The following is a 454893-nucleotide window of genomic DNA, read 5'->3' as shown; positions in this document are numbered from 1 at the left end:
GCTTCGCGCTGAACGCCGACCTCGTCGAGCGCATCCACGCGACCCCCGACACGACGCTCCTGATGGTCGACGGCACGAACTACGTCGTGACGGAGTCCGTCGAAGAGGTCATCGAGCGGATCGTCGAATTCCGCGCCCGCGTGCTCGCCCGCGCGCAGGAGCTCGACCGCGGCACCCCCGCCCCCGTCACCCGCCTGACCCTGGCACCGAAGGCGGACTGACCGTGGACCCCTCCCTGCTCATCGGCCTCGTCCTCGCGTTCGGCTCGCTCTACGCGATGATCACGCTCGAGGGCGCGCACGTCGAAGCGCTCCTGCTCCCCGCGCCGATGGCGCTCGTGTTCGGCGCGACGATCGCCGTCGGCATCGCCGGCGCGACCCTCGGCGACGCGTTCCGCGCGGTGAAGGCCCTGCCCCGCGCCTTCCGCGGCAAGACCGCGAAGCCGCAGGGCACGATCGACCGACTCGTCGAGATCGCCGAGAAGGCGCGGCGCGAGGGCCTGCTCTCGCTGGAGCAGGATGCCTCGGAGACCGACGACCCGTTCCTCCGCAACGCCCTGCAGAACATCGCCGACGGCACCGACGGCGACGAGCTGCGCTCGTTGCTCGAGGAGGAGATCGCCTCCAAGGAGCGCGACGGCATGCAGTCCGCCAAGTTCTACAAGGCGCTCGGCGGCTACGCGCCGACCATCGGCATCATCGGCACCGTCGTCTCGCTCACGCACGTGCTCGAGAAGCTCGACTCCCCCGACACGCTCGGCCCCTCCATCGCGACCGCCTTCGTCGCCACCCTGTGGGGCCTGCTGTCGGCGAACTTCATCTGGCTGCCGATCGGCGACCGGATCGCCCGCCTCACCACGCTCGAAGCCGAGCACATGACCCTCGTCATGGAGGGCGCGCTCGCCGTGCAGGCCGGCAGCCAGCCGCGACTCCTCGGCGAGCGCCTGCGGGCCATCGCCCCGGGCCTGGGGCAGCAGCAAGAGGCGGCATGAGCGCCCGGCGGAAGCGCCGCCAGGCGAACGGCGAGGTCCACAACGACGAGCGCTGGATGGCGTCGTACATGGACATGGTCACGGTGCTCATGTGCATGTTCATCGTGCTTTTCGCCATGTCGACTGTCGACGCGGAGAAGTTCAAGGCGCTCAGCAATTCGCTCGCCACCGGCTTCGGCCAGGAGGTCAGCGACAAGGTGGATGTCTCGGACGGCTTCGTCGTGCCCGCCGACATGCGCAGCGAGGAGACGGAGCAGGAGCCGACGCCGCTCGAGCTGGCGAAGCAGGAGCTGCAGGACCTCGTCGAGATCCGCGACCGCATCGACGCGGGGCTGAAGCAGGCCGGCCTGCGCGACGCGGTCGCCTTCGACATCGACGAGCACGGCCTCATCATCCGCCTCGTCGGGGCCGAGACGTACTTCACCGGCAACAGCGTCGATCTCAGCGAGCTCGCGCAGCGGGTGCTGACGATCGTGGGCGGGGTGCTGAAGACGATCCCGAACGAGATCCGCGTCGAGGGGCACGCGGATCCGCACGGCTCGCCGGGCCCCTTCCCGACCGACTGGGAGCTCGCGAGCGGCCGCGCGGCCCGCGTCGTGCGGTACTTCGTCGAGCAGGGCTCGCTCGCGCCCGAGCGCGCGGTCGCGATCGGCTACGGCTCGGCCAGGCCGATCACGGCGCGCACGGACGAGGCGGGGATGTCGCTGAACCGCCGCGTCGACCTCGTCGTGGTCTCCGACCAGCCCGAGGACGTGCGGGCGCTGCTGCCCGCCCTCTACGACCAGCTCGAGGCGGCGACGACCGCGGGGCGGTAGCGCTGGTTCCCCGAGACCGTGGGCCCGGGCTGGCTCCCCGAGCCCGTCGAGGGGCCGCCCGCTTCGACAGGCTCAGCGAACCAAACGCTTCGACGGGCTCAGCGAACCAAGCGCTTCGACGAGCTCGGCGAACCGGGCTAACCGCGCCGGGGACCGCGACCGATAGTCGGAGTCGTGCTGACGAGAACCGAGGAGCAGGCCGAGACGCCGACGCGCGCCGCCGAGCCCTACGACTTCCGTCGCCCCACGACGCTCGCCCGCGAGCACTCCCGCGTGCTCGAGCTCGCCTTCGAGAGCTTCGCCCGGCAGTGGGGCACGCAGCTCACCGCGAACGTGCGCGCCCGCTCCCAGGCCACGTTCCTGCAGGTCGGCATGCACACCTACGACGACTACGCCGCCTCGCTGCCGCCCGCGACGACGATGGTGCTCTGCCGGCTCGCGGGCGACGAGGCGAAGGCGGTCATCCAGTTCCCCGCCTCGGCCGCGCTCGGCTGGATGACGCACATGCTCGGCGGCTCCGGCGAGCGCATCGAGCCCGAGCGCACCTTCACCGAGATCGAGCAGCAGCTGCTGCGCGCCCTCCTCGACGACCTGCTCGACGACCTGCAGTACTCGCTCGGCCGCGTCCTCCCCGCCCGTCCGGAGTTCGACTCGCTGCACCACACCGCGCAGTTCGCGCAGGCCGCGCCGACGTCGGCGCTGATGATCGTGGCGAGCTTCATCGTGGAGTGCGCCGAGCGCGAGACGACGGCGACCCTGGCCCTGCCGGCCGACGCGGTGCTGCGCGGCCTCGGCGAGTCGAACCCGGTGGTCGCGACCGACCGCGCCCGCAGCCTCGTCGCGGCGCAGATCGAACTGACCCCGGTGCCGCTCGGCGTCGGCCTCGCCCCGGTGCCGGTCACCCCGCACGACATCCTCGAGCTCGCCGTCGGCGACGTGATCCCGCTCGCGCACGCCGCGAGCGAGCCGTTCCTCGTCACGGTCGACGGTCGTGCCGTCGGCCGCGCCGCGATCGGCCGCACCGGCAACCGGCTCGCCTGCACCATCACCGAGACTCTGGAGATCCTCTGATGACCACGACCGCCTCCGCCGCGCTCGCCGCCGACGCCGCCGCCGAGCTCGCCCGCGCCCTGCCGAGCGAGAACGGCTACACGGTCGGCGGCCCGGCGGGCCGGGTTGCGCCCGCGGAGTCGTTCGAGGCGAGCTCGGTCGGCCAGGTCTCGGTCGACGTCGCGGTCGGCTTCCTCGGCGTCGGCACGATCGCCCACGACGGGCTCGCCGTGGAGAACCTCGTGCACCCGGCGCTCGCCGCCGCGGCGCGCGTCTACGGCACGGGCGTGCTCGGCGAGGTCCGCGAGGGCGCCGGGCTCTTCGACGACCCGGACGCGGAGGTCTTCGAGCTGCTCGACGGCGAGACGATCGTCGGCTGGTTCGCCGTGCGGCCGCGCCGCTCGGGTCGTCAGGGCGGCCCGCTCGGGGGCGACCCCGAGGAGCGGCTGAACCGCATCAACGGCGTCGAGATGGCGCTCACGGTCGAGATCGGCCGGACGCGGATGACGGTGCGCGACGTGCTGGGCCTCGAGCCCGGCGCCGTGGTCGAGCTCGACCGCTCCGCCGGCGCCCCCGCCGACATCCTGCTGAACGGCCGCATCATCGCCCACGGCGAGGTCGTCGTCGTCGACCAGGACTACGGCGTGCGGGTCACCCGCATCCTCGACGCCCAGGAGGGCGCCCGCTAGTGGATGCCGTCTTCCTCGTCCTCCGCGTGGTCGTCGCCCTCGGCGTCGTCCTCGCCGTCATCTGGGTGGCGCACCGCCAGCTCAGCCGGCGGCGTTCGGGGTCGAAGAAGGCGAGCCTCGTCCAGGTCGTGGCGCGCCAGTCGCTGTCGCCGAAGGCCTCGGTCGCGATCGTGGATGCCGACGGCCGCCGTCTCGTGCTGGGCGTGACCGAGCACGGGGTGTCGGTGCTGAGCGACCGGCCGGCGCCGGTGCCCGACGCCGAGTTCGACGCGGTGCTCGCCGCCGCCGTCGCCCCCGCCGAGCCGGTGCCCGTCGAGGCATCCGCGCAGCCGTCGGCGGCACGCCGTGAGGACGACGTCCTCGACGGGCTCGACGCCCTCGCCATCTTCGACGAGCCGTCGGCGGACGCCGACGCGCCCGTCACCCGCCGTGCCGCCCTCGCGGCGGCCTCCACCGCACCCGCATCGCACGGATCGCGCCGCGGGTCGATCCTCTCGGCCGAGACATGGAAGCGCTCGCTCGCCGGGGTGAAGGAGGGCCTCGGCATATGACGCGCCCCTCGGCCGGCAGCAGCCGGTCGGGGAAGCCTCTGCGGATCGCCGCCATCGCGGCCGCTTCCATCCTGATCGCGCTCCTCTGGGTCGTGCTCTCCTCCGCAGCCGGCTTCGCCGTGGAGATCGACCCCAACGCCCCCACCCCGCCGAGCGACCCCGTCGCCCCCGTGGATCCCGGGCAGGGCGGCTTCGGCGTGTCCATCAACGGCCCCGACGGCACGCCCTCCTCGGCGATCGTCACCCTCATCGGCATCACCCTGCTCGCCGTCGCTCCGGCGCTGCTGATCATGACGACCTCGTTCACGAAGATCTTCGTGGTGCTCGCGATGGCCCGCAACGCGCTGTCGCTGCCCGCGATCCCGCCGAACCAGGTGCTCGCCGGCCTCGCCCTGTTCCTCTCCTTCTTCGTGATGCAGCCCGTGCTCGCGCAGGTGAACGAGCTCGGCATCCAGCCCTACCTCGCCGGTCAGCTCGACGCGAGCCAGGCGTTCGAGGCGGGCGTCGCGCCGCTGCGCGACTGGATGCTGTCGTTCACCCGCGAGGAGGACCTCGCCCTGATGACCAGGGCCGCGGGGCTCCCGAACCCCGCCGACCCCTCGGCGGTCGATCTGTGGACGCTGATCCCCGCCTTCGTCATCTCGGAGCTCCGCTCGGCGTTCATCATCGGCTTCGTCGTGTTCGTGCCGTTCCTCGTCATCGACCTCGTCGTCTCGGCGGTGCTGATGTCGATGGGCATGATGATGCTGCCGCCGGTGATGATCTCGCTGCCGTTCAAGATCCTGCTGTTCATCCTCGTCGACGGCTGGGGCCTGCTCGCCACGACCCTCGTCTCCAGTTACCGGGGAGGCTGAGTGGACACCGCCGCCGTCCTCGACATCGGCCTGCAGGGCCTCCTCGTCGCCGCGAAGCTCGGTGCGCCGGCGCTGCTCACCGCGCTCGTCGTGGGCTTCGCGATCTCGCTGCTGCAGTCGATCACGCAGATCCAGGAGGTGACGCTGTCGTTCGTGCCGAAGGCGGTGGCCGTCGGCATCGCGCTCGTCGTCTGCGGGCACTGGATGATCAGCGAGATCGTCGCCTTCACGCTCGGCCTGTTCGAGCGCATCCCGAGCCTCGTGGGGGCCGGCTGATGGACTTCGCCTTCGACCCCGCCTGGCTCGAGGCCGTGATGCTCGCGAGCGTGCGGATGGCGGCCTTCCTCGTGATCGCCCCGCCGTTCTCGAACCGTGCCGTGCCGATGCGCGTGAAGGCGGGACTCGCGCTCGCGCTCGGGCTCGCCGTGTCGCCCGCCGTGGTGCCCGGGTACACGCCGCCCGACGGTGCCGGCTTCCTCGGCGCCCTCATCGCCGAGGTCGGCACGGGAGCGCTGCTCGGCTTCCTCGTCTACGCCGTGTTCAGCGCGATCCAGTCGGCCGGCGGGCTGCTCGACCTCTTCGGCGGCTTCCAGCTCGCGCAGGGCTTCGACCCGCAGTCGATGGTGCAGGGCGCCCAGTTCGCCCGCTTCTTCAACCTCGCGGCGATCGCGCTGATGGCCGCCTCGGGCGCGTACCTCGTGGTGCTGATGGGCATGTTCCAGTCGTTCGACGCGATCCCGCTCGGCGTCGGCATCGACGTGGCCCGCTCGGCGGAGTCCGCGGTCGACGCGGCGAGCGGCATCCTCGTCTCCGCGGCGCAGATCGCCGGGCCGCTGCTCGTCGTGCTGTTCCTCGCGGACGCGGGCCTCGGCCTGCTGACCCGCGTCGCGCCCGCCCTGAACGCCTTCGCGATGGGCTTCCCGCTGAAGATCCTGCTGACGCTCGCCCTCGCCGGCACCGTCTTCGTCGCCCTCCCCGGCGTCGTCGACGCGCTCACGGAGACCGCGATCGGCGCGATGCGGAAGGGGTGGTGAGCGATGAGCGACGTCGGTGAGCGCAGCGAGCAGGCGACGGACAAGCGGATGCGCGAGGTGCGCCGCGAGGGCAAGCTGCAGCGCTCGCAGGACCTCACGGCCTGGGTCGGCATCGGGGCGATCGCGGTCGTGCTCCCGGCGACGATCGCGGTCGGGACGGATGCCGCGGTCGCGCAGTTCCACCTCGTGGCGGACGTCGCCGCCGCCCCCTCGGGCGCCGCGGCGACCCAGGCGCTCGAAGCCGGCTTCGCCTCGATGCTGCCGACGCTCGGCCTCGCGTTCGTCGTCGTCTCGATCGTCGTGCTCGCCGCGGCGGTGCTGCAGGGCGGCGTGCACTTCCGGCGCAAGTTCTGGCGCTTCGAGCAGTTCGACCCGGTGAAGGGCGTCGGCCGGGTGTTCGGCTTCCAGGCGCTCTGGCAGGGCGCGAAGGCGCTCGCGAAGACGGCGATCCTCGGCATCGTGCTGTGGTCGGTCGTGCAGTCCCTGATGCCGATCCTCGCCGGCGCGGGCGGCCTGCCGCTCACCACCGTGCTGCAGGCCGCCTCGGACGGGGTCGCCGCCCTCGTCGTCACCGCCGTCGCGGTGGGCCTCGTGCTCGCCGCGCTCGACGTGCTCGTCGTGCGCCGCCGCAACCGCAAGCACACGATGATGACGAAGAAGGAGGTGCGCGACGAGGCGAAGCACACCGACGGCGACCCGCTCGTGAAGTCGCAGCGCCGCTCCCGGCAGCTCGCCATGAGCCGCAACCGGATGATCTCCGCGGTGGCCGACGCGAGCGTCGTCGTCGTGAACCCCACCCACGTCGCCGTCGCCCTCCGCTACGAACCCGGCCGCAGCGCGCCCCGCCTCGTCGCGAAGGGCAAGGGGCACATCGCCGCCCGCATCCGCGAAGAGGCCGAGCGCGCCGGCGTGCCGATGGTGCGCGACGTGCCGCTGGCCCGCGCCCTGCACGCCGCGTGCCGGCTCGGCGAGGAGATCCCCGTCGAGCTCTACCAGGCCGTCGCCGTCGTGCTCACCTTCGTGCAGGCCCTCCGCCGCCGCGGCAGCGTCGCGGGCGTGCACGCCATGACCACCATGACCCCCGCCGGAGGTGTCGGATGAACCGCAGGCTCTCCATGATCGCGGTGCCGCTCGGCGTCGTCGGCATCCTGCTGCTGCTGATCGTGCCCGTGCCCGCCTGGATGCTCGACGCCCTCATCGTCGTGAACATCCTCTTCGCGCTCGTCATCCTGCTGACGACGATGTTCGTGAAGAAGCCGCTGGACTTCTCGGTGTTCCCCTCGCTGCTGCTCGTGGCGACCCTGTTCCGGCTGGGCCTCAACGTCGCCTCGACCCGCCTCGTGCTCGGCGAGGGCTACGCGGGGCAGGTCATCGCGGCCTTCGGGCACGTCGCGGTCGGCGGTTCGATCATCATCGGCGCGGTCGTGTTCCTCATCCTCGTCGTCATCCAGTTCGTCGTCGTGACGAAGGGCGCCGAGCGCGTCGCCGAGGTCGGCGCGCGCTTCACGCTCGACGCGATGCCCGGCAAGCAGATGGCGATCGACGCCGACCTGAACGCGGGGCTCATCACCGAGACCGAGGCCCGCCGTCGACGCGAGGAGGTCTCGGCCGAGGCCGACTTCTACGGCGCGATGGACGGCGCCTCGAAGTTCGTCAAGGGCGACGCGATCGCCGGCATCGTGATCATCCTGATCAACATCATCGGCGGCATCACGATCGGCATGGTGCAGCGCGGCATGGAGATCGGCGACGCGCTGAACACCTACACGCTGCTCACCATCGGCGACGGCCTCGTCACCCAGATCCCGGCGCTGCTCATGGCGGTGTCGACGGGCATGGTCGTCACCCGCTCCAACAGCGAGACCGACATGGGCGACAGCGCGGCGGCGCAGCTCATGCAGTCGCGCACGGCGCTCGGCATCGCGGCGGGCGCCGCGGTGCTGATGGGCTTCATCCCCGGGATGCCGATCCTGCCGTTCCTCGGCGCCGGCATCGTGCTCGCCATGCTCGCCCAGCGGGTGCGCACGAGGGAGCGCACCGCCGAGCAGCAGGCGCGGGCGGACGAGATCGAGGCCGCGGCGCCCCGCGCCGAGACGACGGAGGACATCCTCGCGCAGGCCCGGGTGCACGCCCTCGAGATCGGCCTCGCCACCGATCTCGTCGACCTCGTGAACGGCTCGGCCGACGACCTCCTGGCCCGGGTGAAGGCGCTGCGGCGCAAGCTCGCGATGGAGATGGGCTTCGTCATCCCCCCGGTGCGCACGCGCGACAGCGTCGAGCTGCCGCCGTCCACCTACTCGATCCGCGTCGCGGGCGTCGAGGTGGGCCGCGGGCAGGCGCCGCCCGGCCGCGCCCTGGCGCTCGGCGACCACCTGGAGTCGCTGCCCGGCGAGCCGACGATCGAACCGGTGTGGGGGCTCGCCGGCAAGTGGGTGCCGACGGAATCGCGCCGCAACGCCGAGCTGCTCGGTGCGACCGTGATCGACCGCGTGTCGGTCATCGTGACGCACCTCTCCAGCATCGTCGGCGATCACGCCGCGCGCCTGCTCAGCCGCGAGGACGTGCGCGTGCTCACCGAGGGCGTGCGGGCCGAGAACCCGGCCGCCGTCGAGGAGCTCACGCCGACCCCGCTGTCGCTCGCGGAGGTGCAGCGGGTGCTGCAGGGCCTCCTCGCCGAGCGGGTGCCGATCACCGACCTGCCGCGCATCTACGAGGCCGTCTCGCTGCGCGCGAAGACGACGACCGACCCGGAGCTGCTCGTCGAGGCCGCCCGCGACGCCCTGGGCGCGGTGCTGCCGGCCGCCTTCGCCGACGACGGCGTGCTCCGCGTGGTGATGATCGACCCGATGCTCGAGCAGCGCATGCTCGAGGGGCTGCGGCCGAGCGAGCACGGCAGCCAGATCCTGCTGCCGCCCGAGACGATCGAACGCGTGCTCACGGGCGTGCGCGACCGGATCCGTTCGGCGGAGGCCGAGGGCGGCCGGGCGGTCCTCGTCTGCGCTCCCGCGCTGCGGCCCGCCGTGCACCGGCTGGTCGCGGCGCAGTCGCCGGGGACCCCGGTGCTCTCCTACCAGCAGGCGTCCGCGGGCGCCGCCACCATCGAGACCGTGGGGGTGATCCGGAGCGATGCCGAGCTTCCGGCGTAAGGCGGCCAGCCTCGAGGAGCTGCGCATGCAGGTGCTCCTCGCCTACGGGCCCGAGGCCCGCATCACCGAGGCGACCCGGGTCACCCGCAAGGGGCTCGGCCGCTTCCTCGCCCACGAGGAGATCGAGGCGACCGTCATCGTGCCGGACGACGCGGCGCCCGCGGGCGGGATCGCCCCCGAGCGCGTCGACCGCGCGGGCATCGCGGCGCTCCTCGCCGATGCGGACCGGGCGGACGGCGGCTCGGGCCCCGGCGGCCCCTCCGCCACCCGCGCAGCCGCAGCGATCGAGCCGGCCGCCGGCCCGCAGGCCTCGACGTCGAGCCGGGCCTTCGCGACGCTGCTCGCCGACGTCGAGCGGGCGATCGCGGTGCCGCCGCTCGCGGGTCAGGCAGCCGCACCGGCGACGGCACCGGCGGCGGATGCCCCGGGCGACGGCGTCGCGCCCGCGCCCACCGCGACCGACGACGCCGAGGACCGCCCGATCGTCCTCGAGGCCGTGCGCTCGTCGCTCGTGGAGCTCGAGGCTCCCGGCATCCCGCTCGTCGCCGACCGGGCCTCGGCCGGCGACTTCGTGCTCGTGCTCGGCCTCGGCGACGACGCCGAGACGGCGGCGCGCGGACTCATCGGCCAGGCGGCCGGCGCCCCCCTGCTGTTGCACGGCCGCGCGGCGGACGCCGAAGCCGACGTGCCCGACCGACGTGCGGCGCTCGCCGCGCGGATGCGCGCCGTCGAGCAGCACGCCGCCGTCGTGCTCGCGGTCTCGGTCGGGCTCGACGACGACCTCGCCCGGCTCGCCGAGCTCCGGCCGGACGAGGTCTGGGCGGCCGTCGACGTCAGCCGTCGCACCGACGACACGGCGTACTGGCTCGCCCGGGTGGATGCCGCCCTGCCGATCTCGGCGCTCGCCGCCGTCGGCACGGAACGGACGAGGCATCCGCTCGACGTCTCGCGCTTCGGCCCCCGGATCGGATGGCGTCAACCGCAGAACCGGTGACTGCCGCGCATGATGGTGGTGAGGCCGCCGGGGAGTCTGCGGCCAGGAGGAGTGAAGCAGGGATGCTGGTACTGACCCGCAAGTCGAACGAGCGCGTGCTCATCGGCGACGACATCGTCATCACGGTGCTGGAGGTGCGGGGCGACAGCTCCGTGCGGCTCGGCATCGAGGCGCCGCGCGATCGGCGCATCCAGCGCGAGGAGATCGTCGTCGGCGTGAGCGACGCGAACCGCGAGGCCGCCGTGGTCGGCGCGGGCGCCGAATCGGAGCTGCTCAAACTGCTCGGTCGCTGAGCCCGCCGAGCGAAGGGACGGATGCCGTCGCGGCATGCGCGACGATCCCGAACGTTCGGGTCATCCGAGGTCGCATCCGCCCCTTCTCCGATGGCGCGTCGGCCACGCATCGGGTCGCGCGCAGTTCGGAATGCCAGCAGAACGGCGCCGGGACAGCACTCTCGGCGCCCGAACTGCGCCTCGCACAGCATATGGGCCACCAAGGCTCCAGCGCCACGGGCAGTTCGTCCCGCGGTGCCCCGGCCCGCCCCACCCCGGCCGCCCCCGCCCCGGCCTCCGGCCCACCGAAAGGGTCGGTTCGCGACATCCTCATCGGGCTCCGGCCGTGGCGCTGCCGGAATTCGACCCCCTCGAGGGACGGAGGGGGCTGGCGAGGGGCGGGGATGGAGAAGGCGGGGACGCCGCAGGCTCAGGCGGCGGCGAGCACCTCGGCGAGCGGGGCGCGGAGCGGCCAGTCGCCCCGATCGAGGATGGTCTGCCGTGCGCGCCCGTCCGCGGCGACCACGATCGGCGCCTGCAGGTTGACGGTCGTCGGCGCCGCCGAGGGGTTCACCACGACGTAGACGGCGGGCTCGGCGTCGCCGAGCTCGTCGAGGTCGATGCGGGGCACGATCGGGTGGTAGCCGGGCAGATGCAGCGCGGCGTCCAGCAGGTAGAGACGCGCGTCGCCCGACGCCGCGCGGAGGGCGAGCAGCCCCGGCGCGCCGTCGACCGCGGCGAGCTCGAAGTCCGTGTCGGCGAGCCCGAAGGGCGGGGCGAGGAAGGTCAGTCGGGTCATCGCAGGAAGTCCATCAGGGTCGGGCGCACGGCGCGGGCGGTGGCGGCGAGCGCGGCCTGGTGCGCGATCTCGCTCGTCGAGAGCTCGATGGCGGCGGTGGCCACGTCGATGTCCTCGAGCCGGCTGCGGGTCGCCTCGAGGTCGATCTTCTGCGCGAGGTTGCGGTCGACCGACTCGAGCACGGTCGCGTGCCGGGCGCCGGCCGCGGCGTGCGCGTCGAGCACCGCCGATCGGTGCACGTCGAGCGCGCTGAGCTCCCCGCCGACCGGGGTGCCCGCCCGGAGGCCGGCGGCGATGCGGTCGATGGTGGCGAACACGGAGTCGGCGCCCACGCCGAAGACGCTCGAGCCGTCGACGTCCACGCGGACCGTGGTGCCCGCGTCGACGCGGCGCTCCACCGTGCCCGCCCCGCCGGAGAACGCGTAGCTCGCATCGAAGGCGGGCTGGTCGGAGGTGCCGGCGAACACCTGGCGCCCCGCGTAGCTCGAGTTCGCCTGGGCGAGCAGCAGATCGCGCACGGCGTCGAGCTCGGCGGCGATGGCGTCCTTCTGCGTCTGCGAGAGGGCGCCGTCGTTCGCGCCCTGCAGGGTGAGGTCGCGGGCCCGGCCGAGCAGCGAGGTCGTCGACTGGAGGGCGGAGTCGATCGTCGAGAGCCAGGCGTTGCCGTCCTGGATGTTGCGCGAGTACTGCAGGTTCGCGCGCTGCTCGGCGCGCACCTGCATGGCCCGTGCGGTCGCCGCGGGGTCGTCGGAGGGCTTCGTGATGGCCTTGAAGTCGGTCGCACGCTGCTGCGCCCTGGCCAGCTGGGATGCCGCGAGCTGCAGGTTGCGCGCCGAGGACTGCGCGATGGACATCGTGGTGACGCGGTTCATCATGGCTTACCTCCCGACCACGCCGGTCCGGGTGATCAGCACTTCGAGCATCTCGTCGATCGCGGTGAACACGCGCGCCGCCCCCTGGTAGGCGGTCTGCGCGGTGACGAGCGCGAGGTTCTCCTCGTCGAGGTCGACCGCGGACTCCGACTGCTGGCGGCCGACGGCGTCGACGAGGCCGAGCGCGGCGACCTGCGCACGCGAGGACTCCGCGCCGGAGGCGATGCCGACCTTCCCGACGAAGGAGCCCCAGACCTCGTCCGGCGAGCCCGCCGCCCGGCCGATGCCGGCGATGCGGTCGGCGATGGTGCCGTCCTTCGCACCGGCGCCGGGGAGGGCGGCGGCGATGCCCGAGACGTCCGTCGGGACGACGCGCAGGCCGAGCGCGGCCGGCACGCCCGGGTCGAAGGCGAAGAAGTCGAGGCCGGTCGTGCCGTTCGGCGTCGCGCCGGTGCGGTGCACGGCGTTCACCTGCTCGGCGAGCGCCGTCGCGACCGCGTCGTAGGAGGCGAGCGCCTCGTTCAACGAGCCGCCGGTGCCGCCGGAGGCCGGCGCGAGCATGGAGAGCGCACCGGCGAGCTCGCCGCCGTCGAGGTCGATGGCGGTTCCCGGCCGGCGCTCCCACTGCACGGAGACCGCGCCGGTGCCGCCCGGGGTCGTCGGCCCCGCGAGCACGAGCCGGTTGGCGGTCGTGCCCGTGACGATCGGGTTGCCGGCGACGAGCACGTCGACGGTGCCGTCGCCGCGGTCGTACACCTGGCCGCCGGCGATCGAGGCGAGGTCGGCGGCGACGCGGTCGCGCTCGTCGAGGAGCTCGTTGACCTGCCCGCCGGCGAGCGTGGAGCGGCGGATGGTGTCGTTCAGCTCGGCGACCCGGGCGGCGGCGTGGTTGACCTGGTCGACCATCGTCGAGGCATCCTTCCGCAGCGCCGTCCACTGCGAGGAGACCGCGCGGGAGCCGTCGGCGATGCGCGCGGCGAGGGTGGCCGCCTGCTGCAGCACGACGGCCGCCGCCGCGCCGTCGCCGGCGGCGTTGCCGAGATCCTGCCAGGATGCCCAGAACTCCTGCATGCGGGCGGAGAGGCCGTCCTTGCCCGGCTCGCGGAGGCCGGTCTCGAGCGTCTCGAGCGCGGCCGCGCGGGTCGCGTGGTAGCCGGAGCTCGCGGAGGCCTCGCGCACCCCCTCGTTCAGCATCTCGTTCGCGAGGCGGGCGATGCCGGTGACCATGACGCCCTGCCCGGGGCCGGGGCGCGAGAGTGCGAGCACGCCGATGGGGCCCGCGACCGGAGAGGAGGCGAGCTCCGCGCGCTGGCGCGTGTAGCCGGGCGTCTTCACATTCGCGATGTTCTGGCCGGCGACGTCGACGGCGGTGCGCGCGGCGTTCAGGGCGGTGTGGCTGGTGTTCAGCCCGCCGAAGGTGCTCATCAGGTCTCCTCGTCCACCAGGGTGGCTTCGACGACGTCCCGGGCGAGGCCGCGGGCGTCGTAGGTCGTGGTGCCGCGCCGGGCGGCATGCTGGGCGACTCCGGCGGGCCGGGCGGCCTGCTTGAGCAGCTGCTCGTTCGCGTCGCGGAGCTCGCTGATCTCGCCGGTCACCTCGCGGAGGGCCGCGAGGTGGGCGAGCAGGATGTCGCGCCAGACCTCGTCGCCGACGGTGTCGGCGAGCTCCTGGAGCGTCGCCTCCGCGGGGAGCTGCAGCTCCTCGGCGACCTCGGCGGACTCGACGGCGCGCGCCAGCCCGACCTCCTTGAGGCGGGCGGTGAGGAACTCGATCTCGTGCGCCGCGCGGCCGAGCCAGCGACGGCGGTCGGTGGCGAGCAGGAGGCGCTCCACCTCGAGCTTGTAGAGCAGCACGTCGAGCAGCTCCCGCTCGCGCCAGAGCACGGCGGAGAGTTCGTGCAACGACATGCGGACCGCCTCTCCTCGATGCATCCGACTATCGGCCGTGCGCCCGCCCGCGGTAAGCGATCCGGCCGTTCCCCTTTCCGACTTGCCCGACTTTCATGAAAGTCGGGCAAGTCGGCACAAAGGCGGACCGTGCCGCGCATGTATCTCTTGCCGGGATGTCCGCACTAATGAGGACACCGCTGAGGACACCGATTCGGCGGCCCCGGCGGGTGGACCCGCACCCGCTGCACACACGATCCAGGGCCCGCGAGGGCCGAACCCGAGGAACGAGCACGATGCCAGCAGAACAGACCACGACCGCCCCGCACCCGTCGGAGGGGTGGACCGAGCGCCGCGACCACACCGACGGCGTCTCCTATTGGCGCCGCGGCGAACGGCACCGCGCCGTCGGCTGGGCGGTCGACCGCGCCGGCGTCCGCGAGGCCTGGCTGTTCGGCCGGCGCATCCCGACGCCCGCGCACCCCGAGGAGCTGTGCTTCGCCGGCCAGGCCGCGGACGGCGTGCTCGAGTGGCACGACGAGGCGGGCCGGGTGCGCGTGCTGCGCTGGACCACCGCCGGCGGCGTCGAGGAGACCCGGTATCTCGGCGAGAACGGGGCGCCCGAACCGCACCCGGGCGGCTACCACCGCGTCCGCGTGCTGCGCACCGGCGAGCGCCGCTACTACGAGGAGACGGCCGGCGGCCCTCGCCTGCACCGGCTCGACGGCCCGGCGCTCGAGGACGCCGGCAGCGCGCGCCGGTCCCGCTGGCTCGAGCACGGCGCTCCCGTCGCCTCGCCCGAGGAACTGCTGAACGAGGCGAAGCGCCGTGCGATGGCCGCCTGGAACCGGGGCGTCGACGCCCCGGCGCACGTGCTCGCGGAGGCGGATGCCGAGCGGATCGCCGCGGTCGTCGCGGCCGAACCCGACTGCGAGCTCGCGTGGGAGCTGTCGATCGCGTTCCCGACGCCGTGGATCGCCGGGATGCGACGCGCCGGACTCGCCGAGCGTCCCCCAGTCCGGGGGTGAACCGGGCGGGCCCCTCCGCGTCACCGACCCCCTGCTTGCCCGGAAACACGCCGATCCGCCGGGGGTGAGAGCGCGCTCTCGAAGCGGATTCGTCAGGGCCCCTTCCTCCCTCCTTGCCCAAGCTGTGCAATGGCTGTGAGAATCGCCGCAGCGGCCGGTGTTCCGGCGTTCGGATTCGGGTTCCGAATGTCTCCGGTCGCCTCGGCGACCGCGGGGGCGGTCGCCGTGGCGTGCGCGCAGCGCCGCCGGATTCGGGGTATGGAATGGGCGACGACAGCTCGGCGCCGACGCAGTACGCGTCGGGTCCTGGCCTGGCCGTCGCGTGCCCGCGCCACGACGCGCCGACCCCGCACAGGCCGATCCCGACGCCGCGGCACGGCGTCGCCCTGCACGACGGCGACGACGAGTGGGAGGCACGCGTCGCGCGGCTGCGCGAGCATCTCGCCACGACGGGGCGACCGCCGCGGGATGCCGCGAACGCCCCCGAGACGGAGCGCGCCACCGCCCGCTGGCTGAAGCGGCAGCGCGAGCTGCTCCGGGCCGGCGCGCTGCCCGAGCGTCGGCTCCGCCACCTCGACTCGCTCGTGCCCGGCTGGCGCGACCCCCGCGGCACCGACTGGCACGGTACGGCCGTCGCTGTCGGGCTGCACCTCGCGGAGACGGGCGCCTACCCCGCCCCGAGCGCGCACGACGCCGCCGAACGACGCCTCGCCACCTGGCTGCGCACGCAGCGGCGGGCGGAGGCATCCGGCCGTCTGGCGCCGGACCGGCTCGCCTGGCTGGAGCTGAACCTGCCGAGCTGGCGGCGCCCCGCCGACGAGGACTGGGACGACACCGCCGCGGCGGTCGCCGGCTTCATCGCCGAGACCGGCCGCTTCCCGCGCGAGGCGGCCACCGGCGAGCCGTTCGAGCGCCGACTGGCGGGTTGGCTCCGTCGGCAGCGCGAGGCCGCGGCCGACGATCGACTGGACGACGAGCGTCGTCGGGCACTGGACGACGCAGTGCCCGGCTGGCTCGACCCGGCCGCCGCGCGGTGGACCCGCACCGCGCGGCGACTCGCCGGCTGGGTGGCGGCGCACGATCGCCTGCCCGCGAAGCACGCCGCCGACCCCCTCGAGCGCCGACTCGGCGAGTGGCTCGCCGGGCAACGCCGACTCGCGGCCGCCGGTTCGCTTCCCGCGGTGCGGGCGGCCCGGCTCGACCGGTCGGTGCCGAGCTGGCGCGAGCGGCCGGATGCCGCGTGGCGCCGCCGCCTCGACGAGCTCGTCGCCTTCATCGCAGACGCCGGCCGCGCCCCGGCGCGCACGAACGGCGCCGGCGACGACGAACGCCGCGCCGCCGCATGGCTCGCCGAGCAGCGCACGGCGGCCCGTGCGGGCAGTCTGAGCGGCACCCGCCGCGCCGCGCTGGACGCCACGGTCGTGGGCTGGTTCGACGACGAGCGAGAGTGGCGGCAGCAGGCCGACCGGCTCGCCAGCCGGCTCGCGCTCGGGGCCGGAGCGCCCGCGAGCCGGGCCGAGGACCCCGAGGAGCGCTCGCTGGCCAGGTGGCTGCAGCGGCAGCGCAGTCTCGCCGTCGCCGGCGAGCTCGACGAATCGCGCGAGCGCTGGCTCGACCGCCAGCTGCCCGGCTGGCGGGACCACCGGCTGAACGCCTGGGAGCACACCGCCGTCCGCCTCCTCGCCTTCCGCGCCGAGCACGATCGGCTGCCGGCCCGCGGAGCCGAGGCGACCGCCCTCGAGCTCGAGCTCGGCGTCTGGCTGAACAATCAGCGCTCGGCGGCCCGCCGCGGCGGCCTGAGCGCGGCGCGCGAGCGGTGGCTCGACTCCCGCATCCCGGAGTGGCGCGATCCGCGCCTGGCGAGCTGGCTGCGCCGCGCCGCGGAGCTCGCCGCCTACGTCGCGGAGCGCGGCCGGCTGCCCTACGAGCGGTCGACCGTCGAACGGTCCCGCCGGCTGGGCACCTGGCTGCAGACGCAGCGGCGCGCGCACCGCGACGGCGCGCTCGACGCCACCCGCATCGCCTGGTTGGACGCGAACGCCCCGGGCTGGGCCGGTGAGGGCAGTGGCCCGCGGCCGATCCCGCCCTCGGAGCCCGCGACGCCCCAGCGCGTGCCCGGCGACCGTCGCCCCGGCGACGACGACGGCCTGCCGCGCATCGCCTAGCACGCCCCGCGCGTGGCGGGGCCCGGCGCGCTACGGCCGCAGCAGGACCTTCACCGCGCGACGCTCGTCCATCGCGGCGTACGCCTCGGCGGCCTCCTCGAGCGGCAGCTCGAGGTCGAAGACGAGCCCCGGGCGGATGGCGCCGGAGCGCACGTCGGGCAGCAGCTCCTCGATGTAGCCGCGCACCGGCGCGACGCCGCCGTTCACGCCGACGTTCGTCTCGAACAGCCGGCGCACGGGCAGCTCGGGTCCCCCGTTCGGTACCCCGACGTACCCGACCATGCCGCCGGGGCGGGCCGAACGGATCGCCTGGTCCATCGACTCCTTCGTGCCGACGCACTCGAGCACCCGGTCGGCGCCGATCCCGCCGGTGAGCTCGCGGACCGCCTCGATGCCGGCGTCGCCGCGCTCGGCGACGATGTGCGTGGCGCCGAACTCCCGGGCGAGTGCCTGCCGCTCGGGGTGCCGGCTCATCGCGATGATCGTCGTCGCGCCGAGCCGCTTCGCGGCGATCACGGCGCAGAGGCCGACCGCGCCATCGCCGACGACCGCGACCGCGTCGCCCGGGCCGACCCCTGCGGAGACGGCGGCGTGGTGGCCGGTGCCCATGACGTCCGAGAGCGTCAGCAGACCCGGCACCTCCTCGTCGGCGACGGGTCCCGGCACGACGGCCAGCGTGCCGTCGGCGAGCGGGACCCGCACGCGCTCGCCCTGCGCCCCGTCGGCGAAGCCGCCGTCGCGGTCGGCGGAGCCCCACCAGCCGCCGTGCAGGCAGGAGGTGGACACCCCGTTGCGGCAGTTCGCGCAGCTGCCGTCGCAGACGTAGAACGGGGCGATCACGAAGTCGCCCGGGCGCACCCGCTCGACCTGGTCGCCGACCGCCTCGACGACGCCGACGAACTCGTGCCCGATCCGGCGCGGCTCCCGGGTCGGCGTCACGCCGCGGTACGGCCAGAGGTCGGAGCCGCAGACGCAGGCGGCCACCACCCGCACGATCGCGTCGCGGCCGGTCGACAGCACGGGGTCGGGCACGGCCTCGACGCGGATGTCACCGGGGCCGTGGATCAGAGTGGCGCGCATGAGGGCGAGCCTACGCCCTCATGCGCGCACCGTCGGCGCCGCGGCTCAGGCGCTCCGGCGGCGGCGCACCGCGAGCAGCACCAGCAGCGCGAGCCCCGCGAGGATGCCTCCCGCGGCGAGCAGCATCGGCAGCAGCGTGTCGACGCCGGTGTGGCTGAGGCCGCCGCCCGGCGTGCCGCCGTTCCCGCCATCACCGCCGTCGCCGGGCACCGGCGCAGGCACCACGAGGCGGGTCTCCGCCGCGAGCAGGCGAACCGAGCCATCCGCTCCGACGCCGCTCGCCGCGAGCGCGTGCTCGCCGGCCGCGAGCGTCTCTGGGATGGTGACCTCCGCCGAGAAGGCGCCCGAGGCGTCGGCGACGGCGGAGCCGAGCGGGGTGAGCGTCGAGTAGACGCCGAGCGCGATCGGCGCGCCGGGCAGGAAGCCCTCGCCGGAGACCGTGAGCGTCTGGCCGCGACGGAGCTCGGCGGGCACGCCGTCGAGCTCGCCGTCGACGGTGGCGGGCAGCTGCGACGGCAGGGCGACCTCGTCGGTCACGGTGAGCGAGAACTCGAGCACGTCGTCACCGTAGGTGTTCTGCGCGGTGAGTTCGATCGCCGAGGTCGCGGCGTCGTCGAGGGCCGGCGTGCCGCTCAGCGTCGCGGTGCCGTCGCCGTGGTCGACGAGGGTGAGCCAGGCGGGGAGGCCGCTCGCGGTGATCGCGGCGGTGGGATGGCCCGTGACCGAGACGTCGATCGAGCGGACCGCGCCGGGCAGCACCGTCACATCGGACTGCGTCGCGAACACCGGGGCCTCGCCGACGGCGAGCGTCGCCTCGGCACTGGTGGCCTGGCCCGCCGCGTTCGTGAAGACCGCCCGGTAGCGGGCGCCGTCATCGCCGAGGCCCGCGGTGAGCGTCAGCGTCTCGTCGGTCCCGCCGGCGACCGCCTGCCAGCTGGCGCCGCCGTCGCCGGAGCGCTGCCACTGCACGCCGGGGGCGGGGGAGCCGCTCGCCACCGCGGTGAGCTCGAGCTCGGTGCCGGCCACGACGGATGCGCCGATGGGGTCCTTCGTCACGACCGGCGCCTCGTTCACGACGAGATGGACGAGCTGACGGTGCCCGCCGAAGGCGTTCGAGACGAGGAGGTCGACCTCGACCATGCCGCCCGCCCCGGCCGGCGGAGTGCCGACGAGTTGCTGGGAGCCGACCGGGCCGATGAGGCCCAGCCAGGTGGGTACGGCGCCGTCGAAGCGCACCGGTCCGGCGGCGGGGTAGCCGCTGTCGACGGTGATCGGCACGGCACCGGCCTCGCCGACCGTGAAGGTCGCGGTGGCCGGACTCGTGATCTCGGGCGCGACGCCGACGACCAACTGGATCGTCTGGTGCAGCGCGTCGACGCTGTTCTCCACGTCGATGCGGGTCGTGTAGAAGCCCGCGTCGGCGGGGGCGGCTGTGCCGTGCAGCCGGACGCGCCCGTTGCCGAGGTCGGTGAGGCTGATGCCGGTCGGCAGCGAGGAGTTCTCGAGCGCCGTCACGGTCGGGACGGGGGAGCCGGAGAAGACGAGCGTCTCGTCGATCGTCGTACCGGCCGCCACCGAGTAGAGGATCGGGCCCGAATAGACGGGCCCCGCCACCACGGTGAGCGTGAAGACCTGCGTCGTCGTTCCGACCGCATTGCTGAGCGAGATCACGAACTGGTGCGTGCCGCCCGCGCTCCGCGGCGGCGTGCCGACGAGTCGCGTCCCGCCGTCGGTGGTCACGCTGAGCCAGGCCGGGGCGTCGATGAGCTCCGGCGCCCCGGTCGTGGCGGGGTACCCCGGCGAGAAGAGGATCGGGAAGCTCTGCTCGGTCCCGTCCGCCGTGAAGCTCGCGCTGTCGGCGCTCGTGATGGCGGGCGGGGCCGTCACGGTGATGGTGAAGCCCGTGACGGTGACGCCGAAGCGGTTCGCGGCCCGCAGCTGCACCGGGAAGGCACCCGACACGGTCGGGGTGCCGCTGAGCTTCGCCGTACCGTCGAGCTGGTCGGTGAGCGTGAGCCCGGCCGGGAGGCTTCCGGTGGCGAGGCTGATCTCCGGCGCAGGGTCGCCCACGGCGGTGACCGTGACGTCGGCGGCCTGCGAGGTCGGAAGCGTCAGCGCGGTCGAGCCGCTGAAGCTCGGCACCTCGCCCACGGCGATCACGAGCGTCTGCGTCGCCGTCGCGCCGTTCTGCGCACGGAGCCCGATCGAGTACTCGCCCGCGGTGCCCGCGGCCGCGGTGCCGGTGATCCGGGCGCTGCCGTCCGGGCCGGCGGTGAAGACGAGGCCGTTCGGCAGCGTTCCCGACACCTGGCTGATCACGGGGGCGGGCGAGCCGACGGCGGTGATGCCGAAGTCGGTCGGGAAGCCGATCGTCGCGACGAGCTCGTCGGGGCTCGTGAATGCGGGGATCGCGGTCACGTCGATCGCGATGGGGACGGATGCCGCGTCGAGCGTCAGGGCGGCGCCGCCGGTGCCGCCCGTGGGACCAGCGGTGAAGACGCCGGAGACCACCCCGTTCACGATCGCGGCGGAAGCGGGCGAGACGACGGAGCCGGCGGGGCCGTTCGCGGTCCAGGCGGCGGACACGCCCGTGAACGCGGTGAGCCTGCCCGCGGGCACCCCGAGGCCCGCGGAGTCGACGAGGAGCGAGCCGGTGAGCTGGGAGGTCGTGCCGGAGTTCACGGCCGAGGGGGACGCGACGGCGGTGAGCTTCAGCTGCGGCGCGGCGGTGCCGTCCGCGATCGAGGCGATGTCGCACGGCGCGGCCGTCGGTGCGGTGTTGCAGCCCCACCAGTTGCGGCTCGCGTCGACGGAGCTCGAGCCATCCGCGCGGAACGCCGCCCCGCCGGTGTTGCCGGCGATGCGGTTGTACTGCGCGGTGACCGCGCCGCCCTTGGCGTCCATGGCGGCACCGCTCGCGGAGCCGCCCTGCACGGCGTTCCCGGTGAACGTGCTCGCCGTGATGGTGGCCGGGCCGGACAGTTGACGGACCGCGCCGCCGAGGGTCGGGGAGTTGTCGCTCGTCGTGACGCGGTTGCCGCTGAACGTCGACCCGCTGATCTCGACCGCCGCACCCTTGGCGTCGTAGGCGACGGCGCCGCCGCCGTTGACGAGCTGGCCGGCCGCGACGACCGTGTTGTCCCGGAACGCCGAGCCGGTGATCGTGAAGGACTGGTCGGCGGGCGAGTCGAAGGCCTCGTAGTAGACCGCGCCGCCGGCTGCGGTGCCGGCGGTGTTCTGCTCGAACAGCGAGTCCTCGATGGTGAGGCTGCCGCCCATGACCTGCACCGCGCCGCCCGGGGCGAGGGAGCCGGCCGCCGAACGGTTGTCGCGGAAGACGGCGTCGCGGATGACGAGTTCGTCCAGGGCGGCTGCTTCGCCGGAGCCCGCGATGATCGCGCCGCCGCCGAACTCAGCGTCACGGCCGCCGCGGAAGGTGAGCCGTTCGAGCGTCACGGAGACGCCGCCGCCCACCTCGGGGTCGACGCTCAGCAGTTGGGTCGAGCCGTTGCCGATGATCGCGGCCTCGCCCGAGGACGGGCCGGTGACCGTGATGTCGGCACCGGGTGCCGTGCCGAGCTTGAGCGCGCCGCCCGCGCCGAGCTGGTAGTCGCCGGCGGGCACCGAGATCTGCTGCGCCCCGCCGAGGTTGTTCGCCACGCAGAAGGCGTTGCGGAGCGTCACCGGGTCCGCCGTCGTCGTCACCGTGTCGTTTCCGCAGGCGTTGTTCGTGTCGCCGTCGGCGGTGGTCGTGACGGTGATCGCATCGGCGGCGTACGCCGGGGGCGAGACGAGCAGCCCGCCGGCGAGCAGTGCAGCGATGGAGAGCGCCGCTGCGGCACTCCGGACGTGTCCAGCCCGCAAACGAAGCCCTTTCCCGATGCGCCATCCCGAGGGCGCGTTTGCACCCCAATTGGGTACGTCGGAATGCTATCGGCTGATTCGATCGGAGAGATAGTGTGGGCCCGCCGCCCAGTTCGGGGGGTTTCGGGATCTCAGGAGCGACGTGACGCCAGGACTCTCACGCCGCACCGCTCTCGGCGCCGGCGCAGCTGCGCTCGGTGCCGCGGCGGTCGGTACCGCTGCGCCCGCGCAGGCGCAGCAGGCGGCGCGCACGGCGACCGCCGCGACCGCGCCGTCGGCGACCCCCGCGAACGATCCGGCACTGCCGGTGCGCTCGCAGTTCCTGGGCCGCGAGGGCACCGCCTACGACGCGGCGTCCCAGTGGTCCGCCCACCGGCTCGAGCTCGCCCTCGTCGGCGACCTTCCCGGCGGCGGTGACGCCGAACACCGCTTCACGGTGCGGTTCACGACGGATGACGCGGCGCGCGACGGCATCTACCGCCTCACCTCGCCCGGCGAACCCGACGCGGTCCTGTACCTCACGAGGGTCGGCGCCGGCGGCCCGACGCTCGAGGGCATCGTGGATCGGAGGTCCGTCTGATGGCCGAGCCGTTCCTCGGTGAGATCCGCGTCTTCGCCGGCAGTTTCGCCCCCGTCGGGTGGGAGCTGTGCAACGGCCAGCTCCTCTCCATCGCGCAGAACGATGCACTGTTCGCTCTGCTCGGAACGACGTACGGCGGCGACGGCATCTCCACCTTCGGACTCCCCGACCTCGCCGGCCGGATTCCGGTGCACCAGGGGTCGCTGCCCGGCGGCGGCACCTACCCGCTCGGCATGAAGGCCGGCGTGGAGGATGTCGTGCTGACGCAGAACCAGCTGCCGCAGCACACCCACGTGCCGAACGCCACGGCGACGCCCGACACGACGAGCCCCGCGGGCGCGATCTGGTCGTCGCAGACCACGGGCGCCTACCAGGCGGCCGACCCGGGCACGCCGATGGGCGCCCAGGCGATCCAACCGGCCGGAAACACGCTCCCCCACGAGAACATGCCGCCGAGCCTGGCGATCACCTACATCATCGCCGTCCAAGGCATCTTCCCGCCGCGGGACTGAGAGGAGCACCAATGGCCGACCCCTACCTCGGTGAGATCCGTCGCGTCGCCTTCAACTTCGCCCCGAAGAACTGGGCGTTCTGCAACGGGCAGATCCTCTCGATCAACACGAATCAGGCCCTGTTCTCGTTGCTCGGCACCACCTACGGCGGGAACGGCAGCCAGACCTTCGCCCTGCCGAACTTGCAGGGCCGCACGCCGCGGGGAGCGGGCGACGTCTCCGGCTGGGGGCGCGTCGAGGGCGAGGAGTTCCACCGGCTGACGGTGAACGAGATGCCGACGCACACCCACCAGGTGAGGGCCTCGAACGGCGAGGCCTCGGCATCGTCTCCGGCGGCCGCGTACTGGGCCGCCACCGAGCAGGCCGCCTACGGCAGCGGGCAGCCGGCCACGCAGCTGCGGCCCGCCGCGATCTCCAACGCCGGCCAGACCGCGCCGCACGAGAACCGCCCCCCGTTCCTCGTCGTGAACTACATCATCGCCCTCAGCGGCATCTACCCCTCGCGGCCCTGACCGCCCGATCGGAGCACGAGACATGGCCGACCCCTACTACGGAGAGATCCGCACCGTCGGATTCAACTACGCGCCCGCCGGCTGGGCGATGTGCAACGGGCAGATCCTCCCCATCCAGCAGAACACCCCGCTGTTCTCGATCCTCGGCACGCAGTACGGTGGCGACGGTGTGCGGACGTTCGGGCTGCCGAACCTGAACGGCTACGTCGCGATGGGGCAGGGCAGCGGCCCCGGGCTCACCCCGCGCATCCCCGGCGAAGCGACCGGGTCACCGACGGTGACCCTGCTGACCACGGAGATGCCGCAGCACACGCACCCGGCGATGTCCGTGGACGCGGCAGCCACCACGGGCGCTGCGACGAACGGCGCGTGGGCGCAGCAGAAGTACGGCCGGGTGGCCCGGCGGGCGTTCACCGGCACCCAGAACGTGACCATGCGACCGGACGCGCTGGGTCTCGCCGGCGGTGGCCAGGCGCACAACAACCTGCCGCCGGTCCTCGGCTTGTGCTTCATCATCTGCCTGAGCGGCATCTTCCCGCCCCGTCCCTGATCACCGATGGCCGCCGAGCACGACCCCGGGCATCCGCTCGTACGGGAGATCGCCGCCTCCGTGCTGCTCGAGCGCTTGCCCGGCATCCCGGCGGAGCTCGCCGAGCCGCTCGTCGCCGGGCAGCTCGCGGCGAAGTTCGCCACGATGCGAGCCGAGCGCCCCGAGGCGACCGCCGTGCTGCTGCAGCGCTCCGGCACGGAGCCCGAGGCCGTCGGCTATCTCGTGGCCGACCGCAGCGGCGAGGAGATCCGACTGGTCGACCTCGCCGTGGTCGCCCCTGCCCGCGGGCTCGGGATCGCGAGCGCAGCGCTCGCCGTGCTGAGCGAGGAAGCCGATGCCTCGGGCCGGTCGATCGCGCTCGCGGTCTGGGCGGGCGACCCCGCCGAGCGGCTCTACACCCGGCACGGCTTCGTCCGGATCGACGAGCCCGATGCGCGGGACGCCGGCTACGTCGAGCTGCGCCGCCCGCCCCGGCCGAGCGCGCGCCAGAGCAGCGTGTGCACGGGCGACACGAGCACGAGCAGCAGCAGCGCCCAGTAGCCGATCGCCGGCACGAAGACCGAGAGGGCGAGCGCGACGAGGAAGAGCGCCGTCGTGATCACGTCGGCGAGGATGCCGCGGCGCAGCCGCAGCTCGGCGACCGAGTGCAGCGCGGGGTGCCGCAGCAGGTACCAGCGGATGGCGAGCGACATGCCGCTCGTCAGCACGAGACTGCCGATGTAGACGAGCTTCTGCGCATCGTCGGTCTCCATCGAGCCGAGCATCGCGGTCGGCACCGGCAGCCACACGATCGTGAACATCCAGCCGATCGTGAGCCAGAGCAGCATCGGGCTCGTGCGCTCGACCCGGGCGAACACCCGATGGTTGGCGAGCCAGAACGTGGCGATGAGCACGAAGCTCAGCGCGAAGCTCATCAGCTGCTCGGCGTGCTCGCCGAACCAGGACGCGACGCCGCCGCCCTCGGCGCCGGCGTCGGTGACGCTCTCCATGAGCGGCAGGATCAGCACCGTCATGGCGATCGCGACGACCGCGTCGGTGAAGGCCTTCAGCCGCTCGGCCGAGGTGGTGGTCGGCCCGGTGCCGTCGTCGGGCTCGTCAGGCTCGTGCGAGGTCATGCAGGCAGGGTAGCGGAGGTGTGCGCGTGCGGCCGCGGGGGGAGGTACGACCGCACGCGCACGATGAAGGGCCGCGCTTATGGCGGGCTCCGTCGGGTCGGCGCCAGCATGAGTTGGGGGGGAGTCCGCCTGCACGCTGTACCGAATTCAAGCCTATGGGATGCCAGCGTATCGAATCAAGGCCGAAACGCACTTTCGAGACGCACGGTGGGCGATCGCGCCACTTCCGTGATCAGACGTGCGGCACGAACCGCTGCCAGGCGACCCGGCGCTCGCCACGGGGATCGGCCTCGATGCGGTCCCGTCGGTCCAGGATCAGCGTGAGCCGCTCCGGCTCGGCGTACTGCGGCCAGTCGAGCCATCCGTCGCCGCCGCCCGGCTCCGCGGCGTCGCGCGCAGCAGGCCGCCGCGGCGGCTCGGGGCTCCCGCTCGCGGCGAACGCCGCCCAGCGCGCCTGCATGCGCCGGCCGACCGCGACGAACATCCCGCGGCCTCCGAGCATCGTGAGCCCGACCCCGACCGGGGTGTCGAACTTCTCGAACAGGGCGAACAGTTCGAGGCCGTGCGTCGCGTCCAGCCCGAGCAGCCGGGCCGTCCGTGGCGCCGCGTCGAAGCGGTAGCTCCACGTCGGCGCGAAGCGCGCGTGCCGCTCGGCGAGTTTCACGCTCGGATACCAGAAGGTGAAGTCGCCCGCGAAGTCCGCGGCGGGCCGCTGCTCCGGCAGGCCCGGGTACTGCCGCTTGATCCGCTTGCGCGCCTTCTTCTTCGTGTTCGCGAAGATCGCCCGGATGCGCGGCTTGGTCGTCGGCAGGATGTCGATGCGTCCCTCGAACAGCGAGCCTTCGCGGTCGTTGGTGCCGATCACGAGCGGCACCCGGTGCGCCCGCCCCTCCTTGAAGGCGTCGAGCGGCCGCCACGGCAGCAGCTCCCCGTCGATGACCGGGGCCAGGCTGATCGTGCCGGGGTTCTCGTCGGGCGTGCGCACCGCGAGCTCGGTCGTGGCCCGGGCGAGGACGACCGGGTCGGCGGTGCGCAGCATCCGGGCCGCGTCCTCGGGGGCCTCGCTCTCGAGGTCGTCGTCGTCGACGAGCCGGCTGAGCAGGCGCACGTACTCGGCCGCCCAGTGCTGCGCGACGTCGGCCGGGTAGACCGCGTTGGCCGGCGACGACTGCGCGATCGCCCGGGCGAAGAGCCCTTCGGCGGCCGGCACCGTCATGAGCGTCGTCACCGAGTTGCCGCCCGCGGACTCGCCGAAGAGGGTCACGCGTGCCGGATCCCCGCCGAAGGCGCGGATGTTCCGCTGCACCCACTCGAGCGCGGCGAGCTGGTCGCGGAGCCCGAGGTTCGCCTCGATCGGATGCCCAGGCATCGAGTAGGCGCGCAGGTCGAGCCAGCCGAGCGCACCCAGCCGGTAGTTGCAGCTCACGTAGACGATGCCGTGCCGCGCGGCGAAGAGCTCGCCCTGCCGCGGGTACTCCCCCGAGGAACCCACGCTGTACGCGCCGCCGTGCAGGAACACCATCACGGGCAGCCCGGCGGTCGGCCCGGCGCCCTCGGGCGAGAGCACGTTGAGACTCAGGCAGTCCTCGCTGCGCGGCAGGTGCGGCGCGGCGCCGATGAACTGCCCCCGCCGCAGCTGCGGCGCGACCGGACCGAACTCGTGCGCGGCGCGCACGCCGTCCCAGCCGCTGGCTGCGCGCGGCGCGCGGAACCGCGCGGCACCGGCCGTCGACGCGGCGAACGGGATGCCCCGCCAGCTGCGCACCCCGCCGCGGCGCACGCCGTGCACCGCCCCGAGCTCGGTCTCGACCAGCAGCCCGTCCCCCGCAGCAGCTCCCACCGCCGTCCGCCCTGCCCTCCCCATGCGCGCATGCTAGCCGCCGCGCGTGAACCGGGACGGAGGAGATCGCCGCCGCAGGAGGTTCCGCGAGCGTCGGGAGGCCTCCGCGCTCGACGCACTCCTCCCCCGGCGCAGTGCCTCGAGCCGCCCCGGGCCCCCACCTGCCAGACTCGACCCATGGAACTCGGAGTGCGCTTCCGTCTGAACGATGCCGAGGCCGCCCGGGTGCGCGACGCCGCCGGCGACGACGAGCGGCTCGGCGCGGTGCTCGCCGAGCTCGAGGCCGACGACGAGGTCTGGGCCAGGGCGTGCGAGACCGACAAGGCCTGGGACCCGATCGCGTGCGCGCTCGCCCCGGCGGGCGAGGCGGACGAATGGCCGGCGCGCGGCGTCATCGGCGGCGCGCGCTCGCTGCAGGAGGACGACGACGAGTCCTGGGTCACGCACCTCGACCCGGCCGAGGCCGCCGAGGTCGCCGACTACCTCGCCGGCCTCGACGACGCGGCGTTCGCGACCGCCTACGCCGAGATGCCGGAGGAGCTGCGCAACCCCGAGTTCGGCCCCGACGAGCAGGAGTACGCGCTCGCGATGCTCGCGGGACTCCGCCCGTTCTTCGAGGCGGCGCGCCGCGAGGGCCAGCACGTCGTGTTCACCGTCGGATTCTGAGCGCGCCGATCCCGACGAGCCTCAGCGCTCGAGCGCGCGGATGGCGAGCCAGGCCGCCGTGCGGTCGTCGGGGCTCGCGAGCGAGAGCCCGGTGAGCTCCTCGATGCGATTCAGGCGCGAGGCGAGCGTCTGCCGGTGGACGCCGAGGGCGGTCGCGGTCACGCCGAGCGCGCCGTGCTCGGCGAGGTAGACGCGCAGGGTGCGCAGCAGTTCACCGTCGCCGCCCGCGAGCGGCTCGAGCAGATCGCCGATGCGCGCCGAGGCATCCTCGTCGAGCCGGTCGAGCACGTAGGCGACGGTCGGCAGCGCGCGGTACCGCACCACCGCTCTGGCGTCGGCGACGGCCGCCTCGTGCGCCTGCCGCGCCTCGCCGGCGCTGCGGGCGAGGCCGTCCACCGGCGCCGAGGAACCGAGCCCGAGCCGCAGCACGACCCGGCCGTCGAGCAGGAACTCCTCGACCCGGCGGGCGAAGCCGTCGACCTGGCCGTCGCGCAGGAAGCCGATGACCCGCTCGTGCGACTCGGTCACGACGTGCACGGCGCCGAGCTCGTCGAGCCAACGCGTGACCAGTCGCTCGAGGTCGACGCCCTTCGAGCGGCTGGTCAGCGCGAAGGCGGTGAGGCTGCGGTCGCGCACGCCCCAGCGATGCAGGAGCTCGGATGCCTCGGCGCCACCCGCGAGCAACGTGTCCACCATGACCGAGCGGCCCAGCCGTTCGGTCCCGCCGTGATCGTGGGTGCGCAGCAGGAGGTCGAGGAGCGCGGCGGCCTGCGAGGCGAGATCGCGGGTGCGGCTCGTCGAGGCCTCCCGGGTGGAGACGACGAGGTAGGCGGTGAGGTCCTCGCCGGGACCGACGGCGTGCACCTGCAGGCCCGGATGCCGCACCCGGACCGGCCGGTGGAACGCGACGGCCACGGCGTCCTGCACGTGCAGCCCGCCGGCGCCCGCGGTCGTGATGACCTGGCCGTGCACGTCGAGCAGCACCGCCCAGCCGTCGATCCGGTGCGCGAGCTCGGCGACGACCGCCCGGGCGCCGCCGCGGCGGGCGACCTGCGTGAGCACCTTGGTGCCGGTGGTGACGAGCCGGTCCTCGGCGGCGCGGTCGTCGGCGAGCTGGGCGACGAGCGCCGCGAGCAGCAGCTCGGGCGGCTGGCCCCGGCCGAAGACGGCAGTGGCCCCCGCCTCGGCGAGCGCGGCGCGCAGCGCGTTCGTCGCGGTCGGGGCGACGAGCACGGCCCCGGCGAGCGCGGCCGAACGCGCATCGCCCGAGCGGAGCGCCGCGCGGAGTTCGGCCGCGGTCCCGACGACGAGGGTCGCGAACGCGGGATGCCCGACCACCGCGAAGTCGGCGAGCGGCAAGGCGGCGTCGACGGGGGTCGAGGGGCCGACGCGCCCCTCGACGAGTTCGCCGCCGAGCGTCGCCGCGACGGAGTCGAGTCGTCGGGCCATCCCTCGATTGTACGGAATGTCGATCGAATGAGCCTTGCTTCACACTTCTTCGCAATGACGGACCCTCGACTCCCTGCCTAGCATCGGCATGCCCAGCAACAGATCCAAGGGAGCATCATGAAAGCCATCGTCTTCCGCGAGCCGGAGGCGCCGATCGAGGTCGCCGAGGTCGCCCTCGCCGCCCCGAAGGCCGGCGAAGTCCGCGTGAAGATCGCCGCGGCCGGAGTCTGCCACTCCGACCTGCACGTCAAGCGGGGGGAATGGGACGCCCCGGCCCCGCTCGTCATGGGCCATGAGGGCTCCGGCGTCGTCGTCGAGCTCGGCGAGGGCGTCACCTCGCTCGCCGTCGGCGACCACGTCGTGCTCAGCTGGGTGCCGCCGTGCGGCGAGTGCCGCTACTGCCGCTCGGGCCACGAGGCCCGCTGCCAGAAGGTCGCCACCGTCGTCGCGCCGAAGGGCGTGCTCTTCGACGGCACCTCGCGCCTGAGCAGCGGCGACGAGGAACTGCACCACTACCTCGGCGTCTCCTCCTTCGCCGAAGAGGTCGTCGTCCCGGCATCCGGCGCGGTGAAGGTCCGCGACGACGCCCCCCTCGACGTCATCGCCGTCGTCGGCTGCGCCGTCGCCACCGGCGTCGGCGCGGTCCTCAACACCGCGGCCGTCGAACCCGGCTCGACCGTCGTCGTCATCGGCTGCGGCGGCGTCGGCCTGAACGTCGTGCAGGGCGCGAAGCTCGCCGGCGCCGAGCGGATCGTCGCGATCGACGTGCTGCCGGAGAAGACCCAGCTGGCGCTGCAGTTCGGCGCCACCGATCGCATCGACGCCTCGAAGGGAGACGCCGTGGAGCAGCTGTTCGAGCTCATCCCCGACGGAGTCGACTACGCCTTCGACGCGATCGGCCGCACCGTCACGACCGAGCAGGCCATCCGCATGCTCGGCCTCGGCGGCGCCGCCGTCATCGTCGGCCTTCCGCCGACCGGCGCGAAGGCCAGCTTCGAGCCGCTCGTGCTCGCGGAAGCGGACCAGCGCATCCTCGGCTCGAACTACGGCTCCGTGCGCCCCTCGATCGACATCCCCGCGCTCGTCGACCGCTACATGGACGGCCAGCTGAAGCTCGACCCGCTCATCTCGGCCCGGCGCCCGCTCGTCGAGGCCGCCGCAGCGTTCGACGACCTCGAGTCGGGCGAAGCGCTGCGCACCCTCCTCATCCCCTGACGCACCGCTCTTCCCCCGTTCCCCCACCCGACTCATTGGAGAGTTGCATGACCGCCCCCACCCAGGCCGGCGCCCCCGCGCAGGCCCCCGTCGACGCCGGGCTCCGCCGCGGCGTCATGAGCGGGCCCGAGCTCGCCGCTCAGGCCATCGCCAACATCGCCCCGAGCGCCGTCATCGCGTTCACCGCCGCCGGCATCTACCTCGGCGCGGGCAACGGCACGATGCTCTCCTTCGTGCTGGCCACCCTCGTCATCCTCGCCGTGGGCTACTGCGTCGCCGTGTTCGCGAAGCGGCACGCCTCGGCCGGCTCGCTGTACACCTACGTGTCGAAGGGCCTCGGCCCGTTCGGCGCGTACCTCGCCGGCATCGCCCTCCTCGTCGGCTGCTGGGGCATCGCTGCCGGTTCGCTCGGCGGCGCCGTGTCGTACATGAACCAGTTCCTGCTGCTCATCGGCGTGCCGGCCGAGGGACTCGGCTGGTCGATGGCGCTCGCCGTCGTGCTCGGCGGCCTCGCGACGCTGTTCACGATCCGAGGCATCCGCCTCTCGGCGCGCGTCTCGCTCGTGCTCGAGCTCGTCTCGGTCACGATCATCCTGATCCTGCTCGTACTCGCCCTCGTCTGGGCCGGCCCGGCCGCCTGGGACCCGGCGCAGTTCTCCTTCGAGGGCGTGCCGTTCCAGGGCGTCGCCGCCGGCATGGTGCTCGGCATCCTGGGCTTCGTCGGCTTCTCCTCGGCCGACGCGCTCGGCCGCGAGGCGCGCAACCCGTACACCGCGATCCCCCGCGCCATCATGTGGAGCGCGGTCACCGTCGGCATCCTGTACGTCTTCGCCGCCTACACGCAGATCGCGGTGCTCGGCGAGGACCTCGGCACCGTCGCGAGCCCGCTCGAGGCGATCGCCACGCAGATCGGCATGCCGGCCTGGTTCGCGCCCATCCTGACCTTCGGCGTCGGCGCCTCCTTCTTCGCCGTCGTGGTCGCGCCCCTGAACGTCGTCGGCCGCATCATCTACGTGATGGGCAAGGAGGGCGTGGTCGCCGAGCGCTTCGGCCGCACCCACGACCGTCACCTCACGCCGCACCGGGTGCTGCTCATCGCCGGCCCCGCCGCGATCGTGCTCGACCTGATCCTGCTCGCGATCGGCGTGAACCCGATGGACATCGTCGTGTGGGTCGACACCTACGGCACGTACGGCTACATGGTCGCGTACGCGCTCGTCGCGATCGCCTGCGTCGCCTACACGCAGCGCGAGAAGATGCGCAACGGCCTCGTGTGGTTCTGCGCGATCGTCTCGGTCGTCGCCATGGCCTACGTGTTCTTCGCGAACGTGTGGCCGGTGCCGTCGTGGCCGCTGAACGTCATCCCCTACCTGTTCCTCGTGACGATGATCGCGGCGATCGCCTGGTACCTGCACCTCGCCAAGCGCCGCCCCGAGGTCATCGCGCGGATCGGCAACACCGAGACCGACGCGCTCGAGGGCGTCGGCTAGGCCCCACGACTCGCGCTTCGTCGTCGTCGATCCGGCGGTGGGGCGTGGCTGACCGCAACGGCGTCCGGTTCCCCCGACCGGGCGCCGTTGTGGTATCCCTAGAGGGATGTCCAGGACACCCAGCAACGACGACACCGCCGTCGAGCGGGTCCTTCGGGGGCTCCGCGACGACATCATCGGCGGCACGCGGCCGGGCGGCGAGCATCTCGTCGAGCGCGCGATCGCCGAGGAGTACGAGGTCAGCCGGCTGCCCGTGCGCATCGCGATGCGCCGGCTGGTGCTCGACGGCCTGGTCGACCAACTGCCCCGCCGTGGCAGCTTCGTGCGGGTGATGACGCGCTCCGACGTGGCCGATGTCGCCGAGCTGCACAGTGCGTTCGACCGGCTCGCGGTGCGGCGGGCGGCGATGCGCCGCAGCACGGCCGACGTCGAGCGCTTCCGCCGCGACCTCGACGCCGCCGAGTCGGCCGAGGCCCGCGGCGACGCTGCCGAGCTCGCCAGGGTCGGCATGCGGTTCCGCTCGGACGCCTACCGGGCGAGCCGCAGCCGCCCGCTGCTCGAGATCCACGATGTGCTGCTCTGCCGGACGCAGCGCATGTTCGCCCTGGCGGAGCCGTCGGTGACGGCGCCGCTGCCGTACTATCGCCGCTTCCTGTCCGCATTCGAGCGTGGCGACTCCGACGCGGTCGAAGCGGCGATGGCGGAGTTCAGCGACCACCTCAGGGCGGCGCGGCAGGAGCGGATGCTGCGCCGGCTCGACGGCGCCCTGACCGGTGAGCCGGCGCACACCTGGTCGGCGGAGCGGGCTCGCCTCGCAGCGCTCGACGCCGAGCCCGCCGCGGAATCGACGGTGAGCGGGGAGTGCAGCGACGCGCAGCTGGTGCTCGACGGCGTCCGTGCGGATGTGGTCGGCGGCCGGCGCGCGCCAGGCGAGGTGCTCTCCGAGCGCACGCTGGCGCAGGAGTACGGCGTCGGGCGGATCCCCGTGCGGCAGGCGATCGACGCGCTCGCCCTCGAGGGCCTCGCGACGGCCGGCACGAGCCGCGTCTCGGCCCGGGTGCGGGCCGTGCCCGCCGAGGAGGCCGGGGACTTCTTCGACATCTGCGTCACCCTCGACGTGCTCGCGAGTCGCCTGGCCGCCCAACGCCCCACCCGCGAGGAGCTGGCCCTGCTCGAGCAGTGCCTCCTCGCCGAGGAGCGCACGCCGCTCGCACGCACCGAGGAGTTGCTCGACCGCATGTTCGCGTTCCGCCGGCAGGTGTACGTCATGGCCGAGAACCGCCTGTTGCTCGAGATCGGCCGACTCGTCGAGGCGCGCATGCGCATGCTCGTCGCGGACGCGCCGCTCGCCGCGCAGGTGAAGCGCGGCCATCGGTTCCTGTTCGAGGCGATCGCCAGCCGCGAGACCGGGCTCGCCGAGGCGGTCTACCTGAGCGTGTTCACGCGCCCGCTGCAGCGCGACCGGCTCGTCGACGGGCCCACCGACTGAGCGGGCCTCGAGGTGCTGCAGCCCGCTCCAGCGGAGCTGGGAAACCGCTGCACAACCGAGGGATCCGCGTCATCCGCGGCGCCCGCCGCCGTCTCTCAGGTATGACCCGATCCCCCGCCTTCCCGGGTGCCTCCCCCATCGAGCACGCAGAGATCTTCACCGTCCCCGAGAGCGGCGAGCGCATCCGCGTGCGCTGCCGCTGCGCCCGCGGCGCCGACCACGAGTTCCGCCGCGAAGGCAGCGACGGGCGCGGCAGCGCGACCGTGCTCGCCGATCCGGTGCGGGTCAGGCGCGGCTGAGCTCCAGCGAGAACTCGACGGTGCCGGTCGGCTCGACCGACACGAAGCCGAGGTTCGGCGCCGCCACGCCGAAGTCGGCGAAGGTGATCGGGATGCTGCCGGCGACCTGCCCGCTCGCTCCGTTCAGCACTGCCTGCAGCTCGACCGTGACCGGCTTGGTGACGCCCGCGAGCGTGAGCTCGCCCGTCGCCTGGACCGTCCGCACCTCGCCGACGGCCGGTGCGGCATCCACGGAGATCGGCTCGGTGAGCACGAAGCTCGCGGTCGGGAACTCGTCGGTGCGCAGCGCCTCGGAGCGGAAGTAGTCGTCGCGGTTCGCCGAGTCGGTCGCGATCGAGGCGACGTCGACCTCGAAGGAGGCGGACTCGAGCGTCAGTCCCGCGACGGTCAGCTCGCCCGTGACCTGCTCGGTGCGGCCGGTCACGGTGACGTCGGTGCCGTTCAGCACCTCGTCGACCCGGTAGCCCGCGAAGGAGCCGTCGGCGACCGTCCACGCACCGCTGAGGTCGCCGGCTTCCGCCGCGTCGCTCGCGCTCGCCTCGGGGGCCGCGGTGACCGTGGGGGCCGTGTCCGGCTTCGCTGCGATGACGTCCCGATAGATGATGGGGCCCGCGATGGCGGCGGTCGCGCCGAGCACGAGTGCCGCGGCGGCGATCGAGGCGGTCATGATCTTGGTGCGCTTCTGCATGGGACTCTTTCGCTCATCGTGTTCGACGGGTCGCGTCGGGCCGCGGTGACGGGCTTCCAGCGTGGCTCACGAACGTATGAGAAACCATGGAGTTCGCCCGGAAGGCGCCGCAGATGACGCGGCGTGACGCTTGGGCCGATCCGGTCGGCGGATGGCGCGGGCGCGAACCGCACGCCGCGGCTGTCAGACTCGGAGCATGGACAACGCGCCGATCGACACCGACGCCGCCCACGCCCTCTGGGCCGAGTACCGCGCCTCCGCCCCGGCTCACTGGGTCGAGGACGAGGCGCCCTCGATCGAACGCTTCGGCGACCACCCCGAGCTCACCGACGAACTCCTCGACCTCGTCATCCACGGGCCGAAGCGGGCCACCGCGGGACTCGTCGCGGAGTTCGAGGCCGAGGCCGCGCCGCTGCCGCGCGTCGGCAGCCACTGGATCGCCTGCGACTCGACGGGTCGGCCCCGCGTCGTGCTCCGCTCGGTCGAGCTGCGCGTCGGGCCCTTCACGAGTGTCGACGAGCGCTTCGCATTCGACGAGGGCGAGGGCGACCGCTCCCTCGCGAGCTGGCGCGAGGGGCATCGCGACTACTGGACCCGCGTCGGAGCCGCCCTCGGCATCGCGTGGACCGAGGCGCACGACATCGTCTTCGAGCGCTTCGAGGTGGTCTGGCCGCCAGAGCACGCCGATCGGTAGTCCCTAGCGGGCGGACGCCTCGCGCTCGGCGCGGCGCGCGCGGACGGCGCGCACCGCCCAGCGGCCGAGCAGCAGCACGACCGTCGCGCCGAGCGCCAACATCGCGATGGCACCGTCCGAGGTCTCGAGGAACCCGGTGAGGAGCGGATGCTCCGCCTGCGTCGCCGGATCGAACCTCCACCAGGTGTCGTTCGACCGCACACCCGAACCGCTCGAACGCCGCTCGCCTCCGATCCCCGCGGCGAGCCACGGGCGGATGACCGCGTTCAGGAGCACCGCGACCACCAGGGGGCCGACCAGGCAGGCGAGGAACCCGGCATCCGCGCGGCGCCGGGCGCGGCGCTCGACGGCGGCTGTCTCGGTCATCCCTTCGACGCTAGCCGACGACGTCGAGACCGGTGTCCCCTCGCACGACGTCCGCCGTAGCCCAGCCGCCCGTGCGGCCCGTCAGGCCGTCGTCGGCTTCCAGCCGAGGCTCGGGGCGACGTGCTCCGCGAACGCCGCGATCAGCCGCAGGTTGAACGCGACGCCGAGCTGCGACGGGATCGTGAGCATGAGGGTGTCGGCCGATCGGATCGCCGCGTCTCGCTGCAACTGCTCCACGAGGCGCTCGGGGGTGTCGGCGTAGGTCTTGCCGAACGTCGAGCGGAAGCCGTCGATGTAGCCGACGCCGTCCGACTCGTCGCGCCCGCCGAAGTAGAGCTCGTCCTCGGCCGTCGTGATCGGGAAGATCGACCGGCTCACGGAGACGCGCGGCTCGCCCGCGTGCCCGGCCTCGCGCCAGGCGGCCCGGAACGCCTCGATCTGCTCGGCCTGCAGCTCGTCGAAGGGGATGCCGCGGTCCTCGGTGAGGAGCGTCGACGACATGAGGTTCACGCCCGCGCGACCCGCCCACTCGGCGGTGTCGCGGCTGCCGGCGCCCCACCAGATCCGGGAGCGCAGACCCGGGCTGTGCGGTTCGATGCGCTGCAGTCCGGTGCCGCCGCCGAACGGCGACGAGGCATCCCGCTCCGCGAGCCCCTCGCCCTCGATCGCCTGCAGGAAGCGGGCGAAGTGGTCACGGGCGAGGTCGGCCCCTCGGGGATCCTGCGAGCCGGTGTAGCCGAACGCCTCGTAGCCGCGCACCACGGTCTCGGGTGATCCGCGGCTCACGCCGAGCGCGAGTCGCCCGCCCGAGATGAGGTCGACGGCGGCCGCGTCCTCGGCGAGGTGCAGCGGGTTCTCGTAGCGCATGTCGATGACGCCGGTGCCGACCTCGATGCGCTCGGTGCGCGCCGCGATCGCGGCGAGGAGCGGCATGGGCCCGGCCTGCTGGCGCGCGAAGTGGTGCACGCGGAAGTAGGCGCCGTTGACGCCGAGCTCGTCCATGCCCTGGGCGAGGTCGATCGCCTGCAGCATCGAGTCGGCGGCGCTGAGCTCGCGCCCACCGCCGAGCGGGCCGTAGTGACCGAAGGAGAGGGTTCCGAAGCGTTCCACGTCGGTGGCAACATCCACCCCGTCAGGTCTATTCCGACGCATGGATGCCTCGCGCGCACCGCCGCGCGGCCGCCTACCGCGACGACGCGGGCGTCGTGAACCGCGCGGCGATCCAGTCGGCGGCCAGCGAGGGCGCGTGCTGCGGATGCATCGTGCCCGAGTGGTGCGTCGGCCACCAGCGGCTCGTGAGCTCGACGCCCGCGCGACGGTACGCGCGAAGCAGTGCCGCGGAGAGCGGGGCCGGCGCGACCTCGTCGAAGCGGGCGGCGTCGATGCGCACCGGCGCGCGGAAGCCGCGCAGCTCGGCCACCTCGTTCGCCCGGAACGACGCGAAGAGGCGCTGGAACAGCTCGTCCCCGCGAGCGCCGCCGATCCGGCCCGGCGCGAGCGCGCCCCAGGAGTCGGCGGCGGCGAGCTCGGTGAGGCAGCGCTCGTCGAGCTGCGTCCAGCGCGCCGCGGCCGCCGGGCTCAGGCCGTCGCCCGCGATGAGCTCCCCCATCCGCTCGTCGCCCGTCGCCGCCCCGCGAAGCATGAGGGCGACGAGGGCCGAGACGATCCCCGAGCCCGGGAAGCGCACCCCGATCCGCACGACCGCGGCGATGCTGCGGTCCATGCGGGTGACCGGGGCGAAGGCGGCCGTGCCGACGAGGCGGGATGCGGCATCCGGCTCGGCTGCGACCGAGGCGTGCAGTGCCGCGACGGCGCCCTCCGAGTGCCCCGCAGCGACCCAGTCGTCGCCGAGCGGGGCGCCGAAGCGCTCGCGCTCGCAGACCATCGCGGTCATCGACTCCGCGAGCGAGGCGCCGATCAGGTACGGGTGCACACCCGGGCCGCCGATGCCCTCGTAGTCGGGGCGCAGCACCGCGATGCCACGCGCGAGGAGCGCGTCGCACAGCACGTCGCCCTGCGACATCCGCCGCCATTCCGGATGGGAGGGCCCGCCCGCGCTCGGCGCGGAACGCGGCGAACCGCCCGTGGTCATGTGGCCGTACACGACGATCGGGAAGCCGCCCGCCGGCGGGCGGACCGCCGGGAGCTGCAGCAGCCCGGTCTGCTCCTGCGGCTCGCCGTCGAGGCCCCGCGCCGGGAAGGGGACGACGCGGCGCTCGGCCGTCACCACCGCCCCCTGGGCAGGCGTCGCCGGAGGCCGGCCGGCATCGTGCCGAGCCGCCGCCCGTCGCGCCGCTCGGCGTCGTCGACGACGTCGGCGAAGAATTCGACGACGGGCACGAGCTGCGCCCGGTCGATGCGGTCGATCGTGTCGGCGTCGTCGTAGAGGTACAGCGGCCCGGAGATGAGGCTTACGGTCGGCACTCCCGAGACGAAGGTGAACGAGGCGTCAGTGGGGATGCCGCCCGCGAAGAACTCGAGCGCGCCCGCCCCGAGCAGGCTCGTGCCGTGCAGCCCGCGCTGACGCACCATGCGGGCGATCCGCCAGGTGAACGCCGGGTTCACGTTCACGAAGATCCCGCGCGGCTCGGTCTCGCCCGTCGAGGCGAAGCCGCCGTCGGCCCCTTCGACGGCGCGGAGGCCGATGTGCTCGATCGTCGCGTTCAGCACCACGTTCCACGGGGCGTCGCGGGCCAGCACGTGCCGCCGGGCGAACGCCCGGTGCGCCTGATACCCGGTGAAGTGCGTGTCGAAGGTGACGAACAGCAGGGTCTTCTCGCGCTCGGCGCCGGCGCGCGCGGCCGCGCCGTACCGTTCGGCGAGGGCGATGACGGCGGCGGTCCCGGAGGCATCCTCGACCGCGCCGGGCCCGATCGAATCGTGGTGCGACTGGATCATCACGGCGTCGCGGGTGCGACCGGGCAGCACGCCGACGACGCTCTGCGAAACGACCTCGCGGCGGGTGACGTCGAGGGTCAGCCGGGCGCGCGGCTCCCGCCGCAGCGTCGCGCGCAGCCGTGCCCCCTCGGCTCTGGTCACCCACACCCCGGGCAGTGTGAAGAGGGTGCGGCGGTAGTACTCGTTGTGGTAGTTCCGCGAGTCCGGGTAGTCGCGCAGCACGCCGATGACGCCGACCGCACCCGCTTCGGCGGCCTCGCGCATCGTGCGGGCGAGTGAGGTGACGTAGGGATTGCGGCTGCGGAGCACCTCGCGGCGCAGCACTCGGCGCCCCGGGTCGTGCAGGAAGAGGGTGAGGGGCAAGGAGTGCGCCACGGTCATGTCGAAGCTGAGGTCGAACAGCACGATTGCGCCGCGGACGTCGTGGCGGCGCACCCGATCCGCCCCGATGTCGACGACCACGGCGTCGAGCCGGTGCTGCACCTCGCCGGTCCACTCGTGTCCGGCGAGGCCGGAGTGCAGGATCGGCGAGCAGGGGAACGTCGTGTCACCGAGCCGGAGCGCGCACGCCTCGGCGCGCCATGCGAAGGACGGCACCTCGAGCACTTCGGTCTGCAGCCCCGCCTCGGCGAAGCGCCGCTCGACGTACCTCGCCGCGGCGGCCCCGCCCGGCGTGCCCGTCGCCCGAGGAGCCAGGGCGACCAGGTCCTCGATCGTCGCCATCATCGCTGCCTCGCTCGCCATGCAGCCGAGACTAGGCAGAGTTCATCTTCCGGCGATTTCCTGAATCGAATCCTTCAGTTCCCGCGAGCATCTGCGTACGATCCGTCAGGTGGATGCCTTCGACGAACTCGACCTCGCGATCGTGCACGCGCTGCAGATCGACGCGCGAGCACCGTGGACGCGCGTCGCCGCGGCCACCGGCGCCGACCCGGCGACCGTCGCCCGGCATTGGCAGGCGTTGCGCGAGGCATCCCTCGCCTGGCTCACGGCCTGGCCGACCCCGGAGCGCTGGTCCTCGACCACCGACATCGCCGTCGTGCTGCTCGATCGCTCGACGACGCCCGAGCGAATCGACGAGCTCGCCCGGCTCAGCTGGGTGCTGAGCGTCGACGAGACCTCCGCGGGCTGGCTCGTGCTCGTCGCGGGCGGCGCCGGACTCGCCGACCTCGGCGAGCGCGTCCGCACGCTCGGCGGCTTCGGCGAGGTGCATCGCGCCGACATCGCCGCGGCGATCTCCGCGGAGGACTCGAGCTGGCGGCTTCGGGTGCTGTCGCGCGCGCAGCAGCGCACGCTCAGCGCCCCGCCGCGCGACGCGGAGGCGCGGCCGCCGCGGCCCGAGGTGGTCGCGGAGCTCGCCGACGCGCTCGAGGAGGATCCGCGGATGCCGGCGGCGGCACTCGGCGTCGCGCTCGGCGTCTCGGAGGCGACCGCCCGCCGCACGGTCGAACGGGCCGTTGCGGCCGGGGTGCTGCGGCTCGGCTGCGATCTCGCGATGCCCGCGGCAGGATATCGACGCGGCGCCGTGCTCTGGGGTCGAACGGCCGACGTGGAGGCGGCCGCCGCGCGGGCGGTGCAGCTGCCCGAGGCGCACCGCGTCGGGATCCTCGTGAGCGGGGCGCCGCTCTTCGTCTGCGTCCGCGCGCGCTCGCTCACCGAACTGCCGCGCATCGAGCAGGCCTGGGGCGCCGAGCTCGAGCTCACCGAGCGCTGGACCGTGCTGCATGAGGTGAAGCGGAACGGGCACCTGCTCGACGCCGCCGGGCGCTCCGCCGCCCGGGTTCCGGTGCGCTGGTAGCGGTTCAGCCCGCCGCGCGAGACGCGGCGTCGGCGTCCGCAGCCAGCCGCAGCCGCGCGTCGAGCCGGTACCGCGACAGCGGCACCAGGCTCACGGCGCAGAGCAGCGCGGGGATCGCGGACACCCCGAGCACGATCGCCCACTGCGCCCCGCCCGACTGCGCGACGACGTCGCCGGCCGAGGCCCGGTAGCCGCCGAGGCTGAGCACGAGGCCCAGGATGGCGGGGCCGAGCGCGTAGCCGAGCAGCTCGAAGCCCGACCAGACGCCGGAGATCATGCCGATGCGGTTCGTGCCGCTGCGCTTCGCGTCCTCCGCGGCGAGGTCGGGCAGCATCGCGAGCGGGAAGAGCTGCGTCCCCGCGTAGCCCACGCCGACCACGCCGGCCGCGACCAGCAGCACGGTGACGTCGCCGGAGCGCGCCCCGAGGAGCGCGACGAGCCCGACGGTCAGCACCCCGGTCGCCATCGCGAAGCCGCGCTGCTTGCCGATCGCCCGGCCGAGCCGCGACCACGCCGGGGTGAGCACGATCGCGGGGGCGACGAAGCAGACGAAGGCCATCGTGGCGACGCCGGGGTCGTGCACGACGTGCCGCGCGACGTAGACGACGCCGCCGAGCACCATGCCGATCGCGACGGCCTGCAGCACGTACGCGACAATGAGGTTCCTGGCGTCCCGGTCGCGCAGCACCTCGGCGAGCTGCCCGAAGAGCCGTCCGCTCGCGATCTCCTCACGGGTGAGCGGCACCCGCCGGGTGCCCCACCAGACGCCGATCGTGCCGACGAGGATGAGCACCGCCATCGCCCCGGCCATCAGCCGGTACCCGGCGACCCCGCCGGCGAGCTCGACGAGCGCGGGCGCCGCGGCGCCGGACACCAGGATCGCGAGGCTGAACACCACGACGCGCCAGGCGATCAGCCTGGTGCGCTCGGTGTAGTCGTCGGTGATCTCGGCCGACATCGCGAGGTACGGCACCTGGAAGAAGGCGTACACGGTCGCCGAGGCGAGGAAGAGCGTCAGCACCCACAGCGCCCCCGCGACGGGCGGCGCGGTCGGTCCGAAGAACATCGCGGCGAAGGCGAGGGCGAGCAGGATGCCGGCGCGCAGCACGAACGGCCGGCGGCGGTCGTGCGGATGCCTCGAGCGATCGCTGATCCGGCCGGCGATCGGGTTGAGGAAGAAGTCCCAGGCCTTGGGGGCGAACACGATCATGCCGGCGACCGCGGCCTCGACGCCGAGCAGGTCGGTGAGGAACGGCATCAGGATGAGGCCGGGCACGGTGCCGTAGGTGCCGGAGGCGATGCCGCCGAGCGCGTAGCCGATCCGCGAGCGGCGCGTGAGCGCGGTCATGGAGCCGATCGTAGGGGCGCTCGCGCGATCGGCAGGCCGGTCTGCAGGGGATCCGTCATCGCAGCCTGGCCATGAAGGCCGATCCGTCATCGCGTCGTCACGGAGGCCAGTGCGGCGTGCAGCCGGCGGACCCTGGCGGCCCCGGGGCATTCGGTCTACCGTGAGCGCAGGGGGATTCCGCCGAGGCATCCAGGAATATCGAACCGAGCACCAAAGTTGAGTTCAGTAGACTCAACTTTAGGACGACGGGACCGAGTTCCCAGAAAGGATCGACTGAGTGGCGAACATGCAGGGTGCGCCGAGCTCGCAGGAGGAGCAGAAGTCGGCGCTCGAACAGTACGGCGTCAACCTGACCGACCTCGCGAAGGCCGGCAAGCTCGACCCGGTCATCGGGCGGGACTCCGAGATCCGGCGGGTGAGCCAGGTGCTCACGCGGCGCACGAAGAACAACCCGGTGCTCATCGGCGAGCCCGGCGTCGGCAAGACCGCCGTGGTCGAGGGCCTCGCCCAGCGCATCGTCGCGGGCGACGTCGCCGAGTCGCTGAAGGACAAGCAGCTCGTCTCGCTCGACATCTCCGCGCTCGTCGCGGGCGCCATGTACCGCGGCCAGTTCGAGGAGCGGCTGAAGGCCGTGCTCAAGGAGATCAACGAGGCCGAGGGCGGCATCATCACCTTCGTCGACGAGCTGCACCTGCTCATGGGGGCCGGCGGCGGCGAAGGCTCCGTCGCGGCGTCCAACATGCTGAAGCCCATGCTCGCCCGCGGCGAGCTGCACCTCATCGGCGCGACCACCCTCGACGAGTACCGCGAGTACATCGAGAAGGACGCGGCCCTCGAGCGCCGCTTCCAGCAGGTCTACGTCGGCGAACCCTCGGTCGAGGACACCATCGCCATCCTCCGCGGGCTCAAGGGCCGCTACGAGGCGCACCACGGCGTCACCATCTCCGACGCGGCGCTCGTCGCGGCGGCATCGCTCTCGAACCGGTACATCACCTCGCGGCAGCTGCCCGACAAGGCGATCGACCTCATCGACGAGGCCATGAGCCGGCTGAAGATGGAGATCGACTCGAGCCCCATCGAGATCGACCAGCTGAAGCGCCAGGTCGACCGCATGAAGCTCGAGGAGCTCGCCCTCAAGAAGGAGAAGGACGACGCCTCCAAGGAGCGCCTCGCGAAGCTCCGCGAGACCCTCGTCGAGCAGGAGCGCGAGCTCGCCGCCCTCGAGGCGCGCTGGGCCCGCGAACGCCAGGGGCTGAACCGCGTCGGCGAGCTGAAGAAGCAGCTCGACGAGGCCGTCACCGAGCGCGACCGCGCCATGCGCGAGGCCGACTACGCGCGCGCCTCGAAGCTCGAGTACGAGACCATCAAGCGCCTCGAGCGCGACCTCGTCGAGGCGGAGCGGGCGGATGCCACGGCCGACGCCAGCGAGGGCCGCATGGTCAACGAGCAGGTCACCGACGAGGACATCGCCGCCGTGATCGCCGCCTGGACCGGCATCCCGGTCGGCCGCCTCATGCAGGGCGAGACCGAGAAGCTGCTGCACCTGGAGCGCGAGCTCGGCAAGCGGCTCATCGGGCAGAAGCCCGCCGTGACCGCGGTCGCCGACGCGGTGCGCCGTTCGCGGGCGGGCATCAACGACCCGAACCGGCCGACCGGCTCGTTCCTCTTCCTCGGGCCCACCGGCGTCGGCAAGACCGAGCTGGCGAAGGCGCTCGCGGAGTTCCTCTTCGACGACGAGCACGCCATGGTGCGCATCGACATGTCGGAGTACGGCGAGAAGCACTCCGTGTCGCGGCTCGTCGGCGCCCCGCCCGGATACGTCGGCTACGACCAGGGCGGGCAGCTGACCGAGGCCGTGCGGCGTCGGCCGTACTCGGTGATCCTCTTCGACGAGGTCGAGAAGGCGCACCCCGAGGTGTTCGACGTGCTGCTGCAGGTGCTCGACGACGGGCGGCTCACCGACGGCCAGGGGCGCACGGTCGACTTCCGCAACACGATCCTGATCCTCACGTCGAACCTGGGCTCGCACTACCTCGTCGACCCCTCGCTCACCTGGGACGAGAAGGAGCAGGCGGTGCTGCAGACCGTGCGGCAGTCGTTCAAGCCCGAGTTCGTGAACCGGCTCGACGACATCGTCGTGTTCTCGGCGCTCAGCCAGCAGGACCTCGGCGAGATCGTGAGCCTCTACATCGACCGGCTCACCGCGCGGCTGCACGAGCGGCGGCTCGAGCTCGGGGTCACGCCCGACGCCCGGGCCTGGCTCGCCGAGCGCGGCTACGACCCGCTGTACGGCGCGCGGCCGCTGCGCCGGCTCATGCAGCGCGAGATCGACGACCGGCTCGCTCGGGCGCTGCTCGACGGCTCGATCCGCGACGGCGACACCGTCGTGGTGGGGCTCGCCGACGACGGCGAGGCGCTGACGGTATCCCGCGCGGAGGCACCCGGGGCTGGGGCTTCGGCGCCCGGTGCCGAGCCCGCCGGTGAGGACGACGTGGTCGAGGCCGAGCTGCTCGACGAGTAGCCCGGGCGTGGCGCCGACGCGAGCAAGTCGGCTCCAGGCATCCCGCTCCCCGCCCGCCAGCGCCACTTCGGCGCCCACGCGCCACTCCAGGTGGCGCAACGACACCGAAGTGGCGCTGGCGGATGCCTCGACGCGGGTGCGGCCCCTCCGCTACGGTGGGCGCATCGGACGCGCTCCGGACGACCCCGGAGCGGCCGCGCTCCAAGGGGGATGGACGCATGACCGAAGAGTTCGAGGCGGGCGGCGCGGTGCTGAACCGCACGCAGGTGAACGTGGTGCGGCTGACCGGCCTCGCCGGCATCATCGGCGGGATCCTGCTGATCATCGTGGCCGTCGTCGCCTGGGTCGGCGTGTCGTCGCAGCTCCGCGCGGAGCACATCGTGATCCCCGACGACGCGCCGATCCTCGCGGGCAAGGTCGTCGACGGACCGATCGACGCGTTCGTGCAGGCCGGGGTCATCGACATGCACGCGCGCGAGATGGCCGACGGCAAGACGTACGCGGAGCTCGATCAGGACGACCCGCTGCGACCCGTCGTCATGAACGCCTCGTTCCTGCGCGCCTCGCTCTTCACCTCGGTGATCTCGTTCGGCATGGCGCTGTTCGCCGGCGGCGCGGGCGTACTGTTCCTGCTGTTCGGCTGGGCGATCCGCACGATGGTGCCGCCCCTGCCGCGCAGCCGCTAGCGCTCGCGCTCGCGCGAGTCGCTCGCCGCCCCCGGGGCCCCGGCGCCGTCGGCCGTCGCGCCGACCGCGACGCCGTTCGCGGCTGGTGACACGCGGCGCTCGAGCGCGATCGCGAGCACGCAGATCGCGACGCAGCCGGCGACCATGACGGCGATGAACCAGCCCGACAGCCCCTCACCGAGCAGCACGCCCGCGGCGATGGGGCCCGTGATCGCACCGCCCTGGAACGCCGCCGAGTTGATCGCGTTGTAGCGGCCGCGATTGCGGTCGCTCGCGAGGTCGTTGTAGATGGCGGGCACCGTCGGCTGCAGCATCGTCTCGCCGAAGGCGAAGACGCCCATGAACGCCAGCACGCCGATCGCCGCCGCGAGCGAGTCGGGCAGCAGGCCGGTGGCCCCGAGCAGCAGCCACGACACCGCCCAGATGAGCGCCATGACCTGCATGACCCGGGTGCGCCGCCGACCGCTGATGAGCCGCAGCACGGTGAACTGCAGCAGCACGATGACCGCGGTGTTGACGGCGAAGGAGAGGCCGACGACCCGCGTCGACACCTCGGACACCTGCCGGGCGAACGCCGGGAAGCCGGCCTCCATCTGCCCGTAGCCGATGAACACCGAGATGAAGGTGAGCAGCGTCAGCCAGAGCACGGCCGGCTGCCGCAGGATGGCCCGGTACCCCGCCACCGGCGCCTCGCCCGGCTCGGGGTCGCCCTGCGTGCGCACCCGGCGCAGCGGCCCGAGCAGCAGCGCCATGGGGATGAGCGTCGACACGGCGTCGACGAGGAAGATCGCGGTGAACGTGCTCGGGTTGTGCACGTCGACGAAGAAGCCGCCGATGATGCCGCCCACCCCGATGCCGAGGTTCACGAGCGCGAAGTTGACGCCGAAGTACTGCTGCCGCACCTCGCCGTCGACGACCGTGGCGATGAGCGCGTTGAAGCCCGGCCAGGAGACGCCGAAGTTCACGCCGATGAGCACCAGGGCGACGGCCGCCACGGCGGGATGGGTCGCGAAGGCGAGCAGCGTGCAGCCCGCGATCATCGCCGCGAGCCCGACGAGCAGCACCCGCTTGGCGCCGTAGCGGTCGATGAGCGTGCCGCCCGGCCCGGTGACGAGGAGCCCGGTGACCGCGATGAGGCTCATCAGCGCCCCGGAGAGCCCGAGGTCGAAGCCGCGCACCTCGTGCAGGTAGATGATCGTGAACGGCAGGGTCATGCCCCGACCGAGCGTCTGGATGGCGACGGTGGACAGCAGCCAGCGCCCCTCGGTGGGCAGGGCCTGCCAGAACGTCTTCATGCCGGTCACCAGAGCATTCTGCCGGAGTCCACCGACATCGCACGGATGCCCCGAGCGCACGAACTGCGGCGCCGGGAAGGGTTCCGGGCGGCGTACCGTTGGAACTGCAGACGCAGCCGTTTCGACGAAGGGAACCCCCATGCCGCTGCAGGGCGAGTACGCACCGAGCACTTCCGAGTGGGCGCGCAAGCAGGCCGAGGCCTTCGAGGCGTCCGAGGGCGCCGAGGCCAACGAGCTGCGCGGCCGACCGATCATCGTGCTCACGACGCTCGGCGCGAAGTCGGGCAAGCTGCGCAAGACGGCGCTCATGCGCGTCGAGCACGACGGCGAGTACGCGGTCGTCGCCTCGCGCGGCGGCGCGCCGGAGCATCCGCAGTGGTACTGGAACCTCAAGGCGCACCCCGAGGTCGAGCTGCAGGACGGCGACGAGAAGCACGATTACGTCGCCCGCGAGGTCGAGGGCGCCGAGCGCGAGCAGTGGTGGGCCCGGGCCAACGAGACCTGGCCCGACTACGCGAACTACCAGACGAAGACCGAGCGGCAGATCCCGGTCTTCGTGCTCAGCCGGGTCTGAGCCGGCACCGCCTCACAGCCCGCGCATCGTGAAGACGCGGGCCAGTGCGGCGCGCGCCGGGGGCAGCGCGAGCAGGCGCACGGCGAGGTTCCGCAGGGCGAGCCGGATGCCTCGGGCCGGCCCGCCCATCGCCATGTTGAACGCCGCCCGGCGGATCGCCCGCGACGCCGCCCGTCGCCGGCGCCGGGCGTAGGCCGCGAACGGCGCCGCGGCCCCCGCGCCCGCCGGGGCACCGCTCGGCGATGCCGCGGCGAGCGCGCCCGCGAGCACCTCGGCGAGCTCCTCCGCGTCGCGGAAGCCGAGGCTCATGCCCTGCCCGCCGATCGGGCTGATCTCGTGCGCGGCGTCGCCGGCGAGCGCGATCCGTTCCACCGCGAAGCGCGCGGCGAGGCGCTGCCGGGCGACGAAGCCGCTCGGCTCGACGTCCCCGGGGAGGCGCACGCCGACCCGCTCCTCGACGATCGCGGCGAACGCTGCGGCATCCGGCCACTCGCTCGCCTGCCCTGGGGCGCTGCCGCGCACCCGGCGTCGGCCCAGGTGCGCCACCCAGCGCAGGCCGCCCGGAATCGGCAGCGCCTCGACGACCCCGCCGCGCTCGAAGCAGAGCCGCGCGTCGGCCGCGCCTCCCACGGCGACCCCGCCCGCCCCGGGACCCGTGACGTCCGCCATCGCATAGCGGGCGCTCCCCCGGCGCAGCCGCCAGGCGATGCCGAGCTCGGCGCGGAGGCGGCTGCGCACCCCGTCCGCGAGCACGGCGTAGTCCGCCGCGAGCTCCGCGCCGTCGAGGAGGCGCACGCGGACCCCCGCCCGCGTCGAGCGCGCGCCGGGGCTCGACTCGATTCCGACCGCCTCGAGGCCGCGCCGCAGCGCCCCCGGCCGCAGCTCGGCGAGCCGCGCCTCGAGCGCCGCCTCGACGAGGTGCTGCGGCACGGAGCGCACCGCGGCGTCGCCGGGGAAGCGCATCCGCCCGAGCACTCGCCCCGCGCACTCGACCGCGCCGCCGACGATCACGACGCCGCTGGCTTCGAGCCGCTCGGCGACCCCGGCCGACTCGAGCACCCGCCAGCCGGGCGCGTGCACCCCGACCGCCTTCGGCCGCGTCGCGATGCGCGCACGCTGCTCGAGCACCACCGGCTCGAGCCCGCGCTGCGCGAGCAGCACCGCGATCAGCAGCCCGACGGGCCCGCCGCCGACGATCACGACATCGCAGCGGGCGAGGGCGTCGTCAGACACGCGAGCGCCCCGCGGCATCCGCCTGCCAGACGAGCTCCAACCGCGCCGGGAACGCCCGGCGCACCCGCCAACCCGCCGGCAGGATCGCCTCGAGCTCGGCCGCGGTGTGGCTGCGCCGGATCGACGTCAGCCCGTCCGCCCGGATGAACGACCCCCGCAGCAGGTTCGCCTCGAACGGCAGCGTGCCCGCCGCGAACGCCGCGTAGGCGAGCCGGCTCCGCTCGATGTCGGCGTGCACGACGGTGCCGCCGAGCTCGGCGAGCCGCTCCGAGTCGGCGAGCAGGGCACCGAACTCGCGGCCGTCGAGGTGATGCAGCACGTGGTTCGAGCAGACGAGGTCGAAGTGCTCGTCCGCGGCGGCGAGCTCGGCGGTCGTCGCGTCGAGCAGGGTCAGCCCCTCGAGGCCCGCCGTTCGCGCGGCCGCGAAGGCGAGCGCGCGCCGATCGGGGTCGATCGCCGTGACCCGCAGCCGCAGACCGTCCGCGGCGGCCCAGCGCAGCCAGAGGGTCGGCAGATCGGCGGCGCCCGTGCCGACGTCGAGCAGGCGCGTGTCGAACACGGGCGAGAGGCGCGGCCGGATCCACCGCAGGTAGCGCTCGCGCGGCGCGGACACCGCCCGGTTCACGGGCGTGAAGCGCGCGTAGGTCTTCGCGAGCGCCGCCTCGTCGCACTCGGGGTCGTCCATCAGCTCCACGGCGTCGGCGTCCCGGCTGCCGAGCTCGCGCCACCAGCCCATCGCCGGCCCGCTCAGCCGGCCACGGTCAGCAGGGCGGACTCGACGGTGAGCCCCGGGCCGAAGGCCATCGCGGCGACGCGCTCCCCCGGCATCGCGGGCCGGGCGGTCGCCTCGCCGCCGGGGCGGGCGGCGTCGGCGCCGTCGAGGATGCGCTGCAGCACGAACAGCACGGTCGCGCTGGACATGTTGCCGTACTCGCGGAGGATGCCTCGCGCGGGTGCCAGTTGCGCCTCGCTCAGCGCGAGCCGCGCCTCCACCTTGTCGAGGATGCTGCGGCCGCCGGGATGGATGGCCCAGTGCTCGACGGCCTCGCTCGAGGCATCCGCGGCGAGCGCGGCAGCGAGCCCGTCCTCCTGCGCGAACAGGGGTTCCAGCGCGCCGGTGATGTGCGCGTCGATGATCGCCGGCACGGCCGTGGAGAGCACCATCTCGAAGCCGTGGTCGCCGATCTTCCACGCCATGTCGCCCTCGCCGACCGGGGTGATCCGGGTGGCGAAGCCGTCGAGCAGGTAGGCCGCCTCGCCCGGCTCCGGCTCCCGGGTGCTGACGATCGCGGCGCCGGCGCCGTCGGCGAAGAGCGAGGAGGCGACGATCGTGTCGGGGTCGTTCGAGGCGCGCAGGTGCAGGGTGCACAGCTCGACCGAGACGACGAGCACGACGGCGTCGGGATCGGCCTCGCACAGCTGGCTCGCCAACCGCAGCGCCGGGATGGCGGCGTAACACCCCATAAAGCCGAGGTGGTAGCGCTGCACGCCGGGATCGAGGCCGAGGTCGCGGGCCAGCACGTAGTCGGGCCCCGGGGCGTAGAAGCCCGTGCAGCTCACCGTGATCACGTGCGTGACGTCGGCGGCGTCGAGGCCGGGCGTCGCGGCGATGGCCGCCGCTCCGGCTTCGAGGTACAGCCGGGTGGCGTGCTCGATGAACAGCTCGTTGCGCGCCTTCGTGCCCGGCAGCAGCAGCTCGCCGCTCGCCGCGTCGTAGAACACCGGGTCGTCGGCCTGCGCGGTGCGTGTCAGCTCGGCGAGCACGGTGTGCCGGGTCTCGATGCCGGACACGTCGAAGCTCGTGGTGACGATGCGCTGGCCCAAGCGGTTGAGCCCGGGTTGCGCGGCGAACACGTCGCGCACCTCGGGCTGCACGAGGACCGTGGCCGGGACGACGGTGGAGAGGCCTCTCAGGGTGGCGCGCATGGTCCGCAGTCTAGGTGGCCGGTCGAACCGGGCACCATGGGGTTGCGCTCCGGTCGGAGGCTCTTCCCAGGCGAGGCATCCGTCAGTAGCGTGAAGGGTGCGGCGACGCCGCCGCACCGATTGCGGCCGCGCCGCGCGACCGCTTGGCATCCGGGGGGATCCATGGCGAACGAGTCCACAGGCAAGCCGGCGTTCTCGGGCAGGATCGCGCTCGACGTGCGCGATGCGGTGGCCGATTGGGCACCGTACGAGCAGCCGAAGGCGCCCGAGGGGGCCCCGAACATCCTGGTCATCCTCTACGACGACACGGGCATGGCCTCGTGGTCGCCGTACGGCGGCCGCATCAACATGCCCACGCTCGACCGGCTCGCCGAGAACGGCCTGACGTACACGCAGTGGCACACGACCGCGCTGTGCTCGCCGACGCGCTCGACGTTCCTGACCGGCCGCAACCACCACGTGAACGGCATGGGCAACATCATGGAGGGCACGAACGGCTTCCCCGGCCTGTCCGGGCACATTCCGGACGAGTGCGCCACCATCGGCCAGGTGCTGCAGCAGAACGGCTACTCGACGTTCTGGGTCGGCAAGAACCACAACGTGCCGGAGGAGGACGTCTCGGCCGGCGGCAGCAAGGCGCAGTGGCCGCTCGCGATGGGCTTCGACCGCTTCTACGGCTTCCTCGGCGGTGAGACGAACAACTGGTACCCCGACCTCGTCGAGGACAACCGCTTCATCGAGCCGCCGTACACCCCGGAGGAGGGCTACCACCTCTCGAAGGACCTCGCCGACCAGACCATCCGGATGATCCGCGACCAGAAGTCCTCGAACCCCTCGAAGCCCTGGTACACGTGGTTCTGCCCCGGCGCGAACCACGCCCCGCACCACGCACCCGAGGAGTACATCGAGAAGTACCGCGGCGCGTTCGACGACGGCTACGACGCCTACCGCACCTGGGTGCTGGATCGGATGATCGAGCGCGGCATCCTGCCCGAGGGCACGGAGCTGACCCCGTTCAATCCGATGCCGGAGGACCAGGCCAACCCGGCCGACTGGGTGAAGCCGTGGGCCGAGCTCTCGGCCGAGGAGCAGCGGCTCTTCAGCCGCATGGCCGAGGTCTTCGCGGGCTTCAGCGAGTACACCGACGCGCAGATCGGGCGCGTGGTCGATTACCTCGAGGCATCCGGGCAGCTCGACAACACGCTCATCTTCTACTGCGCCGACAACGGCGCGTCCGGCGAGGGCTCGCCCGACGGCTCGGTGAACGAGAACAAGTTCTTCAACGGTTTCCCCGACGACCTCGCCGAGAACCTCGCGAAGATCGACGTGCTCGGCGGGCCCGAGACGTACAACCACTACCCGACCGGCTGGGCGGCGGCATTCTCGACGCCGTTCCAGATGTTCAAGCGGTACTCGCAGTTCTCGGGTGGCACGTGCGACCCGATGATCGTGCACTGGCCCGCCGGCATCCGTGCGAAGGGGGAGGTGCGCCACCAGTACCACCACTCGACCGACGTGGTCGCGACGATCCTCGACGTCATCGGCATCGAGTTCCCGAGCGTGTTCCGCGGCGTCGAGCAGCGCCCGCTCGACGGGGTCTCGATGAAGTACAGCTTCGACGCGGCCCCCGACGCTCCGACCGAGAAGCAGGTGCAGTACTACGCGATGCTCGGCACGCGCGGCATCTGGAAGGACGGCTGGAAGGCGGCCGCCATCCATGCCCCGTTGACCGGGCACGGCCGCTTCGACGAGGACCGCTGGGAGCTCTACCACGTGGACGTCGACCGCTCGGAGTCGACGGACCTCGCCGCCGAGCACCCCGAGAAGCTGCAGGAGCTCATCGACGCCTGGTTCGCCGAGGCCGAGAAGAACTTCGTGCTGCCGCTCGACGACCGTTCGGCCCGCGATCAGCTCACGATCGAGCGCCCGCAGGCCGAGCCGCCGCGCACCCGCTACGTCTACTACCCGGACACGGGCGCCGTGCCGGAGAGCGTGGCGGTGAACGTACGCGGCCGCTCGTTCAAGATCATCGCGGACGTGCGCGTCGAGGCGGGCACGAAGGGCGTGATCTTCGCGCACGGCTCGCGCTTCGGCGGGCACTCCCTGTTCCTGAAGGACGGCAAGCTGCACTACGTGTACAACTTCCTCGGCATCCCGCCGGAGCAGCATTTCGTCTCGGAGGCCCTGGAGCCCGGCGACCACGCGCTCGGCATGGAGTTCGTGCGCGAGTCGGCCGGCGAGCACGGCGAGTCGATCGGCACCTGCAAGCTCTACGTCGACGACCAGGTCGTCGCGGAGGGGCCGATGCGCGCGCAGGTGGGCAAGTTCACGCTGTGCGGCGACGGGCTCTGCGTCGGCTACGACAGCGCGGATGCCGTGAGCAGCGAGTACACGAACCCGTTCCCGTTCGAGGGCGGCGTGCTGCTCGGCGTCGCGGTCGACGTGAGCGAGGAGCAGTACCTCGACCTCGAGCTCGAGGCCCTCGCCGCACTCGCCCGCGAGTGATCACCGCCTGAACACCGAGTTGCCCGACTTTCATGAAAGTCGGGCAACTCGGTATTCAACGCAGGGTTGCCCGACTTTCATGAAAGTCGGGCAACTCGCGTGTGCGGGGCGTCAGGCGCCGAGGAGCTTGGCCTTCGCCGCCGCGAACTCCTCCGGCGTGATGAGCCCCTGCTGCTGCAGCGTCGCGAGCTTCTGCAGCTCGCCGACGAGGTCCGCACCGGGAGCGGCGGCCCCCGCGGGTGCCGCTGCCTGGGCTGCGGGCGCCTGCGCGGCCGCAGCCTGCGCCGCAGCCTGCTGCATCGCCTCCTGCTGCTGGGCGGCCTGGTACTGCTCGGCCTCGTACTGCTCCTGCGCCTTCTCCTGCTGGCGCCGGGCCATGCCGCCCGACACCGCCGTCGCGGTGCCGGCGACGACCGCGGTGCGCGCCGCGAGGCCGATGAGGCCCGGGCGTCCGACTCGCCTGATGAACGGCATCGCCGCCTCCTACTCCGCCTCGGTGCTCGCCTCGGCGAGCACCTGGTTCACGACCGGCGCGGGGATCCGCACCGACTCCAGCACGACGCCGCCCGCCTCCGCGAAGCGCGAGGCGAGCCGCTTGGCCCACACGAGCTCGACCGCGAGCAGCACCGCCGAGGTGCCGCGCTCGATCGTCTCGGCGAACTCTGCGACGTCGTCGTGCCCGACGAGCCCGCTCGCGGGCAGTTCGAGCGCCGTCACGTCGAGCTCGTCGCCGAGGTCCTCGATCTCGATCGCCTCGAGGCCGCCGTCCTGATCGCGCGAGACGAGCAGCGCGTCGAGCAACCGGATCTGGCCGGCCTCCACGAGCTCCGCCAGCGCGTCGAGCGTGCCGGCCGAGGGCCGCTCGTTCTGCAGTGCCACGACCACGATCTCGACCGGGCCGTACTCGAATTCCGCCATGAATCCCCCCTTTTGTCCGTGAGCCTAGGCCCGCTCGCGTTCGGGCGGAACCCCCGAGAGCCGGCGCAGCACGCCGGCGCCCGGGTCGGGTTCCACGAGCAGCGCCCGCACGAGCAGCGTGAGCGGAATGCAGAGGATCGCTCCGATCGGCCCGATGACGAGGGCCCAGAACACGACCGAGAAGAACGTCAGCGTGAGGCTGAGCCCCACGGCGTCGCTCACGAACTTCGGCTGCACGAGCACCTGCAGCACCACGTTGATGACGCTGTACGCGAGCACCACGACGAGCGCGAGCGGCCAGCCACCGACGACGAGCGCGAGCACCGCGGGCGGGATCACGCCGATCACGAAACCGATGTTCGGGATGAAGTTCGTGACGAAGGCGAGGATCGCCCACACGAGCGGCGCCGGCACGCCGAGCGCCCAGAGCAGCAGGCCGTCGAGCACCGCGACCACGGCGCCGAAGCTCGCGTTCACGACGTAGTAGCGGCGCACCCCGGTGAAGTAGCGGCCCGCGATGCCCTCGCCCTGCCCGCCGCCGAAGACCGCCCCGCCGCGGCGGAAGCCCGAGGCGTCCGCCGCCATGAAGATCACGTACGCGAGCACGAAGAAGAACGCGGTCGCGAAGCCGAGCACCGCATCGGCGATGGCGGCCGCGATCGGCACGAGCGTCTCGGGGTGCAGGGCGGATGCCGCGGCGGAGGCCGTGGCATCCGTCGCGCCCAGCGACTCGAGCCAGCCGGCGATCTCCGTCGCGGTGCGCTGCAGCTCGTCGGCGTAGTCCGGCAGCATCGCGACGAACTGAGCCGAGGCGACGATGAGCAGCGCGGCGAGCGCCGCGAGGATCAGGTAGGCGACCACGATCACCGCGGTCGTCGCGAGCCAGCTCGGCCAACCTCGGCGTTCGAGCGGGAAGCGCACGGGGTGCGCGATGATCACGACCACCGCGGCGACCGCGGCGGGCGCGAGCACGTCGCGGGCGAACCAGACCCCGGCGAACACGACGACCGCCGCCGCGAGGGTGAGCAGCACGCGCGTGCCGTGCGCGAGCCCGCGGTCGGCCATCAGAACTGCCCGATGCCCTTGCCGATCAGGACCACGCCGATGACGAGCAGCAGCACGGCCATGACGGTCGCGTTGTTGTGCACGAGCCAGTGCCGCAGCGACTCGAGCGGGCCCGCCATCCTCGCCGAGGCGACGAGGTAGGCGATGACCGGCACCGCGACCGAGCAGGCGGCGATGACCGTGAAGATCACGATCGCGAGCGTCGACTCGCCGCCGCTCAGCCCGCCCGTGCCGATCGCGACGCCCGCGGCGACGGCCATCAGCAGGTTCTTCGGGTTCACCGCGGAGAGCAGGAAACCGAGCCCCGCCCCCTTCACGGCGGTGAGCTGATCGATCGCCGACATCCACTTCGGCATCGGCGGTTCGGCGTCGCCCTTCGGCCGCGAGCGCCACTGCTTCACCGCGAGCAGGAGCAGCAGCACGCCGAGCACGATCTGAATGGTGCCGGCGATCGGCTTCGAGGCGTCGGGGTCGGAGGCCGGAATGATCGAGCCGAGCAGGGTGAACACGACGACCGCGACGACGATGCCGAGGACCCAGCCGAGCAGGAAGCCGACGCTCGTGCCCTTCGCCTTCGGCGAGAGCAGCATCAGGATGGCCGCGATGATCGGGATCGGGCTGATTGCGATGCCCAGCGCGAGCGGCAGGATGCCGCCGATGACCCCGTTCATGCGAGCGACTCCTTCACGAGCTCGGGCAGTCGCCAGCTGCCGTCGAACCAGGGCTCGAGCGGGCCGTAGAGCCGCAGCATCGGGAACCAGCTCTTGCCCGGCGCCGTCTGGATCCAGTTCGACTCGCGCCCCTCGGGCGCCGTCGGGCCGAACCAGAGCACGTAGCTGCCGTCCTCCTCCGCCTGCAGGGTGCCGTCGAGGCTCGAGAGCGCCGGGTACGGCGTCGCGGGCACCTGCAGCAGCGAGCGGGTCTGCGTGTCGTACAGGTCGATCGACCAGAAGTTCTTGGCGGGCGGGTCGGCGGGGATGCGGAGCGAGTACGTCGCCCCGCCGTCGAGCACGTGCCCCTCGCCGTCCTCCGCGGTGTAGGCGTAGGCCGAACCCGCGCCGACCTGCGCGTGCGCCATCGCCGGGGTGATCACGGTGGCGAAGTAGTGGAACTGCGTGCGGGCGTCGAGGAGGCGGGCGCCGTTGCGCAGGAACTCGAAGCTGCCGCCGACGAAGGCGTTCTTCCAGGAGACGCCCTCCCAGAAGAAGGCGGCCGGATCGCGCGGCTTGTAGACGAGTGCGCGCGCGATCGCGGCGCCGAGCTTCGCGCCCCGGTCGAGGAGGTCGAGCCGGTGCGCGTCGGGGGCGAAGGGCTGCCCGTGCACGATGCCGAGGGCGGCGAGCTGGCCCGCGCGTTCCACGTCGAGCGCCTCGACCGGCTCCTCCTGCACGAGCTCGTCGATCTCGCGGAAGAAGTCCGCGTCGTTCGAGTGCACCGTGTTGATCTTCGCGTCGGCGATGTTCACGAAGACGTTCTCGCGCGGGGCGTCGGCCTCGGAGAGCGGGTAGATGCGGGTCTGCTTCATCGCCGGCACGCCGCCGAGCGCGCGCAGCACGACCCAGTTCGTGTACGTCGGGCTCTCGAAGGTGAAGTACCCCTCGGGCCGCTCCCCGTCGTAGCCGGGCGGCAGGAAGAGGTACTTGCCGCCGGCCCCGCGGTCGGGTCCCGGGATGCCCATATCGGCGACGTAGCGGAACCAGAAGTCGTCGACAACGCAAAGCGATTCGGGCGGCGCCTCGATCACGGTCGGCCCCCAGGCGCGGAGGTCGAGGAACGTCGTGCCGTAGGTCGTCTCGGTGTTCGGCGTGAGGTACAGGCCGCCCGAGTTCCCCCGCGGGTCGGTGATGCCGATGATCTCCGGGCTCGTGAGGCCCGCCACGCGCAGGCCGCGGCGCAGGGCGACGAGCGAGGCGCCAGGCACGGCATTCAGGAACGCCTCCGCGGCGCGCATCAGATCGAGGCCGTCGTAGAGCGTCGCGACGCTCGCATCGCGCGGCACGCCGTCGAACAGCTCGATCTTCCCGAACGGCGTGTCGAGGCCGTCGGGCGTGCTCACCCGCTCGATCGCCTCGGCGAGCTCCTGCTCGCTCATGCTCGTCGCTTCCTGCTGCGTTCCCATTTGGTCCCCCCGGTCCCTCTCCTGGTCTCGATGACGACGGCTCAGGCGCCGCCGTGCTCGGTGGTGCCGTGCACCGTCTCCCCGGCGCCCGGCGCCGCCGCTCCGGCGAGCGCCGCGAGCGCCGCACGGTTGGTCTCGTAGCTCGCCCGGTCGCCCAGCAGGCCGAGGTGGTCGAGCCGCGCCTTCGCGTCCGGGCGCACCCGGCTGAAACTGAGGTCGATGCGCTCGCGTTCGAGCCAGACGAGCAGCGCCTCGAAGCTCTCCGCGCCGGTCACGTCGACGTCGGTGACCGCCTCCATGTCGACGACGAGGTGGCGCACCGGCCCGTTCCCGGCGGCCCGCGCACGTTCGACCGCCCGCTTCACCGCGTCGCTGAACACCGAGCCGTTCGCGAAGAACAGCGGCGCCGCGAGCCGCACCACGACGACGCCCGGCGCGGTGACCTGTCCCTTTGGCGCCTCGTCGAGCAGCGAGTCGCTGGGTTCGCCGCTCGACGCGAGCACGTCGATCGCGGGGTTCGCGGCGCGCTTGGCGAGGTTCACGAGCGCGAGCACGAAGGCGACGACGATGCCGGGGATGGAGCCGATGAAGAGCGTCACGAGGAAGCACACGGCGCCGACGATGAACTCGAAGCGATCGGCCTTCCACAGCCCGATGAAGTCGCGGATGCCGAGCAGCGGCAGGATCGCGACGCCGACGATCGCCCCGATCGCCGGGCTCGGGATGTCGGCGAGCAGCGCCGTGCCGAACAGGAGGAGCAGCAGCGTGCCGACCGCGAGCACGAGCGAGGGCAGCTGGGTGCGCGAGCCCGCCTGGTCCATCGCGGCCGTGCGGGACGTCGAGGAGCCGACGGCGAAGCTGCCCGAGGCGCCGGCGGCGAGGTTGCCGAGGCCGAAGGCGAAGAGGTCGCGGTTCGGGTTCGTCGGGTACCCGCGCTTCTCGCCGTAGGAGCGCGAGACGAGCAGCCCCTCGGCCGTCGTCACGAGCGTGAGCGCGATCGCCGAGGGGATCAGCATGAGCCACGTCGTCCAGTCGAGGACGGGCCAGGTCAGCGCTGGCGGGCCGGCGGGCACCTCGCCGAGCACCGAGACGCCCGCGTCGTCGAGGCTCGCGAGCACGACCACGACGGTCGCCACGACGAGCACGACGAGCGCCCACGGCACGGCGGGCAGGAAGCGCTTGCCCGCGAGCAGCACGAGGACCGACAGCACGGCGATCGCGAGCGAGATGAGGTTCGTCGTACCAAGGCCGGTCACGAGCCCGGCGACCTTGTCGACGAACTCGCCGCCGGAGTCGATCTTCACGCCGAGCATCTTCGCGATCTGGCTGACCAGGATGTCGAGGGCGAGGCCGCCGACGAAGCCGACGAGGATCGGCTTGGAGAGGAAGTTCGCGAGGAAGCCGAGCTTGAAGACCGCGAGCAGCAGGAACATGATGCCGCAGAGCACCGCCTGCGCGAGGGCGAGGGTCGCGTAGTCGTCGCTGCCGGCGACCGCCAGCCCGCCGATGGAGCTCGCAACGAGGGCGGCGGCCGCGGCATCCGGCGATGCGATCAGCTGCCGGCTCGAGACGGTGAGCGCGTAGACGATCGTCGGCACGATGAGCGCGTAGAGCCCCGCCGTCGCCGGCAGCCCCGCGATCTGCGCGTAGCCGATGTTCAGCGGGATGGCGATGGCGATGAGCGTCACGCCCGCGACGAGCTCGCGGACGAGGTTGCGCCGCGTGAGCCCGGCCAGCGGTCGTTGCACGTGATCCCCCCTCACGACGCCGCCGGGGCGGCCTCTGCATCGGGGTCCGAACGTTCGCGCGGATGCACGACGAGCTCGGGCGCCTTCGTGACGATCAGCCAGACCGGCAGCACGATCACGCACAACAGTGGCAGAACCAGGGGGTCCCCGACCAGAGCGACGCCGACGAAGATCGCGATCCAGCCGTCCTTCGTCGCCGCGAGCACGATGCCGAGCGCCCCGCAGGCGATCGCCAGCGACATCGGCACCCCGGGGATCAGCGCGTAGCCGAGCAGGCCCAGCGCGACCCCGATGAAGACCGCGGGGAAGATCCGGCCGCCACGGAATCCGGCGGCGGCGGCGATCACCAGCGCGATGATCTTGATGCCGGCGAAGAGCGCGAGCTGGGCCGGCGCATAGCGCTCGGGATGCTCGATGAGCTCGCCGGTCTGCTCGAGCCCCTTGAAGAGCGTCATCGGCCCGCCGATCATGCCGAGCACGCCGAGCGCGAGCCCGCCGAGCGTCGTATAGAGCAGCGGATGCCGCAGCGAGTGGAACGCCCGATGCACGATGGGCAGCAGCCACGCGGCGAGGACGCCGGCGAGCGCGGAGGCCGCGGCGATGACGAGCCCGGTGAGCACGAAGACCGGTTCGACCTCGCCCATCGGTGTCACGCTGAACGAGATCGAGGAGCCGCCGAGCAGGTGCATGGTGACGGCCCCGGCGCCCGCCGCGGCGAGCGGCAGGAAGAGCTTGTCCCAGAGCGCTCCGCCGGCCTTCACGGCAGCCACCGTGCCGGTCAGCACGAGCGCCGCCGCGACGGGGGTGCCGAACAGCGCGCCGATGGTCGCGGAGACGGCGAGCAGCACGACGAGCTGCTGCGGCACGGCCTTCGTGAGCCGCGCGAGCACGGTGACCGCGAGGGCCGTGTTGATCGCGATGATCGGGTTCTCCGGGCCGAGGCTCACGCCGCCCGCGAGGCTCAGCGTCACCGCGACGAGCAGTCCGGGCACGACGAGGATCGGCATCGGCGGCGCGTCGAGCTCCGTCGTCGCCGAGTCGACGCCCGCGTGGCCCGGGGCGAACTGCACCACGAGGCCGACGGCCGCGCCGGTCGCGGTCAGCACGACGAGGATCCACCAGGGCGTCGCCGCGTCGGCACCGAAGACCCCGGGCAAGGCCTCCCACAGCACGGTGTGCAGCTGCTCGGCGAGGAGGTCGACGAGCCAGAGCACGACCGCGGACGCCACGCCGATGACGAGCGCGGGGATCGAGAGCAGCAGGAGCTGGCGCACCGTGGGCGAGCCCGGTGCCCCGGCGGCGGGGGTGACCTGCATGCTCGGTTCCTTCCGATCGCGCCGATCAGATCTCGAACGGCGGGGTGAGCGGCGCGGCGGGCGGATCGCTCGTCACGGTCACGGGGATGCCTCGGCCCGCGAACGCGTCGGCGAGCGCGTCGACGACGGCGGAGCTGACGGCGGTGCCGTGCTTGGGATGGTGCCAGAAGCGCACCCGGTAGATCTGGCGCTCGGGCGAACGGCTGCGGCTCAGCACGTCGACGTGTTCGCGCTGGTGCACCCCGTCGACGGCGCGCACGGCCTCGGCGATGGCCTCCGGCATCCCGTCCGCGGCCCCGCCGACGCGCACCTCGACCTCGCTTCGCCTGGCGCCGTGGGCGCTCTCGTTCACGAGCGGCTGCTGCAGCACGGCGCCGTTCGGCAGGTGCACGAGCCGGCCGTCGAAGGTCTTCACGACGACCGCGCGGCCATTGAGCTCGACGACCTCGCCCTCGACATCGTCGCTCGTGAGCACGTCGCCCACTTCGATCGGCCGGCGGGTCTGCAGCACGACGCCGGCGGCGAAGTTGTCGGCGATGCCGCGCAGCACGAGCACGAGCACGACGCCGACGATGAGCGCGACGGCGAGCAGCGGCTGCACGGAGGCGCCGAGGAAGCCGAGGGCGACTCCGACGCCGAGCAGGATGATCGCGTACACGACGATGCGGACGATCGCGGTCTTCACGGCCTCGCCGAGCGACGGCAGCCGCACGAGCAGTCGGGTGAGGCCGCGGCGGGCGAGCCGGGAGAGGATCCAGCCGGCGACGAGGGAGAGCGCGGCGAAGAGCAGGCTCCAGCCGTCGATGTCGAGCGACGCGACCCACTCCGCCATGCGATCCCCCTTGCGGCCGAGCGTAGCGCCTGGGAAGGACTACTGACACGACACGCCGCGGCGCGCTATGGTGCAGACGGAAGCATCATCCGGGGGGAACGCGGCGCAGCCGCGATGCGAGCCCGAAAGCGACCTCCGGCCGCCCTTGCGGTCGCGATCCTCGAATCGGAAGGGCTCACTCATGAGTTTCTGGCAGAGCTTCTGGGACATCATCTGGTGGACCATCTGGATCTTCGCGTTCTTCGCGTACCTCTGGGCGGTCATCGCGATCATCACCGACCTGTTCCGCGACCACAAGCTCAACGGCTGGTGGAAGGCGCTCTGGATCATCTTCCTGCTCTTCTTCCCATTCGTGACGGCGCTGATCTACCTGATCGCCCGCGGCCGCGGCATGGCCGAGCGCGCGCAGAAGGACGCCGTGCAGGCGCAGCAGGCCACGGCCGAGTACATCCGCCAGGCCGCCGGCACCTCGGCGAGCCCTGCCGACGAGATCGCCAAGGCGAAGGCGCTGCTCGACTCGGGCACCATCACGCAGCAGGAGTACGACCTCCTCAAGGCGAAGGCGCTCGCCCACCAGGGCTGATCTCGCTCTACGACGGGGTCGGATGCCGCTCGGCATCCGACCCCGTCGTCGTCCGCAGGCGGGTGGTCGCCGCTTCGGCGAGGAGAGTCGCGTCATCCGCCGACTGGTCGCCTGAACTCCGTCCGGCTGCGCCGCGAACACCGCACATAGCCGGAAAACCTGGCAGTACGCTGAGCACATCTGGCATCCCAATTCTCCGGCTCGGCTACGTTGCCCGCTATGAACCCGATACATTCATTGCCAGTGCGCGCACTCGTCGCGCTACTCGCCCTGGTCGCCCTGCTCGCCTCGCTGTCGGTGCTGCCCGCGGCGTCGGCGCGCGCTGACGACGCCGTCGAGGGCTACCCGCGCCTCGGCGCGAGCAGCGAGTCCCGAATGGGCCATCAGATCGCGTGGAACGGCTCGCGGGCGTTCCCGCAGCTGTTCGCGCTCTACTCCCGCCCCGGCGACCAGCCCGACCTCTTCGCCTATTGCATCGAGGTACTCGTCCCCGCCGGCTTCGGCGACGGCCTCGCCGTCGGCGGCTGGGACACCTTCCCCGGCGACAACCGGTTCGCCACCGACGAGCGGGTGCGCGAGCAGGTCTCGTGGGTCATCGCGAACTCGTACCCGACCCAGTCGTTGTCCGAGTACGCGGCGGCCACCGGCCTCCCCGGCCTCACTCGCGAAGAGGCGATCACCGGCACGCAGGTGGCGATCTGGCAACTCACGGATGCCGCGCCCGCTCCCGCCGCCTTCGAGTATCGCGGCCTCTCGACGCGGGGCGGGATCGATACGACCTCCCCCGCCGCGCAGCGGGTGCAAGCGCTCGTCGACCATCTCACGGGTGACGAGAACGTCGGCCTCGCCGAGTCGGTGCTGCCCGAGCTCGCCCTCGATCCCGCAGTGCAGCAGGGCGATGCCGGGAGCCTCGTCGGCCCCGTGACGATCACCGCCTCTCCGGGCGAGCTCCTGCTCAGCAACTCGTCGGACGACGCGATCGTCACGGCCGACGGGACGCCGGTCGACCCGGCTGCTCCGCCGCGCGACACGGCGCTGTTCCTCGAGGTGCCCGCCGACGCTCCCGCAGGATCGGCCACACTGACCGCACGGCTCACCGGCGCCACGCACGAGGGGCTCCTGCTGAGCTCGGCCGATCCGGCCGTGCGCCGGCAGACCTTGATCATCGCCGACAGCGGGCACAGCTCGGTCGAGGCGAGCGCCGCGCTGTCCTGGCTCGGCGGCCACACCCCGCCCGAGCGCCCCGAGGAGCCGGGCACCCCGTCGACGCCGCCGACGCCGGCCGGCCCCGGAACCCCGGTGACGCCCGGCACGCCGTCGACGCCCGGCACGCCCGAGCACCCCGCGCCGGTTCCCCGTGCGACGGACGCCGCACCGGTCGCGAACACCGACGGCCGGCTCGCGGAGACGGGCGCAGCCCCGCTCCTCCCGGCGCTCGGAGCGGTCGGGCTCTTCGCCGCGGGCAGTCTGATGATGCTGATCCGTCGACTCCGCCGGCGCCGGCACGAACTGGCCTGATCACGTTCGAGGGGCGGGCCGGCCTGCGGTCCCGCCCCTCGAACCGGCGTTCAGCCCCTCGGGGACGCCACGTTCGGCTCGAGCGCGGAGGCTTCGTCGACCGCGACTCCACCCGCCGCGCCCGCCGTGCGGAGGAAGACGATGATCCAGCTGAAGATCAGGCACGCCGCGACGAGCTCGACCGCGGTGAGGTTGTAGTAGCCGGTGGCGAAGAACACCGCCATCACCACGATCACGACGACGTAGACGTAGCCGAGGCCGACGAACACCCGCGGCACCGTGCGGATGAGCCAGGGCAGGAAGACGACGATCGCCGCGAAGCAGACCGCCATGCCCGTCGCCACCGTGTTGTGCAGCAGGAAGAAGCGGTCGACGGGGAAGATCCCGACGCAGGCGAGGAACACGCCGATGAGGATGAGGCCGATCCGCACGAGGTCGCGCCCGCGCCGGTCCGGCGGGTTGCCGGCGGGCAGCGTCGCCGTCGCGTACCGCGCGATGATCGTGACGATCGCACCGGCGACGATGAGCGTGAGGTTGAACGCCATCGCCGAGACGTCGTTCGTCATGCCGAGCGCCGAGAGGTTCTCCTTCCACCAGTGCGGATCGCTCGCGGAGAGCATGCTCGTAAGCGCACCGACGACGAGGAACACGGCGAGCACGAGCGAGAGCAGCATCGGCGTCATCCGTGCCGCCGAGAGGAAGCAGATGTACCCCGTCAGCGCCATCGCGACCGCGGCGAGCGCCGCTCCCGGCAGGGTGAACACGACCGCGTCGCGGAAGCAGAACTCGAGCACCGTGGCGAGCGCGAACCAGCTGAGCAGGGCGATGGCGCCGTGCGCGATCGCGAGGGCGGTGACGTCGAACCAGTGCAGGCGGGCGCCGGGCACCGACAGCCCCTGCCCGATCTCCCGCCGGAGCGCCGGGTTCGCCGTGCGCCGCACGAGCACCCGGCCGAGTACGAAGGCGACGACCGCGACGACCGCTCCGGCGATGCCGACGAACTCGCCGAGCGAGCCCTGCCCGCCGGCGATGGGGAGATCCCGGCCCCAGAAGACGGCGAGCGAGACGAGGCCGCCGACGACGAAGAACGCGCTGCCGGCGAGCAGGGCCACCGACTCGAGCGACTCGGCGCTCTCGGCCGGGTGCCGCAGCGCGGCGCGGAGCGAGACGGGATCGTCGTGTTCCGTGGGCACCGCTCCGGCCGGATGCTCCTGCGTCGTGCTCATGGCGCCTCCCCCGCGGCGCGCCCGACCACCGGTCGCGCTCGGCACCACTCTAGGGCGAGGTCGCGCGGCGGCGGTGGAATCCGATCACGACGCGCGCACCGAGCAGTAGCAGGCCGGCGCCGCCGAGCAGCACTCCGATGAGCGCCGGGCCGAGCGTCTCCGGCCCGGTCTCGGGCAGGTGCGGACGGAACCGCGCCGCATTCGGCGAGGCCAGCCACGGTCCGACGCCCGCCGCGTTCGCCGCGGCCACCTCGGCGACGACGTCCACCCCGTCGGCGACGCCCGTGAACGTCTGCGGGCTGGGGGCACCGAGCACCACGCGCTCCTCGAGCGGTTCGCCGACCGCCGTCTTCAACCTGACGACGTACGACTCGACCCCTGGCTGCGTGTCGGTCCAGCCAACCTCGACTCGGCGGTCGCCCTCCGTCAGGCTCACCTGCTGGACCGCGGCCGGGAGGCCGGCGACCGGGCCGACGACGATCCGGCCGGTCAGGTTGTCGAAGCCGATCGAGCGGCCGACGAAGAAGACGTTGCCGGTGTTGAAGTAGGGGCCGCTCGCCGCGAGCGCCGCGGCATCCGCATCGGCATCCGCCTCCCCGCTCGGCGGCGGGGTCGGCTGGTACAGCCCGGCGGCGCGATAGCCGTCGGCGACCGTCCGCGTCCAGAACGGCAGCTGGCCGGGCACCGCGAAGGAGATCGGCGTGCCCGCGTTCAGGTGCGCGATCTCCTCGTCGCCGCCGCCCGGGAACGGCGTCGGCGAGGGAACCGGCGTCGCCCACGCCCCGAAGTCGCCCATCAGCACCGAGCCGCGCTCCCCGGAGTCGACGGTCGTGGGCAGGCAGTTCATGGTCGTGTCGATCGACCAGCAGCTCTCGACCTGCTTCGCGTACATCGGGTGATCGCTGCCCGGGTAGTCGCCGCCGCCCGTCAGCGCGGGCTGGAAGACGGCATCCGCCTCGCCCGCGAGGGGTGCGCCGAGCGTCAGCGTGCCGATCCGCTCCCCCGGCACGGTGGGGGCGTGCTCGATGCGGATGGTGTGGCCGTCGCCGGCGCCGTCGGGCAGCTGGGCGATCGCCGACCACCAGGGATATGGCGTCTCGCCGCCATCGCCCCAGGTGCGGAGCCCCTGGCTCACGCCGAGGATGCCGTCGAGGCCGTCGTCCCCGCCCAGGCAGTCGACGGGTTCGCAGCGATGGGCGAGCACGAACGGCAGTCGCGCGGGCGGCGTGCCGCCGATCGTGACGTCGGCGAGCGCGACGTGCCCGAAGACGTGCGCGCCGTTGTAGTCCGGATCCGCGACGACCTCGGTGCGCTCGACCGTCGTGTCGCCCTCGAGGCGGTTCGGATAGACGACGAGCCCCTCCGAGCCGGTATCGAGCAGCAGCGTGAGCGTGCGCTCGCCCACCTGCACCTCGACGGCGGGCAGGAAGGTTCCCCCGCGGAGCGACTCGGCGACGATCGGCACCTCGCCGGGTTCGACGAGCGGTTCGGCGGCGAGCGCCGCCGTCGACGCGCTGGTCGCGGCCGCGCCGACGAGCACCGCCCCCGCGGCGGCCAGGGCCGCCGTCCTCAGCATCCGTCCGCGCATGCCCGTCCCCCGTCGTCGCGATGGTCGCGACGCGATCCCGAGACGCCGCGTACGCACCCTACCCATGCGCGGCACGCCCGCGGAAGGCCCGGGGGGCTTCGCCCGTCAGTCGTGGGGAAGCTCAGGCATCCATCGGGTCGAGGATCTCCAGCATCGAGCCCTGCACGAAGCCCGCCCACTCGTAGGCCGCACGCAGGTAGTCGTCGCGCTCCTCGTCCTCGGCGTAGCCGCCGTCGTCCGTGACGCCGACGCGCTCGGCGAGGATCAGACGCAGGTCGGTGAGGAAGGTCAGCCAGCCCCACGCCTCCGACTCGTCGAGCTCGATCTCGACGAGGTCGCGGCCGTCGCTGACGTCGGTGGCGTCGCGCACCGACTGCGCCGCCTGCCGCTTGCCGTCGACGAGGCTGCCGCGGGTGTACCGTTCGAACTCGCCCGCCGCCTCGACATCGTCGGGGTACGCGTTCGGCAGCAGCCGGTCGATCGCCGGGTCCTCGCCGGAGCCGAGGAGCAGCACCGAGTCGACCTGGTCGGCGAGCTCGGAGAGCAGCATCGCCTCCTCGGCCTCGAGCACGAGCCGGACGCCCTCGCCGCTGCGACCCGCGACGATCACGGTTCCGCCCTCGCGACCGTCGCCTGCAGGCCGTAGCCGTGCATGGCCTGCACGTGCCGTTCCATCGCCTCGCGGTTGCCGGTGGCGACCACGGCCTTGCCGGTCGTGTGCACGAGCAGCATCAACCGTTCGGCCTCCTCGCGGGAGTAGCCGAAGTAGCTGCGGAACACGTAGCTCACGTAGCTCATCAGGTTCACCGGGTCGTCCCACACGATGGCGCGCCAGGACCGCGCGGCGCCCTCGCGGGTGGCGCGGTCGAGGTCGACGTCGAACTCGACGTCGGTGGCTTCGAGGATCCCGGTCACGCCTCCAGCCTGACACGATGCCGCCGGGCGCGCACCCCCGTCAGCGCCCAGCCGGGGCATCCGGTTCCCGCGGCCGGTAGACGAACGTCACCAGCACCACCGAGATGATCATGAGCAGGAACCACGACACGAGCTTCGAGGCGGAGACCGGGTGCCAGCCGTCGACCTGGTCGGGGTACAGCCACGCCCCGCCCCAGGTCGCGATGTTCTCCGCGAACCAGATGAAGAGCGCGACGAGGCCGAACGCGACGAGCAGCGGCATCCGGTGCACGCGCCGCCACACTCGGAAGTGCATCATCGTCGGCCACCACAGCACGACCACCGCGGCGAGCAGCACCCAGCGGAAGTCGACGATGAAGTGGTGCCCGAAGAAGTTCGCGTAGATCGCCGCGGCGACGATCGCCGTCAGCCACCGGCGCGGATAGCGCGCGAAGCGCAGATCGAAGAGCCGGTAGACGCGCACCATGTAGGAGCCGACGGCCGCGTACATGAATCCGGAGAACAGCGGCACCGCCCCGATCCGGAGCACCCCGTCGCCGTCGTAGCTCCACGAGCCGACGTCGGTCTTGAACAGCTCCATCGCGGTGCCGGTGAGGTGGAACAGCACGATCACCCACAGCTCGCGGCCGGTCTCGAGGCGCGTGGCGAGCATCACGAGCTGGATCGCGACTGCGGCCAGGGTCAGGGCGTCGTTGCGGGCGAGCCAGGCGTCGTCGGGGTACCAGAGGCGGGCCGCGACGATGACGGCGAGGAGCGCGGCGCCGAACACGCAGGCCCAGGCCTGCTTCGCGCCGAAGACCAGGAACTCGAGCAGCTTCGCGCGCCCGCCGTGCTCGGGCGCTCCCGCGAGCAGGCGGTGGGCGGCGGCGTCGATGCGCTGCTCGACGGAGGTGAGGCGGCGCGGGTCGGGACGCTCGTCGTCGGCCGGCCGCCCTGGGGCCGTCACGCGCCCCGCCGGGATGCCGTCACCGTGAACTTCGCGTTCCTGGCGATCTGCCGCGTCGGGCCGACGAGGCGCTCGAGCAGGGGGCGGTAACGCAGGTGCGAGTTCCAGACGCACCAGAGCTCGCCGCCGGGTGCCAGCACCCGCGCGGCCTCGGCGAAGAGGTGGCCCGCGATGCCCGTGGACAGCGCCGCGTCGCTGTGGAACGGCGGGTTCAGCAGCACGAGCGGCTCGCTCGCGTCGGCGAGCAGCTCGAGGCCGTCGGCGCGTTCGACCGTCACGCGGTCACCGACCCCGTTCGCGGTCGCGGTGAGGCGGGCGGATGCCGCGGCGGCCGCCGAGCGGTCGCTCGCCGTAACGCGGATGTCCGGGCGCGAGAGCGCGAGCTTCGTCGCGATGACGCCGCTCCCGCAGGCGAGGTCGACGGCGGATGCCGCGCCGGGCACGGCCTCGGCGAGATGGCCGAGCAGGAAGCGGGTGCCGATGTCGACCTTCGTGCCCGCGAACACGCCGCCGTGCGCGACGACCACGAGGCCGAGCTCGTCGTGCCGCTCGCGGCGCGGCCAGCGTGCGGGCGAGGCGGCCGTCGAGCCATCCGCGCTCGCTCCGCCGAGCGCCGACCGCAGCTCGGCTCGGGCGCCGCTCGCCCGCAGCACCCGCGACTTCTGCCGCGCGAGGCTCACGTCGAGGCGCGCGAACGCGCGGCCGAGCACGTCGTTCATCGCGACGGACATGTGCTTCAGGCGGCCCCCGGCGACGATCACAACCTCGGGATCCGCGTGTCGGGCGACGAGCTCGGCGATCTCGTCGAGGCGGTCGAGCGAGCGCGGCAGCCGAAGCAGCACGAGCCGCGCCCCGGCGACGAGCGACGGGCCGAACGGCTCGGAGCGCACCTCGTGCGCGAGGCCGAGCCGGGCGGCGTTCTCGGCGAGGGCGCGCTCGCCCGTGATCGGGTCCTGGTGCACGCGCACGTCGCGCACGCCGAGCTCGACCGCGCCGAGCGCGAGCGCCCCGAAGGCGTCGTCGATCACGACGAGCTCCCCGGGAGCGAGCGCCCCGACGGCGGCCCGGGCCTCGTCGAGGATCAGCCGGTCGGCGGCATCGGATGCCTCGAGCCCGGGCCCCTCGACGTCGGGGTGCCGGCGCAGCGCAGTGAAGTCCACCTCGGCAGGCTACCCGGCGCCGACTGGGGACGCTCTGGAGGGATCCAGTCGGGTTTGCTACCCTCGCATCCGCATGCGTCACCGCCGGTTCCCCCGCTCCACCGACCCGGCCGTCGCCCCGAACCCCGGTGCGGCGGCGCGCGAGCGACCCCGCGGCGACGACGCCCGCCCGCCCGTCGCCCGCCGCTTCGCGGCCCTCTTCGCCTCCGTCGTCGTGCTGGGCACGACCGCTGGGCTCGCGCTCGCGCCGAGTTCGCCGGCACCCGACCCGGCGGCGGTCGCCCTCGTCGCCGACGGCTCGGCCGACACCGTCGCCGAGGCGGTGCAGTCGATCGAGGTGCATGACGCCGCGGTGCTGCCGGGCGTCGCCGAGGAGTCCTACGTCGCCTCGACCGGCACCGAGACGCTCGTCGCGGGCGGCACGAACGAGGACTGGGCGAAGCTCGTGCTGATCGAGGGCGCCTGGCCCGTGACCGACGAGAACGTCACGTTCATGATGCGCTGGATGCGGCAGGAGAACGGCGCCGACAACTGGTGGAACCGCAACAATCCGCTGAACAACGGGCAGGGTTCCGGCGGCGGTTCGGGCCTCGGCAGCTACCCCGACCTCGTCGTCGCGGCGTACTACGCGGCGGAGAACCTGCGCTCGGGGCGCTACCCCGCTGTCGACGCGGCGCTGCAGCAGGGCGACTCGGCGGACGCCACCGCGCAGGCGATCTGGGCGTCGCCGTGGGCGTCGAGCCACTACGGCTACGGCACGCACTGGAGCTCGCGGGCCTACGACGTCATCGAGGCGCCCGCCGAGGCCTGGGGGCGCTGAGCCGGCTGCTCGCGCGCTCGCTGCGCCCGGCGCTACTCGTGCTCGAGCGGACGCCAGACGACGAGCGCGTTCTCGCGGCGCACGCGCGTGCCGGCCTTGAGCGTGACGACCTCACCGGCCGAACCGGCCGCGAACACGCGCCGACCGGGTCGGTTCAGCATCTCGTCGGCGAGCGCCGCCTCGAGCTCGCGCACCCGGGCCCGGAGGCCCTGCACCTCGTCTTCGAGTCCGAGCACCCGGCGGATGCCCTCGAGGCTCACGCCCTCGGCTGAGAGCTGGGCGATCTCGCGCAGCTGCACGACGTCGCGCATGGAGTAGCGGCGCGACTTGCCCGCCGTGCGGGTGGGCGAGACGAGCCCGAGCCGGTCGTACTGCCGGAGCGTCTGCGGGTGCATGCCCGCGAGCTCGGCCGCGACCGAGATCACGAAGAGGGGGCTCGTCTCGTCCATCGCTAGCTCCGGGCCTTGGCGAGGAGTTCTTCTCGCGGGTCCTCGTCGGGGAGGGCGGCGGCGAGCGCCTCGACGGCCTCCTTCGCCTCCTTCGAGAGGTGCGAGGGCACCGCGATCTGCACGACGGCGAGCAGGTCGCCCGTGCCCTTCTTCGTCTCGACGCCGCGGCCCTTCACGCGCAGCACGCGGCCGCTCGGCGTGCCGGGCGCGACCCGGAGCTTGACGGGGTCGCCGCCGAGGGTCGGCACCTGGATCGTGGCGCCGAGCGCGGCCTCGGTGAACGTCACCGGCACGGTGACGCGGAGGTTCAGCCCGTCCCGCTCGAAGACCGGGTGCTTGCGCACGTGCACGGTGAGGATGAGGTCGCCGGTCTCGCCGCCGTCGGGCGAGGGGTGGCCCTTGCCGCGCAGCTTGATCTTCTGACCGTCGGCGACGCCCGCCGGGATGCGCACCGTGATCGGCTTGCCGTCGGAGGTCTGCAGGGTGATCTGCTCGCCCTTGGTCGCAGTGATGAAGTCGAGGGTGGTCGTCGCCGTGACGTCGCGCCCGCGAGTCGGCCCGCCGTAGCCGCGGTACCCGCCGGAGGGCTGCCCGAAGCGGCCGCCGCCGAAGAGTCCGCCGAGCAGGTCGTCGTAGTCGCCGCCCTGCTGGAACGTGTAGCGCTGGCCGCCGCCGCCCTGGTTGAACATGCCGCCGAAGACGTCCTCGAAGCCGCCCTGGCCGCCGGCGCCGGGCGCGGTGAAGCGCGCCCCGGAGCCCATCGCGCGGATGGCGTCGTACTCCTTGCGCTGCTCGGGGTCGGAGAGCACGGCGTTCGCCTCGGAGACCTCTTTGAACTTGGCCTCCGCGGCGGCGTCGCCGGGGTTCTGGTCGGGATGGTACTTGCGCGCGAGCTTGCGGTAGACCTTCTTGATCTCGCTGTCGCTCGCGTCCTTGGAGACGCCGAGCACCTGGTAGAAGTCCTTGTCGAACCAGTCCTGACTGGCCATCGGCACCTCCTTTCCTTGAAGTCTGTCGTATCTGCTGAACGGAGCGGGAGGAGATCCGCTGCGGCGGAGGGCGGATCGAACGATCCCATCCTCCCCTGGCGCGAATCTCCTCCCGTCTCGTGGGGTCGTCTGCCGGGGCTCAGCCCTGCGGGCTCTTCACCACGACCTTGGCCGGCCGAAGCTGCACCTCGCCAAGCTGGTACCCGGTCTCGACGACGTCGGCGACCGTGTCGACCTCCACGTCGTCGGCCGGCTGCTGGAAGATCGCCTCGTGCAGCTGCGGGTCGAACGGCTCGCCGACGGCGCCGAAGCGCGCGAGGCCGAGCCGTTCGGTGGCCTGCCGGAGCTTCGCGGCGATGGTCGCGAAGGCGCTGTCGCCCTCGAGGTCGCCGTGCTTCTCAGCCCGGTCGAGGTCGTCGAGCACGGGCAGCAGTGCGGCGACCGCCTGCCCGACCGCTCGCTGACGCTCGAGCTCACGGTTCTGCTCGGTGCGCTTGCGGTAGTTGGCGTACTCCGCGGTCACCCGCTTGAGGTCGGCCAGGTGCTCGTCGTTCGGCTCCGCCACTTCGGCCTCGGCCGCGTTGAGGATGTCCTCGACGGTGAGCTCGGCCTCGTCGGCGGATGCCGCGGCGTCGGCCGCGGCATCCGTCTCGCTCGAAGGCTCGCGAACCGCACCGGTCTCGGGGTCGATCTTCCGCTTATCGCGGATGACCGGCTCTTCGGGGTTCTGGTTCTCGTCGGCCATGGTTACTTCTTCTCATCCTCGTCGTCGACGACCTCGGCGTCGACCACGTCCTCGTCGGACGCCTGGTCGGATGCCTGGCCGCTGGCGTTCTGGTCCTCACCGGCGCCGGCGGACGCCTCGGACTGCTGCTGCGCGTAGATCGCCTCGCCGAGCTTGCCCTGCGACTGCGAGAGCTTCTCGAACGCGGTCTTCACCGCGTCGTCGTCCTCGCCCGCGAGCGCCGACTTCAGCGCGTCGACGTCGCCCTGGACCTCGGTCTTGACGTCCTCGGGGAGCTTGTCCTCGTTGTCCTTGATCAGCTTCTCGACCGAGTAGGCGAGCTGCTCGGCCTGGTTGCGCTGCTCGGCGGACTCGCGGCGCTTCTTGTCTTCTGCCGCGTGCTCCTCGGCCTCGCGCACCATGCGGTCGATGTCGTCCTTCGAGAGCGACGAGCCGCCCGTGATGGTCATCGACTGCTCCTTGCCCGTGCCCTTGTCCTTGGCGGACACGTGCACGATGCCGTTCGCGTCGATGTCGAAGGTGACCTCGATCTGCGGGATGCCGCGGGGTGCGGGCGCGATGCCGGTCAGCTCGAAGGTGCCGAGCGCCTTGTTGTCGCGCGTGAAGTCGCGCTCTCCCTGGAAGACCTGGATCGCGACCGACGGCTGGTTGTCGTCGGCCGTCGTGAAGGTCTCGCTGCGCTTGGTCGGGATGGCGGTGTTGCGCTCGATGAGCTTCGTCATCATGCCGCCCTTGGTCTCGATGCCGAGGCTGAGCGGGGTGACGTCGATGAGCAGGACGTCCTTGCGCTCGCCCTTCAGCACGCCGGCCTGCAGCGCGGCGCCGACGGCGACGACCTCGTCGGGGTTCACACCCTTGTTCGGGTCCTTGCCGGTCTCCTGCTTGACGAGCTCCGAGACGGCGGGCATGCGCGTCGAGCCGCCGACGAGCACCACGTGGGCGATGTCGGAGACCTTGATGCCGGCCTCCTTGATGACGTCCTCGAAGGGCTTCTTCGTACGGTCGAGCAGGTCGCTCGTCATGTTCTCGAACTGCGCGCGGGTGAGCGTCTCGTCGAGGTTCGCGGGGCCGTTCTCGGTGAGCGAGAGGTAGGGGAGCTGGATGCTCGTCGACATGCTCGACGAGAGCTCCTTCTTGGCCTGCTCGGCTGCCTCCTTGAGGCGCTGCTTCGCGATCTTGTCGTTCGAGACGTCGACGCCGGTCGACTCCTTGAATCGCTTGATCAGCCACTCGACGACGCGCTCGTCCCAGTCGTCGCCGCCGAGGCGGTTGTCGCCAGCGGTCGCGCGGACCTGGATGGTCGAGAAGTCCTCGTCCTTGCCGACCTCGAGGAGGGACACGTCGAAGGTGCCGCCACCGAGGTCGAAGACCAGGATGAGCTCGTCCTCCTTGCCCTTGTCGAGGCCGTAGGCGAGCGCGGCCGCGGTGGGCTCGTTGATGATGCGCAGGACGTTGAGGCCCGCGATCTCACCGGCCTCCTTGGTGGCCTGGCGCTCGGCGTCGTTGAAGTACGCGGGGACGGTGATGACCGCGTCGGTCACCGTGTCGCCGAGGTACTGCTCGGCGTCGCGCTTGAGCTTCTGCAGGATGCGCGCCGAGATCTCCTGCGGCGTGTACTGCTTGCCGTCGATCTCCTGCGTCTTCCAGTCGGTGCCCATGTGGCGCTTCACCGACGAGATGGTGCGGTCGACGTTGGTGACGGCCTGGCGCTTGGCGGTCTCGCCGACGAGCACCTCGCCGTCCTTCGTGAATGCGACCACCGAGGGGGTGGTGCGGAAGCCTTCGGCGTTCGCGATGACGGTGGGCTCGCCACCCTCGAGGACGCTGACCACGGAGTTCGTGGTGCCGAGGTCGATTCCAACTGCTCGTGACATGTGTTTCTCTCCTTCTGCTGACCGGTGTCCGGCGGCGCGGACGCGCCTGTGCGAGACCCCGGTTCAGCGCGCGGCTCGGCCGTGCTGGCCCGCAGCCGAAGTCTCTGTCATCTCTGACGGCCATCTCTGGCCCCGTCGAGACTTGAGTCCCAACGGCTCAAGTGTCGCAAATCGAGGTGAACGCGTCAAGTCGATCGGGTGAAACTTGAGTACAGTTGACTCAACTTCTGGAGCGCGTGCGGTATTCCCGCAGCAGAAGGATTTGCCTGGTCGGAGGAACTATCGCTCCGACCAGACGCCCAGCTCATTGCCGCTGGGGTCGGCGAAATGCAGGCGACGACCGCCGGGGAACTCGTACGGCCCCTGAGTGACCCGGCCGCCGGCCGCGGTGATCGCCTCGGCGGTGCCGTCGAGATCGTCGCTGTAGAGCAGCACGAGCGGGCCGCCGGTGGTGACCTCGTCGACCTGCATCAGCCCGCCGGCCTCTTCGCCGCCGCGTTCGGCCGCGGTGCGGATGCCGGCGTACTGCGGGCCGTACGGCGTGAACTCCCACCCGAAGGCGGCGCCGTAGAACGCCTGCGCAGCCGGCAGGTCGGTGACGGAGATCTCGATGTAGTCGATCGTGCGCGGGATGCCGTGCGTGTGAGAGGTCATGACGCGAGTCTCGCGCCCGCCACCGACATCGCGGCCGACGGCCCGCATTGACTTGTCGCATGCCCCGGCCTATGGTTGCCGGGGCCCACCCGGCCCCCGGGCCTCACGCCGACTCCGGCACGAGGCCGCCCCGATCGAAGGCAGGTGATGCGACATGTCCGGTGAAAGTAGCCGCGCCGCCGCCTCGCCCCTTCGAGCCGGTCTCCCGCGGCACTGATCGTCCCGCCCGCGGCGCCCGCGTCCCCGACGCCGCGCGGCTGCGGCACGATCGCACGTCCGCCCGAGGCATCCGTCCCTCGCTGGTCCGAGCGGTGGCATCCGCGCGCCGAGCGCGCAGCCCCCGCGACGTCGTGGCACGTCGCGCGATCGACCCAGACGAGGTGAGACGAATGATGACCCTGATCGACAACGGCGTGTACGTGGACGGTTTCCGCACCGCCAGCCCCGAGAACCTGCAGCAGACGTCCGAGGTGATGCGTTCCGGCGGAGGCATGGCCTGGATCGGCCTGTACCGCCCCAGCCCCGAGGAGGTGCGCTCGGTGGCCGAGCAGTTCGACCTGCATCCCCTCGCCGTCGAGGACGCGCTCACCGGCCACCAGCGCTCCAAGCTCGAGCGCTACGGCGACACCCTCTTCGTCGTGCTGCGCCCCGCCCGCTACGTCGACGAGCACGAGGAGGTCGAGTTCGGCGAACTGCACCTGTTCGTCGGGCCCGACTTCGTCGTGACGATCCGGCACGCCGAGGCCCCCGACCTCCGCCGGGTGCGCCGGCGGCTCGAGGCCTCCCCGGAGCTGCTCGCGATGGGCCCGGAGGCGGTGCTCTACGCGGTGCTCGACGAGGTCGTCGACGAGTACGGCCCGGTCGTCGCGGGGCTCGAGAACGACATCGACGAGATCGAGGACCAGCTGTTCTCCGGTGTCGAGGGCGTCTCCCGGCGGATCTACGAGCTCGCCCGCGAGGTGCTCGACTTCCAGCGCGCGGCGCAGCCGCTCGTCGGGATGCTCGAGGGTCTCGCCCGCGGCTCCGACAAGTACGGCGTCGACGTCGAGCTGCGCCGCTCGCTGCGCGACGTGCTCGACCACGCCCTGCGGATCGTCGAGCGGGCGGGGGCGTTCCGGGCCATCCTGGACAACGCCCTGCAGGTCGAGGCGACGCTCGTCGCCCAGCGGCAGAACGAGGAGATGCGCCGGATGACGGAGCTGAACCTCGCCCAGAACGAGGAGATCAAGAAGATCTCCTCGTGGGCGGCGATCCTGTTCGCGCCGACCCTGATCGGCACCGTGTACGGCATGAACTTCGACGTCATGCCCGAGCTGCACTGGAGCCTCGGCTACCCTTTCGCGCTGCTGCTGATGCTCGGCATGAGCGCCGCGCTGTACGGCGTCTTCAAGCTCCGCCGCTGGCTCTGACCCGCCCCTGGTTCGCTGAGCTCGCTTCGACGAGCGCGCTTCGACGAGCGCGCTTCGACGAGCTCAGCGAACCAGGCATGGAAGGTCAGGCGGCGGGGCGGCCGTAGGCCTCGAGCAGACGCAGCCAGACCTCGCTCATCGTCGGGTACGCGGGCACCGCGTGCCAGAGCCGATCGATCGGCACCCCGCCGACGATCGCGATCGTCGCCGCCTGCACGAGCTCGGCGACGTCCTGGCCGACGAAGGTGGCGCCGACGACGACCCCGCGGTCCTCGTCCACGATCATGCGGGCCGTGCCGCGGTAGCCGTCGGCGAGCAGCGAGGCGCCCGCGACCCAACCGAGCTCGTAGTCGAGCACCCGGGTGCGCAGCCCGGCCTCCTCCGCGCCGGCCGCCGTGAGCCCGACGGCGGCGACCTCGGGGTCGGAGAACACCACCTGCGGCACCGCGTGGTGGTCGGCGGTCGCGACGTGCGCGCCCCAGGGGGCGTCGGATGCCTCGTCGCCGCGCGCCCGCGCCGCGATCGCGTCGCCCGCGGCCCGGGCCTGGTACTTGCCCTGGTGGGTGAGCAGCGCCCGGTGGTTCACGTCGCCGACGGCGTAGAGCCAGTCGTGCCCCGGCACGCGGAGCGTGTCGTCGACCTCGAGCCAGTCCCCCGGCTCGAGGCCGACCGTCTCGAGCCCGAGGCCGCGGGTGCGCGGCGTGCGCCCGGTCGCGACGAGCACCTCGTCGGCGACGATCGTCTCGCCGTTCGAGAGCTCGATGCGCACCTCGCCGCCGGACGAGGGGGCCGCCGAGGCATCCGCCGCGTCCGAGGCATCCGCACGCGAGACCCGCACCGGCGACGCCCCCGTGACGACCCGCGCGCCCTGCTCGGTGAGCCCATCGCCGACGAGCTCGCCCGCGAAGGGCTCGAACTCGCGCAGCAGCCCGCTGCGGGCGATGACGGTCACCTCGGTGCCGAAGGAGGCGTAGGCGGCGGCCATCTCGACGCCGACCACGCCGCCGCCGATGACCGCGAGCCGGCGGGGAGCCTGCTCCGCGCTCGTGGCCTCCCGGCTCGCCCACGGCCGGGCCTCGGCGAGCCCCTCGATGCGCGGGATGAGCGGGTCCGAGCCGGTCGCCACGACCACCGCGACGCGGGCGAGGAGCTCCACGCGGCCGCCGTCCGGGGTGTCGACGGCGACGCGGCGTTCGCCGTCGAGCCGGCCGTGCCCGCGGACGAGCTGGATGCCGGCCCCGTCGAGCCATTCGAGCTGGCCGCTGTCGTTCCAGTGCTTCACGACGTCGTCGCGGTGCGCGAAGAGCGCCTGCACGTCGAGCTGGCCGGTCACGGCCTCCGCCGCGCCGGGGACTCGGCGGGCCGCGCTGATCGCGGCGCCCGCGCGCAGCAGGGCCTTCGACGGCATGCACGCCCAGTACGAGCACTCGCCGCCGACGAGCTCGTGCTCGACGATGACGGTGCTGAGCCCGCCCTGCACGGCCCGATCGGCGACGTTCTCGCCCACGGGCCCGCCGCCGATCACGATGAGGTCGAATTCCTGCTGCATGCTGCTCCCCTCGTCGGCGCCGCCTGGCGCGGCACTCCTCCCATCGTCGTCGCGCTCGTCCGAGAGCGCCAGCCTCCCCTCCCGGCTGTCCGGCGGCCACCCCCTCCGACTACGATGCGCCCATGCCGACGACGCGCGCCGCTCAGCCCGCCACCGGGGTCGTCCACCTCGTCGAGCGGCTCGACGACGTCACCGGCGCAACCGCCCCGCTGGCGTTGCGCCTGCCGCGTCGGCTCGGCACGCCCGGCCGCCTCGCCTTCGCCGCGGCGGCGGTCGTCGCGACCGCGGTCGTGTCCTGGGGCATCGTGCTGCTCTGGACGGAGGAGACGCCCGGCTGGTGGTTCAGCCTGCTCTTCTCGGTGCTGCTCGGCGCGATGGGCCTGGTGCCGTGGTTCCTGCTCGCGGGCTCGATCGGCGCGGCCCGCGAGGACCGGGAGGCGCAGGCCGCCTGGAGCGCCGCCCGCGGCTCGGCGACCTCCACCGCCGGCCGCGTCGTCGCCCGCCGCACCCAGCTCGCCGAGGAGGGCACGCCGACGTCCTTCGAACTCGACGTGGAACTCGCCGACGGCTCACGGCTCACCGCGGAGTGGCGGCTCGAGCGGGCGGCGGAGCGGCTCCTGCAGTCGCAGGTCCCGGGTGTCGGCGCGGTCGTGCGGGTGTGGCGGGCGGCGGGGATGCCGGAGGCGCCCGTCGTCGTCGAGGTCGCGGACCCGAGCGTGGTGGGCTGAGGCGCGCCGCCCCAGCCCACGGCGCTCAGCGCTCAGCCGCGGAACGGGTCCGCGATGCCGACGTAGGTGGTCTCGAGGTACTCCTCGATGCCCTCGAAGCCGCCCTCGCGCCCGATGCCGGACTGTTTCACGCCGCCGAACGGCGCCGCCGGGTTCGAGACGATGCCCGTGTTCAGCCCGAACATGCCGACCTCGAGCTCCTCGGCGAGGCGCAGCCCGCGATCGAGATCCCGGGTGAACGCGTAGGCGACGAGCCCGAACTCGGTGGCGTTCGCGAGCGCGACGGCCTCGGCCTCGTCGGCGAACGTCACGATGGGCGCGACCGGTCCGAAGATCTCCTCGCGCAGGATCCGCGCGTCCGCCGGCACGTTCGTCAGCACCGTCGGCTCGTAGAAGTAGCCCGGGCCTGGGACGGGCCTGCCGCCGAGCGCGACGGTCGCCCCGTCCGCACGGGCCGACTCGACGAGTTCGTGCACCTTGTCCCGCGTGCCGGCATCGACGAGCGGCCCGAGCTTCGCGCCCGGCTCAGTGCCGCGAGCGACCGGGTAGGCGGCGATCCGCGCGGTCAGCCGCTCGGCGAACTCCGCCGCGACCCGCTCGTGCACGAGCAGCCGGTTCGCGGCCGTGCAGGCCTCGCCGCCGTTGCGGAGCTTCGCGAGCAGCGCCCCCTCGACCGCCTGGTCGAGGTCGGCGTCCTCGAAGACGAGGAACGGGGCGTTGCCGCCGAGCTCCATCGAGACGCGCAGCACCTGGTCCGCAGCATCCGCGATGAGCCGGCGGCCCACTTCGGTCGAGCCGGTGAACGAGAGCTTGCGCAGCCTCGGGTCGCGGACGAGAGGACCGGTCACGCGGCCCGCGCTCGTCGTGGGGATGACGTTCAGCACACCCGGCGGCAGCCCCGCCTCCTCGAGCACGGCGGCGAAGAGGAGGGCCGTGAGCGGGGTCAGCGCGGCCGGCTTCAGCACCATCGTGCAGCCCGCCGCGATCGCGGGCGCGATCTTGCGGGTCGCCATCGCGAGGGGGAAGTTCCACGGCGTGATGAACAGGCTCGGACCGACGGGGCGCTTCAGCACGAGGAGGCGGCTGCGGCCGTCGGGCGCCGTGGCGTACCGGCCCGAGACGCGCGACGTCTCCTCGGAGAACCAGCGCAGGAACTCGGCCCCGTAGGCGACCTCGCCGCGGGACTCCGCGAGCGGCTTGCCCATCTCGAGCGTCATGAGCAGGGCGAAGTCCTCGGCGCGCGCGGTGACGGCGTCGAAGGCGCGGCGCAGGATCTCGGCGCGCTCACGGGGCGCGGTCCTGGCCCAGCCGGCCTGCGCCCGGTGGGCCGCGGCGAGCGCGGCCTCGCCGTCCGCCGGGGTGGCGTCGGCGATCGCGAGGAGCGCGGCGCCGGTGGCGGGGTCCTCGACGACGAAGGTGCCGCCGTCGGATGCCTCGCGCCATTCGCCGTCGATGAGGAGCCCGGTGGGCAGCGAGGCGAGCAGGGCGCGCTCGGCCGGTCGCATCGCCGAGCCGGAGCCGGAGCCGGAGCCGGAGCCGGAGCCGGAGCCGGTGCTGGGCTGGGTGCCGCTCACAGCGCCTCCCGCAGGATCTCGATGATCTGTTCCGGGCTCGGCTGCAGCGGCGCGTTCACCGTGACGGCGTCGGCGAGGGTGTCGGCGGCGAGCGAGGGCAGCGCGTCCTCGGTCACCCCGAAGCGCGACAGCGGGCCGACGAGGCCGACCGATCGGGCGAGACCCGTGACGGCGTCGATCGCGGCATCCGCGTTGTCCTCGTCCGTGGCCGCGGTGTCGCCGACGCCGAGCGCGAACGCCGCGCGCGCGAGGCGCTCCACACGGACGTCCCGGCTCAGGCGCAGCACGCCGCCGATGACGATCGCGAGGGCGAGGCCGTGCGGGATGTCGAAGCGGCCGCCGAGCGGATGCGCGATGCCGTGCACGAGCCCGAGGCCCGTGTGCGAGAAGCCGACGCCGGCCACGTGGCTCGCGAGGAGCAGCTCCGATCGGGCTTCGAGGTCCGCGCCGTCGACGACCGCACGCGGGAGGTGGGTCGAGACGGTCGCGAGCACCTGCAGCGCGATGCCGTCGGAGTAGGGGTTCGCCCGCACCGAGAGGTAGGACTCGAGCGCGTGCGTCAGCGCGTCGAAGCCGGTGGCGGCCGTCGCGCTCGGCGGCAGGCCGACGGTGAGCTCGGGGTCGAGGATGGCCGCCTTCGCGAGGGCGGTGTCGTGCCCGACGTAGAACTTGCGGTGCCCGACGACGTCGGTGATGACGCCGAAGGCGTTCACCTCGGCCCCGGTGCCCGCGGTCGTGGGGATCGCCACGATCGGCAGCGCCGGGCGGGCGAAGGCGGCGCGGTAGTCGAGCTCGACGCCGCGCTCGGGGTTCACGGCGCCGAGGGCGATGCCCTTCGCGGCGTCGAGCGAGGAGCCGCCGCCCACCGACACGATCGCGTCGGCGCCGACACGGGCGGCGAGATCGCTGCCCGCGTCGAGGTTCGTGGTCGTCGGGTTCGGCGTCACCTCGCCGTAGACGTGCACGGCGAGCCCGGCGGCGTCGAGGGAGGCGCGCACCGCGGCGACGATCGGCGAGCCGGCGAGGAAGGGGTCGGTGACGATGAGCACCGTGGTGGCGCCGTGCGCGGCGACGATCGCCCCGGCCTCGGCGACCCGGCCGCGACCGAAGTACGCGATGGGCTTGGGGTCGAGCAGGAGCTCCGTCTCGGCGAGCGGCCGCGGGAGCGGGGCCAGGCGCGTGCCGGTCATGCCGCCACCGCCTCGCGGCGCAGCGGCCGGCCGATGAGGTCCTCGTAGAGCTGCACGGGCGTCATCTCCCCGGCGAGGTCGCCGTACTGGGCCTTCGCCCGGCGGTAGATCTGCTCCACGACCGCGGAGAGCTCGGCCGGTACGCCGACCGAGCGGGCGAGGTCGATCGAGAGGCCGAGGTCCTTGCACGCGAGGGAGATCGCGAAGCCCTCGTCGTAGTCGCCGCGGTCGAGGATCGAGAGCACGTCGTGCTCGACGAAGTTGGAGTTGGCGGGGCTCGCGATGAGCGAGTCCCGGAGCACGTCGAGATCCACGCCGGCCTTGACGCCGATCGCGAGCACCTCCGCCGTGGCCACGAGGTGGGAGAACCAGAGCTGGTTGATCATGAGCTTCACGGCGTACCCGGCCCCGGCGCCGCCGACGTGGAGGATCCGATCGGGGTCGCCCATGGCCTCGAACACGGGGCGGAGCCGGGCGACGTCCTCGGCCTCGCCGCCGACGAAGATCTGCAGCATGCCGTTCGCGGCGCCGACCGACATGCCGCTGACGGGGGCGTCGAGGATGCGGAGACCGCGTGCTCCGTGCGCCCGGCGCACGGCGTCGGCCACCTCGGGCACGGAGGTCGACATGTCCACCCAGGTGCCGCCGTCGGCGATGCCCGCGAGAATGCCCTCGGGTCCGTTCACCACGGCATCCACATGCCGGGGCGTCGGCAGCATCGTGATCACGACGTCGCTTTCGGCCGCGGCCTCGGCCGGGGTCGCCGCCCAGCGCGCGCCGCCGGCGACGAGCTCGGCGGCCGACTCGCGGCGCAGATCGTTCACCACGAGCGGGAACCCCGCCCGCTGCAGGTTCCGGGTCATCCCCGACCCCATGTTGCCCAGGCCGATGAAGCCGACCGTCGGCAGGACTGCGTGCGTCATGCTGTGCTCTCTCGCGTTTCTCTCGCAGTTCGGGCGGGCGTCAGAGCGCGCCGTCGCCCAGGTTGATCCAGGTGGTCTTGAGTCCGGTGTAGGCGTCGAAGGCGTGCAACGAGCGATCCCGGCCGGCGCCCGACTGCTTGAAGCCGCCGAACGGCGTGATCACGTCGGCGATGTCGAAGGCGTTCACCCAGACGGTGCCGGCGCGGAGGCGGCGGGCGACCCGGTGCGCCCGCGTCACGTCGGAGGTCCAGACGCTCGCGGCGAGCCCGTAGCTGGACTCGTTCGCGAGGCGGACGCCCTCCTCGGCATCCCGCACCGTCGTGACGGCCAGCGCCGGCCCGAAGATCTCCTCCTGGCCGATGCGCCCGGCGTTGTCGACGCCGTCGAAGACAGTCGGCTCGACGTAGTAGCCGCCCTCGAGCCCGGGCGGGCGGACGCGCCCGCCGCCGTGCACGGTCGCCCCCTCCGCCCGCGCCACGTCGACGTAGCCGAGCACGCGCTCGAGCTGGGTCTCGCTCGCGATGGTGCCGAGCTGGGTGCGCTCGTCGAGCGGGTCGCCCTGCACGAGCGAGCGGCCGACCTTCAGCACCTCGTCGAGGAGCTCGTCGTGCACGCGCTCGTCGACGATGAGGCGGCTGCCGCCGTGGCAGGTCTGCCCGGCGTTGTAGAAGATGCCCCACGCGACCGCAGAGGCGCACGCCTGCAGGTCGTCGACGTCGGCGAGCACGAGCTGCGGGGACTTGCCGCCGAGCTCGAGGCTCACCTGCTTGCCGTTCGACTCGCCGGCGTAGCGGAGGAAGCCGCGGCCGACGGCCGGCGATCCCGTGAAGGCGATCTTGTCGACGAGCGGATGCCGGCCGAGCGCCTGGCCGGCGACGGGGCCGAGCCCGGGGACGACGCTGAAGACGCCGTCCGGCACGCCCGCCTCCGCGGCGAGCGCCGCGAGCTTCAGCGCCGACAGGCTGGTGAGCTCCGCCGGCTTCAGCACGACCGAGTTGCCGGCGGCGAGGGCCGGGGCGATCTTCCACGCGGTGATGATGAGCGGGTAGTTCCACGGCACGACGGCGCCGATCACGCCGAGCGGCTCCCGGGTGACGAGGGCGAGCGCGGATTCGGGGGCCGGGGCGATCTCGTCGGTGAGCTTGTCGATGGCCTCCGCGTACCAGCGCACGACGCGGGCGGCGTTCGGCACGTCGACGTTCAGGGAGTCGCCGATGGGATGGCCCGAGTCGAGCGCTTCGAGCAGGGCGAGCTCCTCGCGGTGCTCGAGCATGAGCTCGGCGAGCCGCAGCAGCACGCGCTGCCGTTCGCGGCGGTCGGCGCGCGACCAGACCCCGGCCTCGAAGGCGCGGTGGGCGGCGCGCACCGCGGCGTCGACGTCGGGTTCGGCGGCCGCCGCGACGCTCGCGATCCGACGGCCGTCGCGCGGGGCGAAGGTGTCGAAGACGGCGCCGTCCGCGGCCTCCCGGAACGCGCCGTCGATGAACAGCCGGGTCTCGGGGGTGAGCGCCGCCGCGGCGGCGATCCAGTCGGTCATGGTGCTGCTCCTCGTGCTCGTCGTCAGACCGTGTACCGGGAGACGGCGTCGTGGTCGATCTCGACGCCGAGCCCCGGCGCATCCGGCACGACGAGGTCGCCGGCCGCGTCGATCATCAGCGGCGTCATGAAGAAGTCGCGCCGTTCGGGCGTCCAGCCGGGCGGGTCGAACGGGAACTCCAGGTAGGGGCCGGCGTCGACGCCGGCGGCCACGTGCAGGTTCGCGAGCAGGCCGAGCCCGTTGGACCACGTGTGCGGGGTGAACAGGCGGTGCCGGAGGTTGGCCGATTCGGCGACCTGGCGGGCCCGGTACATGCCCACGGCGAGTGCGACGTCGGGCTGGTAGACGTCGAAGGCGTCGGCCTCGATGAGCGCCATGATCTCGGGCAGGCTCCGCACCATCTCCCCGCCGGCGATCTGGATGCCGGTCTCGGCGCGCACGCGCTGCGCACCGACGACGTCGACCTGGGGCAGCGGCTCCTCGAGCCAGAGCACCCCGAGCTCGGTGAGTTCCGCGGCGACGCGCTGCACCTTCGCGAGCGGCAGCGCCGCCTCGATGTCGCCCGACATCCGCCACATCTGGTTCAGGTCGACCATGAGCTCGAACTCGTCGCCGACCGCCTCCCTGGCCGCGCGCACGGCGGCGACGCCCTCGGCGAGCCGATGCCGGGCGATGCGGATCTTCATGGCGCGGAAGCCGAGCTCCTTCGCGGCGAGCGCGGACTCGGCGCGCGCCTCGGGGGCCTTCAGCTCGCCGCTGGACGCGTAGGCGGGCAGCCGGTCGCGCGCGCCGCCGAAGAGCACGCTCACGGGGAGGCCGGCGACCTGACCGATGATGTCCCAGAGCGCCGCCTCGAGGGGCCAGTACCGGCCGCCGTGGAAGTTGATGGTCTCGATGCGGCGCACCTGGTTCAGGATCTGCAGCGGGTCGGTGCCGATGAACAGGTGCTCGAAGGCCTCGAAGCCGTCCATCGTGTCGCCGGAGCCGTAGCCCGTGATGCCTTCGTCGGTGTGCACCGTGACGAGGGTCGCGGCGAACTCCCTGCGCGGGTTCGGGTCCCAGGCCGCCGCGAACGGCGGATCGAGCGGCTGCAGCAGCCGGGTGAGCGTGATGGCGGTGATCTTCATGCTGGGTCTTTCGGCGTGTAGAAGGGGTTCGATGGCGCGTGCCGGGCGGCGATGACGTCGTCGGTGGCGGGGAGGTGGCGCGCGCCGTTCTCGAGCGCGGTGCGCACGGAGCGGCGGTTGTGCTCGAAGACGGCGTCGGCGTCGTCGGCGCCGGGGTTCACCCAGACGGCGGCGATCAGCACGTGGCTGTCCGCCTCCTCCCGGGTGATCACACCGTCCGCGAGTGCGTCGGCGACCCCGGCGGCGATGCCCGCCTGAGCGGGCCCCCAGATCAGCAGACCGTGCTCGTCGCTCGCCGGCGCCGACTTCGTCACGAAGAGGGTGAGCGGCTTCACCGGCAGCGACGGTCGGAGCACCGTCACGAAGGGCACGTGCCCCGCGCTCGGGGTGGCGAGCGCGGTCGCCCACGCCACCCCGGCCGGGCCCTCGCGGTGCCCGAAGACGGTGTTCACGTGCGCGGCGTTCACGCCGTCGCCGACGAAGCTCTCGCCGATCAGGAGGCCCTCGCTCATCAGATGAGGCCCTGCTCGGTCAGCCAGTCGGTGGCGACGTCCTCGGGGTCCTCGCCGTCGACGTCGACGAGGGCGTTGAGCTTCTGCATCTGCTCGGTCGTGAGCAGCGGCGTGAGCAGGCCGATGACGTCGGCGATCTCGGGGTACTCGTCGAGGGTGGACTGCTTGAGGGTGAAGGCGCCCTGGTAGGCGGGGAAGAACTGCAGGTCGTCCTCCATCACCACGAGGTCGAGCGCGGGGATGCGGCCGTCGGTCTGGAAGACCTCGCCGAAGTTGCAGTCGTCGCCCTTCTGCGTGGCCGTGTAGATGACGCCGGTGTCGAGGAGCGCGACGTTCGAGTCGGGCACGTCGATGCCGTAGGCCGCCTTGAGACCCGGCCAGCCGTCGTCGCGCGTGGAGAACTCGCTCTCGACGCAGAAGGTCTGCTCCTCGACCGGCAGGGCGGCGACGTCGCTCAGCGTCTTCACGCCGAGCTCCTTCGCCTTGTCGGCCCGGATGGCGAAGGCGTAGGTGTTGTTCAGCGGCGCCGGATCGAGCCAGGCGATGCCGTTGGCGGCGTCGGCCTCCTTGGTGGCCTCGAATTGCGCCTCCTCGCCCTTCACGGGCTCGGTGTTGCCGTTGTAGGTGATCCAGGAGGTGCCGGTGTACTCCCAGTAGCCGAGGAACTCGTCGTTCTCGAGCGCCTGGCGCACGTTGGCGGAGCCGACGAGCTTCGTGTTCGCGACAGTGTCGGCGCCGTGGGCGTTCAGCAGCTGGCTCGTGAGGTGGGCGAGGATGAACTGCTCCGAGAAGTCCTTGGCGCCGATGTCGCCCTTCAGGCCTTCGAGTTCGGTGCCCTGGCTGCCGGTGGCGGCGCCGCCGGAGGAGCAGGCGGAGAGGGCGAGGGCGCCGGCCGCGGCGAGCGCCAGTGCCGACAGGAGGGTGCGCGTCTTCATTGATGGACTCCTTGTGTGCGGGATTCGGGGGTGGAACGGGTGGAGGCAGCGGTGGCGGCTCAGATGCCCTTCGGCTTCAGCAGGTCCTCGGCGAAGCCGGCGATCCAGTCGATGAGCAGGGCGATGCAGGCGACGAGCACGGCGCCGACGACGAGCACGGGGTAGCGCTGCAGCTTCAGGCCGTTGACGATCATGTCGCCGAGTCCGCCGGCGTTGATGAAGGTCGCGATCGTCGCGACGCCGACGCAGAAGACGAGCGCGGTGCGGAGCCCCGCGAGGATCACGGGGACGGCGAGGGGCACCTCGATGCGCGTGAGCACCTGGTTCGGGGTCATCCCCATGCCGCGGGCCGATTCCCGGACGTTCGCGTCGACCTGCTGGATGCCGATCATCGTGTTGCGCAGCACGGGCAGGAAGGCGTACACGACGAGGGCGACGAGCGCCGTCGTGTACCCCGTCTGCCAGAGGATGGCGAGCAGGATCACGACGCCGACGGCGGGCGTGGCCTGGCCGATGTTCGCGATCGCGAGGATGACGTTCCGCACGGTCGCCGAGCGCGTCTTCGCGAGCAGGATCCCGGTGGGGATCGCGAGCACGGCGACGAGGGCGGAGGCGACGACGGTGAGGCTGAGGTGCTCTCCGACCCGGAGCGTGATGTAGCTCCAGTTCAGCGTGCGCTGCTCGATCGAGTCCAGCTGCAGCGTCGACACCCAGAGCAGCAGGAGCGCGAGCACGACGACCACGACGATCGGCGTCGTGAAACGGCGCCAGGTGAAGAACCGCGGCCGCGCGGGCGCCTCGGCGACGCGCGTCGCGCCGATCGCCTGGGTCTCGGTGGTGACGGTCATCGTGCGCCCGCTCGTGAGCCGGCCGTCCGGCCGGGCAGTTCGGCGCCGAGGACTGCGGAGATGCGGTCGACGCTCAGCGAGCCGACCGCCCGCCCCTGCTCGTCGACGACGTCGACGGCCGGGAGCCCGGTGAGCACAAGCACGTCGAGCGCGTCGCGGAGGTTGCCGGCGAATTCGATGGTCGGCGCCCCGCTCGTGCCGACCGCGGCGCCGAGGGTCGCCTCCTCGACGGGGACGAGGGCGAGGCGCTTGAGCGCGGCGCCGTGCCCGATGAACGAGGCCACGTAGTCGTTGGCCGGTTCGGCGAGGATGTTCGCCGGGGTGTCGAACTGCTCGATGCGGCTGCGGTCGGAGAGCACGGCGATGCGGTCGCCGAGCCGGATGGCCTCGTCGAAGTCGTGGGTGACGAAGATGATCGTCTTGCCGATCGACTCCTGGAGGCGCAGGAACTCCGCCTGCAGCTTCTCGCGGGTGATCGGGTCGGTCGCACCGAACGGCTCGTCCATCAGCATGACGGGCGGGTCCGCGGCGAGCGCGCGGGCGACGCCGACGCGCTGCTGCTGCCCGCCGGAGAGCTGCTTCGGGTAGCGGCTCGCGAAGGTGCCGGGGTCGAGCTGGACGGTCTCGAGCAGTTCGTCGACCCGCTCCGCGATGCGCGGCTTCGACCAGCCGAGGAGCTTCGGGACGGTCGCGATGTTCTCGGCGATCGTCATGTGCGGGAAGAGGCCGATCTGCTGGATGACGTAGCCGATGTGCCGGCGCAGTTCGTTCGGGTCGAGCGAGAGCACGTCGCGGCCGCCGATGGAGATGGACCCCGAGCTCGGCTCGATGATGCGGTTGATCATCTTCATGGTGGTGGTCTTCCCGCAGCCGCTGGGGCCGACGAACATGACGAGCTCGCCGGGGGCGACGGTCATCGAGAAGTCCTGGACGGCGGGGGCCTGCTGGCCGGGGTAGACCTTGACGACCCGGTCGAGGACGATCTCGACGCCGCTCGTGTGCTGCGCGATCGCGGTGATGCCGGTGGCGGTGGATTCAGACACGGAGACCCCTTGACGTCGTGGAGCGGCTGATGAGGACGAAGGCGCCGTCGACGACGAGCGCGAGGAGGACGACGCCGAGCGTTCCGGTGAGCGCGAAGTTCAGCGCGTTCTTGGAGCCGAGGGACGACAGTCCTTGGAAGATGAACTGGCCGAGGCCGGGCCCCGCGACGTAGGCGGCGATCGCGGCGATGCCGATCGTGAGCTGGGCGGCGACGCGCACCCCGGTGAGGATGATCGGCCAGGCCATGGGCAGCTGGACGGCGAAGAGGATCTTCGCCGGCGACATCCCCATGCCCTTCGCCGATTCCATGATCGCCGGCGAGACCTCGCGGAGCCCCACCACGGTGTTCCGGACGATGGGCAGCAGCGAGTAGAAGACGAGCGAGAGCACGGTGGGCGTCCAGCCGAGCCCGAACACGGGGGTGATCAGGGCGAGGAGCGCGAGCGAGGGGATGGTCAGGGCGACGCCGGCCGCGGCGATCGTCAGCGAGCGCGGCACCGGCCGGTTCCAGACCAGGATGCCGATGAGCACCCCGACGACGGTCGCGATGAGGAGCGAGAGCGCGACGACGGCGAGGTGCTGGAGCACGAGCTCGAGGATGTCGTCCCATCGGCGGCCCCAGAACGTGAGCAGACCGTCGAGGTCGAGTGCGTTCACGTCGCGTGCTCCCTTCTCGTCGTCGAGAACCGCCGAGGGCTCGGTGGTCGCTGCAGCGACGATACGTGGGGGTCACGATATGCGCAACTGCTGTTGCGCAAGTGTCAACACAGCTCTACGCTGGCCCCATGACTCCACCGACGACGGCGGCGACGGGGCAACGGCGCAACTCCGCCGGGCTCCGCCGCGATCTCGAGCTCCTCGAGGCCCTCGGCACCGACGAGGCGCTGCAGCAGGGCGGTCTCGGCGTCGTGCGGCTCGCCGAGCTCGCCGGCCGCGACAAGGGCCAGGTCTCCCGCACCCTCGCGACGCTCGCCGACGCCGGACTCGTCGCCCGCGACCCGGTGACCCTCGGCTACAGCCTCGGCTACCAGCTCTACGCCCTGGCCGCCCGCACCGCAGAGGCCCGGCTCGTCCGGGAGGCCACCGGCTACCTCCGCCGCATCGTCGCCGCGACGCACGAGACGACGCATCTCTGCGTGCTGCGAGGCGGCAGCGTGCTGACGCTCGCGAGCGAGCTCAGCGAGCACGCCTTCCGCGGCCTCGGCTGGGAGGGCGTGAGCACCGCAGCCTGGCGCACCTCGGCCGGGCGGGTGCTCGTGAGCGGATGGTCCGACGAGGAGCTCGCCGCCTGGTACGAACTGCACGGGCACGACGAAGCGATCGTGAGTCCGGCCTCCTCGCGCCCCTCGGGGCCGAGCGTGGTCCCGCCGCCGCCACCGCCGCCCGGCAAGCTGCTCGTGACCGACTTCGACAGCCTGCTCGCCGAGATCCGGCGCATCCGCGAGCGCGGCTACGCGACGGTCGACGAGGAGTTCGAGGCGGGCGTCGTCGGCGTCTCCGCGCCCGTCTACGACTTCCGCGGGCAGATCATCGCCGCGGTGAACATCAGCGCCCCGAAGCCGCGCCTCGGCGCCCACCTCGACGCCGCCGGCCGGCTGGCCGCGCGCGGCGCCGCCGAGCTCTCCGCGCAGCTCGGCGCCCCGGAGCTCACCCCACCCGGGTGAGCTCCTCGAGCATGCCGGGCTCGCGCCAGTGCCGGCTCGGGATGCTGTCGCGCAAGCGCCGGGTGTAGTCCTCGGCGGGCTCGTCGAGCACCGCGCCGGTCTCGCCCTGCTCGACGAGCCGGCCGTGGTGCAGCACCACGACGTCGTCGGTGAGCTGCCGCACGACGGCGAGGTCGTGGGAGATGAGCAGGTAGGCGGTGCCGAGCTCGTCGCGGAGCTCGGCGAGCAGGTTCAGGATCTGCGCCTGGATCGAGATGTCGAGCGCGGCGACCGCCTCGTCGAGGATGATCAGCCGGGGCTCGACGGCGAGCGCCCTGGCGATCGCGACGCGCTGCCGCTGTCCGCCCGAGAGGCCGACCGGGCTGCGGTCGAGCTGCGCCGGCGTGAGCCCGACGAGGTCGCCCAGCTCGCTCGCTCGGGCCGCGACGTTGCCACCGCGCGGCGGATGCAGGCGCAGCACCTCCACGAGGCAGGAGCGCACGGTCTGCCTGGGGTCGAGGGAGCCGTACGGGTCCTGGTAGACCATCTGCACGAGCTTCGCCCGGCGCAGCCGCTCGGCGCGGGAGCGCGGCTTCGAGCTGAGATCCTCGCCGTGCACGAGCACCCGCCCGCTCGTCGGCTGGTCGAGGCCCATGATGATGCGCGCGAGGGTCGACTTGCCCGAACCGGACTCCCCGACGATGCCGAGGTCGCGGCCGGCCCGCATGGTGAAGGAGACGGCGTCGACGGCCACGGTACGCCGTCCCCGCTTGCTGAAGACGCGGGTGACGTCGTCGACGACGACGGCGGGCGCTGACTGATCGGCGCTCATCGCGCTCCTCCCTCTGAAGCGGAAGCCTCTGAAGCGGATGCCTCGCCGGCATCGTCTGCGCCGACCGCCGGGGCGGTGAGGAACGCCTCGCGGTCGGCCGCGGTGATGGTGGGCAGCCGGGGCATCCGCTCCTCGATGCTCGGCCGCGAGCGCAGCAGGGCCAGGGTGTACGGATGCTTCGCGCCGCCGTGCAGCTCCTCGGCCGGCAGCTGCTCGACGATGCGCCCGCGGTACATCACGCAGATGCGGTCGCAGAGCGCCCCGGCGAGCTCCAGATCGTGCGTGATGAAGATCGTGCCGAGCCCGCGCCCCCGGGTCGCCGCGCGCAGGATCGCGGCGATCTCCGCCTGCCGGGTCACGTCGAGCGCGGTCGTCGCCTCGTCGGCGAGCATGAGCCGCGGGTCGGTCGAGAGCGCCGCCGCGATCACCGCGCGCTGCAGCATGCCGCCGGAGAGCTGGTGCGGGTACTCGGCCAGGCGCTGCGCGGGCTCGGCGATGCCGACCTCGCCGAGCAGCTGCTCGGCGCGCGCGTAGGCCGCGGCCCGAGGCATCCGCTTCGTCTTGCGCAGCCCCTCGGTGACGTACTCGCCGACCGTCGTGACGGGGTTCACCGAAGCGCGCGGGTCCTGGAAGACCATGCCGAGCTCCTCGGAGCGGAAGCGGGCGAGCTCGCGCTGGCGGAACGCGAGCACATCGCGTCCGTCGAAGCGGATGCTGCCGCTCACCCGCGCCGAGGCGGGCAGCAACCGGGCGACCGCGTTGACGGCCGTCGACTTGCCCGACCCGGACTCGCCGATGAAGCCGACGATCTCCCCCGGCGCGACGGTGAAGCTCACGCCGTCGAGGGCGCGCACCCACTCGGCGCCGTCGAAGAGCTCGACGACGAGGTCCTCGACCTCCAGCAGCTCGGTCATCGTCCCTCCCGGTTCAGGCTGACCCGATCGGCGAGCCGGTCGCCGATGAGCGAGACGGCGGCCACGACGATCACGATGGCGAGGCCCGCGAACGTGGCCTCCTCCCAGTACCCCTGCAGCACGCCGCGCTGGCCCTCGGAGATCATGAGGCCCCAGTCGGCGTCGGGCGGCTGCACGCCGAGCCCGAGGAACGACAGCGCCGCGAGGTCGACCATCGCGTAGCCGAAGGAGATCGTCAACTGCGCGAGCACCGTCGGCATCACCGCGGGCAGCAGGTGGCGCCCGGCGATCCTGGTACGCGACTGGCCGACGGTGACGAGCGCACTCAGGTACGGCAGCGACATCTCGCCGACCGCGACGCTGCGCACGATCCGCGCGATGAAGGGGATGTAGGCGATCGCCAGGGCGAGCACCGCGGTCGTGAAGCCCGGACCGAGCACCGAGACCGCGAGGATCGCGAGCAGCAGCCCGGGGAACGCGAAGCCGATGTCGAAGATGCGGCTCAGGATGCGGTCGACCCAGCCGCCCGAGATCGCGGCCACGAGCGCGAGCAGCGTGCCGACGACCGCGGCGACGAGCACCACGACCGCCGGTCCGAGCAGGCTCGTGCGCGCGCCGTAGAGCAGCCGGCTCAGGATGTCGCGGCCGGAGCCGTCCGTGCCGAGCAACGCCCACGGCTCCATGGGGCGGTAGGTGAGGCCGAAGTCGACCGCGTTCGGGTCGTAGGGGGCGATGACCGGCGCGAGCAGCGCGGCGAGCACCGCGAGCCCGACGACGGCCGTCGCGACGATGCCGGTGACGCCGAAGCCGCGGCTCTTGCGCGTGCGGCGCCGGCGCATCCGGAGCGCCTCGAAGACGACGGTGGTCATGCGGCGATCCCCTGACGCTCGCGCACCCGCGGGTCGATCACGACCTGGATGACGTCGACGATGAGCACGACGATGACGACGGCGGTGATGAGCAGCAGGCAGATCGCCTGCACCACCCCGAAGTCCTTCTTCGCGACGGCCTCGGTGAGCAGCGCGCCGATGCCGTCGAGCGCGAAGGCGCGCTCGACGACGACGGAGCCCACGATGAGGCTCGTGAGGGTGAGGCCGACGACCGTCGCGACCGGCGTGAGTCCGTTGCGCAGGATGTGCCGGCCGATAATCGTGCCCCGCGGCAGGCCGCGCGCGACGGCCGCCTTCACCTGGTCGCGCGCCGCCTCCTCGCGGAGGGCGGCCCGGGTCACCCGGATCACGTAGGAACCGGAGGCGAGCGTCAACGCGATGACCGGCAGCGTCAGATGGTAGAGCCGGTCGAGGAAGCCGTCGCCCGGCCCGAACGCGGGGAACCAGCCGAGGCCCACCGCGAACACCGAGATGAGCGTCGAAGCCGCCACGAAGGAGGGGATGGCGACGCCGATCGAGGTGCCCGCGAGGATCACGTCGCTGAGCGCCCGGCGGGAGAGCGCCGCGACGATGCCGAGCCCGACGCCGATCACGACGATGACGACGAGCGCGTAGGCGATGAGCAGCGTCGTGGTCGCGAGCCGCGGCCCGAGCAGCGACAGCACGTCGTCGCGATAGGTGATCGAGCGGCCGAGGTCGCCCGAGAGCACGTCGCCGAGCCACGCGACCCAGCGCACGAGGAAGGGATCGTCGAGGTGGTACTGCTCGCGCAGCGCGGCGATCGCCTCGTCGCTCAACGTGCGGTTGCCGATCAGGTAGCTGAGCGGATCACCGGGCGCGAGGTACAGCGCGCCGAAGATCAGGAACGAGGACACGAGGAGGGTCGCCAGTCCCTCGAGCACACGGATGGCGATGAAGCGGGGCAAGACGACGACCCTCCTCGGTCGGGTTCGGACGGGGCTCGGCGCTACTTGGCGCCGATGCCCGCCGCCCACGGGTAGTAGAGGAACGCGAGCGAGGCGGTCGCGCCGGAGATGCGGTCGTTCAGGTAGAGCCGCATGCCCGGGTTCACCAGGTTGATGAGCCCCATCGAGTCCACGAGCCCGGCCTGCGCGGCGACGAGCGACTCCGCGCGGGCGGTGTCGTCGAGCTCGCCGAAGGCGGCGGCCACGTTGTCGGTGACGCTCGGCTCGTCGAGCAGCCCGTAGTTGTAGGCGCTCAGCGGGGTGAACTCGCTGAGCGACACGATCGGGTCGGCGACCCCGGCGCCGTACTCGTTCACGATGAAGGCGTCGTACTCGGCACGGGCGGCCGCGTCGAAGTACAGCGCGTTGAAGCTCGTGATGGGCAGCGTCTGCGTCTTCACCTCGACCCCGATGGCCTTGCCGGCCGCGGCGAGCAGCTCGGCGGCCTTGTTGTCGGCCTCGGTCTCGGCGGGCAGCGCGACGGTGATGCTCTGGCCGGCGAGACCGCCGTCGTCGACGAGCTTCTTCGCGGCATCCACGTCCTGGGCGACCGAGGGCAGCTCAGCGGCGCCCTGCTCCCAGACGTCCTTCGCGTATCCCCAGGCGCCCGGCTGGATCGGGGTCAGCGACGGGGCGGCGGTACCGCGGAAGACCGTGTCGGCGAGCGCCTGGCGGTCGTAGGCGAGGCTCAGCGCGCGGCGGAGCTCGGCGTTCTGGAAGGGCCCGTCCTTCTCGGTGGGGCGCACCGCCATCCAGTCGGTGCTCGCGCCGAGGTAGAAGCTGCCCGAGTCGGAGTTCATGAGCGGCTCGGTCGCCGAGAGCGGCACGCGGTAGGTGCCGTCGATGTCGCCGGAGAGGAGGCTCGACGCGATCGTCGACTCGTCGGTGACGAAGGTGAGGGTGGCGGAGTCGGCGAGCGCGGCGCGGTCGTCGTTCCAGTAGTCGGCGTAGCGCGACATCGTGATGTTCGTGCCCGGCTTCCAGCCGTCGAACTGGAACGGGCCGGTGCACATGATGCCGCCGGACGCGGTGCCGTAGGCCTCGCCGGCCTGCTCGACGTACGCCTTCGACCCGATGACGCCGGCCGCGGTCGCGAGCATCCGCTCGAAGAGCGCGTCGGGTTCGGTGAAGGTGATGGTCACCTGCAGCTCGCCGGTCTGCTCGATGGAGGCGACCCGGTCGTAGAAGGGCACGCCCCAGTACGAGCCGGCCGCGTCGTCGAGGTTGCGGGAGAGGCTGAACACGACGTCCTCGGCGGTGAGCGGGCTGCCGTCCCAGAAGGTGACGCCGGAGCGGATGGTGAGCACCATCGTCGTGTCGTCGGGGCGGTCGACCTTCTCGGCGAGGCCGGGCTCGAGGCCGAAGTCGGGCGTCTGCAGCATGAGGCTCTCGCACATGTTGGCGAGGGTGGTGTTCTCCGAGTCGCTGTAGGCGTAAATCCAGTCGAGCGAGGCGGGCTCGCCGCTCGTGAGGTTCCACGTGAACGAGTCGATGGGGCCGGAGGCGGCGGGCGTCGTGGTGATCCAGTCGAGCCCGGCGCCGGCCGAGTCGCCGCCGGCGCTCGGGCTGGGCCGCTCGGCGGAGCAGGCGGCGAGGCCGACGGCGAGGGGGACGACGAGCGCCGCCGCGGCGACGCGGTACGAGGTGCGGGACATGTCAGGACTCCTTCGGGGGTGCGGGAGTGGTGCTGCTGGTGCGGTGCTGCTGGTGGGGCTGCGTGCGGGGGAGTCGACGACCTACCAGAGGTCGAGGACGGGGGCGAGGTCGACCGCGCCGTCGGCGGTGATGACCACGTTGCGCTCGAAGGTGGCGGCGGTGCCGCCCATCACGACGAAGCGCTCGAGGGCGAGGGTCATGCCGACCTCGATGGGCCGGTCGTTCTCGGGGCGGATCCACGGGGCCTCGAAGCCGAGCCCGAGACCGTGGCCGCCGGCCTGGAACTCGGCGTGCTCGAAGTCGTAGCCGCCTTCGGCGAGCAGCTCGTCGGCCGCGCGGGCGAGGTCGCCGACGGTCGCGCCGGGCTTGGCCGCGTCGGCGGCGGCGTCGATGGACGTGCGGGCGAGGCGGTAGGCCGCCTCCTGCGCCGCGGTCGGCTCGGCGCCGACGACGCGGCTGCGGGCGAAGTCGAAGAAGTAGCCGCGGTAGGCGCCGGTGAGGTCGACGGTGAAGAGGTCGCCGGCCTGCAGCACCCGGTTGGAGTAGGTGGGCGGCGCGGGGATGCCGGGCGCCTCCGCGCCGAAGGTGTAGACGAAGGCGTTCGCCATGACGGCCTCGTTGCGGGTGAGCTCGGCGACCATCGCGGCGACCGCGTCAGTCTCTCGCGCACCGGGCACGAGGAACTCGGCGCCCGCGGTGAGCGCCAGGTTGCCGATCTCGCCGGCGCGGCTGAGCAGCGCGATCTCGGTGTCGGACTTGATGGAGCGCACCGTCTCGACGAGGTCGTCGGCGAGCACGAGCGCGCCGCGGCGCAGGCCCTCGGTGGCGTGGTCGACGGCGGCGAGCTGCTTGGCGGTCATCGTGTCGCTGCCGACGACGCCGATGCGCAGGCCGGTGCCGCCGCGCAGCGCCTCGCCGACGAGCTCGCCGAGGCTGCCGCCGGTGCGGCCGTCGAGGGCGAGGTGGCGGGTGGCGCCGATCGGCTCGGCGTCGACGTCCTCCGAGCAGAGCACGAGCTCGTCGGCGGTGACGACGACGGCCGCGTAGCCTCGGTCGCTCCAGACGCCGGGCACGTCGCGGATGGTGGGGAAGACGGCGTAGTGGCCGCAGAGGTAGAGCACGTTGCCGTAGCGCTCGATGGTGCCGCCACCGCGACCCCAGACGACGATCGCGTCGAGCTCGGACTCGGCCATCAGCCGGCGAACGTGCTCGACTCGGGCGGCGTACTCGCTCGGGGTGATCTGCAGCTCGACGGACACTGACAACTCCTTCGTTGATTCACCACTTGACTACTGGTTAGTTTGTAGGACGATTAGTCGGAGAGTACCGGCGGACGACTCCGGCGTCAACGCCCGAGCTTGCTGGGCAGGACGGACCGTCCGGAATCCCCCGCACGGGCAGTCGAGCTGATTCAATCGACTCGGAAGGGAACCGCATGGACTGGACTGAGATCGAGCAGGGTCGCACGCTGTCGGTGCCGGATCGGCTTTCGATCCGGCTGGAGCGACTCATCCTCGACGGCACGCTGCAGCCCGGCGAGAAGCTCCCGCCCGAGCTCGAGCTCACCGAGCGCCTCGGCGTCTCGCGCGTCTCGCTCCGGCAGGCGCTGCACGAGCTCGAGCGTCGCGGCCTCATCGACCGCAAGCCCGGTCGCGGAACGGTCGTGCTCTCACCGGCCGACGCGCGGGATGCCTCGGGCGCGGCCCTCGCCGAGGTGCTCGGTTCGACGGGCGGGGAGATCGCGCACATCCTCGAGCTCCGCTCGATCATCGAGCCGCCCATCGCCGCGCTCGCCTCGCAGCGCGCGACCCCGCGCGACCTCGTGCAGCTCGAGCAGCTCGTCGACGAGATGGCGTCTCCCGAGTCGAAGGAGCACTACGCCGAGCTCGACCGGGCCTTCCATCAGGCGATCGCCCAGTACACGCACAACCCGCTGCTCGCGATGCTGAACGAGCAGATCGCGAACCTCATCGCACCGAGCCGCTCGACCGCGCTGCAGACGCAGGAGCGCCGCGACACCTCGACCGCCGCCCACCGGCGCATCCTCGCGGCGATCGCCTCGGGCGAGCCCGAGGTCGCGCAGCACGAGGCCGCGCTGCACATCGGCGCCGTGCGCGAGCAGATCGAGCACGCCGCGGCCGCGCTCGCGGCGGGCGACGGCACCGCCTGAACCGAGACATCCGGCCGACCGCACCGCGGCATGCAGTGGCGGCAGCACCGGCTGAAGGGCGACCGGCGGGAAGTTTGACAGTTGGTAGGACCAAGTGCCACGCTGTCAGCACCGACGCATCCGCCGTGCGGATCGACGCGTCGCGATCGTCTGCAACGAGAAGGCCCCGCCCATGACCACCAGCTCACCTCTCGGCGCCGTCGCGAGCTCGCACTACCTCGCCACCGAGGCCGGCGCGGCCGCGCTCCGAGCCGGCGGCACCGCCGTCGACGCCGCCATCGCCGCCGCCGCGGCCCTCTGCGTCGTCTACCCGAACAACGTCGCCCTCGGCGGCGACCTCGTCGCGCTCGTCCGCAGCCCCGAGGGTGAGATCAGCTTCGTGAACGCGACCGGCCGCTCCGCCGCGGGCGAAACGCTCGACGCGCTCCGCACCCGGCACGACGGCGGCCTGCCGTCCCGCGGCGTCGACACCGTCACGGTGCCCGGCGGCATCCGCGGCTGGGAGGCGCTCGCCGCGATCGGCGGCCGTCTGCCCTGGGCCGATCGCCTCGAGGCCGCCCGCCGCTACGCCCGTGAGGGCGTGCCCACCGCGACCTCCGTCGCCCGCGCCATCCGCGACGAGCGCACCGCCCTCGAGGCGGACGCCGGATGCCGCGCGCTCTTCCTGCCCGGCGGCCGCGCCCTCGACGAGGGCGAGCCGCTGGTGCAGCCCGCGCTCGCCGACACCCTCGACCGCATCGCCGAGCACGGCCCCGACGAGTTCTACACCGGCGAGACCGCGGCCCGCTGGATCGACGGCCTCGCCGCCCTCGGCAGCCGCATCACGGCGGCCGACGCCGCGGCCGCCCGCGTCATCGTCGAAGCGCCGATCTCAGAGACCCTCGACGAGCTCGAGGTCGTCACCGCCTCGCCGAACACGCAGGGCTTCTCGCTGCTGCGCACCGTCCGGGCGCTCGCGAACGGCCTGCTCGGCACGCCCGTCGACGCCCTCGGCGCGAAGGCCGGGGCGCTCGCGGCCGTGTTCCACGACAACAACCGCGTCCGCGGCGCCTGGCTGTCCGACCCCGACGTCGCCACCATCGACGCCGCCGGGCTCGTCGCCGCCGACGTCCCGCCGCTCGAGGAGCTCCGCGCCGACCTCCCGGCCACCGGCGACACCGTGGGCCTCACCGCGGTGAGCGCCGACGGCTGGGCCGTGTCGCTCGTGCAGTCGGTCTACTGGGCGTTCGGCGCCTGCGTACTGGAGCCGAGCACGGGCGTGCTGTTCCAGAACCGGGGCACCTCGTTCTCGCTCGACCCCGGCCACCCCGCCGCCTTCGGACCGGGTCTCCGCCCGCCGCACACCCTCATGCCCGTGCTCGTGCTGCGCGGCGGCGAGCTGCTGCAGGCGCAGGCCACGATGGGCGGCCAGGCGCAGCCGCAGATCCACGCGCACCTGCTGCTGCGCACCCTCGCCGGCGCCTCCGCACTCGAGGCGACGAGCTCGCCGCGCTGGGTCGTCGGCGTGCAGGACGCCGGCGACGTCGAGGCCACGATCACGATCGAACGGGATGTGCCGGAGGCGACGCTCACCTCGCTGCACGCGAGCGGGCTGAAGCCCAGGCTCGTGCCGCCGCGCGACGAGAACCTCGGGCACTCGAACCTCATCCGCGTCGTCGACGGCGGCTACGACGCCGCGAGCGATCCTCGCTCGGACGGCTCGGCGATCGTCGTCGAGGCCGCCGCCGAACTGCTCGAGGAGGCCGCCCGATGATGCAGGAGCGCACCCGCCTGTCGATCTGGATCCTCATCCTGCTCGGCGTCATGATGGGCTACTTCTCCGGCCTCTTCGGCGTCGGCGGCGGCATCGTGCTGGTGCCCACGCTGATGCTGTTCGGCGTCGACCAGCGCATCGCCGCAGGCACCTCCACGGCCGCGATCCTGCCCACGGCGATCGTCGGCACCGTGACCTACGGGCTCACCGGCCACGTCGACTGGATCGCCGCGGCACTCATCGCGGTCGGCATGATCGCGGGCGCGCAGCTCGGCACCTACCTGCTCGCCAGGCTGCCGCGCGCGGCGCTGTTCTGGGGCTTCCTGGGCTTCCTCGCGATCGTCGCGGTGAGCCTCTGGCTCGTCGTGCCGCAACGCGACGCCGAGATCGAGCTCAACGTCTGGCTCGGTGCCGCGCTCGTCGCGCTCGGCGTACTGACCGGCATCCTGTCGGGCCTCATGGGCGTGGGCGGCGGCATCGTGGTCGTGCCCGTGCTGATGTTCTTCTTCGGCGCCAGCGACCTCGTCGCCAAGGGCACCTCGCTCGCGATGATGGTGCCCGGCTCGATCTCCGGCACGATCGGCAACGCCCGCCGTCGCAACGTCGACCTGCGGATGGCCGCGATCATCGGCGTCACGGCGTGCGTCGCCTCGCCGCTCGGCACGTGGACGGCGCAGGCCATCACCCCGTTCGTCTCGAACGTCGCGTTCTCGGTGCTGCTCGCCTTCGCCGCGTGGCAGCTCGTCCAGAAGCACTTGAAGGCCCGGCGCGCCGCGGCCTGACCGCTCGCCCGGCACCGCCGGGGATGACGAAGGGGGCCCGCCATGCCGGCGGGCCCCCTTCGTGGTGTCGATCAGTAGCTCGAGACGCTGCCGGAGTTGACGGCCGCCACGATGATGACGATGTAGATGATGAAGAAGATGACGCCGAGCGCGGTGAGGATCGCGCCGACGATGACGCCCGCCTTGGCGAGGCCGTTCGGGTAGCCCGCCTTCTTCGACTGCGACTGCGCCACCGCGCTGATGATCAGACCGATCAGCGGCGTGATGATGGCGAGCACGAGACCGACGATGCCGAGGGTCTTGCCGGGGTAGTCGGCCGGCGGCTGAGCGGGAGTGTTGCTCATGAGGGGTGCCTCTCTGGGGTAGGGATCACGCGCTCCCGCGGAGCGCACCCGAGAGCGTATCGGGGGAAACGGCGGCGCGGCAACGATTTCGCCGACTTAAGTAGACAAATGACCCCCGTTCCGTCCGGAACGGGGCATGGACATGGCGGGCGAGCGGGCGTAAGCTGCGTGTTCGGTCGCCTGAGCGGCCGAGTCCGGCCGCATCGACGGCCCGCAGGATCGAGAGAGAGGAGCGAATGATGACCGACGCCTTCGTCGCGCGTTCAGCAGACACCCTCCTCGAGGCCGCCGCCTCCTAAGCCCGTCGCGGCACCGGTGGCCTCACGATCCGAAAGCCACCATCGTGAACTTCCTCTCGTCTCTCGACGACTCCATCGGCGCGCCGCTCGACGCGGCATCCGGTCTCTTCTTCTCCGCCGCCGAACCCGGCGACGGTCAGCGCTGGTCGACCTGGCCCGCCACCATCCCCACCGAACGCGGCCCCGAGCCGCGACCCGACTGGCTCGTGACCTCCGCCGGCGCGATCGACACCGAGCTCGGCGTCGTGAAGAGCGGCAAGGAGGCCGACCTGTTCCTGCTCGAACGCGCCGTGCCCGGCGCCCGGCCCGGCACCGTCGGCGAGCACGTCGTGCTCGCCGCGAAGCGGTATCGCGGCTTCGAGCGCAGCGACTTCCACCGCTCGTCCATCTACACCGACGGCCGCGGGACCCGCCGCAGCCGCGACCAGCGCGCCATCGACAAGCGCTCCACCTTCGGCCGCGAGGTGGCGCGGGTGCAATGGGCGAGCACCGAGTTCCAGGCGCTCAGCGAGTTGACCCGGCTCGGGGCGGCCGTGCCGTACCCCGTGCAGGTGCAGGAGACCGAGGTGCTGATGGAGTTCATCGGCGACGACCGGGTCGCGGCGCCGCGGCTCGCCCAGGTGCGGGCGGAGCCGGCCGAGCTGCGGGAGCTGTTCCACCAGCTCGTCGAATTCATGCACGTGCTCGCCGGGGCCGGACTCGCGCACGGCGACCTCTCCCCCTACAACGTGCTCGTGCACCACGGCCGCGTGGTCGTCATCGACCTGCCCCAGGTCGTCGACGTCATCGCGAACCCCGCGGGACTCGAGCTGCTGCACCGCGACTGCGTGAACCTCTGCGAGTGGTTCACCCGGCGCCGGCTCGAGTGCGACGCGGACGAGCTGTTCGGCGAGCTGGTGGGGGTGCTGCACTGGTAGCCGGCGACAGGCATCCGCGGAACCACGTGGATCGCACGCCCCGCGATACAGTGCAGACGATCGACGCCGATCCCCGGACGAGCGCCGTCACCACCCGTTCACCGGACCTCGGGAGACTGCCGCCATGACCGACCCCACCGCACCGCAGGGCGGCGAGCCGAGCGGCGGCACTCCCGCCGACGGGCGCCCCCGCAACTTCCCGCCCGCCCCGATGACGAGCGCGGAGGGCGCCGCGGCGACCATCGGCGTCGGCACGGAGCAGGTGGAGGCGGTCACGGAGGCCGGGGCCAGGCGCGGCCGCATCCTGGCCTGGGGCCTCTGGGACTGGGGCTCGGCGGCGTTCAACGCCGTGGTGACGACCTTCGTCTTCACGGTCTACCTCACGAGCGAGTCCTTCGGCCCGAACGGCACGGTCGAGGCGCAGCTCGGCTGGGCGCTCGCCGGCGCGGGCCTGCTGATCGCGCTGCTCGCACCGATCACCGGGCAGCGCTCCGACACGAGCGGGCGGCGCAAGCTCTGGCTCGCGGTGAACACCTTCCTCGTCGTCGCGTGCACGCTCGCGATGTTCTTCGTGCTGCCGGCGCCCGAGTACCTGCTGCTCGGGCTCTTCCTCGTCGCGGCGGGCAACGTGTTCTTCGAGTTCGCGAGCGTGAACTACAACGCCATGCTCGTGCAGGTCTCGACGCCGCGGTCGATCGGCAAGGTCTCGGGCTTCGGCTGGGGCATGGGCTACGTCGGCGGCATCGTGCTGCTGCTCATCGTCTACTTCGGCTTCATCCAGCCCGAGGTGGGCTGGTTCGGCGTGACCGGCGACGACGGCCTCGCCGTGCGGGTGTCGATGCTCGTCTCGGCCCTGTGGTTCGGCCTCTTCGCCCTCCCCGTGCTCTTCGCCGTGCCCGAGTACCGCGGACCTGCCGTGCGGCGCGAGCGAGTGGGCTTCTTCGCCTCGTACAAGCGCCTCGGCGGCGACGTCGCGAAGCTCTGGAAGGAGGACCGCAACACGGTGTGGTTCCTGCTCGCGAGCGCCGTGTTCCGCGACGGACTCGCGGGGGTGTTCACCTTCGGCGGGGTCCTCGCGGCGTCGGTGTTCGGCTTCTCGGCGGGGGAGGTCATCGTCTTCGCCATCGCGGCGAACGTCGTCGCGGGCATCTCGACCATCGCGGTCGGCGCGCTCGACGACCGGCTCGGCGCGAAGCCAGTCATCGTCGTCGCCCTCATCGGGCTCGTCGTGAGCGGGCTCATCGTGTTCTTCCTGCACGACGGCGGTCAGCTCGTGTTCTGGACCGCGGGCCTCGCGCTCTGCCTCTTCGTCGGCCCGGCCCAGTCGGCGAGCCGCACCTTCCTGGCGAGGCTCATCCCGGCCGGTCGCGAGGGCGAGGTGTTCGGCCTCTACGCGACGACGGGCCGTGCGGTGAGCTTCCTCGCCCCGACCGCCTTCGCGATCTTCGTCACCCTCAGCGGCAACCGGGCGTACTTCGGCATCCTCGGCATCGTCCTCGTGATCGCCGTCGGGCTCGCGCTGCTCATCCCGGTGAAGTCGACGCGGACCGCACCGCCCGCTCCGCGCGACTGAGCGGCGGCGGGATGCCTCGGGCCGCCTCGTCGGCGACCGCCGTCCGAGTCAGCCGCGGCGCCAGCCCTCGGCGAAGCGCGCGAACAGCTCGGCGAACTGCGCGCGCTCGGCCTCGCTGAAGCCCTCGAGCGCGCGCTCGACCGCGCCGCGGCGGCGGCCGAGCAGGGACCTGAGCGCGTCGCGTCCGCTGTCGGTGATGACGAGGATGGCCCGACGAGCGTCGTGCGGGTCGGGTTCGCGCCGGATGTGCCCGGCCGAGACGGCGGCGGCGACGAGCCGGCTCGCGCGGGGCTGATCGACGCCGATGCGCTCGGCGAGCTCGCCGACCGAGGCGGGGCCGTGTTCGTCGAGGAGGTGGAGCACGCGGAGCGCCGCCTGGCCGCCCCGACCGCCCGGGCCGCGCCAGCTGCCGCGTTCCGGATCGCGGAAGGGCGAATCGCCGTGCGGGGCCTCGCCGCGGTGCCCGCCGCCGTGGGGACCACGACCGTGATGCCCGCCGCCGTGCGGCCCACGGCCCTGGTGACGCGCGCCGCTCTCCTCACCGGCCTGGAGGCCCGCGCCGTGGTGGCCGCCGGAGTGCGGGCCGAAGCCGCGAGGGCCGCCGCGAAGCATCCCGAGCGCGGTTTCGATGCGGGACACCGGATCGGCCGAACCCGAGCGTTCGCTGGGAGCTCCTTGACCTCGATCAGACATACATGTCATAGTACATATACATGTCATAAGGCATGCAATGTCGAATCATCGCGCATCGCGCGCCGGGACCCGCCGAGGCGGGCCACCGAGAGAGGAATATCATGACCACCCACGAAGACCACCCCACCCCCGAGCCGACCGAGCCCAAGGTCGGCGCCCGCCCGTTCGGGTTCTGGCTCAAGCTCGTCGACCGCCGCCTCTCCGAGGAGATGGCGGAGCTCTTCGCCGACGAGGGCCTCAGCCGCCGAGACTGGCGCGCACTGAACCTGTACGCCGGCGCCGCAGAGGACGAGCGGCTCGCCGCCCGCCTCTCCGAGCGGCCGAAGCTCGCCCGCCGGCTCGCCGAGCACGGCTGGCTCGAACGCGGCGAGCTCACCGAGGAGGGACGAGCGGCGCGCGAGCGCCTGCAGTCCCGCGTCGACGGATTCCGCGAACGGGTCGCCGGCGCGGTGTCCGACGAGGACTTCGCGACCACGCTCCGCACACTCGAGGCGATCGCCCGCGAGCTCGGCTGGGACGAGTCGCAGCCGATGCCCCGGGGCCGCCGCGGCGGCCGCCGCTTCCACGGCGAGCGCGGGCGGTTCCCGCGCGAGCACGGCTTCCACGGGCACAACCCGCACGAGCATGGCCACCTCGGCCCCCGCGGCGAGCGTCACGGCGACCACGGCTTCGGGCACGAGCACTGCGGGCACGAGTCGCGCGACGGGCACGACGAGCGCCACGGCGGTCGCGGCCACGGTCGCGGCCACCGCCGCGAGCAGCTCGAGGTCCACGTGCACCTGCACCACTGAGCCGCCGCCTCGGCCCCGCCGGGACATCCACCCGGAGCGCCGGTCCCGAATGGGGCCGGCGCTTCGTCGTGTTCACTCAGCGCAGGGCGGCGCCGGGCTCCAGCACGCGCTCGGCGAGCTCGGCGGGCACGCCGAGGGCGAGCAGCCGCGCCCGGTACGCGCGCCGGGCCCGCAGGTAGGGCAGCTCGTCGTCGCGGATGACGGCGAGGAGGTTCATCAGCTCGAAGGTGCCCTGGATCTCGAAGGCGAGCTGCTCGGGCTCGTCGCCGGCGGGGTCGAGGCCCGGCAGCTCCCCGCGCTCGGCGGCGAAGCGGGCGGTGAGCGCGAGGTAGCCGAGCCAGTCGTCGAGCTGCGCGGCGACCGCGTCGCGCACCTGGCCCGGCTTGGCGTGGAAGTCGGCGGCCGCGGCGGAGAAGAAGCAGCCGCCCGGGAACACCCGGTCCTGCGAGTAGGCGACGACCCGGTCGAGCAGGGCCACGAGTCGGCGCACCCCGCGGGGGTGCACGCGTGCGGGGGCGATGACTGTGGCCGCGAAGCGTGCGCTCGCGGTCTCGACGGTCGCGAGCTGGAGCCGCTCCTTGCTGCCGAAGAGGGTGGCGACGCTCGACTTGCCGACGCCGGCGGCGTCCGCGATGCGGGCGATGGAGAGCTGGTCGAGCCCCTCGATCGAGGCGAGGTCCACGGCCTGGGCGAGCACGACGCGGCGCGAGGCATCCCCGCGTGCGCGACGCCCGTCGGTCACCGTCTGCTGCCCCATGCTCGCCTCCTCCACTCGATTTTACGCACGATCGTGCGTAAAGTAACCCGTACGATCGTTCGTATTCATTGAACGCCACCTCGGAGGCCGCCATGCCGAAGCTCCCCGCGTCCGTCGCCGCACGCATCGCCGTCGCGCGCGCCGCCGCCCCGCGCAGCCCGCGCCTCGCCGCGCACGCCGTGCTCCCCCTCTTCACCTCGACGCGCCCGCGCCGTCCGGTCGCGTCGCGCGAGCGGGCCATCCACGACAGCGCCAGGCGCAGCACCTTCACCGCCGCGGGCCACGAGCTCGTGAGCTACGAGTGGGGCGCCGGCGCCCAGGTCGTGCTGCTCGTGCACGGCTGGCGCGGGCGGGCGAGCCAATTCGCCCCGCTCGTGCGCGAACTGCGCTCCGAGGGCTTCCGCGTCGTCGCCTTCGACGCGCCCGCGCACGGCGGCTCCCCCGGGCGCCGCGCCGACATCCGCGACTGGATCGCGGCGATCGAGGCGCTGCAGCAGCGGCACGGGCGCTTCAGCGCGATCGTCGGGCACTCGCTCGGCGGCCTCGCCGCGATGACCGCCGTCGCCGAGGGCACGAGCGCGGGCGGCGTGGTCGCGATCGCGAGCGTCGGCGACGCGGCGGTGACCACGAACGTGTTCGCCGGCGCGCTGCAGCTGGGCGATCGGGCGGCCGCCGAGCTCGCCACGGCGTTCATCCACCGTGTCGCACCGGGACTCGACCCCGCCGCGGTCTGGCGCCGCTTCGACCGGGTGGCGCACCCGATCCCAGCCCCCGTGCCGCTGCTGCTCGTGCACGATGCCGCCGACCGCGAGGTCCCCGCGAGCGAGAGCGAGCGCCTGCGCGCCGCGCACGACGACCGCGCTCGCGCGATCGTCGTCACCGGCTCCGGCCACTCGCGCGTGCTCGGCCACGACACGACGCTCGACGCCGTGACCGCCTTCGCGCTCCGGGGCCTCGCGGGCGTCGATGCACTCGCGCCCGTCAGTGCGGGTTCGGCGCGACCGACAGCGTGACGAGCACCCGGGCCACCGCGTAGCGCGTCCGCCCCTGCGGCGAGCGCGGGTCGTAGCCGAGCCGGCGGCCGAGCACGAGCAACCGTTCCTGCACGGTGGAGTGGTGGATGCCGCAGCGCGCCGCCGCCCCGCGCACGCTGCCGGTCTCGGCGAGCGCGTCGAGCAGCGCGATCGCCCGGGGGTCGAGCGCGGCGAGCGTGACGGCGTCCGGGTGCGGCTCGCTCCGCGCATCGGCCGCCTCGGCGAGCAGCAGCAGACCGCCGAGCTCGGCGGCGTCGACGAGCGGCCGAGCGTCGTCGGTGAGCCGGAGCGCGACGAGCGCCGAGGCCCACGACTCCGGGAGCCGTTCGGGCGGCAGCGCGAGGCCAAGTCCGAGCTGCGCCGTCTCCGCGCGAACCGAACCGGGCTCCTCCGCGCGCCGCAGCACGGCGCGCACGAGACCGTGGCGCGTCGCGACGACCGCGCTCGGGGCATCCCTCGGCGGCTCCGCGTCGTGCGGCGCGGCGACCGCGCGCACCCGCGGCTCGGCGTCGAGCTGGAGCCGGGCGATCGCGGATCCGCGCTCCTCGGCGGTCGCGTGCGGATTCACCGCGATCTCGACCGCACCGGCGAGGCCCGAGCCGCCGGCCGCTCGGCGGGCTTCCGAGATGCCGAGGGCGATCGCGAGCCGTTCCAGCACCATGGCGTCGTTCGCGTGGGGGTCCCCGCTGCGTTCCAGCCAGCACACGGCACCGTCGCCGACGGTGCGAACGCGTCCGCCGACGGGCGGGGCGACAGGACTCGGCAGTCGGCGGCCATCCTGCCCCACCCGCAGCCCTCGCGCGGAACCGAGGAAGCCGACCGGCGCCCCGCTCAACGCCGCGGCGCCGCGCAGCAGCGCTTCGGCGCCGACGCCCGCGGCGACGAGCGCGTCGAAATACGTGACGACCTTGAGGGTCTGGCTCGCCTCGGGGTCCAGGGCGGTCAGCCGCCCGACGAGTTCCTGCATGGTGCGCTCCAAGCTCTGGCGACCACGATATCCCGGTGCGGGTGGTGCTCCGCCGCCGCGGCGGAAGGCAGGCGGTGCCGGCCGCGGCGACGGAAGCCGGGGGTCAGTCGCCGAGCAGGCGCGAGACCCAGTTGTCGCGCGCAGCCGTGGAGGCCTGCGACACGGCGGCCTGCGGGGCGAGCAGGTCGAAGCCGTGGAAGCCGCCGGCCCACACGTGCAGCTCGGCCTGGACGCCCGCCTCCCACAGCTTCGTCGCGTACGCCACGTCCTCGTCACGGAACACCTCGGCGCTGCCGCAATCGATGTACGCCGGGGGCAGCCCGGAGAGGTCGGTCGCGCGCGCGGGCGAGGCGTAGATCGAGACCTCCGCCGTGCCGCGCCGCTCGCCCAGCAGCGCCGACCAGCCGGTGACGTTCGAGCCGCGGTCCCACACGCCGACGCCGTCGATCTGCTTCGTCGAGACCGTGACGTCGCGGTCGTCGAGCATCGGGCAGATGAGCAGCTGTCCGAGGAGGGCCGGGCCGCTGCGGTCGCGCGCGAGGAGCGCGGTGCCGGCCGCGAGCCCGCCGCCCGCGCTGGCACCGGCGATGAGGATGCGATCGGGGTCGATGCCGAGTTCGGCCGCGTGCGCGGCGGTCCAGACCAGGCCGGCGTAGCAGTCCTCGACGGGATACGGGTCGGGGAACTCGGGGGCGAGCCGGTACTCGACGGTCACGAGCACGGCGTCGTAGCGGGCGATCCACTCGACGAAGCTCGCGACGCCGACCCAGCGGTCGCCGACGATCATGCCGCCGCCGTGGGTGTGGAAGATGCCCGGACCTACGCCGGTGCGACCACGACGGGACACGATCGACACGGCGATCTCGTCGCCGTCGTGGCCGGGGATCGTCACGTCGCGGGTCTCGAGGTCGTGCTCGGCGAGGAGCGGCGCGAGCTGGTCGAACACGACCGGGCCGGCCTGCCCCTGCCGCATGAGGGGGATGAACTCGGGGGTGATGGTCGAGGGCAGCTGGTCGCCGAGCACGGCGAGCGCGGCTTCGAGCTCGGGGTCGAACGGCGGTCGGGCAAGGATGTCGGTCATCGGTACTCCATCGTCCTGGGCCACTCCATCGTGGCGCGTGCCGTCATGCTGCCCGCTCGCACGCGCCACGGGCACCCGCCGAGCGCGGCGGATCCAGCGCGATGACCCCGCCGAACGGCGGGTCATCGCGGCGCCTCCGAAGCCTGGAGCCCGGCGTCCGAGACGCGGAGCCCCGACGGTCAGCTGCGCCGGGACCGCCGACGAGCGACGACCAGCACGATCAGGACCCCGCCGAGCAGGAGCACGACGGCGAGCGCGATGCTGCCGCCGATCACGATACCGGTGACCGCGAGCGGCGGCCCAGCTGCGGGCTCCGTCTCGACGACCGCCGGCGACGACGCGGCCGTGACCGGCCCGGCCGCACCGGGCGGGGTCGCCGTCACGGTCGCCACGTTCGTGATCGCGCCGCCGGTCAGGTCCGCCGTGCGCACCATGTAGCTCGCGGTGCAGCTGAGCTGCTGACCCGGCTGCAACGCCGAGGTCGATGGCGGGCACGTGATTGCGGAGAGGGCACCCGCGCCGGAGAATTCGACGTCGTCCACCTGCACGTCGGCGAGCGGGACATTCCCCGTGTTCGTGACCGTGAACGAGTACACGATGATCTCCCCGGCACGGCTCACCCGTTCCGTGTCCGCCGACTTCACGATCGACAGCCCCTGGACCCGTTCCGACGGAACCGCGACCGTGGACGGCTCGGATTCCACCGAGCCCGCTTCACCGCCCGGCGGAGTGCCGACCGCGGTCGCGGTGTTCCGCACCCCCTGCTCGAGGTCGGTCTGCGTGACCCGGTAGCTCGCCGTGCAGGTCACCACCTCGCCGGGTGCGAGCGAGGTCGCGCCGGCCGGGCAGCTCACCTCGGAGAGCTCGCCGGAACCGGTGAACTCGACCTCGGCGACACGCACGTCGGCGAGGGTGACGTTGCCGGTGTTCGTGACCGCGAACGAGTACGTGACCCGCTCGCCGACCGTGCGGATCACCGTGACGTCGGCGGACTTCTCGATCTCGACCGCCGGTCGCTGCACGACCGGGACCCGGACCTCGGGCTCGTTCGATGTCACCGGGTCGCCCCCACCGGGAGGGGTGCCGGTCGCGGTCGCCGTGTTCGTGAGCGCGCCCGAATCGACATCCGCCTGTGTGAGGCGGTAGCCCGCCGTGCACGTCACCGTCTCGCCGGGCCGCAGTGCGGAGGCGCCCTCGGGGCAGGCGATCTCGGACAACTCGCCCGAACCGCTGAACTCACCCTCCGCGATGGCGAGATCGGTGAGGGTGACGTTGCCGGTGTTCGTCGCGACGAAGGAGTAGGCGATGGTCTGGCCGACGTCCCCCGCCACCCCCGGATCAGCGAGCTTGCGCAGCACGAGTTCGGGCCTCGGCGCCTCTGGGACCGACGCATCGTCCTCGGTGGTGGTCACCCAGGTGCCCAGCGGATCCTGGCCCATCACGGTCGCCGCGTTGTAGATCCGGCCGCGGTCGACGTCCTCCTGCTGCACCTCGTAGCCGGCGGTGCAGCGCGTCTGCTCGCCCGGCGCGAGGGTGCGTTCAGGGCAGGTGATCGCCGAGAGCCGACCCGAGCCCGTGAACTGCGTCTCGCTCACGTACACCCGGGTGAGCGTGACATTCCCGGTGTTGGTGACGACGAAGCTGTAGTGCAGGGGCTCGCCCGCGACCAGGCCGTCGCCCGGCTCGACCGACTTCACGATCGAGATCCCGGCGTCGGGCTCCAGTTCGACGATCGCGGTGGCCGGGGGCGTCTCGATCGGCGCTCCCCTCGGCGGTGTCGCGGTCGCCGTCGCGGTGTTCACGAGGTCGTCGCCGCTGTCGAGGTCGGCCTGCGTGAGCGTGTAGCGAGCGATGCACGTCACCGACGCTCCGGGGTGCAGCGGGCCCGCGTAGCTTGCGGGGGTGCTCGAGCCGGGGCAGGCGATCTCCACCGGATCGCCCGTTCCGTTGAACTCGCCCTCCGTGATCTCGAGGTCGCGCAGGGTGACGTTCCCCGTGTTGGTGAGCCGGAACTCGTACTCGATCACCTCGCCGGCCCGGGCGGAGGCGACCGGGCGCGGCGTCTTCTCGAGCCGCATCGAGGGGTCGGGATCCTCCGGGATCGACACCTCGGACGGCGGCGAGGTGATGGTCTCCTCGGGAGCGGAGCCCGCCGGCGGAGTGCCGGTCGCCGTGACCGAATTGGTCAGGCTACCGCGGTCGACGTCCCCCTGCGTGACGGTGTAGCTCGCGGTGCAGGTGAGCTGCCCCCGCGGCGCGAGGGTGCGGTCGGCGGGGCAGTCGAGGGCCGACAGCTCCCCCGATCCGTCGAAGCTCTGCTCGGTGAGACCGACGTCCGCGAGCGTGACGTTGCCGGTGTTCGTGACGACGAATCGGTAGGTGATCTTCTGTCCCACGACCAGCTCGCGCGGGGCGCCGTCAGCCGACTTCTTCACTTCGATGCCGGGCGCCCGGTCGACCGTGACCTCGGCCGGCGAGGGCTCCGACTCGACGCCCTCGTTCTTCGGGTCGAGCCCGGTCGCCGTCGCGGTGTTGCGGATGGCCTCGCCACGGTCGAGGTCGGCCTGGGTGACCACGTAGCTGACGTAGCAGGTCACGCTCGCGTCGGGACGCAACGAGTCGGCCGCCGGCGGGCAGACGACGGATGCGATGGGCCCGGCACCCGAGAAGCTGTCCTCCCGGATGCTGACACCGTGCAGCGTGACATTGCCGGTGTTGGTCACGAGGAACGAGTAGACGACCCGCTCGCCGGGCCGCGTGGCGCGCTCGGGGCGCGCCGACTTGGTGAGGGACAGCGCGGGCGACGGGGGGAGCGGGTCCTCCACGGACCCCTCGGGGGATTCGACCTCGTTGCCGCCGGGATCGGTGCCGGTGGCGACCGCGACATTGGTGAGTTCGCCTCGATCGACGTCGGCCTGCGTCAGGGTGTACGTCGCCGTGCAGCGCGCCTGCTCACCCGGCTGCAGCGCGCCGTCGGGGCAGGCGATCTCCGACAGTTCGCCGGTGCCGCTGAACTCGGTCTCGCGGACCGCGATCCCGTCGATCGTGACGTTGCCGGTGTTCGTCACCCAGAAGGTGTAGGTGATGGTGTCGCCCGCCTCGGCGTCCTCCGCCGCGTCGGAGAGCTTCTCGATCTCGAGGGCGGGTGCCGGTACGACCTCGACCGTCGCCGACGACTCGTTCGACTCGACGCGTTCCCCGGTCGGGGTCGTCCCCGTCGCCGTCGCAGTGTTCACCAGGTCGGCGCCCCGGTCGAAGTCGGCGACCGTCGCCCGGTAGACGGCGGTGCAGGTCATCGACGCCTGCGGCGCCAGGGTGGTGACCGGGCACGTGATCTCGGGGGCGCCACCGGCACCGTTGAAGTCGCCTTCCTCGATGCGGATGTCGTCGATGGTGACGTTGCCGTTGTTGGAGACGACGAACTCGTACCCGATCGGCTGACGCACCGTGTCGACCTGCCCCCGGCTGGCCGTCTTCGTGAGCAGGAGCGATGGCTCCGCCCGCTGCGGCACGACCGCGGTGTCTGGACTCGACCGCACGGGCTCGCCGCCGGTCGAGGACCCGGTCGCCTGCGCCGTATTGCTGATCGAGCCGCGATCGACATCGGCCTGTTGCACGGTGTAGCTCGCCGTGCAGGTGACCGCGCCGCCCGGTGCGAGCCGGCCGGCCGGGCAGCGAATCGCCGACAGCTCACCGGTGCCGGTGAAGCTGGTCTCGTCGATGGCGACGTCCTGCATCACGGCGTTGCCGCTGTTCGTGACCACGAACGAGTAGGCGAGCGTCTCGCCCGCGACCAGCGCGCCGTCCGGGGTGACCGATTTGTCGAGGGTCAGCGCCGGTCGATACGGCGTGTTCGTGAACGTGCACATGATCGCGGCGCCGCTCCCGCCGTTGTCCGGCATCTCGAAGCTGCCGGTGCGTCCCGCCCCCTCGGCGACCACCACCTCGGTGTTCTGATCGACGCACCGCCAACTCGAGTCGTACCGGTTCGCATCCGAGCCGGAGCCCGTCTCGGTGACGGTGTAGCGCACGCCGGCCAGCGCGAGCACCGGGCCCGCCTTCTGCGGCTGCACACCTCCGGCCCCGCCCGCCGTGGTGGCGCTGTTCCCTCGGCTGACGCCGCCGCCGGTGATCGTCATCGTCACCTGGTCGTCCGCGGCCTTGCGACCGTCGGGGAGGTCTTTCTGCACCTCGATCGTGTTCGGCGAGGCGCACGACGCCAGGTCACCCGTGCCCGACTGACGCAGCGGGGCGTTCCGCAGCACGGCGCCCGTGGTCGGGTTCACAGTGAACACCGTCGTGTTGCTGCTGAGGATCAGCGAGCCGTCGCTGACGAAGGCGAGACCGTTGATCGCCTGGTCGGCGGGAGTCGTGATCCGGTTGAGCTCGGTGCCGGTGATGGTGACCGGGCTCGACACCGGCGCGGTCGGCAGCGTCGTCTCGATGACCCCGAGCACGTTCGTGCCGTTCGCGCCCGCGCTGTAGAAGAGGTTGCCCTGCGCGTCGAAGGCGAAGTCCCCGTTGTTGCCGGCCTGGGGCACGGCGCCCGTGGCGACTCGCCCCAAGAACTGGTTCGTCGCGGGGTTGAAGCCGAAGATGTTCAGCGTGCTCCCGGTCATGCCGCCCCAGTAGTAGACGCCGGTCGCGAGATTGATCGCACCATGCGTCATCGCGCTGCCGTTCGGTGCCGCGCCGAGGTTGGTCCACCCTTCGGCGACCATGTCGTAGGCGAAGACCCAGCGGCGGTTGTCGGGCGGGTTCGAGAGGTATGCGCCAGTGCCGTACACCGTGCGGCCGTCGGCGGAGATTCCCATGGCATTGATGTTGAGGTTGGCCTGCGGAAAATTGAACCTGGCCATCGTGGTCTGGGCGCCGGTGGCCTGGTCGATCTGCCAGATCGTCTGCGGCGTGCCGATCTGCAGGCCGTAGCTCGGCCCGCACTGCAATGGCGAGGCGGCCGCCGCCGGCGCGACGGGACCCGCGGTGACCGCTGCGAGGCTCCCGGTCGCGAGGACCACTGAGGCGAGCAGGCCGGCGAGGAGCCGACGGGGCCGCCGCCGCTCGGAGCGTGCCCTGCTGCGTGCTCCACGTGATGCTGCCCACTCGAGGTTCGGGATCCCATGGATAGCATCGGTCGCGCGCCGAAACCTGCTTGAATCTGCGGACGTTGCCCGACCCATCCCGCACCTTCCCCTCAAGGCCCGAGGCGCCCCAGGATGTCATGCAGCACTGCACGACTGGACGCCGCTCCGTGCCATCCTAAGCACGATCACTCCGCTGGAATCAAGAGGAAAGGTACGATTGGGATGCCAGAACATCGGACAGCAGGGTGCCGATGAGCAGGGGAATGGCGAACTCAGTTGCCGCGCGAGCCGGCGTCGTTCGCGCCGACGTCGGTGTGGTGGAAGTTCTGGAACGAACGCGAGGCGGTCGGCCCGCGCTGGCCCTGGTAGCGGCTCGCGTAGTCGGCGGAGCCGTAGGGCCGCTCGGCGGGCGAGGTGAGCCGGAAGAAGCAGAGCTGCCCGATCTTCATGCCCGGCCAGAGCTTGATCGGCAGCGTCGCGACATTCGAGAGCTCGAGGGTCACGTGACCGGTGAAGCCCGGGTCGATGAAGCCCGCGGTCGAGTGCGTGAGCAGGCCGAGCCGGCCGAGCGAACTCTTGCCCTCGAGGCGCGCGGCGATGTCGTCGGGCAGGGTGACCTGCTCGTAGGTGGAGCCGAGCACGAACTCGCCGGGGTGCAGGATGAACGGCTCGTCGGGCTTCACCTCGATGAGGCGGGTGAGCTCGGGCTGGTCCTCGGCAGGATCGATGAAGGGGTACTTGTGGTTGTCGAACAGCCGGAAGTACCGGTCGAGGCGCACGTCGACGCTCGACGGCTGCAGCATCGCCGGGTCGGACGGCTCGATGCCGATGCGCTCGCGTTCGAGTTCGGCACGGATGTCGCGATCGGAGAGCAGCACGCGCCCAGCCTAGTTGCTACGATGGTCTCCGTGACGTCCCAGGATGTCGCACGCCGAAGTAGTTCAATGGTAGAACTTCTGCTTCCCAAGCAGACAGCGCGGGTTCGATTCCCGTCTTCGGCTCCACTCCTCCACCGCCCCGCAGCGCCGGCTCACGCCGAATGCCGCGGGGCGTTTTTCGTCTCAGCACCCCGGATATCGGGACGGCGTGTCGGGTTCTCACGCGCGTGCACTCTTCCGTAGTTTCGAACACGCATTCGAATGCCGGATCGCCGACCGGCGGTCCGGAAGCTACGGAACGAAAGGAGGAACATGGTCTCCAATCCCTACTCCGGCTACCCGGTAACGGGCAGCTGGTACGACCACGTGTCCTACTCGGCGGGCGGAACCGACTACCCGCTCGAATACGGCACGGCGCTGCCCGCGCCCGCGGCCGGAACGTTGCGCACCAGCGGAGGCTCGGGCGAATGGGCGGCCGGCTGGTACGGCGCCGCGGGGCGGCGATCGATCCTCATGCTGGACACGCCGGCGCCTCGGCGCAAACCTGCCGAGGCGGCACCGCCCGAGGGCGGGGGCGACATGGTCGCGATCGTCTTTCAGCATCAGTCCGAGTTCGGCGCAGCTCGCCATTACGCCGAGGGAGAGACGCTCGGGTGGTCCGGCGCCTCGGCTGACGGGGCGGACTACGGCGGCGATGTGCATCTCCACGTCCACGGCCTCAACGCGTCCGGCCAGCGCGTCGACTTCACGAAATTCATCGGCCCGACCACCATCCCGCAACCCACTCCGACGGAAGAAGAGATCGACATGCTGTTCCTCATCCACGCCAACGACGCCAACGCCAACCCGGTGAACCGCTACGCCCTCGTGGGCCCCGGCTTCTGGTTCGTCACCAGCACCGTGGCCGTCGCGAACAACCTGGCGACCCGCTTCGGCAGCACGTCCGGCAGCTCGGCCAGCGTCACCTGGGCCGAGTGGGACCGCGCCTTCAAGGCCGCGGTCTCCTCGGGCTTCGTGCCGGCGAGCGGGCAGACCTCCCGCACGGTGTAACCGACCGCCCCGGCGCCCCCTCCCCGCAGGAGGGGGCGCTTCGGTGTGCAGCGCCCGCGCGCTGATCGTCCAGTCCATGTTCTGGGTGCGCGGGGCATGGGATTCCGTGGGCAGCGCGGCTTGGATTGACTCCATTGCACCTAGTACAGAGGAGTACCGATGAGCATCCTGGTCCAGACCGACGCCTGCGTCGGCGCCGGGCAGTGCGCCCTCGTCGCCCCCGACGTGTTCGACCAGGACGACAACGGCATCGTCCTGCTGCTCGAGCCCGACCCCGAGGGCGCGGACCTCGCCGCCGCGACCCGCGCCGTACGGCTCTGCCCCGCCCGCGCCATCGCGCTCTCGACGGCATGAGCGGCCCCGCACGCGTCGTCATCGTCGGCGCGTCGATCGGCGGGCTCACCGTCGCCGAATCGTTGCGCGACGAAGGCTTCGAGGGCGAGATCACCCTGCTCGGCGACGAGCCGCACCTGCCGTACACCCGGCCGCCGCTGTCGAAGCAGATCCTTGCCGGCGAATGGCGGCCCGAGCAGGCCGCGATCCGCACGGCGGCCGAGCTCGACGAGCTCGGGATCCGCGTCCGCACAAGCCGGCGCGCGACCGGACTCGACGTCGAGGCGCGCACCCTGCACACCGCCGACGGGCCCATCTCCTTCGACGAGCTCGTCATCGCGACGGGGACGCAGCCCCGGCCGCACCCCGTGCTGGCCGAGGCATCCACCCTTCGCACCATGGACGACGCGCTGCGACTGCGCGAGCGGATGGACGCGGCCCGTCGGGTCGCGGTGATCGGCTCCGGCATCCTCGGATCCGAGATCGCGAGCGCCGCGCGCAAGCGCGACGCGGAGGTGCTGCTCGTCGGCCGCTCCGGCGCGCTCGGCTTCGGCGGCGTCGGCACGCTGCTGAGCGAGGACCTCGTGCGACTGCACGAGGCGCACGGCGTCGAGCTCGCCCTCCGCGCCGAGCTCGTCGCGGCCCAGTCTGCCGGCGCGGCGGACGCACCGGACGCCACCGCGCTCGAGTTCGCCGACGGCACGACGCGCACCGTCGATCTCGTCGTCACCATGATCGGCGGCACGCCGCGCACCGACTGGCTCGCCTCTTCGACCCTCGAGCTCGCCGACGGCGTCGTCTGCGACCGCCTCGGCGTCGCGGCGCCCGGCATCTCCGCCGTGGGCGACGTCGCCGCCTGGCACGACCCGATCACCGGCCGGCACCGCCGCGTCGAGCACCAGAGCAACGCCATCGAACAGGCCATCGCGGTGGCCGGGCGCCTCGCGCACGGCGGCGAGGGCGCACCGCCGGTTCCGCTCTTCTGGTCCGAGATCCACGGCGCTCGCATCCACGCGTACGGCTGGTTCGATCCCGAGCGTTCGCTCGCCGAGCTGCCGACCGCCGCCGAGTCCGCCGGCATCGTCTACGGCAGTCACGACGCCGACGGCGAGCTGCGCGGCATCGTCGGCTGGAACGCCCCGCCGCGCGAGTTCCGGACGGCCCGCGCGGCCGTCGTCACCACCGCCCGCCCCCTCATCCACCACTCCTGAAAGAAGCCAGATCGATGACGATCCCCGCCGAATGCCCGTTCCACTCCCGCTCGCTCCCCGGCGACGGCACCCCGCTCGCGCCGTCGCCGCAGCTCGCCGCCTGGCGCGAAGCCGGCGCCTTCGTGCCGCTCGACTTCCAGGACGGCCACGAGGGCCTCGTCGCCACGCGGTACGAGGCGGCGGTCGCCGTGCTGCAGGACCCGCGGTTCAGCATGCGCCCCTCGCGGATGCCGGTCGGCCCGCCGGCGCACGGCGAGGAGGGCAAGGCCGAGAGCGCGGCGGTGCCGCTCGAGGCACCGGGCGAGCTGGATGCCTCGGGGCAGGCCTCCGACGAGCTCAACCTCCTGAACCTCGACGGCGACGAGCACGCGAAGCTCCGGCGCGCCGTGACCGCCCGCTTCTCGGTGCGCCAGGCGCGGGCCCGCGAACCGTGGATCCGCACCATGGTCGCCGAGCAGATCGCGGCGCTCCGCGAGCGCGGCCCGGTCGTCGACCTCTGGCGCGACTACGCCATGCCGATCTCGGCCCGCACGCACTGCCACGTCCTCGGCATCCCGGAGCATCACTACGAGCGCTTCGTGGCGCTCTTCGTCGAGGAGTCGACGGCGCAGCAGAAGTACGACTTCATCCGCGCGCTCCTCGAGGAGCGCGCGGACTCGCCCGGCGAGGACGTCATCACCGACCTGCTGCAGAATCCCGAGCTCGACCGCGTCGAGGTCGAGGCGCTGCTGCGCCTGCTGATGGGCGCGGGCCGCGACTCCGTCGCCTACCTGATCGCGACGGCCTCCGTCGCGCTGCTGACGAACCCGGAGCAGCTGGCCATCCTGCGCGCGGAGCCCGAGCAGCTCCGGCCTGCCGTCGAGGAGTTCATGCGCGCCGGCGCCATGTTCGTCACGCTCTTCGCCCGCACGGCGCTCGAGGACGTCGAGATCGAGGGCACGCACATCCCGGCGGGCACCTCGGTGTCCGTCTCGCCCGTCGCGGCGAACCGCGACCCCGGGCACTGGGGCGAGCGGCCGGAGGAGTTCGACGTCACCCGCGACGCGTTCGGCCATCTGGGCTTCGGCTACGGCATCCACGGATGCATCGGCCAGCAGGTCGCCCGCGTCGAGATCCGCGAGGCCATCACGGCCCTGCTCGAGTCGTTCCCCGAGCTCGCCCTCGTCGACGCGGAGCAGCTCACCCCGCAGCCCTTCGCGCACCCGGTCGCCGTCTACGAGGCGGGCACCGTGACGGTCCGCCTGGAGGCCGCCGCCTGACGCTCATGCGACCTACCATGGTCGATGTGACGCTGCTGCACCCCGATGACGACCCCGTCGTCGTCGGCGCGAACTGGTACCGCTTCACGTCGGGCGAACAGATCGTGAACCCGCACGTGATGAGCGTCTCGTTCATCTGGATCGTGAGCGGCGGCGGCGAGATCCGCGCGGGCGGGCAGAGCTGGACCGTCGACGCGCAGCACGTCGTGCGGCTGCCGTGGCACCACCGGGTCGAGTACCGGGCGAACCGCCGCGGACCGTTCCACATCGGCACCCTGCACGTCGTGCCCCGCTACGACCGTTCGGCGCCCGTCATCCCCCGGGTGGCGCACCTGCCGGGCGACCCGCTGCTCGACGACCCGGCCAGGCACGGTGACGCGGCGGCGTTCCGCCCCGGCCTGTCGACGATGCGGAACGCCGCGGCCCGGCGCATCACCGAGTTCGGCACGATCGCGATCGAACGACTCGGCGAGGGCGCCTTCGACGAGGAGTACTTCCGGGCGCTCGGGCGGCTCATCCTCTTCGAGAACGCCGCCTGGGCCGACAGCCACGCGCAGCAGACCGCCGTGCCCGGCTCGCTCGAGCTGATGATGACGTTCATCCGCCACCACATCGCCGAGCCGCTCACCGTCGCCCGGGTCGCAGAGGCGGCCAGGTGCAGCGAGACGACCGCGCAGCGCCTGTTCACCCGGCATACCGGCGAGTCCATGCAGGCGTGGATCCGGCAGGTCCGCCTGCGCGAGGCCGGCAGCCTGCTGCGCACCACCGGCATGCGGGTGAGCGAGGTGGCCCAGCTCGTCGGCTACCCCGATCCGCTGTACTTCTCGCGCGCGTTCCGGCGGGCGTACGGCGTCTCGCCGACCCAGTTCGCCCGCGACACCGTGCGGCCGTGAGCCGACGGCGGGCACTGCTCGTCCAGTCCATGTTTCCGCGTTCCGGTGTCCTTCGGCGGGCCATCCGCCCTTCGTAGATTCGAAGGGCCGCGCCGGGTGCGCGGCGACGGCGTGCAGCCCGCGCGCCGCAGCGCGCGATCCGCGCGCCCCGAGCGTGAAGGAGCGCACCAGCACATGACCGTTCATCGCCGACCGTTCGGTCGCACCGGGTGGGAGATCAGCGAGGTGTCGTTCGGCGCCTGGCAACTCGGCGGGCAGTGGGGGCCGGTCGACGACGACGCCTCGGTCCGCGCGCTGCTCGACGCCTACGAGCGCGGCATCAACTTCGTCGACACCGCCGAGATGTACGGCTCCGGGCACAGCGAAGAGGTCGTCGGCCGCTCGCTGCGGGAGTGGAGCGGCGAGCGCGTCTACGTCGCGACGAAGGTGCAGCCGCCCGAGTGGCCGCACCCCTCGGTCGACGACCCCGACATCACGGCCGCCTACCGGCCGGAGTACCTGCGCGCGCAGGCCGAGCAGTCGCTGCGCCGCCTGGGCGTCGAGCGGATCGACCTGTACCAGCTGCACTGCTGGATGCCTCGGGGCATGCAGGAGCTCGGCTGGCTCGAAACGCTGCACGAGCTGCGCGCGGAGGGCAAGATCGACCGCATCGGCGTCTCGCTGCGCGACTACCGGGCCGACGAGGGGGTGGCCCTCGCCGAGTCGGGACTCGTCGACTCGATCCAGGTCATCTACAACCTCTTCGAGCAACGGCCCGAGGACGCGCTGCTGCCGGCCGCCGCCGCGTCCGGCACGGCGATCATCGTGCGCGTCGCCCTGGATTCCGGCTCGCTGAGCGGGGCGTGGACGCCCGAGACGTACGCGCAGTGGGCGGATGACTCGGTGCTGAAGACGATGTTCCGGGGCGAGCGCTTCACCGAGACGCTCGAGCGCGTCGAGGCGATCAAGACGGTCACGGCGCCGTACTACGACGGACTCGACGAGGCCGCCGTGCGCTTCGTGCTCGACCGCCCGGAGGTCTCGACCGCGATCGTCGGCATGACCTCGCAGCGGCGCATCGCCCGCAACCTGTCGTTCGCCGACGGGCGCGGGCTCGCCGAGGGGCTGCGCGAGCGGCTCGTCGGCTTCGGATGGGAGAGGAACTTCTACGTATGAGCGACCCGACCGCAGCCACCGACGCGTCACCCGCGATCGAACGACTGAGCCCCGAGCAGATCGAGGCGCGCCTGGCGCTCGCCTCGATCGCGTACCTGCCGCTCGGCTCGCTCGAGTTCCACGGCCCGCACCTGCCGATCGGGCTCGACGCGCTCACCGCCTACGGCATCTGCCTGCGGGCGGCCGAACAGCGCGGCGGCGTCGTGCTGCCCGCGTACTACCAGGCGGTCGGCGGCGAGCACTCCCGCTACCCGTGGACGCTGATGAGCGACACCCCCGAGGCGATCGAGGCGCTGCTCGGCGAGAGCCTCGCCCGACTCTCGGAGCTCGGCGTGCGCCGCGCCGTCATCCTGAGCGGTCACTTCGCCGAGGAGCAGCGCGAGCTGGTCGAGCGGGTCGCCGATCGCTGGAACGGCACGGATGCCCCGCTGCGCGCCGTCGCCCGCACGCTCGGCCAGGCGCCGACGCCGCCGGTGGCGCCCGACCACGCCGGCCGCTTCGAGTCGCTCGTGCTGCACGCCCTCTCGCCCGAGCTCGTGCACGTCGGCGCGCTGCCCGACCCCGCGACGCATCCGGCGCCCGCCGGCGAGGATCCCTACGGCCAGGACCGGCACCGCGCCGACCACCCGCTGCACGGCGTCTTCGGCGCCGACCCCCGCCGGCTCGACACCGAGAGCGCCGAGCCGTTGCTCGCCCACCTCGTGGACTGGGTCGCCGGCCTCGCGGAAGCGGGCTGACCGGTCACCACCCCCACGTCACCACCACCCCGAGTTGCCCGACTTTCATGAAAGTCGGGCAACTCGGTCATCACCCACGACGAAGCGCCCCGGCCGATCCCGGCCGGGGCGCTTCTGGGAGGGTGTCGTACGAGACCCGGCGACGACTCAGAAGTCGAAGTCGTCGATGTTGTCCTTGTCGAACACGTACGGGTCGCCGAGCAGCACGGTGGCGTCCGCGCCGACGGTGTACTCGCCGAGCTTGCCGGCCTTGAAGGTGTCGCCCTCCTTGCCGGTGATGTCGCCGTTGATGAGCGCGGCGGCGGCGTACGCCGACAGGTAGCCGAGGTCCTCCGGGTTCCACAGCGCGAACGCGGTGACGGTGCCGTCCTCGATGTACTCGCGCATCTGGTTCGGCGTGCCGAGGCCGGTCAGCGCGACCTTGCCCTTGTAGTCCGAGGTCGAGAGGTAGCGCGCGGCGGCCGAGATGCCGATGGTCGTCGGCGAGACGATGCCCTTCAGGTTCGGGTGCGACTGCAGCACGGCGGCCGTCTTGTCGAACGAGATCTGCTCGTCGTCGTCGCCGTAGACGACGTCGACGAGCTGGATGTTCGGGTGATCCGCGGCGAGCAGTTCCTTCATCTTGTCGATCCAGGTGTTCTGGTTCGTCGCGTTCGCCGTCGACGACACGATGGCGATCTCGCCGGCGTCGCCGATCTGCTCGGCGATGAGGTCGACCTGCACCTTGGCGATGCCGTCGGCGGTCGCCTGGTTCACGAACAGGTCGCGGCAGTCGGCATTCGTGTCGGAGTCGAAGGTGACGACCTTGACGCCCGCGTCACGGGCCTCGTTGAGGGCGTCGCAGATCGCCTTCGGATCGTTCGCCGAGACGACGAGCGAGCCGACGCCCTGCTGCGTGGCGGTGTTGATGTAGCTCACCTGCGCGTCGGGGCCGGACTCGGCCGGGCCGACCTCGGCGAAGGTGCCGCCGAGCTCCTCGACGGCCGCCTTGCCGCCCTTGCTCGAGGTGTCGAAGTAGGGGTTGCCGAGGCTCTTCGGCAGGAAGGTGATCGACAGGTTGTCGCTCCCGCCGCCCTCGCTCGACCCGCCGCCCGAGGAGCCGGTGTCGGCGCAGCCGGAGAGCGCGAGCGCAGCCGCTACCGCGGCCGCGGCCACGGCGGTCGCACGCTTGTGTGCAAACTTCATTGTTCTTCCATTCCTTTCGTGCTGGCGACCGAGACGGGTGCCGTCGGCCGGGGGACGCAGCGTCGTCAAGATGCTGTGGGTGCTGCGACGGAGGAGACCGGGCCCGAGCGTCGTCGTCGGACCTTCTGCAGCCAGGCGAGGAGGCTCGCGCTGACGACCGAGACCACGAGGAGCGTGCCGGTGATGACGTTGATGACGTCGGAGGTGACGTTCGCGAGCCGGAGGGCGCTCGAGAGCACGCCGATCAGGAGCACGGCGGCGACGACGCCGTAGAGCTGGCCGCGACCGCCGAAGACGGAGACCCCGCCGAGCACGACCGCGGCGATCACCTGCAGTTCGAGGCCGGTGGCGTTGTCGCCGCGGGCACTGCCGAAGCGCAGGGTGTAGAACACGCCCGCGAAGGCCGCGACGAGCCCGGCCGCCATGAACAGCAGGAACTTCGTGCGCTCGAGGTGCACGCCCGAGAAGCGCGCGGCATCCTTCGACTGCCCGATCGCGTAGATGCCGCGGCCGAAGGGCGTGAAGTGCAGCACCACCACGAAGATCACGAGCAGGATCAGGAACGGGATCATGATGTACGGGATCGTCGTGCCGGCGATCTTCGCCTTCGCGAGGGCCGTCCAGCCCTCGGGGAAGTCGGTGACGGCCGTGGTGCCGAGCAGGCCGACCGCGAGGCCCCGGAAGAGCGCGAGCGTGCCGATCGTCACCGCCAGCGAGGGCAGCCCGACGACGGTCACGAGGAAGCCGTTGAACGCACCGCCGATGGCGCCGACGAGCAGCGCGAGCACGGCGGCGAGCTCGAAGGGCAGCCCGGCGTGCACCCCGGCGCCCGTGACGACGCTCGCGAGGCCGACCATGCTGCCGACCGACAGGTCGATCTCGCCGGTGATCATGACGAGCGTCATTGGCAGCGCGATCAGCAGGATCGGCGCGATGTCGAGCAGCAGGTAGTTGAGCGTGATCGGCTGCGCGAAGCCGCGCACCGTGAGCATCGCGTAGGCGACGACGAGCACGAGGAGCGCCACGATCGCCATCTCGCGGGTGAGCAGCACCCGGCGCCAGAGCGGCTTCTCGTAGTCGCGGCTCACCCGGTTCGTCGTGGCGGGCTGGGTCGCCGGGGTGGTCGTGGTGGTCATGACTCGTCCCTCGCTTCGATGAGCCGCTGTCTCTGCCGCACGGCGAGCCAGCGGTCGAGCACGATGGCGCCGATGATGAGCACGCCGACGACGGCGCGCTGCCAGAAGTCGGGGATGCCGAGGATCGGCAGCGCCCGGTTGATGGTCATCAGCAGCACGGCGCCGATCGCCGCGCCCCAGACGGTGCCGATGCCGCCGGTGATCGCAACGCCGCCGATGACCGCCGCGCCCACGGCGTCGAGCTCCCAGCCGGCACCGGCCTGCGAGCTGACGGTGCCGTAGCGCGCGACGTAGAAGACACCGGCGAGGCCTGCGAGCGCGCCCGACAGGGTGAAGGCGGTGAGCACCCGGCGGGTGACCTTGAGTCCGTAGAGCTCTGCCGCGGCCGGGTCGGAGCCGATCGCGTAGTACTCGCGGCCGCCGCGCGTGTTGCGCATGTACCAGGCCGCTGCGGCGAGGATGACGAACGCCACGATGGCGAGGATCGGGATGGTGAGGAACTGCCCGGTGCCGATCGCGAGGAACTCCTTCGGCATGTCCGAGGCGTTCACCCGGGTCGAGCCCGCCCACATCACGTTGATGCCGCGGTAGGCGTAGAGCGTGCCGAGCGTGATCACCATCGCGGGCACGCGGGCGAAGGCGACGAGCGAGCCGTTGACGAGCCCGAGGAAGGCGCCGAACAGCACGGCCAGGAGCACGACGACGGGGATCGGCAGGCCGGGCACATCGATGAAGAGGCGGCCCGTGAGGTAGGCCGACAGGCCCATCACCGAACCGACCGAGAGGTCGACGTTGCGGGTGATGATGACGATCGCCTGTCCGGCGGCGACGAGCACCAGGATCGACGGGGTCAGCAGCAGGTCGCGCCAGCCGTCGGTCGAGAAGAGGAAGCTCGGGTTCATCGTCGTCGCGGCGATCACCACGAGGACGAGGGCGATCAGGATGCCGAACTCGCGCGCCTTGCCGAGGGCGCCGATGTGCTTCGTGATCCCGGAGACGGGGATCACCGTGGTGGGGGGAGAGGAGGTCACGAGTGCTGCTCCGATGCGTGGGTGGCGGCGAACATCACGTTCTCGCTGGTGGCGTCTGCGCGGTCGATCTCGGCGGTGATGCGCCCTTCGCGCATCACGAGCACACGGTCGGCCATTCCGAGCACCTCTGGCAGCTCGGAGGAGATCATGAGGATGCCCATGCCCTGACCGGCGAGCTCGGAGAGCAGTCGGTGCACCTCGGACTTCGTGCCGACGTCGATGCCGCGGGTGGGCTCGTCGACGATGAGCACGTCGGGCTTCGTCGCGAGCCACTTCGCCAGGACGACCTTCTGCTGGTTGCCGCCGGAGAGCGTCGCCGCCACGGTGTCGAGCGCGTACGACTTCACCTCGAGCCGGCTCGCCCAGACGCGGGCGGCGCGGTTCTCGAGGCCGGTGGTGATGAGGCCGAAGCGGGAGAGCTCACGGCGGATCGCCATGGTGATGTTGCGGCCGACGCCGGAGTCGATGACGAGACCCTGCTTGCGGCGGTCCTCGGGCACGAGGGCGAGCCCGGCGCGCATGGCCTCGGTGGGCCGTCCGCGGCGGATCCGCCGACCCTTGAGCGTGACGGTGCCCTCGCGGTACTGGTCCACGCCGAACACCGCCCGCGCGACCTCGCTGCGGCCGGCGCCGACGAGGCCCGCGAGCCCGACGATCTCACCGGCGCGCACGGTGAAGCTGATGTCGTGGAAGATGCCGGGCGAGGTGAGGCCGTCGACCTCGAGCAGCGGCTCGCCGACGACGGTCTCCTGCTTGGGGAAGAGCTCGGTGACCTCGCGGCCGACCATCTGGCGCACGAGCTCGCCCGGCGTGGTCTCGGCGATCGGCGTGGTCGCGATGTACGAGCCGTCGCGCATGACGGTGACGGTGTCGCAGAGGGCGAAGACCTCGTCGAAGCGGTGCGAGATGAAGATGAGTCCGCGGCCCTCGTCGCGCAGGCTGCGCGCGATCGCGAACAGGCGCTCGGCCTCGACGCCGGACAGGGCCGCGGTGGGCTCGTCCATGATCAGCACCTTCGCGTCGAGCGAGACGGCCTTGGCGATCTCGATGACCTGCTGGTCGGCGATCGACAGGCCCTCGGCCGGGCGGTCGGGGTCGATGACGACGCCGAGCCGGGTGAAGAGCCGCTCCACCTCGTGCCGCATCGCCTTGCGGTCGATCCGGCCGAAGCGACCGGTGAGCTGGCGGCCCATGAAGATGTTCTCGGTGACCGAGAGGTCGGGGAAGAGCGTCGGCTCCTGGTAGATGACCGCGACGCCCGCGGCCTTCGACTGTGCGGTGGAGGTGAAGTCGACGTCTTCGCCGTCGAGCCGGAACTCGCCGGCGTCGCGGCGGTAGAGGCCGGCGACGATCTTCACGAGCGTGGACTTGCCGGCGCCGTTCTCGCCGATGAGGGCGTGGATCGAGCCGGCCTGCAACCGCAGGCTGGCGGAGCGCAGCGCCACGACGGCGCCGAACGACTTGACGACCTCCGAGAGCTCGAGGACCACGGGTGCGTCAGTGCTCGGCACGGGGTTCCTCCTCGTTGAGGGTGATGGGGGATCAGTGGTTCAGTGGATGGCTGTGAATCGATTCACTTTCGATTCAGGGCAACTGTAGGCATCCGTCGCCCGTCGGTCAAGTCACGGATCGGACACGACCCCCGGACTGGCGGGGCGGCCCTGGATCACGGGCCGGTCGACGCCCGCACGACGAGCTCGGGTTGAAAGCGGACGTGCCGGATGGCCGCGCCCTCGGACTCGAGCGCCTCGAGCAGCAGCTCCACCGCCGCCGCACCGATCGCACGCGCCGGCTGGCGCACCGAGGAGAGCGGCACCACCGCGGACTGCGCGAAGTCGATGTCGTCGTAGCCGATGAGGGCGAGATCCTCTGGCACGCGCACCTCGCCGAGGATCGCGGTGCCCTGCAGCACGCCGACCGCGAGCAGGTCGTTCGCGCAGAACACCGCATCGGGGCGATCGGCCGCATCCCGCCGGGCGATCTCCTCGCCCGCGTCCCGGCCGTGCAGCACCGTCAGCGCGTCGAGCTCGATCACCTCGAGCGTCGCCTCCGGCACCCCGGCGAGGGCGCGCCGAGCGCCCTCGAGGCGGTCGGCCACCTGCCGGATCGACTGCGGCCCGCCGATGAACGCGATACGCCGCCGCCCTTGCTCCAGCAGGTGCGCGACGGCCAGCATGCCGCCCTGCACGTCGTCGACGGCGACCGACGGCACCCCGCCGCCCGGCAGCTCGCCGTCGACGATCACGAGCGGGATGCCGCTGTCCGCGAGTCGGCGGACGGCGCTCGCCTCGAGGTCGGTCGGCGTCAGCAGCACGCCGTTCACCCGCTGCTCGCGGAAGAGCTCGAGGTAGGCGCGTTCGCGGCTCGGCGTCTGATCGCTGTTGCCGAGCAGCACGGCCATGCCCTCGCGGGCGGCGCGCTCCTCCGCCCCACGGGCGACCTCGGCGAAGAACGGGTTGGCGCTGTCGAGCACGACGAGGCCGATGCTTCGGCTCCGGCCGGCGCGCAGCTGCCTCGCCGCATCGTTGCGGACGAAGCCGAGTCGGTCGATCGCGGCCTGCACCCGCGCCACGGTGGCGGGCGCCACCTTGTCCGGGCGGTTCAGCACGTTCGACACCGTGCCGACCGACACCGCGGCGGCGGCCGCGACGTCCTTCACGCTCACTGACATAGGTGGCCCCTCGCCCTGATGGTCGGTGATGGCGGATCGCTTGACGGATCCTTGGGGACCACATTACAGTTTGAAACGATTCACGGCTGGATCGATTCATTTCGGCGTCGACCGGGCCGTTCGAACCCCCCGCGAGCCCACGAAGGAGTGCCATGCCCCGCGTCGCGTTCACCCTCCAGGTGCGCCCCGAACTGCTCGACGCCTACGTCGAGCGGCACACGCCGGTGTGGCCGGAGCTGCTGCGCGAGATCGCGGCGGCCGGCCGCCGCAACTACTCGATCTTCCTCGACCGCGAGCGCTGCACCCTCTTCGGCTACTACGAGACCGACGACGACGAGACGGCCCGTGCGTACCTGGCCGACTCCCCCGTCGCCGCCCGCTGGGAGGCATCCATGGCCGAGTTCTTCGTCGGCCTCGAGGGCCGCGCCGACCAGGCGGCCACGCCGCTCGTCGAAGTCTTCAACCTGTACGACCAGCTGACGGCCTCCGCCGCCACCGACCACGAAAGCCCCGCATCATGACCGCCCTCTCCACCGAGCACCTCTCCGCTCTCGCCCAGCAGTCGGTCGAACTGCCCAGCTGGGCCTTCGGCAACTCCGGCACCCGCTTCCGCGTGTTCGCGACGCCCGGCACCCCGCGCGACCCCTTCGAGAAGATCGCCGACGCCGCGCAGGTGCACGCCTACACGCGGCTCGCCCCCGTCGTCGCGCTGCACATCCCGTGGGACCGGGTCGAGTCCTACGACGCCCTGCGCCGTCACGCCGAAGACCTCGGTGTGACGCTCGGCACCGTGAACTCGAACACCTTCCAGGACGAGGACTACAAGTTCGGCGCCCTCGCCCACCACGACGCGCGCATCCGCCGCAAGGCGATCGACCACCACCTCGAGTGCATCGACATCATGGACGAGACCGGCTCGCGCGACCTGAAGATCTGGCTCGCCGAGGGCTCGAACTACCCCGGTCAGAACGACATGCGCGACCGCCAGGACCGGCTGCAGGACTCGCTGCAGCAGATCTACGCGCGCCTCGGCGACGAGCAGCGCCTCGTGCTCGAGTACAAGTTCTTCGAGCCGGCGTTCTACCACACGGACGTGCCGGACTGGGGCACGAGCTACGCGCAGGTGAGCGCGCTCGGCGAGAAGGCCATGGTCTGCCTCGACACCGGCCACCACGCGCCCGGCACGAACATCGAGTTCATCGTGATGCAGCTCCTCCGCCTCGGCAAGCTCGGCTCCTTCGACTTCAACAGCCGCTTCTACGCCGACGACGACCTGATCGTGGGCGCCGCCGACCCGTTCCAGCTGTTCCGCATCCTCGCCGAGGTCATCCGCGGCGGCGGCCTGAACAACCCCGACGTGGCCTTCATGCTCGACCAGTGCCACAACATCGAGGACAAGATCCCCGGCCAGATCCGCTCGGTGCTGAACGTGCAGGAGATGACCGCCCGCGCGCTGCTCATCGACCGCGAGGCGCTCACCGCCGCGCAGGACGCGAACGACGTGCTCGCCGCGAACGCCGTGGTGATGGACGCCTTCTACACCGATGTGCGCCCGCAGCTCGCCGCCTGGCGCGAGGAGCGCGGGCTCGCCGCCGACCCAATGGCCGCCTACCTCGCCTCCGGCTACCAGCAGCGGATCGCCGAGGAGCGCGTCGGCGGCGTGCAGGCCGGATGGGGGGCCTGAGATGACGAAGCCGAACGAGTCGACGAACCCGGCCGTCGCGGAGCTGATCGCGCGGAGCAACCGTCTGGGCGCGGACCCGCGGAACACGAACTACGCCGGCGGCAACACCTCCGCGAAGGGCGTCGCCGCCGACCCGGTCACGGGCGAGCCGGTCGAGCTGCTGTGGGTGAAGGGCTCGGGCGGCGACCTGGGCACCCTGAAGCCCGAGGGGCTCGCGGTGCTGCGCCTCGACCGGATGCGCGCACTCCAAGGCGTGTACCGCGGCGTCGAGCACGAGGACGAGATGGTCGCCGCGTTCGACTACTGCCTGCACGGCACGGGCGGCGCGGCGCCGTCGATCGACACGGCGATGCACGGACTGGTGGATGCCCCGCACGTCGACCACCTGCACCCGGATTCGGGGATCGCGATCGCGACGGCCGCCGACGGCCCCGAGCTGACCAGCCGGATCTTCGGCGACCGCGTCGTGTGGGTGCCGTGGCGGCGCCCCGGCTTCCAGCTCGGCCTCGACATCGCCGCGATCAAGGCCGACCACCCGCAGGCGATCGGCACGATCCTCGGCGGGCACGGCATCACCGCGTGGGGCGACACCTCCGACGAGGCCGAGGCGAACTCGCGGTGGATCATCGACACCGCCGCGGCCTACCTCGCCGAGCACGGCGACCCGCAGCCCTTCGGCGGCGTGCGCCCCGGCTTCGAGGCGCTCCCCGACGAGGAGCGGCACGCGCGCGCCGCGGCGCTCGCCCCCGCCATCCGCGGGATCGCCTCGAGCGAGAAGCCGATGATCGGGCACTACACCGACTCGGAGGCGGTGCTCGACTTCCTCGCCTCCGAGAAGGCGCCCGCGCTCGCGGCGCTCGGCACGAGCTGCCCCGACCACTTCCTGCGCACCAAGGTGAAGCCGCTCATCCTCGACCTGCCCGCGACCGCGAGCCTCGAGGAGGAGCTGGCCCGTCTCGCGGAGCTGCACGAGGCGTACCGCGCCGACTACCGCGCGTACTACGACGCGCACGCCGACGCGGACTCCCCCGCCATGCGCGGCGCGGACCCGCTCATCGTGCTCGTCCCCGGCGTCGGCATGTTCTCCTACGGGGCGAACAAGCAGACCGCTCGGGTCGCCGGCGAGTTCTACGTGAACGCGATCAACGTGATGCGCGGCGCGGAGTCGATGTCGAGCTACGCCCCGATCTCCGACGCGGAGAAGTTCCGCATCGAGTACTGGGCGCTCGAGGAGGCGAAGCTGCAGCGGATGCCGAAGCCGAAGTCGCATCAGGGGCGGATCGCGTTCGTCACCGGCGCGGCCAGCGGCATCGGCAAGGCCATCGCCACGCGGCTCGCCGCGGAGGGCGCCTGCGTCGTCGTCGCCGACCTCGACCTCGAGAAGGCGCGCGCCGCGGCCGCGGAGCTCGGCGGCACCGACGTCGCGATCGGCGTGGCCGCGAACGTGGCGGACGCCGACGCGGTCCAGGCCGCGATCGACACCGCCGTGCTCGCCTTCGGCGGCGTCGACCTCGTCGTGAACAACGCGGGGCTCTCGCTCTCGAAGCCACTGCTCGAGACCACCGAGGCCGACTGGGACCTGCAGCACGATGTCATGGCCAAGGGCTCCTTCCTCGTGTCGAAGGCGGCCGCCCGCGTGCTCATCGACCAGAGACTCGGCGGCGACATCGTCTACATCTCCTCGAAGAACTCGGTGTTCGCCGGGCCGAACAACGTCGCCTACTCGGCGACGAAGGCCGACCAGGCGCACCAGGTGCGCCTCCTCGCGGTCGAGCTCGGCGAGCACGGCGTGCGCGTCAACGGCATCAACCCCGACGGCGTCGTGCGCGGCTCGGGCATCTTCGCCTCCGGCTGGGGCGCGAACCGCGCCGCGACCTACGGCGTCGACGAGGAGGACCTCGGCCAGTTCTACGCGAACCGCACGATCCTCAAGCGCGAGGTCGTGCCCGAGAACGTCGCGGACGCCGTGTTCGTGCTCACGGGCCCCGAGCTCAGCCGCACCACCGGCCTGCACATCCCCGTCGACTCGGGCGTCGCCGCCGCCTTCCTGCGATGAACGGCGGGCGCGCGGGCGCGCCGCGGCCGGCCGGCACGGTCGCGGCCGTCGACCTCGGAGCCACGAGCGGGCGGGTCGTGCTCGGCCGCGTCGGCCCCGATACGCTCGAGGCGGCCACGGTCGCGCGCTTCCCGAACACTCCCGTGTTCGCGGGAGACGGGCTGCACTGGGATCTGCTCGGCCTCTACCGCGACGTGCTCGCGGGACTGCGGGAGGCGTTCCGGCTGGAGCCCGGGATCGCGAGCATCGGCATCGACTCCTGGGCCGTGGACTACGGACTGCTGCGGCGGGGTCGCCTGCTCGGCATCCCGTTCCACTATCGCGACGAGCGCACCGCGCGCGGCGTCGCGGCGGTGCACGATCGGATGCCGCACGCCGAGCTGTTCGCCAGGAACGGCCTGCAGTTCCTGCCCTTCAACACGCTCTACCAGCTCGCGACCGAGCCCGCCGAGGTGCTCGCCCTCGCCGATCGGGCGCTGCTCGTGCCCGATCTGCTGGGCCATTGGCTCACCGGCGAGGCCAGGGCCGAGCTCACCAACGCGTCGACGACCGGCCTCCTCGACTGGTCGGCGCAGGCCTGGGACGACGACCTCATCGCCGGAGTCGGGCTGCCCACCGGGCTGCGCGAGCTCCTGCCGCCGCTCATCGCCCCCGGCGAGCGCGTCGGCGCGCTGCTGCCCGCGGTCGCCGACTCGCTCGGCGGGGCTGCCGACGTCGTCGCCGTCGGCTCCCACGACACGGCGTCGGCCGTCGTCGCCGTGCCGATGCGCGCGGATGCCGCAGCGTACATCTCCTGCGGCACCTGGGGGCTCGTCGGCGTCGAGGTCGAGCACCCCGTGCGCACCCCCGAGGCGCTCGCCGCGAACTTCACGAACGAGGGCGGCGTCGACGGGCGGGTGCGCCTGCTGCACAACGTGATGGGCCTGTGGATCCTGAGCGAGACGGTGCGCGGCTGGGAGCGCGAGGGCGACCCGGTCGAACTGGCCGCGCTGCTCGCCGCCGCCGCCGAGGTGCCCGCGGGCTCCGTGCCGGTCTTCGACGTCGACGACGCGCGCTTCCTGCCACCCGGCGACATGCCGGCGCGGATCGGCGCGTGGTGCGCCGAGCACGGGCTCGCCGCGCCACGCACCCGGGCCGAAATCGCCCGCTCGATCGTCGAGTCGCTCGCCCAGGCGTTCGCGGATGCCGCGGCGACCGCCGCCCGGCTCGGCGGACTCGAACTGCGCACGATCCATGTCGTCGGCGGTGGCGCGCAGAACGCCCTGCTCTGCCAGCGAACCGCCGACCGCGCCGGGGTGCCCGTGCTGGCCGGCCCCGTCGAGGCGACCGCGCTCGGCAACCTGCTCGTGCAGGCCCGCGCCGCCGGCTTCATCGGCGGTTCGCTCGAAGCGCTGCGCGACCTCGTCGCGCGCACGCACGAGCCGCGCCGCTTCGCGCCTCAGGGGTGAGGCCAGAACGAGCTAGAGCCCCGTCGACTCCGCGTCCGCCCGCACGCCGCGGTACTCCCATTGGCCGGCCCCCATCCGCGGCCGCGTGTAGGTGACCCCGCGCACGCGTTCGAGGCAGTGCTGCCGATACGTGGCGATGAGCTCGACGGTCACGCCGAGGTCGTCGGCGAGGCGGTGCGGGTCGGGGTCGACGCGCTCGAGCTCGGCGTACTCCTCGGGATCGATCAGCAGCTCGGCGGCGAACACCTCGGCCTGCCGCTCGTGCTTCGGATTGGAGTGGTCGTGGCCGTAGTAGGCGTGGCCGAGCTCGTGCGCGATCGTCACCCGCCGTTCGTTCGGCGTGAGCCGGATGTCGAAGTAGATGCGCTGCTCGTCGGGCGAGTAGAGGCCGAGCGTGCGCTCATCGAGATGGGTGGCGTGCAGGCGCACGCCGAGCGCGGCCGCCACCCGAACCAATGCCCTCACCCGATCCCCCGATACGGTCCTGCTACTTGCGCGTGCCCGTTCGTGCCGCGAGGCGGTAGTCGTCTGGCGACGGCGCCTCGGGCGTGAACTCGTAGTCATCCTCGGCGTCGCCGCCGACACCGGCCTCGGCATCCGCCTCGACCCGGCGTAGCGCCTCGCGGAGCAGGCGCCCCGTCGAGACGGCGGCGAGTGGATCAGTGGGCGCGACGGCGACCGGCACCTCCGCCTCCTCGGCGGTCAGGTAGCCGGCGGCGATCAGCGCCTCGACGGGCGGCCGCCCGAACGCGCGCGCGTACGCCACGACCTGCCTGGGGTTCGGGTCGGTCGTTCCGCTGCGCCACCGCCCGACCGTCGCCGGGTCCACCCCGACGCGGCGCGCGATCTCGCTGTTCCGCACGCCCTCGCCCGTCGCCTCGAGATAGGCGCTCCACCGCATCCGCTCATTCACGGGCTCCAGCGTACGGCGGATGACGACGCGCCGCAATTGGCTTGCATTCGCGCAAGGCATCCCCCATATTGATCTCACGCAACCATATTGCACTCGTGCAATTCAGGATCGATCGAACGGAGCCCCGGATGAACCGCATCCCCGATAAGACCATCACCGCCATGCGCGACCTCGAGTTCGAGCGCATCATCGCCTACCTCGACGCGACCGCCGAGCCGACCCCGTGCTGCGCGAAGTGCCGGCGCGGAACGAAGGCGATGCTGGGCCCCTGCGGCTACGAGCTGCACTGCCCCCGCGGCTGCCACGACCCCTCGCCCCGCCACGCCCGTCGGCGCTGAGCCGGGCGCACAGCCCATCCCACCCACACCACGGCCCGAAGAACGGAGGACCCATGACCGAGCAGCTCTCCCCCGACTGGCTCACCGTCGTCGCCGACTGGCTCGCGGACATCGACCTGCTGCACCTGGCGTTCGTCGTGGCCGCCGCCGTGCTCGCCCTCCGGCTGCTCGTGCGGCTCTGGCCCTGGCTGCGCCGGGTGGTCGCCCTCGTCGAGGCGCTCGGCACCCTGCCGGGCTTCATGGAGCGGACGGATGCCTCGGTGCGCCGGCTGCGCCGCCAGCTCGAGGACGACCACGAACGGCTGCACGACGAGCTGCACGAGGAGCTGCATGACGAACTCCGCGACGAGCTCGGGCCCGACGCGGGTCGAGCCCCTGGCGCGGAGCACCGGCCCCCGACGCAGCGGCGCCCCCGCCGCCGAACCCCCTGGAGCCGACCGTGACCTCGAAGTATGCGGACCCGCAGTTCTGGATCGACGCCGCCGACCGTGCGATCGCGACCTTCGCGCAGGCCGCGATCGGCACGTTCGGCGCCGGGGTGACCGGCATCCTCCAGATCGATCCCGTGCAGCTCGCCTCGGTCGGCGCCCTGGCCGCGCTGGGCTCGCTGCTCAGCTCGATCGCGTTCCGAGGCGGGTCTCCTGGCGACGGAGCCAGTCCAGCATCACCCGAGTCGTCTCCTCCGGACGCTCTTCCTGGATCCGGTGCCCGGTATCGAGGCTGAGCACCTCCACCCCGGGCACGAACTCGGCGAGCCGCGGGGAGCGGCGGGGCCGCCGGTACGCCACCATTCCGCGGTCCAGATATTGTCGCCCGATACGGCGCAACTGGAGTCGGGAAATGGACGACTTGATCCAAACCGTCCTCTGGAACTCCCTTCCGGTCCGACCGGACTCGCCCGCATCCACCGGCGGGCCCCGAGTCGCCCCAGCCGCGTCAGGGTCACCGGCCACCTCGATCTTGATGAGCATTGGTATCCATTTATGATGCAGAACTCTCCTAGAATGCCTCTCCTGTCCTGATATATTGGAATACAGGCTGCGATGCTGGAATCCCGTTAACAGGGGTCTTCGATTGGTCCTTGCGGATCCGTTCTGGACCTACTCGTACAAGTTCAAGACCAACAAGACCCCGACAAAGGTGGAGACACTGCTCCGAAGCTGCTTCAGCTGCTATGTCCCGATCTCGGGCGCCCCGCGGAATTTTCCAGTCAAGAACCAGCTCCTTCCCCTGCGCGTCGGCCCGCTCAACATGTTCAACATGGAGTGCAGGATGGGTGGGGTCGGCAAAGTGAACGGGTCGCTATTCCAGTATTCGTTCACTGCGACGAAGAACCACCTCGACGGTCTTGGATCGAGCATCTCCTTCAGTTTCCGGAGCGATACGTACCTGTACGTGACGGCAAAGGTGGGCAACGCATGGTTGAACAACGCACAGTACAAAGGCGGGGCGATCCAGGCATGGACCAACTACGCGAAGAAACTCTCGGCAGCGAAGTGACCACAATCCGAAGAGGACGTCTCGCTCTCGCGATGACCGCGGGCGCTGTATGCGGGGCAGTGGGCACGCTCGCGATCATCCCGCTCATCCTTGCGGGCTTCCCAGCCGAGTCCTGGTGGGGCCTTTCTCTCATGATCGCGATGATGTTGGGCGGGGCTGCGGGCGCGATCGGAGCGTTCGCAGTGTTGATCCCGATCAATGCGGTCGCACGGGTAGTGGTCGGTGCGTGCCTCGCAGGCATGATCGCACTCTTGGAAGCCAGCTTGCTCCAGGCGCCATCTTCGCCCTGGGAGTGGATCGCCGCAGGCGGGATCACCCTCGGTGTGGCTGTCGGCGGCTTCCTTGATCTTCGGAAAAGGCGGGAGTCCTAGCCATTTCGCGCCGAGGAGGTGCGGGCACACCTCGCGGCAGCTCGCGAAGTGTTGCGCCGGGGCCAAGATTCAGCTCAAGCCATTAATTTAGAGCGAGTTCACCCCACACCCTTATCTCCATCGCGCTCCTCGAGCGCGGCGTCGATGGCGAGGCCGAGGTCGTCGTAGCTCTGCAGCTGGACCATCCGATCGTCGATGAAGAAGGTCGGCGTGCCCTGCACGCCGAGCGCGAAGCCGTCCGCCTGATCCGACTGCACGCGCTCCAGCGTCGCCGGGTCGGCGACTGCCGCGTCGTACGCCGCGAGGTCGAGGCCGAGCTCCGCCGCGTACTCGCGGAAGAGCGGCGCCTTCGACTCGGCCTGCTCGCCCCAGGCCGCCTGGGTCTCGAAGAGCTTCGCGTACATCGCCTCGAACGCGCCCTGCTGCGCGGCGGCCTCGACGGCGACGGCCGCGGGCTTCGAGTTGCGGTGCCCGTCGAGCGGGAAGTACCGGGCGACGAAGGTCACCTCGCCCGCGTACTGCTCGCGGAGCGATTCGACGAGCGGGTAGAACGCCCCGCACGCCTCGCACTCGAAGTCGAGGAACTCGACCACGGTGACCCCGCTCGCGCCGAGCTCACCGAGCACGTGGCTGTCGTCGCGGACGGTGGGTGTCGCGCTCGCACCCGGCGTCTCCGCGTCAGCGCCCGCGGGCACAGACGGCGGTGCGCCCGGACGCAGGAAGGCGAAGGCGAGGCCGACGACGAGGACGAAGGCGCCGATGAGGGCGAGGTTGATCCAGAGCACCCGGCGGCTGCGGCCGGCGGGCGCGGGGGTGTGCGATGACATGAGGGTCCTTCGGAGGATGGCGCGGCGAGGCGCGCACGACGTGCGGAAGCGGAACGGGCGGAGGCCCGGAGGGCGAGCGGGGTCGGCTCGCCCGGCATGGAGTCGACGGGCGACTCAGGTCCGGCTGATGCCGAGCGCGTCCAGGGCCACTGGCGGCGTCGGACCCGCGAGCGGACGCAGCGGGGTGCATCGCAGAGGCCGGACGGATCGACGCGCGCGCAGCAACGGTGCCGCGCGCAGACGAAGGCCGACCAGCAGCAGCACGATCGCGCACCCCACACCGAGGCAGAGCGCGAGCAGGCCCTCGCCGTCGTCGTGCGGCGCCGCCGGCGCCGAGGACACCGCGGATGCCTCGACCACGACCACCCCGTCGGCCGCCGTCGAACTCAGGCTCGGGCCGTGGGCCGCGGGGCCGGCGTGCCCGGTCTCGAGCGCATGCCCGAACAAGAGCGCCGCGCACGTCCCGACGACGAGCAGCATCGCGAGCAGCGCCACGCGCAGCGGCACGAGCGCGGTCTGGGACGTCGGCACCGGGGCTCCCTGGGGGTCGGGGTCCCGGCCAAGATAGCAAACCGGCCCGGGCGCGATCCTCAGGTGCGGGGGCCGGTCTCGGCCAACGCGCGGGGGCGGCGGGCGGCGCGGACGCCGTTCAGGATCACGACGACCTCCGCCACCTCGTGCGCGAGCACGACGCCCGCGCCTCGCGCGACTTCGGCCGGCAGCCGATCAACTCGTAGAACCAATGGGCGGGCCTGCTCCACATCGCAGCAGGCCCGCTCGGTAGAGGCGCTAGGGAACAAGAACCTGACGAGGAATCCAGAAGACGGAATCCATAACTCGAGCTTCGCCGTCAGCGTCCCGGACGACAGAAGGGCACGTCGACGCTGCGGCGGACGGGCACTGACGATCGTGGTAGCCCAAATGATCTTTTGCTTGAGGTGTAACGAAATCGATGTGTCCGGAAACCCTCCTCTTGACAGTCGTCTCCAGAGGGCGAGCCTGAACAACAACCGGGCGTACTTCTACAACTATTAACCCGAGATGAGTTGGGCGGGGTGCCCCGGTGGCATCCCGCCCACCACAAACGGTGGAAGGGCTGGATGATGAAGCCTCGCAATGGGGTCACTAGCGCGCTGGCTGCCGCGGGAATTGCTGCCCTGTTCTTGAGCGGGTGTGTTAGCCAGCCATCCGTAGATGCCCCCGCCCCTGGAGAAGCTGTCGAGGTGGAGGTTCCCGCGTTCTCGGGGCCATGGGCTGGTGAGTTCGCGGATGCGTTCAGACAGTCCGGCAGCGATTTCGAACGAGAGGCCCTTCGAGACGGTTCCATCAGCGAGAGCGAGGTAGCCGAGGCGGAGAACCTATTCGGGAACTGCATGAAGGATCGGGGCCTGGACTTCAATGGGTTCAAGCCCGGCGGCGGGTTCGACTTCGGCTTGGGTGGCGCTGATCCCGATCAGGCGAACGCGATCGCTGATGAGTGCTCCGTCAGCAGTGGCGTGAATACGGTCGTTTCGCTCTACTTCGCGATGCAGCGCAATCCGCAGAATCAGGACGAAGCGGAGATCATCGCAGCGTGCCTCGTCGAGGAACGTGCTGTGCCGGCCGGGTACACCGCGAGTGACTACACTCGCGATGCCCCTGAGATGGCGTTCCCGTTCACGGACAAGGACTCCGGCGAACAGGCATTGGAGCGGTGCTCGAAGGACCCGCTCGGGATGGTCAGAGCCGAGCGATGAAGACGCGCCCTTCTGCGGCCGGGATCGCTTCGCTGGCCTTGACGGGTGCGGCGGTGTTCGCATCGGGCGCGATCTCAGTATGGCTCTGGCTGACCCCGTCCATTCCGACCTCATTGACCGCCCCGGTCGAAGCGGAAGAGGCGCCGGTATCGCTTCAGGAGTTCGGTGATCCCCGCACGGTCGCCTTGGACATCGCTCACGCTCCAGACACCACGGTCACTGCTCGCACGGCCGGGGTCGTCACTTCGCAGGCGTGCGTGGCCGGCTCCACTATCGCGTCGGGCTCTCCGATCATCAGCGTCGACGGCCACCCTATCGTCGCGCTCGCGACCTCCATGCCACTCTGGCGTGATCTCACGATCGGCGACAAGGGCGCGGACGTGGAAGTGTTACAGGCCGAGCTCGCTCGGCTTGGGTACCCGCTTCATCCAGACGGCACGCTCGGCTCAGGGTCAGTGGAAGCACTGGAGGACCTTTTCGGGAAAGCCGGTGACACGAGCTCGTTGGAGGGCAGCGTCCCCGCGGGACGAATCGTTTGGCTCCCGATGCCGTCCACACCTGTCGCGAGCTGCGACACCGAGGTGAGCGCGTCGATCGGAGTGGGCGATACGATTGCCACGGTGCGCGGGGGGCTGACTCGAGTATCTGTCCAACAGATGCCTGCCGATCTTGCTCCGGGCGATCGTTCGCTCACCTTGGACGCCGTGACGGTCCCGGTCGGGGCTGACGGGGGCGTTACTGATCCGGCTGCTCTCGCGCAGCTGCAGGGCGTCGCCGCTCTTCTCACCTCATCCGCTGCGGTCGCTGCAAAGTCGACGTCCGAGCCAGCCGCATCCGAGAGAGTCACCGGCGAGCTCAGCCTGACGAACCCGCTCACGGTCGCGATCGTCCCTCCTGCCGCGGTGTACTCGATCAGCGAGACCACTGGCTGCGTCGCGAGCGGTGGGCGAGGCTATGCCGTTACGATCGTCGGCTCGCAGCTAGGGCAGACGTACGTGCACCTTGTCGAAGCAGCAGTCGAGCTCGAGACTGTCGATCTCTCGCCTGGGCGGCAGCCATCTTGCGAGTGACCCTCAGCGGCCTCGGCCATCGCTTTCCGAACGCACCCTGGCTGTTCCAGCACCTCAGCTACGAGTTCCAGCCCGGGATGGTCTACGCGTTGACCGGCCCATCCGGGTCAGGAAAGAGCACGCTGCTCTCCCTCATCGCCAAGCTCGACAAGCCCTCAGCCGGGCGGATCACCCACGAAGGCATCGGGCAGATCAGCTGGGTGTTCCAGAACCCCTTCGGCACGCCCCGACGTACCGCTCTCGATCACGTCGCGCTTCCATTCCTCGCGGCCGGCTCAACAATCGACCAGGCCGAGGAGTCTGCCTCGGAGCTGCTCCGACGATTCCAACTCGACCGCGTGGCGGGTCGCGAGTTCCGAGAACTGAGCGGAGGTGAAGCCCAGCGCCTGATGCTTGCGCGGGGCCTCGCCACGCACCCAAGCCTTCTTCTCGTGGATGAGCCGACCGCGCAACTCGACCGCGTCACGGCAGCCGCGGTCGATGCCGGGATCGTCGCCATCGCGGACCCCACGACCATCGTGCTGATCGCAACTCACGATCCCAACACCCGAGATGCCTGCACCGCTCAGCTCGACCTCACCCCCTACGCCCACGCCGCAGAAGCATGAAAGCCAGCGCTCTCCTTCGCGAGGTCTCCCGAAACACCACCTCCGGGACCGCCCGATTCGCCGTCCTCGCGACCCTCCTCACCGTGGTGCTCACCGGCCTCACGATCGCCGACGCGACCATCACGAGACAGGAAATCGAATCAGCGGCTGCGTTCCGCCAATCCGGCGGTGCAACCTTCATCCTCAGCGCACCGGGCGAGATCGATGCGGCCGCCTGCGACGCCCTCGGTCGCCTCCCGAACGTTTCAGCGGCAGGCGCCATCCGTGACACCGGCAAGAAGCTCGCCATCAGCACTCTCCCCGACGCCCCTGTTCCCTCCTTCGATACGTCGGCGGGTTTCGCTGCCATCATCGGTGCGGACGTCCAGAATCGCGCCGGCCTGGTCATCTCCGAGGAGCTGGCGGCCACGCTCAACGTCAGCGCCGGCGACGAGATCACGACCCGCGCGGGAACAACCAATGTCGCAGGAACCTACTCGTATCCGAACGACGGACGTCGGCCTGGGCTCGGGTACGCCGCCCTCTCGTCCACGGTCGACGAGGCTGCCTTCGACGAGTGCTGGATCAGCGCATGGCCCCAAATCACAAACGCTCGAGCCATCCTGTTCACCGCCCTCCAACCGAAGCAGCATGACAACGAGGATCAGGCCACCGTCACCCAGCTCAACTCCACATACGGCATCGAGTTCAGAGGCGCAGACGCTTTTCTCGGCCGCGTTACCCGGTACGCGCTGCCAGTCGCGGTCCTCGTCGCATTCCTGCTCGGGTTCACAGCTGTCAGGCAGCGGAAACTGCAGATCGCTTCGAGCCTCCACGCCGGATTGCCGAGAGTGTCGCTGATCGCGATTCACGCGCTCGAGGCTCTCGTATGGTCAGCGCCTGCGGTGTTGCTCACTCTCGGCATCGCCGTGGTGATCGCACAGCAGCTCCCGGCCGAAGACCGGCTGGCGGTGATCCACGGGCTGGCTCCGATCGCGATGAGCGCTCTGATCGCTCCAATCGGAGCAGCAATCGCGGCCGCCGCGACCAGCGAACGAAACCTTTTCCGCTACTTCAAGGACAGATGATGGCTCACGAAGGTCCGCCGAAATAGCTCTATGCTGCGCCGATAACAAGGGGTGGCGAGGTCCGGGCAGCCCCCTCAGGCCCGGCTGAGCGCGCGGGGACGGCGGGCGGCGCGGACGCCGTTCAGGATCACGACGACCTCCGCCACCTCGTGCACGAGCACGACGCCCGCCAGCCCGAGCACGCCGAACAGCGCGAGGGGGAACAGCACGACGATGATCGCGAGCGCAAGCCCGATGTTCCAGGTCATGATGCGCCGGCCCCGGCGGGCGTGCACGAACGCGACGGGCAGCAGCCGCAGATCGTGCCCCGTGAACGCGACGTCGGCGGACTCCACCGCGGCCGCGGAGCCGTGCGCGCCCATCGCGATACCGACCGTCGCGGTCGCGAGGGCCGGGGCGTCGTTGATGCCGTCGCCGACCATGGCGGTGGGCCGCTCGGCGAGCATCGCCTGCACGGCGGCGGCCTTGTCGGCAGGCAGCTGCTCGGCGTGCACCTCGGTGATGCCCGCCTGGGCAGCCAGCGCCCGCGCCGTGCGCTCGTCGTCGCCGGTGAGCATGACCGCGTCGATGCCCTGCCCGGCGAGCATCCGGATCGTCTCGGCGGCCTCCGGCCGGAGCTCGTCGCGCACGCCGAGGAGGCCCGCGACCTCGCCGTCGAACTCGACCACGACAACCGTCATGCCGGCCGCGGCCATCGCCTCGGCATCCGCCTGCAGCTCGGCTGGCGGGAGCCAGCGGACGCTGCCGACCCGCACGCGCACGCCGTCGACGCGGCCGGCGATCCCGCGTCCCGCGTCCTCGACGACCTCGCTCGCACGAAGTCCGCCGAACCCGCCGCTGCCGGCCGGCACGGGCGCCGCGGCGGTGACGGCCGCGGCGAGCGGGTGCGTGCTGCCCGCTTCGAGCGCGGCGGCGAGGGCGAGCACGCGGCCGCGATCCCGGCCTCGGGCGACCCGCACGTCGACGACGGTCGGCTCATTGCGGGTGAGCGTGCCCGTCTTGTCGATGGCGACGCGTCGGATCGTCCCGAGCTGTTCGAACGCCTCGCCCGACTTCACGACGACGCCGAGCTTGGAGGCCGATCCGATTGCGCTGATGACGGTCACCGGGACCGCGATCGCCAGCGCGCACGGAGAGGCTGCGACGAGCACCACGAGCGCCCGCTCCACCCAGGTGCCGGGATCACCGACGAGGAAGCCGAACAGGGCGACGAGCGCGGCGATCACGAGCACGACGGGTACGAGGGGGCGCGCGATGCGGTCCGCCAGTCGGGCGCGCTCGCCCTTGCGCGCATGCGCCTGTTCGACGAGGGCGACGATCTGCGTGAGCGAGTTGTCGCGGCCGTCGGCGGTGGCCTCGACGCGGAGCGCGCCGGCGCCGTTGACCGCGCCGGCGGGCACGGAGTCGCCGGGGCCGACCGCGACCGGGATCGACTCACCGGTCACGGCCGAGGCGTCGACCGCCGAGCGCCCCTCGACCACGAGCCCGTCGGTGCCGATTCGTTCGCCGGCGGCCACGAGCAGGAGGTCCCCGGTGCGCAACTGTGCGGCCGGCACCACCAGCTCGCCGCCCGGTCGGAGCACCCGGACGCGCTCGGGAACGAGGGCGAGCAGGGCGCGCAGTCCCTCCTTCGCGCGATCCATCGCGCGGTCCTCGAGCGCCTCGGCGAGCGCGAAGAGGAAGGCGAGCGCGGCGGCCTCGCCGACGTGCCCGAGCAGCACGGCCCCGGTCGCCGCGATCGTCATCAGCAGCCCGACGCCGAGGCGGCCGCGGAGGAGACGACGGATCGCCCCGGGGACGAAGGTCCACGCGCCCGCGAGCAGCGCCAGCCACTGCAGCACGAGACCCGGGATGCCGATGCCGGCCCAGTCGAGCGCGGTGCCCGTGACGAGGGCGAGCCCTGAGATGGCGGAGGGGAGCAGCGCGGGATCGCGCCACCACGGCGGCCGTGAGGCATCCGACTCGGCGGCGGCGTGGGCTTCGGCGTGGGCTTCCGCCGGGCCGCAGCACTCCTCGCTCATGCGGCACCGGGACCGCAGCAGAGCGGAACGTCGCAGTGCTCGTCGAGGCAGGGCGCCCCGTCGTCGACGGCGAGCACGGTCTCGACGAGCTCGCCGATGGCCCGGACGAGATGCGGGTCGGCGATCTCGTAGCGGGTGCGCCGGCCTTCGGGTGCGGCGACGACGAGCCCGCAGCCGCGGAGGCAGGCCAGGTGGTTGGAGACATTCGTGCGGGTCAGCTCGAGCTCTCGGGCGAGCTCGGCCGGGTAGCCCGGGCGCTCGAGCAGGGAGAGCAGGATGCGTGAGCGCGTCGGGTCGGCCATGGCACGGCCGAGCCGGTTGAGCACGTCGAGCCGGGCGGCAATGGTCAGCACACGATGACTATACAGTCTCGACTGACGTATCTCGGTCTTCGCCCGGCGAGCCCGTCTGCGAGGATGGTCCCGTGCATGATGCGAGGCGCGGTCGCACCCTCCGGGGACTGCTCGCCGCGTCCGTCGCCCTCTTCGGCCACCTGCTCGGTGGCGGCGCGCTGCCCGGCTTCGCCGGCGTCGCGGTGCCGTTCGCGCTCTCGCTGCTCGTCTGCGTCCTGCTCGCGGGGCGGCGGCTCTCGCTCGTCCGGCTGAGCCTCTCGGTCGCGATCAGCCAGACCCTCTTCCACAGCCTGTTCGTGCTCGGCACGCCCGGGCCGCTCACCCGTGCTACGAGCGAGGCGGCCGGCGCCGCCCACGCCGGCCACGGCGGGGCGATCACGCTCGCCGAACCCAGCGTGCACCTCGCCCACGCGCAGCCCGACATGTGGGCCGCCCACGCGCTCGCCGCGGTGCTCACGATCGCCGCGCTGTACCAGGGCGAGCGGGTGCTCCACGCGATCGTCGCCGTCCGCGACCGCGTCTGGGCGGCCGTCCTTCCGCGCGTCACCGCCGAGCTCTCCCCGCGGCCAGCACCGCCGCTCGTCGCCGGCGTCTTCACGCTGGCCGTGCCGCAGCGGCGCGCAGCCGATCCGGTCACCCCGGTCCGCGGTCCGCCGCGGCTCGTCACGCCGTAACCGACCGCTCCCGGAGCGACCGGCCGCCTCTCGCGCGCCGGTCGTCGCCCGCGCGCCCGTCGGCACGGCACGAGCCGGAACCGACCGCGTCGCGCGGCGACCTCGCGCGCCCGCGCGGCGACGACCCCTGGAGGAACTTCCATGCCCACCCACCGACGTGGGCGCCGCGTCCTCGTCGCGTCCCTCGCGGGCGCGACGCTCGCGGCGTCCCTGAGCCTCGCGTCGGCCCTGCCGGCCGCGGCGCACGACGAGCTCCTCGGCAGCGCTCCAGCCACCGGCGACGAGCTCGCCACTGCGCCTGCCGACGTCTCGCTGCGCTTCTCCGACGAGGTGCTGCCGCTCGGCGCGGCGATCGTCGTGGCCGACGCCGACGGCGCCGACTGGACGGCCTCGGCCGTGTCGCTCGAGGGCGACACGGTGCGCGCCGAGCTGCGCAGCGGGATGCCCGACGGACGATACGAGGTGCGCTGGCGCGTCGTCTCGTCCGACGGGCACCCGATCACCGGGCTCGTCCCGTTCACGGTCGGGGATGCCCCGGCCGCGAGCGAGCCCGGCGGCGCACCCGCGGCGGAGCCGGACGCCGAGGCGCCGGACGCCGTGACACCCGCGCCCGCGCAGGACGAGTCCACCGACGCATCCGGTCCCGAACCGGGCCTTGATCCCACCATCCGAACCCTGCTCCTCGCCGCCGGCGGCGCGGGCGCCGCGCTGCTCCTCTGGCTCGCGGTGCACCTCGCCGGCCGGAAGCGCACCGGAGCGACGAACGAACTCGACGAACGAACGAAGGACGACCACGAATGAACACCGCACCGACGACCACCGCACGCACCCGCCGCACCGCCGGACTCGCCCTCGCCGCCGCGACCGCGCTCCTCCTGAGCGCCTGCGCCGGCGCGGCGGCCCCGACGCCGAGCACCGAGCCGACCGCGACCGAGGCGTCGCAGCTCACCGTGACCGATGCCTGGGTGAAGGCCGGCGACGAGGCCATGTCGGCCGCGTTCGGCGAGCTCGAGAACACCGGGCCGGAGCCGATCACCATCGTCTCGGCCGAGACCGGACTCGCCGGCCGCGTCGAACTGCACGAGACCGTCGAGAACGAGACCGGCGAGATGGTCATGCGAGAGAAGGACGGCGGCTTCGTCATCCCGGCCGGCGGCTCGCTGAGCCTCGCGCCGGGCGGCACCCACCTCATGCTGATGGAGCTCGGCGGCCCGATCCTCGCCGGCGAGGAGTACGTGTTCACGCTGGGCTTCGCCGACGGCTCGAGCTCGACGTTCACCGCCCCGGCGAAGGACTACGCGGGCGCGAACGAGAACTACGAGGGCGGCGACATGGACGGCATGGACATGGGCGACGCCGGGCACGGCTCGGGGCACTGATGACCCCCGAGCCCGATACGCGCCGCGGGCTGACCCGGCGGCGGCTCCTCCTCGGAGGAGCCGTCGCCGGCCTCGGCGCGGCGGCCACGGTCGGGGCGGACGCCCTCATCCGCTCCGGCGCCGAGCGCGGCGCCGGACCGGCGGGCGACGCCGCCCCTGCGGCCGCGCTCGGCACCGCGACGGTACCGTTCCACGGCCGCCATCAGGCCGGCATCGCGACGACCCCGCAGGCGCACGCCGCGTTCGTCGCGCTCGAGCTGGCGCCGCAGACCGACCGCGACGGCATCCGCCGGCTGCTCTCGGTGCTGAGCGACGACGCGGCCCGGCTCACCCAGGGCCGGCCCGCGCTCGCCGACTCCGAGCCCGAGCTCGCGGAGGTGCCCGCGCGGCTCACGGTGACCTTCGGCTTCGGTCCGGAGCTCGTGCGCCGCGTCGCCCCGGCTGCGGCGCCGGCGTGGCTGCGACCGCTGCCGGCGTTCGGCATCGATCGCCTGGAGCCCGCCTGGTCCGGCGGGGACCTGCTGCTGCAGATCGCCGCGGACGACCCGTTCACCGTCGCGCACGCCCTGCGCATGCTGCTGAAGGACGCCAGGAGCGCGGCCGGCGTGCGCTGGGTGCAGTCCGGGTTCCGGCGGGCGGCGGGATCGGTGCCCGCCGGCACGACCATGCGGAACCTCTTCGGCCAGGTCGACGGCACCGTGAACCCCCAGCCGGGCGACGCCGACTTCGACGAGCTCGTCTGGGTCGGCGCCGACGGCGGCTGGTTGCAGCACGGCTCCGGCTTCGTCCTGCGGCGCATCCGGATGGACCTCGACCGCTGGGACCGCCTCGATCGGGGCGGTCGCGAGCAATCGGTGGGCCGGCATCTCGGGAACGGTGCACCGCTCACCGGGACCGAGGAGCACGACGAGCCCGACTTCGAGGCGAAGACGGCGATCGGCTTCCCCGTCATCCCGGAGTTCTCGCACCTGCGGCGAGCGCGCTCCGACGACCCTCGCGAGCGGATCCACCGGCGGGCGTACAACTACGACGCGGCACCGGCGGGAGGGGCGATCTCGGACTCCGGTCTGCTGTTCGCGTCGTTCCAGGCCGACGTCGACCGGCAGTTCGTCCCCCTGCAGCGCCGGCTCGACGAGCTCGATCTGCTCAACGAGTGGACGACGCCGATCGGCTCGGCGGTGTTCGCGATCCCGCCCGGATGCGAGGAGGGCGGCTTCATCGGGGAGACCCTGTTCGACGCATCCGCCTAGTCACCCACCCCCACCGCCCCGAACACCCGACTTGCCCGACTTTCATGAAAGTCGGGCAAGTCCGGGGGGGTCGTCGGGCTCAGCCGACGAGCGTCTGCAGGGTCTTTCTCAGCTCCTCGCTGGTGTGCTGCTCCTGCTCCAGGTTCGCCCGCAGCAGCTGCTCGACCTCCGTCGCGCCCATCGCGGCGACGGGGATGATCAGACCCTCATAGGCCGAGATCTCGTAGTGCTCGTTGCCGAGCGCGCTCGCGAGCGCCACCTGGTCTCGGAGCTTCGGGGCACTGCGCTCGAGCAGCGACGCCGCCTGCTTGCTGATGCCCTTCGTACTCGGCGACGGTGCCGTGGACTCCTTGAACTCGAGCAGGCGGAACGCCTCCTGCAGATTGGCGATCTGCTCCTTCGTCTCGTCCTGGTGGTGCTTGAAGAGCTTGCGGATCTCCGCACTCTTCACCGCCCCTGCGAGCTCCTGCAGCGCCGCGAGCGAGTCGTTCTCCATCGTCATCGCCGTGCGGAGCTGGAAGTGCAGCAGGTCCTGCGGGCTCTCGAGTGTCTGCTTGGGCATGTCGTCTCCTCCCCTGGATACATGCTCATCGTGCGTGCGTACTGGTCGGCCCGGGCGACGGCAGAGGCCCGGGCGACCTGCGGTCGTCCGGGCCTCGTACGTTGCCGTCAGTCCCGACCCGTGAAGGCGTCCTTCACGTCGTTGCCGGCATCCTTGGCCTTGTCTCCGGCCTGCTTGAGGTCGGCCTTCGCCTCGTCGGCGCGGCCCTCGGCCTCGAGCTCCTCATTGCCGGTCGCCTTGCCGATGCCCTGCTTCGCCTTGCCGGCGAGCTCCTCAGCGGCGTGCTTGGCCTTGTCTCCGAGTCCCATGGTCGGTCTCCCCTCGATGTCGGTTCGCCCTTCGGCGCCCGTTCGGCGCCGACCACTCCACGGTCGCACCACCCCGCGCGAACGACCAAGGGATTGACAGCTCCTGGGCGATGTGGAAGGCGCGCGCGGGATGCCGTGTGACAGTCAGTCGCGGGGCTCGAGATCCCGCTCGGCCGGCCCCTCGAGGCGGCGGCCGTCGGCGGCGAAGCGCGACCCGTGCAGAGGGCAGTCCCAGCTGCATTCCGCGTCGTTCCACGCGAGCACGCCGCCGAGGTGGGTGCAGATCGCCGAGACCTTCCGCTCGGTGCCGCCGACGCGACTCACCGCGACCGGATGCACGCCGTCGACCTCGACCCGGCCCTCCCCCTCCGCCAACTCGCGATCGCCGATGACCGCGCTCGACGCCAGCCCGCTCACGAGCCGGCCGGCGACCTGCGCGTTCCAGCCGATCGCCGTGGCCGCGTCGCCGAGCGTCGGACGCCGGTCGAAGAGCCGGTCCGCCCAGTCCGGACGGTGATCCAGGATGCCGTCGGCGACCGCGAGCGCCGCGGCGGCCCCGACCGTGAGCCCCCACTTGCCGAACCCCGTCGCCACATGGATGCGACCGGTGCCGCCGACCGGTCCCGCGTACGGCGCGCCGTCGAGCGACTCGTAGTCCTGCGCCGCCCACTCCGCCACCGGCTCCGCGTCGGGGAAGCGCTGGATCACGGCGGCCCGGAGCTCCTCGGCGAGCGCCGCCGCCGAGTGCGCCCGGCCGACCACCGAGGCCGAGCCGGCCGCGAGCAGAAAGTCGACCCCGTCGCGCCTGACCGGGCGCAGAGAGCGTGGCTCGGCGTCGACCGTCAGGTGCATGCCGCGCAGCACGGCGCCCGGCGCCCGGAACACGGCGACCCGAGAACGCGAGGCCTTGAGGCGTGCGAAGTCGCCGCCGCGGTCGACGATGGGGCTGCCGGTCGCGACGATCGCGTGGTCGGCCCGCAGCTTCCCGCGCTCCGTGGTGAGCTGGACCTGGTCGCCGTCGACCTCCACCCGGGTCACCCGACACCCGGTGACGAAGACCGCTCCAGCGCCCGTCGCCTCCTCGACGAGACGCGCGACGAGCACCATCGGGTCGGCCATGACCTGCCCGTCGAGCCGCACGACCAGCTCGGCCGGGAAGGGCGACTCCGAGGCGTCCGCCCGCTGCACCGGGAGGCCGAGCGCGCTCGCCGTCTCGAACTCCGCCTGCACCTTCGCCGCCCCCTCCTCGGTGATCGCGGCGGTGTACGCGGGCGCGGTGCGCCACGCCTCGCCCTCCGGCAGTCCGAGCGCGGTCAGCCAGTCGAGACCGACCCGCCCTGCCTCGAGGTAGGCCGCAGCCACCGCCTCGGACGCTCCGTGGCGCACCTGGCTGAGCCGGGTGCCCTGCAGCAGGGTCAGCTTGCCGGTCGAGCGCCCGGTGGTGCCGCCGCCCGGTTCACCGTCAGTGATCACCGCGACCCGTCGGCCCGAGCGGGCCAGCCGCACCGCCGCGCTCACCCCCACGACGCCGGCGCCGATCACCACGACCTCGCACCCCTCGGGCGGCGGCCCCGGCGCGGAGTCGAGCTGCGGCAGGGCTGAGGCATCCCAGATCGAGGTCATGGCCCCATGCTCGGCGAGCCGCCGCCGTTCCGCACGGGGTTGACAGGATCGGCGGACCTCGCCGCCGCGATCGATGAGCGGCGGCTCAGCGCGCGACGACGAGCTGCTCGATCTCGCCGAGGCCGTCGGCCGACATCCGCACCCGGTCGCCAGCACGCAAGTACGGGAATCGACCCGAGAGCGCGACGCCCTCCGGGGTCCCGGTCAGGATGACGTCACCGGGCTCGAGCGGCATGCACGCGAGCAGGTCGCGGAGGATCTCGGCGACGGGGAAGACCATGTCGGCGGTCGTCGAGTCCTGCCTGGGCTCGTCGTTCACCCAGCTCCGCAGCGCGATCCGCTGCACGTCGGCGAACTCGTCCGGGGTCGCGATCCACGGACCGAGCGGAGCGAAGCCGGGCGCGCACTTCCCCTTCGACCACTGCCCGCCCGAACGGTCGAGCTGCAGCTCGCGCTCGCTGAGATCGTTCGTGAGGGCATAGCCGGCGACCAGCTCGAGCGGGTCGGCGGCCGGGTCGAGGCCGCGTGCGGGCCGCCCGATCACCACGGCGAGCTCGACCTCCCAGTCGAGGTGCAGCGAGCCGGGCGGCAGCTCGATCGGATCGTTCGGACCGACCATCGTGTTCGGCTTCTTGAAGAAGACGACCGGCTCCGGGGGCGGCGCGGCGCCCGACTCCGCCGCGTGCGCGGCGTAGTTCATGCCGATGCAGATGATCGACGCGGCCCGGGCGAGCGGAGCCCCGATCCGTTCGCCCGCGAGCTCGATGCGTGGGAGGCGGCCGGCCGCGATCGCGGCCGCCGTGCGTGGAGCGGGTTCCGCGGCGAGGAACTCGGCGGTGATGTCTTCGGTGAGCGGGCGCAGCCCGTACGCGGCACCGGTGCGATCGACCGCGACCGGGCGCTCGGCGCCGGCGGGACCGATGCGGAGGAATCTCATGCTGCGACCTCCCCGGCCGGATCGTAGGGGTGCGGTTCGAGGGGCATGACCTCGGTCCGGAGGTACGGGGCGAGCGGCAGCGACGCCAGGTGCTCGCGGAGCCGCGACACGTTCTCCGCCCGCCAGAGCCCGATGTTCCCGGCCTGACCTTCGGGCCGCCAGAGTCGAATCAGCGCGCCGTCGCGGGCGAGCGCCGCGGCACGCTCCGCTTCGGCCGCGCGGAGCTCGGCAGCGAGTTCGGCCGGCGGCTCCTCGCCGATCGTCAGCCGCACCAGGTACTCGGCCATCCGGTCACCGCCTCGCCAGGTCGATGACGGCGTCGATCTCGACGTCGAAGCCGCGGAGGTCCACCGGGATCGTGGTGCGGGCCGGCCTGGTGTGCGGGAAGAACTCGGCCATGACCCGGTTGAACTCCTCGTAGTGGTTCATGGTGCTGAGGTACGCACCGACGCGCACGGCCGAGGCGAGCGACGACCCGGCGTCCCGCGCGACCGCGTCGAGGTTGCGGAACGTCTGGCGCACCTGCTCGGCGAACGGCCCCTCGACGAGCGCGCCGTCGGGGAGGAACGGGCCCTGCCCCGCGAGGAAGAGCAGGTCTCCCGCTCGGGACGACGCGGCGTACGGCCCGTCTGCGGCCGGGTAGCGGGGCTCGGTGGACGAGTCAGACATGGAGCGGCTCCTGTTCGATGGGGTCGTGGGGGGTGCGGATCCGGGACCGGCGGATGCCTCGCCCGGCGTGCTCGCCGGTGAGGCGACCGTCCCGCAGGACGAGGCGGCCTCCGACGAGGACGTCGTCGACGCCGCCGGACACGAGCGGCGCCCCGTAGCCGGCGGCGTCGACGAGCGCGGCGGGGTCGAGCAGCACGAGATCGGCGGTCCAACCCCGGGCGACGCGGCCCCGTGCACCGAGATCGAAGCGCCGCGCGGCGCGAGCGCTCAGGTGCTCGACGGCCTCCGCGACGCTCCACTCGCCGGACTGGACCACCTTCCGCAGGAAGAACCGGGTGAAAGTGGACCAGCCCCGCGGGTGCGGCGCGCCGCCGATGTAGATCCCGTCGGAGCCGGCCACATGCCCGGGCAGCTCGGCGATCCGCGCGAGCACGTTCCACGGACGCGGCGACGGCACCGCCATCACGGCCGTGACGTTCAACGCGTTCTCGGCCAGCAGGCGGACGACGAATGCTTCGGGGGTTTTGCCGGTGCGCGCCGCGGCCGCCCGGATCGTGAGGCCGGTGACCCACGCGTCCTCGGCCCGCTCGACGCCCGCGACGGTCAGCAGCGCGGGCCAGTCCGTCCCGACATCCGGGCGGTGGCCGAGTCCGGGCAGCCACTCCTCGACCAGCCAGCGCTGCGCGCTGCGGGTAGACAGCCAGCGGAGGGCGGCGGCAGGTCCGCGGCTGAGCCGCTCCGCCGGCAGCACCGCCATCGCGAGGAGGGTGCAGCCGCGGGCGTAGGGGTAGGAGTCGAAGCTGAGCTCGACGCCGCTCGCGGAGGCCTCGGCGAGCGCCCGCCGGACGAGCGGGAGCGGGCCGTGCAGGTGCGAGACGTGCCCGCGGACCCGCGCTTCACGGCAGATCCCGGCGACCTCGGCGACGCCGATCCCGACCTGTGACTCGTAGCCGTGCCGCATGTGCGTCACATAGACGCCGTCGACCGCGGCGACCGGCTGCAGCAGGGCGGCGAGCTCCGCGTCGCTCGCGTGCGCGCCGGGGAAGTAGTCGAGCCCGCTCGAGGCGCCGACGGCCCCCTCCTGCATGGCGGCCGCCACCGCATCGCGCATGGCGCCGAGCTCGCGCGCGGTGGGGGCGTCGGCGCGGTCGCCCATGACCCCGTGCCGGATCGTGCCGAGGGGGGCGAGCGCGGCGACGTTGATGGGGCTGGTCCCGTCGTAGCCGGCCAGCAGCTCCGCGATCCCGCCGCCCCGGTATCCCGGGTGGTCGCCGAGGAGCGCGCCGAAGTACTCGCGCGCGTAGGCGCCATCGCCGGGGGCGTACGAGACGCCGTCCTGCCCGATGACGATGGAGGTGACGCCCTGCCGGAGCAGCGCGAGCTGCACGCCCTCGGCGAAGACGGCGCCGTCCGCATGGCTGTGCGCATCGACGAAGCCAGGCAGCACGAGTCGGCCTCCTGCATCGAGCACTTCGGGCGCGGTCAGCGTGCCGACCGGGCCCAGCTCGCCGATCCGCTCGCCGTCGATGCGCACGTCGGCGCGGACGAGCTCGTCACCGGCGAGCACCCGGGCGTCGCGGACGAGCAGGCTGCCGTCAGTCACGTCGTTCCCCGTGGATGTCGTCGGACATCCGCAGGTTGCCCGCGGTGAAGCCGCCGTCGACGGTGAGCACGGCCCCGGTGATCCAGCGGGCCGCGCTCGAGGCGAAGAAAAGCACGGCCGCCGCGGCGTCCTCCGGCGTGCCGATCCGCCGCAGGGGGTACCAGCGCTCCAGTCGGTCGAGCACACCCGGGTCGGCGGCGCGCCGCTCCGACCAGTACGGCGTGTCCACAGTGCCGAGTGCGATCGCGTTGCAGCGGACGCCGTGCCGGCCGTACTCGGTCGCCACGGAACGGGTGAGGCTCTGGAGGCCGGCTTTGGCGGCCGAATACGCCTCGTTGCCGAGGTGCTGGAGCGCGTTGATCGAGGATACGTTGACGATCGCGCCGGCTCCCCGGTCGACCATGGCCGGCAGCACGGCCCGCGTGACGAGCATGGGCGCCACGAGGTTCACGTCGACCTCCCGGCGGAGCTGCTCGGGCGTGGCACTGAGGAAGTCGTCGTCGCCGCAGATCATGGCGTTGTTGACGGCGACGTCGAAGGGTCCGTGCGCAGCGGCGAAGTCGGTCACCGCGGCGGCGTCCGTGACGTCGAGACGGATGGCCGTCGCTCCCGGGACGAGCCCGCAGACCGCGGCGAGCGCGTCCTCGTCGACGTCGACCACGACGGGGTGCGCCCCCGCCGCCGCGAACCGCGCGGCGATCGTCAGGCCGATCCCGGATGCCCCGCCCGTGACGAGCACGCGACGCCCCCCGAAGTCGAACGCGACGTCGCCGCCACCGGGGTTCAGCCGAAGTGCGTCCACAGCAGTTCCTCCATCTCGATCGTGCCGTCGGCGTCGCTCGCAACGACCGGCAGCGCGCCCCAGCGGTCGAGCGCGGCGCACGGGTGGGAGATCCCGAGCCCGAGCAGCTCCCCGACGCGGAGCCCGAGCCCGGCCGGGAACCGCACGAAGCCGTGCTGGTCGTTCAGGGCCACGAGCTCGCACTCCTCGAGCGCGACGGGCCGGCCGTCGTGCAGGTGCAGCTTCGGGACGGGGAGGCCCTCGTCGTACGGCAGGTCGCGGCGCCCTGCGTCGATCAGGGCGAGGCCCGGCTCCGGGACGGACACGATCCGGGTCCAGACCGTGATGGCCGGTCGGAGCGCCGGCCCGGCCGCCCTCACAGAGGGGGTGACACCCGCGTAGTAGCCCTCGTCGTGCGTGACGTATCCGCCACTGCGGAGCATCAGGCGGAGGCCGGGACATGCCCCGAGGATCGCCACCACCCGGTCGAAGTACGCGCTGCCGCCGACCGACACGAGCGTGTCGCCGTCGATCATTCCACCGACGGCCGCGGCGGCCTCGGCGAGCTCGCGGAGGAAGCCGTCGACGGCGTCCAGCGACGCGGCGTCCCCGCCGTGGGCTGCGGTGCCCTCGTACCCGGCGATCCCGCGCAGCGCGAGGCCGGGCTCGGCCACGATCGCTTCCGCGAGGCGCAGCGCCGCCGCGCCGCCGCGCGCGCCGGTGCGCCCGCCGTCGTGCCCCAGCTCGACGAGGACGTCGAGGGGTCGGGCCCCCGGCGCACGGCGCACCGCTGCACCGAGGAGCTCGACGACGACGACGGAGTCCACCCAGCAGAGGAAGCGGGTCCCCCGACGGTCGGCGGCGGATGACGACGCGACGATCCAGTCTGCGAAGGTCGCCTCGGCGACCGGCATCGCGAGCTGCACCGCCGGCACGCCGGCGGTGACGGCCACCTCGGCCTGCTGACGGGTCGTGACGGTGATCCCCCACCCCCCGCGGTCGAGCTGCCGCCGCCAGAGCTGCGGGGCCATCGTCGTCTTGCCGTGCGGCGCGAGCAGGGCCCCGCGAACGCGGGCCCAATTCGCCATCGCGTCGAGATTGTGGCGCAGGGCGGCCCCCTCGAGCAGCAGCTGCGGCGTGCGGAGCTCTGCGAGCTTCAGGCGCCTCCCTCGGAGTGTCCGCGAGCTCAGCCCGGACCAGCCCGGCTGGCAGGACTTCTCGTCGCCACGCAGCGGTCGGTCCTCGAGGGCGTCCAACTCGGCGGCGACGGCCGCGAGGAGTGCCTCGCCTTCACCGCGCGCGATCGTGCTCGTCCCGAGCGTCGGCTCGTATCCGCCCTGGTCGAACGCCTCGGCGGTCGGCAGATAGCCGAAGTAGGGGCCGGCGCCGAGGCTCACGAGCTTCGCCACGAGGTGGGGCGTCGTCCGGCGCAGTTCGAGCCCGAACCGCGTGAAGACCTCGAACGGCAGAAGCACGAGCGCGAGCCGCCCGAGTCGGAGCACCGCTGCGTCGACCTCGAGCTCCTCGGCGAGCGCTACGCCGCGCCGGACGGTCCAGTGCGCATACGCGAGCGGCGGGATGCCGTCGAGCGCGTCCGCCTGCACGCCGCCCGCGGCTTCGACGAGCGCCGCGGCGGCGGCGAGGTCCTCCGGCGCCGGGACGCGCTGCCGGAGCCGGTACCGCCGACGCACGAGTTCGGGCCGTCCACCGAGCGCCTCGCCGGGCCCGTCGAGGACGGCGAGCGCGACGTCCGCGATCGCCCGTCCCACGCGCTCCGCCTCGGCGAAGCCCGTCTCGCGGCGGACCGCGCCGGGCCCGATGTGGTTCACGTCGCCCATCGCGCCGTTCAGGAAGAGCACGGGCACGTCGCCGACCACCGCGCGCACGCGCTCGCGCAGGAAATGCACCCAGTCGGCCGAGATCTTGCCGTCGAGCCCGACGAGGACCGCCGGGTGCAGGGCGAAGTGGACGACGACGCCGAGCGTCCCGCCGGTACCCGCGATGCGGACGACGGTCAGCTCCTCGTCGACGAGCTCGGCCGGCCGCTCGGCGGCGCCGCCCTCGGCGTCCGTCCAGTTCATCCGGATGCTGCCGTCGGCGCGGAGCAGCCGGCGGTTGTGCGCGACGCCCGGCACCCGGCCGAGGCCGAGGCGGAGCTCGGCGTCCTCGAGGCCGGCGGCCGCTCGGAGCACCGTGGCGATCACGATCTCGGAGGCGACCGCCTCCCACGCGTCGACGGCGGCGTAGTCGTGGTCGTCGAAGCCGAAGCCGCGCAGCACGTCCGGCGCGGAGTGCGTGTGGGTGGCGCAGAGCACGACCTCGATCGCACTGCCGCCCGCCGCCGCCCGGACTCCGACGTCGACGGCCTCGAGGAGGCCTGTGGAGAGCCCGATGAGGTCGAGCTGGGCGAGGGCGATCGTGCCGCCCTCGCCCTCGACCGCGAGCACGGTGACCGTGACGGGGTCGTGCACGCCCCGCGCGCCCTTGTCGGCGCGGGCGTTGCCTCCGATCGGGATGCCGACCGGAACCGGGATCGCGGCGACGGCGACGGCGGCTCTCACGACCGCGCGCCCGCGAGGGCGGCCGCGGCGGACTCGGCGGCCGCGACCGTCTCGGCGATGTCGTCGGCGGTGTGCGCCGCGGACACGTACCATCGTCCGCCGGGCAGGCCGAGCGAGCCTCTCGCCGCCATGGCCTCGAGGACGTCGTCGTACGCCGCGAAGTCGCTCGCCAGGTAGTCCTCGACGCCGACCGGCCGCTCCGGGCCGAGCACCAGCTGCGCGATCGGGCCGACCGCGTGGGCGGTCGCCGGCAGACCGGCGCGAGCGAACGCCGAGGCGAGCCCCGTCGCCAGGGTGGCGGCGAGCGCCGAGGCGTGCGCGTGCGGTCGCGTCTCGCGCAGCGTCGCAAGGGTCGCGTGCGCTGCGGCCAACGCGATCGGGCTGCCGTTGTAGGTCCCCGCGTGGACGACCCCGCCGAGCGCCAGCCCGAGGATGTCCCGCCGACCCACGACCGCGGCGAGGGAGAACCCGCTCGCGATGCCCTTCGCCATCGTCGAGAGATCGGGGATGACGCCGTAGAACTCCCGCGCCCCGCCGAGGGCGAGCCGCGCACCAGTGATGACCTCGTCGAAGATGAGCACCTGGCCGTACCGGTCGCAGAGCTCCCGAACGCTCTGGAGGAACCCGGGGGCGGGCTCGATCAGCCCGCTGTTCGCGAGCACCGGCTCGAGGATGACGGCGCCCACGTCGTTCGCCGGGTCGGCGAGCAACCGTTCGAGGGAGCCGAGGTCGTTCCAGCGCGCGATGCGCGCGTCGCTCATCGCCGCTGCCGACTGCCCGGCCGAGGTGGGGACGGGCCGGGAATCGTCGAGCGCGTCCGCGCCGCGGTAGTTGATCAGGACGTTGTCCTGCCAGCCGTGGTAGTGCCCGGCGAACTTGACGAAGCGCTGACGACCGGTCGCGGCGCGGGCGAGGCGCAACGCCACCTGCACGGCCTCGGAGCCCGTGTTCGACCAGAGCACCCGCTCGGCGCCCGGCGTGATCTCCAGCAGGAGCTCGGCGGTCTCGTACTCGAGCCGGTGGCCGGCGCCGAACGCCTGCGCCCGGTGCAGCTGCTCGCCGACCGCGGCGACGACGGCCGGGTGTCCGTGGCCGAGGAAGAGCGGCCCCCAGGCGAGCATGTAGTCGAGGTAGCGGTTTCCGTCGGCGTCCGTCATCCTCGCGCCGTCGGCCGAGTCGAAGCTCAGCGGGAGCGGGCGCATCTGGGCGCGCAGACCGGAGCTGACGCCCCCGACGAGCGAGGTGCGGGCGCGCGCGAAACGAGCGCGCGATTCGGGCCAGTCGGTGATCACCATGTCGGTCAGTCCTTGATCGACCCGGTCAGGATGCCCCGGGCGAGGTAGCGCTGCGAGAAGAGGAACACGATCGCGACCGGCACGATCGCGAGGATGCCCGCGAGCGCCACCTCCGGCCGGTGGATCGGGATGAATGAGCCGCCTGCTGCGGGATTCAGGGCCGGGGTGTTGGCCATGAGCGCCTGCAGGCCGAGCGAGAGCGGGTAGGCCTCGGACTTGTTCAGCACCAGGAACGGCAGGAAGAAGTTCACCCAGCTCGCGACGAACGAGAAGAAGGCGAGCATGCCGATGAGCGACTTCGACAGCGGCAGGGCCACCGACCAGAGCACGCGCCACTCGCCGGCGCCGTCGATGCGCGCCGCGTTCAGGATCTCGGGCGGGATGTTGCCCGAGAAGTGCAGGAACGCGAGGTAGACGCCGAACGGGAAGAAGAGCGAGGGCAGGATGAAAGCGAAGGGCGAGTTCATCAGCCCGAGCGCGCTGATCTCGAGGAAGAGCGGCAGCACGAGAGCCGCGGCCGGCACGATCATGCCGATGAGGGTCACCACGAGGATGGTCCGGCGGAACGGCACCGGCGCGGTGGCGAGCGCGTAGCCCGCCGCCAGGCAGACGATCACGGCTCCGACGACGATCGCCGACGAGTACCAGACCGAGTTCCAGAGCCAGCGGAGGATGATGCCGTCCTGGAACGAGAGCAGGTTGCCCCAGGCGTCCGCGTAGCCGGAGAGGGTGCCGAAGCTGAGCGGCGCGTCAGCGACGATCTGCGCGTCGGTCTTCGTCGGCGCGAAGATCAGCCACAGCAGCGGCACGATGCAGAGCGCGGCGAGGCCGAGCAGGGGGATGAACGTGAGGACCGGCGTCACGTCGGCGCGGCGGCGGCTCATTGTTCGTGCTCCGTGTCGAGGAAGCGGCCTCGGACGAGCACGAAGACCGCCACGACGAGGCACACCGCGAAGAGCAGCATGGACAACGCGGCCGCGCTGCCGAAATCGCCGTTCAGGAAGGCGTAGGTCATGCCGAGCTGGTTCAGCGACCAGGAGGTCGAGCCGACGCCGGCGACCGAGTGCAGGATCTGCGGCTCGACGAAGATCTGGATGCCGCTCGCGAACGCGAGGATCAGCATGAACAGCAGCGTTCGCCGCATCAGGGGCAGCTTCACGTGGACGGCGGTCTGCCACGCCGAGCAGCCGTCGATCCTGGCCGCTTCGAGGAGCTCCTCGCTCACGGACTTCAGCGCACCGGTGACGACCAGCACCCACTGGCCGAACCCGACGGCGAAGGCCATCAGCGCGAAGATCCACACCAGGAAGCTGTTGTTGAAGATGTCGGGCCCGCGCTCGAAGCCCATGGCGCGGAGCGCCGGGCCGAACGGGCTGAGCGCCGGCTGCAGCATGAAGTACCAGAGCATCACGGCGGCCGCTCCGGTGATCGCACCTGGCAGCGTGTAGACGAGCAGCAGGGGCGCGGCCCAGCGACGCCGGAGGGTGTCGACGAGCAGCGAGAGCGCCACGACGCCGACGATCATGAGCGGCAGCGAGATCGCCAGATAGATCGCGACGTTCGTGAGCGCCGGCAGGAACCGGAAGTCGCCGATGGCCCGCGCGAAGGGCGAGAGCACGCCGCGCACGTCGGAGAGACCGAGCGCGGAGACGAAGGCGAACGCGACCGGGCCGATGCCGAAGAGCAGCAGGAGCACGAGGTACGGAGCGATGAGCAGCAGGCCGAACCGCCTCCGCGCACCGCGCGGGGAGGCGGGGCGCGCAGGCCGGGCGCCCCCGGGGCGAGCCGTCACCGGCTCGCCCCGAGGGGTGGTGCGGAGGACCTCAGTCGACAACGGTGTATCCCACCGACTGCGCGAGGTTCTTGAGCTCCTCCTGGAGCTTCGGCAGGGCGTCCGCGATGGACCCCCCGGAGGTCGCCACAGGGACGATGACCGTGCCGAACGCGGTCTCGACGTCGTAGCGCACCGTGTAGTCGTTGATCGGGTTGATCAGATCGACGGCCTCTGCGAGCACCGGCATCGGGTCCTCGGCGTAGAACGGGTCGGCCGAGATGCGCTCGCCCCATTCGCCGAGCACCGGCGTGTAGGCGGGGTAGGTCGGCGCCGTCGCCTGGTACTCGGAGGAGGTCGCCATCCAGGTCGCGATGTCGACGGCCGCGTCGAGGTTCGCGGCGTGCTTGGAGACGATGTAGGTTCCGCCGCCGGCGTTCGCCGAGTAGGCCTCGTCGGCCCCCGACCACTTCGGGTAGGCGGCGGCCGCGAGCGTGCCCTCGCCGAAGGCCCAGGATGCCTCGGGGCGGAAGACGAACTCGCCGAACCAGGAGGCGCCGGGGTGCATGAGGACCTTGCCCTCCTGCGCGAGGGTCGTGAGCTCCGGGCTCCACAGGTCGAGGTTCGAGACGACGCCCGCGGCGATGAGCTCGTCGAGCATCTCCGCGACGGCCACGCAGTTCGGATCGGTGGCGTCGATGTGCACCTCGTTCTCGCCGGTCACGTCCTGGAGGGGGCAGCCGGCGGCGCGGAAGAAGCTGTGGTACATGAAGGAGCTGCCGGCGCTGCCGATGAGGTAGCCGGGGTGCTCCTTCGCGACCCGCTTGCCGAGATCCGCGTATTCGTCCCAGGTGGTGGGCACCTCGTAGCCGAACTGGGCCATGAGGTCGGCGTTGTACCAGAGCACCATCTGCGAGACGTCGTTGACGAGGCAGTAGGTCTTGCCGTTGAACTCGCAGGGCCGGTTCGCGGTGCCGAAGCCCTCGAGGGTGTCGGCGTCGATCTTGTCGTCGAGGCTCGCCGCCCACTCGTAGTACGGGTCGGCCCCCTGCGCCGGGGCGAAGACGACGTCGGGCCAGCCGGAGCCGGAGGCGTTGAACAGCTGCACCTTCGAGATGAGCTCTGCGGGCTTGTAGACGGTGATCTCGAGGTCGACGTCGGGATGGGCAGCGGCGTACGCCTCGAAGCCCGGCTGCCGGGTCGAGTCCGTCCACACGACGACCGGAGCCGTCGGATCGGACTCCGTCTGCTCCTGGCTCGGCGAGCCGGCGCAGGCCGACAGCGCGAGCGGCGCCACCAACGCCGCAGCGATCATCGCAGTGCGGGTGCTGCGAGCGGGACTGTGCATCATTGCCTCCCAATGTCCTTAATTGATTCCTAAATCTACGACATGTAACTCCCTTGCTGTCAAGGGGATTAACGAGATCGAAACCTGACAAACGGAAATCGAGACGCTATTTCATCCGAAATTGTCGTGGCGAACCGAATCGGCCCCGTCGCGGGGGGCGCCGAGCGGACCGCTTCCGTCGAGCAGCTCGGCGAGCGTGTCATGGAGCACACGACGCAGTTCGGCGGCCGACAGCCGCTCCCCCAGCCAGTCGGGGACGCCGAACACCTCCGCCTCGCCGAGTCTCGACAGCACCGGCGCGTAGTCCGAGCCCCAGACGAGCCGGTCCGGCCCGACGGCGTCGATCGTCGCGGCGACCCGATCCGCGACCCCGGCGTGCGGATAGACCGGATCGAGCGCGTACAGCCCCGAGAGCTTCACCAGCACGTTGGGCAGTTGCACCAGCTCTCCGAATCCGGGCGGCAGCCGGTCGGGGCGCCCGTAGTCGCCGCCGAGATGGCTGAGCAGGATCGTCACCCGCGGCAGCGCCCGAGCGAACGCGGCGACCGGGGCGAGGTCCTCCCCCGGCACGTTGAGGCTGAGCACCCTCCCCGCCTCGTCGAGCTCGCGACGATGACCGGCCGTCAAGCCGTCGAGCAGCGCCGACTCATGGCTCGGATAGAGGGAGAACCCCGCGAACCCGCGATCCACCAGCGCGGTCAACGCGCCCGGCGGCGGCGGCGCGGCAAGGTCCAGGTACGCGGTGGGGAACAGCCAGGGATGCTCCGCCGCGACGGCGAGCACCTCCTCGCTGTTGCCCTGCGTCTCCGGAACGCCCTCGAACGCGACCACGAGGGCGCGATCGATCCGATGCCGCGCGGCGAGTTCCAGGTAGCCGCGCAACTCGGCGCCCTCGGCGAGTCCGCCCGTCAGCCCGCGGCGGAAGAGGTGGATGTGCGCATCGGCGAGCATGGCCCGCTCAACGAGCCTCGTCGATCGACGCGTTCGTGAGCCGCTGCATCTCCACGCTGTAGAGCGTCTGCGGGCGGCCGGCGCCGGCATGCGCCTTGATTCCGACCTCCGTGCCGTATCCCGCCGCGACCAGTCGGCCGAGGATGCGGCGGATCGAGCGAGGCTGCACCCCGTACGCTTCCGCGAGCTGCTGCGGACTGAACGAGGAAGTGTCCACCCGTCGAAGTGCGCCGAGAAGTCGCTGCACGGAGAGGGGCCCGATGCCCAGCTCGTCGGAGAGCTTCGTGAGCGCCCCGGTCTCGCGCAGCGTCAGCGGATCGGCTCCCGCCCCGGCCGTCCGGACCTCGCCGTCGGCGAAGACGACGGTGGCGAGCCCCGACCCCTCGGCGATCCGGAGCGCCTGGCCGGCGTTGGTCTCCGCCTCCGCATAGGTGTCGCCCACGCCGAATCCCGACAGGATGCGCACCCCCTCGATCTGCGGCTCGAGCAACGAGGCGTGCCCCGAGGCGCTGCGGACGAGCGCCGCGTCCACCCCGCCCCGGTTGGTGGCGACGACGAACGAGTCGCCGTCGGCCTTCGTCACCCGGCCGCCGCGCTTGTGCGCGAGCGAGAGCAGCGTCTGCTCGACTCGGAGCCGGGTCGCGTGCCGCTCGTACGTGCCGGCCCGGGCGGGGTAGTCCACGATCTTGACGATGCCGACCGCCAGCTGGCTCGCCCGGCTGCGGTTCAGCCGCTCGGCCATCGTCGCTTGGCGCAGCGCCTCGTGGATGCCGATGCGCGAGTGCTCGATGCGAGCCGCCCGGTAGCCCTTCGCCGTGAGCGCCGCGTGCACCTCGGAGAGGCACGTGAACGCGAGCGCGTCCGGAGTCTCCCGGAGCGCCCCCTCGTGGAAGGCGATGAAGTCGTCGACCGTCGCGGCCCAGTCCCGTTCTCCGTCGAGCGGGATGTGCGGCGGCACCGGCAGTCCGAGCTCGCCGAAGCAGTCCGCGACGATCTGCGGCTCGATCGTGTCGACGCTCGCGAGCGGCAGTTCGCCGCGATGGTCGATCGCCGCCCGCGCAATCGCACGGAAGAGCTCGGCTCCGGAGTACGGCACGAAGCTCATCTCCGCCGCGATGCCGCCCGCACGTTCGGCGAGTTGGAAGGGGAGCCGCCCGGTGAAGAGGATCACATCGCAGAGGGTGCCGAGCTCCCTCGCGATCGCGACCGCCTCGTCGACGTGGTCGTAGGCGCGGGTCACGAGCTGATCGCCGAGCTCGTGCACGCCGGCGACGTGCGAAACCAGCTGCACGGAGTCGTGCGGTCCGATCACCCCGATCACTGCGACCCCTCTCGCCTACGCCGACATCGTTTCGAGCACTGCGCCCGCGATTCTATCCGCGGACGGCAGCGCAACGTCCTGGAGCGCCGGAGCGGCGGGCAACGGCGCATCGATGCCCGTGACCCGCGCGATCGGCGCGCGCAGCCGTCCGAAGCAGCGTTCGCCGACCCGAGCGGCGAGCTCGCCGCCGAACCCGCCGGTCCCGGGGGCGTCGTGCGCGATGACGAGCCGGCCGGTCTTCGCGACCGAGTCCGCGACGGTCTCGACGTCGAGCGGTGCGATCCAGCGCAGGTCGACGACCTCGGCGTCCACCCCGCGCGCGGCGAGCTGCTCGCCAGCCTCGAGTGCGGCCGTCATGGTCCTCGACCAGGCCACGATCGTCGCGTCCGCGCCGGGCCGAACGACCCGGGCGCCGCCCATGGGCCAGAGCTCGGCATCCAGCTGCACCTCGCCCTTCTGCGGGTAGAGCATGCGGGACTCGACGACGAACACGGGGTCATCGGAGACGACCGCGGTGCGGATCGCCTGGTAGGCCTCCATCGGCGTCGTCGGGCAGACCACGCGAAGCCCGGGAGTGTGGGCGAGGTACGCCTCGATCGACTTCGAGTGCTGCGCGCAAGCGCCCGGCGACGAACCCTGCTGCGTGCGGATGACGAGCGGCGCGCCCCACTTGCCGTTCGAGGTGTACCGGATGTTCGCGATCTGGTTCACGACCTGGTCCATCGCGACGAACAGGAAGTCCGAGTACATGATCTCGGCGATCGGGCGGAGCCCGGTCATGGCCGAGCCGAGCGCCATCCCGAGGAAGGCGGTCTCGGAGATCGGGAGGTCGAAGACCCGGTCGACGCCGAAGTCGCGGTGCAGGTTCTTGGTCGCGCCGAACGGTCCGCCGGGCACCGCGACATCCTCGCCGAAGACGACCGTGTTCGGCACCGTCTCCAGCGACCAGCGCAGCGCGTGGTTGACGGCCTGGATGTAGCTCAGGTTCTTGATCTCAGGCATAGACGTGCTCCATGACAGTGGTCGGATCGGGGAGGGGGAGGAGACGGGCCGCGGCGAGCGCGTCCTGGATCTCGCGGTCGACGCCCGCGGCGATCGCGTCAAGCTCTGCCGCATCACGGCCGGCCTCGAGCAGCGCGGCCCTGGCTCGCACGAGCGGCTCGACTTCCCGGGCCGCGGCCACCTCGCCCGCCGGACGGTAGTGCTGCGCATCCCCGGAGTAGTGGCCGACGAGACGCTGGGTGCGCGCCTCGATGATGGAGGGGCCGCCGCCGGTGCGCGCGCGTTCGATGGCGACCGCGGCCGCTCGGGCGACGACGACGGGGTCGTTCCCGTCGACGGTCTCGGCGGGGATGCCGTAGGCGGCGCCCCGCTCGGCGAGGTTCGTCACGCGGACCATGTCCTCGATCCGGACCATCTCGGAGTACCCGTTGTTCTCGACGACCACGACGAGCGGCAGGGCGAGCACCGCGGCCATGTTGAGCGCCTCGTGCACGTTGCCCTGGTTCATCGCCCCGTCGCCGATCGACACGACCGAGACGCGGCCGCCGCCGAGACGGTCGCAGCTGAGGGCGGCGCCGAGGGCGATCGGCACGCCGGCGCCGACGATGGAGTTCTCGCCGATGAAGCCGACGGAGGCGTCGCTCAGGTAGGGGCTCGCCGCTCGCCCGCCCGCGACGGAGGACGCCCGGCCCATGATCTCGCCGAACAGGCCGGCGAGATCGGATCCCCGCTCGATCGCCCAGCCGTGGCCGCGATACGTCGCGGTGACGTAGTCGTCGGGTAGCAGCAGAGCCGACACGCCCACGGGGATGGCCTCCTGGCCGATGCACAGGTGGATCGACCCCGGCACTTCGCCGAGCTTCTTCACCTCGGCGAGTTCCTCTTCGAATCGCCGGATGACGAGCATCCGGCGGTACAGCTCTTCGAGTTCGCTCAACGTTCGTCCTCCAGCAGATCTCGGATGATGGTCTCGAGCGCGTCGACACCCACGTCGATCGCGCGCTCGTCCGGCGCGAAGCGCGGGGAGTGGAGCGCATGACGCGTCTCGTCCCCGCTCACGCCGAGCTTCAGGTACAGGCCGGGCCCGAGAGCGTCGAGGAGCGCGAAGTCCTCGGAGGCCATCGGCAGGCCGAGCCCCTCAGTCACCGCGATCGGGCCGAGGGCCGCCGACGCCCGTGCGACGAGCTCCGGCGCGTTCTGCACCGCCGGCATCGCGTCCGACCAGGTGACGTGCGCGCCGACGCCGTGCGCCACGGCCACGCCCTCGGCGAGCGCGTCGACCGCGGCCACGATGCGATCCCTCGTCGCCCGGTGATGGGTCCGGATCGTCCCGGTCAGCACAGACGCGGGGGGCAGCTGGCTCTGCGAGTTGCCCGCGCTCGCGGTGCCGATGTTCAGCGCGACGGGCTCGCTCGCATCCCGGCGCCGGGGCACGACGGCGTAGAACTGCAGGACGAAGGCGCTGAGTGCGACGAGCGCGTCGCGCCCGCCGGTCGGCATCGCCACGTGCGCCGCTTCGCCGTCGAACTCGACGCGGAACGCGTCCTTCGCCGCCATCGCGATCTCGCCGTCGATCCCGATCGAGCCGACCTCGAGCTCGGGCCAGCAATGCAGGCCGAGCACCGCGTCGTACCGTTCGGCGAGCGCTCCGCTGTCGAGCACGGCCCGTGCCCCGGAGGGCTGACCGAACGGGATCTCCTCGGCGGGCTGGAAGAGCACGGTCAGCGTCCCCCGCGGCAGCCCGCCCGCGGCGATCCGCCGGGCGAGCCCCGCGGCGACGGTCATGTGCACGTCGTGCCCGCACGCGTGTGAGACGCCGGGGGTGCGGGAAGCGAACGGCGCCCCGCTCTCCTCGGTCACCGGGTAGGCGTCCATGTCCGCCCGGACGAGGATGCTCGGCCCCGGTTGGTCGCCGCGGAGGGTCCAGACGAGTCCCGTCCCCGCGACTCCGGGGCGGAGCTCGCCGATGCCGTCGAGGAAGGCGCGCAGGCGCTCGCCCGTGCGGTGCTCGTCGAAACGGAGCTCCGGGTCGCCGTGGATGGCGCGGCGCAGTTCGCGCAGCTCCGCGGACTCGTCGCCGCTGAGCCGCGCGTCGAGACCGAGGGTGGACGTCGTCATACCCACTCCACACCGACGTCGGCCGCGCGCGCGAGGACGTAGTCGACGGCGCCTCGGAAATCTGCCGGATTCAGATGCTCGATGATGAGCGCCATGGTGGCCTCGGCGGGGATCTCCGCAGCCGCGCGGAAGATGTCCGCCGCGTCGATGACGCCCTGTCCGGGCGGCACCTCGATCGTTCGGCAGACCAGATCGTTCAGCACGGCGGCGTCCTTGACATGCGTGGTTGACGCGTAGCGCGGGCCGATCGTGCGCACCATCTCGGGGATGCGGTCAGCGCTCGTCAGCACCGCGTACGACGAGTCGAGCAGGTTGACCGGGTCGAAGTTCGCGAACACCGCGGGCGAGTCGACCGCGTCGAGGATCTCCCGCACGACCGCCGGAGAGCGCATGGTGGTGAGTTGGTGGCACTCGATCGCGTACTGCAACCCGGCGTCCTCGATCATCGGTGCGATGCGGCGCAGGCCGTCGACGAGGCGCTCGGCGGTCTCGTCGGTGTAGTTCGCCGCCGCGGGGCCGTAGAAGGCCTCCGTGTGGTCCGGCGAGGTGCTGCCGGCTCCGGAGAGGATCATCCGAGCGCCGAGCTGCTGTGCGGCGGGGATGGCCCGGCGCACGGAATCGAGCGCCAGCGCCCGGACCTCCTCGCTCGGGTGCACCAGGTTCGCGTTCACGCCGGAGTACTGCACCACCTCGATGTCCCGCTCGTTCAGCCGGGCCCGAAGCGCGGCACCTCGCTCGACCACTTCTTCGTGACGTCCGAGGAAATGCAGCGCGAGCGCACGGACGCCCAACGCGAGCCAGTCCGCGACGATCTCCTCGGTGAATCCCTCGAACTCGGTCGGAATATTGGCATTGGCCAGCCCAAGTCTTGCCCTCACGTGCCCTCCAGTTTCGAATAATGCCCGATATTAGTCCGCTATTGGATGTCGGTGCAATGTCCGATACGCTCGGCAGCGGAATCTCGCACCATCGGAACCGAGAAAGCGGCCCTCCGGCCTGGTGCGCACGACGGTGTCGTCGAAGAGCAGGTTGCCCCTCGGCCCCCGCCATCGCGACCACTGAGGCTTGGAGGAACTGAGATGACCGATATCGGAATCGTCGGCATGCGGGTACTGATCACCGGCGGGGCGAGCGGGATCGGCCGGGCCGCCGCGTTCGCCGCCGGCCGCGCCGGCGCGCGACTCGTGATCGCCGACCGGGATCCGCTCGCCCTCGAGCGCACGACCGCGGAGCTCCGCGCCGAGGGCGCCACCGCCACGGCGGTCGAGCTCGACGTCAGCGACGAGTCGAGCGTCGCCGCCGCGTTCGAGACCGTCGACCGCGAGCTCGGCGGCCTCGACGGGGTGCTGCACGTCGCGGGGATCATGCGCGAGCAGGGGGCCTCGCTGACCGACATCTCCGCGGCGGCCTGGCGCCAGGTCATCGAGATCAACCTGACCGGGAGCTTCCTGGTCGCGCGCGCGAGCGCCGAGCGCTTCGTCCCGAACCGCGCCGGGGTGCTCGTCCTCGTCGGCTCCGGGGCCGGCGTCGTCGCCCCGAGCGGATCGCTGCCGTACGGCGCTTCGAAGGGCGGGGTGAACGGCTTCGCCATGACGCTGGAGCATCAGTTGACCCCGTACGGCATCCGGGTGCACAACTTCTGCCCGGGCTCCGTCGACACCCCGCTGTACCGGAACTCGCTCCAAGAGCGGGTGACGAACGGCGCGTCCCAGGAGTCGGTCGACGCGATCATCGCCGGAGCCACGGACGTCGCGACCGTCGGGGAGGCGCTCGCGCTGCTTCTCTCCCCGCTCGCCGGCGCCCTCAAGGGCAACGTGTACACGAGGTGAGCTCAATCGAGCCGGAACACGCGGCGCGCAGCCATCGGCGCCCCGTCCGCCTCCACCACCCGCAGGAACAGCGGCGCCAGCCTGGCCGACCACGCGTCGAGCTCGCGCTGCACCTCGGGCGACGGCGACCAGTCCGTCGCCCGTTCACGATAGCTCGAGACCACGAGGTCCCCGTAGACCCAGATGGAGTAGTCGCTCAGTCCCTGCGCCACCAGGGCGTCGCGGACCGCCTCGGGCACCGCTTCATGGAGTCGCGCGTACTCCGCCGCCGCGCCCGGCACGAGCTCGTAGATCACACACCATCGCTGCTCCGTCATCGCAGCCCACCTCCAGGGGAGACATCATGAACCCTCGTCAACCGGCATCCCGGCACATCGTCGTCACGGGTGGCGCGAGCGGCATCGGGCGGGCCACCGCCGAGGCGCTGCTTCGCGACTCCGTTTCGGTCACTGTAATGGACATTGACCGAAATGCATGGGAGAGATCCGGGCTCGCAGACCTTGGTGCACGGTTCGCGGCGGTCGATGTGAGCGACGAGACCTCGGTCGAGGGCGCGTTCGAGCAAGCAGCCGACGGGTTCGATCGACTCGACGGCGTCGTGCACTGCGCTGGTGTCGTGCTCGACACCAGCACCGACATCCGCGACACCGACCCGGCGGTGTGGCGGCGGGTGATCGACATCAACCTGACCGGGAGCTTCCTCGTCGCCCGAGCCTCGGCGCGCCGCATGCACCGCGGCGTCATCGTGCTGATCGGCTCCCAGGGCGGGGTCACCATGCCCGCCGGCACACTCCCGTACGGCGCGAGCAAGGGCGGGCTCCAGGGCCTCGCGATGACCCTCGCCGGCGACGCCGCACTCCCGGGGATCCGGGTGATCAACGTCATGCCCGCGAGCGTGGACACCCCCCTCCTGCGCGCCGTCGCGACCGCGGCGGGCGTGCCCCTCGAGACCGCCCTCGCGACGACCCACTCCGCCGGCGCCGTCGGGGAGTCGATCGCAATGCTGCTCCGCGACGAGGCGGCGGCCGTCGCCAACCCCGTGCTGACGGTCTGAGCGGACCTCGGCGAATTGCCTCTGGCGGCCACGGCCGCCAAGCGCTACCTTCTCCAAAACGGCCAATTACGGCCAAAAGGAGATGTGATGAAGAAGTCCACCCTATCAATGGCGATACTGGGTGCGCTCGCGTTCGTCGGAGCCACCCTCGTCAACGTCGCCCCCGCCTACGCCGCCGCCGGCCCCTACTACGTCTCCCCAAGCGGGAACGATGCCAACGCGGGCACTCTCGCGGCCCCGTTCAAGACCATCGAACGCGCTCGCGACGTCGTCGCGACGGTGAACGCCGGCATGACGTCGTCCATCGAGGTCTACCTCCGCGGCGGGGAGTACGTGCTCGGCAGCACGATCACGTTCGGCCCGGCCGACAGCGGGCAGAACGGCCACCGCATCACCTACGCTGCATACCAGGACGAGAAGCCGGTCGTCTCGGGCGGCACCCGGCTGTCCGGCTGGACCCGCATCGCCGGCCCCCTCGACATCTGGAAGGCGAGCGTGCCGCCCGGATTCCAGACCCGCGACGTCTACGTCAACGGCGCGCGCGCCCAGATCACCGGCACGGTCAACGGCCTCCAGGCCGACGCGAACCAGGGATCGAGCCTCGGCTCCGGCGACCCCTTCGCGGGGGGCGAGTGGCAGCAGACCGACGCGGGATACATCGTGCACGACACGCGGCCCCAGTCCTGGGGCGCCGGCGTCGAGTTCGTCTGGAGCGGCATCGGCGCGAACACGGTCAACGGCTGGGCGGAGCCCCGGTGCCGGGTCGCGTCCGTCGCACCCAAGAGCGGTGCCGCCGGCTGGTCGGTGATCACGATGGCGCAGCCCTGCTACGCGAACGTCACGACCCAGAAGAATGAGCCGGCCTTCGCCGTCCGCGAACCGAGCCGCATCGAGGGCATGTTCTTCAACGACGACTTCCGCACCCAGATGTCCCCTGGACAGTGGATGTACAGCCCGCCCGATCAGGGCATCTTCTACTACCCGCACGCCTGGGAGGACATGAGCTCGATCGACGCGGTCGCCGGCCGCCTCGAGACGCTCGTGAAGTTCAACGGTACGCCGACCTCACCGGTGCACGACCTCAGCTTCGAAGGCATCACCTTCAAGAACACGACCTGGCTCGCACCGAACGACCCGAACGGCTTCGCCGAGACGCAGGCGAATGTCTACCAGGTCGGCTCGAGCTGCACGGCGCTGACCTGCGAGATGCGCACCCCCGTCGGAGCCCTCGAGCTCAAGTCCACGACCGACGTGGACCTCGGCGGGCTGACGATCGCCAACATCGGCTCCACGGCGGTGCGGATGTGGGACGGCGCCCACAGCAACTCCCTCTCGCACTCCTCCATCACCGACAGCGGTGCGAACTGCGTCGCGATCGGTCATGTGATCAAGAACAATCCCGCGACTGAGGCTGAGCGGGACCGCGGCAACACGATCTCGTACAACACGCTCGACGGCTGCGCCGTGCGCTACCGCGGCGGCGTCGGGATCTTCGCCGGCTATGTCGCCGACACGACCATCCTGAACAACGAGATCAAGAACACCTCGTACTCGGGCATCTCGCTCGGCTGGGGGTGGGGTGTGCGCCCGAGCTACCTGAACAACAACCGGATCCACGGCAACAACGTGCACGACACGATGCTCGCCGCTCCGGCCGGGCTGATCGACGGCGGCGGCATCTACCTGAACGGTGAGACCGCGACCGGTGCGGGAGCCCCAGGGGACCGCAACAAGATCACCAACAACTGGGTGCACAACCAGGGCCGCTCGATCGCGGCGATCTACCTCGACAGCGGGGCCTCGCGCTTCGACATCACGGGCAACGTCGTCGAGCGGTCCGACGGGGTCTACTGGTACAACCTCGGCGGCACCTACAACGCGCTCTGGGACAACTGGACGGATACCCAGTCATCGCGGGTGGCGAACGGGTCCGGCACGAACACGATCGGATCGAACGTGACCGGCATCACCAGCTGGCCCGCCGGGGCAGAGGCGGTGAAGGCCGCCGCCGGCCCCTGATCCGCCGCTCGTCGACCTCGGCTCGCCCACGTCCGGTCCGGACGTGGGCGAGCCCCGCTTCACCCCGCCTCGCCGACGCGCTCCTCCTCGAGGAGGGGGACGAGCGCCGCCTCGGGGCGTCGGCTCGTCGCGAGCACGAAGCCGGACTCGTAGGCGCGCACGACGCGCGGGTCGACATAGCTCGACTTCGCGATCGTGGGGGTGTTGTGCAGCACCTCGGATGCCGCGACGTACGCGCCCCGGATCGCCGCGCTCCGCGCCCGCTTCGTGCCGAGCGGCCCCTCGGCGGCCAGGTGCTCGGCGGCGGCGAGCGTGCCGCGCAGCGTGCGGAAGTCCTTGGCGGTGAAGTCGCCGCCCGTGCGCTCGCGGATGTCGTCGTTCACCTCGCTCGCCGTGATGGCCCGCAGCGCCGCCCGAGTCGCCGCGTCCGCCCGCCAGCTGAAGAGCCGCGAGCTGGGCCGGGCGTCCGCTCCGGATTCGACGAAGCCGACGAGGCCCGCGTCGGCGAGCTCGATCCGGTGCAGTGCTCCGCCCTTCGCCCGGAACCGCAGCCGAACGAGCTCCCCCTCGACGCTCGCGTTGCGCATGAGCAGCGTCGTCAGGCCGCGCGTGCGGGCCGCGAGCAGGTACTCCTCGCCACCCACGCGGAGCGCCCCGAGATCGAGCGTGCGGAAGGCCGCCGCGAGCGCGCGCTCCCGCCCGCGCCCCTCCGCCGCGAGCTGCCGACGCACCGAGCGGCGGGCGTCGGGCAGCACCCGGGCGAGCTCCGACATCCGCTCGAACTTCTCGGCGTCCTGCCGCTCCCGCCAGGCCGGGTGGTAGCGGTACTGCCGGCGTCCCGCCGCGTCGACCCCGACCGCGAGGATGTGCGCGTTCGGGGCCTCCGCGATCCAGACCTCGGTCCATGCCGGCGGGATCGCGAGCTCCTCGATGCGCCGCCGCTCGGCGCGACCGGCGAGCCCGCCGTCGGCATGCCGGTACTCGAACCCGGAGCCGCGGCGCCGCCGCTGATAGCCGGGCGACACGTACGGCTGCACCCGGCGCAGCCGCGGCATCCGGGGCCCCCGTCAGAGGCCGCGTCCGCCGGTGACCGGCAGGACCGCGCCCGAGACGTAGGAGGCGTCCTCCGACGCCAGGTAGACGTACGCGCCGGCGAGTTCGGCCGGCTGCCCGGCGCGGCCCAACGGCGTGTTCTTGCCGAACTGCGGCAGCTTGTCGGGCCATCCGGTCGCGGGGATCAGCGGCGTCCAGATCGGGCCCGGCGCCACGGCGTTGACGCGGATGCCCCGGGGCCCGAGCTCTTCGGCGAGCGCCTTCGTGAACGCGACGAGCGCCGCCTTCGTCATGGCGTAGTCGACGAGCCGGGAGGACGGGTCGAATCCCTGGATCGACGCGGTGGTGATGATGCTCGAACCCGGGCGCAGCTTCGGCACGGCGGCCCGCGCGAGGAACACCGGGGCGAACAGGTTCACCCGCATCACGGTCTCGAAGTCGTCGGTCGGGATCTCATCGATGCCGCCGCGGTCGCGCTGGTGCGCCGCGTTCAGCACCAGCAGGTCGATGCCGCCGAAGGTGGAGCTCACGCGCTCGATCATCTGCTCGCAGTGCGCTTCCGAGCGCAGGTCCCCCGGCAGCAGCAGCGCCTGGCTTCCCGCGTCCTCAATCCAACGGGCCGTCTCCTCGGCGTCGGCGTGCTCGGACTCGAGGTAGCCGATCGCGACGTCGGCGCCTTCCCGGGCGAACGCGATCGCGGTCGCGCGGCCGATGCCCGAGTCGCCTCCGGTGATGAGCGCGCGGCGTCCCTGCAGACGACCCGAGCCGCGATAGCTCTCCTCGCCGTGGTCGGGCTTCGGCGTCATGTCCTCGGTGACCCCGGGAGCGGATTGCTCCTGCCGCGGAAATGGACCCCGGGGGTGCTTCGTGGTGGGGTCGATGAGGGTCGTGGTGCGTGCCATGGTCTCCTCCTCGGCGATCTTCGTCGTCGTCGCTTCTCTGTGTACGCATTTACGGTAGGCACCGCCGGGGGCGTCGCTGCAGGGGGTTGACACTCGGCTCCGGCCGCGACAAACGGGCCGCCTCCCCCGGATTCCCGCGCATTTGCACGTCTGAAGCGTCCGCGTCAACCCCCAGAGGGCGTCTGGCGGACTCCCCTAGCGTGAAGGTGTTGCCATCGGGCATTCACGTCGGATGCGCCGTCCCGAGGAAGGGGTTCCAATGAACATCCTGCTGATCATCATCGTCATCATCGCCATCATCCTGGCGATCACCGGCGGACTCGTGCAGTCGCTGAACTTCCTGCTGTGGGTGGGACTCGTGCTGCTGGCGATCGCCGTGATCAGCTGGCTGATCCGAGCGATCGCGGGTCGCCGCGGCGTCTGAGCCGCCGACCCGGTCCAGCAGACACACCGAAACCCCGAGTTGCCCGACTTCCATGAAAGTCGGGCAACTCGGGGTTTCGGTGTGTCTGGGGTCGGATCGGCGACGGCGCGGATGCCTCGCGCGCTACCCGCTCGCTTCGGCATCCGCAAGCCCCTCGGCTTCCTCAGCGGGCTTCCGTACCGTCGCTGACGAACCGAACACCGACGAGAGGAGTCGCCGAGATGAGCACCACGATCACCGCCGACATCGACGTGGACGTGCCGGTCCGCACCGCCTACGACCAGTGGACGCAGTTCGAGTCGTTCCCCGAGTTCCTGAGCGGCGTCGACTCGATCACCCAGATCGACGACGCGCTGACCCACTGGGTGGTGAGCTTCGGCGGCGTGCGCCGCGAGTTCGACGCCGAGATCTCCGAGCAGGTGCCCGACGAGCACGTCGCCTGGCGCAGCGTCGGCGAGGTCGCGCATCGCGGCCGGGTCGCCTTCCGGCCCGAGGCCGACGGGCGCACCCGCGTCGAGCTGACCATGGAGTGGGAGCCCGAGGGCTTCGTCGAGAAGGCCGGCGCGGCGCTGCAGCTGGACGACGTGCTGGTGAAGCGCGACCTGCAGCACTTCAAGGAGTTCATCGAGCGGCGCGAGACGCCGACCGGCGCCTGGCGCGGCGAGGTGCACGACGCGGCGCCGGGCACCGCCCCGCAGTTCGGCCGCGACGGCACCCTGGGCGACGACCCCGACCTCCGGCTCTGACCCCGCGGCATCCCGCCGCACCCCGAACCACCGAGTTGCCCGACTTTCATGAAAGTCGGGCAACTCGGCCGTTCGGGGCGGTCAGGCGGGGGCGAGGAACGGCTGGTGCTCGTAGGCGCCGTCCGGGGTGACCACGACCGCGGTCGATTCCGGCACCTCGATGAACGCCCCGGGCAGGTCGTTCAGCGGCTCGCTCACGACGAGCCGAGCGCGGGTGCCGAAGACCCGCAGCCGTTCGAAATCGGGGTACATGGCCCGCAGCACGTCGATGTCCTCCGAGTGGAAGAGCGTGCGGCTGCGATGCTCGCTCGAGTAGCGGAATGCCCAGACCGTCGCCCCGTCGGTCACCGCGAAGGTGCCCTGCACCGCCGCCGCGACGCCGTAGCCGCGGCCCGCCTCCTCGATTCTCCGCAGCGTGCGGGCCATCGCCTCGACCGGGTCGTCCATGAGCCCGTACGTGAGCGCGAGATGAAACACGAGCTCCGAGTCGGTGGTGCCGCGGATGCCGAGGAAGAACTCCGGCGCGACCTCGAGCAGGAGCTCCCGCTTCATCGCGGAGAAGCCCGCGATGGCCCCGTTGTGCATGAAGAGCCACCGCCCGTATCGGAACGGATGGCAGTTCGTCTGCTGGATGGGCGGCCCGGCCGCCGCCCGCACGTGGGCGAAGAAGAGCTGACTCTCGACGGCCTGCGCGAGCTCGCGCAGGTTCTCGTCGTGCCAGGCCGGCTCGATGCTGTGGAACACCGCCGGGGCGTCGCCCGGGTCGCGGGACGGCCCGTACCAGCCGAGTCCGAAGCCGTCCCCGTTCACCGTCTCGGCGCCGAGCGGCGAGTTCAGCGACTGCGCCACGAGCGAGTGCTTCGTGTCGAGCACCACCCGTGAGATCTGCAGGGGGTCACCGGAGTACGCGAGCCATCGGCACATCGGTCTCATCTCCTCTTCGAGCGAGCGACGGATGGCCCGCCCTCACTCCGCCGCCGCGACCTCCTCGGCCGGGCAGACCGCGAGTTCCGCCATCCTCGCCACCGACTGGTCGAGCGACCAGGGCAACTCGACCATCGGGCGTTCGTGATCGGGCGCCGCCTCCGCCTTCGAGGCGATCGAGGCGAGCGCGAACGCCACCTCGCGGACGAAGTCGGCGCCAGAGGTCGAGTCGTTCAGCGCGACGACGACGGTCAGCCCGGACTTCGGGTCGGTGAATGCAGCGGTGAGCGCGCCGGGGCCCTCACCGGCGATGCCGCGCATGGGGCCGTACTGCGCGCCGCCGAGGCCGTAGCCCTGCCAGGCGGGCGCGTCGCCGCTCATCGGGACGAGGGTCCACTGCTCGCGCGCGAACCGCTCGTCGAGCAGCGCGCCGGTGGCGAAGGCCTCGCTGAGCGCCTGCGCATCGACCAGGGTGGTGACGGCGCCGGCGGCGGCGCCGCCCATCGAGCTCGACTGCTTCGAGTCGTCGTACTTCGCGGCGCAGTCGACGGCGCCGTCGGGGCCGAGCTTCGCGAGATAGCCGCCCAGCATGCCGTGGTGGTCGACGTCGCTGGGCGCGGGAAGGGTCGTGTCGTCCATCGCGAGCGGACCGAAGACGTAGTCCTCGGCGAGCGAGTTCCAGTCCCGCCCCGTCGCGTTGCGCAGGGCGAGCGAGAGCAGCATGACGCCGGCCTGCGACGGCGACCAGCTCTCGCCCGGCTCGGCGGCGCGGCCGGCGGCGAGGCCGCCCGAGATGAGCTCGGTCTCGCTCCAGACCCGCTGCGGATTGGCCGCGAAGTGCGCCTTGAGCGACGGGTAGAAGTCGCCGAGGCCGGAGGTCTGCTGGCAGAGCTGCCGCAGCGTGATGCCGTCGATGCCGGGGGTCGAGTCGACGTACCGGCTGACGTGGTCGTCGAGCTTCACGACTCCGGCGTCGGCGAGGCGCAGCAGCACGGTGCAGGTGATCTCGGTGGTGCCCGTCGTCAGGCGGAACTTCGTCTGCGGCGTGACCTTCGGCGCGTGATCCTCGAACCCGGTCGTGCCGGTTACGCCTTGCCAGGTGCCGGACCACGGCGCCCAGACGCCGGCCAAGCCGCCGCTCGATCCACTCTGGCGCACCGCCTCCTCGAGCACCCCCTGCAGCTGCTCGACGGTGGAGTCCGGCAGGGCGCGGTCGAGCTCGTCGAAGCTGCGGGCCGGATCGGGGCCGCCGCCGGTGCAGGCGGTGAGCACGAGGGAGGCTGCGGCGACCATCGCGGCGAGCCCGGCGAGGCGTCCGCGACGCCGTGAGCGCCGCGCGCGCGAAGAAAGCCGTTGCTCAGCCACCAGCCCCCCTAGCTTGTGTCCGGTGCGATTCTACCCCGGCGGCGCGCCGCCGCCCGTCAGGGGATCCCCCGAGGCATCCCTGATTCCAGGCGGGAAACCGCCTCGGATGGTTACCGCGCCGACGGCTGCTCGCCGAGTTGCGGCCGCATCGCCCCCGACATGAAGCGCTCGACGTCGCGGTCGACGATGATGTCGCTCGGCCGCAGCGGGCGTGCCAGGTAGAGCCCCTCGAGCGACGTCAGCCGGCTGAGCGCCACGTACGTCTGGCCGGGGCTGAACACCCGCGACCCCAGGTCGACGATGGCCGTGTCGTAGCTCGCCCCCTGCGACTTGTGGATGGTGACCGCCCACGCCAGCCGCAGCGGGAACTGCGTGAACTCCGCCACGATCTCGCGCTCGAGCTTCTTCGCCGCCGGGTCCCAGCGGTATCGGTACTTCTCCCAGGTGACCGGCTCGACCTCGTGCTCCTCGCCGTCGATGTCGACGATCACCTCGCCGTCGAGCGAGACGACCGTGCCGATCGTGCCGTTCACCCAGCGCTGCCCGTCCGGCCCGATCGCGGTGTCGTTGCGCAGGAACATCACCTGCGCCCCGACCTTCAGCTCGAGCCGCTCGTCGGCGGGGAAGGTGCGCCCGCCGAAGTCGCCGTTGACCTCGGCCGGGTTCGCGAGCGATTCGCCCGGCAGCCGCTTCAGCTGGGCGCGGTTGATGCGGTTGACGGTGTCATTCGTCGTCGCGAGGGTGATCGCGCCCTGCTCGGGGAGCGGCCGTCGTGCGCCGATCTCGTTCAGCACCCCGGCGATCTCCGCCGTGACCATGCCGTGCCGCACGGCGTTCAGCATGTACTTGAAGCGGTCGTCGCTCTGGCGGTGCACCTCGCCGAGCTCGAAGATGCGCAGCGCGGTCTCGCCCCAGACCTTCGCATCGAAGAACCACATCGAACGGTAGGTGTCGGCGAAGTAGCGCCGCTCCTCGACGTCGCCCGGCACCGGTGCGAGCTGATAGGGGTCGCCGAACAGCACCACCTGCACCCCGCCGAACGGCTCGGCCTGCCGCTGCCGCGCCTGCCGCAGCGCCCGGTCCATGGCGTCCATCAGATCGGCGTTCACCATCGACACCTCGTCGATGACGAGCGTGTCCATGGCGTTCAGGATCTTGCGCACCTGGTCGTTCTGGTCGATCGCGTGATCGGCGATCACCCCGATCGGCAGCCGGAACAGCGAGTGGATGGTCTGGCCGCCCACGTTCAGCGCGGCCACGCCGGTCGGCGCGCAGATGACGATCTGCTTCTTGGTGTGCCAGTTGAGATGGCTGAGCAGCGTGGACTTGCCCGTGCCGGCGCGACCGGTGACGAACACGTGCTCGCGGGTGTGCTCGATCGCCTCGAACACCGCGGCCTGCTCGCGGGTGAGGGTGACTGACTGCACGGGAGTCTCGGCTCGTTGATCTCTGCTCGGATGCGGATGCCGCGGTGTCGAACCGCGACGGGGCGCCCGCCGGGCGCGCTCCCACCCTAACGCCGGGTGGGCTCCGGCTCGGGACATCCTCAGTCTGCGCCGGAGGGCCGCCCATAGACTGGCCGGGTGGGGAAGCGGGACGCAGCACGCGGGCGCATCTCGCCGCTCGCCGTCATCGGCTGGGTCGGCGCGGGTGCGCTGCTCGGGGGCGCCTTCCTCGCGGCCCTCGGCGGGCTCAACCAGACCGTGTACGGCGCCTCGAACTTCGTCGAGCGCTACCTCTCGGCCATCGCCGACGACGATCTCGCGACCGCCGCCACGACGCCGGGCGTCGCCCTCGACGCCAAGGCGCTCGACGCGCTCGGCCTGCCGACCGACGTCTCCACCGCGATGCTCCGCTCCGGCATCGTCGACGCGGGGCCGGCCGACGTGCGCATCGTCGACGACGTCGCCCACGACGACGGCACCCACTCGGTCACGGTCAGTTACCGCATCGACACCGCCATCGCCGAGACCACCTTCGAGGTGAAGCCGATCGAGCCGCTCTACGGGGTGCTGAACCGTTGGGCCTTCGCCGAGAGCCCGCTCGCGATCATCGACGTCACCGCGGCGCACTCGCCCCAGTTCACGGTCGGCGACCTCACCCTCGACACCCGGGCGACGAAGCCCGAGGACGAGCTGGCGAACTTCACGCAGACGACGCCGTACCTCGCGATCGCCCCCGCCGCCTACGAGTTCGAGTACGACTCGCAGCTGCTGCAGGCGCCGCACGTCATCGCCGTCGCCGAACCTGGCGTGCGCGGCGCCGTGACCGTCGATGCGCAGCCGACGCAGGCGTTCGTCGACCGCGTGCAGGCGCAGCTCGACCTCTACCTCGCGGGCTGCACCGAGCAGCAGGTGCTGAACCCGACGGACTGCCCCTTCGGCATCGACATCGACGACCGCATCCTGAGCGATCCCGTCTGGTCGATCGTCGCGAGCCCGACCGTCACGCTCACCGCCGGAGAGACCGCCTTCGAGATGCCGGCCACGGCCGGCACCGCGCACATCTCGGTCGAGGTGCAGTCGCTGTTCGACGGCGAGATCTCCACCCTCGAGGAGGACCGCGGCTTCACGGTCGCCCTCGACGCCCGCATCAAGCCCGACGGCTCGATCGCGGTGCAGCTGAAGTAGCGCGAGCGCAGCCGCGCCCGCCCCGACTCAGTCTCGCGGCGCCCGATCGTGCTCCGCGATCGCGGCGAGCTGCGCGTTGTACGCCTCGAGCTCGGCGTCCCCGGTGCGATCCGCGTGCCGGTCGCGGCGGCGGGACTCCTTCTCGTCGCTGCGCGCCCACTGGATCGCGACGGTCACGGCGAGCGCCAACGTCGGGATCTCGCCGATCGACCAGGCGATGCCGCCGCCCAGCTGCTGATCGGCGAGCGCATCGGTGCCCCAGCCCATCGCGCCGTACCAGTCGGCGAGCATGAGCCCCGTCGACATCATGATGGCGAGGCCGAAGAACGCGTGGAACGCCATCGTGCCGAGAAGCAGCAGCAGGCGGAACGCGTACGGCAGCCGGTACGGCACCGGGTCGATGCCCACGAGCGACTGCACGAAGAGGTACCCCGTGATGAGGAAGTGCGTGATCATCCACTCGTGCCCGATGTGGTCGACCATCGACCAGCGGAACAGCGGCGAGTAGTAGAACACCCAGAGCGAGCCGACGAAGAGGGCGGCCGCCACGAAGGGGTTCGCGATGATCCCGGCGAACTTCGAATGCACGGCGAGCAGCACCCACTCGCGGCCGCCGCGTGAGCCGTCCTTGCGGGCCTGCACGGCGCGCGCGATGAGCGTCACCGGGGCGCCGGGCACGAGCAGCACCGGCACGGCCATCGTGAGGCCCATGTGGCCGAGCATGTGCGCCGAGAAGAGGTACTCCTGGTAGGCGTTCACCCCGCCGCTCGTGAGGTACGCGAGCAGCAGCAGGCCGGCGACCCAGAGCACGGCGCGGTAGATCGGCCAGGTGTCGCCGCGGCGGCGCAGCCGGCGCACCCCGGCGAGGTAGAAGAAGATGCCGAAGCCGCAAGCGAGCAGCCAGATGAGGTCGGGCTTCCACTCGGTGAAGAAGCGGTACCAGTCGGGCCACGGCGGCAGCAGCTCGCCGGTGAGGATCTCGGCGGGCGTGCGGGCGAGGTCGCCGGCGACGTCCTCGGAGACGGGCGTCGCCGTGCGGGCGAGCGCCGCCGCGACGCCCGAGGCGATGCCCATGAAGGCGAGCTCGGCGACCACGAACCACCAGAACTCCGCGAAGGGCGTGCGCCCCGAGGCATCCGTCTTCGAGCCGCGGGCGGATGCCTCGGCCGCGAGCTGCTTGCGCTGCATCCGCCCGATCAGCCAGGTGCGCTGCAGCGCACCGAAGCAGCCGAGCGCGATGAGCGCGCCGACCTTCGCGATGACGAGGATGCCGTAGGGCGTGCCGAGCGCATCCCAGCTGCCGATGCGCAGCGCCGCGCTGGCGTAGCCCGAGATCGCCACGACGATGAAGCAGATGAGCGCGACGGTCGAGTACCGCGCGAGCACGACGACGAGCCGTTCCCCGCCGAGGCGGCGCTGCAGCAGCACGATCGTGAGCAGCCCGCCCAGCCAGACCGCCGCGAACACGAGGTGGAGGCCGAGGGCGGTGATCGCCTGGTTGTGCCCGGCGGCGCCGGCCGCGTGACCCTGCTGGGCGAGCGGCACGAGCGAGAAGACCGCGAGCACGGCGACGAAGACGAGGGCGGTGTGATTCCGCACCGCGAAGCACAGCACGGTCACCGCTGCGGCGACGAGGGTCGTCATCAGCCAGGCCTGGCCGAGCCCGATGCTCGTCACGAACTGGCCGAGCTGCATGCCGAAGCGCTCGCCGAGGTCGAAGGGCACGCCCGTCACGTCGAGGAAGGTGATGAGGCCGGCCGCGGCGCTCGCGACGGTCATCACCGCGGCGGAGGCGGCCGCGACGTCGAGGGCCGCGTTGAACTCCTCGCGCTCGGGGCTGAGCGCCCAGAGGGCCAGCACGAGCGAGCCGATCATGCCCGCCGCGCCGAGGTTCACGAGGAGCTTCGCGATCGGCAGGCTCCAGCGCACGAAGGGACCGGGGTCCTGGATCAGGACCGGGTCGGCGCCACCGCCGAAGGAGAGGCCCACGAGGACCGCGATGAGCGCAGCGGCGACGAGCACGGCGGGGCCGAGCACACGAACGGAACGGGGCACCGCACCAGCCTAGGCGCTGCACCTGAGGGGCTCCTCCGCCGCCCGCGGAACGACGAAGGGCGACCGGCCGGAGCCGATCGCCCTTCGAGCGTCGCGAAGTCTTACTTGGCGGCAGCCTTGAGCTTCGAGCCCGCGGTGACCTTGACCGAGTAGCCGGCCGGGATCTCGATGGTGGCGCCGGTCTGCGGGTTGCGGCCGGTGCGAGCGGCGCGGTGCGAGCGCTCGACGGCGAGCCAACCCGGGATGGAGACCTTGGTGCCCGAGCCGACCGACTCGGCGAGGGCGTCGAAGAGACCGCCGAGCACGGAGTCGACGGTGGCCTGGCTCTGACCGGTCGAGGCAGCGATCTTCGCGACGAGCTCGGTCTTGTTCAGCGACTTGTCAGCCATTGAGTGTCCTCCTCGGACGTTCGCTGTGGGAACAGCACTTGTTGAAGAACTCGGGAACGATCGTTCAACCACCCCCGGGGCCGTTCAGGCCGCCTCGAATGTAACAGAAATCCCCGGAATCACGCGGATTTCCGGGTCATTCGAGCATTCTCGCACCGGCGTGTCGTGCGCCCATGGCGAACGCCGCGGCCTTCGGGGGAGAGTCCGGACGCGAGCAGGGGCGCCCCGGAAACCGGGACGCCCCTGCTCGTGAAGCGGGTGCGGGCTGGGTTACCAGCTCGACTTGGTGATGCCGGGCAGCTCGCCCTTGTGCGCCATGTCGCGGAAGCGGACACGCGAGATGCCGAACTTCGAGAGCACACCACGGGGGCGGCCGTCGATGGCGTCACGCGAGCGCAGGCGAACCGGCGAGGCGTTGCGGGGGAGCTTCTGCAGGCCGATGCGGGCGGCCTCGCGCGACTCGTCGGTGCCGTTCGGGTCGACGAGCGCCTTCTTCAGCTCGGCGCGCTTGGCGGCGTAGCGGTCCACGACCTCCTGGCGCTGCTTGTTGCGCGCGATCTTGCTCTTCTTCGCCATGTCTTAGCGCTCCTCTCGGAAGTCGACGTGCTTGCGCACCACGGGGTCGTACTTCTTGAGCACGAGACGGTCGGGGTTGTTGCGACGGTTCTTGCGGGTCACGTAGGTGTACCCGGTGCCGGCCGTCGAACGGAGCTTGATGATGGGACGGATGTCCTGCTGCTTCGCCATTAGAGCTTCACCCCACGAGCCTGGATGTCACGGACGACGGCGTCGATGCCACGGGCGTCGATCACCTTGATGCCCTTGGCCGACACGTTCAGCGTCACGCTGCGACGAAGCGACGGCACGTAGTACGTCTTCTTCTGCACGTTCGGGTCGAAGCGGCGCTTCGTCCGGCGGTGCGAGTGCGAGATGTTGTGACCGAAGCCGGGAACGGCGCCGGTCACCTGGCACACTGCTGCCATTGGTTTCCTCCAATACCGAGGGGCGGATCGCCCCTCCCAAGGTCTCTTGTCTGCAGGCGACGCCCACCGCTTTCGCGGAAGATACGAGGGATTCGCCTACGAACCGGGCAGTGGATGTACCCAGCCAACGAGCCAGCCTAGCAGATCCCCCGATCCCGGCCGAATCGGGGGATCTGCGGCGCCGGCCTCAGCCGTCCTCTTCGTGGGTGCCGTGTTTCTGTTTGTCGGTTTCGCTGCGGCGGTCCCAGCTGGGCCGTCTGACGGCGTAGAAGATGAGGGGTGGCACGCCGAGCACGACGATGACGATGCCGACGATCCAGGGGTACGCGGCGGGCGAGAAGGCGCTGAACCCGTCGGGTGGGATGAACGCGAGGAGGAACGCGGCGAGGCAGGCGAGGAAGCCGACTCCGGCGACGAAGTCGAGTGCGGGCACCCGGTACGCCCGCTTGACGTTCGGCTGCGTGCGGCGCAGCACGATCGCCGAGGCGAACATCATCATGTACATGATCAGGTAGAGCGCCGCGGCCATGTCGATCAGCGCGACGAACGCGGAACTCACGTCGGGCACGATGATGAAGATCGCCGCGAGCACGGTCACGATCGTGCCCTGCAGCATGAGGATGCCGGACTGCACGCCCTCCTTGTTGCGCTTCTGCAGGGCGGGCGGCAGCAGCCCGGTCTCGGCGGCGGCGAGGACGCCCTTCGACGGGCCGGCGACCCAGGTGATGACCGAGGCGAGCGCGCCCGCCGCGATCAGGGCGGACACGATCGCGGTGGCCCACTCCCCCATGCCCCAGTGCTGGAAGTACTCGCCGAAGGCGAGCATGATCCCGTTCGTGAGGCCGAGCTCCTTCTGCGGCACTGCGACCGAGATCGCGAGGGTCGGCAGGATGAACACGGCGAGGATCAGCACCGAGGCCAGCAGCACCGAGCGCGGGTAGCCGCGGCCCGGGTCCTTCATCTGGTTCACGTGCACCGCGTTGACCTCCATGCCCGCGTAGGCGAGCACGTTCGACACGATCAGCACGATCGACGCGAGACCGGTGAACGGCGGGATGATCGCGGACGCCTCGAGCGGCACCTGGCTCTTCTCCCCGCTGAACACCCAGATCGCGCCGAACACGATCAGCAGCGCCGCCGGCAGCAGGGTGCCCAGGATGCCGCCCCAGGAGCCGAGCTTCGCGAACAGGTTCCCGCCGCGCAGCGTGATGAACGTCGATCCCCAGTAGAGCACCAGGATCACCACCGCGGTGAAGAACCCCGAGTTCGACAGCGAAGGATCGAAGAACACGAACGCGAGCGCCGCCGCGATGAACGACAGCTGCGTCGGGTACCAGACGACGTTCTGGATCCACTGCAGCCAGACCGCGGTGAACCCCCAACGGTTGCCGAGCGCCTCACGCACCCAGACGTACACACCACCCTTCCACCCCGTCGCGAGCTCCGCGGCGACGAGCGCCGTCGGAATCAGGAAGAAGATCGCCGGAATCAGATACAGGGTGATGCTGCCGAGCCCGAACACCGCCATCGCCGGCAGCGAGCGCAGACTCGCGACCACGACGAGGGTGAGCAGAGCCAGCTGGCCGACGCCGAGGAAGGCGGTGGCGGGATTGTGCGGCGCAAGCGGATGATTCGAGGCGCGCGCAGCCTCGGTGCGATGCTGAGCCATCACGCACCCCTAGTGGTGGAACCCCGGATGCTGGCCCTCGACCGGCATCGGCGACTCGAGGGCGTCGAGATACGCGGTCTCGGTCTGGATCGCCTCGAGCAGATCCTCCGCGAGATCCATGCTGAGCCCGTTGCGCACCACGATGCGCTGCACCGTGAGATCGGCGAGGTCGTCCGGCATCGGATACGCCGGCACCAGCCAGCCCTTCATCCGCAGCCGGTCCTGCAGGTGGTACAGGTTCCAGTTCTTCGTGTGCCCGGCCTTCAGCCGCCACGCGAAGACGGGGATGTCGCTGCCATCGTTCCACAACTCGAACGCACCGATCTTCGCGATCCCCGCCGAGAGGAACTTCGCCACATCCTGCGAGGCCTGCTGCACCGCCGTGTACCCATCGATACCGAGCCGCAGGAACGCGTAATACTGCAACAGCACCTGCGCACCCGGCCGGGAGAAATTCAACGCGAACGTCGGCATCTCACCGCCGAGGTAGCTCACCTTGAACACAAGATCGTCCGGCAGCCACTGCGCCTCCCGCCACACCACCCAACCCAGACCCGGATAGACGAGCCCGTACTTGTGCCCAGAAGTACTGATCGAGTGCACCCGCTCCAAACGGAAATCCCACACCGTGTCCGGCTGCAGGAACGGCGCGATCATCGCACCCGACGCCCCATCGACATGGATCGGGATGTCCAAACCCGTCTTCGCCTGGATCGCGTCGAGCGCCTTCGCGATCTCATCCACCGGCTCGTACATGCCCGTATACGTCACACCCATGATCGCCACCACACCGATGGTGTTCTCGTCGATGTACTGCTCGAGGCCGTGGCCGTCGAGCGTCTTGTGCTCCTCCGAGATCGGCACGAAGCGCGGCTCGACGTCGAAGTAGTTGCAGAACTTCTCCCAACACACCTGCACCGCGCTCGACATGACGAGGTTCGGCGAGCTCGTGTCCTTCCCCGCCGCACGCCTGGCCTGCTGCCAGCGCCGCTTGAACGCCAGCCCGCCGAGCATGCACGCCTCCGACGAGCCGATCGTCGAAGTCCCGATCGCCGTGGCGGCGTCGGGCGCGTTCCAGAGGTTCGCGAGCATCCGCCAGCAGTTGTCCTCGATCGCCGCGGTCTGCGGGTACTCGTCCTTGTCGATCATGTTCTTATCGAACGAGTCCTCGTACAGCTTCTTCGCCTCGTCATCCATCCACGTACCGACGAAGGTCGCGAGGTTCAGCCGGGAGTTGCCGTCGAGCATGATCTCGTCATGCACGATCTGATACGCCGTATCAGGCAAAGACTCCGCCTGCGGGATACGATGCCGCGCCGCGACCGTCGCCTCCCCCGGCCTCGAGAAGTTCGGCGTCTCATCGGAGTCGAGTCGTTCGGACATGTGGCCCCCCAGCATCGAGATCCGGCACCGGAGTTCGGTGCCGGCGCGGATGCCGCGGGCGGCGACGGATGGGTCCCCCCGAACCTGCATCCGAGTCGGATGCTACGGAAGATCGCGGGCGGCGTCCAGAGGCCGCCGGAAGACGGCGGATGCCGCGGGCCGGAGTGGCCCGCGGCATCCGCGTCAATGCGCACCCGCGGTGCGCGCGTGGGGTTACTTCGTCAGGCCGTCGACCCACTCCTGGTTGTCGGCGATCCAGTCGGCGACGACCTGATCGTAGTCGTCACCGGTGTGCTCGTTGAACATGGCGTTCTCGAGCGAGTACAGCAGATCGCTGTCCATCTGGAAGTTCGACAGCCACTCCGCGACCTCGGGGTGGTCGTCGGCGAAGCTGCCGCTGCCGAACGCGTGGATGCCCTCGGCGGTGCCGAGCGTGCCCTCGGGGTCCTTCAGGTCCTTCAGCGGGAAGGCGTCGTAGGCCCAGTGCGGGCGCCAGAGCGTGACGACGATGTTCTCGCCGGCGTCGGTCGCCGCGGTCAGCTCGGAGAGCATGGCGGGCGTCGAGGAGGTGACGAACTCCATCCCGTCGAGGCCGTACGTCGGGATCGTCTCGTTCTGCACCGCCTCGGTGAGGCCGGCGCCGGGCTCGATGCCGACGATGCGGTTGTCGAACTCGTCGGCGTGCTTCGCGAGGTCGGCGAGCGAGTCGATCGGCGCGTCCTCGTTCACCGCGACCGTGAGCGAGGCCTGCTCGTTCCACGCGCCGAGGTCGGTGATGTCGGAGCCGAACTGCTCGAGGTAGCTCGCGTGGGTCTGCGGCAGCCAGACGTCGAGGGTGAGGTCGTAGTCGCCGGTGGAGAGTCCGGAGAAGACCGGGGCGACGTCGGCGTACTCGAGAGTGACGTCGTAGCCCTGCTCGGTCAGGACCGCCTTCCAGAGCTCGGACGCGGCGATGCCCTCGTCCCAGCCGTTGAACACGGCGATCGTGAGCTGCTTGTCGGAGGCGGCGTCGCCGCTGCCCCCGCCGTCGCCCGCGCAGCCGGCGAGGGCGATCGTCGCGGCCGCGCCGATGGCGAGGGCCGAGGTGAGGTGTCGCTTCTTCATGGTGCTTCCTTTCCTCCCGCGTGCTGTGTCGCGGGTGTTGGGGATGTTCCGCGCGGGGGCGCCGCGCGGGATCGACGGGCGCCGACGACGGAGCGCCGACGTCCGCGAGTCATGGCGCCGCTCAGGCGGTCGTGGCGGGCACGCGCGGCGGCTGGGACTCCGAGCCGGGCTCGGCCGCGGCGCCGGCGTCCTGCGGCGTCGCCGCCTGGGCCTTCGCCGTCGCCTTGGCCTTGGCCTTGCCGGCCTTGCCGCGGAAGCCGCCGCCGAACGCACCGGTGATGCGGTCCAGGATGACGGCGAGGATGACGACGGAGAGCCCGGCCTCGAAGCCGAGGCCGACGTCGAGCCGGGTGAGGCTCGAGACCACCTGCCCGCCGAGACCGCCCGCGCCGACCATGCCGGCGATGACGACCATCGACAGCGAGAGCATGATGACCTGGTTCACGCCGGCCATGATCGACGGCATCGCGAGCGGCAGCTGGATCTGCCGCAGGATGCGGCCCGGGGAGGACCCGAAGGCCTGCCCCGCCTCGACCACCTCGCGGTCGACGCCGCGGATGCCGAGCTCGGTGAGCCGCACGCCGGGGGCCATCGCGAACACGATCGTCGCGACGATGCCGGGCACGACGCCGACGCGGAAGAGCACGAGCGCCGGGATCAGGTAGACCATCGCGGGCATCGTCTGCATGAAGTCGAGGATCGGCCGGATGATGCGGGACGCGACGTCGTTCCGCGCCGCCAGGATGCCGAGCGGCACGGCGACCGCGATCGCGATGGCGCTCGCGACGAGCACGAGGGCGAGCGAGTCCATGGCGTTGTCCCACTGGTCGACGCCCAGGACGACGACGAGGCCCACGGCCGTGCCGACGCCGAGCTTCCAGCCGCGCGCCCACCACGCGAGCGCCGCGATCGCGATGATCACGGCCCAGAACGGGGGCGCCGAGAAGAGCCAGTCCACCGCGTCGTAGGCGCCGAGGAAGATCGTGCGGAGCGCGGAGAAGAAGCCTCCGGCGACGTCGGTGACGGTGCGGAAGATCGCTTCGATCCACTCGCCGAGGGGCAGGCGGAAGCCGTTCATCGCGCACCCCCCTCCGTCGCGGCGGCGACCGGCCGGGCGAGCTCCGGCGCGGCATCCGCGGTGGGCTCCGCCTCGCTCACCGGCGGCTCGACGTCCTCGTGCGCCGCGCCCGCGGTCTCGCGGAGCGTCGCGGTCACGACGTCGACCGGCACGGTCGCGGGCGGCTCGACGATCTCGAGCTCGCCGGTCACGGCTGGGACGTTGCCGAGCGCGGCGAGCAGGGTCACCCGCGGGACGGCGCCGAGCAGACGCCCGGCGTCGTCGACCACGGCGAGCGGCAGGGGGCTCTCCACCGAGGTCTCGAGGAGTTCGCTGAGGTGCTCGTCGGGGTGCACGATGGGGTGGTCGTCGCGGATCGCGCTCTCGAGCGAGCGGTCGCCGCGCTGCACGAGCCGGAGCGCGTCGCGGTCTCGGATGACGCCGCGGAGCCGGCGCCCGCCGGTGACGACGAAGGCCATCGAGGTCTGCAGGTCGCGCATGGTGCGCAGCGCGCCGCGCGGGCCGGCCGAGGCCGACACGACCGCGCGCGGGGGTTCCATCACGTTCGCGGCGGTGAGCACGCGGGCCCGGTCGACGTCCTGCACGAACTGGGCGACGTAGTCGTCGGCGGGGTCGGTGAGGATCTCCTCGGCCGTGCCGAGCTGCACGATGCGGCCGTCGCGCATGACCGCGATGCGGTCGCCGAGGAACATCGCCTCGTTGAGGTCGTGCGTGATGAACACGATCGTCTTGCCGAGCTCCTGCTGCAGCTCGATGAGCTGCTCCTGCATCTCGCGGCGGATCAGCGGGTCGAGGGCGCTGAACGCCTCGTCCATCAGCAGGATGTCGGTGTCCGCGGCGAGCGCGCGGGCGAGCCCGACGCGCTGCTGCATGCCGCCGGAGAGCTCGGACGGGAGCTTGTCGCCCCAGCCGCCGAGGCCGACGCGTTCGAGGATCCGTTCGGCCCGCTCGCGACGCTCCGCCGGAGCGACGCCCTGGATCTCGAGGCCGTAGGCGGCGTTGTCGCGCACGTTCCGGTGCGGCAGCAGGGCGAAGTGCTGGAACACCATCGACACGTGCCGGCGGCGCACCTCGCGGAGCCGCTTCGGCGCGATGCCGGTGATCCGCTCCCCCATCACGGAGACGGTGCCGGCGGTCGCGGGCAGCAGGCCGTTCAGCATCCGGATGAGCGTCGACTTTCCGGAGCCGGAGAGGCCCATGACGACGAAGATCTCGCCCTGCGCGACCTGGAAGTCGGCGTCGATGACGGCGGCGGTGCCGAGTCCGGCGAGCTCCTCGCGGCTCGCGCCGCGGCGCAAGCGCTCGAGGGCCTCGCCGGGACGGCGGCCGAAGAACTTGGTGAGGCCGGCGACCTCGATGGCGGGCGTCTCGGTGGCGACGGGGCGGAGCGCGAGCGGGTCCGGGTGCTGCTCGGGCCGGGACGTCGGGGGCTCGGTGCCGGGGTCGGGTCGGGTGCTGGGTTCGGGCTGCTTCGGGCGCACGGGCATAGACGGGGTGCTCCTGGCGCGCCGGCGGAGGGTGCTGTGTGCTGACGCGCACGAGTCACGGCCGGGTCAGGGCGATCCGGGATCCGGGAGCGGAGCGCGATACGCGGTCCAGCGATCCGGGGATCCAGCGCGACCGGCCATCGGGACCGGGCACCACGCCCCCACCATACGTCCCCTGGCACCACGGTGCCGCGGGGCCGCGGACTGGGTTCAAACGGTCATGAAGACCTCGTCCACGCTATCCACCTTCGGGAGCAGAACTCAAACCGAACGGTTGGAAATACGCCCTGATCTGGGCTTCTCTGGCAGTTCAGCCGGCGGCGGCGAGCTTGGTGCAGTTCGCGCAGAGGCCGAAGACGTCGACCACGTGGGCCGCCTGGGTGAAGCCGTGCTCGGCCGCGACGCCCTTGGCCCAGGCCTCGACCTCGTCGGCCGCGATCTCCACCGTGAGGCCGCAGTTCCGGCAGATCAGGTGGTGGTGATGGCCCGTGGTCGAGCACGCGCGGTAGAGCGCCTCGCCCTCCGGGGACTGCAGGGAGTCGGCCTCACCGCTCGAGGCGAGGTCGCCGAGCGCACGGTAGACCGTCGCCAATCCGATTGGCGAGCCGTTGGCGTGCAGCGCCGAGTGCAGGGCCTGTGCGCTGATGAAGCCCTCGGTGTCGTCGAGGGCCTCGCGAACGGCTTCGCGCTGCCAGGTGTTGCGTTTCATGCGATGCGTGCGTCCTCTGCCGTCTCGACCGGGATCTGCTCCCTCCACGGTAGCCGTCGAAGCTTGGAAACGCCCAAGGCGACGGCGAAGAACGCCGTGGCGGCGAGCGCGATCGCGGGCCCGGCCGCGATCGCGAAGGCGCGCGAGACGAGCACGCCGATGATGCCGGATGCCGCGCCGATCACGGGCGCGACGAACAGCACGCCGCGATAGCTCGACACGACCAGCCGTGCCGCGGCCGCCGGGGCGGCGATGAGCGCGATCGCGAGGATGGCCCCCACGGCCGGCAACGAGGAGACCACGGAGGCCGCGATGAGCGCGAGCACCAGGAGCTCGACGGGCCACTCGCGGAAGCCGGCCGCCCGGAATCCCGATGGGTCGAAGGTCGAGAAGAAGATCCGCGTGCCGAAGGCCGCGACGAGCACGACCGCGGCGACCGCGACGGCGCCGGCCAGCAGGATGTCGCCGTCGGTCACGGTGAGGATCGAGCCGACCAGGAACGATTCGGCGTGCACCGGCATGCCGGGCAGGCTCGCCTGCAGCAGGGCGCCCGCCGCGAAGCCGGCGGTCAGCACGACGCCCGCGGCGACCTGGGCGCCCTGCCGGCGCACCCGGGCGATCCCCGCCATCACGGCGACGATCACGACCGAGGCGACCGCCGCGCCGAGCGGCACGCTGACGCCGAGGGCCGCCGCCGCGACCGCGCCCGGGTAGGTCGCGTGGGTGAGCGCCTGCGCGAAGAACGTGCGGCGGCGCAGCACGACCAGGGCGCCGACGAAGCCCGCCCCGGCGCCGATCACGACGGCCGCGAGGAGGGCGCGTTCGAAGTACCCCATCAGGCCGCCTCCCCCGCAGTCGCCGTGGTCACCGTGGTCGCCGCGCGGTCCGTGCGCTCCGTGCGCCGACGCCGCGCGAGGCGCCCGGCGAGCAGCGCGATCGCGAGCACGAGCCCGTAGCCGAGCACGAAGACCGCGACGATCGTCGAGCCGGCCGGAAGGTCGACCCCGGCGCCCAGCGAGACCGCGTAGTTCGCCGCGAGACCGAGCCACGCGGCGACCGCCGCGAAGGCCGCGGCGATGGGGAACAGCCACCACAGCCGCACCGTCACGAGCCGGGCGACGGCCCCGGGCACGATGAGCAGCGCGAGCACCAGGAGCGAGCCGATGGTGGCCGAGGCCGCGACGACGACGAGGGCGACGGCGGCGTTCAGCACCAGGTCGAGACCCAGCGCCGAGTCGCCCATCGCGCGGCTGCCGGCCGGGTCGAAGGCCCGCAGCAACTGCTGCTTCATCGTCACGCCGATCGCGAGCAGCGCGAGCAGCGAGACGCCGACGAGCGGCACGAGCTGCTCGGGCGGCACGGTCAGCACCCGGCCGAAGAGCAGCGCCTCGAGTTCGCCCGCGTAGTCGTCGCTGCGGGAGACCACGATCACGCCGATGCTGAAGGTCGCCGTGAGCACGATCGCGATCGCCGCATCGGAGGTGATGCCGGCGCGGTCGAGCCACGTGAGCACGAGGGCGGCGGCGAGCGCCGCGACGGCGGCACCGGGGATGAGTCCGGCCGTGCCGCCGAGGGCGAGCCCGATCGCGAGCCCGGGGAAGACCGCGTGCGTCAGCCCGTCGGTGATGAACTCGAGCCCGCGGAGGTTCACGAGCACGCCGATCACGCCCGCGACGATCGCGAGCACGAGCATGACGAAGAGGGCGCGGCCCATGAACGGCAGGGCGAACGCGCCGAAGAGGGCGTCGCCGAGGGTCATCCGCTCCGCTCCCCCGCCGGCGCTGCTCGCCGGCCCGCTGTGCAGCGCGCACGGATATATGCGGACTGCGGCATCAATGCCCCTCGTGCCCCGGCACGACCAGCGTGTGCTCGTCCACCTCGACCTCGACGCCCTCGAAGCACTCCTGCACGTTGTCGAGCGTGAGCACCTCGTCGACCGGCCCGTAGGCCAGCTGCTCGCGGTTCACGAAGAGCACCGCATCGCAGACCTGGCGGGCGAGTTCGAGGTCGTGCGTGGAGACGAGCACCGCGACCCGCTCGGTCTTGAGCCGCCGCAGCGTGTCGATCAGCGCGTCGCGGTTCGGCTGATCGAGCCCGTTGAACGGCTCGTCGAGCAGCAGCAGCACCGGCTCCGAGGCGAGCGCGCGAGCGAGCAGGCCGCGCTGGCGCTGGCCGCCCGAGAGCTCGCCGTAGCGCCGCTTCGCGAGCGGAGCGAGCCCGACGGACTCGATCGCGCGGCGGACCGCCTCTCGATCGGCGCGACCGGGCCAGCGGAACAGCCCGAGCCGGCGGTATCGGCCCTGCATGACGACCTGTTCGAGCGTGATCGGGAACTCCGGATCGAGCTCGGCGGTCTGCGGCAGGAATCCGATCATGCCGTTCGCGGCATGTTCGCTTCCGGCGATGCGCACCCGGCCGGCGGTCTTCGGCACCTGGCCGAGCAGCCCCTTCAGCAGGGTCGACTTGCCGGCGCCGTTCGGACCGACGAGCGCGACCGCCTCCCCCGGGGCGATCGCGAAGTCGAGCCCCGCGACGCCGGAGCCGCCGGGGTGCGTGAACGCGGCCCCCCGCAGCTCCAGGACGGGATCGGTCATGCTCGTCATTTTTGCAGCACGGCGGGGAGCTCGGTCGGCACGACGCCCCACGACTCCAGGATCAGCCGCACGTTGTGCTCCTGGCTGCCGAGATAGGTGGCGCCATCCGTGCCCTCGGCGCCGAGGGCGTCGCCGTAGAGCGCGTTCTCGCCGGAGTACACGGCGACCCCCGCCTCCGTGGCGATCGTCTCCGCGGCCTTCGGCGAGATGGAACCCTCCGAGAAGACGGCCTCGACCCCGGTCTCGCGGATCTTCTTCACGAGCTCGTCGATCTCGGCGGCCGAGGGCTCGGCGTTGTCGTCGAAGCTCGGGATGACGCTGCCGACGAAGGTGAGGTCGTACGCCTCGACGAAGTACGTGAAGGCGTCGTGGTTGGTGACGAGCAGCCGGTCGGCGACCGGCACCTGCGAGACGTTCTGCTCGATCCATTCGTCGAGCGCGTCGAGCTTCGCGGTGTACGCCGACGCGTTGGCGTCGATCGTCGCGGCGTCGAGGCCGGGCACCTCGGTGAGGCCGTCGGCGATGTTCCCGACCATCTGCTCGGCGAGCTCGGGATCGGTCCAGATGTGCGGATTGCCGCCGCTGTGATCGTGACCGTCGTGGTCGGCTTCGGCCTCGTGATCGTGATCGGCGTGCTCGTCGTCCGACTCGTCGCCGTGATCGTGGTCGTGCGTGCCGAAGAGCTCGATGCCGGTGCTCGCGTCGATGAGGATGCCGTCGAACCCGGAGGCGGCGACCGCGTCGTCGACCCAGCCCTCGAGGCCGGCCCCGTTCACCACGAGCGCGTCGGCGTTCGCGATGGCGGCGAGCTGCGCCGCCGAGGGGTCGAAGCCGTGCGCGCTCTGCCCCGGGCCGAGGAGCTGGGTGACCTTCGCCTCGTCGCCCACGAGCTCGCGGGTGAAGTCGCCCACCTGCGTGGTCGTCGCGACGATCGAGACGCCGCCGCCGTCGGCCGCCGCTCCCCCGGTCGAGCAGCCGGCGAGGACCAGCGCCCCGGCGGTGCCGATCGCGAGCGCGGCGATGGCGAGGGCTGGGCGGCGGAGGCGTCGTCGTGCGGTCATGGCACCGACGCTACGCTTATTGATAATGATTGTCAAAACCATCACGACCGCGACCGGTTCCGCATCGCTCCGGCCGCCAGCGGGGTCATCCGCCGTCTCGCGGCGTCACCGCGTGACACCGGACGCACATCGGAAACCTGCGCGTCATCGGAACGTGGGAGAGTGAAGCACGTGGATACGACGACCGAGCCCATCACGTTGCATCCGTTCACCGTCGCCGAAGCCGAGCGGCTGCTCGCCGGCGAGATCGCGGCCACGGACGGCTGGGAGGGCGGCTACGCCTTCACCGACGAGCCCGAACTGCTCCGGGAGTTCGTGCGCACCGTGCGCGAGGACGGCGATCCGGCACCCTTCGGTCCCTACCTCGTGCACCGCGGCGCCGAGGGCGCGGCGATCGGGGGAGTGAACCTCTTCGGCCCGCCCGACGAGCACGGGGCCGTCGAGTTCGCGTTCGGCCTGGTGCCCGCGGTGCGCGGGCAGGGGCTCTCGGTCCCCACCGTCGTCGCGGCCCTCGAGCTGGCCCGCTCGGCCGGCGCCAAGCTCGTGCGCGCCCACGCGGAGGTCGAGAACCTGCCGGCCCGCCGGGCGCTCGAGCGCGCCGGCATGCAGCGCACCGCGGAGGCCGAGGGTCAGCTCGTCTACGAGCGCCGCTTCGCCTGACTGCGCCCGAACGGCATGATGGAGTGATGCGCACTCGACCGGTCGCCGCGTTCGTCGTCGGCCTGTCGACCGCCGTTCTCCTCGCCGGATGCCTCGGCCAGGCGCCCGAGCTGCAGAACCTGGCGGACCGCCTCGACGGTCTGCCCGGCGTGGTCTCGGCACGGGCCGAGCTCGCCGGCGGCGTCGTCACCCCGGCGGAGCACCGGATCGACCTCGTCCTCGACCCTGCGCTGAGCGAGGACGACGCCCGCCGCATCGCCCGGCTGAGCTGCGAGGGAGACGTCGAGGTGGCCATGATCTCGATCGCGACGAAGGAGGACTCGCTCGCGCCGGGCACCGTGCTGAATGTGTTCTCGCCCGAGTCCGGCACCACCTGCCTGTCCGAGCCCGGCCTCGTCCGCTTCGCTCAGGCGAGCGCCGCGATGCAACGCCTCGGCGCGGGGTTCGAGGGCACCTTCGGCGTCTCGCTCGAGGGCCCGGAGGCCGGAGGCGATGACCCGGTCCTGGTCACGCTCACCTCGACCGACCGCGCCCGCCTGGCGGAGGCCCTTCGCGACGTCCGCAGCGAGCTGCCCGACGTCCCGCTCGACTTCCGCGGCTCCTGGGACGAGGACGGCGACCCGGATCTGCCCGATCACGTGCACCTCGCCGCGCTGCTCTCCGCCGACACGGAGCTCGCCCCGTTCCTGCCGCTCGTCGAGCGGGCGCAAGAGCTCGGCACCGGCACCGTCGCGATCGCGGACGGCGGCGTCACCGTCGAGCTGCGCGACGACACCCCCGAGCACGCGTCCGCCGAGCTGACCGCGCTCGCGGATCAGGCTGGACTGGCGCTCACCGTGCAGCCGCCCCTCCCGCCCACCGCACGGCCGATCGCCCCGTGGGAGTGACCGCGACCACGACCGCGACGCTCACTCGAGCAGCAGCGCGGGCTCCTCGATGATCGCGGCCACGTCCGCCAGGAACCGGCTCGCCACGTCGCCGTCGACCACGCGGTGGTCGAAGGAGCCGCCGATCGTCGTCACGTAGCGCGGACGCACCTCGCCGTCGACGACCCAGGGCTTCTGCTTGATCGTGCCGAGCGCGACGATCGCGACCTCGCCCGGGTTCAGGATCGGCGTGCCCGTGTCCATGCCGAAGACGCCGATGTTCGTGATCGTGATCGTGCCGTGCTGCATCTCGGCGGGCTGCGTCTTGCCCTCGCGCGCGGTGAGCGTCAGCTGCTCGAGCGCGGCCGCGAGCTCGACCATCGACATGTTCTGCGCGTCCTTGACGTTCGGCACGATGAGGCCGCGCGGGGTCGCCGCGGCGATGCCGAGGTTCACGAAGTGCTTGACGATGATCTCCTCGTCGGTCCACTGCGCGTTGACCGTCGGGTTGCGGCGGACCGCCCAGATCATCGCCTTGGCCATGATCAGCAGCGGCGAGACCTTCACGCCCGCGAAGTCGGGGGAGGCCTTGAGGCGCTTCACGAACTCCATCGTGCGCGTGGCGTCGACGTCGGCGAAGACCGAGACGTGCGGCGCGGTGAACGCGCTCTGCACCATCGCGGAGGCGATGGCCTTGCGCACCCCCTTCACCGGGATGCGGGTCTCCCGGCCTTCCGGGAGCTCGGGCGTCTGGATGTTGCGGAAGACGCTGGCCTGCGTCGCCTCGCGGATGACGTCGTCGCGCGTGATGTCGCCGATCGGCCCGGTCGGGGTGACCCGGGTGAGGTCGACGCCGAGGTCCTTCGCGAGCTTGCGGATCGGCGGCTTCGCGATGACGGGGATCTGCGACTCGACCGAGGGACGCGGAGCGGATGCCGCGACCGGCGCGGCCTCGACCGCCGGCGCCGCCGGGGGAGCGGGCGGCACGTGGGCGTCGCCGAGGTGGGCGTGCGCGCCGTCGGCGACCGGGTGGCGGCGGCGACGGCTGATCGCCGGACCGGACGCCCCGTGCCCGACGAGCACGGCACCGCCCTCATCGGCCGCGATGGAGGCGGCGGTGTCGGCGACGAGCTCGGCTGCGTCGGAGGCGGGGGCCGCGGCTGGCGCCGGGGCCGACGCGGGCGTACCGGCGGGCGCCGCGGCATTCATGCCGTTCGAGGCATCCGTCTGGATGACCAGGATCGGCGTGCCCACGTCGACCGTCGAGCCCTCGTCGACGAGGAGTTCCGCGACCACGCCCTCGTACGCGCTCGGCAGCTCGACGAGCGACTTCGCGGTCTCGATCTCGACGAACACCTGGTCGAGCACGATGCGGTCGCCGGGGGCGACCTTCCACTGCACGATCTCAGCCTCGGTGAGGCCTTCGCCGACGTCGGGAAGGGGGAACCGGATCTCGCTCATGGGCGGGTGCGCCTCTCGTTCGAAGGGTCGTGCGGTGTTGCGCGATGCCTGGTCCAGCCTGCTCGATGCCGCATGCTGGCCCCGGCATGCATCAGAAGGCCAGGGCCCGATCGACCGCCTCAAGCACTCGGTCGGGGCTCGGCAGGTACTCGGTCTCGAGGGCGGCGGGCGGGAAGGGGGTGTCGAATCCGGAGACGCGCAGCACCGGGGCCTCGAGCGAGTAGAACGCCCGCTCGGCGACGGTGGCGGCGATCTCGGAACCGACGGAGACGTTGCCGTACGCCTCCTGCGCGACGACCAGGCGGCCGGTGCGGTGCACGGATTCGAGGAGCGGTCCGTAGTCGATGGGGGAGAGGCTGCGCAGGTCGACGACCTCGAGGCTCGTGCCCTCGCCCGCGGCGATGTCGGCCGCCTGCAGGAGCGTGGCCACCATGGCGCCGTGCCCGACGACGGTGACGTCGGTGCCCTGCCGGACGACGCGGCTCTCGTGCAGCGGGATGCCGGCGTGATCGAGGTCGACCGGCCCCTTGGGCCAGTACCGGCTCTTGGGTTCGAAGTAGAGCACGGGATCGTTCGAGGCGATGGCCTCCTGGATCATCCAGTACGCGTCGTGCGGGTTCGAGGGGCTCACGACCCGCAGGCCCGGGGTGTGGGCGAAGTACGCCTCGGGGCTCTCCTGGTGGTGCTCGATCGAGCCGATGTGACCGCCGTAGGGCACGCGGATCACGATCGGCATCGGCATGCCGCCCCCGTGCCGCAGGTTGATGCGGGAGAGCTGCGTCGTGATCTGGTCGAACGCGGGGAAGATGAAGCCGTCGAACTGGATCTCGATGACCGGGCGGTAGCCGCGCATCGCGAGGCCGATCGCCGTGCCCACGATGCCCGACTCGGCGAGCGGGGTGTCGAGCACCCGGCGGTCGCCGAACTCGGCCTGCAGACCCTCGGTCACGCGGAAGACGCCGCCGAGCGGGCCGATGTCCTCGCCCATCAGCAGCACCTTCTCGTCGGCGCGCAGCGCCTCGCGGAGCCCGGCCGTGATGGCCTTCGCCATCGACAGGGTCTGCACGCCGCGCACGGCGGCCTCGGCGTCCTGCTGCGAGGGCCGGGCGGATGCCTCGGCCGTCGAGTCGTTCGTCACGGGGAGCTCCTGGTCCTGCGCCCGCGCGGTGCCGGGCTCGTCGAGGGGTCGGATGGCGTCGCCGGCGAGGCTCATGCGTCGCTCCCGTCGAGCGAGCGCTCGAAGCGGTCGAGCCAGGCGTACTGCTCGGCCATGAGCGGGTGCGGCTCGTGGTAGACGTGCTCGAAGATCGTCTCGCGCGTGGGGGAGGGCAGCTCGAGCGCGCGGCGGCGCACATCGGCGGCGAAGTCCTGCGCTTCGGCATCGACCTCGTCGAAGAACGCCGCGCTCGCGCCGCGGCCCTCGAGCCAGGTGCGGTAGCGCGTGATCGGGTCGCGGGTGGTCCAGAGGTCGACCTCGTCCTGCGTGCGGTACTTCGTGGGGTCGTCGGCGGTGGTGTGCGCGCCCATGCGGTAGGTCACGGCCTCGATGAAGCTCGGCCCCTCGCCGGCGCGCGCCTCTTCGAGCGACTGCCGGGTGACCGCGTAGCTCGCGAGCACGTCGTTGCCGTCGATCTGCACGCTCGGCATGCCGAAGCCGGTGCCGCGCAGGGCGAGCGGGCTCGGCGACTGACGGGAGACCGGCACGGAGATCGCCCACTGGTTGTTCTGCACGAAGAACACCTGGGGCGTGCGGTAGCTCGCGGCGAAGACGAGCGCTTCGCTGGCGTCGCCCTGCGAGGTGGAGCCGTCGCCGTAGTAGACGAGCACGGCGGCGTCGGTCTCGGGGTCGCCGGTGCCGCTCGCCCCGTCGAACTGGATGCCCATCGCGTAGCCGGTCGCGTGCAGCGTCTGCGAGGCGAGCACGAGCGTGTACAGGTGGAAGTTGCCGTTCTGCGCCGGGTCCCACCCGCCGAGGGTCGCGCCGCGGAGCAGCGAGAGGATCGCGACGGGGTCGAGCCCGCGGATGATGCCCACGATGTGCTCGCGGTAGGAGGGGAAGAGGTGGTCCTGCGGGCGGCTCGCGCGCGCCGAGCCCACCTGGGCGGCCTCCTGGCCGTGGCTCGGCACCCAGAGCGCGAGCTGGCCCTGCCGCTGCAGGTTCGCGCCGGCGACGTCGAGGCGGCGCGAGGTCACCATGTCGCGGTAGAACTGCTCGAGCGTCGCGTCGTCGAGCGCCTCGACGAGGTGCAGGTACGGCTCGGCCTCGGCACTCGGTCGCAGCTGGCCCTCGGGGGTCAGCAGCTGGACCGTCGGTACGGTGAAGTCTCGTTCGCGGGCTACCACTGTTCCACGCTATCCGTTCGTTTCGACGGGGTTCTTGTCAACCCTCGACAAGCTCATTCAGAATCCGGAGGAGGGTGTCGACAGACTCCTCCTCGCCGATCGAGACCCGGATGCCCTCCGGCGGGAAGGCCCGGGTCACGAGTCCCGCGTCGAAGAGGCGCTCGGCGATCTCGCTCGTGCGCTCGCCCACGGGGAGCCAGATGAAGTTCGCCTGACTGACCGGGATCGGCCAGCCCTGCCCGATCAACGCGGCCCGCACGCGGTCGCGGCGCTCCGCGATGACCTCGACGCGCTCGCGCAGCTCGGCCTCGGCGGCGGGCTCGAGCGAGGCGATCGCGGCGGCACTCGCGGCGGCGGTGACGCCGAGCGGGATGGCGGTCGCGCGCGCCGCGTCGAGGATGCCGACCGGGCCGATGGCGTAGCCGACCCGCAGCCCGGCGAGGCCGTAGGCCTTGGAGAAGGTGCGGAGCACGACGAGGTTCGGGTGCCGGCCGATGAGCTCGCGGCCGTCGACGGCGTCGGCGTCGCGCACGAACTCGACGTAGGCCTCGTCGAGCAGCACGAGCCGGTCGGCGGGGATGCGGGCGAGGAACGCGTCGAGCTCGGCCCGGGTGATCGTGACCCCAGTCGGGTTGTTCGGCGTGCAGACGATGACGACGCGGGTGCGCTCGGTGACGGCGTCGGCGATGGCGTCGAGGTCGTGCCCGTGGTCGGGGCGGTTCGGCACGGCGACACTCGTGGCGCCGGCGATCGTGACGAGCCCCGGGTAGGCCTCGAAGGAGCGCCACGAGTAGACGACCTCGTCGCCGGGGCCCGCGGCGGCGAGCACGAACTGCGCGATGAGCGCGACCGAGCCCGCACCGATGATGACCTCGTCGGCGGAGACGCCGAAGCGGGCGGCGAGCACCTCGCGCAGGGCGAGCGCCGTCGCGTCGGGGTAGCGGTTGATCGAGCCGGCCGTCGCGGCGACCGCCTGCTGCACCGAGGGCAGGGGGTCGAAGGGGTTCTCGTTGCTCGAGAGCTTGAACCCGTCGGCAGGCGCGGGGCGCCCCTGGCGGTAGGGCGGAAGGGCCGCGATCTCGGGGCGCAGGCGCACCCCGGTGCTGGCAGATTCCGTTGCGGTCGACTCCGTTGCGGTCACGCGTTCCACCGTACTCCGTTGCATATTCCGCGAGCGGTTCGGCTGCGCACCCGCTTCGCGCAGCGATTTGCTTATCGGATCGGACGTTCGGGGGCCAGCCCCCTTCGCAGATGCGCCCGCCTCTGGGAGAGTGGCGGTATGCGCTTCATCGTCAAAACCATCGTCGTCGCGCTCGCGCTCTGGCTGACCACGTTCATCGTGGCGGGCGTCTCGGTCGTGCCCTACGAGGACACGCAACTCGCCACGATCCTCACCTACCTGCTGGTGGCCGCGATCTTCGGCGTCGTCAATGCCATCGTCGGCGGGTTCATCCGGGTGGTGGCCTTCCCGATCTACGTGATCACGCTGGGCCTCATCTCGTTCATCGTCAACGGGCTGCTGCTGCTGCTCGTGGATTGGATCAGCGGGCTCATCGGCTTCGGTCTCGAAGTGGACGGCTTCTGGTGGGGCGTGCTCGGCGCGCTCGTGCTCGGCCTGATCAGCTGGCTCATCGGCCTCATCGTTCGCCCGTCGAAGGACTGAGCGGGGCTTCCGGCTCGCGCTCGGCGAGCCAGAAGCTGGCCTCGCCCTCGCGCCCGGCCGTGAAGTCGGTGACGAGCGCGCTGAACTCCACGAGCCGCGGGTCGGCCGAGGCGTCCACGAGTTCGGCCGTGCGCCGATAGGCGTCGAGCTCGTGGGCCGTGAGGATCGGGCCCGGCTGCTCGGGCGGTGCCGCCACCTCGCGCTGCACGAGCAGCGGCCCGAGCGGCCGATCGGCCCCGCCCGAGCCCGGTACCAGGTCGTCGCGGTGCTCGAGGTTCAGCAACGGCGCCGACGGATCGACCCGGGCCGGCCCGCCGAGGTTCGCGCCCGCCGTGAAGCCGAGCTCTGGATCGGCCATCAGCTCGGCGACGATCGCTCCGCCGCCGGAGTAGCCGATGCCGATGAGCTCGTCGCCCGGCTGCACCCCGGCCTCGGCGAGGGCTGCCCGCACGGCCCGCTCACCGGCTCCCGCGGGCAGCGACGCCGCGGCGAGCTCCGCCCCTCGTCCGGCGACGGTGTGCACGTTGCTCGTCATGTCGAAGGGCTGCGAGCCGGCTGCGGGCGACGGCGCGATCGTGCCGGTGACGTAGACGAGCCATCGGCGCGCCTCCGCGCTCCCACCGCCGGCGGGCGCGGGGTACTGCTCGATGCGGATCTGCGGTGCGCCCTCGCGCGGCGCGGGCACGCGCGCCGCGAGGCCGGCCACGCCGACCGGCGGCGGGACCGGCGACGGCACGGCGGGCGGCGTCGCCGCCCGGGCACCGCCGGGAGCGCCCGCTGTTTCGCCGACCCGACGCACCCCCACCGGACGCTCGGCCAGGAGGCCGACGCCCAGCCCGCCGAGCGCCGAGGCCCCCAGCGCCACGACGGCGGCGGAGTCGGGGGTGTCGACGAAGCCGCCCGCGACCACCGCCACCGGCAAGGGGACCCCGAGCGCACCGGCCACCAGTTCGTCGCTCGAGTCGAGGGCTGCGCCGAGCGCCTCGCCGGCTCCGGGGTGCACGAGAAGCTGCCGAAGGAGAGGGAGCGCGCCCTCCCGTGACACCCCGAGGGCGTCGAGCACGCGGTCGCCGAGGAAGACGCCGCCCGCAGCAGCCAGCAGCGGCCAGGCCAGGAACCGGGCGGAGGCCCCGAGGGTCCAGGCGGCGAACTGCCCCGCGAGCTGCTGCAGCGCGCCGAGTCGCTGCTCGACCGTGCCGTAGCGGAGGGCGGATTCCTCGAGATTGCGCCCGAGCGACGCGGCGAGCTCGGCCGACTGCCCGAACTGATGCGCGGCGAGCGCGAGCTCGTGCTCGGCGCGCCCGGCCGCGCCGCCCGCCCGAGCGATCGTGGCGAGCAGCGCCGCCGCGCGTTCGGCGAAGCGGGAGCAGCCCGCCTCCACGACTGCGAGCCTGGCCGCTTCGGCGAAGAGTTCGTCGACGGCGACCGCGGTGCTGCCCCCGCCGGAGACGAGCAGTTCACCGCTCATCGCCACCCCCATGTCGTCTCGGCACTCACGGGCCCCGGGCCGGCACCGGCACCGGCGCCCGCCATCGCCACCAGCCGGGCCAGCGTCTGGTCGCGCTCGCCCTCCAGCCGGATCAGCGTCGCGCTCAGCTCGAGCTCGGCCTGTTCGAGCGCGGAGCGGGCGAGGCCGACCCGGGAGACGAGCTCTTCGAGGCGCGCCTCGTAGTGCTCGGCCGCGGCCGAGCGCCAGCTCACGCAGCCGACGAGCGGGAGCGACAGCTGCAGGACCGGAAGCTCGTCGAGGAGCGCCCGCGTCTGCACCGCAGTCGCGCGCACCGCCTCGATGCGGCGATCGAGGCCGGCGAGCTCGGGGGCGAGCGGGTCGGTGAACGACGGGGCGTGGGTCGGCGAGGCAGGCGGCATCTCTCGAGCGTGCCCGCGCCGGGGCATCCGCCGGCCGCGCGAATCAGGATCGGGGGAGAACCACCGGCACCGCCCTCCTGGGGAGGACGAGCGCCCCGCCGTGCTCAGCCCGACGCGTCTTCGACGACCGCGGCGAGCGCGAGCGCCCCGACCCGCCCCATCGCGCCGGCGACCCCCACCGTCTCGACGATGGCCGAGCCGACGGCGAGCGCCCAGCCGCGCGCCCGCACCCAGTCGGCGTCGGCGAACGCGGGCAGCCCGGCGCGGAATCGCTCCCGCCCGGCCGAGTCGAAGCAGAGCCACGCGGCGGCGAGGTCGGTCGCGGGGTCGCCCGCGGTCACGTCGCCGAAGTCGAGCACGGCGGCGAGGGGGCCGCCTGCGCGCTCGAGCAGCAGGTTCCCCGGATGCAGGTCGCCGTGCAGCCACACCGGCGGGCCCGTCCAGGCCGAGGCCGCGAGGGCCGCCCGCCAGACGCGGTCGAGCGAGGCGCGGTCGGCGACGGCGTCGAGCACGCCCGAGGCGATCCGCGGCCCGACGACCGGGTCGCGCTCGACGAGGGGGACGCCGCGGTACGGATTCGCCGGGGCATCCGCCGGCGCCTCGCGCTGCAGGGAGGCGACGAACGCCGCCAGTGCGGGCGCGGCCTCGCGCCGCGCGGCCGGGTCGAGCTCGACGGCGGCGACGCCGTCGAACCAGGGGCCGATGCTCCAGGCGAAGGGATAGCCCGCCCCGGGCGCCCCGGCGCGCACGGGCACCGGAAGCGGGACGGGGGAGTGCCGCGCGAGCTCGGGCAGCCAGCGCAGCTCGTGCTCGACGAGCCGGGCGGCGAGGAGCCGGCGCGGCATCCGGATCAGGTGCTGCTCGCCGAGCCGCAGCATGGCGTTGTCCCAGCCGTTCGCGACCAGCCGCACCGGCGCGAGGAGATCGGGGTGCTGCTCGGCCACGAGCCGCGCGGCGAGCGCCGCGTCGATCTCGACGTCGGCGGTGGGCGCGTCCATCATCCCCCCGGTCCTGCCGGCCGGTCGGTGCGCCGGCAGTGCCGACCCAGCGTAGCGCCGCGGCCGACGGCGGGCGGCCGCGAATGCCCCCTGTTCCCCGCCCGCCGATTCCAGCAGAATGGAGCCATGACGCGAGCGGAGCCCGTCGGCCTGCCCGCGCAGCCCTTCCGGGTCTCGTTCGTGTGCACCGGCAACATCTGCCGGTCCCCGATGGCGGAGGTCGTGCTGCGCGACCTCGCCGCGCAGGCCGGCCTCGAACGTGCGCTGCGCGTCGACTCCGCGGGCACCGGCGACTGGCACGTGGGCGAGCGCGCCGACCACCGCACGATCGCCGCCCTCGAACGCGCCGGGTACGACGGCTCCCGCCACCGGGCGCGCCAGTTCGAGCCGGAGTGGTTCCGCGAGCTCGATCTCGTGGTGGCGTTCGACCGCGGCCAGGCGCGGATCCTGCGCAACTGGGCGCACCACGACGGCGAGCTCGACAAGGTGCGGCTGCTGCTCGAGTTCGAGCCGGAACCGACCGGCCTCGTCGACGTGCCCGACCCCTACTACTCCGACGATGCGATGTTCGATCGCGTGCTTGAGATGATAGAGCGGTCGACCACGGCGCTCTTCCGGCAACTCGCGCCGGCTCTCAGACAAGGAATCCGATGACTTCGCTGCCTCCCCAGCCGCTCAGCCCGCTCGATGGACGCTACCGCGCCGCCGTCGGAGACCTCGGCGAGCACCTGTCAGAAGCGGGCCTGAACCGGGCCCGCGTCCACGTCGAGATCGAGTGGCTGATCGCCCAGACCGACCGCGGCTTCTTCGGCACCTCGCCGCTCAGCGACCACCAGAAGCAGGCGCTGCGCCAGGTCGTCGCCGACTTCGGGCAGCCCGACATCGACGAGCTCGGCTCGCTCGAGGCGACCACCCGTCACGACGTGAAGGCCGTCGAGTACTACGTGCGCCGCCGTCTCTCCGACCTCGGCCTCGACGCGATCGCCGAGCTCACCCACTTCGCCTGCACGAGCGAGGACATCAACAACCTCTCCTACGCGATCACCGTGCGCGACGCGGTGCAGCAGGTCTGGCTGCCGAAGTACCGCGCGGTCGTCGCGGCGATCGCCGAGCTCGCGCGCGAGCACCGGGACGCCTCGATGCTGTCCCGCACGCACGGCCAGCCGGCCACCCCCTCGACGATGGGCAAGGAGCTCGCGGTCTTCGCGCACCGGCTCGAGCGCATCGCGACGCAGATCGAGGCGACCGAGTACCTGGGCAAGTTCTCCGGCGCGACGGGCACCTTCTCGGCGCACGTCGTGGCGCTGCCGGATGCCTCGTGGCCCGAGGTGTCTCGCGAGTTCGTCACCTCGCTCGGGCTCGACTGGAACCCGCTGACCACGCAGATCGAGTCGCACGACTGGCAGGCCGAGCTCTACGGCAAGGTCTCCCACGCGAACCGGGTGCTGCACAACCTCGCGACCGACATCTGGACGTACATCTCGCTCGGCTACTTCCGGCAGATCCCGGCGGCCGGCGCGACCGGCTCCTCGACGATGCCGCACAAGGTCAACCCGATCCGCTTCGAGAACGCCGAGGCGAACCTCGAGCTCTCGAGCGCCGTGCTCGACTCGCTCGCGGCGACGCTCGTCACCTCGCGGCTGCAGCGCGACCTCACCGATTCGAGCGCGCAGCGCAACATCGGCGTCGGCTTCGGGCACTCGCTGCTCGCCCTCGACAACATCCAGCGCGGGCTCACCGAGATCGACCTCGACCGTGAGTTGCTGCTCGCCGACCTCGACGGCAACTGGGAGGTGCTCGGCGAGGCGATCCAGACCGTCATCCGCGGCGAGGTCGTGGCGGGGCGGTCGACGATCAGCGACCCGTACGCCCTGCTGAAGGAGCTCACCCGCGGCAAGCGGGTCGGCGCGGTCGAGCTCGCGACCTTCGTCGAGGGCCTCGAGATCGGGGATGCCGCGAAGCAGCGTCTGCTCGCGCTCACCCCGGCCTCGTACACGGGCCTCGCCGACGAGCTCGTCGACCGGCTGTAGGGCGCGGGGCCGGCGCTCGCCGGCTCCCTGCCGCGCCCGGCCGGGCACGCGCCTGCGCCTGGCTCACCTGCCTCGCGCCTGGCTCGCGCCTAGCTCGCCTGCCTCGCGCCTGGCTCGCGCCTGGGCGCGGCCGGCCGCGCCACTTCCGCGTCGACGCGCAAGTCCAGGTGGCGCAACGAGGCCGAAGTGGCGCGCGCCCTCGCTGGGGACCGGATGGAGCCGAGGGCGGGGTGCTTCTCGCCGCCGGGCAGGGCTAGGCGCGCGTCCGGGCCTCCGCGCCCCGCCAGTGCGCGCTCGGCAGGTGGATGACGACGAGTGCGATGAGCGCGAGCACCGAATTGCGGAAGGCCGGGTCGAGGCCGTTCCACGAGGTCGACTTCCACATCTGGAACCACTCGCCGCCGATCGTGATGAACCCGCCCATGAACAGAACGAGGAGCATCAGCAGCCCGATCGTCGAGAGCGCGCGGGCCACCCGATAGCCGCGGTGGCGCTCGCGGATCCAGAACACCACCGCGGCGATCAGCACGATCGCCGTCGCGGACTCCCAGACGATGACGCCGAGGTAGCCGAGGTTCTGAAGCACCGGATCCGTGATCGCCCGCCACATGACGTCGGGATCGAGGTCCTCGCCGGCGGGTGCGCCGAAGTTCGTGGTGTCCATCGCCAGCACGTGCTGCACGAAGGCCTGGTTGGTGCCGAAGTCGGTGATGTTCCCGAAGGCGACCAGCAGGATGTAGAGCCCATTGAGTCCGACGAGCACGGCCGCGACGACCGGCAGCGTGCCGAGGCGCAGCCACCCGCGCGTCGGTTCATCGGGCGCGCCGAGCTCGGCGGCGGGAGCGGAACGGTGGTCGGACACGGCGTCTCCTCACTCGAACTGGATCCTCGTCGATCCGATCGAACCGTACCGCGCGGCGCGGGAACGCCCGCGGAGCGACCCGCCCGGCGCCGTGCCACCGCTCCAGCGCCACTTGCGTCTCGTTGCGCCAGTACAGGTGGCGCGACGAGGCCGAAGTGGCGCGCGCGCATCAGGGCGCCGGCACCGGCACCGGCACCGGCACCGGCACCGGCACCGGCTACGCTGACTCCGTGGAAGCCGCGCGTCATCCGAGGGACCCCATCCTCGACGACGTCGACCGGGAGATCATCGATCAGCTCCGAGTCGACGGACGCCGCTCCTTCGCCGAGATCGGGCGTCGGATCGGCTTCTCCGAGCCGACCATCCGCCAGCGCTACAACCGGCTCGTCTCGCTCGGCGTGATCTACGTCGCCGGAATGTACGACGAGACCAAGATCGGCGGCATCGCCGCGCACGTCGGCATCCGCGTCGCGGAGGTGCCCGTCGCGCGGGTCGCCGAGCAGCTCGCCGACCACCCCCAGATCAAGTACGTGGCGTGCACGCTCGGCTACTACGACATCATCCTCGACGTGGTCGCGCCCGACGCCCAGGCCCTCGGCAAGATCGTGCTGCAGGACCTGCGGCGCATCCGCGGCATCTCCGACCTCGAGACGCTCACGGTGCTCGAGGTGCGCAAGGACACGTACCTCTGGCAGGGCTTCCGCGAGCCCTCGCCGCTCGCCCAGCTCGGCGACTGAGCGGGCGCGACCGAGCGGGCGCGACCGAGCGCCGCGGCACTCAACCGTCGGGGTCGCTGATGCTCTGCCCGGCGGTGCCGCGCAGGCCGCCCCAGCTGTAGTCCTTCGCGAGCGAGGTGACGATGATCGGCTGGATGGCGGCGACGCCCGGGTGCCGCCGGATCTCGTCGAGCAGGTCGATGAGCTGCGGCTGGTCGCGGCAGGTCGCCTCGAGGTAGAGGTCGTGCGATCCGGCGACGAGGGCGACGTGGTTGATCTGGCTGATGCCGACGAGCCCGTCGGCGACGGCGAGCGGCGTGAGGTTGCGCACCCGCAGCAGCAGCCGCACGACCTGGTGGCCGAGCAGCAGCGCGTTGCAGAGGGCGACGATCATGATGACGTCGTCCTCCTCGAGCTTCGCCAGCCGCGTGCGCACCGTCGATTGCGAGACGCCGAGGTCGTCGGCGAGCGCCGCGAACGTGCGCCGCCCATCGCGGGCGAGCAACTCGATCAGCTTGCGGTCGAGGTCGTCGATCATGCGGCACCGGCCTCCCTCCCACGAGGGTATCGCGGGGCGGGAGGCCGGCCGGATCGGCTCAGACGCGGGACAGCGTCGCGTGCTCGAGCGCGCGCACGGCGCGCACGAGCTCCGCGTTGTCGGCGGGCGTCGTGCCGTCGGCGAGCAGCACGCCGTCCTCGAAGCCGATGCGGGTCTCGCAGCCGTCGGCGATCGCGGCCTCGACCACCGGCCAGACGGTCTCGTCGTAGCCGTGGTAGAGGATCGGCGCTGTGACACCGGCCTCCCGCAGCACCGCGGCGATCTCGCGGCACTGGGCCACGGCGGCCTCGGCGTCCTCGGTCTCCGGCTCGATCAGCACCCGCACGTTCCGGTGCAGGGTCGGCGAGGCGAGCAGCGCCGGCACGTCGTCCATCGACCACACCGCCGACTCGAGCACCATGCCGCGCTCGAGCACGAGCACAGCGGCCTCGGCGGCGCCCTCCTCGCAGAAGGCGACCGAGGCGAAGTCGGGCAGGGCGTCCGCCGGCCAGGCGGCGAGGTGGGCCATCCGCTCGGCGTGCGAGGCGACCGTCCAGAGCCCCGTCGTCGTGCCGATCACGACCGCGGGGTCGGCCGCGCGCATCGCGCGCACCCACGCCCCGATCGCGTCGGGACGGATCGTCTGCTCGCCGTCCTCGTCGATGACGTGGGCGTGCACCACGTCGGCGCCCGCCGCGATCGCGGCGACGCTGGCCGCGACGATCTCCTCGGTGGAGCGGGGGACCGCCGGGTGCTCGGTGACCGGGCGGCCGCCGTTGATGGCGGCTTTGAGCAGCATGGGATGCCTTTCCTAGGTGTTTCTCGGCATGGCGGAGCACGGCCGACGGAGCCGAAGGCCGCCGACCGCGAGTGGAGTGCCGCGCGCTACTGGGGCGTCGTGCGCGCCAGGAGCTCGGCGACGGTGTCGCTGGCGCCGGTGAGCGACCCGAGCGGCTCGCCCCGGCGGAGCTCGGCGATGAGATCGGGCTCCTCGGCGTCGTCCTCGAGCGCGAGGTCGACGAGGCGCTCGAGCACCTCGACGGGCACGACGAGCACACCGTTCGCATCGGCGAGCACGACGTCGCCGGGGTGCACGACTGCGCCGCCGCAGGTGACGGGGACGTTCACGCCGCCCGCGTCGATGCCGTGCAGCTTCGTGGTGAGCATGCTCGTGCCGCGGGCGTGCACGGTGAGCCCCAGCTCGGCGATCTCGTCGACGTCGGTGACGACGCCGTCGACGACCGCGCCGGCAGCGCCGCGGGCGACGAGCTGGGCGGCGACGACCTCGCCGAGGGGCGCGTGGCGGCGGTCGCCGCCGGTGTCGAGCACGAGCACCTGGCCCGCGCCGATGAGGCCCGCGGCGTGGTGCAGCGCGGTCGAGTCGCTCGCGGTGGTGCGCACGGTGAAGGCGGTGCCGATGACCCGGCCGCCGGCTGCGACGATGCGGCGCACCTCGGGGTCGACGAAGCCCTCTTCGAGGTAGTGGCCGAGGGTGGGGAAGCTCAGCCGTTCGAGCTTTTCGCGGAGCGGCTGCGACAGGGGTGCGGGGGCGGTCCCGGTGTGGAAGAACATGGTCCTCTTTCTGGGTGGGTTCAGGCGAGGCGGCTCAGGCGAGGGTGTACGCGAGCTCGATGCGGCGGTTGTCGAGTGCGGGCAGCATGGCGCGCGCCCGCTCCGAACGTTCGAGGTCGAGCTCGGCGACGACGAGGCCCTCGTCGTGGGCGTTGAGCCCGGCGACGACGACGCCGAGCGGGTCGATAACCCGGCTCAGGCCCGCCGAGTCGGGGCCGACGGTCGCCGACGCGAGCAACCAGCTGACGTTCTCGATCGCGCGGGCCTGGGTGAGCACCGACCAGTGCTCCTCCTTGCCCTTCCCGGAGACCCAGGCCGCCGAGAGCGCGATGACGTCGACGCCGCGGTCGGCGAGGCTGCGGAACAGCTCGGGGAAGCGCACGTCGTAGCAGTTGGCGAGCCCGATGCGCACGCCGTCGATCTCGATCACGGGCGGCAGCTCGGCGCCGCGGGTGACGTACGCCGACTCCTGGTAGGCGAAGGCGTCGTAGGTGTGCAGCTTGTGATACCTCGCGAGCTCCGCGCCGGAGGCATCCACCGCGATCATCGTGTTGAAGGGCCGACCGCCGGGGTTCGGCTCGTAGCCGGCCGCGATGACGGCGATGCCGTGCTCGCGGGCGAGCTCGGCGACGAGCGCCTCGAAGCGGGGCCAGACGGCCGGGAGGATCTCGTCGAAGCGGGGCTTCAGCTCGTCCTCGGCGAGGAGCATCGCCTCCTCGGGGAAGACGACGAGGCGGGCGCCGCGCTCGGCGGCCTCGGCCGTGAAGCGGCGGATGGTGGCGAAGTTCTCCTCGGCGTCGATGCCGGGGGAGGTCTGGGCGACGGCGACTCGCATCGCGCGGCTCCTCTCGTGTGAACGGTCGATGGGTGGGACGGTGGGGCGTTCGTCAGCGCACGACGATGCGGGCGTCCTGCGGCCGCCAGCTGAGGCTGAGCCGGTCGCCGGCGGCGAGGCCGGGCAGGTCGCGCTCCTTGACGAGGCTCGAGACGGATGCCCGCAGCAGGTGCTCCCCGACGCGGAGATGCAGGTGCCACTCCTCGCCGAGGAAGGTGAGCGTCTCCGCGACGCCGACGACGCCGTCGCCCGCGCCCGCGCGGCGCACCTCGATGCGCTCGGGGCGGAGCAGCAGCGTGCCCGCCCGCGGCGTCGGCACGGTCTCGCCGAGCACCCCGCGCAGCGCGCCGACGCCCGGCACCTCGACCGCGACCTCCTCGCCCTCGGCGCCGGCGGGCGCCTGAACGTCGAGCAGGTTGCAGCTACCGATGAAGCCGGCGACGAAGCGGGTCTCGGGGCGGTTGTAGATGTCCTCCGGCCCGGCGACCTGCTGCACGACGCCCTCCGACATGACCGCGATGCGGTCCGACATCGTGAGCGCCTCCTCCTGGTCGTGCGTCACGTAGATGAACGTGATGCCGACCTCGCGCTGCATGCGCTTCAGCTCGTACTGCATCTCCTTGCGGAGCTGCTGGTCGAGCGCGCCGAGCGGTTCGTCGAGGAGCACGACCTTCGGTCCCGACACCACGGCGCGGGCGAGCGCGACGCGCTGCCGCTGCCCGCCGGAGAGCTGGTCGGGCTTGCGGTCGCCGAGGTGCCCGAGCTTCACGAGCTCGAGCGCCTCGGTGGTGCGGCGGTTCGCCTCTGCTTTGGCGACCCGCCGCACCCGGAGCTCGAACGCGACGTTCTCGAACACGGTGAGGTGGGGGAAGAGCGCGTAGCTCTGGAACAGCATGTTGAGATCGCGGTTCCGCGTCGGCACGTCGGTGACGTCGACGCCGCCGAGCCGCACGCGGCCCGAGCTCGGCGTCTCGAAGCCGGTGATCATCCGCATCAGCGTCGTCTTGCCGCATCCGGACGGTCCGAGGATGGAGAAGAACTCGTTCTCCCGGATCTCGAGGTCGAGCGGGTGCACCGCGAGGTGCCCGGCGAACTCCTTCGAGAGCCCCTGGATCTCGACGGCCGGGGTCGTCGTCGGCGCGGTGGTGTCGGCCGCGGCTGAGGTGGTCTGCGTCGTCATGATCTCGATCTGCTGTTCGTGGCGGACGGGGGTCGTCAGGCCTGGGTCAGGAGGCCTTCACGCGGGTCCAGCCGTCCTGGTAGAAGCGCATGGCCTTGCCCGGGTCGACGATGAAGTCCGCGTTCGCGACCTGCTCGTCCGAGGCGTAGACCGCCGCGTTGCTGAGCAGGCCCTGGTCGGTGACGTGCTCCTGCGCTGCGGCGTTCGCGCTCGCGAGGCCGCCGTCGTTCGTCGCCATCGCGGCGATCTCGGGACGGAGCAGGAAGTTGATGAACTCGTAGGCCGCGTCCTGGTGCGGGGCGCCCTTCGCGATCGAGAGGCCGTCGACCCAGAGGCTGCCGCCCTCCTCGGGGAGCACGTAGTGCACATCGGGGTTCTGCTCGACGATCTTCGCCGTGCTGGTGCCGCCCCAGGCCTCCGAGATGCAGACGTCGCCGCTCGCGACGAGCTCGCCGTAGTTCGTGGAGTTGTAGCCGGAGAGCAGCGGCTTCTGCTCGATGAGGGACTCGGTCGCCTTCGCGATCTCGGCCTCGTCGGTGCTGTCGGCGCCGTAGCCGTTCACCTGCAGGCCGGCGATGTACGCGGCGAGCATGTTGTCGAGCATGTTGATCTTGCCCTTCCACTTCGGGTCGAAGAGGGAGGTCCAGCTCGTGATCTCCTCACCACCGGTGCAGGTGGCGTTGTAGAGCAGGCCGGTCGTGCCCCACACCCACGGCACGGAGTACTGCAGGCCGGGGTCGTAGCTCGGGTCGGCGAACTTCGGGGCGAGGTTGTCGATGCCCTCGATCTTCGACTTGTCGAGCGGCTCGAGGAGCTCCTGGCCGACGAGCTGCTGCACGGCGTACTGGCTCGGCTCGACGATGTCGTAGCCGGAGTTGCCGGCGGCGAGCTTCGAGATCATCGTCTCGTTGCTGTCGAAATTGTCGACGTTGACGGCGATGCCCGTCTCCTCCGTGAAGGCGTCGAACACGGTCTGGGGGATCTCGTCGGCCCAGGCGTAGACGTTGAGCTCGGTCGAGGGGCCGGCGTCGCCGCCGGTTCCGCTGCAGGAGGAGAGCGCCAGGGCGGCGACGACGCCGACGCTGGCGACGATCAGCTTCTTCATGACGTGGGTCCTTTCGATGGGGGATGGTGATGCGGGACTGCGCGGTGCTGGTGGTGCGTGCTGCGGTGGTGCTGGTGGTGCGGTTCGTGGCCGACGGGTGCCGGTCAGGTGCGGGACTCGACGAGGATGCGCCGCATCTGGCTGACGCCGACGAGGAGCACGATGACGAGGGTGAGCAGGATGAGCAGCGCGCCGAGGGCGTTGATGCTCGGCGTGAGGCCGGTCTTCAGGCTGGAGTAGATCTTCAGCGGCAGCGTCGTGGAGCCCACGCCGCTCAAGAAGGTCGACATCACGATGTTGCTGAACGAGGTGGTGAAGCTCAGCAGCCAGGCGGCGACCACGGCGGGCCGCAGGAGCGGGAAGTAGACGCGGGTGAAGGTCTGCCACGGCGTGCAGCCGAGGTCGGTGGCCGCCTCGGGCAGGCTCGGGTCGAGCATCGCGGCCGAACTCATCAGCACGAGCGTGGCGAGCGGCAGCGAGACGATGAGGTGGCCGAGCACGAGGGTCAGGATGCCGAGCGGCATCTTCGTCGTGCTGAAGACGCTGAGCAGCGCGACGCCCAGCACGATCTCCGGCACGATCAGCGGCAGGGCGATGAGCGCCATCAGCGCTCCGCGGCCGCGACCGCGGTACCTCGCGAGCCCGAGCGCGAACATGATGCCGATGATCGTCGCGACCGTCGCCGTGATGACCGCCACGAGGGCGCTCGTGCGCAGCGTCTGCATCAGCGAGGCGTCCTGGAACAGCTCGACGTACCACTGCAGGGTGAGCCCGTCGAAGCGGGTGTTCGTGCCCGCGGCGTTGAAGGAGTAGACGATCACGGCGACGATCGGGATGTAGAGGAAGACGAAGACGCCGCGGGCGATGCCGTTCACGATCCGGTCCATGCTCAGGCCTCCGTCTTCTTCGTCGTGGTGCGCTTCGTCGAGGAGCGCTTCAGCGCGAGTCCGACGAGCGCCATCGAAGCGAGCATCAGCACGAGCAGCACCATCGACACGGCCGCGCCCATGGGCTGGTTCCGGAACTCGGTGTAGAGGGTCACGATGAGGTTGCCGACGAGGGGGTCCTTGCCGCCGCCGAGCAGAACCGGGATGACGAAGACGCCCATCGTCGGGATGAAGGTCAGCAGCGCGGCGCCGAGGATGCCGGGGCTCGACAGCGGCAGGATGACCCGGCGGTGCACGCCCCACCAGCTCGCGCCGAGGTCGGTGGCGGCCTCCTTCAGCGAGGGGTCGATCGAGCGCATCGACGCGTAGATCGGGAAGATCGCCGTCGGCAGGAACGAGTAGAGCAGGCCGAGGACGACCGCGAGGTTGCTCGGGATCACGGAGAAGCCCGCGATGCCGAAGATGCCCAGGATGCCGGCGATGGGGCCGCCGGAGCCGAGGATCGTGATCCACGCGAAGGTGCGCACGAGGAAGTCGGTCCAGAAGGGGATGATGACGAGCAGCAGCAGGAAGCCCTGCCGGTTCGTCGGCCGCGACACGATGTAGTACGAGGTCAGGTAGCCGATGACGAGGCAGACGACGGTGTTCAGCAGGCCGAGGCCGAGCGAGAAGAGCAGCGTCTTGGAGTAGACCGGGTCGAGCAGCTTGGCGTAGTTCTCGAGCGTGAGGCCGTCGGTGATGCCGCCGTAGTCGTCGGCGACGGCGAAGCTGTTGCGCGCCACGATGAACAGCGGCAGGACGCCGAGGAGCACCACCGAGGCGATCCCGGGGATGAGCAGCAGAAGCGAGCCGCGCTTCGGCTTCTCCTGACGACCCAGATGGATCGCCCGTGTGGTCGCGGTCACGTTGCTCCTTCGCAGCTCGCCGGTGATGGGGTGTTCACCATCATGAGCCGCCGAGCTGTGCCTGCGCTCGGCCCGGCGGCGCGGAATCCGTGGAAGTCGGCGGCAATCCTGACGGAGTCCGCGATGGGCCGTCCGGCCGCCGACGAGAACGGGCCGGCCACCGCAGCGCGGGGGCCGGCCCGATCGGACGCGGGTCGTCTAGTTCGCGGGGCCCGTGGGCTCGCCGTCGCCCGGCGCGGAATCGCCGGCGGGGGCGTCACCCGCGGCGGTGGCGTCACCCGCACCGGGGGCGGGAGCCGCGGGGCCTGCGCCGTGGCCGGTGGACTGCGCGAGTTCGGCCTGCTCGAACGCATCGGGCTTCAGCGCCATCTGCAGGAGCGCGAGCACCATCAGCACGACGATGAAGACGCCGCCGGTGCCGATCAGGGTCAGCATCCAGTCGCGCGTGGCGATGAGCACGACGACGCCGACGAAGATCGCGGCGATCGCGGCGCCGCCGACGTACTCGGCCGGGCGCAGCATCTCGCGGCGGCTCGGCTGGTACGGCTCGCGGGGCGACTGGCCCGGGTTCTCGTGGGTCACGACTGCTCCGTTCCGGGGGTGGCGGCGCCGGCCGCCGGGGTCTCGCCACGGCCGGGGGCGCCGGCCCACTTCTGCGACAGGCCGCCGATCACGAGGTACACGCCGAGGATCGCGAGGTAGGCCCCGAAGAAGCCGACGGCGGTCACCGAATCGGGCGGCAGCAGCACGAACAGCACCGCGAGCACCGCGGTGAAGACGCCAGCCGCGAGGCGGTCGCGCGCACCGGCATCCCGACCACGACCGCGCAGGCCCAGGTAGAGCTCGAGGAATCCGGTGATCGCCGCCCAGGCGCTCACGAGGGTGAGGAAGAAGGGCAGGCCGCCGGGGACGGTCAGCGCGAGCAGGCCCGCGACGGCCGTGACGATCGCCGCGACGAGCGTGATCGCCCGGGTGGTGCGGTCGGCCACGAACCGCAGGCTCAGGGCGCCGACGACCACGCCGACGGCGACGGCCCAGATGCCGAAGACGAGCAGGCCGAGCGCGGGGGAGTGGTCCTGCGAGAAGGTGATGGCCGCCGTGGCGGCGAGGGCGAGCGCACCGCGGACGACGGGCACCGCCCAGTCCTGGGCGCGCGCGGATGCGGCGGTCACGGCGACCTCTTTCGCTGTCGATGGGTGCCCCGTCGCTGCCGGGGTACCCATCTATCCTACGCGCCGTCGAACTGGGGATTCGGCGTACGCGGCGGGGCCGCGTGCGGCATAACCTTCACTCAGGCGAGACGCGAGTGAAGGATATGCCGGGTCAGCTCGGTGAAGCGTTCGCCAGTCACTCGGTGAGGAGCCAGATCAGGGCGATCGAGAACAGCACGAGATTGATGAGGATCAGCGCGAAGCGATACCCGCGTGGACCCCTGGTGCTGATGCCGAAGATCTGCGCGCCGATGTTGGCGAGTGCGAGCGCCAGTACGAGCAGCATCCACAGCGGCGAGAGAACGACGGCGAGGATGAAGGCGACGACGGTGCCACCGAGGACCGCGAGCGTAAGTAGGCCTGCGAGCCGAGCGGGCGACTGATCCGGACGCGCTTCTGCCATGAGGTTTCTCCTTGTCGAGCCGTTCGGGCTGGGCAGGTGACGACCAGCCCCTCGGTTCGGTGGCCTTTCCTCGGTTGTTTCCTCCACACTCGGTTTCGTTACCGGACTGAGGAGCCCGCGTACGACGATGCCCCGGTCCATCCGGCCCGGGGCATCGCACGACGCGCGGCTACAGCGCCCGGAGGATGTCCTCGACGCGTTGCTTGGCGTCGCCGAACAGCATCTGCGCGTTGTCCCGTGTGAACAGCGGGTTCGCGACGCCCGCGTAGCCGGCCGACATCGAGCGCTTGAAGACGACCACGTTGCTCGCCTCCCAGACGCGCAGCACCGGCATCCCCGCGATCGGGCTGCCCGGGTCCTGCGCCGCTGCCGGGTTCACGGTGTCGTTCGCGCCGATCACGAGCACGACGTCGGTCGCGGCGAGGTCGTCGTTGATCTCGTCCATCTCCTCGACGATGTCGTACGGCACCTTCGCCTCCGCGAGCAGCACGTTCATGTGCCCGGGCAGGCGGCCGGCGACCGGGTGGATGCCGAAGCGCACCTTCACCCCGCGCTCGCGGAGCCGGCTGGTGAGCTCAGCCACCGGGTACTGCGCCTGCGCCACCGCCATGCCGTAGCCGGGGGTGATGACGACGCTCGAGGCATCCCGCAGCAGTGCCGCCGCCCCCTCCGCGTCGAGCTCGCGCACCTCGCCCTCGACCTCGCCGCTCGAGCTCGGCGCCGCGATGCCGAAGCCGCCCGCGATGACCGAGATGAACGAGCGGTTCATCGCCTTGCACATGATGTACGAGAGGTAGGCGCCCGAGGAGCCGACGAGCGCACCGGTGATGATGAGCAGGTCGTTGTTCAGCAGGAAGCCCGCCGCGGCCGCCGCCCAGCCCGAGTAGCTGTTCAGCATCGAGATGACCACGGGCATGTCGCCGCCGCCGATCGAGGCGACGAGGTGCCAGCCGAGCAGCAGCGCCAGCACCGTCACGACGACGAGCAGCCAGAGCTCGGGCGTGATGACGTACCAGACGGTGAGCCCCACGAAGGCGACGAGCGCCCCGAGGTTCAGCGCGTTCTTGCCCGGCAGCATGAGCGGGGCCGACTTCATCCGCGCCGAGAGCTTCAGGAACGCGACGATCGAACCGGTGAAGGTGACGGCGCCGATGAAGACGCCGATGAACACCTCGGCGTGGTGGATGTCGAGCAGGGCCCCGGACATCGCGGACTCCTCGAGCGCGCCGTTCCAGCCGACGAGCACGGCGGCGAGGCCGACGAAGCTGTGCAGCAGGGCGATGAGCTCGGGCATGCCGGTCATCGCGACGACGCGGGCCCGCCAGAGGCCGATGGCTCCGCCGACGAGCACGGCGACGACGAGCAGGATGAGCCCCGTCGTGACGGAGGCCGTGCCCCAGGCGCCGGCGAGCGTCGCCCACACGGTCGCGACGAGCGCGATGACCATGCCGGCGATGCCGTAGCCGACACCGGCTCGGGCGGTTTCATGCTTGCTGAGGCCCGCGAGGCTGAGGATGAACAGCAGCGCGGCCACGAGATACGCGGCGCCGGCCACGGAGCCGGCGACGGTGAGGGTCGAGAGCTCGGTCATGTCAGGCACCGGCCTTTCCGTCGGTGCCCGCGCGGTCGGCCTTGGCGGCGGCGCCCGCAGGCGGCGCGCCGACCGAGAACATGGCGAGCATGCGGCGGGTCACCGCGAAGCCGCCGAAGACGTTGATGCTCGCGAGCAGCACCGCGACGGCGGCGAGGATCTGCACGACGAGCACGTCGCTCGTGATCTGCACCATGGCGCCGACGATGATGATGCCCGAGATCGCGTTCGTCACGCTCATCAGCGGGGTGTGCAGCGCGTGCGCCACCTTGCCGATGACGTAGAAGCCGACGACGACCGCGAGCATGAGCACCGTGAAGTGCTGGGGGAGCGGCGGCGGTGCGACGGCATTCACGAGGAACAGCGCGGCGACGCCGATCGCGACGAGGAGCGCCTTCTTCGCGGCGGACATCGGGGCCTTCGGCGCGGCGGGTTCGGCCGGCGCCACGACGGGCGCAGCGGCGGCCGGAGCCGCCGAGACCTGCACGGGCGGCGGCGGCCAGGTGACCTCACCGCCGCGGGCGACGGTGACGGCGCGCTGCACGACGTCGTCGAAGTCGAGCACGAGCTCGCCGTCCTTGCCGGGGGTGAGCAGCTTCAGCAGGTTGACGATGTTCGTGCCGTAGAGCTGCGAGGCCTGGGTGGGCAGGCGCGAGGCGAGGTCGGTGTAGCCGAGGATGACGACGCCGTTCGGCGTGACGATCCGCTCGCCGGCGACCGAGCCCTCGACGTTGCCGCCCATCCCGGCGGCCATGTCGACGATGACGCTGCCGGAGCGCATGCTCGCGACGTCGGCCGCGGTGATGAGCTTCGGCGCGGGGCGGCCCGGGATGAGCGCCGTCGTGATCACGATGTCGACGTCGGCGGCCTGCTCGGAGTAGATCTCGGCGGCGCGGCGGTCGTACGCCTCGCTCGTCGCCTTGGCGTAGCCGTCGGTGGACTGCTCGACCTCGACCTCGACCTTCAGGTACTCGCCGCCGATGGACTTCACCTGGTCGGCGACCTCGGGCCGCGGGTCGGTGGCGCGCACGATGGCGCCGAGGCTGGATGCCGCGCCGATCGCCGCGAGCCCGGCGACGCCGGCGCCTGCGACGAGCACCTTGGCGGGCGGCACCTTGCCTGCGGCGGTGACCTGACCGGTGAAGAAGCGGCCGAACTCGTGCGCCGCCTCGACGACGGCGCGGTAGCCGGCGATGTTCGCCATCGAGCTCAGCACGTCCATCGACTGCGCCCGCGAGATGCGCGGCACCGCGTCCATCGCGATCGCCGTGACGCCCGCGGCGGCGAGCCGCTCGAGCAGTTCGGCGCTGAAGGCCGGGGCGAGCAGGCCGATGACCGTGGTGCCCGGGCGCAGCGCGGCGACCTCGGCGTCCGTGGGTGCGTTGACCTTGAGCACGATCTCGCTCGCGAGGGCCTCGGCGCCCGCGACGATCGTCGCCCCGGCGTCGCGGTAGGCCTCGTCGAGGAACGCGGATGCCTCACCGGCCCCCGCTTCGACGGCCACCTCGTAGCCCAGTGCGATCAACTGCTTCACGGTCGCCGGTGTCGCGGCGACCCTCGTCTCCGGCGGCTGCTCGGTGACGACCCCGATTCGGGTCATGCGGTTCTCCTCTGCCTTCGTCTTCGTCGACGCGTCCGTGCGCGGTCGGACTGCGGGCTGCAGCGCTCGTCGCGGTCCCGACCGATCGGACGGGGCGGCGGCACTGCAGCAGAGCTGGCACCACTCTAGAGGACGCTTCTTCCTCAGTGTGAAAGTTACATTTCACATTGCGGAAGCAGGAGGGTCATCGTGGTGACTGCGGCCAGCGTATGGGGTGCCGAGCTGAGGATGCCGCGATTCTTCGCGCGTCGAAGATGAAGGATTCCCGGTTCTTTCCCGGGGCGGAACTTCAGCGGGCGGTGCGCACGGCGCCGTCCGCACTCCGGTCACGGCGTTCTAGTATCGGACGAGAACGCGCGGCGGACGCCGCCGGGAGAGGCGGTCCAGGTGGCCAAGGATGCCCCGGCGAGCGCCGCCGGATCGCAGACGCTGAGCCGAGGCATCCGCGTGCTCGAGGTGCTGGCGGACGCCGAGCGTCCGCTGACCATCGACGAGGTCGCCGCCGCGCTCGGCGTGCACCGCTCGGTCGCGTATCGACTGCTGCGCACGCTCGAGGACCACGGGCTCGTCACCCGCGACGCGGCCGGGCGGCTGCTGCTCGGCGCCGGCCTCGCGGCCCTCGCCGCCGGGGTGCAGCGCGATCTGCAGCAGCTCGCGCTGCCCGAACTCGCCGACGTGGCCGAGGATCTCGGCATGACCTGCTTGCTCGCGGTGCTGCTCGACGGCGACGAGGCGGTCACGCTCGTCAGCGCCTCGCCGAGGCGCACGGCGGCGGTGTCGTACCGGCCGGGGCATCGGCATCCGATCACCCGCGGCGGGCCAGGCAAGGCGATCCTGCTCGGCCTGCCCGAGCGCAGCTGGCCGGCCGACGTGCCCGAGGAGCTGCGCGCCGAGGTCATCGAGAGCCGCCAGCGCGGGTACACGGTGAGCCACGACGAGGTCGTGCCCTCGCTGCGCTCGGTCGCTGTTCCGCTCGGCCTGCCCGGCCAGCCGCCGGCGTCGATCGCGGTCATCCACGTCTCGTTCCCGCGGCCGGAGGCCGAGCTCGCCGAGCGGCTGCAGGAGGCGGTCGCCCGGCTGCAGCGCGCCTCCGGGGTGTGAGGCGCCTGGTTCCCTGAGCCCGTCGAGGGGCACCCGTCCTGGTCCCCTCGACACGCTCAGGGAGCTACCGCTGCGGCCGCAGCGCGCCGTCGAAGAAGGCCGCGAGCTCGGCGGTCGCGGTGAGCGGCAGCACGTGCGCGACGTACTGGTCGGGGCGCACGACGACGACCGCGCCGTCGCGCGAGATGCCGCGCTCCTCGAAGATGTCCGTCTTGCACCAGGCGCTCGGGGCGGCGGCGAAGACCTTCTCCCAGTCCATCAGGCCGAGCGGCCCCGTCTTCGGGCGGAACACCTCCGGCACCGCCATGATGTCGACGCCCTCGTGCGGCTGCTGGTAGATCGCCTTCACATCGAACACGGCGTCGACGTCGGCGCCCTCGGGCGTGAACCGCGTGAGCGGGGACTCGGCCGAGCCCGACAGCCACTCGGCCCACGACGCGAGCGCGGATGCCTCGCCGGCGGCGGGCGCGTCGGCGAAGGCGTAGATGCGCCAGCGGCCGTCGGCCTTGGCGTGGTGGCCGAGGTGCACGACGTTGCCGTCGCAGACCATCGACACCTCGGACGACTTGAAGCGCTTGCCGATCGGGAACCCGGTCGCGAGTTCCTGGTGGGTCGCCTCGCCGACGATCGCGGAGGGGCCGTACTCGGTCATGAAGCCCGAGGGGAACTCCGCCGTGCCGAGGTAGTAGTTCGCGAGCTCCTGCGGGTCGGAGATCTCCTCCGGCTTGCGCGCCATGAGCGAGGACCACTCGCGGTCGAAGTCGATGAGCTGCTGGGCGACGGGCTGGCGCTCGGCCGAGTACGTCGCGAGCAGCTCGGTCGGGGCGAGGCCGGCGACGACGGAGCCGAGCTTCCAGCCGAGGTTGAAGCCGTCCTGCATCGAGACGTTCATGCCCTGGCCAGCCTTCGCGCTGTGCGTGTGGCAGGCGTCGCCGGTGAGGAACACGCGCGGCGAGGCATCCGCCCCCTCCCCGCGGTCGTCGAAGTGGTCGGTGACCCGGTGGCCGACCTCGTAGACGCTGAACCAGGCGACCTCGCGCACGTCGATCGAGTACGGCTGCAGGATGTCGTTCGCCTTGGCGATGATCGTCTCGATCGGCGTCTTGCGCACCTCGTGGTTGTCATCGGCCGAGACCTCGCCGAGGTCGATGTACATGCGGCAGAGGTAGCCGCCCTCGCGCGGGATGTGCAGGATGTTGCCGGCGGCGGAGTTGATCGCGCACTTCGTGCGCCAGTCGGGGAAGTCGGTGTTGACGACGACGTCCATGACGCCCCAGGCGTGGGCCGAGATGCCGCCGAGGTGCTTGCGCCCGATCGCCTCGCGCACGCCGCTGCGGGCGCCGTCGCAGCCGGCGACGTACTTGGCGCGCACCGTGCGCTCCTCGCCGGCGCGCTCGCCCGCGGTGTAGCGCACACGCACCTCGACGGGGTGGTCACCGGCCTCGGGCGAGCCGTCGGGGTGCACGGTGAGGCCGAGGAACTCGATGCCGTAGTCGGGCTTCATGCGGCCGGGGCCGTTCGCGGCGGCCTCGGCGAAGTAGTCGAGCACGCGCGCCTGGTTCACGATGAGGTGCGGGAACTCGCTGATCTTGTAGCCGTAGTCCTCGGTGCGCGAGGTGCGGGTGATCTGCCCGGGGTGCTCGGGGTCGGGGCCCCAGAAGTTCATGTAGCCGATGTTGTAGGCCTCGGCGATGATCCGCTCGGCGAAGCCGAAGGCCTGGAAGGTCTCGACGCTGCGGGGCTGGATGCCGTCGGCTTGGCCGAGCACGAGGCGGCCGTCGCGGCGCTCGATCATGCGCGTGACGACGCCGGGGTACTGGGAGAGCTGCGCGGAGAGCAGCATGCCGGCCGGGCCGGATCCCACGATGAGCACGTCCATCTCCTCGGGCAGCTCGTCGGGCCGGTCGAGGCCGACGCCGGCCGCGGGCTGGACGCGCGGGTCGCCCGAGACGTATCCGTTGTGGTGGAACTGCACGGGGGCTCCTCACCTCGTCGTGATGGGGCGCCGCTGCGGCGTCCCGCCCGAGGGCGGCTCGCGTCTCGCCATCCGCTCTCGTTCGATAATCGAACGTGCCATTCGGTTATCGCGCAGTGATCATACGCCCGCCGCGCGCGCGGGACAACCGCGGGCGCGGCGAGGATGAGCCGTCACGGCGGGAAGAAGGGCCGGCGAGACCTACTTGATGCTGCCCTGCGTGAGGCCGCCGACGAGCCAGCGCTGCAAGAACAGCGCCAGCAAATACACCGGGATCATGCCCGTCAGCGACGCCGCCGCCATCTGCCCGAACATGACCTCGCGACCGCCCTGCATGAGGGCGATGCCCACCGGCAGCGTCTGCGACGCCGTGCTCTGCGTGAGCATCAGCGGGATGAGGAAGTCGTTGTAGACGAGGATGAACGCGATGATCGCGACCGCGACCACCCCGGGCGCGACGAGCGGCAGCACGATGCGCACGAGGGTGCGCACCGGCCCGCAGCCGTCGATCTGGGCCGCCTCGTCGATCTCCTCGGGGATGCCCCGGAAGAAGCCGTCGAGCAGCCAGACCGCCACCGGGGTCACCATCAGGCCCTCGATGAGGCCGAGGCCGATCACGTTGTCCATCAGCCCGGCAGTGCGCACGAGCATGAACAGCGGGATGACGGCGACGATCGGCGGCGCCACATACGCCGAGACGATGAGCGCCATCGAGCGCGATCCCCCGGTGCGCAGCCGCGCCATCGCGAAGTTCGCGGGGATCGCCACGGCGAGCGCGACGACCGCAGCGATGGCGGCGGCGATGAGCGAGTTGCGCAGGTAGACGAGCACGGGGGCCTGCTCGAACGCCGAGGCCCAGTTCTCCCACGCGATGCGCGACGGCAGGATGCGGGTGGAGAGGATGTCGTCGGGGCTCTTGAACGACATCGTCACGAGGTACAGGATCGGCAGCAGCGTGAACCCGATCGCGATGGCGATCACCGCCCACTTCAGCACGACGATGCCGCGGGGCGCTCGTCCGATGCGACTCGCCGAGCTGGCCCGGCGGGCACGCGGCGGCTGCCCGTCCGGCACCGTCATCGCACGAGTGGTCGCGGCGTCGGCGGACCCTGCGGGACCGCGCTCGATGGTGGTCGACATGGTCACTCACCGGCCTTCTGGAGTCGGGTGCGGTACGAGGAGAGCGGCACGATCACGATGGTGACGAGCACGAGGAACACGATCGTCTGCGCGGCCGCCGCTCCGACGTCGAACTGCTGCAGCGCCGTGCGGTAGATGTTGAAGCTGCTCACGGTGGTGTCGAGGCCGGGCCCGCCGCCGGTCATGATGAACACGAGGTCGAAGACCTTGAACGACACGATGAGCTTCAGCATCAGCACCGTGACGAGGGTCGGCAGTACGAGCGGGAAGGTCACGTGGCGGAAGGTGCGCCACACCCCCGCGCCGTCCACCTGCGCCGCCTCGAAGACCTCGCCGGGCAGCGTCTGCAGGGCGGCGAAGAGCAGCAGCACGCAGAACGGCACCCACTGCCAGACGTCGACCACGACGATGGAGACCATCGCGGCGGGCGAGCTGCCGAGGAAGAGGATCGGGTCGGCACCTGGCGAGACGAGCTGCAGCACGTTGTTGAAGAGCCCGCCGGTCGGGGCGAACATGAGCTTCCAGATCACGCCGGCCATGACCGGCGGCGTCATCAGCGGCAGCAGGAAGACGACCCGCACGACCTTGCCGGACCGCACCGCCACGTCGAGCGAGAGCGCGATGACGAAGCCGATCACGAGGGCGAGCAGCGCGGAGGGGATCGCGAAGACGAGCGAACGGCCGAGCGAGGGCACCGTCACCCCGTCGCTCAGCACCTTGGCGAAATTGTCGAAGCCCACCCACTCGGCGAACGGCCGACCTAGCGACGACTCGCTGAACGACACCACGACCGTGTAGATCAGCGGGTAGATCGCGACGATCGCGATCGCGAGGAACGCGGGGGCGAGGAACGCCCAGCCGATGCGCCGGCCGCGCGGCTTCCGCAGCGCCGCCGTCTCCGGGGCCACCGTTGCCATGGGGGACTTCCTTGTCTCGAGCGACCCGGGCTGGCCCGGGCGGATGGGTCGGGGCCGGCCGACCGGAACACGGAGTCCCGGCCGGCCGGGCCGGTCAGAGCTTCTGCCAGGCGTCCCAGGTCTGGGCCATGGCCTGCTCGGCGGTCAGGTTGCCCTGCAGCATGAGCGCGAGGTTGTCGTTCAGCGCCGAGATCATCTCGGGCGCCGCGGGCGACGTCGGCCACGACTGCGCCTCGGGCAGCACCTGCGCCGACACCTCGGCGACCTGCGGCGCGAACTCGCGGTACTTCTCGCTCTCGAGCGTCGAGGTGCGGATCGGGTCGACGCCGCTGCCCGTCGTCGTGATGAGCTGCTCGTTCATCGCCTTCGAGGAGGAGAAGCGCACGAAGTCCTTCGCGAGCTCCTCGTCGGAGGCGTTCGGGCTCACGCCCATCGCCCAGCCCGCGTTCAGCGCGCCCGAGACGTGCCCCTCGGGGCCGATCGGCAGCGGCGCGACGCCCCAGCCGTCGACGATCTTCGACTGCCCCGGGTCCTGGGCGAAGACGCCGAGGTCGGTCCAGAACTCGATCATGCCGACGTTGCCGGCGAGGAACTGCGGCAGCGCCTGCTCGAAGCCGATCTCGAGCGGGCTCGGCAGGGCGTAGGGCGAGGCATCCAGCATCGCCTGCGCCGCCGCGACCGCGGCGTCCGTCGTGAGATCGGGCATCGCCGGGTCGATCGGGTCGGGCGACATCGTCGCGAGCCGGTTGAAGAAGGTCGAGCCGATGTTGAAGGCGCTCTTCGAGCCGAGCAGCGCGGCGCCGTAGACGCCGTTCGCCTTCTCGGCCTCGGTGATCGTCTTCGCGGCGGCGACGTACTCGTCCCAGGTGGTGGGCACGGCGACGCCGTTCCGCTCGAGGATGTCGGTGTTGTAGAAGAGCACGTGCGTGTCGCCGTCGATCGGCAGCCCGTACGTCTTGCCTTCGAACTGCGTGTACGGCCCGAAGATGCTCTGGATGAAGTCGGGCTCGTCGATCTCCTCGTCCGAGGACGCCCAGTCGGTGAGGTCGGCGAGGGCCCCTGACTCGGCGAGGGCGCCGACCGAGGTGTACCAGTACTGGATCGCGTCGTAGTGGTTCGTGCCCGACTGCGCGTCGAGGATCGCCTTGGTCTGGATCTGGTCGTAGGGCACGACCTCGATCTCGACCTTTACGCCGGTCTCCTCCTCGTACTGCTCGGCGAGGATCTTGCCCGCGCCCTCCTGGGGCTGCGCGATCAGGACGTTGAGGGTGCGGTCGCCGTCGCCGGCGTCGCCGCCGTCGGCCGCGCAGCCGACGAGCGTGCCGGCCACGGCGAGCGCGGTCGCGATCGCCGCCGTGCGGATGGCCCGTGCGGGACGGGTCGAGAAGCTCCGTTGCTTGCTCATTGCTGGGATTCCTTTCGTGGTTCTCTCGGGGGAGGTGCAGCGGGGTGGATCAGTCGCTCGGGCGGTCGCCCGGGTGCCAGGGGCGGTCGATCTTGTCGGCCGCGACGCCGGGCGCCTTGATGAAGAGGGCCCGGAACGACGCCCGGCCCGTGTTGCGCAGGAAGTGCTCGACGTTCGGCGGGCAGCTGACGAACTCGCCGGCCGCGAGGCGGACGGGCCCCTCGCGGTCGATCCAGAGCTCGGCCTCGCCCTCGACCACGAGGAACGACTCCTCGTGGTGCTCATGCAGGTGGTTGGCGAACTCGTCGCCGGGTCGCAGGACGATCGTGCCGAAGGCGGCGTGCTCGGCCTGGCTCAGGTAGCCGGGGCCCCAGTCGCCGAAGCGGAGCTCGGCGTCGGCGAGGCGGACGGGCCGCACGGGCACATCCGCCCCGCTCATGCCGCCCGCCGTGCTGCCGCGAGCTCGAGGTAGCGCTCGTGCGCCTCGGCGGGGTCGAGGCCGTCGTGCACGACGGCGCGCACGGCCTGGATCATGGCGGCGGGGTCGGCGCTCTGGAAGATGTTGCGGCCCATGTCGACGCCCGCCGCGCCCGCGCGGACGGCGTTCGAAGCCATGGTCAGCGCGTCGAGCTCGGGCAGCTTCTTGCCGCCCGCCATGATGACCGGAACGGGGCATCCCGCGACGACGTCCTCGAAGCCCTCTTCGCAGTAGTAGGTCTTCACGATCTGCGCGCCGAGCTCCGCGATGATGCGGGTCGCGAGGCCGAGGTAGCGCGCGTCGCGCACCAGCTCCTTGCCGACGGCGGTCACGCCGAGCACCGGGATGCCCGCCTCGTAGCCCTCGTCGACGAGCCCGGTGAGATTGCGCACGCTCCGCGACTCGTGCTCGCCGCCGATGAAGACCTGCACGGCCACCGCGTCGGCGCCGATCCGGACCGCGTCGCGCATCGCCATCGCGGGGTACTCGTCGGAGAGGTCCTTCAGAATCGACGGGCCGCCGGACGCCCGCAGCACGAGGCCGGAGCGGGTGGTCGCGGGGAACGAGGTGCGCAGCGCACCGCGCGTGCCCATCAGCGCGTCGGCATAGGGGGCGAGCGGCGCGATGTTCAGGTCGAGTCGCTCGAGCCCCGAGGTGGGGCCCTGGAAGTAGCCGTGGTCGAACGCGAGCATGACCGTGCGGCCCGTCTCGCCCTCGAACACACGGCCGAGGCGGTGCTGCATGCCCCAGTCGTAGGCGGCGGCGCCCTTGATCGCGTGCCCGAAGCTCGCAGCGGGGACGGTGGGGGCGAAGTCCTTCGCGTTGACGTTGCCGTCGAGGTCAGCCATTGGTGTCCTTCTTCTCTCGGTCGGTGGGTCGGGCGGGCCGGTAGTGCAGGCCGCCCGGCGGGGTGAACAGGGGATCGATGCCGGCGGCGCCGGTCGCGCGCACCTGCGCGTCGTACACGGCGAGCCAGCGCCGGTACGCCTCCTCGGAGGCGGCGACGGCGGATGCCTCGGGCGAGAGCCGGCGTTCGCCGCCACCGGCCGGCGGCAGCTCGGCGCCGACCGCGGCGGCCGCGAGCCGGGCCGCGCCGTATGAGGTGGCCTCGGCGACGGTCGAGGTGACGACGGTGCGGTCCGTCGCGTCGGCGATGAGCTGGGGCCAGAGCCGCCCGCCGCTCGAGCCGCCGGCGAAGACGAGCTCGCCGCTGCGGCCGGCCGCTCCCGCCGTGAGCTCGTCGAGGATGGCGAGGTGGGCTCGGACGACCCACGCGGCCGCCTCCTCGACGGAGCGCACGAAGGTGCCGCGGCCGAAGCGCTCGGGGTCGTTGATGTCGAAGCCGACGAACGCCGGCGCCGCGTGGTGCCAGGCGTCGGTCTGCATCGCGTTCGCGAGCACCGCGACGAGGCCGTTCGAGCCCGGCGGGACGGCGGCGGCGAGCTCCTCCATCACGTCGAAGGCGCCCGACGGACCGCGCGCGGCGACCGCGTCGACGAAGAACACGTCGCGGAGCCACCGCATGGCCAGGCCCGAGAGGAAGCTGATGCCCTCGACCATCCAACTGCCCGGCTCGACGTGGCACAGGGTGCGCAGCCGACGCTCGGGGTCGATGACGGGCCGGTCGACGAGCGCGGTCGTCTGCCAGAAGGTGCCGCCGACCACGACGGGCACGCCCGGCACCGCGCCGATGCCGTGCAGCGCGAGCTGCGTGTCGGCCCCGCCGATCACGACGGGGGTGCCCGCCGGCAGGCCGGTGGCGACCGCGGCGTCGGGGGTGACCCGGCCCGCGATCTCGCCGCCCTCGAGCACCGGCGGGAGGATGCGGGGGTCGATGCCGACGAGGCCGGCCAGCTCGGCCGACCAGGAGCGCGCCGACAGATCGAACAGCGCGCTCGAAGAGCCGCACGTCGGATCGGTGGTGAACTCGCCGGTGAGGCGGGTGACGACCCAGTCGCTCAGCATGCCGAAGTGCCGTGCCTCGGCGAGCACTTCGGGCGCCTCCTCGGCGATCCAGCGCAGGCGCGCCGGCGCGGTGATCGACACCCAGTCGCCGCCGAGGGCGAAGATCCGGTCGGCGGCGCCCTCGTCGACGAGGCGCTGCGCCTGCCCGCGGGCCCGCCCATCGGTGTTCGGACACGCCCAGAGCTCGCGGCCGCGACCGTCGTAGAGCACGAAGCCCTCGCGCATGCTCGACGCCGCGACGGCGGCGACCGGGCGGCCGTCCAGGGCGGTGACGACCTCGCGCACGGCCTCGGCGACGAGCGCCCAGTTCGCGGCGGTGTCGAAGGCCGTGCCGCCGGGGTGTCCGGCGACGGCGCGGTGGCTCCATTCGCGTCCGGCCCGGGCGACGACGGCGCCGTCGAGCGCGACGGCGAGCGCGCGGGCCGAGCCGGTGCCGGCGTCGATGGCGAGGACGACCGGGTCGCGGGTCACGACGCCCGCTCCTCGGCGTCGACCGGCTCACGCTGCTCGAGGTGCTCGACCACCCGGTCGACGACCATCCGCGCGCCACGGGCGAGGGTCTCGAACGTCGCCCCGCCGATGTGCGGCGTCAGCTGCACCTGGGGCAGCGCGACGAGTTCGCGCCACGGACCGTCGGGTTCGCAGACGTCCATCGCTGCCGCGCGGAGCTGCCCGCTGCGGAGCGCCGCGAGCAGCGCGGCCTCGTCGACGAGCGATTCGCGGGCGGTGTTCACGAGCACCGCTCCCTCGGGCAGCAGCCCGAGCTGGGTCTCGCCGACGAGGTGCCGGTTGTCGGCGGTCGCGCGGGCGTGGATGCTCAGCACGTCGACCTCGGGGAGGAGCGCCTCGAGGCTCGGCGCGAGCGTCACTCCCTCGACGGCGTCGGCGACGAAGGGATCGTAGGCGGTGACCGTCATGCCGAGCGCCCGGGCACGGGCGGCGACCAGGCGGGCGACGTGCCCGAGGCCGATGAGCCCGAGCCTGGCGCCCCGCAGTTCGCTGCCGAACCAGCGCGCCCCCTCGAAGGCGGACTCGGCGATCGCCCGGCCCTCGGCGGCCGCGGCATCCACGTCCTGCAGCGCCGGCCGCAGGTTGCGGAAGGCGGTGATGATGAACCCGATCGTGAGGTCCGCGACCGCCTCGGCGTTCTTGCCGGGGGTGGTGGCGACGGTGACACCGAGCTCGGCGGCCGCGTCCAGGTCGATGTTCACGGGGCCGCCGCGGGCGCAGCCGATCATCCGCACCGAGGGGTTCTGCTCGAGCACCCGCCGGGTGATGGGCGCGCCGTGCACCACGAGCACCTCGTGCCCGTCGATGAACGCATCGACCTCGGCGGGATCGCCCTCGTACTCGTGGAGCGCGTCGAGCGACCAGCTCGGAGCATCCGTCGGCGTCATCGTGCGGAGCTCGACGGCGTCGACGCGGCCGTCGAGCGCGTCGGCGAAGACCTCGGCCGACATGTAGCTGTCACCGATGACGAGGATTCGGGGCGAAGTGGGCACAGACGTCTCCTGCGGGTGCGTGGGGTCGAGGAACGGGGGCACCGGCGGTGCCGCGACGTTGGGGGAGATTCGGGGGAGTCGGGGGAGTCGGGGATGGTGGCGCTCAGCGCGCGGGATAGGTGCCGGAGGTCGATTTCGCGTCGAGCCCGGCGGCGTTGTGACCGCTGTCGACGGTCACGCGCATGCGGTCGGTGCGGACCGACGCCCGCGAGAAGTCGATCGGTTCGTCGTTCTGGTCGTACGCGACCGCTTCGACGACGACGATCGGATGCCCCTCCTCGATCTCGAGCAATCGGGCGAGCGCCCGGTCGGCCGAGTGGGCTTCGATGGTGCGGTGCATCCGGGTGATCCGGGTGCCCAGCACCTGCTCGGCCGCGACGTAGAGGCTGGCCCGCGGATCGCGCAGGCTCGGCAGGACCGCGGCGAAGCGCTTCGGCATGTAGTTCACGACGTGCACGGCCGTGAGGGTGCCGACCGCGCGGGTGCGTTCGAGCACGAAGCCGTGCCCGTCGCCTTTGAAGACCGCCGCGGCCCACGGCGGCAGCACGTCGACGCCGGAGCGCAGCACCGTCGAGGTGAGGGCGCTGCGGTCGCCGTCGGCGAGCTGGCCGAGCAGGCTCGGTGCGCTCTCCAGGGTCCAGGACGACGGCGCCTGCGTGGTGTCGACGAAGGCGCCGCGGCCCTGCTGGCGGGAAATGATGCCCGACTTCTCGAGTCGCGCGAGCGCTTCCCGGATCGTCGTCCGCGACACCCGGTAGTGCTCCCGCAGCTCGTGCTCGCTGGGCAGCTTGCTGCCGTGCGACCACACGCCCGTCGAGATCCCGGACTCGATGCTCCGGAGGACCTGGAACCACATCGGTGACTCCGAGCTCCGGTCGAGCGCCGGGAGCGTCTCGAGCGCGTCTGCGTTGGTCATGTTCCGCCTTCTTCGGTGGGGTGCCTCAATCCTCACCGGGCGCACTTGTACCGGACCAGAGACAAGTTCGCGACGTTACCGTTCTGTGACACTTCGCTGAAATCGCAGATCAGCCCGATTTCTCGAACGGATGCCTCGGAGCGCCGCTCACCGCTCGGCGCGATCTGTCCGCTCTGACCGGACAAGTCGCCGCCACCGGGCGGCCTGCGGCGGCTCCACTACCGGCACCGACCCCGTCACGACCGCGTCGACCGTCATCGAGCCGTCGACGGGCCCGACGACCGGGATCGGCGTGGTGGGCGTCGCGGTGCGGGGTTCGACCGGCATCCGCCCGAGCCGGCGATGCTCGCGCGCGTACGCCGGGATCAGCAGCACGACCGCGCCGATCCACGCGAGCGGGTTGCTCCAGACCACCCCGACGAAGCCGAACGCGGCGCCGAGCACGATTGCGGCGCCCACCCGCATGACGAGCTCGATCACGCCCGTCGCGGTCGGGATCATCGTGTGCCCGAGTCCCTGCAGCGCCCCGCGCAGCACGAAGAGCACCGCCAACGAGGCGTAGGTGTAGCCGTCCACCTCGAGCATGAGTGCGGCGTCGGCCACGACGCCGTCGGACCCCTCCCCGACGAAGAGCCGCACGAGCTGCTCGCCGAAGAGGATGAACGGCACCCCGATCGCGACGGCCGTGCCGATCGCCAGCCAGGTGGCCTGCACGACGCCACGGCGGATCCGGTCGGGCCGGTGCCCGCCGAGGTTCTGCGCCGTGTACATCGAGGAGGCGAGGCCGAGCGAGGCGAGGAAGGCGACGGCGAGCGAGTCGACGCGCGACGCCGTCGTGTACGCGGCGACCGCGTCGGCGCCGAGCTCGTTCAGCGCGACCTGCACGGTGAGCGTGCCGATCGCGATGATCGAGGCCTGGAACCCCATCGGCAGCCCGACGCGCAGGTGCTCCAGCACCTCGGCGCGCGAGACGCGCCAGTCCGCGCGGCGCACGTGCAGCGCCGGCACCCGGCGGCGCACGAACTCGAGGCACAGCCCGACCGAGACGGCCTGCGCCACCACCGTCGCGAACGCGGCGCCGCCGACGCCCCAGCCGAGCACGCCGACCATGAGCACGACGAGCCCCACGTTCAGCAGGCACGAGAGGGTGAGGAACACGAGCGGTGTACGCGAGTCACCGATGGCGCGGATGATCGCCGAGAGGTAGTTGAAGAACATCACGGCGGATGCCCCGAGGAAGCTGATCTGCGTGAACGCGGTCGCCTCCGGCAAGAGCTCGGGGGGTGTCTGCAGCAGCTGCAGGGCCGGGCCCGCGATGAGCGGAGCGCCCGCCGTGAGCAGCACGCTCATCGCGCCGGTGAGCAGCGTGCCGGTCGCGACCGAGCGGCGCACCCGTTCGGCGTCACGCGCGCCGTACGCCTGGGCGGTGGGGATGGCGAAGCCGCTCGTCACGCCCCACGCGAAGCCCAGCAGCAGGAAGAGCAGCGGCCCCGTCGCACCGACGGCCGCGAGGGAGGCGATGCCGAGGTGCCGCCCGACGACGATCGCGTCGGCGACCTGGTACAGCTGCTGCACGACATTGCCGAGGAGCAGCGGGACGGCGAAGAGCAGGATGACGCGCCAGGGGGCGCCGGTCGTGAGGGTTCTGGCCATGGGGCTCTCGACGGTGGGAGTGGCGGACGGGAAGGGCCGAGCGGATGCGACGCACACCGGCCGAGCCGGCCGCGGCGTCGCTGCGCGCCATCCTATCGAATCGATTCGATGCCTGCGTGCCTCGAACGACGACGTGCCGTTCGCCGAGCGGACCGAAGGACGTCGGCGGCGCTCGGCCGGATCGAGCTGCCCGCTCCCTACATCGGCGCCATGTCGGCGAACTTGGAGAAGTGGCCCTGGAAGGCCACGGTCACCGTTCGGGTGGGACCGTTACGGTGCTTCGCCACGATGAGGTCGGCCTCGCCGGCCCGGGGGCTGTCGCGTTCGTACGCGGACTCGCGGTGCAGCAGGATCACCATGTCGGCATCCTGCTCGATCGAGCCCGACTCGCGCAGGTCGCTGATCGCGGGCATCTTGTCGGCGCGCTGCTCAGGGCCACGGTTCAGCTGCGAGAGCGCGATGACCGGCACCTGCAGCTCCTTGGCGAGCAGCTTCAGTGCACGCGAGAACTCCGAGACCTCCTGCTGGCGGCTCTCGACGCGCTTGCCGCTCGTCATGAGCTGCAGGTAGTCGATGACCACGAGCTTGAGCCCGACGCGCTGCTTGAGCCGGCGGCACTTGGCGCGGATCTCGACGAGCGTCATGTTGGGGGAGTCGTCGATGTAGAGCGGCGAGTCGTTGATGCGGCCGCGCGTGGAGGCGATCGTCGTCCAGTCGCGGGAGTCGACGCTGCCCTTGCGCATGTTCTGCAGCGGCACGTTCGACTCCGCGGAGAGCAGGCGCATCGCGATCTCGCTCTTGCCCATCTCGAGGGAGAAGAAGACGGACGGCAGGCCGTTCGTGATCGACGCCGCGCGCGCGAAGTCGAGCGCGAGCGTCGACTTTCCCATGGCGGGACGGGCGGCGACGACGATCATCTGCCCGGGGTGGAATCCGTTCGTGAGGTCGTCGAGGTCGGTGAAGCCGGTGGGCACGCCGGTCATCTTGCCGTCGGTGTGCTTGGCCGCCTCGATCTCGTCGATCGCGACCGTGACCGCGTCGGAGAGCGGCACGTAGTCCTCGGTCTCGACCGAGCCGGTCACGGAGTAGATCTCTGCCTGCGCGTTGTTGACGAGGTCGACGACCTCGCCCTCGCCGGCGTAGCCCATCTGCACGATGCGGGTGCCGGCCTCGACGAGCCGGCGGAGCAGCGCGCGCTCGGCGACGATCTCGGCGTAGAAGCCGGCGTTCGCCGCGGTGGGCACGAGGCTCGTGAGGGTGTGCAGGTATTCGACGCCGCCCGCGCGCTGCAGCTCGCCCGACTTCGTGAGCTCGTCGGTGACGGCGATGACGTCGGTCGGCTCGCCGTGCGAGTAGAGGGTGAGCACGGCGTTGAAGACGACCTCGTGCTTCGGCACGTAGAAGTCGACGCCGCGGATCGTCTCGATGACGTCGGCGACCGCGTCCTTCGAGAGCATCATGCCGCCGAGCACGCTCTGCTCGGCGAGCAGGTCGTGCGGCGGCGTGCGCTCGCCCCGCGGGGCTGCGCCGTCGTCGACCGGCTCGGCGAGTCCGATGTGAGCGATCGACACGGTGATGACCTCCGATTCGGGGACGGCGGGTGGGCGCAGCGCGACCACGGTTCCGTTGTACTCGGGACCGCCGACATGATCGCGCTGGGCTCCCCCGGCCCACGCGCGCGAGACGATTGCTTCACCATAAGGAAGCACTCATCCACATACAAGCCAGCCTGTGGATAACTCTGGGGACAATCTGGGCGAAACGCCGATCAACATGTGCACTCCACCTGTGGACAACTGTGGAAATCGTGTGAATTACACGAGGTGAATTCTGAGCCGACCTGGGATTTCCACAATCCACACCTGTGGGGGAAAACTTTCTTGAGATTGCACGGATGAGCCTCACTCACCTGTGCACAAACATGTTGAAATCTCCGGAATGGGGGACTTGTGCGAGGGCTCCGCCAGGTGTAGTCCCGGTGAACCATCCGGAAACGACGAAGCGGCGGCACCCCATCGGGTGCCGCCGCTTCGTACGGGTGCGACTACTTGGCCGCGATCACCTGCAGGGTGATCGTCGCGGTCACGTCGTCGTGCAGACGGACGGAGACCTCGTGGTCGCCGACGGTCTTGATCGCGGTCGGGAACTCGACCTTGCGCTTGTCGATCTCGCCCAGGCCGGCAGCGGCCACGGCGTCGGCGACGGCCGAGGTCTTGACCGAGCCGAACAGGCGGCCGCCGAGGCCGGCCTTGACGGTCAGCTTGACCTTGCCGTCCTCGAGCTTCGCCTTGAGGGCCTGCGCGTCCTCGAGGGAGTGCAGCGCGCGAGCGGCACGGGCCGCCTTGATCTGGTCGACCTGCTTCTGGCCACCGCGGGTCCACGGGGTCGCGAAACCCTGCGGGACGAGGTAGTTGCGGGCGTAGCCGTTCTTGACCTCGACGACGTCGCCGGCGGCACCGAGCCCCGAGACCTCGTGCGTGAGGATTACCTTTGCCATTTTCGTGCTCCTTAGCGGCCGGAGCCCGAGTAGGGCAGGAGCGCCATCTCGCGCGCGTTCTTGACGGCGCGGGCGATGAGGCGCTGCTCCTGCACGGAGACACCGGTGATGCGACGGGCACGGATCTTGCCGCGCTCCGAGATGAACTTGCGAAGGGTCGCGACATCCTTGTAGTCGATGACGCCGACCTTGACGGACTTCGCGGGGGCGGCGTTCTTCGCGCCCTTCCGCGGCTTGCGGCGGTCGCCGCTGCTCTTTCCAGCCATGGATCTTTCCTGTCTGAGTGAATACGTTCTGTTGCGCCGGATGCCTCAGCTCGAGGCATCCGATCGCGGGCCCTGCTCCGTTGCGGAGCGCTCGGGCTTAGAAAGGCGTCTCGTCGCCGTAGCTCGTGCCCGGCGTGTTCCAGACGTCGCCGCCGCCCGCGCCGCCGCCGCTGTTGCCCGACTGAGCCGGAGCGGACGGGGCCCACGCGTCGTCGGACTGGCCGCCCCCGAAGGAGCCGCCTCCGCCGACGCCGCGGTTGGACTGCGCACGAGTGACCTGGGCGGTCGCGTACCGGAGCGAGGGGCCGATCTCGTCGACCTCCAACTCGATGGTGGTGCGCTTCTCGCCTTCCTTGGTCTCGTAGGAACGCTGCTTGAGACGCCCGGATGCGATGACCCGGGAACCCTTGGTGAGTGAACCGGCGACGTGCTCGGCGAATTCACGCCAGCAGCTCGCACGCAGGAACAGTGCTTCACCGTCCTTCCACTCGTTCGACTGACGGTCGTACGTGCGGGGAGTGGACGCGATGGTGAAGTTGGCAACCGCGAGTCCGTTCTGCGTGTAACGCAGCTCGGGGTCTGCAGTGAGGTTGCCCACCACGGTGATGACGGTCTCGCCGGCCATGAGGACTAGGCGTCCTTCTTGGCGGCAGCGGCGGCCTTCTTCGCGGCCTTCGCTTCCTGGGCCTTCGCGTACGCGGCGACCTGGGCGATGGCCTCTTCGGCGCGGAGCACCTTGGTGCGCATGACGGCCTCGCTGAGGTTCAGCTGGCGGTCGAGCTCCTTGGTGGTCGCGGGCTCAGCGGTGAAGTCGACGACGGCGTAGATGCCCTCGGCCTTCTTCTTGATCTCGTAGGCCAGCTTGCGACGTCCCCAGATGTCGACCTTGTCGACGGTGCCGCCATCGTTGCGGATGACGTTGAGGAACTTGTCGAGGCTGGGAGCAACGGTGCGCTCGTCGATCTCGGGATCGAGGATGACCATCAGCTCGTACTGGTGCATGACGTACCCACCTCCTTCGGACTCAGCGGCTCCCGAGCGTGTCTCGGGAGCAGGAGGGTGTTCATACTGTGCGTCGTGGAGGCCGCGAACGCGGCACACGGGCAACCTTCACAGTGTAACGGATGCCCCGCCCCTGCGCCATTTGCCCCGTCCGGCCGGACTCAGCCCCCGCGGTCGGCCCACCAGGCGAGCAGGCGCTCGCGCGCGGCATCCTCGCCGATCGGCCCCTCGTCGAGCCGCAGCTCCAGCAGGAACCGGTACGCCTCGCCGACCTCGCGACCGGGGCGGATGCCGAGCGCCGCCATGATCTGCTCCCCGTCGAGCTCGGGCCGCACCGCGGCGAGCTCCTCCTCCTCGGCGAGCTCGGCGATGCGCTGCTCCAGATCGTCGTAGGCGAAGGCGAGCATGTCGGCCTTGCGCTTGTTCCGCGTCGTCACGTCGGCCCGGGAGAGGATGTGCAGCCGCTCGAGCTGCTCCGGCGAGCCGGCGTCGCGCACGTAGCGCCGCACCGCCGAGTCGCTCCACGCCCCGTCGGTGTAGCCGAAGAAGCGCAGGTGCAGCTCGATCAGCCGCGCCACGGCCGCGATCGTGTCGTTGTCGTAGCGCAGCTCCCGCAGCCGCTTCTTCGCGAGCTTCGCGCCGACGACGTCGTGGTGGTAGAAGCTGACCGCGCCCCCGGGCTCGAGCCGCCGGGTCGCCGGCTTGCCGATGTCGTGCAGGAGCGCGGCAAGGCGCACCACGAGGTCGGGGGAGTCGAGCTTTCCCCGCGCACGCTCGTAGTCGATGGCCTGGTCGAGCACCTTCAGGCTGTGCTCGTAGACGTCCTTGTGCCGGTGGTGCTCGTCCCGCTCGAGACGGAGGGCGGGCAGCTCGGGCAGCACCCGCTGCGCGAGCCCGGAGTCGACGAGGATGCGCAGGCCGGGCACCGGACGATCGGCGAGCAGAAGCTTCGACAGCTCCTCGCGCACGCGTTCGGCCGAGATGCGGTCGATCTCCGGTGCGAGCTCCTCGAGCGCGGCGAGCGTGCCGTCCTCCACCTCGAAGCCGAGCTGGGCGGCGAAGCGCGCCGCCCGCATCATGCGCAGCGGGTCGTCGCCGAACGAGGTCTGCGGGGCGGAGGGCGTGCGGAGCACCCGCGCGATCAGATCCTCCACGCCGCCAGAGGGGTCCACGAGCTCGATCTTCGGCAGTCGCAGCGCCAGCGAGTTCACGGTGAAGTCACGACGCACGAGGTCGCCCTCGAGCGAGTCGCCGAACACCACGTCCGGCTTGCGCGACTTCCCGTCGTAGCTGTCGGCGCGGTAGGTGGTGATCTCGACGGTCTCGCCGGCGACACGGGCGCCGATGGTGCCGAAGTCCCGGCCGATGTCCCAGTGCGCGTCGGAGATCGGCTTCACGATCTCGAGGATCTGCTCGGGCGTCGCGTCGGTCGTGAAGTCGAGGTCGTGCACCGGGCGGCCGAGGAAGGCGTCGCGCACCGGACCGCCGACCAGGGCGAGTTCATGCCCCGCGCGGTCGAATGCGGCGGAGAGGGTCGACACGGTCGTCGACGCGGCCAGCTCGCCGAGTCGATCGAGGGCCTCGGCCACGCTCTGCATGCCGACCATCGTACGCAACGCGGGTGGTGCGGTGACCGGAGGCGGATGCCCCGAGCCCTCCTCGACGCCCACGATCCACCCCGCGTCACACCGTAGAATCTCGTGCATGGTGGCCGAGTCGAATCCTGCGCGTCGACTCCGCCGACTCCTCGACCGGGCCACCGCCACGCCCCGTCGTCGCGCCGTCGTCGCGGGCCTCATCGGCGCGGTCGCCCTCAGTTCGATCGGCGCCGCGGTGCCGATCGCCGCGGCCGTCCAGGGTGCGCCGCCGGCGGCGCTCGCAGCGGACGCGGTCGAGCACGCCACCGAACCGCTCGCGGCCGCGGCGAGCGACACGGGCACCGTCTCCCTCCACCTCGCCCCGGCCGGGGCCTTCGTGCTGGACCCGTCCGCCGCGACGACGATCGGCGTGGAGATCGTGAACGGCTCGACCGAGCTGCTCAGCCAGGGGGTGGTTCGGTTGAGCGTCGCCGACGACGCCCCCGACGATGCCGCCGCCCTCGATGCGTGGCTCGGCGACTCCGACGCGACCGCGAGTGCCGTCGGCGAGGCTCAGGCGCCCGGCGTCGTCAGCGGCGGCACGAGCCAGGTGCTGGTGAGCATTCCGGCCGGCAAGCTCGACGCTTCGGCGGCGGTGACCGGCCTGCGCGCAGAGCTCCTCGTGGACGGCGTCGTCGTCGCAACGAACGATGCCGCCTTCCCCTCGCCCCGCGCCGCCTCCGCGGGCGCCCCGGGCCTCGCGCTCGCGTATCCCCTGACCGTGCCCGACGACACCACCGGGCTCATCGACGCCGAGCAGCTCGAGGCGTGGACCGCGCCCGACGGACTGCTCACCCGCCAGCTCGACGCCGTCGCCGACCGCTCGGTCGCGATCGGCGTCGACCCGCGCATCATCGCCTCCGTGCGGGTGCTCGGCTCCCGCGCGCCGGAGTCGGCGACCGCGTGGCTCGAGCGACTGGGCACGGTCGGCAACGTCGTGTTCCCGCTCGCCTACGCGGATGCCGATCTGGCGGTGCAGTCGCAGCTCGGGCTCCCCGGCCCCCTGAAGTCGGAGTCCTTCGCCGATGTGCTCGACCCGGCCGACTTCCTGGACGGCATGCCCGGCGTTCCGGCCACGCCACCGACGCAGGCGCCCGCGTCCGGCCCGGCGAGCCTCGACGACCGCACGCTGACGCAGAAGTCGACCCCGACCCCCACCCCGACGCCGACGCCGGGCGACGTCGACGGCGACGGCTCCGTCGACGAGGTGCCGACCACCGAGCAGCTGTTGTCCTGGCCGTACACCCGCGCGGACATCGCCTGGCCCGCCGACGACACGGTCGCGGCGGGCGATCTCGCGTGGCTGGCGGCCGGCGGGCTCACGACGAGCCTGCTCTCGCCCGGCAACGTCGAGGCCCCGGCGCCCGCGGTCGACGAAGAGGGCGACGAGGAGGATCCGGTCTCGACCGCGCCCGGCAATGCGGCGAGCTCGATCGACGGTGGCACGGCGGTCGTCGCGGACGTCCGGCTGACCGCGGCGCTGCGGGCCGCCGCCGGCGCGACGAGCGATGCGGAGTGGCGCGAGGCGATGGGCCGGCTGGCGGCCGAGCTCGCCGGCTACGCCGCGGAGGATGCCTCGGCGAGCTCCCTGCTCGCGAGCTTCGCGCGCGGGGGCGGCAGCGCGGCGGACCGGGTCGAGGCGACCCTGCAGGCGCTCGCGACGCTCGCCTGGGCCCGACCGGCCAGCCTGTCCGACGCGATCGGCGCCCCTCCGGTCGCGCGGACGTTGGCGAACTCGCCCGAGGCGGAGGAGCGCCGGGCGACCGTGCAGCGGCTCATCGACTCCGAGGCGCAGACGGTGTCGTTCGCGACGGCGCTCATCGACCCCTCGCAGCTGGCGGATCCCACCCGCCGCGATCTCCTCGCCCTGCTCGACGCCGGCTGGATCCGCACGCCGACCGACTGGCAGTCGGCCGCGAACGAGTGGCTCACCGCGCAGGTGCGGACCCGAGCGGGCATCTCGGTCGTCCCCTCGAGCACGATCAACGTGATCTCGCGGGAGTCCGGCGTCCCCGCCACCATCGAGAACACGCTGCCGTATTCGGTGACGCTCGAGGTGGACGTCGCCCCGTCCAACGGCCGTCTGATCGTCGAGGGCCGGCAGAAGGTCACCGTCGAGCCGGAGTCGCGGGCGAGCGTCGTCGTCCCCGTCGCCGCGGGCGTCGGCAGCGGCGACGTCATCCTCACGGTGTCCCTCTACTCGACCGAGGGCGTCGAGATCGGCTCGCCGACCTACCTGTCGGCGAACGTGCAGGCGGACTGGGAGGGCGTCGGCGCCGCTGTGCTCGCGACGATCGTCGTGCTGTTCTTCGGCATCGGCATCTGGCGCAACATCCATCGCCGCCGCAAGGCCCGCGCCGCCGAGGCCGAGGCCTCCGCGACCGATCCGGAGCCGAGCGAGACCCCGGAGCCGAGCGAGACTCCGGAGCCGAGCGAGACCCCGGAGCCGAGCGACACCCCGGAACCCGGCGCCCCGGCGCAGAAGGACGAGGACCCACGCGATGAGTGACGACCGCATCGGCCGCGCGAGCCTCTTCCTCGCCTCCGGCACGGTGGTGTCGCGGATCCTCGGGTTCGTGAAGGCCGCCATGCTGGCGAGCGCCATCGGCGTCACGGGCGCGAGCGCGGACGCCTTCACGGTCGCGAACCAGCTGCCGAACACCGTGTACGTCGTGGTCGCGGGCGGCGTGCTGAGCGCCGTGCTCGTGCCGCAGATCGTGCGCGCCGGGCTGCACGCGGACGGTGGCCGCGCCTACATCAACCGGCTGCTCACGCTCGCACTCGTCGTCCTCGTCGGCATCACCGTGCTCGCGACGCTCGCGGCGCCGCTGCTCGCCTGGCTGTACGGCATCAGGTTCGATCAGTCGACTCGCGACCTCGCGACGCTGTTCGCCTACTGGTGCCTGCCGCAGATCTTCTTCTACGGCTTGTACACGCTGCTCGGCGAGGTGCTGAACGCTCGGCGCAGCTTCGGTCCCTTCACCTGGGTGCCGGTACTCAACAATCTCGTCGCGATCACCGGGCTCGTCATCTACATCGCGGTGTGGGGAAGCGACCCCGACGGCCTGCGCTCAGCCGGTGAATGGGATCCGGCGATGATCGCCGTGCTCGCCGGCTCCGCCTCGCTCGGCATCGCGGTGCAGGCCGTGGTGCTGTTCTGGTTCTGGCGCCGGATCGGGCTGCGCTACCGGCCGGACTTCCGCTGGCGCGGGGTCGGCCTCGGCGACGCCGGCCGGATGGCGAGCTGGACCTTCGGCATGCTGCTGCTCACGACCTTCGCCGGACTCGTCGAGACGAACGTCGTCGCCGGTGCATCCGGTCCTGGTTCGGCGTCCGTCGCCGCGCTCAGCAACGCCTGGCTGTTGTTCATGCTGCCGCACTCCGTCATCACCGTGTCGATCGCGACGGCCTACTTCACGCGGATGAGCGAGCACGCCTCCATCGGCGACCTCGACCGGGTGCGCGCCGACTTCTCGAGCGCGACGCGCGGGGTCGGCCTCATCATCGTGCTCGCCTCGGTCGTGCTCGTGATGTGCAGCTACCCCTTCGCCACGGCGTTCGTCAGCGGCGCGTCGTTCGACACGAAACTCGTCTTCGGCAACGTGGTCCTCGCCTACATGGTCGGGCTGCTCCCGTTCAGCATGCTCTTCATCGTGCAGCGCACGTTCTACTCGCTCGGCGACACGAAGACGCCCTTCTTCTTTACCCTGTTCCAGGTCGTGCTCTTCTCGGGCGGCGCGCTGCTGCTGCTGAACGTGCTCCCCGAGTTCATCGCGATCGGTATCGCCCTGCTCACCTCGCTCGCGTGCGTCGCGCAGGTCGCCCTCGCCGCGATCCTGCTGCGGCGACGGCTCGGCACCATCGACGGCTGGCACATCACCTCGAGCTTCGTGCGGTACGCGATCGGCGCGGTGCCCGCCGTCATCGTCGGCTTCGTCACCCTCGTGCTGCTCGGGGGCATCTCCGAGGACGGCTTCGCGATGTCCGGCCTCTTCCCCGCGGTGCTCTCGATGGCCGTCATCGGCGTCGTCATGTCGCTCGCGTACCTCGGCACGCTCTGGCTCATCCGCACCCCGGAGCTGCGCGGCTTCGCGGAGCCGGTGCTCCGTCGCCTCCGCCGAGGCTGAGCACCCGCTGCATCCGCCGCTCGTCGCCTCGTGGGCGGAATACCCGCCGCCTAGACTGTGTTGACCACGTCGTGACATCCGATTCCGTCGGATGCCGCTTTCACCGACAGCACTCGAGGGAGCGCCCCTTGCGCGACATCATCATCATCGGGTCCGGCCCGGCCGGGTTCACCGCCGCCATCTACGCCGCGCGCGCCGAGCTCAAACCGCTGCTCATCGCGAGCTCCGTCGAGATCGGCGGCGAGCTCATGAACACGACCGAGGTCGAGAACTTCCCCGGCTTCCCCGAGGCCGTGATGGGCCCCGACCTCATGACCAAGATGCAGGAGCAGGCCGAGAAGTTCGGCACCGAGATCGTCTACGACGATGTCGTGGAGCTCGACCTCGACGGCCCGGTCAAGCGCGTGAAGCTCGGCAACGGCGGCGTCGAAGAGGCGCGCGCCATCGTCTACGCGACGGGCTCGGCCTACCGCAAGCTCGGCCTGCCCGAGGAGGCGACCCTGTCGGGTCACGGCCTCTCCTGGTGCGCGACGTGCGACGGCTTCTTCTTCCGCCAGAAGACCATCGCGGTCGTCGGCGGCGGCGACTCGGCGATGGAGGAGGCGACGTTCCTCACCCGCTTCGCCGACAAGGTCTACGTGATCCACCGCCGCGACTCGCTCAAGGCGTCGAAGATCATGCAGCAGCGCGCCTTCGACAACGAGAAGATCGAGTTCATCTGGAACGCCGAGATCGCGGCCATCCACGGCACCGAGGCGGTCTCGGGCGTGAGCCTGCGCGATACGGTCACCGGCGAGCTCCGCGCACTCGACCTCGACGGGCTCTTCGTCGCGATCGGCAACGACCCGCGCACGCACCTCGTGCACGGCAAGCTCGAGCTGACCGCCGAGGGCACGATCGCGGTCGACGGCCGCTCCTCGCGCACCTCGGTGCCGGGCGTGTTCGCCGCCGGCGACGTGATCGACCCCCACTACCGCCAGGCCGTCACGGCCGCCGGCTCGGGCACCGTCGCGGCGCTCGACGCCGAACACTACCTCGCGGCACTCGACGACGCGGCGGGCGAGCCCGTCCAGGCGGCGCAGCTCGCCGCTGTCGCCGAGTAGCGACACCGGTTCATCCGGTTTCCGCGTTGTTCGCGGTTTCACCAGGCGTTTCACCGAAGGAGAGAATGCAATGTCCGCACGTGCAGTGACCGAGGCCACCTTCCAGGCCGAGGTGCTCGAGAACGACAAGCCCGTCATCGTCGACTTCTGGGCCGAATGGTGCGGCCCGTGCCGCGCGGTCAGCCCGATCCTCGACCAGATTGCGACCGAGCACGCCGACAAGATCGACATCGTCAAGCTCAACGTCGACGAGAACCCGCAGCTCGCCATGAAGTACCAGATCACCGCCATCCCGGCGTTCAAGGTCTTCAAGCAGGGCGAGGTCGTGCAGAGCTTCGTCGGCGCCAAGCCCAAGCCGGCCCTCGAGGCCGACCTCGCCGCCTACATCCAGTAGCCGGCATCCTCGTACGACCCAAGGACCCGCCCGGCACCGCCGGGCGGGTCCTTCGCGTTCCCCCGCCCGCCCGCCCGCCCGCACACAACTCAGGAACATCTGGCAGTTATGCATGACGAGGCATCCGGGCTTCCGCGAGATTCCGGGCGTCTCGACCGAGGCGTTCCTGAGTTCTCCACGGCGACCGAGCGTGTCACGAGGTCTTCGAGCCCACCCACCGATGACTAGCATGAGAACCCTGAACAGAACGGATGGCACGTGAGCACTGACGGCGTCCCCGAGCGGACTGGCAACAATCTCGACCCCTGGTACGCGAACTACGCCGAGCGAGCCGCCGGCTTCGCCGCCTCCGAGGTTCGAGCTCTGTTCGCCGTCGCGTCGCGGCCCGAAGTGGTCTCGCTCGCCGGCGGCATGCCGTTCGTCTCGGCGCTCCCGCAGGACCTCATCACCACGTCGATGGACCGCGTCATGCGCGAGCAGGGCCCGACCGCGCTGCAGTACGGCGGGGGAGCGGGCATTCCGGCGCTTCGCGAGCACATCCTCGACGTCATGTCGCTCGAGGGCATCCGCGGCGCCTCGGTCGACGACGTCGTGACCTCGACGGGCTCGCAGCAGGCGCTCGACTTCGTCGCGAAACTCTTCCTCGATCCCGGCGACGTCGTGCTCGCCGAGGCGCCCTCCTATGTGGGCGCGCTGGGTGTCTTCCGCTCCTACCAGGCCTCGGTCGTGCACGTCGCGACCGACGACGACGGGCTCATCCCCGAGGCGTTGCGCGAGACGATCGGCTTCCTCCGCAGCCAGGGCCGGCGGATCAAGTTCCTCTACACGATCCCGAACTTCCACAACCCGGCCGGAGTCACGCTCTCGGCCGAGCGTCGCCCGGAGATCCTCGAGATCTGCCGCCAGAACGAGATCCTCGTGCTCGAGGACAACCCCTACGGGCTGCTGCACTTCGACGAGCCTGCTCCCAACGCCCTGCGCTCGATGGATCCCGAGGGCGTCATCTACCTCGGCTCCTTCTCGAAGACGCTCGCCCCCGGGTTCCGCGTCGGCTGGGCGCTCGCCCCGCACGCCATCCGCGAGAAGCTCATCCTGGCCGCCGAGTCCGCCGTGCTCTCGCCCTCGTCCTTCAGTCAGCTCGTCGTCGCGGAGTACTTGTCGACGGTCGACTGGCGCGGGCAGATCGACACCTTCCGCGGCGTCTACCGCGAGCGGAAGGACGCGATGATCGAGGCGTTGGGGGAGTACCTGCCGCAGCTGCGCTGGACGAACCCGAACGGCGGCTTCTACGTCTGGGTCACGATGCCCGACGTGCTCGACTCGAAGCAGATGCTCCCCCGCGCGGTGCGCGAACTCGTCGCCTACACGCCCGGCACCGCGTTCTTCGCCGACGGGCGAGGACGGCACGCGATGCGCCTGTCGTACTGCTATCCGACGCCCGAGGCGATCCGCCTCGGCATCCGTCGACTCGCGACCGTCATCAATGGCGAACTCGACCTGCTCGACACCTTCGCCGGCACCGGCACGCTGCAGCTGCCGGCGAAGCCGGGGATCGAGTCGGCCCCGCCGAGCGACCTCAAATAGCCCGCAACCCTGTCATCCGGTTACATCACGGCCGACGCAGCGAACAGCCAGACTTGAACGGAGAAACCCCAGATCATGAGCGAATCCGGAGCACTGACCGTGGTCGTCCTCGCCGGCGGCATCTCCCACGAGCGCGATGTCTCGCTGCGCTCGGGCCGACGCGTCGCCGACGCGCTGACGGCCGCCGGTCACCGCGTCGTGCTGCGCGATCCGGATGCCTCGCTGCTCCCGTACCTCGCGGAGCACCGGCCCGATGCCGTGTTCCCCGCACTGCACGGATCGAGCGGGGAGGATGGCGCGCTCCTCGAGCTGCTCGCCGCGCTCGGCGTTCCGACCGTCGGGTCCACGGCGGAGGCGGCACGGCTCGCCTGGTCGAAGCCCGCCGCGAGTTCGATCGTGCAGGCGGCGGGTCTCCCGGTGCCCGAGTCGATCGTGCTCTCCCACGAGTCGTTCCGCGAGCTCGGAGCGGCGAGCGTGCTCGAGGTCGTCCGGCAGGCGCTGCCCGGCGAACTCGTGGTGAAGCCCGCTTCGGGCGGCTCGGCGCAGGGCGTCACCGTCGTGATCGACGCCGAGGCCCTGCCGCGGGCCATGGTCGAGGCGTTCACCTACGCGGACGTCGCGATCGTCGAACAGCGCGTCGTCGGCACCGAGCTGGCGGTCGCGATCGTCGACACGGGGGAGGGCCCGCGGGCGCTGCCGCCCGTGGAGATCGTGCCCACCGCCGGTGTGTACAGCTTCGATGCTCGGTACAACGCGGGGGAGACGACGTTCTTCGTCCCGGCGCGACTGTCGCCCGAGGTGCTCGGCGAAGTCGAGGCGGTCGCGATCCGTGCGCATCTCGAGCTGGGGCTGCGCGATGTCTCCCGCGTCGATCTGATCGTCGACGCGTCGGGCACGCCCTGGTTCCTCGAGGCGAACGTGCTGCCCGGTCTCACCGAGACCTCGCTCCTCCCGCTCGCTGCCGAGGCCGCCGGGCTCGAGACCCCGCAGCTCTACTCGGAGCTCGTGCGCGCGGCGATCGCTCGCGGCTGAGGTCCGGCCGCACCCGCGCGATCTCATCCCTCGGCGTCTGCCGACGAAAACGGCCCGGTTCCGCGTTCGGAATCGGGCCGTTTCAGTTCGTCAGGAGCGATTCTGCGCTCCGCTCCAGGCGGGCGAGATGCGCAAGTTCTGCGTCGCTCGATCTCAGACGCCTTCAAGCTCCTCGCCCAGGTCGGTAAGGATCCTGCGCAGGTCCTGAACCGTCGCGAAATCGATGCTGATCTGGCCCTTTCGTGCCCCGAGCGCGATCTTGACCCGGGTGTTCAAGCGGTCGCCGAGACGCACGGCGAGATCGTCGAGGAACTCCTGCCGCTTGCCGGCGGCCGGCTTCACTCGATTCGGCTTGGGAGCCGAGGCCGCGATGGCTTCGGCCTGTCGCACCGACAGGTCCTCGTTGACGATCTTGTCGGCGAGCTTCTGCATCGACTCGGCGTCGGGCATCGCGAGAATCGCACGAGCGTGACCGGCGCTGAGCACCCCGGCCGCGACTCGGAGCTGCACCGCCTCCGGCAGCTTCAGCAGACGAAGGGTGTTCGAGATCTGCGGGCGTGAGCGACCGATGCGGCTGGCGAGCTCTTCCTGCGTGATGGAGAAGTCGGCGAGGAGTTGCTGATAGGCGGATGCCTCTTCGAGGGGATTCAGCTGCGAACGGTGCAGGTTCTCGAGCAGCGCATCCCGAAGCATTGCGTCATCGGCGGTGTCCTTGACGACCGCGGGAATGGTGTCAAGACCGGCCGCCTTCGTCGCGCGCAGTCGACGCTCGCCCATGACGAGCTCGTACTTGCCCGCTTCACTCGGGTGCGGACGCACCACGATCGGCTGCAGCACCCCGAACTCGCGGATGCTGTGCACGAGCTCGGCGAGGTCTTCGGGGTCGAAGACGCTGCGAGGCTGGTTCGCGTTCGGAACGATGGTGTTGGGGTCGAGGCGTGCGAGCCGGGCACCAGGGACCGTCAGCAGCCCTTCCGCAGAGGCGGCCTGCTCGACGGCGGCAACCACGGTGGCGGTGGTGCTCTCGGACGAGTCTGGGAAGAAGACATCGACGGGCCGATTGGCCTTGGGAGTGTCATCGCCCGTCGGGATCAGGGCGCCGATTCCACGACCGAGTCCTGTGCGCTTGCTGGCCATCAGTGCTGCTCCTTGCTCGGCGCGCCGGCCTTGGCGGCGCCCCGCTTCGCGATCTCCGCCGCGGCCTCACGATAAGAGAGTGAACCGGTGGATCCGAAGTCGTAGCTGATCACGCTCTGACCGTAGCTCGGAGCCTCGGACACGCGCACCGATCGGGGGATGATCGTCTGCAGAGTCTGGGTGGGGAAGTGGTTGCGCACCTCTTGCGCGACCTGCTGCGCGAGATTGGTGCGCGAGTCGTACATGGTGAGCAGGATCGTGGAGAGCCGCAGCTCCGGATTCAGGTGCTTCTCGATCAGCTCGATGTTGCTCAGCAACTGGGAGAGCCCCTCGAGGGCGTAGTACTCGCACTGGATCGGGATCAGCACCTCGCGGGCAGCGACGAAGGCGTTGATGGTGAGTAGACCCAGCGACGGCGGGCAGTCGATGAAGACGTAGTCGTAGGGCCGCTCCATCGACGAGAGGTGGGTGTCGAGTGCGCGGCGCAGGCGCTGCTCACGTGCGACGAGCGAAACCAGCTCGATCTCCGCGCCCGCGAGATGGATCGTCGCCGGGACGCAGTCGAGCATCTCGTGCTCGGTCGAGGGCCGGATGACCTCGCTGAGCGCAAGATCCGACACCAGCACCTCGTAGACGCTGCGTTCTTCGGAGCGGTGATCCACACCGAGTGCCGTCGAAGCGTTGCCCTGCGGGTCCAGGTCGATCACGAGCACCTTCGCGCCGGAACGCGCGAGCGCTGCGGCGAGGTTGACGGCGGTCGTCGTCTTGCCCACCCCGCCCTTTTGATTCGAGATGGTGAGCACCCGAGTCGTCGGGGGGAGGGGGAGAACCGCCTCTTCGAGTGCGATCCGACGGCGGGTTTCGTCGGCCAATGCGTCAGCCAGGGGAGTTCCTCCAGAGATGATCGACGTTTCACGTGAAACATCAGGTGTGGTGATGAGGTCGGCGGCCGGCTTGCCGGCGGATTCGGGGCCGACCGGTGATTCCTGGACCGCACTCGCGGCACGGCGCTCCGCCTCGGCGGTGCCATCGGGCTCCGCTGGGGCGGACGGGGTCGCCGTCGCCGAAGTGTCCGGCACCGGCGCGGGCCCGAGACTGCGGTCGAGCGCCCCCGAGATCGCGAGACGGAGCTGTTCGGTGTTCGTGGACGGCGAATGCGGTGCGCTGCCGTCGGAGTCGACACCGCCGAGAGTATCGACCTGGCCCGAGTCTTCAGGACTCGCGGGGGACTCGTCAGCTACGGGAGGAGCCGCAGCAAGACTGGCGCTTCCCGCGGCTGGGGGAGCGGAGTTGGTGGGCAGATCCTCACCCTGGGCCTGATTCACGCGAGCAGCAGACGCATCAGTCCCATTCGACCGTCCAACGCCTTCAGTACGCGATCCGGCCGTGGGCGACTCGGCACTGAACTCTGCCGTGCGTGGCTGCAGAGACTCGACCGTATCGACTGCGGCATCCCCCACGATCTCCCGGATGATCTCTTCGAGGAGCGGGTCTGCCGATGGTGCCGCCTGATGCGCGTCCGGTGAAATCGCGGTGTCGTCGGCCAACGCGGCCGCAGTCGCCGCATCCCAATCCACACGGGCCGGTCGCGGAGGGGTAGTGGTGGACGGGATGTCCTTCGCGGGCCGCAATGCATCGTCGCCCGGGTGCATCGCGGATGGCGTTGCGCTGGGGGGCGACGGGCGCTGCTCAGCCACATCGCCCGCCGTCGGCGTCGGTGCGCCGCCCGTATCGAGACCGGCCGGAGGACTCACCGCTTGGTCCCCAGTGGACTGAGCCGGGTCGAGACCCGCATCATGCACGTCATCGGCGTGGGTACGACGGCGGAACCACCCGCGACCCCCGCTCTGTGCCATGTGATGAGACTCCCGAAACCTCGATCAGAAAGCCACGCAATTGCGCGAGAGGCGTCTCGCGAGTGGCTCTCTCAAGCCTAACCGTCAGCACCAGCAGCAGCTACGCAGGGGGCGCAAATCTGTGAGGACAATGCGGTCCGAGCGAGCTGTGGAGGGGAGGTAACGCCGCGCGGGGCCATGTTTCACGTGAAACATTCGAGCGGAAGTCCCGTCGGCCGCTGCCTCCAAGCAAGGGGCGCTGCGCCCGGCGACATTGGCTGGCTCCTGGATCCGGCCCTCGTGTCTCTCATTCGGGGCGGGACGCCGAGCTCGCGAGTCGATACGTGGACCGCGGAGGACGATCCGCCGGGCGGACGTACTACTCGGCCCCCGCGCCCCTCGCGCCTCGGCAGGGGAGGCCGCCATCACATCGAATCCTGGTTGTGGAAGCGAACGGTTAGCCAGCCTCCACCCGCACGGACTGAGTGTGGCGTGCTTGTGCTCGCCGTTACCGACGCACCTGGCGAGCGGCGGCCCCGCTGCAGCACCGACGCAGGAGCAACCCGCCCGCACCCGGATACCGCGCCTCGCAACGTTTCACGTGAAACATCACAGATGGGCACGGGCGCGCGCACGCAACGACGCCGGAGCGTCCGGAGAGTATTGCCGGTCGGAGACGTGCGCCGCGGGCCGACCCCGCGAGGCGGTCGCGACCGAGGAGTAGGAAGGGCTCGGGGGAGATGTGATGAGTACACGGTGTCGCATGCGGAGATTCGCGGGAGCGGTCTCTTCGCCAAGCAGAGTTCGCCCGCACCCGCCGGCCCAACCCAGGCTCAAGTGGATGAGTACCTACAGGCATAGTCGGGCCAGCCGTTTCACATGAAACATCGGGGCGAGCAGCGGCAACGACGGCGCTGCCCGTCGCCCCACAGTCCGCCCGGCGCGAACTCGACGGGGACCGAACCAAACAGGGATCCAGCCCGCGCCAATCGTTCATGATCGCAGGGGCGCGCACGCTGAGTGAGCAAGTCGGGGCGGCCCACCGTTTCACGTGAAACATCGGGGTGCACAAGCAGGGTCGCCAGGGCCCGCGCCACCACCCGCCAGCGCTCGCGCAGCGGCACACAGTCATGCAGATGAGCCGAGCGCGGCTCGCAGCCTTGAATCGGTGCGGGCGCAATGACGTGGGCGGGCCAGGGGAGCGCCCCGAACCTTCGAGACCCGCCTCGCAAGAGGACTCAGGAACCACAACGCGACCCGCAGACCAGCCGCGAGCCGCAGACGGCGACCGACGAACGACGATCGACGACCGACGAACGACGACCGACGACCGACGAACGACGAACGACGACCGACGAACGACGACCGACGAGCCGCAGGCCCAGGCCCAGCCGACCCCAGCCGCGCGCGACTCAGCCTTCGGCGACGGTCGCTCGGAACACGCGCGTCACTTCGCGCTCATCGACCTTGCCCTCGCCGAGCACGATGACCTCCGGGTCGCACAGGCGGAACTTGCGCATCGCCTTCTCCGCGCCCGAGATCTCCTGCTCGACACTCGCGCCCTTCATCAGCACGAGCTCTCCGCCCGGCTTGAGTAGGGGAGCGGTGATCGGGATCAGCGTGCGCAGTGCGCTCACGGCCCGCGCAGTCACCTGGTCGAGCGCACCCTTCAGCTTCGCTTCTTCGGCTCGCGCCCGCATCACGGCGACGTTCGACAGCTCGAGCTCGGCAGCCTGCTGCTCGAGCCACGCCACACGTCGCTCCATCGGCTCGATGAGCGTGAACGAGACGTCGGGTCGCGCGATCGCGAGCACAAGCCCCGGCAGTCCGGCTCCCGAGCCGACGTCGCCGACGTGGCCGGGCCGCAGCAGGGGGGCGACGAGTCCGCTGTTGATGATGTGCCGGGTCCACAGGCGCGGCAGCTCGAGCGGCCCGATCAGTCCGAGTTCCTCGCCATGCTTCGCCAACGCCGCGGTAAAGGCGCGCGCCTTGGGCAGCGTGTCGCCGAACAGTTCGGCTGCGAACGCCGGCTCGGGTTCGAGGTTCTCGGTCATCGTTTCACGTGAAACATCCGCCACGGCGGCGATCAGCCGACGCGCGTGATGACCGTGTGCCGGTCGGCACCTTCGCCGCGCGATGCCGAGTGCAGTCCACGCTCAGCCACGAGGTCGTGGACCAGCTTGCGCTCGTACGACGACATCGGGGGCAGCGCCGCCTCAGCCGCACCGCCGTCGATGCGCTCGGCGGCACGAGCCACCAGGCTCGCGAGCTCCGTGCGTCGCGCGTCGCGCGAGCCGCCGATGTCGAGGATCAAGCGGGAGAACGCGCCGGTGCGGCTCTGCACGGCGAGCCGGGTGAGCTCCTGCAGCGCGTTGACCGTGTCGGGCTTCGACAGCAGCTCGAGGTTCGCGTCATCGCCGGCGTTGACCGAGACGTACGCCCGGCCGTTCCGAGCGTCGATGTCGATGTCGCCATCGAGATCGCAGATGTCGAGGAGCTCCTCGATGTAGTCGGCCGCGATGTCGCCCTCTTCCTCGATCTGCGAGAGGGTGCGCTCCTCGGTGTCCTGCTTCACGTCGGTCATGTCGGTCACTTTCCGCTCTGCTTCTTCGCGCGCGACTTGTTGATGGGCTGCTGGCGCTGCGTGGTCTTCGGCTTCGCCGGCTCCTCAGCCTCAGCCGCGGGGGAGTCGGGGGCGACGAGCTTGCCCTTCTTGGCGAGGCGCGCCTCGCGGGCCTTCGCCGCCTCGCTGCCGGGGGTGGGCATGTTGCGGATGACGACGAACTGCTGGCCCATGGTCCAGAAGTTCGAGACGAGCCAGTAGAACATGACGCCGAGGGGGAAGGCCACACCCGAGAAGGCGAACACGAGGGGGAGCAGGTACAGCAGGATGCGCTGCTGACGGAACATCGGGCTCGCCTTGGTCTCCGGCGACATGTTCTTCGAGACGATCTGCAGCTGCGTGATGAACTGCGACGCGGTCATCAGCACGATCATCGTGAGCGCGATGAGCATCACCGAGAGGCTGAACGGCTGGCCGGCCGTCATGTGGTTCCACTCGCCGATGAACGTCGACTTGAGGGGAGCCCCGAAGAACTCGGCGTTCGCGAAGGAATTCGCGAGCTGCTGCGTGAAGAGGCCGACACCGGCCTTGTCGTGCTGCGCGTCGTTCAGCACCGAGAACAGGCCGAAGAAGATCGGCATCTGCAGCAGGAGGGGGAGGCAGGACGACAGCGGGTTCGTACCGGTGCGCTTGTAGAGATCCATGGTCTCGCGCGACATGGCCTCGCGCGAGAACTGGTCCTTCTTGCCCTTGTACTTGTCCTGGATCTTCTTGAGCTGCGGCGCCACCTCGAGCATGCGGCGCTGGCTCTTGATCTGCTTGACGAAGATCGGGATGAGCGCGGCGCGGACGACGATGACCAGGCCGACGATCGACAGCACCCAGGTGACCCCGGCGTCGGGGTCCATGCCGATGGCGGTCCACAGCCAGTGGAACGCCACGAGAATCAGCTCGATGGCCCACTTGATGGGCCATAGGAGCGTGCCGATGAGATCCAAGGATCAGTCCTTCCGGGACGGGATGGGGGAGGAGGTCGCGAGCACGGGCGCGCCGAGCGGCGCAGACGTGCGGAGGGCAGTGCGGAGAACTGGAGCGGCGGACGCCGCCGCGCGAACCGCCGCGGCCTCGTCGACGCGGAGGTGCTCGAGCAGGTGGGCCTCGCGCGCGGCTTCCGCTGCAGCCTCAGCCTTGGGGAACATGCCGGCGGGAACCACCCAGCCGAAGCGGGTGATGCGATCCCGGTCGTGTCGAGCCGCGCGCACGTCGTCGATGCCGCCGGCCGCCCACGGGTTGCACCGGAGAATGCGCCACGCGGTCAGGGCCGAGCCGACGATCAGCCCGCGCTGCTGCACCGAACCGAGACCATAGGCCGAGCAGGAGGGGTAGTAGCGGCAGACGTCGCCGTAGAGCGGTGAGATCAGCGCGCGGTAGCCGCGGAGCAGCAGGACCCCGGCGTTGCGGGGGAGCAGCAGCACGAATCGCGCAAGGTTTCGCATGTCACACGTCTCGGGAGGAAGCGGATGCCTGGGCGGCGACGCGGTGGCCTCGGCGCTCGAAGGCCGAGAAGACCTCCGCGCGCAACGACGCCCAGTCGGCGTCGGCCGCGGTCGGGAGTGCTCGCACCACCATGTCTACGCCGACGGCACCGCTGGCGACGAGCTCGGAGCACGCAGCCTTGAGGCGGCGTCTCACGAGATTGCGTCGCACGGCGGTGCCGACCTTCTTCGAGACGATGAAGCCGAAGCGTGCGGTCGATCCCGGCTCACCGGTGCGCAGATAGCTCACGGTGTGGGGGCCGACCGCCTTCGCTCCACGGCGCACGACGACTCGATAGTCATCGGCGCTCGTGAGGCGATTGGCTTTGGCGAGCACCGGAAGAACTACGCGGAGAGCTCGGTGCGGCCCTTGCGACGACGAGCGGCCAGGATGGCACGGCCGGCACGGGTGCGCATGCGCAGACGGAAGCCGTGCTTCTTGGCACGACGACGGTTGTTGGGCTGGAAGGTACGCTTGCTCATTCTTCTCTCCGGCTGTCGGACTCTCCTCGCGACGCGTCAACGGTGCGTCTACGGGAAAACTGGGTGCCCAAAGGGCGGCGGTCAACCTATTAAAACTACGGCCTGGGCGCGCTGGGGTCAAACCGACCACGACCGAGACCTTCGGCGATCGAACCACACAGTATCCCGCCATCCTGCGCGAGCGCTGTGGATCGACACGCCAGGCGCGTCGAATCCCGCTCGCGGCATTTGTCGGCGGCACATCCATTCGCTAGCGTGAGTCACCAGTTATCCCCAGCCTCGAACGCGGAATCATCGGGTTTCCGGCCGATCTGCTCACAGGCGGTGGACAACATTGTGAACAATTCGCCTGGCGCCGTTTCGCGCTCCGGAGGGGGACCGGAGAATGCGTTCGATCGACGGCGCACAGCCGAGCGCGGCAGATTGCGGGGAGCAATGACGGAACAGCCCATTTCCGAGACGTGGGCGACGGTGCTCGAGCGACTCTCGCACGACGACGCGATCACCCCCATGCTGCAGGGCTTCCTCAACCTCGTCGAGCCGAAGGGCATCGCGGCCGGCACCTTCTATCTCGAGGTGCCGAACGAGTTCACGGCGAGCATGCTCAACCAGCGGATGCGGGTGCCCCTGCTCGCCGCGATGTCGGAGCTCGACGTGCCGTCCGCGGTGACCTCCTTCTACGTCGTCGTGAACCCCGAGCTCGAGGAGATCCGCCCGGCCGAGCCGCAGGGGGCGGGCGACGAGTACGCGGAGCCCGTCGAACTGCACGCCGCCCCGCCAGCCGTCTTCGAGAGCTCCCCGCAGGACCGCCCGCGCGACTCGCGGCTGAACCCGAAGTACTCCTTCGACAGCTTCGTCATCGGCCAGTCGAACCGCTTCGCGCACGCGGCCGCCGTCGCCGTGGCCGAGGCGCCGGCCAAGGCCTACAACCCGCTCTTCATCTACGGCGACTCCGGTCTCGGCAAGACGCACCTCCTGCACGCCATCGGCCACTACGCGATGAGCCTCTATCCCGGCATCCGCGTGCGCTACGTGTCGAGCGAGGAGTTCACGAACGACTTCATCAACTCGATCGCGAACAACCGCGGCTCGCTGTTCCAGCAGCGCTACCGCAACATCGACATCCTGCTGATCGACGACATCCAGTTCCTGCAGGGCAAGGCGGAGACGCAGGAGGCGTTCTTCCACACCTTCAACACGCTGCACGACCACAACAAGCAGGTCGTGATCACGAGCGACGTGCCGCCGAAGCACCTCACCGGCTTCGAGGACCGCATGCGCAGCCGCTTCGAGTGGGGCCTCATCACCGACGTGCAGGCGCCCGACCTCGAGACCCGCATCGCGATCCTCCGCAAGAAGGCGCAGTCCGAGCGGCTGCAGGTGCCCGACGACATCCTCGAGTACATGGCGTCGAAGGTCTCGAGCAACATCCGCGAGCTCGAGGGCACCCTGATCCGCGTCACGGCGTTCGCGAGCCTGAACCGCACGCCGGTCGACATGCCGCTCGTGCAGACGGTGCTGAAGGACCTCATCACCGACGACTCCGACAACGTGATCGCGCCGGTCGATATCATCACGGCGACGGCGGACTACTTCAAGCTCACCGTCGACGACCTCTACGGCTCGAGCCGTTCGCAGGCCGTCGCCACGGCCCGGCAGATCGCGATGTACCTCTGCCGCGAGCTGACGAGCCTGTCGCTGCCGAAGATCGGGCAGCTGTTCGGCAACCGCGACCACACGACCGTGATGTACGCGAACAAGAAGATCTCGGAGCTCATGAAGGAGCGCCGCTCGATCTACAACCAGGTCACCGAGCTCACCGCCCGCATCAAGCAGACCGCGCGCTACCGCTGAGTTCCGGTCGTCGCGAGGGGTTCGAGGGATGCCTCGCGGCGCCCGCAGGCGCCGTTCTGCGGGCCGTTCGGGGCGTTCCCCACAATTGTGGAAAGCCTGTGGATTGTTAACGAGCAACCGGCTCCCAGCTGTTGAGACGCGAGCTCGCCCTGTGCACAACCCGAATTCGTCCCTGCACGCCGTTCAGTGTCCCCTCGGCGATTCCCACACGGTGTGCACAGATCGAATGGGCTCCGATCGGCATCACTCCGCGGATCTCCGAACACCATCCACAGTTTCCACAGCGGTTAACACCGTTAAGAGACTTAAGTGTTCATCGACGGGCATTCGACAACCTGACGGTGTGGATGCCTCGAAGGTCGCTCGATAGCATGGGAACCCGCGTCCACCGACGCGGGAGGGCACGGTCGTGCGGAGCACGCGCCATGACGACAGGAGAGCCGTGAAGTTCCAGGTCAACCGCGACGTCTTCAGCGAGGCCGTGTCGTTCGCGGTCAAGCTGCTCCCGCAGCGGACGACGCTGCCCATCCTCTCCGGCGTCCTGATCCAGGCGAACGAAGACGGGCTCGTCCTCTCCTCCTTCGATTACGAGGTCTCCAGCCAGACCGAGATCCAGGCCGACGTCGAGCAGCCGGGCACCGTGCTCGTCTCCGGCCGTCTCCTCGCCGAGATCGCCGGCCGGCTGCCGAACGCCCCGGTGCGCATCGCCACCGAAGAGAACCGCATCCAGGTCAGCTGCGGCTCGGCGAGCTTCACGCTGCTGTCGATGCCGGTCGAGGAGTACCCCTCCATCCCGGAGATCGGCGACCAGTCCGGCGTCGTCCCCGCCGAGGAGTTCGCGGCCGCCGTCGCGCAGGTCGCCGTCGCCGCCTCCCGCGACGACGTCACCCCGGTCATCACGGGCGTGCAGCTCGAAGTCCGCGAGAACAGCCTCGGCCTCGTCGCGACGGACCGCTACCGCGTCGCCGTGCGCGAGATCGACTGGGACGGCGGCTCCGTCGCCACCGCCGAGGAGGCGCTCACCGCGCTCGTCCCGGCCCGCACCCTGCAGGAGGTCGGCAAGACCTTCGGCCACTCCGGCACGATCTCGGTCTCGATCACGAGCCGCGACGACCGCGAGCTCATCGCCTTCAGCGCCGACAGGAAGACCGTCACGAGCCTGCTCATCAAGGGCAACTTCCCGCCCGTGCGCCGGCTCTTCCCGGAGGTCGTCGACAACTACGCCGTGGTGAACACCGCCGAGCTCATCGAGGCGACCCGCCGTGTCGCCCTCGTGCTCGAGCGCGAGGCCGCCCTCCGCTACTCGTTCACGCCCGACGGGCTCACCCTCGAGGCGATCGGCAGCGAGCAGGCCCAGGCCTCCGAGTCGATCGACGCCATCCTCACCGGTGACGAGACCGTCGTGTCGCTGAAGCCGCAGTTCCTCCTCGACGGCCTCGGCGCGGTGCACTCCGAGTTCGTGCGCGTCTCGTTCACGAAGACCGAGAACCCGAACAAGCCGGGGCCCGTGCTCATCACCAGCCAGACCTCGCGCGAGCAGGCCGGCAGCGACAGCTACCGGTACCTGCTGCAGCCGAACCTGCTGCTGCGCTGATCCCGCGCCGCTGTCGGCGGTCGCGGGTACCGTAGACGGAGGTCGAGCGAGAGGAGTGGTGCCGGTGCACGTCGCCCGCCTCTCCCTCACCGACTTCCGCAACTACGAGCGCGCCGAGCTCGAGCTCGGGCCGGGGGCCACCGTGCTCGTGGGCCGCAACGGCCAGGGCAAGACCAACCTCGTCGAGTCGATCGGCTACCTCGCGACCCTCGGCTCGCACCGGGTCTCCGGCGACCAGGCGCTGGTCCGGGCCGGGGCCGAGTCGGCCATCGTCCGGGCCCTCCTCGTGCACGGCGACCGACAGCTCCTCCTCGAGCTGCAGCTCAACCGGCAGGGCGCGAACCGCGCGCAGCTCAACCGCTCGCCGGTCAAGACCCGCGAGCTGCCGCGCTACGCGCACACCGTGCTGTTCGCGCCCGAGGACCTCGCCATCGTGCGCGGCGAGCCCGGCGTGCGCCGGCGCATGCTCGACGAACTGCTCGTGCAGCGCTCGCCCCGGCTCGCGGGCGTCATGAGCGACTACGACCGGGTGCTCCGGCAGCGCAACACCCTGCTCAAGAGCGCCCGCGCGCGGGGGCTGGGGGCCGACAAGCTCACCACGCTCGACATCTGGGACGAGCGGCTCGTCGCCCTGGGCGCCGAGCTCATCGACCAGCGGCTCGCACTCGTCGCTGAACTCGCCGAGCCGCTCGCGGCCGCGTACCACTCGATCGTCGACGCCGACCACGGGCCCTCGCTGCAGCCGGTGCTCTCCATCGACGGCGCGGTCGCCGATGACGACGACGAGCCGCGCCCGGCACCGCGGGGCGACGGCGCGGATGCCTCGGCCGAGGCATCCGCCGTGGGCTCCGCCGCGACTTCTCCCGCGGTGCCCACCGCCGACCGCTTCGCCGCCGCGCTCCGCGGGCTCCGCCGCAAGGAGCTCGAGCGCGGCGTGACGCTCGCCGGCCCGCATCGCGACGACGTGCTGCTGCTGCTCAACGGCCTGCCGGCCAAGGGCTACGCGAGTCATGGCGAGTCCTGGTCGTTCGCCCTCGCGCTCCGGCTCGCCGCCGCCGAGCTGCTGCGCCGCGACTCGGCCACCGGCGACCCGGTGCTCGTGCTCGACGACGTCTTCGCCGAACTCGACCGCCTGCGGCGGGAACGACTGGCCGCGGCGATCGGCGGCTACGAGCAGGTGCTCGTCACCGCGGCGGTGCTCGAAGACGTGCCCGAGCCGCTCACCGCGACGATCGTGCACATCGACGCGGGCCGCATCGTCGACGCGCCGGCGAACGCGCCGGCAGCCGTTCCCGTCCCCGCCGCTGACGAAGAAGAGGCGAAGGCATGAGCGACGCCTCCGAGGCCATCCGGGTCTACCAGCACTTCCGCGAGATCTTCGGCGGCGAGACGCGGTACCGTCCCGGCCGCGCGCGCCGCACCCGCGAGACCTCCGGCAGCGAGCCGTTCACCCCTGGTCGCGACCCCCGCCCCCTCGGCACGGCGATCGATCAGCTCTCCTCGCAGCTCGGCTGGAGCGGTCCGCTCTCGCAGGCCGACCTGCTGACCACCTGGCGCGACATCGCCGGTGAGGAGACGGCGCAGCACTCCGAGCCGATCGCGATCGAGGGCGGCACGCTGCAGGTGCGCTGCGATTCCACGGCCTGGGCCACGCAGCTGCGGCTGATGCGCCAGCAGCTGCTCGCGCGCATCGCCGAGGTGCACCCCGGCGCCGGGGTGGAATCGATCCGGTTCCAGGGGCCGGACGCCCCCACCTGGAAACGCGGTCCCAGATCGGTTCCAGGCCGCGGTCCGCGCGACACCTACGGCTGAGACGACAAATTCGGTCAACCTGCCCCGTTCATTGCCTCAGATCGGCGTTTCCGGCCTTTTGAGGCGGGCGATTTGATAGGATCGAGAGTCGCCACAACGACAGAGCGGAGCCTCGATTCACCCATGACAGCGGAACCGACGAAGGCCCAGGGCGCGTCCGAATACGGCGCCGACGACATCCAGGTACTCGAGGGCCTCGAAGCGGTCCGCAAGCGTCCCGGCATGTACATCGGCTCGACGGGTCCGCGCGGCCTGCACCACCTCGTGTACGAGATCGTCGACAACTCCGTCGACGAGGCGCTCGCGGGCTACGCCACGGCGATCGACGTGACGATCCTCGAGGACGGCGCGGTCCGGGTGATCGACAACGGCCGCGGCATCCCCGTCGGCATGCACAAGACCGAAGGCAAGTCGACGGTCGAGGTCGTGCTCACCGTGCTGCACGCCGGCGGCAAGTTCGGCGGCGGCGGCTACGCCGTGTCCGGCGGCCTCCACGGCGTCGGCTCCTCCGTCGTGAACGCGTTGTCGACGCGCCTCGAGGTCGAGGTCAAGCGCGAGGGCAACGTCTGGCGCCAGGCCTTCAACATCGGTGTGCCCGAGGCCCCGCTCTCGCAGGACGAGGCGAGCGACGAGACCGGCACCACGATCACGTTCTGGCCGAGCCCCGACATCTTCGAGACGGTCGTCTTCGACTACGAGACGCTCCGCACCCGGTTCCAGCAGATGGCCTTCCTCAACAAGGGCCTCAGCATCACGCTCACCGACCTGCGGCCCAACGGCGGCGTGCCGGTCGACCCGGCCGACGTCGATGCGGACGCCGACCCCGAGGCCTTCGTGCCGCGCAGCGACACCTTCCTCTACGAGCGCGGCCTCAGCGACTACGTCGAGTACCTCAACAAGTCGAAGCGCGCCGAGCTCGTGAACGAAGAGATCATCTCCTTCGAGTCCGAGGACACCGAGCGCAAGATCGCACTCGAGGTCGCGATGCAGTGGACGACGGCGTACACCGAGTCGGTGCACACCTACGCGAACACGATCAACACCCACGAGGGCGGCACGCACGAAGAGGGCTTCCGCGCGGCGCTGACGACGCTCGTCAACCGCTACGCCCGCGAGAAGGGCCTGCTCAAGGAGAAGGACGACAACCTCTCCGGCGACGACGTGCGCGAGGGCCTCACCGCGGTCATCTCGGTGAAGCTCTCCGAGCCGCAGTTCGAGGGCCAGACCAAGACGAAGCTGGGCAACACCGAGGCGAAGTCGTTCGTGCAGCGCATCGTCGGCGACCAGCTCGGCGACTGGTTCGAGCGCAATCCGAACCAGGCCCGCGACATCATCCGCAAGGCCATCCAGGCGGCGACCGCCCGCATCGCGGCCCGAAAGGCCCGCGAGGCGACGCGGCGCAAGGGCTTCCTCGAGACCAGCGGCATGCCCGGCAAGCTGAGCGACTGCACTTCGAAGGACCCGACGATCTCCGAGATCTTCCTCGTCGAGGGAGACTCGGCCGGCGGCTCGGCGAAGACCGGCCGCGACCCGGCGACCCAGGCCATCCTGCCGCTGCGCGGCAAGATCCTGAACGTCGAGAAGGCGCGCCTCGACCGCGCCCTCGGCAACGCCGAGATCCAGGCGATGATCACCGCCTTCGGCACGGGCATCGGCGAGGACTTCAACCCCGAGAAGGCCAGGTACCACAAGATCGTGCTCATGGCCGACGCCGACGTCGACGGCCAGCACATCACCACGCTGCTGCTCACGCTGCTGTTCCGCTTCATGCGTCCGCTCATCGAGATGGGCTACGTGTTCCTGGCGCAGCCGCCGCTGTACCGCCTGAAGTGGACCAACTCCGAGCACGAGTACGTGTACTCCGACCGCGAGCGCGACGCGCTGCTCGCCGCCGGCCAGGCCGCGGGCAAGCGCCTCCAGAAGGAGAACGGCGTCCAGCGCTACAAGGGTCTCGGCGAGATGAACCACCAGGAGCTGTGGGACACCACCATGAACCCCGAGACCCGCACGCTGCTGCAGGTCACGATGGAGGACGCCGCGGCCGCCGACGAGATCTTCTCGACGCTGATGGGCGACGACGTCGAGAGCCGTCGCTCCTTCATCCAGAAGAACGCGAAGGACGTCCGCTTCCTCGACATCTGAGCGCGCACCGTGACCCGGCGCGCGATCCGCGAGCAGTTCGAATCGACGAGAAGACATGACTGACGAATTCAGCACCGAAGCCGCAGACGGCGAGCACAACCACGGCAAGATCGACCAGGTCGATCTGCAGCTGGAGATGCAGCGCTCGTACCTCGACTACGCGATGAGCGTGATCGTCGGGCGCGCGCTGCCCGACGTCCGCGACGGCCTGAAGCCGGTGCACCGCCGCGTCATCTACACGATGTACGACGGCGGCTACCGCCCCGACCGCGCGTTCTCGAAGTGCACGCGCGTCATCGGCGACGTCATGGGCCAGTTCCACCCGCACGGCGACAGCTCGGTCTACGACGCGCTCGTGCGCCTCGTGCAGCCGTGGTCGCTGCGCTACCCGCTCGCCCTCGGCCAGGGCAACTTCGGCTCTCCCGGCAACGACGGCGCTGCCGCCCACCGGTACACCGAGACCAAGATGTCGCCGCTCGCCCTCGAGATGGTGCGCGACATCGAGGAAGAGACCGTCGACTTCCAGGACAACTACGACGGTCGCACCCAGGAGCCCACGGTGCTCCCGGCGCGATTCCCGAACCTGCTCGTCAACGGCTCGGTCGGCATCGCGGTCGGCATGGCCACGAACATCCCGCCGCACAACCTGCGCGAGGTCTCCGAGGGCGCGCTCTGGGCGCTCGAGCACCCGGATGCCTCGCACGAAGAGCTGCAGCAGGCGCTCATGGAGCGCATCAAGGGACCGGACTTCCCGACCGGCGCGCAGATCCTGGGCGTCAAGGGCATCCACGACGCCTACCGCACGGGTCGCGGCTCGATCACGATGCGCGCGGTCGTCAGCGTCGAGGAGATCCAGGGTCGCACCTGCCTCGTCGTCACCGAGCTGCCGTACCAGGTGAACCCCGACAACCTCGCGGTGAAGATCGCCGAGCTCGTCAAGGACGGCAAGCTCGCCGGCATCGCCGACATCCGCGACGAGACCTCCGGCCGCACCGGCCAGCGGCTCGTGCTCGTGCTGAAGCGCGACGCGGTCGCGAAGGTCGTGCTGAACAACCTCTACAAGCACACCCAGCTGCAGGAGAACTTCGGCGCGAACATGCTCGCGATCGTCGACGGCGTGCCGCGCACGCTCTCGATCGACGGCTTCATCACGCACTGGATCGCGCACCAGATCGACGTGATCGTGCGCCGCACGAGCTTCCGCCTGAAGAAGGCCGAGGCCGACGCGCACATCCAGCGCGGCTACGTGAAGGCGCTCGACGCGCTCGACGAGGTCATCGCGCTCATCCGCCGCTCGCCCGACGTCGACGAGGCCCGCACCGGCCTGATGAACCTGCTCGGGGTCGACCAGCTGCAGGCCGACGCGATCCTCACCATGCAGCTGCGCCGCCTCGCGGCCCTCGAGCGGCAGAAGATCATCGACCGCCTCGCGCAGCTCGAGCTCGAGATCGCCGAGTACCTCGCGATCCTCGCCGACGAGGGGCGCCAGCGCACCATCATCTCCGAGGAGCTCACCGAGATCGTCGCGAAGTTCGGCGACGACCGGCGCACGCACATCATGCCGGGTTTCGACGGCGACATGTCGGTCGAAGACCTGATCCCCGAAGAGGAGATGGTCGTCACCGTCACGCGCGGCGGCTACATCAAGCGCACCCGCAGCGACAACTACCGCTCGCAGCACCGCGGCGGCAAGGGCGTGAAGGGCGCGCAGCTCCGCGCCGACGACGTGGTCGACCACTTCTTCGTCACGACGACGCACCACTGGCTGCTGTTCTTCACGAACATGGGCCGCGTCTACCGGGCGAAGACGTACGAGATCCTCGAGGCCGGCCGCGACGCCAAGGGCCAGCACGTCGCGAACCTGCTCGAGATGCAGCCCGACGAGCAGATCGCCGAGATCGTCGACATCCGCGACTACCAGGTGGCCACCTACCTGGTGCTCGCCACGCGCGACGGCCTCGTCAAGAAGACCGAGCTCGCCGCCTACGACACCAACCGCTCGCGCGGCGTCATCGCGATCAACCTCCGCGAGGGCGACGAACTCGTCTCCGCGATGCTCGCCAACGAGACCGACGAGATCCTGCTCGTCTCGCAGAAGGGCATGTCGCTCCGCTTCGAGGCGACCGACGAGGCGCTCCGGCCGATGGGCCGGGCGACGTCCGGCGTCAAGGGCATGTCGTTCCGCGACGGGGACGCGCTGCTCGCGGCATCCGTCGTCCCCTCCTCCGATGACGACGACGTGGCGGATGCCCCGGAGGATGCCGCGGGGCAGAAGCTCAGCCCGAGCGACGCGTACGTCTTCGTGGTCACCGAGGGCGGCTACGCCAAGCGCACCCGGATCGAGGAGTACCGCAAGCAGAACCGCGGCGGGCTCGGCATCAAGGTGGCGAAGCTCTCCGAGGACCGCGGCGATCTCGCCGGCGCCCTCATGGTCTCCCGCAGCGACGAGGTCCTTGTGGTTCTTGCCAGTGGCAAGGTGGTACGCTCCCATGTCGCCGAAGTCCCGGCCAAGGGCCGGGATACGATGGGCGTCGTGTTCGCGAAGTTCGCGAACGAGGACCGCATCATCGCGATCGCGAAGAATTCAGAGAGGAACCTCGACGAGGAAACCGAAGAGTCGGTGGAGTCGACGGACGCCGAGTAACCGCCTAAGGGAGAATCACCACCGATGAGTAGCGTCGCCGAGAAGCTGGCCAAGAAGTCCGGCCGCAAGGCCCCGGCCAAGCAGGTCCGCCTGCGCCTGGTCTACATCGACTTCTGGTCGGCCGTGAAACTGTCCTTCCTGATCGCGGTCTGCCTCGCGGTCGTGAACATCGTCGCGACGTTCCTCGTCTACACGGTGCTGAACTCGACCGGCATCTTCGGCAAGGTCAACGAGCTCGTCCGCGACGTGGCCGGGCAGGGCGGCGACCTCACCGCGATCCTGTCGCTCGGCAACGTGATGGGCTTCGCCATCGTCGTGTCGCTGCTGAACCTCGTCGTGACGACCGCGCTCGGCGCGATCATGGCCGTGCTCTACAACCTCAGCGTGAAGATCACGGGCGGCATCCTGGTGGGCTTCACCAACAACTGATCCACCGGTGCCGGCAGTGCGCAGCCCGATTCGGTGTTTCGCGCACGGTCCGGTAGGCTGTCCTTCGGCCTTCACGGGCCGGCACCGATTCGGGGATATAGCTCAGGCGGTTAGAGCGCTTCGCTGATAACGAAGAGGTCCGAGGTTCAAGTCCTCGTATCCCCACTCCAAAACTCCACACTCACCGGCGGCATCGCCACCGGCCCGGGGCCTTAGCTCAGTTGGTAGAGCGCCTGCTTTGCAAGCAGGATGTCAGGAGTTCGATTCTCCTAGGCTCCACTCCATCAGGAGCTCGCTCCGTCGAGAACCTCAGCTCCATCGCGAAGCTCCGCTACCCGCTCGCGCGCTCCGAGAAGTGCCCGACCAACGAGCGCTGGATATGTTCGTGCAGCGCGTGCACCGAGGCGGTCTCGCCGGCTTCCGCACGCCGCACCCACTCGTCGAAGGCGAGCCGCATCGTGGCGGTCAGCGCCGCGACGAGCGCGCGCGCCTCGAGCTCGCCGATGTCGGGGGCCTCGGTGGTGAGCACCTCGAGCAGCGACTCGCCCTTCGCCGCATCGGCGGCCAGTGCGAGCGAGAGCAGGCTCGGTTCGGAGATGATCAGGCGCCGCACGCGCAGCATCTCGTGCTGACGATCCGACGACTCGGCGTCGAAGCCGCGCAGCACGGCGATCTGCGCCGCCTCGATGGCGTCGACCGGCCGGGCTCCGCCGCGGATGCCCGTGGCGACCTGGGCGAGGAAGTCCTCGAACCCGTCGTCGCCGAGGAACATCGCGTGCTCCTTCGTCTCGGCGTAGCGGAAGAAGGTGCGGGGCGAGATCCCCGCGAGCCGGGCGATGTCGTCGGTGGTCGTGCCGTGCAGGCCCTGGCGTTCGAAGAGCTCGAGCGCTGCGGCGGCGAGCTCACGGCGGGTCGTCTGGCGGCGTCGTTCGCGCAGGCCGACGGACTGGGCTTCGGAATGGGCGGCGTGCTCGGACACGATGCCATTCTCTCACTTTCCGCCAAAATGGCAGTTTCTGTCATATATTGGATGAGCGGCCCACAGGTGTGCTGCCCGCTCACCCGTTCGCTCCTGCACCACCGAAGGACCCATGACTCTCGCGAAGCACCCCGACACCGCCACGACCTCGACCGTCGAGACCCCGCCGCCTCGCACCGGACCGGTGATCGCCCTGCTCGTCGCCTCGGCGTTCGTCGTCATCCTCAACGAGACCATCATGGGCGTCGCGCTGCCGAGCCTGATGATCGATCTCGAGATCTCCGCCGCGACCGCGCAGTGGCTCACCACCGGCTTCCTGCTCACCATGGCGATCGTGATCCCGCTGACCGGGTTCCTGCTCGCCCGCTTCCCGCTGCGTTCCCTCTACTTCACGGCCATGTCGCTGTTCGCCGCCGGCACGCTCATCGCCGCGGTGGCCCCCGGCTTCGAGGTGCTGCTCGCCGGTCGCATCGTGCAGGCCTCGGGCACCGCGATCATGATGCCGCTGCTGTTCACGACGGTGCTGAACGTCGTGCCGCCGACCCATCGCGGCCGCATGATGGGCGTGATCTCCATCGTCATCGCGGTCGCCCCCGCGATCGGCCCCACCGTCTCCGGCATCATCCTCTCCGCGCTCGACTGGCGCTGGATGTTCTGGATCGTGCTGCCCATCGCGCTCGTCGCCATCGCCCTCGGCGCGATCTGGGTGCGCAACATCACCGAGACGCGGCACGCGCGCTTCGACGTGCTCTCCGTCATCCTCTCGGCGCTCGGCTTCGGCGGCCTGATCTTCGGTCTGAGCTCCATCGGCGAGTCCGCGAGCGGACACGCGCCCGTGCCGGTGTGGATCCCGCTCGTCGTCGGCACCGCGGCGCTCGGCGCCTTCGTCGCCCGCCAGCTGCAGCTGCAGAAGTCCGACGCCGCGCTCCTCGACCTGCGCACCTTCACCTCGCGATCGTTCAGCATCGCGGTGGTGCTGGTCGTCGTCGTCATGTCGGCGCTGTTCGGCTCCCTCATCCTGCTGCCCATGTACCTCCAGCAGGTGCTCGGGCTCGACACGCTCGCAGTCGGCCTCATGCTGCTGCCCGGCGGCATCCTCATGGGCGTCGCGGCCCCGGTCGTCGGTTCGCTGTTCGACCGCTTCGGGCCGACGCCGCTCGTCATCCCCGGCATGATCGTCGCGACCGGAGCGCTCTGGGGCATGGCGACCTTCGGCCAGGACAGCGCGATCGGCTGGATCATCGCCGTGCACGTCGCGCTGAACCTCGGCCTCGCGTTCGTCTTCACCCCGCTGCTCACCTCGGCGCTCGGTTCGCTGCCTCGCCGGCTCTACTCCCATGGCAGCGCGACGGTCAGCACGCTGCAGCAGGTCGCCGGTGCGGCCGGCACCGCGCTCTTCGTCACGCTCATGTCGGTCGGCACGGCGGATGCCGCACGGGCCGGGGCCGACACCGTCGCCGCGACGAACGCCGGTGTGCACACCGCCTTCCTGATCGGTGCCTGCATCGCCTCGGCCGCGGTCGTGCTCGCGTGCTTCGTGCGCACGCCCGCGAGGGACAGCGCGGATGGCCCGGACGGCGCCGCGCACGTGGAGGCGCCGGCGCTCGGGCACTAGCACCGACGGCCGGGCCCGGGCAGGATGTCGGAGACGGGAAGGAATCCGGATGACCACGCCGCAGGCACTCAGCGAGGCCGATCGTCGCGTCGTCGCAGGCTGGGCGGCCGACTGCGCCGAGCGAGTCCTGCCGCTCTTCGAGGCGGAGGCGCCCGACGACGATCGCGCGCGAGACGGCATCGACCGGGCGCGGGCCTTCTCACGCGGCGAGCTCGACACCGCCGAGCAGATCCGCATCCGCTTCGTCGCAGGCCGCGCCGCGGGCTCCGCGGAGACGCCCGCCGCGATCGCTGCGGCGCGTGCCGCCGGTCAGGCCGCAGGCGTCGCCCACATGGGTGCGCACGCGCTGGGCGCGGCGGCCTACGCGGCGAAGGCGGCCGCACTTGCCGCCACCGACGCGGAGGCCGCGCGACGGCAAGAGGTCGAGTGGCAGCTTCGGCGCCTCACGCCGGAGGCGCACCGCGCGCTGCTGCGGCTTCCGCTGCTCGGCACGGACTCCGCGGGTCCGCTGGGTCCGGGGCTGCTCGCCGCAGGCGTGCTCGCGACGACCATCCGCGAGCTGCAGGCGGCCCTGCCCGATCGCGTCCCGCCCGAGTAGTCGGCGTCGCCTCGCGGCGTGGCGGGTACAGTGACCGAATGGACATCCGCATCGCGGCGTATGGCGTCATCATCGATCAGGGGCGGATGCTGCTCTCGCACTGGAACGAGCACGGCCGGTCCGGCTGGACGCTGCCCGGCGGCGGCATCGAGGGGTCGGAGCACCCGCTCGAGGCGGCGGTCCGCGAGATCCGCGAGGAGACCGGCTACGACGCCGAGATCGACCGCCTGCTCGGCATCGACACGATGGTGATCCCCGCGGAGCGGCGGAACACGGGGCAGGCGCCGCTCTACGCGATGCGGGTCGTGTACCGTGCCCACGTCACCGGCGGCGAGCTGCGGAACGAGGTGGGCGGGTCGAGCGATGAGGCGCGGTGGGTGCGGCTCGAGGAGATCCCGCGGCTGAAGCGGGTGAGCCTGCTGGATGTCGGGCTGCGACTCAACGCCGAGGAGCCCGCGGACGGGCGTCAGCGCTGAGCGGACGACTCCTCGGGGAACGTCGCCGCCCCGGAGAAAAGGGAACGGCCCCGTCCGAGCGGACGGGGCCGTTGGATCGGCGCCGGGGCGGTGCACCCGGCGGGACGTACGGTGCTCACGGGGTCACCTGGCGGTGACGCTCAGTGCGATGCGGGCGAACTCCTCGTCACGGAGTGCCGTCGCGATGCGCTGCGCCTCGCGGTGGTGGGCCACCGCTCGGTGCGTGCGGCGCTCGTCGTGCCGACGGCTCCATTCGATGAGTGCGAGCCCGAGCCGTGCGGCCAAGCGCTCGCGGAGCATGCGCGCACCGGTGCGCACGTCGCTCGCCCGGGACTCGGTGGTCCCGAGGGTGGTGATGGTCGTGGGATTCACGAGATGGTTCCTTCGTTTCAGGATGATCGGCGCCGAGGATGCTCGGAGCCGGGTCGACGCGCGCGGGCGCGCCGAGTCTCAGTCGCGACGGGCCCTGGTGGACCGGCGTCGCGCGGCCGCACCGGAGGTCCGGGGCGGGGAGCCGCAGCGTACGGCGTCCGAGTCAGCGACTCGGTGATGGGCGATGCGCCTCGATGGCGCGACGTGCCCGTGGGGCTGGAGCCTTCAGGAGCGACGGGGCCAGTGCAGACTGGCGGCGCTCAGCCCGGGCTCAGCAGGCGGCGACGGAGGCCGCGAACGCTGCGCCGAGGAAGGTGTGGCCGGCGGGCGACTGGAAGGTCTGCTTCATCATCGGTCATCACTCCTCTCTGAAACTCGGCGGAAACGAACGGTCACGAACCTATCGGTGTTCGCAGCGCGCGCGCAAGTACCCGCCCGAAATCCGATCGAATCGTTTCCGGAGACGCCGAAGGCCCCGCTGGATCAGCGGGGCCTTCGGGCGAGTGGTGCGCGTCGGAAGGGACGCGGGGGAATCAGGATGCCGCGGGGCTCTCGGGCTCGTCGTCGGCGACCCACAGCTCGTCGTCGGCGCGGAACGTCTGCCAGACGGCATATGCCACACCGGCCGCGACGACCACGCCGGCGCCGATCGCGAGGATCGTGCCGACGCCCGGGCCCTTCTTCTGCTCGACGACCACGGCCCGCGGGTTGACGCGCTCGAGCGCGCGACGCACCCGCGTGTCGTTGGCGATGTCGCCGACCGAGAGCAGCGAGCCGAGGAAGCCGCCGACGGTGCGCTCGGCGGTGTCGCCGGCGCGCTTCGCGACGACCCGCGCCGAGTCGAGACCAGGCCGGACGTACGTCTGGTAGCCGTCTCGAACCCGCGGAACGACCTCTTCGCGCGTCAGGTTGCCGAGCTGGCGGCTGGCCTCACGGGCGACGGAATTCGCGTGCTCCAGTACGGCCTGCTGGTTCCCCCACAGTTCTTCCGCACTCCCCCGCAGCCGCTTGAGTTCCTTCCGGCGCTTGCGTGACAGGCTCATGTCGACCTCCATCGTTGTGCAGCGAACTCCTCCATCTTGCCACCGAACCGCCTGGAAACGAGGTGGGAGTCGTCGGGGGTTGCCAGCGGATGCCGCTTCGTGCATGAGAGAATGGCCGACATGGCTGCTCTCCCCACCGCTGTTGCGACGATCACGACGAACCACGGCCCGATCGAGGTCGAGCTCTACGGCAATCACGCCCCGAAGACGGTGCGCAACTTCATCGGTCTCGCGACCGGCGAGCAGGAGTGGACCCACCCGGGCACCGGCCAGAAGCAGAGCGGCGTGCCGCTCTACGACGGCGTCGTGTTCCACCGCATCATCCCCGGCTTCATGATCCAGGGCGGCGACCCGCTCGGCCAGGGCATCGGCGGCCCCGGCTACCAGTTCGACGACGAGATCAACCCCGAGCTCGACTTCACCGAGCCCTACGTGCTCGCCATGGCCAACGCCGGCCCCGACCGCATCACGGGCGGCGGCACCAACGGCTCGCAGTTCTTCATCACCGTCGGCCCGACCACGTGGCTGCAGGGCAAGCACACCATCTTCGGCAAGGTGACCGACGCGGCCAGCCAGGCGGTCGTCGACAAGCTCGCCGCCGTGCCGACCGACGGCCGCGACAAGCCGCTCGACGACGTGGTGATCGAGTCGATCTCCATCGAGCAGCGCTGACCCGCCCGAGAATCCCGAGCATCGGGTGAGCGAGGGCGCGCCGTCCCGCGAGGACTTCTGCTATCGGCATCCCGATCGGCGGAGCTACGTGCTGTGCCAGCGCTGCGGCCGCACCGTGTGCGGCGAGTGCCAGACCCCCGCGCCGGTCGGGGTGATCTGCCCCGAGTGCATGCGTGAGCAGCGCGCCCAGGCGCCGCGCACGAAGCCGGCCGCCTTCACCCGGATGCGCAGCGCCGCCGGCCGCGGCGCCCCGGTCGTCACGTACTCGATCATCGGCGTGACGCTCGTCGTCTACCTGCTGCAGTTCCTCACCGGCTCGCTGCTCACGAACCTGTTCGCGTTCACGCCGCAGGCGTTCGTGCTGTCGATCGAGCCGTGGCGGGCGCTCACGAGCCTGCTGCTGCACGGCTCGATTCTGCACGTGCTGCTGAACATGTACACGCTGTGGCTGTTCGGCCAGCTGCTGGAGTCGATGCTCGGCCGCTGGCGCTTCCTCGCGCTCTATCTGATCGCCGGCCTCGCCGGCTCGATCGGTGTCGTCGTGTTCGCCGACCCGTTCACCTGGGTGCTCGGCGCATCGGGCGCGATCTTCGGCCTGATGGGCGCCTTCGTCGTCATCCAGCGCCGGCTGGGCGGCAACCTCACCCAGCTCTACGTGCTGCTCGCGATCAACCTCGCGATCGGCTTCCTGCCGGGTGCGAACATCTCGTGGCAGGCGCACCTCGGCGGGCTCATCGGCGGCGCGCTGGTCGGGCTCATCTATCTCGAGACGCGCGACCGCTCGCGCCGAGGGCTGCAGATCGGCCTGCTCGCGGGCCTCGTCGTCGTGCTCTTCGTGCTCGGCTTCCTCGTCGCCCGCTGGAAGATCGGCGCCTTCTGAGTTATCCACACCCTCTCCACAGACTGGGGAGAATTACAGGGGTGTGATTCAGCGCGCGACGCTCCAGAGTGCCGGATTCGCGGGAATCTCGGGGCCGAGGGGGTTATCCCCAGATTCCACAGGCGGCTGTGGAAAATGGGGACAACACTGTGGAGAGCTGTGGAAAGTGAGAGCCGCACACACGAGAAGGGGGCGGATGCCGAAGCATCCGCCCCCTTCTTGGAGCTGCAGTCGGCCGGCGTCAGCGCCAGCGGGTGGTCATGAGGAAGCCGATGAAGGCGATGCCGAAGCCGATGAGGATGTTCCACGGACCGAGGTCGGCGATCGGCCAGGCCCCGCCGGAGACGTAGAACACGATGATCCAGGCCAGTCCGAGCAGCATGAAGCCGAACATGACGGGCTTGAACCAGACGGGGTTCGGGGCCTCTTCACCGCTCGGCTGCTCCGCGTTCGCGGGCTTCGAAGATTTCGCACGTGCCATGCCCGAGATTCTAGCCGAGGCCGGGCCCTGCGCCCATCCCGGGTCCGAACCGCACGGTTCCGCCACAGCCGGGCCGCAGTAGACTCACGGGTATGTCCGCGCCGGTTGAGGGTGGGCGACGCGCCTCGCGTCGCCCTGCGAAACCGCGCCCCCGGGTGAGCGTTGTCGGGGTCTTCGGCGAACTCCTCGTCACCGCGGGCGTGCTCATCCTGCTCTTCCTCGGCTGGCAACTGTGGTGGAACGACGCGATCATGGCGGGCCAGCAGTCGCAGGCGGCATCCGGTCAGTCCTCGAAGTGGATCGAGGACGAACGCGCCGCGCGCGGCGACGCGCCCGCCCCGGACCCCGCCGATTACGGAGACCCGATCGTCGACACCACCGAGTACGGCAACGGCGAGCCGCTCGCCGTCATGTACGTGCCCCGGTTCAACACCCCCGGCACGGTGGATTCGGTGCGCACGGTCGCGCAGGGCTACGGACTCGACGTGCTGAACAGCTTCGAGCTCGGCGTCGGGCACTACCCCGAGACGCAGATGCCCGGCGAGGTCGGCAACTTCGCGATCGCCGCGCACCGCAGCGCCTACGGCGGCGGTATGCACGAGATCGAGCAGCTGCAGCTCGGCGACGGCATCTTCATCCAGACGAAGGACGGCTGGTACACCTACCGCTTCCGCGACTTCGAGTACGTCACGCCGGACTCGGTCGACGTGCTCGCGCCGGTGCCGCACCACCCCGATCTGCAGCCGAGCGATCGGCTCGTCACGTTGACGACCTGCAACCCGCTGTACTCCACCGCCGAACGACTGATCGCCTACGGCGTGCTCGAGTCGTGGCAGCCGCTGTCCGCCGGCCCCCCGGCCGAGATCGCGGCCGACGTCGCACGATGGGAGCAGTGACGTGTACGGAGCCCTCTGGCGCATCCTGCCCGGCCCCTGGTGGCTGCGGCTGCTGATCATGCTCGTGCTGGCCGCAGCGGCCGTCTACGCCCTGTTCACCTGGGTCTTCCCCTGGGTCGACCACATCCTGAACCCGATCAACGTCACGGTGGAGTAAATGTTCCGCGTCCTCGTCATCGACAACTACGACAGCTTCGTCTACACGCTCAACGGGTACCTGCAGGAGCTCGGCGCCGAGACCGAGGTCGTCCGCAACGACGACATCGCCGTCGCCGACGTGCCGGCGCGCCTCGCGGAGTTCGACGCCGTGCTCGTCTCGCCGGGTCCCGGCAAGCCGGCCGACGCCGGCATCTCGATCCCCGCGGTCGAGGCCGCGCTCGCCAGCGGCCAGCCGCTGCTCGGGGTGTGCCTCGGCCACCAGGCGATCGCCGAGGCCTTCGGCGGGGTCGTGACGAACGCCGAAGAGCTCATGCACGGCAAGACCTCGAACGTGCGCCACGACGACGACGACTTCTACGCGGGCGTGCCGCAGCCGTTCACGGCGACGCGGTACCACTCGCTCGCGGTCGTCGACGGCACGCTGCCGCCCGAGCTCGTCGTCACGAGTCGCACCGAGGGCGGCGTCATCATGGGGCTCCGCCACGAGCGGGCCCCGATCTACGGCGTGCAGTTCCACCCGGAGTCGGTCCTGACCGAGGGCGGCTACCGCATGCTCGGCAACTGGCTCGCGGCCGCAGGACTCCCCGAGGCGCGCGAGCGGGCCGCGGGCCTCAACCCGCTGCTGAAGTAGCCGGGCTCAGCCCGCGCAGTACGTCAGCTGCACCTCGGAGCCCTGCGGAACGTCGCCGGGTGCGAGGGACTGCTGGGTGACCGGCGAACCGGGCTCCGACGCGCAGTCGGGGTCGGGCACCGGCACCGGCACGAGCTGCACGCTCTGCGACTGCAGCACCGAGGTCGCCGCTTCGAGCGACTGCCCCGTGAGGTCGGTCAGCGTCACCTTGCCGCTCGAGACGGTGAACTTCACCGTGGCGCCGACCTCGACCTTGGTCTTCGCGGCGGGGTCGGTCGACAGCACCGTGTTCTCGGCGACCGTCGGCGAATTGGCTCGCGTCTCGCTGCCTGCGACGAGGCCGGCATCCGTGAGCGCCTGCTTCGCCTGATCGAGCGGCATGTTGGTGACGTCGGGCACTTCGACGGCATCGCGCCCCGTGGAGACGTAGACCGTGACGACGGTGCCGTTGGCGACGGTCTCGCCGGAGGGCGGGTCGGTGCTGATGACCTTGCCGGCCTCGACCGCCTCGTCGGCGCGGTCGATCCTCGTCGCCGGCAGCTTGAGGTCCTGGAGCGTCGCCGCGGCCTCCTCGTACGTCTGCCCGCTGAGGTCTGGGATGCGGGCGACGTCGGTGGGCAGCTCGGAGGTCGGCTGGAGGTTCAGCGCCCAGTACATCACCGCGATGACGATGACCACGACGGCGACGATGCCCGACCAGATCCACACCGCCGGTGGGCGCCGCTGGGTGCGCGCCATCGTCTCGTCCTCGGTGAGCTGGCGGAGCGCGAGCTCCGAGCTCGAGAGCGAGCCGGTCGGGGCGTCGAACAGCATCGCCGTGCCCTCGGGCTCACGGTGCACCGGCACCCGGCCCGAGGCGGCCGTCTCGACGTCGGCGCGGAACTCGGCCGCCGTCTGGTACCGCTCGTCGCGGTTCTTCGCGAGGGCGTGCATGACGACGGCGTCGAGCGCCGGCGAGACCTTGGGGTTGATGACGCTCGGCTTGACCGGGCGCTCGCTGACGTGCTGGTACGCGACGGCGACGGGGGTGTCGCCGCGGAACGGCGGGCGGCCAGTGAGCATCTCGAACAGCACGACGCCCATCGAGTACAGGTCGGTGCGCGCATCGACGGTCTCGCCCTTCGCCTGCTCGGGCGAGAAGTACGCGGCGGTGCCGAGGATGGCCGTCGTCTGGGCGACGGTCGTCGACGAGTCGGACACCGCGCGGGCGATGCCGAAGTCCATGACCTTCACCTGGCCGGAGGTGGTGATCATGATGTTGCCGGGCTTGATGTCGCGGTGCACGACACCGGCGCGGTGCGAGTACTCGAGGGCCGTGAGCACGCCCTCGGCGACCCGGACCGCGGCCTGCGGCTCGAGCGGTCCGTCGCTGATGACGTCCTTCAGGAGGCGCCCCTCGACGTACTCCATGACGATGAACGGGAGCTGCACCTCGTGGCCAGAGGCGTCGACCACGGTCTCTTCGCCGGCGTCGAAGACGCGAACGATCGTCGGGTGGGCCATCCGTGCCGCCGACTGCGCCTCCTGCCGGAACCGCATGCGGAACGCCGGGTCGGTCGCGAGCTGCGGCTTCAGCAGCTTGATCGCCACCTGGCGGCCCAGCCTGGAGTCGGTGCCCACGTGCACGTCCGCCATGCCGCCGCGCCCGATGAGCGCGCCCACGCGGTATCGACCCGCGAGAATGCGTCCTTCATCGTTCACGTCGTGCAGTTCCTTTCCTCGGCGCGATCGGGGAGGTCTCGCGCGATGGAGCGGCGGGGGCCCGCGTCAGTTTCCGTCGGGCTGCTCGTTGCCGGGCAGCGGCGACTCCTCGATGGTCACGGTGGCGGCCGGTGACGACGGCGAGCTCAGCTGACCGCAGAAGTAGCTATAGCTCACGTTGACCTGGCCGGTGGCGTCGGCGTTCGTCGCGATCGTGACCTGGCGCACATCGGCCGAGACGGGCGAGGGCTGGGAGGCCGGTCCGTCGACGGTGATGCTGTAGCCGGAGAGCGTCTGGCCCGAGGGGCAGCTCGCGGCGGGCCAGGAGACGGTGAACGACTGCCCGGCGGTGACGGAGGCGGGGTCGACCGAGGGCGCCGAACCGGGGGCCGAGGGCGTCTCGGGCTCGCCGTAGTAGGTCAGCGTGATCGTCGTACCGGGTTGCACCGGGCCGCTGGGGTTCACGTCGGACACGGTGTTCGCGAGGCCGGGCTCGGTCGCGGGGCCGCCCTCGACCGCGTTCACGGGCAGGCCGAGACCGTCGATCTCGGCGCGCGCCGCATCGATGTTCATGCCGATGTAGTGCGCGCGATCGATCTGGATGGTGTCGGGAGCCTCGGAGGTCGGCGGTGCGCTCGAGCTCGGCGGCGCGCTGGACGTGGTCGGCGGCTTGCTCGAGGTCGACGGCCCGGCCTTGCCGTTGCCGTTCATCAAGAGCGCGACGACGATGCCGATCAACACGATCGCGAGGATCGCGATCAGGATGATGAGCGGCCAGGTCCACTTGCTGCGCTTCTTCTTGCCGTCCGCGGTCTCGTCGCCCTCGGCGGTGCCGTCGGCGGCGAGGGCCGCACCGGCAGCCGCGCCGGCGCCCGCGGCGAGCACGGTCGTGGCGGCGGTGGGCGCGCCCTGCTGCGGGAGCAGGAGCGTCGCGGCGGTGCCGTCGCCCGTGCCGAGCACGGCGGGGACCGCCGCGGCCGCGGCCTGCACGTCGCCGCGGCGGAGTGCGGTCGCGGCCCGCGCGAGGTGCGCGGCGGACTGCGGACGGTCGGCCGGGTTCTTCGCGATGCACGCGTAGACGAGGTTGCGGACCGGCTCGGAGACCGTCACCGGCAGCTCCGGCGGCGTCTCGTTGATCTGGGCCATCGCGATGGCGACCTGCGACTCGCCCGTGAACGGGCGACGGCCTGCGAGGCACTCGTACGCCACGATGCCGAGCGAGTAGATGTCGGTCGTCGGCGACGCCGGGTGGCCGGAGGCCTGCTCGGGCGAGAGGTACTGGACGGTGCCCATGACCTGCCCGGTGGCCGTCAGCGGCACCTGGTCGGCGATGCGGGCGATGCCGAAGTCGGTGATCTTCACTCGACCGTCGGGCGTGATCAGCAGGTTGCCGGGCTTGATGTCGCGGTGCACGAGGCCCGCCGCGTGGGCGGCCTGGAGCGCCGCGGCCGTCTGGGCCACGATGTCGAGCACCTTATCGGTCGAGAGCACGTGCTCCCGCTCGAGGATGGTCGAGAGCGCCTCGCCGGGCACGAGTTCCATGACGAGGTAGGCGCTGCCGTCCTCTTCGCCGTAGTCGAAGACGTTGGCGATGCCCTCGTGGTTGACGAGGGCCGCGTGCCGGGCCTCGGCGCGGAAGCGCTCGAGGAAGCCGGGGTCGCCGAGGTACTCGTCCTTCAGGATCTTGAGGGCGACCTGCCGGCCGATCACGAGGTCGGTGGCTTGCCACACCTCGCCCATGCCGCCGATCGCAATGCGCGACTGCAGTTCGTAGCGCCCACCGAAGGTGAGCCCTGCGCTCGGTCTCATTTGTTCAGCACCGCCTCTAGTACCTGTTTCGCCACCGGTGCGGCAATCCCGTTGCCGAACCCCTCTTGCCCTTGTCCCCCGCCGTCTTCCACCAGGACCGTGATCGCATACTGGGGGGCGTCGGCCGGGGCAAAACCGGTGAACCAGAGAGTGTACGGATCACTCTCGCCGTTCTCCGCGGTGCCCGTCTTCCCAGCCACGCTGACGCCGTCTATTCTTGCATTACTCGCGGCGCCGTTCTCGACGCCGTTCACCATCATCCGCACCATGGTGTCGGCCGTCTCCTTGCTGATCGCACGGCCGAACTCGCTCTTCTGGAACTCCTGCAGCGGGGTGAAGTCCGGGGCGGTGATCTGGTCGACCAGGTTCGGGTTCATCACGATGCCGCCGTTCGCGATCGCGGCGGACACCATGGCCATCTGCAGCGGCGTCGCCCGCACGTCGCCCTGACCGAAGGCGGTCAGCGCGGTCTGGGGCTCGTCGAGCACGGCCGGGTAGGTGCTGGGCTGGGTCGCCGTGGGGATGTCGAACTCGGTGTCGAAGCCGAACTTCTCGGCCTGCTCGCGGATCGCGTCGTCGCCGAGCGCCATGCCCAGCTCGGCGAAGGGGATGTTGCACGAGAGGCGGAGCGCGTCGGCCAGCGTCACCTGGGCGCCGCCGCCGCACGTGCCGCCGTCGGTGTTCCGCACCACCGAGTCGGTGCCGGGCAGGGTGATCGACGCCGGGTTCGGGAAGGTGCTCTCGGGCGTGTACTTGCCGGACTCGAGTGCGGCGGCCGTGACCACGAGCTTGAACACCGAGCCCGGGGGGTTCATGTCGCCCCCGGTGGCGCGGTTGTAGAGCGGGTCGGACGGGTCGTCGACGAGGCCCTGGTAGGTCTCCTGCACCTCACCGCTGTTGTGCACGGCGAGGGTGTTCGGGTCGTAGGTGGGCTTCGTGACCATCGCGATGATGCGGCCCGTCGAGGGCTCCGTCACGATGACCGCGCCCGTGTAGTCGCCGAGCGCGTCCCAGGCCGCCTGCTGCGCGACCGGGTCGATCGCGACCTCGACGGAGGCGCCCATCGGATCCTGTCCCGAGATCAGGCGGTTGAGCTGGTCGAAGAACTGGGTGGAGGACTGTCCGCTGAGATACGAGTTCAGCGAGCGCTCGAGCCCGGTCGCCTCGCCGTTGATGGGGAGGAAGCCAGTGATCGGCGCGTACAGCGGGCCGTTCGCGTAGACGCGCTGGAACTTGTAGTCGTCGTCGGAGGGCTGCGAGTACGCGATCGGCTCGCCGCCGACGAGGATCGGCCCGCGCTCGACCGAGTAGCTCTCGTACAGCGTGCGCGAGTTCCGCGGGTCGTTGGCCAGCGCCTCCGCCTGCGCGTACTGCACGATCGTCGAGGCGACGAAGAGCGACAGGAACATCACGAAGACGAGGATCGTGATGCGCTTCAGTTCGCGGTTCATCCGTCGATCACCAGCCTCGGATGGTTGCGGACCGTGTCGGAGAGCCGTAGCAGCAGCGCCACGATGATCCAGTTCGCGACGAGCGAGGACCCACCGGCCGCGAGGAACGGGGTCGTCAGGCCGGTGAGCGGGATGACGCGCATGACGCCGCCGACGACGATGAACACCTGCAGGGCGACGACGAAGGAGAGTCCGACGCCGAGCAGCTTGCCGAAGTCGTCCTGCCCGGCGAAGCCGATCCGGAAGCCGCGGGACACGAACAGCAGGTAGAGCGCGAGGATCGCGAAGATGCCGGCGAGACCGAGCTCCTCGCCGAGGCTCGCGATGATGTAGTCCGACTGCGGCACGGGCGTGATGTCCGGCCGGCCCTGGCCCCAGCCGGTGCCGATCAGCCCGCCGTTGGAGAGGCCGAACAGGCCCTGCACGAGCTGGTAGCTGCCGCCGACCTCCGCCTCGTAGCGGGCCGGGTCGAAGGGGTTCAGCCAGTTCGCGAAGCGGTTGCCGACGTACTCGAGGACCTGGCTCGCGATGAGGGCGCCGGCGAGGAACATCGAGAGGCCGAGCACGATCCACGACAGCCGGCCGGTCGCGACGTACAGCATGACGAGGAACAGCCCGAAGTAGAGCAGGGCGGTGCCGAGGTCGCGCTGGAACACGATGACCGCCATCGACAGGGCCCAGACCACGAGCAGCGGCCCGAGGTCGCGCGCCCGCGGGAAGCGCATGCCGAGGAAGGTGCGGCCGACCATCGAGAGGGAGTCGCGGTTGCGCACGAGGTAGCCGGCGAAGAACACCGCCAGCGCGATCTTCGCGATCTCGCCGGGCTGGAAGTTCATGACCCCGGCGATGGAGATCCAGACCTGGGCGCCGTCGTGGTCGTCGCCGAGCCCGGGCACGAGCGGCAGCAGCAGCAGCACGATCGCGACGAGGCCGGACAGGTAGGTGTACTTGAACAGCACGCGGTGGTTGCGGATCACCAGGATCGTCGCGATCGCGCAGACGATCGCGATCGCGCTCCACACGATCTGGCGCACGGCGGCGCTGTCCCAGCCGGTGTCGCCCTCGGCGATGTCGATGCGGTAGATCATCGCGATGCCGATGCCGTTCAGCAGCGTGGCGATCGGCAGCAGGAAGGGGTCGGCGTCGCGGGCCACGAAGCGCATCGAGATGTGCAGGGCCAGCACGAGCGCCGAGAGCCCGGCGCCGAGCAGGATCAGCTGGGTGTCGATGGCGCCGAGGGCGCCGAGCTGCACGAGTACGATCGCGCCCGCGTTGATCACGCACGCGAAGAGCAGCAGGGCGAGCTCGAGGTTGCGGAGCTTCTGCGGCAGGCGGATGCGGCGAATGCCGGAGGGCGGCGTCGGTTCGCCGGCGGCCCGTGCCGCGCGGCGGGCGCCCCTCGACGAGCTCGGGGAACCGGACGAGCTCGGGGAACCGGACGCGATGGAGGCGGTGGGCTCAGTCAAGCGACGCCTCCAATCGCTGCACGATGCGGGAGGCCTCGGAGTACGAGTCGGCGCTGATCGTCTGCTCAACGCGCTGCTGGTCGTAGGTGCGCAGCTCGGACACGTCGATCGTCGTCTCGGTGTGCAGCTCGTGCAGCGAGATCGGCCCGAGATTCTGCTGGATGCCCTGGTAGATGGCGACGCGGCCGTTGTGCTCGCCGACGTAGAAGCGGGTCTGCGTCCACTGGTAGCCGACGACGAAGGCCGCCACGATCGCGCCGACGAGGAGCACGATCCAGGCGCCCCAGACGATGCGGCGGCGGCGTCGGCGGCGCTCGTCCTCCTCGATCAGCTCGTCGAAGTAGTCGACCGAGTCGGGTTCGAAGTGGGTCTCCTGCACCGGGTGCGGGCGGAACGGCGTCAGCCGGATGCCGCGGGGCCGCGCGGGCTCAGGCGTCTTGAAGGCGAGCGGCGCGGCGGCGGAGCCCACCATGACGCCGGGGGTCTCCGGCGCCGGCGGTTCGCCGACGTCGACGACGATGACGGTGACGTTGTCGGGGGCGCCGCCGTCGAGGGAGGCCTTGACGAGGCGCTCCGCGACGGGCTTGGCGCTCTGGTCGCTCGCGAGGAAGTCGTGGATCTCCTCGAAGGAGACGACGCCGGACAGGCCGTCGGAGCAGAGCATCCAGCGGTCGCCCGGCCGGGTCTCGAGCACCATCGTGTCGATCTCGGGGGAGGCCTCGACATCGCCGAGCACGCGCATCAGCACCGAGCGGCGCGGATGCACCATCGCCTCCTCGGCGGTGATGCGCCCCGCGTCGACGAGCCGCTGCACGAAGGTGTGGTCGATCGTGACCTGGTTGAGCTCGCCGGAGCGGAGCAGGTAGATGCGGGAGTCGCCGATATGCGCGATGACCACGCGGTCGCCGGTCAGCATCATGGCGCTGACGGTCGTGCCCATGCCGGTCAGCTCGGAGTGCTCGGCGACCGTCTCCGCGAGCCGGCGGTTCGCCGCGATGAGCGCGCCCTCGAGGGTCGCCGCCGCCTCGGTGGGGTCGGTGAAGGCGCGGTCGACCTCCGCGATGCGGTGCGTCGCGATCGCGCTCGCCACGTCGCCGCCGGCGTGCCCGCCCATGCCGTCGGCCACGAAGAAGAGATGGTTGCCCTCGAAGCCGGAGTCCTGGTTGTTGCTCCGGACCCGGCCGACGTGGGAGACCGCCGCGCTCGCCTTGACGTGCGTCATGGGCTACCGCCGGAGCTCGAACGTCGTCGCGCCGACCTTGACCGGGACTCCGAGCGGGATCGGGGTCGGCACGCTCACCCGGGAGCCGTCGAGGAAGGTGCCGTTCGTGGAATCGAGGTCCTGGATCATCCACCGGTCGTTCCACAGCATGAGCCGGGCGTGGTGGGTCGAGGTGTAGTCGTCGCGGATGATGATCGCGGAGTCCGCCGATCGGCCGATGGTGATCTCGTCGCGGCCGAGCGGGAACTCCGCGCCGGCCTTCGGGCCGGAGGTGATGACGAGCGTGCGGGCGTTCTGCGCCGACGCGATCTCGCCGTTGGCGGGAGCGGGGGCGGGGGCCGGCTTGCGGGTGCCGCCGCCGGGGGTGATCGGCGAGCTGGGGAACCCGGATGCCGCGGGCGCGCCGGCCTGCGCCGCATCGGGCTGGAGCTTGCGCACGCGCTGACCGAACAGGTCGCTGCGCAGGGCGTAGACGATGGCGAACACGAACACCCACATCAGCAGCAGGAAGCCGATCTGGAGGACGAGGAGGGTGAGTTGACTCATTCGGCCGGCCCCCAGAACCCGTCCATGTCGTGGCGCTCCGTCGCGGGTTCGCGGCGGGGCGCGGCCGCGGCCTGCGCGAGGACGCGGAACACGATGCGGGTGCGCCCGATGGTGATCACGGAGTCCGGCTCCAGCACGGAGTCGGAGACCGGGGCGCCGTCGAGCTGGGTGCCGTTGGTCGAGCCGAGGTCGCGCACGCGCGCGCGCGAGCCGTCCCACTGCACCTCGGCGTGCCGGCGGGAGGCGCCGGTGTCGCCGAGGGCGATGTCGGCCTCGCTGCCGCGGCCGAGCACGGTGCGGCCCTTGATGATGGGGTATCGCTTGCCGTCGACGTCGAGCACCGGGGTCCAGGCGACCTGGCCCTTCACGTTCTGCGAGTCGACCTGCACCATGCCGACGCTGAGCTCCGCGTCGGGCTGCAGCTCGATCGTGATGCCGCCGGCGAACTGGAAGCGCTGGCTCGCGGCGTGCTTCTGCACGAGGTCCACGAGCTCGTCGGTCAGGGCGGGGCCCAGCCGGGACATCCGGTCGTAGTCCTCCGCCGCCATCCGCACCGTGAAGGTGTTCGGCACCAGCACGCGGTCGCGCGAGACGACGGCGGCCTTCGTGTCGATCTCGCGCTTTAGCGCGGAGGTGATCTCCACCGGCTGGAGTCCGGAACGGAAGGTCTTCGCGAACGCGCCGTTGACGGCGCGCTCGAGACCCTTCTCGAAGTTGTCCAGTAGGCCCACAGGTCTCCCGATTCCGGTGTCTGACTTCGCGTCATGTTAGCGCGAGCGGCTGAAAATGCTGGGTGATCAGTCCAGGGCGATGGTCGCATCCCCCTCGTCGACGTCGAGCGAGAGCGTCGGCACCGAGGCCGTGAGCAGCGTGCCGTCGGCCCGTCGGGCGCCCTCCACGTCACGCATCGTCGGCCGTCCGAGGATGCGCGGACCCTGTCCGTCGAGCGGCACGGAGACCTCCGCGTCGGCGGTCACGACGACCGGCGTGCCGCGCACCGCGAGCTCCACCCGCTCGCCCGTCTCGAGGGCGAAACGGATCGTCTCGGGCTGCACCGTGACGCGGACCCGGGCCCCGTGCAGCGTGATGCGGAAGGTCAGCTCGTCCCAGCCGTCGGGAAGCCGCGGATCGAAGCCGTACTTGCCCTTGTGGTCGCGGAATCCGCCGAAGCCGAACACGAGCGCACTCCACACGCCGCCCGTCGAGGCGACGTGCACGCCGTCGGCGGCGTTGTGGTGCAGATCGGCGAGGTCGACGAACAGGGCCGAGCGGAAGTAGCGCAGCGCGAGCTCGTGATAGCCGACCTCGGCCGCCATGATCGACTGCACGACCGCCGACAGGGTCGAGTCGCCCGTGGTCAGCGGGTCGTAGTACTCGAAGTCGGCGAGCTTCTGCTCGGTCGTGAAGCGGTCGCCCTGCAGGAACAGCGCCAGCACGACATCCGCCTGCTTCAGCACCTGGAAGCGGTAGATCACGAGCGGGTGGTAGTGCAGGAGGAGCGGGCGCAGCTGCTCCGGGGTCTGCTCGAGGTCCCACAGCTCCTTGTCGAGGAACGCGGCGTCCTGCGGGTGCACGCCGAGCTTCGCGTCGAAGGGGATGTGCATGTGCGCCGCGGCGCGGCGCCACCCGGCGACCTCGGCCGGGGTCACGCCGAGCCGCTCGACGAGCTTGTGGTACTCGAGCGGATGCCGCACCTGCAGCTGGTCGACGGCGCTCGCCGCGTCCTCGAGGTTCGCCCTGGCCATGACGTTCGTGTACAGGTTGTCGTTCACGACGGTCGTGTACTCGTCGGGCCCGGTGACGCCGTGGATGTGGAACACGTCGTCGGCGTTGTGCCGCCAGAAGCCCAGGTCCTCCCACATGCGGGCGGTCTCGACGAGGATGTCGATCGCGCCCCGGGCGAGGAAGTCCTCGTCGCCGGTCGCCTGCACGTAGTGCATCAGCGCGTAGGAGATGTCGGCGTCGATGTGGTATTGCGCGGTGCCCGCCGCGTAGTACGCGCTCGACTCGAGGCCGTTGATCGTGCGCCACGGGAACAGCGCGCCCTGCTGGTTCAGCTCGAGTGCGCGGGCGCGGGCGGCCGGCAGCATCCGCTGGCGGAAGCGCATGACGTTCCGCGCGACGATCGGAGCCGTGTACGTGAGGAACGGCATGACGTAGATCTCGGAGTCCCAGAAGTAGTGACCGCCGTAGCCGGAGCCCGAGACGCCCTTCGCCGCGACGCCGCCGCCGTCCGTGCGGGCGGAGGCCTGGGCGAGCTGGAACAGGTTCCACCGGATCGCCTGCTGCAACAGCGGCTGCCCGCCGACCTCGACGTCCGAGCGGGTCCAGTAGTCGTCGAGCCAGTCGCGCTGCTGCGTGAAGAGCTCGGCGACGCCCTGCTCGAGCGCCCGGTCGAGCGTGCGGTCGGCGCGGTCGCCGAGCTCGCGCGCCGGCACCGAGCGGGCCGAGTGGTAGCTGACGAGCTTCGTGACGCGGATCGGATGCCCCTGCTTCGCCTGCACCCGGTAGGTGTGCTTCGCGAGGTCGTCGTCGATCGTGCCGGTCTCGGTGTACTGGTTGTCGGTCGCGATGGCGTGCTCGGCACCGACCGCGAGGGCCATCCCGGAGTTCGTGGTCTGGTAGCCGAGCAGATAGCGGTCGCCGTGCTGCCGCTTCACCCGGGGCTGCAGGACGCGCTCGGTGAAGGTCTCCGCCTTGCGCGGATCGAAGGCGCCGGGGGCCTCGGTGACGCCGGAGCGGTACTCGTCGCGGCCGTCCTGGCGGTTCAGGATGTGGCTCGTGATCGTGACCGCGGCGTCGGCGTCGAGCAGCTCGACCTCGTAGTCGAGCACCGCGAGGTGCCGGTCGACGAAGCTCGTCATGCGCCGGCTTGTGATGAGCACGCGCTTGCCGGCCGGGGTGCGCCACTCGATCGAGCGGCTCAGCACGCCGGTGCGGAAGTCGAGCCGGCGCTCGTAGGCGAGGATCTCGGCCTCGGTGATGACGAGGGGCTCGTCGTCGACGTAGAGGCGGATGATCTTCGCGTCCGGCGCGTTCACGATCGTCTGGCCGACGCGGGCGAAGCCGAACGCCTCCTCGGCGTGCCGGATCGGCCAGGTCTCGTGGAAGCCGTTGACGAAGGTGCCGTGCGCGTAGCCGTCGCGGCCCTCCTCGATGTTGCCGCGGAGGCCGAGGTAGCCGTTGCCGACGGCGAACAGGGTCTCGGTGCGGCCCTGGTCGTCGGCCTGGAACTCGGTCTCGACCAGCGCCCACTCGTCGAGCGGGAACCGGGTGCGGTTCAGCGGGTCGGTGTCGGCGAACCTCATGCAGTGCGCTTTCCGGTCGTGGGGTCGGGGGAGGGCGGTGCGGTGCTGAGCGCGGGGACGAGCTCGTCGAGCTCGTCGACGACGACATCGGCACCGAGCCGCAGCAGCGTATCGCGTCCGACGCCGCGGTCGACGCCGACGACGAGACCGAAGTCGCCGGCGGCGCCCGCCTGCACGCCGGACTCGGCGTCCTCGACGACGGCGCAGGCCGTCGACGGCACGCCCAGCAGCTCGGCCGCGCGGGTGTAGGTGTCGGGTGCGGGCTTGCCGGGCAGCTGCTCGGCGGCCGCGTAGCCGCCGTCGACGACGACCTCGAAGCGGTCGGCGAGGCCGGCGGCGCGCAGCACGTCGGGCGCGTTCTTCGAGCTCGAGACCACCGCGGCGAGGCATCCGGCCGCTTCGACCGCGTCGAGGAAGGCGACGCTCGCGGGGTAGGGCGAGACGCCCTCCTCGGCGAGAGTGTCGGTGAAGACGGCGTTCTTGCGGTTGCCGAGGCCGTGCACCGTGTCCGCGCTCGGCGGATCGCTCGGCTCGCCCTCGGGGACGCGGATGCCCCGGCTCGCGAGCAGGCTGCGCACGCCGTCGTAGCGGGGCTTGCCGTCGATGTAGGCGAAGTAGTCGGCCTCGGTGTACGGCGCGGCGCCGTGCTCGGCCAGGTACGGGGTGAACAGTCGCGCCCAGGCGTGCATGTGCACCACCGCGGTCGGCGTCAGTACCCCGTCGAGGTCGAAGAGCCACGCACGGATGGAGGAGAGGTCGGGGGAGGGGTCGACGGTAGTCACGCCGGTCCTTTCGTCACGTCGTCGTCGTCACGTCGGTCTGGGCGTCAACACCCGCGTCCGATGCTATGCCCGGAGGCGCGCGGCCCGCGAGGGGAGGCGGCGACGCTCAGCGGGTTCGAAGGCGGGCCGCGGCCGCCGTACTCGCAGCCGCGCCGGTCGGGGCCGGAGTGGGGCCCGGCCGTCGAATGGAGATCGGGCGGGTGAAGTGTTAGTCTCGATCGGCTGGCACGCGAGTGCCGGCATGCGCAAGTGGCGGAATAGGCAGACGCGCACGGTTCAGGTCCGTGTGCCCGAAAGGGCGTGGGGGTTCAACTCCCCCCTTGCGCACCACGCACAGAAGAAAAGCCCCGGCAGAACTGCCGGGGCTTTTCTCGTTCCGCGCCGCTAGGTGCGCGCGGGGAGCGAGAGGAACTGCGTGATCAGCTCGAGCGCCTCCGGCTGCAGTCGAAAGTATGCCCACGACCCGCGGCGGGTGCGGGTCAGGTAGCCCGCCTCGGTGAGGATCTTGAGGTGATGCGACACGGTCGGCTGGCTCAGCCCGACGGGTTCGGTGAGGTCGCACACGCAGGCTTCCTGATCCTCCGAGGCGGCCACGATGGAGAGCAGTCGCAGCCGGGTCGGGTCGGAGAGCGCCTTGATCTTGTGAGCGAGGATCTCAGCGTCGGACGCGCCGAGGGGCTCGCGAACCAGCGGCGCGCAGCACACCCCTGCGGAGATGTCGGTGACCTCGAGCATCGTGACCATGCATCGATACTAGTCGATATTGACATCTATCGATAGCGAGCACATACTGACTGCATCGAAGTTCATCGATATCCGTCGATACCCAGGAGGATGCAGTGACGCTGCTCGACTTGACCACTCGTCCAGTGACGAACGACCGCCTCGCCACGCTGCCGGTGGTGATCGTCGGCGCCGGCCCCATCGGGCTCGCCGCGGCCGCGAACCTCGTCGAACGCGGCATCGACTTCGTCATCCTCGAAGCCGGCGACGACATCGCCGACAGCATTCGCTCGTGGGGGCACACCCGACTCTTCTCGCCGTGGAAGCATCTTGTCGACCCTGCCTCACGTCGTCTGCTCGAGGCCGAAGGCTGGCAGCTGCCTTCGCCCGAACGCGCGCCCTCGGGAACCGAGCTGGTCGAGGACTACCTGGTGCCGCTCAGCCGACTGGCACCCATCGCTTCGCGGATCCGCACCGGCGCCGAAGTGCTCGCAGTCAGCCGAGAAGGGATGGACCGGACTCGCACGGCGAACCGCTTCACCACGCCGTTCCTGGTGCGGCTGCGAACCGCAGCGGGGCTGGAGGAGCTGACGGCACGCGCCGTGATCGACGCGTCCGGCACGTATCGCTCGCCGAACTCGCTGAGCTCCTCCGGGCTCGGCCTCATCGGGTTCGACGACATCGCCGACCGGCTGCAGCCCGCGCTCCCGGACGTCCTCGGTCGCGACCGCGACGCGTTCGCTGGCCGGCACACCACCGTCGTCGGCGCCGGACACTCCGCGGCGAACACCCTCCTCGGGCTGGTGCAGCTCGCTCGCGAGGTGCCCGGGACTCGGGTCACGTGGCTGATCCGGAACGCTCGAGCGGTGCGGGTGTCGTCCTCCGAGGGAGATGAGCTCGCCGATCGGGCGAAGCTCGGCGGCCGCGTCGACGCGGCGGTACGCCGAGGCGATATCGAACTCGTCGACGGGTTCGAGATCCTTCGCGCCCGTCGTGCCGAGGACGGCGTCGAGCTCGTCGGCCAGCGTGGCGGGGACATCGCCGTGCACGGAACCGAGGTCGTCGTGAACGCGACCGGGTTCCGCCCGAACCTCGACGTGCTGCGTGAGATCAGGCTCGAGCTCGATGAGATCGTCGAGGCGCCGAAGCGGTTGGCGCCGTTGATCGACCCGAATCTGCACTCGTGCGGCACGGTCGAACCCCACGGCTTCACCGAGCTCACTCACCCCGAGCACGGATTCTTCATCGTCGGCATGAAGTCGTACGGCCGCGCCCCCACCTTCCTGCTCACCACCGGATACGAGCAGGTGCGCTCGGTCGTGGCGTGGCTCGACGGCGATCTCGCCGCCGCCTCGAACGTCGAACTCGTCCTGCCGGCAACCGGGGTGTGCTCGACCGACCTCGGCGGCTCATCGAGCTGCTGCTCGTAGGGCCGGTGTCCCGGGGCTGCCGAGGATCAGCCCCGGGACGCGCGTCTCGCGTCTCGGGTGCGCCGTTTCGGGACGTGCTCGCCGGTCATGCGCTCGCATCCTGCGGGAGAAGCTCAGCCAGAAGCGCCTCGACCCGGTGCCGGATCTCATCGCGGATCGGACGGACGGCCTCGATGCCCTGACCGGCGGGGTCGTCCAGATCCCAGTCCTCATAGCGCTTGCCGGGGAAGATCGGGCAGGCGTCGCCGCAGCCCATGGTGATGACGACGTCGGAGTCGCGGACGGCGTCGGTGGTCAGCACGTTCGGCACGTGGTTCGCGATGTCGATGCCTTCCTCGGCCATCGCCTGCACGGCCACCGGGTTGATCTGGTCCTTGGGCTCAGAGCCTGCGGAGCGGACCTCGAGACGGTCGCCACCGAGTTCACGAAGGAACCCGGCGGCCATCTGCGAACGACCGGCGTTGTGCACGCACACGAACAGCACCGTGGGCTTCTCGGACATCAGCAGACCTTTCCTCGAACTCGAACCCTTTAAACATAGATCAGCATCTATGCATTGGTCGAGCTGAGCCGAGCCGATTCAGCAGATGTTCACGAAGCCGGTTCGGCGAGGGTTGCGAGGAGTTCCCGGACGCGTCGGTCGATGTCGTCACGGATGCGGCGCACCTCTTCGAGGGGTTTGCCCACCGGGTCCTCGAGCTCCCAGTCGAGGTAGCGAGTGCCCGGATAGACCGGGCACGCGTCGCCGCACCCCATGGTGATGACCAGATCCGCCGCCCGCACGACTTCGTCGGTCAGCGGCTTCGGAAACTCGCCACCGAGCGACACCCCGACCTCTTCCAAGGCGGCGGCGATGACCGACGCCACCGCGCCCGCCGGCTCCGAGCCGGCGGTGCGCACGTGCACCCGGTCGCCGGCGAGCTGACGCAGGAGCGCCGCGGCCATCTGCGAGCGCCCGGCGTTCTGAACGCAGACGAACAGCACCGCAAGCGCACCGCCCGGTTCCTGTTGACGCGCGGCGACCGCGGCGAGTCGCTGCGCGGAGAACGCCGCTGTCCGCGACGCCAACCGCGTCCCACCGCCTGCTCGGGCGAGCAGCTGCCGACTCTCGTCGACGAAGCGCTCGACGGTCTCGTGGCTGAAGGTGCCCGCGAATCGCACGGCCAGGTCGTCGACAATGCGTGCGAAGACGGCGGCCTCCGGGCCGGTCGTGCTGGGGACGCCGAGCGCCTCGAGCACGCGATCCAGCTGCCCAGGGGCGACCGAGTACCAGACCCGGCGTCCCTCGGGCCTGCGATCGAGCACCCCCGCCTCGACGAGGAGTCGAGCATGATGCGTGATCGTCGGCTGCCGCAATCCGAGCTCGTCCGCCAGCCGCGTCACCGTCGACCGACCGTCGCGCTCGCGCAGGATCAGCCGGAGGAGTGCGGCGCGCGTCGGTTCTGACACCGTCGCCGAGACCCGCTGCGCCAGATTCATAGACCCCACTCTATGTATTCCGGTCCAGGCTTCTCTCACCTTCCACGGGCGGCTGACCTGGGTGGGTCGGGGGCCGGCGGCGGGCCACGACAATTCTGTTCATTGACGCAAAATACGGTCGACTCATACCGTGCTCGAAGCGGCACCGCCGCGATCTACGCCGATGATGTCGTAAGGAGAAGGTGCATGTCTTGGACCGTTCGGTCGCAGGCCTGGAGGGCGGCGCTCGTCGCAATACTCGTGGCGGGGATGTCCGCCGTCGCGCTCGAGGCCACTCCCGCACAGGCAGTCACGCCCGGGTCGTGGGAGGTGGCGCAGCCTGGTGCGACGGGTACGTGCGGGGGCACCCGTGCGGCGCTCGCGCTCGACTCGAACGGGCGCCTCACGCTGGCCGCCGCGCGAGACTGCGTTGCGGCGCTTGATCCGGGTCAGTTGGCGTTGCGTACGACCTCTGTCGACTTCACGCAGCAGCTCGACTTCGTGGCGCGTTCGGACCGCACGGTCTTCGACGACTACACGATGGTCTCGGGGAAGTCGCGGCAACGGTCTCGTGCGGCCACCATCTCCACCTTCACCTTCGCTCGCGGCGGTGTCCAACTCGTCGTCATCGTCCGCGTGTCTCAGAGCGGCGTTGCCGTGCGCTATGCGCTCCCGAACGCTGCGACCGTGATCGATGATGCAACCGAGTTCCAGTTTCCTTCCGATACCTCGATCACGACCGCTCGATACGCGGGCCCGCACGAGACCCCGTGGGGAACGACCACGGTCGGAGCACTCGGCGCGGGGAGCTACGAGTTCGGCAGTGTGCTGCGGCGGAGCAACGGCATGGCCGTGCAGTTGGCGGAAGGCGATCCCGACGGCACGTTCCCGGGAGGTGCGCTCAACCGTTGGGGGGCGTCCGGGTTCGAGGTCGCGCTCGCGACGGCGTCTGTCCCCATGGCGGCCGGGGCGGTCACTCCATGGCGGGTGGTTTCGGTCGGTTCGCCCGCGGACCTCTTCCAGTCCACGCTCGTCGACGATGTCGCACGGCCGTCGAAGATCACCGATACTTCGTGGATCAAGCCTGGCATCTCTGCATGGAACTGGCTCGACGGCTACGAAGCCGGGCAGGCTTCGCTCGCTCAACAGAAGGCCTGGGTCGACTATGCATCGAAGCAAGGGTGGGCGTACTCGCTGGTAGATGGAGGCTGGAAGGGGCAGAGCTGGGTCCCCGAACTCGTCGCGTATGCGGCGGAGCGCAATGTCGGCATCCTGCTCTGGGTCCACTCAGCAGACCTCGAGACGGCGGCCCAGCGCGAGTCAACGTTCACCACCTTCCGCGACTGGGGCGTCAAGGGCGTGAAGATCGACTTCATGGACAGCGACTCCCTGAGCCGCTATGCCTGGTACGAAGCGACGCTCGAAGACACTGCGCGGTTCCAGCTCATGGTCGACTTCCATGGCTCCCGTCTTCCGCAGGGCTCTTCGCGCACCTGGCCGCATCTGCTCACCTCTGAAGCGATCCGCGGAGGAGAGTTCCTCGGCGATCGCACCATCGCTCATGTCGCGGCCGCGCCATTCACCCGCGGCGCTCTCGGCGGAACCGACTACACACCGCTCGGCTTCCAGAACGGCAAGCCGAACAGCGACGCAGTCGAGCTTGCACAAACTGTGCTCTACGACACGGGCCTCCTCTTGCCCGCGGGGACGAGGAGCTCGTATGCCGCGCGTCCGATCAGTGAGTGGTGGATGCGATCCGTTCCGGTCGTCTGGGACGAGACACGACTGGTCGGCGGCACGCCCGAGACCGGGGCCGTGGTCGCCCGTCGGAGCGATGAGCGCTGGTACCTCGGCGCGATGAAGGCGGGTGCCCCCGGCAACATCACCTATTCGACCGCGTTCCTCGGCTCCGGGCAGTGGCTGGCCGAGGTGGTTGACGATGCGCCGAACGGTACCCTTCGCCGGACCACCCAAGTCGTGACCGCGGGGGCGGCGCTCACCATTCCGACAGCGGTGGCGAATGGAGGCCACGCCATCAGATTCACCCGGGTCGTCAGTGCCCCGGCTGAGGCGACGCGCATTCGGCTCGACGGAAGCGGTCTCGCTCTGAACGTCGCGTACGCCAGCAGCTCGAATGGCGCGGCTATCGTCCAGTGGCCGGCGAGCGCCGACCCGAACAGCTCCTTCTCGGTGGCGCCTCTCGGCGATGGCTATGTGAGGATCATCGCGAAGCACAGTGGTCGCGACGTCGTCATCCTCGACGCCGGCACATCTCCCGGCGCGGTCGCTGTCCAGCACGACTACGGCAACGCAGCGGTCGCGAACGATGAATGGCTCCTTGAAGACGCTGGGGGCGGCAGGTTCAGGATCGTCAACCGCCTCAGCGGTCTCGTTCTCGCGGCTGTGGACTCCGACTGGGGGACGCAGCTCCGGCAGGTGCCGTATCGAAGCGGCGACACCGGACAGCTCTTCTGGTTCGGGTGAGCGAAAGGGGTCCTGGGGCGCCGCTCTATGCTTCCACCATGGTGAACCAGTCGGGCTACCAGGACCCCCTCGGTGTGCTGCGCAGTGTGCCCGAGGGGCGTCGCGCCAAGATCGCCGAACTCATCAACCTCATCGCGGCGAAGGGGGCGATGTCGCGGGCCGAGGCGATGGGTGAGCTCGGATGGTCGCGAACGTTGGTGACGCGGGTCGCGACGGTGCTGCTGGACGAAGGCCTGCTTGCGGAGGACGTTCCGGCTGGTTCAGGACGCCGAGGTCGCCCGACAGCGCAGCTTCGATTGGTGGTGGGTCGGGCCGCGACGATCGGAATCGACTTCGGCTATCGCTCGGTGCGTACCATCCTCGCGAGCGTCGACCACACCATCCTCGCCTCCGACGAGCGCGAACTCGGCGACGACTACGGGCCCGACAGTGGACTGGCCCGCGCGAGACAGATGATCGACGGCATGCTCAAGGATGTTGGAGTCGACTGGTCGGACATCGTCGGAGCAGGCATCGCGATCAGCGGCCCGATCGATTACGAGAACAACGCGCCCTCGCTGGACAGCTTGCTCCCGCATTGGGGTGGTGACGTCGTCGCCAGAGCGCGCGAACACCTTCCCTGTCCCATCGTTCTGGGGAATGACACGCGTCTGGCGTGCTACGCGGAGCTGCTCTGGGGCGCCGGCCGGGACTTCGACAACTTCCTCTACGTCAAGTTGCACTCCGGCGTGGGAGGGGCATTCGTGCTGAATCGTCGCATCGTGTCCGGTGCTTCAGGTGTTGCCGGAGAAGTCGGTCACATGGTGGTGGTACCCGGCGGGGAGCGGTGCCGTTGCGGCGGTCGCGGCTGCCTGGAGACGGTCGTCGGAGTGCCCGCCATCATGCGCGGTCTTTCCATCGCATACGGGCACGAACCCGACTGGCGCGAAGTGCTCCAGCGGCTCCGGTCGGGCGACGCGGCGACGCAGGAGGCGTTCGGCGATGCTCATGAGGTGATCGGCCGCGCAACGGCCTCGCTCTGCAACATCCTCAACCCAGCCGCGGTCATCCTCGGTGGCGCGCTGAGCAGAGCATCCAACGACATCGAGGGGCAGGTTGCGGAGGGGATCCGGTCACACGCGCTTCCGGCGTGCGCCGAGACGCCCGTGCGGCTCGGCGCGCTCGGGCGAAGCGCGGCTGCTCTCGGCGCGGTGGGCGCGGTCCTGATGAAGGGCATCGTCTAGGCAAATTTCTGTTCATTGACGCAAAAATAGCGTCGCCCATAGGGTCTGGAGCGTTACCCGAACTGCCGGCCCGACAGCGATTGGCGCCGGCGCGTTATTGCACAAAGGAGAGCAATGATCAATCGTCTTCGCTTCGGCGCCACGGCCCTCGTCGCTGTCGCCGCGCTCACATTGACCGCGTGCCAGGCGGGCGGCCCCGCTTCAGCAGAGAAGCCCGCCGAATGCGACGGGGTCAGCCTCACCAAGGTCGGCTACTCCCCGTATTCGAACACCGGCGGCTACTTCCCGTTCGTCGAACGAGGTCTCAAGGAGGCATTCGAGCCCTGCGGGATCGCCGTGACCACCTCGGACCCCGACGCCGACTCCGGCAAGCAGGTCAGTGGGATCGAGAACCTCGTGGCGGCCGGTGCCAAGGCAGTGGTCATCACTCCGACCGATCCGAAAGCGGTCAGTCCGGTGGCGAAGCGACTCACCGAGCAGGGGGTCCTCGTCGTTGGGCTTGCGACCTCGATCCCTGAGGCGGACATCACGTTCAATCTCGATGACCGTGCCTTCGGGATGATCGAGGGTACGAGCGCGGGCACGTGGCTCGAAGAGAACCGGCCGGAGGAGAAGCCGAAGGTCGCGATTCTCCATCAGGACTCCGGCGGTGAACCGCTGCTGGACCGTCACCAGGGGGCGATCGACGGTATCGACGAAGTCCTCGGTCAGGGCAATTGGGAGTTGGTGAGCGAAGTCGAAGCCTTCCAGGAGGACACGGGCAACGCACAGACGTCGGTGATCCTGCAGGCGCACCCCGACCTGGACCTCATCATCGGCCTCAACGACTCCAGCGCACTCGGCGCGGTGTCGGCCATCAAGTCCAGTGGTCGCACCCCGGGCAAGGATGTCGGGGTGGTCACCGGTGGAGAGGACAAGCGAATCCTGGAGTACGTGCTCTCGGGCGAGGTCGCTTCGACCGTCGGCCTGTTCCCCGTCAAGCAGGGCAACATCATCGCCGAAACGATTCTGAAGAAGTCGCGGGGCGAGTCCGTCGAGCGGGAGCAGATCGTTCCCGCGGAGCTCGTCACGAGCGAGAACGCTCAGAGCATTCTCGACTCGCTCTCATGACCAGTCCGCTCATCGAGGTGGATCAGGGAACACCTGCCCTCCGCGTGGAGGGAGTGGGGAAATCGTTCGGGGGCGTTGCCGCGCTGACGGGCGTTGACCTCACGATTCGAGCCGGCGAGGTTCTCGGACTTGCTGGCGCCAACGGCGCCGGCAAGTCCACCCTGATCAACGTGCTCACCGGACAGTTGATCCCGGACACCGGCACGCTGTCCGTGCGCGGAGTCGAGGTCACTCTCGACGCGCCTCGCCGTGCGGCCGACCATGGCATCGGGGTCGTGAGACAAGAGCTGGACCTTGTCCCCGACTTGAGCATCGCAGAGAACCTCGCTCTCGGTGACGAGCGGAGATTCCGGCGCCACGGCACGCTCGATCGCTCGGCGATGAGCCGAGCCGCTGCGAAGGCGCTGAAGCGAGTCGGACTCGACCTCTCCCCGTCCATCCTGGTCAGGGACCTCGCGATCGGCGATCAGCAGCTCGTGGCCGCTGCTCGTGCGCTGCGCTCATCCGGCACGGTGCTGCTGCTCGATGAACCCACATCATCGCTTACGCCCTTCGAAGCCGAACGCCTCTTCGCTGTGATGCGCTCCCTCCGCGACCAGGGGGTCGGCGTGGTGTTCATCTCCCACCGACTCAACGAGGTCGCTGAGCTCTGCGACCGCGTTGTCGTGCTGAGAGACGGACGGGTGGCCGGCGAGTTCGGTGTCGACGCAGCGAGCATGGGCGACGTGGTGGAGGCGATGGTTCCCGGCGCGCAGCTCCTGAGTCGCCGGATGGACCGCCCGGCACTCGGAGGCACCGTGCTCTCGGCGGCAGGGCTGGAAGTTCATGGACGTGCGCCGATCGACTTCGATCTGCGCAGCGGCGAGGTGGTCGGGCTCTTCGGGCTCGTGGGGGCGGGGAAGTCCTCGCTCGGCCGGGTGCTCGCCGGGCTGATGCCGGCATCGGCCGGGACGATGACGATCTCCGGGCAACCGTATCGGCCGCGGAGCGCAGCCGATGCCTTCGCAGTCGGGGTCGCCTGCCTCTCCGAGGATCGGCGGTCGGAGGGGATCCTCCCGGGCCTCAGCGTCCGCCAGAACATCACGGTCCGCGCACCGCGCGACACCGCACGCGGTGGCGTACTGCGGGACAGTGCGATCACCAGACTCGTACGCGAGATGTTCGACCGGCTGCGTATCAAGGCGGCGAGCGACTCCCTGGACATCCGAGACCTCTCGGGGGGCAACCAGCAGAAGGTCCTCCTGGCCCGGCTGCTCGCAGAAGAGCTCAGCGTGCTCATCTTGGACGAGCCGACCCACGGCATCGACGTCCGGGCCAAGCACGATCTGCTCACCACCGTGGGCGAGCTCACGCGCAAGGGCATCGCGGTGCTCATGGTGAGCTCGGAGATCCCTGAGCTCCTCGCCGCGTGCGACCGCATCCTCGTGATGCGGAAGGGCCGCGTCGTCGCCGAACTGGCCGCCGATGAGGCAACCGAACAACTTCTCATGTCAGCTGCCACTGGAGGCACCCGATGACCATCGCATCAGTCGAACCTGAGGCGCCGACCACCTCCCGGACTCGACGAATCGACCCGACCCTGCTCGTGCTCCCGGCCGCGCTGGTTCTCATGGTTGCCGTGTTCGCGATCCTCTCGACGACCTTCTTCACCGTCGACAACCTGTTCGTGATCCTGCGCCAATCCGCCGTCCTCGGCGTGGCGGCGATCGGCGGAACCATGATCCTGATCGCGGGCCGCCTCGACATCAGCCAGGGCGCGATCATCGGTGCGTCCGGCATCGTCTGCGTCGCTCTCATGCAGGCGGGCCTCCCAGCCGCGATCGCCATGCTCGGAGCGGTGCTCCTCGGCGCCCTGCTCGGCCTCGGGAACGGCCTCTTGACCGAGGGCTTGCGGATTCCCGGCTTCATCGCCACGCTGGCGACGGCGTTGGTGATCCGTGGGGCTGCGCTCTTCTTCACCGGTGGTCAATCGATTGCTGCGCCGACCACGTCCGGTTTCGACCTCCTCGCATGGGTGGGGGTCGGGTCGATCGGCCCGATTCCGGTCAGCGTGCTCCTCGTGCTCATCGCCTACCTCGTGGCTCAGTTCGTCATGCGCAAGACGGCGTGGGGGATGCGGACATACGCGATCGGGTCCTCGGCGCGGGCGTCCAGGACCGCCGGAATCCGAGTACGGCGGCAGGCGATTCAGATCTTCGTGGTCGCAGGGGCGCTCTCTGCGGTCGCCGGCGTCCTTCTCGCCGGGCGCCTCGGTTCCGGGGCCCCCAGCAACGGTACCGGCGCAGAGTTCGACATCTTCGCGGCCGTCGTGCTCGGCGGGACGTCGCTCTTCGGTGGGCGGGGAAGCGTGATGCGATCGTTGCTCGGTATCGTGTTCCTCGCGGTGCTCAGCAACGGTCTCGTGATCCTCAACGTGTCGTCGTACGTGCAGGGGATCGCAACTGGAGTGGTGCTGATCATCGCCCTCGGTATCGATCGGTGGCGGGCACGTGACGACGACTGAGTTCGTCAGTATCGACCCCGAGCTGGCCGCGACGATCGCAGGTGCCGAACGTCCCGAGCTGTCTGGCGACCTCGCGCGCGCCCGACATCTCATGGGGTCGGCGGGGCTCCCGATCGCCCAAGCCGAGGCTGCGTACGGCGAGCGAGTGGAGGTCTCCGAGCAGATCATGTCGCTCGAGGATCGCTCGTTGGAGGTGCGCGTCTACCGCCCCCGGAACGTCGCCGCGCCGACGCCTGCGCTGTTGCTGCTCCACGGGGGCGCGTTCGTCGGGGGAGACCGGGGCGCGGAGCACGCGCGGAGCTTGCGATTCGCGGCCGAGGCCGGCTGCATGGTGGTCAGCCCCGAGTATCGGCTCGCGCCCGAGCACGCGTACCCGGCCGCACTCGAGGACACCCTGGCGACGCTGGAATGGATGCAAGCCGCCGCCCGTGGAATCGACCCCGAGCGCGTGGGGATCGCCGGCGTCAGCGCTGGAGGTGCGCTTGCCGCGGGTGCCGTACTGAAGCTACGGGATCAGGGCCGGCGCCGTCCCCGCGTGCTGATGCTGCTGTTCCCCGCGCTCGATGACCGGTTGCGGTCGAAGTCGGTCATCGAACTGACCGATTCACCGGTCTGGGACGCGGCGAACACGCGAGAGATGTGGGCGTTGTACCTGCGAGGTGGTCAGGCTGACCAGTATGCGGCGCCAGCGCGCGCCGAACGGCTCGGCGGGCTCCCGCCCAGCTACGTCCTTGCCGCCGACCGCGACCCGCTCCGGGACGAGGCATTGGACTTCGCGAGCCGCCTGGTCGAGGCTGACATCCCGGTGGACGTCCGGCTCTGGTCGGGAGCGTTCCATGTGTTCGACCAGCTGGCGCCCGAGGCCGCGCTTGCGCGGCGGGCTCTCGACGATCAGGTTCTGTTCCTCAACCGGTATCTGCGTTCGTGAACGGACACGCAACAGGACGCTCGACCCGACCAATGGGGCGACGCGGGGAAACGCCGCCGGCGCCAGCCGTCGGTCGTGGGCGCGCTTCCGACTTGTGCCCGACCGCCTCCGACCGGGTCCGCAGGCCTCGCCGAGGCGCCTCGAACCTAGCCCGAGTGCCCCGGCAGGTCGGTCGGCAGCAGCGGGCGCATGAAGGTGCGTTCGTACCTGAGCACGCAGCCGCTCGCGTCGCGGATGCGATCGGCCGCGATGAACTCGGGGTCGACCCCGAACCGTGCGCGGTACTGCTCGTAGGCGGCCAGCGACGGGAACGAGAACAACGCCAGCGCCCGGTCGCTCGCCCCCTCGGCGGGCAGGAAGTACCCGTGGTGGATGCCGCCGTGCTCGGCGACCAGTCGCATCCACGCCTGGGCGAACTGCTCGAACGCCTCGGTCTCGGCCGGATCGATCGTGTAGTCGACGACGCAGGTGATCACCACGGCCTCCTTCCTCGGTCAGAGCTCCATGCTCGCAGCCCCCGCGGACACCCGGCCGCCGGACTTCTCGGCCCGTCGTCCGAGCGCGGGGCTGTCGGCGAGCTTCAACCAGACGACGCCGCCGATGATGAGGGCGAGCCAGAGCGCCTTCACCGGGGTCATGGTCTCGTCGAAGAACACCGGACCGAGGAGCGCCGCCCCGACCGCACCGATGCCCGCCCAGACGGCGTAGCCGATGCCGACGTCGATCGAGCGCAGCGCAATGCTGAGGAAGAGGAGCGTGAGGACGAAGAAGCCGATGGCGACGAGCGACCACACGAGGTCGGTGAACCCGGCGCTGCCGTTGACGCTCAGGGCGTAGCCCACTTCGAAGGCGCCGGCGGTGACGAGGGCCGCCCAGGCCCGTCCGGTGCGGGTCCGAGGGGAGGAGGAGTCGATGGTCATGATTGGTGTCCGTTTCCGTGAGAGATGGTCGTGAGGTCGAGGCCCGCTCAGACGCTGCTGGCGAGGTTGAGTCCGATCACGCCGGCGATGACGGCCGCGATTCCGATCGCCTTCTGCTTGGTGAGCCGCTGCTGGAAGAACAGCGCGCCGACGATGACGATCCCGACGCCCGCGACCGAGGTCCAGATGGCGTAGCCGACGCCGACGTCGAAGGTGAGCAGGGCGAGGCTCAGGAAGAAGGTGGCGATGCCGCCGCCGAGGAGGGTGGCGATCGTCCACCAGAGGTTCCTGAAACCGTCCGCCTTGCCCGCGGCGAAGCCGACGAACACCTCGAAGACGACGGCGATGCCGAGTGCGATCCAACTCATGTTCGGTCCTTTCGGGAGAGATAACTGTCTGTACATGCAACGAAATAGGCAAGCGGTGTCGACGGATGATGCGCCGGGGCCTACCCGATCCGCTCGCCGAGCTCGCCCAGCGCCCGCTTCGTCGCTCCGGTGTCGAGCTGCGGGAACCGGGCGGCGAGCTGGCCGAGCATGCTCGCCAGGTGCGCGTCGGCGGCGGGTCGGGCGTCGGCCAGCAGTCGCTCGCCGGCCTCGTCGATGACGGCGTAGACCCCGCGTCCGTCGTCGGCGCAGAGGTCGCGCCGGGCGAGCCCTTTCGCCTCGAGGCGGTTGACGAGGCGGGTGACTGAGCTGGCATTGAGTCCGATGCGCTGGGCGAGTTCGTTCACGCGGAGCTCCTTGTCGCTCGCCCGACTCAGCAGCTCGAGCGCCCGCAGCTCGGTGGCGCTCACGCGGAAGGCGTCGCCGAGCCAGCGATCGAGCTCCGAGTCGACGGCCGAGGCGAGGAGCGAGAGCTGCGCCCAGGCATCCGCCGTGGTGACCGCCGAGATCGAATCTTCAAGTTGCTTGCGCATGCAGTTACTTTATCGGGTAGCCGATGGGCCGTGTCAAGCGCGTCTTCGAAGCGGGTCGGTTCGGTCGTCTCCGCGCATCGGTGGCAGGATGGCGCCGCGAGTGCCGAGGCCGAGCACGGCGAGGAGAGAAGGAGCGTGCCGATCATGCAGGGTGAGCGGTTGATCCCCCGGCGCACCGAGGCGTCGCGCGCCGCCACGGCGAGGGTGGACGTCGTCATGGACCTGACCTCCCGGCTGAACGTGCTGCGGCACCGCGACGTGGAGACGCGCAATGCGTTGCTCGCCGAGATCCTGGGGCGGCCACTGCCGGCGACGGCCGTGATCCTTCCACCCTTCTACTGCGACTACGGCCTCGGCCTCGAGCTGGGGGAGCACGTCTTCGTCAATCAGAACTGCTCCTTCTTCGACCTCGGCGGCATCGCCATCGGGGATCGCAGCATGATCGGCCCCGGCGTCACCCTCTGCACCGCGGGGCATCCGGTGGCTCCGGGCGAGCGGTTCGACGGCATCACGACCGCCCCCATCGTGATCGGCGAGAACGTCTGGCTCGGGGCGAACGTCACGGTCGCACCCGGCGTGCGGATCGGATCGGGGTCGGTCGTGGCCGCCGGTGCGGTGGTGGCGAAGGATGTGCCGCCGAACCACCTCGTCAGCGCCGCGGGGCAGGTCGTGCGTCGCGACCTCGGCGGCGCCTAGGCCTGCTCGGCCGCCCAGCGCCCGAGCGCGGTGATCGCATCCCGCAGGGCGAGGCCGCGCTCGGTCAGGGCGTACGCCCGGGTGTTGTGCTTGAGCGGCAGGCGGTACAGCACGCCGGCCGTCTCGAGCTCCCGCAGGCGCATCGCGAGCATGTTCGTCGGTGCCCCGAGCTCGCGCTGCAGGTCGCCGTAGCGCTGCGGGCCGTCGAGCAGTTGCTCCACGATGCGGAGCGCCCAGCGCGAGCCGACGATCTCCAGGGCGGCGGCGAGGTCGCTCACGCCGTCGGATCGGCGTCCGGCTTCATCCAGAACGGCGAGTAGTGGTAGCCGTCGGGGTCGTCGAACTGGCGCTGGTACATGAAGGGGTAGTCGTCGATGTCGCCGATGCGGCCGCCGGCGGCGCGGGCCCGTTCGACGAGTTCGTCGACCGCTTCGCGGCTGGGGAGGTCGAAGGAGACGGTGACCTTCGAGGGGGTGTCGGGTCCGCCGATCAGCTCCTCGGTGCCGCCGACGCTGGCGTACATCTCGCGGCTGGAGAGCATGACGTACTGCTCGGGGGCGATGGCGAAGCAGGACACGTTGTGGTCCGACATCTCGGTGTTGAGAACCCAGCCGAGGGCGGTGTAGAAGGCGGTCGCGCGCTCGACGTCCGCGACGGGACAGCTGATGAAGAGACTCATGGGGTCATACTTGTAAAATAAAAGTGCTGCGTCAAGACCTCCCGTCGGATCCGGCGGTGAACGCGAGGCACCGCTCGCGCCGCGCGCTCGGCTCCGCCCCGCTACCCTGACTGAGGTGACCCGCAGCCAGGGCGGCGCCTTCACGAGGCGCCCGCGTGAAGACCGTCGCGAGGAGCTCCTCGACGCCGCCGTCGCGCTCGCGTTCGAGGACGGCCTCGGCAAGGTCACGGCGCGCCGGGTCGCTGCGCGCGTGGGGGTGGCGCAGGGGTTGGTCACCCACTACTTCGGCTCGATCGACGAGCTCTTGGCGGCGGCCTTCGAGCGGGCGTCGGAGGCCGAGCGGGATGCGCTCGATCCGCGGCCCTCGGGCGATCCGGTCGCAGACCTGCGACGTATCCTCGAGTTCTACGTCTCCCACGAGCGCGATCCCTCCGCGCTGCTCTGGCTCGACGCCTGGCGCGAGAGCGCCCATCGCCCGGCCGTGCGGCAGGCGGTCATCCGCCAGATGGAGGGCGACGTCGCGGACCTCGACGTCATCATCGAGGCGGGCATCACCAGCGGGGTCTTCCCCGAGGCATCGGCGAAGACCTCGATGCGCATCATTGCCCTCGTCGACGGGCTCGCCGCGAACGCGGCCGTCCGGGCGGGACTGGACGAGCCCACCATCGACTACGCGAACGTCACCGACTTCGTCTTCAGCACATCGGAGCGGGAGCTCGGCCTTCCCCCGGGCGCACTGCGCCCGGCCTGACCGCGCCGCCGCACCGGCTTGTTGACCGATAGGTCAACAAGCGCTAGCCTCCTGTGTGCTTGGACTTGGCCTCAAGGCCAATAACGCGAGGAGGCGTTCACGATGGCGGAACGAGGGACGACCGGGCTGCAGCCTGCGGAGACGGCCGCGCGGGAGGTCAACACCCGCGCCGGGCGGGTCGAGCAGCACGGCACCGACCACATTCCCGTGATCGAGCGGCACGGCACCCCGCGCAGTCTCTTCGCGGTGTGGGCGGGATCCGGGGTGACGTACCTGTACTTCGTGCTCGGCGGCATCCTGGTGCTGCTGGGCCTCGATGCGTGGCAGGCTCTCGCCGTCGTGGTCGCCGGCAATCTCTTCTTCATCGGCGTGGGGTTCCTCGCCATCAGTGGACCGCGCGCCGGCGTGCCCAGCGAGGTCATCACCCGCAGCTTCTACGGTGTGCGCGGAAACCGAGTCGTGAACGTCGTCCTCGGTTGGCTGATCGGCGTCCTCTACGAAGCGATCAACCTCTCGGTCGGCGCCCTCGTGGGCTTCACGCTCGTGCGCTGGTTCGCCCCGGATGCCCCGGACGCGGTCATGGCGGCGATCGTGATCGGGCTCGCGCTGCTCACCTTCACGATCAGCGTCTACGGCCACGCGACGATCCTGAAGATCAGCGGCTGGGTGATGTGGGCCCTGCTCGCCGGGATCGCCGTGCTCGCGTGGTTCGTGCTGACGAACGCCGATCTGACGTACGTGCCCGACGGCGGGGTCCTCGAGGGCGTCGAGCTCTGGGCCGCGGCGGCCGCCGGCTTCACGATCATCGCCTCGGCACCGCTCTCCTGGCTCGTCGGCGCGGACTATTCGCGCTACCTGCCGGAGCGGTCAAGCCCCGCGAAGGTCGCCTTCTGGACGGCCCTCGGCGGGTTCCTGCCCGCGGTGGTGATCGGCTCGCTCGGCGTCCTCGCGGGCACCGTCGTCGACATGTCGGTGCCCGAAGAGTCCATGGCCGAGATCGTGCCCGCGTGGTTCTATCCGATCTTCCTGCTGGTGGTCGTCATCGGCTCGATCACCAACAACGCGCTCACCGCGTACAGCACCGGCCTCGCCCTCATGGCGTCGGGCATCCAGTGGAAGCGTTCGGTGACCGTCGTGTTCGACGCGGTGATCGCCGTCGCGCTCACCCTCTACGCGCTCTTCGTCTCCGACTTCCTCGGGACCGTGAGCGGGCTGCTGGAGATCAGCATCGCGGTGCTCGCACCCGCCCTCGGCATCTACGTCGTCGACATCCTCCTGCGACGCAACCGCTACGACGGGATCGCCCTGCAGGACGAATCCCGCGACGGTCCCAACTGGTACTCCGCCGGCTGGAACCCCGCCGGGTGCATCGCCCTCGGCGTCGGGAGTGTGGTGACCGCCCTGTGCGTGAACACGACGTTCTACACCGGCCCGATCGCGGCGGCCCTCGGTGGGGCCGATGTCTCCCCGTTCGTCGGCGTCCTCCTCGGCGGCGGGCTGTACGCGGTGCTCGCCCCGCGCACGATCCGGCGCTCGGCGGCCGCACTCCCGAGCGGCACGCACGAGGTGCCCGCCACCCGAGCCGAGCGGGTCGGAGCCTCCGAGTGAGCCAGGCGGATCTCGGCACCGTCGAGCGGTGGTTCACCGCGGTCCACCTCGGGGAGGGCGTCACGCGGATCGACGAGCCGAATGTGCACGAGGTGCTGCGGGGCAACATCTGGCACGTTCGAGGTGCCGCCCGCGACCTCGTGGTCGACGCCGGCCTGGGGGTCGCCTCGCTTCGCGACGAGCTCCCCGAACTGTTCGCGAACGACCCGATCCTCGTCGTGACCCACGCCCACCTCGATCACATGGGTGGCGCGCACGAGTTCGGCGACCGCCGCGCGCACGCCACCGAGCCGCTCGGCGAGCCGCGCGGCACGTCCATCCGCGGGCCCGAGCTCGCCGAGCAACTCGGCCTCGACGAGGAGCTGCCGGAGCTGCTGCTCACTGCGCGACCGGCGGGGTTCGATCCCGACGGATACCGTCTCCGCCCGGCGCCGGCGACGATCCGCCTCGTCGACGGCGACGCGATCGATCTCGGCGACCGACGGTTCACCGTGCTCCACCTGCCGGGGCATACGCCCGGTTCCCTGTGCCTGCTCGAGGAGGCGACCGGCACGCTCTTCAGCGGAGACGTGATCTACGACGACGTGCTGCTCGACGGGCTGCACGAGTCCGACCGGGGCGACTACGCCACGAGCCTCCGCCGGCTGCGCGGGCTCCCGGTGCGCACCGTGCACGCCGGCCACGGCGCATCATTCGACGGCGAGCGGTTGCGCGAGCTGATCGACGCGTACCTCGGGGACTGAGCGGACGCGCGGCGCCGGCCCCGTCTCGCGGCGCTCGCGGGCCAGGCGCTCACGGGCCTCGCCCTGACCAACGAGGAGCAGGCCTCGCACGGACTGCCGTCGGTCGGCCTCGGCGAGTACCTGCTGTCCTCGCAGTTCGTGGTCGACGCGGCGGAGAACTGGCAGTCCGAGTACCTGCAGCGGAGCAGGCCGAGCACGGCCAGGCCGCGGTCGACTGGCTCGGCTACGCCGTCTCGGCCGACTTCTGGAACCGCACCCTGCAGAACTGGCAGTCCGAGTTCCTGGCCGTCGGCAGCATGGTGGCGTTCTCGATCTTCCTGCGACAGCGGGGCTCGTCCGAGTCGAAGCCCGTGGGAGCGCCGCACGAGGCGAGCGCCGTCGCTGCCGAGTGATCGACCGGTGGACAACCCCGGACCCCGTTCGGGGGGCTTCCGGTGCCGCCCCTGGTGCTGACGGCCGCCGGCTGGATACGGTGATGCCGTTCCGGGGGGCGACCAGGCGCGCCCCGGAATCGGGAAGGCGGTGGAGTTGTGGTGAGCACTCGAACTGGTCGATCGCGGGCCTTCAGGGCGATCGGGGCGCTGGCGGTCGCCGCGCTGCTGGCGGTGCCGACCGCGGCCCTCGCGGCGCCCGAGCTCGGCGATTCCGCCTACATCGGCGCGCGGCAGGGCTACGCCGGCACGGGCGCCTTCCCGATCTACCTCGACACCCCGGCCGATCCGTCGGCGCCGGGGGAGCCGGACCTCTGGGCCTTCTGCATCGAACACGACGTGACGGCGCGGACCGGGCTCGAGGGAACCATCGGCGGGGCCGACGACTACCTCGGCGACAACTTCTTCACCGACCCGGTCGTGCAGGGCAAGGTGCTCTGGATCCTCGCGCACAGCTATCCGGCGGTCTCGCTGGCGGACCTCGGCACGGCCGCCGGGGCGCCCGGGCTCGACGCCAGCGACGCCTTCGAGGCGACCCAGTACGCGATCTGGCGGTACACGGACCTCGGCTTCGACGCGGCCTGGCCGTGGGAGACGCCCAACTCGGAGGCGGTCTACCACTATCTGGCGGACGGGGCCGAGGCGAGCGGCGGACTCACGCCGGCGGAGCTCTCGATCACCCTGTCGATCACCGGCCCATCCGGCCCGCACGAGGCCGGCACGCTGGTCGGTCCCTTCACCGTGACGACGGATCGGCCGAGCCTGCGCGTCACCGCGGATCCGGCGGTCGCCATCACCGACGCCGCCGGCACCCCGATCGACGCGGACGCCGTCGTCGACGGCCAGGAGCTGTACCTCGACCTGCGCGACGCGGACACGAGCGGCACCGCGACCGTCACCGCCACCGCCGACGGCTCGACGGTCGGCGGCCGCATCGTCTCGGTGCCGACGACGCCGGGCGGCACCCCGAGCGAGGCTTCGCACGCGCAGACCATCGCCCTCGTTGCCCCCGCCGGCGCGGTCTCCACCGCCAGCGCCACCGCGGAGTGGGTCGGCACCGCAGTCCCGCCCGTGATCGGCACCACGCTCGTCGACGCGGCGGACGGCGACCAGACCCTGCCGTGGAACGGCGGCACCGCGACCGACACGATCGCGTACCAGCACCTCACCCCGGGCGTCGAGTACACGGTGTCCGGCGAGCTCATGCGCAAGAGCGACGGGTCCGCGACGGGCATCACCGGCTCGGCCACGTTCACGCCGATCTCGCCGGACGGCACGGTCGACGTGTCGTTCACGGTGCCCGCCGGCTATGCCGGTCAGCAGCTCGTCGCCTTCGAGACGCTGACGCAGGCGGGGGTCGCCGAGCCCGTCGCCGTGCATCACGACCTCGCGGACGCCGCTCAGACGGTGACGGTGGAGGCTGCGCCAGTGGTTCCGGGCGAGCCGGCGCCCGCCCAGCACGGCGGGGCGAAGGAGCTCGCGGAGACCGGGAGCCCCATCGCCGGACCGGCGCTCGCCGCCCTGCTGCTGATGGCGCTGGGACTCGCGCTCACTCCGGCAGCGGCTCGCCGTCGTCCGGTTCGGAGGTGACCAGCAGGCCGGTGTTCGTCGACGCGACCCCGGCGAGCTGGGCCAGCCAGCGGCGGTTCAACCGCGGTGGGCGGTTGCCCGCGTAGACGAAGGCGAGCTCGGTGCCCGGCCCGATGACGACGGTGCGGGCGCCGCCGTCGAGTCCGCTGCCCAGGGTCAGACTGAAGGTCTCCGAGCGTCGGAGCTTGTCGAGGATGACCACCTGCAGGTGCGCGAGGGTGCGGTCCGGGACCTCGAAGTCGCGGGTGCTGTATCCGATCCTGCCCATCCGCGGACCGTACGCCCACCGCACGGGCCGCGCGAGCGCGTTGACATCTCAGCGAGGCTGTGCGCCGACTGCCGAGCACCCGCGTGTCAAGCCGCTTCTGCGCGACCCGGGTCCGCGATGGACTGGAGTCAGCACCCCAGGAACGGAGGACCCATCGTGCCCGCAGCCGATCCCGAACAGCGCCGTGAGCAGCTCACCGCGGCCCCGAAGGCCGACCCCGGCGACGCCGCGCCGCGCGTGACGGTCACCGAGACCGACGAGGACGTGACCCGCATCGACGTCGCCGACTCCGCGGCCGTCCGGCCGGGCAAGCCTGGCCCGAGCCGCGAGGAGTAGCGACCACCGTCGTCCGGCATCCGCCTTCGGCGCTCCTGCACGACTCGCGGAATACCCCCCGAGGGTATATCGTTGTCACGTGCACAGGTACCCCGACGGGTACGAGCGGCGAAAGGGAGAAGCGATGACCGCCAACGAGTACCAGGTGACCGGCATGACCTGCGGGCACTGCGAGCTGTCGATTCGCGAAGAGGTCGGCGAGCTCGCCGGCATCCAGGAGATTCAGGTCAGTGCGCAGACCGGCCGGCTCGTCGTGAGCTCGGCCGACGAGATCGACGACGCCGCGGTGCTCGCGGCCGTCGAGGAGGCCGGCTACTCGGCCGTGCGCATCTGATGCGCGCCGGGGCACGACTGGCCCTCTACGGGGCGGGGCTCGCGGTGGCCTTCGGCGGCGCCTACGCGCTCGCCGGGGTCGTCGTGCCCGACTCCCTCGTGACGGCCTGGGCGGAAGGAAGCGACATGGAGACGCACGGCGAAGACCAGAACACGCACGGCGGGGCCGGCGCCGAGACGGCGGCGCACGCGCCGAACGGCGTCTCGATCGACGCGGCCGGCTACCTGCTCTCCTCAGTGACCGCGCCCGGCTCGGTCGGCGAGGCGGGCGAGCTCCGCTTCCAGGTGCTGGATGCCTCGGGCGAACCCGTCATCGAGTACACGACGTCGCACGAACGCGAGCTGCATACCATCGTCGTGCGCTCCGACGGCGCCGGATTCCGGCACGTGCACCCGGCCCTCGACGAGGCGAGCGGCGTCTGGTCGCTCCCCTGGACGTGGGACGCGGCCGGCAGCTACCGGCTCTACGCGGACTTCACGCCGGCGGGCGATGACGCCGAGGGCGTCACCCTCAGCCGCACGGTCGACGTCGCGGGCGAGTACGCCCCCGTCGCCGCGGAGCCGAACCGTCGCAGCGAGGTCGACGGCTTCGTCGTCACCCTCGACGGCGAGCTGGCCGCGGGCGCCTCGAGCGAGCTCACCCTCACGGTGGAGCGCGACGGACGACCCGTCGCCGAGCTCGAGCCGTACCTGGGCGCCTTCGGGCACCTCGTGGCGCTGCGCCAGGGCGACCTCGCCTTCCTGCACGTGCACCCCGAGGGCGAGGAGCCCGACGCCGGTGCGACGGGCGGGCCCGAGATCGCCTTCGCCGCCAGCGCCCCGACGCCCGGCCGCTACCTGCTCTACCTCGACTTCCAGGTCGACGGACAGGTGCACACGGCCGAGTTCGTGGTCGACGCCTCGGCAGCAGCGGGGGAGGCGCACCGATGAGCACCGCAGCACCGCTCGGAAGCAGCACCGGCGCCGGCGCCGGCACCGGCATCGAGCTCGAGATCGGCGGCATGACCTGCGCCTCCTGCGCGAACCGCATCGAGCGCAAGCTGAACAAGCTCGACGGCGTGCAGGCGACCGTCAACTACGCCACGGAGAAGGCGAAGGTCACCGTGCCAGAGGGCTACGACCCGGCACTGCTGATCGCCGAGGTCGAGAAGACGGGCTACACCGCCCTCCTGCCCGCCCCGAAGACGAGCGAGCGGGCTCGCGACTCGTCGGCCGACGACGCCGACCACGACCCCGAGCTGACCTCGCTGCGCCAGCGGCTCATCGGCTCGATCGTGCTCACCGTGCCCGTCATCGCGATGGCGATGATCCCCGCGCTGCAGTTCACGTACTGGCAGTGGGCCTCGCTCGCCCTCGCCGCGCCCGTCATCGTCTGGGCCGCCTGGCCGTTCCACAAAGCCGCGTGGACCAACCTCAAGCACGGTGCCGCGACGATGGACACGCTCATCTCGATGGGCACCTCGGTCGCGCTGCTCTGGTCGCTCTACGCCCTCTTCTTCGGCACCGCGGGCGTGCCCGGCATGACCCACCCCTTCGAGTTCACGATCGCGCCCTCCGACGGTGCCGCGAACATCTACCTCGAGGTCGGCGCGGGCGTGACGATGTTCATCCTCGCGGGCCGCTACTTCGAGAAGCGCTCGAAGCGGCAGGCCGGGGCCGCGCTGCGCGCCCTGCTGGAGCTCGGCGCCAAGGAGGTCTCGGTGCTGCGCGACGGCGCCGAGGTGAAGATCCCGGTCGAACAGCTCGCGGTCGGCGACGAGTTCATCGTGCGCCCGGGCGAGAAGATCGCGACCGACGGGGTCGTCGTCTCCGGCAGCTCCGCGGTCGACGCCTCGATGCTCACGGGCGAGTCCGTGCCGGTCGAGGTCGCCGCGGGCGACCCGGTCACGGGCGCCACCGTGAACGCGGGCGGCCGGCTCGTCGTGCGGGCGACCCGCATCGGCTCGGACACCCAGCTCGCGCAGATGGCGAAGCTCGTCGAGGACGCCCAGACGGGCAAGGCCGAGGTGCAGCGCCTCGCCGACCGCATCTCCGGCGTCTTCGTGCCGATCGTGATCGTCATCGCCTTCGTCACGCTCGGCGCGTGGCTCGGCGCCGGCTTCCCGGTCGCGGCGGCCTTCACCGCCGCCGTCGCGGTGCTCGTCATCGCGTGCCCCTGCGCGCTCGGCCTCGCGACCCCGACCGCGCTCCTCGTGGGCACGGGCCGCGGCGCGCAGCTCGGCATCCTGATCAAGGGACCCGAGGTGCTCGAGTCGACGCGCAAGGTCGACACCGTCGTGCTCGACAAGACCGGCACGGTCACCACCGGACGGATGACCCTCGTCGACGTGATCACCGAGTCGGGCGTCGACCGGGCCGAACTGCTCCGCTTCGCGGGCGCGCTGGAGGATGCCTCGGAGCACCCGATCGCGCAGGCCATCGCGAAGGGGGCCACCCAGGAGGTCGGCCGACTGCCCGTGCCCGAGGACTTCGCGAACGTCGAGGGCAAGGGCGTGCAGGGCATCGTCGACGGGGCATCCGTCGTCATCGGCCGCGAGTCGCTGCTCGCCGACTGGGCGCTGGCCCTGTCCCCGGAGGTGGCGGCCGCCAAGGCGCACGCCGAGGGCGAGGGCAAGACGGTCGTCGCCATCGGCTGGGACGGGCGGGCGCGGGGCATCCTCGTGGTCGCCGACACGGTCAAGCCGACGAGCGCCGAGGCGATCGCCCAGCTGAAGGAGATCGGGCTCACTCCCGTGCTCCTCACCGGCGACAACGAGGCCGTGGCCCGCCGGATCGCCGCCGAGGTCGGCATCGAGCAGGTCTACGCCGAGGTGCTGCCCCGGGACAAGGTCGACGTCGTCGCCCGCCTCCAGGCGGAGGGCAAGGTCGTCGCCATGGTCGGCGACGGGGTGAACGACGCGCCGGCGCTCGCGCAGGCAGACCTCGGGCTCGCGATGGGCACTGGCACGGACGTCGCGATCGAGGCATCCGACCTGACCCTCGTGCGCGGCGACCTGCGCAGTGCGGTCGACGCGATCCGGCTCTCCCGCAAGACCCTCAGCACGATCAAGACGAACTTGTTCTGGGCCTTCGCCTACAACACGGCGGCCATCCCGATCGCGGCGCTCGGCATGCTGAACCCCATGCTCGCCGGCGCGGCGATGGCGTTCTCGAGCGTGTTCGTCGTCGGCAACAGCCTGCGGCTGCGCGGCTTCCGCAGCGTCGCCAAGGACTGAACCCGGGCGACCGCGGTCATCCCGGTCGCGCTTCCACTCCAACCGAGACACGAAAGGTACATCATGACGAACGACCCCCAGGCGGCCTCCTGCTGCAGCACGGGCATGACGGCGAGCGACGTCGCCCACACCGCCGCGGTCAGCGGCCACGGCAAGGCGAACCTGCTCGGCGGCGGCAGCGGCGCAGCCGGCTCCGCCGACGACCAGACCACCTGCCCCGTCATGGTCGGCAGCCCGGTCAGCAAGGCCGCGGCCGAGGCCGTCGGGCTGTTCCGCGACTACGAGGGCGAGCGCTACTACTTCTGCTGCGCCGGCTGCGGGCCGGCCTTCGACGCCGACCCGGCCAAGTACGCGGCGAACGTGGCGTAGCGGCGGGGCCTGCTCGCCGGATGTTGAAGGTGGCCGGGGTCCGAAGCTCCCCCGAACCTGCGGACCACGCCGGCCACCTCAATTGCTTTGTTTCCACCTGAGGGCAAAGCGTTACAGGCGAATCCAAGATTTTTTGGAGATTCTCGGGACGGCCCGGATTCGAGCTGAATCCGGGCCGGCTCAGGGCCGGGTCGCGGTGGCTCAGGGCCGGGTCGCGGCCTCGAGCAGCTCCAGCAGGTGTCGGTACGGGCGGCCCGTCGCCCGGGTCATCCCGATCTCGCAGGTGCGGTTCGCCGAGACGTGCCAATCGGCGTCGGCGGCGATCACCTCGGCCGCCTCGCGGGCGGTCGCGCTCGCCGAGAGCTCCGGGTGCAGGAGCCCCCGGTCGCCCGCGAACGCGCAGCAGCTCCAGTCGTCGGGCAGCACGACGTCGGCCGCGACGGCGTGCGCGATCCGGTCGATCGCGCCGCCCGCGCCGAGCGCCGTCGTCGAGCAGGTGTGGTGCACGGCGACCCGGCCGACGGGCGCCGTCACGTCGAGCCGGGGCAGGATCCGCTCCGCGGCGAACTGCGTCGCGTCGACGAAGCGCAGCGCCGGCGCCTCGCGGCCCGCGACGGCGGCGAGCTCCTGCATCGTCTCGAGCCCTTCGGTGCAGGAGGCCGCGTCGCAGACGATCGGCAGCCGGCCGCCGTCGCTCGCAGCGAGGAGGGCGGGCAGCACCCGCTCCGTCATCGCCCGGTAGCCGTCGAGGTAGCCCTTCGACTTCCACGGCGTGCCGCAGCACAGCGAGCCGATGCCGTCCGGCACGACGAGCCCGATGCCGGCCCGCTCGGCGAGTTCGAGCAGCGCCGCGGTCGCGCCGATGCCGCCGGGCTCCGGGCCGAACATCGTGCCGATGCAGGCCGCGAAGAACACCGCCTCGGCCGTCGCGGGGTCGCCGCCGGGTTCGGGGCGCTTCGCGCCGCCGCGCGGCAGGCCGCCGTCGTACTCGGGCACCGTGTCGCGGCCGAGGAGTGCCCGGCCGACCGTCGTGGCCGCCTTCGGCAGCGCCGCCGGCAGCGTGTTCGCGACGGTGAGCGCCGCACCGCCGAGGCGGGTCACGGGGCCCCAAGCCGCGGCGGCGGCCGACCAGCCGGCGTTCAGGACGGGGTTCCGGCGCTCGGCGCGCAGCCGCCGCACCAGGTCGCCGGTGTTGATGTCGACCGGGCAGGCGATGGCGCAGAGTCCGTCGACGGCGCAGGTCTGCTCGCCGTCGTACTCGTAGTCGTCGCGGAGCTCGGCGGCGAGGGCGGTGTCAGCGGCCGCCTCGGCGCTCGCGATGTCGCGGCGGAGGGCGATGCGCTGGCGGGGGGTCAGCGTGAGGTCCTTGCTCGGGCACGTCGGCTCGCAGTAGCCGCACTCGACGCAGCGGTCGACCTCGGCCTCGACCGTCGGCACCAGCTTCAGGTTGCGCAGGTAGGAGTCGGCCTCGTCCGAGAGCACCACGCCGGGGTTCAACAGCCCGCTCGGGTCGAACAGCCGCTTCACCTCGCGCATGATCGCGTAGAGCTCGTCGCCGTACTGGCGGCGCACGAACGGCGCCATGATGCGCCCGGTGCCGTGCTCGGCCTTGAGCGAGCCGCCCTGCTCGAGCACGAGCTGCACGAGGTCCTCGGTGAAGCGCTCGTAGCGGGCGAGCTGCTCGGGGTCGTCGAAGCGCTCGCCGAGCATGAAGTGCAGATTGCCGTCCTTCGCGTGCCCGAAGATCACCGAGTCGTCGTAGCCGTGCGCGGCGAAGAGTTCGATGAGCCGCTCGCAGGTGGGCAGCAGCCGCTCGACGGGTACGACGATGTCCTCGAGCAGGGCGGTGGTGCCGCTCGGGCGGGCGCCCGCGACGGTCGTGTACAGGCCCTTCCGCACGTGCCAGAGCGCGGCCCGCTCGGCGGCGTCGACGGTGAACGCGGCGGGCGCGGCGAGCGGCAGCGCGTCGAGCAGCGGTGCGGCGCCGGCCAGCGCGGCATCGAGGGCCTCGGCGGTCTCCGCCTGGTACTCGACGAGCAGGGCGGTGTGGCCGTCGACCGCGAGGGCGGCGATCTGCGCGGGCACGTCGGCGGCCCGCTGGGCGACGAGGAGCGACGTGGCATCCATCAGCTCGATCGTCGCCGCGCCCGTCGCGACGAGTCCGGGCAGCGCGGCCGTGGCCTCGCGCAGCGAGGGCAGCACGAGCAGTGCGGTCGCCGCACGGGGGAGCAACGGAACGGTCTCGAACACCGCCTCGGCGACGAAGGCGAGGGTGCCCTCGCTGCCGACGACGAGGTGCTCGAGGATGCGAACCGGTTCGGCGAAGTCGAGCAGGGCGTTCAGGCCGTAGCCCATGGTGTTCTTCATCGAGAACTGCTGCCGCACGCGTTCGACCGAGGCGGGGGAGGCGAGCAGGCGCTCGCGCAGTCGCAGCAGGCCCGCGTGCAGTTCGGGCTCGCGGGCGGCGAGGATCTCGGCCGCATCGGGCGCCCCAGTGTCGAGCACGGTGCCGCTCGGCAGCACGAGCCGGAGCGAGGCGATCGTGCGGTAGGCGTTCTGGGTGATGCCGCACGCCATGCCGCTCGAGTTGTTGGCGATCACGCCGCCGATGGTGCAGGCGATCTCGCTGGCCGGGTCGGGGCCGAGCTTGCGGCCGTGCCGCGCGAGCCGCTGGTTCACCTGGCGCACGGTGGCGCCGGGTTCGACGCGAACGGTGCGTCCCTCGTCGCCGACGCGGATGCCCCGGAATCGCGCGCGGGTGTCGACGAGCAGCTCGTCGGTCACGCCCTGGCCGGACAGGCTCGTGCCGCCGGAGCGGAACGTCACGCTGCGGCCGGCGGCCCGCGCGGCGGCGAACACGCCCGCGACCGCCTCGGCGTCGTCCGGGGTGACGACGGCCTCGGGCACGAAGAGGTAGTGCGAGGCGTCGTGGGCCTTCGCGAAGCGGTCGATGGAGCGCTGGCTCACCGCGACGCGCTCGCCGAGGAGGGCGGAGTCGAGGACGCTGGCGACGGCGGCAGGCGACATGAGGAGCTCCAGATTGTTAGACAAGTATACCGAGATGGTCGGACAAGTATACTGACGCGCGGCGGAAGGGCGAGCGCATGGTCGAGGGGATCCGGGTCACCGGCGTGGTCGACGCCGTCGCCGAGGCGCTGCGTGCGGCCGCGATCGGCGGCGAGCTCGAGCCCGATCGCCCGGTCACCGAGGCCTGGGTCGCCGCCCGCTTCGCCGTCGCCCGGCCGAGCGCCAAGGCCGCGATCGAGAAGCTCGTCGGCGAGGGCGTGCTCGAGCGCACCGCGCACCGGAGCGCCAGAGTGCGTCGGCTCGACGCCGACGCGGTGCGCGACGTCTACCGCACCCGGCGCCGCATCGAGAGCGCCGCGATCCGCGAGCTCGCGGGGGAGCGGAGGCGGCCGGATGCCGCGGCCGAGGCGGATGCCGAGATCGCCGCGCACCTCGGCGGCTCGAGCGTCGACATCGTCGACCCCGACCTGCGGTTCCACTCGGCGATCGTCGACGCCCTCGGCAGCGAGCGAACGAGCCGCGCCTACCGCTCGCTCACCGAGGAGGTGCGGCAGTGCATGGCGCAGGTGCAGGGCCGCGGGCTGATCTCGGTCGACACGATCCTGGCCGAGCACGAGCGCATGCTGGAGCTCATCGCGGCCGGCGACGGCGAGGCCGCCGTGGCCGTGCTCGCCGAGCACCTCGGCCGGGCCGAGGAGCGCCTGGCCGCCGTGGTCGCCACCCCGTAAGCCGCCTCCAATTCCCGACGTGCCCGACTTCCATGAAAGTCGGGCAAGCTGCTAGGGTTCCCGTGATTTCAACGTTGAAACCCGGGTCAGCCCCGCCCGACCGCAAGGAGTCCCCGAGCCATGGCTTCCCCCGCGCCGCTCGGCGCCCGCACCTGGACGGCGGTGCTCGTCGTCGGCCTCGTCGGCCAGCTCGCCTGGGTCATCGAGAACATGTACCTCAACGTGTTCGTCTACGACACCATCTCGACCGATCCGGCGGTCATCGCCTGGATGGTCGCGCTCAGCGCGATCGCCGCGACCGCCGCCACGCTGCTCTTCGGCGCCTGGTCGGACCGCCTCGCCCGCCGCCGCGAGTTCATCGCGATCGGCTATGTCGCCTGGGGGCTCGTGACCGCCGCGTTCGGGCTGGTCGGCGCGGGCGCCGCGGGGGCGGGCGGGGCCGCGGGCGCGGCGGGCGGCGAGGCATCCGTCGTCGCGAACGCCGGCGCGACCGTCGCGACCGCCGTGATCGCGATCATCGCCCTCGACTGCGTGATGAGCTTCATCGGCTCCGGCGCCAACGACGCCGCCTTCGCGGCCTGGGTCACCGACTCCACCGTGCCCGCGAACCGCGGGCGCGTCGACGGCTGGCTCGCGGTCATGCCCCTCGTCGGGATGCTGATCGTCTTCGCCCTGCTCGACCCGCTCACGCAGGAGGGTCGCTGGGAGCTCTTCTTCGGGATCGTCGGCGGCCTGACCGCGGCGACGGGCGTCGCGGCGTGGTTCCTGGTGCACGACCGCGGCGTCGCCCGGCACGAGCACGGCGTGCTCAGAGCCGTCGTCGACGGGCTCCGGCCGGCGACGGTGCGTCGCGAGCCCGCGCTGTTCGCGACCCTCGCGATCTGGGGCGTGATCGGCGTCAGCTCGCAGGTGTTCCTGCCCTACGTGCTCATCTACCTGCGGTACTCGCTCGAGCTCGACGGCTACGCGATCGTGCTCGGCGTCGTGCTGCTGCTCGCCTCCGCGCTGAGCGTCGTCGGCGGTCGACTCATCGACCGCTTCGGCAAAGCCCGGGTGCTGCCCTACGCCGTTGCGGCCTTCGCGGCGGGACTCGTCGCGATGATCTTCGTGCGCGACGCCGTCGGCGTCATCGCCGCGGCCACCGTGATGATGGCCGGGATGATGGGCTCGATCGCCGCGGTGTCCGCGCTGACTCGCGACCACACGCCCGAGGACCGAGCGGGCGGCGTGCAGGGCGCGCGCATGATCCTGGCCGTCATGCTGCCGATGATCATCGGCCCGGCGATCGGCGCGGCCGTCATCTCCGGCTCGGCGCACAGCTACGTCGACCTCGGGGTCGAGCATCCGGTGCCCGGCCCGGAGATCTTCGCTGCGGCGGCCGTCGTGCTGCTGCTCGTGCCGCTCGGCATCGCGCTGCGCACGCGGGTCCTGCGTCGCACCGAACCCGCCATGGCGGACCGCGGATGAGCCGGCGCACTCCCTGGGCCGAGGGGCTCGACCCCGACCACCCGCTGCCGGAGTATCCGCGCCCGCAGCTTGTCCGCGAGCACTGGCAGAACCTGAACGGCCGCTGGTCGTACGCCGTCACCGGCGACGCCCTGGAGCCGCGCGAGTGGGACGGCGAGATCGTCGTGCCGTTCTCGCCCGAGGCCGAGCTCTCCGGGGTCGGTCGGCAGCTGCAGCCCGACGAGCACCTCTGGTACCGGCGCACGGTGCGGCTCGAGGGCGGGGCCCGCGGCGGCCGGGTGCTGCTGCACTTCGGCGCGGTCGATCAGCGCTGCCGGGTGCTCGTGGACGGAGCGCAGGTGGGCGGGCACCGCGGCGGCTACCTGCCCTTCACGCTCGACGTGACCGCGCAGCTCGGCGACGGCGAGCCGCACGAGCTCGTCGTCGATGTGGTCGACCCGAGCGACACCTCGTTCCACTCGCGCGGCAAGCAGGCGTTGCGGCGCGGGGGCATCTGGTACACCGCGCAGTCGGGCATCTGGCAGACGGTGTGGCTCGAGCGGGTTCCGGCGGTGCACGTCGCGGCGCTCCGCGTGCGGCCGCTGCTGGAAGCTGAGGCGGTCGAGCTCGTCGTCGAGGCGGGCGGATGGCCCGAGGCATCCGCGCTTCCCGAGGCATCCGCTCTTCCCGAGGCATCCGCTCTTTCCGAGGCGAGCGCGATCGTGCGCGCCGCCGGCCGCGAGATCGCGCGGGCCACCGGCCCCGTCGGTGAGCCGCTGCGCCTGCCGGTGCCGCAGCCGCGCCGTTGGCACCCCGACGACCCCTTCCTCTACGAGCTCGAGGTGCGCCTCGGCGAGGACCGCGTCGAGAGCTACTTCGGCATGCGCTCCGTCGGCATCGCGCCCGACGCGCACGGCCGGCCGCGGCTCGTGCTGAACGGCGAGCCGATCCTGCACGCCGCCGTGCTCGACCAGGGCTACTGGCCCGACGGCCTCTACACGCCGCCGTCCGACGTGGCGCTCGTGCACGACATCGAGGAGATGAAGGCGCTCGGCTTCACCGCCCTGCGCAAGCACATCAAGATCGAACCGCTGCGCTGGTACCACCACTGCGACCGGCTCGGGATGCTCGTCTGGCAGGACTTCGTGAACGGCGGACGCCGCTACCACCCGGCCGTCGTGACGCTGCCGGTGAAGCTGCCGCTGCGGCTCGACGACCGCCGGCATCGCAGATTCGGCCGGCAGGACGCCGAGGGGCGCGCGGAGTTCCTGGCGGAGCTCGAGGAGACGGTCCGCCTGCTCGGCAACGCCCCGAGCATCGCCGTGTGGGTGCCGTTCAACGAGGGCTGGGGGCAGTTCGATGCGCTCGCCGTCACCGCGCGGCTGCGCGAGCTCGACCCCGACCGGGTGATCGACCACGCGAGCGGCTGGCACGACCAGGGCGGCGGCGATCTGCGCAGCCTGCATGTCTACTTCCGCAAGCTCCGGCCCGAGCGCGGCTGGCGGCGCGAGCGGCGGGCGATCGTCGTCTCGGAGTACGGCGGCTACAGCCTGCGCCTGCCGGGCCACGAGTTCGGGCCGCGCGAGTTCGGCTACCGTCGATACGCCGGCGTCGACGAGCTGACCGAGGCCTTCGTCGCCCTGCACCGCGACGAGATCGCGCCCGCGATCGACGCCGGGCTCGGCGGCTACGTCTACACGCAGCTCTCCGATGTCGAGGACGAGCTGAACGGGCTCCTCACGGCCGACCGCACGGTGCGGAAGCTGCACGCCGCCCGCGTGCGCGAGGTGAATGCCGAGCTCGCCGCCCGGTTCGCGAAGGCGGTCGCGCCCGCGCCGCACCCCACCAGAAAGGCCCAGGATGCCTCGCACGATCACCGAGCGTGAGCTCACCGCCCCCGTCGCGCTGCGCGGCGCCGACAACCGGCTGAACCCGGCCGCGGTCGGCTGGACCCGCACCCCGCTGCACGACACCTCGGGCATCGACGGCCGCCGCAGCTGGGGGCGCAACAAGCGATGGGAGTACTGGGCGGTGACGACGCCGACCCATCTCGTGGCGCTCACGGTCTCCTCGATCGACTACGCGGCGGTGCACGGCGTGCTCGTGCACGACCGGCGCACCGGGCGCACCCTCGACCGCGGGGCGATCGTGCCGTTCGGCCGCGGGGCGACCCTGCCCGCCTCGCTCGGCGACGGTCCGGCCCGGGCGCGGGCGAAGCACCTCGCGATCGACCTCGAGGAGACCGCCGAGGGCACGCTCCTGCGCGCCGAGGTGCCGGGCGCCCGCATCGAGATCCTGGCCGAGCTGCCGGCCGGGCACGAGCGGCTCGGGGTCGTCGTGCCGTGGTCGAAGCGACGGTTCCAGTACACGGTGAAGGACGTCGCCCGCCCCGCGCGCGGCCGGCTCGAGCTCGACGCGCCGGAGCTCGGCGCCCCCGAGATCGTGGAGCTGCCGCTCGGCGAGAGCTGGGCGGTGCTCGATCACGGCCGGGGCCGCTGGCCCTACCGCATGGTGTGGAACTGGGGCGCCGCCTCGGGCCGGGTCGGCGACCGCGTCGTCGGACTGCAGCTCGGCGGCAAGTGGACCGACGGCACCGGGTCGACCGAGAACGCGATCGTCGTCGACGGCCGGCTCCGCAAGCTCAGCGAGGAGCTCGACTGGGAGTACGACGAGCGGAACTGGCTCGCCCCCTGGCGCATCCACGGCGCGAGCGCCGAGCTGCGCTTCGAGCCGTTCTGGGACCGGGTCAGCGCGACCGAGCTCGGCGTGTTCGGCTCGCACGGGCACCAGTGCTTCGGCCACTACTCGGGATGGGTCGAGGCCGACGGCGAGCGCATCGAGCTCGACGGCCTGCTCGGCTGGGCCGAAGACGTCCGGAACCGCTGGTGAGCGCCCGTCGCTCGGCCGGGCCGACGCTGAAGGACGTCGCGGCGATCGCCGGCGTCTCGTACCGCACCGTCTCGAACGTGATCAGCGGCAAGGCGCCCGTGAGCGCCGCGACGCGCGCCCGGGTCGAGGCCGCCGTCGCCGAGCTCGACTACCGCCCGCAGCTCGCGGCGCGGCAGCTGCGGGTCGGGCGCAGCAACCTGCTGACCCTCTCGGTGCCGTTCCTCTCGCTGCCGTACTTCGCCCAGCTCGCGCACGCCGTCGTCACCGCGGCGGAGGCGGTCGGCTACGACGTGGTCGTCGACGAGACGCACGGCGATCCCGAGCGGGAGCTGCGCGCGGCATCCGGGTACCGCACCCTGCTGAGCGACGGCATCCTGCTGTCGGCCATGTCGATCGGCGACGAGGAGCTGATGGCGGCCCGCGGTCGGACCCCGCTCGTCGTGCTCGGCGAGCGCATCCGCGCCGCCCGGGTCGACCGCGTCGTCGTCGACAGCGTGACGAGCACGCGCGACGCGACCGCGCACCTCATCACCGCGGGTCGGCGCACGCTCGGCTTCCTCGGCACGGTTCCGGATGCCTCGAGCGGCGCCGCGGCCGCCGACCTGCGCCTCGAGGGATTCCGTACGGCGCTCCGCGCGGCCGGGCTCGAGGCGGACCCCCGGCACCTGCTCGAGGTGTCGCCGTGGGATCAGCGCTCGCCCGACGGCGACTACTCCCGCGAGGAGGGCCACGCGCGGGTTCGGGCGCTGCTCGCCGGGCCGGGCGGCCTCGCCGGGCTCGACGGGCTCGTCTGCGCGAACGACCTGCTCGCGATCGGTGCGCTGCGCGCGCTGCGCGAGGCGGGGGTGGACGTGCCGGGCCGCGTCGCCGTCGTCGGCTGGGACGACGCCCCGGAGTCCGCGTACACGGTGCCGCCGCTGACGAGTATCGCGCCCGATCTCGGCGAGCTCGCGCGGCTCGCGGTCGCCTCGGTGCTGCGGCTCGTCGACGACCCAGAGTCGCCGCCGCGCGTCGAGCAGGCGCCGTACCGCCTGGTGCCCCGCGCCTCCGCGCCCCTGATTCCCTGAGCTCGTCGAAGGGAGCGCCGCTCCCGCTTCGACGAGCTCAGCGAACCAGGGGTGGCTCCGCGCGCCAGGGTGCTCAGCGAACCAGGGGTGGCTCCGCGCGCCAGGGTGCTCAGCGCGCCAGGATCCGCGGGTGCAATCCGCGCGAACCGGGTTAGCGTGGGGAGCAGGATGCGCCGCGCATCGTCGCGACGCGACGTTCCGGGGGGAGACGCATGTACTACAGCACGGGCAATTACGAGGCATTCGCACGGCCGCGCAAGCCGGAGCGATCCGAGCGGGCGTCGGCGTGGTTCGTGGGGGCGGGGCTCGCGTCCATGTCCTCCGCGCTCTTCATGATCCGCGACGGCCAGCTGCCGGGGGAGCGCATCACGATCCTCGAGCGCCTGCCGCTGCCGGGCGGCGCGCTCGACGGCATCAAGAAGCCCGCGAAGGGCTTCGTCATCCGCGGCGGGCGCGAGATGGAAGACCACATGGAGTGCCTGTGGGACGCGTTCCGCACGGTGCCGTCGCTCGAGATCGAGGGCGCGAGCGTGCTCGACGAGTTCTTCTGGCTCAACAAGGACGACCCGAACTTCTCGCTCTGCCGCGTCACCGAGCAGCAGGGGCAGGACGCGCACACGAACAACCTCTTCGGGCTCAACGACACCGCGCAGAAGGACATCGTGCGCATCTTCCTCGCCACCCGCGAGGAGATGGAGCGCAAGCGCATCGACGAGGTGTTCTCGAAGGACTTCCTCGAAAGCAACTTCTGGCTGTACTGGCGCACCATGTTCGCCTTCGAGGAGTGGCACTCCGCGCTCGAGATGAAGCTCTACCTGCACCGCTTCGTGCACCACATCGGCGGGCTGCCCGACCTCTCGGCGCTGAAGTTCACCAAGTACAACCAGTACGAGTCGCTCGTGCTGCCGATGTACCGCTGGCTGCTCGACCAGGGGGTCACGTTCCACTTCGACACGCAGGTCACGGACATCGACTTCGCGATCGACGGGGAGGGGGCGGATGCCTCGAAGCGCGCGACCCGCATCCACTGGGTGCAGGACGGCGCGGAGGGCGGCGTCGACCTCGGCGCCGACGACCTCGTGCTCGCGACCATCGGCGGGCTCACCGAGAACTCCGACGAGGGCGACCAGCACACGGCCGCCAAGCTCGACGAGTCCCCGGCGGCCGGCTGGGCGCTCTGGCAGAACATCGCGGCGAAGCATCCGTCCTTCGGCCGGCCCGAGGTCTTCTGCGGCGACATCGCGAAGACCAAGTGGGAGTCGGCGACGGTGACGACGCTCGACGAGCGGATCCCCGAGTACATCCGCCGCATCGCGAAGCGCGACCCGTTCAGCGGCAGGGTCGTGACCGGTGGCATCGTCACCGCGCGCGACTCGGCGTGGCTGATGAGCTGGACGGTGAACCGCCAGCCGCACTTCAAGCAGCAGCCCGCCGATCAGATCGTGGTCTGGGTGTACGGCCTGTTCGTGGACGTGCCGGGCGACTACACGGGCAAGACGCTGCAGGAGTCGACGGGCGAGGAGATCACCCGCGAGTGGCTCTACCACCTCGGCGTCCCGGTCGACGAGATCGACGGGCTCGCTGCGGAGGCCGCCAGCTGCGTGCCGGTGATGATGCCGTACGTCACTTCGTTCTTCATGCCGCGGGAGGCGGGCGACCGGCCCGCGGTGGTGCCGGCGGGTGCGCAGAACTTCGCCTTCATCGGGCAGTTCGCCGAGACCACTCGCGACTGCATCTTCACCACCGAGTACTCGGTGCGCACGGGGATGGAGGCCGCGTACCAGCTGCTGGGCGTCGACCGCGGTGTGCCGGAGGTGTTCGGCTCGACGTACGACGTGCGCTGGCTGCTGAACGCGACGAGCCGACTGCGCGACGGCGCCGAGGTGGGGCTGCCGGGGCCGAAATTCCTCCGCGAGCGGCTGTTCGCGAAGCTCGACGGCACCCAGATCGGCGAGCTCCTGACGGACTACGCGCTCATCCCCGAGCGCGGGACGACGACGAAGCGCGAGCGCACGGACGACGCCGTCGAGTGAGCGGCACCCGCTGAACAGACGAGTTGCCCGACTTCCATGAAAGTCGGGCAACTCGGGGGTCCCGATGAACTCGGGGGCCCGATGCGGCGCGCGTGCGTCGTGCTGCCGACGCACGCGGGGATCACATCGGGGGCATCAGCACGCCGTCGATGAGGTAGACGGTCGCGTTCGCGGTGTGCACGCCGCCGCAGATCACGTTGGCGTCGTTGACCTTGAGCGAGTCGCCCGAGCCGGTCACCTCGACCGTGCCGCCCTGCACCGTGGTCTGCGTGCCGACGACCTCGTCGGGCGAGAGCTGACCGGGCACGACGTGGTACGTGAGGATCGAGGTGAGCGTGGCCGAGTCGGTCTTCAGGGACTCGATCGTCGCCGGGTCGATCTTCGCGAAGGCGTCGTCGACGGGCGCGAACACGGTGAACTCGTCGCCGTTCAGCGTGTCGACGAGGTTCACGTCGGGGTTCAGCTGACCGGAGACCGCCGCGACGAGCGTCGTCAGCAGCGGGTTGTTCGAGGCCGCGACGGCGACCGGGTCCTGCGACATGCCGACGATCGAGCCGGCGCCGTCGGGCACCTGCTCGGCGTAGGCCGCGCAGCCGGAGCCCACGAGGTCGGCGGCGGGGTCGGTCTCCATCGACTCGGCCGAGGGCGTCGACTCCGTCTTCGGCGTCGACTCCTCGCTGGGAGTGGACGAGCCGCCCATGCTGCACCCGGCGAGGCCGAGCGAGGTGATCGCCGCGAGGGCGACGAGGGCGGATGCGGTGCGAGTGCGGATCGTGCGCATGGACTTCCTCCTTCGGATGCGTCGGCCCGGTTCTGGCCGACACGGGGGATTCGGAGGCATCCGCCGATCGGATTGGACGGATCGCGGATGCCTCGTCGATGCCGCGTCGGATGCCTCGCCGAACCATCCGATCCGGCGCCCGCTCCGAATCCCTGGCAGCCCACCCGTCGCCCAGCTGAATCGAGGGACCCCATGATCGCGCTCGCCCTGATCGGCCTGGCCGGCGGTCTCATCACCGGGATCTCGCCGTGCATCCTGCCCGTGCTGCCCGTGATCCTGCTCTCGGGCGGCGCGCAGAGCGCCCGCAGCGCCACGGGGACCGCGGTCGACCCCGACGGCGTCCCGTCCGCCGCCCCTCCCGGCCCGAGCCGGTGGCGGCCCTACCTCGTCATCGCCGGCCTCGTCGTGAGCTTCAGCCTGATCACGCTCGCCGGCTCGCTCGTGCTGGGCCTGCTCGGCCTGCCGCAGGACGTGCTGCGCTGGGCGGGCCTCGTCGTGCTCGTGCTCATCGGCGTCGGCCTCATCGTGCCGCGCTTCGAGGAGCTGCTCGAGAAGCCCTTCGCCTGGATCCCGAGGCGCAGCGTCGGCACCGAGGGCAACGGCTTCATCCTCGGTATCGTGCTCGGCACCGTCTACGTGCCCTGCGCGGGCCCCGTGCTCGCCGCGATCACCGTCGCCGGTTCGACCGGGCGCATCGGGGTCGAGACGATCGTGCTCACCGTGACGTTCGCGCTCGGCGCCGCGGCGCCCCTGCTGCTGTTCGCGCTCGCCGGACGTCGGGTCGCCGAGCGTGTCGCCGCGTTCCGCAAGCACCAGCGGGGCGTGCGGATCACCGGCGGCATCGTCATGATCGCGCTCGCCGTGGGCCTCGTCTTCGACCTGCCCGGCGCGCTGCAGCGGCTCGTGCCCGACTACACGGGCGACCTGCAGCGCCAGCTCGCGCAGTCCGAGGAGGTCACCCAGGCCCTCGACCTCGGCGGCCTCGTCACCGACGAGAACCGCCAGCTCGACCAGTGCACCAACGGGGCCGCCGAGCTCGAGTCCTGCGGACCCGTGCCGTCGATCCGCGGCATCCAGCAATGGTTCAACACGCCCGACGGCGCCGCCGTCGACCTCGACGAGCTCCGCGGCCGGGTCGTCCTCATCGACTTCTGGGCCTACTCCTGCATCAACTGCCAGCGTTCGATCCCGCACGTCGTCGCGTGGGACGAGGCGTACCGCGACGCCGGGCTCAGCGTCATCGGCGTGCACTCGCCCGAGTACGCCTTCGAGAAGGAACCGCGCAACGTCGAGGCCGGCATCCGCGACTTCGGCATCGACTACCCCGTCGCGCTCGACAACGACCTCGCGACCTGGACGAACTTCCGCAACCGCTACTGGCCCGCGCACTACCTCGTCGACGCCGAGGGCGTGGTGCGCCAGGTCTCCTTCGGCGAGGGCCACTACGCCGACACCGAGCGGCTCATCCGCCAGCTCCTCCAGGACGCCGACCCCGGCGTCGCCCTGCCCGCCGCCACCGAGGTCGCCGACGAGACGCCGGACGCCGGCACGACGACGCCCGAGACCTTCCTCGGCACCACGAAGCAGGCGAACTTCGGCGGCGAGGAGCCCTACCGGCGCAGCACGAGCTCCTTCGCCTTCCCCGAGAAGCTCGCCGACGACCGCTTCGCCCTCGACGGCGCGTGGGCGCTCGACACCCAGTCGATCGCGCCCGCCGACGGCGGGAAGGCGGCTGTGCGGCTCTCCTACCTCGCGAGCGAGGTGCGCATGGTGCTCGGCGGCGAGGGCACCATCACCGTCAGCGACGGCGGGAAGACGCAGCGGATCGAGATCTCCGGCGTCCCCCGCTCGTACGCCGTGCACCAGTCCGACGCGCCTGAGCGCGGCACCCTCGACGTCACGGTCGATGGCGACGTGCAGGCCTACTCCTTCACCTTCGGATGACTCAGCTGCTGGAACGACCTCGGGTCGGCCGGGCGACGCTCGGCCGGGGGTCTGCCATGCTTGGTCGGGTGAGCGTCGGCGAGGTCAGCAGCGAGGAGTCGTCCATCGACGTGCTGTTCGCGCGGACGGCCGGCGGCGACCGTGCCGCGTTCGGCGAGCTCTACGATCGCACCGCACCGCGGGTGTTCGGGCTCGTGCGGCGGATCCTGGTCGACGCCGCCCAGGCGGAGGAGGTCACCCAGGACGTGTTCCTCGAGGTCTGGCAGCAGGCGGCGCGCTTCGACGCGAGCCGCGGTGCCGCCGTCGCCTGGCTCCTGACGATCGCCCACCGACGGGCGGTCGACCGGGTGCGTTCCGCGCAGGCGAGCGCGGAGCGCGACCTCCGCGCCGGCATCCGCGAGCTCGCCACGCCCGCCGAGGACGTCGAGGAGCGCGTCGAGCTCAGCGTCGAGCACGAACGCGTGAGCGCCGCGCTCGGCGAGCTCAGCGAGGCGCAACGCACCGCACTCGCCATGGCCTACTACGAGGGGAAGAGTCAGTCGGAGATCGCGGACGCGCTCCATCTGCCCCTCGGCACGGTGAAGACCCGATTGCGCGACGGCATGATCCGGCTGCGCCACCTGCTGGGGGTGACCTCATGACCGAACCCGACGAGGAGCTCCGCGCGCTCGCCGCGGCCTACGCGCTCGACGCGCTCGACGGCGAGGAGCTGCGCCGCTTCGAGACCGAACTCGCCCGATCGCCCGAGCTCCGGGCGGAGGTCGACGGCTTCCGTGCCGTCGCCGCCGGGCTCGGTGCCGAGACGCCCGAGCTCGCGCCACCGCCCTCGCTGAAGGCCGGGCTGTTCGCGCGGCTCGGCGCGACGCCGCAGCTGCCGCCGGTGGATGCCGCACCGCCCGCCGAGCCCGCCGGCGCCCCCGAGCCCGACGCGGCCCCCACGACGGCGCCCGCGGCCGCACCGGCACCCATGCCCGAGCCCGAAGCTCCGCCCGTCGATGAGCTCGCCGCCCGTCGCCGGCGGCGACGCCTCGTCGCGTCGCTGACCGCCGCGGCGTCCGTCGCGATCCTCGTGATCGGCGTGGTGATCGGGATCGGCTGGTCCGGCCCGAACGGCTGGGGTGCGCAGCGCGAGCTCGCCGCCCTCGAGGCGGCCCCGGACGCGCAGCGGCAGACGGTCGAGGTGTCCGGCGGCGGCGAGGTGACCGTGCTCTGGTCGGCCGAACTCGGGCGCAGTGCGGTCATGGCCGACGGCCTGCCCGCCCTCGGCTCCGAGCACGACTACGAGCTCTGGTACATCGACGAGGCCGGGCCGGCGCCCGCGGGGCTCGTCGGCGCGAACAGCTGGCGCGTGCTGGAGGGCGACTTCGTCGACGGCATGGTGGTCGGCCTCACGGTCGAACCGGCCGGCGGCTCCGAACAGCCCACGACGGAGCCGATCGCCGCGGTGCAGACGTGAGCACGGTCCAGACGTGAGCGCGGTCCGGACGTGAGCGCGGTCCGGACGTGAGCGCCGCGCTCGACCGGCTCGCCCGGGAGGTCGCCGCCGACGACGAACTCCGCCGACGGCTGCAGCGCCGCACCCTCGCGGTCGTAGTCGCGAGCCAGGTGCTCGGCGGCGCCGGCCTCGCCGCCGGGGTGACCGTGGGTGCGCTGCTCGCGCAGGAGGTGCTCGGCAGCGACGGGCTCGCCGGCGTCCCGACGGCGCTGTTCACGCTCGGTTCTGCGCTCGCCGCATTCCTCGTGGGTCGCGTCACTCAGCGCCGGGGCCGTCGCCTCGGCCTGGGCCTCGGCTTCGCCGCGGGCGGGATCGGTGCCGCGGGGGTCGTCATCGCCGCCGTCGCCGACAACGTGCCGCTGCTGTTCCTCTCGCTCTTCGTCTACGGCGCGGGCACCGCGACCAACCTGCAGGCGAGGTACGCGGGCGCCGACCTCGCGACGCCGCGCACCCGAGGCACCGCCGTCAGCATCGCGATGGTGTCGACGACGCTCGGCGCGGTCGCCGGCCCCAACCTCGTCGAGCCGCTCGGCCGGCTCGCCGAGTCCTGGGGCATTCCCGCGCTCGCGGGGCCGTTCCTGCTCGGCGGGGCCGCCTACGTCGCGGCGGGCGCGGTGCTGCTCGCGCTGCTGCGGCCGGACCCGTTCCTGCTCGCCCGTCGCCTGCCGGATGCCGAGGCGCCCGCTCCGGCCGAGGCATCCGTCCCGGCCGAGGCATCCGTCCCGGCCGCGTCCAGCGCTCCGCCCGCGCCCGCACGCCCGGGCCCCGGCGCGTACGCGGGGGCGGCCGTGATGGTGCTCACGCAGATCGCGATGGTCGCGATCATGACGATGACGCCGGTGCACATGCGCGCCCACCACCACGGCCTCAGCGAGGTCGGCCTCGTCATCGGCCTGCACATCGCGGCGATGTACCTGCCCTCGCTCGTCACGGGCGTGCTCGTCGACCGGGTGGGCCGCACGCCGATGGCGATCGCCGCGGGCGTGACGCTGCTCGCGGCGGGCATCGTGGCGGCCGTCGCCCCGGCGGACTCGCTCGGGATGCTGATCCTCGCGCTCGTGCTCCTCGGCCTCGGCTGGAATTTCGGACTCATCGCGGGCACCGCGCTCGTCGTCGACGCCACCGTGCCGGCGAACCGGGCGCGCACCCAGGGCACGATCGACGTGCTGATCGCCCTGGCCGGCGCCGGCGGCGGCGTGATGTCCGGCGTCGTGATGGCGGCGTCGAGCTACGCGGTGCTGGCCCTCGGCGGCGGCGTGCTCTCGCTCGTGCTCATCCCGGTGCTGTTCTGGGCGAGCCGTGCGCACCGCCGCGCGCAGCGGCCCGCCTAGAACAGCCCCCAGAGCTGGGCGAGCATCGCGACCGCGGGCACGAGCGGGAGCATGAGCCAGACGGCGAACACCGGGACGGCGCAGACGCCCAGCACGAGCAGTGCCAACGCGGACCCGACGACGCCGAGACCGTCGAGCCGGCTCACGAAGCGTCCGGGAGCATCGCCGGGCACTCGCCGCCGGGCTCGGTCGAGAGCTCGAAGTGCCACATCTCGTTCGAGTACGTCTGGCAGAGCCCGTAGTCGGCGCCGTGCTGCGAGAGCCAGCTGTCGGCGTCGGTGGGGCCGATGTCGATGGCCCGCCCGGTGACGTGGTTCGAGCCCTCGGGGGTGCTCACGAAGCGGCGCGCCTCCTCCAGGCTGCCGTACTCGAGCACCGCGTCGTCGAGCAGTCGCTGCTGGTACTCGGCGCTGCGCCAGCCGCTCGTGATCCGGAACTCGATGCCGTCGTCCGCGGCGTCCGCGGCGGCGGCGCGGACGGCCGCCAGCAGCTCGTCGTCGAGCAGGGTGATCGCGGGCACCTCGTCGTCGATCGAGATCCATTCCCCCTCGGAATGTACCCGTCGGATTCGTCGATGGCGCCGTCGCCGGCGTCGCCACCGTTCTGCTGCGCCTCGCCCGCGGGAGCGCCGAGTCCTCCCGCGCCGATGCCGGGCACGCCGCCGCGGGTTGCGGCCGCCGCGCCGAGCAGTGCGGCGCCGACGGCCACGGAGGCGAGCACGGCGGCGAGGGCGCCGAGCACGGCGACACGGCGGCGACGGATGACGGAGTCGTGATGGGTTCGCATACGACGAGTCGACCGTAGTGCCCGTTGCCGGGCCGTCTCGGAATCCGCATACGCGGGCGATATCCGCCCGCGACCGCCTCAGTCGGCGGGCAGCGGCTCGATCAACGTGGGATCGTGCGGGTCGATGGCCCGGTGTGAGTTCACCCGGCGGTCGACCTCGTACTCGCGGATCGTGGGCGCGACGCGATCGGATGCCTCGAGCAGGAAGTCGACCATCGCCTGCATGCCGCCCGCGTCGAGCTTCGCCGGATCGAGGTAGCGCTCGACCTCGTCGAGCGGGAGGTAGACCGGCATGCGCTCGTGGATCTCGCCCGAGGCATCCCGCGCTTCGCGCGTGATGATCGACGCCGAGACCTGCCAGCTGCCGTCGTCGAGCCGCCTGGCGGTCGAGATGCCGGCGGCCGCGAGCAGCTCGCGCTCGCCGTGCAGGTAGTGCGCCCGCTTCTTGCCGGGCTCACCTGTCCACTCGTAGTAGCCGCGCATCGGCACGATGCAGCGGCCCTGGGCGAACGCGCCCTTCCACAGCCCGTTGGTCGCGACGGTCTCGATGCGGGAGTTGAATTGCGGCCGCTTCGACTCCTTCATGAACGACGGGTGGAAGTTCCACACCGCGGGCTCGAGCCGCCGCACGAAGGCGCCCGTCTCGCGGTCGGCGCGCTCGCGCACGATCGGGATCGTGTCGGTGGGCGCCAGGCTGTAGTTCGGCCGCCAGTCGGGGAAGTCGTCTTCGGCCTCGAACACCTCGGTGAGATCGTCGGCCTGCTGCGAGACCACGAACCTTCCGCACATGCTGCCTCCCCGGATCGCTTCCAGCCTGCCACCGACCACCGACGTCCGCAGCCCCGTCGGCAGACCCGGACTGGGGACGCGCGGCGGCGGGGCGCCGGCTTCCGGCGCGGATACGCTCGGAACGTGCCGGGGGCGACGTGGGCGAGGCGGGTGCTCCTCGTGGAGGATCAGCGCATCATGCGCGTGCTCGTCGCGGAGTCGCTGCGGCACCGCGGCTTCGAACTCGACGTCGCGGCCGATGCGGTGCAGGCGTTGCAGGTGCTCGACACGGCCGACCCCGACGTGCTCGTCACCGATGTCGAGCTCGGCAGCCGTCCCGACGGGCTCGAGCTCGCGCTGATCGCGCGCGCCGCGTCGCCGGGCATCGGCATCGTGGTCCTGAGCAACTACGCGGCCGTCGCGGAGCGGATGCCGTCCGGTGCCGAGTTCGTCGACAAGGCCGAGCTCCACGACCCGGACGAGCTCGCCGCGGCGATCGAGCGAGCCGTGCGCGGACCGCGCGCCCGAGGCCGAGCGGGAAGGGCTCCGCAGCGGACTGCGCCCGAATCGGCCGCGTCGCAGGATCCAGTGGTCGCGAGTCTCACCCCGCACCAGCGGCGCGTTCTCGCGCTCATCGCCGCCGGCCTCTCCAACGCCGAGATCGCGGATCGCACCGACTCGACCCTGCGGGCCGTCGAGCGCACCGTGAGCCGCCTCTTCACCCGCCTCGAGATCGCCAACGTGCCCGCCGTGAATCCCCGGGTGATCGCCGCGAACCGCTTCAACCGTCACTTCGGACCGGCGGCGACATGAGCATGGGAGCGGCGTGAGACCGGCGGCCTCGGCGCTCCGGACGGGGCTCTGGGCGGCGGCATCCGGCGGCACGTTCCTCACCCCCTGGAGCTGGCTGCTCACGCTGCCGCTCGCAGTCACGGTGCTCGGCGGCTACGACGCTGCGGGGACCGCGTCCGAGCGGGCCGCCGGCGTCGGCGTCGCCTTCGCGGTGCACGCCCTGCTCGCCGCCGCCGCCCTGCCCCTGGCGCTCGCCGAACGTCGCTTGGCGCATCCGGGCCGGAGGGCGCTCGTGGCCGGATGCGCGATCGTCGTCCTCGGCATCCTGCGGCCGTTGCTGACCGCCTGGCTGACCGCCACCGCCGGGCTGCCGCCGTTCCCTGCGCCCATGGGGCCGCGGATCGCGACGAACCTCGCCGCGACCACGATCGCGCTGCCGATCGTCGCCGTCGCCGTGACAGCGGTGCGTCGTCGTGCCGCCGCGATCGCCGCGCTGGCGGACGTGGCCGCTGCCCTCCAGGCGGGGCGCAGCGGCGGGCAGGACCTCCGGACTGCCGCCGAGGCGGAGTCACGCGCGGTCGCTGAACGCTTCCGTTCCGCCCTCGGCGTCCTGCTCGCCGCCGGTCGTGACGCCGACCGCGCCACCCGGGCCGCGGCCCTCCGGGCCTTCGCGCAGGGCACCGCCCGGCCGCTCAGCCACCGGCTGGCGGCCTTCCGACCGCCGGCGGCACCGGGGATCCCGGTCGACCCGCGAGCTCCGCTCGACGTCCGAGCCGCGGGCGGCGACCGTCGGCGGGGCGGTCCGACGCCCCCGCCGCCGGGGCTTGCAGTGGGCCTGACGATCCTCGCCTTCCTGCCGTACGCGCTCGCGCACGACGGTGCCGTCGCGGCACTCTCCGGCTCCGCGATCGCGCTCGGCCTCGGACTGTCGGGGGAGATCGTGACCGCGCGGCTCGCCCGAGCGGCGCGCGCCCGTTCCGGTGAGGTCGCGCTCCTCGGCGCGACGATGACCGGCGCTGTGCTCGCGCTCGTGCCGCCGCAGTTCATCGGAGGGCCGGTCGAGCTGCTGCCGGTGCTGCCGAGCTACCTCGCGGTCTCGCTCGTCGCCGGCGCCGCGGCCGCGGCGGTCGGACGCCTGCGGCGCGAGCTCGCCCGCCTCGAGGGCGAGATCGCCAGGTACTCGGCGGACGTCGCGGAGCACGGGCGTGCGGTGCACGCGGGGCGGGAGGCGGCGCGCCGCGCACTCCACGACGACGCGCAGGGCGGATGCCTCGTCGCCGCGACCCTCCTGGAGCGTGCCGCGCCGACGGAGGCGGAGGCGCGCTGGGCGGAGGCCGTCGCCGAGCTCGAGCGGGTCGCTCGGCAACTGGAAGCGTCCCAGTCCGAGTCCGAGTCCGAGCCCGAGCCCGAGCCGGAGCCCGTGCCCGCCGCTCGCCCGAGCCGCCCCGCCCGTTCGGGGCTCGCCGAGGTGCTGTCGGCCTGGTCGCGGGCGATCGAACTCGACATCGCGAGCGATCCGGTTGCGCTCGCACGACTCGAGCACGAGCCCGCCCTCGGCGCACTCGCGGTGGACGTGGTGTCCGAGGCGCTCGTGAACGCGGTGAAGCACGGGGCGCGGTCCGCCGCGATCCGGTTCGAATGCGAGCCCTCCGGCAACGTCATGATCCGCGTCGCGGCGCCGGGCCGGCTCGCCCGCGGGTCGACGGACGAACCCGGCACCGGGCTCGCCGCGCTCCGCATCCGGGCCGAACGGCTGACCCTCCACGAGGAGGACGGCTCGGTCGTGCTCGCGGTGCGGTTGGGCGGTGCAGCGGCGGTCGGGTCGGCCGGGTCGCAATACCCGAACACGGCGGCCGCCCGCTGAACCCCGCCGGGTACCGTCCTTCTGTCCGGGCGGCGCCCCCGCTGTCCGTCCAGCGACGGAGGGGATCCGATGGCAGACCTGGCGCAACTGGTGCCGCTCGCGGCGGGCGTGGTGATCAGCCCACTGCCGATCGTCGCCGTCGTGGCGCTGCTGCTCTCGCCGCGGGGACGCGCGAACGGCCTCGCCTTCGCCGCCGCGAACACCGGGATCGGCTTCGCCGTCACGCTCGTCGCGGCGCTCGGCACTGCGGGAGCCGGCGCGGGCGGCGGGCACGGCGACGAGATCATCGTGCTCGTCGTGACCGGGGTTCTCGCGCTCGGCTTCGCCGTGCTCGCGCTCCTGAGCTGGCACGGCCGCCCGCGCGACGGAGCCGAGCCGACTCCGCCGGGCTGGCTGGCCGCCGTCGACGCGCTCACCCCGACCAGGGCCGCCGGGCTCGGCGTGCTGATGGCCATCACGAACTCGAAGAACCTCCCGCTCGAGCTGAAGGCCGGCGCGATCATCGGCGCCCACGACCTCGCGCCGCTCGCGGTGGTCGGGCTCGCCGCGCTCTTCGCGCTCGGCGCCGGGCTCGGCGTCATCGTGCCGATCGCGCTCGCCGCGACCGGCGCGCCCGCCATCGCGGCTGGGCTCCGGCGTCTGAAGGAGGAGATGATCCGGCACAACGCCTGGATCATGACCGTGCTCTTCGCCGTGCTCGCCGCCGTCGAGATCGCGAGCCTCATCCACCAACTCACGAACCTGCCGGGAGGCGCAGCATGACCGCGACCGATCGACTCGTCGCCAGGACCACCGGGGGCCTCCTCGGGGGCCGCACCGACGGTGCCACGACGGTCTGGCGCGGCATCCGTTACGCGGCGCCCCCGAGCGGGGCGATGCGCTGGCGCGCCCCCGCCCCCGGTGCGCCCTGGCAGGGCATCGCCGATGCCGGCGCGTTCGGCCCGGCGGCACCGCAGAACCCGAATCCTGCGGTGCCGCTCGGGCCGGACATCCACGTCTCGGAGGACTGCCTCTTCTTGAACGTGCGGACCCCTTCGAACGTCGGCCCGGGTGACGGGCTCCCCGTCATGGTGTGGGTGCACGGCGGCGCGTACACCTTCGGTTCGGCGTCGCAGCCGCTGTTCGACGGCCGCTCGCTCGTCGAGGCGGGCGAGGTCGTGCTCGTCACCATCAACTACCGCCTGGGCGGGCTCGGCTTCGCCGAGCTCGGCGGCTTCGCGACGGCCGAGGACCGCGTGGACGGCAACCTCGCCCTGCGAGACGTGCTGCTCGCGCTCGAGTGGGTGCAGGAGAACGCGCGGGCGTTCGGCGGCGATCCCGAGCGGGTCACGGTGTTCGGTGAATCGGCCGGCGGCGGGCTCGTGACGACGCTGCTCGCGACGCCGTCGGCGGAGGGGCTCTTCGCCCGGGCGATCGCGCAGAGCTCGCCGGTGAGCTCGGTGTACGAGCTCGACCGCGCCCGCGAGGTCGGCGCGCGCCTGCTGCGCGAGCTCGGCGCCGCCGATCTCGCGGCGGCACGGGCCCGGTCCGCCCAGGAGGTCGTCGACGCCGCCGCGCGTGTCTACGCCGCGGTCCCCGCCGAGGAGCCGGGCGTCATCCCGTTCGCTCCCGCCGTCGACGGCGAGCTGGTGCCCGAGCACCCGATCGCCGTGCTCAGGGAGGGGCGGGGGCTGCGCGTGCCGCTGCTCATCGGCACGAATCGCGACGAGGCGACGCTCTTCAAGTACATGAAGTCGCCGCTCATGCCGATCACCGAGCCGACGATCACCGCCATGTTCCGGGCGATGGCCGCAGAGCGTCCGGACGCGGAACTCCCGTCGCGGGCGCAGGTGCTCGATGCGTACGAGGGTGTGCGGCACCGCGCGCTCGGGCTCGGCATCGCCAGGGACATCGGATTCCGCATGCCGACCGTCTGGGCCGCCGAGGGGCACGCGAGGATCGCGCCGGTGCACCTGTACCGCTTCGACCGGACGACGCCGATGCTCGAGCTGCTCGGCATCGGCGCCACGCACGCGAGCGAGCTGCCGTACCTCTGGGGCGAGCTCGACGGCGGCCGGAAGGACCCGACCTTCCTGCTCGGCGGCCGACGGCGCGGGCGCGAGGTGTCCCGGCGGATGCAGGAGCGCTGGACTGCCTTCGCGCACGGCCGCTCGCCCGACGCCGCCGGGGCTCCGGACTGGTCGCGGTACGACGCCGAGGGCCGGGCCACGCTCGTGATCGACGCGGAGGACCGCATCGTCCCCGACCTCGACGGCGAGCTGCGCCGCGGCTGGGGCGACGAGGTGCTCGCCTTCCGTTGAGCCGTCGCGCTCCAGGTACGGCTCTCCGAGCTCAGCCCGGCCGCCGCCCCGCCCACGGATCGTAGTCGGCGATGAGCGGCTCCTGCGGCGGACGCTCGCCCTCGGGCACGTGCTGCAGGTTCACTCGGACGCGGTACCAGAGCGAGCTCGCCCCGCGCATGCCGTCGACGAGCACGTCGGCCGGGTGCAGCGCCGCGGCGGCGGACGGATGCCTCGTCCGCCACTCCTCGAGGGCGGCGAGCGCCTCGGGCTTGGTCTCGGTGCGGGCGAGCTCGATGAGCGGCATCGTCGAGGTGCGGCGGCCCGAGGCATCCGCTCCTCTCGGTGGCTTCTCGGCCGGGCCGAGCCGTTCGGCGAGGGCGAGCAGCCCGTCGAGCGAGCCGGCGGCGTCGTCGATGCCCGCCGCGGGATCGCCGCGCTCCGCGAAGCGGCGCAGCACCGTGGTGACGGTGAAGTCCTCGGGCCGCGCGGTGCGCACCTCGTCCCAGTCGAGCGGGGTCGACACGCGAGCGTCGGCGAGCGGCCGCACCGAGTACGCCGAGGCGACGGTGCGGTCCTTCGCATTCTGGTTGAAGTCGACGAACACGGTCTCGCCGCGCTCCTCCTTCCACCAGCGGGCCGTCGCGAGGCCCGGGGCGCGATCGGCGACCTCGCGGGCGAGCGCCTCGGCCGCGAGGCGCAGCTCGGGGTAGCTCCAGCGCGGCTCGATGCGCACGTTCAGGTGCATGCCCCGGGATCCCGAGGTCTTCGGCCACGCGACGAGGCCGTGCTCCGCGAGCACCTCGCGCGCGATGAACGCGGTGTCGACGATCTGCGACCAGTCGACGCCGGGCATCGGGTCGAGGTCGACGCGCAGCTCGTCGGGGTGGTCGAGGTCCTCGGCCCGCACCGGATGCGGGTTGAGGTCGATGCAGCCGAGGTTCACGACCCAGGCGAGCCCGGCGCGTTCGCGCACGACGGTCTCCTCCGCCTGCGTGCCCGAGGCGTAGTGCAGGGTCGCGGTGTCGATGAAGTCCGGGTGCTGTTCGGGCACCCGCTTCTGGAAGAACGCTTCGCGGTCGATGCCCTTCACGAAACGCTTCAGCACCATCGGCCGGCCGCCCGCGCCGCGGAGGGCGCCGTCGGCGACGGCGAGGTAGTAGTCGACCAGGTCGCGCTTGGTCAGGCCGGCGTCGGGGAAGACGATCTTGCCCGGATGGCTCAGCCGCACCTCGTGGCCGTCGACCTCGATGACCACGGCGTCGTCGGAGCGGGCCGCCATGTCACCACTCTAGGTGGTTTCATGCGAACGCGGCGTATCGTCGGATCCGGAGGCGACGATGGATCTCGAACCGGTGCTCACGAAGCTCGACCGCATCGCGGGCGGCCGCGCGGCGGGCGAGAAGGCCGACGACGAGCTCGTCGAGCACCCGCGCACGCGCCGCGCGTTCACCTGGATCAGCTGGCTGCTCGCCCTGGAGCTGCTCATCGGGCTCGCGGCCCTGGTCGTGGCGATCGTGCTCTTCGCGCAGGGAACGGTGCTCGCGTTCCCGGTGTGGATGCGGATCCTCGTCGTGCTGGGCATGACCACGACGCTGTTCTACTTCGCCTGGCGTGCGCAGAAGGGCTATCGCTGGGCGTACTCCCGGCTGCGGCTGTTCAGCAAGATCTTCCCGGTGATCACCCTCGTCATGGCGGCCATCCCCGGGCTGTTCCCGTTCTGGATGGTGACGGAGCAGATCGTGTTCAGCCTGATCCTGATCGGCATCGCCGACTTCCTGGACAGCGATCACATGCGCCGCGTGTTCCGCCGCCCGGAGTGAGCCGCGGCGAGGTGCGCGAGTGGCGAACCGCGCGGGTGACGTCGCGTCAGCTCTGGAGCCATTCGAGGTAGAAGCTGCCGACGCCGGCGGCGACGAGGAGGCCGCCGATGATCCAGAACCGCACCACGATGGTGACCTCGGCCCACCCCTTCAACTCGAAGTGGTGATGGATCGGACTCATCAGGAAGATCCGCTTGCCGTGGGTGAGCTTGAAGTACGCCCGCTGCACGATCACCGACCCCGTCTCGATCACGAACAGCCCGCCGATCAGCACCAGCAGCAGCTCGGTGCGGCTCACGATCGCCAGCGCCGCCAGCGCACCACCGAGCGCGAGCGACCCCGTGTCGCCCATGTAGATCTTCGCCGGGTTCGTGTTCCACCACAGGAACCCGATGAGGCCGCCCACGATCGCCGTCGCGACGATCGCGAGGTCGAGGGGGTCACGGACCTCGTAGCAGCGGTAGGCGTCGGCCTGGTTGAGGTTCGGGTTCGAGCAGGCCTGGTTGAACTGCCAGAACCCGATCACGACGAACGACCCGATCGCGAGGATCGACGCCCCGCCGGCGAGCCCGTCGAGCCCGTCGGTCACGTTCACCCCGTTCGACGCGGCCGTGGAGATCAGACAGATCCAGATCACGTACAGGATCGTCCCGGCGATCGTGCCGAACACCATGAAGTCCAACGGCAGATCCCGGATGAACGAGATCTTCGTATCCGCCGGCGTCGTGCCCTGCGCATTCGGGAACTGCAACGCCAACAACGCGAACGTGCCCGCCACCACGACCTGCCCGGCGACCTTCGCCCACCCGCCAAGGCCCAGGCTCTGCTTCTTCCGCGTCTTCAAGAAATCATCGATGAACCCGACCACACCGAGCCCGACCATCATGAACAGCACCAGCAGCGCCGACGCCGTCGCACCCTCACCATTGATCAGCGTCGCCCCGAAATACCCGAACAAGGTGCCCAGGATGAAGATGATCCCACCCATCGTGGGCGTGCCCCGCTTCACATGATGCGACTGCGGCCCATCATCACGGATGAACTGCCCCCACCCCAGGCGGACGAACAACCGGATGAACACCGGCGTCAGAAAGAGCGTGAACGCGAGCGACAAGGCCCCGGCAGTCAGTAGTGCTCTCACGAGAACCATTCTCCCAGTCGATCGGCGAAGCGCGTCAATCCGCGCCCTCCGGCGGCCTCAGCCCCAGCGGCCGAGCAGCGCCGAGGCATCCCGCGCGAACTCGTCGAGGATCTCGGCGACCGGCCGCACCGCACGCAGCAGGCCGACCCCCTCACCGGCGTCGACCGGCACGAGCCGGTGATCGCCTGCCGAGTTCGCGGCCGTGAACTCGGCGCGGAACCCGTCGAGCGCGTCGCCCGAGCCGCGGAGCTCGTCGACTCGCGTCGCCCACTCCTCGACGAAGGCGTTGCGCACGACCCGCTCGGGGAAGCGGTCCGGCCAAGGCAGTCCGAGTGCGGCATCCGCCGCGCTCGTGTTCACGGTGTCGTCGCCCGTCGCGGCGAGCAGCACCGGTCGCGCGGACTCGGGGGTCAGCGCCTCGGGGCTCGCCATCAGCGCCGTGCCCACCCAGGCGCCGTCGGCACCGGCCGCGAGCACGGCGGCGAGGCTGCGGCCCGAGGAGACACCACCGGCGGCGAGCACCGTCACCCGGCCACCGATCTCCTCGAGCACGGCGTCGAGCAGGCTGAGCGCGCCCATGCGCGGGTCGCCGTGGCCGCCGCCCTCGCTGCCGCGGGCGACGACGACGTCGATGCCCGCGTCGGCCGCGAGCACGGCCTCCGCCGGGGTGTACACCTGCGTCGCCGCGAGCGCGCCGATGGCGTGCACCCGCTCCACCCAGTCGAAGTGCTCGGAGAAGCCGATCGACACGAGGTGGGGGCGCGCCGCCAGGGCGAGCTCGAGCAGCTCGGGGTCGCGGCGGAGCCCCCAGCCGACGAGGCCGACCCCGAAGGGGAGCGCGGATGCCTCGGCATCCTCCCGGCTCGCCGCTTGGAACTCGGCGAGCTGCGCCGAGAGCTTCGCCGCGGATCCCGCGCTGCCCATGCCGATGAGGCCGAGCGCACCGGCCCGCGAGACGGCGTGCGCGAAGCGGCCGCCGGCGACCCCGCCCATCGGGGCCGCGACGATCGGAACGTTCAGCCCGAGCGAGGCGGACCACGGCGTGGCGAGACCGGTCACGGTTGCACCTCCTGTTCGGCCGCCCAGCGCAGGAAGGCGGGGTCGGCGGAGACGATTCTGGACACCTCTTCGCCGCCGTCGCAGCGGCAGAGGCTGACGACGGCGCCGTCGGCATCGAGTTCCCGCAGCGCCCAGGTGCCGCCGAAACCCTCCCAGCGGGCGAGCTCGTCGAGCGGGGCGCTCGCAGACTCCGGCTCGAGGGCCGGCGGCCCGAGCTCCGGCGGCCCGGCTGCGGTGGGGGAGCTGCGCGTCCAGCCGAGTTCCTCGCCGCGGTCGAAGAAGTGCCGGAAGGCGTAGATCAGGGGGCGCCAGGCGCCGGGGTCGATGTGCTGCGTGCCCGGCACGTGCAGCTCGGGCAGCGCGTGCACCCGCACGACCTCGACCTCGACCATCGCGTAGCCGGGGTCGACGCCCGGGGTGATTCGGCGCACCTCGCCCTCGAACTGCAGCGGCGCCTCGCGCACCCGCGGCGGGGCGACGAGCTCGGAGCGCTGCTCGGTGAGACCGGCGAGCTCGAACTTGCGGCGCTCGGTGCGGTAGCGGTGCGCCTTCGCCGTGGGAACCGGGTCGCGTCCGGTGACGGCGGCGAGGCGTTCGACTGCGCGCCACTGGCCCGACGACGGGAAGTTGACGGTGAGCTGCGGGCGCTCGACGAGGTTCGCGTAGGACTGCCCGTCGGTCTCGAGGCCGAGCACGAGCATGCGCCCGAGCGCCCAGTGGCTCGACGCCGGGGCGAGGTTCGCGGTGCCGTCGGGGTTCTGCGTGGCGACGAGGTAGACCGGGGTGCCGACGTACAGCACGCTCGGCTCGATCACGAGGTGGTCGTCGTGTCGCATGGCTGCCTCCCGTCCTGGCGGATGCCCCCACGCTACGCCTGGCGTGCGGCGTATGACGTGGCGCGACGTTCACAGCGGATCCGAGTCCCCGTCATAGCCCGGTCATAGGGTCGGCGCGCAGCCTTGGGGTGTGTCGACGAGCACGATCGCATCGGTTCGGATGCGATGGCGGCGCGACGCGGGTTCCGCGACGACTCCCTCCTGTCGCGGCCCGCGCGCGCCGCGCTCGCCGCATGACGGTGCCGGCCGGGTTGGCCCCGCCACCGCCGGGTGATCGGGTCCCGACGATGCGGCGGGCGGCCCCCGGCGCACCGCCGCCCGGTCCATGGCCCGGCTCACGCCATGGAGTCCGCCTCACTCCATGGAGTCGAGGATCCCCACGAGATGCTCGAACGTCGTCATCGGGTTCACGATCGCGAAGCGGGTGTTCGGCCGGCCGTCGTGCGAGCTCGGCGTGACGAAGGCGCGCTGCTCCTCGAGCAGGCGCGTCGACCAGCGCTCGTAGTCGTCCATCGTCCAGCCCTCGCGCTCGAACACGACGATCGACAGCTCGGGGTCGCGCACGAGCCGCAGCCCCGGCCGCGAGCGGATCTCCTCGGCGATGCGCTGGGCGAGCTCGAGCGAGTTCGTGATGGCGGCTCGATAGGCCGCCGCGCCGTAGCTCGCGAGCGAGAACCAGAACGGCAGCCCGCGCGGCCGCCGGGTGAGCTGCACGGCGTAGTCGGAGGGGCTCCACTCGGGCTTGCCGGTCAGCGTGTCGAGGTACTCGGCGTGCTGCGTGTGCGCCCGGCGGCCGATCTCGGGATCGCGGTAGATGAGGGCGCAGGCGTCGAAGGGCGCGAAGAGCCACTTGTGCGGGTCGACGATGACCGAGTCGGCGCGCTCCACGCCGCGGTACCGCGGGCGGGCGAGGGGGGAGAGCATGCCGGTCAGGCCGTAGGCGCCGTCGATGTGCAGCCAGAATTCGTACTCGTCCTTGAGGGCGGCGATCGAGGCGACGTCGTCGACGATGCCGAAGTTCGTGGAGCCGGTCGTGGCGATGACCGCGAAGACGTCGTCGCCGTGCTCCTCGAGCGCGGCGCGCACGGCATCGCCGCGAAGTCGTCCGTCGGGGCCCGCAGGCACCAGCACGAGCTCGACGTCCATGACCTTCGCGGCGGACTTGTTCGAGGAGTGCGCCTCGGTGCTGCAGACGAGCTTCCAGCGGGTGGGCGCGGGCAGCCCCGCCGCGGCACGTCGGTCGCGGGCCGCCTCGCGGGCGGCGACGAGCGCGGAGAGGTTGCCGATCGTGCCGCCCTGCACGAAGACGCCGCCGGCGCCGGCGGGCAGGCCGAACTCCCCGGCGAGCCAGGTGAGCACCTCGTTCTCGGCGTGCACCGCCCCGGAGCCCTCCATCCAGCTGCCGCCGTACAGGCTCGACGCCGAGACGACGAGGTCGAAGGCCATCGCGGCCTTCGTCGGCGCGGCCGGGATGAAGGACAGGTACTGCGGATGGTCGATCGTGATGCAGGCCGGGGCGAGCACGTGCTCGAACACCGAGAGGGCGCGCGTCGCACCGATGCCCTGTTCGTCGATGGTGCGACCGGCGAGGCGGCTGAGCTCGGTCTCGGTCTCGGGCTTGTCGAGCGGGGTGTCGGTCGAGAGCAGACGGCGGCGCGAGTAGTCCAAGACGAGGTCGACGATGGCCTGGGTCTCGGCGGTGACGGCGTGCATCCGCGTGGGGTCGACGGCCGGCGCCGGGAGCGTGGCGTCGGCGTCGGCGTCGGCGGTGGTGCTGGTGGGGGAGTCGGCTGCGGTGCCCATGTCTGTCCTCTCGACGGCATCGGCAAGTCTGATCCGTCGCACGGCATCACGCAACTTCTACGCATGAATCCGGACGCTGGCGCAAGGGAATGTCTCGAATTCATCCCATTCGACAGATAATTGCGCTTCAGTGCGCGTTCGATGGTGGGTTTCCGCGCTGTCTTCGCCTCGAGCGCGGCGGTGCGTGTCCGTGCGCCCGAGCTGTGACGACCGCGGCTGCGCCGCCGAGGAACGCCCCGACGACGGTGCCGGCGAGGACGCGGATCGCGGCGTCGAACACGGCGGCGCCGTCTGGGCCGCGTGCGAGGGAGGCGGCGACCGTGATCGACGGCAGGGCAACTGCGGCCAGGACGATGACCAGCTCCGCGAGAACGATTGCGAGCAGATCTGATCCGCGCACTCCGAGGTGTCGGGCGGAGGCGAGGGCATGCCTGCGGGAGCGCACGGCGATCGTCAGCGCGAGGGCGGAAGCGAGGAGCGCGGCGAGCGGTGCGAACCGGGTGACGCGGGTGAGGTGTCGCTCGTCTCCGTGGAACTCACGGCCGAGGGTGTCGTTGACGGCCGAAAGCGCGGGAGGCGAAGCCGGGTCGATCCGATCGGGAATCGTCGAGGAGCGGAGGAGCGCGGTGAGCTGTTCGGACTCCGGCCAGCTCGTGGCCCAGCATTCGTCGAACGCCCCCCGATCGAGACTCGGAATCGCCACGGCGTAGCCGAGTCCCGGTCGGCGGCCGTCATCCGGCCAGTCGTACACCCCGGCGATGGCGAGTCGTTCACCGGTGGCCAGCGGGAGCTCGTCTCCGGCCGACAACCGGAGCCGCTCCGCGACGGCGCGGGAGATCAGCGCACCGGCGTTCCGTACGTCGGCGTGCGCCGCCCCGATGAGTGCGGGGAACGCCGGCGTCGTCTCGAACGTCGGGATGGTCGATCCCGGCAGGGCAGCCGGCTGGATGGCCTCATCGCTCGTTCGCAGCGCACCGGCCGCCACCACGCCGGCAGTGGAGCCGAGCGCGTCGCAGCTCTTCGCGTCGATCGCGCCTGCAGCCCGGATCGTCGCGATCGCCGCACCGGAGAGGCGGTACGTGATCGCTTCGTCGATGACGGCGCGGGTGGCTGCGGCTTCCGCGACGAGAAGCGGGAGGGTGATGCAGAGGAGCGCCCCCCAGATCAGCACAGCTCGCCCGGCACCGGAGATCGTATTGCGCCAGGCCTCCGTGAGCACGGAGTGCAGTCGCATCGAAGTCGCGCTCATTCGGACGGAATGCTGTGGTCGAGCGCCAGCTCGCGGGAGCAGCTCGCTCGTGTCGCCGGGCTGTGGGTTGCGACGACGACCAGCAGCTCGGCCGCTGCGAGCATGCCGAGCACGGCATCGACTTCGGCGGCCGTTCGATGATCGAGCTGCGCCGTCGGCTCATCGACGACGAGTACATCGGGCGCGGCAGCGAGCCCCTGGGCCAGCATGAGTCGCTGCGCCTGCCCGCCGGACAGCGTTTCGAATGGCTGCGAGGAGGCGTCGCTCAGACCGAGCTGATCGAGGAACTCGCCTGCCCGTCGTTCCGCCTCACTGCGTCGCGCGCCAGTCGCGAGGATCGGGAGGGCCACGTGGTCGAGGGCGGAACGCCCGGCCACGCCGCGCGGTTGCTGGGCGACCCAGCACACTCGGCAGTCCTCGCCCCGCTGGACCGCGCCCGCCGACGGGGCGAGGTAGCCGGCGAGGATGGCGAGCAGGGTGCTCTTGCCCGACCCGGAGCGACCGGTGACGGCGACCATCTCGCCGCGCGCGAACGGGGTCGTGATCGGTTGGAACAGTTCGTGGCCTCCGTTGAACGCATGCGTCACGCGGTCGAGCCGGATCAGCACGCTCGATCTCCGCGCGGGGCGATCTGCACCGAGGCGGGCAGTCGACCGTCGATGGGCGTGATGAACGCTTCGCCGAGCTGCGAAGCGATGGTCCGCACGCGGAGCGGTCGCCCCTCGGTGATCACGCAGCCTTCGCCGGCCCCCAGATCGTAGAGTGCTCCCGGCGGGATCGCCCCGACGGTGACGGGCTCACGCAGTACCAGCGGCACGGTCACCGTTCCGGCCACCTCGCCGGGGTCATCCGCTCGTCCTCGGGCGGCCACCTCCAGGGCCGCGACCGCGTTCACGTCCACGATGCGACCGTCGGGGGCGAGGGCGAAGCTCGTCCCGTCCACGACGATCGCGCGGTCGCCCGGCAGCAAATCGCTCGGATACTCTGCGATCGTCGCCGATCCGGATCGCCCCGGTGCGCTGAAGAGCGTCGATCCGACCTCGATCGGCGCGCCGAGCACGGCCCCGCAGGCGCCGATCGCGACTGATGGCGCCGGGGACCAGAGCAGGTCGGATGCTCGGATCTGCCGTGCCCCGGTGTCGACCCCGGTCCGCAGGACCTCCAGAGCGGCGATCGATGCCGCTCCGAGCGAGCCGTCGACGACGATCGGGAACCCGAGCCGGTGCAGTTCCTGCTGCAGTGCTCGCACGTCGGGCCCCTCGTCCCCCGGCTCGAGATCGCGCCAGGGCGGAGTGGCGGTGGCGACGACCAGGAGGGGCCGGCCGTCGATGGCGATCGGCACCGATCCCGAATCGAGGGTGCTTCCGCGTTCGCAGTCGAGCATGGTCACGACCCCGGCTGTCGCGCTGAGGACGGCGAGGTCATCAGCCGGCTCGACCGAGACCGCGACCGCGCGCTCGTCGAAGAACTCGCGAGTGGTCACTGCCGTTTCGCCCAAGGGCTCCGCGCTGGCGAGGGCGGCGGGACCCTCGGCGGGCAGAGCGAGGAAGACTGCGCCTGCTCCGACGCACGCCGCCACCGTCGCGATGACGGCGATCGCGGGCCAGCTGGGCCGCGGGCTCATTCGACGTACGCGGTTGTCGGCTCGGCGTTGCAGCGCGCGAACTCCGGTGCGCCCGGCGTCAGTGGCGTGCTGCCGAGCGAGTCGACGTACTCGCTCCGGGTGACGTCGGGGTCGAGGACCCCCGCGCGCACTAGGCAGGTGATCATGAGCTCGGCTTCGTCGATGCCGGCAGGATTGCGTGCCATGACCCAGTACTGGCCGGACGTGCGATTGAACGACGCCTCGCACGCGTGCAACGCAGGCGGGCCGTCATCGGTGAACGGGCCGTCGATCGTGTAGCCCCCGCCCGGTTGAAGCTCGCTGACTTCGAACCCGGCGCGGGCCGTGCACGACCGGAACGCATCTTCTGTGGCGGCGAGCTCCTCGTCCGAGATCCGACCGTCTTCGAGGATCAGACGTTCCAGATCCGTCGTGGCGCTCTCGCGCAGTTCACGGATCTCATCGTCCCAGCCGGGTGTCTCGTCGGGACTCGTCAGGGTCGGATTCGACACGGCGCAGCCGGCGAGCAGGAGCGCCGCGGCCGCGGTCGCCACGATTCGGAGGGCGTTCACGATACCTGGGTGCCCGAGGCCTTCCAGTCCACGTAGCTGATCACCATGCTCTGCATCGTTCTCCTTCGAATCATGGTGGTATCCCGCATCCGTGCTCCACCTTACACGAGCCGTCCTTCCCTTGAATTGCCGGCTCCACGGCCCGCAGGCTGGCATTCCGTATGCGAGCCCAGCTCGTCGTCGGCGGGATGGCGCACACTGGACTGGTGACCCCGGACGCGCGACTCGACTGGCGGGCGCCTCATCCGAGCGAGCTGCATCAGACGGTCGGTTCGCTCCGCCGGGGCCCCGGCGACCCCGCGTACCTGACCGCGCCCGATCGTTCGGTCTGGCGCGCGACCCGCATGGCCGAGGGGCCGGCGACGATGCGGCTCTCGCAGCGCGGCGTCGACGAGTTCCGCTGCGAGGCGTGGGGGCCGGGGGCTGCGGCCGCGGTGGCCTCGGCGCCCGAGCTGCTCGGGGCGCGTGACGACACCGCGGGGTTCGAGCCCGGGCTTCCCGAGCTCGTCGAGGCGCACCGGCGCAATCCGGGGCTGCGGGTGCCGCGCAGCGGCCGGGTGCTCGAGGCGCTCGTGCCCGCCATCCTCGAGCAGAAGGTGATCACGCTGCAGGCGCACGACTCGTGGCGGGTGCTGCTGCGTCGGTTCGGCGAGGCGGCGCCCGGCCCGACGCCGCGGCCGATGCTGGTGCCGCCGGGCGCCGAGGGGTGGCGCATGATCCCGAGCTGGGAGTGGCACCGGGCCGGCGTCGACCCGCAGCGCTCCCGGGCGGTCGTGCGGGTCGCGGCGCTCGCCGAGCGCGTCGAGGAGGCGGCCGCCATGATCCCGGCCGATGCCCTCGCCCGGCTCACCGCGCTGCCGGGCGTCGGCCCGTGGACGGCGGCCGAGGTGGCCCAGCGCGCCCTCGGCGACGCCGATGCGGTCTCGGTCGGCGACTACCATCTCGCGAATTTCGTCGGCCACGCGCTCGAGGGGCGCGACATGAGCGACGAGCAGATGCTCGTCGCCCTGGCTCCGTGGGCCGGCCAGCGCTACCGGGTCATCCGCCTGCTCGGCCTCGCCGGGCACCGTGGGCGGCCGCGGCGCGGACCGCGGATGCCCTTCGTCGACCACCGCGCCCGCTGAGCGCGGAACCCAGGGTGGCCGGTCGGGGTCAGCCCACCTGTCCGGCCGTGCGCTCTTCGTCCGCCTGCCACTCGACGAGCGGCTGCAGCAGTTCCATGAGTTGCAGCGCGCGCGAGCTCGGGGTGTACCGGATCGTCACGGGCGTCGTGGCTCTGACGTGCCGTTCGAGCAGACCGTCCGCTTCGAGCTCCCGCAGCCTGGCGGCCAGCACGCGGTCGGAGATGCCGGTGACCGTGTCGCGGTACTCCGAGAAGCGGCGGGCGCCGCGCACCCCGGCGAGCAGGATGGCCGCGTTCCACTTGCGCCCGGCGAACTCGATCGCGCTCGTGAAGCGTCGGCAGGCCTCGTCGTCGATGTGGCCGAGCTCGTGCAGCCTGGCCGAGCGGCGGGCGTCGAGCTCGTCGCCCTGCGTCTCGGAGTCCGGGGAATACGCCATGGACCGCGCTCCGTTCCACTCGGGTGAAGGCACTTCCTTCGAGTAAGCAGCTTACCGCTGCATGCGCGGCCCACGGCATCCCGAGCATGATGGACGCGACCGCCCCGGAACGGAGCATGGAATGCACTACGGACGCCCTCTGCAGTTCGGCACCTTCGTCACGCCCGTGAACGACCCGCCCCAGCGCGCGGTGCAGCTCACCGAGCTGAGCGAGCAGCTCGGCTACGACCTCGTGACCTTCCAGGACCACCCGTACCAGCCCGCCTTCCATGACACGTGGACGCTGCTGAGCTGGGCCGCCGCGCGCACGAGCCGCATCCACCTCGCCGGCAACGTGCTGAACCTGCCGCTGCAGCGCGAGCCCGCCGTGCTCGCCCGCGCCGCCGCGAGCCTCGACCTGCTGAGCGACGGGCGCTTCGAGCTCGGTCTTGGCGCCGGGGGCTTCTGGGACGCCATCGAGGCGATCGGCGGACGCCGGCTCACGCCGGGCCAGGCGGTCGACGCGCTCGACGAGGCGATCCGCATCATCCGCGGCACCTGGGACGTCTCCGAGCGGGGGCGCTTCGCCGTCGAGGGCGACTACTACCGGGTCGACGGCGCCAAGCGCGGACCCGCTCCCGCCCACGACATCCCCATCTGGATCGGGGCGCTGAAGCCGCGCATGCTCCGCCTCATCGGCCGCGCGGGCGACGGCTGGCTGCCCTCGCTCGCGTACCTGCAGCCCGGCGACTACGCCGAATCGGCGGCGCGCATCGACGAGGCCGCGACGAAGGCGGGCCGCAATCCCGCCGAGATCCGCCGGCTGCTCAACGTCGCCGGACGCTTCACGGCCGGCCGCGGCGGCGACGTCCGCGCCCGCGGCGGCATGGTCGAGGGCGCACCGGCCGACTGGGTCGAGCAGCTGCTGCCCTTCGTCGTCGAGGACGGCGCCGACACCTTCATCCTCGCCGGCGACGACCCGGCGAGCATGCAGCGCTTCATCGAGGAGGTCGCCCCCGCGCTGCGGGAGGCGGTCGAGCGGGAGCTCGGCGCGGATGCCTCCGCCGGCGCCATCCGCGGCACCGCGGCGCTCGCGAAGCGACGCCCCGGCATCGACTACGACGGGCTGCCCGCCGGGCTCGCCGCCACGGCCATCGAGCCCGGCGACGCGAAGTTCTCCCGGGTGCGTTCGACGTACCTCCGCGGCGGCGACCCTGGCCTCGTGCTCCAGCCCGCGACGCGCGAGGAGGTCGTCGAGGCGGTCGCCGTCGCGCGCGCCCACCGCGACGTGCCGCTCAGCGTCCGCAGCGCCGGGCACGGCATCAGCGGGCGCTCGACGAACGACGGGGGCCTCGTCATCGACCTGTCCAGGATGCGTCGCATCGAGGTGCTGGACGAGGCATCCCGGCTCGTCCGCATCGAACCTGGTGCGCGCTGGGTCGACGTCGCGGCCGCCCTCGAGCCGCATGGCTGGGCGCTCAGCTCCGGCGACTCCGGCGGCGTCGGCGTCGGCGGGCTCGCGACGGCCGGCGGCATCGGCTGGCTGGTGCGCGAGCACGGCCTGACCATCGACCACCTCCGGGCGGCGGAGCTCGTGCTCGCCGACGGGCGCACCGTGCGCGTGAGCGCAGAGGGGCACCCGGACGTGTTCTGGGCCGTCCGCGGCGCCGGTGCGAACGTCGGCATCGTGACCGCCTTCGAGTTCGAGGTCGACGAGGTCGGCGTGCTCGCGTTCGGGCAGCTCACCTTCGACGCGAGCGACACCGCCGCGTTCCTGCTCGCCTGGAGCGACTGGGTCGTCGACGCCCCGCGCGACCTCACGAGCTTCCTCATCGTGCAGCCCGGCAGCGCCAGCCGGCCGCCGCTCGCGCACGTGCTCGTGGTGGTCGACTCGGACGACGCCGACACCGTGCTCGAGCGCTTGAATCCGCTCGCCGACGCGGCGCAGCTCGTCGCGCAGGACGTGCGCTTCACGACGTACCGCGGCATCGTGTCGAACGCGAGCGACGCGAGTCACAGCGCCGAGGGGGAGCCGCTGTCCCGCACGGGCCTGATCGGCCGGTTCACGCCGGAGTTCGCGCGGGATGCGACGCGCTTCCTCGAGAGCGGCGCGAGCTACTTCTTCCAGGTGCGCGCGGCCGGCGGCGCCGTGCACGACGTGCCCGCCGACGCCACCGCGTACGCGCACCGCGACGCGGAGTTCTCGGTCGTCGCGTTCGGCACGCCGAACCGCCGCACGAGCGAGCGCTGGGACGAGCTGCTCGAGCCGCACATGACCGGTGCGTACCTGAGCTTCGAGTCCGAGCTCGGGCCGGAGCGCCTGGCCGCCGCCTTCCCGCCCGCGACCCTCGAGCGGCTGCGCCGCATCAAGGCGGAGGTCGACCCGGACAACCTCTTCCGCGACAATGCGAATGTGACCCCGGCGGGCTGAGTCCGGCCGCCAGCGCCGGGTCCGGAAGGGATCCCCCATGGCCTGGCTCTTCCTCTCGCTCGCGATCGCCTTCGAGGTCGCCGCGACGAGCTTCATCGGCAAGACCGAGGGCTTCACCAAGCTGTGGTGGACCGTCGGCGTGCTCGCCGGGTACGGGGTGTCGTTCCTGATGCTCGCGCAGGCTGTGCGGGAGCTCGAGATCGGCATCGTCTACGCGATCTGGTCGGGCGTCGGCACGGCGGCGATCGTCGCCATCGGGGTGCTGTTCCTCGGCGAGAGCCTGACGGTGCCGAAGCTCATCGGCATCGGGCTGATCATCGCCGGGGTGATCGTGCTGAACGTCTTCGCCGGCCAGTCCGCCGCGCACGGCTGAGCGGGACCGCCGCCGCGCACGCCGGGGCGCGGGGCCGGGGCGCGGGGCGCTTGCGGCATCCACGTCTCGTGATTAGACTGACTGGTCAGTACAAAGACGTGCGAACCATCCCACCGCACGAATCGAAGGAACGCACGTGCCGACCATCGCCAGGGCGAACCGCCTCGCCCTCGAATCGAAGCGCGGACCCGTCTACGGGCCGCTCGACCTCAGCATCCAGGACGGCCTGACCGTGCTGCACGCGCCCTCGGGCAGCGGCCGCACCAGCCTCCTGCTCACCCTCGCCGGGCGCATGAAGCCCTCGGCCGGCACGCTCGAAACCCTCGGCCGGGAACTGCCGCGCGGCGCGCGCCGCGTGCAGCGCGAGTCCGGCATCGCAGGCTTCGCGGGCATCGACGAGCTCGAGGAGTCCGTCACCGTCGGCGCCGCCGTCCGCGAACGCGCCGCCTGGATCTCGCCGTGGTGGGCGTTCGTGCGCCGCCCCGACGAGGCGGCGCTGCGCGGCATCCTGGGTCCCGTCTTCGGCGAGAGCCCGATGCCCGCGCCCGACACGGTCATCTGGGAACTCGACGAGGCGCAGACCGCGCTGCTGCGCATCGCCCTCGCCATGATGAGCGAGCCGCGCCTGCTCTGCTTCGACGGCCTCGACGAGCTCGCCTCGCCCGCCGCCCGCCTCGCCGAGTGGCGCAGCCTCGACGCGATCGCACGCTCCGGCACCGCGGTCGTGGTCTCGGCCGCCGCACCCGACCCCCGCCTCTGGGCCGAGCTCGGCATCGCGCCCGCCGCCCATTCCATCCTCCCGACGGCCGAACGGGCCGCCTCGGCGCCGAACGGCGCCGACGACGGCGCCGAGGGCCTCGACCTCCTCCTGGAGCACGCCTGATGTTCGCCTTCCTCTCACCCGGCACCGAGCTGCGCCGTTTCCGCACGGGCACGCTGCCGAAGATCGCCATCGCGGTCCTGCTGTTCATCCCGCTCATCTACGGCGCCCTCTACCTCTGGGCGTTCTGGGCGCCCACCGACGAGCTGAAGAACCTGCCCGTCGCCCTCGTGAACGAGGACGCGGGCGCCCGCCTCGACGGCGATCGCATCGCCGCCGGTGACGACCTCGTCGAGGAGCTCACCGACGGCGGCCAGCTGGACTGGCAGGTCACGGACGCGGCGGATGCCTCGAGCGGCGTCGCCGCAGGCGACTACTACTTCGCCGTCACCATCCCGCGCGACTTCTCCGAGCGGGCCGTCTCCGTCGGCACCGACGAGCCGCGCCCCGCGAGCGTCGAGGTCGACTACAACGACGCGAACAACTTCCTCGCCTCCACCCTCGGCAAGCAGGCCATGGTGCAGCTGAAGGACGCCGTCGCCGAGCAGGTCTCCAAGCGCACCGCCGACACCCTGCTCGTCGGCATCAACGACGCCGGCGACGGCATCCGTCGGGCCGCCGACGGGGCCGATCAGCTCGCCGACGGGGTCGCCACCGCGAAGAGCGGAGCCGGCGCGCTCGTCGTCGGCATCGGGGAGCTCGCCGACGGCGCGGGCCAGCTCGACGCGGGGGCGATCCGCCTGGCAGACGGCTCGGGCACGCTCGCCGACGGGCTCGCCCAGCTGCGCGACGGCGCGGGCGAACTCGCGGGCGGCGCCGCCCGGCTCGCCGACGGCTCGGCGCTGCTCGCCGGCAAGGTCGGCGACGCGGCATCCGGGTCCCAGGCGCTCGCCGCGGGGGCGCACGCGCTCGCCGACGGCGCCGGCGCCCTCAGCGACGGCACCGCCGCGCTCGCGGGCGGAACCGGCACGTTGTCCGGAGGGATCGACGAGCTGCTCGCCGCGATGCAGGCGCACCCGGAGGTGCCCGCGGCCGCCTACCTCGACAGTGTGCAGCAGCTCGCCGACGGCGCCGGGGAACTGAACAGTCAGGCGCAGGCGGCGCTGCCCGGCGCCCAGGAGTATGCGGCCAAGAGCGCCGGCTTCGCCGGCAAGACCGACGAGCTGGCCGCCGCGCTCGCCGCCGGACAGCCCGGGGCGCAGCAGCTCGCCGCCGGCGCCGCGCAGCTCCGCGACGGCACCGCCGAGCTCGCGGCGAAGTCGGGCGACGCGGCATCCGGCGCCCGCACCCTCGCCGACGGCGCGGCCACCCTCGCGGGCGGCACCGACTCGCTCGTCAGCGGCACGGGGGAGCTCGCCGCGGGCGGCACGAAGCTCGCCGACGGCGCGGGAACGCTCGCCGACGGCAGCCGCACCCTCGCCGACGAGCTCGGCTCCGGGGCGGAGGCGGCGCCGCAGCTCAGCCGCGCCGACCTCGAGGCGAAGTCCGAGGTGATGTCCGCCCCGGTTTCGCTCGACGAGCGCTGGCAGCACGAATCCAAGAGCTTCGGCGAGGGCTTCGCGCCGTTCTTCATCGCGCTCGCGACCTTCGTCGGCGGGCTCATCACCTGGCTCATCCTGCGAGCGCTGCCGAGTCGTGCGCTCGCCGCCGGCGCCAGCGGGCTCCGCGCGGTGATGACCGGCTTCCTGCCGGCCATGGCGATCGGCCTCGGCCAGGTCGTGATCATGGTGCTGGTGCTCGTCTACGGCATCGGGCTCGAGCCGCAGTACTGGCTCGGCACGGCGGCGTTCATCTACCTCGTGACGCTCGCGTTCCTCGCCCTGCAGCAGATGTTCATCGTCGTGCTCGGCAGCGCCGCGGGCCGGGTGGTGAGCCTCGTGCTGCTCATGCTGCAGCTCAGCAGCTCGGGCGGCACGTACCCGGTGGAGACGACGCCCGCGTTCTTCCAGGCGCTGCATCCGTTCATGCCCGCCACGTACGTCGTGAACGGCCTGCGCGAGCTCATCACGGGCGGGGTCGACTCTAGACTGTGGCTCTCGGTGCTCGTCATGGCCGGCATCCTCGTCGGATCGCTCGCGATCAGCGCCTGGAGCGCCGGCAAGCAGCGGGTGTGGAGCATCGGCCGGCTGCACCCCGAGCTCGTGATCTGAGCCGCCGCCCGCCGCCCGCCGCCGACCGCCGCCCGCCGATCAGGAGATGACCGTGGCCCGCACCAGCACGACGAAGCGCCAGATCCTCGACGCCGCGCTCGAGCTGGCGGCCACGAAGGGCATCACCGGCACGACGATGGACGAGGTCGCCGAGCGCGCCGGCGTCGCCAAGGGCAGTCTGTACTACAACTTCAGCTCCAAGGACCTGCTCTTCGAGGCCCTGCTGAAGGAACGGGTCGGCGCGCTCGCCGAGTCGCTGCGGCGGGCGAAGGGCGAGCGCCGCGGGCAGGAGGCCATCGAGGCCCTCGTCGCGGAGCTGCTCGACGTGATCGCGGCGAACTCGGCGCTCGCGAAGCTCATGGCGGCGGAGATCTTCCGCACCGACCGGGTCTGGCAGGAGACGCTGTTCGCGCTGCGGCACGAGGCGCTCGCGGTGTTCGCCGAGGCGATCGCCGAGGCATCCGGTCCCGCCGGTGCGGGGAATGCGGATGCCTCGGCCGCTGCGGCGGGCCTGCGCGCCTCGGCCGTGTTCGGCGCGGTGCTGATGGCGGGACTCGAGTGGCTCGTCTTCGAGCCGGAGCGCGACCGCGCCGAGGTGGCCGCCGCCATCCTCGCCACCCTCCGCCCCGCCTAGACCGGCCGCGAGGAGCGCCGGGCCCGCCCCACCCACTCGCACCCACCCCTGCTGTGCGGTCACTATTTGCGGGTCGCGAGTCGCCGCCACCCGCAAATAGTGACGACACAGAGGTGCGCCTGCCCCTCCGCCCGCACCCAGCCCTGCTGTGCGGTCACTATCTGCGGGTCGCGGGTCGCCGCCACCCGCAAATAGTGACCGCTCGGCGGGGAGAGACGGCGGTGCGGGGCCGGCGAAACGGGCACGGCGGGCGCGGCGCCGCGCGCTACGCCGGCCGCGAGGAGCGCCGCGCGATCGCGACGAGCTCGGCGGCGGCGTCGCTCGGCCGGGCGTTGGCGCGGCGCACGGCGCGCAGCCGCCTGCGGAGTTCGAGCCCGTCGACCGGCACCTCGACGAGGTCCCCACGGGTGATCCAACCGGCGACGGCGAGTTCGCTCAGCACGGCGGGTCCCGCCCCGGCCGCGGCGCTCACCCGGACGGCGGCGTTGCTGCCGAGCTCGAGGCTCGGCGCGGCGAGCTCGTGCTCCGGGATGCCGAGCCGCTCCAGCGCCGCCGCGAGCGTCGCGCGGGTGCCCGAGCCGCCCTCGCGCACGACGAGCGGGGTCGCGGCCAGCTCGGCGGGGGTGAGCAGGCGCCGCCGCGCCCACGGATGGTCCGGCGCGACCACCACCGCGAGGCGATCGTCGGCGACGGTGACGCTGCGGAGGCCGGTGGGCACGCGGGGCGTCTCGACGAAGCCCAGCTCGCACGACCCCGAGGCGACGAGGGCGAAGACCTCGGCCGAGTTCGCGACCCGCAGCTGCACCTCGAGCTCGGGCCGCGCCCGCCGCAGCCGGGCGAGCCAGGCGGGCGCGAGGTATTCGGCGACCGTGAGGCTCGCCGCGACGTCGAGGTGGGCGTCGCGGTCGGCGCGGAGCGCGGCGCTGGCCGTCATCAGCTCGCGGGCGTCGTCGAGCACGCGGCGGGCCCAGTCGGCGACGGCGGCGCCGGCCGGGGTGAGGCGCGAGCCGCGCGGATGCCTCGTCACGAGGTCGAGCCCGAGCTCCGCCTCGAGCCTGGCGATGGCGCGGCTCGCGTTCGGCTGGGCCATCCCGACCGCGCGCGCCGCTGCGCCCAGGCCGCCGTACTCGGCCACGGCGACGAGCAGTTCGAGCACGGCCAGGTCGGGCCAGCGCTGCTGGGGCGTCGAGGACATATCACGATGATATGACTCGATGCCGGATCGGCGGCTACTGCGACGCGGTCGCGACGCCCAGAGTGAACTGGTGAGCAGTCCAGCAACCCCCAGCCCGGCCCCCGGCACCGTCTCGCGAGCTGCGCGGCTGCGCGCCCTCGCCCCCGGACTGGCGCTCGCCCTCGCAGCGGCCGGCGTCTCGCTCGCGCTCACGCTCGTGCTGCCGACCGTGAGCGCGCTCCTCGTCGCGATCGTGCTCGGCGTCGCGTGCCGCAACCTGCTGCCGCTGCCCGCCGCGCTCGACCCGGGACTCGCCATCGCGGCCAAGCGGCTGCTCCGCATCGGCATCGTGCTGCTCGGCCTGCAGCTCGTGCTCGGCGACATCCTTGCGCTCGGGCCGGGCATGATCGCGGTCGTCGTGGCGATCGTCGCGGTCGGCATCATCGCGACGCTCGCGCTCGGCCGTGCGCTGGGCGTCTCGCCGACCCAGCGCCTGCTCATCGCCTGCGGCTTCTCCATCTGCGGGGCGGCCGCCGTCGCCGCCGTGGACGGCGTCATCGAGACCGAGGACGAGGAGGAGGTCGTCACCGCCCTCGCCCTCGTCGTGCTGTTCGGCACCGTGATGATCCCGCTGATCCCGCTGCTCGGCTCCGCGCTCGGGCTCGGCGAGCTGCGCACCGGACTCTGGGCGGGCGGTTCGATCCACGAGGTCGCCCAGGTCGTCGCCGCCGGCTCCGCGATCGGCGGGGCGGGCCTCGCCGCGGCCGTCGTCGTGAAGCTCGCGCGCGTGCTGCTGCTCGCCCCGGTGCTCGCCGTCGTCTCGGTGCAGCGGCGTCGCGCGATGCGGCGGGCGCAGGCCGACGGCGCGGCGCCCGCCGGCACGCGCCCGCCGATCGTGCCCCTCTTCGTCGTCGGCTTCCTCGTCATGGTGCTCGTGCGCTGGACGGGTGTGCTGCCCGCCGGCGTGCTCGCCGGGGCCGGCGTCGTGCAGACCGTGCTGCTCGCCATGGCGATGTTCGCGCTCGGCACGGGGGTGCGCTTCTCGATGTTCCGCCGGGTCGGGCTCCGCCCGGTCGCGCTCGCGGGCGCGTCGACGCTCGTCGTCGCCGGCGTCGCCCTCGGCGGCGTGCTCGTCGCTGGCTGACGGGCCCCGCTCGCCTGGCATCCCGTCGCCGCGCGGTCACGGGCGATTCCGCGACGCGCCGCCGTGTTCTGGGCGTTCTCCCTGGCTCGGTCGATAGCGTGACGACTTCGCCGGCCGACCGGAGGAGACCGGATGCCCCGCCCCAGCTCGCCCCCCACGGGCCCCGTGCCGAATGCGCGCGGTTCACGTCGCGCCGCCCGTTCGCTCGCGCACGGCCGCCGCCGTTCGCGGCGCAAGAAGGTGCTGTTCGGCGTCGCCGGCGTCGCCACGGGACTGCTCGTCGCCGGCGTCGCGTTCGCGGGCGTCATGGCGGCGCGCGTTGCCGGCAACATCGCCGGCAACTCGGTGGCTCGCCCGGGCGACACCGACGGTCCGGACATCCCGGACTGGAACGGCGCCGTGAACCTGCTCATCATGGGCTCCGACGTGCGCGCCGGGCAGACCTCGGCGAACTACGGCGACGAGGGCGGCGCGCGCTCCGACGTGATGATGCTGCTGCACGTCTCGAGCGATCACAGCAACGCGACCCTCGTCAGCATTCCGCGCGACACGATGCTGCCGACGCCGGAGTGCATCACCCCGGACGGCGACACGATCGACGCGCGCGAGTCCGTGCAGATCAACGGGGTGCTGAACGACGGCCCGTACTGCTCGCTCGACACGATCCGCGAGTTCACCGGGCTCGACGTCGATCACTTCCTCATCGTCGACTTCGACGGCGTGATCGGCGTGACCGACGCGATCGGCGGGGTCGAGATCTGCCTCGCCGAGGACGTCGACGACCCCGACTCGGGCCTCACCCTCGCCGCGGGCGAGCACACGATCCAGGGCGCCGAGGCGCTCGCCTTCCTGCGCACCAGGCACGGCATCGGCGACGGCAGCGACCTGGGCCGCATCGCGACCCAGCAGACGTACCTCTCCGCGCTCGCGCGCAAGGTGAAGGATGCCGGCACGCTCACGAACCCGGTCGCCCTCTTCGGGCTGGCGGATGCCGCGAGCCGTTCGATCACCGTCGACGACGGGCTCGCGGGGCCCGACGCGCTCGTCGGCCTGGCCGGCACGCTCGCGAACATCGATCTCGCGAACATCGCGCTCGTGCAGTTGCCCGTGCAGGACTACTGGGCCGACTCGAACCGGGTCGAGCCGATTCAGGATCAAGCCGAGGCGCTGTTCGCCGCGCTCGCCGCCGACGAGGCGCTCACCTTCGCCACCGAGGACCCCGAGGCCGGTTCCGGCGACGAAGCCGCCGCCGACGAGACCCCGGCCGACGACGCTCCGGCCGCCGACGCACCCGCCGCCGATGCGCCCGCGCCCACGCAGAGCGCCACGGCGACGCCGAAGCCGAAGGCCACGCTCCCCCCGGGCACGAAGGGCCAGGACGCGGCGACGAAGAGCTGCGCCGGCGCCTCCTAGTCCCGCCCGAAGGAACACGCACGCACCGGATGGCGTGCAGCCGCATCCGGTGCGTGCGCGGGGCGCCGTGCCGGGCAGCCCCCAATGCTGCCCGGCACCGCCCTCAGCCGGCCGTCGGCGACGGCAGGCCCGGCCCGGGAACCCCCGTGCCCGGTCCGGAACCCGGTCCGTCGTCGCTCAGGCCGCCGTCCTGCGATCCGCCGTCGGCGGACCCGGTGCCCGAGCCGCCGTCGCGGCGGGCGGCTCGGCGCTCACGGCGCTCGGCGCGTCGGGCCATCCGACGGTCGCGGCCGCGCTCGAACAGCAGGTACAGGATCGGCACCAGCACGAGCGTGAGCAGCGTCGAGGAGATGAGTCCGCCGATGACGACGATCGCGAGCGGCTTCGAGATGAACACGCCGCCGCCGGTCAGCCCGAAGGCCATCGGCAGGAGGGCGAAGATCGTCGCCGCAGCGGTCATCAGGATCGGGCGGAGGCGCAGTCGCGTCCCGTGACGCACCGCGTCCTCGAGCGTCGCGCCGCCCTCGCGCAGCTTGTTCACGAGGTCGATCAGCACGATCGCGTTCGTCACGACGATGCCGATGAGCATGAGCAGGCCGATGAGGGCCGGCAGGCCGAGCGGCGTCCCGGTGAGGAACAGCCCGAGCAGGGCGCCCGTCGCCGCGAACGGCACCGACACGAGCAGGATCATCGGCTGCCGGAGGTTTCGGAACGTGCCGATCATCACGAACAGCACGAGCACGATCGCGGCGAGCATCGCCAGGCCGAGCTGGGCGAACGCCTCGTCCTGCTCGGCGGAGACGCCGGTGACCTCGTAGTGCACGCCGCTCGGCAGAGTCACCTCGGCCATCGCCGCGGTGACGGCCGCGTTCGCGGCGTCGAGCGCCCCGCTCTTCGGGGTGACCGAGATCGCGACCTCGCGCTCGCCGCCGATGCGGCTCACTGAGGGGGCGGTGCGCTCCTCGGTGACGGCGGCGACGTCGGCGACCCGCACGGGCGTGCCGCGGAGTTCGCCGGCGGAGGTCTGCTCCTGCTCCATCCGCTCGGCCTCGGCGCGCTGCTCGGCGGCGTCGCTCTGCGCCTCGCGCAGCTGCTCGACCTGCTCGTCGCTCGCGGCGATGCCCTGCTCGGTCTGCGCGATGGCGGACTCGAGGGAGGCGAGCTGCTCCTGGCGCTCGCGGACGGCGGCGGCGTTCGCCTCCTCCTGCGGCGTGCCGGGCTTGGCCGGCACGATGGGCGCGGCCCGCAGCGCGGCGAGCTGTCCGCGCATGGCGGCGAGCTGATCGCGCAGCTCGCCCCGCGCCGACTGCGCGTCGGCGATCTGCCGCTCGAGCGCGTTCGCGGCCTCGGCCTGCGCGCTCTCCGCCTGCTGCTCCTGCTCGGCCTTCAGCTTGTCGAAGGCCGCCTTCTGCGCCGCAGCGGTCTGCTTCGGCGTCACCGGCAGCAGCAGCTCGGCGACACCGGCCGCGCCACCGGTGACGGTGCTGGTGCGGATCACGATGTCGCGCTCGCGGCCCTCGAGCATGAGCGTGCCCGCGGGCGTGCCGCTCAGGGCGGCGTCGATCGCCTGGGCGATCTGCTGCTGGTCGAAGCCGAGTGCGGCCGCCTTGGCCGGATCGACGACGACGCGGACGACGGGCTGCTCGCCGGACAGGCTGCTCGTCGCCTTCTCGACGCCGGGCTCGCCCTCGAGGGACGTCACGAGCGCGTCGCTCGCCTCGCGGAGGGCGACGGGGTCGTTGCCGAGCACGCGCAGCTCGATGCCGCCGCCGCCGAAGCCGCTGGTGTCGACCGCGGTCAGCTCGAACTGCTCCGGGTCGCCGAGCGGCTCGAGGGCGCGCTCGACGCGAGTGCGGACGGCGTCGGCCTTCGCCCCCTCCTCGAGCAGGATGTCGTAGTTGATCCTGGCCGGCTCGCCGGCCGTGCTCGACTGCGCCGGGATCGCGGCGACGACGTCGCGCACCCCCTCGACCTTGCCGAGCGCGCGCTCGACGGGCTCGGCGGCCTCGGCTCGCGTCGTGAGGTCGACGGCGTCCTTCGGCGTCTGCTCGAGCGTGAGGCTCTGCTGGCCGGACTCGCCGAGGAAGTCGGTCGGGATCACGACGCTGAGCGCGAGCGTCGCGACGAGGACGACGAGCGAGGCGCCGAGGGTGACGAAGGGATGCCGGCGGGTCGCGCCGAGCGCGGGCATGATGCTGCGCTGCAGCCGGTCCTCGGGGCTCCGCATCTCGGCCCGGGCCACGGCGGCCGCGTCGAGCGGGGCGTCGTGGTCGGCATCCGGCTCGGTCGCGACGTTCGCGGCCGTCGAGGCATCCGCCGTCGCGTCCCGCTTCGCCGCGCGGTTCTTCAGGAACCAGTACGCGAGCACCGGCACGATCGTGAGCGCCACGACGAGCGAGGCGAGCAGCGCGATCGTCACGGTGATGGCGAAGGGGCGGAACAGTTGACCGGTGAGGCCCGAGACGAAGGCGATCGGCAGGAACACCGCGACCGTCGTCAGGGTCGACGCGGTGATGGCGCCGGCGACCTGCTTCACCGAGGCGACGATGTCGGCCGGGGTCGGTGCGCGCCGTTCCGCGTGTCTCGAGATGTTCTCGATCACCACGATCGAGTCGTCGACGACGCGGCCGATCGCGATGGTGAGGGCGCCGAGCGTGAGGATGTTCAGGGTGTTGTCGCTCCACCAGAGCCCGATCATCGTGATCAGCAGCGACAGCGGGATCGACACCGCGGCGATGACGGTCGAGCGCCACGAACGCAGGAACGCGAAGATCACGATGACCGCGAAGAGCAGGCCGAGCGCGCCCTCGACCGAGAGGTCGTGGATGGACTGCTCGATGTACGGAGCCTGGTCGAAGAGGGTGACGAACTCGGCGCCGAGCGACTCGGTGAAGCCGTCGAGCTGCGCCTGCACGCCGTGCGAGATGTCGACGACGTTCGCGCCGGAGCCGGGGGTGATCTGGATGGTGAGCGCGGGCTTGCCGTTCACGCGCGAGATGCTCGTCGCGGCGACGGACTGCAGCGAGACGTCGGCGACGTCGCCGACGCGCACCGAGCCCTCCTGCACCTGCACGGGCAGCGCCTGGATGGCCTCGATGCTCTCGAGGCCGGGGCCCACGGTCACCGAGACGGCGCCCTCGGCGCCCTCGACCTGACCGGCCGGCTGCACGGCGGCGTTCGCCTGCAGCGCCTGCAGCACCGAGGCGGCCTCGACCTTGAGCCGCTCGAGGTCGGCCGGGCGGATCGCGACCTCGACGCGCTGCTCCTCGCGCCCCGACAGCGCCGCCTCGCGCACGCCGTCGACCGAGCGCAGCGCCGGCAGCACCGTCTGCTCGAGCTGGTCGGCGAAGGCGACCGGGTCGCCGGCGGAGCCCGCGGTGAACATCATCGCCGGCATGTCGCTGCTGGACCCCGACATGACGTCGATCCGTGCGCCCTGCGGCAGCGCGGCCTTCGCCCCGTCGACGGCGGAGCGGATGGCCCGCTCGGTCTCGTCGGCGTCGAGCTCGAAGGGCCACGTCACGGAGATCTGCGCCGAGCCCGTGCTGGAGACGGAGGTCACCTCGGTGATGCCGGCGACCGAGCGCAGCGACTGCTCGACGGGCTCGGTCGCGACCTCGGCCATCTGCTCGGGCGCGAGGCCCGGCGACTGCACGGAGATGAAGGCGCCGGGGTACTTCACCGGCGGCATCAGCTCCTGGCGGAGCGAGCCCATCGCCACGAGCCCGAGCAGGGCGATGGCGATGGTGATGAGGCCGACGATGGCGCGGTTGGCGAGGCTGGCTCGGGTCAGGAAGGTCATGGCGATCTCCGGTCGGGGGCACGGCCGGATGGAGCGGGCATCGGTGCACGAGCGCGCCGGGCAGAGGCCGCGCCGGGCGATGATTCCAGTTCACTCGGCGAGGCGGGGGTCGGGCATCAGCCGGGCGAGGGAGATGCGTGGTACCCCGGGACGACTCCCGCGGGATGACGGGCGTCGCGAATGCTCAGGCGGCGTGCCGGGCCGGCGGGGAGAGCTCGAAGCGGAAGCGGCGCCGATGGCCGCGGCGCCGGGCCCGCAGCCGCTCCGCGCGGGCGAGCGACTCGGGGTCGAGGGCGCCGACGCGGTCGACGGAGGTGGGCCGCAGATGGTTGCCGTCCCTGGCGCACGCGCAGGGCAGCCGCGTCTCCTCGCCCAGGGGGCCGAAGACGAACTCGAGGTGGCGGGCCATCCGGTCTCCCTCCGTTCGCGATGCGCCTACTGGAGGGATGCGGATGCGGCGGGATCATGACGCGGATCGCGCCGCGGATTACTCGATCGCCTTCAGCTCGATGCTGATCTGCTCGGCGTCGAGGTCTTCGAGGGCCGCGCTCAGCGAAGCGGCGCTGAACCGGCCCTCGTCGCGCGCGTCGAGCAGGGCGTCGCGCTGCGCGCGGATCATCCGCAGACGCAGCTCGCGCACCCGTTCGGGATCGACGAGGCGGCGCTGCGCGTCGTCGGGCCCGGGCTCGGTTTCGGGCGTCGGGGCGGCCTCCACCGGGGCATCCGCGCCCTCGACCTCGGCGAGCTCGTCGTCGGCGTCCTCGCCGACGCCCTCCTGATTGGAGAGCCGCCAGGCGGCGCGCATGCGCTCGGCCATGGCGCGGATGGCGGGGTCCTCCGAGTCGGCGAGCTCCGCCATCGCCGCCGACTGCAGCACGTGGCGGAGTTCGCGGCGCTCGGCGGCGCCGTCCTCCGGGTCGCGGGCGGGCATCACCCAGCGCACCAGCCACGGCAGGGTGCCGCCCTGGATCAGCAGCGAGCCGATCGCGACGAGGAAGGCGATGAAGACGAGCAGCGAGCGGTTCGGGGTGTCCGAGGGGAGGGTCTGCGCCGCCGCGAGCGTCACGACGCCGCGCATGCCCGCCCAGACGACGATGGTGCCCTCGCGCCAGCCGAGCCGCTCGTCGAGGTAGTAGTCGATGTCGGCGACCCGGCGGCGGAACATGGAGCGCATCCGATCGGCCTGCGCGGGGGAGGCCTTCGGGTGCACCGGGATCGCGGCGCCCGGATGCGTCTGCTGCTTCGTGCGGATGAACTCGCGGATGGTCTCGGCGCGCCTCGCCCGGCGTGCGAGGCCGGCGAACAGCGGGGCGACGTACGCCGCCCGGATCAGGATCGTCGCGGCGAGGGCGATCGCTGCGAGGCCCGCCGCGTGCCAGGCGCCCGAGTGCGCGGTCTCGACGTCGTCGACGATCGCGGTGAGCTCGAGCCCCATGATCAGGAACACGGCGCCCTCGAGCACGAGCTCCACCGTGCGCCAGTTCTGCGCGTCGGAGAGCCGGTGCTGCGGACTCAGGAACTTCGCCGCCCCGCGCCCCGTGATGAGCCCCGCGACCACCGCCGCGACGAGCCCGGAGGCGCCGAAGTGCTCGGCGGGGATCGAGGCGAGGAACGGCATCGTGAAGGAGATCACGGTGTTCACGGTCGGGTTCATCACGCGGGCGCGCACCCGCAGGTTCACCCAGCCGATGACGACGCCGATCACGGCGGCGAGCACGACGGAGTACACGAAGGAGCCCGCGACGCTCCACAGCGAGACGGTCGCCGCCATGCCCGCGATCGCGGAGCGCAGCAGCACGAGCGCGCTCGCGTCGTTGAGCAGGCTCTCGCCGTCGAGCATCGCGACGACGCGCGGGGAGACCCCGAGCCGCTTCACGATCGAGGTGGCCACGGCGTCGGTCGGGCTCACGATCGCGCCGAGCGCGATGCCGGCCGGGATGCCGAGGTCGGGGATGAGCCAGGCGAAGAGCAGGCCGAGCAGCACCGAGGTGACCACGACGAGCACGACCGAGAGCCCGCTGATCGCCCCGAAGTCGCGGCGGAACTCCATCGCCGGCATCGACACGGCGGCCGAGTAGAGCAGCGGCGGCAGCACGCCCGCGATGATCCACTCCGGGTCGACCTCGAAGGCCGGCACGATCGGCAGGAGCCCGACGCCGAGGCCGACGAGCACGAGCAGGAGCGGCGCGGCGACGCCGAGCTTGGGCGCGAACGCCGTCGCCGCGGCGATGGCGAGGAGCGCGAGCACGGCGGCCAGCAGCAGATCCATGGGGACATTCTGCCGTGCCGCGCCCGGCCGCCGCACCGACGTCGGCGGGGTGTGCTGGGCTGGGGGCATGGGGTACGAGACGGACTTCCTCGGCGGCGAGCTGCCGATGCCGGTTCCGCTGCCGCTCGACGCTGCGCAGCCAGATGCGGAGCCCGACACGGTGCTCTTGGACTACGTGCACTTCTCGGTGCGGCTCGATCAGCGGCGCCGCTTGGCGAGGGTCACCGGCGTCAACCTCGACGGGGCGCAGCTCGTCGAGCGCGAACGCTCGGGCGACCGCTGGCGGCTCGACCCCCGCATCCCCGCCGACTGGCAGACCGGCCCCGCCGTCTACGCCGACAACCCCCTCGACCGCGGCCACCTCGTGCGCCGCCGCGATCCGGTCTGGGGCGATCCGGCCGTCGCCGCCCGCGCCGAGTCCGACACCTTCCACTACCCGAACGCCGCCCCGCAGGCCGCCGGCTTCAACCAGTCGAAGGAGCTCTGGCTCGGCCTCGAGGACCACGTGCTCGCCTTCGGCGAGACCGAGCGGCTGCGGCTCAGCGTGTTCACGGCGCCGGTGCTCGCCCTGGACGACCCGCCGTACCGGGGCATCCGCCTGCCCCGCCGCTTCTTCAAGGTCGTCGCCTGGTTGCGCGGCGAGCGGCTCGCGGCCGCGGGCTTCGTGCTCGACCAGTCCGCGCTCATCGCGTCGCTCGTCGCGCGCGAGGCGGGCGCCCTGCCCGAGCTCGGCGGCTTCCGCACCTTCCAGGCGCCGATCGCCGAGATCGCCGAGCTCGCCCGGCTCGCGATGCCGCAGCTCGTCGCCGCCGACCGGATGCCCCGGGCGGTCGCCGCGAGCGGCTGGCGCGAGCTCTCCGGGCCCGAGGAGCTGCTGCTGTAGCACTCCGGCCCGTCAGGCGTACCGTGGGAGTGAGCACATCGACACCGGGGTCGGGAGGTTGTCATGTCGGTCATCGCCTGGATCGGGCTGGGGCACATGGGTGCGCCGATGGCGGCGAACCTCGTCGCGGCGGGCCACGAGGTGCGCGGCTTCGACGTCGCCCCGGAGGCCACGGCGGATGCCTCGGCCAGGGGCGTGCGCGTCACGGCGTCCATCGCCGAGGCGGTCGCCGGGGCCGAGGCGGTCTTCACCTCCCTGCCGCGCAGCGAGCACGTCCGCGCCGTCTACGAGGGCCCCGGCGGCGTCTGGGAGACCGGGCCCGCCTCGGCGCTGCTGCTCGACACCTCCACCGTCGACGTCGAGACCTCGCGCTGGTGCCACGAGCTGTCGGCGGCCCGAGGCATCCGCTTCGTCGACGCGCCCGTCTCCGGCGGCATCGCCGGCGCCGCGGCCGGCACGCTCACCGTCATGCTCGGCGGCGAGGCCGAGGCGACGCGGCTCGCCCGTGGCTTCGTCGAGCCCTTCGCCGGGCACGTCTTCGAGCTCGGCGGGGCGACGAGCGGCATCGCCGCCAAGCTCGCGAACAACCTGATGCTCTTCGTCTCACTGCTGGGCGTCGCCGAGGGGGCGGCGCTCGCCGCATCGCTGGGGCTCGACCCCGAGCGTTTCTTCGAGGTGGCGGCCGTCTCGTCGGGGGAGTCGTGGCCGCTGCGCACCTGGTACCCCGCGCCGGGCGTCGTGCCGACGAGCCCGGCGAACCGCAACTTCGATGCGACGTTCACGGCCGCGCTCGCCGAGAAGGACCTCTCCTTCGCGGTCGAGGCCGCCGGGGCGGCCGGGGTGCGCACGCCGGCGGCGCGGATCGCGCTCGACCAGTTCGAGCGGCTGATCGGGGAGGGCTACGGTGCGAAGGACTGTAGCCTCATCGCGAAGTTCGCCTCGCCCGACGGGCGCATCGCGGGGTTCGACCCGCACGCCTGAGCGGGGGGCTGCTCCGCGTGCTCAGCGCTCGCCGCGCTGCACGGCGTCGATGACCTCGCCGAGCCGGTCGCGCAGCGAGCCGAGCTCCTCCAGGCTCATGCCGAGCCGGTCGACGACCTGCGGCGGGATGCCGAGCGCCTGCTCGCGGAGCGCCCGGCCCGTGGGGGTCAGGTCGACGTCGAGGGCCCGTTCGTCCTTCGCGCTGCGCTGCCGGGTCAGGTACCCCTGCGCCTCGAGGCGCTTCAGGAGCGGCGAGAGGGTGGCGGGCTCGAGCTGGAGGGCGGCGCCGAGGTCGCGAACGGTGCGGGGGCTGCGCTGCCACAGGGCGAGCATCACGAGGTACTGGGGGTGGGTGAGGCCGAGCGGCTCGAGGATCGGCCGGTAGACCCCGATCACGCCGCGGGCGGCGACGGCGAGGGCGAAGCAGACCTGATTCTCGAGGGCCAGGAGGTCGATGGGCTCGCCGTCGACCTCGACGATCGAGGCATCCGTGCGGTCGTCGCTCGCGCGCTGCTCCTGCATGGTCACCCCTCCAGTATTGCGCATGAGCTAATAATTAGTACACTAATGATTGTGACACGAAGAGAACACCCCGCAGGCGATTCGCCCCGACGGGGGTATGCGGGCCTCATCGACAAGCTCAACGCGAAGCTGCTGCCGTACATCGGGCCGCCGCCCCTGGGGCCCTACGACGAGGAGCCGGTCGCCGAGCGCCCGCCGGCCTGCCCGCTGTGCGGCAAGCCGATGTCCGAGCACGACATCGACCGTTCGGGCGAGCGCACCCAGTTGCACTGCCCGAGCTGATCGCGCCCTCCCATCGTCCCGGCTCCCGCCGCTAGGCTCGAAGGCGGGCATCGGAGTCGGAAGGGAGCCCGCATGCGCTGGTTCCGTCGGAGGCGTCCGAAGTTCAAGCCGTTCGATCGTGCCGCCCTGCCGGAGGTCCAGCCGCCCAGCGTCGAGGAGATGATCGACGAGGGCGTGATGCTCGCCGAGTCGGCGGGCCGGATGACGCTCCGCAACCGCTTCGTGGTCGAGGCCCTTCGCGGTGAGGAGCGCTACGACGACGACCGCGCCGCGGCCGCCGCGCGCGAGGTGCTGTACGAACTGGTGCAGCAGGCCGACGCCACCGCCGAACTCTCCGCGGAGGACCGCGAGACCGCCGCGAAGCGCGAGGGCAAGGCGAAGCACCAGCACGACTACCGCCGCGCCGACACCGGCAACCTGCGCCGCCGCGAGAAGGTGTACACCTCGGTCGCGAAGCGGCTCTGGGAGCTGCGCGAGGACCCGGAGTACCTGCGCGAGTTCGCCACCCGCGCGCGCGACGAGGCGTGGAACGACGTCGCCGGTGCGATCGAGGCCCGCCTCGACCGGGAGTGGCCGCAGATCGAGGTGGATGCCGAGTACGAGCTCGCCCGCCCGCAGCGCATGCGCGAGCTCTTCGAGGACCTCGAGCGCGCCGTCGAGACGGCCGAGTTGAAGCGCGCCGAGCGCGAGGACCCGTTCCACGGATACGTGGGCTGACCCATGCGCATCCCCTGGAGCGACGGCCGCTGGACCCGCGAACCCGCCTCGACCGAGCAGCGCGGGGACGCGCTCGTCGTGCGGGCGCTGGAGGGCAGCGACTACTGGCGCGAGACCTTGTACGGCTTCGTCCACGACGACGGGCACGCGCTGCTGGGCGAGTGGCCGGCGGATGCCGCGATCGAGGTCTCCTTCGACAGCGCCTCGCTCAGCGAGCTCTACGACCAGGCCGGGCTCATGCTCGTCGCCGGCCCGGAGCGCTGGGTCAAAGCGGGCGTGGAGCTGAGCGACGGCGTGCCCCAGCTCGGGGCGGTCGTCACCGATGGCCGTTCGGACTGGTCGATGGCGCCGGTGCCCGAATGGGCGGGGCGGGTCGTGACCATCCGCGCGAGCCGGATCGCCGACGCCGTGGTGCTTCGCGCCCGAGCCGACGACGGCCCGTGGCGCACGTTCCGGGTGACGCCGTTCCCGGCGGACGCGACGGCCGGCCCGATGGTCTGCGCGCCCTCGCGCGACGGTCTCGAGGTGACCTTCACCGCCTGGCGGCGCGTAGCGGCCGACACCGAGCTGCACGCCGACCCGCCGCTGGTTCGCTGAGCTCGTCGGCTGGTTCGCTGAGCCGACGCTGCGCTTCGACAAGCTCAGCGAACCAAAACGCGGCTACGCCGGCGCGATCGCGTGCCCGTGCCGGAACAGCCGCTGCGGGTCGACCTCGGCCTTGATCCGGCGCAGCCGGGCGAGCGTCTCGGGCGGGTACATGGCGCGGATGACGTGCTCGCCGCGCTCCTCGGAGAAGTTTCCGTAGACCCCGCTGAGTCTGCCGAGTACGCCCTCGTGCAGCGTGCGGAGCTCGGCGACCTGCTGCTCGGGGGCGTCCTGCGGCAGCACCGCGTTGACCACGACGAAGGTCTCGGCGTCGCGGAAGGCGATCGGCGTCGCCTCGGCCGGCACCCGCCCGAACGCGCCGCCCAGCGTGCGCAGCAGCAGCATCGTGGGCGCCGGGCCGGCCAGCGCCGCGAGGCAGGTCTCGAGCAATGCGTCGTCGAGCTCGGACGCGAAGCCGTTGCCGCCGACGAAACGGAAGGGCGGTTTGCCCGGCGGGGCGTCCTCCAGCAGCTCGGAATAGGCGACCGGCCCGAGCACCGTCTCTTCGAGCGAGTCGAGGGCGAGCAGCGGCGCGAGCGTCTCGCGCAGCTCGGCCTCGCTGCCGCGCCGGGCGACGGCGACCATCGGACCAGCCGGCACCTCGGGGGCGAACGGCGGGAAGACCAGCAGCGTCGAGTTCAGCGCCTCATCGCTTCGCACGACCTCGCGCCAGGCCCGGATTACGGCCGGGGCATCCGCCTGGGCGAAGCGCAGATGACCGCCCGCGAGCCCGTCGGCCGGCACGGCCTCGAAGGTGAAGGAGGTGACCACGCCGAAATTGCCGCCGCCGCCGCGGATCGCCCAGAACAGCTCGGGGTGCTGCTCGGCGTCGACCCGCAGCACTTCGCCCGCCGCCGTCACGAGCTCCGCCGCGCGCAGCGCGTCGACCGTGAGCCCCTGTTGGCGGACGAGCCAGCCGATGCCGCCGCCGAGCGTGAGGCCGCCGACCCCGACGTCGCGGGTGTCGCCGGAGCTCACGCCGAGGCCGACGGGTTCGAGCGCGGCGGCTACGTCGCCCCAGCGGGCGCCGCCGCCGACCGTCACGAGGCGCCCCTCGCCGAGGGAGACGCCGTCGAGTTCGGCGAGATCGATGACCAGCCCGCCGTCGACGGGCTCGCTGCCGTGACCGCCCGAGCGCACCGCGATCGGCACGCCATGCTCGGCGGCGACGCGGACGGCGGCCGCGACGTGCTCGGCGCTCGCCGGGCGAACCACCGCCTCGGGGGAGCCGACGCCGGCGAAGACTGCGCGCCCGGCGTCGTACTCGGAGTCGCCGGGCCCGAAGGCGCGACCGGGAAGGACCTGCTGCAACGCTGCGAGGATCGCCATGCGCGCCAGTGTGCCACCGACCGCCGACGTCCGCACGGAGCGCTGAGCTCAGCGAACCAGGCCGCTACTCGCCGCTCGGGTGCGCCTTCGCCCGGTCGATCACCCAGGCGTAGGCGAACGCCCGCTCCCGCCAGGAGGCGTAGCGCCCGGAGACGCCGCCGTGCCCGGCCGCCATCTCGATCCGCAGCAGCGGCTCGGCGCCGGCGTCGCGCAGCCGCGCCACCCACTTCGCGGGCTCGACGTAGAGCACCCGGGTGTCGTTCAACGAGGTGACGGCGAGGATGGGCGGGTAGTGCCGCCCGCCGTGCTCGCCGTCGCGCACGTTCTCGTAGGGGGCGTACGACTTCATGTACGCGTACACCTCGGGGTCGTGCAGCGGGTCGCCCCACTCGTCCCACTCGATGACGGTGAGCGGCAGCGAGGGGTCGAGGATCGAGGTCAGCGGGTCGACGAAGGGCACCTCGGCGAGGATGCCGCTGAACGCGCCGGGCGCGAGGTTCGCGACGGCGCCCATCAGCAGGCCGCCGGCCGAGCCGCCCTGGGCGACGAGCCGGTCGGGCGCGGTCCAGCCCTCGTCGCTCAAGTATTCGGCCACGGCGACGAAGTCGCTGAAGGTGTGCTTCTTGCGCAGCTTCTTGCCGTCCTCGTACCAGTGCCGGCCGAGTTCGCCACCGCCGCGCACGTGCGCGACGGCGAAGATCATGCCGCGGTCGAGGAGCGAGAGCCGGGCGATGCCGAAGCCGGGGTCGATCGAGTGCTCGTACGAGCCGTAGCCGTAGAGCAGGGTCGGCGCGGGCGTGCCGGGGGTCACGAGGTCGTGCCGGTAGACGAGCGAGATCGGCACGCGGGTGCCGTCCTCGGCCGTCGCCCACTCGCGGCGCTGCACGTAGCGGGTGGGGTCGTAGTCGCCGAGTACGGGCTGACGCTTGCGCAGTCGGCGCTCGCCGGTGGCGACGACGACGTCGAACACGGTCGAGGGCGTGACGAAGCTCGTGTAGCCGATGCGCAGCTGCGGCTGCGCCCAGTCCGGGTTGCCGCGCACGCCGACGGCGAAGAGCTCCTCGTCGAAGGCGAGCTCGTGCAGCGTGTCGTCGGCGGTCGCCCCCTCCGGGATGCCGGCGGCGGGAACCTTCGCGATCGCGACCCTGGGCAGCCCGCCGCGGCGGTACTCGACGGCGACGAAGTCGCGGAAGGCATCCACGCCCTCCAGCCGCACGGCCGGGTCGTGCGGCAGCAGCATGCGCCGCGGGCCCTCGGGGTCGTCGGCGGCGACCGAGACGAGCTCGAAGTTCGGCGCGCCGTCGTTGTGCGTGATGAGCAGGCGGTCGCGCCCGCCCGCGACGAGGTGCTCCACGTCGTACTCGACGCCCTCGCGGCGCGGCCACACGACGCGGAACTCGCCGGTCGGGTCGTCGGCGTCGAGCAGGCGGGTCTCGCTGGTGATGTTCGAGCCCGCCTCGATGACGAGGAAGCGGCGGCTCCGGGTCATCCCGACGCCGAGCCAGTAGCGCTCGTCCGGCTCGGTGAAGACCTGCACGTCGGCGGATGCCTCGGTGCCGACCTCGTGCCGCCAGATCGTGTCGGGCCGCCAGGACTCGTCGACGGTCGCGTAGAAGACGAAGCGTCCGCTGGGGTCGAACAGGGCGCCGCCGGAGGTGCCCGGGATGACGTCGTCGAAGGTGCGGCCGGAGCCGTCGATCGCCCGGATGCGCAGCTCGTAGCGCTCGTCGCCCTCGACGTCGACGCCGGTGAGCAGCAGCGCGCCGTCGGCGGAGACGTCGAAGCTGCCGAGCGCGAAGAACTCGTGCCCCTCGGCCTCGGCGTTCTCGTCGAACAGCAGCTGCTCGCCCGGCAGTGCCTCGCCGCCGGACTCGGGCAGCACGGGCGGCTCCCAGTCGTCGGGGCCGGCCGCGGGCACGCGGCAGTGGATGCCGTACTCGGCGCCCTCGCGGGTGCGGGTGAAGTACCACCACTCGCCCTCGCGCGTCGGCACGGAGAGGTCGGTCTCCTTCGTGCGCGCCCGGATCTCCTCGAACACCTGCTCGGTGAGGAGCGAGAGATGATCCGTCTTCGCCTTGGTGTACGCGTTCTCGGCGTGCAGGTGCGCGAGCACCTCGGGATCGTCCTTCTCACGCAGCCACTCGTAGTCGTCGACCACCACGTCGCCGTGGTGCTCTCGCTGGGTCGGGCGCTTGGGGGTCACGGGCGGAGTGAGCACGTCCCCACGCTACCCCCGAGGCGGCTTCCCCGACCCGCCGCATCCGAAGCTGAGAATCCGTTTCGCCGCGGTAGCCCACTTAGGTTAGCCTTAGCTGCTCTCATCAGAGCGATCCTCCGCCAAGACCCGGGAGACGCCCGTGCTCGCCAACTATCTGATCGGCCTCCGCGAAGGCCTCGAGGCCGGACTCATCGTCGGCATCCTGGTGGCGTACCTCGGCAAGACCGGCCGCCGCGACCTGCTCGGCCGGCTGTGGATCGGCATCGGCATCGCCGTCGCGGTCTCGCTGGGCGTCGGCGCCGCGCTCACCTGGGGTCCCTACGCGATGACGTTCCAGGCGCAGGAGATCCTCGGCGGCGTGCTCTCGCTCCTCGCCGTCGCCATGGTGACCTGGATGATCTTCTGGATGGGCACCCACGGCCGCACCCTCTCGAGCGAGCTGCGGGGTCAGGTGGATGCCGCGATCGAGCGCTCCTCCTGGGCGATCGTGCTGCTGGGGGCCCTCTCGGTCGGCCGCGAGGGCGTCGAGACCGCGCTGTTCGTGTGGGCGAACGTCGCCGGCGGGAGCGACCCCGTGCTCGGCACGCTCGGCGCCGTGGCCGGCATCGCTACCGCGATCGTCATCGCCTGGGGCATCTCGAAGGGCCTCGTGCGCTTCAACCTGGGCGCCTTCTTCACCTGGACCGGCCTGTTCCTGATCCTCGTCGCCGCCGGCGTGCTCGCCTACGGCATCGGCGACCTGCAGGAGGCCTCGGTGATCCCCGGCTGGGGCACCCCGGCCTACAGCCTCACCCAGGTCATCCCCGCCGGCGGCTGGCTCGACACCATCCTCGGCGGCATCTTCAACTTCACCCCGGAGCCCACGTGGGCGCAGGTCATCGGCTGGATCGCGTACGTCGCGATCACGATGGCGCTCTACCTCGTGATGCTGCGCCGCCGGCACACCGCGGCCGCGGCGCCGCCCGCCCAGGCCGCCGCGGCGGCCGGCTGACCCACGACGCCGTCGGCTCGCCGACCGACGTCGCCAGCACCATCCAGTTCCGTTCACCGACCCTTGGAGCATCCATGACCCGCCGTGCCCTGCCCGTCGCCGTCGCCGCGACCGCGCTCACCGCGCTCGCCCTGACCGGCTGCGTCGCGAAGTCCGAGCTCGCCCAGGCGATCGCGGTCGACATCACCGACGACGCCTGCGCCGTCGCGACCGGCACCGCGCCCGCGGGCGCCGTCACGTTCTCGCTCACCAACTCGGGCAGCGACGTCAACGAGTTCGAGATCCTCGCCGACGACCAGCTCCGCATCGTCGGCGAGAAGGAGAACGTCACGCCCGGTCAGACCGTCGCCTTCACCGCCCAGCTCGAACCGGGCACGTACTACACCGCGTGCAAGTTCCAGCAGGTCGGCGCCCCCGTCGGCCTCGCCGAGTTCACCGTGACCGGCGAGGCCTCCGCCGTCTCCGCCGACGAGCAGGAGCTCAGCGACCAGGCCGTCACCGAGTACCTCGCCTACGTGCGCTCGCAGTCCTCCGAGCTCCTGCCGCTCGTGCAGCAGCTCGCCGACGCCTACGCGGCCGGCGACGACGAGGCCGCGCGCGCCCTGTTCGCGAAGGCCCGGGTGCCCTACGAGCGCATCGAGCCCACCGCAGAGGCCTTCGGCGACCTCGACCCGAAGATCGACTTCCGCGAGGTCGACGCCGTCGCCGACGGCCTCGACTGGACCGGCTTCCACCGCATCGAGAAGGACCTCTGGGCACCGAAGCCCGGCGAGCTCAACTCCGACGGGCAGGACGCGCTGAAGGACTGGGCCCCCTCGACCCCCGAGGAGCGGAAGGCCTACGCCGACGGGCTCGTCGCCGACGTCACCCAGCTGCACGAGCTGGTCACCGAGCAGAGATTCACGGTCTCGCTCGCCGACATCTCGAACGGTGCCATCGCCCTCCTCGACGAGGTCGCCTCCGGCAAGATCACCGGCGAGGAGGACTGGTGGAGCGGCACCGACCTCTCCGACTTCGCCGCGAACGTGCAGGGCGCCGGCGTGGCGTTCGGCGCGGTGCGCGCGCTCGCCGAGTCGAAGGGCGAGGAGGGCACGGCGCTCGCGGGCGAGATCGACGAGCGCTTCGGCGCGCTCGAGGACGAGCTGGCGAAGTACGGATCGCTCGACGCGGGCTTCGTCGACTACGCGACGCTGACGGATGCCGACAAGAAGGCCCTGAGCGACCGCGTGAACGCGCTCGCCGAGCCGCTGTCGCAGCTCACCGCCACGGTGCTCGGAGTCTGATCGCGATGACCGAGCCGGACGGCGCCACCGAACCCGAGCGGGCCGTGCCCGAGTCCCGCGGCGTCTCCCGCCGCGGGCTGCTCGGCCTGCTCGGAGCCGGTGCGGCCGGTGCGGCGGCGGGCTTCGCGGGCGGCGCGGCGACGGCGGGGGTGGCCCTCACGGCGGGCACCCACGGCGGCGGTTCGGCCGGCGCATCCGTGTTCCCCTTCTACGGGGCGCACCAGGCCGGCATCACCACGCCCGCGCAGGACCGGCTGCACTTCGCCGTCTTCGACCCGGACGCCGGGCTCGACCGCGAGGGCCTCATCGGGCTGCTCACCGACTGGACGGCGGCGGCGGCGCGGCTCAGCCAGGGCCTCGAGGTCGCCGAGGGCGGCGCGGTCGGCGGCTCCGACTACGCACCGCCGGCCGACACGGGGGAGGCGCTCGGCCTGCCCGCCTCCGGGCTCACGATCACCTTCGGCTTCGGGCCCGAGCTCTTCGAGACCGCCGACGGCGGCGACCCGTTCGGCCTCGCGGCCCGTCGCCCGTCCGAGCTCGTGGCGCTGCCGCGGTTCCAGGGCGACGCCCTCGAACCCGCGCGCACGGGCGGCGCGCTCTGCATCCAGGCGTGCGCCGACGACCCGCAGGTCGCCGTGCACGCCATCCGCAACCTCAGCCGGATCGCCTTCGGGCGCGCGACGCTGCGCTGGTCGCAGCTCGGCTTCGGTCGCACCTCCTCGACGTCGACGGCGCAGACGACGCCGCGCAATCTCTTCGGCTTCAAGGACGGCACCGCGAACATCAAGGCCGAGGAGCCCGGCGTCGCCGACGAGCACGTCTGGGTGCAGCCGGGCGACGAGCCGGCCTGGCTCGCCGACGGCTCGTACCTCGTGGCCCGGCGCATCCGCATGGTCATCGAGAACTGGGACCGCGTGCAGCTCGGCGAGCAGGAGCAGCTCGTCGGCCGTTCGAAGGGCGAGGGCGCCCCGCTCTCCGGGGGCACCGAGTTCACCGAGCCGGACTTCGAGGCGTCCGGCGCGACGGGCACCCCGCTGATCGACCCGGCTTCGCACGTGCGGCTCGCGCACCCGACCATGAACGGCGGCGCGCGCCTGCTGCGGCGCGGCTACAACTTCGTCGACGGCAACGATGCGCTCGGCCGCCTCGACGCCGGGCTGTTCTTCCTGTCGTTCCAACGATCGCCGGAGCAGTTCGTGCGGGTGCAGACCTCGCTCGCGGCCGACGGCCTGAACGAGTACCTGAAGCACGTCGGCTCGGCGATCTTCGCCGTGCCGGGCGGCGTGGCGGAGGGCGAGTTCGTGGGGCAGCGGCTGTTCGACTGAGCCGCCGCGGTGCGGCTACTCCTGCGTGGAGCGGGCGCCTTCGACGACGGCCCAGCGGTCGCCCCCGAGCGGCTGCAGCTGGCCGGAGACCTCTGCGCCGTCGCGCACGGCCGTGAAGTCGATCGCGCCGAGCGTGCCGCCGACGATGCCCTCGCCGCCCGAGAACCGCGGCTGCTCGTAGCCGATCTCGATCATCGCGTCGCGGCGCTGCCCCTGGTCCCAGTTGCCGGAGAGGAAGCCGAGCATCGCGAGCCCCGAGAGCGGCCCGGCGACGACGAGCACGTAGCCGAGGTCGCGCATCCAGCGGTGCTCGCGTCCGGCGATGGCGAGCACCGCTCCGGCGAGCAGCACGATGCCGGAGAAGACGAGCGGCCAGGGGCTCCACGGCTCGAGGACGACGACGGGGGAGTCGAGGGCGAGGGCGGGCGGCACCCGGTCAGGCTACCGGAGCGGGCTGCGCGCGGCCTGCCTCGCGCTCAGCGCTCGCGCTCGGGATCGGCGCTCCGCGATCGGCGCTCGCGCTCAGCCGAGGCCGGTCTTCGTCCAGTCGAGGTTGAGCTCGTCGCCGATGTACACGGCCTCGCCGAAGTCGTGGATCTGCGGGTTCATGCGCAGCAGCTGCTGCTGCGGCAGGTCGAAGCGCTGCGCGATGTCGAAGAAGCTGTCGCCCGAGACCACCGTGTACCGGATCGGCATGCCGTCGCCGTCGAGCACGGGGGTGCCGGTGGCGCCCGGGATCGAACCGAGGTCGACCGCCGGCCCCGGCTCGACGACGGGCGCCGGCTCGTTCGGCACGGGCTCGGGCGCCGGCGGCGGCTCGGGCGCCGCGACCGGCGCGGTGGGCGTCGGAGTGAGCGTCGGCGTCGGGGTGGCCGTGACGGTGACGACGACGGTCTCGGCGGGCGGCGGCGAGGCCGGGGCGCAGGCCGCGAAGCCGACGATCGCGAGCGGGACGATCACGGCGGCGCCGAGCGTGCGGCGTCGCCGAGTGATGCTGGGGACTGGCCTCACGAGGGCTCCTCATCGATCCGGTGGGCTCGGTCAGCCTAGCCCTCGGGCGGCGCCGGTGGGGACGCCGCGGCGAGAATGTGGAACACACCCTCCGGCCTGTTCAATCGGAGACCCGCCCGCGCTCGAGCGCCGCACGGATCCGCTCGAGCGCGGCGGCCAGCGCGAGATCGCCGACACCCGCGTAGCCGAGCACGACGCCGGCCGGTCCGGCGCCGCGATCGCCGCCCACCGCGTACTGGGCGAGCGGGGCGACGATCACGCCCTCCTCCGCCAGGCGCGCGACGAGGGCGCGTTCCGCCGCCCGGTCCGGGAGTTCGAGCACGGCGTGCAGGCCGCCGTCGATCGCGGTGAGGCGGGCCCGCTCGGGGTCGAGGTCGCCGAGCGCGTCCTGCACCAGGCGCCGCCGGTGCGTGTACTCGCGGCGGGTCGCCGCGATGTGCCGGCGGAGCGCACCGCGGTCGAGGTAGTCGGCGACGGCGAGCTGCACCGGCCCGGCGACCGGGGTGTCGAGCTCCGCGCGCGCGGTCGCGACGGCGGCGCGCAGGCCGGCGTGCGCGGGCAGCACGAGGTAGCCGAGCCGCAGCCAGGGGGTCAGCACCTTGGAGAAGCTGCCGACGAGCACGACCCGCTCGCCGCCGTCGAGCGAGGCGAGCGCGGGAAGCGGAGCACCGGTGTGCCGGAACTCGCTGTCGTAGTCGTCCTCCACGACGAAGGCGTCGGCGTGGGCCGCGAGCTCGAGGAGCGCGAGCCGATCGGCGACGGGCAGTCGGCCGCCGAGGGGGTACTGGTGGCTGGGGGTGACCATCACGGCGTGGAGCCGACCACGGCCGCGCCGCTGCAGGGCGCGTTCGAGCGCGGCGAGCTCGAGGCCCCCGTCGGCGAGGGGCAGCGGCACCGGCGTGGCCCCGTGCCGCTCGAGCGCCCGGCGTCCGGCGGGGTAGCCGGGGTCCTCGACCCCGATGCGCACCGCCTCGCCGCGGAGTGCGACGAGCGCCCGCGCCACGAGCGCGAGCGCTTCGCTCGTGCCGGCGGCCACGACGACGTCCTCGGGTGAGCAATGGACCCCGCGGGCGCTCCGCAGGTGCTCGGCGATCGCGGCGCGCAGGGCGGGGACGCCGAGCGGCGGCGGCGACCAGGACGGCGGATGCGCGGCGGCCGCCCGCCATGCGGCCCGCCACGCGCGCTCGTCGAGCCGCGCGGTGGAGGGGACGCCGGGGGAGAGGTCGGCGAGGGGGATCCGGGCGACGGGCGAGGCGGCAGCGGGGGCGGCCGAGGCATCCGATTCGGCGGCGGGGGCCTGCGCCGTCCGCGGCTCCAGCTCGGCGACCCGCGTCGCGGCACCCTGCCGGAGCTCCAGATACCCCTCGCCTGCGAGCTGCTCGTAGGCGGCCACGACGGTGCTGCGGGCGATCGCGAGCTCGCGGGCGAGGCCGCGCGTCGACGGCATCGGGTCGCCGGCGCGCAGGCGCCCGTCGAGGATGTCGCGCCGGAGGGCCGCGACCAACTGGGCGACGAGTCCCGCGCCCGCTCGACGATCGAGGAGGAGAAGCGGCTCGGCCATGGCTCCAACTGGTCTGTGTGAATCGCTGAGAACTGGACTGCACACGGTACCAGTGCGCGGGCGAGACTGCCTGCATGAGTGCTTCCCCCCGCCGCGTCCGCCGCATGCCCGAGCGTCAGCGCCACGAGCGCGCCGAACTCGACGCTCTGCTCGATCAGGAGCTCGTCGGCCACCTCGCGGTCGTCGCCGAGGGCCAGCCCCTCGTCATCCCGATGGCCTACGCCCGGGTCGGCGACGCGCTGCTGCTGCATGGGTCCACCGGCGGCGGCTTCGCGCTGCGGGCGGCGGCCGAGCGAGCGACCGTCGCGTTCGCGGTGACCTCGCTCGACGGGCTGGTCTACGCCCGCTCGCTGTTCGACAGCTCCATGAACTACCGCAGCGCCGTCGTCTACGGCGTGCTCGAGACCGTGCCCGAGGCCGAAGAGCACGACGCGCTCGTCGCGCTCTCGGCCCACCTCATGCCCGGCCGCCCGGCCGAGGTGCGCGACACGACGAAGAAGGAGTACGCAGCCACTCGTGCCCTCCGGCTGCCGATCGAGGAGTTCGTGATGAAGGCCCGGGCCGCCGGCGTCGGCGAATCGAGCGACGACGGCGAGGACCACTTCGCCTGGGCCGGCGTCGTGCCGCTCGGCCGGGCCTGGGGCGAGCCCGAGCCCTCGCCGCTCACCCCCGCGGGCACCCCGCTCCCCGAGTCGGTGCGCCGGCTCACGGGCGTCTGAGGTGCCTCGCTCGCAGGAATAGGGCGATCGCCGGATGCCCCACCGGTACCTCAGTCGCGAGGCTCGAGATACCGAACAGGGGAGAAGACCATGGAATTCGCAGACGCCGTACTCGCCACGAGCACCTACGCCGCCGATCTGCGACGCGCCGAGCAGGTGCTCGAACTGCGCCGCGCCGCCGAGGAGCGCGCCGCCGCTCGCACTTCGTGACGATCGCCGATCCGCTGACAGCGGAGCACGGGCCCGCCGTCGGTGGCGCGTGGCAGCATGAAGTGGTGACCACCTCCGCCAGCGCCATGATCGGCCGCGACGCCGAGCTCGCCTGGCTCGACGGGCTGCTCGGCGAGGCCGAGGCGGGCATGCCCCGCACGGTCGTCGTCGGGGGCGAGGCGGGCATCGGCAAGAGCCGCCTCATCCGCGAGTTCGCGGCCCGCGTGGGGTCGGGCGCATCACCTGGCCCCATCACCACCGCCCGGGTCATCGTCGGCCAGTGCGTCGACCTCGGCACCGTGGCCGCGCCGTACGCGCCCATCAAGGCGGCGCTGCGCAGCCTCGTCGCCGACATCGGTGCCGCACGCGCCCTCGACACCGTCGGCCCGGGGCGGGCGGCGTTCGTGGCACTCCTGCCCGAGCTCGCCGAGTCCGGCGCGCCAGGCGAGCCGGTGCCCGCGGTGGCCGGCGGTCCCGGTGCGAGCGGGCAATTGCACGAGGCCGTCGCGGTGCTGCTCGAGACGGTGTCCCGCGAGCGGCCGGTCGTGCTCGTGGTCGAAGACCTGCACTGGATCGACCCGGCGAGCCTCGGGCTGCTGCGTTTCCTGGTGCGCGCGCTCACGGCCAGCCGGGTGATGCTGCTGCTGAGCTACCGCAGCGAAGACGTGACGCGCGGGCATCCGCTGCGCCCCTTCCTCACCGAGCTCGAGCGCGACCGCTGGGTCGACCGTCGCGAGCTGTCCCGGCTGTCGCGCGACGAGGTGCGCGAGCTCGCCGCCTCGCTGGCCGGCAGCTCGCCCGACGAGGCGCTGCTCGACACGCTCTTCCGCCGCAGCGACGGTGTGCCGTTCTTCGTCGAAGAGGTCGTCGGGCTCGACGGCTGCACCGACGAGGGCCAGCTGCCCGATACCCTGCGCGACCTGCTGCTCGCCCGGTACGAACGGCTGAGCGACGAGGCGCAGCAGCTGCTCCGACTCATCGCGACCGGTGGGGTGCGGGTCGGGCACCCTCTGCTCACCCGGGTCTTCCGCGGCGGCGACGACGAGCTCGACGAGGCGGCGCGAGAGGCCGTGCTGGGCGGCGTCCTCGTCGTCGACGGCGAGGAGTACGGCTTCCGGCACGCCCTCGTCCGCGAGGCGATCCTCGCCGACATCCTGCCCGGCGAGCGGTCCAGGTTCCACGCCAGGTACGCCGAGGCGTACGAGGCGCTCGCGGCCGCCGGCAGCCGCCGGCTCGCGGCCGAGATCTCCTACCACTGGCTCGGCGCGAACGACGCGATGCGGGCGTTCCCCGCCACGGTGCAGGCCATGCGCGAGGCCAGGGCGGCCTCGGCCTTCGCCTCCGCCGCCCAGCTCGGTGAGCGGGCGCTCGCGCTGTGGGACGTGGTCGACGGGGCCACGTCCGGCGGGCCCGCCGACGGCGGGGCGGATGGCGAGACCGCCGGCGGCGGTGCGGCCAAGATCGCGGGCATGAGCCGCACCGAGTTGATGGGGCGAACGGCGTCCCACCTCCGCAACGCGGGCGAGAACGACCGCAGCCTCGCCGTGATCAAGGCGGCGCTCGCCGAGTGCCCGCGCGACGACCCGAACTATCCGAGGCTGCTGCGCGACCGCGCGCTCACGCTCGGCAGCGACGGCCGACCGGGCTCGATCCCGCTGCTGCTCGAGGCGCTCGAGGTGCTCGGGCCCGACGGCCCGGCCGAACTGCGCGCCTCGGTGCGCACCTCGCTCGCCGGGCGCTACATGATCGACGGGCAGCTCCCCGAGGCGGCCGAGATGGCGCAGAGCGCGCTCGAGCTCGCGGAGTCGATCGACGCCCCGCGCCTCGCGTCCGTCGCGTTGAACATCGCCGCGGTCAGTCGCGCCCACCTCGAAGATCCGCTCGGCGCGGCCGAGCAGCTCGAGCGGGCGAAGCAGCTCGCCGAGGGCGATGGCCCGGCGCTGCTCCGCTACTGGGTGAACGCCTCCGACCTCTACCATCTGCTCGGCGACTACGAGCTCGCGATCGAGCTGGCCGAAGAGGGGCTCGGCCGGGCCCGGGCCACCGGGCTCGAGCGCAGCAGCGGCGTCATCCTGGCCTCGAACGCCGTCGACCCGCTCTTCGCGCTCGGCCGCTGGCAGCGTGGGCTCGAGCTCATCGAGCGGGCGCTCGCGCTCGATCCGCCCGAACCGTTCAAGATCTACCTCTGGCGCGCCGAGGCCTGGGCTGAGCTCTGGCGCGGCGATCTCGCGAGTGCCGACCACGTGCTGCGCACCAACCGGGCCGCGATGAACGCCGTCGGCGAGGTCGAGCTGCAGACCCGGCAGAGCGTGGGCCGCGTGGCGACCGAGATCGCGCTCGCGCACGGCGATGTCGTGACCGCGTGGCGCGAGGCCGCGCCACTGCTCGACGAGCACGAGGGCGCCATCGCCGGCTACGGGCTGCCCTACGCCTGGGCGCTCGCGCGCACGATCGCCGCCGCCCGCTCCGGGCACGCCGCCGCGAACGCCGACGAGGCCGAGCTGCTCGCCGCCGCCGTGGCGGCCGAGCCCCGGCTGCGTACGCTGCTCGCTCGCTTCGCCCACTGGCCGCTGCACCCGCTCTGGGGCGCGCTGATCGACGCGGAGCTCGAGTCCGACCGCGAACAGGCCGTCGGCGCCTGGCGTCGTGCCGTCGACGCCGTCGACGATCCGCGGGCGCTCCGCCTGCTCGTGCCCTACGCCCGGCTGCGGCTCGGCGAGGCCGAGCTCGAGGCGGGGGAGCGACCGGCGGCCAAGGCGAGCCTGCAGCTCGCCCACGACGAGGCCGAGCGGTACGGCATCGGGGCGGTGCTCGCCTCGGTGGTGCGCGTCGCGAGCGCCGCGGGGCTCGTGCTCGAGGGAGCCGGGGCGGGTCGGGCGACCGGCGTGACCGACGCGGTCGACGCTGCGGCGGATGCCACGGCCGAGCTGACCGCCCGCGAGCGCCAGGTGCTCGCCCTCATCGCCGAGGGGCTCAGCAACCGGCAGATCGGCGAGCGGCTGTTCATCAGCGGCAAGACGGCGAGCGTGCACGTCTCCGCCATCCTGCGCAAGCTCGGCGCGGCCACCCGCACCGAGGCGGTCTACCGCGCGGGGCTCGCGGCGGCGCCGCCGGCGTAGCCCGCCGTTCGCCCGCTCGGCTGGGAGTCTGCCGACCCCCGGCGGTTCGCCGTTCGAGCGGGCGTAGTCTGATCGAGGAGGTACGACGTGACCGCTCTGGACGACATCCCCTTCTCCACCATGGACGGCGAGCAGCGCTCGCTCGCGGACTACGCGGGCCAGACGGTGCTCGTGGTGAACGTGGCCTCGCGCTGCGGCCTCACCCCGCAGTACGCGAAGCTCGAGGAGCTGCAGCGGCGCTACGCCGACCGCGGCTTCACGGTGCTCGGCTTCCCGAGCAACCAGTTCCTGCAGGAGCTCGGCAGCAACGAGGCGATCAGCGAGTTCTGCTCGACGACGTACGGCATCTCCTTCCCGGTGCTCGACCGGGTGCGGGTCAACGGCCGCAATGCCCACCCGCTCTACCAGGAGTTGAAGCAGACGCCGGATGCCGCGGGCAAGGCCGGCCGCGTCACCTGGAACTTCGAGAAGTTCCTCGTCTCGCCCGGTCGCGAGGTCACTCGCTTCCGGCCGACGACCGAGCCCGACGCCCCCGAGGTGATCGACGCGATCGAGGCGTCTCTGCCCGCCTCCTGAGCCGGTAGCGTGGTGGGTCGAGCACCAAGGAGCCCCACCCGCATGAAACCCGGACCCCGGCGCAGCATCAGCCAGGCCGACATCGTCGACGCCGCGTTCGAGATCCTCGAGGAGAAGGGCTTCGCCGCCGTCTCCGTGCGGGCGGTGGCGGCCGCGCTCGGCCTCACGCCGACCGCGCTCTACACGTACTTCCCCTCCAAGGGTGCGCTGCAGGCCGCGATGATCGAACAGCTCCTGGCGGGGGTCGCCGAGGCCGTGCCCGACGCCGGCGCGGAGCCCGCCTGGCGTGAGCGGATCCACGCGATCGCCGCAGCGCTGCGCGGTCGCATCGTCGGCCACGCCGGCTCGATCGCCCTGCTCACCAGCGGTCCACTCGACGGCGACCGGTCGAGGGACGTCGCCGAGGCGCTCATCAGCGCGTTCGCCGAGGCCGGCCTGGGCGCCGACGAGGCGGCACGCGCCGGGCACGCGGTGCGGGCGCAGGTCATCGGTGCGGCGGCGCTGGATGACGCGGCCGCGGCGACCCCGGAGGAGACGCCCGCGCCGCAGACGCTGTGGAAGGAGCCGAGCCGGCATCCGCGGCTCGAGGCATCCGCCCATCTGGGGCTCGACACGGGCGGAGCCGAGGAGGCATCCCGGCGCTGGACCCTCGACCGCCTCATCGACGGGCTCGTCGCCACGGCGTAACCGGTCGATCCGGTCCCCGAACACGGCCGAGCGCCGGCCCTCACGAGGAGAGCCGGCGCCCAGGTGCGCGGCGGGGCCGCGCGGTGCAGCGGGTCAGTCCGCCTTCGGCGGCGTGATCTGGATCAGCGCCGTCGTGTTGTCCTTCATCGGCTTCTTCAGCTTGATGACGGTCCCGTAGCCCACGCCGTCGTCGGCCGGGTTGCCCGAGCCGAACGGCCCGACCCCGGCGTCGACGCCGTCGTACGCCGGCAGGCGGTTGCCCTCGAGGTCGTACAGCGGGGTGCTGTACTGGGCGTTGCCCACCGAGGGCACCACCGTCGAGGCATCCCGGTCGCGGTAGAACAGCGCGCCGTCCGACTCGCGCAGCGCGAAGCCCGGCACCCAGCCCTGGTCGTCGGTGAAGGTGCTCACCGGCTTGAGGGCGGGGATCTTCGTGCAGTACTCGGTGAACGCGTCATCGACGATGCACTCCGTGAAGGGGTACGTCTTCTGCACGCCGAAGGCGGCGTTCGAGGACTGCGCCCGCGAGGGCATCACGTTGAGCGTCGACGGGTCGAGGTCGGCGGCCGCTCCGGTCCGCTGCAGCGGATTGAAGTGGCTGTCGACGATGAGCAGGCCGCCCTTGGCGCCGTAGCTGGGCAGCGCCGCCTCGTTGGCCGTGATCATGTTCGAGTCGCCGTACGTCGTGTCCCGGTACCAGACGAGCATGCCGGGGGCGTTGTAGGCGAGCTTCTCGACCTTCCAGGCGCCCTCCTGGTACACGCTGTTGTACGCGTACTTCAGGCCCTGGTCGAAGCCGTCCATGTTCCGCCACTCGACGAGGTAGTACTGCGCCTTGACCGAGGTGCCGGTGTCCTGACGCCAGCCGGGGCCGGTCGTCGTGGTGAACGAGGCGACCTCGGCGGTCCAGCCGTTGTCGCCCTGCTCGACGTCGTCGCTCCAGACGGTGTCGGCGCCGCTCGTGACCGCGAAGTCGTCGGCGAACCAGCCGCGCTCCTGGAAGGCCGCGTCCGTCGCGAGCCGGAGGCGCAGCTGCACCGTCTGCCCCGCGTACGAGGTCAGGTCGACGTAGTCGTGGCGCCAGCCGCCGGTCGAACCGGTCAGACCGTACTTCTTCGGCGTCCCCGCGCCGAAGTCGCTCAGCCGGCCGTTCGGGTCGGCGTAGCCGTCGGGCGTGGTGACCTCGGCGCCGGCCTCGTCGAAGACCTTCTGCTCGGTCCACGTCGTGCCGCCGTCGGTCGAGACCTCGACGAAGCCGAAGTCCCAGTCCTCCTCGATCACGAAGTCGTTCCACATCCAGAACTTCGGGTCGGTGGCGGGCACGTCGACCGTGCGACCGAGGCGGAGGTCCGCCCAGTCCTGGTCGGAGCCGGTGTACCACATGTTCTCGCCGCTGTGCGGGGTCGCGAGGGTCACGACCTTGTCGGGCAGGTTGACCTTCACGCCGTCCTCGGAGCCCTTCAGCGGACGCGAGTTCTGACCCACCTTGAAGGTGTCCGGACGGTCGCCCGGGTTCATCTCCGCGGGGTCGGCCCAGCCGAGCACGTACTTGTCCCAGAGGCCCATGTGCGTCGGCATCGACTGGAAGATGGGGCCGGCGTGCGAGCCGGAGCTCATCAGGTCCCAGAAGTCGACGTCGGAGTCACCGGCGTTCGAGGTGTCGTACAGGTCGGGGAGGCCGAGGTCGTGGCCGTACTCGTGCGCGAACACGCCGACGCCCGAGTCCTCGGGCTGCACGATGTAGTTCGACAGCTTGAGGTCGGTGCCGGGGATGGCCGCGCCGCCCGCGACGGCGGAGGAGTGCGCCCAGATGGCGTAGGTGCCCTCGGCACCGCCGCCGCCCGACTTGTCCTCACCCGCGTGCACCAGCACGACGTGGTCGATCACGCCGTCCGGCTCGAAGAGGTCGCCGTCGCCGTCGCGGTCGCCCTGGTCCTCGATGTCGTAGTCGGCCCAGGGGAAGTCGGGCTGCGCCGCGGACAGGGCGGCCACCGCGTCGATGGGCAGCTGGCCGGGCCCGAGCGGGTTGTCCGGGTGGCCCTGCATGTCCTGCATGGGGCCGGCCTCGTACACGCCCTCGTCGTTCTGGTGGCAGACCGTGGCGCCGTAGTAGGCCTCGGAGTGCGGCACCGTCACCCAGGCGGTCGCCTCACCGGTGACGGTGTAGGCGCCCTGCGACATCTCCTCGTACATGTTCTTCATGGTGTAGCCGGAGATGTCGATGCCCTTGCGGCCGTCGGGCCCGCGGAGGTCCTTGCGGACGCGCTCCGTGATGCCCTTGTCGCTGAACAGCATCTTGTTGTAGTGCTCGCTCGAGAAGTCGGGCACCCACATCGAGTTGTTGTCCTCGAGCTCGTAGTCGGCCGGGTTCGGGATGTTGTTGTGCAGCGGGCCGCTCTGCGGAGCGCCGGGCTTGCACTCGGTCGCGCCGAACTCGGTCGGCACGTACACGTCGCTGAAGTCGTCGACCACCGTGTCGTCGAACTCCACGAGGATCGTGAGGAGCTTGGCCTCCTGCGTCTCGTCGGCCTGCTTGTAGTTCGGCTTCTTGTGCTTGTTGCCCTTCCAGCCGTGGCCGTGCCCGTGGCCGCCGCGGTCCCACTTCAGTTCTTTCGGGCTCTTGCCGGTCTTGTTGGACTGGTCCTCGAGCTTCGCGAGTCCCTGTGCCGCGACCGGGTTCCCGGCGGCGTACTTCGCATCGACGGCCTTCGCCTGCTCGAGCGCGGACATGCCGCGGGCCGTGTCGTTCTTCGCCCCGTTCACGTCGACGACCGCTTCGTCGTCGCCGAAGGCGCTTTCCGCTCGCGGTGCGACGTAGTTCATGTAGTACTCGTCGTCACCGATCACCGGCGCGGACACGGGCGATGGCGACGCATTCGCTGGCGCGATGCTCAGAGTCGCCAAACCGGCGGCCGTGAGCGCGAGCACAGAGGTCGTCGCCACCACGCGCCGCGCGCGAGTGGAGTTTCCAGACATGCTTCTCCCTCCGAGCACCGCCGCGTGGGTTCGTCGCGCCGGTGCGACTGGCACGCGTCGATCAGACGCGCGTACTCGGCATCATGCACCGTGTACCCCGTTCGGGGGAAGAGGGGAATTTCGATCCGATGGCGGATCGTCGCGATCGGGGCGGCGTCGGCGCCGAGACCGAGAGGATCTTCGATCCTCTCGGCATCCTGCGTCAGATCTTCGCGTCGCGCTACGCTGGCCGTGGCGCGGAGCCGCGCCGGATTCGGGGGGATCAGGATGTCTGCGCTTCGACCGATGCGATTCACGTCGCTGCTCGCCGCTGCCGCGCTCGCTGCGGCACTCGGCGGCTGCGCCGCGGGCGGAACCGATTCGCCGAGCGCGAGCCCCGGCGCGAGCGATGGCGCCTCCGTGCTGCCGCCGGTGATCGTCGATCTCGGAGCCGTCGACGGCACGACCGTGGAAGTGCCCGTCGGCGGCACGGTCGACCTCGTCGGCGACGACGAGCACTTCCTCGCCTGGACGGCGGAGCTCTCCGATCCGGAGGTCGCCGAGTTCGTGCCCGGCAAGGACGACGGATCGGCGCAGTTCAACCCGGGGCTCACCGCGCTCGCCGAGGGCGACACCGAGGTGACGCTCTCGAACGACGAGTCGGGCGACAAGGTCGAGTTCACCGTCGAGGTGGTGCCGGCCTCCTAGCGCGGCCGGCGCGGGGCACGCCGGTTCAGTCCGGCGGCAGCGTGGCTCAGCCCAGCAGCAGCTTGCCGAGCTGGTCGCTCGAGTGCACGATCGCGAGCGCGTCGGCGGCCTCGGCGGGCGAGCCGTAGCCCCACTCCACGACGATCGTGGGCACGTCGTGCGCGGCGGCGCCGAGGATGTCGTAGCCGCGGTCGCCGACCATGACCGCGTGCGAGGCATCCACGCCGGCGTCCTCGAGGCGGCGCAGCGCCTCAGCGACGACGTCGGCCTTCGTGGTGCGCGACTCGTCCTCGCTCGCGCCGGCGATCGTCGTGAAGTACCCGGTCAGCCCGGCGTGCTCGAGCACGGTGCGGGCGACGGCCTCGGGCTTCGAGGTGGCGAGGGCGACCGGGATGCCGGCGGCGTGCAGCCGCTCGAGCAGACCGGCGATGCCGGGGAAGACGGGGGAGCGGATGGCCCGCTGGTTGTAGTGCGCGCGGTAGATGCCGAGGGCGTGCCTGGCCTGCTCGTCGTCGAGCCCAGCCGAGAGGCGGAGGCTGTCGAGCAGCGGCGGGCCGACGTAGTCGCGCAGGGTCGCCTCGTCGGGGACGGGCAGTCCGACCGTCTCGAAGGCGTGGGCGAGGGAGCGGGTGATGTCTCCGGCGGAGTCGATGATCGTGCCGTCGAGGTCGAACAGCACGGCCGACCAGGTTCGGGTGGCGACGACGGGTGCCGGGGGGAGCAGCGTGTCAGAGGTCACCGTGACATCCTATGGGCGCGCACCTCGGTGAAAGCCGAGTACTGCTCGGCTCCGCTCGGTGCTCAGAACAGCCGGGCGTGCCCGCTGTCGACGCCGCGCATCTCGTCGTAGTCGAGCACGACGCAGCGGATGCCCCGGTCTTCGGCGAGGGTGCGCGCCTGGGGTTTGATCTCCTGGGCGGCGAACACGCCGCGCACGGGGGCGAGTCGGGGGTCGCGGTTCATCAGCTCGAGGTAGCGGGTGAGCTGCTCGACGCCGTCGATGTCGCCGCGGCGCTTGAGCTCGACGGCGACGCTCGCCCCGGCTTCGTCGGTGGCGAGGATGTCGACCGGGCCGATCGCGGTCATGTACTCGCGGCGGATCAGCGTGTAGCCGTCGCCGAGCCGCTCGATCTGCTCGGCGAGCAGCTGCTGCAGGTGGGCCTCGACGCCGTCCTTCTGCAGGCCGGGGTCGATGCCGAGCTCGTGCGCGGAGTCATGCAGCACCTCGTGGATCTTCACGATGAGCCGGTCGGCGGTCTTCTTGTGCGTCACCGTCCAGACCTGGGTGATGCCGCCGGCGGCCTGCTCCTCGTCGGGCTCCGATTCGGCGAGCGTGCAGGGCGGGCTCATCCAGTTCAGCGGCTTGTAGCTGCCGCCGTCGGAGTGCACGAGCAGGCTGCCGTCGCCCTTGACCATGAGTAGGCGGGTCGCGAGCGGCAGATGGGCGGAGAGCCGGCCGGCGTAGTCGACGGAGCACCGGGCGATGACGAGACGCACCGTTCGAGTGTACGCGGCCGTCGCGGCGCGCTCGCCGCTCGGTGCCGGTCACGCACGCAGGTACGTCACCACCACGACCCCGTTGTCGAAGCGCCGGGTGTCGAAGAGCCGCAGCTGCTGGCGCACGCCGTCGGGGAGCGCCTTCGCGCCGCCGCCCAGCAGGCACGGCGCGACGTAGAGCGAGAGCTCGTCGACGATCCCGGCGCGCAGCGCCTCGGCCGCGAGCATCGCGCCGCCGACGAGCACGTCGGCCTCCGCGGTGCGGGCGAACTCCCGCACCGCCTGCGCGTCGAAGCTCCGCTCGAGCGTCGTGCGCGGCGTCGACGCCTCGTCGAGCGTCGCCGAGTAGACGATCTTGTCGGTCGCCCGCCAGATCTCCTGGAAGTCGGCCTCGACAGGTGAGAGCTCGGTCGGATCGAAGTCCTCCCACACCCGCATCACCTCGTAGAGCCGGCGGCCGTAGAGGTGCGTGCCGACCGTGCGCATCCGGTCGTTGATGAACTGGTGCTGGTCGGGACTCGGTTCGCTGAAGTCGAAGCTGCCCTGTTCGTCGGTGATGTACCCGTCGAGCGAGCAGTTCGTGGAGTAGAGCAGTGCGGCCATGGCGGTACCTCCTGGCGCACATGGTGCACCGCTCGGGCGGATGCCGCCAGAGTCAATCAATACAGCGTCAATCAATACAGCGTCGAAGCACCCGGAGCCACGGTCGCCGCTCATGGAATCCTGGAGTGATGCGCATCCTCGTCACCGGCTTCGAACCGTTCGGCTCGGACACCGAGAACGCGAGCGGCGAGACCGTCGCGCGGCTGCGCGAGCGCTGGGACGATCCGGCGATCGAGCTCGTCACCGCCATCCTGCCGGTGTCGTTCGCGGGCGCGCCCGCTCGCCTCGGCGAGCTCGTGACCGAGCACCGCCCCCATGCCGTGCTCGCGCTCGGCGAGGCCGGGCGGCGCGCGGCGGTCACCCCCGAGCGCGGCGCGCGCAACCTGATCGACGCGCGCATCCCCGACAACGACGGCGCACAGCCGCGCGGGGTGCCGATCGACGACGGCCCCGAGCGGCGCACGGCCCGTTTCGACGTCGACGCGATGGTCGAGGCGATTCGTGCGGTCGGCGTCGGCGCCGAGGCATCCGACGACGCCGGTGGCTTCGTCTGCAACCGGGTCGCCTACGAGCTCGCGCGCTCGGAGCTGCCGGGCGGCTTCCTGCACGTGCCGGCCGTGCGGAGCCGCGGCGTCGCCACGGTCGGCGCGGAGACCGACGGCGCGGAGACCGGTGGCACGGCCGGGCCGGCCGACGCCGGCGCGCCGGGATTCGACGAGCTCGCGCGCGCCGCGGAGGCGGCCGTGCGCTCGCTCGCCGCGGGCGTCGCGGCGGGCTAGTCAGCTCCGCGTGCGCTCGCTCGCCGAGGGCGTCGCGGCCGGCTAGTCAGCTCCGCGAGCGCTCGCGCGCCGCGGGAGCGAGGATGCCGGCGACCGCGGTGAGCGCCAGGATGACGAGCAGCGCGTTCAGCAGCCCGAAATGCTCGCCGAGGAACCCGATGAGCGGCGGGCCCGCGAGGAACGCGAAGTAGCCGATGATCGCGACCGCGCTCACCCGGGCGGCCGAGTTCACCGGGTCGTCGGCCGCGGCGGACATGCCGACCGGGAAGCCGAGCGAGCAGCCGACCGCCCAGAGCGCGGTGCCGACGACGATGACCCACGGCTCGGTGCCGAAGATGAACATCGAGATGCCGACGACCGCGGTCACCGAGAGCACCCGGAGCACGGGCACCCGCCCGAAGCGGTCGAGCAGTGGACCGCCGAGCACGCGGGAGACCGTCATCGACACGGTGAAGACGCTGAACACGAGCGCGCCGGTGGTCGCGTCGAAGCCGTGGCCGTCGACGGCGGCGAGGGTGATCCAGTCGTTCGCGGAGCCCTCGGCGAACGACATGCTCAGCATGATCGCGCCGATGAGCAGGAGGCGGGCGTCGGCCCAGACGGACAGGCTCGTGCGGAGGCGCTCCCGCCACGGCGGCTTGGGGGCGCCGTGCTCCTTCGGGTCGCCGAGCTCGGCGCGGCGCGGCACGAAGCGCACGGCGATGACGACGGCGATCGCGATGAGACCGGCGATGATGCCGAGGTGCGCGAGCACGGGCAGGCCGAGGCCGGCGGCGCCGGCCGCGAGCACGGCGCCCGCGACCGTGCCGAAGCTGAAGAAGGCGTGCATGAGCGGCATCAGGGTCTTGCCGATCTCCCTCTCGGCCTCGGCGCCCTCGACGTTCATCATCACGTCGACCGCGCCGTTGCCGAAGCCGAAGAAAGCGAGGCCGACGACGATCGTGGCGACGGAGGGCACGAGGGAGCCGCCGATGCCGATGAGCACGAGGCCGACGGAGACGAGCAGCAGCATCGCGATCATGCCCGCGCGCGCGCCGAGGCGGGCCAGGAAGACCGGCGCGACGACGAGACCGATGATCGAGCCGACGGACATGCCGAGGATGACGAGGCCGACGCCCTGCGTCGACAGCTCGGTGAAGTCCCGCACCGCGGGCAGGCGCGCCACCCAGCTCGCCATGCTGAGGCCGGACAGGAAGAAGATGGCGAAGACGGCGTTGCGCCAGGCCGCGAGGCCGCGGGGCGTGCGTCCGCGCTTGGGGGTGCGGGCGGCGGTTCCGCTCTGATCTGGGCTGTCGGTCATCTCAAGCGATTCGTCGTGGGTCGGCTGGGTCATCCGGTCGTCCTCGCGGTCGTCGTCGGCCCGAACGGCCGGGATGCCGCTCCCAGTCTGGCCGATGCGGGGTGGTCGTGCGGAGCGGGGTGCGCGGCGGACCGGGGTCCAGTCCAGCCCGCCACGTCCCTCGAATCGATTCGAGTCGAATCGATTCGACCACGATAGCGACGCAGACCGCCGCGTGCAAGGGCCGACGCGGCGCCGAGGCATCCGCCTGCCGGGTGAAGCTGACCGCGCCCCCTGAAACATCCGCCCGCGCGTCGATACGATGGCTGAGGCATCCGGCGCACCCACCGGACCGACTCGCACGGACCGCCGCACCCAGCGGTTCCGTGCCCTGAACCACGATGGAGTTCCACATGAAGGCCCTGTTCAAAGCCGCGCCCGGTGCCGGATTCGAGTTCGTGGATCGGCCGGAGCCCGAGGTGGGGCCGGCCGATGTGAAGATCCGGGTGCTGCGCACGGGCATCTGCGGCACGGACCTGCACATCGAGAAGTGGGACGACTGGGCCGCGTCGACCATCGCGACGCCGCTGATCCCGGGGCACGAGTTCTCGGGCGAGGTCGTCGAGGTCGGTCCGCTCGTGCACGACGTCTCGGTCGGCGATCTGGTGTCGGGCGAGGGGCACGTGGTGTGCGGGATGTGCCGCAACTGCCGTGCCGGCCGCCGGCAGATGTGCATCCGCACGCAGGGCGTGGGCCTGCACCGCGACGGCGCGTTCGCGGAGTACATCGTGATCCCCGGGCAGAACGTGTGGGTGCACCATTCCCCGGTCGATCCCGAGCTGGGTGCGATCTTCGATCCCTTCGGCAACGCGGTGCACACGGCGCTCGCCTTCGGCGTGGTCGGCGAGGACGTGCTCGTCACCGGCTGCGGGCCGATCGGGTTGATGTCGATCGCGGTCGCCCGACACGTGGGGGCGCGCTTCGTGGTCGCGACGGATGTCTCGCCGGCCCGCCTCGAGCTCGCGCGCCGCATGGGCGCGGACGACGTGGTGGATGTGTCGAAGGAGCGGGTGCGCGAGGCGCAGGAGCGGCTCGGCATGCGCGAGGGCTTCGACGTCGGCTTCGAGATGAGCGGCTCGCCGAAGGCGCTGCCGGAGCTGCTCGAGAACATGAACCACGGCGGCCGGATCGCGATGCTGGGCCTGCCCGCCGAGCCGTACGCGATCGACTGGGGCAAGGTCGTGACGCACATGCTGACGCTGAAGGGCATCTACGGGCGCGAGATGTTCGAGACCTGGAACTCGATGTCCGCGATGCTGCAGACGAGCGAGCCGCTGCGGGACGCCGTCGCGAGCGTGATCTCCGACCGCTTCCCCGCCAGGGAGTGGCGGGCGGCGTTCGACGTCGCCGCGTCCGCGGGTGCGGGCAAGGTCATCCTCGACTGGACCGAAGTATAGGAACGGGTGGAACGCACATGTACGGAGACGTGAAGGCGCAATTGCGCGCCGAGCTCGACGAGATCGACGCCGCGGGACTCACGAAGCGGGAGCGCGGCATCGTCGGACCGCAGTCGTCCGAGGTGGACATCGCCTCCGGCGGTGCCGACGGCATCGGACTGGCGCGGGTGCTGAACTTCTGCGCGAACAACTACCTCGGCCTCGCCGACGACCCGCGCATCGTGGCGGCCGCGCACCGCGGCCTCGACGAGTGGGGCTACGGGATGGCGAGCGTGCGGTTCATCTGCGGCACGCAGACCCAGCACCTCGAGCTCGAGGCGCGGGTGAGCGAGTTCCTCGGCTACGACGACACCATCCTGTTCTCCTCCTGCTTCGACGCGAACGGCGGCGTCTTCGAGACGCTGTTCGGCCCGGAGGATGCGATCATCTCCGACGCGCTAAATCACGCGTCGATCATCGACGGCATCCGCCTGTCCAAGGCCCGCCGGTACCGCTACGCGAACCGCGACCTGGCCGAGCTCGAGCAGCGGCTCGTCGAGGCATCCGACGCCCGGCGCAAGGTGATCGTCACCGACGGCGTCTTCTCGATGGACGGCTACATCGCCCCGCTGCGGGAGATCTGCGACCTCGCCGACCGCTACGGCGCGCTCGTCTTCGTGGACGACTCGCACGCCGTCGGCTTCGTCGGGGCGAACGGCCGCGGCACGCCGGAGCTGTGCGGCGTCGAGGGGCGGGTCGACATCACGACCGGCACCTTCGGCAAGGCGCTCGGCGGCGCCTCGGGCGGCTACGTCGCGGCCCGGCAGGAGATCGTCGACCTGCTGCGCCAGCGCGCCCGCCCGTACCTCTTCTCGAACACGCTCGCCCCGGCGATCGTCGCGGGCACGCTCGAGGCGCTCGCGCTGCTGTCCTCGTCGGGCGAACTGCGCGAGCAGCTGAAGGCGAACGCGGCCCTGTTCCGCGAGCTCATGACCGAGGCGGGCTTCGAGCTGCTGCCCGGCGAGCACCCCATCGTTCCCGTCATGTTCGGCGACGCGGCCCTCACCGCCCGCATCGCCGACGCGCTGCAGGCCCGCGGCGTGTACGTGACCGCGTTCTCGTACCCCGTGGTGCCGAAGGGGCAGGCGCGCATCCGCGTGCAGCTGTCGGCCGCGCACTCCGAGGACGAGATCCGCGCCTGCGTCGAGGCCTTCACCGCCGCGCGCGACGAGGTCGCCCCCGCCTGAGCCGGCGCGCACGCATCCCTCGCGCCCGTCCCGTGGCGAGTCGCACAGCGAATCGCTCGCAGCGCCAGCCCGTCCCGGCGCGTCGGCGCATCGTCGTGCAACTCGCGCGGGGCGCAGGCTGGGCGCGGGCGCGGGCGCGGGCAGGCGGACGGGCACGGGCGGGCGGGCGCTCGAATCGATTCGGGCGGCTCGCAGGCCCGGCCCCTAGACTCGGGGCATGACCGCCCGACCGACCCTCGCCGACGTGGCCGCCCGCGCCGGCGTCTCGGCGTCGACCGCGTCGCTCGCCTTCTCCGGTTCGGGTCCCGTGTCGGATGCCACGAAGGAGCGGGTGCTCGCCGCCGCCGCCGAGCTCGGCTACGCCGGGCCCGACCCGCGGGCGCGCTCGCTCCGCCGCGGCCGCTCCGGCATCGTCGGCGTCGTGCTCGAGGAGCGGGTGCGCAGCGCCTTCCTCGACCCCGTGAAGATCCGCACCCTCGACGGCATCGCCGACGGCATCGCCCCGCTCGGTGCGGCGCTCCTGCTGCTGCCGTTCATCGGCGGGGAGTCCGAGGGCGCCACCATCGAGGACGCCCCGGTCGACGCCGTCGTGCTCATCGGCTGCAGCCCACGGGTCGAGCACTCCCTCGAGATCCTGCGCCGCCGAGGCATCCCCACCGTCGCGATCGAGGGCGGCCCCACGGGTGACGACGTCCCCGATATCTCCATCGACAATCGCGACGCCACCCGACGCGGCGCCGAGCACCTGCGGAGCCTCGGCCACCGCGACGTCGGCGTCGTGACGCTGCCCTTCGACGCCGAGCGCACGAGCGGCCCGGTCGACGCGGCCCTCGAGGCGCGCGCCTCGACCCAGGTCACGATCGAGCGCCTGCAGGGGGCGCGCGACGTCTTCCCGACCGCGCCCGCGGTCGCGGCGGCGACGAGCTCGATCGAGGACGGCCGGCTCGCGGCGCTGCTCCTGCTGGCGGACGGCTCGGGCCGGGCGCTGCCCGCCGAGGCCCGCCCGACGGCGATCATCGCGCAGAGCGACCTGCTCGCGGCGGGCGTGATCCACGCGGCGGAGGAACTCGGGCTGGCCGTGCCGGGCGAGCTCAGCGTCGTCGGCTTCGACGGCATCCGCGTCGACGGCCTTCGGCACGACCTGACCACGCTCGACCAGCCCTCGACCGACAAGGGACGTGCCGCGGGCGAGGCCGTGGTGCGGCTGCTCGCGGGCGAGCCGGCGACGTCGCTCGCTTTCACGAGCACGCTGCACCTCGGCGACACGACGGCGCCGCCGGCGCGCTGATCGCGCCGCGCCGCCCGCGCGCTACGCCACCCCGGTGACCATCCAGCGGCTGCCCCGCGCGCGCAGCGAGAGCGTGATCGCGCGGGCCGCGAGGTAGCCCAGGGCGAACGCCGCTATGAGCCAGGCGAGCGTCGTGGCGCCGGGGGCGCCCGAGGCATCCGCCCACCAGACGGCGCCGAGCGCGAGCGGCGCGTACGCCGCGAGGTTCACGAGGCCGGTCCAGGCGAGGTAGCGGGCGTCGCCCGCGCCGATGAGCACGCCGTCGAGCACGAAGACCAGCCCGCCGAGCGGCGCCGAGATGCCGAGCACGACGAGCGCCGGCGGAAGCAGTGCGGCGACCTCGGCCGAGGAGGTGAACAGCTGCGGCAGCACCCACGCGGTCGAGACGACGAGCGCGCCGATCACGAGGCCCGAGCCGATGCCCCACTGCACGCAGCGGCGCAGCACGAGCCGCACTTCGGCGACGTCGCCCGCGCCGAGCCCGCGGCCGACGAGCGCCTGCGCGGCGATCGCCAGGGCGTCGAGCGCGAAGCCGAGGGTGAAGTAGATCGAGATCGCCACCTGGTAGGCCGCGAGCTCGTCGGGCCCGAGCGCCGTCGCCGACCAGGTCGACAGCAGCAGCGCCGCCCGCAGGCTCAGCGTGCGCAGGAACAGCCAGCCGCTCGACGACGCACCGCCGAGGAGGCCGGCCCGGTGCGGACGCCAGCCCGCGCCCGCGCGCCGGACGTGCCGGGCGACGACGATCAGGTAGACGGCGACCATGCCCCACTGCGCGACGACGGTGCCGACGGCCGAGCCGGCGATGCCCCAGCCGGCGAGGTAGATGAAGACGAAGTTCAGCGCGATGTTCGCGGCGAAGCCGATGCCTGCGACCCAGAGCGGGGTGCGGGTGTCCTGCAGGCCGCGGAGCAGGCCGGTCGCGGCGAACACGAGCAGCATGGCGGGCAGACCGGCCATAGAGATGCCGAGGTAGCTGCGGGCGGCATCGGCGACCGCCGGGTCGGCCCCGAACGCGCCGACGAGCGCGGGCGTCGCGGCCCAGCCGGCGAGCCCGAGCAGTGCGCCGAGCCCGAGCGCGAGCCAGAGCCCGTCGATGCCCGCCTGCACCGCGCCGCGCTCGTCGCCCGCGCCGAGCCGTCGGGCGACCGCCGGGGTCGTCGCGTAGGCGAGGAAGATCATCAGCCCGATGATCGTCTGCAGTACCGCGCTGGCCAGGCCGAGCCCGGCGAGCGGCGTCGCGCCGAGGTGGCCGACCATGGCGGTGTCGGCGAGCAGGAACGCGGGCTCGGCGATGAGCGCGCCGAGCGCGGGCAGCGCGAGACGCAGGATGTCGCGGTCGACGGAACGGCGTTGGGGCGTGGTGCTCATGTGCCCGTCGAGCCTACGGCCTGCCGCCGACGGGCCCGCCCGGCCCGGCCGTGCGACCGTCATGCCTTGTCGACGATCTCCTTGCCGAGCGGGGCGAGCGAGATCGGGATCATCTTGAAGTCGGCGATTCCGAGCGGGATGCCGATGATCGTGATGCAGAGCGCCACCCCGGACAGCACGTGCCCGATCGCGAGCCAGAGCCCGGCGAGCAGGAACCAGATCACGTTGCCGATGAACGCCCACGCGCCCGAGGTCGGCTTCTGCACGACCTCGCGGCCGAACGGCCAGAGCGCGTAGCGCGCGATGCGGAACGAGGCGATGCCCCACGGGATCGTCACGATGAGCACGCACATGATCACCCCGGCCACGAGGTAGCCGAGGAACAGCCAGAACCCGGAGAGCACGAGCCAGATGACGTTGAGCACGGTGTTCATACGGCTTCCATCTTCGCATCGAACGGTGGGAAATCACGGGCCACCGTTCAGGCTTCGCCGCCTAGGCTGGAGCGCATGACCGACGACGGCACCCTCAGCTCCGGCATCGCGCTCGACGAACTCGACCCGGGCGTGCGCCCGCAGGACGATCTGTTCCGACACGTCAACGGCAAGTGGATCGATCGCACCGAGATCCCCGCCGACAAGGCCCGGTTCGGCTCGTTCATCGAGCTGCACGAGGAGGCCGAGCGGGCGGTCCGCGAGATCATCGTCGAGGCGCAGGGGGCCGACCCCGGCACCGAGGAGCGCAAGGTCGGCGACCTCTTCGCGAGCTTCATGGACGAGCAGCACGCCGAGCTCCTCGGCGCCACGCCGATCGCCGGCCAGCTCGTCGAGGTGTCGCTCATCGGCGACGTGCCGAGCTTCCTCGAGACCCTCGGTCGCCTCGAGCGCCAGGGCGTCGCGGGCTTCGCGCAGCTCTTCGTCGACAACGACCCGGGAGACCCCGAGCGCTACCTCGTCTTCGTCGAGCAGGGCGGCATCGGCCTGCCCGATGAGAGCTACTTCCGCGAGGAGCGCTTCGCCGAGGTGCGCGAGGCGTACCGATCGCACCTCGAGCGGATGTTCCGGCTCGCGAAGCTCGACGGCGCCGCCGAGCGCGCGGCGCGCGTGTTCGAGCTCGAGACCGCGATCGCCGCGGTGCACTGGAGCAACGTCGACTCCCGCGACAGCGAGAAGACGTACAACCTGAAGAGCTGGGCGGATGCCGCGGCGCTCGCCTTCCCCGGCGCCGACCCGGCCTCCGCCGGGCTCGCCGTCTGGCGGGACGCGATGGGCGCCCCGGAGGCGGCGTTCGCCGAGCTCGTCGTCCGCCAGCCGAGCTTCGTCGAGGGGCTGGGCGCGCTGCTCACCGAGGAGCGCGTGCCGGCGTGGCGCGACTGGCTCGCGTGGCAGGTCGTGCGCGGGGCATCCCCCTACCTCTCGAAGGACTTCGTCGAGGCGAACTTCGACTTCTACGGCCGCACCCTCACCGGCACGCCGCAGCTGCGGGAGCGTTGGAAGCGCGGTGTCTCCCTCGTCGAGGGCGCGATGGGCGAGGCCGTCGGCCGCATCTACGTGGAACGGCACTTCCCGCCCGCCGCGAAGGAGCAGATGGACGAGCTCGTCGGCTACCTCGTCGAGGCCTACCGCGAGTCCATCGTCGGCCTCGACTGGATGGGCGAGGAGACGAAGCGCAAGGCGCTCGACAAGCTCGCGAAGTTCACGCCGAAGATCGGCTTCCCGGTGAAGTGGCGCGACTACTCGAGCCTCGGTATCGAGCCCGGCGACCTCGTCGCCAACGTGCGGGCGACGGCGGAGTTCGAGTTCCGCCGCGAACTCGGCAAGATCGGCAAGCCGATCGATCGCGACGAGTGGTTCATGACCCCGCAGACGATCAACGCGTACTACAACCCGGGCTTCAACGAGATCGTGTTCCCCGCGGCCATCCTGCAGTACCCCTTCTTCACCCCCGAGCGCGACGCGGCCGCGAACTACGGCGCGATCGGCGCGGTCATCGGCCACGAGATCGGCCACGGCTTCGACGACCAGGGCTCGAAGTACGACGGCGACGGGCGGCTCACCGACTGGTGGACGGCCGACGACCGCGCCGCCTTCGAGGAGCGCACCAAGGCGCTCATCGCCCAGTACGACGCGCTCGTTCCGGCGCAGCTCGCCGAGGGCGGCGATGCTGGGGCGGATGCCTCCGAGCTCCCGCACGTCAACGGCGCGCTCACCATCGGCGAGAACATCGGCGACCTCGGCGGCCTCGCGATCGCCTGGAAGGCGTACCTGCTCTCCCTCGGCGGCGCTGAGCCCCCGGTGATCGACGGGCTGAGCGGCGCCGAGCGCTTCTTCCTCTCGTGGGCGCAGGCCTGGCAGATGAAGGGGCGCGACGCGGAGGTGGTGCGGTTGCTCGCCATCGACCCGCACTCGCCGAACGAGTTCCGCTGCAACCAGATCGTCAGGAACATCGATGAGTTCTACACTGGCTTCGGAGTGACCCCCGACGACGCCCTCTGGCTCGACCCGGCCGAGCGGGTGACGATCTGGTAGTCCGCTCCACGGTCCCGGAACACCGTGACTGGAACCCGCCCCACCAGATACCGTTGAGCTCGAGCGTGCCGCGCCCCGCGGCGGGGGAGCGCCGAGCCCGTGAGCAGGAGAGTGCAAGCGACGTGGTGACCCCCTCGCAAGGCTCAGAGCGCAGAGCGCGCCATGCCGATGTCCGGCGAGGGAAGCACCGCACCGACGAGGCGAGCGAGGACTTCAGCCGCGGCTTCGACGCGCTCGGGGAGCTCGCGCTCGCCGGGGTGCAGGTGTCGGCGCGGGCGACCGACCTCGCCACCGGCCGGGTGCTGTTCTCGGTCGACGACCACGTCGTGATGCCGACCGCGTCGATCGGCAAGGTGCTGCTGCTCGTCGAGGTCGCCGCCCGGCTCGCCGAGAGCGAGACCGAGGCGCTCACCGTGCTCGACCGCGACGCGCGCGACGCCGTCGGCGATGCGGGCATCTGGCAGCACCTGCAGTCGCCCTCCTTGCCGATCGCCGACCTCGCCGCGCTCATCGGCGCGACGAGCGACAATCTGGCCACGAACGTGCTGCTGCGCTACGTGGGGCTCGAGGCGGTGCGCGCCCGCACCGAGGCGCTCGGCCTCACCCGCACCGCGCTGCTCGACCTCGTGCGCGACCACCGCGGTCCCGACGACGCCCCGCAGCTCTCGATCGGCTCGGCGAAGGAGCTGACCTGGCTGTTCGCCTCGCTCGCGCGGGGTGAGATCGTCTCGCCCGAGGTGTCGCAGCGCGTCGTCGGCTGGCTGACCCTGAACACCGACCTGTCGATGGTGTCCGCGGCGTTCGGGCTCGATCCGCTCGCGCACCGGCGGCCCGATCACAGCGTGCTGCTGATGAACAAGACGGGCACCGACGGCGGCGTGCGCAGTGAGGTCGGTGTGCTGCGCGGACCGCGCGCGAGCGTCGCCTTCGCGGTCTCGATGTACTACGCCGACACGCAGCTCTCGAGCCGGCTCGCAGTGCTCGACGGCATGCGGCAGGTCGGGCTCGACCTGCTGGAGTTCGTGCACTAACTCGGCGTCGGCGCGGCAGCCGCGGTTGCTGCTGTTTCTGCGGGTGCCTTGGTCGCCTCGGCTGCCTCGGGTGCGTTCGCGACGCGCGCGCCCTCCTGTTCCGCCAGCCCGGCGATGCCGTCGAGCACTGCGCGCGCCGTTTCGGGTGCGCCGAGCACGCGGAAGTGGCCGGCGACCGGCACCTCGATGTTGCGTGCGCCGGGCAACTCGCTGCCGTCGGGGATGTGCGGGTCCCAGCGGCCGAAGACCGAGACGATGCGGGCGTCGACCTCGCGCGCCTCCCCGAGCGCGTGGATCGTGGCGTCGCCCGGCAGCAGGGCGAGCAGGCTCCGGTCGGCGAAGAAGAAGCGGGCGCGGCTCGAACCGCCGAAGGGCGTGCAGATCGCGACGACACCGAGCAGTCCGAGCTCGGCACCCGGGGCCGAACCGGTGGCGTCCGCTCGCTGCAGCTCGTCGACGAGCAGCTGCTTGCCGACGAGCCCGCCCTTGGAGTGCCCGACGATCACCCGGCCCGCCGGCGGCGCCGAACGGCGGGAGAGCGCCCGGCCGAGCAGCGCCGCGGTCGCCGAGATCGGCCGGCGGTTCGCGCCGAGGCCGTGCACGACGCGGACGCGATGGCCCGCACGGTGCAGGCGTTCGGCGAGCGGGCGCAGGAAGGTCCAGTGCTCGTAGATGCCCGGCAGCAGGACCACCTCGGGCAGCGAGTCGTCGCCGCGTTGCCAGTGCCTCGCGTCGCGCCGATCGAACGGTGCCGCGAGGTGGCGCCAGCCCGCGTAGAGGTAGTCCGCGGCCCACCAGCGCGCGGCGCGCCACCACGGCACGCCGTCGCCCGTCGTCGCCGGTCGGGTGTCGGGGCGCTCGCGGCGACCGGTCGGCACGGGCTGGGCGACGGGATGTCCGACCGGTTCGCCCGCGGCGTGCGCCGCCACGAGTCGCGCGACCTCGGCGCCCGCGGTGATCATGGTCTCGTGCCCGCGCCCCGCGACCTCGACGAGGCGCCCGTCGGGCAGGAGGGCCGTGACCAGTTCGGCCCAGTCGCGCGGGGCGACCTGGTCGTGCTCGCCGCGGACGACGAGGGTTCGCGCCCGGATGCGCGGCAGCACGAGCTCGATGCGATGGGCGAGCATGTCGGCGAGCTTCGCGAAGTACCAGCGCGGTCCGGCCTGGACGTAGTAGCGGACGCCGAGCGCGAGCACCTTGAGGTGGCTGAACGCGAGGTCCTGGACGAGGCGGAGCGCCTGCATCCCGGCGGTGCGCTCCCGGCGGTTGATCGTCGGGGCGATGAGGATGACGGCGGCGACGAGCTCGGGGCGCTGCGCCGCCGTTTCGGCGACGATCTGGGTGCCCATCGAATGTCCGACGAGCACCACCGGCTCGCCCGGGGACTCGGTCGCGACCAGCTCCCCGAGGTAGGCGCCCGACGACGCCATGTCGAGCGACTCCTCGGGCTCCGGGGCGTCACCGAAGCCCGGGAGGTCGAGCGCCAGCACGCGGCCGGAGCGGGCGAGGGTCTCGGCGAGGTCGGACCAGGTGCGATGGCCCATGCCGACGCCGTGCACGAGCACGTACGTCGGACCGCCGTCGATGCCGAGCTCGGTGATGACGGTTTCGTGGTCGCCCCGCCGGAACCGTCGAATCGTCATGGTCGAAGTCTAGGCAGGCGGTGCGTGGGAGAGGGGAGGGTGACGAGCGACGGGTGGATGGGGTAAGCGGGTCGGCAGCGCGGGGCTCGGCGAACGGCGGGCGGGCGTGGCTGGGCCGGGCTGGTGCTCAGAAGGGTGCGGGTTCGGGGTAGCGCTCGGGTTCGGGTGAGCGTTCGGTGTAGTGGTGGGGTGGGTGTTCGGGGGTGCTCGGTGGGTTCCGGGGTGGGTGCGGGTGTTGGGGTGTGGTGGTGGCGGTGTGTCCGGTGGGGGTGTGCCAGGTGATGGTGCCGTTGGGGGTTCGGGTGACCCGGAATTTGGTGTGGTGTTTGAGGGTGGGGGTGTTGTGGCCGGTGAGCCAGTTGGTGGCGGTGTCGGCGCGGAGTTGGTCGAGGGTGCGGGTCTCGTCGGCCTGGCCTGACTGGTGGGTTGCGGTGGCGGTGACGCGGGCGTGGATGGCGGCGGCGTCGACGGCGGAGAGGGAGAGGCTGATCCAGGCCATCCCGTCGGGGGCGGGTTCGAGGATCAGTCGTCGGGTGGTGTGGGCGCGCTGGTGGCGGGCGGTCGTGGTTTCTGGGGGTTCGAGTCGGGTGCGGAGCCGTCGGGCACGCTGGCGGAACCTGCTGAGTGGCACAGTGCCGGCTAGTTCGGCGAGCGTCTCGTCGAACACGGCGAGTGCTGCGGCATCGGCGGGAGAACGGTGGGGGGGTGGTGAGGGGGATGCCGTCGAGGGTGTCGAGCGCGGCCCGTACCTCGGTATACGACGCGATCCCGTCACGGAAGCGGGCCCAGAGGTGGGGCAGGTGGCGGTGCGCGGTGGTGGCGTGGTGGGCGCGGGACCGGATCGTCGCGGCGGGCAGCTGTAACCGCATGGACAGTTCCGCGGCGACCGAGCGGGCGGCGAGCTCAGCGACCGGGATGCCGCCGCGCGACTGGCCGTGGTGCGCGTCGGGGTGGACGTAGAGTTCCGGGTGCGCGTCGGCGAGGGCGAACGCCTGCCGGTACGCGTCGAGTTGCGCGGCCTGCATGCGGTTCGATTCCAGCAGGGCACCCTCGGCGGCATCCAGTGTGGCTTGGAGTTCGGCGAACACCGCCCGTGACCCGCCCGCCGCAGACGCTGCCCGCCACCCATCCAACGACGCCCAGCCAGGGTCAGCCCACTCGGCAGCACCGACCGCGGCCGGATCGGCCGGGTCGGAAAGGTGCAGCGCCTGAGACATACCCCAAGACTATCGAACACAGCTTCGAACCCGGCTCCCGAAGTGGCGCTGTGGAAAACCCGAAGACGCCCCAGCACCCAGCCCCAGCCCTCACACCTCAGCGGGCAGCCAATTCAGCTTCGACAGCATCCGCTCGAACTCGACGCGGATGAGCGACCGCTCCTCCTGGCTCCACGCCGCGGTTCGCGACTTCGTTCCTCGCGACACCAGCGCCAGCAGCTGCGGGCCGAGAAGCCGTCGTTGCTCATCCGCCGTCAGGCCGGCGAGGTCTTGCTCCGCGACCCGCAGGTCCACGATGAGCACCGCATCGCGGCGCTCGAATCGAGCGAAGGAACGCGGGGCCAGCTCTCGCGGCATCGATCGCAACGCGACGAACAGCGCGTCCGAGACCGATTCGGTCGCCTGCACGAACGCGGCGGACGACTCCGAGAGCTCGTGCGCCAGCTCTCGCACGTCTCCGATCCAGCCCGTATCGCTGGTGGTGCCGAACTCCATGCCGCCCGCCCGGCCCTAGTCGATGAGCCCGCTCGCGGCCAGACGCCGGAGCACCTCGGCTCCGGCCGGCGGGCAGCGGTGGAGCTCGGCCGTCGTCACCCAGTGCAGGGCGCCGACCTCGGCCGACGCCCTCGGCGAGGCATCCGTGCGCGTCAGGAAGACCCGCATGCGCACCATCCGCCCCTCCGGCTCGCCGTGCGCCTGCGTGACGACCTCGAAGAGCTCCTCGAGCTCGGCGGGGTCGAGCTCGAGCGAGACCTCCTCGCGGGCTTCGCGAGCGGCCGCCTCGGCCGCGGTCTCGCCGTCGTCGATCTTGCCGCCCGGCATGTAGTGCACCTCGCGCTCGCGCGCGGTCACCATCAGCACGCGGCGATCGCGGACGAGCGCGATCGCCGCGACGAGCAGATCGGGCAGGGCGGATGGCTCGGAGCCGCGCTCCGCCCCCGACTCCACGGCCACGGCGATCCTCGCGATCAGGCGCCGAGCAGGCGCGTCGCCAGGTAGCCCTCGAGCTCGGCGAGCGGCACCCGCTCCTGCGACATCGTGTCGCGGTCACGCACCGTCACCGCGTCGTCGTCGAGCGAGTCGAAGTCGACCGTGATGCAGAACGGGGTGCCGATCTCGTCCTGACGGCGGTATCGGCGGCCGATGGCGCCCGCGTCGTCGAAGTCGATGTTCCAGGTGCGGCGCAGCTTCGCGGCGAGGTCGCGGGCGAGCGGCGAGAGCTTCTCGTTGCGCGACAGCGGCAGCACCGCGGCCTTCACCGGGGCGAGGCGCGGGTCGAGCTTCAGCACGGTGCGCTGGTCGGTGCCGCCCTTCGCGTTCTGCACCTCCTCGACGTGGTACGCGTCGACGAGGAACGCCATGAGCGCGCGCGTGAGGCCGAACGCCGGCTCGATCACGTACGGCACCCAGCGCTCGTTCTTCGACTGGTCGAAGTACGACAGGTCTTTGCCGGAGTGCTTCGAGTGCGTCGACAGGTCGAAGTCGGTGCGGTTCGCGACGCCCATGAGCTCGCCCCACTCGCCGCCGGCGAAGCCGAAGCGGTACTCGATGTCGATCGTGCGCTTCGAGTAGTGGCTCAGCTTCTCCTGCGGGTGCTCGTAGCGACGGATGTTCTCGGGGTCGATGCCGAGGTCGGTGAACCAGTCCCAGCAGTGCTGGATCCAGTAGTCGAACCACTCCTCGTCGGTGCCGGGCTCGACGAAGTACTCCATCTCCATCTGCTCGAACTCGCGCGTGCGGAAGATGAAGTTGCCGGGCGTGATCTCGTTGCGGAAGCTCTTGCCGATCTGCGCGATGCCGAACGGAGGCTTCATGCGCGCCGCCTGCAGCACGTTCGCGAAGTTCACGAAGATGCCCTGCGCGGTCTCGGGGCGCAGGTAGTGCAGGCCCGACTCGTCGTCGACGACGCCGAGGTAGGTCTTCAGGAGGCCGGAGAAGGCGCGCGGCTCGGTCCACTGGCCGCGGGTGCCGCAGTTGGGGCAGACGATCTCGGCGAGGCCGCCCTCGGGCTCGCGGCCCTTCTTTGCTTCGAAGGCCTCGATGAGGTGATCCTCGCGGAAGCGCTTGTGACAGCTGAGGCACTCGATGAGCGGGTCGCTGAACACCTCGACGTGGCCGGACGCCTCCCACACCTGCTTCGGCAGGATGACGCTGGAGTCGAGGCCGACGATGTCGTCGCGCTGCTGCACCATGTAGCGCCACCACTGGCGCTTGATGTTCTCCTTCAGCTCGACGCCGAGGGGGCCGTAGTCCCACGCGGAGCGCGAGCCGCCGTAGATCTCGCCGGCTTGGAAGACGAATCCGCGATGCTGGGCGAGGGTGATGACGGCGTCGAGCGTGCTGGGTGCGGCCACGGTGGCTCCAATGGTCGGTGAAGGGGTTCACCTGCAATCCTACGGAAATCCGTGGCGCTCGAGCCCCTGCCCGCTACCCTGTGCTCAACGCGGGGATGCTGGGGGGTCGCATGCTGGACGCGCTGCTCGAGGTGAGCGTGGTCGACGGCTGGTTCCCGATCGCCCTCTCGGTGCTCGCGGTGCTCCTGCTGCTCTACCTGCTCGGCCGGGAGCGCAGCGGCGGCTGGGTCATGACGGCGATCATCATCCTCATCGTGGGCGGGCTCATCGGCGGCGCGGTGCTGTGGCTCTGCGCCAACTTCCTCGACCTCTTCGGCGGCCCGGTCGCCGACGCCGCCTGGCTCTGGGTGCCCCTCGCCTCGGGAGCGATCCTGCTGGCGATCTGGAACCTCTGGCGCTCGCGCTGGTGGCGCAAGCTCGTCGCGCTCCTCGCCATCCCGGTCTTCGCCGTCACCGCGGCGGTCGGCGTGAACGCCGCCTACGGCATCGACACCACGATCGGCGCGATGCTCGGCATCTCGACGGCGGACCCGATCGACATCCCCGCCCCGGACCCGGCCGAGACGAGCGATCCCGCCGAGCCGCTGTACGCCACCTGGCAGCCGCCCGCCGATCTGCCGGCGCACGGGGAGACGGGGCTCGTGCCCGGCGGCATCCCGACCACGAACTCCGGCTTCGACGCGCGCCCCGCGCAGCTCTACCTGCCGCCGGCCGCCCTCGTCGCCGACGCGCCGCGGCTCCCGCTCGTGATCATGATGATGGGCCAGCCCGGCGACCCCGATCCGCAGTTCATCGCGAAGGTGCTCGACGAGCACGCGGCGGCGCACGGCGGCCTCGCCCCCATCGCGCTCGTCGTCGACCAGCTCGGCGACCCGGCCGACGACCCCATGTGCCTCGACACGGACCTCGGGAAGGTGGAGAGCTACGTGATGCAGGATGTCGTGCCCTGGGCCCGCGAGCACCTCGACGTGCTGCGGAGCGCCGCGAGCTGGACCGTCGCCGGCTACTCCAACGGCGGCGGCTGCGCCGCCTACTTCGGCGCGAAGTACCCCGAGGTGTTCGGCAACATCCTGGCGGTGTCCCCCGTGGAGTACGCCGGCGCCGAGCACCCGCAGGACACCCTGCGCGACGTCTTCAACGGCGACCAGGCGGCCTACGACGCCGTGAAGCCCGCGAACATCATGGCGGCGAAGGCGCCCTATCCGGACTCGACGGCCGTCTTCACGGCGGGCGAGAACGATCCGGCCTACGTCGCCAGCGCCGAGGCGCTGGCGGATGCCGCGACGGTCGCCGGCGTCGCGACGACGACGTTCATCGTGCCCGGCGCCGACCACGGCGTCTCCGCCCTCCTCGGCGGCCTCGACGAGGGCTTCGACGTGCTGTACCCGCGGCTCGGGCTGGTGGCGCCGTGAGCGCCGGGGCGGGCGCGGGCGGGGCGCAGGGCGCCGGCGGGGGCGCGCCGGTCCTGCTCGACGCCGAGCCCGTCGGACGGCTCCGATCGACCGGCGAGGCGCTCGGGCAGTTCGCCCGGCGCATCCCCTTCAGCCTCGGCTTCGCGGCCCTCCTGATCGTGACGGCCGTCGTCGCCGGCACCGTCGCCGGCCCGCCGTCCCACGCGACCGAGGCGCAGTGGGCCGCGGGGGTGCTGACGACGATCGACGCCGGCCGGTGGTGGACCGTGCTGAGCGCGCTCGTGATCCCGTGGGATCCGTTCCAACTCGTCGCCGGGGTGCTCGCGAGCGTGCTGCTGCTCGGCGTCGCGGAACGGCGGATGGGCACGGGCCGCACGGTGCTCGCGCTCCTCGTGACCGGCACGGTCGGTGTGCTCGTCGGCGTCCTGCTGCAGTGGGTCGGATCGCTCGCGGGCGAGTGGTGGGCGAGCGGCACCTCCGTCGATCTCACGCTCGACCCGCTGACCGGCATCGCGGGCGCGCTGATCACCGCGACCGCGTTCATGGGGCCGCTGTGGCGTCGGCGGTTCCGGGTGGTCACGCTCGCCTTTCTCTGCATCTTCGTGCTCTACGACGGCGACTCCTCCGACGTGTACCGGCTCATCGCGGTGCTGGTCGCCGGTCCCTTCGGCGCACTGCTGGCGCGCGACGCATCCGTGCTCCGCATTCCACGCAGCTCGCATCGCGAGACGCGCACCCTCATCGCCGCCGTCGTCGCGGTCACCGGGCTCGGCCCGGTCGTCGCCTTCGCCACCCGCACCGAGCTGACGCCCTTCGCCTTCGGCTCCTTCCTCTTCGCCGACCAGCCCGTCGACCTCGATGCGGTGGAGCGCAGCTGCGGCGATGCGGCCCCGCTCGCCGAGGACTGCCTGCGTCAGCTCACCCTGCTCTCGGCGCAGGGCGTCGGCATGTTCCTGCTGTCGTTCGTGCCGGTCGTGCTGCTGCTGCTCGCCGCCTGGGGGCTGCATCAGGGCCGGCGCTTCGCGCTCTGGCTCGCCATCGCGGTGAACGCGGCGGTGCTGCTCTTCGCCCGGCCGGCCTTCGAGGTCACGAACGAGCTCGGCGACCTCGACGCGGGCGACTGGTCGGTGTTCGACCTCGGCGAGCTGCTGGTCTGGCTCGCGGCGATCGCGCTGCTGCCGATCGCGGTGATCGTGCTGCTCATCGTGACCAGGCGGCACTTCCGAATCCGCCTGGAGCGGCGGGCGCTCGTCCGCTTCGTCTCGGTCGTTGCCGGGTCGTTCGTGGTGCTGGCGGTCGCGTACCTCGCGGTCGGCCTCGCGACGATCCGGGAGTACTGGCCGGCGGCCACCCCCGGAGACGTCGCCCTCGACACCCTCAAGCGCTTCGTGCCGCCGCACTTCCTCGCCGCGACCGATCCCATCGTGCTGCCCGGGCACGACCTCGCGAGCTTCCTCTACGAATGGGTCGGCGTGGCGTTCTGGACGGTCTTCGTCGTCGCGGCCGTCCACGTCATGCACCGACCGGCCGGGCCCGCGGCCGGCGGTGACGCGGCGCGGCTGCGGACGCTGCTGCACCGTCACGGCGGTGGCACGCTCGGCTTCATGGCGACCTGGCCCGGCAACACGCCGTGGTTCAGCGCGGACGGCGACGCGGCCGTCGCCTACCGCGAGATCAACGGCATCGCGATCACGATGTCCGACCCGATCTGCGCCCCCGAGCGCCTCGCCGCCACGGTGCGCGAGTTCGCCGCATTCTGCGACGCGCGCAACTGGAGCCCGGTGTTCTACAGCGTGCACGACGAACTGCTGCCCGTCTTCGACGAGCTCGGCTGGCAGCACATGTCGGTCGGCGAGGAGACCGTCGTGCGCACGACCGGGCTCGAGCTCACCGGCAAGCCGTGGCAGAAGGTGCGCCAGGCCCTGAACCGCGGGATCAAGGAGGGGATGACGACCGTCTGGGCGAGTTGGGAGGAGCTGCCCCGGCCCACGATCGCCGAGATCACCGCGATCTCGGAGGAGTGGGTCGCCGAGAAGGAGCTGCCAGAGATGGGCTTCACGCTCGGCGGGATGGCGGAGCTGAAGGACCCGGAGGTGCGGCTCATGCTCGCCGTCGGCCCCGACGGCCGACTGCAGGCGGTGACGAGCTGGCTGCCCGTGCACCGCGACGGCGAAGTCGTCGGCTGGACGATCGACTTCATGCGCCGGGCCGACGGCTCGATGAACGGGATCATGGAGTTCCTCATCGCCTCCGCCGCACTGCACATGAAGGAGGCCGGGTCCGAGGTGCTGAGCCTGTCGGGCGCGCCGCTCGCGACGAAGCCCCTCGCCCCGGGCGAGGAGCCGCCCCCGCCGACCGCGATGAGCCGCCTGCTCGAGTGGCTCGGGCGCACGCTCGAGCCGGCGTACGGCTTCTCCTCGCTGTTCCGCTTCAAGGCGAAGTTCAACCCGGAGTACCGCACGATCTCGATGAGCTATGCGGACCCGCTCATGCTGCCCGCGATCGGCATCGCCGTCGGCAAGGCGTACCTGCCGGAGGTGTCGCCGAAGGAGGCGATGGCGCTCGTGCGCACCCTCACCCGAGCGGACTGAGGGGCGTGGTTCGCTGAGCCTGTCGAAGCGGGTGGGCGTGGTTCGCTGAGCTCAGCGGACCAGCGTCAGGGCTTGCCGAACAGGCCGACGCCGTAGTCGTGCAGCAGCTCGTACGCCTCGGCGTAGGTCTCGGGCTGCTCCTGATCGGGGGCGCCGTACTTCGCGAGCAGGATGCCGAGCAGCCCCCGCGCCGGCGGGCTGAGCGGCTTGTCCTTGTGCGTGTGCGCCGGGTGCGGGGCATCCTTCTCCGGGTTCGGCGGGGTGTACTGCGGGTGCGTCGTCGGCCAGTCGGACGGATGCCTCGGCTGTTCGAGGTTCACGACGTCGAAGAGGTCGTTCACGCCGACGTCGCGCCGGGTGAGCGGCTTCAAGCCGTGCAGGCGGCTCAGGGTCGACACGACCGAGGCGTGCTGCATCTCGGTGTTCACCACGGTGCCGGAGCGCGTGTAGGCGGAGACGGCGATGGCCGGCACGCGGCATCCGAGCCGGTCGAACTCGAAGCCCATCTCGCCGGGCTTCGCGTCCTCCTGAGGCGGAACCGCCGCGGGCGGGGGCACGTGGTCGTAGGTGCCGCCGTGCTCGTCGAAGGTGATGAGCAGCATCGTGTTCACCGCGTTCGAACCCTTCGGCGAGGCGCTCTCCTTGATCGCCGTGTAGATGTCGTGGATGAGCGCCTCGCCGGCTCGGACGTCGGAGACGGCGCTGTCGAGCACCTCCTGCCCGTCGACGTCGCTCTCCCGCAGCACGCCGAACGGCGGGTGGAAGTCGTTGTGGTTGTAGATCATCCGCGGCTCGATGAAGGCGTACGCGGGCAGGGTGCCGCGCTTCACGTCCTCGTAGAAGTCGGCCATGGTCGCGAAGCGCTCGGTGCGCCAGTACTTCTCGAGCACGGGCGCGTGCAGCACGCCGGTGAAGGACACGATCTGCAGCTCGTCGAAGTAGACGCGCCACGGGATTCCCGCCTCCTCGAGCCGGTTGAAGATCGTCGGGGAGGCGGGGGCGTCGAGCCACTTGCGGTAGCCCCCGCCGCCCTGGTTCGTGACGAAGCCGTGCGAGGTCGAGGCGTGGAAGAAGGAGCGGTTGCAGAAGGTCTGCGACGGCACCGCGCAGTACCAGTGGTCGAACACGGCGAACTCGCTCGCGAGGGTCGAGAGCACGGGCAGCATCTCGGGCGAGAAGGAGCCCATGATCTGCCGGGCCTCGGCGGCCGTCGGCTCGGCGCCCTTCTTCAGTCGGCGGTAGTTGACGTGGTAGTCCTTCAGGAAGCCGCTCATCTTCGGCTGCTCGCCGCGCTTCGGGGCGTTGTACGGCGGCAGCATCTCGTCGACGTAGAGCTCGGCGTTCGTCGCCGGATCGATCGTGTCGAAGATCTGGGTGTTGACGTGCGGGTACTCCTCGCCCGGGTCGGGGTCGGGCTTGCTCATGATCTTGTCGGTGGGGCCGTCGTAGACGTGGGCGGCGACCCGGGTGCCGTCGGGGCCGACGTTGCCGTAGTCGCCGAAGGCGAGACCGTCGAAGTCCTGCCCGGCGGGGAGCGTGTCCGGCGTGTAGAGCCAGCCGAGCAGGTTGTCGAAGGAGCGGTTCTCGCCCATGACGACGACGAGGTGGTCGAAGCCCGGCTCCGAGCGCGGCACGAGGTCGGCGAAGTCGTCGGTGCCCTCGGCGAAACCCGCGCGGTGCCCGATCGCGGCGCCGATCGCGGCCCCGGCGCCGCCGCCGACGACGGCGCCGGCCGCGGCCGCGCCGCCGATCTTCAGGAAGTCGCGCCGGGAACGGCGGCGCTCACCGGGCGAGGGCGGGGTGGATGCCGCACCGGTGCCGTCGCCCCTGCCGGTGCCCGCGCCCGGTTCGTCTCGTTCGCTCATCGGCGTCCCCCTCGTCGAACGCGGCAGCGGCGCCGCGTGCTTGCGAGTGTAACCAGGGTGCGTGGGCGCGCCGGGGCGGGACTCGGCGTTCAGCCTGCGAGGCGGGCGGCGGTGTGCTCGCGCTGGAGGATGGCGTAGAAGGCCATGTCGAGCCAGGCTCCCGCGTCTCGGTCGTACTCGTGCTCGACGAAGGTCGCCTCGTGCCGCATGCCGAGTCGCAGGCAGAGCTTCGCGGAGGCGGTGTTGGCGGCGACGAGCTCGGCGAGCACGCGATGGGCGTGCAGCGTGTCGAAGCCGAAGGCGAGCACGGCCGCGGTCGCCTCGGCGGCGAAGCCGCGCCCCTGGAAGTCGGGGTGCAGCACCCAGCCCAGCTCGAGCCGTGCGTGCTCGACGCTCGCCACTCGCACCATGACGTCGCCGATGACCCGGTCGCGCCCGGGGGCGCCGGGCGAAGGCTCGCCGGCGAGCACGATCGCGAAGTGCACGTTGTCGCCGTCTTCCGCCAGGAGCCGGCTGCCCACGCGGCGCATCGTGTGATCGTGCGCCTCGTCGCGGCTGCGTTCGGGCCAGGGGATGTAGCGGAGCACCTCGGGCAGGCGCTGGTACTCCCACACGTCGTCGCTGTCGTCGGCGGTGAGCGGGCGGATCACCAGGCGCTCGGTGACGATCGGCCGGCGTTCGATCGCCTCGACGTCGAAGGGCAGGGCGAGGGCCGGCCGCTCGCTGGGCGGTGCCGAGGTGGAACTGGCGGCGTCGTCGGTCATGGCACGACGCTACCCGCAGCGGGCGACATCGGCACCGATCGGGGGCATGCGGTCACTTTGTGCGGGTGCGGAGCCGCCGCGACCCACGAAAACCGACGTCGAGCGCGGGGCGCCGGGCGAGCGTCGGGCGAGCGTCGGGGGCGCCGGGCGGGCGCCGGGGGCGGGCGCAGCTCAGCGGGCGTCGTCGGCGCGGACGCCGAACAGGGCGTCGAGGGCCTCGATCCAGGCGCGCTGCTCGCCCGAGCGGGCGAACTCGCGCGAGCGCACCATGGGGGTGTGCAGCAGCACGCCGGCCATGTGCCGCAGCGCCTGCTCGACGCGGCCGTCGGGGTCGCCCGGGCCGCGGCCCTTCGCCCGCTCGATCTCGGCGTCGAGGATGCCGCCGACGTGCGCGCGCAACGCGACCACCGCGGGCGCGAGGTCGAGCTCCTCGCCGACCGCGCCGAAGTTGCGCGCCGCGCTGTTGACGAGCTCGCGGGCGGCCTCGGTCGCGCCGAGCTCCTCGAGCGGGGCGTGCCGGCGGATCGTCTCGAGGTCGAGCAGCTCGACGCCCTCGACCTCGACGACGTCGGTCGCGACGTTGCGGGGCATGCCGAGGTCGACGACGAGCTGACGGGCGCTGCGGGCGGCGCCGGGGACGGGGCACCAGGCGCGGAACTCGGCGAGCACGGCGGATGCCTCGGCATCCCTCGGCGCGACGTGCGAGGACGCGAGCGTCGCCTTGCCGCCCGCGAGCAGCACCCGGTCGACCACGTGGTGGTCGGCCGTGGTGCAGGTGATGATGACGTCGGCGGCCGCCGCGGCGACCGCGTAGCCGGCGTGGCTCACGGCCTCGACGCCGTGGGTGCGGGCGAAGCGCGCGGCCCGGCCGGAGGGCGAGTACACCCGCACGTCGTGCGCGCCTCGGTCGCGGAGCGCCGCGAGCGAGGCGCCCGCGTACTGGCCGGTGCCGACGAGCAGCACGCGCGCCTTGCTCCAGTCGGCGACCCGGGAGGAGGCGAGCTCGAGCGCGAGACGCACGAGCGAGCGGCCGGCGCTGCCCACCCCGGTGCGGTTCTTCACCGTGCGCGAGGTCTGCGAGGCCCGCTGGAAGAGGCGCTCGAGCTCCGGGGTGGTCGTGCCCTCGTCGCGGGCGCGCTCGAGGGAGCGGCGCACCTGCCCGGCGATCTCGCCCTCCCCGACGACGACCGACTCGAGGCCCGAGGCGACGGAGAACAGGTGCCCGGCGACGGCGTTGCCGTGCGCGAAGTCGAAAGTGCTGCGCAGCTCGTCGGGCTCGAGGCCGGCGACGTCGCCGACGGCGCGGATCGCCTCGTGCACGACGGGCACCGGCGACTCGCCCTCGGGGGTGTCGAGGTCGAGGTAGGCCTCGAAGCGGTTGCAGGTGGCGACCACGACGGCGCCCTGGAGGGCGGCGTGGCCGTCGATGATGCGGCCCGCCGCGGCGTCTGCGGAGGCGGAGAGCCGTTCGAGCATGTCGAAGCCGGCGTTCTTGTGGCTCGCGGAGAGGCAGATGAGCACCAGAGGATTCTACCCGCCGTAGAGTGCCCGTCGGACTCGCCGCGACACACGGTGCACGACTGGGAGGCTCGCCGCCTGCGCGCTAGTGCCGCGCCTCACGACGTGCCGCGCGGCGCGGCGAGGTCGCGACGTCGACGAGCGCCGCGGTGCTCGCGGTGATGACGGGGATCGGGGTCGTGCTCGTCGGCGGCTCGAGCCCCTCGTGCTCGAGCGCGGTGCGGTGCAGCGCTTTCCACGAACGCACCACCGCGTAGAACGGGGCGTCGGTCACGGCGAAGACGCCGGGCTGCTCGCCCGCGAGCAGGAGCGGCAGGGCGATGCTCGTGCCCTGGCGGCGCACGCGGACGATGACGACCGGGGCGGGGCGCGAGCCGGCGATGAGCTCGTCGGGGCGGATGCTGCGCACTTCGCGCCAGGCGACGTGCGCGGCGCGACGCGGGCGTGCGCCGCCGTTCCAGAACGACAGCCCGGCCGGGTCGGCGACGATGGAGTAGCGCGTCGCGAGCGGCACCTCGCACCCGGGCAGCTCGGCCAGGGCGTCCTCGAGCTCGCGGTGGCGCAGGCCGCACGAGATGCCGCCCTCGAAGCGGGCCTCGAGGGCGCGGCGCCTGGCCCGGTTGCGGGCGAGCAGGGCGAAGCGCACCGCGATCGTCGCGAGCGCTAGCACGCCCACGACGGCGAGGAAGACGCCGGCCGCTGCCGGCCCGTTCACCGAGGGCAGTGCGTCGATGAGCTCCTCGAGCACCGGGCCCGTGACCGCCAGCACCGCGACGACCGCGACGGTGGCCGCGGCGACGGCCAGGGTGAGGGCGAGCCGGTGCTCGCCGGGGCGATCGTCGGCCGGGGTCGGGAAGGCGGACTGGGGCGTGACGATTCGGGACACGTCGTCTCTCTCCGTGGGGCGCGGAGGCGCATCGACGTCGCGGTCGACGCGTCGTCGCACCACTGGGGGATGGCGCAACGGCACCGATGCTAGCGCGAACCGCCCGCAAAGGTAAGGGCTCCTTGCAAATCTCGTCGCACGGCTGGGCGAGTGATCGCGCCGCCGCGCGTCAGGGCGCACGTTCAGCCCGGTGCGGGACAATGGCGGGGTGATGCTCGACACCACCCACCCCCTGCAGGCCGGCCTCACCGCCGATTCCCGACTCGTCCGCGCGTACGGCGGCGAGCGCCCCGAGACGACGCCCGTCTGGTTCATGCGCCAGGCCGGTCGTTCGCTCCCCGAGTACCGCGAGCTCCGCGTCGGCACCCGCATGCTCGACGCCTGCCTCGACCCCGAGATGGCGGCGGAGATCACGCTGCAGCCCGTCCGCCGGCACGGCGTGGACGCCGGCATCTTCTTCAGCGACATCGTCGTGCCGTTGAAGCTCGTCGGCGTCGACGTCTCGATCGAGCCCGGCCGCGGCCCGGTCTTCGCCCGCGGCTACGCCGACGCCGAGGGCGTCGCGGAGCTCACCGCGATCGACCCCGCCCTGCTCGACGAGCGCGCCGAACCGATCGCCGAGGCCGTGCGCCGCACGGTGGCGGAGCTGAACGAGACGGCGCCCTCCGGCGCCGAGTCGGGGGCCACGCCGCTGATCGGCTTCGCGGGCGCCCCCTTCACCCTCGCTGCCTACCTCGCCGAGGGCGGCCCTTCGAAGGACCACCTCGCCGCGCGCACCCTCATGCACGCCGACCCCGGCGCATGGCGCGCGCTGATGGACTGGACCGCCGAACTCACCGGTCGCTTCCTGCGCACGCAGGTGCTCGCCGGCACCTCCGCCGCGCAGCTGTTCGACTCCTGGGCCGGCGCGCTCTCGCTCGCCGACTACGAGCGCCACGTCGCGCCCGCCTCGGCGAAGGCGCTCTCCTTCGTGCACGACCTCTCGTACGAGCGCCGGCTCGGCGACGGCACCGGCAGCAGCACGACCGTGACCCGCAGTGTGCCGGTCGTGCACTTCGGCGTCGGCACGGGCGAACTGCTCGGCGCCATGCACGACATCGGCGTCGACACGGTCGGCGTCGACTACCGCATCCCGCTCGACGTCGCCGCGGAACGCGTCGGCGGCGATGTCCCCCTGCAGGGCAACCTCGACCCCGCCCTGCTCGCCGCGCCGTGGCCCGTGCTCGCCGACGCCGTCCGCGACGTGCTGCGCCGGGGACGCAGCGCGCCCGCCCACGTCTTCAACCTCGGCCACGGCGTTCCGCCCGAGACCGACCCGGCCGTGCTCACCCGCGTCGTCGAACTCGTGCACGAGGCCGGAGCGTGAGCAGCGATCCAGCCGGGCTCGACCCGGCCGCGGCGGCAGGCGAGCCCGTCGAGCCCGAGCAGCGGCGCAGCGACGTCGTGGTGGTGGGCGGCGGGGTCGCCGGGCTCGTGGCCGCGCTCGAGTGCGCCAAGATCGGCCTGTCGGTCACGGTCGTCGAGCGTCAGGAGGAGCCGGGCGGATGCGTCGGCCGCATCGAGCTCGAGGGGCTCTCGCTCGACTCCGGCGCCGAGTCGTTCGCCACCCGCAACGGCTCCGTCGCCGAGCTGCTCGAGTCGCTCGGCCTCGCCGACGACATCGTCACGCCGAACCGCGCCGGCGCGTGGCTCGTCTGGGGCCCCGGGCTGCGGGCGGCGCCGCTGCCGAAGACGGGCGTGCTCGGCATCCCCGCCAACCCGCTCGGCGACGACGTGCGCGCCATCATCGGCTGGGGCGGGGCGGTCCGCGCATATGCCGACCGGCTCATGCCGATCCTCCGCATCGGGCGAGCCGACAGCGTCGGCAAGCTCGTGCGGTCCCGCATGGGCGCCGCCGTGCTCGAGCGCCTCGTGACGCCGATCTCCTCCGGCGTCTACTCCGCCGACCCGATGGATCTCGACCTCGACCTCGTCGCCCCCGGCCTCAACGCGGCGATGACCCGCGCCGGCTCGCTGTCGGGCGGCGTCGGCGAGCTCGTGGAGACCCGCCGCGCCGGCAGCGCCGTGCTCGGACTCCGGGGCGGCATGCATCGCCTGGTCGACGCGCTGCGCGCCGAGCTCGCCCGCTTCGACGCGGTCGTGGAGACGGGCCGGGAGGTCGTCGAGCTGGAGCGCGGCGACGCGACGGACGACGCGGCACCGAGCTGGCGCGTCCGCGCGCTCGGGCCCGAGCGCGACCTCGTGATCGACGCGCGCTACACGATCCTCGCGGCACCGGCGCAGACCTCGCGCCGCCTGCTCGGCCAGGCGGTCGAGGGGTGGGCGGATGCCTCGGACTGGCCGAGCGCCGCCTCCGTCGAAATCGTCACGCTCGTGCTCGACGCCCCCGCGCTCGACGCGGCGCCCCGCGGCACCGGCGTGCTCGTCGCGGCCGACGCCGTCGGCGTGCGGGCGAAGGCCCTCACGCACTCCTCGGCGAAGTGGCCCTGGCTCGCCGAGGAGGTGAACGCGAGCGGCGGCAGCGGCTCGCGCCACGTCGTCCGGCTCTCCTACGGTCGCGCCGGCGCCGCGAACCCGCTCGAGGGACTCGACGACGAGGCGGTCGCCCGCCTCGCCGTCGCGGACGCCTCGGCCCTCCTCGGCGTGCAGCTCGAGGCCGCGGCGCTCGTGGCCTCGGGCCGCACCGCCTGGCGCGACGCGCTCTCCCACGCCGCGCTCGGCCAGCGCGCCCGCGTCGCCGAGTTCGAGGACGCGCTCGCCGCGGAGCCCGGCATCGAGGCGACCGGATCGTGGGTCGCGGGCACCGGGCTCGCCTCGGTCGTGCCGCACGCCGTCGAGGCCGCCGCTCGCATCCGTCACCTGGCGGTGCAGGAGCGTCAGTAGCGCGCCCGGCCCGGCTCAGGCGAGGGTGGCGGCGAGCTGCGCGGCGCTGAGCTCCCGATCGGCGTAGACGAGCCGGATGGCCGAGGCGTCCGGATTGCCGGCGTCGGGGGCGCGGTGCCGCAGCGTCAGCCCGACCTTCTCGGCCACCCGGGCCGAGGCCGTGTTGTGCTCCAGCAGGTAGGCGACGATCGGCAGCTCGGACCGCCGCAGCCCGGCCGCCTCGACCGCGGCGCGCGAGAGTTCGGTCGCGAGCCCGCGGCCCTGCGCCTCGGGACGGAAGCGGTAGCCGAGGTTCCAGTACGCGCCGGCATCGCGCCCGCGGACCGCGCAGCCGCCGTGCCCGATCACGAGTTCGGGGGCGGTCGCCTCGCGGATCGTCCACGCCCCGAAGCCCTCGGATCGCCAATCGTCGAGCCAGCGTTCGAGCACCTCCGCCGTGCGCCCGAGGTCGCGATGCCGGCCTGAGGGCAGATGGGTCCAGGTGCGGGCGTCGCCGTAGATCTCGTGCAGGGCGGCGAGGTCGTCGGCGGTCGTCGGGTCGAGCAGGAGGCGTTCGGTGCGCTGCGGCATGCCAGGAGTGTAGGCATCCCGACCGACACGGCGAGTTCATGACCGAAACGGAATATTTGCGTCAACCCCCCTTGCGCCCATCTGCTCGGGGTCTACCCTGGAAAGCGTCGCCGTGCCGAAGGCGGCAGAAGATGGGGTGGAAATGAAGGGCAAGATCCTCTTCGTCGTCGGCCTTGGTGTGGGCTACGTGCTCGGCACCCGCGCCGGCCGCGAACGGTACGAGCAGATCAAGCGCGCGGCCGAGGGCGTCTGGAGCCAGCCGGCCGTGCAGCAGGGCGTCAGCACCGTGACCGACTTCGCCAAGGACAAGCTCGGCGACGTCTCCGACACCGTGCTCGACGCCGCCAAGTCGTTCATCGGCAACGCGACCCGCGGCTCGGGCGCGACGAAGACCGAGGTGCGCAAGGCCGCCGAGGCCGCCAAACGCGGCGTCTCGAAGACGGCCAAGGCCGCGAGCTCGGCCGTCGAAGACGCCGCCGACGCGGTCGGCGATGCGATCGACGCGGCCGCGGAGACGGCCGAGAAGGCGGCGAAGCCCGGCACCCAGAAGCGCGCCGCGGCCAAGAACGGCGCAGCGAAGAAGCCGGGCGGCACGAGCGGCCGTTCGGCGGGCTCCGACTCCTAGGAGGGCGGCACGATGAGTGCACCAACAGAAGACGAACGCTCGCTCTTCACCCTGATCGGGCAACTGCCCGACACGGTGTCGAGCCTCGTCCGCGCCGAGGTCGACCAGGTCAAGGCCGAGTTCAGCTACAAGGCGAAGCACTTCGGCATCGGCTCCGGGCTCTTCGTCACGGTGCTGGTGCTGCTGCCGTTCCTCGTGTTCTGCCTGCTCGCGGCGGCGATCTTCGCGCTGGCGCTCGTCATGCCCGCGTGGGCCGCGGCGCTCGTCGTCGCCGGTGCGATCCTGCTCGTCATGGCGATCCTCGTGGGCATCGGCATCATGAACTTCAAGCGCGGCGCGGAGCCGCTCGAGTCGATCGACAGCCTCAAGGCCGACCTCGACGCACTGAAGGGAACGGGTGACTATGACCGCCGCTACTGACGCGCCCGGCGCCGGCTCCAAGCGCGAGCAGAAGACCCGCGAACGCAATCTCGGCCGGGTGCAGGCCCGCGCGGCCGTCGTCGACGCCCGCGCGGAGTTCGCCAGCACGCTCAACGCGCTCGAGGACAAGCTCAACGTGCCGAAGCAGCTCGGCATCCGCGTCGATCGCGCGAAGGTGAAGGCCCGGGCGTTCGCCGACCGCAATCCCGCCGGCGCGGTCGCCGTCGCGATCGGTGCGGTCGTCGTGGTCGCCGGCGTCGTCGCCCTCGTCGTGCGCGCCGCCGTCAGCGACGACTGAGCCGCCGCGTCATGCCGGCGCCCACCGCCGTGGAGCGGATGGCCGATGCGCTCCGCGACGAGATCCTGAGCGGCGCGCTGGCCTCGGGGGCTCCGCTCCGCGAGGAGCAGGCGGCCGAGCGTTTCGGGGTGTCTCGGCACACCGTGCGCGCGGCGTTCCAGCGGCTCGTGGCCGAGCGGCTCGCCGAGTCGGCGCCCTACCGCGGGGTGCGGGTCACCGAGTTCGACCATGCGCAGGTGCTCGCGCTGCAGCAGCTGCGCGAGGCGCTCGAGGTCGAAGCCGTGCGCATCGCGGGCGACCGGTTCGGCGCGCACTGGCCGGAGGCGGCGCTCGCCCCGGCGATGCTCGCCCTCGACGAGCTCGCCCGGCTCGCCGTCACCGAGGAGGCGCTGCGTCCACCGGGGGAGCGCGAGACGACGCCGGCCTGGCTCGAGGCCGAGCGGCTCCACCTCGAGGTGCACCGGGCGATCGTCGCCGCGAGCGGCAGCCCCCGGATCGTCGAGGCGCACGCCGCGCTCGGGGCCGAACTGCGGCTCTTCCTGCTGCACATCCGCCGGCACTACAGCCTCGCCGAGCTCGTGGTCGAGCACCGGGAGCTGCTCGCCGAGGTGCAGGCCGAGGGCGTCGAGGCGATGCGGCGGCACATCGCCCACTCGACCGGGCTCCTGCTGGGCTCGCCGCCGCTCGACGCGGAGTGACGGCCTCGACGCGGAGTGACGGCCTCGATGGGGACTGAGGGGCTCAGGCCGTGAGCAGTGCGTACCAGATCAGCAGCATCGTCGCCGCGAAGCCGACGCCGTAGTTGATCGCGAGGAACCAGCGCCAGCCGCCGTTGGCGCGGGCCGACTCGGCGTCGCTCACCGAGCGGTACGGCCACGCCGCGACGAGGTACGGCACGGCGAGCACGGCCGCGAGCGGTCCCGGCCACGACGTGCCGAGCATCAGCACGCCCGCCAGCAGCCAGAAGCCGATCGCGAGCCGGGTGGTGCGGCGGGCCCCCAGCGCGGTCGCGATCGAGCCGATGCCGGCCTCGCGGTCGGGCACGACGTCCTGCACCGCGCCGAAGGCATGGCTCGCGACGCCCCACACGAAGAACGCGAGCAGCAGCAGCACGAGCTGCGGGGTGACCGTCGCCCCGGCGAGGGCGAGCCCGTAGCAGGCGGGCGAGACGAAGTGCGTGCTCGAGGTGAGGGAGTCGAGCCCCGGGATCTCCTTGAACCTGAGGCCGGGCGCCGAGTACGCCACCACGGCGAACAGGCTGAGCGCCAGCCAGGCCCACGACCAGGGGCCGCCGAGCAGTGCGAGCCAGACGACGAACGGCACGGCCAGGGCGGCCGCGGCGATCAGCACCGCGCGATGCCGGCCGGGCGGCAGCAGGGCGCCCTCGACGCCGCCCTTGCGCGGGTTCCTCGCGTCGGACTCGAAGTCGAAGACGTCGTTGATGCCGTACATCGCGAGGTTGTAGGGCACGAGGAAGAACACCGTGCCGACGACGAGGGCGACGTCGATCTCCCGCACGGTCAGCAGGTACGCGGCCGCGAACGGGAACGCCGTGTTGATCCAGCTGAGCGGGCGCGATGCGGTGAAGAGCGCGGGGAGCAGGCGCTGGCCGGATGCCTCGGCGCCGACGGCGCTCATCGGCGGACTCCGCGGGGCGCGCGGGCGGGGCGGTCGCGAGGCGCCGAGGCATCCGCCCGACCGAGCAGCGTCCACAGCGCGGAGCAGAGCAGCAGCGCGGCGATCGGGTAGGCGAAGTCCTCGATCGGGGCGAGCCCGAGCCGCGGGCCGAGCAGGGGCGCATCGGCGTAGTCGAACAGGCCCGCGGCGATCATCAGCGAATCGAACACGGCGGTGAGCAGCACGAGGCCGCCCGCCGTGAGCGCGAGGGCGGCCGCATGACCGGCCGGTGCACGGCGCCAGGCGATCGCGGCGAGCACCGCCGAGACGGCGAGGAACGGCAGGCACAGCAGGGCGTAGCTCATCGACGGACCCCTTCGGCGGCGGAGTCGGCGGGACGGTCCGCCGCGCGGTGCGCGAGGACGCGCAGCAGGCCCGTGTAGCCGACCATCGCGAGCTGGCAGAGGAAGGCGAGGAACACCGGCTCCTCGATCGGCAGGTGCGGCGCGATCAGCAGCCCCGTCGAGTAGGCGTTGGGCTCGCGGAAGAAGATGCCGAGCGAGATGCCCCAGAGGTCCCAGGCGAGGAGCGTCGCGACGCCGACGGCGACCACGACGGTCGCCCGCAGCGGCGCCCGCCAGAAGAAGAGCCGGTAGCGCGCGTCGACGAGCGCGATGCAGGCGATCGAGGCGAGCAGCAGCCCCAGGTGGAGGAAGGTCATCCAGTGCGCTCCCGGTTCAGCGGGTCGGGGTGCAGCGGGTCGGGGTGCGGTTCCTCGCTCGGCTCCGGAAGCGGGCCGGGGGCGTCCTCGCCGCGGACGGCCTTCGCGACGAGCTCGGCGCTGATCAGGCACATGGGCAGGCCGATGCCCGGGATCGTCGTCGCCCCGGCGAAGTACAGCCCCTCGACGCTCGGCGACGCTGTGCGGCCGCGGAACATGGCGCTCTGCCGCAGGGTGTGCCCCGGGCCGAGCGCCGAGCCGCGCCAGGAGTGGAACCAGTCCTCGAAGTCGGCGGGCCCGATCGTGCGGCGCACGAGGATCCGCTCGGCGAGGTCCGGGATGCCGGCCCACTCGGCGAGGGTCGCGATCGCCCGGTCGGCCGTCTCCTCGACCGCACGGTCGCCGCGGCCGTCGACGCCGCCCGCGCCGATCGTGGGATCGGCGGGCACCGGCACCAGCAGGAAGAGGTTCTCGCAGCCCGGCGGCGCCACGCTCGGATCCGTCGCACTCGGTCGGCACACGTAGAACGAGGCCGGGTCGGGGATGGCCGGGCGCGAGCCGAACACCCGCTGGAAGTTCGTGCGCCAATCCGCCGTGAAGCACAGCGTGTGATGGGCGAGCTCGGGCAGCCGCCCGTGCACGCCGAGCATCACGAGCACCGCCCCGGGGCCGGGGTCGCGTCGCGACCAGGATGCCTCGCTCCGCGTCCGCGCGCGGGGCGGGAGCAGTTCGGCATCCGTGTGGTGCAGGTCGGCGGCGGAGACGACGAGCTCGGCCTCCACGAACTCCTCGGTGCCGGTGCCGGTGCCCGGCACGCCGGCCGCTCCGTGGTGCTGCACGCGCACGCCGGTGGTGCGCCCGCCGGCCGTCTCGATCCCGAGCACCCGCGCGCCGGTGACGAGCTCGGCGCCGGCCCGGCGCGCCAGTCTGGCCACGCTCGCGATGATCTCGCCGAAGCCGCCCATCGGGTAGAAGACCCCGTCGGCGAGGTCGAAGCGGCTCATCAGGTGGTACATGCTCGGCGCCCGCTCGGGCGAGGTGCCGAGGAACACCGCCGGATACCCGAGGATCTGCCGCAGCCGGACGTCGTCGAACGAGCGCCCCACCATGCGGTCGAGCGGTTCCAGCAGGAGCCGGGCGAGCCGGCCGAGCCGCCGACGGACGGGCGCGGCGAGCAGCGCCCCCGGGCGGGCGAAGTCGGTGTACAGGAAGTGCGTCATCGCGAGCCGGTACGTCTCGTCGGCGGAGTCCAGGTGGCGGGCGAGCGCGGCGCCCGCGCCCGGTTCGATCGACTCGAAGAGGGCGATGGATGCCTCGCGCTCCGCCCGCACGTCGACCGGATCCTCGTAGCCCTCGAAGTACACCCGGTAGCCGGGGTCGAGGCGCACGAGCTCGAGTTCGTCCGCGGCCGTGGTGCCCATCAGCCGGTAGAAGTGCTCGAACACCTCCGGCATGAGGTACCAGCTCGGACCGGTGTCGAACAGGAAGCCGTTCGCCCGCCAGCGCCCGGCACGGCCACCGAGCTCGTCGCGGGCCTCGAAGAGCCGCACCTCGTGCCCGTCGCGGGCGAGCAGCGCCGCGGTGGCGAGCCCGGCGATGCCGCCGCCGATGACGACCGCGCGGCTCACGGGCGGCCTCCGCGGGCGATCACGCGGGCGACGATGGCGAGCTTGCGCGGCGCGGGCACCCGGACCCGCCGGGTGACGAGCTCGGTCGCCGGCGTGCGGCGAAGCCGTGCGGAGAGCTCGCCGAACAGCCCGTGGGCGGCGGCGACCGCGACCCGGCAGCCGCGCGGCAGCTCGGCGATCACGGCGGCCGCCTCGGCGAGCTCAGCGTCGATGCCGTCGAGGAGGCGCAGCTGCTCGGCCTCGGAGAAGTGGGCCGGGTCGACGCCCGGGAAGTAGCGGCGTCCGCGCAGCGAGGCATCCTCTCCGAGATCGCGCAGGAAGTTCACCCGTTGGAACGCCGAGCCCAGTGCCCGCGCGCCGCGCTCCCAGCGGGCGTCGCGCGCGGCGTCGGGGGTGAGGCCGACCGCGAAGCCGCGCAGGCACATCAGGCCCACGACCTCGGCCGAGCCGTAGACGTACTCGTCGAGCTCCCGCTCCTCGGTGAACGCGATGGGCTCGAGATCGCGTCGCATCGACGCGAAGAACGGTCGGGTGAGCTCCTGCCCGAAGCCGCTGCGGCGGGCCGCCCGGGCGAAGGCGTGCACGACGAGGTTGGCGCTGTAGCCACTCTCGAAGGCGGCCTCGGTCTCGGCCTCGAGCGCATCGAGCAGCTCGCGGCGGCGCTCGCACGGCAGGCCGGCCTCCTCGGCCGGGCCGTCGACGAGCTCGTCGGCGATGCGCACCAGGGCGTAGACCTCGGCGAGGTGCTCGCGCACGGCGGGCGAGCAGAGCCGGCTCGCGAGGCCGAAGGAGGTCGAGTACGCCCGGATGACCCGGGCCGAGCCCTCGGCCGCGGTGCGGTCGTAGAGGGCGAGCCCGGTGGCCGGGGCGGGCGGCGCGGCGGTGCGCTGGGTGGTGCGCGTGCTCACCTGGACCTCCTCGTGGCTTCGGCGGCGAGGCCGAGCAATTCGGTTTCGAGGCCGGTGGGCAGTCCGGCCGAGGCGATCGCCGCGCGCGCTGCGGCCGCCTCCTCGGCGATGCGCGACTCGACGCGGGCCCGGGCGCCGCTCGCCTCGATCGCCGCGCGCAGCGGACGGGCCCCGGCTTCGTCGAGGTCGGGCCGCCCGAACGCGCTGGAGGCCGCGACCCACGCCGCGTGGCCGCGCGCGTAGGCGATGAGCAGCGTCTCCTTGCCCTCGCGGAGGTCGCCGAGCGTCGTCTTGCCGGTCACGCGCTCGTCGCCGTAGACGCCGAGCACGTCGTCCTGCAGCTGGAAGGCGACGCCGAGTCGACGCCCGATCTCGCCGAGCCGCTCGACCGTCGCGCGCGGGGCGCCGGCGAGCAGCGCCCCCGCCCGGAGCGGCGCACTGAAGGAGTAGCAGGCCGTCTTGTCCTCGATCATCGCGAGGATGTCCGCCTCTCCGGGACGAACCCCTGCGGCGTGCCGGACATCGGCGTGCTCGCCCGCCGCGGCGGCGAAGACGCACTCGTCGAGCACGGCGAGGATGGCGCGCCGCCGCTCGACCGGCACGTCGAGCCCGGCCACCACGGAGTGCGCCGCCGCGATCAGCAGGTCGCCCGCGAGGATCGCCGAGGCCTGGCCGTAGGCGTCCGCCCGCTCCCGCTCGAGCCCGCGCAACGCGGCGTCGAGCGCGAAGCGCCCGGCGACGTTGGGCTCGCCGCGGCGCACGAGGTCTCGGTCGATCACGTCGTCGTGCACGAGGAAGGCGGTGTGCAGCAACTCGAAGGCGGCGGCGAGGGCCACGGCCTCGGCGGCGGCCGCCGGCTCGGCGTCGTCCCGCGCCGCGACGGGTGCGAGCGCGTCGTACGCGCCCAGCACGAGCCGGGGGCGGATCCGCTTGCCGCCGCTCGCGGCATCCCGCGCGGCCGCCCAGAGCCGCCGGTAGTCGGCGGCGTGCGCATCGGCGCGCACGATCGCGTCGTCGAAGAAGCCGCCGAGGTAGCGCTCGACCTCGGCCTGCCTCGGCGGCGTCGCCACGGTCGCCACGAGGCTCACGAGACGAGCGCTTCCGTGCGCACGCGGGCGTCGGCGTGGCCGCCGAGGAAGGGGAGCAGCTGGGCCTGCAGCACCAGCCAGGGGCTGAACGCCCAGGGCGCGGCGCGGACCGCGGTGGCGAGCTCGGCCGGGTCGACCCAGGCGAGGTCGAGGACCTCGTCGGGATGCGGCGCCGGCACCGAGCTCGTACGCGCCGTGTAGACCGGGCAGATCTCGTGCTCGACGATGCCCGAGGCATCCGTCGCCCGGTAGCGGAAGAACGGCAGCACCGGCTCGACGTCGCGGAGCTCCAGGCCGAGCTCGAACTCGCCCCGGCGGCGCACCGCGTGCGGCAGCGGCTCGGCCGGGGCCGGGTGCCCGCAGAAGGAGTTGGTCCACACGCCGGGCCAGGCCACCTTGCCGAGTGCGCGGCGGGTCACGAGGAGGCGACCGTCGTCGTCGAAGACGTGGCAGGAGAACGCCAGGTGCAGGGCCGTGTCGGCGCCGTGCACGCTCGACTTCGGCGCGGTGCCGATCTGGTTGCCGGCCTCGTCGAGGAGCACGACCTGCTCGACGAGGGCCGCTGGGGCCGTGATCGGCGTGGTGCTGAGGTCGGTCATATCGGCTCCTTCGACAACTCCGGCGGTGAGAGGTCGAGCGGAACCCCTCGCCTCGGCGAATATCTCGCCTGGCTAATGAGTAGCTTAGCGAGATTCGTCTCGCCTGGCTAGAATCTCGATATGGCAGATGAGCGGGAGCGCAGCCGGCGCGTCGAGTCGGCGATGCACGATCCGCGCATCGTCGACCGCGACGAGGAGCTCGTCGACCGCAGCGGCCTCGCCGACGAGGAGGTCGACCAGGTGGTCCGCGTCATGCAGGCCCTCCGCGGCTGGCACGCCGCCGCCGAGCGCATGAGCGAGGCCTCCCGCCGCTACATGCAGCTCAACCAGACCGACATGCGGGCCATCCGCTTCCTCATCGCCGCGCGCAACCAGGGGATCGTCGTGACGCCAGGTGCGCTCGCCGAGCACCTCGGCATCTCCAGCGCGTCGACCACGAAACTGCTCGACCGGCTCGAGCGCGGCGGCCACGTCACCCGCTCGCCGCATCCGAGCGACCGCCGCGCCCTCGCGATCGCCGTCACCGAGCACACCCGGCACGACGCCCGCGAGACCGTCGGCCGCCAGCACGCCCGCCGCTTCGCCGCCGCAGCGGCGCTGGCGCCGGGGGAGCGCGAGGTCGTCATCCGGTTCCTCGACGCGCTCGCCGCCACCGGGCAGGACTGAGCCACCCGGAATTCCGCGCCGCCCGGCGGAGCGAGGGCCTCCCTTTTGGACCTTCCGGAGGAAAGGGGGAGACTGGGGGTATGTCTTCCCCCGCTGCCGAAGGGGCAGCCGACGAGCTCCGTCATGCGTCCGAACCCGAGCAGTCGCCCGAGGGCTACACGCTCTTCGCCGTGCTCCGGAAGGACCCGGCGCGCCCAGACGACCTCGACGGGCGCGATGTGCCGCGCTTCGTCGGCGAGCTCGACGGCGTGATCGCGCTCGTCGAGAACGAGGGCGTCACGGTGCGCGGGCTCTACGACGTCTCCGGCCTCCGCGCCGACGCGGACGTCATGATCTGGCTGCACGGCCCGACGGCCGAGGGCCTGCAGTGGGCGCTCCGCGAGCTGAAGCGCAGCCGCCTGCTGCGCGCGCTGCTGCCGACGTGGAACGCCATGGGCGTGCACCGCGACGCCGAGTTCAACAAGGCGCACGTGCCCGGCTTCCTGCGCGGCATCGAGCCCAAGGGCTGGATGACGATCTACCCCTTCGTGCGCAGCTACGAGTGGTATCTGCTCGACCCCGCCGAGCGCTCCCGCATGCTCGCCGAGCACGGCCGCAAGGGCGCCTCGTTCCGCGGCGCGATCGCGAACACCGTGAGCGCATTCGCCCTCGGCGACTACGAGTGGCTGCTGCCGATCGAGTCCGACGAGCTCACCGAGCTCGTCGACCTCATGCGCGAGCTGCGCGCCACCGACGCCCGCATGCACGTGCGCGAAGAGGTCCCCTTCTACACCGGTCGACGGATCTCGACCGCCGAGCTCGTGGAGGTGCTGCAGTAATGGCCGCGACGAACCTTGGCTCGACCGGAGCCGCAGCGCCCGAGCGCGAGTCCGCCCGCGGCCGCAAGCCGGCCCCCGCCGCCGAGGCGTACTGCGCCTCGGGCGCGTGCGTGCCCGGCGCGACCGAGCCCGCCCAGTCGGGCCCCGAGCACGTCACCGAGCCGGTCGCCTACGACGCGATCCTGCTGGCCGGCTTCGGCGGGCCCGAGGGGCAGGACGACGTCATCCCCTTCCTGCGGAACGTCACGAGCGGCCGGGGCATCCCCGACGAGCGCCTCGAAGAGGTCGCGCACCACTACCGCCACTTCGACGGCATCAGCCCCATCAACCAGCAGAACCGCGAGCTGAAGGCCGCCCTCGAGGCGGAGCTCGCCCGGCGCGGCGTCGAGCTGCCGGTGATCTGGGGCAACCGCAACTGGGACCCGTACCTCAACGACGCGCTGAACCAGGCGAACGAGCGCGGCTTCACCAAGCTCATCGCGATCGCCACGAGCGCGTACAGCTCGTACTCCAGCTGCCGCCAGTACCGCGAGGACTTCGCCGACGCGCTCGCCGACACCGGCCTCGCCGAGACGGTGCAGATCGACAAGGTGCGCCAGTTCTTCGACCACCCCGGCTTCGTGCAGCCGTTCATCGAGGGCGTGCGCGACGGGCTCGCCGAGCTCGAGCGCCGGGTGCCCGGTCTCGACCGCACGAACGGCATCGAGGTGCTCTTCGCGACCCATTCGATCCCGTCCACCGACGCGGCCAAGTCCGGCCCGGCCGAGCGCGGCTTCGGCGAGGGCGGCGCCTACGCGGCGCAGCACCGGGCCGTGGCCGAGGTCGTCATGCGCGAGGCCGGCACGAGCGACGTGCCGTGGCAGCTCGTCTACCAGTCCCGCTCCGGCCCCCCGTCGATGCCGTGGCTCGAGCCCGACATCAACGACGCCATCGCCGAGCTGCCCGGCGTGGGGCGCAAGGCCGTCGTCATCGTGCCGCTCGGCTTCGTGAGCGACCACATGGAGGTGCTCTGGGACCTCGACAACGAGGCGCTCGAGAGCTGCGAGGAGCACGGGCTCGAGGCGGTCCGCGTGCCGACGCCCGGCACGCACCCCGCCTACGTCGCGGGCCTCGTCGACCTCGTGCTCGAGCGCGTCAACGGCACGCCGACCGAGGAGCGCCCGGCGATGACCGAGCTCGGCCCCTGGTACGACGTGTGCCGCCCGGGCTGCTGCGAGAACGTCCGCCTCGGCTTCCGCCCCGCACTCGCCGGGATCGCGCCGTGACCGAACTCATCCGCGTCGGCACCCGGGGCAGCGCCCTGGCCGTGGCCCAGACCCGCTGGATCGCCGAGCGCATCGCGAAGGCCGCCGGCGGTGCCGAGATCGAACTGGTCGAGGTCACCACGCACGGCGACACCTCGCGCGCCTCGCTCAGCGAGATCGGCGGCGAGGGCGTCTTCGCCGCGGCCCTCCGCGAATCGCTGCTCGCCGGAGACTGCGACGTCGTCGTGCACTCCCTGAAGGATCTCCCGACGGCCGAGCACGAGGGGCTGCGCCTCGGCGCGGTGCCGAAGCGCGCCGACCCGCGCGACGCGCTCTGCGCCCGCGACGGCCTGACCCTCGCCGAGCTGCCCGAGGGCGCCCGCGTCGGCACCGGCTCGCCGCGCCGCATCGCGCAGCTGCGCTCGGTGCGCCCCGACCTCGAGGTCGTCGACCTCCGCGGCAACGTCGACACCCGCCTCGGCAAGGTGGCGAGCGGCGAGCTCGACGCCGTCGTGCTGGCCGCCGCGGGGCTCGGCCGACTGGGCCGGCTCGAGGCGGCGACCGAGCTGCTCGAGCTCTCCGACTGGCCGACCGCGCCCGGCCAGGGCGCGCTCGCCGTCGAGGTCCGCCGCGAGCGCGGCGAGCGGGTGCTGGAGCGCGCGCTCGAGGGCGTCGACCACCGTTCGACCCGGGCCACGGTGCTCGCCGAACGGCTCGTGCTCGCCGGGCTCGAGGCCGGCTGCTCCGCGCCGATCGCCGCGAACGCCTTCATCGAGGACGAACTTCTCTTCCTCACGGCCACCGTGTACAGTGCCGACGGGGCGCGCAAGCTGACGAGTTCTCACGCTGCGACCCCCGAAAGCCGCTCGACCGCCGACCTGGCCGAGGCGGCCGGCGACGTCGCCGAGCGCGTCGTCGCCGAACTCCTCGGCAACGGTGCCGCAGACCTGGCAGCACTCGAGGAGCCGCGGTGAGCGAATTCGAACCGATGACGGGCACGATCAACGTGTCCGTCTCGGGCGACGGCAAACCACTCGCCGGCTGGCGCGTGCTCGTGCCCCGCGGCGGCCCCTGGGGCGACGCGGTCGCCGCGGCGCTCCGCTCGCGCGGGGCCACCCCCGTCATCGCCCCCATGATCAACTTCGCCCCGGCCGACGACCAGGCCGCCCTGGAGTCCGCGCTCGAGAAGCTCGGCCGCGGGGAGTTCGACTGGGTGACCCTCACGAGCGCGACCACGGTCGACGTGCTCTCCACCTACGGCGCAACCATCCCGGCGTCGACGAAGGTCGCGGCGGTCGGCGAGACCACCGCCGCGGCGCTCACCGCCGCCGGGTACCACGTCGACATCGTCCCCTCCGAGGAGAACTCGGCGCGCGGCCTGCTCGAGGAGTGGGAGGCCGCGACCGAGGGGCAGAAGGGCCTGCGCGTGCTCGCCCTCCGCTCGGCGATCGCGAAGCAGGTGCTCTCCGTCGGCCTGCAGCGCATCGGCCACCACGTCGAGGCGGTCGTCGCGTACCGCACCGTCGGCGTGCCGATCGCGGACAAGGTCGTCGACGACGTCCGCGCCGGCAACGTCAGCGCCGTGCTCGTCACCTCGGGCAGCGTCGCCGAGCAGGTGCAGCAGCAGCTCGGGCCGATCCCCGAGCAGACGCTCGTCGCGGCCATCGGGCCGCAGACGCAGCGGGACGCCGCGAAGCTCGGCCTGCGGGTCGACGTCGTCGCCGTCGAGCGCAGCGCCGAGTCGCTCATCGACGCGGTCGTGAACGCCGCGCTCGCCCGGGCGTAGCGGTCGCGCGCTCGGTCGGCGGACCGCAGGCGGCGACTGCCCGTAGTCTCGGCTCATGACTTCGAGCGGGCCCGGCGAGCGCACCCTCGACGACGACGACGGCGCGCGACGCACGCGTGCGGCCCGCATCGTGGGCATCGACTACGCGCGCTTCCTCGCGCTCGCCGGCATGATGGCGACCCACCTCTGGACGTGGCAGCCGGACGGCGGCACGCCCGCCCTCTCCGCCGCGCTGCAGGGCAAGGCGGCCGCGCTCTTCGCCGTGCTCGCCGGCGTCGGCATCGCGCTGTCCACCCGCCGAGCCGTCGCCGAGGGCCGGGCGGCGTCGGCGCGCTGGGCGGTGTTCGGCCGCGGGCTCGCCCTGCTCGTCATCGGGTTGACGCTCGGGCTCTTCCCGGGGAGCATCCTCGTCATCCTCGCCTACTACGCGCTGACGTTCTGGGCGATGATCCCGTTCCTGCGCGTGCCCAGCCGGGTGCTGCTGCCGATCGCGGTGGGCTGGGCGCTCGTCTGGCCGCCGCTGCTGCAGCTCGCGCGGGCCGAGCTCGTCGTGCCGTTCGAGGTCGGCAGCGCGAGCTGGCTCGACCTCGAGGACCCGCTGCGACTCGTGCGGGGCCTCCTCGTCACCGGCGTGTACCCGGTCGGCACCTGGCTCGTCTACACGATGGTCGGGCTCGTGGTCGGCCGCGCCGTGCTCGCCGTCGTCGCGGAACCCGCACGGCTGCGCGCCCTCGGCATCCGGCTCGCGGTGATCGGCGCGGGCCTCGCCGCCGTCGCCGTCTCGCTCAGCTGGCTGCTCGCGGTCGTGTTCGGCGGCCTCGAGCGCCTCGCCGAGGCCCAGCCCGAGCTCGGCGCGGCCGGCGTCGCCGAGCAGTTCCTCGCCGAGCAGTACGGCGGACCGCCCGGTGGGAGCCTCTGGTGGCTCGCCTCGCCCGCGCCGCACACGGGCACGAGCTTCGACCTCGCGATCACCTGCGGCACCTCGCTCCTCGCGCTCGGGCTCTGCCTCGCGCTCGGCGCGAGCCTCGGACCGCGGATGCGCCGCGTGCTCGCCCCGCTCGGGGCCGCGGGCGGCGCCCCGCTCACCGTCTACACGGCGCACGTGCTGGCCGCCGGGCTCGTGGACGCGCTCGCCTCGCTCGAGCCGTGGGACGACGGCATCCCCTGGCAGGTGTCGAGCCTCCAGCTGTGGCTGCTGCACATCGCGGGCGCGCTGCTCATCGGGCTCGTGCTCGCCCTCCTCGGCCGGCGCGGGCCGCTCGAGGCCGTCGTCGCCTGGGTCGCCCGCCGCTTCGCGCGGCTCGGGAGTCGTGCCCGCGGGGTGGGCTAATAGACGTAGTAGTACGCCTTCGCGCCGGGCTCCCCACCGAACACCTTGCCAACCTTGGACCAGTAGCCACCGCTCACATCTACAGAACGAAGACAATTCGTGTAGGCGCTGCAGGCGGTTGTGCGGTGCTTCTTCGACGTATCGGATACTCTTGGTATCCTGAACCTCGCCTGTCAAGCATCTGGAGCGGTTCATCGTCGGGCCATGTCGCAACAGTGCGGGGAGGAAGCCTTGATTGCAAGAGCGGTTCTCGTGGTATTGGCTGCGCTATTCCCGATAGCCCTGACTGGTTGCAGCGCAGGTATACCAACCGATGTCGAAGCGGCCCAGCTCCCTGACTTCGAGGGGCCGTGGGCTGCCGAATTCGCGTCTGCGTATGCGGAAGCCACCTCGCAGGATGCTCGCGACGCGCTCGAGGATGGTGCGATCACCGAGCTGGAGTTCGCCGAGATGGAGCAGCGCTACGGCGAGTGCCTCGAAGCCGCCGGAATCGAGTTCGGCGGGTTCAACGACGATTTCTCGCACGGCTTCAGCGTCCCGGAGCACTTGAAGTACGAGGACGCGGATGCCCTGCTGAACGAGTGTTCAGAGCAGACCGGAGAACGGCAGATCAGCTTTCTCTACAGCTCGATCGCTCAGAATCCGCAGAACGTGAATCCGGGCGAGCTGCAGGTGGCGTGTCTCATCGAGAAGGGGCTCGTGCCGGCGGACTACACGGTCGAGCAATGGGAGCAGGACGTGCCGAACCGCAGCTATCCGATCATCGAGTCACCGACGAGCGAGAAGGACGTCGCCGCGTGCGAGAGTGACCCGCTCGGCGCGTCGGTGGGCCCGTGAGGCTCAGCCTCATGCACTCCTTGAGCGGCGAGTAGGCCAGGGATGCGTGTTTCATCATCGCTCGGCCTCGGTGTCGTCTGCACCGTCAGCGCCCTGGCACTGGGGGCGTTCGGCGCTGCGCTCTATCTGGCCCCGGCCACGCCACCCGCCCTGGCGGATCCTACGGCCGTCAAGACCGTGCCGGTGGCGACGGTGCCGTTCGCCGATGAGCGGCCGGTCGAGCTGCAACTGACGTTCAACGCGCCGGTTCAGATCACCTCACCTGTCGATGGCGTCGTGACCGCATTCCGGTGCACGCCGAACGGCGCGCTCGACTCCTCTTCCAGCTCGTTGTCGATCGACGGGATGCCGCTTCTCACCATCGCGACACCGACGCCGCTGTGGCGTGATATCTCGCCGGGCGACACGGGCGCCGACGTCCAAGGCGTGCAAGACTTCCTCAACGGCCGCGGGGGCGAGCTGACCGCCGACGGGACCGCAGGCCTGCGAACGATTGCGGAGCTGGTGAGGCTCGCTCGTGCCGCGGGCCAGCCGGATCCGTCGACGACCACGGTTCAGCGGGCGGCGCTGCTTTGGATTCCATACGAGGGGGCCCCGGTCTCCAAGTGCTCCGCCGCCCTCGGCCAGGCGGTCGCAGCCGGCACCGAAGTCGCGACGGTTGCGGGCGGACTTCGCGGCGCCGATGTGGACCTTCGTGGTCAGGAACTCCTCCCGGGAGCACGCGAAATCAGCGTCTCGGGCGAGTCGTTCCCGCTGGACGAGGACAGCCGAATTCGTGATCCTGAGGCCCTGTCGCGGATCGTCGGCACGCCCGCGTACCGGGACGCGCTCGCCGACGGCGCGTCGAGCCTGAACGTGACGATGTCGTTGGTCGAACCCGTCGAAGCGGCGTCGGTGCCCCCGTCGGCGCTCGTGAACGTCGGTCCCGGCACGGGGTGCATCGTGGCGGCCGATCACAGCGCGGTCGCGGTGGAGATTCTCGGTTCGAAGCTTGGCCAGACACTGGTCCGTGCGATCAACGGCGAGCTCCCCGGCGAGGTCGACGTCCGGCCAGGGGACGACGTCACGTGCGGCTGACCGTCGATGCGGTGGGGCATCGCTTCGCCTCGGGCCCTTGGCTCTTCCGAGCTGTCTCCGTCACCCTTGAACCCGGACACGTGTACGCGCTGACCGGGCCTTCCGGATCGGGGAAGAGCACCCTGCTCGGGATTCTCGCCGACTGGATCCGCCCGACCGAAGGGGCCGTCGAACGAGACTCCATCGACCGGGTGACGTGGGTCTTCCAGAACCCCCACGGCGTGCCGAAACGGCGTGCGCTCGATCACGTCGCTCTGCCGCTCCTCGCACAAGGGCGAACGCCGCAGGAAGCCGACGAGATCGCACGTGGGCTGCTCAGCCGGTTCCGGCTCGAGCATCTCGCGGACCGGCGATTCAGGGAACTCTCCGGCGGAGAGGCGCAGCGACTGATGCTGGCTCGCGGAGTCGCTGCGAAACCTGATCTCTTCCTCATCGACGAACCGACCGCGCAGTTGGACCGTCTGAGCGGAGCAACGGTGAACGAGGTGCTCGCCGCGACAGCCCAGGAGCACAGCATCGTCGTGGTGGCCACCCACGACGCGCAGACGCGTGAGGCGTGCACCGACCACATCGACCTCGGTCACTTCGCCACCGAAACCACGGAGGCGTCGAGGACGGCGACGGCATGAGGCTCTCAGCTCTTGTCCGTGAAGCGTTCCGCAACCTCCGCTCGGGAACCACTCGCGTGGGTCTGCTCTTCGGCGTGTCCGCTGCGCTCATCTCGGGCCTGTGCGCAGCAGAGGTCACGACCGTCCTGGCGATCCTCGAGGCCTCGGAGCGGTACCGCGATTCCGGCGCTTCAGTATTGATCGTCACCGCGGAAGGCCAGATCTCCGGATCCCTCTGCGAGCAACTCGCCGACATCGATGGGGTGCGAGCCGCCGGGGCGATCCGAGAGGCGGACGAGAAGCTGATCGTACTCACTCTGCCGGATTCGCCGATCCCGTTGTACGAGGTGAGCCCGGGATTCCCATCGCTGCTCACTCGTCATGATCCGACCATCGGGGGTCTCACCCTGGGCGAAGACGCGGCGACCGCGCTCGCGGTCGGGCCCGGGGATTCGGTCGATTCCCTCCAGGGCGGTGCGATCGTCGCTGAGACGTATGCCTACCCAGTCGACGGGAGGCGAATCGGCTACTCGTTCGCAGCCCTCGAGCCGTCGAGCGACGAGCGGGCGTTCGACGAATGCTGGGTCGACGCGTGGCCTCCGCTCGACGGCCTCGACAACCTGCTGCTGACGGCGGTCCAGCCCTCCGCGGCGGAGTCTGGGGAGCCGCCGCAGTTGAGCAGGCTGAACGCCCGTATGGGCGACACGTTCGACGGGCCGAGCCGGTTCGCCGCTCGCCTGACCGGCTTCTCGGCACTGCTGGCGGGGACCCTCGGGTTCGCCGTCGGCTGGCTGTCGGTGCGGCTGCGCCGGCTCGAGCTCGCCTCCGCTCTGCACAGCGGTGTCCGGCGAGGGGCGTTGACGGGCATGCTCCTTCTTGAAGCGGCCTTCTGGATCGTCCCCGCGAGTCTGGTCGCACTCACCGTGAGCACGCTTGCGGCGAGCGCCGCGCCCGATGGACTCAGCATGCCCGTGCTCGTCCTGGGCCTCAGGATCCTCTACTGCGGAGCGGTCGCCGCGTTCGCGGGGACTGCCTGCGGCATGGCAACGGTGCGAGAGCGGCACCTGTTCCGCTACTTCAAAGATCGGTAGTCGGCCCGATCGGCTGCAGCCGTCGGCGCAGTCCCATCGCGAGGACGGGAACCCGGGGCCAGGCGACGTCCAGCCGGGCCCGCGTAGGCTTGACGGGTGAGCTCCGCGCCAGCCATCCGCCCCCGTCGTCTGCGGCAGAGTCCCGCGCTTCGCCGCCTCGTCTCCGAGACCCGGCTGCACCCCGCCGACCTCGTGCTGCCGATCTTCGTCCGCGAGGGCGTGTCCGAGGCCGTGCCGATCGCCTCGATGCCCGGCGTCGTGCAGCACTCCCTCGAGAGCGTCAAGGGCGCCGTCGCCGAGGCGGCCGCGGCCGGCGTCGGCGGCGTCATGCTGTTCGGCGTCCCCGAGACCCGCGACGCGATCGGCTCGGGCGCGACCGACGCCGACGGCATCCTGAACGTGGCGACCCGCATCGTGCGCGAAGAGGCCGGCGACGCGCTCGTCGTGCAGACCGACCTCTGCCTCGACGAGTTCACCGACCACGGCCACTGCGGCGTCCTCGACCCCTCCGGCGCCGTCGACAACGACGCCACCCTCGACCGCTACCGCGAGATGGCGCTCGTGCAGGCCGCCTCCGGCTCCCAGCTGCTCGGCCTCTCCGGCATGATGGACGGCCAGGTCGCCGCCGTGCGGCACACGCTCGACGCGGCCGGCTTCGCCGACACCGCGATCCTCGCCTACTCCGCGAAGTACGCCTCGGCGTTCTACGGGCCGTTCCGCGATGCCGTCGAGTCGACGCTCGAGGGCGACCGCCGCAGCTACCAGCTCGACCCCGGCAACCGTCGCGAGGGCCTGCGCGAGGCGACCATCGACATCGAGGAAGGCGCCGACGTCGTCATGGTGAAGCCCGCGGGCGGCTACCTCGACGTGCTCGCCGACGTCGCCGCCGTCTCGGAGGTGCCGGTCTGGGCGTACCAGGTGTCCGGCGAGTACGCGATGATCGAGGCCGCCGCCATGCACGGCTGGATCGACCGCCGCCGCGCGATCGTCGAGTCCGTGCGCTCCATCCGCCGTGCGGGCGCCGACGCGGTGCTCACCTACTGGGCGAGCGAGCTCGCCACCTGGATCCGGAACGGAGACGAGGGATGAGCGCCACCAACGCCGAGCTGTTCGCGCGCGCGCAGGCCGCGATCCCGGGCGGCGTGAACTCGCCCGTGCGCGCCTTCCGCTCCGTCGGCGGCACGCCCCGCTTCCTCGTCTCCGCCCGCGGGCCGTACGTCACCGACGCCGAGGGCCGCGACTACGTCGACCTCGTCGCCGGCTGGGGCCCCGCCATCCTCGGCCACGCCGACCCGCGCGTCGTCGAGGCGGTGCAGGCGGCCGCCGCCCGCGGTCTCTCCTTCGGCTCCTCGACCCCCGCCGAGACGGAGCTCGCCGAACTCGTCGAGGCCCGCGTCGCCCCCGTCGAGCAGCTGCGGCTCGTGTCCACCGGCACCGAGGCCACCATGAGCGCCATCCGCCTCGCCCGCGGGGCGACCGGCCGCGACGTGCTCGTGAAGTTCGCCGGGCACTACCACGGCCACTCCGACGGCCTGCTCGCCGAGGCCGGCTCCGGTCTGGCGACCTTCGCGCTGCCCGGCTCCGCGGGCGTGCCCGCCGACATCGCCGCGCTCACCCTGGTCGTGCCGTACAACGACCTCGACGCGCTCGCCGCGGTCTTCGCCGAGCACGGCGAGCGCATCGCCGCCGTCATCGTCGAGGCCTCCGCCGCGAACATGGGCGTCGTGCCGCCGCGACCGGGCTTCAACCGGGCGCTCGTGGAGCTCGCGCACGCGCACGGCGCGCTCGTCATCAGCGACGAGGTGCTCACCGGCTTCCGCGTCTCGGAGGCCGGCTGGTGGGGCCTCGAGGCGCGCACGGCCGACACCGCGTACACGCCCGACCTCATGACCTTCGGCAAGGTCATCGGAGGCGGGATGCCGGTGGCCGCCCTCGGCGGTCGCGCCGAGCTCATGCAGCAGCTCGCCCCGCTCGGCCCGGTCTACCAGGCGGGCACCCTCTCCGGGAACCCGGTCGCCGTCGCCGCGGGCATCGCCACGCTCCGTGCCGCCGACGCCGAGGTGTACGGGCGGCTCGACGCCACGGCCGCGACGATCTCTGCCGCCGTGTCCGAGGCGCTCGCCGCCGAGGGCGTCGCGCACGCCGTGCAGCGGGCCGGCAATCTGTTCAGCTTCGTCTTCGGCGAGGAGCTCGCGGCCGGCGCCCACGACTACGCGACCGTGCAGCGGCAGGAGGCGTGGCGCTACGCCCCGTTCTTCCACGCCATGCTCGACGCCGGGGTCTCCCTCCCGCCGAGCGTCTTCGAGGCGTGGTTCGTCACCGCCGCGCACGACGAGGCGGCGATCGGCCGCATCCTCGACGCGCTGCCCGCCGCGGCGCGCGCCGCGGCATCCGCCCGCCCCGCCTGAGCTGCGCCGCCACCCCCTCACACGACTCAGGAACGCCCCGCCCTGCCGGTGCGAGCCGCGAACCGGATGCCTCGGCGCCGGATTGTTCCTGAATTGTCAGGGGTGATCGGGCAGGATGGAGGGCATGGCGAAGCTCCGCGTGCACAGCGACCGCGTCGAGGTGCAGCTCACCCCGACCGAGAAGTCGCTCGCCCTGCGCGGCGACGACATCGTCGTGCAGCAGGGGGACATCCGCTCGGCCATCATCACCGACGACCCGTGGATCTGGATCCGGGGCATCCGCCGCCGGGGCACCGAGGTCCCGCTCGTCGTCGCGGTCGGCGTGTGGAAGTACCACGGCGGCAGCGACTTCGTCATCGTCAAGGGCAAGCGCCAGGCCGTCGTGCTCGAGCTGTCCGGCGGCGAGTTCGCCCGGCTCATCGTCTCCACGAACCACGCGGCGCAGCTCATCGAATCGCTGCGGCTCACCGCGGCCGCGTCCGACGAGGCGGAGCCCGCCGCACCGGGCGAGTAACCGCGGGTTCGTCACCCGAGCGCGGGTCATCTAGGATGACTCGCGGACGCCGCAGGCAGGTGTCCGCGGGATCCGGGGGCCGCGACGACGGCGGCCGGGCTCGGAGAACGGAACGGGGTGCGCCTGTCGGCGGTCCGATGACGAGCTGGCAGGGAGGGGCCGCGTGGCGAAGCGATTGCCCTCTGCGCCGCCCGTCCTCGCGGGCTACAGCTACGTGCGCCCGCTCGGCACCGGCGGCTTCGCCGACGTGTTCCTCTACGAGCAGGACCTGCCGCGCCGCGTCACCGCCGTGAAGGTGCTGCTCGCCGACGTCGTCGACGCCGAGGCGCGCCGCTCGTTCACGGTCGAGGCCGACGCGATGGCCAGGCTCAGCGCGCACCCCTCGATCGTCACCATCCATCAGGCCTCGATCTCCGCGGACGGCCGCCCGTACCTCGTGATGGAGTATTGCCCCGACTCGCTCGGCGCGAAGGCCAAACGCGGGCCGATGCCGTACGACGAGGTGCTCGACATCGGCGTACGGATGGCGGGCGCCCTCGAGACCGCGCACCGCACCGGCCTCCTGCACCGCGACATCAAGCCCAGCAACCTGCTGCTGAACTCGCTCGGCGCCCCCGTGCTCGCCGACTTCGGCATCGCCGCCGCGATCGGCGACGGCCAGGGCGAGGCGTTCGCCATGTCGATCCCGTGGAGCGCGCCGGAGGTGCTCGGCGAGCAGACCACCGGCACCGTCGCCTCCGAGATCTGGGGGCTCGGCGCGACCCTCTACACGCTCCTCGCGGGCCACAGCCCCTTCGAGCTGCCCGATCGCGCCCGCAACACGGTCGACCAGCTCTCCCGCCGGGTGCTCTCGGCGAGGTACACGCCGCTCTCCCCGCGCGGGGTGCCGCCCCGCATCGATGCGGTGCTCGCGACCGCCATGCAGCGCGACCCCTCGCGACGGTACGCCTCGATGAACGAGTTCGGCGAGCAGCTGCGCTGGGCGCAGTACGAGCTCGGCCTCACCCCGACGACGCTCGAGGTCGCGGCCCCCGAGTGGGCCGCCGCCGCTCCCATCGACTTCGCCGACGCCTCGACCCGCGGACCCGTCGTCTCCACCGTGAAGCCCGACGGCCGGCTCGCCGCGCGCACCGCGTCCGCCGCGACGCCCCGCGGGCGGATCGTCGACGACGGCGGGCTCGCCGCCGCCCCGGCGCGCAACGGCTGGCTGAAGCCGACGCTCATCGGCGTGGGCGCCGGCCTCGGGGTCCTCCTCGCCGGCGCCGTCGCCCTGAACCTCGCGGGCGTGCTCTGATGGCCCCCGCGCAGCGCGATCGCACCGCGCGCCGACCCTCCCGTGGGGCGATCATCGGCGCCGTGGCCGGCGTCGCCGCCGTCGCGACCGTGGTGACCCTCGCGGTCACCGCGAGCGGGTACGAGGCGCAGCAGGTGCCCCGGCTCGAGACCTCGGTGTGGGTGAGCCGCGACGCGGGCCAGTACGCCCGGGTGAACACCGACCTCGCCGAGATCGACGTCGTGCGCGACGTCGACGACCCCAGCGCGATCGTGCAGTCCGGCCCGCGCGCCTCGGTCTACAGTCAAGGGCTCGGGCAGCGCTGGCCGGTGAACGTGGCCGATCCCGTCGACCTCGTCGGCGACGAGGGCGTGGGCGGCACCCCGACCCCGGTCGGCACGCGCGAGGTGCAGTCGGCGGGCGACTGGATCGCGTACCGCACCGACACCGGCACGGTGCACGTCGGCCGGATCGAGAGCGAGCAGCCGGTGCCGGTCGACCCGTTCGCCGGCGAAGAGCAGGGCGCCGCAGACGACGAGACGTACGCGGCCAACGCCATCGGCATCTCGCCGGAGGGGCAGCTCGTCATGTACTCCGCCCGCGAGGGCGCGGTGCGCGGCTACGACGCCGAGCGCGGCCGCTTCACCGACCCGACGCCGATCGAGTCCCCTCCCGCGGCGGACGCCGGGGTGCAGCTCGCGGTCGTCGGCGAGCACTGGCTTCTCGTCGATGCGGCCGACGGCCGGGTCTGGGTCGACGGCGGCGCGCCCGCGCAGCTCGACGTCGGCGCCGACGCCCTGCTGCAGCAGAGCGCGGCGTCCGGCGACACCGCCTACCTCGCCGACGCCGAGGGGCTGCTGTCGATCCCGCTCGACGGCGCCGACCCGGAGCGGGTCGCGAGCGACGCGGGCACGCCGGCGCGCCCCGTCGTGGCGGACGGCACCGTCGTGGCGGCCTGGCTCGCGCCCGACGGCGGCAGCGCCTGGTTCAGCGACACGGGCGAGTCGGTGGCGCTCGCCATGCCCGCCGGCGAGACGGATGCCTCCGCCTCGCTCTCGCCCGTGCTGCGCACGAACGGCGACCGCGCGGTGCTGAACGAGACCGCGGGCGGCCTGCTCTGGACGCTGCCCGACGGCCGGCTCGTGCCGCTCGAGCAGTGGGACCTCGACGACGAGGTCGAGGACAAGGTCGGCACCCAGCAGGTGGAGGACCTCGCGCGGCAGGAGCCGCCCGTCGCCGTCGCCGACTCCTTCGGGGTGCGTGCGGGCCAGCAGGTCGAACTGCCCGTGCTGCTGAACGACCACGATCCCAACTCGAAGGACGTGCTCACCGTCGACCGTGCGTCGATGGCCGGCGGCCTCGCCGATCCCGGCTTCGGCGAGCTCTCGCTCGTCGCGAACGACCAGACGCCCACCGTGCGGGTGCGGGCGACGAGCGGCTCGACCACCTTCAGCTACGCCGTCACCGACGGGCAGGCGAGCTCCGCGCCCGTCACCGTCACGCTCACGGTGGTGCCCGACGACCAGAACTCTGCGCCCGTCTGGTGCGGCGTCGAGGGGTGCGTGCAGCAGTGGCCGTCGCCGCAGCTGATGCCGGGCGGCACCGCGATCGTCGACGTGCTGTCGGGCTGGGTCGACCCGGAGGGCGACGCCTTCGTGCTCGCCGGCGCCGAGCCGCTCGACCCGGCGGCCCCGGTCACGGTCGTGCCCATGGGCAACGGCCGCGTCGCCATCCGGCACACCGACCCGAACGCCGCAGGCACCTCCGTGCCGGTCAAGATCACCGTCGCCGACGTGCACGGCGCGAGCGCCGAGGCCACCCTCGACGTGCGGGTGACCTCGAGCGCCGCCCTCGACGTCTCGCCGGTCGCGGTGACCGCCGGCGCCGGGCGCACCGCCATCGTCTCGATCGCCGACCACGCCTCCGGCGGCTCCGGTTCGTTGCGCCTCCTCGACGCCGTGCCGACCGCCTCGGCGGAGGGCGCCGGCCTCGAGGTCGTGCCGAACGCCGCGGCGGGCCAGGTCGAGCTGCGCGCGGCCGAGCCGGGGGCGTACACCGCCACCTTCACGGTGCAGGACCTGGTGACGCGCGCCGAGCAGGCCGCGACCATCCGCGTCACCGTGGCCCCGCCGGGCGCGCCGATCGCGATCGCGCCGATGACCGCCTTCGTCCGGCAGGGCGAGGACACCATGGTCGACGTGCTCGGCGCCGTGCAGAACACCGGCGGTCGGGTGCTCATGGTCACCGACGCCGTCTCGGTCTCGCCCGAGCTGAACATCGGCCTCGTCGGCCAGTCCCAGGTGCGGGTGGCCGGGGCGACGCGCGACGGCCAGCCCGGGCTCGTCGGCCGCGCACGGGTCACCGTGTCCGACGGCGCGGGCGGCACCGCCGTGGGCGACCTCAGCGTCTTCCTCGTCGCCCGCACGGCCGGGCTCAGCCCGATCGCCATGCCCGATACCGTGACGATGCGCGCGGGCGAGCTCGTCAGCATCCCCGTGACCGCGAACGACGTCAGCCCCCGCGCGGAGCGGCTCGTCGTCCATCCCGAGGTCACCGGCTCCGGCACCGCGGGCGAGCTCGTCTTCGCCTCCGGCAGCAGCATCCGCTACCTGGCGCCGAAGACGCCGGGCACCTACGAGCTCGGCTACGCCGTCGGCCTGGAGCAGGCGCCCGATCGGCTCGACCACTCCACGGTGACCGTGACGGTGCTGCCCGACGGCGCGAACCGCGCCCCGCAGCCGCGCTCGCTCGTCGCCCGCGTGCTGAGCGGGCAGAGCGTGTCGATTCCCGTGCCGGCCGCCGGCATGGACCCGGACGGCGATCGCACCGTGCTCACCTCGGTCACGCAGCCGGGCAAGGGTCTCGGCGTCGCGACGATCTCCGCCGAGGGCGACGCGATCGTCTACACCGCCCCGGCCGACGGCACCGGTGACACGCAGCCGAGCTTCGAGTACACGGTGCGGGATGCCTCGGGCGCCACCGGCAGCGCGGCCGTGCGCGTCGGCGTGCTGACCGCCGCGGTCACCGACGCGGCGCCCGTGACGTTCAGCGACTACGTGCGCGTGCAGCGCTCCTCCGACTCCCCGGTGACCGTCGACCCGGCCGGCAACGACCTCGACCCGGCGCAGGGCGCGCTGCGGCTCGTCAAGCTCGTGCCGAACGCGCCGGAGGGCACGCCCGAGTACCAGCGCCTCCTCGCGCTCATCGACGACCAGACCTCCCTCGGCGACCGCCGCGTGGTGCTGCGCGCCGGCGACGTGGTGGGCACGAACTCCTACCGCTACACCGTCGCCTCCGAGCGCACCTCCTCGACGGCCGAGGGGCTCATCGTGGTGAACGTCACGGAGGCCGCCTCGACCGACGTGCCGGTCGTGAACGACACCGTCGTCACCGCGCGCACGCGGCTCGACCTCGAGCAGCGCGGCCTCGACGTCGTCAGCGGCCGGGTCGTCTGGGCCTCCGGCGACGCCCGCACGCTGAAGCTCGAACTGTGGGGCAAGGCCGCGGCGTCCGCCGGCTACACGGTCGAGGGCCAGCGCATCCGGGGCCCGATGCCGAAGGACGGGGCCCTCGTGCCGTTCCGCCTGAGCGGCAAGAACACCGCCGGCGGCGAGGTCGAGGCGTTCGGCTTCCTCATCGTGCCCGCGGCCGACGAGCTGCGCGTGCAGTTGCGCGGCGACGTCAGCCCCGTCGAGGTGAAGGAGGAGGGCTCGAAGACCTTCGACGTCGCGAAGCTCCTCGACCTCGCCTCGGGCGACGCCGTCGAGGTGGCCGGCGACGGCGAGTTCCCCGTGCAGCGCAAGGCCGCGAGCTGCACGCCCGCGGGCGGCACGAGCGTCGAGTACCGTGCCGGCGCCGGCGCCCCCTGGTCGGACCTCTGCCTCGTCGGCGTGCGGCTGCCCGGGCAGCGCGAGTGGTCGCAGGTCGCCGTGCCCGTCGCCGTCATCCCGAAGGACCCGCAGGCCATCCTCTCCGCCGTCTCCCGCACGGTCGCGCCCGGCGCGAGCGAGACCGTGCGCCTCTACGACGAGATGACGAGCTGGGAGGGCGGCCGCGAGGGCGACCGCAGCAAGCTCGACTACGCCGTGACCTACCAGGGCAGCGCCTTCACGGTCACCCAGCAGGGCTCGAAGGTCACCGCGGAGGCCAGGGCGGATGCCCGGCCGGGCACCCGCGAGACTGTCACCATCGGCGTGAGCGCCTTCGGCGGGCTCACCTCCGCGATCACCCTCGTCGTGGGGCAGGCGCCGGCCGACCAGCCGCGCGGCGCGGTGTTCACGAAGCAGTGCTCGGTCGACCAGGGCAGCTCCTGCTCGATCCCGGTCGTCGGGGTCTCCGGCGAGTACGATCCCTTCGCGGGCAAGACCGGCTCGGGCCTGAAGCTCCGCTCGATCGGCTCGACCTCGTGCCCCGTCGCGGGGATCGGCATGCAGGGCGACACCGCCATCACGGTCACCTGGCCGAGCGGCCAGAACGCCTACGGCGGCGAGTGCGTGGTGCCGTTCACGGTGGCCGACGCGCAGGGCCGCACCGGCGAGGGGCGGGTGACCGTCGACCTGCTCGGGCTGCCGCAGGCGCCGGCGTCGATCGCGACCGCCGACTACACGAAGAACTCGGTGACGATGGAGGTCTCGCTCGGCGAGGCGCTGCGGGCCCACCCGGCGGTGACGGGCGTCGAGATCCTCGAGGGCGGTCGCTCCGTCGGCGCCGACTGCCGCCCCGGCGCCCCCGGGGTCTGGCTGTGCGTCGTCGGCGGCCTCGTGCCCGGTGAGCGCCACTCGTACTCGGCGCGCGCCGTGAACGGCGTCGGCGCCTCCGCGGCGACGAGCTCGGTCGAGGCCTGGGCCTACGAGGCGCCGACCGTCGACGGCGTCGTCGCGACGCCCGTCTACCGGCCCGGCACGACCTCGCAGGGCACCGGTGTGGTGCAGCTCACGATCACGGCGGATGCCGACGCCCGCTCGTTCCGCGTGCAGGAGACCGGGCAGACCATCGACCGCACCGGCAAGCAGACCACGGCCGATCTGACGCTCGCCCCGGGCCCGCAGACGATCACGCTCGTGCCGATCAGCGTCTACACGCCGCCGACCGGCCGCGGCAACAACGAGGGCGGGCAGACGGCGACGCCCGTGACGGTCGCCGGCGCCCCGTTCTTCGACCCGAACGGCATCGCGGCCACGGCGACGACGAACTCCTCCATCCGCATCTCCGGCGTCGGGCTGCAGCAGAACCACAGCGCCAAGGCCGCCGAGATGGTGTACTTCGCGTGGCGCTCGGGCAGCGAGCCGCAGTGCTCGGCCGACGGCAGCGGGGCGCTCACGTACAGCGCCGGCTCGGCGAAGGTGTCCACCTCGCCCGACATCGACGGCCTCGACGAGCGCAAGCGCTACCTGATCAAGGCCTGCGGCTCGAACGGCTTCGGCGTCGTCGCCTCCAGCGTCGGCGAGGTGCGCGTCTACACGAGCGCCGACACTCCGACGGGCGAGGCGAGCTACACCGTGGCGACGTCGCCGGCGCAGAGCGGCCGGCACTACCGCTACGAGGTGACGGGCCCGAGCCTCGCCGCGATCGAGGACTTCCACGTCGAGTACTCCTCGAGCAGCACGAACTGGACCACGGACTTCGGCGCCGCCGTGAACGACTGGTCGAACCCGGGGCAGGTCTTCGCGCGCCAGTGCCACAACACCTGGGGCGGGCTGTACTGCTCGAACCGCATCGAGGTGTCGGCGACCACCGCGCCGGCCCCGGTGTCGGTCGACTTCAGCGGCTCCTGCGTGGCGATCCCGGCGAACGAGTCGAACGTCTCGCTCGCCGAGGCGGGCGTGACCGTGACGAGCGCCGGCGCCGGCTCGGCCGTGCTGCGCAGCTGGAGCCGCGACGCTGCGAACTCGCCGACGAAGGCGACCGTCGTCGTCGGCTTCGACGGGGCCTACGGCGATCTCGCCGACATCACCCGCGACATCGACGTCTGCCCGGCACCAGATCCGCCGGACCCCGAGCCGCCGACCGGCCCCGACCCGGAGACGGGCGGATGACCCGCCCCGCCTTCCCCAGCACCGATCCCCGCCGAGAGGACCACCGATGACCATCGCCCCGGAACAGGCCGCCTGGTTCCACGAGACGTTCGGGCTCATCGCCGACAACGTCGAGCAGGCGCTGCTCGGCAAGCGCCACGTGATCGAGCTCGTGCTCGCGACCGCGGTCTCGGGCGGCCACGTGCTGCTCGAGGACGCGCCGGGCACCGGCAAGACCGCGCTCGCGCGGGCGATCGGGCAGACGATCCACGGCACGAGCTCGCGCATCCAGTTCACGCCCGACCTGCTGCCCGGCGACGTCACCGGCATCACCGTGTTCGACCAGAAGTCCGGCGAGTTCGAGTTCCACGCCGGGCCGGTGTTCGCGAACATCGTGCTCGCCGACGAGATCAACCGGGCCAGCCCGAAGACGCAGTCGGCGCTGCTCGAAGTGATGGAGGAGGGGCAGGTCACGATCGACGGCGTCACCCGCCCGGTCGGCACCCCCTTCCTCGTGATCGCGACGCAGAACCCGATCGAGCAGGGCGGCACCTACCGTCTGCCGGAGGCGCAGCTCGACCGCTTCTCGATCAAGACCTCCATCGGCTACCCCGACGAGGCCGCGACGATGCGCATCCTCCAGGGCGTCGGCACACCGAAGGGCGAGCTCGAGGCCATCGTCGGCACCGACACGATCGTCGCGATGACGGAGCTCTCGCGCAGCGTCTACGTGAACCCGCTCGTCTCCGACTACATCATGCGGCTCGTCGACGCGACCCGTCGCGCCTCCGAGGTGCGCCTCGGCGTGAGCGTGCGCGGGGCGATCGCCCTGTCGCGCCTCGCGATGACCTGGGCCGCCGCCGCGGGCCGCAGCTACGCGACCCCCGACGACGTGCGCGAGCTCGCCGTCGCCGCCCTCGCCCACCGCCTCGTGCTCGAGCCGGAGGCCGAGTTCGACGGGGTCACCCAGAACGCGGTCGTCAACCAGATCCTGCTCGACGTGCCCGCACCGAGGGAGAACGGGGTGGCGTGAGCGCACCCGAACGCCTGCTCCGCGAACCCGCGGGCCACGACACCGTCACCTCGACGCGCGGCGCCAGCGTCACGCGTCGTTCGGCGACCCGTCTCGGTGGCATCACGGGCGGCGCGGTGCGCCTGCGCCGCGGCTGGCGGCGCGCGGGGGATGCCGCGGGCCGAGCCGTGCGCTGGGTGCGCGAGACGGTGTCGCCCGCGGGCGTGCTGCTCGCCGCGATCACCGTGGGCGGGGTCGCCGCGGGGTGGGCGTTCGGCTGGATGGAGGCGTGGGTCGTCGCGGCCATCGCCGGCGTGCTGCTGCTCGCCTGCGTGCCGTTCCTGCTCGGCGCGCACGACTACCGGGTGCGGCTCGAGCTCGACCGCGACCGGGTGGTCGCGGGCTCCGAGATCCGCGGCGGTCTCGACCTGGTGAACGAGGGCCGCCGGCTGGCGCTGCCCGGCGTCGTCGACCTCCCCGTCGGCCGGGGCCTCGTCGAGGCCCACGTGCCGCTGCTGCGCGCGGGCGCGCACCACCACGAGGAGCTCGTCATCGCCGCGCAGCGTCGCGGCGTCATCGACGTCGGACCGATGACGGTCTCGCGCGGCGACCCGCTGCGCATCCTCCGCCGCGAGCTCAGCTGGCCCGAGGTGCAGCGCGTGTACGTGCACCCCGTGACCGCGCAGCTGCCGCCCTCGAGCGCCGGACTCATCCGCGACCTCGAGGGCGCACCGTCGAGCCAGCTGGTCGACGCCGACCTTTCCTTCCACGCCGTCCGCGAGTACGAGCCCGGCGACTCGCAGCGGCACATCCACTGGAAGGCGACCGCCCGCACCGGCACCCTCATGGTGCGCCAGTACGAGGAGTCCCGGCACGCCCGCATCGCCGTGCTCCTCGACCTCGACCTCGACGGCTACCGCGACGAGGACGAGTTCGAGCTCGCCGTCAGCGCCGCCGCCTCGCTCGGCGTGCAGGGCGTCCGCGAGGGCCGCGACGTGCTCGTCGGCGTGAGCGCCGAGCTCGATCCCGCCGACCGCGGCAGCGTGCAGGCCATGCGCTCCCTGCCGACCGTCTCGCCGCGCGTGCTGCTCGACGCGAGCTCCGCGATCGAGGGCGGCTCCGCCGAGGGCGCCGACGCCCGGGTCATCCGCCTCGAGTCGCTCGCCGCGCTCGTCGCGCGCTCCTTCGCCGATCTGTCGATCGCCTACCTCGTGACCGGTGCCGACGTGCCGACCGCTCGGCTGCGCCGCGCGGCCGTGGCTCTGCCGCCCGGCATCGCGATCGTCGCGGTGCGCTGCGAGCCGGGCGCGGAGCCCGGACTCCGGCGCTCGCGCGAACTCGCCGTGCTCACGATCGCCGAGCTCGCCGACCTCGGCCAGCTGCTCGCGAGAGGAGCGGCCCGATGAGCGCGCAGGAGGCCGTGCCGGCCCGCGGCCGTCGCGCCGACCGGCCCGAGCGCTTCGATCGCGGCCCCTCGCCCTTCGACGAGCGGAGCCTGCTCGGCCTCGGCTACGTCGTCGTGGCCGTCGTGCTGGCGACGATCGCGGCGTGGCCGGTCTACGGCTCCCCGCGCATGATCGTCGTCGCCGCCGTCGGCCTCGTGCTCGGCCTCGGTCTCGCGGTCGTCGCCCGGCTGCTGCGCTGGCGCGGCGTCGTCGGCGCGCTGCTCGTCGCCGCGTTCGCCGTCGTCGGCTACGCGCTCGTCGTGGTCCCCGTGGCCATCCCCTCGGCGCTCGGCAGCCCGCTGCGCATCGTCGAGGGCGTCCGCGACGGCTTCGTCGGCGTGATCGTCGGCTGGAAGCAGCTGCTCACCCTCGCGCTGCCGCTCGGCGAGTACCAGGCGGTGCTCGTGCCGTTCCTGCTCGTCATCCTGCTCGGCTCGCTCGTCGGTGGACTGCTCGTCCTGCCCGATCGCGGCTGGTCGCCGCTCGCGGTGCTCGTCGGCTTCGGCATGACGGCGTTCGGCATCGTCTTCGGCTCGAGCGCGCTGAGCGCCCCGCTCGTGCTCGGCCCCGTGCAGGTGCCGGCGCCCAGGGAGCTCCTCGTCGGCGTCGGCGGACTGCTCGCCGCGGTCGGCTGGCTGCTGCTCCGCTCGCGCTCCGCACGCCGGATCGCCCTGCAGCGGGCCACCGCCGGCACCGTGCAGCGGGCCGGGCTCTCCGGCTGGGTCGCGGTGCGACGCCGTGCGGTCGCCGCGGGGCTCGTCGCCGTCGCGCTCATCGCCGGCGCCGCCGTCGCGCCCGCCGCCGCGGAGCTCGCCGACCGCAGCGCGCTGCGCGACCGCATCGAGCCCGAGCTCGCCGTGCGGCAGGCGCCGTCGCCGCTGTCCGGCTACCGAGCCGCCTTCACGAGCGAGCGCATCGACGAGCCCTGGCTCGAGCTCGACGGCGAGACGACGGGCGTCGAACGGGTGCGCATCGCGACCCTCGACGAGTTCGACGGCGAGGTGTTCCAGGTCGCGGCGGACCCCGCCGACCCGAGCACCCGCTTCACCCGCCTGCCCCGCGCCGCGGGAGCGGGCGACGCCGAGTTCGAGCTGACCGTCGGCGACGGCTACCGCGGGCTCTGGGTGCCGGCGCCCGCCGGGCTGCAGGCCGCACCCGACTTCTCCGGCCCCCGCGCCGTCGCGCTCGAGGACGGCTTCCACCGCTCGGCCGACGGCGCCACCGCGATCACGATCGCTCCGCTCCCGGGCGCCACGGGGCGCGACGCCGAGCGCGGCCTCATCGCCGGCGACCGCTACCGCGTCGTCGCGGACGCCGACGAGCTCCGCGGCCTCGAGACGCTCGGCAGCCCGGCGACGCAGTCGGGCATCGACGAGGAGCGCTATCCCGCGCTCACCGCCTGGGCCGAGCTGCAGGCGCAGCCACGGTCCGCCGAGGGCCTCGCGACCCTCGCGGAACGGCTTCGGGCGCGCGGGTACCTCAGCCACGCGGCCGGCGACGGCGAGGCGGCGGCCGGTTGGATCGAGCGGATGGGCTCCGGCTACGCGTTCCTGCCGAGCTACTCCGGCCACTCGACGGCGCGGGTCGAGGCCCTGTTCACGCAGCTCGTGGATCAGCAACGGCTCGCGGGGGAGCAGGCCGGCGACGCCGAGCTCGTCGCCGGCGTCGGCGACGACGAGCAGTTCGCCGCCGCCGTCGCGCTGCTCGCCCGCTACCTCGGCTTCGAGTCGCGGGTCGTGCTCGGCTTTCGGCTCGCGGGCGCCGAGGAGGTCGACGGCGTCGAGCGCTGCACCGAGGTCTGCCCGGGCGGTGCGCTCGCCGCCTGGGTCGAGGTGCGCTCGCCGAACGGCGACTGGGCGACGGTGGACGTCACGCCGCAGCACGAGGTGGCGCCGAGCTTCATCAAGGAGGGCGAGCAGCTGCCGCAGCATCCCACCCGCCCCGAGCGCCCCGACACCGACACGCTCGACCCGCCGCCCGCGCAGAGCGACGCCAGTGAATCGGAGGCGGCGCCCGTCGAGGAGGGCGGGCCGGACCTGTCCCTGCTCTTCGCCGTGCTGAAGTGGACGGGCCTCGGGCTCGCGGCCCTGCTCTGCCTGCTCCTGCCGGTGCTCGTGCTGCTGGCGGCGAAGCGCTGGCGCCGCGCCGCGCGCCGACGCGAGCCCGCGCCCGAGGTCCGGATCGTCGGCGCCTGGGACGAGCTCGTCGACCGCTACGTCGACGAGGGGGTCCTGAGTGGCGAGGCCGGCACCCGCTCGGCGACCGCGCGGGCCAGCGGCCGGCCGGCCGCCGCCGCGCTCGCCGCGCTCGTCGAGCGGGCCGTCTTCGCCGGCGACCCGCCGAGCCCGGCCGACGCGGATGCCGCGTGGGCCATCGTCGACCAGGAGACCGAGGCCCTGCGCGGCCGAGACGGCGCCCCCCGCCGTCTCGGCGTGATGCTGTCGTTCGCGTCATTCCTGCGTACAATCCGACCCGCACGTGTTCTCACGGAGGAGCCCGCCAGATGACCCCCGCCGATTCCCAGCAGTTCGCCGTCGTCATGCTCGTGACGACGCTGGTCTGGTTCGTCGTCGCGCTCGGACTCTACGTCTGGTACGCCGCGATGCTCGCCCGCGTCTTCCAGAAGTTCGGCCTTCCCGCCTGGTCGGCGTGGGTGCCGGTCTACAACGAGATGCAGCTCTTCGGCCTCGGCGGGCAGCCCAAGTGGGCGGCCATCCTGCTGTACGTGCCGATCGTGCAGCTCGTCGGGCTGTACTTCCGCATCCTCGCGGTGCACCGGGTGACGACGCAGTGCTGGCGCGGGGTCGGCACGACGGTCGTCGGCATCCTGCTGCCCCCGGTGTGGGCGACGATGCTGGCCCTCGGCGCCGCGCCCGATCCCGAGCGCGGGCGGTTGCCGAAGCCGTTCGGCACGAACACCGGACCCTCGCCCGTCGCCCAGGGGCCGCTCGCGGCGGGCCAGCCAGGCGCCATCCCGCCCGTCGCCCCGCAGGGCTCCGCGTTCCTGCCGTCGCAGGAGCCCTTCGTGGCCGGTGCACCGGGACACGGTGCATCGGGGCAGGCTCCCGCGCACGCGCCGTTCTCGGCGCCCGCGCCGGCGACCGCCCGCCCGGCCCCCGCGGCTCCGGCCGCCGCACCCATCGTGCCGCCGAGCTTCGCCGTGCCGCCCGTCGCTCCGCCCGCCGGCGGCACGCTGCCGCCGGCTCCGCCGCCGCAGCAGCCGGCCGCGCCCGTCGCGCAGCCCGCCGCCCCGGTGCAGCCGCCTGCTCCGGCGGCGCCGCCCGCCGCTCCGGCGTTCGCGCCGCCCGCTGCGCCCGCTGCGCCCGCTGCGCCGCCGGCGGCTCCCGTCGCGCCGGCCGCGTCGCCGGCCGCGCCCGCCCCGGCCGCGCCCGCCCCGGCCGCGCCCGCCCCGCCCGCCGAGCCGAACCGCATCGAGCCGATGCCGCCCGGGCCGGCCTTCGTGGAGTCCGCCTCCGCCTTCGCCGACTCGGCCTCGATGTTCGCGGGAGCAGCCTCCGCGTTCGCGGCATCCGCCCGGGCCGAGCCGGCCTTCAGCCCGCCGGCCGACGACGAGATCGCCGACGCGGCCACCATCATGGTCGCCCCGGCCGAAGAGGACCCGATCGACCGCACCGTCGTCGTCGAGCGGCGCCCGCGCATCACCTGGATCCTCGTCACCGATGAGGGCGCCCGCCTGCCCCTCGACGCCGCGCTCGTCGTGCTCGGCCGCAACCCGCGCCAGGTCGGCGACGGCGAGCAGCGGCTCATCGTGCCCGACTCCAGCCGCACGCTCTCGAAGACGCACGCCGAGCTGCGCCGCGACGGCGAGCAGTGGACCGTCGTCGATCTCGGTTCGACGAACGGCGTCCTCGTGCCCGACCGCTTCGGCGAGGAGCAGCTCATCGACCCCGGCGTCCCGACGCCGGTCGCCGAACGGCTCGTGCTCGGCACGCTGGGCCTGCGGATCCTTCGCGCCGAGGCCGAGAGGACCGGCCCCGTATGACCGACCCGCACGCCGTCACCGTCGCCGCCGCCGTCGCCACCGACGTCGGCCTCGTCCGACGCGCGAACGAGGACTCCGCCCTCGCCGAGTGGCCGGTCTTCCTCGTCGCCGACGGGATGGGCGGGTACGAGGCGGGCGACCGGGCGAGCGCCGCCGTCGTGGAGGCGTTCCGTCGCCACGTGGCCGGCCGGCCCGCTGCGACCGTGGGCGCCGTGCGCGACGCGCTGACCGCGGCCGCGGACGAGGTCGCGAAGGTGGCCGCCGAGACCGACCGGGGCGCGGGCAGCACGGTGACGGGCGTCGTGCTCATCGAGGACGAGGGCGAGCCCGCGTGGCTCGTGTTCAACGTCGGCGACTCGCGCGTCTACCGGCACCACGGCACGGAGCTGGAGCAGCTCACCGTCGACCACTCCCTCGGTCAGGAGCTCATCGACCGCGGCGCCATGAGGCGCGAGGACCTCGCGAGCTTCGACCGCCGCAACGTCATCACCCGGGCGATCGGCGCCCCGGACAGCACCGCGGACAGCTGGCTGCTGCCCGTCGTGAACGGCGAGCGGCTGCTGCTCTGCTCCGACGGGCTCACCGCCGAGGTGAGCGACGAGGGCATCCGGGCGACGCTGACCATGAGCGGTCGGCCCGAATCCGCCGCGCAGGCGCTCGTGCAGCGCGCCCGACAGGCGGGCGGCCGCGACAACATCACGGTCGTCGTCGTCGACGTCATCTCCGGCGGCATCGAGGAACTCGGCGACGGCACCACCTCGATCCGCCCCGCGGCGGACGGCGAGGAGGCCGACGACCACACGACGATCCCGGTGCGTCGGGCGGCCTCGTGAGCGAGGAGCGCGCACGGAGCGAGGCGACTCCGCTCGGCGGCGTCGACGCGCACGACGAGGTCGAGGACGCGACCGTCATCGTCGAGCGCACCGCCGAGCGCCTCGCCGGCGCCTCGCTCGAACCGGAACCGGACTGGGACCCGGCCGATGCCGACACGGCCGACCGGCCCGAGGAGGCGACCGTCGTCGTCGACCGCACGGGCGGCGGCGAAGTCGACGAGACCCGTGTCGTCGACCGCGGCGCCTCGGCCGAGCGCGCCGAGGCCGCCGAGCGCGCCGAGCCCGGCACGGCGGCCGAAGCGGTCGTGACCCCCGCGGAACCCGTGCTGAAGACTCCGGACCGGCGTCGCCGTCGTCGTGAGCCCGCGCCCGCGCCGGTCTCGGACGAGGTGCTGCGCACCGCCGAGCAGGGTCCGGGCGTCGGCGTGCTCGACCGCTATCCGGCCCGCACCGGCGAGCCGCTGCGGATGCCGATCCCGGAACTCGGCGAGGGCCCGGGCCCGACCCGGGACGCGGCCGCCCCGCTGCCCTCCGTCGCCCGCCGCAGCCGACGCTCGGCCGTCGGGGCGCTCGTCGCCGTCGTGGTCGCCGGGGCGCTCGGGCTCGCCGGCCTCATCGCCGTCGGTTCGATCCTCTGGCGGTCGCTCTTCGGCTGACGCGCGCCGCGGCTCGCGAGCCTCGGTGCAGGCGCCGCTCAGGACGACGCCCGGCGCGGCATCCTGCCGTGGTCAGGACACGTCGCGGCGCCAGCTCGTGGCCCCGCCGATCACGGCGAGCACGACGGCGATGCCGAGCAGCACGAGGCCGCCCTGCCACCACACGAGCATCTCCCCGGCGCCGCCCGGCGTCGCCAGCGCGTAGAACGAGGCGCCGACGAGGGAATCGCTCGCCGAGCCGGGCAGGAACTTGCCGATGGCGGCGGTCGCGTCGGAGAAGGAGGTCGCGAGGCGCAGCAGCGGCTCGACGAACTGGGTGAAGGCGAGCACGATGACGATCGCCGCGACCTGGTTCGGCACGACCGAGCCGAGCGCCGCGCCGATCGCGGCCCACAGCGCCATCGCCAGGATGCCGCGGCCGATCATCGCCCAGGTGTCGCTCTGGTCGAGCATCGTGTCGAGCCCGAAGACGGCGAGCATCGCCGCCCCCGCCCCGACCGAGGCGAGGAACGCGATCACACCGAACCCGGCGCCGATCGGCAGCTGCGCGAGGAGCTTCGCCCCGAGCACCGTGGTGCGCTGCGGCGTCGCGAGGAACGTCGCCGTCAGCGTGCGGTGCCGGAACTCGCCGGTCACCGCGAGCACGCCGATGATCACCGCGAAGACGTAGCCCATCGAGGTCGCGAAGCTGTAGACGAGCGGCGCCAGCGGCATGTCGCCGAGCGACGGCGCCGACGCGCCGGTCGCTGCGGCGGCGTCGGGGTTCGCGATGGTGAAGCCGAAGAGCGCCGCCAGGCCCCCTGCGATGAATGCGAGGTAGGCGAACATGATGATGGCGAGCAGCCACCACATGCGCGTGGTCGTGACCTTCAGGAACTCGGATGCCAGGACGCGCATGCCGTTCACCCCTCACCCTCGCCGACGAGCGCGAGGAAGGCGTCCTCGAGCTCGGACTTCATGCGGTGCAGCTCCGAGAGCTCCACCCCGCCGACGAACGCGGCGTGCCCGACCCGACCCGGTTCCGGCTCGTCGACGATGAAGCCGTTGCGGCCCTCGGCGTAGGCCAGGCCCGCTGCCCCGAGCGCGGCCGCGAGCGCCGGCCGGTCGGGCGAGTCGACGATGGTGCGCGGCGCGCGGTCGAGCTCCAGGCTCGCGAGCGTGCCGGTGCGCATGAGCTTGCCGCGCGCGATGATGACGACCTCGTCGACCGACTGCTGCACCTCGCTCAGCAGGTGCGAGCTGATCAGCACCGTGCGGCCGTCGGCGGCGAGCTGCTGCAGGAAGCCGCGGATCCAGCGGATGCCCTCGGGGTCGAGACCGTTGATCGGCTCGTCGAGCACCAGCACGCCCGGATCGCCGAGCAGGGCGGTCGCGAGCGAGAGGCGCTGGCGCATGCCGAGGGAGTAGCCGCCGACACGTCGGCCGGCGTACTCGCTCATGCCGACCTGCTCGAGCACGGCGTCGATCCGTTGGCGGGGGAGTCCCGCGGCGGTCGCGTAGACGCGCAGGTGGTCGCGCCCGGTACGGCCGGGGTGGAAGCTGGCGTCGAGCGCGGCTCCCACGGTCTCGAGCGGGCGCTCGAGCTTCGCGTACGGCGTGCCGCCGAAGGTCGCGGTGCCGGAATCGGCACGAACGAGGCCGAGCAGCATGCGCAGGGTGGTCGTCTTGCCCGCGCCGTTCGGGCCGAGGAAGCCCGTCACGACGCCCGGGCGCACGGTGAAGCTCAGATCATCGACCGCGGCGACCTGGCCGAACCGCTTGCCGAGTCCCGAGACCTCGATGGGGATGCCGCCTGTCATGCGCTCTCCTCACGTGGCGTGCCGGCGGACGCTGCCGCCTGCCATCACCCTAGCGACGGATGCCGTTCGAGGCATCCGTCGCGCGGGGGAGAAGGGCGGCCGCCCTGCGCGCCCGCCGCGCTAGTTCAGTGGGCGGAGGTCGGACGGCAGCACGCCGCCGGCGTACAGCTCCGCCGCGGCATCCTCGAGCGCGCCGAGCGCCACTCGCTGCGTGTACGGGCCGTAGGAGATCCGCGCGACGCCGAGCTCGGCGAGGCGCGCGGGCGCCGGCACCCCCGGCAGGCCGATGACGCTCAGCCGGCGCTCGCCGAGCGCGTCGACGAGCTCGGCGAGGTCGGTCTCGTCGAGGGCGCCGGGCACGAAGACGCACGTCGCCCCCTCGTCGAGGTAGGCCCGGCCGCGCTCGATCGCGTCGGTCAGCCACACCTCGCGCGGACGCTCGTGGCCGCGAAGCCACGCGTCGGTGCGGGCGTTCAGCGCGAACGGCACGCCCTCCGCCTCGGCAGCCGCCACCGCGGCCCGGACCGCGGCGACCGAATCGGCGAGGGGCTTCAGCTCGTCCTCGAGGTTCGCACCGACGATGCCCTCGCCGATCGCCCGACGGATCGTCTCGCCCGGGGCGCCGTAGCCGGCCTCGAGGTCGGCGCTCACCGGCACCTCCACCGCCCGGGCGATGCGGCCGGCCATGTCGAGCATGAGCTCGACCGGGATGCGCTCGCCGTCGGGGTAGCCGAAGGTGGCCGCGATGGAGTGGCTCGCGGTGGCGAGCGCGGTGGTGCCGGGCAGTGCGGCGACGACGCGGGCGCTCACCACGTCCCAGACGTTCACCACCTGCAGCAGTTCGGGCGCCGCGTGCAGTTCCCGCAGGCGCTCTGCGCGGGCGACGGTGAGCTCGGCGAGGTGGGCGGCGTGGTCGTGCGGGGTGGAGGTCATGAGGCGAGGGTAGCCGGGGCCGGTGACGGATCAGGCCGCGCGGGCCCTCGGCGGACGCGCGGGAGCGCGGGCGCGGGCGTGCGATCGCTAGCATGACCGCATGGGGGCGACGACGGCGACCGGGGGCAGGCGGCTCTCCGTCAACGCGTTGCTCGACGGCGCGGTCTTCGTCTACGCCGGCATCGCGGCGATCTGGCTCGCCTGGCTCGTGCTCGGCGAGTCCTTCGGCTTCGGCTGGTTCGGCATCCTCTTCTTCGTCGCCTTCTGGCTGCTGCTCGCGTACCTCGTGCTGCCCCGCCTGCATCGCATCCTCACGACGATCTACGTGCCCGACTACTTCATCGGCCGCGCGCGCACGAGCGACGGCCTGCTCGGCGACCCCGTGAACCTCGCGCTCCTCGGCGAGGAGGCCGCCGTGCACGAGGCGATGCGCCGGGCGGGATGGACACGCGCCGATGACGTCGACGCGGCATCCAGCTGGCGGATCATCCTCTCGACCATCACCCGCCGCAGCTACGACGAGGCGCCGGTGAGTCCGCTCTTCCTCTTCGGGCAGATGCAGGACTTCGCCTACCAGCAGGAGGTCGAGGGCAATCCGGCCAAGCGGCACCACGTGCGCTTCTGGCGGACGCCGGAGGGATGGCTCCTCCCGGGCGGTCGCCGCGTCGACTGGCTCGCCGCCGGCACCTTCGACCGGGCCGTCGGCTTCTCGCTGTTCACCCTGCAGATCACGCACAAGATCGACGCCGACACCGACGTCGAGCGGGACCACATCGTGCGCAGTGTCGTCGAGTCGGGCGTGCCTGCCGCGGTCGACGTGATCCGGGACTTCTCGACCGGCTACCACTCGCGCAACGGCGGCGGCGACACCATCACGACCGACGGCGACCTGCCGGTGCTCGCGCTGGGCTCCGCGGTCGGCGCGGCGGAGGCGGCGGGCGCCGCGACATCCGGATCCCGCGCCCCGGCGCGTGCAGCGCAGCTCGCGCCCGCGGAGCACCTCGCGACGGCGAAGCGCGCGGCGTTCGAACCGCTCGCCCGCCTCGCCGATCGGGATGCGGAGCGGGCCGCCCTCGCCCGCGTGCAGCGCCGACCGGTGGCGACCTCGCTCGGGGCGCTGCTCATCGTCGTCCGCGTGCTGCTCGGCGTGATCTGGTTGATCGGCCTGTACGTGCAGTGGCCGACGGTCGTGCGCGAGCTCGACCTCGTGGCCGACGGCGTCTCGGAGGGCGAGGTGTCGGCGTTCGTGCTCTGGACCATCGTCGTCGTCGGCGTGATCGTGCTGCTCGCCGAGCTGGTGTTCGCGTGGCTCGTGTTCCGCGGCAGCAACTGGGCGCGGATCACCGTGATGGTCGTCGCGATCCTCAGCACGCTCGTGTCGGCGGTCGACTACTTCGGCGGCGACGCCGAGATCACGATCCGCACGACCCTGCTGACGCTCGCCGTCGACATCCTGGTGCTGCTCGCCCTCTCGAGCCGTTCGGCCCGCGCCTACGCCCGCCGCCGCGCCCCGACCCGCGCCGAGCCCTGACACAACTCAGGAACATCTGGCGGTTATGCCGGCCGAGGATTCTCGGATTCCGCGGCGCGACGCGGATCGCGCGAGGGGCGTTCCTGAGTTGTGTGACGGCGGGACGGAGGGGCGGACGGCGACGGAGGGCGGCTCAGTGCGGCGCGTGGTACTCGGCCTCGTCGCGGCGCCAGTAGCCCTTCACGACGACCTGCTCGGGGGAGAGCCCCCAGCGGTCGAGCACGAGCGCGCGCCCGGGCTTCACGACGGCGTGCTCGGCCGCGACGAAGGCGAACACCTCGCCGGCGGGCCGGTCTTCGACGCCGAGCGCGTCGAGGGCGGCGACGAGCGCCTCGCCCTGCAGGCGCCCGTCGCGCGGCACCCAGCGCAGCTCGGTGCCCGCGGGCGCCTCGAACGCGGGGCGGTGCGCGGCGTCGGGCACCTCGACGAGCACGATCCCGCGCGGGGTCGCGTCGCCTTCGCGGGAGAGCCGGGCGAGGAAGCGGCGGATCGCCGGCAGCGCCGTCTCGTCGCCCGCGAGCAGCCAACCGTCGGGCTCGCCCGTGATCACCATCGAGCCGCGCGGCCCGCCGACGCCGATCACGGAGCCGATCGGGGCGCGGTCGGCCCAGCGCCCGGCGATGCCGTGCTCGCCGTGCACGACGAACTCGACGTCGAGCACGCCGGCCTCGGCGTCCCAGGCGAGCGGGGTGTACTCGCGGCTCGGCGACTCGCGGAGCGCCGCGAGGTCGACGGCCGCGTCGCTGGTGCCGTCACCGGTGCCGTCGGCCGGTCGCTCGCCCGGGAAGAACAGCCGGATGTGGTCGTCGCTGCCGAGCGAGTCGAAGCCGCGCAGCGCCTCGCCCTCGAGCCGCAGGCGCAGGTAGTGCGGGGCCAGGCGCTCGCGGGCGGTCAGCGTGACGGGGCGGAAGACGAGCTCGCGGGGCACGCGGTCGAGGGTGAAGGGCATTGCGGGTCCTTTCGGTGGGCCGGTCGGTTCAGCGTCTCAGAACTCAGGAACGGATGCCTCGGCAGGCGCGTGATTCCGGGGCATCCCGAAATCGTCGTCCGGCATAACCGCCACATGTTCCTGAGTTGTGGGGGCGGGGCGGTAGTAGACGGCGAGGCGGTGTCCGCCGTGCTGCACGACGTCGACGGGGGTGTCGAACACGGCGGAGAGCACTTGGGGCCGCATGATCTCCTCCGGCGTGCCCGAGGCGACGATCCGCCCCTCGGCGAGGGCGATGATCCGGTCGGCGTAGGCGGAGGCGAAGTTCACGTCGTGCACGACGAGCACGATCGTCTTGCCGAGCTCGTCGGCGGCGTCGCGCAGTCGCTGCATCATCGCGGCCGCGTGCCGCATGTCGAGCGCCGCGAGCGGCTCGTCGAGGAGCACCACCTCGGTGTCCTGCGCGAGCACCATCGCGACGAAGGCGCGCTGGCGCTGCCCGCCGGAGAGCTCGTCGAGGAAGCGCTCCTCGAAGCCCTCCAGGTCGAGGAAGGCGAGGGCCCGGTCCACCGCCTCGCGGTCGGCCGCGGTCAGTCGCCCCTGGGAGTGCGGGAAGCGGCCGAAGGACACGAGCTGGCGCACCGTGAGCCGGGCGACGAAGTGGTTCTCCTGCTTCAGGATCGAGACGACCTTCGCGAGCTCGCGCGGCTTCGCCGTCACGACGTCGAGGCCGCCGACCCGCACCCGGCCGCTGTCGGGGTCGAGCAGCCGCCCGACGATCGTGAGCAGGGTCGACTTGCCGGCGCCGTTCGGGCCGACGAGCGCGGTGAGCCCGCCCGAGGCGATCTCGAGGTCGACGGGTCCGAGCGCGCGGGTCGCGCGGTAGTGCTTGTCGACCGCTTCGATGGTGATCAACGCAGCCCCTTCCTGAGGATGACGATGAGGAACGCGAGCCCGCCGACGAACTCGATGACGATGCTGACGAGACCCGCGGCGGCGAAGACGTGCTGCATGACGAAGTACGCGCCGAGCAGGGTCGCGAGCCCGAGCAGCACGGCGACGGGCAGCACCTGGCCGTGCCGGTCCGAGGAGACGAACTGGTAGCTCATGATCGCCACCAGGAAGCCGAAGAACGTCATCGGCCCGACCATCGTCGTCGACACGGAGACGAGCACGGCGACGACGACGAGGAGCACCACGATCTCGCGCCGGTAGCGCAGGCCGAGGCTCGTCGCGGCATCCCGGCCGAGCGCGATCACGTCGAGCGCCGCGCGTCGCCGCCACGCCCACACCGCGATGGCCGCGACGACGAGGGCGGCCCACGGCAGCACCTCGGGGTTGCCGCGGCCGATGCTGCCGTACAGCCGCGCGGAGAGCACGTCGAACTCGCTCGGCGTGAGCATGCGCTGCAGGAAGGTCGAGACCGAGCCGAAGCCGACCCCGAGCACGACGCCGACGAGCAGCAGCACGTGCAGGTTCGCCCGTCTGCCGGAGAAGAGCCAGCCGTAGAGCAGCGTCGCGAAGAGCACCATGAGCGCGCTCTGCGCGACGATCTTGCCGACGCCCTCGACCTGCGTCGCGGCCATCCCGAACGCGAAGACGAGGGCCGTCTGCATCAGGGTGTAGAGCGCATCGAAGCCGAGGATCGACGGCGTCAGGATGCGGTTCCCGGTCGCCGTGTGGAAGAGCACGGTCGCGAGGGCCTGGGCGGCGGCGACGAGCGCGATCGTCGCGACGGCGACCGAGCGGCTCTGCACGATCACCCAGAAGCCGGGCTGGTCGGCCGGCACCGGGTTCCCCCAGACGAGCAGCCCCACGGCGAAGAGCGCGGCGGCCGCTCCGGCGATGATCGCGGCGAGGGGGACGCGCCGCCCGCGCGGCGTGGACACGGCGGTGGGGCGGACGGATGCCTCGGCGCCGACGGTCGGGGCGGATGCCTCGGCGCTCACGAGCGCACCGCCCGCTGCCGGAGGAGCAGCGCGATGAACACCGCACTGCCGACGATGCCGAGCACCATCGACACGGGCACCTCGAACGGCATCCGCACGGTGCGCCCGACGAGGTCGCAGGCGGTCACGAGCGCGACGCCGCCGACGCAGACCCAGGGCAGGTTCGAGCGGAGGTCGTCGCCGCGCACGAGAGAGACGATGTTCGGCACGACGAGCCCCAGGAACGGCAGGAATCCGACCACGACGACGGTCACGCCCGTCGCGACGGCGACGAGGCTCGTGCCGAGCAGCACGACGGCCTCGTACCGCACGCCGACGGTGGTCGCGACGTCGCGACCGAGCCCGGCGACCGTGAGCCGGTCGGCGACGACGAAGACGAGGATCGTGACGACCGCGACGG

Annotated in this window: 429 protein-coding genes, 4 tRNA genes and 2 pseudogenes (2 of these 435 running past the window's edge); 198 read left to right on the top strand and 237 right to left on the bottom strand. The window is 72.1% G+C overall.

Annotation, left to right across the window (positions count from 1 at the left end; translation table 11 throughout):
- The 13 genes from MTP13_RS05890 to MTP13_RS05830 form a co-directional block, all read left to right on the top strand.
- On the top strand, positions 1 to 221 hold the 3' portion of the coding sequence (locus MTP13_RS05890) for a flagellar FlbD family protein (protein WP_189084192.1). It extends 31 nt beyond the left edge of the window; only the last 221 of its 252 coding nucleotides appear in the window; its start codon lies beyond the left edge, outside the window; the stop codon is at positions 219 to 221.
- A 2-nt stretch (positions 222 to 223) separates the two neighbouring features.
- Positions 224 to 991: a motility protein A gene (locus MTP13_RS05885; RefSeq protein ID WP_243570150.1), complete on the top strand. Its 768-nt coding sequence runs from the start codon at positions 224 to 226 to the stop codon at positions 989 to 991.
- Positions 988 to 1806, top strand: coding sequence for an OmpA/MotB family protein (locus MTP13_RS05880; protein ID WP_243570149.1), 819 nt, complete (start codon positions 988 to 990; stop codon positions 1804 to 1806). Before MTP13_RS05885 ends, MTP13_RS05880 begins: the two co-directional genes overlap by 4 nt.
- A gap of 174 nt (positions 1807 to 1980) precedes the next feature.
- Positions 1981 to 2877, top strand: a complete 897-nt coding sequence (locus MTP13_RS05875; RefSeq protein WP_243570148.1) for a flagellar motor switch protein FliM — start codon at positions 1981 to 1983, stop codon at positions 2875 to 2877.
- Positions 2877 to 3545: a flagellar motor switch protein FliN gene (gene fliN / locus MTP13_RS05870; RefSeq protein WP_243570147.1), complete on the top strand. Its 669-nt coding sequence runs from the start codon at positions 2877 to 2879 to the stop codon at positions 3543 to 3545. Before MTP13_RS05875 ends, fliN begins: the two co-directional genes overlap by 1 nt.
- A complete protein-coding gene (locus tag MTP13_RS05865; RefSeq protein WP_243570146.1) occupies positions 3545 to 4096 on the top strand; it encodes a FliO/MopB family protein in 552 nt (183 codons plus the stop codon). Before fliN ends, MTP13_RS05865 begins: the two co-directional genes overlap by 1 nt.
- Positions 4093 to 4950 (top strand): flagellar type III secretion system pore protein FliP, encoded by an 858-nt coding sequence (gene fliP, locus MTP13_RS05860; RefSeq protein ID WP_189084187.1) that lies wholly within the window; start codon positions 4093 to 4095, stop codon positions 4948 to 4950. The genes MTP13_RS05865 and fliP overlap by 4 nt, the downstream gene beginning before the upstream one ends.
- Entirely contained in the window at positions 4951 to 5226 is a 276-nt protein-coding gene (locus MTP13_RS05855; RefSeq protein ID WP_189084186.1) for a flagellar biosynthetic protein FliQ, read from the top strand. It abuts the gene before it with no gap.
- Positions 5226 to 5984, top strand: coding sequence for a flagellar biosynthetic protein FliR (locus MTP13_RS05850; protein WP_189084185.1), 759 nt, complete (start codon positions 5226 to 5228; stop codon positions 5982 to 5984). Before MTP13_RS05855 ends, MTP13_RS05850 begins: the two co-directional genes overlap by 1 nt.
- A gap of 3 nt (positions 5985 to 5987) precedes the next feature.
- Positions 5988 to 7085: an EscU/YscU/HrcU family type III secretion system export apparatus switch protein gene (locus tag MTP13_RS05845; protein WP_243570145.1), complete on the top strand. Its 1098-nt coding sequence runs from the start codon at positions 5988 to 5990 to the stop codon at positions 7083 to 7085.
- The gene (gene flhA, locus MTP13_RS05840) at positions 7082 to 9130 is read left to right on the top strand and encodes a flagellar biosynthesis protein FlhA (RefSeq protein ID WP_243570144.1); all 2049 of its coding nucleotides are present in this window, start codon (positions 7082 to 7084) and stop codon (positions 9128 to 9130) included. The genes MTP13_RS05845 and flhA overlap by 4 nt, the downstream gene beginning before the upstream one ends.
- Before the next feature lie 25 nt (positions 9131 to 9155).
- Positions 9156 to 10124: a hypothetical protein gene (locus MTP13_RS05835; RefSeq protein ID WP_243570143.1), complete on the top strand. Its 969-nt coding sequence runs from the start codon at positions 9156 to 9158 to the stop codon at positions 10122 to 10124.
- 62 nt (positions 10125 to 10186) lie between these two features.
- Positions 10187 to 10417, top strand: a complete 231-nt coding sequence (locus tag MTP13_RS05830; RefSeq protein ID WP_243570142.1) for a carbon storage regulator — start codon at positions 10187 to 10189, stop codon at positions 10415 to 10417.
- Between the two features lie 409 nt (positions 10418 to 10826).
- Here MTP13_RS05830 and MTP13_RS05825 read toward each other — a convergent pair whose 3' ends face one another.
- From MTP13_RS05825 to flgN, 4 genes are read right to left on the bottom strand one after another with little or no spacing between them, the layout of a single operon-like run.
- On the bottom strand, positions 10827 to 11195 hold the full coding sequence (locus MTP13_RS05825) for a flagellar assembly protein FliW (protein ID WP_243570141.1): 369 nt from the start codon (positions 11193 to 11195) through the stop codon (positions 10827 to 10829).
- Positions 11192 to 12070 carry a flagellar hook-associated protein FlgL gene (gene flgL / locus MTP13_RS05820; RefSeq protein ID WP_243570140.1) on the bottom strand — a complete coding sequence of 293 codons (879 nt, stop codon included), beginning with the start codon at positions 12068 to 12070 and terminating at the stop codon, positions 11192 to 11194. Before flgL ends, MTP13_RS05825 begins: the two co-directional genes overlap by 4 nt.
- A 3-nt stretch (positions 12071 to 12073) precedes the next feature.
- Positions 12074 to 13492, bottom strand: a complete 1419-nt coding sequence (flgK, locus tag MTP13_RS05815) for a flagellar hook-associated protein FlgK (RefSeq protein ID WP_243570139.1) — start codon at positions 13490 to 13492, stop codon at positions 12074 to 12076.
- On the bottom strand, positions 13492 to 13974 hold the full coding sequence (flgN, locus tag MTP13_RS05810) for a flagellar export chaperone FlgN (protein WP_243570138.1): 483 nt from the start codon (positions 13972 to 13974) through the stop codon (positions 13492 to 13494). The genes flgK and flgN overlap by 1 nt, the downstream gene beginning before the upstream one ends.
- 275 nt (positions 13975 to 14249) lie before the next feature.
- Between flgN and MTP13_RS05805 the strand changes: the two genes are divergently transcribed.
- Positions 14250 to 14981 carry a hypothetical protein gene (locus MTP13_RS05805; RefSeq protein ID WP_243570137.1) on the top strand — a complete coding sequence of 244 codons (732 nt, stop codon included), beginning with the start codon at positions 14250 to 14252 and terminating at the stop codon, positions 14979 to 14981.
- A gap of 263 nt (positions 14982 to 15244) precedes the next feature.
- Positions 15245 to 17146, top strand: coding sequence for a helicase associated domain-containing protein (locus tag MTP13_RS05800; protein WP_243570136.1), 1902 nt, complete (start codon positions 15245 to 15247; stop codon positions 17144 to 17146).
- Between the two features lie 30 nt (positions 17147 to 17176).
- Here MTP13_RS05800 and MTP13_RS05795 read toward each other — a convergent pair whose 3' ends face one another.
- Together MTP13_RS05795 and MTP13_RS05790 are read right to left on the bottom strand one after the other, a co-directional pair.
- Positions 17177 to 18226: a zinc-dependent alcohol dehydrogenase family protein gene (locus MTP13_RS05795; protein WP_243570135.1), complete on the bottom strand. Its 1050-nt coding sequence runs from the start codon at positions 18224 to 18226 to the stop codon at positions 17177 to 17179.
- A gap of 45 nt (positions 18227 to 18271) precedes the next feature.
- Positions 18272 to 22090 carry a beta strand repeat-containing protein gene (locus MTP13_RS05790; RefSeq protein WP_243570134.1) on the bottom strand — a complete coding sequence of 1273 codons (3819 nt, stop codon included), beginning with the start codon at positions 22088 to 22090 and terminating at the stop codon, positions 18272 to 18274.
- Between the two features lie 142 nt (positions 22091 to 22232).
- Between MTP13_RS05790 and MTP13_RS05785 the strand changes: the two genes are divergently transcribed.
- The 5 genes from MTP13_RS05785 to MTP13_RS05765 are packed head-to-tail and all read left to right on the top strand — an operon-like array spanning position 22233 to position 24784.
- Positions 22233 to 22670: a hypothetical protein gene (locus MTP13_RS05785; protein ID WP_243570133.1), complete on the top strand. Its 438-nt coding sequence runs from the start codon at positions 22233 to 22235 to the stop codon at positions 22668 to 22670.
- A complete protein-coding gene (locus MTP13_RS05780; RefSeq protein ID WP_243570132.1) occupies positions 22670 to 23182 on the top strand; it encodes a phage tail protein in 513 nt (170 codons plus the stop codon). The genes MTP13_RS05785 and MTP13_RS05780 overlap by 1 nt, the downstream gene beginning before the upstream one ends.
- Positions 23183 to 23193: 11 nt before the next feature.
- Complete coding sequence (locus MTP13_RS05775) at positions 23194 to 23694, top strand: phage tail protein (protein ID WP_243570131.1); 501 nt, start codon at positions 23194 to 23196, stop codon at positions 23692 to 23694.
- 22 nt (positions 23695 to 23716) lie between these two features.
- Positions 23717 to 24244, top strand: a complete 528-nt coding sequence (locus MTP13_RS05770; RefSeq protein WP_243570130.1) for a phage tail protein — start codon at positions 23717 to 23719, stop codon at positions 24242 to 24244.
- 6 nt (positions 24245 to 24250) lie between these two features.
- Positions 24251 to 24784, top strand: coding sequence for a GNAT family N-acetyltransferase (locus MTP13_RS05765; RefSeq protein WP_243570129.1), 534 nt, complete (start codon positions 24251 to 24253; stop codon positions 24782 to 24784).
- On the opposite strand, the gene MTP13_RS05760 is transcribed toward MTP13_RS05765, so the two are convergent.
- Together MTP13_RS05760 and MTP13_RS05755 are read right to left on the bottom strand one after the other, a co-directional pair.
- Entirely contained in the window at positions 24691 to 25359 is a 669-nt protein-coding gene (locus tag MTP13_RS05760) for a TMEM175 family protein (protein ID WP_243570128.1), read from the bottom strand. The two genes, MTP13_RS05765 and MTP13_RS05760, sit on opposite strands and share 94 nt — an antisense overlap.
- A gap of 232 nt (positions 25360 to 25591) precedes the next feature.
- On the bottom strand, positions 25592 to 27223 hold the full coding sequence (locus MTP13_RS05755; RefSeq protein ID WP_243570127.1) for a carboxylesterase/lipase family protein: 1632 nt from the start codon (positions 27221 to 27223) through the stop codon (positions 25592 to 25594).
- Between the two features lie 153 nt (positions 27224 to 27376).
- Here MTP13_RS05755 and MTP13_RS05750 point away from each other — a divergent pair, with 153 nt between their 5' ends.
- The gene (locus MTP13_RS05750) at positions 27377 to 27865 is read left to right on the top strand and encodes a DUF1877 family protein (RefSeq protein ID WP_243570126.1); all 489 of its coding nucleotides are present in this window, start codon (positions 27377 to 27379) and stop codon (positions 27863 to 27865) included.
- 21 nt (positions 27866 to 27886) lie between these two features.
- Here the strand turns inward: MTP13_RS05750 and MTP13_RS05745 are convergent, their stop codons facing one another.
- Positions 27887 to 29314, bottom strand: coding sequence for a PucR family transcriptional regulator (locus MTP13_RS05745; protein WP_243570125.1), 1428 nt, complete (start codon positions 29312 to 29314; stop codon positions 27887 to 27889).
- 117 nt (positions 29315 to 29431) lie between these two features.
- On the opposite strand from MTP13_RS05745, the gene MTP13_RS05740 reads away from it, so the two are divergent.
- The 4 genes from MTP13_RS05740 to MTP13_RS05725 all read left to right on the top strand — a co-directional run bounded on the left by MTP13_RS05740 (position 29432) and on the right by MTP13_RS05725 (position 33807).
- Positions 29432 to 30529: an alcohol dehydrogenase catalytic domain-containing protein gene (locus MTP13_RS05740; protein WP_243570124.1), complete on the top strand. Its 1098-nt coding sequence runs from the start codon at positions 29432 to 29434 to the stop codon at positions 30527 to 30529.
- A gap of 116 nt (positions 30530 to 30645) precedes the next feature.
- Positions 30646 to 32019, top strand: a complete 1374-nt coding sequence (locus tag MTP13_RS05735) for an APC family permease (protein WP_341681696.1) — start codon at positions 30646 to 30648, stop codon at positions 32017 to 32019.
- Positions 32020 to 32125: 106 nt separating this feature from the next.
- Complete coding sequence (locus MTP13_RS05730; protein ID WP_243570122.1) at positions 32126 to 33508, top strand: GntR family transcriptional regulator; 1383 nt, start codon at positions 32126 to 32128, stop codon at positions 33506 to 33508.
- 101 nt (positions 33509 to 33609) lie between these two features.
- Complete coding sequence (locus MTP13_RS05725; protein WP_243570121.1) at positions 33610 to 33807, top strand: hypothetical protein; 198 nt, start codon at positions 33610 to 33612, stop codon at positions 33805 to 33807.
- Here MTP13_RS05725 and MTP13_RS05720 read toward each other — a convergent pair.
- Positions 33794 to 34495 carry a YceI family protein gene (locus MTP13_RS05720; RefSeq protein ID WP_243570120.1) on the bottom strand — a complete coding sequence of 234 codons (702 nt, stop codon included), beginning with the start codon at positions 34493 to 34495 and terminating at the stop codon, positions 33794 to 33796. The genes MTP13_RS05725 and MTP13_RS05720 overlap by 14 nt on opposite strands.
- Positions 34496 to 34691: 196 nt before the next feature.
- Between MTP13_RS05720 and MTP13_RS05715 the strand changes: the two genes are divergently transcribed.
- Entirely contained in the window at positions 34692 to 35189 is a 498-nt protein-coding gene (locus MTP13_RS05715) for an ASCH domain-containing protein (RefSeq protein WP_243570119.1), read from the top strand.
- Between the two features lie 3 nt (positions 35190 to 35192).
- Here the strand turns inward: MTP13_RS05715 and MTP13_RS05710 are convergent, their stop codons facing one another.
- The 4 genes from MTP13_RS05710 to MTP13_RS05695 all read right to left on the bottom strand — a co-directional run bounded on the left by MTP13_RS05710 (position 35193) and on the right by MTP13_RS05695 (position 39197).
- Positions 35193 to 35555 (bottom strand): hypothetical protein, encoded by a 363-nt coding sequence (locus tag MTP13_RS05710; RefSeq protein ID WP_243570118.1) that lies wholly within the window; start codon positions 35553 to 35555, stop codon positions 35193 to 35195.
- Positions 35556 to 35636: 81 nt separating this feature from the next.
- Complete coding sequence (locus MTP13_RS05705; protein WP_243570928.1) at positions 35637 to 36665, bottom strand: LLM class flavin-dependent oxidoreductase; 1029 nt, start codon at positions 36663 to 36665, stop codon at positions 35637 to 35639.
- 73 nt (positions 36666 to 36738) lie between these two features.
- Positions 36739 to 37782, bottom strand: coding sequence for an alpha/beta hydrolase family protein (locus tag MTP13_RS05700; protein ID WP_243570117.1), 1044 nt, complete (start codon positions 37780 to 37782; stop codon positions 36739 to 36741).
- Positions 37779 to 39197: a M28 family peptidase gene (locus tag MTP13_RS05695; RefSeq protein WP_243570116.1), complete on the bottom strand. Its 1419-nt coding sequence runs from the start codon at positions 39195 to 39197 to the stop codon at positions 37779 to 37781. Before MTP13_RS05695 ends, MTP13_RS05700 begins: the two co-directional genes overlap by 4 nt.
- An 88-nt stretch (positions 39198 to 39285) precedes the next feature.
- Between MTP13_RS05695 and MTP13_RS05690 the strand changes: the two genes are divergently transcribed.
- A complete protein-coding gene (locus MTP13_RS05690; RefSeq protein WP_243570115.1) occupies positions 39286 to 40251 on the top strand; it encodes an AsnC family transcriptional regulator in 966 nt (321 codons plus the stop codon).
- Between the two features lie 4 nt (positions 40252 to 40255).
- On the opposite strand, the gene MTP13_RS05685 is transcribed toward MTP13_RS05690, so the two are convergent.
- The gene (locus MTP13_RS05685; RefSeq protein ID WP_243570114.1) at positions 40256 to 41599 is read right to left on the bottom strand and encodes an MFS transporter; all 1344 of its coding nucleotides are present in this window, start codon (positions 41597 to 41599) and stop codon (positions 40256 to 40258) included.
- A gap of 286 nt (positions 41600 to 41885) precedes the next feature.
- Between MTP13_RS05685 and MTP13_RS05680 the strand changes: the two genes are divergently transcribed.
- Both MTP13_RS05680 and MTP13_RS05675 read left to right on the top strand, forming a co-directional pair.
- Positions 41886 to 44120: an ATP-dependent Clp protease ATP-binding subunit gene (locus MTP13_RS05680; RefSeq protein WP_243570927.1), complete on the top strand. Its 2235-nt coding sequence runs from the start codon at positions 41886 to 41888 to the stop codon at positions 44118 to 44120.
- A gap of 218 nt (positions 44121 to 44338) precedes the next feature.
- Positions 44339 to 44806, top strand: coding sequence for an aromatic ring-opening dioxygenase LigA (locus MTP13_RS05675; RefSeq protein WP_243570113.1), 468 nt, complete (start codon positions 44339 to 44341; stop codon positions 44804 to 44806).
- Here the strand turns inward: MTP13_RS05675 and MTP13_RS05670 are convergent.
- Positions 44803 to 46101 (bottom strand): MFS transporter, encoded by a 1299-nt coding sequence (locus MTP13_RS05670; RefSeq protein ID WP_243570926.1) that lies wholly within the window; start codon positions 46099 to 46101, stop codon positions 44803 to 44805. The genes MTP13_RS05675 and MTP13_RS05670 overlap by 4 nt on opposite strands.
- Before the next feature lie 139 nt (positions 46102 to 46240).
- On the opposite strand from MTP13_RS05670, the gene MTP13_RS05665 reads away from it, so the two are divergent.
- The gene (locus MTP13_RS05665; protein ID WP_243570112.1) at positions 46241 to 46675 is read left to right on the top strand and encodes a nitroreductase family deazaflavin-dependent oxidoreductase; all 435 of its coding nucleotides are present in this window, start codon (positions 46241 to 46243) and stop codon (positions 46673 to 46675) included.
- Positions 46676 to 46687: 12 nt separating this feature from the next.
- Here the strand turns inward: MTP13_RS05665 and MTP13_RS05660 are convergent, their stop codons facing one another.
- The 3 genes from MTP13_RS05660 to MTP13_RS05650 are packed head-to-tail and all read right to left on the bottom strand — an operon-like array spanning position 46688 to position 49834.
- Entirely contained in the window at positions 46688 to 47908 is a 1221-nt protein-coding gene (locus MTP13_RS05660) for an FAD-dependent oxidoreductase (protein ID WP_243570111.1), read from the bottom strand.
- Entirely contained in the window at positions 47901 to 48644 is a 744-nt protein-coding gene (locus tag MTP13_RS05655; RefSeq protein WP_243570110.1) for a methyltransferase domain-containing protein, read from the bottom strand. Before MTP13_RS05655 ends, MTP13_RS05660 begins: the two co-directional genes overlap by 8 nt.
- 11 nt (positions 48645 to 48655) lie before the next feature.
- A complete protein-coding gene (locus MTP13_RS05650; protein WP_243570109.1) occupies positions 48656 to 49834 on the bottom strand; it encodes a type III polyketide synthase in 1179 nt (392 codons plus the stop codon).
- A 162-nt stretch (positions 49835 to 49996) separates the two neighbouring features.
- Here MTP13_RS05650 and MTP13_RS05645 point away from each other — a divergent pair, with 162 nt between their 5' ends.
- On the top strand, positions 49997 to 52339 hold the full coding sequence (locus MTP13_RS05645; RefSeq protein ID WP_243570108.1) for an arylsulfatase: 2343 nt from the start codon (positions 49997 to 49999) through the stop codon (positions 52337 to 52339).
- A 111-nt stretch (positions 52340 to 52450) separates the two neighbouring features.
- On the opposite strand, the gene MTP13_RS05640 is transcribed toward MTP13_RS05645, so the two are convergent.
- The 8 genes from MTP13_RS05640 to MTP13_RS05605 form a co-directional block, all read right to left on the bottom strand.
- Complete coding sequence (locus MTP13_RS05640) at positions 52451 to 52813, bottom strand: SHOCT domain-containing protein (RefSeq protein WP_243570107.1); 363 nt, start codon at positions 52811 to 52813, stop codon at positions 52451 to 52453.
- A gap of 9 nt (positions 52814 to 52822) precedes the next feature.
- Positions 52823 to 53257, bottom strand: a complete 435-nt coding sequence (locus MTP13_RS05635) for a DUF6325 family protein (RefSeq protein ID WP_243570106.1) — start codon at positions 53255 to 53257, stop codon at positions 52823 to 52825.
- 24 nt (positions 53258 to 53281) lie between these two features.
- Positions 53282 to 54322 carry an AI-2E family transporter gene (locus tag MTP13_RS05630; RefSeq protein WP_243570105.1) on the bottom strand — a complete coding sequence of 347 codons (1041 nt, stop codon included), beginning with the start codon at positions 54320 to 54322 and terminating at the stop codon, positions 53282 to 53284.
- Positions 54322 to 54993 (bottom strand): GAP family protein, encoded by a 672-nt coding sequence (locus MTP13_RS05625; RefSeq protein WP_243570104.1) that lies wholly within the window; start codon positions 54991 to 54993, stop codon positions 54322 to 54324. The genes MTP13_RS05630 and MTP13_RS05625 overlap by 1 nt, the downstream gene beginning before the upstream one ends.
- Entirely contained in the window at positions 54990 to 56414 is a 1425-nt protein-coding gene (locus MTP13_RS05620) for a DUF1254 domain-containing protein (RefSeq protein WP_243570103.1), read from the bottom strand. Before MTP13_RS05620 ends, MTP13_RS05625 begins: the two co-directional genes overlap by 4 nt.
- A gap of 68 nt (positions 56415 to 56482) precedes the next feature.
- Positions 56483 to 58189 carry a SulP family inorganic anion transporter gene (locus tag MTP13_RS05615; protein ID WP_243570102.1) on the bottom strand — a complete coding sequence of 569 codons (1707 nt, stop codon included), beginning with the start codon at positions 58187 to 58189 and terminating at the stop codon, positions 56483 to 56485.
- An 11-nt stretch (positions 58190 to 58200) separates the two neighbouring features.
- Positions 58201 to 59505, bottom strand: coding sequence for an ion channel protein (locus tag MTP13_RS05610; RefSeq protein WP_243570101.1), 1305 nt, complete (start codon positions 59503 to 59505; stop codon positions 58201 to 58203).
- A gap of 25 nt (positions 59506 to 59530) precedes the next feature.
- A complete protein-coding gene (locus MTP13_RS05605) occupies positions 59531 to 60337 on the bottom strand; it encodes a mechanosensitive ion channel family protein (RefSeq protein WP_243570100.1) in 807 nt (268 codons plus the stop codon).
- A gap of 181 nt (positions 60338 to 60518) precedes the next feature.
- Between MTP13_RS05605 and MTP13_RS05600 the strand changes: the two genes are divergently transcribed.
- Together MTP13_RS05600 and MTP13_RS05595 are read left to right on the top strand one after the other, a co-directional pair.
- The gene (locus tag MTP13_RS05600) at positions 60519 to 60920 is read left to right on the top strand and encodes an SHOCT domain-containing protein (protein ID WP_189084125.1); all 402 of its coding nucleotides are present in this window, start codon (positions 60519 to 60521) and stop codon (positions 60918 to 60920) included.
- A 243-nt stretch (positions 60921 to 61163) separates the two neighbouring features.
- Complete coding sequence (locus MTP13_RS05595; protein ID WP_243570099.1) at positions 61164 to 62438, top strand: Cys-Gln thioester bond-forming surface protein; 1275 nt, start codon at positions 61164 to 61166, stop codon at positions 62436 to 62438.
- 50 nt (positions 62439 to 62488) lie between these two features.
- On the opposite strand, the gene MTP13_RS05590 is transcribed toward MTP13_RS05595, so the two are convergent.
- The 6 genes from MTP13_RS05590 to MTP13_RS05565 all read right to left on the bottom strand — a co-directional run bounded on the left by MTP13_RS05590 (position 62489) and on the right by MTP13_RS05565 (position 68273).
- Positions 62489 to 63664 carry a DUF998 domain-containing protein gene (locus tag MTP13_RS05590; RefSeq protein WP_243570098.1) on the bottom strand — a complete coding sequence of 392 codons (1176 nt, stop codon included), beginning with the start codon at positions 63662 to 63664 and terminating at the stop codon, positions 62489 to 62491.
- Between the two features lie 49 nt (positions 63665 to 63713).
- Positions 63714 to 65240, bottom strand: coding sequence for a pepsin/retropepsin-like aspartic protease family protein (locus MTP13_RS05585; protein WP_243570097.1), 1527 nt, complete (start codon positions 65238 to 65240; stop codon positions 63714 to 63716).
- A 133-nt stretch (positions 65241 to 65373) separates the two neighbouring features.
- On the bottom strand, positions 65374 to 65862 hold the full coding sequence (locus tag MTP13_RS05580; RefSeq protein WP_243570096.1) for a DUF2017 family protein: 489 nt from the start codon (positions 65860 to 65862) through the stop codon (positions 65374 to 65376).
- Complete coding sequence (clpS, locus tag MTP13_RS05575) at positions 65859 to 66167, bottom strand: ATP-dependent Clp protease adapter ClpS (RefSeq protein WP_230765391.1); 309 nt, start codon at positions 66165 to 66167, stop codon at positions 65859 to 65861. Before clpS ends, MTP13_RS05580 begins: the two co-directional genes overlap by 4 nt.
- A 40-nt stretch (positions 66168 to 66207) precedes the next feature.
- Positions 66208 to 67113: a DUF817 domain-containing protein gene (locus tag MTP13_RS05570; protein WP_243570095.1), complete on the bottom strand. Its 906-nt coding sequence runs from the start codon at positions 67111 to 67113 to the stop codon at positions 66208 to 66210.
- A complete protein-coding gene (locus tag MTP13_RS05565; RefSeq protein ID WP_243570094.1) occupies positions 67110 to 68273 on the bottom strand; it encodes a class I SAM-dependent methyltransferase in 1164 nt (387 codons plus the stop codon). Before MTP13_RS05565 ends, MTP13_RS05570 begins: the two co-directional genes overlap by 4 nt.
- A gap of 73 nt (positions 68274 to 68346) precedes the next feature.
- Between MTP13_RS05565 and MTP13_RS05560 the strand changes: the two genes are divergently transcribed.
- A complete protein-coding gene (locus MTP13_RS05560) occupies positions 68347 to 69093 on the top strand; it encodes a hypothetical protein (protein ID WP_243570093.1) in 747 nt (248 codons plus the stop codon).
- Positions 69094 to 69125: 32 nt separating this feature from the next.
- On the opposite strand, the gene MTP13_RS05555 is transcribed toward MTP13_RS05560, so the two are convergent.
- The 5 genes from MTP13_RS05555 to MTP13_RS05535 form a co-directional block, all read right to left on the bottom strand.
- On the bottom strand, positions 69126 to 69542 hold the full coding sequence (locus MTP13_RS05555; protein ID WP_243570092.1) for a heat shock protein transcriptional repressor HspR: 417 nt from the start codon (positions 69540 to 69542) through the stop codon (positions 69126 to 69128).
- A gap of 2 nt (positions 69543 to 69544) precedes the next feature.
- On the bottom strand, positions 69545 to 70531 hold the full coding sequence (locus MTP13_RS05550) for a DnaJ C-terminal domain-containing protein (protein WP_243570091.1): 987 nt from the start codon (positions 70529 to 70531) through the stop codon (positions 69545 to 69547).
- A 139-nt stretch (positions 70532 to 70670) separates the two neighbouring features.
- Entirely contained in the window at positions 70671 to 71276 is a 606-nt protein-coding gene (locus tag MTP13_RS05545; RefSeq protein ID WP_243570090.1) for a nucleotide exchange factor GrpE, read from the bottom strand.
- Between the two features lie 2 nt (positions 71277 to 71278).
- Positions 71279 to 73150 carry a molecular chaperone DnaK gene (gene dnaK / locus MTP13_RS05540; RefSeq protein WP_243570089.1) on the bottom strand — a complete coding sequence of 624 codons (1872 nt, stop codon included), beginning with the start codon at positions 73148 to 73150 and terminating at the stop codon, positions 71279 to 71281.
- A 279-nt stretch (positions 73151 to 73429) separates the two neighbouring features.
- Complete coding sequence (locus MTP13_RS05535; RefSeq protein WP_189084108.1) at positions 73430 to 73804, bottom strand: VOC family protein; 375 nt, start codon at positions 73802 to 73804, stop codon at positions 73430 to 73432.
- Between the two features lie 392 nt (positions 73805 to 74196).
- Here MTP13_RS05535 and MTP13_RS05530 point away from each other — a divergent pair, with 392 nt between their 5' ends.
- Positions 74197 to 75213, top strand: coding sequence for a magnesium and cobalt transport protein CorA (locus tag MTP13_RS05530; RefSeq protein WP_243570925.1), 1017 nt, complete (start codon positions 74197 to 74199; stop codon positions 75211 to 75213).
- 85 nt (positions 75214 to 75298) lie between these two features.
- Here the strand turns inward: MTP13_RS05530 and MTP13_RS05525 are convergent, their stop codons facing one another.
- Complete coding sequence (locus MTP13_RS05525; RefSeq protein ID WP_243570088.1) at positions 75299 to 76762, bottom strand: dihydrolipoyl dehydrogenase family protein; 1464 nt, start codon at positions 76760 to 76762, stop codon at positions 75299 to 75301.
- Between the two features lie 122 nt (positions 76763 to 76884).
- Here MTP13_RS05525 and MTP13_RS05520 point away from each other — a divergent pair, with 122 nt between their 5' ends.
- Positions 76885 to 77490 (top strand): hypothetical protein, encoded by a 606-nt coding sequence (locus MTP13_RS05520; protein ID WP_243570087.1) that lies wholly within the window; start codon positions 76885 to 76887, stop codon positions 77488 to 77490.
- Between the two features lie 32 nt (positions 77491 to 77522).
- Here the strand turns inward: MTP13_RS05520 and MTP13_RS05515 are convergent, their stop codons facing one another.
- The 10 genes from MTP13_RS05515 to MTP13_RS05470 form a co-directional block, all read right to left on the bottom strand.
- Positions 77523 to 78995 (bottom strand): NAD-dependent succinate-semialdehyde dehydrogenase, encoded by a 1473-nt coding sequence (locus MTP13_RS05515; protein WP_189085075.1) that lies wholly within the window; start codon positions 78993 to 78995, stop codon positions 77523 to 77525.
- A gap of 65 nt (positions 78996 to 79060) precedes the next feature.
- Positions 79061 to 80254 (bottom strand): iron-containing alcohol dehydrogenase family protein, encoded by a 1194-nt coding sequence (locus MTP13_RS05510; protein ID WP_243570086.1) that lies wholly within the window; start codon positions 80252 to 80254, stop codon positions 79061 to 79063.
- Positions 80251 to 81177, bottom strand: a complete 927-nt coding sequence (locus MTP13_RS05505) for an NAD(P)-dependent oxidoreductase (protein WP_243570085.1) — start codon at positions 81175 to 81177, stop codon at positions 80251 to 80253. Before MTP13_RS05505 ends, MTP13_RS05510 begins: the two co-directional genes overlap by 4 nt.
- 40 nt (positions 81178 to 81217) lie before the next feature.
- Positions 81218 to 82714, bottom strand: a complete 1497-nt coding sequence (locus tag MTP13_RS05500) for an aldehyde dehydrogenase (RefSeq protein WP_243570084.1) — start codon at positions 82712 to 82714, stop codon at positions 81218 to 81220.
- A gap of 23 nt (positions 82715 to 82737) precedes the next feature.
- Positions 82738 to 83841 (bottom strand): mandelate racemase/muconate lactonizing enzyme family protein, encoded by a 1104-nt coding sequence (locus MTP13_RS05495; RefSeq protein ID WP_243570083.1) that lies wholly within the window; start codon positions 83839 to 83841, stop codon positions 82738 to 82740.
- Positions 83838 to 84353 (bottom strand): formaldehyde-activating enzyme, encoded by a 516-nt coding sequence (fae, locus tag MTP13_RS05490; RefSeq protein WP_243570082.1) that lies wholly within the window; start codon positions 84351 to 84353, stop codon positions 83838 to 83840. The genes MTP13_RS05495 and fae overlap by 4 nt, the downstream gene beginning before the upstream one ends.
- A complete protein-coding gene (locus MTP13_RS05485) occupies positions 84353 to 85288 on the bottom strand; it encodes a glycine betaine ABC transporter substrate-binding protein (protein WP_243570081.1) in 936 nt (311 codons plus the stop codon). The genes fae and MTP13_RS05485 overlap by 1 nt, the downstream gene beginning before the upstream one ends.
- 59 nt (positions 85289 to 85347) lie before the next feature.
- The gene (locus tag MTP13_RS05480; protein WP_243570080.1) at positions 85348 to 86136 is read right to left on the bottom strand and encodes an ABC transporter permease; all 789 of its coding nucleotides are present in this window, start codon (positions 86134 to 86136) and stop codon (positions 85348 to 85350) included.
- A complete protein-coding gene (locus MTP13_RS05475) occupies positions 86133 to 87179 on the bottom strand; it encodes an ABC transporter ATP-binding protein (RefSeq protein WP_243570079.1) in 1047 nt (348 codons plus the stop codon). The genes MTP13_RS05480 and MTP13_RS05475 overlap by 4 nt, the downstream gene beginning before the upstream one ends.
- Positions 87172 to 87837 (bottom strand): ABC transporter permease, encoded by a 666-nt coding sequence (locus tag MTP13_RS05470; RefSeq protein WP_189084097.1) that lies wholly within the window; start codon positions 87835 to 87837, stop codon positions 87172 to 87174. The genes MTP13_RS05475 and MTP13_RS05470 overlap by 8 nt, the downstream gene beginning before the upstream one ends.
- Positions 87838 to 87965: 128 nt before the next feature.
- Between MTP13_RS05470 and MTP13_RS05465 the strand changes: the two genes are divergently transcribed.
- Positions 87966 to 88844 carry an IclR family transcriptional regulator gene (locus tag MTP13_RS05465; protein WP_243570078.1) on the top strand — a complete coding sequence of 293 codons (879 nt, stop codon included), beginning with the start codon at positions 87966 to 87968 and terminating at the stop codon, positions 88842 to 88844.
- Here the strand turns inward: MTP13_RS05465 and MTP13_RS05460 are convergent.
- The 6 genes from MTP13_RS05460 to MTP13_RS05435 form a co-directional block, all read right to left on the bottom strand.
- Positions 88828 to 89655: an ABC transporter ATP-binding protein gene (locus MTP13_RS05460; RefSeq protein WP_243570077.1), complete on the bottom strand. Its 828-nt coding sequence runs from the start codon at positions 89653 to 89655 to the stop codon at positions 88828 to 88830. The two genes, MTP13_RS05465 and MTP13_RS05460, sit on opposite strands and share 17 nt — an antisense overlap.
- A complete protein-coding gene (locus MTP13_RS05455; RefSeq protein ID WP_243570076.1) occupies positions 89652 to 90569 on the bottom strand; it encodes an ABC transporter ATP-binding protein in 918 nt (305 codons plus the stop codon). Before MTP13_RS05455 ends, MTP13_RS05460 begins: the two co-directional genes overlap by 4 nt.
- Positions 90566 to 91438 (bottom strand): ABC transporter permease, encoded by an 873-nt coding sequence (locus MTP13_RS05450; protein ID WP_243570075.1) that lies wholly within the window; start codon positions 91436 to 91438, stop codon positions 90566 to 90568. The genes MTP13_RS05455 and MTP13_RS05450 overlap by 4 nt, the downstream gene beginning before the upstream one ends.
- The gene (locus tag MTP13_RS05445) at positions 91435 to 92385 is read right to left on the bottom strand and encodes an ABC transporter permease (protein WP_243570074.1); all 951 of its coding nucleotides are present in this window, start codon (positions 92383 to 92385) and stop codon (positions 91435 to 91437) included. Before MTP13_RS05445 ends, MTP13_RS05450 begins: the two co-directional genes overlap by 4 nt.
- A gap of 41 nt (positions 92386 to 92426) precedes the next feature.
- Complete coding sequence (locus MTP13_RS05440) at positions 92427 to 94079, bottom strand: ABC transporter substrate-binding protein (protein ID WP_243570073.1); 1653 nt, start codon at positions 94077 to 94079, stop codon at positions 92427 to 92429.
- An 81-nt stretch (positions 94080 to 94160) separates the two neighbouring features.
- Positions 94161 to 95339, bottom strand: a complete 1179-nt coding sequence (locus MTP13_RS05435) for a M24 family metallopeptidase (RefSeq protein WP_243570072.1) — start codon at positions 95337 to 95339, stop codon at positions 94161 to 94163.
- Between the two features lie 176 nt (positions 95340 to 95515).
- Between MTP13_RS05435 and MTP13_RS05430 the strand changes: the two genes are divergently transcribed.
- The 3 genes from MTP13_RS05430 to MTP13_RS05420 all read left to right on the top strand — a co-directional run bounded on the left by MTP13_RS05430 (position 95516) and on the right by MTP13_RS05420 (position 98785).
- Positions 95516 to 96250 (top strand): FadR/GntR family transcriptional regulator, encoded by a 735-nt coding sequence (locus MTP13_RS05430; RefSeq protein ID WP_243570071.1) that lies wholly within the window; start codon positions 95516 to 95518, stop codon positions 96248 to 96250.
- A 172-nt stretch (positions 96251 to 96422) separates the two neighbouring features.
- Positions 96423 to 98003, top strand: coding sequence for a gamma-glutamyltransferase (locus MTP13_RS05425; protein ID WP_243570070.1), 1581 nt, complete (start codon positions 96423 to 96425; stop codon positions 98001 to 98003).
- The gene (locus MTP13_RS05420; protein ID WP_341681257.1) at positions 98000 to 98785 is read left to right on the top strand and encodes a sulfite exporter TauE/SafE family protein; all 786 of its coding nucleotides are present in this window, start codon (positions 98000 to 98002) and stop codon (positions 98783 to 98785) included. The genes MTP13_RS05425 and MTP13_RS05420 overlap by 4 nt, the downstream gene beginning before the upstream one ends.
- 71 nt (positions 98786 to 98856) lie before the next feature.
- On the opposite strand, the gene MTP13_RS05415 is transcribed toward MTP13_RS05420, so the two are convergent.
- Positions 98857 to 99129 carry a DUF4190 domain-containing protein gene (locus MTP13_RS05415; RefSeq protein WP_243570069.1) on the bottom strand — a complete coding sequence of 91 codons (273 nt, stop codon included), beginning with the start codon at positions 99127 to 99129 and terminating at the stop codon, positions 98857 to 98859.
- Positions 99130 to 99472: 343 nt separating this feature from the next.
- On the opposite strand from MTP13_RS05415, the gene MTP13_RS05410 reads away from it, so the two are divergent.
- Positions 99473 to 100345 (top strand): serine protein kinase RIO, encoded by an 873-nt coding sequence (locus tag MTP13_RS05410; protein ID WP_243570068.1) that lies wholly within the window; start codon positions 99473 to 99475, stop codon positions 100343 to 100345.
- Between the two features lie 211 nt (positions 100346 to 100556).
- The gene (locus MTP13_RS05405; RefSeq protein ID WP_424221965.1) at positions 100557 to 101918 is read left to right on the top strand and encodes an MFS transporter; all 1362 of its coding nucleotides are present in this window, start codon (positions 100557 to 100559) and stop codon (positions 101916 to 101918) included.
- Positions 101919 to 101966: 48 nt separating this feature from the next.
- Here MTP13_RS05405 and MTP13_RS05400 read toward each other — a convergent pair whose 3' ends face one another.
- Complete coding sequence (locus MTP13_RS05400; protein WP_243570066.1) at positions 101967 to 102557, bottom strand: MarR family winged helix-turn-helix transcriptional regulator; 591 nt, start codon at positions 102555 to 102557, stop codon at positions 101967 to 101969.
- A gap of 155 nt (positions 102558 to 102712) precedes the next feature.
- Here MTP13_RS05400 and MTP13_RS05395 point away from each other — a divergent pair, with 155 nt between their 5' ends.
- On the top strand, positions 102713 to 103402 hold the full coding sequence (locus tag MTP13_RS05395; protein WP_243570065.1) for a MarR family winged helix-turn-helix transcriptional regulator: 690 nt from the start codon (positions 102713 to 102715) through the stop codon (positions 103400 to 103402).
- A gap of 76 nt (positions 103403 to 103478) precedes the next feature.
- Here MTP13_RS05395 and MTP13_RS05390 read toward each other — a convergent pair whose 3' ends face one another.
- Positions 103479 to 104159: a TetR/AcrR family transcriptional regulator gene (locus MTP13_RS05390; RefSeq protein ID WP_243570064.1), complete on the bottom strand. Its 681-nt coding sequence runs from the start codon at positions 104157 to 104159 to the stop codon at positions 103479 to 103481.
- A 92-nt stretch (positions 104160 to 104251) separates the two neighbouring features.
- Here MTP13_RS05390 and MTP13_RS05385 point away from each other — a divergent pair, with 92 nt between their 5' ends.
- Complete coding sequence (locus MTP13_RS05385) at positions 104252 to 105172, top strand: alpha/beta hydrolase (RefSeq protein ID WP_243570063.1); 921 nt, start codon at positions 104252 to 104254, stop codon at positions 105170 to 105172.
- On the opposite strand, the gene MTP13_RS05380 is transcribed toward MTP13_RS05385, so the two are convergent.
- From MTP13_RS05380 to dcd, 4 genes are all read right to left on the bottom strand, one after another.
- Entirely contained in the window at positions 105141 to 106160 is a 1020-nt protein-coding gene (locus tag MTP13_RS05380) for a helix-turn-helix domain-containing protein (protein WP_243570062.1), read from the bottom strand. The two genes, MTP13_RS05385 and MTP13_RS05380, sit on opposite strands and share 32 nt — an antisense overlap.
- Positions 106161 to 106263: 103 nt before the next feature.
- On the bottom strand, positions 106264 to 107241 hold the full coding sequence (locus tag MTP13_RS05375; RefSeq protein WP_243570061.1) for an alpha/beta hydrolase: 978 nt from the start codon (positions 107239 to 107241) through the stop codon (positions 106264 to 106266).
- 179 nt (positions 107242 to 107420) lie between these two features.
- Positions 107421 to 112259: a DUF7507 domain-containing protein gene (locus MTP13_RS05370; RefSeq protein ID WP_243570060.1), complete on the bottom strand. Its 4839-nt coding sequence runs from the start codon at positions 112257 to 112259 to the stop codon at positions 107421 to 107423.
- 338 nt (positions 112260 to 112597) lie between these two features.
- Positions 112598 to 113203: a dCTP deaminase gene (gene dcd / locus MTP13_RS05365; RefSeq protein WP_243570059.1), complete on the bottom strand. Its 606-nt coding sequence runs from the start codon at positions 113201 to 113203 to the stop codon at positions 112598 to 112600.
- A gap of 52 nt (positions 113204 to 113255) precedes the next feature.
- On the opposite strand from dcd, the gene MTP13_RS05360 reads away from it, so the two are divergent.
- From MTP13_RS05360 to MTP13_RS05325, 8 genes are all read left to right on the top strand, one after another.
- Positions 113256 to 113329: transfer RNA gene (locus MTP13_RS05360), tRNA-Gly, on the top strand.
- Positions 113330 to 113515: 186 nt separating this feature from the next.
- Positions 113516 to 114253, top strand: a complete 738-nt coding sequence (locus MTP13_RS05355) for a hypothetical protein (RefSeq protein WP_243570058.1) — start codon at positions 113516 to 113518, stop codon at positions 114251 to 114253.
- A 159-nt stretch (positions 114254 to 114412) separates the two neighbouring features.
- Positions 114413 to 114607, top strand: a complete 195-nt coding sequence (locus MTP13_RS05350; RefSeq protein ID WP_243570057.1) for a ferredoxin — start codon at positions 114413 to 114415, stop codon at positions 114605 to 114607.
- Entirely contained in the window at positions 114604 to 115797 is a 1194-nt protein-coding gene (locus MTP13_RS05345) for an NAD(P)/FAD-dependent oxidoreductase (protein ID WP_243570056.1), read from the top strand. Before MTP13_RS05350 ends, MTP13_RS05345 begins: the two co-directional genes overlap by 4 nt.
- Positions 115798 to 115811: 14 nt before the next feature.
- On the top strand, positions 115812 to 117056 hold the full coding sequence (locus MTP13_RS05340) for a cytochrome P450 (RefSeq protein ID WP_243570055.1): 1245 nt from the start codon (positions 115812 to 115814) through the stop codon (positions 117054 to 117056).
- A gap of 26 nt (positions 117057 to 117082) precedes the next feature.
- Complete coding sequence (locus MTP13_RS05335) at positions 117083 to 117949, top strand: helix-turn-helix transcriptional regulator (protein WP_243570054.1); 867 nt, start codon at positions 117083 to 117085, stop codon at positions 117947 to 117949.
- A gap of 174 nt (positions 117950 to 118123) precedes the next feature.
- Positions 118124 to 119104 carry an aldo/keto reductase gene (locus MTP13_RS05330; RefSeq protein ID WP_243570053.1) on the top strand — a complete coding sequence of 327 codons (981 nt, stop codon included), beginning with the start codon at positions 118124 to 118126 and terminating at the stop codon, positions 119102 to 119104.
- A complete protein-coding gene (locus MTP13_RS05325) occupies positions 119101 to 119841 on the top strand; it encodes a creatininase family protein (RefSeq protein WP_243570052.1) in 741 nt (246 codons plus the stop codon). The genes MTP13_RS05330 and MTP13_RS05325 overlap by 4 nt, the downstream gene beginning before the upstream one ends.
- A 147-nt stretch (positions 119842 to 119988) precedes the next feature.
- On the opposite strand, the gene rhaS is transcribed toward MTP13_RS05325, so the two are convergent.
- The 5 genes from rhaS to MTP13_RS05300 form a co-directional block, all read right to left on the bottom strand.
- The gene (gene rhaS, locus MTP13_RS05320) at positions 119989 to 121026 is read right to left on the bottom strand and encodes a rhamnose ABC transporter substrate-binding protein (RefSeq protein WP_243570051.1); all 1038 of its coding nucleotides are present in this window, start codon (positions 121024 to 121026) and stop codon (positions 119989 to 119991) included.
- Between the two features lie 65 nt (positions 121027 to 121091).
- Positions 121092 to 122162: an ABC transporter permease gene (locus MTP13_RS05315; protein WP_243570050.1), complete on the bottom strand. Its 1071-nt coding sequence runs from the start codon at positions 122160 to 122162 to the stop codon at positions 121092 to 121094.
- The gene (locus tag MTP13_RS05310; protein WP_189085068.1) at positions 122159 to 123139 is read right to left on the bottom strand and encodes an ABC transporter permease; all 981 of its coding nucleotides are present in this window, start codon (positions 123137 to 123139) and stop codon (positions 122159 to 122161) included. The genes MTP13_RS05315 and MTP13_RS05310 overlap by 4 nt, the downstream gene beginning before the upstream one ends.
- Before the next feature lie 50 nt (positions 123140 to 123189).
- Positions 123190 to 124704 (bottom strand): sugar ABC transporter ATP-binding protein, encoded by a 1515-nt coding sequence (locus MTP13_RS05305; protein WP_243570049.1) that lies wholly within the window; start codon positions 124702 to 124704, stop codon positions 123190 to 123192.
- 155 nt (positions 124705 to 124859) lie between these two features.
- Complete coding sequence (locus MTP13_RS05300; protein WP_243570048.1) at positions 124860 to 125864, bottom strand: LacI family DNA-binding transcriptional regulator; 1005 nt, start codon at positions 125862 to 125864, stop codon at positions 124860 to 124862.
- Positions 125865 to 126016: 152 nt separating this feature from the next.
- On the opposite strand from MTP13_RS05300, the gene MTP13_RS05295 reads away from it, so the two are divergent.
- From MTP13_RS05295 to MTP13_RS05280, 4 genes are read left to right on the top strand one after another with little or no spacing between them, the layout of a single operon-like run.
- The gene (locus MTP13_RS05295; RefSeq protein ID WP_243570047.1) at positions 126017 to 126385 is read left to right on the top strand and encodes an L-rhamnose mutarotase; all 369 of its coding nucleotides are present in this window, start codon (positions 126017 to 126019) and stop codon (positions 126383 to 126385) included.
- Positions 126382 to 127548, top strand: coding sequence for an L-rhamnose isomerase (rhaI, locus tag MTP13_RS05290; RefSeq protein ID WP_243570046.1), 1167 nt, complete (start codon positions 126382 to 126384; stop codon positions 127546 to 127548). The genes MTP13_RS05295 and rhaI overlap by 4 nt, the downstream gene beginning before the upstream one ends.
- A 1-nt stretch (position 127549) precedes the next feature.
- Positions 127550 to 129604, top strand: coding sequence for a bifunctional aldolase/short-chain dehydrogenase (locus tag MTP13_RS05285; RefSeq protein WP_243570045.1), 2055 nt, complete (start codon positions 127550 to 127552; stop codon positions 129602 to 129604).
- Positions 129601 to 131052, top strand: coding sequence for a rhamnulokinase (locus MTP13_RS05280; protein ID WP_243570044.1), 1452 nt, complete (start codon positions 129601 to 129603; stop codon positions 131050 to 131052). The genes MTP13_RS05285 and MTP13_RS05280 overlap by 4 nt, the downstream gene beginning before the upstream one ends.
- 12 nt (positions 131053 to 131064) lie before the next feature.
- Here MTP13_RS05280 and MTP13_RS05275 read toward each other — a convergent pair whose 3' ends face one another.
- Together MTP13_RS05275 and MTP13_RS05270 are read right to left on the bottom strand one after the other, a co-directional pair.
- The gene (locus MTP13_RS05275) at positions 131065 to 131517 is read right to left on the bottom strand and encodes an ImmA/IrrE family metallo-endopeptidase (protein ID WP_243570043.1); all 453 of its coding nucleotides are present in this window, start codon (positions 131515 to 131517) and stop codon (positions 131065 to 131067) included.
- A gap of 22 nt (positions 131518 to 131539) precedes the next feature.
- Positions 131540 to 131965 carry a helix-turn-helix domain-containing protein gene (locus MTP13_RS05270; protein WP_243570042.1) on the bottom strand — a complete coding sequence of 142 codons (426 nt, stop codon included), beginning with the start codon at positions 131963 to 131965 and terminating at the stop codon, positions 131540 to 131542.
- A gap of 128 nt (positions 131966 to 132093) precedes the next feature.
- On the opposite strand from MTP13_RS05270, the gene MTP13_RS05265 reads away from it, so the two are divergent.
- The 5 genes from MTP13_RS05265 to MTP13_RS05245 all read left to right on the top strand — a co-directional run bounded on the left by MTP13_RS05265 (position 132094) and on the right by MTP13_RS05245 (position 134174).
- Positions 132094 to 132303 carry a hypothetical protein gene (locus MTP13_RS05265; RefSeq protein ID WP_243570041.1) on the top strand — a complete coding sequence of 70 codons (210 nt, stop codon included), beginning with the start codon at positions 132094 to 132096 and terminating at the stop codon, positions 132301 to 132303.
- Positions 132304 to 132356: 53 nt separating this feature from the next.
- On the top strand, positions 132357 to 132746 hold the full coding sequence (locus MTP13_RS05260; protein ID WP_243570040.1) for a hypothetical protein: 390 nt from the start codon (positions 132357 to 132359) through the stop codon (positions 132744 to 132746).
- Positions 132743 to 133027, top strand: a complete 285-nt coding sequence (locus MTP13_RS05255; protein WP_243570039.1) for a holin — start codon at positions 132743 to 132745, stop codon at positions 133025 to 133027. The genes MTP13_RS05260 and MTP13_RS05255 overlap by 4 nt, the downstream gene beginning before the upstream one ends.
- A 350-nt stretch (positions 133028 to 133377) precedes the next feature.
- The gene (locus tag MTP13_RS05250; RefSeq protein ID WP_243570038.1) at positions 133378 to 133803 is read left to right on the top strand and encodes a hypothetical protein; all 426 of its coding nucleotides are present in this window, start codon (positions 133378 to 133380) and stop codon (positions 133801 to 133803) included.
- A gap of 59 nt (positions 133804 to 133862) precedes the next feature.
- On the top strand, positions 133863 to 134174 hold the full coding sequence (locus MTP13_RS05245; RefSeq protein ID WP_243570037.1) for a hypothetical protein: 312 nt from the start codon (positions 133863 to 133865) through the stop codon (positions 134172 to 134174).
- Positions 134175 to 134272: 98 nt separating this feature from the next.
- On the opposite strand, the gene MTP13_RS05240 is transcribed toward MTP13_RS05245, so the two are convergent.
- Together MTP13_RS05240 and MTP13_RS05235 are read right to left on the bottom strand one after the other, a co-directional pair.
- Positions 134273 to 135001, bottom strand: a complete 729-nt coding sequence (locus MTP13_RS05240; protein WP_243570036.1) for a DsbA family protein — start codon at positions 134999 to 135001, stop codon at positions 134273 to 134275.
- A 114-nt stretch (positions 135002 to 135115) separates the two neighbouring features.
- Positions 135116 to 135532, bottom strand: coding sequence for a hypothetical protein (locus MTP13_RS05235; RefSeq protein WP_243570035.1), 417 nt, complete (start codon positions 135530 to 135532; stop codon positions 135116 to 135118).
- 692 nt (positions 135533 to 136224) lie between these two features.
- On the opposite strand from MTP13_RS05235, the gene MTP13_RS05230 reads away from it, so the two are divergent.
- The 4 genes from MTP13_RS05230 to MTP13_RS05215 all read left to right on the top strand — a co-directional run bounded on the left by MTP13_RS05230 (position 136225) and on the right by MTP13_RS05215 (position 139482).
- Positions 136225 to 136737 (top strand): hypothetical protein, encoded by a 513-nt coding sequence (locus MTP13_RS05230; protein WP_243570034.1) that lies wholly within the window; start codon positions 136225 to 136227, stop codon positions 136735 to 136737.
- A complete protein-coding gene (locus tag MTP13_RS05225; RefSeq protein ID WP_243570033.1) occupies positions 136734 to 137807 on the top strand; it encodes a peptidoglycan-binding domain-containing protein in 1074 nt (357 codons plus the stop codon). The genes MTP13_RS05230 and MTP13_RS05225 overlap by 4 nt, the downstream gene beginning before the upstream one ends.
- Complete coding sequence (locus MTP13_RS05220) at positions 137804 to 138415, top strand: ATP-binding cassette domain-containing protein (RefSeq protein WP_243570032.1); 612 nt, start codon at positions 137804 to 137806, stop codon at positions 138413 to 138415. Before MTP13_RS05225 ends, MTP13_RS05220 begins: the two co-directional genes overlap by 4 nt.
- An 83-nt stretch (positions 138416 to 138498) precedes the next feature.
- Positions 138499 to 139482: a hypothetical protein gene (locus MTP13_RS05215; RefSeq protein ID WP_243570031.1), complete on the top strand. Its 984-nt coding sequence runs from the start codon at positions 138499 to 138501 to the stop codon at positions 139480 to 139482.
- Positions 139483 to 139556: 74 nt separating this feature from the next.
- On the opposite strand, the gene MTP13_RS05210 is transcribed toward MTP13_RS05215, so the two are convergent.
- Complete coding sequence (locus tag MTP13_RS05210; protein ID WP_243570030.1) at positions 139557 to 141503, bottom strand: heavy metal translocating P-type ATPase; 1947 nt, start codon at positions 141501 to 141503, stop codon at positions 139557 to 139559.
- Positions 141500 to 141856, bottom strand: coding sequence for a Cd(II)/Pb(II)-sensing metalloregulatory transcriptional regulator CmtR (gene cmtR / locus MTP13_RS05205; protein WP_279399764.1), 357 nt, complete (start codon positions 141854 to 141856; stop codon positions 141500 to 141502). The genes MTP13_RS05210 and cmtR overlap by 4 nt, the downstream gene beginning before the upstream one ends.
- Before the next feature lie 71 nt (positions 141857 to 141927).
- Between cmtR and MTP13_RS05200 the strand changes: the two genes are divergently transcribed.
- The 4 genes from MTP13_RS05200 (at position 141928) to MTP13_RS05185 (ending at position 145159) form a co-directional block, all read left to right on the top strand.
- A complete protein-coding gene (locus MTP13_RS05200) occupies positions 141928 to 142530 on the top strand; it encodes a hypothetical protein (protein WP_243570029.1) in 603 nt (200 codons plus the stop codon).
- A 141-nt stretch (positions 142531 to 142671) separates the two neighbouring features.
- Positions 142672 to 143331 carry a copper resistance CopC family protein gene (locus MTP13_RS05195; RefSeq protein ID WP_243570028.1) on the top strand — a complete coding sequence of 220 codons (660 nt, stop codon included), beginning with the start codon at positions 142672 to 142674 and terminating at the stop codon, positions 143329 to 143331.
- Complete coding sequence (locus MTP13_RS05190; RefSeq protein WP_243570027.1) at positions 143328 to 143909, top strand: copper chaperone PCu(A)C; 582 nt, start codon at positions 143328 to 143330, stop codon at positions 143907 to 143909. The genes MTP13_RS05195 and MTP13_RS05190 overlap by 4 nt, the downstream gene beginning before the upstream one ends.
- Positions 143909 to 145159, top strand: coding sequence for a Dyp-type peroxidase (locus MTP13_RS05185; RefSeq protein ID WP_243570026.1), 1251 nt, complete (start codon positions 143909 to 143911; stop codon positions 145157 to 145159). Before MTP13_RS05190 ends, MTP13_RS05185 begins: the two co-directional genes overlap by 1 nt.
- Before the next feature lie 79 nt (positions 145160 to 145238).
- Here MTP13_RS05185 and MTP13_RS05180 read toward each other — a convergent pair whose 3' ends face one another.
- From MTP13_RS05180 to MTP13_RS05090, 19 genes are all read right to left on the bottom strand, one after another.
- Entirely contained in the window at positions 145239 to 145721 is a 483-nt protein-coding gene (locus MTP13_RS05180; protein ID WP_243570025.1) for a YciE/YciF ferroxidase family protein, read from the bottom strand.
- Between the two features lie 107 nt (positions 145722 to 145828).
- Positions 145829 to 146029 (bottom strand): CsbD family protein, encoded by a 201-nt coding sequence (locus MTP13_RS05175; protein ID WP_243570024.1) that lies wholly within the window; start codon positions 146027 to 146029, stop codon positions 145829 to 145831.
- Between the two features lie 144 nt (positions 146030 to 146173).
- Positions 146174 to 147652, bottom strand: a complete 1479-nt coding sequence (locus MTP13_RS05170; RefSeq protein ID WP_243570023.1) for an FAD-dependent oxidoreductase — start codon at positions 147650 to 147652, stop codon at positions 146174 to 146176.
- Positions 147653 to 147737: 85 nt separating this feature from the next.
- A complete protein-coding gene (locus MTP13_RS05165) occupies positions 147738 to 148589 on the bottom strand; it encodes a fumarylacetoacetate hydrolase family protein (protein WP_243570022.1) in 852 nt (283 codons plus the stop codon).
- Complete coding sequence (locus MTP13_RS05160; RefSeq protein WP_243570021.1) at positions 148586 to 148876, bottom strand: muconolactone Delta-isomerase family protein; 291 nt, start codon at positions 148874 to 148876, stop codon at positions 148586 to 148588. The genes MTP13_RS05165 and MTP13_RS05160 overlap by 4 nt, the downstream gene beginning before the upstream one ends.
- A 4-nt stretch (positions 148877 to 148880) precedes the next feature.
- Positions 148881 to 149258, bottom strand: coding sequence for a RidA family protein (locus MTP13_RS05155; RefSeq protein ID WP_243570020.1), 378 nt, complete (start codon positions 149256 to 149258; stop codon positions 148881 to 148883).
- Positions 149251 to 150861 (bottom strand): N-acyl-D-amino-acid deacylase family protein, encoded by a 1611-nt coding sequence (locus MTP13_RS05150; protein WP_243570019.1) that lies wholly within the window; start codon positions 150859 to 150861, stop codon positions 149251 to 149253. Before MTP13_RS05150 ends, MTP13_RS05155 begins: the two co-directional genes overlap by 8 nt.
- The gene (locus tag MTP13_RS05145; protein WP_243570018.1) at positions 150854 to 151663 is read right to left on the bottom strand and encodes an SDR family NAD(P)-dependent oxidoreductase; all 810 of its coding nucleotides are present in this window, start codon (positions 151661 to 151663) and stop codon (positions 150854 to 150856) included. Before MTP13_RS05145 ends, MTP13_RS05150 begins: the two co-directional genes overlap by 8 nt.
- Entirely contained in the window at positions 151645 to 154203 is a 2559-nt protein-coding gene (locus MTP13_RS05140; RefSeq protein ID WP_243570017.1) for an alanine racemase, read from the bottom strand. The genes MTP13_RS05145 and MTP13_RS05140 overlap by 19 nt, the downstream gene beginning before the upstream one ends.
- Positions 154200 to 155498 (bottom strand): aspartate aminotransferase family protein, encoded by a 1299-nt coding sequence (locus MTP13_RS05135; protein WP_243570016.1) that lies wholly within the window; start codon positions 155496 to 155498, stop codon positions 154200 to 154202. The genes MTP13_RS05140 and MTP13_RS05135 overlap by 4 nt, the downstream gene beginning before the upstream one ends.
- Positions 155499 to 155503: 5 nt before the next feature.
- A complete protein-coding gene (locus MTP13_RS05130) occupies positions 155504 to 156382 on the bottom strand; it encodes a carbohydrate ABC transporter permease (RefSeq protein WP_243570015.1) in 879 nt (292 codons plus the stop codon).
- On the bottom strand, positions 156379 to 157332 hold the full coding sequence (locus MTP13_RS05125; protein ID WP_243570014.1) for a carbohydrate ABC transporter permease: 954 nt from the start codon (positions 157330 to 157332) through the stop codon (positions 156379 to 156381). The genes MTP13_RS05130 and MTP13_RS05125 overlap by 4 nt, the downstream gene beginning before the upstream one ends.
- Complete coding sequence (locus tag MTP13_RS05120) at positions 157322 to 158620, bottom strand: ABC transporter substrate-binding protein (protein ID WP_243570013.1); 1299 nt, start codon at positions 158618 to 158620, stop codon at positions 157322 to 157324. The genes MTP13_RS05125 and MTP13_RS05120 overlap by 11 nt, the downstream gene beginning before the upstream one ends.
- Before the next feature lie 108 nt (positions 158621 to 158728).
- Positions 158729 to 159568 (bottom strand): amidohydrolase family protein, encoded by an 840-nt coding sequence (locus MTP13_RS05115; RefSeq protein WP_243570012.1) that lies wholly within the window; start codon positions 159566 to 159568, stop codon positions 158729 to 158731.
- Positions 159569 to 159575: 7 nt separating this feature from the next.
- Positions 159576 to 160889, bottom strand: a complete 1314-nt coding sequence (locus MTP13_RS05110) for a hypothetical protein (RefSeq protein ID WP_243570011.1) — start codon at positions 160887 to 160889, stop codon at positions 159576 to 159578.
- Positions 160890 to 160904: 15 nt separating this feature from the next.
- The gene (locus MTP13_RS05105; protein ID WP_243570010.1) at positions 160905 to 161891 is read right to left on the bottom strand and encodes an alpha-ketoacid dehydrogenase subunit beta; all 987 of its coding nucleotides are present in this window, start codon (positions 161889 to 161891) and stop codon (positions 160905 to 160907) included.
- Positions 161884 to 162828, bottom strand: coding sequence for a thiamine pyrophosphate-dependent dehydrogenase E1 component subunit alpha (locus MTP13_RS05100; protein ID WP_243570009.1), 945 nt, complete (start codon positions 162826 to 162828; stop codon positions 161884 to 161886). Before MTP13_RS05100 ends, MTP13_RS05105 begins: the two co-directional genes overlap by 8 nt.
- The gene (locus MTP13_RS05095) at positions 162825 to 164009 is read right to left on the bottom strand and encodes a M20 metallopeptidase family protein (RefSeq protein ID WP_243570008.1); all 1185 of its coding nucleotides are present in this window, start codon (positions 164007 to 164009) and stop codon (positions 162825 to 162827) included. The genes MTP13_RS05100 and MTP13_RS05095 overlap by 4 nt, the downstream gene beginning before the upstream one ends.
- On the bottom strand, positions 164006 to 164887 hold the full coding sequence (locus tag MTP13_RS05090; RefSeq protein ID WP_243570007.1) for a sugar phosphate isomerase/epimerase family protein: 882 nt from the start codon (positions 164885 to 164887) through the stop codon (positions 164006 to 164008). The genes MTP13_RS05095 and MTP13_RS05090 overlap by 4 nt, the downstream gene beginning before the upstream one ends.
- 201 nt (positions 164888 to 165088) lie before the next feature.
- Between MTP13_RS05090 and MTP13_RS05085 the strand changes: the two genes are divergently transcribed.
- Positions 165089 to 165838 (top strand): SDR family NAD(P)-dependent oxidoreductase, encoded by a 750-nt coding sequence (locus MTP13_RS05085; protein ID WP_243570006.1) that lies wholly within the window; start codon positions 165089 to 165091, stop codon positions 165836 to 165838.
- A 2-nt stretch (positions 165839 to 165840) separates the two neighbouring features.
- Here MTP13_RS05085 and MTP13_RS05080 read toward each other — a convergent pair whose 3' ends face one another.
- A complete protein-coding gene (locus MTP13_RS05080; RefSeq protein ID WP_243570005.1) occupies positions 165841 to 166155 on the bottom strand; it encodes an L-rhamnose mutarotase in 315 nt (104 codons plus the stop codon).
- Positions 166156 to 166181: 26 nt separating this feature from the next.
- Here MTP13_RS05080 and MTP13_RS05075 point away from each other — a divergent pair, with 26 nt between their 5' ends.
- A complete protein-coding gene (locus MTP13_RS05075; RefSeq protein WP_243570004.1) occupies positions 166182 to 166892 on the top strand; it encodes an SDR family NAD(P)-dependent oxidoreductase in 711 nt (236 codons plus the stop codon).
- A gap of 87 nt (positions 166893 to 166979) precedes the next feature.
- Positions 166980 to 168911, top strand: a complete 1932-nt coding sequence (locus tag MTP13_RS05070) for a right-handed parallel beta-helix repeat-containing protein (protein ID WP_243570003.1) — start codon at positions 166980 to 166982, stop codon at positions 168909 to 168911.
- Between the two features lie 59 nt (positions 168912 to 168970).
- Here the strand turns inward: MTP13_RS05070 and MTP13_RS05065 are convergent, their stop codons facing one another.
- Both MTP13_RS05065 and MTP13_RS05060 read right to left on the bottom strand, forming a co-directional pair.
- Positions 168971 to 169966 carry a DNA topoisomerase IB gene (locus MTP13_RS05065; protein WP_243570002.1) on the bottom strand — a complete coding sequence of 332 codons (996 nt, stop codon included), beginning with the start codon at positions 169964 to 169966 and terminating at the stop codon, positions 168971 to 168973.
- A gap of 12 nt (positions 169967 to 169978) precedes the next feature.
- A complete protein-coding gene (locus MTP13_RS05060; protein WP_243570001.1) occupies positions 169979 to 170866 on the bottom strand; it encodes an SDR family oxidoreductase in 888 nt (295 codons plus the stop codon).
- Between the two features lie 259 nt (positions 170867 to 171125).
- Between MTP13_RS05060 and MTP13_RS05055 the strand changes: the two genes are divergently transcribed.
- Together MTP13_RS05055 and MTP13_RS05050 are read left to right on the top strand one after the other, a co-directional pair.
- A complete protein-coding gene (locus MTP13_RS05055) occupies positions 171126 to 171290 on the top strand; it encodes a hypothetical protein (protein ID WP_243570000.1) in 165 nt (54 codons plus the stop codon).
- Between the two features lie 221 nt (positions 171291 to 171511).
- On the top strand, positions 171512 to 172036 hold the full coding sequence (locus tag MTP13_RS05050; protein WP_243569999.1) for an SRPBCC family protein: 525 nt from the start codon (positions 171512 to 171514) through the stop codon (positions 172034 to 172036).
- 81 nt (positions 172037 to 172117) lie between these two features.
- Here MTP13_RS05050 and MTP13_RS05045 read toward each other — a convergent pair whose 3' ends face one another.
- The 3 genes from MTP13_RS05045 to MTP13_RS05035 form a co-directional block, all read right to left on the bottom strand.
- Positions 172118 to 172960, bottom strand: a complete 843-nt coding sequence (locus tag MTP13_RS05045; RefSeq protein WP_243569998.1) for a class II glutamine amidotransferase — start codon at positions 172958 to 172960, stop codon at positions 172118 to 172120.
- Positions 172961 to 173002: 42 nt separating this feature from the next.
- The gene (locus MTP13_RS05040) at positions 173003 to 174253 is read right to left on the bottom strand and encodes a serine hydrolase domain-containing protein (RefSeq protein WP_243569997.1); all 1251 of its coding nucleotides are present in this window, start codon (positions 174251 to 174253) and stop codon (positions 173003 to 173005) included.
- A 182-nt stretch (positions 174254 to 174435) separates the two neighbouring features.
- The gene (locus MTP13_RS05035) at positions 174436 to 175752 is read right to left on the bottom strand and encodes an ATP-dependent DNA helicase (protein ID WP_243569996.1); all 1317 of its coding nucleotides are present in this window, start codon (positions 175750 to 175752) and stop codon (positions 174436 to 174438) included.
- Positions 175753 to 175908: 156 nt separating this feature from the next.
- On the opposite strand from MTP13_RS05035, the gene MTP13_RS05030 reads away from it, so the two are divergent.
- Entirely contained in the window at positions 175909 to 176955 is a 1047-nt protein-coding gene (locus MTP13_RS05030; RefSeq protein ID WP_243569995.1) for a hypothetical protein, read from the top strand.
- Between the two features lie 27 nt (positions 176956 to 176982).
- Here the strand turns inward: MTP13_RS05030 and MTP13_RS05025 are convergent, their stop codons facing one another.
- From MTP13_RS05025 to MTP13_RS04955, 15 genes are all read right to left on the bottom strand, one after another.
- Positions 176983 to 179010 carry a bifunctional copper resistance protein CopD/cytochrome c oxidase assembly protein gene (locus MTP13_RS05025; RefSeq protein ID WP_243569994.1) on the bottom strand — a complete coding sequence of 676 codons (2028 nt, stop codon included), beginning with the start codon at positions 179008 to 179010 and terminating at the stop codon, positions 176983 to 176985.
- Between the two features lie 101 nt (positions 179011 to 179111).
- Entirely contained in the window at positions 179112 to 179399 is a 288-nt protein-coding gene (locus MTP13_RS05020) for an HU family DNA-binding protein (RefSeq protein WP_189084039.1), read from the bottom strand.
- A 270-nt stretch (positions 179400 to 179669) separates the two neighbouring features.
- Positions 179670 to 179975 (bottom strand): 30S ribosomal protein S14, encoded by a 306-nt coding sequence (rpsN, locus tag MTP13_RS05015; protein WP_243569993.1) that lies wholly within the window; start codon positions 179973 to 179975, stop codon positions 179670 to 179672.
- A gap of 3 nt (positions 179976 to 179978) precedes the next feature.
- A complete protein-coding gene (gene rpmG, locus MTP13_RS05010; protein WP_021760158.1) occupies positions 179979 to 180146 on the bottom strand; it encodes a 50S ribosomal protein L33 in 168 nt (55 codons plus the stop codon).
- Entirely contained in the window at positions 180146 to 180382 is a 237-nt protein-coding gene (gene rpmB, locus MTP13_RS05005; RefSeq protein WP_189084037.1) for a 50S ribosomal protein L28, read from the bottom strand. Before rpmB ends, rpmG begins: the two co-directional genes overlap by 1 nt.
- Positions 180383 to 180569: 187 nt before the next feature.
- Positions 180570 to 182051, bottom strand: coding sequence for a glutamate/gamma-aminobutyrate antiporter GadC (gene gadC, locus MTP13_RS05000; protein ID WP_243569992.1), 1482 nt, complete (start codon positions 182049 to 182051; stop codon positions 180570 to 180572).
- A gap of 9 nt (positions 182052 to 182060) precedes the next feature.
- Positions 182061 to 183434: a glutamate decarboxylase gene (gene gad, locus MTP13_RS04995; RefSeq protein ID WP_243569991.1), complete on the bottom strand. Its 1374-nt coding sequence runs from the start codon at positions 183432 to 183434 to the stop codon at positions 182061 to 182063.
- 213 nt (positions 183435 to 183647) lie between these two features.
- The gene (locus MTP13_RS04990) at positions 183648 to 184538 is read right to left on the bottom strand and encodes a glycine betaine ABC transporter substrate-binding protein (protein ID WP_243569990.1); all 891 of its coding nucleotides are present in this window, start codon (positions 184536 to 184538) and stop codon (positions 183648 to 183650) included.
- A 121-nt stretch (positions 184539 to 184659) separates the two neighbouring features.
- On the bottom strand, positions 184660 to 185616 hold the full coding sequence (locus MTP13_RS04985; protein WP_243569989.1) for an ABC transporter permease: 957 nt from the start codon (positions 185614 to 185616) through the stop codon (positions 184660 to 184662).
- On the bottom strand, positions 185613 to 187103 hold the full coding sequence (locus MTP13_RS04980; protein ID WP_243569988.1) for a quaternary amine ABC transporter ATP-binding protein: 1491 nt from the start codon (positions 187101 to 187103) through the stop codon (positions 185613 to 185615). Before MTP13_RS04980 ends, MTP13_RS04985 begins: the two co-directional genes overlap by 4 nt.
- Positions 187104 to 187413: 310 nt before the next feature.
- Complete coding sequence (locus MTP13_RS04975) at positions 187414 to 187812, bottom strand: Fur family transcriptional regulator (protein ID WP_189084029.1); 399 nt, start codon at positions 187810 to 187812, stop codon at positions 187414 to 187416.
- Positions 187809 to 188648 carry a metal ABC transporter permease gene (locus tag MTP13_RS04970; RefSeq protein ID WP_243569987.1) on the bottom strand — a complete coding sequence of 280 codons (840 nt, stop codon included), beginning with the start codon at positions 188646 to 188648 and terminating at the stop codon, positions 187809 to 187811. Before MTP13_RS04970 ends, MTP13_RS04975 begins: the two co-directional genes overlap by 4 nt.
- The gene (locus tag MTP13_RS04965) at positions 188648 to 189571 is read right to left on the bottom strand and encodes a metal ABC transporter permease (RefSeq protein ID WP_243569986.1); all 924 of its coding nucleotides are present in this window, start codon (positions 189569 to 189571) and stop codon (positions 188648 to 188650) included. Before MTP13_RS04965 ends, MTP13_RS04970 begins: the two co-directional genes overlap by 1 nt.
- 73 nt (positions 189572 to 189644) lie before the next feature.
- A complete protein-coding gene (locus tag MTP13_RS04960; protein WP_243569985.1) occupies positions 189645 to 190406 on the bottom strand; it encodes a metal ABC transporter ATP-binding protein in 762 nt (253 codons plus the stop codon).
- Positions 190407 to 190411: 5 nt separating this feature from the next.
- Entirely contained in the window at positions 190412 to 191467 is a 1056-nt protein-coding gene (locus tag MTP13_RS04955) for a metal ABC transporter substrate-binding protein (RefSeq protein ID WP_243569984.1), read from the bottom strand.
- A gap of 171 nt (positions 191468 to 191638) precedes the next feature.
- Between MTP13_RS04955 and MTP13_RS04950 the strand changes: the two genes are divergently transcribed.
- Together MTP13_RS04950 and MTP13_RS04945 are read left to right on the top strand one after the other, a co-directional pair.
- On the top strand, positions 191639 to 192127 hold the full coding sequence (locus MTP13_RS04950; RefSeq protein ID WP_243569983.1) for a GNAT family N-acetyltransferase: 489 nt from the start codon (positions 191639 to 191641) through the stop codon (positions 192125 to 192127).
- 26 nt (positions 192128 to 192153) lie between these two features.
- Positions 192154 to 193014, top strand: coding sequence for a hypothetical protein (locus tag MTP13_RS04945; RefSeq protein WP_243569982.1), 861 nt, complete (start codon positions 192154 to 192156; stop codon positions 193012 to 193014).
- A gap of 21 nt (positions 193015 to 193035) precedes the next feature.
- Here the strand turns inward: MTP13_RS04945 and MTP13_RS04940 are convergent, their stop codons facing one another.
- From MTP13_RS04940 to MTP13_RS04925, 4 genes are all read right to left on the bottom strand, one after another.
- Complete coding sequence (locus MTP13_RS04940; RefSeq protein ID WP_243569981.1) at positions 193036 to 194454, bottom strand: dihydrolipoamide acetyltransferase family protein; 1419 nt, start codon at positions 194452 to 194454, stop codon at positions 193036 to 193038.
- 91 nt (positions 194455 to 194545) lie between these two features.
- Positions 194546 to 195505: an alpha-ketoacid dehydrogenase subunit beta gene (locus MTP13_RS04935; protein ID WP_243570922.1), complete on the bottom strand. Its 960-nt coding sequence runs from the start codon at positions 195503 to 195505 to the stop codon at positions 194546 to 194548.
- A gap of 158 nt (positions 195506 to 195663) precedes the next feature.
- Positions 195664 to 196797, bottom strand: a complete 1134-nt coding sequence (locus MTP13_RS04930) for a thiamine pyrophosphate-dependent dehydrogenase E1 component subunit alpha (RefSeq protein WP_243569980.1) — start codon at positions 196795 to 196797, stop codon at positions 195664 to 195666.
- 37 nt (positions 196798 to 196834) lie between these two features.
- Complete coding sequence (locus tag MTP13_RS04925) at positions 196835 to 197938, bottom strand: histidinol-phosphate transaminase (protein ID WP_243569979.1); 1104 nt, start codon at positions 197936 to 197938, stop codon at positions 196835 to 196837.
- 138 nt (positions 197939 to 198076) lie between these two features.
- Between MTP13_RS04925 and MTP13_RS04920 the strand changes: the two genes are divergently transcribed.
- Positions 198077 to 198460, top strand: coding sequence for a phage holin family protein (locus MTP13_RS04920; RefSeq protein ID WP_230765204.1), 384 nt, complete (start codon positions 198077 to 198079; stop codon positions 198458 to 198460).
- Here MTP13_RS04920 and MTP13_RS04915 read toward each other — a convergent pair.
- From MTP13_RS04915 to MTP13_RS04905, 3 genes are all read right to left on the bottom strand, one after another.
- The gene (locus MTP13_RS04915; protein WP_243569978.1) at positions 198435 to 199928 is read right to left on the bottom strand and encodes a hypothetical protein; all 1494 of its coding nucleotides are present in this window, start codon (positions 199926 to 199928) and stop codon (positions 198435 to 198437) included. The two genes, MTP13_RS04920 and MTP13_RS04915, sit on opposite strands and share 26 nt — an antisense overlap.
- Positions 199925 to 200329, bottom strand: a complete 405-nt coding sequence (locus MTP13_RS04910; protein WP_243569977.1) for a hypothetical protein — start codon at positions 200327 to 200329, stop codon at positions 199925 to 199927. The genes MTP13_RS04915 and MTP13_RS04910 overlap by 4 nt, the downstream gene beginning before the upstream one ends.
- 104 nt (positions 200330 to 200433) lie before the next feature.
- Complete coding sequence (locus MTP13_RS04905; RefSeq protein WP_243569976.1) at positions 200434 to 201330, bottom strand: aminoglycoside phosphotransferase family protein; 897 nt, start codon at positions 201328 to 201330, stop codon at positions 200434 to 200436.
- Positions 201331 to 201453: 123 nt separating this feature from the next.
- Between MTP13_RS04905 and MTP13_RS04900 the strand changes: the two genes are divergently transcribed.
- Positions 201454 to 201981 carry a low molecular weight protein-tyrosine-phosphatase gene (locus MTP13_RS04900; RefSeq protein WP_243569975.1) on the top strand — a complete coding sequence of 176 codons (528 nt, stop codon included), beginning with the start codon at positions 201454 to 201456 and terminating at the stop codon, positions 201979 to 201981.
- The gene (purB, locus tag MTP13_RS04895) at positions 201978 to 203357 is read left to right on the top strand and encodes an adenylosuccinate lyase (RefSeq protein WP_243569974.1); all 1380 of its coding nucleotides are present in this window, start codon (positions 201978 to 201980) and stop codon (positions 203355 to 203357) included. Before MTP13_RS04900 ends, purB begins: the two co-directional genes overlap by 4 nt.
- A 253-nt stretch (positions 203358 to 203610) precedes the next feature.
- Here the strand turns inward: purB and MTP13_RS04890 are convergent, their stop codons facing one another.
- On the bottom strand, positions 203611 to 204219 hold the full coding sequence (locus tag MTP13_RS04890; RefSeq protein ID WP_243569973.1) for a DUF2165 domain-containing protein: 609 nt from the start codon (positions 204217 to 204219) through the stop codon (positions 203611 to 203613).
- Positions 204220 to 204374: 155 nt separating this feature from the next.
- Here MTP13_RS04890 and MTP13_RS04885 point away from each other — a divergent pair, with 155 nt between their 5' ends.
- Positions 204375 to 204956 carry an Lrp/AsnC family transcriptional regulator gene (locus MTP13_RS04885; protein WP_243569972.1) on the top strand — a complete coding sequence of 194 codons (582 nt, stop codon included), beginning with the start codon at positions 204375 to 204377 and terminating at the stop codon, positions 204954 to 204956.
- A 40-nt stretch (positions 204957 to 204996) separates the two neighbouring features.
- On the opposite strand, the gene MTP13_RS04880 is transcribed toward MTP13_RS04885, so the two are convergent.
- The 13 genes from MTP13_RS04880 to MTP13_RS04820 form a co-directional block, all read right to left on the bottom strand.
- A complete protein-coding gene (locus tag MTP13_RS04880; protein ID WP_189084011.1) occupies positions 204997 to 205473 on the bottom strand; it encodes an Lrp/AsnC family transcriptional regulator in 477 nt (158 codons plus the stop codon).
- 58 nt (positions 205474 to 205531) lie between these two features.
- Positions 205532 to 206272 carry a 3-keto-5-aminohexanoate cleavage protein gene (locus MTP13_RS04875; protein ID WP_243569971.1) on the bottom strand — a complete coding sequence of 247 codons (741 nt, stop codon included), beginning with the start codon at positions 206270 to 206272 and terminating at the stop codon, positions 205532 to 205534.
- Positions 206273 to 206358: 86 nt separating this feature from the next.
- Positions 206359 to 207045 (bottom strand): RraA family protein, encoded by a 687-nt coding sequence (locus MTP13_RS04870; protein ID WP_243569970.1) that lies wholly within the window; start codon positions 207043 to 207045, stop codon positions 206359 to 206361.
- Between the two features lie 34 nt (positions 207046 to 207079).
- The gene (locus MTP13_RS04865) at positions 207080 to 207880 is read right to left on the bottom strand and encodes a carbon-nitrogen hydrolase family protein (protein ID WP_189084008.1); all 801 of its coding nucleotides are present in this window, start codon (positions 207878 to 207880) and stop codon (positions 207080 to 207082) included.
- Between the two features lie 52 nt (positions 207881 to 207932).
- Positions 207933 to 209060 (bottom strand): ABC transporter ATP-binding protein, encoded by a 1128-nt coding sequence (locus tag MTP13_RS04860; RefSeq protein WP_243569969.1) that lies wholly within the window; start codon positions 209058 to 209060, stop codon positions 207933 to 207935.
- A 46-nt stretch (positions 209061 to 209106) separates the two neighbouring features.
- Positions 209107 to 210165 (bottom strand): ABC transporter substrate-binding protein, encoded by a 1059-nt coding sequence (locus tag MTP13_RS04855; protein WP_243569968.1) that lies wholly within the window; start codon positions 210163 to 210165, stop codon positions 209107 to 209109.
- A 104-nt stretch (positions 210166 to 210269) separates the two neighbouring features.
- Positions 210270 to 211052, bottom strand: a complete 783-nt coding sequence (locus tag MTP13_RS04850) for an ABC transporter permease (RefSeq protein WP_243569967.1) — start codon at positions 211050 to 211052, stop codon at positions 210270 to 210272.
- Positions 211053 to 211054: 2 nt separating this feature from the next.
- Complete coding sequence (locus tag MTP13_RS04845; protein ID WP_243569966.1) at positions 211055 to 211957, bottom strand: ABC transporter permease; 903 nt, start codon at positions 211955 to 211957, stop codon at positions 211055 to 211057.
- A gap of 198 nt (positions 211958 to 212155) precedes the next feature.
- Positions 212156 to 212539, bottom strand: a complete 384-nt coding sequence (locus tag MTP13_RS04840) for a hypothetical protein (RefSeq protein WP_243569965.1) — start codon at positions 212537 to 212539, stop codon at positions 212156 to 212158.
- Positions 212536 to 213129 carry a hypothetical protein gene (locus MTP13_RS04835; RefSeq protein WP_243569964.1) on the bottom strand — a complete coding sequence of 198 codons (594 nt, stop codon included), beginning with the start codon at positions 213127 to 213129 and terminating at the stop codon, positions 212536 to 212538. The genes MTP13_RS04840 and MTP13_RS04835 overlap by 4 nt, the downstream gene beginning before the upstream one ends.
- Before the next feature lie 175 nt (positions 213130 to 213304).
- Entirely contained in the window at positions 213305 to 213571 is a 267-nt protein-coding gene (locus MTP13_RS04830) for a hypothetical protein (protein WP_243569963.1), read from the bottom strand.
- A gap of 169 nt (positions 213572 to 213740) precedes the next feature.
- Entirely contained in the window at positions 213741 to 215162 is a 1422-nt protein-coding gene (gene pntB / locus MTP13_RS04825) for a Re/Si-specific NAD(P)(+) transhydrogenase subunit beta (RefSeq protein WP_243570921.1), read from the bottom strand.
- 1 nt (position 215163) lies between these two features.
- The gene (locus MTP13_RS04820; RefSeq protein ID WP_243569962.1) at positions 215164 to 216762 is read right to left on the bottom strand and encodes a Re/Si-specific NAD(P)(+) transhydrogenase subunit alpha; all 1599 of its coding nucleotides are present in this window, start codon (positions 216760 to 216762) and stop codon (positions 215164 to 215166) included.
- Between the two features lie 387 nt (positions 216763 to 217149).
- On the opposite strand from MTP13_RS04820, the gene MTP13_RS04815 reads away from it, so the two are divergent.
- Positions 217150 to 217863 (top strand): IclR family transcriptional regulator, encoded by a 714-nt coding sequence (locus tag MTP13_RS04815; RefSeq protein WP_243569961.1) that lies wholly within the window; start codon positions 217150 to 217152, stop codon positions 217861 to 217863.
- Positions 217864 to 217927: 64 nt separating this feature from the next.
- On the opposite strand, the gene MTP13_RS04810 is transcribed toward MTP13_RS04815, so the two are convergent.
- The 16 genes from MTP13_RS04810 to MTP13_RS04735 all read right to left on the bottom strand — a co-directional run bounded on the left by MTP13_RS04810 (position 217928) and on the right by MTP13_RS04735 (position 235177).
- A complete protein-coding gene (locus tag MTP13_RS04810; RefSeq protein ID WP_243569960.1) occupies positions 217928 to 219838 on the bottom strand; it encodes an FAD-binding monooxygenase in 1911 nt (636 codons plus the stop codon).
- Between the two features lie 201 nt (positions 219839 to 220039).
- Entirely contained in the window at positions 220040 to 220978 is a 939-nt protein-coding gene (locus tag MTP13_RS04805) for a carbohydrate ABC transporter permease (protein ID WP_243569959.1), read from the bottom strand.
- Between the two features lie 2 nt (positions 220979 to 220980).
- Positions 220981 to 221895 (bottom strand): carbohydrate ABC transporter permease, encoded by a 915-nt coding sequence (locus tag MTP13_RS04800; RefSeq protein WP_243569958.1) that lies wholly within the window; start codon positions 221893 to 221895, stop codon positions 220981 to 220983.
- Positions 221896 to 221989: 94 nt separating this feature from the next.
- Complete coding sequence (locus MTP13_RS04795; RefSeq protein WP_243569957.1) at positions 221990 to 223300, bottom strand: ABC transporter substrate-binding protein; 1311 nt, start codon at positions 223298 to 223300, stop codon at positions 221990 to 221992.
- A gap of 49 nt (positions 223301 to 223349) precedes the next feature.
- Positions 223350 to 223739: a cupin domain-containing protein gene (locus tag MTP13_RS04790; RefSeq protein WP_243569956.1), complete on the bottom strand. Its 390-nt coding sequence runs from the start codon at positions 223737 to 223739 to the stop codon at positions 223350 to 223352.
- Complete coding sequence (lsrF, locus tag MTP13_RS04785; protein WP_243569955.1) at positions 223736 to 224626, bottom strand: 3-hydroxy-5-phosphonooxypentane-2,4-dione thiolase; 891 nt, start codon at positions 224624 to 224626, stop codon at positions 223736 to 223738. The genes MTP13_RS04790 and lsrF overlap by 4 nt, the downstream gene beginning before the upstream one ends.
- Positions 224619 to 226214: an FGGY family carbohydrate kinase gene (locus MTP13_RS04780; protein WP_243569954.1), complete on the bottom strand. Its 1596-nt coding sequence runs from the start codon at positions 226212 to 226214 to the stop codon at positions 224619 to 224621. Before MTP13_RS04780 ends, lsrF begins: the two co-directional genes overlap by 8 nt.
- On the bottom strand, positions 226211 to 227245 hold the full coding sequence (locus tag MTP13_RS04775) for an NAD(P)-dependent oxidoreductase (protein ID WP_243569953.1): 1035 nt from the start codon (positions 227243 to 227245) through the stop codon (positions 226211 to 226213). Before MTP13_RS04775 ends, MTP13_RS04780 begins: the two co-directional genes overlap by 4 nt.
- 103 nt (positions 227246 to 227348) lie before the next feature.
- Positions 227349 to 228161: a GntR family transcriptional regulator gene (locus MTP13_RS04770; protein WP_243569952.1), complete on the bottom strand. Its 813-nt coding sequence runs from the start codon at positions 228159 to 228161 to the stop codon at positions 227349 to 227351.
- Between the two features lie 147 nt (positions 228162 to 228308).
- The gene (locus tag MTP13_RS04765) at positions 228309 to 229814 is read right to left on the bottom strand and encodes an MATE family efflux transporter (RefSeq protein ID WP_243569951.1); all 1506 of its coding nucleotides are present in this window, start codon (positions 229812 to 229814) and stop codon (positions 228309 to 228311) included.
- A 197-nt stretch (positions 229815 to 230011) separates the two neighbouring features.
- Positions 230012 to 231385, bottom strand: coding sequence for a replicative DNA helicase (gene dnaB / locus MTP13_RS04760; protein ID WP_243570920.1), 1374 nt, complete (start codon positions 231383 to 231385; stop codon positions 230012 to 230014).
- Between the two features lie 473 nt (positions 231386 to 231858).
- A complete protein-coding gene (gene rplI, locus MTP13_RS04755; RefSeq protein ID WP_189083989.1) occupies positions 231859 to 232311 on the bottom strand; it encodes a 50S ribosomal protein L9 in 453 nt (150 codons plus the stop codon).
- Between the two features lie 11 nt (positions 232312 to 232322).
- Positions 232323 to 232577, bottom strand: a complete 255-nt coding sequence (gene rpsR, locus MTP13_RS04750) for a 30S ribosomal protein S18 (RefSeq protein ID WP_189083988.1) — start codon at positions 232575 to 232577, stop codon at positions 232323 to 232325.
- Between the two features lie 97 nt (positions 232578 to 232674).
- On the bottom strand, positions 232675 to 233202 hold the full coding sequence (locus MTP13_RS04745) for a single-stranded DNA-binding protein (protein ID WP_189083987.1): 528 nt from the start codon (positions 233200 to 233202) through the stop codon (positions 232675 to 232677).
- Between the two features lie 5 nt (positions 233203 to 233207).
- Entirely contained in the window at positions 233208 to 233579 is a 372-nt protein-coding gene (gene rpsF, locus MTP13_RS04740; RefSeq protein WP_189083986.1) for a 30S ribosomal protein S6, read from the bottom strand.
- A gap of 161 nt (positions 233580 to 233740) precedes the next feature.
- On the bottom strand, positions 233741 to 235177 hold the full coding sequence (locus tag MTP13_RS04735; protein ID WP_243569950.1) for a CCA tRNA nucleotidyltransferase: 1437 nt from the start codon (positions 235175 to 235177) through the stop codon (positions 233741 to 233743).
- Positions 235178 to 235283: 106 nt separating this feature from the next.
- Here MTP13_RS04735 and MTP13_RS04730 point away from each other — a divergent pair, with 106 nt between their 5' ends.
- The 6 genes from MTP13_RS04730 to MTP13_RS04705 all read left to right on the top strand — a co-directional run bounded on the left by MTP13_RS04730 (position 235284) and on the right by MTP13_RS04705 (position 243456).
- Positions 235284 to 237725: a DUF6049 family protein gene (locus MTP13_RS04730; RefSeq protein WP_243569949.1), complete on the top strand. Its 2442-nt coding sequence runs from the start codon at positions 235284 to 235286 to the stop codon at positions 237723 to 237725.
- Entirely contained in the window at positions 237718 to 239343 is a 1626-nt protein-coding gene (murJ, locus tag MTP13_RS04725) for a murein biosynthesis integral membrane protein MurJ (RefSeq protein ID WP_243569948.1), read from the top strand. The genes MTP13_RS04730 and murJ overlap by 8 nt, the downstream gene beginning before the upstream one ends.
- 128 nt (positions 239344 to 239471) lie before the next feature.
- A complete protein-coding gene (gene trxB / locus MTP13_RS04720) occupies positions 239472 to 240446 on the top strand; it encodes a thioredoxin-disulfide reductase (RefSeq protein WP_243569947.1) in 975 nt (324 codons plus the stop codon).
- A gap of 70 nt (positions 240447 to 240516) precedes the next feature.
- On the top strand, positions 240517 to 240840 hold the full coding sequence (trxA, locus tag MTP13_RS04715; RefSeq protein ID WP_189083981.1) for a thioredoxin: 324 nt from the start codon (positions 240517 to 240519) through the stop codon (positions 240838 to 240840).
- A 258-nt stretch (positions 240841 to 241098) separates the two neighbouring features.
- Positions 241099 to 242424: an aminotransferase-like domain-containing protein gene (locus MTP13_RS04710; protein ID WP_243569946.1), complete on the top strand. Its 1326-nt coding sequence runs from the start codon at positions 241099 to 241101 to the stop codon at positions 242422 to 242424.
- 75 nt (positions 242425 to 242499) lie between these two features.
- Entirely contained in the window at positions 242500 to 243456 is a 957-nt protein-coding gene (locus MTP13_RS04705; RefSeq protein WP_243569945.1) for a D-alanine--D-alanine ligase family protein, read from the top strand.
- Positions 243457 to 243609: 153 nt separating this feature from the next.
- On the opposite strand, the gene MTP13_RS04700 is transcribed toward MTP13_RS04705, so the two are convergent.
- From MTP13_RS04700 to rpmH, 8 genes and pseudogenes are all read right to left on the bottom strand, one after another.
- Complete coding sequence (locus tag MTP13_RS04700) at positions 243610 to 244593, bottom strand: ParB/RepB/Spo0J family partition protein (RefSeq protein ID WP_243569944.1); 984 nt, start codon at positions 244591 to 244593, stop codon at positions 243610 to 243612.
- The gene (locus MTP13_RS04695) at positions 244593 to 245531 is read right to left on the bottom strand and encodes a ParA family protein (RefSeq protein WP_279399776.1); all 939 of its coding nucleotides are present in this window, start codon (positions 245529 to 245531) and stop codon (positions 244593 to 244595) included. Before MTP13_RS04695 ends, MTP13_RS04700 begins: the two co-directional genes overlap by 1 nt.
- Before the next feature lie 2309 nt (positions 245532 to 247840).
- On the bottom strand, positions 247841 to 248482 hold the full coding sequence (gene rsmG / locus MTP13_RS04690; RefSeq protein ID WP_243569943.1) for a 16S rRNA (guanine(527)-N(7))-methyltransferase RsmG: 642 nt from the start codon (positions 248480 to 248482) through the stop codon (positions 247841 to 247843).
- A gap of 32 nt (positions 248483 to 248514) precedes the next feature.
- Complete coding sequence (locus tag MTP13_RS04685; RefSeq protein WP_243569942.1) at positions 248515 to 249012, bottom strand: Jag family protein; 498 nt, start codon at positions 249010 to 249012, stop codon at positions 248515 to 248517.
- Between the two features lie 5 nt (positions 249013 to 249017).
- On the bottom strand, positions 249018 to 249989 hold the full coding sequence (gene yidC / locus MTP13_RS04680) for a membrane protein insertase YidC (protein WP_243569941.1): 972 nt from the start codon (positions 249987 to 249989) through the stop codon (positions 249018 to 249020).
- 207 nt (positions 249990 to 250196) lie between these two features.
- Positions 250197 to 250487 (bottom strand): annotated as a pseudogene (gene yidD, locus MTP13_RS04675) (membrane protein insertion efficiency factor YidD); the annotation flags it as partial.
- 1 nt (position 250488) lies between these two features.
- Positions 250489 to 250812, bottom strand: a complete 324-nt coding sequence (rnpA, locus tag MTP13_RS04670) for a ribonuclease P protein component (protein WP_243569940.1) — start codon at positions 250810 to 250812, stop codon at positions 250489 to 250491.
- Positions 250813 to 250871: 59 nt separating this feature from the next.
- Positions 250872 to 251009: a 50S ribosomal protein L34 gene (gene rpmH / locus MTP13_RS04665; protein WP_021010601.1), complete on the bottom strand. Its 138-nt coding sequence runs from the start codon at positions 251007 to 251009 to the stop codon at positions 250872 to 250874.
- A 435-nt stretch (positions 251010 to 251444) separates the two neighbouring features.
- Between rpmH and dnaA the strand changes: the two genes are divergently transcribed.
- The 9 genes from dnaA to MTP13_RS04620 all read left to right on the top strand — a co-directional run bounded on the left by dnaA (position 251445) and on the right by MTP13_RS04620 (position 261763).
- Positions 251445 to 252863 (top strand): chromosomal replication initiator protein DnaA, encoded by a 1419-nt coding sequence (dnaA, locus tag MTP13_RS04660; protein WP_243569939.1) that lies wholly within the window; start codon positions 251445 to 251447, stop codon positions 252861 to 252863.
- A gap of 442 nt (positions 252864 to 253305) precedes the next feature.
- A complete protein-coding gene (dnaN, locus tag MTP13_RS04655; protein WP_243569938.1) occupies positions 253306 to 254457 on the top strand; it encodes a DNA polymerase III subunit beta in 1152 nt (383 codons plus the stop codon).
- Positions 254458 to 254521: 64 nt separating this feature from the next.
- A complete protein-coding gene (gene recF / locus MTP13_RS04650; RefSeq protein ID WP_243569937.1) occupies positions 254522 to 255787 on the top strand; it encodes a DNA replication/repair protein RecF in 1266 nt (421 codons plus the stop codon).
- On the top strand, positions 255784 to 256269 hold the full coding sequence (locus MTP13_RS04645) for a DciA family protein (RefSeq protein WP_243569936.1): 486 nt from the start codon (positions 255784 to 255786) through the stop codon (positions 256267 to 256269). Before recF ends, MTP13_RS04645 begins: the two co-directional genes overlap by 4 nt.
- Positions 256270 to 256392: 123 nt before the next feature.
- Positions 256393 to 258411, top strand: coding sequence for a DNA topoisomerase (ATP-hydrolyzing) subunit B (gyrB, locus tag MTP13_RS04640; protein WP_243569935.1), 2019 nt, complete (start codon positions 256393 to 256395; stop codon positions 258409 to 258411).
- Between the two features lie 55 nt (positions 258412 to 258466).
- Positions 258467 to 261055: a DNA gyrase subunit A gene (gene gyrA, locus MTP13_RS04635; RefSeq protein WP_243569934.1), complete on the top strand. Its 2589-nt coding sequence runs from the start codon at positions 258467 to 258469 to the stop codon at positions 261053 to 261055.
- A gap of 24 nt (positions 261056 to 261079) precedes the next feature.
- Positions 261080 to 261484 (top strand): DUF3566 domain-containing protein, encoded by a 405-nt coding sequence (locus MTP13_RS04630; protein WP_243569933.1) that lies wholly within the window; start codon positions 261080 to 261082, stop codon positions 261482 to 261484.
- A gap of 91 nt (positions 261485 to 261575) precedes the next feature.
- Positions 261576 to 261649, top strand: a tRNA-Ile gene (locus MTP13_RS04625).
- Positions 261650 to 261690: 41 nt separating this feature from the next.
- Positions 261691 to 261763: transfer RNA gene (locus MTP13_RS04620), tRNA-Ala, on the top strand.
- Positions 261764 to 261815: 52 nt separating this feature from the next.
- Here MTP13_RS04620 and MTP13_RS04615 read toward each other — a convergent pair.
- Positions 261816 to 262463, bottom strand: a complete 648-nt coding sequence (locus MTP13_RS04615; protein WP_243569932.1) for a TetR family transcriptional regulator — start codon at positions 262461 to 262463, stop codon at positions 261816 to 261818.
- Positions 262464 to 262575: 112 nt separating this feature from the next.
- On the opposite strand from MTP13_RS04615, the gene MTP13_RS04610 reads away from it, so the two are divergent.
- Genes MTP13_RS04610 through MTP13_RS04600 form a run of 3 tightly spaced genes read left to right on the top strand, consistent with a single transcriptional unit; the run spans position 262576 to position 265152 of the window.
- Positions 262576 to 264078 (top strand): DHA2 family efflux MFS transporter permease subunit, encoded by a 1503-nt coding sequence (locus tag MTP13_RS04610; RefSeq protein ID WP_243569931.1) that lies wholly within the window; start codon positions 262576 to 262578, stop codon positions 264076 to 264078.
- Positions 264079 to 264127: 49 nt separating this feature from the next.
- The gene (locus MTP13_RS04605; RefSeq protein ID WP_243569930.1) at positions 264128 to 264676 is read left to right on the top strand and encodes a putative immunity protein; all 549 of its coding nucleotides are present in this window, start codon (positions 264128 to 264130) and stop codon (positions 264674 to 264676) included.
- A 38-nt stretch (positions 264677 to 264714) separates the two neighbouring features.
- Positions 264715 to 265152, top strand: a complete 438-nt coding sequence (locus tag MTP13_RS04600; protein WP_243569929.1) for an NUDIX hydrolase — start codon at positions 264715 to 264717, stop codon at positions 265150 to 265152.
- A 123-nt stretch (positions 265153 to 265275) separates the two neighbouring features.
- On the opposite strand, the gene MTP13_RS04595 is transcribed toward MTP13_RS04600, so the two are convergent.
- Positions 265276 to 265524 carry a hypothetical protein gene (locus MTP13_RS04595; RefSeq protein WP_243569928.1) on the bottom strand — a complete coding sequence of 83 codons (249 nt, stop codon included), beginning with the start codon at positions 265522 to 265524 and terminating at the stop codon, positions 265276 to 265278.
- A gap of 533 nt (positions 265525 to 266057) precedes the next feature.
- A complete protein-coding gene (locus MTP13_RS04590; protein WP_243569927.1) occupies positions 266058 to 266567 on the bottom strand; it encodes a DNA helicase in 510 nt (169 codons plus the stop codon).
- 120 nt (positions 266568 to 266687) lie between these two features.
- Between MTP13_RS04590 and MTP13_RS04585 the strand changes: the two genes are divergently transcribed.
- Together MTP13_RS04585 and MTP13_RS04580 are read left to right on the top strand one after the other, a co-directional pair.
- Entirely contained in the window at positions 266688 to 267239 is a 552-nt protein-coding gene (locus tag MTP13_RS04585; RefSeq protein WP_243569926.1) for a peptidylprolyl isomerase, read from the top strand.
- A gap of 25 nt (positions 267240 to 267264) precedes the next feature.
- Complete coding sequence (locus MTP13_RS04580) at positions 267265 to 268119, top strand: rhomboid family intramembrane serine protease (protein WP_243569925.1); 855 nt, start codon at positions 267265 to 267267, stop codon at positions 268117 to 268119.
- A gap of 241 nt (positions 268120 to 268360) precedes the next feature.
- Here the strand turns inward: MTP13_RS04580 and MTP13_RS04575 are convergent, their stop codons facing one another.
- On the bottom strand, positions 268361 to 268600 hold the full coding sequence (locus tag MTP13_RS04575; protein ID WP_243569924.1) for a cell division protein CrgA: 240 nt from the start codon (positions 268598 to 268600) through the stop codon (positions 268361 to 268363).
- A gap of 155 nt (positions 268601 to 268755) precedes the next feature.
- On the opposite strand from MTP13_RS04575, the gene MTP13_RS04570 reads away from it, so the two are divergent.
- The 3 genes from MTP13_RS04570 to MTP13_RS04560 are packed head-to-tail and all read left to right on the top strand — an operon-like array spanning position 268756 to position 270286.
- Entirely contained in the window at positions 268756 to 269496 is a 741-nt protein-coding gene (locus MTP13_RS04570; protein ID WP_243569923.1) for a class E sortase, read from the top strand.
- A 1-nt stretch (position 269497) separates the two neighbouring features.
- Entirely contained in the window at positions 269498 to 269653 is a 156-nt protein-coding gene (locus MTP13_RS04565) for a hypothetical protein (protein ID WP_189083956.1), read from the top strand.
- A complete protein-coding gene (locus tag MTP13_RS04560; protein WP_243569922.1) occupies positions 269654 to 270286 on the top strand; it encodes an anthranilate synthase component II in 633 nt (210 codons plus the stop codon).
- Between the two features lie 6 nt (positions 270287 to 270292).
- Here the strand turns inward: MTP13_RS04560 and pknB are convergent, their stop codons facing one another.
- From pknB to MTP13_RS04515, 9 genes are all read right to left on the bottom strand, one after another.
- Positions 270293 to 271987 carry a Stk1 family PASTA domain-containing Ser/Thr kinase gene (pknB, locus tag MTP13_RS04555; protein WP_243569921.1) on the bottom strand — a complete coding sequence of 565 codons (1695 nt, stop codon included), beginning with the start codon at positions 271985 to 271987 and terminating at the stop codon, positions 270293 to 270295.
- A 66-nt stretch (positions 271988 to 272053) separates the two neighbouring features.
- The gene (locus tag MTP13_RS04550) at positions 272054 to 273796 is read right to left on the bottom strand and encodes a serine/threonine-protein kinase (protein ID WP_243569920.1); all 1743 of its coding nucleotides are present in this window, start codon (positions 273794 to 273796) and stop codon (positions 272054 to 272056) included.
- The gene (locus MTP13_RS04545) at positions 273793 to 275247 is read right to left on the bottom strand and encodes a peptidoglycan D,D-transpeptidase FtsI family protein (RefSeq protein ID WP_243569919.1); all 1455 of its coding nucleotides are present in this window, start codon (positions 275245 to 275247) and stop codon (positions 273793 to 273795) included. The genes MTP13_RS04550 and MTP13_RS04545 overlap by 4 nt, the downstream gene beginning before the upstream one ends.
- Positions 275244 to 276593 (bottom strand): FtsW/RodA/SpoVE family cell cycle protein, encoded by a 1350-nt coding sequence (locus MTP13_RS04540; protein WP_243570918.1) that lies wholly within the window; start codon positions 276591 to 276593, stop codon positions 275244 to 275246. Before MTP13_RS04540 ends, MTP13_RS04545 begins: the two co-directional genes overlap by 4 nt.
- A gap of 112 nt (positions 276594 to 276705) precedes the next feature.
- Entirely contained in the window at positions 276706 to 277935 is a 1230-nt protein-coding gene (locus MTP13_RS04535; RefSeq protein ID WP_243569918.1) for a Stp1/IreP family PP2C-type Ser/Thr phosphatase, read from the bottom strand.
- 3 nt (positions 277936 to 277938) lie between these two features.
- Positions 277939 to 278481 (bottom strand): FHA domain-containing protein FhaB/FipA, encoded by a 543-nt coding sequence (locus MTP13_RS04530; protein ID WP_243569917.1) that lies wholly within the window; start codon positions 278479 to 278481, stop codon positions 277939 to 277941.
- A complete protein-coding gene (locus MTP13_RS04525) occupies positions 278478 to 279212 on the bottom strand; it encodes an FhaA domain-containing protein (protein WP_243569916.1) in 735 nt (244 codons plus the stop codon). Before MTP13_RS04525 ends, MTP13_RS04530 begins: the two co-directional genes overlap by 4 nt.
- Before the next feature lie 66 nt (positions 279213 to 279278).
- The gene (locus MTP13_RS04520) at positions 279279 to 281789 is read right to left on the bottom strand and encodes a glycoside hydrolase family 65 protein (protein ID WP_243569915.1); all 2511 of its coding nucleotides are present in this window, start codon (positions 281787 to 281789) and stop codon (positions 279279 to 279281) included.
- Entirely contained in the window at positions 281786 to 282571 is a 786-nt protein-coding gene (locus MTP13_RS04515) for an HAD family hydrolase (protein WP_243569914.1), read from the bottom strand. The genes MTP13_RS04520 and MTP13_RS04515 overlap by 4 nt, the downstream gene beginning before the upstream one ends.
- A 243-nt stretch (positions 282572 to 282814) precedes the next feature.
- Here MTP13_RS04515 and MTP13_RS04510 point away from each other — a divergent pair.
- Positions 282815 to 282901: transfer RNA gene (locus MTP13_RS04510), tRNA-Leu, on the top strand.
- A gap of 54 nt (positions 282902 to 282955) precedes the next feature.
- On the opposite strand, the gene MTP13_RS04505 is transcribed toward MTP13_RS04510, so the two are convergent.
- Positions 282956 to 283315 carry an ArsR/SmtB family transcription factor gene (locus tag MTP13_RS04505; protein ID WP_243569913.1) on the bottom strand — a complete coding sequence of 120 codons (360 nt, stop codon included), beginning with the start codon at positions 283313 to 283315 and terminating at the stop codon, positions 282956 to 282958.
- 110 nt (positions 283316 to 283425) lie between these two features.
- Here MTP13_RS04505 and MTP13_RS04500 point away from each other — a divergent pair, with 110 nt between their 5' ends.
- Complete coding sequence (locus MTP13_RS04500; protein WP_243569912.1) at positions 283426 to 284724, top strand: FAD-dependent oxidoreductase; 1299 nt, start codon at positions 283426 to 283428, stop codon at positions 284722 to 284724.
- An 85-nt stretch (positions 284725 to 284809) separates the two neighbouring features.
- Here MTP13_RS04500 and MTP13_RS04495 read toward each other — a convergent pair whose 3' ends face one another.
- Entirely contained in the window at positions 284810 to 285226 is a 417-nt protein-coding gene (locus MTP13_RS04495) for an arsenate reductase ArsC (protein ID WP_243569911.1), read from the bottom strand.
- A gap of 89 nt (positions 285227 to 285315) precedes the next feature.
- A complete protein-coding gene (locus MTP13_RS04490; protein WP_243569910.1) occupies positions 285316 to 286203 on the bottom strand; it encodes a metalloregulator ArsR/SmtB family transcription factor in 888 nt (295 codons plus the stop codon).
- Between the two features lie 186 nt (positions 286204 to 286389).
- On the opposite strand from MTP13_RS04490, the gene MTP13_RS04485 reads away from it, so the two are divergent.
- From MTP13_RS04485 to MTP13_RS04460, 6 genes are all read left to right on the top strand, one after another.
- Positions 286390 to 288666 (top strand): glycoside hydrolase family 97 protein, encoded by a 2277-nt coding sequence (locus tag MTP13_RS04485; protein ID WP_243569909.1) that lies wholly within the window; start codon positions 286390 to 286392, stop codon positions 288664 to 288666.
- A gap of 38 nt (positions 288667 to 288704) precedes the next feature.
- Positions 288705 to 289889, top strand: a complete 1185-nt coding sequence (locus MTP13_RS04480) for an ROK family protein (RefSeq protein ID WP_243569908.1) — start codon at positions 288705 to 288707, stop codon at positions 289887 to 289889.
- 114 nt (positions 289890 to 290003) lie between these two features.
- A complete protein-coding gene (locus MTP13_RS04475) occupies positions 290004 to 290999 on the top strand; it encodes a sugar ABC transporter substrate-binding protein (protein ID WP_243569907.1) in 996 nt (331 codons plus the stop codon).
- Positions 290996 to 292516 (top strand): sugar ABC transporter ATP-binding protein, encoded by a 1521-nt coding sequence (locus MTP13_RS04470; protein ID WP_243569906.1) that lies wholly within the window; start codon positions 290996 to 290998, stop codon positions 292514 to 292516. Before MTP13_RS04475 ends, MTP13_RS04470 begins: the two co-directional genes overlap by 4 nt.
- Positions 292513 to 293502: an ABC transporter permease gene (locus MTP13_RS04465; RefSeq protein WP_243569905.1), complete on the top strand. Its 990-nt coding sequence runs from the start codon at positions 292513 to 292515 to the stop codon at positions 293500 to 293502. Before MTP13_RS04470 ends, MTP13_RS04465 begins: the two co-directional genes overlap by 4 nt.
- The gene (locus MTP13_RS04460; RefSeq protein ID WP_243569904.1) at positions 293489 to 294430 is read left to right on the top strand and encodes an alpha/beta hydrolase; all 942 of its coding nucleotides are present in this window, start codon (positions 293489 to 293491) and stop codon (positions 294428 to 294430) included. Before MTP13_RS04465 ends, MTP13_RS04460 begins: the two co-directional genes overlap by 14 nt.
- 146 nt (positions 294431 to 294576) lie before the next feature.
- On the opposite strand, the gene MTP13_RS04455 is transcribed toward MTP13_RS04460, so the two are convergent.
- The 4 genes from MTP13_RS04455 to MTP13_RS04440 form a co-directional block, all read right to left on the bottom strand.
- Entirely contained in the window at positions 294577 to 294909 is a 333-nt protein-coding gene (locus MTP13_RS04455; protein ID WP_243569903.1) for an NIPSNAP family protein, read from the bottom strand.
- 15 nt (positions 294910 to 294924) lie between these two features.
- On the bottom strand, positions 294925 to 295350 hold the full coding sequence (locus MTP13_RS04450) for a DMT family transporter (protein WP_243569902.1): 426 nt from the start codon (positions 295348 to 295350) through the stop codon (positions 294925 to 294927).
- Positions 295351 to 295397: 47 nt separating this feature from the next.
- The gene (locus MTP13_RS04445; protein WP_243569901.1) at positions 295398 to 295718 is read right to left on the bottom strand and encodes a DMT family transporter; all 321 of its coding nucleotides are present in this window, start codon (positions 295716 to 295718) and stop codon (positions 295398 to 295400) included.
- Between the two features lie 80 nt (positions 295719 to 295798).
- Complete coding sequence (locus MTP13_RS04440; protein ID WP_243569900.1) at positions 295799 to 296269, bottom strand: MarR family winged helix-turn-helix transcriptional regulator; 471 nt, start codon at positions 296267 to 296269, stop codon at positions 295799 to 295801.
- A gap of 30 nt (positions 296270 to 296299) precedes the next feature.
- Here MTP13_RS04440 and MTP13_RS04435 point away from each other — a divergent pair, with 30 nt between their 5' ends.
- Entirely contained in the window at positions 296300 to 296965 is a 666-nt protein-coding gene (locus tag MTP13_RS04435) for a DapH/DapD/GlmU-related protein (RefSeq protein ID WP_243569899.1), read from the top strand.
- On the opposite strand, the gene MTP13_RS04430 is transcribed toward MTP13_RS04435, so the two are convergent.
- Both MTP13_RS04430 and MTP13_RS04425 read right to left on the bottom strand, forming a co-directional pair.
- Entirely contained in the window at positions 296962 to 297243 is a 282-nt protein-coding gene (locus MTP13_RS04430) for a winged helix-turn-helix transcriptional regulator (protein ID WP_243569898.1), read from the bottom strand. The two genes, MTP13_RS04435 and MTP13_RS04430, sit on opposite strands and share 4 nt — an antisense overlap.
- Complete coding sequence (locus MTP13_RS04425) at positions 297240 to 297644, bottom strand: VOC family protein (RefSeq protein ID WP_189083937.1); 405 nt, start codon at positions 297642 to 297644, stop codon at positions 297240 to 297242. The genes MTP13_RS04430 and MTP13_RS04425 overlap by 4 nt, the downstream gene beginning before the upstream one ends.
- Positions 297645 to 297759: 115 nt before the next feature.
- Here MTP13_RS04425 and MTP13_RS04420 point away from each other — a divergent pair, with 115 nt between their 5' ends.
- The 6 genes and pseudogenes from MTP13_RS04420 to MTP13_RS04400 all read left to right on the top strand — a co-directional run bounded on the left by MTP13_RS04420 (position 297760) and on the right by MTP13_RS04400 (position 302767).
- Positions 297760 to 298395, top strand: a complete 636-nt coding sequence (locus MTP13_RS04420) for a TetR/AcrR family transcriptional regulator (protein ID WP_243569897.1) — start codon at positions 297760 to 297762, stop codon at positions 298393 to 298395.
- 102 nt (positions 298396 to 298497) lie between these two features.
- Positions 298498 to 300003 (top strand): purine-cytosine permease family protein, encoded by a 1506-nt coding sequence (locus MTP13_RS04415; RefSeq protein WP_243569896.1) that lies wholly within the window; start codon positions 298498 to 298500, stop codon positions 300001 to 300003.
- Complete coding sequence (locus MTP13_RS04410; RefSeq protein ID WP_243569895.1) at positions 300000 to 300746, top strand: MBL fold metallo-hydrolase; 747 nt, start codon at positions 300000 to 300002, stop codon at positions 300744 to 300746. Before MTP13_RS04415 ends, MTP13_RS04410 begins: the two co-directional genes overlap by 4 nt.
- A gap of 63 nt (positions 300747 to 300809) precedes the next feature.
- Positions 300810 to 300866: pseudogene (locus MTP13_RS18255) on the top strand (hypothetical protein); the annotation flags it as partial.
- A gap of 38 nt (positions 300867 to 300904) precedes the next feature.
- The gene (locus tag MTP13_RS18250) at positions 300905 to 301138 is read left to right on the top strand and encodes a DUF6766 family protein (RefSeq protein ID WP_341681684.1); all 234 of its coding nucleotides are present in this window, start codon (positions 300905 to 300907) and stop codon (positions 301136 to 301138) included.
- 141 nt (positions 301139 to 301279) lie between these two features.
- Entirely contained in the window at positions 301280 to 302767 is a 1488-nt protein-coding gene (locus tag MTP13_RS04400) for a VaFE repeat-containing surface-anchored protein (protein WP_243569894.1), read from the top strand.
- Here MTP13_RS04400 and MTP13_RS04395 read toward each other — a convergent pair.
- Positions 302727 to 303035: a DUF7882 family protein gene (locus MTP13_RS04395; protein WP_243569893.1), complete on the bottom strand. Its 309-nt coding sequence runs from the start codon at positions 303033 to 303035 to the stop codon at positions 302727 to 302729. The two genes, MTP13_RS04400 and MTP13_RS04395, sit on opposite strands and share 41 nt — an antisense overlap.
- A gap of 156 nt (positions 303036 to 303191) precedes the next feature.
- On the opposite strand from MTP13_RS04395, the gene MTP13_RS04390 reads away from it, so the two are divergent.
- From MTP13_RS04390 to MTP13_RS04370, 5 genes are all read left to right on the top strand, one after another.
- Positions 303192 to 303371, top strand: coding sequence for a hypothetical protein (locus MTP13_RS04390; RefSeq protein WP_243569892.1), 180 nt, complete (start codon positions 303192 to 303194; stop codon positions 303369 to 303371).
- Between the two features lie 124 nt (positions 303372 to 303495).
- Entirely contained in the window at positions 303496 to 303705 is a 210-nt protein-coding gene (locus MTP13_RS04385; RefSeq protein WP_243569891.1) for a heavy-metal-associated domain-containing protein, read from the top strand.
- On the top strand, positions 303705 to 304634 hold the full coding sequence (locus MTP13_RS04380) for a heavy-metal-associated domain-containing protein (protein ID WP_243569890.1): 930 nt from the start codon (positions 303705 to 303707) through the stop codon (positions 304632 to 304634). Before MTP13_RS04385 ends, MTP13_RS04380 begins: the two co-directional genes overlap by 1 nt.
- Positions 304631 to 306919 (top strand): heavy metal translocating P-type ATPase, encoded by a 2289-nt coding sequence (locus MTP13_RS04375; protein ID WP_243569889.1) that lies wholly within the window; start codon positions 304631 to 304633, stop codon positions 306917 to 306919. Before MTP13_RS04380 ends, MTP13_RS04375 begins: the two co-directional genes overlap by 4 nt.
- Positions 306920 to 306982: 63 nt before the next feature.
- On the top strand, positions 306983 to 307288 hold the full coding sequence (locus tag MTP13_RS04370) for a YHS domain-containing protein (protein ID WP_243569888.1): 306 nt from the start codon (positions 306983 to 306985) through the stop codon (positions 307286 to 307288).
- Between the two features lie 201 nt (positions 307289 to 307489).
- Here MTP13_RS04370 and MTP13_RS04365 read toward each other — a convergent pair whose 3' ends face one another.
- Positions 307490 to 310315, bottom strand: coding sequence for an FAD-binding and (Fe-S)-binding domain-containing protein (locus MTP13_RS04365; RefSeq protein WP_243569887.1), 2826 nt, complete (start codon positions 310313 to 310315; stop codon positions 307490 to 307492).
- 77 nt (positions 310316 to 310392) lie between these two features.
- Here MTP13_RS04365 and MTP13_RS04360 point away from each other — a divergent pair, with 77 nt between their 5' ends.
- The 6 genes from MTP13_RS04360 (at position 310393) to MTP13_RS04335 (ending at position 318478) form a co-directional block, all read left to right on the top strand.
- The gene (locus MTP13_RS04360) at positions 310393 to 311043 is read left to right on the top strand and encodes a GntR family transcriptional regulator (RefSeq protein ID WP_243569886.1); all 651 of its coding nucleotides are present in this window, start codon (positions 310393 to 310395) and stop codon (positions 311041 to 311043) included.
- A 120-nt stretch (positions 311044 to 311163) separates the two neighbouring features.
- The gene (locus MTP13_RS04355; protein ID WP_243569885.1) at positions 311164 to 312510 is read left to right on the top strand and encodes an MFS transporter; all 1347 of its coding nucleotides are present in this window, start codon (positions 311164 to 311166) and stop codon (positions 312508 to 312510) included.
- A complete protein-coding gene (locus MTP13_RS04350; RefSeq protein ID WP_243569884.1) occupies positions 312507 to 314375 on the top strand; it encodes a glycoside hydrolase family 2 protein in 1869 nt (622 codons plus the stop codon). Before MTP13_RS04355 ends, MTP13_RS04350 begins: the two co-directional genes overlap by 4 nt.
- Complete coding sequence (locus MTP13_RS04345; protein WP_243569882.1) at positions 314350 to 315378, top strand: DUF2804 domain-containing protein; 1029 nt, start codon at positions 314350 to 314352, stop codon at positions 315376 to 315378. The genes MTP13_RS04350 and MTP13_RS04345 overlap by 26 nt, the downstream gene beginning before the upstream one ends.
- On the top strand, positions 315375 to 316445 hold the full coding sequence (locus MTP13_RS04340) for a LacI family DNA-binding transcriptional regulator (protein WP_243569880.1): 1071 nt from the start codon (positions 315375 to 315377) through the stop codon (positions 316443 to 316445). The genes MTP13_RS04345 and MTP13_RS04340 overlap by 4 nt, the downstream gene beginning before the upstream one ends.
- Positions 316446 to 316657: 212 nt before the next feature.
- The gene (locus tag MTP13_RS04335; protein WP_243569879.1) at positions 316658 to 318478 is read left to right on the top strand and encodes an oleate hydratase; all 1821 of its coding nucleotides are present in this window, start codon (positions 316658 to 316660) and stop codon (positions 318476 to 318478) included.
- A 121-nt stretch (positions 318479 to 318599) separates the two neighbouring features.
- Here the strand turns inward: MTP13_RS04335 and MTP13_RS04330 are convergent, their stop codons facing one another.
- Positions 318600 to 319259: a fasciclin domain-containing protein gene (locus MTP13_RS04330; protein WP_189083914.1), complete on the bottom strand. Its 660-nt coding sequence runs from the start codon at positions 319257 to 319259 to the stop codon at positions 318600 to 318602.
- 192 nt (positions 319260 to 319451) lie between these two features.
- On the opposite strand from MTP13_RS04330, the gene MTP13_RS04325 reads away from it, so the two are divergent.
- From MTP13_RS04325 to MTP13_RS04310, 4 genes are all read left to right on the top strand, one after another.
- The gene (locus MTP13_RS04325; protein ID WP_243569878.1) at positions 319452 to 321203 is read left to right on the top strand and encodes a cytochrome c biogenesis protein CcdA; all 1752 of its coding nucleotides are present in this window, start codon (positions 319452 to 319454) and stop codon (positions 321201 to 321203) included.
- 68 nt (positions 321204 to 321271) lie between these two features.
- Positions 321272 to 321844, top strand: a complete 573-nt coding sequence (sigK, locus tag MTP13_RS04320; protein WP_243569877.1) for an ECF RNA polymerase sigma factor SigK — start codon at positions 321272 to 321274, stop codon at positions 321842 to 321844.
- A complete protein-coding gene (locus tag MTP13_RS04315; RefSeq protein WP_243569876.1) occupies positions 321841 to 322659 on the top strand; it encodes an anti-sigma factor in 819 nt (272 codons plus the stop codon). Before sigK ends, MTP13_RS04315 begins: the two co-directional genes overlap by 4 nt.
- Before the next feature lie 47 nt (positions 322660 to 322706).
- Positions 322707 to 324029, top strand: a complete 1323-nt coding sequence (locus tag MTP13_RS04310) for an MFS transporter (RefSeq protein WP_243569875.1) — start codon at positions 322707 to 322709, stop codon at positions 324027 to 324029.
- On the opposite strand, the gene MTP13_RS04305 is transcribed toward MTP13_RS04310, so the two are convergent.
- The 3 genes from MTP13_RS04305 to MTP13_RS04295 all read right to left on the bottom strand — a co-directional run bounded on the left by MTP13_RS04305 (position 324026) and on the right by MTP13_RS04295 (position 325604).
- Entirely contained in the window at positions 324026 to 324175 is a 150-nt protein-coding gene (locus MTP13_RS04305) for a hypothetical protein (protein ID WP_243569874.1), read from the bottom strand. The genes MTP13_RS04310 and MTP13_RS04305 overlap by 4 nt on opposite strands.
- Positions 324172 to 324549: a M15 family metallopeptidase gene (locus MTP13_RS04300; protein WP_243569873.1), complete on the bottom strand. Its 378-nt coding sequence runs from the start codon at positions 324547 to 324549 to the stop codon at positions 324172 to 324174. Before MTP13_RS04300 ends, MTP13_RS04305 begins: the two co-directional genes overlap by 4 nt.
- 344 nt (positions 324550 to 324893) lie before the next feature.
- Positions 324894 to 325604 carry an SOS response-associated peptidase gene (locus MTP13_RS04295; protein WP_243569872.1) on the bottom strand — a complete coding sequence of 237 codons (711 nt, stop codon included), beginning with the start codon at positions 325602 to 325604 and terminating at the stop codon, positions 324894 to 324896.
- Positions 325605 to 325727: 123 nt separating this feature from the next.
- Between MTP13_RS04295 and MTP13_RS04290 the strand changes: the two genes are divergently transcribed.
- From MTP13_RS04290 to MTP13_RS04275, 4 genes are all read left to right on the top strand, one after another.
- Positions 325728 to 326396, top strand: a complete 669-nt coding sequence (locus tag MTP13_RS04290) for a response regulator transcription factor (protein WP_243569871.1) — start codon at positions 325728 to 325730, stop codon at positions 326394 to 326396.
- Between the two features lie 13 nt (positions 326397 to 326409).
- Positions 326410 to 328239 (top strand): sensor histidine kinase, encoded by a 1830-nt coding sequence (locus MTP13_RS04285; protein WP_243569870.1) that lies wholly within the window; start codon positions 326410 to 326412, stop codon positions 328237 to 328239.
- 69 nt (positions 328240 to 328308) lie between these two features.
- Positions 328309 to 329001 (top strand): GAP family protein, encoded by a 693-nt coding sequence (locus tag MTP13_RS04280; protein ID WP_243569868.1) that lies wholly within the window; start codon positions 328309 to 328311, stop codon positions 328999 to 329001.
- Positions 328998 to 330539, top strand: coding sequence for a carboxylesterase/lipase family protein (locus tag MTP13_RS04275; RefSeq protein ID WP_243569866.1), 1542 nt, complete (start codon positions 328998 to 329000; stop codon positions 330537 to 330539). The genes MTP13_RS04280 and MTP13_RS04275 overlap by 4 nt, the downstream gene beginning before the upstream one ends.
- A gap of 31 nt (positions 330540 to 330570) precedes the next feature.
- Here the strand turns inward: MTP13_RS04275 and MTP13_RS04270 are convergent, their stop codons facing one another.
- Entirely contained in the window at positions 330571 to 331800 is a 1230-nt protein-coding gene (locus MTP13_RS04270) for a DNA polymerase domain-containing protein (protein ID WP_243569865.1), read from the bottom strand.
- Between the two features lie 58 nt (positions 331801 to 331858).
- Here MTP13_RS04270 and MTP13_RS04265 point away from each other — a divergent pair, with 58 nt between their 5' ends.
- Positions 331859 to 332341 (top strand): hypothetical protein, encoded by a 483-nt coding sequence (locus tag MTP13_RS04265; RefSeq protein ID WP_243569864.1) that lies wholly within the window; start codon positions 331859 to 331861, stop codon positions 332339 to 332341.
- 46 nt (positions 332342 to 332387) lie between these two features.
- On the opposite strand, the gene mraY is transcribed toward MTP13_RS04265, so the two are convergent.
- The 8 genes from mraY to MTP13_RS04225 all read right to left on the bottom strand — a co-directional run bounded on the left by mraY (position 332388) and on the right by MTP13_RS04225 (position 340586).
- A complete protein-coding gene (mraY, locus tag MTP13_RS04260) occupies positions 332388 to 333482 on the bottom strand; it encodes a phospho-N-acetylmuramoyl-pentapeptide-transferase (RefSeq protein WP_243569863.1) in 1095 nt (364 codons plus the stop codon).
- Positions 333483 to 333539: 57 nt separating this feature from the next.
- Entirely contained in the window at positions 333540 to 334541 is a 1002-nt protein-coding gene (locus MTP13_RS04255) for an NAD(P)H-dependent flavin oxidoreductase (protein ID WP_243569861.1), read from the bottom strand.
- The gene (locus MTP13_RS04250) at positions 334538 to 335377 is read right to left on the bottom strand and encodes a flavin reductase family protein (protein WP_243569859.1); all 840 of its coding nucleotides are present in this window, start codon (positions 335375 to 335377) and stop codon (positions 334538 to 334540) included. The genes MTP13_RS04255 and MTP13_RS04250 overlap by 4 nt, the downstream gene beginning before the upstream one ends.
- A 354-nt stretch (positions 335378 to 335731) precedes the next feature.
- The gene (locus tag MTP13_RS04245; RefSeq protein WP_243570917.1) at positions 335732 to 337090 is read right to left on the bottom strand and encodes a pyridoxal phosphate-dependent decarboxylase family protein; all 1359 of its coding nucleotides are present in this window, start codon (positions 337088 to 337090) and stop codon (positions 335732 to 335734) included.
- A 217-nt stretch (positions 337091 to 337307) separates the two neighbouring features.
- Complete coding sequence (locus MTP13_RS04240; protein ID WP_243569858.1) at positions 337308 to 338429, bottom strand: hypothetical protein; 1122 nt, start codon at positions 338427 to 338429, stop codon at positions 337308 to 337310.
- Positions 338426 to 339037, bottom strand: coding sequence for an ATP-binding cassette domain-containing protein (locus MTP13_RS04235; protein WP_243569857.1), 612 nt, complete (start codon positions 339035 to 339037; stop codon positions 338426 to 338428). The genes MTP13_RS04240 and MTP13_RS04235 overlap by 4 nt, the downstream gene beginning before the upstream one ends.
- Entirely contained in the window at positions 339031 to 339912 is an 882-nt protein-coding gene (locus MTP13_RS04230; RefSeq protein WP_243569855.1) for a peptidoglycan-binding domain-containing protein, read from the bottom strand. Before MTP13_RS04230 ends, MTP13_RS04235 begins: the two co-directional genes overlap by 7 nt.
- 137 nt (positions 339913 to 340049) lie before the next feature.
- Positions 340050 to 340586 (bottom strand): hypothetical protein, encoded by a 537-nt coding sequence (locus tag MTP13_RS04225; RefSeq protein WP_243569853.1) that lies wholly within the window; start codon positions 340584 to 340586, stop codon positions 340050 to 340052.
- Positions 340587 to 340810: 224 nt separating this feature from the next.
- Between MTP13_RS04225 and MTP13_RS04220 the strand changes: the two genes are divergently transcribed.
- Positions 340811 to 341728, top strand: coding sequence for a DNA-3-methyladenine glycosylase family protein (locus MTP13_RS04220; protein ID WP_243569851.1), 918 nt, complete (start codon positions 340811 to 340813; stop codon positions 341726 to 341728).
- A 28-nt stretch (positions 341729 to 341756) separates the two neighbouring features.
- Here MTP13_RS04220 and MTP13_RS04215 read toward each other — a convergent pair whose 3' ends face one another.
- Positions 341757 to 342164, bottom strand: coding sequence for a winged helix-turn-helix transcriptional regulator (locus MTP13_RS04215; RefSeq protein ID WP_243569849.1), 408 nt, complete (start codon positions 342162 to 342164; stop codon positions 341757 to 341759).
- A gap of 121 nt (positions 342165 to 342285) precedes the next feature.
- Here MTP13_RS04215 and MTP13_RS04210 point away from each other — a divergent pair, with 121 nt between their 5' ends.
- The 5 genes from MTP13_RS04210 (at position 342286) to MTP13_RS04190 (ending at position 348551) form a co-directional block, all read left to right on the top strand.
- Positions 342286 to 344574: an LLM class flavin-dependent oxidoreductase gene (locus tag MTP13_RS04210; RefSeq protein WP_243569847.1), complete on the top strand. Its 2289-nt coding sequence runs from the start codon at positions 342286 to 342288 to the stop codon at positions 344572 to 344574.
- 37 nt (positions 344575 to 344611) lie between these two features.
- Positions 344612 to 344947, top strand: a complete 336-nt coding sequence (locus tag MTP13_RS04205) for a DMT family transporter (RefSeq protein WP_243569846.1) — start codon at positions 344612 to 344614, stop codon at positions 344945 to 344947.
- Positions 344948 to 345083: 136 nt separating this feature from the next.
- Positions 345084 to 345830 (top strand): ATP-binding cassette domain-containing protein, encoded by a 747-nt coding sequence (locus MTP13_RS04200; RefSeq protein WP_243569845.1) that lies wholly within the window; start codon positions 345084 to 345086, stop codon positions 345828 to 345830.
- On the top strand, positions 345830 to 347917 hold the full coding sequence (locus MTP13_RS04195) for a YhgE/Pip domain-containing protein (protein ID WP_243569844.1): 2088 nt from the start codon (positions 345830 to 345832) through the stop codon (positions 347915 to 347917). Before MTP13_RS04200 ends, MTP13_RS04195 begins: the two co-directional genes overlap by 1 nt.
- 52 nt (positions 347918 to 347969) lie before the next feature.
- Positions 347970 to 348551 carry a TetR/AcrR family transcriptional regulator gene (locus MTP13_RS04190; protein ID WP_243569843.1) on the top strand — a complete coding sequence of 194 codons (582 nt, stop codon included), beginning with the start codon at positions 347970 to 347972 and terminating at the stop codon, positions 348549 to 348551.
- Positions 348552 to 348816: 265 nt separating this feature from the next.
- Here MTP13_RS04190 and MTP13_RS04185 read toward each other — a convergent pair whose 3' ends face one another.
- The gene (locus MTP13_RS04185; protein WP_243569842.1) at positions 348817 to 349746 is read right to left on the bottom strand and encodes a LysR family transcriptional regulator; all 930 of its coding nucleotides are present in this window, start codon (positions 349744 to 349746) and stop codon (positions 348817 to 348819) included.
- Between the two features lie 70 nt (positions 349747 to 349816).
- Between MTP13_RS04185 and MTP13_RS04180 the strand changes: the two genes are divergently transcribed.
- Entirely contained in the window at positions 349817 to 350869 is a 1053-nt protein-coding gene (locus MTP13_RS04180; protein ID WP_243569841.1) for a YeiH family protein, read from the top strand.
- A gap of 132 nt (positions 350870 to 351001) precedes the next feature.
- Complete coding sequence (locus MTP13_RS04175; RefSeq protein WP_243569840.1) at positions 351002 to 352282, top strand: LCP family protein; 1281 nt, start codon at positions 351002 to 351004, stop codon at positions 352280 to 352282.
- 103 nt (positions 352283 to 352385) lie between these two features.
- On the opposite strand, the gene MTP13_RS04170 is transcribed toward MTP13_RS04175, so the two are convergent.
- The 3 genes from MTP13_RS04170 to MTP13_RS04160 all read right to left on the bottom strand — a co-directional run bounded on the left by MTP13_RS04170 (position 352386) and on the right by MTP13_RS04160 (position 358353).
- Positions 352386 to 356084 (bottom strand): efflux RND transporter permease subunit, encoded by a 3699-nt coding sequence (locus MTP13_RS04170; RefSeq protein WP_243569839.1) that lies wholly within the window; start codon positions 356082 to 356084, stop codon positions 352386 to 352388.
- 184 nt (positions 356085 to 356268) lie between these two features.
- Complete coding sequence (locus MTP13_RS04165; protein WP_243569837.1) at positions 356269 to 356493, bottom strand: hypothetical protein; 225 nt, start codon at positions 356491 to 356493, stop codon at positions 356269 to 356271.
- Between the two features lie 78 nt (positions 356494 to 356571).
- Positions 356572 to 358353 (bottom strand): cation:proton antiporter, encoded by a 1782-nt coding sequence (locus tag MTP13_RS04160; protein WP_243569835.1) that lies wholly within the window; start codon positions 358351 to 358353, stop codon positions 356572 to 356574.
- A gap of 67 nt (positions 358354 to 358420) precedes the next feature.
- Here MTP13_RS04160 and MTP13_RS04155 point away from each other — a divergent pair, with 67 nt between their 5' ends.
- Both MTP13_RS04155 and MTP13_RS04150 read left to right on the top strand, forming a co-directional pair.
- The gene (locus MTP13_RS04155; RefSeq protein WP_243569833.1) at positions 358421 to 359236 is read left to right on the top strand and encodes a DNA/RNA non-specific endonuclease; all 816 of its coding nucleotides are present in this window, start codon (positions 358421 to 358423) and stop codon (positions 359234 to 359236) included.
- 63 nt (positions 359237 to 359299) lie between these two features.
- Complete coding sequence (locus MTP13_RS04150; RefSeq protein WP_243569831.1) at positions 359300 to 360217, top strand: NAD(P)-dependent oxidoreductase; 918 nt, start codon at positions 359300 to 359302, stop codon at positions 360215 to 360217.
- 21 nt (positions 360218 to 360238) lie between these two features.
- On the opposite strand, the gene MTP13_RS04145 is transcribed toward MTP13_RS04150, so the two are convergent.
- On the bottom strand, positions 360239 to 360739 hold the full coding sequence (locus MTP13_RS04145) for a MarR family winged helix-turn-helix transcriptional regulator (RefSeq protein ID WP_243570916.1): 501 nt from the start codon (positions 360737 to 360739) through the stop codon (positions 360239 to 360241).
- A gap of 51 nt (positions 360740 to 360790) precedes the next feature.
- Between MTP13_RS04145 and MTP13_RS04140 the strand changes: the two genes are divergently transcribed.
- From MTP13_RS04140 to MTP13_RS04130, 3 genes are all read left to right on the top strand, one after another.
- Positions 360791 to 361021: a hypothetical protein gene (locus MTP13_RS04140; RefSeq protein WP_229781849.1), complete on the top strand. Its 231-nt coding sequence runs from the start codon at positions 360791 to 360793 to the stop codon at positions 361019 to 361021.
- A 72-nt stretch (positions 361022 to 361093) separates the two neighbouring features.
- On the top strand, positions 361094 to 361738 hold the full coding sequence (locus MTP13_RS04135) for a hypothetical protein (RefSeq protein ID WP_189086734.1): 645 nt from the start codon (positions 361094 to 361096) through the stop codon (positions 361736 to 361738).
- 3 nt (positions 361739 to 361741) lie between these two features.
- Positions 361742 to 362335: a DUF1349 domain-containing protein gene (locus tag MTP13_RS04130; RefSeq protein ID WP_243569830.1), complete on the top strand. Its 594-nt coding sequence runs from the start codon at positions 361742 to 361744 to the stop codon at positions 362333 to 362335.
- 63 nt (positions 362336 to 362398) lie between these two features.
- Here MTP13_RS04130 and MTP13_RS04125 read toward each other — a convergent pair whose 3' ends face one another.
- The gene (locus MTP13_RS04125; protein ID WP_243569829.1) at positions 362399 to 363712 is read right to left on the bottom strand and encodes an FAD-binding oxidoreductase; all 1314 of its coding nucleotides are present in this window, start codon (positions 363710 to 363712) and stop codon (positions 362399 to 362401) included.
- Positions 363713 to 363776: 64 nt separating this feature from the next.
- Positions 363777 to 365930 (bottom strand): S9 family peptidase, encoded by a 2154-nt coding sequence (locus MTP13_RS04120; protein ID WP_243569828.1) that lies wholly within the window; start codon positions 365928 to 365930, stop codon positions 363777 to 363779.
- A gap of 139 nt (positions 365931 to 366069) precedes the next feature.
- Between MTP13_RS04120 and efeU the strand changes: the two genes are divergently transcribed.
- The 3 genes from efeU (at position 366070) to efeB (ending at position 369529) form a co-directional block, all read left to right on the top strand.
- Positions 366070 to 366921 carry an iron uptake transporter permease EfeU gene (efeU, locus tag MTP13_RS04115; protein WP_243569827.1) on the top strand — a complete coding sequence of 284 codons (852 nt, stop codon included), beginning with the start codon at positions 366070 to 366072 and terminating at the stop codon, positions 366919 to 366921.
- Positions 366922 to 366995: 74 nt separating this feature from the next.
- Positions 366996 to 368204, top strand: coding sequence for an iron uptake system protein EfeO (gene efeO, locus MTP13_RS04110; RefSeq protein ID WP_243569826.1), 1209 nt, complete (start codon positions 366996 to 366998; stop codon positions 368202 to 368204).
- 5 nt (positions 368205 to 368209) lie between these two features.
- Positions 368210 to 369529, top strand: coding sequence for an iron uptake transporter deferrochelatase/peroxidase subunit (gene efeB, locus MTP13_RS04105; RefSeq protein ID WP_243569825.1), 1320 nt, complete (start codon positions 368210 to 368212; stop codon positions 369527 to 369529).
- A 15-nt stretch (positions 369530 to 369544) separates the two neighbouring features.
- Here efeB and MTP13_RS04100 read toward each other — a convergent pair whose 3' ends face one another.
- The 3 genes from MTP13_RS04100 to pdxR form a co-directional block, all read right to left on the bottom strand.
- Positions 369545 to 369961, bottom strand: coding sequence for a hypothetical protein (locus MTP13_RS04100; protein ID WP_243569824.1), 417 nt, complete (start codon positions 369959 to 369961; stop codon positions 369545 to 369547).
- A gap of 90 nt (positions 369962 to 370051) precedes the next feature.
- Complete coding sequence (locus tag MTP13_RS04095) at positions 370052 to 370540, bottom strand: LysM peptidoglycan-binding domain-containing protein (RefSeq protein WP_243569822.1); 489 nt, start codon at positions 370538 to 370540, stop codon at positions 370052 to 370054.
- A gap of 100 nt (positions 370541 to 370640) precedes the next feature.
- Complete coding sequence (gene pdxR, locus MTP13_RS04090) at positions 370641 to 372101, bottom strand: MocR-like pyridoxine biosynthesis transcription factor PdxR (RefSeq protein WP_243569821.1); 1461 nt, start codon at positions 372099 to 372101, stop codon at positions 370641 to 370643.
- A 74-nt stretch (positions 372102 to 372175) separates the two neighbouring features.
- Here pdxR and MTP13_RS04085 point away from each other — a divergent pair, with 74 nt between their 5' ends.
- The 4 genes from MTP13_RS04085 (at position 372176) to MTP13_RS04065 (ending at position 377412) form a co-directional block, all read left to right on the top strand.
- Entirely contained in the window at positions 372176 to 372820 is a 645-nt protein-coding gene (locus tag MTP13_RS04085; RefSeq protein ID WP_243569819.1) for a pyridoxamine 5'-phosphate oxidase family protein, read from the top strand.
- A 275-nt stretch (positions 372821 to 373095) separates the two neighbouring features.
- Positions 373096 to 376149: a helix-turn-helix transcriptional regulator gene (locus MTP13_RS18185; RefSeq protein ID WP_279399762.1), complete on the top strand. Its 3054-nt coding sequence runs from the start codon at positions 373096 to 373098 to the stop codon at positions 376147 to 376149.
- A 120-nt stretch (positions 376150 to 376269) separates the two neighbouring features.
- On the top strand, positions 376270 to 376725 hold the full coding sequence (locus MTP13_RS04070) for a glutathione peroxidase (RefSeq protein ID WP_243570915.1): 456 nt from the start codon (positions 376270 to 376272) through the stop codon (positions 376723 to 376725).
- Between the two features lie 42 nt (positions 376726 to 376767).
- A complete protein-coding gene (locus MTP13_RS04065) occupies positions 376768 to 377412 on the top strand; it encodes a TetR/AcrR family transcriptional regulator (protein ID WP_243569818.1) in 645 nt (214 codons plus the stop codon).
- A gap of 93 nt (positions 377413 to 377505) precedes the next feature.
- Here MTP13_RS04065 and MTP13_RS04060 read toward each other — a convergent pair whose 3' ends face one another.
- Positions 377506 to 380271, bottom strand: a complete 2766-nt coding sequence (locus MTP13_RS04060) for an immune inhibitor A domain-containing protein (protein ID WP_243569817.1) — start codon at positions 380269 to 380271, stop codon at positions 377506 to 377508.
- Positions 380272 to 380673: 402 nt separating this feature from the next.
- On the opposite strand from MTP13_RS04060, the gene MTP13_RS04055 reads away from it, so the two are divergent.
- The gene (locus MTP13_RS04055; RefSeq protein ID WP_243569816.1) at positions 380674 to 381075 is read left to right on the top strand and encodes a hypothetical protein; all 402 of its coding nucleotides are present in this window, start codon (positions 380674 to 380676) and stop codon (positions 381073 to 381075) included.
- 46 nt (positions 381076 to 381121) lie between these two features.
- Here MTP13_RS04055 and MTP13_RS04050 read toward each other — a convergent pair whose 3' ends face one another.
- The 3 genes from MTP13_RS04050 to MTP13_RS04040 form a co-directional block, all read right to left on the bottom strand.
- A complete protein-coding gene (locus MTP13_RS04050; protein WP_243569815.1) occupies positions 381122 to 381814 on the bottom strand; it encodes an HAD hydrolase-like protein in 693 nt (230 codons plus the stop codon).
- A gap of 62 nt (positions 381815 to 381876) precedes the next feature.
- Complete coding sequence (gene nucS / locus MTP13_RS04045) at positions 381877 to 382572, bottom strand: endonuclease NucS (RefSeq protein WP_189086720.1); 696 nt, start codon at positions 382570 to 382572, stop codon at positions 381877 to 381879.
- Between the two features lie 48 nt (positions 382573 to 382620).
- Positions 382621 to 383175, bottom strand: coding sequence for a dihydrofolate reductase family protein (locus MTP13_RS04040; RefSeq protein WP_243569814.1), 555 nt, complete (start codon positions 383173 to 383175; stop codon positions 382621 to 382623).
- 128 nt (positions 383176 to 383303) lie between these two features.
- Here MTP13_RS04040 and MTP13_RS04035 point away from each other — a divergent pair, with 128 nt between their 5' ends.
- Positions 383304 to 383954: a pyroglutamyl-peptidase I gene (locus MTP13_RS04035; protein ID WP_243569813.1), complete on the top strand. Its 651-nt coding sequence runs from the start codon at positions 383304 to 383306 to the stop codon at positions 383952 to 383954.
- Positions 383955 to 384000: 46 nt separating this feature from the next.
- On the opposite strand, the gene MTP13_RS04030 is transcribed toward MTP13_RS04035, so the two are convergent.
- The gene (locus tag MTP13_RS04030; RefSeq protein WP_243569812.1) at positions 384001 to 385287 is read right to left on the bottom strand and encodes an MFS transporter; all 1287 of its coding nucleotides are present in this window, start codon (positions 385285 to 385287) and stop codon (positions 384001 to 384003) included.
- Between the two features lie 359 nt (positions 385288 to 385646).
- Here MTP13_RS04030 and tdh point away from each other — a divergent pair, with 359 nt between their 5' ends.
- The 3 genes from tdh to MTP13_RS04015 all read left to right on the top strand — a co-directional run bounded on the left by tdh (position 385647) and on the right by MTP13_RS04015 (position 389204).
- On the top strand, positions 385647 to 386690 hold the full coding sequence (gene tdh, locus MTP13_RS04025) for an L-threonine 3-dehydrogenase (protein WP_243569811.1): 1044 nt from the start codon (positions 385647 to 385649) through the stop codon (positions 386688 to 386690).
- A 17-nt stretch (positions 386691 to 386707) separates the two neighbouring features.
- Positions 386708 to 387916: a glycine C-acetyltransferase gene (locus MTP13_RS04020; RefSeq protein WP_243569810.1), complete on the top strand. Its 1209-nt coding sequence runs from the start codon at positions 386708 to 386710 to the stop codon at positions 387914 to 387916.
- A gap of 217 nt (positions 387917 to 388133) precedes the next feature.
- A complete protein-coding gene (locus tag MTP13_RS04015; protein ID WP_243569809.1) occupies positions 388134 to 389204 on the top strand; it encodes a LacI family DNA-binding transcriptional regulator in 1071 nt (356 codons plus the stop codon).
- Positions 389205 to 389225: 21 nt separating this feature from the next.
- Here the strand turns inward: MTP13_RS04015 and MTP13_RS04010 are convergent, their stop codons facing one another.
- A complete protein-coding gene (locus MTP13_RS04010; protein WP_243569808.1) occupies positions 389226 to 390572 on the bottom strand; it encodes an MATE family efflux transporter in 1347 nt (448 codons plus the stop codon).
- Between the two features lie 59 nt (positions 390573 to 390631).
- Entirely contained in the window at positions 390632 to 391006 is a 375-nt protein-coding gene (locus MTP13_RS04005; protein ID WP_243569806.1) for a YccF domain-containing protein, read from the bottom strand.
- A 75-nt stretch (positions 391007 to 391081) separates the two neighbouring features.
- On the opposite strand from MTP13_RS04005, the gene MTP13_RS04000 reads away from it, so the two are divergent.
- Positions 391082 to 393100, top strand: coding sequence for a M13 family metallopeptidase (locus MTP13_RS04000; RefSeq protein ID WP_243569805.1), 2019 nt, complete (start codon positions 391082 to 391084; stop codon positions 393098 to 393100).
- Between the two features lie 125 nt (positions 393101 to 393225).
- On the top strand, positions 393226 to 394131 hold the full coding sequence (locus MTP13_RS03995; protein WP_229781845.1) for a serine hydrolase: 906 nt from the start codon (positions 393226 to 393228) through the stop codon (positions 394129 to 394131).
- Here MTP13_RS03995 and MTP13_RS03990 read toward each other — a convergent pair.
- Complete coding sequence (locus MTP13_RS03990; RefSeq protein WP_243569803.1) at positions 394128 to 395774, bottom strand: alpha/beta hydrolase; 1647 nt, start codon at positions 395772 to 395774, stop codon at positions 394128 to 394130. The genes MTP13_RS03995 and MTP13_RS03990 overlap by 4 nt on opposite strands.
- Before the next feature lie 127 nt (positions 395775 to 395901).
- Entirely contained in the window at positions 395902 to 396405 is a 504-nt protein-coding gene (locus tag MTP13_RS03985) for a DUF222 domain-containing protein (RefSeq protein ID WP_243569802.1), read from the bottom strand.
- 337 nt (positions 396406 to 396742) lie between these two features.
- On the opposite strand from MTP13_RS03985, the gene MTP13_RS18180 reads away from it, so the two are divergent.
- Positions 396743 to 396871, top strand: coding sequence for a hypothetical protein (locus tag MTP13_RS18180; protein ID WP_279399760.1), 129 nt, complete (start codon positions 396743 to 396745; stop codon positions 396869 to 396871).
- 210 nt (positions 396872 to 397081) lie between these two features.
- Here MTP13_RS18180 and MTP13_RS03980 read toward each other — a convergent pair whose 3' ends face one another.
- From MTP13_RS03980 to MTP13_RS03970, 3 genes are read right to left on the bottom strand one after another with little or no spacing between them, the layout of a single operon-like run.
- Positions 397082 to 397486, bottom strand: coding sequence for a hypothetical protein (locus MTP13_RS03980; RefSeq protein WP_243569801.1), 405 nt, complete (start codon positions 397484 to 397486; stop codon positions 397082 to 397084).
- Positions 397487 to 397501: 15 nt separating this feature from the next.
- Positions 397502 to 397945, bottom strand: a complete 444-nt coding sequence (locus MTP13_RS03975; RefSeq protein ID WP_243569800.1) for an NUDIX hydrolase — start codon at positions 397943 to 397945, stop codon at positions 397502 to 397504.
- A gap of 14 nt (positions 397946 to 397959) precedes the next feature.
- Positions 397960 to 399345, bottom strand: coding sequence for a glycine--tRNA ligase (locus tag MTP13_RS03970; RefSeq protein WP_243569799.1), 1386 nt, complete (start codon positions 399343 to 399345; stop codon positions 397960 to 397962).
- Positions 399346 to 399455: 110 nt separating this feature from the next.
- Here MTP13_RS03970 and MTP13_RS03965 point away from each other — a divergent pair, with 110 nt between their 5' ends.
- Entirely contained in the window at positions 399456 to 400757 is a 1302-nt protein-coding gene (locus MTP13_RS03965) for an alpha/beta hydrolase (RefSeq protein WP_243569798.1), read from the top strand.
- Positions 400754 to 403348 (top strand): bifunctional lysylphosphatidylglycerol flippase/synthetase MprF, encoded by a 2595-nt coding sequence (locus tag MTP13_RS03960; protein ID WP_243569797.1) that lies wholly within the window; start codon positions 400754 to 400756, stop codon positions 403346 to 403348. The genes MTP13_RS03965 and MTP13_RS03960 overlap by 4 nt, the downstream gene beginning before the upstream one ends.
- A gap of 65 nt (positions 403349 to 403413) precedes the next feature.
- On the opposite strand, the gene MTP13_RS03955 is transcribed toward MTP13_RS03960, so the two are convergent.
- The 4 genes from MTP13_RS03955 to MTP13_RS03940 form a co-directional block, all read right to left on the bottom strand.
- Positions 403414 to 405213: an alkaline phosphatase family protein gene (locus MTP13_RS03955; protein ID WP_243569796.1), complete on the bottom strand. Its 1800-nt coding sequence runs from the start codon at positions 405211 to 405213 to the stop codon at positions 403414 to 403416.
- A gap of 89 nt (positions 405214 to 405302) precedes the next feature.
- On the bottom strand, positions 405303 to 405977 hold the full coding sequence (locus tag MTP13_RS03950) for a GNAT family N-acetyltransferase (protein ID WP_243569795.1): 675 nt from the start codon (positions 405975 to 405977) through the stop codon (positions 405303 to 405305).
- Positions 405978 to 406148: 171 nt separating this feature from the next.
- On the bottom strand, positions 406149 to 407498 hold the full coding sequence (locus MTP13_RS03945; protein WP_243569793.1) for a glutamyl-tRNA reductase: 1350 nt from the start codon (positions 407496 to 407498) through the stop codon (positions 406149 to 406151).
- Positions 407499 to 407580: 82 nt separating this feature from the next.
- Positions 407581 to 408381, bottom strand: a complete 801-nt coding sequence (locus tag MTP13_RS03940) for a hypothetical protein (protein WP_243569791.1) — start codon at positions 408379 to 408381, stop codon at positions 407581 to 407583.
- A 211-nt stretch (positions 408382 to 408592) separates the two neighbouring features.
- Between MTP13_RS03940 and hemE the strand changes: the two genes are divergently transcribed.
- Together hemE and hemG are read left to right on the top strand one after the other, a co-directional pair.
- Complete coding sequence (gene hemE, locus MTP13_RS03935) at positions 408593 to 409747, top strand: uroporphyrinogen decarboxylase (RefSeq protein WP_243570914.1); 1155 nt, start codon at positions 408593 to 408595, stop codon at positions 409745 to 409747.
- On the top strand, positions 409744 to 411264 hold the full coding sequence (gene hemG / locus MTP13_RS03930; RefSeq protein WP_243569789.1) for a protoporphyrinogen oxidase: 1521 nt from the start codon (positions 409744 to 409746) through the stop codon (positions 411262 to 411264). The genes hemE and hemG overlap by 4 nt, the downstream gene beginning before the upstream one ends.
- Before the next feature lie 15 nt (positions 411265 to 411279).
- Here the strand turns inward: hemG and MTP13_RS03925 are convergent, their stop codons facing one another.
- Positions 411280 to 411834: a GNAT family N-acetyltransferase gene (locus MTP13_RS03925; RefSeq protein ID WP_243569787.1), complete on the bottom strand. Its 555-nt coding sequence runs from the start codon at positions 411832 to 411834 to the stop codon at positions 411280 to 411282.
- Between the two features lie 142 nt (positions 411835 to 411976).
- On the opposite strand from MTP13_RS03925, the gene MTP13_RS03920 reads away from it, so the two are divergent.
- The 4 genes from MTP13_RS03920 to MTP13_RS03905 are packed head-to-tail and all read left to right on the top strand — an operon-like array spanning position 411977 to position 413875.
- A complete protein-coding gene (locus tag MTP13_RS03920) occupies positions 411977 to 412459 on the top strand; it encodes a YtxH domain-containing protein (protein ID WP_243569786.1) in 483 nt (160 codons plus the stop codon).
- Between the two features lie 12 nt (positions 412460 to 412471).
- The gene (locus MTP13_RS03915) at positions 412472 to 412879 is read left to right on the top strand and encodes a phage holin family protein (protein WP_189085182.1); all 408 of its coding nucleotides are present in this window, start codon (positions 412472 to 412474) and stop codon (positions 412877 to 412879) included.
- Complete coding sequence (locus MTP13_RS03910; RefSeq protein ID WP_243569784.1) at positions 412863 to 413177, top strand: hypothetical protein; 315 nt, start codon at positions 412863 to 412865, stop codon at positions 413175 to 413177. The genes MTP13_RS03915 and MTP13_RS03910 overlap by 17 nt, the downstream gene beginning before the upstream one ends.
- An 11-nt stretch (positions 413178 to 413188) precedes the next feature.
- Complete coding sequence (locus MTP13_RS03905) at positions 413189 to 413875, top strand: GntR family transcriptional regulator (protein WP_243569781.1); 687 nt, start codon at positions 413189 to 413191, stop codon at positions 413873 to 413875.
- Between the two features lie 43 nt (positions 413876 to 413918).
- Here the strand turns inward: MTP13_RS03905 and MTP13_RS03900 are convergent, their stop codons facing one another.
- From MTP13_RS03900 to idi, 7 genes are read right to left on the bottom strand one after another with little or no spacing between them, the layout of a single operon-like run.
- Positions 413919 to 414815, bottom strand: coding sequence for a prenyltransferase (locus tag MTP13_RS03900; protein ID WP_243569780.1), 897 nt, complete (start codon positions 414813 to 414815; stop codon positions 413919 to 413921).
- Positions 414812 to 415159, bottom strand: a complete 348-nt coding sequence (locus MTP13_RS03895) for a lycopene cyclase domain-containing protein (protein WP_243569778.1) — start codon at positions 415157 to 415159, stop codon at positions 414812 to 414814. Before MTP13_RS03895 ends, MTP13_RS03900 begins: the two co-directional genes overlap by 4 nt.
- The gene (locus tag MTP13_RS03890) at positions 415156 to 415515 is read right to left on the bottom strand and encodes a lycopene cyclase domain-containing protein (protein WP_243569776.1); all 360 of its coding nucleotides are present in this window, start codon (positions 415513 to 415515) and stop codon (positions 415156 to 415158) included. The genes MTP13_RS03895 and MTP13_RS03890 overlap by 4 nt, the downstream gene beginning before the upstream one ends.
- Positions 415512 to 417143 (bottom strand): phytoene desaturase, encoded by a 1632-nt coding sequence (locus MTP13_RS03885; protein WP_243569775.1) that lies wholly within the window; start codon positions 417141 to 417143, stop codon positions 415512 to 415514. The genes MTP13_RS03890 and MTP13_RS03885 overlap by 4 nt, the downstream gene beginning before the upstream one ends.
- Complete coding sequence (locus MTP13_RS03880; protein ID WP_243569774.1) at positions 417140 to 418051, bottom strand: phytoene/squalene synthase family protein; 912 nt, start codon at positions 418049 to 418051, stop codon at positions 417140 to 417142. Before MTP13_RS03880 ends, MTP13_RS03885 begins: the two co-directional genes overlap by 4 nt.
- On the bottom strand, positions 418048 to 419139 hold the full coding sequence (locus MTP13_RS03875; RefSeq protein WP_243569773.1) for a polyprenyl synthetase family protein: 1092 nt from the start codon (positions 419137 to 419139) through the stop codon (positions 418048 to 418050). The genes MTP13_RS03880 and MTP13_RS03875 overlap by 4 nt, the downstream gene beginning before the upstream one ends.
- The gene (gene idi / locus MTP13_RS03870) at positions 419136 to 419738 is read right to left on the bottom strand and encodes an isopentenyl-diphosphate Delta-isomerase (protein ID WP_243569771.1); all 603 of its coding nucleotides are present in this window, start codon (positions 419736 to 419738) and stop codon (positions 419136 to 419138) included. The genes MTP13_RS03875 and idi overlap by 4 nt, the downstream gene beginning before the upstream one ends.
- A gap of 120 nt (positions 419739 to 419858) precedes the next feature.
- Between idi and MTP13_RS03865 the strand changes: the two genes are divergently transcribed.
- The 21 genes from MTP13_RS03865 to MTP13_RS03765 all read left to right on the top strand — a co-directional run bounded on the left by MTP13_RS03865 (position 419859) and on the right by MTP13_RS03765 (position 447353).
- On the top strand, positions 419859 to 420404 hold the full coding sequence (locus MTP13_RS03865; RefSeq protein ID WP_243569770.1) for a MarR family winged helix-turn-helix transcriptional regulator: 546 nt from the start codon (positions 419859 to 419861) through the stop codon (positions 420402 to 420404).
- A gap of 80 nt (positions 420405 to 420484) precedes the next feature.
- Positions 420485 to 421222, top strand: a complete 738-nt coding sequence (gene hemQ / locus MTP13_RS03860) for a hydrogen peroxide-dependent heme synthase (protein ID WP_243569769.1) — start codon at positions 420485 to 420487, stop codon at positions 421220 to 421222.
- Positions 421222 to 422487 (top strand): ferrochelatase, encoded by a 1266-nt coding sequence (locus tag MTP13_RS03855; protein ID WP_243569768.1) that lies wholly within the window; start codon positions 421222 to 421224, stop codon positions 422485 to 422487. Before hemQ ends, MTP13_RS03855 begins: the two co-directional genes overlap by 1 nt.
- On the top strand, positions 422484 to 423440 hold the full coding sequence (gene hemC / locus MTP13_RS03850) for a hydroxymethylbilane synthase (protein ID WP_189085192.1): 957 nt from the start codon (positions 422484 to 422486) through the stop codon (positions 423438 to 423440). Before MTP13_RS03855 ends, hemC begins: the two co-directional genes overlap by 4 nt.
- Before the next feature lie 14 nt (positions 423441 to 423454).
- Entirely contained in the window at positions 423455 to 424252 is a 798-nt protein-coding gene (locus MTP13_RS03845) for a uroporphyrinogen-III synthase (RefSeq protein ID WP_189085932.1), read from the top strand.
- Positions 424253 to 424307: 55 nt separating this feature from the next.
- Positions 424308 to 425582, top strand: a complete 1275-nt coding sequence (locus tag MTP13_RS03840) for a DUF418 domain-containing protein (RefSeq protein ID WP_243569766.1) — start codon at positions 424308 to 424310, stop codon at positions 425580 to 425582.
- Positions 425583 to 425786: 204 nt separating this feature from the next.
- Positions 425787 to 426419, top strand: coding sequence for a hypothetical protein (locus MTP13_RS03835; RefSeq protein WP_243569764.1), 633 nt, complete (start codon positions 425787 to 425789; stop codon positions 426417 to 426419).
- A gap of 42 nt (positions 426420 to 426461) precedes the next feature.
- A complete protein-coding gene (locus tag MTP13_RS03830; protein ID WP_243569763.1) occupies positions 426462 to 427496 on the top strand; it encodes a hypothetical protein in 1035 nt (344 codons plus the stop codon).
- Positions 427487 to 428125 carry an ATP-binding cassette domain-containing protein gene (locus tag MTP13_RS03825; protein ID WP_243569761.1) on the top strand — a complete coding sequence of 213 codons (639 nt, stop codon included), beginning with the start codon at positions 427487 to 427489 and terminating at the stop codon, positions 428123 to 428125. The genes MTP13_RS03830 and MTP13_RS03825 overlap by 10 nt, the downstream gene beginning before the upstream one ends.
- Before the next feature lie 56 nt (positions 428126 to 428181).
- Positions 428182 to 429195, top strand: coding sequence for an FtsX-like permease family protein (locus tag MTP13_RS03820; protein WP_243569760.1), 1014 nt, complete (start codon positions 428182 to 428184; stop codon positions 429193 to 429195).
- 96 nt (positions 429196 to 429291) lie between these two features.
- On the top strand, positions 429292 to 430284 hold the full coding sequence (gene hemB / locus MTP13_RS03815) for a porphobilinogen synthase (protein ID WP_243569759.1): 993 nt from the start codon (positions 429292 to 429294) through the stop codon (positions 430282 to 430284).
- Positions 430281 to 431603, top strand: coding sequence for a glutamate-1-semialdehyde 2,1-aminomutase (gene hemL / locus MTP13_RS03810; protein ID WP_243569758.1), 1323 nt, complete (start codon positions 430281 to 430283; stop codon positions 431601 to 431603). Before hemB ends, hemL begins: the two co-directional genes overlap by 4 nt.
- Before the next feature lie 124 nt (positions 431604 to 431727).
- The gene (locus tag MTP13_RS03805; RefSeq protein WP_243569756.1) at positions 431728 to 432117 is read left to right on the top strand and encodes a hypothetical protein; all 390 of its coding nucleotides are present in this window, start codon (positions 431728 to 431730) and stop codon (positions 432115 to 432117) included.
- 163 nt (positions 432118 to 432280) lie between these two features.
- A complete protein-coding gene (locus tag MTP13_RS03800; RefSeq protein ID WP_243569755.1) occupies positions 432281 to 433411 on the top strand; it encodes a serine/threonine-protein kinase in 1131 nt (376 codons plus the stop codon).
- Positions 433411 to 439425: an Ig-like domain-containing protein gene (locus MTP13_RS03795; protein ID WP_243569754.1), complete on the top strand. Its 6015-nt coding sequence runs from the start codon at positions 433411 to 433413 to the stop codon at positions 439423 to 439425. Before MTP13_RS03800 ends, MTP13_RS03795 begins: the two co-directional genes overlap by 1 nt.
- A 46-nt stretch (positions 439426 to 439471) precedes the next feature.
- Positions 439472 to 440437: an AAA family ATPase gene (locus MTP13_RS03790; RefSeq protein ID WP_243569752.1), complete on the top strand. Its 966-nt coding sequence runs from the start codon at positions 439472 to 439474 to the stop codon at positions 440435 to 440437.
- Entirely contained in the window at positions 440434 to 441822 is a 1389-nt protein-coding gene (locus MTP13_RS03785) for a DUF58 domain-containing protein (protein WP_243569751.1), read from the top strand. Before MTP13_RS03790 ends, MTP13_RS03785 begins: the two co-directional genes overlap by 4 nt.
- The gene (locus MTP13_RS03780; RefSeq protein ID WP_243569750.1) at positions 441819 to 444368 is read left to right on the top strand and encodes a transglutaminase-like domain-containing protein; all 2550 of its coding nucleotides are present in this window, start codon (positions 441819 to 441821) and stop codon (positions 444366 to 444368) included. Before MTP13_RS03785 ends, MTP13_RS03780 begins: the two co-directional genes overlap by 4 nt.
- Complete coding sequence (locus MTP13_RS03775) at positions 444365 to 445864, top strand: DUF5684 domain-containing protein (protein ID WP_243569749.1); 1500 nt, start codon at positions 444365 to 444367, stop codon at positions 445862 to 445864. Before MTP13_RS03780 ends, MTP13_RS03775 begins: the two co-directional genes overlap by 4 nt.
- Positions 445861 to 446697, top strand: coding sequence for a PP2C family protein-serine/threonine phosphatase (locus tag MTP13_RS03770; protein WP_243569748.1), 837 nt, complete (start codon positions 445861 to 445863; stop codon positions 446695 to 446697). Before MTP13_RS03775 ends, MTP13_RS03770 begins: the two co-directional genes overlap by 4 nt.
- Positions 446694 to 447353: a hypothetical protein gene (locus MTP13_RS03765; RefSeq protein WP_243569747.1), complete on the top strand. Its 660-nt coding sequence runs from the start codon at positions 446694 to 446696 to the stop codon at positions 447351 to 447353. The genes MTP13_RS03770 and MTP13_RS03765 overlap by 4 nt, the downstream gene beginning before the upstream one ends.
- Before the next feature lie 72 nt (positions 447354 to 447425).
- Here MTP13_RS03765 and MTP13_RS03760 read toward each other — a convergent pair whose 3' ends face one another.
- From MTP13_RS03760 to MTP13_RS03750, 3 genes are all read right to left on the bottom strand, one after another.
- Complete coding sequence (locus MTP13_RS03760) at positions 447426 to 448250, bottom strand: ABC transporter permease (protein ID WP_243569746.1); 825 nt, start codon at positions 448248 to 448250, stop codon at positions 447426 to 447428.
- 5 nt (positions 448251 to 448255) lie between these two features.
- Positions 448256 to 449152 carry an ABC transporter ATP-binding protein gene (locus MTP13_RS03755; protein ID WP_243569745.1) on the bottom strand — a complete coding sequence of 299 codons (897 nt, stop codon included), beginning with the start codon at positions 449150 to 449152 and terminating at the stop codon, positions 448256 to 448258.
- Positions 449153 to 449272: 120 nt separating this feature from the next.
- On the bottom strand, positions 449273 to 450085 hold the full coding sequence (locus MTP13_RS03750) for an isocitrate lyase/PEP mutase family protein (protein ID WP_243569744.1): 813 nt from the start codon (positions 450083 to 450085) through the stop codon (positions 449273 to 449275).
- A gap of 100 nt (positions 450086 to 450185) precedes the next feature.
- Between MTP13_RS03750 and MTP13_RS03745 the strand changes: the two genes are divergently transcribed.
- Positions 450186 to 451616 (top strand): LssY C-terminal domain-containing protein, encoded by a 1431-nt coding sequence (locus MTP13_RS03745; protein WP_243569742.1) that lies wholly within the window; start codon positions 450186 to 450188, stop codon positions 451614 to 451616.
- A 133-nt stretch (positions 451617 to 451749) separates the two neighbouring features.
- On the opposite strand, the gene MTP13_RS03740 is transcribed toward MTP13_RS03745, so the two are convergent.
- The 4 genes in view from MTP13_RS03740 to MTP13_RS03725 are tightly spaced (at most 36 nt apart) and all read right to left on the bottom strand, a layout consistent with a single transcriptional unit that may run on beyond the window.
- The gene (locus tag MTP13_RS03740) at positions 451750 to 452565 is read right to left on the bottom strand and encodes a siderophore-interacting protein (protein ID WP_243569740.1); all 816 of its coding nucleotides are present in this window, start codon (positions 452563 to 452565) and stop codon (positions 451750 to 451752) included.
- Between the two features lie 36 nt (positions 452566 to 452601).
- A complete protein-coding gene (locus tag MTP13_RS03735) occupies positions 452602 to 453459 on the bottom strand; it encodes an iron ABC transporter ATP-binding protein (protein ID WP_243569739.1) in 858 nt (285 codons plus the stop codon).
- Positions 453456 to 454493, bottom strand: a complete 1038-nt coding sequence (locus tag MTP13_RS03730; protein ID WP_243569737.1) for an iron chelate uptake ABC transporter family permease subunit — start codon at positions 454491 to 454493, stop codon at positions 453456 to 453458. The genes MTP13_RS03735 and MTP13_RS03730 overlap by 4 nt, the downstream gene beginning before the upstream one ends.
- Positions 454490 to 454893, bottom strand: the final stretch of a protein-coding gene (locus tag MTP13_RS03725; protein WP_243569735.1) for an ABC transporter permease. It continues 535 nt past the right edge of the window; only the last 404 of its 939 coding nucleotides appear in the window; its start codon lies off the right edge, out of view — the gene reads right to left on this strand; its stop codon occupies positions 454490 to 454492. Before MTP13_RS03725 ends, MTP13_RS03730 begins: the two co-directional genes overlap by 4 nt.

It is taken from the genome of Agromyces soli (genome assembly GCF_022811605.1).
Taxonomy (GTDB): Bacteria; Actinomycetota; Actinomycetes; order Actinomycetales; family Microbacteriaceae; genus Agromyces; species Agromyces soli.
Note: the sequence above shows the minus strand (reverse complement) of the source record. Positions and strands in the feature narration are given on the sequence as shown.

Coding starts and splice junctions, on each gene's coding strand:
- MTP13_RS05295 (WP_243570047.1), top strand. CDS start 126,017: ATGCCCCGCGTCGCGTTCACCCTCCAGGTGCGCCCCGAACTGCTCGAC.
- MTP13_RS05530 (WP_243570925.1), top strand. CDS start 74,197: ATGACCCTGATCGACAACGGCGTGTACGTGGACGGTTTCCGCACCGCC.
- MTP13_RS05055 (WP_243570000.1), top strand. CDS start 171,126: ATGAACATCCTGCTGATCATCATCGTCATCATCGCCATCATCCTGGCG.
- MTP13_RS04385 (WP_243569891.1), top strand. CDS start 303,496: ATGACCGCCAACGAGTACCAGGTGACCGGCATGACCTGCGGGCACTGC.
- MTP13_RS05850 (WP_189084185.1), top strand. CDS start 5,226: ATGGACTTCGCCTTCGACCCCGCCTGGCTCGAGGCCGTGATGCTCGCG.
- MTP13_RS04800 (WP_243569958.1), bottom strand. CDS start 221,895: ATGGCAACGGTGGCCCCGGAGACGGCGGCGCTGCGGAAGCCGCGCGGC.
- MTP13_RS05605 (WP_243570100.1), bottom strand. CDS start 60,337: ATGGCGGAGTGGGTCGCGTCGCTCGACATCGACGGCTGGAGCCTGCTC.
- flgL (WP_243570140.1), bottom strand. CDS start 12,070: ATGATGAACCGCGTCACCACGATGTCCATCGCGCAGTCCTCGGCGCGC.
- MTP13_RS04940 (WP_243569981.1), bottom strand. CDS start 194,454: ATGAGCGAGATCCGGTTCCCCCTTCCCGACGTCGGCGAAGGCCTCACC.
- MTP13_RS04490 (WP_243569910.1), bottom strand. CDS start 286,203: ATGAATCTGGCGCAGCGGGTCTCGGCGACGGTGTCAGAACCGACGCGC.
- MTP13_RS05600 (WP_189084125.1), top strand. CDS start 60,519: ATGAGTTTCTGGCAGAGCTTCTGGGACATCATCTGGTGGACCATCTGG.
- MTP13_RS05040 (WP_243569997.1), bottom strand. CDS start 174,253: ATGGTCGCCGCAGCCTCCCTCGTGCTCACCGCCTGCACCGGCGGCGGC.
- rpsR (WP_189083988.1), bottom strand. CDS start 232,577: ATGGCTGGAAAGAGCAGCGGCGACCGCCGCAAGCCGCGGAAGGGCGCG.
- MTP13_RS05260 (WP_243570040.1), top strand. CDS start 132,357: ATGACCGAGCAGCTCTCCCCCGACTGGCTCACCGTCGTCGCCGACTGG.
- MTP13_RS03980 (WP_243569801.1), bottom strand. CDS start 397,486: ATGGAGTTCGGCACCACCAGCGATACGGGCTGGATCGGAGACGTGCGA.
- flhA (WP_243570144.1), top strand. CDS start 7,082: ATGAACCGCAGGCTCTCCATGATCGCGGTGCCGCTCGGCGTCGTCGGC.
- MTP13_RS04705 (WP_243569945.1), top strand. CDS start 242,500: ATGAGCGAATCCGGAGCACTGACCGTGGTCGTCCTCGCCGGCGGCATC.
- MTP13_RS04910 (WP_243569977.1), bottom strand. CDS start 200,329: ATGCCGCCTGCCTCGCCGACCCACGCCCCGTCGTTCACCGACCCGCTC.
- rpsF (WP_189083986.1), bottom strand. CDS start 233,579: ATGCACCAGTACGAGCTGATGGTCATCCTCGATCCCGAGATCGACGAG.
- MTP13_RS04700 (WP_243569944.1), bottom strand. CDS start 244,593: ATGGCCAGCAAGCGCACAGGACTCGGTCGTGGAATCGGCGCCCTGATC.
- MTP13_RS05330 (WP_243570053.1), top strand. CDS start 118,124: ATGACCGTTCATCGCCGACCGTTCGGTCGCACCGGGTGGGAGATCAGC.
- MTP13_RS05340 (WP_243570055.1), top strand. CDS start 115,812: ATGACGATCCCCGCCGAATGCCCGTTCCACTCCCGCTCGCTCCCCGGC.
- MTP13_RS05165 (WP_243570022.1), bottom strand. CDS start 148,589: ATGAGATTCCTCCGCATCGGTCCCGCCGGCGCCGAGCGCCCGGTCGCG.
- MTP13_RS05160 (WP_243570021.1), bottom strand. CDS start 148,876: ATGGCCGAGTACCTGGTGCGGCTGACGATCGGCGAGGAGCCGCCGGCC.
- MTP13_RS04960 (WP_243569985.1), bottom strand. CDS start 190,406: ATGACCGATCCCGTCCTGGAGCTGCGGGGGGCCGCGTTCACGCACCCC.
- MTP13_RS05450 (WP_243570075.1), bottom strand. CDS start 91,438: ATGACCACCGTCGTCTTCGAGGCGCTCCGGATGCGCCGGCGCCGCACG.
- MTP13_RS04535 (WP_243569918.1), bottom strand. CDS start 277,935: ATGACGCACGTCAAGGCGAGCGCGGCGGTCTCCCACGTCGGCCGGGTC.
- MTP13_RS05070 (WP_243570003.1), top strand. CDS start 166,980: ATGAAGAAGTCCACCCTATCAATGGCGATACTGGGTGCGCTCGCGTTC.
- MTP13_RS05805 (WP_243570137.1), top strand. CDS start 14,250: ATGCCAGCAGAACAGACCACGACCGCCCCGCACCCGTCGGAGGGGTGG.
- MTP13_RS04505 (WP_243569913.1), bottom strand. CDS start 283,315: ATGGTCACGATGCTCGAGGTCACCGACATCTCCGCAGGGGTGTGCTGC.
- MTP13_RS05880 (WP_243570149.1), top strand. CDS start 988: ATGAGCGCCCGGCGGAAGCGCCGCCAGGCGAACGGCGAGGTCCACAAC.
- rpmG (WP_021760158.1), bottom strand. CDS start 180,146: ATGGCGAAGCAGCAGGACATCCGTCCCATCATCAAGCTCCGTTCGACG.
- MTP13_RS04770 (WP_243569952.1), bottom strand. CDS start 228,161: ATGACCAACGCAGACGCGCTCGAGACGCTCCCGGCGCTCGACCGGAGC.
- MTP13_RS05085 (WP_243570006.1), top strand. CDS start 165,089: ATGACCGATATCGGAATCGTCGGCATGCGGGTACTGATCACCGGCGGG.
- MTP13_RS05825 (WP_243570141.1), bottom strand. CDS start 11,195: ATGACCCGACTGACCTTCCTCGCCCCGCCCTTCGGGCTCGCCGACACG.
- MTP13_RS05510 (WP_243570086.1), bottom strand. CDS start 80,254: ATGACCGGCACGCGCCTGGCCCCGCTCCCGCGGCCGCTCGCCGAGACG.
- MTP13_RS05610 (WP_243570101.1), bottom strand. CDS start 59,505: ATGCAGGTCACCCCCGCCGCCGGGGCACCGGGCTCGCCCACGGTGCGC.
- MTP13_RS05050 (WP_243569999.1), top strand. CDS start 171,512: ATGAGCACCACGATCACCGCCGACATCGACGTGGACGTGCCGGTCCGC.
- MTP13_RS04855 (WP_243569968.1), bottom strand. CDS start 210,165: ATGAAGAAGCTGATCGTCGCCAGCGTCGGCGTCGTCGCCGCCCTGGCG.
- MTP13_RS04265 (WP_243569864.1), top strand. CDS start 331,859: ATGGATCTCGAACCGGTGCTCACGAAGCTCGACCGCATCGCGGGCGGC.
- MTP13_RS04155 (WP_243569833.1), top strand. CDS start 358,421: ATGGGGTACGAGACGGACTTCCTCGGCGGCGAGCTGCCGATGCCGGTT.
- idi (WP_243569771.1), bottom strand. CDS start 419,738: ATGACCGACCTCAGCACCACGCCGATCACGGCCCCAGCGGCCCTCGTC.
- MTP13_RS05345 (WP_243570056.1), top strand. CDS start 114,604: ATGAGCGGCCCCGCACGCGTCGTCATCGTCGGCGCGTCGATCGGCGGG.
- MTP13_RS05620 (WP_243570103.1), bottom strand. CDS start 56,414: ATGAGCGAGCAGGAGCTCGCCGAGGCGATCGAGCGGGTGAGCACGCCC.
- MTP13_RS03910 (WP_243569784.1), top strand. CDS start 412,863: ATGACCGCCGCTACTGACGCGCCCGGCGCCGGCTCCAAGCGCGAGCAG.
- MTP13_RS03855 (WP_243569768.1), top strand. CDS start 421,222: ATGGCCGCGACGAACCTTGGCTCGACCGGAGCCGCAGCGCCCGAGCGC.
- MTP13_RS05650 (WP_243570109.1), bottom strand. CDS start 49,834: ATGCGCGCCACCCTGAGAGGCCTCTCCACCGTCGTCCCGGCCACGGTC.
- MTP13_RS03805 (WP_243569756.1), top strand. CDS start 431,728: ATGGCGAAGCTCCGCGTGCACAGCGACCGCGTCGAGGTGCAGCTCACC.
- MTP13_RS04830 (WP_243569963.1), bottom strand. CDS start 213,571: ATGGCAGAAGCGCGTCCGGATCAGTCGCCCGCTCGGCTCGCAGGCCTA.
- lsrF (WP_243569955.1), bottom strand. CDS start 224,626: ATGGCTGACCTCGACGGCAACGTCAACGCGAAGGACTTCGCCCCCACC.
- MTP13_RS04600 (WP_243569929.1), top strand. CDS start 264,715: ATGGACATCCGCATCGCGGCGTATGGCGTCATCATCGATCAGGGGCGG.
- MTP13_RS05315 (WP_243570050.1), bottom strand. CDS start 122,162: ATGACCACCACGACCACCCCGGCGACCCAGCCCGCCACGACGAACCGG.
- MTP13_RS04165 (WP_243569837.1), bottom strand. CDS start 356,493: ATGGCCCGCCACCTCGAGTTCGTCTTCGGCCCCCTGGGCGAGGAGACG.
- MTP13_RS05525 (WP_243570088.1), bottom strand. CDS start 76,762: ATGCAGCAGGAATTCGACCTCATCGTGATCGGCGGCGGGCCCGTGGGC.
- MTP13_RS05845 (WP_243570145.1), top strand. CDS start 5,988: ATGAGCGACGTCGGTGAGCGCAGCGAGCAGGCGACGGACAAGCGGATG.
- MTP13_RS04450 (WP_243569902.1), bottom strand. CDS start 295,350: ATGACCATCGACTCCTCCTCCCCTCGGACCCGCACCGGACGGGCCTGG.
- MTP13_RS05775 (WP_243570131.1), top strand. CDS start 23,194: ATGGCCGACCCCTACCTCGGTGAGATCCGTCGCGTCGCCTTCAACTTC.
- MTP13_RS05655 (WP_243570110.1), bottom strand. CDS start 48,644: ATGGGCTGGTGGCGCGAGCTCGGCAGCCGGGACGCCGACGCCGTGGAG.
- MTP13_RS04005 (WP_243569806.1), bottom strand. CDS start 391,006: ATGAACACCGTGCTCAACGTCATCTGGCTCGTGCTCTCCGGGTTCTGG.
- MTP13_RS05265 (WP_243570041.1), top strand. CDS start 132,094: ATGAACCGCATCCCCGATAAGACCATCACCGCCATGCGCGACCTCGAG.
- MTP13_RS05480 (WP_243570080.1), bottom strand. CDS start 86,136: ATGACCGTCACCACCGAGACCCAGGCGATCGGCGCGACGCGCGTCGCC.
- murJ (WP_243569948.1), top strand. CDS start 237,718: ATGAGTGACGACCGCATCGGCCGCGCGAGCCTCTTCCTCGCCTCCGGC.
- MTP13_RS05375 (WP_243570061.1), bottom strand. CDS start 107,241: ATGACCGACATCCTTGCCCGACCGCCGTTCGACCCCGAGCTCGAAGCC.
- purB (WP_243569974.1), top strand. CDS start 201,978: ATGACTTCGCTGCCTCCCCAGCCGCTCAGCCCGCTCGATGGACGCTAC.
- MTP13_RS05115 (WP_243570012.1), bottom strand. CDS start 159,568: ATGCTCGCCGATGCGCACATCCACCTCTTCCGCCGCGGGCTGACGGGC.
- MTP13_RS05460 (WP_243570077.1), bottom strand. CDS start 89,655: ATGAGCGCCGATCAGTCAGCGCCCGCCGTCGTCGTCGACGACGTCACC.
- MTP13_RS04495 (WP_243569911.1), bottom strand. CDS start 285,226: ATGTCCGAGAAGCCCACGGTGCTGTTCGTGTGCGTGCACAACGCCGGT.
- MTP13_RS04585 (WP_243569926.1), top strand. CDS start 266,688: ATGGCTGCTCTCCCCACCGCTGTTGCGACGATCACGACGAACCACGGC.
- MTP13_RS04205 (WP_243569846.1), top strand. CDS start 344,612: ATGGCCTGGCTCTTCCTCTCGCTCGCGATCGCCTTCGAGGTCGCCGCG.
- MTP13_RS05685 (WP_243570114.1), bottom strand. CDS start 41,599: ATGACCGCGCTCACGCGCCGCTCGCGGATCGGCTACGCGCTCGGCGGC.
- MTP13_RS04245 (WP_243570917.1), bottom strand. CDS start 337,090: ATGCACGCCGTCACCGCCGAGACCCAGGCCATCGTCGACCTCGTCTTG.
- MTP13_RS05800 (WP_243570136.1), top strand. CDS start 15,245: ATGGGCGACGACAGCTCGGCGCCGACGCAGTACGCGTCGGGTCCTGGC.
- MTP13_RS05240 (WP_243570036.1), bottom strand. CDS start 135,001: ATGTCATCGCACACCCCCGCGCCCGCCGGCCGCAGCCGCCGGGTGCTC.
- MTP13_RS05405 (WP_424221965.1), top strand. CDS start 100,557: ATGACGAGCGCGGAGGGCGCCGCGGCGACCATCGGCGTCGGCACGGAG.
- MTP13_RS03965 (WP_243569798.1), top strand. CDS start 399,456: ATGCTGGACGCGCTGCTCGAGGTGAGCGTGGTCGACGGCTGGTTCCCG.
- MTP13_RS05625 (WP_243570104.1), bottom strand. CDS start 54,993: ATGAACGGGGTCATCGGCGGCATCCTGCCGCTCGCGCTGGGCATCGCA.
- MTP13_RS05285 (WP_243570045.1), top strand. CDS start 127,550: ATGACGAAGCCGAACGAGTCGACGAACCCGGCCGTCGCGGAGCTGATC.
- MTP13_RS05710 (WP_243570118.1), bottom strand. CDS start 35,555: ATGACCGAGACAGCCGCCGTCGAGCGCCGCGCCCGGCGCCGCGCGGAT.
- MTP13_RS04425 (WP_189083937.1), bottom strand. CDS start 297,644: ATGAGTCTCTTCATCAGCTGTCCCGTCGCGGACGTCGAGCGCGCGACC.
- MTP13_RS05635 (WP_243570106.1), bottom strand. CDS start 53,257: ATGGCGGAATTCGAGTACGGCCCGGTCGAGATCGTGGTCGTGGCACTG.
- MTP13_RS04730 (WP_243569949.1), top strand. CDS start 235,284: ATGGTGGCCGAGTCGAATCCTGCGCGTCGACTCCGCCGACTCCTCGAC.
- MTP13_RS05425 (WP_243570070.1), top strand. CDS start 96,423: ATGACCACCAGCTCACCTCTCGGCGCCGTCGCGAGCTCGCACTACCTC.
- MTP13_RS04335 (WP_243569879.1), top strand. CDS start 316,658: ATGTACTACAGCACGGGCAATTACGAGGCATTCGCACGGCCGCGCAAG.
- MTP13_RS05080 (WP_243570005.1), bottom strand. CDS start 166,155: ATGACGGAGCAGCGATGGTGTGTGATCTACGAGCTCGTGCCGGGCGCG.
- MTP13_RS05780 (WP_243570132.1), top strand. CDS start 22,670: ATGGCCGAGCCGTTCCTCGGTGAGATCCGCGTCTTCGCCGGCAGTTTC.
- MTP13_RS05680 (WP_243570927.1), top strand. CDS start 41,886: ATGCAGGGTGCGCCGAGCTCGCAGGAGGAGCAGAAGTCGGCGCTCGAA.
- MTP13_RS05485 (WP_243570081.1), bottom strand. CDS start 85,288: ATGAAGACGCGCACCCTCCTGTCGGCACTGGCGCTCGCCGCGGCCGGC.
- MTP13_RS04685 (WP_243569942.1), bottom strand. CDS start 249,012: ATGACCGACGTGAAGCAGGACACCGAGGAGCGCACCCTCTCGCAGATC.
- MTP13_RS04315 (WP_243569876.1), top strand. CDS start 321,841: ATGACCGAACCCGACGAGGAGCTCCGCGCGCTCGCCGCGGCCTACGCG.
- MTP13_RS04035 (WP_243569813.1), top strand. CDS start 383,304: ATGCGCATCCTCGTCACCGGCTTCGAACCGTTCGGCTCGGACACCGAG.
- MTP13_RS04945 (WP_243569982.1), top strand. CDS start 192,154: ATGCGCACTCGACCGGTCGCCGCGTTCGTCGTCGGCCTGTCGACCGCC.
- MTP13_RS05755 (WP_243570127.1), bottom strand. CDS start 27,223: ATGGGGAGGGCAGGGCGGACGGCGGTGGGAGCTGCTGCGGGGGACGGG.
- MTP13_RS04040 (WP_243569814.1), bottom strand. CDS start 383,175: ATGGCCGCACTGCTCTACTCCACGAACTGCTCGCTCGACGGGTACATC.
- MTP13_RS05520 (WP_243570087.1), top strand. CDS start 76,885: ATGCCGACGACGCGCGCCGCTCAGCCCGCCACCGGGGTCGTCCACCTC.
- MTP13_RS03750 (WP_243569744.1), bottom strand. CDS start 450,085: ATGACCTCCACCCCGCACGACCACGCCGCCCACCTCGCCGAGCTCACC.
- rplI (WP_189083989.1), bottom strand. CDS start 232,311: ATGGCAAAGGTAATCCTCACGCACGAGGTCTCGGGGCTCGGTGCCGCC.
- MTP13_RS04985 (WP_243569989.1), bottom strand. CDS start 185,616: ATGAACGGCTTCCGCCTGCCCCTCGGCGAGTGGATCGAAGCGATCTTC.
- MTP13_RS05590 (WP_243570098.1), bottom strand. CDS start 63,664: ATGAGCACGACGCAGGAGCATCCGGCCGGAGCGGTGCCCACGGAACAC.
- MTP13_RS04980 (WP_243569988.1), bottom strand. CDS start 187,103: ATGCCCGTGCGCCCGAAGCAGCCCGAACCCAGCACCCGACCCGACCCC.
- MTP13_RS05280 (WP_243570044.1), top strand. CDS start 129,601: ATGAACGGCGGGCGCGCGGGCGCGCCGCGGCCGGCCGGCACGGTCGCG.
- MTP13_RS04210 (WP_243569847.1), top strand. CDS start 342,286: ATGCACTACGGACGCCCTCTGCAGTTCGGCACCTTCGTCACGCCCGTG.
- MTP13_RS04345 (WP_243569882.1), top strand. CDS start 314,350: ATGCCTCGCACGATCACCGAGCGTGAGCTCACCGCCCCCGTCGCGCTG.
- MTP13_RS04850 (WP_243569967.1), bottom strand. CDS start 211,052: ATGGACCGGATCGTGAACGGCATCGCCCGCGGCGTCTTCGTCTTCCTC.
- efeO (WP_243569826.1), top strand. CDS start 366,996: ATGACCCGCCGTGCCCTGCCCGTCGCCGTCGCCGCGACCGCGCTCACC.
- MTP13_RS04630 (WP_243569933.1), top strand. CDS start 261,080: ATGAGTAGCGTCGCCGAGAAGCTGGCCAAGAAGTCCGGCCGCAAGGCC.
- MTP13_RS03990 (WP_243569803.1), bottom strand. CDS start 395,774: ATGACGATTCGACGGTTCCGGCGGGGCGACCACGAAACCGTCATCACC.
- MTP13_RS05210 (WP_243570030.1), bottom strand. CDS start 141,503: ATGAGCGAGGAGTGCTGCGGCCCGGCGGAAGCCCACGCCGAAGCCCAC.
- MTP13_RS05170 (WP_243570023.1), bottom strand. CDS start 147,652: ATGACCTCGATCTGGGATGCCTCAGCCCTGCCGCAGCTCGACTCCGCG.
- rpsN (WP_243569993.1), bottom strand. CDS start 179,975: ATGGCGAAGAAGAGCAAGATCGCGCGCAACAAGCAGCGCCAGGAGGTC.
- MTP13_RS04160 (WP_243569835.1), bottom strand. CDS start 358,353: ATGGATCTGCTGCTGGCCGCCGTGCTCGCGCTCCTCGCCATCGCCGCG.
- rhaS (WP_243570051.1), bottom strand. CDS start 121,026: ATGAAGTTTGCACACAAGCGTGCGACCGCCGTGGCCGCGGCCGCGGTA.
- MTP13_RS03890 (WP_243569776.1), bottom strand. CDS start 415,515: ATGACCTTCCTCCACCTGGGGCTGCTGCTCGCCTCGATCGCCTGCATC.
- MTP13_RS04020 (WP_243569810.1), top strand. CDS start 386,708: ATGTACGGAGACGTGAAGGCGCAATTGCGCGCCGAGCTCGACGAGATC.
- MTP13_RS04605 (WP_243569930.1), top strand. CDS start 264,128: ATGACCACGCCGCAGGCACTCAGCGAGGCCGATCGTCGCGTCGTCGCA.
- dnaA (WP_243569939.1), top strand. CDS start 251,445: ATGACGGAACAGCCCATTTCCGAGACGTGGGCGACGGTGCTCGAGCGA.
- MTP13_RS05515 (WP_189085075.1), bottom strand. CDS start 78,995: ATGCGACCGGCCGAGCGCGCCCTGCTCGCCTCGCTGCCCACCGGGCTC.
- MTP13_RS04870 (WP_243569970.1), bottom strand. CDS start 207,045: ATGTTCTTCCACACCGGGACCGCCCCCGCACCCCTGTCGCAGCCGCTC.
- MTP13_RS05765 (WP_243570129.1), top strand. CDS start 24,251: ATGGCCGCCGAGCACGACCCCGGGCATCCGCTCGTACGGGAGATCGCC.
- MTP13_RS05670 (WP_243570926.1), bottom strand. CDS start 46,101: ATGAAGACGTTCTGGCAGGCCCTGCCCACCGAGGGGCGCTGGCTGCTG.
- MTP13_RS05175 (WP_243570024.1), bottom strand. CDS start 146,029: ATGGGACTCGGAGACAAGGCCAAGCACGCCGCTGAGGAGCTCGCCGGC.
- MTP13_RS04965 (WP_243569986.1), bottom strand. CDS start 189,571: ATGACCCTCGGCGACGCCCTCTTCGGCGCGTTCGCCCTGCCGTTCATG.
- MTP13_RS04530 (WP_243569917.1), bottom strand. CDS start 278,481: ATGAGTCAACTCACCCTCCTCGTCCTCCAGATCGGCTTCCTGCTGCTG.
- MTP13_RS05390 (WP_243570064.1), bottom strand. CDS start 104,159: ATGGGGCAGCAGACGGTGACCGACGGGCGTCGCGCACGCGGGGATGCC.
- MTP13_RS05350 (WP_243570057.1), top strand. CDS start 114,413: ATGAGCATCCTGGTCCAGACCGACGCCTGCGTCGGCGCCGGGCAGTGC.
- MTP13_RS05415 (WP_243570069.1), bottom strand. CDS start 99,129: ATGAGCAACACTCCCGCTCAGCCGCCGGCCGACTACCCCGGCAAGACC.
- MTP13_RS05420 (WP_341681257.1), top strand. CDS start 98,000: ATGATGCAGGAGCGCACCCGCCTGTCGATCTGGATCCTCATCCTGCTC.
- MTP13_RS03740 (WP_243569740.1), bottom strand. CDS start 452,565: ATGCCCTTCACCCTCGACCGCGTGCCCCGCGAGCTCGTCTTCCGCCCC.
- MTP13_RS04860 (WP_243569969.1), bottom strand. CDS start 209,060: ATGACGACGCAGACCACCTCAGCCGCGGCCGACACCACCGCGCCGACG.
- MTP13_RS05060 (WP_243570001.1), bottom strand. CDS start 170,866: ATGGCACGCACCACGACCCTCATCGACCCCACCACGAAGCACCCCCGG.
- MTP13_RS04610 (WP_243569931.1), top strand. CDS start 262,576: ATGACTCTCGCGAAGCACCCCGACACCGCCACGACCTCGACCGTCGAG.
- MTP13_RS04440 (WP_243569900.1), bottom strand. CDS start 296,269: ATGCGCAAGCAACTTGAAGATTCGATCTCGGCGGTCACCACGGCGGAT.
- fliN (WP_243570147.1), top strand. CDS start 2,877: ATGACCACGACCGCCTCCGCCGCGCTCGCCGCCGACGCCGCCGCCGAG.
- efeB (WP_243569825.1), top strand. CDS start 368,210: ATGACCGAGCCGGACGGCGCCACCGAACCCGAGCGGGCCGTGCCCGAG.
- MTP13_RS04270 (WP_243569865.1), bottom strand. CDS start 331,800: ATGGCGGCCCGCTCCGACGACGCCGTGGTCATCGAGGTCGACGGCCAC.
- MTP13_RS03835 (WP_243569764.1), top strand. CDS start 425,787: ATGTCGCAACAGTGCGGGGAGGAAGCCTTGATTGCAAGAGCGGTTCTC.
- rhaI (WP_243570046.1), top strand. CDS start 126,382: ATGACCGCCCTCTCCACCGAGCACCTCTCCGCTCTCGCCCAGCAGTCG.
- MTP13_RS05735 (WP_341681696.1), top strand. CDS start 30,646: ATGAGCGGGCCCGAGCTCGCCGCTCAGGCCATCGCCAACATCGCCCCG.
- MTP13_RS04935 (WP_243570922.1), bottom strand. CDS start 195,505: ATGGCGAAGGCCATCACGGCCGGGCTCCGCGAGGCGCTGCGCGCCGAC.
- MTP13_RS05560 (WP_243570093.1), top strand. CDS start 68,347: ATGCGTCACCGCCGGTTCCCCCGCTCCACCGACCCGGCCGTCGCCCCG.
- MTP13_RS05740 (WP_243570124.1), top strand. CDS start 29,432: ATGAAAGCCATCGTCTTCCGCGAGCCGGAGGCGCCGATCGAGGTCGCC.
- MTP13_RS05585 (WP_243570097.1), bottom strand. CDS start 65,240: ATGCTGAGGACGGCGGCCCTGGCCGCCGCGGGGGCGGTGCTCGTCGGC.
- dnaK (WP_243570089.1), bottom strand. CDS start 73,150: ATGTCACGAGCAGTTGGAATCGACCTCGGCACCACGAACTCCGTGGTC.
- MTP13_RS05130 (WP_243570015.1), bottom strand. CDS start 156,382: ATGAGCCGCCGCCGCGCCGACGTGACGCCGGTCCTCACGTTCATCCCC.
- MTP13_RS04550 (WP_243569920.1), bottom strand. CDS start 273,796: ATGAGACCGAGCGCAGGGCTCACCTTCGGTGGGCGCTACGAACTGCAG.
- MTP13_RS04070 (WP_243570915.1), top strand. CDS start 376,270: ATGGACGGCGAGCAGCGCTCGCTCGCGGACTACGCGGGCCAGACGGTG.
- MTP13_RS05185 (WP_243570026.1), top strand. CDS start 143,909: ATGACCCCCGAGCCCGATACGCGCCGCGGGCTGACCCGGCGGCGGCTC.
- MTP13_RS03780 (WP_243569750.1), top strand. CDS start 441,819: ATGAGCGCGCAGGAGGCCGTGCCGGCCCGCGGCCGTCGCGCCGACCGG.
- MTP13_RS03770 (WP_243569748.1), top strand. CDS start 445,861: ATGACCGACCCGCACGCCGTCACCGTCGCCGCCGCCGTCGCCACCGAC.
- MTP13_RS04185 (WP_243569842.1), bottom strand. CDS start 349,746: ATGTCCTCGACGCCCCAGCAGCGCTGGCCCGACCTGGCCGTGCTCGAA.
- MTP13_RS04975 (WP_189084029.1), bottom strand. CDS start 187,812: ATGAAACGCAACACCTGGCAGCGCGAAGCCGTTCGCGAGGCCCTCGAC.
- tdh (WP_243569811.1), top strand. CDS start 385,647: ATGAAGGCCCTGTTCAAAGCCGCGCCCGGTGCCGGATTCGAGTTCGTG.
- MTP13_RS04485 (WP_243569909.1), top strand. CDS start 286,390: ATGTCTTGGACCGTTCGGTCGCAGGCCTGGAGGGCGGCGCTCGTCGCA.
- flgN (WP_243570138.1), bottom strand. CDS start 13,974: ATGTCGTTGCACGAACTCTCCGCCGTGCTCTGGCGCGAGCGGGAGCTG.
- MTP13_RS03745 (WP_243569742.1), top strand. CDS start 450,186: ATGGGGGCGACGACGGCGACCGGGGGCAGGCGGCTCTCCGTCAACGCG.
- MTP13_RS04990 (WP_243569990.1), bottom strand. CDS start 184,538: ATGAAGAAGCGACACCTCACCTCGGCCCTCGCCATCGGCGCGGCCGCG.
- MTP13_RS03790 (WP_243569752.1), top strand. CDS start 439,472: ATGACCATCGCCCCGGAACAGGCCGCCTGGTTCCACGAGACGTTCGGG.
- MTP13_RS03925 (WP_243569787.1), bottom strand. CDS start 411,834: ATGCCGCAGCGCACCGAACGCCTCCTGCTCGACCCGACGACCGCCGAC.
- MTP13_RS05395 (WP_243570065.1), top strand. CDS start 102,713: ATGACCACCCACGAAGACCACCCCACCCCCGAGCCGACCGAGCCCAAG.
- MTP13_RS03845 (WP_189085932.1), top strand. CDS start 423,455: ATGACGGGCACGATCAACGTGTCCGTCTCGGGCGACGGCAAACCACTC.
- rpmH (WP_021010601.1), bottom strand. CDS start 251,009: ATGAGCAAGCGTACCTTCCAGCCCAACAACCGTCGTCGTGCCAAGAAG.
- MTP13_RS04790 (WP_243569956.1), bottom strand. CDS start 223,739: ATGAGCGGGGCGGATGTGCCCGTGCGGCCCGTCCGCCTCGCCGACGCC.
- MTP13_RS04475 (WP_243569907.1), top strand. CDS start 290,004: ATGATCAATCGTCTTCGCTTCGGCGCCACGGCCCTCGTCGCTGTCGCC.
- MTP13_RS04520 (WP_243569915.1), bottom strand. CDS start 281,789: ATGAGGTTCGCCGACACCGACCCGCTGAACCGCACCCGGTTCCCGCTC.
- MTP13_RS04010 (WP_243569808.1), bottom strand. CDS start 390,572: ATGAGCACCACGCCCCAACGCCGTTCCGTCGACCGCGACATCCTGCGT.
- MTP13_RS05630 (WP_243570105.1), bottom strand. CDS start 54,322: ATGGCCGACCGCGGGCTCGCGCACGGCACGCGCGTGCTGCTCACCCTC.
- MTP13_RS05645 (WP_243570108.1), top strand. CDS start 49,997: ATGGCGAACGAGTCCACAGGCAAGCCGGCGTTCTCGGGCAGGATCGCG.
- MTP13_RS04150 (WP_243569831.1), top strand. CDS start 359,300: ATGTCGGTCATCGCCTGGATCGGGCTGGGGCACATGGGTGCGCCGATG.
- MTP13_RS05105 (WP_243570010.1), bottom strand. CDS start 161,891: ATGCCTGAGATCAAGAACCTGAGCTACATCCAGGCCGTCAACCACGCG.
- MTP13_RS04735 (WP_243569950.1), bottom strand. CDS start 235,177: ATGCAGAGCGTGGCCGAGGCCCTCGATCGACTCGGCGAGCTGGCCGCG.
- MTP13_RS04295 (WP_243569872.1), bottom strand. CDS start 325,604: ATGTGCGGAAGGTTCGTGGTCTCGCAGCAGGCCGACGATCTCACCGAG.
- MTP13_RS04370 (WP_243569888.1), top strand. CDS start 306,983: ATGACGAACGACCCCCAGGCGGCCTCCTGCTGCAGCACGGGCATGACG.
- MTP13_RS05500 (WP_243570084.1), bottom strand. CDS start 82,714: ATGACCGACTGGATCGCCGCCGCGGCGGCGCTCACCCCCGAGACCCGG.
- MTP13_RS03760 (WP_243569746.1), bottom strand. CDS start 448,250: ATGCGCGTCCTGGCATCCGAGTTCCTGAAGGTCACGACCACGCGCATG.
- MTP13_RS05770 (WP_243570130.1), top strand. CDS start 23,717: ATGGCCGACCCCTACTACGGAGAGATCCGCACCGTCGGATTCAACTAC.
- MTP13_RS04330 (WP_189083914.1), bottom strand. CDS start 319,259: ATGCGCACGATCCGCACTCGCACCGCATCCGCCCTCGTCGCCCTCGCG.
- flgK (WP_243570139.1), bottom strand. CDS start 13,492: ATGAGCACCTTCGGCGGGCTGAACACCAGCCACACCGCCCTGAACGCC.
- MTP13_RS05695 (WP_243570116.1), bottom strand. CDS start 39,197: ATGGCGAGCGAGGCAGCGATGATGGCGACGATCGAGGACCTGGTCGCC.
- MTP13_RS05535 (WP_189084108.1), bottom strand. CDS start 73,804: ATGACCTCTCACACGCACGGCATCCCGCGCACGATCGACTACATCGAG.
- MTP13_RS04915 (WP_243569978.1), bottom strand. CDS start 199,928: ATGAGCGGTGAACTGCTCGTCTCCGGCGGGGGCAGCACCGCGGTCGCC.
- MTP13_RS05190 (WP_243570027.1), top strand. CDS start 143,328: ATGAACACCGCACCGACGACCACCGCACGCACCCGCCGCACCGCCGGA.
- MTP13_RS05095 (WP_243570008.1), bottom strand. CDS start 164,009: ATGACGACGTCCACCCTCGGTCTCGACGCGCGGCTCAGCGGCGACGAG.
- MTP13_RS04325 (WP_243569878.1), top strand. CDS start 319,452: ATGATCGCGCTCGCCCTGATCGGCCTGGCCGGCGGTCTCATCACCGGG.
- MTP13_RS04465 (WP_243569905.1), top strand. CDS start 292,513: ATGACCATCGCATCAGTCGAACCTGAGGCGCCGACCACCTCCCGGACT.
- MTP13_RS05455 (WP_243570076.1), bottom strand. CDS start 90,569: ATGACCGAGCTGCTGGAGGTCGAGGACCTCGTCGTCGAGCTCTTCGAC.
- MTP13_RS04380 (WP_243569890.1), top strand. CDS start 303,705: ATGCGCGCCGGGGCACGACTGGCCCTCTACGGGGCGGGGCTCGCGGTG.
- MTP13_RS05720 (WP_243570120.1), bottom strand. CDS start 34,495: ATGCAGAAGCGCACCAAGATCATGACCGCCTCGATCGCCGCCGCGGCA.
- MTP13_RS04805 (WP_243569959.1), bottom strand. CDS start 220,978: ATGTCGACCACCATCGAGCGCGGTCCCGCAGGGTCCGCCGACGCCGCG.
- MTP13_RS04175 (WP_243569840.1), top strand. CDS start 351,002: ATGCCCCGCCCCAGCTCGCCCCCCACGGGCCCCGTGCCGAATGCGCGC.
- MTP13_RS03830 (WP_243569763.1), top strand. CDS start 426,462: ATGCGTGTTTCATCATCGCTCGGCCTCGGTGTCGTCTGCACCGTCAGC.
- gadC (WP_243569992.1), bottom strand. CDS start 182,051: ATGGCTCAGCATCGCACCGAGGCTGCGCGCGCCTCGAATCATCCGCTT.
- MTP13_RS04765 (WP_243569951.1), bottom strand. CDS start 229,814: ATGGCCAGAACCCTCACGACCGGCGCCCCCTGGCGCGTCATCCTGCTC.
- MTP13_RS05730 (WP_243570122.1), top strand. CDS start 32,126: ATGTCCAGGACACCCAGCAACGACGACACCGCCGTCGAGCGGGTCCTT.
- MTP13_RS04415 (WP_243569896.1), top strand. CDS start 298,498: ATGGCGGAACGAGGGACGACCGGGCTGCAGCCTGCGGAGACGGCCGCG.
- MTP13_RS04030 (WP_243569812.1), bottom strand. CDS start 385,287: ATGACCCAGCCGACCCACGACGAATCGCTTGAGATGACCGACAGCCCA.
- MTP13_RS03900 (WP_243569780.1), bottom strand. CDS start 414,815: ATGAGCGCCGTCGGCGCCGAGGCATCCGGCCAGCGCCTGCTCCCCGCG.
- MTP13_RS04145 (WP_243570916.1), bottom strand. CDS start 360,739: ATGCAGGAGCAGCGCGCGAGCGACGACCGCACGGATGCCTCGATCGTC.
- MTP13_RS04135 (WP_189086734.1), top strand. CDS start 361,094: ATGCGCTGGTTCCGTCGGAGGCGTCCGAAGTTCAAGCCGTTCGATCGT.
- MTP13_RS04395 (WP_243569893.1), bottom strand. CDS start 303,035: ATGGGCAGGATCGGATACAGCACCCGCGACTTCGAGGTCCCGGACCGC.
- MTP13_RS03755 (WP_243569745.1), bottom strand. CDS start 449,152: ATGACAGGCGGCATCCCCATCGAGGTCTCGGGACTCGGCAAGCGGTTC.
- rpmB (WP_189084037.1), bottom strand. CDS start 180,382: ATGGCAGCAGTGTGCCAGGTGACCGGCGCCGTTCCCGGCTTCGGTCAC.
- MTP13_RS05495 (WP_243570083.1), bottom strand. CDS start 83,841: ATGAAGATCACCGCCATCACGCTCACCCGGCTGCTGCAGCCGCTCGAT.
- MTP13_RS04355 (WP_243569885.1), top strand. CDS start 311,164: ATGGCTTCCCCCGCGCCGCTCGGCGCCCGCACCTGGACGGCGGTGCTC.
- MTP13_RS05715 (WP_243570119.1), top strand. CDS start 34,692: ATGGACAACGCGCCGATCGACACCGACGCCGCCCACGCCCTCTGGGCC.
- MTP13_RS04970 (WP_243569987.1), bottom strand. CDS start 188,648: ATGGGGTACTTCGAACGCGCCCTCCTCGCGGCCGTCGTGATCGGCGCC.
- MTP13_RS04445 (WP_243569901.1), bottom strand. CDS start 295,718: ATGAGTTGGATCGCACTCGGCATCGCCGTCGTCTTCGAGGTGTTCGTC.
- pdxR (WP_243569821.1), bottom strand. CDS start 372,101: ATGGCCGAGCCGCTTCTCCTCCTCGATCGTCGAGCGGGCGCGGGACTC.
- MTP13_RS04905 (WP_243569976.1), bottom strand. CDS start 201,330: ATGATGGACGCGCCCACCGCCGACGTCGAGATCGACGCGGCGCTCGCC.
- MTP13_RS04055 (WP_243569816.1), top strand. CDS start 380,674: ATGCGATTCACGTCGCTGCTCGCCGCTGCCGCGCTCGCTGCGGCACTC.
- MTP13_RS05120 (WP_243570013.1), bottom strand. CDS start 158,620: ATGATGCACAGTCCCGCTCGCAGCACCCGCACTGCGATGATCGCTGCG.
- MTP13_RS05225 (WP_243570033.1), top strand. CDS start 136,734: ATGAAGACGCGCCCTTCTGCGGCCGGGATCGCTTCGCTGGCCTTGACG.
- MTP13_RS05830 (WP_243570142.1), top strand. CDS start 10,187: ATGCTGGTACTGACCCGCAAGTCGAACGAGCGCGTGCTCATCGGCGAC.
- MTP13_RS03840 (WP_243569766.1), top strand. CDS start 424,308: ATGACTTCGAGCGGGCCCGGCGAGCGCACCCTCGACGACGACGACGGC.
- MTP13_RS05640 (WP_243570107.1), bottom strand. CDS start 52,813: ATGCCGTTCATCAGGCGAGTCGGACGCCCGGGCCTCATCGGCCTCGCG.
- MTP13_RS04920 (WP_230765204.1), top strand. CDS start 198,077: ATGCGCTTCATCGTCAAAACCATCGTCGTCGCGCTCGCGCTCTGGCTG.
- MTP13_RS05355 (WP_243570058.1), top strand. CDS start 113,516: ATGGTCTCCAATCCCTACTCCGGCTACCCGGTAACGGGCAGCTGGTAC.
- MTP13_RS05760 (WP_243570128.1), bottom strand. CDS start 25,359: ATGACCTCGCACGAGCCTGACGAGCCCGACGACGGCACCGGGCCGACC.
- MTP13_RS04195 (WP_243569844.1), top strand. CDS start 345,830: ATGTTCGCCTTCCTCTCACCCGGCACCGAGCTGCGCCGTTTCCGCACG.
- MTP13_RS05135 (WP_243570016.1), bottom strand. CDS start 155,498: ATGGTGATCACCGACTGGCCCGAATCGCGCGCTCGTTTCGCGCGCGCC.
- MTP13_RS04645 (WP_243569936.1), top strand. CDS start 255,784: ATGAGCGACGCCTCCGAGGCCATCCGGGTCTACCAGCACTTCCGCGAG.
- MTP13_RS05385 (WP_243570063.1), top strand. CDS start 104,252: ATGCCGAAGCTCCCCGCGTCCGTCGCCGCACGCATCGCCGTCGCGCGC.
- MTP13_RS05045 (WP_243569998.1), bottom strand. CDS start 172,960: ATGTGCCGATGGCTCGCGTACTCCGGTGACCCCCTGCAGATCTCACGG.
- MTP13_RS05665 (WP_243570112.1), top strand. CDS start 46,241: ATGCCGCTGCAGGGCGAGTACGCACCGAGCACTTCCGAGTGGGCGCGC.
- MTP13_RS04000 (WP_243569805.1), top strand. CDS start 391,082: ATGACCGACGACGGCACCCTCAGCTCCGGCATCGCGCTCGACGAACTC.
- MTP13_RS04065 (WP_243569818.1), top strand. CDS start 376,768: ATGAAACCCGGACCCCGGCGCAGCATCAGCCAGGCCGACATCGTCGAC.
- MTP13_RS05465 (WP_243570078.1), top strand. CDS start 87,966: ATGACTCCACCGACGACGGCGGCGACGGGGCAACGGCGCAACTCCGCC.
- MTP13_RS03955 (WP_243569796.1), bottom strand. CDS start 405,213: ATGAGCGAACGAGACGAACCGGGCGCGGGCACCGGCAGGGGCGACGGC.
- MTP13_RS05675 (WP_243570113.1), top strand. CDS start 44,339: ATGACCGAAGAGTTCGAGGCGGGCGGCGCGGTGCTGAACCGCACGCAG.
- MTP13_RS05555 (WP_243570092.1), bottom strand. CDS start 69,542: ATGGACGAGACGAGCCCCCTCTTCGTGATCTCGGTCGCGGCCGAGCTC.
- MTP13_RS04955 (WP_243569984.1), bottom strand. CDS start 191,467: ATGACCGCACGACGACGCCTCCGCCGCCCAGCCCTCGCCATCGCCGCG.
- MTP13_RS04470 (WP_243569906.1), top strand. CDS start 290,996: ATGACCAGTCCGCTCATCGAGGTGGATCAGGGAACACCTGCCCTCCGC.
- MTP13_RS05550 (WP_243570091.1), bottom strand. CDS start 70,531: ATGGCCAGTCAGGACTGGTTCGACAAGGACTTCTACCAGGTGCTCGGC.
- MTP13_RS04880 (WP_189084011.1), bottom strand. CDS start 205,473: ATGATCGACGACCTCGACCGCAAGCTGATCGAGTTGCTCGCCCGCGAT.
- MTP13_RS05745 (WP_243570125.1), bottom strand. CDS start 29,314: ATGGCCCGACGACTCGACTCCGTCGCGGCGACGCTCGGCGGCGAACTC.
- MTP13_RS05195 (WP_243570028.1), top strand. CDS start 142,672: ATGCCCACCCACCGACGTGGGCGCCGCGTCCTCGTCGCGTCCCTCGCG.
- MTP13_RS04125 (WP_243569829.1), bottom strand. CDS start 363,712: ATGGCGATCCTCGCAGCGTTGCAGCAGGTCCTTCCCGGTCGCGCCTTC.
- pntB (WP_243570921.1), bottom strand. CDS start 215,162: ATGACCGAGCTCTCGACCCTCACCGTCGCCGGCTCCGTGGCCGGCGCC.
- MTP13_RS04820 (WP_243569962.1), bottom strand. CDS start 216,762: ATGACCCGAATCGGGGTCGTCACCGAGCAGCCGCCGGAGACGAGGGTC.
- MTP13_RS05725 (WP_243570121.1), top strand. CDS start 33,610: ATGACCCGATCCCCCGCCTTCCCGGGTGCCTCCCCCATCGAGCACGCA.
- MTP13_RS04085 (WP_243569819.1), top strand. CDS start 372,176: ATGAGTGCTTCCCCCCGCCGCGTCCGCCGCATGCCCGAGCGTCAGCGC.
- MTP13_RS04250 (WP_243569859.1), bottom strand. CDS start 335,377: ATGCGACACGACGACCACCTCGTGATCGAGCCGAGCGTGCTGTACGTC.
- MTP13_RS03905 (WP_243569781.1), top strand. CDS start 413,189: ATGCCGGCGCCCACCGCCGTGGAGCGGATGGCCGATGCGCTCCGCGAC.
- MTP13_RS04560 (WP_243569922.1), top strand. CDS start 269,654: ATGTTCCGCGTCCTCGTCATCGACAACTACGACAGCTTCGTCTACACG.
- MTP13_RS05325 (WP_243570052.1), top strand. CDS start 119,101: ATGAGCGACCCGACCGCAGCCACCGACGCGTCACCCGCGATCGAACGA.
- MTP13_RS04130 (WP_243569830.1), top strand. CDS start 361,742: ATGCGCATCCCCTGGAGCGACGGCCGCTGGACCCGCGAACCCGCCTCG.
- hemE (WP_243570914.1), top strand. CDS start 408,593: ATGCTCGACACCACCCACCCCCTGCAGGCCGGCCTCACCGCCGATTCC.
- MTP13_RS05430 (WP_243570071.1), top strand. CDS start 95,516: ATGGACTGGACTGAGATCGAGCAGGGTCGCACGCTGTCGGTGCCGGAT.
- MTP13_RS03895 (WP_243569778.1), bottom strand. CDS start 415,159: ATGAGCTACGCCCTGCTGTGCCTGCCGTTCCTCGCCGTCTCGGCGGTG.
- MTP13_RS03795 (WP_243569754.1), top strand. CDS start 433,411: ATGGCCCCCGCGCAGCGCGATCGCACCGCGCGCCGACCCTCCCGTGGG.
- MTP13_RS05750 (WP_243570126.1), top strand. CDS start 27,377: ATGGAACTCGGAGTGCGCTTCCGTCTGAACGATGCCGAGGCCGCCCGG.
- MTP13_RS04375 (WP_243569889.1), top strand. CDS start 304,631: ATGAGCACCGCAGCACCGCTCGGAAGCAGCACCGGCGCCGGCGCCGGC.
- MTP13_RS04545 (WP_243569919.1), bottom strand. CDS start 275,247: ATGAACCGCGAACTGAAGCGCATCACGATCCTCGTCTTCGTGATGTTC.
- hemL (WP_243569758.1), top strand. CDS start 430,281: ATGAGCGCCACCAACGCCGAGCTGTTCGCGCGCGCGCAGGCCGCGATC.
- MTP13_RS04240 (WP_243569858.1), bottom strand. CDS start 338,429: ATGAGCGCGACTTCGATGCGACTGCACTCCGTGCTCACGGAGGCCTGG.
- MTP13_RS04795 (WP_243569957.1), bottom strand. CDS start 223,300: ATGAGCAAGCAACGGAGCTTCTCGACCCGTCCCGCACGGGCCATCCGC.
- MTP13_RS05795 (WP_243570135.1), bottom strand. CDS start 18,226: ATGCGCGCCACTCTGATCCACGGCCCCGGTGACATCCGCGTCGAGGCC.
- MTP13_RS04015 (WP_243569809.1), top strand. CDS start 388,134: ATGACCGCCCGACCGACCCTCGCCGACGTGGCCGCCCGCGCCGGCGTC.
- MTP13_RS03775 (WP_243569749.1), top strand. CDS start 444,365: ATGACCCCCGCCGATTCCCAGCAGTTCGCCGTCGTCATGCTCGTGACG.
- rsmG (WP_243569943.1), bottom strand. CDS start 248,482: ATGACCGAGAACCTCGAACCCGAGCCGGCGTTCGCAGCCGAACTGTTC.
- MTP13_RS04170 (WP_243569839.1), bottom strand. CDS start 356,084: ATGACCTTCCTGACCCGAGCCAGCCTCGCCAACCGCGCCATCGTCGGC.
- MTP13_RS04480 (WP_243569908.1), top strand. CDS start 288,705: ATGGTGAACCAGTCGGGCTACCAGGACCCCCTCGGTGTGCTGCGCAGT.
- MTP13_RS05180 (WP_243570025.1), bottom strand. CDS start 145,721: ATGCCCAAGCAGACACTCGAGAGCCCGCAGGACCTGCTGCACTTCCAG.
- MTP13_RS05155 (WP_243570020.1), bottom strand. CDS start 149,258: ATGTCTGACTCGTCCACCGAGCCCCGCTACCCGGCCGCAGACGGGCCG.
- MTP13_RS04350 (WP_243569884.1), top strand. CDS start 312,507: ATGAGCCGGCGCACTCCCTGGGCCGAGGGGCTCGACCCCGACCACCCG.
- fae (WP_243570082.1), bottom strand. CDS start 84,353: ATGAGCGAGGGCCTCCTGATCGGCGAGAGCTTCGTCGGCGACGGCGTG.
- gyrB (WP_243569935.1), top strand. CDS start 256,393: ATGACAGCGGAACCGACGAAGGCCCAGGGCGCGTCCGAATACGGCGCC.
- MTP13_RS05545 (WP_243570090.1), bottom strand. CDS start 71,276: ATGGCCGACGAGAACCAGAACCCCGAAGAGCCGGTCATCCGCGATAAG.
- MTP13_RS03920 (WP_243569786.1), top strand. CDS start 411,977: ATGAAGGGCAAGATCCTCTTCGTCGTCGGCCTTGGTGTGGGCTACGTG.
- hemQ (WP_243569769.1), top strand. CDS start 420,485: ATGTCTTCCCCCGCTGCCGAAGGGGCAGCCGACGAGCTCCGTCATGCG.
- MTP13_RS05075 (WP_243570004.1), top strand. CDS start 166,182: ATGAACCCTCGTCAACCGGCATCCCGGCACATCGTCGTCACGGGTGGC.
- MTP13_RS05380 (WP_243570062.1), bottom strand. CDS start 106,160: ATGCAGGAACTCGTCGGGCGGCTGACCGCCCTGGACCCCGAGGCGAGC.
- MTP13_RS05505 (WP_243570085.1), bottom strand. CDS start 81,177: ATGACGCACGCAGTCCTGCCGACGGTCGGCTTCATCGGCCTGGGCAAC.
- MTP13_RS04590 (WP_243569927.1), bottom strand. CDS start 266,567: ATGAGCCTGTCACGCAAGCGCCGGAAGGAACTCAAGCGGCTGCGGGGG.
- fliP (WP_189084187.1), top strand. CDS start 4,093: ATGACGCGCCCCTCGGCCGGCAGCAGCCGGTCGGGGAAGCCTCTGCGG.
- MTP13_RS04360 (WP_243569886.1), top strand. CDS start 310,393: ATGGTCGAGGGGATCCGGGTCACCGGCGTGGTCGACGCCGTCGCCGAG.
- MTP13_RS04215 (WP_243569849.1), bottom strand. CDS start 342,164: ATGGCGTATTCCCCGGACTCCGAGACGCAGGGCGACGAGCTCGACGCC.
- MTP13_RS05020 (WP_189084039.1), bottom strand. CDS start 179,399: ATGGCTGACAAGTCGCTGAACAAGACCGAGCTCGTCGCGAAGATCGCT.
- MTP13_RS05065 (WP_243570002.1), bottom strand. CDS start 169,966: ATGCCGCGGCTGCGCCGGGTGCAGCCGTACGTGTCGCCCGGCTATCAG.
- MTP13_RS05300 (WP_243570048.1), bottom strand. CDS start 125,864: ATGTCAGTGAGCGTGAAGGACGTCGCGGCCGCCGCCGCGGTGTCGGTC.
- trxA (WP_189083981.1), top strand. CDS start 240,517: ATGTCCGCACGTGCAGTGACCGAGGCCACCTTCCAGGCCGAGGTGCTC.
- MTP13_RS04865 (WP_189084008.1), bottom strand. CDS start 207,880: ATGCGAGTCGCCGTCGCCCAGACCTCCCCCGGCATCGACGCCGAGGAG.
- MTP13_RS04575 (WP_243569924.1), bottom strand. CDS start 268,600: ATGGCACGTGCGAAATCTTCGAAGCCCGCGAACGCGGAGCAGCCGAGC.
- MTP13_RS04875 (WP_243569971.1), bottom strand. CDS start 206,272: ATGCTGCTCAAAGCCGCCATCAACGGCGGCCGCCCGGTCACCGAGCAC.
- MTP13_RS04365 (WP_243569887.1), bottom strand. CDS start 310,315: ATGTCGCCTGCCGCCGTCGCCAGCGTCCTCGACTCCGCCCTCCTCGGC.
- gyrA (WP_243569934.1), top strand. CDS start 258,467: ATGACTGACGAATTCAGCACCGAAGCCGCAGACGGCGAGCACAACCAC.
- gad (WP_243569991.1), bottom strand. CDS start 183,434: ATGTCCGAACGACTCGACTCCGATGAGACGCCGAACTTCTCGAGGCCG.
- MTP13_RS05835 (WP_243570143.1), top strand. CDS start 9,156: ATGCAGGTGCTCCTCGCCTACGGGCCCGAGGCCCGCATCACCGAGGCG.
- MTP13_RS04275 (WP_243569866.1), top strand. CDS start 328,998: ATGACCGCGACCGATCGACTCGTCGCCAGGACCACCGGGGGCCTCCTC.
- MTP13_RS04900 (WP_243569975.1), top strand. CDS start 201,454: ATGACGCGAGCGGAGCCCGTCGGCCTGCCCGCGCAGCCCTTCCGGGTC.
- MTP13_RS03865 (WP_243569770.1), top strand. CDS start 419,859: ATGGCAGATGAGCGGGAGCGCAGCCGGCGCGTCGAGTCGGCGATGCAC.
- MTP13_RS03915 (WP_189085182.1), top strand. CDS start 412,472: ATGAGTGCACCAACAGAAGACGAACGCTCGCTCTTCACCCTGATCGGG.
- MTP13_RS03950 (WP_243569795.1), bottom strand. CDS start 405,977: ATGACCGACGACGCCGCCAGTTCCACCTCGGCACCGCCCAGCGAGCGG.
- MTP13_RS04280 (WP_243569868.1), top strand. CDS start 328,309: ATGGCAGACCTGGCGCAACTGGTGCCGCTCGCGGCGGGCGTGGTGATC.
- MTP13_RS05440 (WP_243570073.1), bottom strand. CDS start 94,079: ATGTCCCGCACCTCGTACCGCGTCGCCGCGGCGGCGCTCGTCGTCCCC.
- MTP13_RS04745 (WP_189083987.1), bottom strand. CDS start 233,202: ATGGCCGGCGAGACCGTCATCACCGTGGTGGGCAACCTCACTGCAGAC.